The sequence below is a fragment of the Streptomyces longisporoflavus genome, from assembly GCF_014649775.1.
Classification (GTDB): Bacteria; Actinomycetota; Actinomycetes; order Streptomycetales; family Streptomycetaceae; genus Streptomyces; species Streptomyces longisporoflavus.
Genome location: NZ_BMTR01000001.1, coordinates 1 through 445,077, shown reverse-complemented (window position 1 = coordinate 445,077; position 445,077 = coordinate 1). Strand labels below are relative to the sequence as shown.

Sequence of the window (445,077 nt, the reverse complement as noted above, 5' to 3'; positions counted from 1 at the left end):
AGTTCATTATTGCCGCGGGCCGCAGGTCGCGGGCCGCTGGGAGGCTCGGCCCCGGCACACGGAGTCGGGCCGGGACGGCAGGTCCGCCCCGGCCCGCGAAACCCGGGTCAGCCGCCGGTGGGCGGCAGAAGGGAGACCATCTTGCTTCCCTTCAGGGCGACCAGCACATCCTTGTAGAGCAGGAGTTGGGGCGCCTCTGCCCGGCCGGGGCCTGGCCTACCGATGTCGACGCGCGTGTGCCAGACCTTCTCGCCCGTGCGCAGATCCAGACCCGACAGCTCTCCGGCCGGGTTGAGGAAGTACACGACCCCCTGCCTCTCCGACACCACGGGAGAGGCGATGCCCGTAAACGATTCCTCGCGGGGCATCTTGATGCCCACGGGGGCGGTCCACAGGGTCTTTCCCGTGGTCAGGGAGTGGGCCGAGGCCTTGCCCTGCCATGTCACGGAGATCAGACGGTCGCCGACGACAGCGTTTTTGGCCACCGTCCCCGGCTTGCCGGCCTCCTTCCCCGGCATCCGGTAGGTGTGCGAGGTCTGCGCTCCCGAGCCGTTGACGGTGGTCAGCCGCAGGTTCTTGTCCGATGGCTCCCTCTGCCCCGCCAGGACCAGCCGGTCCCCCGTGTTCCCGGTCAGCTGATGCCTGCCGGGCAGGGTGGTGACCTTCTCGGCGGCTCCGGTGGCGGGACTGAGCCGGAAGACGTCGGTGTCGTGCGGCTTCTCCGTGTCCCGCGTGCACACGAGATGGGGCACCCCGCTGAGCACCGCGCGTTCGCACACGATGCCCTTCTTCCAGGTGTAGTGCCACTTCTCTTCGCCGGTGAGCGGGTCGAGGGCCGACATCGTGCGCAGCGACGGGGTGTTCGCGAAGACCGCGCCGTTGATGGGCATGGCGGCCTGGTCGGTGCGGTCGTCCTGCGGCATCTTCTTCTTCCACAGCGCGTCACCGGTGCCGGCGTCCACCGCCATCAGGTCGGTACCGCCCATGTAGTCGCCGTTCGGCTGCTTCTTCGCGGTGTGGTTGCGGTAGGCATAGACAACTCCGTCCCGCACGGCGAAGGGGTGGTCGATCCCGTCGCCCTCGCCGTTGACCTTGACGGCCCACAGCCGTTCGCCGGTGTTGGCGTCGAACTTCGCCGCGTCGTACTTGGTCCCGGCGCAGTACAGCGCGGAGCCGTCCACCAGGCAGCCCCGCTCGCCGGCGCCCGGCGCGTCCTTCTGCCACGCCTTCCAGCCCTCGGGCGACGCCGCGGGACGCACGGGCCGCTCCTGCCCGGCCCCCTCACCGCCCCCGAATCCGAGGACCGCCCCCACCGTGATCGCCGCTACCGCCACGGCCGCCCCCGCGGCCTGCGAGAAACGGCGCCGGCCGCGCCGCCGCACCACCTGCTCGGCCAGATCTCCCGGCGCCCGCACCCGGTCAAGGGCGACCGCGTGCAGTGTCTCGCGGACCTTCTCCTCCACGTGCTCCGTCGTCATCCCTGCATCTCCTTCGGCGAGTAGCTGAGCGGCTGCGCCTGTCCCCGTGGCCTCTCGGGCCCGAGTTCGGGGACGAGGTCCCGGAGCTTGGCGAGCGAGCGGTGCGCGGTACTGCGCACCGTGCCGATCGGGCATCTCAGCAGCGCCGCGACCTCCGCCTCGGGCAGGTCCTCGAAATAACGCAGCACGACAACGGCCCGCTGCCGCTTCGTGAGACGACCGAGCGCCGCCCACAGCGCGATCCTCAGCTCGGAGTCCGAGTCGGCGCCCTCATGTGCGGACTCGGGCAGTACGGGCACCGTCGTCTCGGCGCGATGCCGGCGCAGCCGCCAGCGGTTGACCTGCTGGCGGTACATGATCTGGCGGACGTACGCCTCGGGCTGCTCGATGCGCGCCCAGCGTCCGTAGGCCTTCATCAGCGCGATCTGCAGCAGATCCTCCGCCGCATGCCGGTCCCCGCCGGTCAGCAGGACCGCGAGCCGCAGCAGCGCGGTGGAGCGCATGGCTACGAACTCGCGGAACTCGTCGTGATTTGAGGCCTCCATCGACCCTCCCCTTCTTGGCAACCATCACGACGCGATGGGCCGCCTCCTGCTATCCGCAGGCGGGCGAAATTGTGTGTTCACACCAAGAAGGGGCGCAGGGTGCGGAGTATCCGGGCTCAGCTCTGGCGGCGCGGCAGGCGTACCACCTGGACGAAGAAGTCGTCGATCTGGCGTACCGCCGCGATGAACTGGTCGAGGTCGACCGGCTTGGTGACGTACGCGTTCGCGTGCAGTTTGTAGCTGCGCAGGATGTCCTCCTCCGCCGCCGACGTGGTCAGCACGACCACCGGGATGTCCTGCAGGTCCGGGTCCGACTTGACCTTCTCCAGGACCTGGCGGCCGTCGTACTTGGGGAGGTTGAGGTCGAGCAGGATGAGGTCGGGGCGCGGCACCCCTTCGTACTCACCCCGCCGGTAGAGGAAGTCGAGGGCCTCCTCGCCGTCCCGGACGACGTGCAGATTGTTCCGGATCTTGTTGTCCTCGAACGCCTCGCGCGTCATCAGCTCGTCGCCCGGGTCGTCCTCGACCAGGAGTACGTCGACGGGCGCGGCAGAAGGGGTGGTCATGTCAGGGCCTCTTCCTCGGTACGGGATTCGGTGTCCTCCGCGGGGCCGGCGTCGGAGGGCAGGGTGAAGCAGATACGGGTGCCGCCGGTGTGGCGGCTGTCGATCCAGATGTGGCCGCCGTGGTGCTCGACGATCTTCTTGCACAGGGCGAGGCCGATGCCGGTGCCGCCGTAGACATCGCGGCCGTGCAGCCGCTGGAAGATGACGAAGACCTTCTCGGCGAACTCCTCGGGGATGCCGATGCCGTTGTCGGTGACGCTGAGGTTCCAGTTGCCCGAACTCTCGTCCTCCTCGCAGGTGATGCGGATCAGCGGGGGGCGTTCGGGGTGGTGGAACTTGACGGCGTTGCCGACGAGATTCTGCCAGAGCATCGTCAGGAGGGTCGGGTCGCCGACGATCTCGGGCAGGTGCCGGGGCCGTTCGACGATCGCGTCGGTGTCCCGGACGGATGTCTCCAGATTGGCCAGCGCCTTGGTGAGGGCCTGGTCGAGGTCGACGGGCACCTGTGCGTCGTTGAGCCGCCCGACACGGGAGAAGGTGAGCAGGTCGTTGATGAGGATCTGCATGCGCTTGGCGCCGTCGACCGCGAAGTCGATGTACTGCTTGCCGCGGTCGTCGAGGGTGTTCCCGTACCGCTTCTCGAGGAGCTGGCAGAAGGAGGCGACCTTGCGCAGGGGCTCCTGGAGGTCGTGGGAGGCGACGTAGGCGAACTGCTCGAGTTCGGCGTTGGAGCGCCGCAGTTCCACGGCCTGGGCGTCCAGCTCGTCCGCCTGCTGGGTCAGCTCGTCCCGCTGGCGGCGCGAGGCCTCCAGTTCCTCCACTATCTGCTGGCGCATGTCTTCCACGTCTCTGGCCACCGCTTGGAGGTCCGCGGGGCCGTCGACCGTGATGACGTGGTCGAAGTCGCCGCGCGCCACCTGCCGCGAGGAGACGCGCAGCGCGTCCAGGGGGCGGGCCACCAGCCTGCGCACCAGGAGCGCCAGGGCGACGCCGGTCACCAGGAAGACTCCCACCATGGACCCGAGGACCACCGTGCGTACCGTACGGGAGCTGTCCAGCTCTTCCTTGCCGTCCTCGACGGCGGTGGTCAGGTCGGCGTTCTGCGCGGCCCACACCGTGCGGATCTGGTCGAAGACCTCCTTGCCGCGCTCGGCGTCCGTCTCGGTGACGGCGCGCGGCTCACCGGGCGTGACCTCGGAGATGAGCGGTTCGGCGTACGCGCGCCGCCAGTCGGCCGCCTCCCGCTGGACCGCCTCCAGGTCGGCCAGCAGCTGGGGCCGGTCCCCGATGAGCTCGCGCAGCCGGGCGGCGGCCCGGGTCTCGTCCTTCTTGCCCTTGGTGTAGGGGTCCAGGAACTGGCGGTCGGCGGTGATGGCGTAGCCCCGGACGCCGGTCTCCTGATTCACCAGGGCGGCCTGGAGGCGGTATGTCTGTGTCTGGGCGGGCAGGAGGCGGTCGGTCAGCTCGTCGGTCACGTCCGCGGTCTGGCCGAGCAGGCGGGCGCCGACCACGGCGCCCGCCACCACCAGAAGCACCATCAGGGCAAGCACCAGCTGGATCCAGCCCTGCACCGTCAGCCGGCCGCCGACCCGTGCGCTGCTCGGCGTCTCAACCACGGCGCTGTTCTCCGATGCTGATCCGGCGGCCGTTGTCGACCGCGGTGCTCGCCTGTCCGCCCTGTGCCACTGCCTCGTCCTCGTTCCTGTGCGCGTCTCCGGGGTCTCCGGGGTCTCCGTGCCAGTGCAAGTGCACCACGGCCACGTCGTCGGCCAGACCGCCCTGCTCCTCGGCGAGGTTCTCCGCCCGCTGGATCAGCGTGTCGACGAATGCCGCCGGCCGCAGCGCGCCCAACTCGCGCGCCAGGTCCAGCAACCCCTGTTCGCCGAGACGCTCGCGGCCTTGGCCGACATGTCCTTCGAAGAGGCCGTCGGTGAAGAGCACCAGTGCCGAGCCCGCCGGCAGGGGCACCTCCTCGACCGGCCAGAGCCGCACGTCGGGCGCGACGCCCAGGGCAGGGCCGCCCGCGACCTCCACCCATTCGACTCCGCCGCCCGCGGTGCGCAGCAGGATTCCGGGGTGGCCTGCGCGCGTCAGCCGCGCGTGCCGGGCCCCCGCCGGGACGGAGAGACTCGTCAGAGTGGCGAAGACGTACGGCTTCACTCGCTCCGCGAGCATGATCTCTTCGAGCCTGCCCACCTGTTCGGAGCCGGTGACTCCGCTGAGCACCAGTGTGCGCCAGGCGATGCGCAGGGCCACGCCGAGGGCCGCCTCGTCGGGTCCGTGCCCGGAGACGTCTCCTATGAGCGCGTGCACGGTGCCGTCCCTGCTCTGGACGATGTCGTAGAAGTCGCCGCCCAGCAGGGCCTGGGCGCGGCCGGGCCGGTAGCGGGCCACGACATCCACGCCCGCGCTGTTCAGCAGCGGTACGGGCAGCAGTCCCCGCTCGAGGCGGGCGTTCTCCTGTGCCTGCATCTGGCTGGCCTGCAGGGCGACGGCAGCCTGTTCGGCCTGCTTGCGCTGGATCGCGTAGCGCACCGCGCGGCCGAAGAGCTCCGGTTCGACGCGGCCCTTGACGAGGTAGTCCTGGGCGCCGGCGGCCACGGCGGCGGAGCCGGTCTCCTCCTCGGCGAGGCCGGTGAGCACGACGACCGCGACCCGGTCGGCGAGGGAGCGGACCATGGACACGGCTTCCAGTCCGTGGGCGTCCGGCAGATGCAGGTCGAGGAGTACGCAGTCCGGCACCGCCAAGGTCAGTGCCTCACGCGCCTCGGCCATGGAACGCACCCACTGCAGACGCATGTCCAAGGCGCTGTCGGCGACGAGCTCCTCCACCAGGAGCGCGTCGCCGGGGTCGTCCTCGATCAGCAACACGGACGGCTGCACCAACTGCCGGGCGGCTGCGGTGTCGCCCTCGGCAACCGCACGCACGCCGGAAGTCCATGGCTGTGACGCCACCGCTCTGTTCCCGCCTTCCCCACCCGGTAAATCCGCCTGGCCGTTCGGTCCTTGCCGAAGGACGGCCCTCACGGCGAGTCTGCCCGCGGCAGCCGTACGACGGCCTCCGGATCTTCGCACAATGCGCACATAGCTGGTAGCGAACCTATCGCGGGGTGCGAGCCGGAACGGCGTTCACCGCAAGACTGCAATGGCTTTCAGCGGCGGAAGTGAGGTCTCTCACTTCCGTTTGTTACTGGCCCACTCTGCCGTCGATGCACTCGCGCAGCAGGTCGGCCTGTCCGCAGTGCCGGGCGTACTCCTCGATCCGGTGCACCAACAGCTCGCGTACGGCGAATCCGTCCTTCCCCAGCCGCTCCCCCGGGTCCTGGTGCCGGGCCAGTGCGGCGTCCGTCGCGGCCTGCTCACGGGCCAGATCGGCGTAGGCGGCGTCGACCACGGCCTGCTCGCCGACGGCTCCGTCGAAGTCGGCGTCGCGCTTGCCGTACAGCTTCGGCAGCGGCTCGCCGTCGCTGATCCAGTTGCGCCAGTCCCGCTCCACCTCGGCGAGGTGGCGGAGCAGGCCAAGGAGCGACATGGTCGACGGCGGGACCGAGCGGCGGGCCAGTTGTCCGGCGTCCAGGCCCTCGCACTTCATGCGCAGGGTGAGGCGGTAGTTGGTGAGGAAGTCCTGGAGCGTCGCCAGTTCTCCGTCCGGGCTGACCCCGTCGCTGTTGCGGGGGTCGTCGTCCGGGTCGGCCCACATGTCGGGGTAGGTGGTCGCCTGGCTCCATCGATCGGGTTGGTCACTCATGCGCGCCATGGTCGCCCCCGGGCTTCCGGGGCGCTACCGACTTTCCGCCGCCGCGCCGGGCACGCGCGGCTCGCGACCGATCAGCTCGTGTGCTCGCCCTGCTTCATGTGCTCGATCTGGATGAGGTTGCCGCAGGTGTCGTCAAGGACCGCGGTGGTGACCGGGCCCATCTCCAGGGGCTCCTGGGTGAAGAACACTCCGAGCCCGCGCAGCCGCTCGAACTCGGCCCGCACGTCGCTCACGGCGAAGGCGGTGGCCGGGATGCCGTCCTCGACCAGCGCCGTCTTGTACGGCTGGACCGCGGGGTGGCCGGAGGGTTCGAGAAGCAGTTCGGGGCCGTCGGGGTCTTCCGGGGAGACGACGGTCAGCCATCGGTCCCCGCCCTCGCCCATCGAGATGTCGTGCTTCTTCACGAAGCCGAGCACGTCCGTGTAGAACCGTGCGGCTTTCTCCTGGTCGTCGACGAAGACGCTGGTCAGGTGGATCCTCATGGGGTGCTCTCCGGTGCGTCGGGCCTGAGCCATCGGGTCGCGATGAGCTCAAGGGGTTCGGTGTCGAGGTCGTGGAACTTGCAGCGGCCCTCGCGCCGCGAATGGACCAGGCCGGCGGATTCCAGTACGGCCAGGTGCTGGCTGATCGCCTGGCGTGACAGCCCCAGGCCGTGCTTGTTCATCAGCCTCGCGCATATCTCGAACAGGGTCTGGCCGTCCCGTTCCACCAGCTCGTCAAGGATGTGCCGACGGGTGGGATCGGCCAGTGCCTTGAAAACATCTTCCGCCATGCCTCCCACCATAGGCAAGTCGCGACTTACCTATCAAGCGGGGATCCGCCGGAGCGGTCAGCGCCAGTCGGGAGCGCCCGAAACAGGCGACAGAAGTCTTTCGATCTTTGTCTGGATCTCTCGCATCACGGACACGACGCGGCTCTGGTGTGCGTCGGCGAGCCGGGCCACGGGCACCGAGCAGCTGATGGCGTCGACCGCCGGCTCGTCGTAGCGCAGGGCGAAGCCGAAGCCCGCGATGCCGGCCACCGTCTCCTCGCGGTCGATGGCGTAACCGCGCTCCCGCACCCTTTCGAGGTCGGCGAGCAGGGCGGTGCGGTCGGTGTGCGTGCTCTCCGTGAGCGCCGCCAACTGGCCTTCCGGGAGCGGGAGTTCAGCGTCCGGACGCTCGGCGAGCAGTGCCTTGCCGAGGGCTCCGGCGTGCGCGGGGACGCGGCGGCCGACCCGGCTGATGGTGCGCAGGTATTCGTGGGACTCGCGGGTCGCGAGGTACACGACGTGCGGGCCGTCGAGTCGCGCCAGGTGGATCGTCTCGCCCAGAGCGTCCGAGGCTTCGTCGAGGTAGGGACGGATGGCGCGCACCCGTTCATCGCTGTCGAGGTAGCTCGCGCCGGTGAGCAGGGTGCGGATCCCGATGCCGTAGAGGGAGCCGGTGGTGTCGGTGCGCACCCAGCCGCAGTCGACCAGCGTCTGCAGCAGTTGGTACATGCTGCTGCGCGGTACGCCCAGCTCCGTGGCGAGTTCGTCCAGGCGGGCAGGCCGGTCGGCGCGCTCGGCGAGCAGTTCGAGGAGCGCCACGGTGCGCAGCGCCGACTTCACCCCGCGGACGCCCGGGCCGGCCCCGCGGTCCGTTCTGCTCTCCGCCATGCGCCCATCGTAGATCGGCGGTGCCTGCCCATTGACCCCGATCGTTCATGACTCTAGCCTCCATTCTCATACGTGGACGCCATCTGCATATAGAGATGAGATTCGTGAACACGCACAGCCAGCACAAGCTCAGTACGAGTCCCGAGGACGTCGCCCGGCGGTTGCGGGAGGGCATGGCACGCGGCGTGCTGTCCTTCCCGCTGACGAGCATGTCCGCCGACGGCGGCCTGGATGTGGAGTCCTATCGCTCCTACCTGGCCGCCCAGTTGGACACCCGGCCCGGCGCGGTCTTCCCCGCATGCGGAACCGGCGAGTTCTTCTCGCTCGACGAGGAGGAGTACCGCGCGGTCATCAGGGCCACCGTCGAGGTCGCCGACGGCCGTCTGCCGGTGGTGGCAGGCACCGGATACGGCTGGGCCCAGTCCCTGCGATTCGCCCGGATCGCGGAGGAGGAGGGCGCCGACGCCCTCCTCGTGATGCCCCACTACCTGGTCGAGGCCTCACAGGACGGCCTGGTGGCGCAGCTGCGGCACATCTCCGAGGGGACCGGGCTACCCCTCATCGCCTACCAGCGCGGCCAGGTCACCTTCGACGCCGGGGCGCTGCGCAGGATCGCGGAGATACCCACCGTCATCGGCCTCAAGGACGGGCACAGCGACCTCGACCGGCTGCAGCGCCTCACCCTCGCCGCCCCCGACGGATTCCTCTTCTTCAACGGCGCCGCCACCGCGGAGATCCAGGCCCGCGCCTACGCCACGGTCGGCGTCCCGGCCTACTCCTCCGCCGTCCACGCCTTCGCCCCCGAGATCGCCGACGCCTTCTTCACCGCGCTCCGGGAGCAGGACGACACGGCGGTGGACCGGCTGCTGCGGGAGTTCTACGTCCCGCTGGTCGAGCTGCGCGACCGCGCTCCGGGATACGCCGTCTCGCTGGTCAAGGCCGCCGCCCGGCTGCGCGGCCTGCCGGTCGGCCCGGTGCGCGCGCCCCTCACCGATCCCGGTCCGGACGACCTCGCCGATCTGGAGGCGGTCCTGAACGCGGGTCTTGAGCTGGTCTCGGCCGCGCGGCACAGGGCGTGATCCGCCGCGTCTCCCGCCCCCACAGCACCTCCCCGCACCCCCTCCCCATAACCCCTCCCCACACCGCCGTCCGCACGCGACTTGATCCACAGTTCAAAGGGGAACTGAAATGCCGCTCGTCGTAGTCGGGGTCAGCGTCTTGATCCTGCTGTTCCTCATGACCCGGTTGAAACTGAACGGTTTCGCCGCCCTCCTGTTCGTCGCGGTCGGCGTCGCGCTGGTGCAGGGCATCCCGGTGGCCACGATCCCGGACGTCCTTTCCGAGGGCATCGGCGGCCAGATCGGCGACACGATGCTGGTCATCGGGCTCGGCGCCATGGTCGGCCGAGTCATGGGGGACTCCGGTGCCGCACAGCGCATCGCCAACAAGATGCTCGACGCGTTCGGGCCGCGATGGGTCCAAGTGGCCATGGTGGTCACGTCGATGCTCATCGGCGTCACCATGTTCTACGAGGTCGCCTTCATCATCATCGTGCCCATCGCGTTCACGCTGGTACGCGTCACCGGGGCGAAGCTGCTGTGGATCGGCCTGCCGATGTCCATCACGCTCTCCACGATGCACAGCTTCCTGCCGCCGCACCCCGGCCCCACCGCCGTGGCCGCGACGTTCGACGCCTCCGTCGGACTGACCCTGGTCTACGGCCTGTTCATCGCGATACCCGCCGGCGCGCTGATCGCCCTCGTGTGGCCGCGGCTGCCGTTCATCAGGGCGATGGACCCCTCCATCCCCAAGGGCCTGGTGAGCGAGCGCGAGTTCACCGACGAGGAGATGCCGGGCCTCGGCTGGGCGCTGACCGTGGCGCTCTTCCCCGTCGTACTGATCGCCGGTGCCTCGGTCACCGAGATGGCCGTCTCCGGCGAGAGCCCCTTCCTGCACTTCGTCACCTTCATCGGCTCGGCGCCCATCGCGCTGCTCCTGACCCTCCTCCTGTCCATCTGGGCGTTCGGCCCGCGCATCGGCCGCAGCCTGACCGAGGTCAGCGCTTCCTGTGCGTCGGCCGCCCAGGCCATGGCCATGATCCTGCTGGTGATCGGAGCGGGCGGCGCCTTCAAGAACGTCCTGGTCGAAGGGGGCATCTCCGACCACATCAAGGACACCACCCACGGCTGGGCCATCTCGCCGCTCATCCTCGCCTGGCTCATCGCGGTCATCCTGCGCATCGCCCTCGGCTCCGCGACCGTCGCCGTCGTCACCGCCTCCGGCGTGGTCCTGCCGCTCCTGGCGGGCAGCGGCGTGCACCCCGAGATGCTCGTGCTCGCCGTCTCCTGCGGATCGATCGCGTTCTCGCACGTCAACGACCCCGGATTCTGGCTGTTCAAGGAGTACTTCAACCTCTCCGTCATCGAGGCGATCAAGGTGCGTACCACCTATACGACGGTGCTCGCGATCCTGGGCCTCGGCGGCGTCCTCGCGGTGGAGTGGGCCCTGGACGTCCTCAGCCTCTGAAGCCCCTGAAGCCCCTGCCCCGCCCCGCCACCGTTTCCCCCGCATCTCCCTACCCCGAGGAATCTCTGATCATGAACAGGCAGCCGACCGTCACCGCCTTCAGCGTCTACCCGGTCGCCGGCCGGGACTGCATGGAGCTGAACCTCTCCGGCGCGCACGGCCCCTACTTCACCCGCAACATCGTGGTCCTTACGGACTCGGAGGGCCGTACGGGCCTGGGCGAGGTGCCGGGCGGCGAGAAGATCACCCAGACCCTGCGCGACGCCGAGCCGCTGGTCGTCGGCGCCCGCACCGGTGACTACAAGCGCGTGCTGCGCGAGATGGGCGACCGTTTCGCCGATCGTGACGCCGGCGGCCGGGGCGCCCAGACCTTCGACCTGCGCACCGCGGTGCACGCCGTCACCGCCGTCGAGTCCGCGCTGCTCGACCTCCTGGGCCAGCACCTGGAGGTGCCCGTCGCGGCGCTGCTCGGTGACGGGCAGCAGCGCGACTCCGTACGCGTCCTCGGCTACCTCTTCTACGTCGGCGACCCCGACCGCACCGATCTCGAGTACGTCCGCGAACCCGAGTCCCCCGTCGACTGGCACCGCATCCGGCACGAGCAGGCCCTGACCCCCGAGGCGATCGTCCGGCAGGCCGAAGCCGCTTTTGACCGCTACGGGTTCCGTGACTTCAAGCTCAAGGGCGGTGTCCTGGAGGGCGCGCAGGAGGTCGCGGCCGTACGAGCGCTGAAGGACCGCTTCCCGCAGGCCCGTATCACCCTCGACCCCAACGGCGCCTGGTCCCTGCGCGAGGCGATCGAGCTGTGCGCGCCGCTGACCGACACACTCGCCTACGCCGAGGACCCCTGCGGCGCCGAGAACGGCTACTCGGGCCGCGAGGTCCTCGCCGAATTCCGCCGGGCCACGGGCCTGCCCACCGCCACCAACATGGTCGCCACCGACTGGCGGCAGATGACCCACGCCCTGGCGCTGCAATCGGTCTCCATCCCCCTCGCCGACCCGCACTTCTGGACCATGCAGGGTTCCGTACGCGTGGCGCAGCTGTGCAACGCGATGGGTCTCACCTGGGGATGCCACTCCAACAATCACTTCGACGTCTCCCTGGCCATGGTCACCCACTGCGGAGCCGCGGCGCCGGGCGAGTACAACGCCCTGGACACGCACTGGATATGGCAGGAGGGCCTGGAGCGCCTCACCACCGCGCCGCCGCGCATCGTCGACGGCGAGATCGCCGTACCCGAGGCCCCCGGTCTGGGCATCGAGCTCGACATGGACCGCCTTCTTGCCGCGCACGAGCTCTACCGGCGCAAGGCACTGGGCGCACGCGACGACGCCACCGGCATGCGCTATCTCATCCCTGACTGGCAGTTCGACAACAAGCGTCCCTGCCTGGTCCGTTGACGGTACGTCACGCGCGTTTTTCGATGAGGGCCTCGACCCCGTCCAGGAACCGTTCGAGGCCGAACTCGAAGAGCGTGCCGAGCTCCAGGTCGAACTCCTCGTCGCCGAAGAGGGTGGAGAGGACCGGATAGGCCCCGGCGGTCTGGATGGCGTCCAGACGCGGCTCGTTGGACGCCATCCACTCCTCGGGCGTCATGCCGGTGTCCTGCCGCGCCCGGGACTCCAGCTCGATGGCCAGGGCGACGCCCTGGGCATACCCGAGAACCGCCAGATGGACATGGATCATCTGATACGGCGTGAGCCCCAGACCGTGCAGAGCCGAAAGGACCCGCTCCGTGTAGCGCATCGCGTGGGGCGAGGCCATCGGCCGGGTCAGTCCGGCCATGGCCCGCCCCAGCCAGGGGTGGCGCTCGTACAGGCACCACAACCACCGCGCCTCCCGCTCCAGTCGGCCTCGCCACCCGCGCGGCCGGCGCCCCGGCGGCTCCTCGCTGAAGACCGCCTCCGACATCAGCCGTACGAGTTCGCCCTTGCTCGGCACATGCCGGTACAGGGCCATGGTGGAAGTGCCGAATTCGGCCGCGAGGCGCCGCATGGACAGTGCCGCGAGACCCTCCTCGTCCGCGAACGCGATCGCGGTGCGGATGACGCGCTCACGGGTCAGGCCGCGGCCGGGGGCCACGCGCCGTTCCCGTGCCGGCTCGGCGACCACCGTGCCGACACCGGGCACGGCGCGCACCAGACCCTCCTGGTTCAGCGCGGCGAGCGCCTTCGTCGCGGTGGCCATCGCGACGCCCCACTCGCGGGTGATGCGCCGGGTGGAGGGCACCGGGTCGCCGGGCGCGAGATCGCCGGAGTCGATCCTGCGGCGGATGTCCCCGGCGATACGGAGATAGGGCGCCTCGTCAGTCATGACGACAGCGTACTAGTGCACTGATTTCCCAAAGCCGCAGTTCGAGTCGGCCGGTTGCCGAGGTGCACTAGGTCTCTGTTTGCGGCGTACGCGCCGCACCCATTTGTGTACCGGGCATGGACAACACACCCGGCCCCCGCGCGGGCCGCAAGGAATGGACCGCACTCTGCGTCCTGATGCTGCCGCTGATGCTGGTCTCGATGGACATCTCGGTCCTCTACTTCGCCATCCCCTACGTCAGCCAGGACCTCGGGCCGAGCGCCACGCAGCAGCTGTGGATCCTCGACATGTACGGCTTCGTCCTGGCCGGCCTGCTCATCACGATGGGCGCTCTAGGCGACCGCGTGGGCCGGCGCACGCTGCTGCTCGTGGGCGCCGCGGTCTTCGGTGCGGCCTCGATCGCCGCCGCGTACGCGCACTCGGCCGAACTGCTCATCGCCGTACGGGCGTTGCTGGGACTCGGCGGCGCGGCCCTGATGCCCTCGACACTCGCCCTGATCCGCAACCTCTTCCTCGACGAGAAGCAGCGCGGCAAGGCCGTGACCGTGTGGACGGCCGTCATGACCGCGGGCGTTTCCCTCGGCCCGGTGGTCAGCGGACTGCTCCTTGAACACTTCTGGTGGGGTTCGGTCTTCCTGATCAATCTGCCCGCGATGGCGCTGCTGCTCGTGCTGGTCCCTTTCCTGGTGCCGGACTTCAGGACTCCGCAGCAGGGCCGTTTCGACCTGCTGAGCGCGGCGCTCTCCCTCGCCGCCCTGCTCCCGGTCATCTACGGCATCAAGGAACTGGCCCAGCACGGCTACGAACCCCTGCCGGCGCTCGGCATCACCTCGGGACTGGTGCTCGGCTACGCCTTCGTGCGCCGTCAGAAGCGGTCGGCGCACCCGATGATCGACCTCGGACTGCTGGGCCGACGCGCCTTCGGCGGCCCTCTCTTCGCCAATCTGCTCGCCATGTTCGCCACCGTGGGCATGGCCGTCTTCCTCACGCAGTACCTGCAGTCCGTCCTCGGCAAGAGCCCCTTCGAGGCCGCCCTGTGGAGTCTGGTGCCGGGAGCGAGCCTGATCGTCATGGCGCCGACCGCGGGGATGCTCGCCCAGCGCGTGGACCGGGCGTATGTCATGGGCGGAGGATTCCTGCTCTCCGCCCTCGGCTTCCTCTGGCTGACCCGGGTGCACACCGACTCGGCCCTGTGGATCACGCTGACCGCCGGTGCGATCTACGCGGGGGGTCTGATCGCCGCCATGACACTCGCCAACGAACTCGCCATCGGAGCCGCGCCGCCCGAGCGCGCGGGCTCGGCCGCGGCCGTCCTGGAGTCGGGCCAGGAACTGGGCGGCGCCCTCGGCATGGCGATCCTCGGCTCCATCGGCGCGGCGGTCTACGGCCGCGACATGGCCGACGCCGTTCCGGCAGGTGTTCCGCACGCCGACGCGGTACGCGAGACCCTGGGCGGCGCGACGACGGTGGCCGCGCAGCTCCCCGCCGGTACGGCGGACACCGTGATGGTCGCCGCGCGGGAGGCCTTCACCCACGGGATGGGCTTCGCCGCGCTGGGCGCGGCGATCGTCATAGCCGCAGCGGGCCTCTTCTCCGTCGTCATGCTGCGAGGGGCCGGAAGGGCCGCGCCCCCGGCCGCGTCGCAGCCCGCTCCCGCTCCCGTCCCCGCGGAGGCGGAGGCGGCGTAGGCGGCGGTCAGGGGCCTCTAGGCCGGCCGTCGTTGCACGGCGTCGGCGATGACCGCCGCGACGAGTTTGTGGACGGCCGCCCTGGTCGGCGGGCCGGGGTCGCGGTCCGCGAACAGGAGGTGCCCGCCGCCGACCAGGGAGAGGGTGAGTGAGTCGATGTCGGCGTCGGCCGCGATGCGGCCCCGTGCACGCTCCCCGGCCAGATAAGCGGAGATCGCGGTCGTGGCCCGGGCGAGGATCTCGATGCCGCCTCCGGGCCTGGCCTGCCGCAGCCGTGCGCGCAGCTCGTCCCGGAAGGTTATGAGCGGGATGATCGCCACCGGGATCGGCCCGAACAGGGCGACAAGGCCGCCGGTGAGGTTGTCGGCCACGGTGCCGGTGCCCACCGACTCACGCAGCGCACTCGCCTGCGTCTCCATCTGCGCGGCCCGGTCGAGCACGAGGTCGGCCAGGAAGGCGTCGAAGTCGGGGAAGTGCCGGTGCAGGACGCCTTTCGCGCAGCCCGCCTCGTCGGTGACGGCCCGGCTGGTCAGGCCGTTCGGTCCGTCCCGCAGCAGCACGCGTTCGGCGGCGTCGAACAGTTGCTGCCGCGCGTCGCGAAGGTGCACCCCGGTCGGCATTGAAGTCGTCCTCTCGTGCGGCGGCCCGTCGGCACCCGTTGCCGAGTGGGCATGCGCCCATTTAAAGTGGGCGCATGCCCACATTACCGCGAGAGCAACCGGAACCGTCCCCCGCGCGATCGCATGAGGCCCGGCGTATGGCCGAGTCCTTCGGCGCGGACGCCCGCCTCTACGACCAGGCCCGTCCCGGCTATCCCGACGCGTTGGTGGCGCGGATCGTCGCCGGGAGCCCCGGACCCGACGTGCTCGACGTCGGCTGCGGCACCGGCATCGCGGCCCGCCGGTTCCGGGCAGCCGGCTGCACCGTGCTCGGCGTCGAACCCGACGCGCGGATGGCCGACTTCGCGCGGGCCGGCGGCCTGCGGGTCGAGGTGGCGACCTTCGAAGCCTGGCAGCCGGCGGGCCGGACCTTCGACACGGTCATCGCCGCCCAGTCGTGGCACTGGGTGGACCCGGCCGCCGGGGCCGCGAAGGCGGCACAGGTGCTGCGACCGGGAGGACGTCTCGCGATCTTCGGGCATGTGTACGAGCCGCCGCCCGAGGTCGCCGAACCGTTCGCCGCCGCCTTCCGCCGGGCGGCGCCCGACTCCCCGCTCAGCGGCCAGCCGGCCCGGCGTCCGCTCGCCCTGTACCAGGCGGCGTACGCGAAATTCGCCGACCAGATCCGGGAGACCGGGCGGTTCGACGCCCCCGAACAGTGGCGATTCGACTGGGAGCAGTCCTACACGCGCGACCAGTGGCTGGACCTGCTGCCCACCACCGGCGGCCTCACCCGGCTCCGTCCCGACCAGCTGGCCGAGGTCCTGGACGCCGTCGGGAGCGCCGTCGACGCGCTGGGGGGACGCTTCACGATGAACTACACCACCCTGGCCGCGACCGCCGTACGCACCGCCGCCTCCTGAGTTCAGGCCTCGCCCTCAAGCATGGCGGCGGTCAGGACATGACCGGCGACGCCCCAACCGCCGTCGGCCACCTCGTCGACGAGCACGACCGTGGTGGCGCGCGCCCGCTCGCCGTAGATCTCGGCGTACAGGTCGGTGGTGCGGTCGACGATCTTCTTCTTGTCCTCGGCGGTGACGGTGCCCGCGGGCACCTTGAAGTTGGCGAAAGGCATGACTGTCTCCTCAGGAATCGAATTCGTTACGGCAAAAGGCGCCGGTGTGCGGCACGGCGCTCGGCCCCGCCGTCACACCATGCCTCCGTTGGCCCGCAGGACTTGGCCGTTCACCCAGCGCCCCGCAGGGCCGGCGAGGAAGGCGACCACCCCGGCGATGTCTTCCGGGGTGCCGAGCCGCTCCAGGGGCGGGGTCTTGGCGAGCTGGTCGATCTGCTCGGGCGTCTTGCCCTCGAGGAACAGGTCCGTGGCCGTGGGCCCGGGGGCGACGGCGTTCACGGTGATGTCCCGTCCGCGCAGCTCGCGGGCGAGGATCAGCGTGAGGGATTCGACGGCGGCCTTGCTCGCCGCGTAGGCGCCGTAAGCGGGGAACCGGGTGCCGACCACGGAGGTCGAGAACCCGACGAAAGAGCCGCCCGCGCGCAGTCGCCGGGCGGCCTGCTGGGCGACGACGAAGGTGCCGCGGATGTTGGTGCGGTGCACGGCGTCGAGCACCGCCAGGTCGAGGTCGGCGATCGGGGACAGCGCGAGTCGGCCGGCGCAGTTCACCACGACGTCCACGCCGCCGAATTCCTGCTCCGCGCGGTCGAACAGCGCGGCGACCGCGTGCTCGTCGGCCACGTCCGCCTGTACGGAGATCGCCGACCCGCCGGTGGCGGCGATCTCCGCCACCGTCTTCTCGGCGGCGGCCGCGTCGCGGGCGTAGTTCACCACCACGGCGAAGCCGTCCCGGGCGAGCTGAAGGGAGACCGCCCGGCCGATGCCGCGTGATCCGCCGGTGACGACGGCGACGCGCACGGCGGAGGCAGGGGGTGTGGTCGGGGGTTGGTGCGTAGTCATGTCCTCCACGATGCGCGGCACCGGCCGGCGCAACCAGGGGATGTCATCCCCTGGGTCGGCGGCCCGGCCGGACGCAGAATGAACGGCATGGGTTCCGCGAAATACACCGAGCTGGGGGCTTTCCTGCGCTCGCGGCGTGCACGCATCCGCCCCTCCGACGTGGGTCTCCCCCACGGGCCTCGGCGCCGGGTGCCCGGGCTGCGCCGCGACGAGGTGGCCCAGCTCGCCGGCGCGTCGGTGGACTACTACAACGAACTCGAACGCGGCGCCGGCTCGCAGCCCTCCGAGCAGATGATCGCCGCGCTGGCCAGGGCCCTGCGCCTGACCGCCGACGAGCGTGACTACCTCTACCGCCTGGCCGACCGCCCGGTGCCCGCGCGCGGCGGGCCCGCCTCGCACGTCCATCCGGGGATGCTCGACCTGCTCGGCCGGCTGACGTCGACACCCGCGCAGGTCATCACGGACCTGCACGTCACCCTCGTACAGAACCCCCTGGCGGTGGCGCTGCTCGGGGACCAGTCGGGTTTCCGGGGCGCGCGGGCCAGCTTCGTCCACCGGTGGTTCACCGACCCCGAGGCCCGGCTGCTGTATCCCGAGGCCGACCACGAGGGCCAATCCCGCGCCTTCGTCGCCGACCTGCGCGCAGCCGCCGCCAGACGAGACGCCAAGGACACCGAGGCCGCCTCACTGATCGGCTCGCTGCTCGACGCCTCCGCCGAGTTCACCGCGCTGTGGGCCGACCACGACGTGGCCTTCCGGCGCGACGACCGCAAGCGCCTCAACCACCCCGCACTGGGCCTGGTCGAGGTCAACTGCCTCAACCTGTTCAGCGAGGACGGCCGGCAGCGGCTGCTCTGGTTCACTCCCGCAGTAGGCACCGACAGCGCGGGGCTTTTCGACCTGCTCGCCGTGCTCGGCACCCAGGAAGTGTGACCCGGACCGCACTTTCAACAAATTGTTTACTGTATCGCGCCTGGTCAGTACGGTGATCACCAGACCTGTCCGCGGTTCACCCGACCCGGCTCCGTAGAATCCCGGGGGAGTACGCGGACGCCCCGACCCAGGGCCGCCGATGCTGCCGCGCCCCCTGCCGACCGCAGGAGCGGCTCGCGGCGACTCCTGCCCTTTGCCATCCCGCCGTCCGGGTCTCCCGTCGGCTGAAGCCCGGAACGTCTTTCCTTTGAGCACCGACGAGATGGTCGAGGCGTCGCCCTCACCTGCCCACCCGCGTCCTGACGCGCCCGATACGCCCGCGCCCACACGTCCGCGCATCCTGCCCCGCCTCGCGGGCCGGGCCCCCGCCCCGCCGCCCGCGGGCACCGCCCTGCACAACGTCAGCGCCGTCACCGCCGTTCTGCTTGCCCTGGTCGCCGTCGGCTCCGTCGTGCACGAACCGGTCCTCATACCGCCGCTCGCGGCCTCCGCCGCGATCGTGCACAGCGCCCCGCGCCTGCCGCTGGCCCAGCCGCGCAGCGTGATCGCGGGCCATCTGCTCTGCGCCGGCGTCGGCTACGCCGTCCTCGCCGCCCTGGGCAGCGCCGCCTGGGCCGCGGCCCTCGCCGCGGGCATCGGGCTGGCCGTGATGACCGCGGCGCGCACCCCGCACTCCCCGGCCTGTGCCACCGCCGTGGTCATCGTCCTGAACCAGCCGCGCCCCGCCACCTTCGTGCCGCTGCTGGCCGGAGCCGTCCTCGTGGTCGTCCTTGCGGGATGGGCCGCCTCGTGCGCCCGGCCCAGCGCGCCGCGCTATCCCGCGTACTGGTGGTGATCAGTTGTGATGTTCTTGGCGTGACGGCCGGGCGCCGCCGGGCATGGAATCGGATCAACCCGGGCACCTGCGCTGTCGTGCGCGACACAGAGCGCGGAATCCGCGCCTGCGGAGATACGAGAAGGGATACGCGATGGCAGCGGCTCGGACAGTGACGTTCCCCTCCGGAGTGAGCGTGCCCGCCCTGGGGCAGGGCACCTGGCGCGTCGGCGACGATCCTTCGCGCCGCGCCGAGGAGATCGCCGCTCTGCGCAGGGGCGTCGAGCTGGGCATGACGCTGATCGATACGGCGGAGATGTACGGCAGCGGCGCCTCCGAGGAGCTGGTCGGCGAGGCCATTCGCGGGCACCGCGACGACGTGTTCCTGGTGAGCAAGGTGCTGCCGTCCAACGCCGACGCCCGCGGCACCGTCGAGGCCTGTCACGCCAGCCTGCGCCGCCTCGGCACCGACCACATCGACCTGTACCTGCTGCACTGGCGGGGCGGCGTGCCGCTCGCCGAGACCGTCGAGGCGCTCGAGGGGCTGGTGAACCGCGGCAGCATCGGCGCCTGGGGCGTGAGCAACCTCGACGTCGACGACCTGGCCGAACTCCCCGGGGGCGCCCTGCCGCAGACGGACCAGGTGCTCTACAACCTCACCCGCCGCGGCCCCGAGTACGACCTGTTCCCCCGGTGCCGCGAGCGCTCGGTGCCTTTGATGGCCTACTCCCCGCTGGAGCAGGGGCGGCTGCTCGGCCACCAGGCCCTGGAGGCGGTGGCGGACGCGCACGGGAGCAGCCCGCTCCAGGTGGCGCTCGCCTGGGTGCTGCGTCACGACGACGTCATCGCCATTCCCAAGGCATCCACCACGGCGCACGTGGAGGAGAACCACGCCGCCCTCGGCATCAGCCTCACCGACGAGGACCTCAAGACGCTGGACGCCGCGTTCCCCGCGCCGGTCCGCAAGGTGCCCCTGGAGATCCTCTGAGGGGCCCCGCCAGGGGGTTTTGACCGGCCGTGGAAGTGTGCGCTCCGCATGTCCGGGCACCCGTTACGTCCCTGCGCATGCCTCCCCCGGCATGTCGCTCTAGGGTGAATTCCGGTGCCCGCAATGCCCGGAGCCGCGGGCTTCGGGCGTTATGGAGGCACTCCGTCCAGACGTTCCGAGGAGGAGCGGCATGCCCATCGCCACGGTCGATCCCGCCACCGGTGAGACGCTCAAGACCTTCGAGCCGCTTGACGACGCCGGGGTCGAGCGCCGTCTCGCGGCCGCCCACGCCGCGTTCGGCCAGTACCGCACCAGCGCCTTCAGCGAGCGGGCCCGGCTCCTGAACCGGGCCGCCGACCTGCTGGAACAGGACAACGCGACCATCGCCAAGACGATGACCGCGGAGATGGGCAAGCCCATCAAGGCGGCCAGGGCCGAAGCGGCCAAGTGCGTCAAGGCCATGCGCTGGTACGCCGAGCGGGCCGAGGACCTGCTGGCGGACGAGCACCCCGCGCAGGCCGACGTAGAGGACTCCGGTGCGAGCCGGGCGATCGTCCGCTACCGCCCGCTCGGCGTAGTCCTCGCCGTGATGCCCTGGAACTTCCCGCTCTGGCAGGTCGTCAGGTTCGCGGCTCCCGCCCTCATGGCGGGCAACGTCGGTCTGCTCAAGCACGCGTCGAACGTGCCCCAGACCGCCCTGTATCTGGAGGATCTCTTCAAGCGCGCCGGGTTCCCCGAGGGCTGCTTCCAGACGCTGCTCATCGGCTCGGGCGCCGTCGAGAACATCCTGCGCGACGAGCGGGTGGCCGCGGCGACCCTCACCGGCAGCGAACCGGCAGGGCGCTCGGTGGCGTCCACCGCCGGCGACGAGATCAAGAAGACCGTCCTGGAATTGGGCGGCAGCGACCCCTATCTCGTGCTGCCCAGCGCCGACGTCGAGCGTGCCGCGGCGACGGCGGTGACCGCCCGGGTGCAGAACAACGGGCAGTCGTGCATCGCCGCCAAGCGCTTCATCGTGCACGCCGACGTCTATGACGCCTTCCGCGAGCGTTTCGTCGCGGGCATGCGGGAGTTGACCGTCGGTGATCCGGCGAGCGAGGAGACCGACGTCGGCCCGCTCTCCACCGAGCAGGGCCGCACCGATCTGGAGGAGCTCGTCGATGACGCGCTCGCCAAGGGTGCCACCGCGCTGTGCGGAGGCCAGCGCCCCAAGGAGCAGGAGCGGGGCTGGTACTACTCCCCCACCGTCCTGGCCGACGTCACCCCGCAGATGCGCATCCACAAGGAGGAGGCGTTCGGCCCGGTGGCCACGCTCTACCGCGTCGCGGACCTGGACGAGGCGCTGGCCCTGGCCAACGACACGCCGTTCGGGCTCAGCTCGAACGTGTGGACGCGCGATGACACGGACATCGAGCGCTGCGTACGGGACCTGCAGGCGGGCGGCGTCTTCTTCAACGGCATGACCGCGTCGCACCCCGGCCTGCCCTTCGGCGGCGTCAAGCGCTCGGGCTACGGACGTGAGCTCGCGGGGCACGGCATCCGCGAGTTCTGCAACGCCACGACGGTCTGGTACGGCCCCTCCGACCCCGGCTGACAGCCTGGTCCGGGGCGGCTGACAGCCTGCCCCGGGCCGGCTCGGCCCCGCCGCCGGGTCCGTGCGACGGACCGCGGGCGGCGGGGCGGGCGGCCGTTCAGTGGCCGGGGAGCGGCGGCTCCCCGTGCTCGGCGCCCGTCAGGCGCAGCTGCATCTGCACCTCCTGGTCGCCGGATTCGGTGCCGGTGGTCGAGACGACGAAGGCCGATTCGAGGGTCTCGCGCAACCGCTCCACGGCCACCGGACCGCCTTGCAGGTCGGCGGTGACCGAGCCCGCGAGGAGCACGCCCCGCACGGGTCCCGTGCTGGCCGAGGCGAGGAAACCGCCGGTCCAGACCGCGGGCTGGGCCTGCTCCGTCCGGTGCGGGGCCTCGTCGCCCCGGTCGGAGGGGAAGTGGGCGCGCAGCACGCCGAAGACGGCGTCCGCGTCGGCCGCCGAGCACTCGCCGAGTACCACTTGCACCAGGTCGGGGGAGTCGGTCTGCGCGATGGGGGCAGCGGGGTCGGGTGTGTCGTTCACGCTGTGCTCCAGAGGGTTGCGGGTACCTGATGTGTGATCACGGGTACCCGATGTGAGGGCAGGTATCGGATGTGGCGGCCGGCGCCCGCCGCGGGGTCCGGCCGCGGTGTGCGACGGGCTCAGAGCTCGCGCAGGGCGGGCAGCAGCTTCTTCTCGGCCCAGCCGATGAAGGGGCGCTGGTGCTCTCCGCCGACCTGGACGAGGGCGATTTCCGTGAAGCCCGCCTCGGCGTAGGGGCGTACGGCGTCGACGAAGGCGTCCACGTCGTCGCCGCACGGGATCGACTCGGCGACGTCCTGCTCCGTGACGAACTGCGTGGCGCCCGCGAAGCCGGAGGGCCCTGGCAACTCGGAGTTGACGGGCCAGCCGCCGGCGAACCAGCGGAACTGGTCGTGCGCGCGGGCGATGGCCGCGTTCTTGTCGGTGTCGTAGCAGACGGGCAGCTGGCCCACGCGCGGCTTGCCGTTCCCGCCGTGCCGGTCGAAGGACTCGATCAGTTTGGCCTTGGGCTCCGTCGCGATGACCAGGTCGGCGACACGCCCGGCGAGCGCGCAGGACCGGCCGCCGGACACCGCCACCCCAATGGGGGGCAGCTCGTCGGGCAGATCCCACAGACGGGCGTTGGCCACGTCGAAGTGGGTGCCCTGGTGATTGACGTTGTCGCCGGTGAACAGCGCGCGGATGATCTCCACCGCTTCCTCGAGCATCTCGAGGCGGACCTGCGGCGACGGCCAGCCCTCGCCGACCACGTGCTCGTTGAGGCTCTCGCCCGAGCCGAGCCCGAGCCTGAAGCGCCCCTCGGAGAGCAACTGCATCGTGGCGGCCTTCTGTGCCACCACGGCGGGGTGGTAGCGGACCGTCGGGCAGGTCACGTACGTCATGAGCGGAATGCGCGAGGTCGCCTGCGCCGCCGCGCCGAGGACGCTCCACGCGTAAGGGGCATGTCCCTGCGATTCGAGCCAGGGGAAGTAGTGGTCAGAGGTGACGGAGAAGTCGAACCCCGCCCGCTCCGCCGCGACCAGATCGTCGACGAGAGCACGGGGGCCCGCCTGCTCGGTCATCATCGTATAGCCGATTTGCACCATATTGGTACGGTTTGCCGAACTGCCCCCGCTGAAACATCACCCCCGACGGCCACAGGAGAGGTCCCCTGCCCCGGCGCCGCGCGGTACCCGGGTTCCCTCCGGCCCTACTTCCAGTCGTACGCGTACGCGGCGACCCAGGTGATCTCCAGCTGTGCGCTGCTGCCGGGCGCCGCTCCCGGCCCCTCCAGAGCGCTCTCGTTCTGCAGGACCCAGGACAGCGGCTGGTCGGGAACGCCGCGGGTGTCCTCTCCCGTCTCCTGACCGTCCACGAAGAACCGCACACGTCCGGGGGTCCATTCGGTCGACACCGTGTGCCATTCGGTCCACTCGTCGGCGCCCTCGAACGTGCCCTGTTCGCCACCGCCGCACGGATGGTGGAAGGCGGTGAGGGAACCGGCCCAGTTGCCCTCGGGATGGTCCATCTCGCAACCCCCGCCGTAGTGCAGCCAGGCCGACTTGTATCCGGGAGCCGGCTTGGTCACCTTGATGCGGGCGCTGTACTTGCCGTACTTCATCTGCATGACCGCGCGCGGTACGACCGCGGCGGCGTGGACCGGGCCTCCGTCGTCGGGCCGCCACATCCGGATACGCATCCGGCCGTCGCCGTTGTGCGCAGGGCCGACGCTCACGGTGTCCTCCGGGTGATAGACACCCACGACGTCGCGGCCCCGGTCGTTGGCCGTGTCGCGCCAACCGGTGGGGTAGGCCCACCAGTTGTCGCGGTAGTCGCCTTCGAGGCCGTCGCAGTACGCGGCGGACGTGTCGGCGTGATGGTCGCAGTCGCTGAACGCGCCGAGCGGCACCCGGTCGCCGTTGAAGTCCTCGGCGACGACCTGCCAGAACGGCCCGCAGTCGCCGCGCGGCAGCTCGGTGCCCGCCTCGCCGCAGGCGTCGGCCGACCGCGACGCTCCCCCGGCGCTGGGAACGGAAAGCAGCGCGGCGAGCAGTGTGGTGCCGAGCGCCGCGAGCACGACCGGCCTGCGCCGTGCCGCCGCCGCGTGTGTTCCCATCGCGATGCCCTCCCTGCCGACCGAACAGGCCCCGCGGAACCCGCCGGGCGCCGCGCGAAGAGGGGTCATCCTCGCGGAGCCCGCGAGGTCCCGCCATACCGCCGACGCGCCCTTCCGCCCGGCCCCCGGGCCCGCCGACCGTGTTCTCGGCGTTGTCAGCACCGGCGGAGCCGATAGTTCCGAGCCGGTTCAGGACCAGGGGCCCGCCACCGGCCCGGTCCGCGGAACTCGCCGAACACCTGAACTGGTGTACGCACCTGCACGGTTGGGGCCTAAGTTGTGCGTGAACCAATTCACGCCTCGGTGGAAAGACGGACGCTACCCATGACCGACCCCGCGACAACTCCCGGATCTGCGGCACAGCAGAACATCGACACATCGGTGCCGCACTCGGCCCGGATCTGGAACTACTGGCTGGGCGGGAAGGACAACTACCCCGTCGACGAGGGCGCGGGCGACGCCTACAGCGCCGCCTACCCCGGCATCGTCACCATCGCCCGCAGCAGCCGCGCCTTCCTGCGCCGCAACATCACCTATCTGGTCACCGAGGCGGGCATCGACCAGTTCCTGGACATCGGCACCGGCCTGCCGACCGTGGACAACACCCATGAGGTCGCCCAGCGACTCGACCCCCGCACCAGGATCGTGTACGTCGACCACGACCCGATGGTCCTCGCACACGCCCGTGCCCTGCTCACCTCCACCGCCGAGGGAGCGACCGCGTACGTCGACGCCGATCTGTCCGACCCCGACCGCATCCTGACGGCCGCGGCCGAGACACTCGACCTCACCCGGCCCACCGCCCTGATCCTCAGCAACATCCTGGGCCACATCGCCGACTACGAACAGGCGCGTGCCATCGTCACCCGCCTGATGGATGGCCTGCCCTCCGGCAGTTACCTCTCGATCAACGACGGCTCACGGGGCACCGACGCCGACTACGAACAGGCCCAGGACGCCTATAACGAAACCGGCGCCGTCCCGTACTTCCTGCGCCCCGTCGACCAGATCGCCGCATTCTTCGAGGGCCTGGAACTCCTGGAACCCGGCGTCGTCTCGGTCCCCTTCTGGCGCCCGGCCCCCGACTCCCCCGCCGCGGAACCCATCGGCGAACACGGCGGCCTCGCCCGCAAGCCGTGAGCAGGACGAGCCGGCGCGATGAGCAACCACGACGAGGCGGCGATGGTCCGACCGTTGACCCTGGCCTGGGTGCAGCGGCACCTGGAAGCCGGTGAACGGATCGTCGGGACCGGGGCGCTGCACGGCGGTATCACCGCCGAGATGCGCAGGCTGACCATCGCCACGCGGGACGGGGGCCGCCGCGATCTGGTGCTGCGGAGCTTCGTGGACCCGTACTACGCGCGGCGCGCCGAGGACTCGCTGAACCGGGAGGCCGGCGCCCTGGCCCTGCTGCCGGGGGCCGGCGTGGCGGCTCCCGGCCTTGTCGCGGTCGACGCGACCGCCGCGCACTGCGAGTATCCCTCGCTCCTGATGACCCATCTGGCGGGCCGGACGGTCCTCGATGACGCGGGACTGGAGGCGCGGATCCCGCTGCTTGCCCGGCAACTCGTGGCGATCCACGCGGTGCGTCCTGCCGAGCCGCCACCGGAGTACGAGGCGTTGACGACCCCGGACACCGTCGTCACTCCGCAGGGCGCCGACGCGGCGGCGTGGGCCGCGGCGATCGACGTGATCCGCAGGCCCGCGCCGCACCATGAAGGGCGCTTCCTGCACCGGGACTTCCAACCCGGCAACGTACTGTTCGACGGGCCGCACGCCTCCACGATCACCGGCGTCGTCGACTGGGCGGCGACCTCCCTGGGCCCCGCGGATCTCGACGTCGCGCACTGCTCCACCACCCTCGCCCTGCTGCACGGCCCGGCGTGGGGTCTGCGGTTCACCGAGGCGTACGAGGAGGCCGGCGGGGCGCTGGCAGCGGCAGCGAGCGAGCGGCTGTACTGGCAGGTGCGGGACGCGCTGGCGTCCTCCGAAGAAGTGCGGGTGGTCTCGCACGTATGGCGGGAGGCGGGCAGGCCCGAGCTGACGGCGCGCGCCGTGGAGCAGCGGCTGGACGCCTACGTCACCGCTCTGCTGGACACACTGGGCTGAGCCGGGGCTTCGCACTGTCCGGCGCGCCCGGCAGGACCCGCGGGACCGGCCACGCAGGTGAGCCGATGCGCCGCCTGCACGCGTCCGGCATGCCGGAATGTGTGTCCTGACTCAGGCTGGTTACGCGGTCACACCGCAGACCACGCCTTGACGAGGGAGCAGAGCGCCATGGGAACCGATGTGTTCCGCTCGGAAGTGCCCCTGACGGTGAACGGCAGTCCCTGCCGCCCCACCGTCGACCACCGTTCCACGCTGCTGGACGTGCTGCGCGAACAGATGGGCCTCACCGGCGCCAAGAAGGGCTGTGATCACGGCCAGTGCGGCGCCTGCACCGTCCTGGTCGACGGGCGCCGCGCGAACAGCTGTCTGCTCCTCGCCGTCGCCCACGAGGGATGCGACATCACCACCGTCGAAGGGCTGCACGCCGACGACGGAGTGGAGCTGCACCCCGTACAGCGGGCCTTCCTGGAGCGCGACGCCTTCCAGTGCGGCTACTGCACGCCGGGCCAGATCTGTTCGGCCGTCGGCGCCCTGGCCGAAGCCGCCGCGGGCAACGCCTCGCACGTCACGGACCCGGACGCCGACACCGGGGAGCCCGTGGAGCTGACCAGGGAAGAGATCCGCGAGCGGCTCAGCGGCAACCTGTGCCGCTGCGGCGCCTATCCGCACATCGTCGAAGCCGTCGAGGACGTGACTCCGTGAAGCCCTTCCGGTACGTACGCGCCTACAGCGTCGAAGAGGCGACCACGGCCCACGCCGGCCGCGCGAACTCCCGCTATCTGGGCGGCGGCACCAATCTGGTCGACCTGATGAAGCTGGGCGTGGAGCGCCCCGAACGGCTCATCGACGTCAGCAGGCTGCCGCTCGACGCGGTGGAGGAGCTGCCCGACGGGTCCGTGCGCGCAGGCGCGACCGTGCGCAACAGCGACCTGGCCGCCCACCCGCTGGTGCGCGAGCGCTACCCCGTCCTTTCCCGGGCCCTGCTCGCGGGAGCGTCTGGCCAGCTGCGCAACGTGGCCACGACCGGCGGCAACCTGCTCCAGCGCACCCGCTGCCCCTACTTCCAGGACCTCGGCAAACCGTGCAACAAGCGGGAGCCCGGCACCGGCTGCGGCGCCCGCGACGGCGTCCACCGCGACCACGCGGTCCTCGGACACTCGCGGCTGTGCATCGCCACGCACCCCTCCGACATGGCGGTCGCCCTCGCCGCGCTCGATGCCCGCGTGGAGCTGCAAGGCGTGCGCGGCCGGCGCACCCTGCCCGTCACCGAGTTCCACCGCCTGCCCGGCGACCGCCCCGACGTGGACACCGAGATCGAACCCGGCGAACTGATCACCGGGGTGCTGCTGCCGGCCGCGACCGCCGGGCTGCCCTCCGCCTACCGCAAGGCCCGCGACCGTGCCTCGTACGCCTTCGCGCTCGCCTCGGTGGCCGTGGTCCTGGACATCGAGGACTCCGTCGTACGCCAGGCGCGCATCGCGTTCGGCGGCCTGGCCCACCGTCCCTGGCGCGCCCGGCATGCCGAGCGGGCGCTGCAGGGCGGCGCGCCGAGCGACGAGGCGTTCCGCCAGGCCGTGGACGCGGAGCTGTCCGCGGCCGAACCCCTGCGGGACAACTCGTTCAAGGTGCGACTGGCCCGCAATCTCGCGTGCGACGTCCTGCGACGCCTCGCGGGACCCGCCTCCGCTTCCTGACACCCCACTCTGCCCCCTCTGCCCCGCCTGCCACCCGCTTCCAGGGAGAACCCATGCCGGACACCGCAAGCGCCGTCGGAGCGCCCGCCGGGCGCAGGGAAGGCCCCCAGAAGGTGGCGGGGGCCGCCCGCTACGCCGCCGAGCACACCCCCGAGGGGTGCGCCTACGCCTGGCCGGTGCCCGCCACCGTCGCGCGCGGCACGGTCGCCTCCGTCGACACCACGGCGGCCCTGGAAGTGTCCGGCGTCATCGAGGTCCTCACCCATCTGAACGCGCCACGCCTGGAAGAGCCGGACGACGCCACGCTCGCCGTGCTCCAGGACGCGCGCGTTCCGCACCGCGGCTGGTACGTGGCGCTGGTCGTCGCCGACACCCTGGAGGCGGCACGCGAAGGCGCCGCGGCCGTCCGGGTCACCTACGACAGCGAACCGCACGACGTCACCCTGAAGGCCGATCACCCCGATGCCCATGTGCCGGAGGACGAGGACGGCACTTCGGGCGAGCACACGCGCGGCGACGCGGAGGACGCCTTCGCCGCCGCGCCCGCCCGCGTCGACGTCTCCTACCGGGTGCCGCCGCTGCACAACCACCCCATGGAGCCGCACGCGGCCACCGCCCACTGGCAGGACGGCAGGCTGACCGCCCACGACAGCAGCCAGGGCGCCACCACCGTCCGCGACGTCCTGGCCGGCCTGTTCGCGCTGCCCGAGGAGCAGGTCACGGTCGTCTCCGAGCACGTCGGCGGCGGTTTCGGCTCCAAGGGCACGCCCCGGCCGCACGTGGTGCTCGCCGCCATGGCCGCCCGTATGACCGAGAGGCCCGTGAAGCTCGTCCTGCCCCGGCGCCACCTGCCGGCCGTGGTGGGCCACCGCTCGCCGACCCTGCACCGGGTGCGCCTCGGAGCCAAGGAGGACGGCACGCTGACCTCCGTGATCCACGAGGTGACGGCGCACACCTCGCGCGTCAAGGAGTTCGTCGAGACGGCCGCCGCCGCCACCCGCGTCATGTATCCCTCGCCGCACGCCCGCACCACCCACCGGGTGGTCCCGCTCGACGTGCCGAGCCCCTCCTGGATGCGGGCGCCCGGCGAGGCGCCCGGCATGTACGCCCTGGAGTCGGCGATGGACGAACTCGCCGTGAACCTGGGCATCGACCCCATCGAGCTGCGGCTGCGCAACGACACCCGCACGGAGCCCGACAGCTCCAAGCCCTTCAGCAGCCGCCACCTCGCCGAGTGCCTGCGCGAGGGCGCCCGCCTCTTCGGCTGGTCCGAGCGCGACCCGCGCCCCCGCTCGCGCTCCGAGGGACCTGTGCTGGTGGGCAGCGGGGTCGCGTCGGCGACGTACCCGGTGGTCGTCGCGCCGAGCCGGGCCAGCGCCCACGCCTACCCCGACGGCAGCTTCGTGGTCCGCGTCAACGCCACCGACATCGGCACCGGCGCCCGCACCGTGCTCGCCCAGGTCGCCGCCGACGCGCTCCGCGTCCCCCTGGAGTCCGTGCGCACCGACATCGGCAGCAGCGACCTGCCCGACGCGCCGCTGGCGGGCGGCTCCTCCGGTACGGCCTCCTGGGGCTGGGCCGTCCACGAGGCCTGTACGCGACTGGCCTCGCGCCTGGCCGGGCAGCAGGGCCAGCAGCTGCCCCCCGAGGGCGTCGGCGCCACGGCCGACACCGAGGGCACGGCAGACGCGGACAGCGACTACGCCCGCCATGCCTTCGGCGCCCACTTCGCCGAGGTCGGCGTCGACACCGTCTCCGGGGAGGTACGGGTGCGCCGGCTGCTCGGCGTCTACGCGGCCGGGCGCATCCTCAACTCCCGCACGGCACGCTCGCAGTTCATCGGCGCGATGACGATGGGCCTGGGCATGGCGCTGACCGAGGGCAGCACGATGGACGCGGCCTTCGGCGACTTCACCGAGGCCGACCTCGCGGCCTACCACGTACCGGCGCACGCGGACGTACCCGCGATCGAGGCGCACTGGATCGACGAGGACGACCCCCACCTCAACCCCATGGGCAGCAAGGGCATCGGCGAGATCGGCATCGTCGGAACAGCGGCGGCCATCGGCAACGCCCTGCACCACGCGACGGGCCGGCGCCTGCGGGAACTGCCCCTCACCCCGGACCGGGTCCTGACGGGCGGCCTCTGAGCCGTCCGGCCACGCCCCGAACGGCGCCCGGGGCGTCCCGGGCGCCTGAGGGCCCGTGTCACAGCGTCGCCGTGTCGCAGCGTCGCCGTGTCGCAGTGTCGCGGTCAGCCGGCCGCCCGGCTCTCCCGTGTCCAGGCCAGCAGCTTCTCCGCCGTCCACGTCGTCACCACGCGTTCGGCGGGCACCCCGCACTCCTCGGCCCGTGCGCAGCCGATCACCTGCCAGTCCAGTTGTCCCGGCGCGTGCGCGTCGGTGTCCACGGAGAACAGCACTCCGGCGTCCACGGCCTTGCGCAGCAGCCTGCGCGGCGGGTCGAGTCGCTCCGGGCGGCTGTTGATCTCCACCGCGGTGCCCGCGGCGGCGCACGCGGCGAACACCGCGTCCGCGTCGAACCGGGACTCGGGCCTGCCGCGCCCGGTGACGAGCCTCCCGGTGCAGTGACCGAGCACGTCGGCGCGTGGATTGCTGACGGCGGCGATCATGCGGCGCGTCATGGCGTCGGCGTCCATGCGCAGCTTGGAGTGCACGGAGACGACCACCACGTCGAGCCGGTCGAGAAGCTCGGGCTCCTGGTCGAGCGACCCGTCGTCGAGGATGTCGCACTCGATGCCCGTGAGCAGCCGGAAGGGCGCCCACCGCTCGTTGAGGCCGGCGACCACCGCGAGCTGCTCGCGCAGCCGCTCCGGCGACAGTCCGCGCGCGATGGTCAGCCGGGGCGAGTGGTCGGTGAGCACGGCCCACTCATGGCCGATGTCGCGGGCCGCGCGGCCCATCTCCTCGATCGGGCTGCCGCCGTCGGACCAGTCGGAGTGGAGGTGGCAGTCGCCTCGCAGCAGCGCCCGCAGCGTGGCACCGCCCTCGGCGAGCGGGGCATCCGCCTCGCCCTCCAGCCGCTCCAGGTATCCCGGAACCTCGCCGGCCAGCGCCTCGCGGATCACTCCGGCGGTCTTGGGACCGATGCCCTTGAGCGACTCCAGGGACCCGTCGGCGGCGCGCCGCGCGGCCTCACCGTCCGCCAGTTCGCCGACCACCGCGGCCGCGGTGCGAAAGGCCCGCACCCGGTAGGTCGGGGCGCGGCCGCGCTCCAGCAGGAAGGCGATGCGTTCCAGCGCCTCTACGGGGTCCATCGGCACCTCCGGCCGTCGGGGACTGCGACGGCATACGTGTGCTTCCAGCGTCGCCCATCAAGCGCCGCGGGGCACCCGAGGCGAGAGGGGCCCCTCGGGAGCGCTCAGGCGGACTCGGCGGCCGGGGCGTCGTCCGGAACGACCGTGATCGGCCCCCTGAAGTCCAGCACCGCCTCGGCTCTCTGCTGGGTCTCCTCGGCGGCTTTGCGCGCTGTCGCGAGGACGTCGCCGTGCTCCTGGACGAGGGTTTCGTAGATCGGCGCCTGAGCGGCCTCATTGGCTGGCATGACCAGCGACTCCTTGTTCGGCTGACTGTGTGGGTCGGTTCGGCCGCATGCGGCCGGTCCGCGACCTTACGCCGACCTCGCGACCCACCGCGGACCGGGGTCACCCCCCGGGACGGCCGACCGGGTGTACCGGGCAGGGCCCGCTCACGCCGGAATTGCGGCGGGTGTAGCCGAAATGCACCCCCCGCAGGCCCGAGGCCGGGCGGGATCCGGGCCCCGATGTGAGACTGCTGATGAGGCGGTGATCACAGAATGTCGAGCCAGTCCGGGGCGCCCGTCCCCGACAATTCCGACCCCGGCGGCCCCGGCGGGCCGGACCCCCGGCAGCCAGGCCCCGGCGAGCAGCTTTTCGAGCACTTGCTCGCCGGGGCGCACGCGGCGGCGGCGATGGAGCTTCCCGCCCTGGCTCAGCGGTTCGCCGACGCCGTCGGACTCGACCGGATCGACGTGTATCTCGTGGACATCCAGCAGCGGTGCCTGGTGTCGCTGGCCGACGGGCCGCCCACCCTCGACGTGGACACCACCGTCGCCGGTTCGGCCTACCGGGCGCACGCGCTGCGCGTCGAGGAGCCGGCCGACGGCAGGATCGTCGCCTGGCTGCCGCTGATCGACGGTGCCGAGCGCCTCGGCGTGATCGGTGCCACCGCCGCGGCCCTCGACGTCGCGCTGCTGCGGCGCTGTCGCATGCTGGCGTCCGTCCTGGCCATGACGATCACCTCGAAGCGGGCGTCGAGCGACAGCTTCGCGCGCCGGACACGCGCCGAGACGATGCAGCTGCCGGCCGAGATGCTGCGGGCGTTCCTGCCGCCCCGGACGATCGGCAACTCTCATGTGATCTCCACCGCCGTGCTCGAACCCGCGTACGAGATCGGCGGCGACGCCTTCGACCACTCCCTGACCCCCGCCACCCTGCACGTGGCGATCTTGGACGCCATGGGCCACAACCTCGCCTCGGGTCTGACGACCGCGGTGGCCATGGCCGGCTGCCGCAACGCCCGCCGGGCGGGAGCGCAGCTGCCCGATCTCGTCGAGACCATCCAGGATGCGCTGGCCGGGTGGCTGCCCGAACAGTTCTGCACGGGCATCCTCGCCCAGGTCGACCTGGCCGAAGGCGTACTGCGGTGGTGCAACTGCGGCCACCCGCCGCCCCTGCTCATCCGGGACCACCGCGTCCTCGACCGTGCGCTCGAACGTCCGGCCCAGCCGCCCTTGGGCACCCCCGCCTCACTGGCCGAAGTGACGTGGCAGGTCCACGAGCAGGCCCTCGAGCCGGGCGACCGGGTGCTGATGTACACCGACGGCGTCACCGAACTGCGGACCAGGGGCGGCGCCGAGTTCGGCCTCGAACGCTTCACGGACAGCATCATCCGCGCCACCGCTGCGGGCGAGCCGGCACCCGAGGCGTTGCGCCAGCTCATTCACTCCATCCTCGACCGGCAGGACAACCAACTGCGCGACGACGCGACGCTGTTGCTCCTCGAATGGCGCCCGCCGAGCGCACTGTGACCCGTGGACCCGCCGCCGCGCCCTCAGCCCCTGCGTGCCGGAACGTGTGTTCTGGATCAGTGTGGATACACGGCGGGAACCAGCATCGCTCGCGCATGAAGGAGGACGAGCACCGTGGGAAACGAAGAGGTCATGGGCGACGAGGTCTACCAGCCCGACACCGAGGACGTGCGCGAGGACGAGGGCATCCTCGACCCGGAGGACACGCTCAACGACCGCGGAGCGGACCCCTACGACGAGGGCTGGTCGCCTCCCGAACGCCCCCTCGGAGTGGCCCACACCGGCACCACCGCCCAGGAACAGCAGGAGGGCGAGAGCCTGTCGGAACGCCTGTCCGAGGAGCGGCCCGACCCCGCGCTCGAAGTTCCGGGAGCCGCTGACGACGAGGACGGCATCGGCGACACGATCGACACCGACGGCGAGCCGATCGACGAGGCACAGGTGGGAGACGCTCGCGCCGGGCGTTTGTTCGTACCGGACGAGGGGGCCGACGGGGACGCGGAGGAGGACGCCGAACAGGACATGATCGGCGAGGACATGGGCATCGACGGCGGCGCGGCCTCCGCCGAGGAGGCCGCGGTGCACCTCATCGACGAGGACTCCGACGACGCGCGCTGACACCCTGGCCGCGCCTGAGTCCGGCCGCCCCGCCCTGCCGTGCCATGTCAGGGCAAAAGGCAGGGCAGAGCAACCGCGTCATCGCAGGTCGAGTCGCATCAGGACGCGGGGATGGCCGGCGAGCACGGAGGTCGTGTCGGCGGTGTGGGTGAATCCGGCACGTTCGAAGTTCGTGCGGATGCCGGCATAAGCCATCGTCAGGTCGACCCTGGCGTCGCCGTTGTCGAGCGGGTACGCCTCGATCGCCGGTGCGCCGTGCGCCCGGGCGAACTCGACCGCCCCTGCGATCAGGGCGTGCGAGATGCCCTGCTTGCGGTGGCCCGGCCGTACGCGGACGCACCACAGGGACCAGACCGGCAGCTCGTCCACGTGCGGGATCTTCCGGTTGCGTGCGAAGGACGTCTCCGAGCGCGGCGCCACGGCCGCCCAGCCCACCGGCTCGTCACCGTCGTAGGCGAGCACTCCCGGCGGGGGTTTCGCACCGCACAACCCGGCGACGTACTCGCCGCGGGCCGGCCCGCGCAGTTCGTTGTTGAGCTTGGAAGGGATGCGATAGCTCAGGCACCAGCAGACGTTGGAGCCGGGCGACTTGGGGCCGAGCACAGCGCGGACATCCTCGAAGACCGAAGCCGGGCGCACGTCAATGGGCATGGTCGCGTACTCCTTCGGCCACCGATACGGCGACCCTGACCAGGGCCGCGGTGACCGTCGAACGATACTGCTGGGCATGGCACAGGTCATCTCCGAGGTGCTCGACCGTCCGGTGCGTGTGCGGCGGACCAGCCACGCGGACCACAAGGCGACGATGCGGCGCCACGGGGCGAGCGAGGCTCGGGCACAGGGGCTTGCCGACATGACGGCGGCCCTGGACACGCAGGGTTTCTACGGCGCCACCGCGCCAAGCGCTCCCGAGCACGCCCCCACCGGCTTCCGCCAGTGGTGCCAGGAGGTGCTCAGGCCCGCCGTCACGGGCTAGGCGTACGGCACCGAAAAGGTCATGCCGCCTGCCGAGGCGCGCCGATAGGTTTGCCCCCATGGCCGAACCCAGTGGTGGCACCGACTCCGACTCGACGTTCGTCCGGGGCATGGCGATCTTTTCCGCCGTCGTCACCGCCGCCCTTTACCTTCTCGGCCTCGTGGCCGTCGGGCTGGCCGTCAGCGAGAGCGGGGGTGCGGATTCCACGCCCATGGACCAGTGCCGCTATACGTCTCATCGGCCGGACGGTGCGCAGGTGCTGGACCATGAGGTGCGGTTGCTGCCGCTGCACGTGATGTGCCGTACCGCCGACGGGCAGGCCTTCACCGCCGCGGTCGTTCCGTCCTGGCTCAACCCCGCCCTCGCCGCGTCCTTCGCGAGCACCGTCGCGTTCACGGCCGGCGCTTGCGTCCAGGCGCATCGGCGGGCGGCGGCGCGGCATGGGCGCGGAGAGACGCCGCAGGCCCGCCCGACCACCGATCGGGTGCCCGACGCGTGATCGGGCCGGCGGGCGCGGCGCTGCCGCGAGGGCTCACCGGCGCGGGCGCGGAGCCCGACGCGCGCCCGCCCCGCGCCGCGTCCGCAGCCAGCTGCCGAGGGTCGCGTAGTCCTCGTCCGTGATGCCCCGCCGCGGATCGACGCGGCACAGCAGGGCCGGCCCTGAGTGGTGCGCCTCCACCCAGGCCTCGTCGGTGTCGGTGATTTCGTCGTCGACCCAGGCGAACGGGCGTCCGGCCGCCCAGCCGAGGAGCGGGCGGGTCTTCCAGTGCAGTCCGTACCTCGCGTCCTCGTCGGCCGATCCGGCCGATCCGGCCGATTCCGGCCAGCTCACCAGGGGCAGCTCCGGAAGGCCGAGCCAGGGCGCGATGCAGTCGTTCGCGTCGGACATCCAGGTCGTGGCCCACACAAGATCACAAGGGAGCGCCAGGAGGCGGGGACCGTGGGCCGGGTTGATCCGGGGGATCAGCGGATTGGCGTCGGGTTCCCGCGGGGTGTGGCCGGATTCATAGGTCGGGTAGCCGTCCGGGAGTTGTTCCCGGGTCGCTCCGAAGGGGATGAGGGGCCCGTCGACGTCGAGGAAGAGAAGAGGCTGCTCAGAACCGATCACGACGGCACGGTAGCGGCGTCCGGACGCACACGGCAGCTGTTTGCGGCGGGCAGCCCCTCCCGTCTCCTCCCCCTGCAATCGTTCGATGCGTCGCGACTGCAAGGTGGCGTAAACACAACGGCCTCCTGAGCTCCACATGATCTCCACAGGAACCCTTGCCCAATGGTTGAGGCCTGGATCAACTCCCTGCTCAGGGGCGTTTATTACTCAATCTTTGGCAAATTTTTGCCCTGTCATCCAAGGTTAATGCGATGGCAAAGTGAGAGTCACAGCCGCCATACAGGCTGTCTCCGGGGCGACACGGTGCCCGCTGCTCACTCAGCGGCCCACGCGCCCCACTCTCACCATCGACCCGACCACACCGCGTCCAGGCTCCGCCGCAGAGACGCAGGAGGCAGGCCAGCATGAAGCCCCTCATCGACAACGCCCGTTCCTTCGCCGCGACGCACGTCGCGGCCCCGGAAAACGCCGCGGCCTTCCAGGCCCTGGAGTCAGGGCAGGCGCCCCAGGCCCTGTTCATCACGTGCTCCGACTCACGCGTCGTACCGACCCTGATCACCGGAGCCCGCCCCGGCGAACTCTTCGAACTCCGTACGGCGGGCAACGTCGTACCGCCCTACCCCTCCCGCGCCGACGACGTCAGCCGGGACGGCAGCCCCGTGAGCGAGGCGGCCACCATCGAGTACGCGGTGTGCGTGCTCGGAGTCCGCGACATCGTCGTCTGCGGACACTCGCACTGCGGCGCCGTGGGCGCCCTGGTGCGCGGCGAAGACCTGTCGGCCGTCCCGGCCGTGCGCGACTGGCTCGACCACTCCGTCGCCCCGGACGCCGCCCTGCGCTCCCTCGTCCCGGCCTCCGCGGACGTCGCCGAAGCCGTACAGACACACGTGCTCGCACAGGTGGACCGGCTGCGCGCCTACCCCTGCGTCAGCGAGCGGATCGCCGACGGGTCGCTGACCCTGCACGCCTGGTACTACGAAGTGCACACCGGCAACATCACCGCCCAGCAACCGTCCTTCGACGACCGGCCGGCGTTCGGTCCGTTGTGAGAACCGCCGCGCCCCACCGACCGGCCCGCTCTCACGACAGGACCCCCCACCCTCATGTCCGACATCCTTACCTCACTCCGCTCCCCCTTCCGCCCGCTGCGTGAACCCGGCGTCAAGCGCAAGGACTTCCTCGCCTCACTCGTCGTCTTCCTGGTCGCCCTGCCGCTGTGCGTCGGCGTGGCGGTCGCCTCCGGCGTGCCCGCCGAACTTGGCCTGGTCACCGGCATCGTCGGCGGTCTGGTCGTCGGCATGCTGCCGGGCAGCGCCCTGCAGGTGAGCGGGCCCGCCGCCGGCCTCACCGTGCTCGTCTTCGAGGCCGTGCAGGAGTTCGGGCTCGGCATGCTCGGCGCCATCGTGCTGCTCACCGGCGCCCTGCAGATAGTCCTCGGCCTGCTGCGCTGCGGCCGCTGGTTCCGCGCCATCTCCGTGTCCGTCGTCCAGGGCATGCTGGCCGGCATCGGACTCGTACTGATCCTCGGCCAGCTGTACACCATGGCCGGGGCCGAGCAGCCACGCTCCGGGATCGACAAGATCACCGGCCTTCCCGGCCTCTTGGTCGACGTGCTCGGCGACACCACCGCCCTGACCGCCGCTGCCGTGGGTCTGGGCACCATCGCCGTGCTCCTGCTGTGGCCGAAGCTGCCCGCGGCCGTCCGCGTGGTGCCCGCCCCGCTGGCCGCCGTCGCGCTGGCCACCCTCGTCACCGCCGGGCTGCGCCTGGACGTGGCCAACGTGACGGTGCGCGGCCTCTTCGACGCCATCCAGCCGCCGGGATTCGGCGACCTGGCCAACCTGGGCAGCGTGGCCGTGCTCGGCACCGTCCTGGCGTTCACCCTGATCGCCTCCGCCGAATCACTGTTCAGCGCCGCGGCCGTGGACCGCATGCACGACGGACCGCGCACGCAGTACGACAAGGAACTCGTCGCCCAGGGCGTCGGCAACACGGTGTGCGGTGTGCTGGGCGCTCTGCCCATGACGGCCGTCATCGTGCGCAGTTCGGCCAACGTCGAGGCCGGCGCCCGCACCCCGCTCTCGCGCGTCCTGCACGGCGCGTGGCTGCTGCTCTTCGCCGTGCTGCTGCCGGCCGCCCTCGGCATCATCCCGCTGGCGGCGCTCGCCGGTGTCCTGGTCCACGCGGGCTTCAAGCTGATCCCCGTCAAGGCGATCGTCCCGCTGGCCCGCACCCACCGGGGCGAGGCCCTGGTCCTTGCCACCACCGCGATCGCCATCGTGGTGACCAACATGTTCGAGGGCGTGGTGCTCGGCCTGGTGCTCGCGGTGGTCAAGTCCGCCTGGGACACCTCCCACGTGAACCTGGACGTACGCGAACTGACGGGCGGCCGGATGGTGGTCACCCTCACCGGGAACGCCACGTTCCTGCGTCTGCCGCGCATCCTGGAGACCCTGGAGGCCCTGCCCAAGGACCGGCCCATCGAGCTGGACCTGACCGAGGTGCGCCACCTGGACCACGCGTGCCGTACGACGCTGGAGAACTGGGCGTTGCGCCACAACGACAGCGGCACGGAAGCGGTGCGGATGAAGACGTTCCCGGAGGACGGCGCCGACGCCGAGGAGCCCGCGGCGGCACCGCTGCGGCGCTGACCCCGCCCGCCCGGCCATGACCCGCCGTGCCGCCCGCCACCCGCCCCGGTGGCGGGCGGCACGGTGCTCGCGGTGTACGTGGTGTTCGCGGCGTCCGTTCGTTCGCGGCGTTCGCGGCGTTTTCTTAGGGCCGCCGAAACTATTCGGCGGCAACAGGCGTGAACCCCGGCTCGCCGGGCACTCGCTTAATTGGCCCCGCCGCGTCCCCCCGTCGCGGCGGGGCCGTCTTCGCTTCCCGGCACGCATCGGCCAACTGCCCGGACCCGCCGCGGAACTGGGCCCGCGAGGCGGCTGGTATTACTGGTGCATGCAGGAAGAGCAGGAAGACACCGCGCGGTCCGCGATCGACACGTTCATCTCCGCGTTCAACGCCTCGGACGACAGCTATGTGACTGCGCTGCTCTCCCAGGCCCTCACCTCGGACGTGGTCTTCTGGGGGCCGTTGGGCCGCAGTGAGGGAATCGAGGCGGTCGAGCGGTTCGTGCTGGACATCCGGCGCCACCCCGCGGGGACCGGCACGATGGTGCGCTGTTCGGCGGTGGACATGCCGGACGAGTGGGCCCGCTACCAATGGGTCTTCACGACGCCCGACGGAGGACCCCGCCTGGCGGGAACGGACGTCGTCCATCTGCGGCGGAGCCTCATCGACCAGGTCATCGTCTTCGCGGGGGAGATCGAGCCGTCCGCCTCCTGAGCCATTCCCCTCTGGCTCCTCTGGCACCGTCCTTCTCCTGAACCGGCCCCGTTCGGGGCTGGAGTGGGCCTGATCACGCCTCGCGCCCGATACGGATCACTCGGCCGTGGACTGTGCGCAGGCAGACGACGCGTTTGCGCAGCGACCAGCGAGTGAAAGGCCGGCCGAGCTTGGTGGGGCGGATGGTGGCCGTCTGGACGACGAAGCCCTCGTCGGCCGCCACCCGCCCGGCGAACCTACGCGGTCCCAGCACTACCGGCGGCTGCGCACCAGCAAGTACACGAAGTAAGGCGTTCCGACGACGGCCGTCATGAGGCCCGCCCCCATCTGGGCCGGGGCAATCACGGTGCGGCCCAGCAGGTCGGCGAGGCAGACCAGGGTCGCGCCGAGGAGGATCGCCACCGGGACGACCCGTACGTGCCGGCGCCCCACCAGGGCGCGCGCCGCGTGCGGCGCCACGAGCCCGACGAAGCCGATCGTGCCGGCCGCGGCCACCGCGGTGGCACTGAGCAGCACGCTCACGACGAGGAAGCCGAGGCGTCCGCGCGACAGGTTGAGGCCCAGGAGGCGGGGGGTGTCCTCGTCGAGCGAGACAAGGTCGAGTTCCTTGCGCCGGGCGAGGGCCACGACCGTACCGGCCACGAGCACGGCGGCGACCGGCAGGACGTCGGGGCCGCTCCGTCCGTAGGTGGAGCCCGAGAGCCAGATCAGCGCCTTGGTCGCGCTGAAGCGGTCGGTGAGCACGATGAGCAGGCTGATGAGCGCCATCGTTCCCGAGGACACACCGATGCCGACGAGGACGAGCCTGCTGTTCTGGAAGCCGCCCTTCGCCGCGAGCCCGAAGACGACCAGGGAGCTGACCGCGGCGCCGGCGAACGCCGCGGCCACGATGCTCCACGAGCCGGCGCCCGGCGCCGAGGTGACGAGGATGATGGCGCCCAGGGCCGCGCCGCCCGACACGCCGAGGACACCGGGTTCCGCGAGCGGGTTGCGGGTCACGGACTGTACGAGCGTGCCGGACAGGGCAAGGGCGCCGCCCGCCAGGAGGGCCGCGGCCACCCGGGGCACCCGGGTGTCCAGGACGAAGGTGATGGCCTGGCCCGACTGGCCCCGCACCCAGTTGACGACGTCGCCGAGCAGGAACGTGCTGTCGCCGACGAGCACCGCGGCGATCGTGACGCCCACCAGCACGCCCACGAGCAGCACCACCGTGATGAGGTAGACCGTCCGGCTGGGGATGCGCAGCCGGTCCGGCGCGGCGGCGTTGCCGCTGTCGCGGGTGCGCATCGCCATGACGACCAGGAACACGGCGCCGACGACGCTGGTGATGACGCCAGTGGGCACGGTGACCGCGGTCTGGGACGACGTCACCGCACGCAGCAGTACGTCGGAACCCAGCACGAGGATCGCGCCCACGAGACCCGAGACGGGGATGCGCGTGCGATGGCGTACCAGCGCGCGGAAGCGGCCGGCCAGCGGCCGCACCAGAGCCGGCGCGCACAGACCCACGAAGGCGATCGGCCCCGCGAGGGTCACCGTCGCGGCCGCGAGCAGCGAGGCGAGGACGACGGACGTGATGCGCGTGCCGCGGACCGGGATGCCGAGCCCGTGCGCGGCGTCATCGCCCAGGGCCAGCGCGTCGATACGGCGGGCGATCAGCAGCAGTCCGACGAGTGCGGCCACGATGACGGGCGCCATCTGGGAGACACCGTCGAATCCGTTCTGGCTGATGCTTCCCTGGCCCCACTGGTAGAGGCCTTCGGTCCGTTCGGGGAACAACAGGAGCAACGCGTCGGTGATGGCGTTGAGTCCGAGGGCGAGCGCGCTGCCCGCGAGGACGAGGCGCACCGTTCCGGCGCTGCGCCCCGCGAGGGCGAGGACGACGGCGGCCGCCGCGAGACCGCCGACGAAGGCCACTCCCGACGAGGCGAGCAGCGGAGCCGTGGCGCCGCTGGCGACCAGGGCGGTCAGGGCGAGATACGAACCGGCGTTGACGGCAAGGGTATCCGGGGAGGCGAGCACGTTGCGGCTGACCGCCTGCAGGGCGGCGCCGGCCGCGCCGAGCGCGACGCCGACGAGTATCCCCGCGACCATGCGCGGCATGCGCGAGGCGATGACGACGGAGGAGTCGCCCTGTTCGGCCTGGCCGGTCAGGGCTTTCCACACCTGGCCGGCGCCGACGGACGCGGTGCCCTGGGTGATGTCGACGACGGCGAGAACGGCGACCAGAAGAACAAGACCGGCCGTCACCGCGACCGCGCCCGTGGGGGATGCGACCGCGCGTTCGGGCGTGGTGGAGGGCGTTGCGGTGACGGCCACGGTCTCCTACTTCTTCAGGGTGTCGACGAGGGCGTCGATGTACGCCTCCATCGCCTCGGGGCCGCCGAACATCCAGATGCCGTCGGGCAGGCGGTGGACCTCGTCGTCCTTGACGAACGGCAGCGACTTCCAGACGGCGTTGTCGGCGAGCTCGTCGGTGAACACGTCGGAGCTGCCGTCGCCCTTGTTGCCGATGTAGACGAACTTCACGTCGTCGCCGAGCTTCGTGAGCCCCTCGACATCGGTGGTGGCGAGCCCGTAGTCCTTGTCGCCCTTGATCTTCCAGTCGTTCTTCAGGCCGAGGTCCTCGTTGACGGCGCCGAGCAGGGAGTTGCTCGTGTAGCCGCGCACGGAGACCTGGTTGGAGGCGGCGTAGCCGTCGGCGAAGGCGATCTTCGAGCCGTCGAGCTTGGCCTCCTTCAGCGCCTTCTTGCCCTCGGCGACCTTGGCCTCGTACGACTTCTTGGCCTTCGCGGCCTCGTCGGTGGTGCCGGTGGCCTTGGCGATGACGTCGAGCGTGTCCCACATCTGACCGACCTGGTCGGCGCCGTCGGCGGCCTTGACCTGGAGGACCGGGCCGACCTTCTTCATCTGCTTCACCGCGGAGGCCGACATGTCGGTCGTGGTGACGATGAGATCGGGGGTGAGGCCGGCCAGGGTGTCCATGCTCGGCTCACCACGGGTGCCGATGTCCTTGGGGTCGTTCCCCAGCGGAACGGCGGAGTCCCACGCCTTGTAGCCCTTGACGTCGGCGACACCGACGGGGTCCACACCGAGCGTGACCAGGGACTCGACGACGTTCCACTCGGTGCCGACGACCTTCTTGGCGGGGCCGTCGAGCTTCACCTGCGCGCCGTTGGCGTCGGTGAGGGTGATCGGTTCGGACTTCTTGTCCGAGCTGCTCTCGGCGGGCTCGGAGGTGCCGCAACCGGACAGAATGAGGGCTGCTGCCGCGGCGGCGGCCGCGGCGATGAGGGGGCTTCTCATGAGGAGGAGTGGAGCCTTTCGCTTCTGCTGTGGTGGCGGCCTATCGCGCGGGTGCGCAGCCGGCCGGTGAGGGGGTCTGTCTCGACCTCGATGCGGATGCCGTACGTCTGGGACAGCCGCTCGGGCCGCAGTACGTCTTCGGGGGCGCCGTCGGCGACGATGCGCCCGGAGTCCAGGAGGGCGATGCGGTCGGCGACGGCGGCCGCCTGGTCGAGGTCGTGCAGGACGACGCCGACGGCGATGCCGCCGTCGTCCGCGAGGTCACGCATCAAATCGAGGAGTTCGATCTGGTAGCGCAGGTCGAGGTAGGTGGTCGGCTCGTCGAGGAGGAGCACGCCGGTCTCCTGGGCCAGGCAGCTGGCGAGCCACACCCGCTGCAACTGCCCGCCGGAGAGCTGGTCGACGGCGCGGTCGGCGAAGCCGTCGACGCCCGTCATGACGAGCACGCGCTCCACCACGGCGGCGCCCCCGGCGTCGGCCTGCCCCCAGCGGCCGCGGTAGGGGTAGCGGCCGAACTCCACGACGTCACGGACGGTCAGGCCACCGGGCGTGGGGCGGCCCTGGGTCAGGAGCGCGACATGCCGGGCGAACTGGCGGGCGGTGAGGTCGAAGCCGTCGGCGGCATCGTCCGTACCGGAATCGAGGGTCAGGGTGCCGTGCCGGGCACCCTGGAGGCGGGCGACGGTGCGCAGCAGCGTCGACTTACCGCTCCCGTTCGGGCCGACGAGAGCGGTCACTTCGCCGGGCCTGAGCTGGAGGGCCGCGTCGTGCACGACGTCTACGCCGTCGTATGACACGGTCATGTGCTCGGCGGACAGTTCGTGACCGCGCGGACGTGTGGCGCTACCTGCGCGTTCACCTGATCTCACGGCGTGAAGGTTAGCCTAGCCTTAGTCTGGCTGGAAGTAGGGGGGCCGAATCCGGGCGAAGCGCGCGAGCTACGCCACGGAGCCCGCGACCGGAGGAGCCCCCTCCACACCCCCGCACGCCTGTGCCGCCCACCGGAAAAGGTCGATGGGCGGCACAGGTGAAATGCGGTGTGGATACGGCTTGTTGGGGTCAGTAGAGCTTGTTGACGGCCTTGACGGTAGTTGTCTTGAAGTCGGCCACCTGCGCGTCGGCGAAGGTGCCCATCTGTCCCCACTGGACGAGCGTCACCGTGGTGCCGTCCCGCCCGACCGAGAACATGTTGATGTCGGAGGCTCCCCACGTGGCCTCGGTGTGGACGCCGTAGACGTGCGCGCCCTCCTCGACATTCAGCTTCCCGTAGTACTTCTGCTGCGCGGTGATCTCGGGATCCTGCTCCATCAGCTTCTTCGCGCAGCCGTCCAGGTCCTTGCGCAGCAGGGCGGCGAAGTCCTTGGCGCGCTGCTCGCTGCGCTCGACGACCGTCACCTGGAGGGCGCCGGTGTCGAGATCCGTGCGGTAGGCGCGGTGCACGGAGATGGAGGGCAGTGCGTCGCCCACACACATCGGCAGCGGGTCGGGCTGGCCCGCGGTCACCGGTCCAGCGGTCCACTCCGAGGTGGCGTGCGGCGGCAGTTCGGACGGTGACAGGAACCGGGGCGAGCCGGCGGCGGCCGCCGGACCCGTACTCGCCACCACAGCCGCCATGGCCGCTCCGGCACCCACGACACACAGTCCCCGGCTGATACGCATACTCATGATCTTCAACTCCCCGTTTCGGAAGGGCCAGCTTGCCTGTTGCTGACTCCCACACCACGTACGACCCGCGACACCCCGTGCCCGTTGTCCCCGTCCGCGTCACAGCCCTGTCCGGGATGTCACGGAACGGCAACCTCCGCCAACGGCTGACGTGCGGGGACCCGCCGCGATCCACGGGCGGCGGGAAGGGGAAGATCGCTTTCCGCCCGCGTTCGCGTGACGGATGCGCGCGGCGCGTGTCCAAGGGGACGAACCGGGAAGACGGCGCAGTGCGCCGCCCGCGAAAAACAACGAGGAGTAGCCCCATGGACAGTTCCGCGACGCCTGCTGGTGCGGGGTCCGCCCATGTCCCGGACGCGACGGGCGCGTGGGCACAGCGGGGCGCCGCGGTGCGCCGTACCCCGGTGGCGATGTGGAACGACGACGTGTCGGACTGGGCCGCGGCCCTGACGTACTACGCGATTCTCGCCCTGCTGCCGGCCCTCCTCGTCACGGTCAGCCTGATCAGCCTGGTGAGCCCCGGCACGACCCAGAACCTCATAACCGAGGTCACCGACTGGGCGCCCGCGCAGTCGGGCAGCGCCTTGAACGAGGCGCTCACCGAGATGGCGGGCGCGCGTTCCGCCGCGGTGACGGTCGTGGTCGCCGGCGGTGTCAGCGCCCTGTGGTCCGCGTCCAGTTACGCGGCCGTCTTCCGGCGGGCGCTGCACGCGATGTACGGCGTGGCGGACACCCGGCCCGCGCTGCGCAAGGCGCACCGCGTCCTCATGACCGCCCTCTCCCTGCTTGCGCTGCTGGCCGCCAGCGCGCTCGTACTCGTCCTGAGCGGCTCGCTCGTGCAGACCGTGGGGCGGCGCGTCGGCGTCGGCGACGCGGGCCAGACGGTGTGGAACATCATGAGGTGGCCGGCCCTGGTCTGCCTGGTGGTCCTGCTCGTGCTCGTGCTCTTCCGCAACGCGCCGCCTTCGGAGCGCGGTTGGCGCCGCAGCCTGCCGGGCGGCTTGCTGGCGGCGGTGCTGTGGCTCCTGTCCTCGGGCCTGTTCACCTTGTACGCCACGGGCTTCGGCACCTACGGCAAGCTCTACGGCTCACTGGCGGGAGTGGTCGTCTTCCTGGTGTGGCTCTGGGTCTCCAACCTGGCGCTGCTGGCTGGGGCCCAGTTCACGGTGGAGATGGCGCGTTGCGACGGCCGGACATCGGTGGCACGTCGAGCCGCCTCGGCGGGAGGCGGTACGCCCGGGCCTGAGGAAGCCTGAGGAGGCCAGAGGGTCGCCTCGCGACCGTCACCCGAATGGCCTAAGCGAGATACAGCGGACCGAATCGGTTCAAAAGCCGTAAACAGCAGGTCACAGGGCTTTTGCCGTACTTTCCGCACACGCTCAGTGACTCTCCTGGTTGCGGCACGCACCGGTCGGGCGCGCGATGGAGGGGACGCGTGCGGCGTCCGTGGCGAGATCCGAGTCTGCCCGTCGCGCGCTGCGAGGGAGTGATCACCCATGACTCAGGGCGAGGCCTTCACCAGCGCCGACGGGCTCGCGGGCCTGACGGCCTACGACCGGACCGGCGAAAAGATCGGCAGCGTCGAGCAGGTGTATCTCGACGACCGAACTGGGCGTCCCGAGTGGGTGACCGTCAAGACCGGTCTCTTCGGCATGAAGCAGAGCTTCGTGCCGCTCGCCGGCGCCCGCCGCCAGCAGGACGAGCTGCACGTGGCGGCCACGAAGGAGGCCGTCAAGGAAGCCCCGCGCGTGGACGCCGACCAGCACCTCGACCAGAGCGAGGAGCAGGACCTCTACGCGCACTACGGCCTCACCCGGTCCAGTGGCCGCACCACCCCGGCGGCAGGCGGTCGCGCGGGCATGGCCGGAGCCGGCGCCGGAGCCGGCATGGGCATGGGAGCCGGTGAGCGCGAGATGGCGACCCGCTCCGGCGCACGCGACGACCACAAGGGCGACATGATCCGCTCGGAGGAGCAGCTGCATGTCGGCACCGAGGAGCAGGAGGTCGGGCGTGCCCGACTGCGCAAGGTGGTCGTCAACGAGGACGTCAAGACCTCGGTCCCCGTCTCGCACGAGGAGGTTCGCGTCGTACGCGAGCCCATCCGCGAGGGCGACCGTACGCGGGCGAACATCGGCGAGGAGCAGACCGAGGTGACCCTGCACGCCGAGCGGGCGGTGGTCAGCAAGGAGTCTGTGCCGGTCGAGCGTGTGCGCCTGGAGACCGAGAAGGTCACCGAGACCCAGGAGGTCTCCGACACGGTGCGCAAGGAGCAGATCGAGTTCGACGACGCCAAGGGCGAGCGCGGCATGAAGGGCGAGCGCGGCGCCAAGGGCGAGAACTGGCGTGACCGGAAGCAGGGCCCGAGCCACTGACGCGGCTGAGGGCGCCCTGGTGACGGGCAGCTGACGCCGGAGGGAGGGAGCACCTGGCAGGGGTGCTCCCTCCCTCCGGCGTTCGTCCGAGTGCTCCCTGCCTCCGCGTTCGTCCGCGGCCGGCGACCGCGACACACGCGAGCGTGACACAGGTCACCTCTCCCGCCCGTCACAGACGCAGGACCTGCCGCATCCCGTGTGCGAAACGACCGCACAACGGGAGGCACATATGAAGGTCGTGGTGGTGGGAGCCGGCTACGCGGGGACGATCGCGGCGAACCGGCTGGCCAAGAAGGTCAGGACCGCCGAGATCACGGTGGTCAACCCCCGTCCGGACTTCGTCGAACGGGTACGGCTGCACGAACAGATCGCCGGGACCGGTTCCGCGGCGACCCCGCTGACGTCGATGCTCGGCGAGGCGGTCACGACACGGACAGGCACGGTCGGCAAGATCGGCGACGGCCAGGTCGCTCTCGAGGACGGAGCCGACCTCGACTTCGACTTCCTCTTCCTCGCGGTGGGCAGCACGGTCGCCCCGCTGCCGGGCACCGTTCCGGTCGGGACCTGGGAAGGCGCGCAGGAGGCGCGGACCGCGCTGGCCGCGCTGCCCGGCGGCAGGACGGTCACCGTCATCGGCGGCGGCCTCACGGGCATCGAGACGGCGTCCGAGATCGCCGCGGCCCGGCCCGATCTCCGTGTGCGGATCGTGGGAGAGACGATCGGCGAGAGCCTGTCGGCAGGAGCACGGAAGCGGGTGCGCACGGCCCTGGCCCGCTTGCACGTGGAGGTCGTGGAAGACCTCGTGGCGGGGATCGAAGCAGGGGCCGGGGAGGCCGGCGGCGATGTGGTGCGTCCGCGGTCGCACCCGCGTTTCACCTCCGACCTCACGCTGTGGGCGATCATCGGAAGCGTGCCCGACCTGGCCGCCCGCAGCGGCCTTGAGGTGGATGCCGAGGGGCGGGCGGTGGTCGACGCGCATCTGCGCAGTGTGACCGACCCGCGGATCTTTGCCGTCGGTGACTGCGCGGCGGTCCCCGGCTCCCGTGCGGCCTGCGCGACGGCCATGCCGCAGGGCGCACACGCGGCGGATACGCTGGCGCGGATGATCCAGAACCGCGAGCCCAAGCCCTACTCCATGGGGTACATCGGACAGGCGGTGAGCCTGGGCCGGCGCGACGGACTGCTGCAGGCCGTCCGCACGGACGACACCGCGCGCCACATCTACTTCGCCGGACGCGCCTCGGCCGCCATCAAGGAACGCGTCTGCCGCTACGCGAAGTTCAGCACCCGCACCGCCGCCTACGCCTGGCTGCGGGGTCCGAAGTGACCGACCGGCCTGACCCCGCGGACGAGTTCACCGCGCACCGGGCCCTGCTGTTCTCGATCGCCTACGAGATCCTCGGTTCGGTCGCCGACGCCGAAGACGTCCTGCAGGACAGCTACTTGCGGTGGCGGTCGGTGGATCACGCCTCGGTGGAGAACGCCCGGGCCTATCTGGCGCGGATCGTCACCCGGCAGGCGCTCGGCGTGCTGCGTTCGGCGGTGCGCCGCAGGGAGCAGTACGTGGGGCCCTGGCTGCCGGAGCCGTTGCAGACCTCCGCTGCCGGGGACGCGTCCGACGGCATCGACCACGTACTCACCGGCGAGGCGGTGACCACCGCGATGCTGCTGGTCCTGGAGTCCCTGACCCCCACCCAGCGCGCGGTGTTCGTGTTGCGCGAGGTGTTCGGCTTCGACTACGCGGAGATCGCCGCGGCGGTGGACAAGTCCGAGGACGCCGTGCGTCAGTTGAACCGGCGCGCCCGCAACAGCGTGCGCGCGAGGCGGCAGACCGCGGTCGCCGGCCCGGCCGAGGCACAGCCGATCGCCGAACGGTTCATGACGGCGGCAACGACCGGCGACGTCCAGGGCCTCATGGACCTGCTCGCGCCCGATGTGGTGTTCCTGGCCGATGGCGGCGGGAACGTGACCGCGGTGCGGCAGCCCGTGGTCGGGCCCGACAAGGTGGCCCGACTGCTGCTGGGACTCCTGGACAAGGGCGCCCGCATGGGCGAACTCGACATCCGTGTCGGCACCTACAACGGGATGCACTCCGTCGTGGTGCTGATCGACGGCAGACTCGACCAGATGACCTCGGTCGAGATCCGCGGCGATGCCGTGACGGCCGTCTACTGCGTCCGCAACCCGGAGAAGCTCAACTCGATCAAGGTGTGAGAGCGCCGGGGGCATACGGACACGCACAAGGCTGTTCCACCGGCATCAGCCCAAGGTTCCACCGACAGCAGTCCAAGGAAGGACAGAAGACTTTGCCCAGCAAGACAGTGCAGATTCCCACCCCGGACGGTCAGGCCGACGCTTTCGCCGCCTTCCCCGACCACGGCGAGCGGCACCCCGGGGTGCTGCTGTACCCGGACGCCTTCGGTCCGCGGCCCGAGTTGGAGGCGAAAGCCCGCGAACTGGCCGAGCACGGGTACTACGTACTCGTCCCCAACCTCTACTACCGCACCGGCCCGGCCCCGGTGATCGAACTTCCCGAACACATCGGGGAAGAGGCCCGGCCCACTGTCTTCGGACAGCTGATGCCCCTGGTCGAGGCCCACACCACCGAACGCGTCCTGCGCGACGCCGACGCCTACCTCAGGTTCCTCACCGCTCAGCCCGAGGTCAGCCCCGGACCGGTCGCCACGATCGGCTACTGCCTGGGCGCGGCCCTGGCGATGCGTACCGCGACGGCCCATCCCGGCCAGGTGGCCGCCGTCGCCGGGTTCCACCCCGGCTTCCTGGTCACCGACGCACCCGACAGCCCGCACCGCCTCGTCGCCGAACTCAAGGCCGAAGTGCACCTCGGCCTCGCCGTGGGCGACCTCACGTCCGAGGCCATCGAGGAACTCGACCGGTCCCTGGACGCCGCAGGAGTCACCCACACCATCGAGACCTATCCCGACACCATCCACGGTTTCACCATGTCCGACACCGACGCCTACAACCCCGACGCGCTCCAGCACCACTGGGACCGCCTGCTCCCCCTCCTCGACCGCGCCCTGACCCGCGGTTGAGATCCGGGCGCTGAGACCGGCAGATGCCGGTCTCAGCGCCCGAACTTCTCGATGGCCCCCGGTGTGACGGGGGTGAAGAAGTTGACCAGGTTGCCGTCGGGGTCGCGGAACAGGAGGGAGCGGTTGCCCCAGGGCAGGGTGGTGGGCTCGTTCACGAAGTCCTCCACGAAGCCGGTCAGGTTCTTGTGCACGCTGTCCACGTCGTCGACGAGGAATTCGAGGATGACGCTGTGGTTGTCGGCCGGGCGGGCGGAGCCCGGCGAGAACAGCGGGACCGTACGGGTACTGCCGATCGCGAGGGTGGCCGAGGCGACCCTGAGCTCGGCGAAGTCCTCGGTGGACCAATCGGCGGACACTCCGGTGACGCGCTCGTAGAACTCGACGAGGCGGGCGACATCGCCGGTGATGATGCGGACAGAGACGAAGTTCATGAGTTTTCTCCTGGTCGTTCCGTGCTGCTGACCAGAGGCTATGACCAATACCGGGCGGAACCCGCCCGGTATATCGGGGAGACTTCTGCACATGCCTCGCCCCATCGCCCGCGTGCTGGCCCTCCTTGGGCTCCTTCAGTCCGGCGGCATCAGAACCGCGTCCGAACTCGCCGACCGGCTCGACGTCGACGAACGCACGGTGCGGCACTACGTCAGCCATCTCGTCGACCTCGATGTGCCCGTCGAAGCGGTGCGCGGCCGCTACGGCGGCTACCGGCTCTCCCCCGGCTTCCGCATGCCTCCGCTGATGCTCAGCGACGACGAGGCGCTCGCCGTGCTGCTCGGCCTGGTCGCCGGTCGGCGGGCCGGCCTGACGACCGCCGCGGGTGCCGCGAGCGAGACGGCCACGGCCAAGATCCGGCGGGTTCTGCCGGAGCGGCTGCGGCTCAGGCTTGACGCGGTGCTCCTTTCACTCGCCTTCACCGCTCCGTCCGGCGACACCGCCGCCCCCGAGTCGGGGGTCCTGCTGCCGGTCGCCGACGCGGTGAACCACCACCGGCCCCTCTCGATCCGGTACACCGACTCGACCGGCGCCCGCAGCGAACGCACACTGCACCCCCATGGGCTCGTCGCCCACTCGGGCAGGTGGTACGTGACGGGGGCGGACCTCTCGACCGGCCAGGACCGCACGTTCCGGCTCGACCGGATCACCGGCGTACGGACCCTGCCGGGCTCTTTCGAACCGCCGACTGGCCTCGACCCGGCCGAGCGCGTCCTGACAGGGCTCGCCACGGCTCCGTACCGGCATGACGTGACCCTGCGCGTCCAGGGCACGGCCGGGCACATCCACACCCGGCTTCCGCCGAGTGTCGCGATCGTGGCGGAGCTGCCGCACCCGGAGCCCCCGGACGGCGCGGAGCCGCGGACCGAGCCCTGGTCCCGCGTCGAGATGCGCGTGGAGCGGCTCGACTGGCTGCCTGCCGCACTGGCCTCGCTGGACCGGCCCTTCGTCATCGAGCGCCCGGCCGAACTCCGCGGCCTCGTCGAGGCCTTCGCCGCCCGGCTCGCGCACTCCGCGCGCGCCGAGCCCTCCTAGCGGCCCGGGGCACTGATGTGGCTCAGCGGAAAACGGCGATGTTGCGGGCGACCCAGTCCTTGAAGGGGCGCGGGGCGCGGCCGAGGACTTGCTCCACGTCCGGGCTGATCCGCAGTTCGGCCGGGATCGGGGCGGAGATGATGTCCAGGGTGTCGTCGGCGAGTTCGGCCGGCACGAAGCGGGTCATCGCGGCCTTGGCCTCGTCGCGGGTCAGTTCGTGGAAGCGCACGGGCGAGCCGAGCGCGGCGGCGATCGCCTCCGCCTGCTGACGCGGTGTGATCACCTCCGGCCCGGTCAGCTCGTACACCCCGCCGGTGTGCCGTTCGTCCAGCAGGCAGGCCGCCGCGACCTCGGCGATGTCGGCCGGGTCGACGACCGGCACCCCCACGTCGCCGAAGGGTGCGGCGACCGTCCCCCGGGCGCGGACGGACTCCGCCCAGGCCAGGGCGTTGGAGGCGAAGCCGCCGGGCCGCACGACGGCCCACTCCAGGCCTGACTCCCGCAACGCGTCCTCCAGCGCGCGCATCGCGACCCGCGTCGGGCCGAGCGGTCTGGTCGCCACACCCTGCGAAGACAGCAGGACGACCCGGCGCACTCCACTGGCCGCGGCCAGGTCGATGATGTCGCCCGGCCGCGCTTCGGGGCCGTGCAGGTCGCCCGACAGCAGGACGAACAGAGCCTTCGCTCCGTCCAGCGCGGGCAGAAGGCTCGCGGGCTCGGCCAGGTCGGCCGCCATATGCCGGACCCCCCGCGGCATCGCCGCCGCGCGCCGCGACACCGCCGTCACCTGCTCGCCCGCCTCGGCCAGGGCCTGCGTCAAAGGCCGGCCCACGTTCCCGGTAGCTCCGGTTACCACGATCATGTCCAACTCCAAGTCCGTTGTGCGCTACGGGGATTGACGCTAGGAGCCGGACTTACTTTCCGTAAGGACATACCCAGAGGTAAGCTCCCTACATGAATGAAGGTGCGCAGCTGGCACAGGCCGAGGCGGGCCCTCGGTATGAGGTGTTTCACACCGACTGCCCCGCGCGCGACATGGTCGACCACGTCACCAGCAGGTGGGGCATCTGGGTGCTGATCTCCTTGCGGAGCAACGACCTCCGGTTCTACGAACTGCGCGACAGCATCCAGGGCATCAGCGAGAAGATGCTCGCCCAGACCTTGCGCGCGCTGGTCAAGGACGGCTTGGTCTGGCGGGCGGTGGAGCCGACGACGCCGCCCCAAGTCACTTACGGACTGAGCGAGTTCGGGCGGGAGGTCAGCGAGCCACTGACGGACTTGTTCGACCGGATCACCCGGCGGCTGCCTCCGCGCAGCCCCGGACAGGGCGCTGATCCGTCACCGCCCGGTCCGTGACTCAGCTCATTAGCATGGGCCCGGTGATGACAGCCGATGACGTGGTGTTCGTGCTGGACGTACTGCGGCGGGCGAACGCGGATGTCTGGGTCGGCGGCGGATGGGGAATCGACGCCCTGGTCGGCGAGCGGACCCGGGACCACCGCGACCTGGATCTGATGCACCGCCAGGACCACGAAGCCGCCGTGCTGGCGGCCCTCCGCGCGGAAGGTTTCGTGGAGAGCCTGGACCGGCGGCCCGTCCGGTTCGTCGTGACGGCTCCGGACGGGCGGGAGATCGATCTGCATCCCCTGGTCTTCTCCGGCGACGGATCGGCGGTGCAGGCATCCCCCGACCCGCGGCGCCCCTTCGTCTATCCCGCCACGTGCTTCGTGACGGGCACCGTTGGGGGGACGCCTGTCCCGTGTCTGTCCGCCGAACAGCAGGTCTACTTCCACCAGGGTTACGAACCGTCAGAACGCGACCGGCACGACATGGCACAACTCCGCCGCGTCTTCGGGATCGCCACACACTTCTGACGGGCGGCGTCAGTGACCGCGACCGGCATCGGCGCATTCGCGGCAGACCGGCTGCCCGCCGATCGTCGCCCTGTCGTCGGATGCGGCTTCGCAGATGCCGGGCCGGGCGGGGTGGTTGGCCCGGCAGTGGCAGGTGCAGGTGGCGGTGACTGCTTCGGTCACCGCTTGCAGGTCGGAGTCGCGCTGGGGGGCAAGACCCATGCGGATGTCGTGGCAGTTGCGGCACAGCGGCACCTGCCGGGCGCCGGCGGCGGGCGCGTCGAAGGCGGCGGTGAGACCCGGTTCGGCGTGACCACGGCACGCTCCGGGGAATTCGGGGTGGGTGTCGCACGCACAGCGGCAGGAGCCGGCGCCAAAGTGCCGGGCGGTATGCGGAGCCTCGTCGCCGTCGCACTCACCCTCGCACTCCGCGTTCGGCGCGGGCGCGGGCGCGGATGCGGGCTTCGTCATACGCCCATTGTGTGGATCAGTCCGATGAGGCGCCAGTAGCCCCGGGCGCCGGACAGGTTCCGGCCGTGCTGGTCCGGATGCCGGCCCGGCACCCCACCGCCGCGGCGGTGATGACCTTCTCGTACTGGTCGTCGTCGAGGAGGACCGTGAGCCCGCAGGCGATCCCCCAGGCCACCTGAGCGGCGCCTTCGCCGAGCGCCAGTCCCTGCTGGTGGAGTTCGCGCCCGAGGTAGTGGCTGTGCAGCTCCCCCTGGCCCTGGCCGGCCTCGCGCCGCCGGACGGCTTCGAGGGCGCAGTCCGTGAACGTCTCGTAGTGGTCGTCGCCGATCAGTCTGCGCAGCTGTTCGAGCTGGGCGTGGGCGGCACGAAGATGCAGCGGCCACGCCCGCGAGGTGCCGAACTGGTCTTCCATGGCCTGCGTCAGGTCGATCCGCCGGAACATCACGTCGAGAGGGTCGTAGGTCATGGTCCCTCGGTAGCCCCTGCTGACGTCAGGTCAACGCAGGCTCGCTGCGGACTCCCCCGTGTAGCTGAGCACAGATCGCGGAACACCACCCGTTCGTGTTCCCGCTTGGGTTCGTGTCCGTGAATAAGGATCATGTACATGACTGTTGACGTGTCCACGGGGCGGCAATAGCTTCCAGGAAAGCGCTTTCCCGTCGCATGTGCAAGGCGGGATCCGGCAGTTCATTCATCCTGGCGAATCAGTCTGGAGACCCTCGATGCGAATAAGACCCGTCACCGCGTGCGTCGGCTTGCTGGCCGGCACGCTCGTCGCACTGACCGGCAACACCGCGCAGGCCGCGTCCACCCTCTACGAGGCCGAGAACTCCCCGGCGGTGTGCACCGGCACCATCGACTCCGACTGGTCCGGCTACTCCGGCAGCGGATTCTGCAACGCCACCAACGCGACGGGCGCCTACGCGCAGTTCACCGTGAACGCCGCCGCGGCCGGCACCGCGACGATCAAGGTCCGTTTCGCCAACGGCGCCGCCACCGCACGTCCCGCGAACATCACCGCGAACGGCTCGGCGGTCACGTCGGCGTCGTTCGACAGCACCGGCGCCTGGGGGACGTGGGCGACGACGACGCTCACCGTCCCGGTGAAGTCCGGCAGCAACACCATCCGGCTCAGCCCCACCACCTCGGCCGGCCTGCCCAACATCGACTACCTCGACGCCGAGGTGAGCGGCGACACCACGACGCCACCGGAGGCCTCCGCCCTGTACGTGGCGCCCAACGGCACCGACGGCGCGGCCGGGACCGAAACGGCTCCCACGACGCTCACCTCGGCGATCGCCCGCATCGCTCCCGGCGGCACGATCTACCTGCGCGGCGGGACCTACCGCTATGCGCAGACCGTCACCATCCCGCAGGGCAACAACGGCACCGCGAGCGATCGCACCCAGCTCGCCGCCTACCCGGGCGAGACCCCGGTCCTGAACTTCTCGGCGCAGAGCGAGGACCCGGCCAATCGCGGGCTCGCCGTGAACGGTTCGTACTGGCACGTCAAGGGCGTCGTCGTTGAGCGCGCCGGTGACAACGGCATCTTCGTCGGCGGCAGCAACAACGTCTTCGAGCGCACGGTGACGCGCTACAACCGCGACACCGGCCTGCAGCTCTCGCGCATGCTCTCCAGCACCCCCAGCAGCCAGTGGCCGTCCAACAACCTCGTCCTGAGCGCGGAGTCGCACGACAACGCAGACTCCGACGGCGAGGACGCCGACGGCTTCGCCGCGAAGCTCACCTCCGGGCCGGGCAACGTCTTCCGCTACGCCGTGGCGCACAACAACATCGACGACGGCTGGGACCTGTACACCAAGACGGACACCGGCCCCATCGGCGCGGTGACCATCGAGGACTCCCTCGCACTCGGCAACGGCACCCTCAGCGACGGCTCGCAGGCCGGCAACGGCGACCGCAACGGCTACAAGCTCGGCGGCGAGGACATCAAGGTCAACCACGTCATCCGGCGCAACATCGCCTACAACAACGGCAAGCACGGGTTCACGTACAACAGGAACCTCGGGACGATGACGGTGTCGGACAACGTCAGCATCGACAACAAGGAGCGCAACTACTCTTTCGACGGCGGCACGTCGGTCTTCCGTAACAACACCTCGTGCCGCAGCGGCAGCGGCACGAACGACAAGATCGTCGGCAGCTCCGACAGCTCGAACCAGTTCTGGACCGGTACGAACGGGTCGCGGTGCTCCTCGTACGCCGGGGCCTTGAAGTGGTCCTACGCGTCGGACGGGCGCCTCGTCGTCACCTACGGCGGCAACACGGTCAACCCGTAACGGCAGACCGGTGCCCCGCGTGTGCGATGAAGTCATCGCACACGCGGGGCACCGGTGCGCTCAGGCGGCGGGCACCGAACCGGTGGCGAAGTACGGCTTGCAGACCGAGCCGGACCAGTCCGTGGCTATTTCAAGGAGCCTGCTGCCGTCGGCCGACGGCAGCAGGGCCGAGCTGTAGTTGGGGCAGTAGTCGACGGTCGTCGACTCGACGGCGACCGGCGCGGGGATCTCCCGCCACTTGCCCGCACCGCCCGCGCTGTTGACCCAGACGGTGCGCCCGCTGCCTGCCGCCTTGCTGCCGTCGCGGTTGTACATGACCTGGCCGACGAGGAAGAGCCGGCCCTTCGGGTTGCCGGCCTCCGGCGCCCACGCCAGGTTCGGCGCGTGCTTGAAGTACTTGCCGTCGGCGGTCTCCGGGCGGATGCCCAGGGAGGTGACGGAGCCCCAGTTCCAGCCGTCGGACGAGGTGCGGTAGTGCACGACGCACTGGAACTGGCCCGCCGCCGAGCAGATCTCGAACGACATGAAGTAGGTTCCGTCACCCATCTTGCGCACCACCGCCATGCCGGGCCGGTCCGAGGCGAGCGTGCTGGCGACAGTGTCGTGGTGGCCGGTCCAGTTCACTCCGTTCGCGGTCCGCGCGGCCACCAGCTTCTGGCTGTGTACGCCGTCGGTCTCGTCGGAGTAGTGCGCGACGAGCTGCCCCGAGGCGTCGACGGAAAACTCCGGCTCCCACAGCCCCTTGTCGTTCGGCGCCGTGGCGATCGTGGACAGATAGCTCCAGCTGCGGCCCACGTCATTGCTCTTGAAGACCCGCAGGGCCATGCGCCGGTTCGGCTCGTCCTGCCCGATCGACGCGGCCCACAGCAGCGTGCCCGCGGGCAGTTTGCCGATGCGCCGCGGCAGTTCGTAGAGCGTGGAGCAGCACAGTCCCTGCCCGCCCGCCGCCTCGGGGTCGCGCACCGTGCCGACCTGGCGGAACGACGCGCCCCCGTTCGTGCTCTCGTGGATGGCGCCGAGTCCGTTGTTCCCGTCGAACGTGACCACCGAGGCAAGAATGCGGCCGTTGGCGTCGCCGCTGTGGGCGAGCCTGACGGCGCGCGGGTAGAGGCCGGTGCCGTCGCGCAGCAGGGTGCCGGTCGCGGCGTCGGCCGACGAACCCGCCTGCGAGACGAACAGTGCCGCCAGGAAGGCGAGCAGCACGGAGAACAGGACGGTGGGACGGAGGAGACGTGGTCGTGCGGGGTCGTGCGCTGACATGGGCCTCTCCTGGCTCTGCGGTGGATGGGGGCGTTGTGTTCCTAGGCGCCTTGGGGGGCAAGGCGGATGACGTTCCAGGAGACCGGCGGCAGCTCTGCCGCCAGGGCGCCCTCGGCGGTGATGTGCGTACCGGTCGCCTGGCGCGGCACGACACGGTCCGGCCGCGCCTCGGTGTTGACCGCGTCGTGGTCCTCGTCGGCGAGGACCAGATGTTCCACGAGGCGGTATCCGGCGACGTCTCCGCGCAGCGCGGCCTCGACGCGCAGCGGCTGCTCCTGGTCGCGGTTGACGGCGAGGACGGTGAGCCCACCGGTCTCCTCGTCGTGCGTGACCACGGTGTCGAGGGCGGACACGTCCCCGTACTGCGGCGTTTCGATGCGGGGTCCTGTGACGTCGGTACGCAGGACGCGGCCAGCGGCGAAGCGGGCCGCCTGGGCGAAGGGGTGGAAGATGGTCTGGCGCCAGCTGGCGCCGCCCGGCTCGGTGCGGATGGGCGCGATGACGTTGACCAGCTGGGCGAGGCAGGCGACGGCCACCCGGTCGGCGTTGCGCAGCAGCGTGATGAGCAGCGAGCCGACCACGGCCGCGTCGGTGACGCTGTAGGTGTCCTCGATGAGGCGGGGCGTCTCGGCGGTCTCCAAATTGCGCTCACCGACGAAGCGGGCGGCGTACCAGACGTTCCACTCGTCGAAGGAGAGCTTGATGTGCTTCTTGGCGCCGCGCACCGCACGGACGTGGTCGGCGGTCGAGACCACGTCGCGGATGTACTGGTCCATGTGCGCGCCCGAGGCGAGGAAGCTGGCGCGGTCGCCGTCGAACTCCTCGTAGTAGGCGTGCAGGGAGAGGTAGTCGACCTCGTCGTAGGTCTGCTCCAGGACCTCCCGCTCCCAGGTGCCGAACGTGGGCATCCGCGAGTTGGAACTGCCGCACGCGACGAGCTCGATGGTGGGGTCGACCTGGCGCATGGCCTTGCCGGCTTCGGCGGCGAGCCGTCCGTACTCGGTGGCCGACTTGTGGCCCGTCTGCCAGGGTCCGTCCATCTCGTTGCCCAGGCACCACAGCTTGACGTCGTGCGGCTCGTTCACGCCGTGCTTGATGCGCAGGTCCGACCAGGCGGTGCCGCCCGGGTGGTTGCAGTACTCGACCAGGGCGCGGGCGGCGTCGATGCCGCGCGTTCCCAGGTTCACGGCCATCATCGGGTCGAGGCCCAACTGCTTGGCCCAGCCGAGGAACTCATTGGTGCCGACGTGGTTGGTCTCGATGGAGCGCCAGGCCAGGTCGAGCCTGCGGGGGCGTTCGGAGACCGGGCCGACGCCGTCCTCCCAGTGGTAGCCGGAGACGAAGTTTCCGCCGGGGTAGCGCACGAGGCCGGTACCCAGTTCGCGTACGAGGTCGGCGACGTCGCCCCGGAACCCGGCGGCGTCGGCGGTGGGGTGCTCGGGGTCGTGGATGCCGGTGTAGACGCAGCGTCCCATGTGCTCGACGAAGGTTCCGTACAGGCGCGGGTCGACGTCGCCGACGCTGAACTCGGGGTCGATGACGAACCGTGCGGTGTGCGGCATGTTCTGGTGCCTCTCTCTGGTGCGGATTTCGGGTCGGGCGGTGAGGGCCGGGCGGTAAGGGGGTTACGAGGTCACCGGTTACTTCAGGCCGGTGCCTGCGATGCCCTCGACGATGCGGCGCTGGAACAGCGCGAAGACGGCGAGCAGCGGGATCGCGCCGAGCACGGCGGACGCCATGAGCTGGGCGTAGGGCACCCCGAACACGTCCTGGACGGAGGTGAGTCCGACGGGCAGCGTCATCATCTCGGGGTCGGTGACCACGAGCAGGGGCCACAGGAAGTTGTTCCAGACGCCGACGAACACGAAGATCGTGACGGCGGAGACGGCCGGGCGGGAGATCGGCATCACGATCTGCCAGTAGGTGCGCAGCCAGCCCGCGCCGTCCGCGCGCGCCGCGTCGATCAGCTCGCGCGGGATGCCGTCGAAGAACTGCTTGAAGACGAACACGGCGACGACATTGGGGACTTGGGGAAGCACCACACCCCAGTAGGTGTTCAGCAGACCCGCCGACTGGAGTGCGAGGAACTGCGGGATCATCAGGACCTGGCCGGGGATCATGATGCCGGCGAGCAGCATCACGAACGCGGCCCGGCGCAGCCGGAAGCGGGTCTGCGACAGGGCGAACGCGGCGAGCGAAGCCATGATCACCGTGAGGACCGTGGTGAGGATCGAGGTGATGAAGCTGTTGGCGTACCAGTAGGGCAGCTTCCCCGCGTCGAAGATCTCCCCGTACGCCTTCAGGGTCGGGTGCGCGGTGAACCATCCGGTCGGGTTGGTGACGACCTCCTGGGCGGGCCGCACCGAGGTGGCGAGCGCCCAGGCCAGCGGCACAAGCCACAGCACGGCCAGCGCGATGAGGGTGCCGAGCGCCACTCGATTGAAGAGGCGCTCGGAGTCGCGGCGGCGGGCCGGCGGGGCGGTGGTGCCGCGGTGTTCGGTCTCGGGGCGCGTGGCGATCGCGGTCATGGTCAGTTCTCCTTCTCGGCACGGCGTACGAGGGCGAACCAGACGAGGGAGACGAACAGGATCACCACGAACAGGAGCAGCGACACGGTCGAGGCGTAGCCCACGCGGCCCTCGACGAATCCGGTGTCGTAGATCAGCTGGAGCGAGGGGCGGGTGCTGCCGTCGGGGCCACCACTGGTCATCATGTAGATCTGGTCGAAGACCTTCAGCGAGGCGATGACCTGCAACACCGTCACGAGCGTCGTCGTACGTCCCAGCATCGGCACGACCACATGGCGGATGCGCTGCCAGGGCCCGGCCCCGTCGATGGCGGCCGCCTCGTGGACCTCGCGGGGCACGTCCTGCAGACCGGCCAGGTAGAGCACGAAGTTGAAGCCGACGGTCCACCACACCGTGGCCGCGGCGATGGAGAGCATCGCCCAGTCCGGGTCGCCGAGCCACGAGGGCGGGGTGTCGACGCCGAACCACTTCACCGCCTCCTGGGCCAGGCCCAGCTGATCGGCGTAGATGAACATGAAGAGCAGCGAGACGACCGCGGAGGGCAGCACGAACGGCGCGAAGAACGCGAAGCGGAAGAACCAGCGGCCGCGCACGAACCGGTCGGCGAGCAGCGCGAGGACCAGGCTGAGCACCACGAGCGGCACGGTCGTCAGGACCGTGAACCACAGCGTGTTGCCCAGGGTGCGCCAGAACTCCGCGTCGCCGAGCACCGCCTTGTAGTTCGACAGGCCCGCGAAGTCGCCGAGGCCGCTCCTGAGCAGGCTCGTGTCGAAGAACCCGGCGATCACGGTGTAGATCAGCGGCCCCACCAGGAACACCAGGTAGAAGAGGGCGAAGGGCAGCAGCATCCCCGGTCCTGCCCAGCGGTCGCCTCTGCTGGACGTCGGGGAGGGAGCGGTCGTCGTGGCCACGGTTCGGCCTTTCGGTCAAGGCGTACGGGATCCAGGGGCGGGTGGAGCGAGGGGGGTTGAGGCAGAGCGGGAGAGGTGGGCGGGAGTCGTCAGCGGGCCCCGCTCATACGGGTGCGGGTCATACGGGCGCGGGTCATACGGGCGCGGGACGTGAGGCCAGGGTCCGCAGCTCGCGGCGCAGCCGGGCGGCGCCGGCGGTGGGGCTCGCGTCGCCGGTGAACACGGTCGTCACCACGTCGCCCACCACGGTCTGCATGGTGCCGCCCGCGCCGCCGTACCAGGCGGCCGGGTCGTAGACCGCGCCGTCGGCGGCCGTCGCGTAGTGCGACTGCGGCTCAAGTTCCTCGTACGCGCGTGAGCGCTGGGTCGGCAGCCAGGCCGGCACATGGCCGCCCTCGGCCCACAACTTGCTGGAGTGCAGCATCGACGCGGCGAACCCCAGGGAGAGATCGAGACGTTGGGCTTTCGCGGAGGGCGCCTTCGGCAGCACGAGGGCGTGCGAGTCGGCGGCGCAGGCGTAGGGCGCGTCCTTGAAGATGCGCGGCAGGGGCCGCATGTCGAACTTGACCTTCGCGGACTGCACCGCGAGGGCCTGCCAGACGCCGTCCATCAGGAATCCGGCCTTGCCGGTGGTCAGCAGGGTGATGGCGCCCTTGCCGTCGGTGTTGGCGGGGATCACCTTCTCCTCGCTGAGGCGGCGGATGTAGGCGAGCGCCTCGGCCGCGGCGGCCGTGTCGATGACCACCCGCTTGCCCTGGTCGGCGACGAGATCCCCGCCGCCGATCTGCCGGTACAGCGACCAGAAGATGCGGAACTGCATCGAGGCGTCCTTGACCGAGGCGATCGAACCGCCCCAGGCGCCGGTGACCTCCTTGGCCGCACGCAGCACGTCGATGAACGCGTCGGGGCCGTCGACATCCGCCAACTGGCCCTTGTTGTCGAGCAGTCCGGCCTTCTCGGCGATGTCCGTGCGGAAGTAGAGCACGAAGGGGTGTGTGTCCAGCGGCACGGCGTGCGGCTTGCCGTTGAACTGGGACTTGCGCCAGGGCCGCGCGTCGAACTTGTCCTCGGTCAGGCCGTGCCGGGCCAGGTCCTCGGGGTGCAGCGCGGTGAGCAGACCGGCCTCGGCGAGCGTGGGCAGCTTCGACAGGTGGATCACCGCTGCCTGCGGCGGCCGGTCGCCGAGCGTGGCGAGGGTGAGCTTCGTGTAGTACGGGTTGCCCCACAGGAACGTCGCCGACTTCAGGTCCACCGAGCGGTGCGAGGCACGGTAGGCGTCCTGCATCGCCAGCATCCGCTCGCCGTCGCCGCCGGTGAACGGATTCCAGAAGTTCAGCCGCGACGGTGACGGCGCGCCGCCGGTGAAGCCCTGCGCCAGGGTGCTGCCGCAGCCCGTGGCTGTGAGGGCGGCGGCGCCGCTCGCACCGAGGGCGAGCCCGCCGCGCAGCACACGGCGGCGGGACGGGGCGGGCGGCGACGGGGTCGGTATGCGGTCCCGCATGGGCATGCGTCCTTCCACGGCGAACAAGGCGTACAGAAAAAACAGGGCGAACAAAGCACACAGAGCACCCGGAGAACACAGAGCACACAGGGCACACAGGGCTGCACGGAGTACAACGTTGGAATAGACAGCGGAGACAACCTCGGGTCGTGGCCGCCTGCTGTGTTTACAACGTTGTACTCAGCTGGCAATACGGCGTCAACACCTAGGCACGCATTACCTGTTCACGTACCTGCCGGATCCACCCCGGCCCCCACCGGTTACAACGTTGGACCATGACGTACGCTGCTGCTGTCTGGGGAGGGAGAAACACGTGGCAGGCACCCGCCTGAAGGACGTCGCGGAGCGCGCCGGGGTATCGATCAAAACGGTGTCGAACGTCGTCCGCGGCGAGGCCAGAGTCGCCGACCGGACACGCGAACGCGTCCTGCGCGCGATCGCGGACCTCGACTACCAGCCCAACGCCTCGGCCCGCCACCTGCGCACCGGACGCAGTGGCATCATCGCGCTCGCCGTACCCGAACTCGTCGCTCCGTACTTCGCCGAACTGGCCGCGCAAGTCATCGCCGCCGCCAAGAAGCGCGGCTGCACCGTACTCATCGAGGACACCGGGGGCAGCGCCGACGAAGAACTGCGCATCGCCTGCGGACTGAGCGACCCGCTCATCGACGGCGTCCTGCTCAGCCCGCTGCGACTCGACGAGCCGGCCCTCGCCGCCCGCGAGGGCCGCGTACCCCTCGTGCTTCTGGGAGAGCAGTCGTACGAGATCCCGGCCGACCACGTCCTGATCGACAACTCGGCGGCGGCCCGCGAGGCCACCGACCATCTGCTCTCGCTCGGCAGGCGGCGCGTCGCCGTCATCGGCCAGCCCTCGGGCCCCGCGCACGCCACCACCGTCCAGCGCATGCACGGCTATCTGACCGCCCTGCACGCGGCGGGCGTCCCGCACGACCCGCAACTGGCCCCGGCCACGCGGGCGTTCACCCGCGCCGAGGGGGCCGCCGCGATGCGCGCGCTCCTCACGCTCGACGACCCGCCGGACGCCGTGTTCTGCTTCAACGACCTGCTGGCCTCCGGTGCGCTGCGGGTGGCGCACGAACACGGCCTGCGGGTCCCGCGCGACCTGGCCGTGGTCGGCTTCGACGACGTGGAGGAGTCCCGCTTCAGCGTGCCGAGCCTGACCACGATCGCCCCCGACAAACGGGGCATCGCGGAACTGGCCGTGGACGCACTGCTGCGCAGGATCGACGCCGGCGCGATGGCACCGCACTCGCGACTGACCGCGGGGTACGAGCTGGTGGTCCGGGAGAGCACGCGCGTGACCGCCTGAAACCCACAACGGGACCACCCATCCCCGCGGTGGCCAGATCCTTGCACTCCATGACCATCTGGCCACTCGTCCGGCTCCCGGGCCGCGGCGCAAGATCGATCACATGAAGATTCTCTGGATATTCGCCCACCCCGAACCGCGGTCCCTCAACGGCTCCCTTCGTGACGAGGGGATACGGGAACTGCGCGGCCTCGGGCACGAGGTCCGCGAGTCCGATCTCCATGCCATGGACTGGAAGCCCGTGGTGGACTCCGGCGACTTCCGTCGCGAGAGCGCCGATCGGCTGCTGGTCGGCGCCGAGCAGGAACACGCTTACAGCGCGGGCAAGTTGACGGACGACATCGGCACCGAGCAGCAGAAGATCGCGTGGGCCGACACGCTGGTGTTCCAGTTCCCGCTGTGGTGGTTCGGTCCGCCCGCCATCCTCAAGGGGTGGTTCGACCGGGTGCTCGTGCAGGGCTTCGCCTTCGGGCTCCAGGACCCGTCAGGACGCACCCTGCGCTACGGCGACGGCGGCCTGGCCGGCAAGCGCGCCATGGTCATCACCACGGTCGGCGCACGGGAGTCGGGCTTCGGTCCGCGCGGGATCCACGGGCAGCTCGACGAGGTGCTGTTCCCGCTGCTGCACGGCACGTTCTGGTACACGGGGATGGACGCGCTCCCGCCCTACGTCGTCTACGGCGCCGACCGCCTCGACGCTGCCGGTTACCGTGCCCGCGCGGCCGAACTCCGCGAGCGGCTGCGCACACTGCCCAGCACCGAGCCGCTCCCCTACCGCCACGAGCACCGCGGCGACTACGACGACGCACTCGTCCTGCATCCGCAGATCGCGCCCGGCCTCACCGGCGTCGCAGCTCACAGGGCACGGTCAGCGGGCCGCTGACGCGGTCCCCCGGCCTTGCAGCCTTCGCAGCATCCGCCGCATGACACCGACGGGCAACGCCGGATGCCGGGCCGCGTCCCCGGCGGTCTCCCACTCCCCCAGCAGCCGGACCAGCACCCGGGCGGGCAGCGCCGGGTATCTGGCGGCAGCACCGCGTACGTACTCGTGCGGGTCGTCGAGCAGACGTATCGCCGACGCGACGGACAGCCGCGGGTCGGTGACGGCTCGGTAGCGCACCTCTTCGCTGGGGTCCCGGCTGAATCGCTCCACCAGGTCCGGCTTGGACTCCGGGTCGTCCAGCGCCAGCCGGCGCATACGGGGGTTCGCGTCGTCGGCGTAGCGCAGGAGATCGCTGCGGGGGAAGTTCGGGTGGCCGTGCGGGCGGTCGGGGACGGTCAGACTGCCGGTCCACCACTGCCACACCCGCAGGAGCATCTCGGCGGGCGCGTCGTCGCAGGATGCTGAGCCCGGTGAACTCCGCGACGACGGTGCTCTCGTCCCGCAGCATCTCAAGATCCACCCCGCCACCTTAGACCGAGAGGTCAGCGGCGCGGCTCCCAGCGGAAGAGGCGGGAGGCCAGCGCCGCGGAGACGATGACCCAGCTCAGCGTGGGCAGCAGCAGGAGCAGGGAATCGGCCACGGGAACGCCGCCGTTCCAGGCGTTGAGGACCAGTTCGGTGGCTGATCCGCCGGGGAGCAGGCGCTTGAGCAGGGTGAGTTCCCCGGTGCCGGTGATGGCCACCCAGTTGGTGACGGCGATGGCGCCGAGGCTGACGGGCAGCGTGGTCACCTGGGCGTGCTCGGGAGAGTTCGTCAGTCCCGCGGTGGCCAGGCCCAGGGCGAGCATCATGACCACCGTCGAGACGACCGCCGCGGCCAGGAGGAGGGCGTTGTCCGGCTTTCCGGCGACCGCCGCGAGCACGGCGAGGATCGCGCCCACCTGGACGAGACCGAGCACGGTGACCGGCAGCACCAGGCCGGAGAGGATGCTGACGTCGCTCGCCGGGGTGGAGCGCAGCCGCTTGAGGAAGAGGGTCTGGCGGCGAGAGGCCAGCGTGGTCACCGTGGTGGCGTAGAGCCCGAAAGCGGTGACGGTGAACATCACCACCGCCGCGATGTATCCGAGGCTGCGCAGGTCGGCGAAGGTTTCGTGTTTGAAGACGAAGAACGCGCAGACCGCCACGGGAATGATGAAGCTGTTCAGCAGAACCAGCCGGTTCCGGAAGATCTGGATGAGCTCGGTCAGAGCGATGGAGAGCATCGTGAGGGTCCTCTTCTTGGGACGGTCCGGTTCGGGAAGGTCCGGGGACCGTCCGGTTCGGGAAGGTCCGGCTTCCGGGACGGCCCCCGGCTTTCGGGGAGGTCCCGGCGGCGTGGTCTACGCGGTGCCGATGGCGCGGAAGACGTCGTCCAGGCGGGTCGGTCCGGCCTGGAGCTCCCCCAGCTCCACCGCGTTGGCATGCGCCCAGCCGAGCAGGATGTGGAGGTCCTTCTGCAGGCCGAAGGTCTTGATGAGGAACGCTCCGTCCGCCTCGCGCGTGGCCTGCAGCGGCAGCGCCGGAGCACCGGCCGGAAGGAAGAAGCGGACGGCGGCCGGGAGCGTCCGGGTCAGCTCGGCGACGGTGCCCTGCTGATGGAAGGCGCCCATGTGCATGAGCCCGATGCGATCGGCGCGCTGCTGTGCCTCTTCCAGGTAGTGCGTGGTGAGCACGATGGTGGATCCGTCCTCGCGCAGCTTGTCCACGGCGTCCCACAGAGCGTCGCGGGACTGGATGTCCAGGCCGGTGGTGGGCTCGTCCAGGAAGATCAGCTCCGGGTTGCCGTACACCGCGGTGGCGAAGTCCAGACGGCGCTTCTCGCCACCGGAGAGCTGGGAGACCCGGATGGCGGACTTGTGCGTGAGGTCGACGACGCCGAGCACGCGTTCGACCCTGTCCGTACGCCGCGAGAGCTTGCCGATCAGCTGGACCGATTCCCTGACCGTCAGATCCGGGGAGAAGCCGCTCTCCTGCAGCATGATGCCCATGCGGTGCCGCACGGCCTGCCGGTCGCGCGGGCTGCGCCCGAAGACCCGCACGGTGCCCGATGTGGCCGTACGGTGGCCTTCGATGATCTCCAGGGTCGAGGTCTTGCCGGCGCCGTTCGTGCCGAGCAGTGCGTAGAGCTCCCCCTTGTTCACCTGGAAGGTCAGGTCTTTCACGGCGTGAAAGTCGCCGTAGCTGATGCTCAGGCGGTCAACGTCGATGACTGGTGTCGAGGTCATACATCGATTCCAGCCGTCGGGGCGCCCGCCCGGCAGGGGCGTGGTGTCATCACCGCGCCGTGACATTCCTTAGGGTGCAGGCATGACGCGGTGTCACTGGTGTCACCCCCGGAGCCGGACGAGTATGGCGGGACGGACTCTGCTGTTCGTCCCCGAGACCGAGCCCGTTACCGATGCCGATCCTGCTCCTGGAAAGCCGCCACACGATGCCTGAGCACGCCCAGACGACGCAGGGACGGCTGCGCGGCGTCAACCTCGCCATGATCATCCCGCCGCTCGCCCTCGTGGGGGCGATCCTGGTGGGGGTCGACGCCAGGTCGTGGGGGGAGGGTGTCCTCCTGACCCTGGGGGTGGTCGCGGCTCTGTTCGTCATCGAGCGGTGGACAGCCGGCGACACCTCCCGCGTCGCGCTCCCTTGCCTGATCATCACCGCTGCCGTGTGGCTTCTCGGAGTGCTGGTGACCGACAGTCACACGGCCTTCTACGGCGTCACGATCGTGGGCCCCTACTTCATCTCCCAGCTGTCCCGCAGCCGCCGCCTGACCGCGACCGTGGTCCTGAGCGCGTTCGTCGCCGCGGTGGGCGCGGCGAAGCTGCTGGAATCACCGGACGACGTGTCCGGCGTCCTGCTCCTCTACGTCATCCTGCCCACGGGCATCATGGTGCTTGCGACCGGCCTGATGTTCGCCAACCAGCGCTTCTACGAGGTCATCGAGCGGTCACGGGAGCGCGAGGCGGAGCTGGCGGTCATCCGGGAACGCGTTCGTTTCGCCAGCGATCTGCACGACATCCAGGGCCACACGCTGCACGTCGTCAAGCTGAAGATCACGCTGGCCGAGAAGCTGCTGCGCAGCGACACCGAACGCGTGGAAGAGGAGCTGCGAGAAGTGCGTGCCCTGGTCAGCGACACCATCACCCAGACCAAGGAGCTCGCCTACGCGCAGCGGCGGCTCAACCTCTCCGCGGAGATCGAGAACGCCAAGAACCTCTTCGAAGCCGCGGGCATCCGGGTCCGCGTCAACCGCTCGGCCGACCCCGACGAAAGAGTGAACGGACTGCTCGGCCAGGTCCTGCGCGAGACGACGACCAACATCCTGCGCCATGCCCAGGCCACACAGGTGCGGATCACCCTCTCGGAGTCGGGCATCACCATCGTCAATGACGGCGCGCCGGCCGCTCCCCTTCCCGAGCTCAGCGGCCTTGCCACCCTCAAGGAACGCGTGAGCGACGACGGAGGCGAACTGACGGTGGAGCAGGAGGACGGACGCTTCGTCACGGCCGCGGAGTTTCCCGCCCCTCGCCCGGCGCAGCCGCTCCCCGGGGCCGAGGCACAGGAGGACGACCGATGACCAGCGTGGTACTCGCCGACGACGAGGCCCTGCTCCGCAAAGCGCTGGCGGCGCTGCTGCCGCTCGAAGGCGACATCACCGTGCTTGCCGAAGCGCACGACGGCGCGTCGGCCATCGAGGCCACCCTCCGGCACCGCCCGGACGTACTGGTCATCGACCTGGAGATGCCCGGCGTGGACGGCCTCGGCGCCGTCGCGGAGATCCGCCGTGCGCAGCCGGACCAGGTGATCCTCATGCTGACCCGCCACGCCCGGCCCGGAGTACTGCGCAAGGCCCTGAAACTCGGGGTCCAGGGCTTCGTGAGCAAGTCGGCTGAGCCCGCGCACATCACGTCGGTCATCACCACCCTGCACGCGGGCAAGCGCTGGATCGACCCGGACGTTTCCGCGCTCGCCGTCGTCGACGACTGCCCGCTCACGGACCGGGAGATCGATGTCCTGCGCGTGACCGGCGACGGCTACTCCGTCGCCGAGATCGCCACCCGCCTGAGCCTGGCGCAGGGCACCGTACGCAACTACCTCTCGAACGCCATGCAGAAGACCCAGACCCGCACCCGCCACGATGCGGCGCGCTATGCGCGCGAGCACGACTGGCTGTAGCCACGGACGGCGGGTCGACGCCGGTCAGGCGCAAGCCCGTCAGGCGCGAACCCGACAGGCGCGAACCCGTCAGCACGAGCCGGCCGGCCAGGCGCGAACCCGTCAAGCACGAGCCCGTCAAGCGCGAGCCCGTCAGGCGTGAGACGCCGGTGTGGGGTTGTGTTCGATCTTGGACCAGCCCTCCGGGGTCACGCGGTAGTGGTCCCCGTCGTCACCGTCCATCCGCGAGCGGCCGTTCACACGCAAAATGTCCTCGTCGAGCCAGTAGGTGAAGCCGCCCATCATCCCGACCACCCGGAAGTAGATCTCCATCCTCGGCCGCTCCGTCAGCGGGGACAGCGGCGGCAGCCGGTGCTCGATCTCCTCGAAGCAGCTGCCGGTCCTCTCCCGCAGCAGCGCGTGGAAGTGGCGCTCCAGCATGTCTGCCGGGGCAGGAAGCCGCACCTCGACCGGCTCCAGAAGCTGAAGAAGATGCGTCTGCCCCCGGTCGCGCGCGATGTCCACGGCGCGCCGCCCGTCACGGGCGCGCAGCGTGCGCCAGGCGCCGAACGCGATCAGCCGGGAGACGACGGCGAAGTCCGCGCCGTGCCAGGCCGCTTGATGCAGCGCGGCGAAGCCGCTGCGGTGCCCCGGTCGCGGGAAATTGACCCACCACGGCTCTTCCCCCAGCTTCTCGAACACGCCGTTCCAGTCGGCGTCCCTGGCCAGGTCCGAGAACCGGTCCCGCTGCTCCAGATACCAGTCGTTCAACCGCTCCCGGTCGGGGATGCCGTCCCACTCCACCCGCTCCACGCCGATCATCCGGACACGCTAACCGGCCCCCGCACGCTGCTCACCGGTGCCCCAGCCCCGCCAGGTAATCGTCGACCAGCGCGATCTGCCGCTCGGCAGGGAACTCCCGGGGCGCGAACAGCGCCTGGACGACCAGCCCCAGGACAAAGCTCTGGGCCGCCGCGGCGACGTCCTCGGTGCGTGTGCCGGGCGGCAGTTCGCCGAGGCGCACCGCCTCTTCGACGTGGCCGGCCATCCGCTCGCGTGCGCGGCGGTAACGCTCGGCGTGCTCCCGGGCGAGTTCCGGGTCGGCGAGGGCCACGTCCCAGGAGGCCACCCAGATCCGGTTGCTCGCCGCGCTCTCGGCGTCAAGCGGAAGGATGTCGAGCAGCGTCGCCCGCAGCATCACCAGGCCGGACGCCTCACCGGCACGCTCCGCCGCGGGGCGGGGACGGTCGGCCGAGCGCCGGTCGAGCACCTCCAGGGCGTGTCGCAGCAAGGCGCGCTTGCTGGGGAAGTAGTGCGTGAGCAAGCCGGTGGTGGCGCCCATCTCCGCGGCGACCGCGCGCAGGGTGAGGCCGCCGAAGCCATGGGCGGCAAGGACCCGCCACACGGCCTGCGAGACCTCGGTCCGGCGGGCGTCATGATCTGTCCGGGCTGGCGGCGTCATGGCCGCTAGAGTACATACCCAACGTTCGTTACGTACCTGAGTGCCGCCCGCCGGAGACCCGCCCGCCCCAAAGCCACCCGCCCCAAAGCCACGCACCCGGATGCGCCGGGCCCGAACCCGCCACGCGCCCAGCCGGACATCCGGCCACCCGTAACCGGACACCCGGACGACCGGGCACCCGGACAACCGCAAGAGGACGAGTCATGTACGCCATACCGCTGACCGAGAACGCCGAGCTCCGCACCCTCGAGCCCTGGCAGGACGCCGAGTTCCTGGCCCACATCGACCGGGCCCGCTCCCACACCGACCCCTGGATCCCCTGGGCGTCGCGCTCCACCGACCTGGAGTCCGCCCGCGCCACTCTCCAGAGCTACGCGGACAAGCAGGCCGCCGACGCCGGACGCATCTACGGGATCTGGCGGGAAGGCATCCTGATCGGCGGCGTGATGTTCGTGCACTTCGACGTCGGTACCGGCAACTGCGAGATCGGCGTCTGGGCCGAGCCCGCGGGTGAGGGCCACGGCCTGATCAGCGCCTCGGTCCGGCATCTGATCGCGTACGCCTTCGGTGAGCGCGGCATGCACCGCATCGAGTGGTGGAACAGCGCCGGCAACACCCGCAGCCGGGCCGTCGCCCAGCGGATGGGCATGCACCTGGACGCCACCCTGCGCGAGCAGTCCCTGTACAGGGGGGTCCGCCACGACATGGAGGTCTGGTCGCTGCTCACGCACGAGTGGCGGGGCGGGCCGGACACCGAGGACCCTGCGTGAAATATCCGCCTCAGGCCGCCAGGCGCTCGGCAAGCAGCAGCACGCCGAGCATGATCATTGCCCGGCACCCGGGGGACGGCGCGAGGCCGCGGGGCGTGCACGTCAGCAAGGCCTGCCCGATTTCCGGCGCCTCTGCGACGACAAGCCGGCCACACTGCCGGGCGTGCAGCGGCTGGGCTCCACGCTCGTCATGAAGCACGCGATGAACGAGCGTGCCCTGCCCCTGTGCACGCCCGCGGTACGCGGCTGCCCCCGCCGGGCGGCGTCGCCGGCCCCCCGCGGCCGGTCAGGCAAGGGCCAGCGTGCCCGGCGTGCAGCCGGCGAAGGCCATGACGTCGCGATGCAGGTGGGACTGGTCGGCGTAACCGCACACGGCGGCCACCTCTGCGGGGTCCCGGCCCGCCGACAGGCCTTTGACGGCGGGGTCGAAGCGTACGAGCATCGCGGCGCGCTTGGGCGTGAGGCCGACCTGGGCGGTGAACCGCGCCCACAGCCGCTTGCGGCTCCACCCGCATGACACCGCCAGGTCACCGACGCGTACCCGGCCCCGGCGCGAGACGATGCGCTCCCAGCTCGCGACGACCTCCGGATCCATCGACGGTGCCGAGGCACCACGGCGCACGAGGAACTGCTCCACCAGCGCGAAGCGGCCTTCCCACCCCGGAATGCCGGTCAACTGCTCCCGGAGCCGGGGCTCATGGCGCCCCCACAACTCCTCCAGGCCGAACACGCCGCCGTCCAGGTCACAGGGTGCGACACCGAGCAGCGAGTACGCGCTCACCGGCGACATCTGTACCTCGACGCACTCCACGCGCCGGGCGCGGACGCGGGCCTCCCCCGGCATGAGCCCGGCGGCGAGGCTTCGCAGCGCCCGGCTGCTGCCGTCATGCTCGACGGACAGGGCGTCGTCGCCGAGTTCGATGACGACCGTCACGACCGGCTGCGGGACGACCCGCATGTCCAGTCCGGCCGCCGACCGGTCACGGAATCCGGCCACCTCCACGCCGTCGAGGGGCCCTGGACGGCGCGGGCATGCGACTTCCCAGCCGCGCAGGCGGTCACCCTCGTGCAGAGCCGAGTCCACGCCTCCCAAGCTACCGGCTCGGTACGCCGCCCCGCCTGTGCCGACCACCGGCCCCTCACCACTCGGCGAACGAACCGTCCTCGTGCCGCCATATCGGGTTGTGCCAGTCGGCCTGGCTGTCGTCGACCGCACGTACCGCCTTCTCGTCGATGTCGATGCCGAGCCCGGGCCCGGTGGGGCGCAGCAGATGGCCTTCGTGGAAGCGGAACACCTCGGTGTCCGCGAGGTAGGAGAGCACGTCGGCGCCGGTGTTGTAGTGGATGCCGATCGACTGTTCCTGGATGAGGAAGTTGGGGACGCTGACGGCGATCTGCAGGCTGGCTGCCAGCGAGACGGGGCCCAGGGGGCAGTGCGGGGCGATGAGGGTGTCGAAGGTCTCGGCGAGCGAGGCGATGCGGCGGACCTCGGAGATGCCGCCCGCGTGGGACAGATCGGGCTGCAGGACCGCGATCCCGGCCTGGAGCGCGGGCAGTACGTCCTGCCGCGAGAAGAGGCGCTCGCCGGTGGCGACCGGCACGGGCGAGGAGGCGACCAGGCCGGGCAGCAGGTGTCCGTACTCCGGAAGGAGCGGTTCCTCGATGAACATGGGGGCGAGCGGGGCCAGGTGGGGCAGCAGTTGGCGGGCGTTCGCGGCGTGGAAACGGCCGTGGAAGTCCAGCGCGAAGTCCCGCCCCGCGCCCAGGACTTCGCGGGCCGCGGTCGCGCGGGAGACGATCTCGTCGATGTCGGCGACGGTGGCCAGGCGGTTCATGCGGCCGCTCGCGTTCATCTTGACCGCGGTGAAGCCCGCCTCGACCTGGGCGGTCACCTGCTCGGTGATGTGGGCGGGGCTGTCGCCGCCCACCCAGCTGTAGGCGCGTACCCGCTCGCGGACCGGGCCGCCCAGGAGCACGTGCACCGGCACGCCGAGGCGCTTGCCCGCGATGTCCCACAGCGCCTGGTCGAGCCCGGCCACCGCGCTGGAGAGCACCGGCCCGCCCCGGTAGAAGGACCCCTTGGTCATCACCTGCCAGTGGTCCTCGATGCCCGAGGGATCTTTGCCGACGAGGAGTTCGGCCAGCTCCGCGACGGCCGTACGGACCGTGGCCGCACGCCCCTCGACCACCGGCTCGCCCCAGCCGACCACTCCCTCGTCGGTCTCCACCCGGCACAGCAGCCAGCGGGGCGGTACGGAGAACGTCTCGACACGGGTGATCTTCATGGGGTGAACCTCCTTGACGGGCACGGCAGATGGGGCCGGCGCTTTAGGGGGGCGGGGGCGGCTCAGGCGGACGTCTTGTACACGCTCCATCCGCCGTCCACCACAAGGCTGGCCCCGGTGACGAAGGACGCGTCGTCGCTCAGCAGGAACGCCGCGCTCGCCGCGACCTCCTCCGGGCGGCCGAGCCGGCCCGCCGGGGTCTGTTCGATGCTGCGCGCCCGGTCGCCGGCGCCGACCGTGTCCCAGGCGCGGGTCAGGACGGGGCCGGGCAGGAGCGCGTTGACCCGTACGCCGGGCGCGTACTCCACCGCCAACTGGCGTGCCAGGCCCGTCAATCCCGCCTTCGCCGCCGCATAGGCGGGGCGTCCCGGCAGCCCTATGACGGCATGCACGGACGACACCAAAACCACCGCGCCGCGCGTGGCACGCAGATCGTCCAGGCAGGCCCGTACGCCGAGGAACGCACCGGTCAGCATGACCGACAGCTGCCGGTTCCAGTCCTCCGGCCGGATCGCGTCGGCCGCGCCGCCTCGCACCGTGTAGGCGTTGCTGAGCAGCCCGGATACCGGCCCGAAGCGGTCGCGGGCGGCCTCCACCGTCCGCGCCCAGTCTTCTTCTTCGGCCACATCACACACCGCGAACACCGCCTGCCCGCCGTCCTGGCGGATGGCCTCCGCGGTGCGCTCCCCCTCCTCGGCATCCACATCGGCGATCACCACCCCGGCTCCCTCGGACGCGAGTCGCCGGGCCGTCGCCGCGCCGATCCCGTGGGCTCCCCCGCTCACCACCACACAACGCCCGTCGAACCGCTGACCGGAACCGGAACCCGACGACTCAGTACTCACAGGAACTCCCGCCTTACCTACCGGCACGCACGGCAACAGACATCCCCCGCACGCCATTAACCAACACCCGGCACCCTGCCGCCAACACCCCACCACCCCGGACCGCGTGAAGGGCACCTGGCTAGGCTGCCCGCATGTGGAGAGAAGCTGCCGGGCGGGCTTACGAGGCGGTCGAGTTCGGTGGGCCGGCCGACGCGGCGGACGTGGCGGCCGCCGAGCAACGCCTGGGGTGTTCCCTGCCGGCCGCGCTCGTCAGCCTGTTGCGGGAGACCGACGGCATCGTGGGGCACTACGGCGTGGACACGGTCTGGCCCCTGGAGCGGATCGTCGAGGACAACCTCCGCTTCTGGTCGGACCGTTCCTTCGCCGACCTGTACATGCCTTTCGACGCCCTGCTCTTCTTCGGTGACAACGGGGGCGGCGATCAGTTCGCTTTCGTACGGAGGCCCGCGCGCGCCGATGTCTTCGTATGGGAGCACGAGAACGACAGCCGCCGCTGGGTCGCACGGGACCTGGAGGACTACCTCGGCCGGTCTCTCGCGGACGACTCGGACGACTGGTATCGGTGAGGGCGGCAACTCAGGAGGCGGCAAGCACCTCCCTGTCCCCCGTCCTCAGCTCGCGGCGAGGTCGATGGTGAAGGCCACGCGGTCGAGTCCGGGGCCGTCGTAGTCGGGCTTCACGGCCGATGACGTGAAGCCGAGCCGGGCGTGGAAGGACTGCGACGCGGTGTTCTGCGGGCTGGTGATGCAGTGCACGTACCGGCGGCCGTGCGACCGGGCGAGGGCGAAGAAGGCGCGGTAGAGGGAGCGTCCGACGCCCTGCCCGTGCAGCCCGGGGTCGACGCCGACGAAGTGCACGTAGGCGGCGTCGGGTTCGGTCTGCGACAGGAAGCCGACCAGAAAGGCCACGAGCTGCCCGTCGCCCTCTCCCCTGTCTTCCCCGTCTCCCCCGTCGCGTTCGACCACGAAACTGGTGGTGGTGAAGTGCTGGAAATACAGCCGGGGCAGGAGCAGCGCACGCTCCAACGCCCCTGCCTCCCCCTTGAGCCCGCCCCACCACGCGTCCACCACCGCGAGCACCCGCGAATGGTCGTCCTCAACGGGATGCCGAGCCGTCAGTCCACCAGAAAGGTCGTCGATCACCACCGCAGTCTGTCACCGACATCGAACACGCCGCCAGGCCAATTCCCGGTACCGGCTGTACCGGACATGCCTTCTGCGCGCGATCTGCCCGGCATGGCATGGGGAACGTGGACCTCTGACGGAGTCGCTTCACTGGACGCTCCAGCGGTGCGGGTGGCCCGGGTCGGCGGGGCAGGTGAAGACGTTGAGTTCGCCCGCGCGGCCCACGATGACCTTGGTGGGCAGGGCGGCCGGGTGTGGCGGCGAGTCTGCCTGTTCCAGCGGCTTCCAGCTGCCGCTGCCGCCGTCCCACTCCGAACTGTCGATGGTCAGAAGGAGTTCCATGGGGTGGCGCAGGTCAGGCAGTTCATGGGGGATGGGTCGGTCGTGTGCCAGGAAGCGAAGCCGCCGACGCGCCAGCCGGGCGGGATGGACAGGTCGTACTGGTAGCGGACCACCTCGTCCGCCCCATCGCCCGCCGATTCCCACTCCTTCTGCTCCCCGGACTCCAGCTCCCCGCGCTCCAGCTCCCCGCGCTCCAGCTCCTCGGTCTCCCGCCTCTCGGCCTCCTCGTCGAGCGCATCCTCCCTGGCGTAGATCCGCTCGCACAGGTCCTCGGGCAGCAGCCCCGCGAAGGGGTACGTGACCACCTGCTCCGGCTGCAGCACGCAGGGTTCGGGCACATAGCCCTCGTAGCCGACGACCTGCGGTTGCGGCGGCGACGCCAGCACCTCACCGACCTCCGCCGACTTGCGCCAGTGCAGGTGGACAAGGAGTTCGTACCCGCTCCGGCCGTGCGCGTCGAAAGGACAGCAGAACACCTGGAGCAGGTCCGCCCCGTCCGGGCCCGCCGGCAGATCGGGAATGTCCCGCCGGTACAGCTGCGCGAGACCGATCATCGGGAGCGGTTCGGTCTCCGGGACTCCGGGGATCCGATGCCTGCCGCGCAGTTCGCTCAGCAGTTGCCGCTCCTCCTCCGTGGGGCCCGAGGCCGGTGCCCTGTCCCACGCGTCGGCCAGAACCCGGCGCGCCCGGTGAATGTCCGCGGGACGCAGGCCCTTGCCGCGCTTGTGCGCCTCGACGCACACAGGCCACGGCTCGTCCGCCGGCCACAGCATCGGCCCGCCCACGGAACTGACCGTCGCGTCCGGGCTTCCCGGCTGCGGATGCAGCCGGGTGGTGGTGCCGCGGTACGCGGCGAGTTCCGGGAAGAGCGACTCGACGTCCAGCGGCCGCGGCGGTGTAGTCCTCGTCATGGGCTCGACCCTAGACGCCGGGTGCTCTCGCTCCGTCTGCGCACCTCGCACCCCCGGCGCCATCAGGTCGCCGGACGACGGCACTTGGCCCGCCCCGGCCCGCCTAGTCCGCCTGGTGCGCTTGATCCGCCTGGTCCGCCTGCTCCCCCTGGTCCTGGGCTCCGTCCCGTACGGCGGGGGAACGGAGTTGCTCACCGGGGCGGTTCGGCGGCATCGGCGGCGCCGGAGTCGGTCCGTCGCAGCAGTCGACCTCGGCGTACCGCTTTTTGACGTCGCCGTGCCGGGTCGAGTCCGGCGCGGGCTGCCGGCCTCGGTCCTTCTTGCCGTCTCCCTTCGGCCCCGGCCTTGGCCCCTTGGGCGAGTCGTGCTTGCAGGACGAGCCGCCCGTGCAGGCGTCGCCACTCGCGCGCGGAGAATCAGAACTGCCCTTGGCGGAGGGGCCGTCCTTCGGGGAGGGACCGTCCTTCGCGGAGGGGCCGCTCTTGCCGTCTATCGACCGGGTCTCGGGCCCCGCAGTCGAGGAGTCGAACGTCCATCGCTCTTCCGCGGCTCCGTCACGGACCTTGACCAGGACATCCGTGCCCTTGCGCAAAGAGGCGGGTACGACCGCGAGGCCTTCGTGCCAGCGCGGGAGCAACTCTCCGAGGACGGTCAGGTCGTAGCGCACTTCGTCGGCGCGCCGGGCCGAGGGTGCCACACAGGCACCGAGAGCAAGTACGCCGTCCTCCGCGCCGGAATCCAGGCAGAGGTCCGGGCGGATGACGCTGCTCAGCAGTCCGTTCTTCTCGTACGACCACTGCTGGCTCGCCTTGGCCGAGCACTTGGCCAGCTTCGTCCCGGCATCGGCTTTCACCCTGCCGTCCCGGACGTCGAGACACAGGTCCGCCGCCGTGTTGCGCAGCCTGCCTTGCTCGGCGTCACCGGGGTTTTCCGTGGATGTGGGAGCGGAAGAGCCCGCGGACGGCTCATCGGAATCCGCGCCCGGGCCGGCGTGATGACCACCGGCCATCCCGGTCGGGGGCACAGATCCGCCGTCGTCTCCGTCGCCGGGAGCGACGGTGATGACGAGCACGGTCGCGAGCAGAACGGCGGCCCCCAGGACTGCTCCGGTGCGCAATGTCTTCGGCTGCATGCGGGCGGCGGCGAGGCGGCCTCCGCCCGGCAGGGAGACGTGCGGCGCAGGACGGTGGCGTCCGCTGCCGCCCGCGTGTCTGCCGCCCTGCCCGGCGGCTGCTCCGCCCCGCTTCACGGCTCCGCCCCTCGCCACAGGGGTGCCGCCACGCTTTGCGGCGCCCCCGCGCCCCGGCCGCGACTCCAGGTAGCGGCGTACGCCCCAGCCGAGTACGGCTTCGGCGAGGAGGGTGCCCAGGCGGTTTTCGCAGTGGCTGAGTTGGTCGGCCACGTCACGACAGTGGCGGCATTCCGACAGATGCTGTTCGAGATCGCGCAGCAAGCCGCCCCCGCGGCGCATCGCGACATCGAGGAGCCGGTTGTAAAGAGAACATTCCTTGCTCGGCGCGAGTTCCCGATGAGCGCGCACGATACCTGTCCGGAATTGTTCTCGCGCCTGATCGAGGACGTCGGCCGCGACGTCGACGCTCAAGCCCGACAAACCGGCGGGTATGGATATGTGCTCTGCCTCGACCTCGGTGTGCCACAGCAGGCACTGGGCGACTGCGGGAAGCGCCCGGAAGGACCGCGCCGCGAGTTGCCGCTTTTCGGGCGTCATGGAAGTCGCCGCCCGCATACCGCGACCGCCGGTCGGTTTGCGGAGTTCCGGCATGAAGGCGGTTATGCGGTCGTCGACGGTCCATCCCCTGACCGTCTCCCGAACGGTCACCAGGAGGTAGGGGCGAAGGGCGCCGCCCGGCTCGCTGCGCACCATCTGCCCCAGCATCTGGTGGAACGATGCCGTGGCGACCATCGAGGCCGAACTCGTCCGCGAGGCCAGGCAGATGGCCGCGTAGTCGTACGCCGACTGCCAGTGCCGGGCGAGCAGAAGCGCGACGGACTGGCCCGACTCACCCTCCGGCACGCCCCTCAGCCGGGCGGCGAGACTCAGGTCGGATTCTCCGGGAGTAACACCGGAACGAGGAGGGTGGGTCGGGCGTGGGGGGTGCGGGGATTGCACGGAACCTTTTCCTTCCAAGCCGAAAGGCGGCACGGGAAAACGCAGCCACTGAAAAGTCAGCGACTGATTGGTGCATACCTGGGACGCACAGAGACAGAAAAATGGGTCAGCAAACAGCGGGGACTGTCCGAATGCGGCCGGGTGAAGACCTTTTGGGTCGCCCGGACGAGAGCTCGGACAGAAAGCGGACTTGCTCATGACCTCGGCGCGAGGAAGCTCACCCTGGCACAGCCGACTCACAGGAAACAAGAAGTTCGAGTGACTTCCATTCGACACCAGGGAGGAACACCGGCGTTACCGGCAGTACTCGCACCCGCTTTCGAAATCGGCGGTTCTGCAGAACCGAATCCGCGGGCAGCAGCCCCGCTCACGCCAGGGTGACCTGCATGCCGCCCCGGGCCAAGGCATCGAGCACCTCGGCGAACAGGTCGTAGGGATCACCCTGAGATGTCAGGGCCCGGGACAGGTGCTCGTGTGCGATCGCGGCGTCGCGCCAGAGCAGGGTCGCGGGGGCGGTGTAGCCGAAAGTACCGCGCAGGCAGTCGTCGAGGGCCACCAAACAGGCCCTGACCGCGGCCCAGAAGGTTCGGTCGGTGAGCAACTCGCCCTGGTCGTCGTGTATTTCGAGAGCCGTCTCCCCCGGGTCAAGTGCCCGCCGGGCGCCCTTGGCCAGAGCCGCCCGCAGCCGATCGCCCGGGAGGAGTCCGCGCAGGACAAGCGTGGGCGCCTGCTGTTCGGCGGGGAGGATCAGGGCGAATTCCCGGCAGGAGCCCAGCCATCGGCGCCCGTTGTGCACACGGACGGGGCCCCGGTATCCCTCGGGCGGGCCCATGTAGTCGTCCAGACCGGTGAGCACGAGACTGTCCGCCCCCGGGAGCGGCCCCGCGCTCTCCGCGTCCTCGATGAGCCAGGCGTCGAGCGGCTCCCCGTCCGGCACGAGCCAGACCCGACTGCCGAGCCAGCCGCACGCCTCTCCGCCCTCTCCACCCTCTCCGTCTTCTCCGTCTTCTCCGTCTTCCGGACCCAGCCGAAGAGTTCGTACGTCCCGCGCCGCGGCTCCGCGAACAGGCCGTCCGCCTCGGCGCACACGCCCAGGACCCGGCCATGCTCCGTTTCCGTCAGCGTGTACCGCCCGTACCCGCGAAGGCCGCCTTCCTCATGCACGGCTGAAATCATGCCCGGCCGGGGCTTTCGCCGCGAAGCCCTTTTTCAACGGCGTCCACCCGTCGAGCCGTTGGGCTCAGGCGTCGTCCGCGAGCTGATCGCGCTGGATCTCACGGGCGAGGGCGCGGCGCACGGAGGCCGAACCGGTGGCGGTGACCTGCGCCGGCAGGTCGAGGCGACGGCTGATCTCGTCGTAGGCCGCCCGGTGGCTGCGCGGCAGCCGGTCCTGGTGCTGTCGCAGGTCCTCTTCGAGCAAGCGCCGCAGTTCGTCGGTGTTCTGGGGAGTGAAGCGCTTCTTCCCCCGGCTGAGGGCGCCGACGCAACGGGTGCAGCGGGCGCTGTCGTCCAGGCTCTCGGAGACTTTCTCGGCCAGGCCCCACAGACGGCCTTCGAGCCATGGGATGTCCCGCTGGTCGAGGTGGAGCTCCATAGGCTGCGGTTGGTCGCCATCCTTGTACTTCGCCATCTGCTTGGACACGGCCGGCTGGCTCATCTCCGCGAGCTCGGCGATCTTGTCCTGCGTCCAGCCGAACCCGGCGAACAGTTTGATCATCTCGGCGCGCAGCTTCCGCATCTCCTCGCCCGCGCGGATGACCTCGTTCATCCCGGCGAGCATCCGCTCGGCCTGCCCCTCGGTCAGCGCCCCGGAGTTCTGCCTCGCATCCTCGGTACCTGCCATGACTCGGTTATACAGGTCGCCACCCTCATCGTCATAACCGGGTTGTATTACCGGGTTATGACTGCCAGGATCCACGCCATGCCCACTTACCGCGCATCCGACGGGACCCGTCTCGCCTACCGCCTGGACGGCGACGGCGCGCCGCTCGTCTGCATCCCCGGCGGCCCCGTCGGCTCCCGCTACCTCGGCGACCTCGGCGGACTCTCCGCGCACCGGCAGCTGATCCTCCTGGACACCCGCGGCACCGGAGAATCCGCGCTGCCCGAAGACCCCGCCACCTACCGCTGCGACCGCCTCGTCGAGGACGTCGAAACCCTGCGCCGACACCTCGGACTCCCCCGAATGGACCTGCTCGGCCACTCCGGCGGCGCGAACATCGCGGCGCAGTACGCGGCACGCCACCCGCACCGCCTCCGCAAGCTCGCCCTGATCAGCCCCGGAACCCGGGCCGTCGGCATCGATGTCACCGGGGAGATGCGGCGCGAGCTCGTACGGTCGCGCAAGGACGAGCCGTGGTTCCCGCCCGCCTTCGCCGCCCTGGAAGCGATAACCGAGGGCGCCGGCACGGACTGGGAGGCCGTCGACCCCTTCTTCTACGGCCGGTGGGACAGCGCCGCGCAACGCCACTGCGCGGCGAGCCGACCGAGCAACGAGCAAGCCGTCGCCGGCTTCGCCGCAGAGGGCGCCTTCGACCCCGCGGCCACGCGCGCGGGGCTCGCGGACTGCGCGTTTCCCGTACTGCTGCTCACCGGCGAGTTCGACGTGAACAGTCCCCCGCAGCCGGTGGCCGAGTTCGCCGCCCTCTTCTCCGACGCGACCCGCGTGGTGCAGAAGGCAGCAGGTCACTACCCCTGGCTAGACGACCCCGAGCGCTTCACGGCGAGCACGGCGGCGTTCTTGGAGTAGCCCGCCGAGGTCTCCCGAAGCCGGGGCCGCCCCTCCCGCCCCCGGCCATCCGTCGCACCCCCGGCCATCCCTCGCGCCCCCGGCCATCCGTCGCACGCCCGCGTGTGTGACCGGCTGATTTCGGGTCAGATGGTGATCATGACGCGTTTCGCAGCGGTCGGCCTGCTGATGGCCTGCGCGGCGGGCAGTGTGCTGCTTGCCCTTCTGGTGTCACCGTGGTGGTGGTTCGCCGGGGCTCCTCTCCTGGCCCTGGCGCTGACCGGCGGGTACGACCTCCTGCAGAGACGGCACACCGTGCTGCGGAACTACCCCGTCCTCGGCCACCTGCGGTTCTTCATGGAGACGCTGCGCCCGGAGCTGCAGCAGTACTTCGTGGAGCGCAACTACGACGGCAGGCCCTACGACCGCGACACCCGCAGCATCGTCTACGAACGGGCCAAGGGCGTCGCCGCCGAGGAGCCGTTCGGCAGCGAGCGTGACATGGACGAGCGCGGCTACGAATTCCTCGTCCCGTCCATGGCACCGGCCAAGGTGCCCGAGGAGCCGCCCCGCGTCCGCATCGGCGGCCCCGACTGCACCAAGCCGTACGACATGGCCCTGCTCAACGTCTCGGCGATGAGTTTCGGGGCGCTGTCCGCCAACGCCATCGTGGCGCTGAACACGGGCGCCGCTCGCGGCGGGTTCGCCCACGACACCGGCGAGGGCGGCCTGTCCGAATACCATCTGCGGCCCGGCGGCGACCTCATCTGGGAGATCGGCACCGGCTACTTCGGCTGCCGCACCCGTGACGGCGATTTCGACCCGCGGCAGTTCGCCGAGAAGGCCGCCCATCCCGCCGTGCGCTGCGTGACGCTCAAGCTGTCTCAGGGCGCGAAACCGGGCATCGGAGGTGTCCTGCCCGGCGGCAAGGTCAACGCGGAGATCGCCTCGGTGCGGGGCGTTCCGCAGGGCGAGACGGTGGTCTCACCGCCGTACCACCGTGTCTTCTCCACCCCACGCGAGCTCGTCCGCTTCCTGGCCCGGATGCGGGAACTGGCGGACGGCAAACCGGTGGGCTTCAAGTTGTGCCCCGGCTCCCGGACCCAGTTCCTCGCGGTGTGCAAGGCCATGGCGGCGGAAGGGATCACCCCTGACTTCATCGTGGTGGACGGCGCGGAGGGCGGGACGGGCGCGGCGCCCCTGGAGTTCGCCGACCATCTGGGCATGCCGCTCACCGAGGGCCTGATCATGGTGCACAGCGCCCTGACGGGGACGGGGCTGCGGGACCGTATCCGCCTGGGCGCGAGCGGCAAGGTGGCGACGGGCTCCGACATCGTCAAGCGCCTGGTCATGGGCGCCGACTACACCAACGCGGCTCGCGCGATGATGTTCGCCGTGGGCTGCATCCAGGCCCAGCGCTGCCACACCAACCACTGCCCCACCGGCGTCACCACCCAGGACCCGTACCGCGCCCGCGCCCTGAACGTCCCGGACAAGGCCGCCCGCGTCGAGCGCTTCCAGCGGAACACCGTCCAGAGCGCGCTGCAGATCCTGGCCGCGATGGGCGTCCGCAGCGCCGCGGACCTCAGCCCCCGTCTGCTGCGCCGCCGCGAGGACCACGGCCGGTTCCGGTCCTACGCCGAACTGTACGAATGGCTCTCCCCCGGCGAACTGCTCGCCGCGCCTCCCGGCAGCTGGGCCGCCGACTGGCACGCGGCCGATCCGGACACCTTCGCCACATGACGGGCCCTCGCCAAGACCCGCGGGGACCTCACACCCCCGGCGGCCACCGACACGCGTCGCGAAATCGAAGCGTTCACCACGTATCGGCTGCGCCAAGCCGGGCACTCGGAGTCTGCCGGTGAAAGATCCACCGGCGCGAACAAATGGCCACACCGGAAGAAAAGCCGCAAAATGGGCTCGACGCCAGTACGACGCCGAATCCGCCGCGCCAGAGACAGTTCCTCGACAGTCAGCCCTTCGCAGCTGCGGGCAAGGCCATTGCGGCGCAGAGAATTTCACCCACCGAAAGGCACTCGTACCTCATGAGCGACGCCACAGGTAAGGCGACCACCAACGACGCCGGCGCGCCGGTCGAAAGCGATGAACATTCGCTCACCGTCGGCGCCGGTGGGCCGATCCTCCTGCAGGACTCCTATCTGATCGAACAGATGGCGCAGTTCAACAGGGAGCGGATTCCTGAGCGGCAGCCGCACGCCAAAGGCAGCGGCGCCTTCGGCCACTTCGAAGTCACCCGGGACGTCAGCGCCTACACGAAAGCCGCCCTCTTCCAGCCGGGCACGCGGACCGACCTGGTGACCCGGTTCTCCACCGTCGCCGGCGAGCGCGGCAGCCCGGACACCTGGCGCGACCCGCGCGGATTCGCGGTGAAGTTCTACACCACCGAGGGCAACTACGACATGGTCGGGAACAACACCCCGGTCTTCTTCGTGAAGGATCCGATGAAGTTCCAGCACTTCATCCGGTCCCAGAAACGGCGGGCGGACAACAACCTCCGCGACCACGACATGCAGTGGGACTTCTGGACCCTCTCGCCCGAGTCCGCCCACCAGGTCACCTGGCTGATGGGCGACCGAGGCATCCCGCGCACCTGGCGCCACATGAACGGCTACACCTCGCACACGTACATGTGGATCAACGCCGAGGGCAAGCGGTCCTGGGTCAAGTACCACTTCAAGACCGACCAGGGCATCGAGAACTTCACCCAGCACGAGGCCGACCAGATGGCCGCGGCCGACACGGACTACCACACCCGTGACCTCTTCGAGCACATCCGCGACGGGGAGTACCCCAGCTGGACGCTCTACGTGCAGATCATGCCGTACGAGGACGCGGCCACCTACCGCTTCAACCCGTTCGACCTGACCAAGGTGTGGCCGCACGGCGACTACCCGCTGATCGAGGTCGGCAAGATGACCCTGGACCGCAACCCCACGGACAACCACGCCGAGATCGAGCAGGCGGCGTTCCAGCCGAACAACCTGGTCCCCGGCATCGGCCCGAGCCCCGACCGGATGCTGCTCGCGCGGCTGTTCTCGTACGCCGACTCCCACCGCTACCGGATCGGCGGCAACTACCAGCAGCTGCCGGTCAACGCTCCCATCGTGCCCGTCCACACGTACTCCAAGGACGGGGCCATGGCCATCCACAAGCGCCAGGACCCGGTGTACGCGCCGAACTCCAAGGGCGGCCCGGCAGCCGACACCAGCCGCTACGCCCCGCCCAGCTGGTACGCGGACGGTGACATCACCCGCGCCGCATACGTCGATCACGCCGAGGACGACGACTGGGGCCAGGCAGGCACCATGGTGCGCGAGGTGCTCGACGACGCCGCGCGCGACCGCCTCGTGGACAACGTCGTGGGACACCTGCTCAACGGCGTGACCGAGCCCGTGCTCGCCAGGGCCTTCGAGTACTGGTCCAACATCGACAAGTCCATCGGCGAGCGCATCGCACAGGGGGTGCGCGCCAAGGCGGACGAGAAGGACCCCAAGGCCGCCGAGCAGGCCAACCCGGCCCGCAGCAGCATGCAGCGCAAGGCCTGAGTCACCCGCACGTGTCGGCCGCCGCCCGCAAGGGCCGCGGCCGACAGGCATGCCGGGCCGCGACCGTGATGCGAGCGCTCACTCCTCCGGCACGGCGAACTCGCACCAGACCGCCTTGCCCTCGCCGCGCGGCTCGACACCCCAGCGCGTCGTGACCGCCTCCACCAGGAGGAGCCCGCGTCCGGAGGTAGCTGTCTCCACCGGGGATCCCCTACGGGGGCGGGTACTGGAGCGGTCCTTGACCCACAGGCGCACCCGGCGGGGCGGCCCGGTGAGCACCTCCAGCGTGAGGATCGCGCCCCCGTCGGTGTGCACCAGCGCGTTGACGAGGAGTTCACCCGCCGCCACCTCGACGTCGTCGGCGACCGCCCCGAGGCCCCACGACGCGAGGTGTTCCCGCAGCGCCGCCCGTGCGTCGGCGAGTCCTTCGGGGTCGGCCTGGTGGACGTAGCGATGGATGCGCGGCTCCTGGAGCGTGCCGGGGTCGGGAAGCCGGCGCAGGACCAAGAGCGCCACGTCGTCGCTGCTGCCCCAGCGCTCCCACAGCGCGCGCGAGAGGTGGTCCGCCAGGTCCTCGGCCCCCTCGGGACCGGCCGCAAGGACCTCGGCGAGATTCTGCATCCCGGTGTCGAGATCGAGACCGGCGTCCTCCACGAGGCCGTCCGTGCACAGCACCAGGGTCTCGCCCGGCACGAGGTCGAGCCGCACCTCGGGGTAGTCCTCCATGCCGAACTCGGTGGCGAGCCCGAGCGGCAGCCCGCCGCGCACCCGTGGCACGCCGACCCGGCCGTTCACGTGCCGCACGAGGGGCGGCAGATGTCCGGCCCGCACGGCGCGCACGATGCCGGTGGCGGGGTCGAACTGGGCGTAGGTGCAGGTGGCGAACCGCTCGGTGTCCAGCTCGGCCAGGAAGCGGGAGGTGCGCGAGAGCACGGTCGCGGGCGGGTGCCCCTCACCGGCGAAGGCGCGAAGGGCGATGCGCAGCTGACCCATGATGGCCGCGGCATGGGTGTCGTGGCCCTGCACGTCGCCCACGACCACACCGATGCGCCCGCGGGGCAGGGTGATGACGTCGTAGAAGTCCCCGCCGACCTCACGGCCGCCCCACGCGGCGTGATAGCGCACGGCGACCTCGGAGTCGGTGACGGCGGGGATGTCCCGCGGCAGCATCGTGGCCTGCAGACTCTTGGCGAGGTCACGTTCCTCGTCGAACAGCATGGCGCGCTGCAGCGACTGGGCGACGATGCCGGAGAGACCGATGCAGAGGTTGCGGTCCGCGTCGGTGAACTCCTTGCGGCCGCGGTAGAAGAGCGCGAGCCCGCCGATCGCGCGGTCCTGCGCGACCAGCGGCAGGAATGCCGCCGAGTCGAGTTCCATGTGCTCGATGTAGGGCCCGAGGCGGGTGAAGCGACTGCCGAGATCGGGCAGCGAGCCCACGAAGCGGGGCTGCCGGGTCAGGACGGCCTCGGCCAGCGGAAGCTTCTCGTCGACCTGGTGCAGCTTGAGTTCGTCGAGGGCCTGCATCGTCTGGCCCACCAGGGCGATCAGCTTCAGGTCCTCTCCGTCGACCAGGCCGAGGACGAGACCGTCGGCGGCGAACCGGTCGAGGCCGCTCGCGCCGGAAAGGACGGCCACCACGTCGTCGACGGTGACGGCACGGGAGAGGGCTTCCGTGGTGCCCTGCACCATCAGGGCGATGCCCTGCCTGCGTTCCTCGCGCGGATCGGTGGCCGCCAGCTCCGTCGCGTCGTTCGCAGCCGCCCGCACCACTCCCACCGCGCGCACGGCCCGGTTCTCCTCGTCGCGCAGGATGCGTCCGCGCGCGTGACAGAGGTGGGTCGAACCGTCGCGGTGGCGCACACGGAAGTAGAGACCATAGAGGTCGATGCCCGTGGTGACCGCTTCCGTGACGGCGTAACTGATGCGCACGGCCTCCTCGGGAGGCACACGTCCCTCCAGGTACCCCGCGACGCCGTCGAACTCGTCGGGAAGCAGGTCGAGCAGCACAAGGGCGCTGGAGTCGAGATCGAGCTCACCGCTGTCCAGGTCCCAGTCGAAGCTGCCCATACCGGTCAGGAGCAGGCGCTGTTCCAGGTCGATGTGTGACTTCTTGGCTGACGTCATGGCTGTCTCCGTATGCCGCTCCGTCACCATATGCGCCAGCCGCCCCCGGCGCGCGGCCTCGTACCCGCCCAAGAAGTGAGCATCGCCGTTCCGGTGATCTGTGTGAGCAAGGGGGTACGCGGGTGTCCCGCGGCCACGGAGGCCGGGGAACGAGCGGAGGGCGCGGACGCGCCCCCGGAAAGGAGCAGACGTGGCGAGGGGCAGCAAAACCATGGCGGCCGCGGTAGCCGGAATGGCGTTAGTGGCCCTGGCGGGGTGCGGCGGCGACGAGTCGGACGGCGAGAGCAAGCCGTTCGAGGGCAAGAGCGCCGATCAGATAGCGGCTGACGCGGTCGCGGCGACCAAGGCGGCCGACTCGATGCACATCAAGGGAACCACGCAGCAGTCGGGTTCCCCGATGACCGTCGACCTGTCGGTGGACAAGAGCAAGAACTGTGACGGCTCCATCGAGGCGGAGGGCGCGTCCGCCGATGTGCGGAACACGAAGGGGACGTTCTACCTGCGGGGCGACGAGAAGTACTGGACGACCGCGCTCAAGGGCCAGCCCGGCAGCGACAAGATCGTGCCGAAGGTGGCGGACAAGTGGGTGAAGGCCCCCGCTGACGACGCGACGACGAAGAACATGTGCGACAAGCAGACGCTCATGGCCGAACTGGACAAGGACAAGTCCGAGCGCAAGGGCATGAAGAAGGGCTCGACGACGAGCGTCGACGGCACCGAGGCGATCCAGCTGACGAAGAAGACATCAGGCGGCGAGACCGTCACGCTGTACGTCGCCACCGAGGGCAAGCCGTACATCCTGCGCGCCAAGTCGACCGGCGGCAAGGACCCCAACACCACCACCTTCAGCGACTACGGCAAGGCGGTGAGCCCGCAGGAGCCTGCGCCCGGCGAGACTGTCGACCTCAAGAAGATCGCCGCATCCGGCGCGAAGGCCTGACGCCCGCGCCGCGATGTGACGCCTGCGCGCCCGCGCGGCGATGTGGCGCCTTCGCATGGTCCGCCCCCGAGGGGGTACCGGAGCGGAGGGTTCCACCGGCTCGGAGATTCCGTGGCCACTCCCCCGTCCAGAAAGAGGTGCGTATGTCCGCGTCCCTGCTCGAGTCCGTCGACGTCAAGGCGCCGGTTTCCGTCGCCTGGGAGTTGTGGAGCGACGTGACACGGTGGCCCTCCTTCCTCAGCCACGTACGTCTGGTCGAGCCGATGGACGGTCGCCGCTTCGCCTGGCAGCTGGAACTGCCCGGCGCGGAGAAGAACTTCGTCGCCGAGCTCACCGAGGTCGTGCCCGAGAACCGGATCGCCTGGCACACCGTCGAGGGGGTGGACCACGCCGGCGTGGTCACTTTTCACCACCTCAGCGACACCACGAGCCGGGTGACGCTCCAGATCGAGTACGACCCCAAGGGCTTCGTGGAGCACCTCGGCGCCCTCACGAATCTCGACTCCACGCTGGCCAACTACGACCTGGGCGAGTTCCAGAAGCTCGCCGAGAAGACGGCACAGCAGCAGCCTCGCCTGTAGGCCCTTGGAGGCAGGCAGTTTCGGGAGAGTACTGACACGTCGGCGCCGCGCACGCTTCCCCGGAAGTGTGCGCGGCGCCGCTCTGTGGCGCGTCAGGCCGCCTCTTTGCGCCGCCCGGAGGCGGTCGCCCGATGTTGGCCCGTCCGCGCCCCGCCGTGGATCAGGCGGAGGTGATGTGCGTGCCGACCGGTTCTGCGCCGCGCTTCACCGTTCAGCAGGTCCTCGATGCGGTCCATGGCGATCATCAGGAACCCCATGGCCGGCAAGAGCAAAAGAGCGACAACTAGCATCGGCTGCGTCCTCCTCGCGGCTTCTCTTTTCGCCTGCCCCGCACTGCCGCGCCCACGGTCCCGATGACATGGAGAGCCTGCAACGCTCTCTTCACATTTACTGGCCTTCGCGGCCTTGGCAGCCCCGCGGCCGTCACCCGGTCGGCCGACAAAAGAACGACCCCCGCCCTGCGGCTGTTGACCTTGGTCCTGCATAAGACAGCCGATGGCGGACATATGTGCCAGTGTCGGACGCAAGACCCCGCGCCGACATGCGCACAAGGGAAAGGAACACACTCGTGGGCATCATCGCCTGGATCCTGATCGGTCTTATCGCGGGGGCCATCGCCAAGGCCCTCACCCCCGGCAAGGACCCGGGAGGCTGCCTGGTGACGATGCTGATCGGCATCGTGGGCGGGCTGCTCGGCGGCTGGCTGGGCAAGGTGATCTTCGGCGTCCACTCGATCAACGGGTTCTTCCACCTGTCGACGTGGATCGCAGCCATCATCGGCTCCGTGATCGTCCTGTTCATCTACCGCCTGCTCACCGGCAGCCGGTCACGCTGACCCACCGCGCCCCGGCCCGGCCCGGCGCACGTCGATTAGCTCACACGTTCGAATCATTCGATACACTGGCCGCATGGCAACGCACCAGCTCCAGGGATCACTCTTCGACCAGAGCGACGACGTGCGCCTGGGCCCCCTGGACGGCCTCAGCAGGACAGTCCTCGGCGACGGTGCGTGGATCGACCTCCTGCCGGGCTGGCTCAGCGGCGCCGACATCTTGTTCGAACGGCTGGCGCGGGACGTCCCGTGGAAGGCCGAGCGCCGACAGATGTACGAGCGGGTGGTGGACGTGCCGCGCCTGCTGGCCTTCTACCGCTCCGGAGAACCGCTCCCCCACGCCGTCCTCGACGAGGCCCGCCAGGCCCTCTCCGCGCACTATGCCGCCGAGCTCGGCGAGGCGTTCACGACGGCCGGCCTGTGCCATTACCGCGACGGGCGCGACAGCGTGGCCTGGCACGGCGACCGCATCGGCCGGGGCGCCCGCGAGGACACCATGGTCGCCATCCTCTCCGTAGGAGCACCCCGCGACCTGCTGCTGCGCCCCCGCCGCCACGGCGGCGAGACCATCCGCCGCCCGCTCGGCCACGGCGACCTGATCGTGATGGGCGGCTCCTGCCAACGCACCTGGGAACACGCCATCCCCAAGTCGACCCGCGCCTCCGGCGGCCGCATCAGCATCCAGTTCCGACCACACGGGGTGCAGTAACCGCCGCTCCGGCCTGCTTGACCACCCCCGGAGACCGGGGGCGAGGAGTCAGGCCCCGCCGTCCAGTACCGCAGGCGTCGGGCCGTCGGGGCGCACAGTGATGCTGTACGTGGTTTTCGTCGGGGTGGAGTGGAAGCTCGGGGTGTGGGCGGGCAGCAGGTGTTCCAGGAGGACCGTTGACTCGCGGAGGGCGAATTGCAGGCCCAGGCAGGCTCGGGGGCCGATGCCGAACGGGAAGTAGCTGCCGGGGTCGGTCGGGCGCCGGCCGGGGGTGGTGAAGCGCGTCGGGTCGAAGCGCTCCGGGGCTTCCCAGATGCCGGGGTCGCGGTGGGTGAGGTAGGGGCAGACCAGTACGTCGGTGCCCGCCTCGATCTCATACCCGGCGAGGATGTCGTCCTCCGCCGCGCTGCGCGGCAGGATCCAGGCCGAGGGATAGAAGCGCAGGGTTTCGTGGACCAGCGCTTGGACGGCCTGTCGCCGCTCGGGAGAGCCCTCGGCGCCGGCGGCCAGGGCCTGCTCCCGCGCCTCCGGGTGGCGGTCAAGAAGGAGGTAGAGCCAGGTCAGGGTGGTCGCGGTCGTCTCGTGTCCGGCGACGAGCAGGGTGACAAGCTCGTCGCGGATCAGCCGGTCGGTGTACTCGGGACGCTTCTGGGCCGCCTCGGTCAGAACATGCAGCAGACCCGGACCGTCGGGCCCGGGCTCGGCCTCCCGCGCGGCCGCGATGGCGCGGCGGGCGACCGTGTCGATTCGGGCCAGCTCCCCGGCGACGGCCTCGCGGGCGGCGCCCCCGTCGGCGGGGAGGCTGGGCAGCGCGGCCACCACGGCGGGCACAGCGGCCAGTTCGCGTTCGGTCTCGGGGTCGAGGGGATGCCCGGTCAGGGAGCGCCAGATGGTGTCCAGGGCGAAGCGGCGCATCTCCTCGCCGACGTCGAAGACCTCCCCGGTGCGGGCGTATCCGGCCCAGCGCGCCGCGGTGACACGGACGGCCCCCGTGATCCGCTGGTCGTAGCGCCGCATACCCCGGCCCGTGAACTGCCCCTGCAATAGCCGCCGTTGGCGCTGCCAAGCCTCGCCCGTCGCGGCCAGGACCCCGTCACCGATCAGCAGCCGGGCGCGGTGCGAGCGCTTGACGTACCGATCGGGATGGAGCGCGAGTACGTGCTGCACGGCCTCCGGAGAGGTGATCAGGACGGTCGGGCGCGGACCGAGCCGTAAGGCGGCGACACCGCCGAGCCGTTCGCGCGCCGTGGCGAAGAGGTCGACGAGTTCCCCTCCCCCGGCCTGCCATCGTTCGACGAGAGCGGGGTCGAGCTCGGGAACCCGGCACCCGGAGGGCGGCGGGAGAGAACCGGGACGAGCGTGGGTGGCCACGTGGCTGCTCCTCTTCGACGGTTCTGCGCTTCGACTACGTAGGTCGTCACGGACGTATCCGGGCGTCCCGCACTGTAGAGCAGCAAGAGCGCCCCGCGGCAGCCCGCGCCCCCGGACGACCGCACCGAAAGCGCCGGACCCCCGCATGACGGGCCCGGCGCTCGCGCTCAGAACATCGGTCAGACGCGGTCGGCCGCGATCAGGACGTACTGGAAGGAGCCGTCCTTGTACGACTCGATGAACGCCTCTTCGATGCCGGTGACCAGCGAAGACGTGGCCCGCAGCTCCCAGTAGGGCAGGGTCGCGGGCGTCAGGTCGACGACGGCCTGCGGCACGAGACGGTTGTCGGCCATGGCGCGCAGATACTCCCGGCGGGAGTGAATGTTGCACTCGAAGTGCGCGTTGATCTGCGAGACCCACTTCGAGGGCTGGCCGTAACGCGGGTTCCAGCAGCCGGTGATGGTCACATAGCGGCCGCCGATCTCGAGGATCCGGGAGTGCTCGGCGAAGAGGTCGTGCAGATCGACGTACATGCTCGACTCGTTGTTCCACGAGCCCGCGACCTGCCCGGTCTCGAAGGGCATGTCCAGCATGTTGCACACCCGGGCCCGCACACGGTCCTGGATGCGCAGTTCCTCGGCCCGCTGATTGGCGAAGTCGGCCTGCTTGGCCGAGAGCGTGACGCCCTCGACCCTGGAGCCGAATCGTTGGTGCGCCATGACCATCGAACCACCGCGGCCACAGCCGGCGTCCACGAGCATGTCGTCGTGTCCGCGCGGACCGAGGTGGTCCATGAGGACATCGGCCTGCGCCGATTCAAGCCGGTGCAGCTCGGTGATCAGCTTCTTCTCGTGCTCGCTGTCGTCGGGGTCGCCCAGGGCGGCGTGGTCGACCTCGCCGATGCCGTAGTGGTGGTGGTAGAGCCCGTCCACGTCGCCGAGGCGCAGGTTCACGGGCCGGGCCTCGTTGTTCCAGTAACGCGCGATGTCGCCCTGGTAGGGCGTCGCCGGGGCGGGAACGAACGCGGCGGCGCTGTTGGCGGTGGTGAACTCGGTGCTGGTCACAGTTGTTTCCGTCCTTACCAGAAATCGGGCAGGCTGTAGCGGTAGGTGTTGGTCTGGTGCCAGTAGTGGTTGCCGTCGACCCAGGCGGCCACGCCCTGCAGGAAGCGCAGCACGCTCGGGGCGGGGGCGGCCTCGGCCAGAGCGGCGGACGCGGCCTCGAAATCGCGCATGAGGTCGTTGTGGACCTCGACCGCCTTCAGATAGGCATCGCGTTCGGAGGCGTCCTCGCGCTCGGCGATCACCACGGGCAGGTTCAAGTGCCGTCCGGGGCTGGCAAGTTCCTTGGTGTACGAGTACAGGTCGTTGACGATGGTGCTGGCGTTCCCGGCGAGCGCCAGGACCCGCTGCATGGCCGGCTGGGCATGCAGGTCGGCGGGCAGTTCGTAGCCGCCGACGGTGTCGGTGATGGTGGGGCACGGGCGGAAGTTGTTGAACTGGCGCATCACCAGGTACTCCCACACCTCGGGCGTGTGGTCCGTCTGGGCCCAGGCGCCCTCCGCGAGATAGCCCAGGTGCAGCCGGGCCATGTCGTGCCGATAACGGTCCGCCTGGGAGGCGCTCGCCTGCTGGACGAAGTACTCCATCGCGGAGCGGTAGGCGCGCCGCGGGGCGTCCGCGTGCAGCGACTGGGCCCACTGGGGCTGGTATTCCTGCGTGGTGTGCAGGTGGTCGAGGGCGGTGTGCGCAAGGAGCAGACGTCCCCCGAGGCCGATGGGCGAACCCCCGTGGTCCTCGCAGTAGCAGTCGTCGACCGCGTTCTCGGCGACCATGAGCCGGGTGGCGATCATCAGGTGCTCGATGGACGGAGCGTCCGGATGACAGGCGACCATGTAACGCCCGACGGAGAAACCGTCGAACTGCCCCTCCCACTCCTCGGGAAACAGCTCGACCTCCTCCACCGCCCAGTCCTTGATCCTGCGACTGACCTCCTCCACCCGCACCGGGTCGGGCTCGGCCACCGGGTGGTAGTACAGGCCGGGAATGTGCAGGGCGTCCGCCGGCGCCTCGGGGGCCGCAGGGGCTTCAGGAGCCGAGGGCCCTTCGGGAGCCGCCGGCTCCGCACGCCGGGCCAGGCTCAGGCCCGCCGTACCAAGGCCGCTGGGGCCGCACAGGATCCGCTCCAGGACGGGGCTCGCCTGCCGGGGAGCCGGCGGCGGGTCGGCCGGAACGCCGTGGGTGAACGTGGGGACAGGGGCCCCGAAACGAGCCGCGGCTGCGGGCGGGCTCGGACGCAGAGGGGAAGACCCGGAGTCGGGCATCCGTGGCTCCTTGCTGGGATGGGCGGTCTTTCCCGGGCCCGGACATACGTGCCCGGGCCCGGGAAGGTCCGGGCTGTCGTGGCCGTGCGGCGGATCCTCGGATCCCCGGATCCGCTAGGCGGGCCTGCGGGCGATCTGCACGTTCTCCAGGACGCCGAGCGCGCTGGGCACCAGGATCGCGGCGGAGTAGTAGGTGCTGACCAGGTAGGAGATGATCGCCTGTTCGTTGATGCCCATGAAGCGCACGGACAGGCCCGGCTCGTACTCCTCCGGCAGGCCGGTCTGGTGCAGACCGATGACGCCCTGGTTGTCCTCGCCGATACGCATGGCGAGGATGGAGCTGGTCTGCTCCTTGCTGATGGGAATCTTGTTGCAGGGCAGGATCGGGACCCCGCGCCAGGCAGGCACCGACTGTCCGCCGAGGTCGACGTGGTCGGGGTAGAGCCCGCGGGCGTTGAACTCGCGCCCGATCGCCGCGATCGTCTTGGGATGGGCGAGCAGAAGCTTCGTGCCGCGGCGGCGGCAGAGCAGTTCGTCGAGGTCGTCCGGGGTCGGCGGGCCCGTGTGGGGCTGGATCCGCTGCTTGAAGTCGGCGTTGTGGAGCAGGCCGAACTCCCGGTTGTTGATCAGCTCGTCCTCCTGGCGCTCGCGCAGCGCCTCGATGGTGAGCCTGAGCTGCTCCTCGGTCTGGTTCATCGGCCCGTTGTAGAGGTCGGCGACCCTGGTGCGGACCCGCAGAACGGTCTGGGCGACGGAGAGTTCGTACTCACGCGGCTTGAGCTCGTAGTCGACGAAGGCGCCGGGCAGCGCGAATTCGCCGGTGTGCCCGGCCGACATCGCGATCTCGGCCTCGCCGTGCTTGTTCTGGCGTTGCTCGGGCAGTCGCCTGAACTCCGCGAGGTGGGTCTGCAGGCTCGGCGCCGAGGCCTGTACGGCGGCGAAGTCTTCGCGGGAGAGGGTGAGCAGGGTGCCGGCCGTCTCGGCGGTGGCGGTGGAGTCCCATCTGGCGTCGGTGTCCAGAAGGGCCTGCTCGCCGAACCGGTCGCCGTCGGCGAGGACACCTTGACCGACCTCGTCGCCGTACTTGCCGACGGATTTACGGTTGATCCGGCCGTGGGCGATCAGGTGGAGCTGCTCGGCGGGGGTGCCGCGCTCGACGAGGACCTCGCCGGCGCGGAAGTCACGCTGGACGCACCGGTCCGCGATCGCCTTGAGCACCTCCACGTCGTCGAAGCCGCGCAGCATGGCAAGTTCGCCGAGCTCCCGTGGGATCACCCGGACGTCGCCACCGTCCTGGATGAACTCGATACGTCCGTCTCCGACGGTGTAGCTCAGCCGGCGGTTGACCCGGTAGGCGCCGCCCTTGGTCTCCACCCAGGGGAGCATCCGCAGCAGCCAGCGGGAGGTGATCTCCTGCATCTGCGGGGCGGACTTGGTCGTGGTGGCGAGGTTTCGGGCAGCCGCAGTGCCCAGACTGGTCTGCCGGGGTGGCTCCAGCTGTGCTTCCGGGCTGGTCTCAACGGTCATCGGGCGAGCTCTCCTTCGCGAGACAGGTCAAGGGCATGGGTGCGCCAAACCGCGAAAATGGAAGTTGAGGGGCGATCTCAGGAAATGCGTGCGGATCCGGGGACCATTTAACGGCCGTTGTCCCTGCCTCGCCCGATACGACCGTTAGCGGCACTCGAAACAGTGATCTTGCTCTGCCCGGGGTTTATCCGGGCCGCCCATGGCGTTCCGGCCACCTGCTCAAGGGGGCCCGGCCATCGGGTGATCGCGGTCGAAAGAGAAGCGCAGGGCTATGGTCATCAACCGTGACCGAAGCGACCTATCTGCGCACCACGCGCACGGCTTACGACACCGTGGCCGAGAACTACGAGGCCCTGATCCGCACCGAGTTGGGAACCCAACCACTGGATCGCGCCATGCTCACGGCGTTCTCCGAACTCGTCCGGCCAGACACAGGCCCGGTCGCCGACCTCGGCTGCGGCCCGGGCCGCATCACGGCTTTTCTCCACGCATGGGGAGTTGACGCCCTCGGCATTGACCTCTCTCCCGAGATGATCACGGTCGCCCGCAGAACACATCCTGGCCTGCGGTTCACCGAGGGATCGATGACCGCCCTCGACGCCGCGGACAGCAGTCTCGGCGGCATCGTCGCCTGGTACTCGACCGTCCACACCCTGCCGGAACTGCTGCCGACCGTCTTCGCGGAGCGCCACCGCGCGCTGGCCGTCTGCACCGCCGGAATCCTGCACTCCCGGTCCACCGTCGGCAGCGCGGCGGCAGCCGAGACGTATGGCCGACGGCGTCAGACGCGCAGCCAGACCGCCGTGTCCCGCGGCAGCCTGCCTGCCTCGTCCAGGGGGCCGCTGGCCAGCAGCAGGCTTGTGTGGGCGGGGAGTTCGCAGGCTTCTTCGGTGAGATTGACGACGCAGGCCAGGCCCGGTTCGCGTACGAAGGCCAGGACGCCCTCGGCCGACGGCAGCCAGGTCAGCGGGCCGTCTCCCGGGCCCGGTTCGATGCGGCGCAGGCGCAGAGCGGTGCGGTAGAGGGCGAGCATCGAGCGGGGGTCCGCGGCTTGGAGGTCAGCGGCGTACGAGGGCCAGCTCCGCGGCTGCGGCAGCCAGGGGCCGGTCATCGATCCGAAGCCCGCGTGCGGTTCGGCGGCCGTCCAGGGCAGCGGCACCCGGCAGCCGTCACGGCCGGGGTCGCTCCCGCCGGAGCGGAAGTGCATGGGGTCCTGGATGCGGTCGAGGGGGATGTCGGCCTCGGGCAGGCCCAGTTCCTCGCCCTGGTAGATGTAGACCGCGCCGGGCAGCGCGAGGGCGAGCAGGGCCGCGGCGCGGGCGCGGCGGGTACCGAGGGACAGGTCGGTGGGGGTGCCGAAGGTTTTCGTGCTGAAGTCGAAGCCGGTGTCCCGGCGGCCGTAGCGGGTCACCGTGCGGGTCACGTCGTGGTTGCACAGCACCCAGGTGGCGGGGGCGCCGACCGGGGCGTGCTCGGCGAGGGTGGCCTCGATGGAGGCGCGCAACCGCCGCGGGTCCCAGGGGCAGGACAGGAAGGAGAAGTTGAAGGCGGTGTGCAACTCGTCCGGGCGCAGATAGCGGGCGAAGCGTTCCGCGTCGGGGAGCCAGACCTCACCGACGAAGACGGCCGCGTACTCGTCGGCGACGGCCCGCCAGGAGCGGTAGATGTCGTGCAGTTCGTCGCGGTCGACGAACGGGTGCGGGTCGACTCCCTCGGTGAAGTCGGGCAGGGCGGGGTCCTTGGCGAGCAGGGCCGCGGAGTCGATTCGTACGCCGGCCACGCCCCGCTCGAACCAGAACCGCAGGACATCCTCGTGCTCCCTGCGGACCACCGGGTGGGCCCAGTTGAGGTCGGGCTGCTCGGGGGCGAAGAGGTGGAGGTACCACTCGCCGTCCTGGACGCGGGTCCAGGTCGAGGCCGTGGCCGAGAACTGTGACGGCCAGTCGTTGGGCGGTAGTTCACCGTGTGCGCCCCGGCCGGGGCGGAAGTGGAAGAGATCACGCTCGGGGGCGCCGGGTCCCGCGGCCAGGGCCGCCTTGAACCAGGCGTGCTGGTCGGACACGTGGTTGGGGACGATGTCGACGATGGTACGGATGCCGAGAGCGCGGGCCTCCGCGATCAGTTTCTCCGCCTCGGCGACGGTGCCGAACGCGGGGTCGATCACGCGGTAGTCGGCGACGTCGTAGCCGCCGTCGACCATGGGCGAGAGGTACCACGGGCTGAACCACAGCGCGTCGACGCCGAGTTCGGCGAGGTAGGGAAGCTTGGCGCGGACGCCCGCGAGGTCGCCGGTGCCGTCGCCGTCACCGTCCGCGAAGCTGCGTACGTACACCTGATAGATGACGGCCGAGCGCCACCAGGAGGCGCCGGGCGGAGAGGTGTCTGCCACGTGAGGTTCCTTTCGGGCAGGTGGGGCCCGTCGCCGCGGCGCTTGGGCGGTGGCGGGGTGTGCCGGACGGGCCCGGGCTCAGCCCTTGAGGCTGCCGGCGCTCAGGCCGCTCATGATGTTGCGCTGGAAGATCAGGAAGATGATCAGCGTCGGCAGTGAGGCGATGGCGAGGGCGGCCAGGAGCCAGTTCTCGGAGACGCTGGCGGCCAGGGAGTAGATACCGACATTGACGGTCTGCTTGCCGGGATCGGGCAGGGTCAGCATCGGCCACAGGAAGTCCTTCCAGACCGCGACCACCGCGAAGATCGACACGACGCCGAGGATCGGCCGGGACAGCGGCAGTACCACGGAGCGCAGGGTGCGCATCGAGGAGGCGCCGTCGATGGCGGCGGCGTCCAGGAGCTCGCGCGGGATGGAGTCGAAGAACCGCTTGAGCAGGAAGATGTTGAAGGCGTTGGTCACCGAGGGAAGCCAGATCGCCCAGGGCGAGTTGATGAGGTTGCGCTCGACTACCGGCACGTCGAGGACGGTCAGATACTGCGGTACGACCAGGACCGTGGCCGGGATCATCAGGGTGAGCAGCATCATCCCGAGGATCGCCTTGCCGAACACGGGCCGCAGCTTGGAGAGCGAGTAGGCGGCGGCGACGTCGAAGACCAGCTGGAAGGCGAGCGCCCCGAACGCGTAGTACAGGGTATTGAACAGGAGCCGCGCCAGGTCCATCACGCCCCAGGCGTCCGCGTAGTTCTGCGGGTGGACGGCGTCGGGGATCAGGGTGGGCGGCGTCCGGGCGAATTCCTGCGGGGACTTCAGGCCGCTGATGACCATCCAGTACAACGGGCCGACGAACACCAGGGTGAAGACGATCGTCACCACGGCGAAGGCGATCCAGTACAGGACCTTGCCGCGGGGGCGGGCCAGCTGGGCCGGGGAGATCAGGGTGCGTGTGCTCATGTCCGTCGTCTCCCCCGGCTAGTCTTCGCTGCCCGCGCGGCTCAGTCGTACGTACGCGGCCGAGAACCCGGCCAGCAGCACGAGCAGGACCAGGCCGAGCGCCGCCGCGCTGCCGTAGTTGTTGAAGGTGAACGCGTACTGGTAGATGAGGTGGACGACGGTCAAAGTGGCGCCCTCGGGGCCCGCGCCGCCGGTGAGCAGGAACGGTTCCACAAATACCTGCATGGTGGCGATGATCTGCAGGAGCAGCATCAGCGAGAGGATGAGGCGGGTCTGCGGGATGGTGACGTGCCAGATCCTGCGCAGGATGCCCGCGCCGTCCAGCTCGGCCGCCTCGTACAGCTCTCCGGGTATCGACTGCAGCGCGGCCAGGTAGATCAGTGTCGCGCCGCCCATGTTCATCCAGGTGGCGGCGATGACCACGGAGATCATCGCGGTGTCGGTGTCCTGCAGCCAGGCCTGTCCTGGCAGGCCGACGGATTCCAGGATGCGGTTGAACAGACCGTATCCGGGGTCGTAGAAGTACTTGAAGAGCAGCACCGAGGCCACCGGCGGCAGCATCACCGGAAGATAGACGAGCAGCCTCAAGTAGCCCCGCCCGTGCCGGAATTCGTTGAGCACGAGAGCGACGGCGAAGGGCACGGCGAAACCGAGGAGCAGCGCGAGGCCGGTGAACAGCAGGGTGTTGCGCCAGGCCTGCCAGAAGGCCGGGTCGTTGAAGATATAGGTGAGGTTGGACCAGCCCGCCCACACCGTCTCGCCGTTCTCGGTCTTCTGGAAGGCCAGGATGAACTCCCTGACCATCGGATACCAGGAGAAGATCGAGAAGCACAGGAGCGCGCCGATCAGGAAGGCGTGGGCGGTGAGGTTGCGCTTGAACGCCGCCATGAACGCGTCGCGTTCGGGGCGCCGGACCCGGCTGTCCGTCCTGGGAGACGGCCGGGTCTTGTTCTCGGAGAGGGCGGGCGGGGACGTCACTGGTTGGCCAGGACCTGGTTGACCTGCTGCTCGGCGGTCTTCAGGAGCTTGTCCGCGTCGGCGTCCTTGTTGGTGAGAACAGCCGACATCAGGGTGTCGAGGACCTTGTAGACCTCCTGGGCCTTGGGCGGCTCGGCCTTGCCGGTGACGGGCTTCTCGGTGAACGCCTGGAAATTCTCGACGGGCATGGTCGAACTCGCCGCACGGGCCTTGTCGTCCTTGGCCTTGCTGTCACCGGTCCAGAAGTTCGGCTGCGGCAGCCCGACGGGCAGGCCGTCCGCCTTGGTGCGGGCCCAGTCGAACTGGCCCTTGCCCACGGTGAGGAACTTGAAGTTGATCCAGGCGATCGCGGCCTTGATCTGGTCGGGCGAACTACCCTTTTTGATCATGTAGTCGTTACCGCCGAAGAGCGTGGCCTGCTGGCCGGGTATCGGGCCCATCCCGAAGTCCTCGTACTTCGCGCCGAGGTTCTGCACCATGTAGGTGATGTCGTCGGGCGCGGCCAGGAACATGCCCAGCTTGTCGGCGGCCATCTGCTTCTGCAGATCGCCCCACTTCAGGAGCTGGGTCTTGCCCATGCTGTCGTCGTCCCAGCGCATGGCCTTGAGGTTGTCGACTATTTGCTTGCCGGTGTCGTTGTTGAAGGCGGCCTTGGTGCCGTCCTTGCTCACGATGTCACCGCCGAGACCGTAGGTGGTGGCGGTGAAGTGCCAGCCGCCGTTGTTGCCGGCGCTGTACTCCCCGAAGCCCGCCACTCCGTCGCCGAGCGCGGCGATCTTCTTGGCGGCGCTGCGGACCCCCTCCCAGGTGGTCGGTGGCGAGTTGGGGTCGAGACCGGCCTTCTCGAAGAGCTTGCGGTTGACGAGCAGGCCCATCGTGTAGTTGCTGAAGGGCAGGCCGTAGGTCTTGCCGTCCTTCTTCAGGACGTTCAGGACGTTCGGGTCCATGTCCTTGAGTGCCGGTACGGACTTGTCGTTGACGTACGCGCTGATGTCCTGGGCGCCGTCGTTGTCCAGGACCTGCTGCAGGTCGGTGAAGTAGGTGTAGAAGACGTCCGGTTGGGACTTCGCCTTCAGCATCGCCGTGAAGCGGGGAGGCTCCAGACAGGGGTCGGTCTGCTTCCCCTCGATCGTGACGTTCGGGTACTTCTTGTTGAACGCCGCGACGTCCTCTTTCCACTGCTTGAGCTCGGCCTTCTCGGCGGCCGGCGGCATGCAGTCGATGGTGAGCGTCACCTTGGTCCCGGGATCCAGCGGGGCGGCGGCGTCGGCGTTGCCGCCACTGTCGCCGTCTGAGTCACCGTCGTCGCTGCTGCTGGTTCCGCAGGCCGCGAGGGCTGTGAGGGCAAGGGCGGAGACGGCGGCGACCGCGGTCGTACGGCGGTGGGTGCGGCCGCGGCCCGGCTTGCTGCTTGACGTGCGGTGGCGGGTGCGTGGGAGGTGCGGCATTGCGGAGCTGCTCATCGGTGGACCCCTTTGGACAGCGCCGCCCGCGCGTGGGGACAGGGACGGCATGAAGGAGCGGGAAGCCCACAGCTGCGCGGACTGTGTGGCGGCGCTCACTTAAGCACCGCCAGCAGAAACGCGCCATATATCGCGCGATAATTGCAATAAATTGACAGTACGTGGGTAATGGTCGCCCGGCGGGGCGAGAGACGTTTCGGTGCCCGTAGGCCCGACTGGCGCCCCCGGCCCCTCCGGCCCGCCTGGTCCCTCCGGTGGCTCCGGGTCGATCGGCGCCGATCCGCATCCGCCCGCGCCGATCCGCGCCTACTCCTGCGGCGGCTGCCCCGTCGATCCGCGCACCACGAGCTCGGGCTCGAAGAGGAGCTCCTCCGTGGGCACCGCGCTCCCGCCGATCTTCAGGGTGAGAATCTCGACCGCGGCGCGGCCCATGGCCTCGATGGGCTGGCGCACCGTGGTCAACGGGGGCTCGGTGCAGGTCATGAACGCCGAGTCGTCGTAGCCGACCACCGAGACGTCGCGCGGGACGCCGAGACCCCGGCGGCGCGCGGCGCGCACCGCGCCCAGCGCGAGGGGGTCGCTCGCGCAGACGATGCCGGTGACCCCGGCGTCCAGGAGCCGTGCGGCGGCGGCCTGTCCGCCCTCGATCGAGAACATCCCCCGCGCCACATGCTCCTCGGGCAGGACACCGCCGACCTGCTCGACAAGGGCCCGGGCCGCGGCCAGCTTGCGCTGCGAGGGCATGTGATCGGCGGGCCCGAGCACCAGGCCGATGCGGCGGTGACCGAGCGAGGAGAGATGGCGCCACGCCTGTTCCACCGCGACCGCGTCGTCACAGGACACCGCGGGAAATCCGAGCCGCTCGATGGCCGCGTTGACCAGGACCACCGGGATCTTGCGCGCCGAGAGCCGCTTGTAGTGCTCGTGCGGGGCATCCGCCTGCGCGTAGAGACCGCCGGCGAACACGACGCCGGAGACCTGCTGTTGCAGCAGCAACTCGACGTAATCCTCCTCGGAGACGCCGCCCTTCGTCTGGGTGCACAGCACCGGGGTCAGCCCCTGCTGGGCGAGTGCACCGCCGATCACCTCCGCGAAGGCCGGGAAGATCGGGTTCTGCAGCTCGGGCAGCACAAGACCCACGAGCCGGGCCCGCTCGCCGCGCAGCTGTGTGGGCCGTTCGTACCCCAGCACGTCCAGGGCCGAGAGCACGGACTGCCGAGTCGCGTCGGAGACCCCGGGCTTGTTGTTGAGCACCCGGCTGACCGTGGCCTCGCTGACCCCGACCTTCCGCGCCACCTGAGCAAGTCGTCGCGTCATGCGCGCAAGAATAGCGCAACCTTTGCGTTTGTTTGCGTGCTTGCCAAATCGGCGCCATGGGACCGGCCGGGGCCCGGACATGGACCCTGCCGGGGCCCGAACGGGTGAGGGCGGATCGTTTCACCGGCGGATCCGGCGCACATCGGGTACCCCTGCTGATCAGGACGGGAGCGCGGGGTGCGCTCCTGTGCCGTTCCCAGCAGAGGAAAGCGATCCATGCGTCTTCGTCACACACTGGCTGCCGCGGCCGGCGCCGCCGTGCTGATCCTGACCGTCCCCGGCTCCGCGTACGCGGCCGAGGGCGACTTCGACTACACCTACATCGACCTCGGCTCGGGCGAGGAAGGGCAGGTCACGCTGCATGACCCGGCAGGCGGAGAGTGCATCACGCTCCCCGAGGCAGCCCGGGAGTACGACCAGCCGCCCGCCCACTCCCCCAGAAACCGCACCGGCTCCTTCGCGATCGCCTTCACGAACGCCGACTGCACCGGCGACCAGTTCACGATGCGTCCCCGGACGGGCGGCGCGGGCGAGCGGTTGAAGCTCAGGTCGGTCCTGTTCTCCTGATCCACGGCAGTACCGCCAGTCGCCCCCGACTGCCGCCCGCCAGGACCCTGTTCATGCCTTGCGGGCGAGCAGGTGGATCCCCTTGAACTGCCGCCGGTCGGTGGGCTGGGGCTCGCGGACCATCCGGGCCACCTCGGCCAAGCCGGCCTCGCGCAGCATCCCGGCGAGGCGATCGGGCCACCACCGGTAGGCCGGCGCTACCGCGTGATCGAAGACCTGCGTCGGGTTGGCAGCGTCCTCGCTCGCCCAGAAGCCGATCAGCAGGTGACCGCCGGGGGCCAGCACACGATGGAACTCCGCCAGGATCACGGGGAGTTCTTGCGGCGGAGTGTGGATGATGGACCAGCGGGAGAGTACGCCGCCGAGCGCATCGTCAGCGATATCCAGCGCGGCCATCGAGCCCACCTCGAACCGCAGGTCCGGACTGGCCTCCCGCGCCAACTCGATCATCGCGGGCGAGGCATCGACGCCGAACGCCGACAGCCCCAACCGGGCCAGATAAGCGGTGACATGGCCAGGCCCGCAGCCAAGGTCCGCGACCTGACCTCCCCCACCCGCACTGACGACCTCGGCGAAGGCACCCAAGAAGGCGCGGTCCAGAGGGGTGTCGCGCAGCGAGTCACGGAACAGCTGCTCATACGTGACGGCAGCGGCGTCGTAAGCCTCGCGGGTAGCAGTGAGGGCATCGTGTTCGACCATGGCCGCGAGAGTAGTACCCGCCCCCGAATCTTGCAGGTCAGGTTCGCGCAAGTATGCGCAGCTTCCCTGCCTGATAGCCTTCCCGGCATGTCTGCTGCTTCGTGCGCGGCCGCTTGCGCCGCGGTGACCAGGACGCCCCGCTAGCGGCGGGCGTCCCACTCACACCCTTTCCCGGACGTCCAGCCGCTTCGTGATCAGACCGGAGCGGCACGTTCGTGCTGCTCGGAGCTACTTCTGAGCAACGGAGCACCTGATGTTCCCCAACGTCCTCATCTCTCGCGGGCACAGCCCGTCTTCTGCTCGCGCATGGCTGGTTCTGTGCGCGATGTCCATGCTGCAGTTCTTCGTCGCGGTCGACGTGACCGTGGTCAACATCGCCCTGCCCTCGATCGGCGCCGACTTCGACGTCGACGGGCGCGCCCTGACCTGGGTCGTGGTCGGTTACACCGTCACCGGCGGCGGGATGCTGTTGCTCGGCGGCCGACTTGGCGACCTGTTGGGTCGGCGGCGCATGCTGCTGCTCGGCACGGGCCTGTTCGGCGCCGCGTCCCTACTGGCCGGCCTGGCCCCCAGTTTCGCCCTGCTGGTGGTCGCGCGCCTGCTGCAAGGCGCCGGTGAGGCCATCGCCCTGCCTGCCGCGATGGCGACCATCGTTCTGCTGTTCCCCGAAGGACCGCGCCGGTCGCGGGCTCTGGGCGTATGGGCAGCAGTGGCCAGTTGCGGTCTCGTGCTCGGATTCGTTCTGTCCGGGATCATCACCGCCCACTTGGGGTGGCGGTGGATCTTCCTGATCTCGGTGCCGTTCATCCTGGTCGTGCTGCTGGCAGCCGTCTTCCTCATCGATATCGACAGGGACCGGACCGTGGCCAAGCAGGCCCCGCCGTTGGACCTCCCCGGCGCGCTGCTGCTGACCGCCGGTCCGTTGCTGTTCGTCTTCGGCGTGGTGGAGGCCGGCGAACCCGGAATGCCCGTATGGGTGGCTCCTGCGGCGCTGGCGGGGGCGGTGGCGGCCGGGGCCTGGTTCGTGCGGGTCGAGGCACGCTCGCGCAATCCGTTGGTGCCGCCGCGCTTCTTCGCCAATCGCACGCGGGTGACGGCCAACCTGGTCACGGTGTTGCTGAGCGGGGCGTTGTCGACCTCGTTCCTGCTGTTCACCTTCTATCTGCAGGAGAGGTTGAACATGGGTCCGCTGGGTGCGGGCCTGACCATGCTGCCTCTGGCGGTCTCGCTGATCGTGTTCTCGGTGCTCGTGCCGCGTCTGCTGGAGCGCTGGGGAGCACGCGTGTGTGTGCTGGCCGGCATCGGGTTCACCGCGGCCGCGATGGCCGCGATCGCGCTCGCCTCGGCCCTGCGGGCGGGCGGCATGGTGATGATCCCGGCCATGCTCCTGATCGCGGCCGGGATGGCATTCGGCATCGTAGGACTGCAGTCCGTCGCCGTCAGCGGAGTCACCGCGGAGGACGCCGGTATCGCCTCGGGCGTCCAGCGCGCGGCCGACCAACTGGGCGGCGCGAGCGGGGTGGCGGTCTGCGTGGGGATCGGGTTCGCCCCGGCCCTGCACTCCTTCGACCCGTTCCTGGTCGCCGCCGTGCTGGCCGCCGTGGGGCTGGTGGCCGGTGCGGTCGTGGCCCGGGGCATGCCCGAGCCGGCTCCCGCAGCGGACGTGCCGGATCAGGCCGGGTGATCCTCGTCCCGCCGGGGTGTGCCGCCGCGTCTTGCGAGGTGGCGCACCCCGGCGGGGCCGCGCCCGGCTCAGGGTACGCGGGCGACCGCGACGTAGAAACCGCTCAACTCGGCCTTGGGCGCGGGCGTTTCCTTGTACCAGTGCGTGGCCGTCACCAGGCCGGGATCGACCATTTCCAGTCCCTCGAAGAAGCGCTCGACCTCGTCGCGGCGCCGCATCCGCAAGGGCACCTGGCCCTTCTTGTAGGTGTCGGTGACGGAGTCCGCGAGGTCGGGGTGCTCGTCGGTGGTGCCGTGGGAGAGCACCAGGTAACTGCCGGACGGCAGCGCGTCCACCAAGGTGCGCGTGAGGCCGTACGGGTCTTCGTCGTCGGTGATGAAGTGCATCAGGGCGATGAGGGAGAGCGCGATGGGTCGGTCGAAGTCCAGGAGTTCGCGGGCGTGATCGAGGATCGCCGCGGGCCTGCGCACATCGGCCTGCACATAGTCCGTTGCGCCTTCCGGACTGCTGACCAGCAGGGCCTCGGCGTGCCGCAGCACGATGGGGTCGTTGTCGGCGTACACGACCCGGCAGTCAGGGGCGATCGCCTGGACGATCTGGTGCAGGTTCGGTGCGGTGGGGATGCCGGTACCGATGTCGAGGAACTGCCTGACACCGTTGTCAGCCAGCCAGGCTGCGGCGCGATGCATGAACGCCCGGTTCCGCGCCGCGTTCGCGCGCGCCTCGGGCGGCAGCTTCTCGCCCATCTCCTGGTCGACGAGATAGTTGTCCTTGCCGCCCAGAAGCCAGTCGTAGACACGCGCCGGGTGCGGCTTGCTGGTGTCGATGAGGACGTCGGCGTCTTCTGCAGTCATCGGTGGCTCCACTATGTGTCTGACCGTCTTCAGTGCGTGGCGGGCGAGGTGCGCCGGCCCGCCCCCGGCCTGGAAGGATCTTCCGAGCCTACAGGGCGGCAGGTCAACTGTTATGCCTGGTGAGGGAGTTCGTCGCGGGCTCGGCTAGAGCTGGCGGAGGTGGTCGCGCAGGCTGCGAGCGGCCTGCGCCATCAGGGCGTCGGCACCGGGTTGCGCGCCGGCGGGCACGAGGGACTCGGTCAGGACGGCGATCGCGAAGGACTGGCCGTCGGAATGCTCGACGACGCCGATCTCGTGGCGGAGGTTGAGCAGGGTGCCGGTCTTGGACGACCAGGTGCTGGCGTCGGAGCTGAAGTCCGGGGTCAGCCGGTGGCGCAGCACATTGTGAGCCATGAGGTCGCGCAGCCGCGCGGCCACATCCGGGTGGACCTTCGACGGTGTCCACAGAGCCTGGAGCAGGTCGACCCAGGTACGTGCGCTGCCGGTATTGGCGCGGGTGGTGTCGAGCTGGGGCACCCGGTGTCCGCGCCCGCTGGTGCCTGCGTCAATGGCCAGGGCGTGGGCGAGATGTATTTGATCGGCGTCGAAGCGCTCCACGGGGGTGTCGGACAGCTCGTCCACGGTGTGCCGGACGGTGATGCCGCGGATGCCGAGCTCGTGGAGGATGGCGGAGACCTCGGCGGGCGGGGTGAGTTCGAACAGCGCGTCGGCGGCCATGCCGTCACTCAGGCAGACGCTCAGGTAGAGCAGGTCGTCGATCGCGATGCGGGCGGGGTGACGGAAGCGGCTCAGGCCGGTCGGCCCCGGCGTCGTGACCCGCCCGGGCTGCACCTCCAGCATCGTGGACCCGTCGAGCTCGCCCCGTCGGATGCGCTCCACCGTCGCGAGCGCGAGCGGGACCTTGACCAGGGAGGCGGAGGGCAGCTGGGTGTCCGCCTCGATCCCCAACTCGTCGCCCGTGTGCAGATCCCGCACGAGCAGACACCCGCGCAGGCCGCCGTCGCTCAACTGCTCCCGGATGTCGCGCAGCAGGGCTTCGGTGTTCGTGTTGCCGTAGGTGGTGGTGGGGGTGCTGGCGTACGTGGCGGTGGGTGTGCTGCCGCCGTATGTGGTGGCGGGTGTGCTGCCGTGCGTGGTGGCGGATGTGCTGCCGTGCGCGGCGGGCACGCCACCGGATGCCCCACCGTGCATCTCGGCGGGTGTCCCGCCGTACGTCCCGCCGTACGTCCCGGCGGGTGTCCCGCCGGGCGCCCCGGCCGGAGTACCGCCGTGCGTCCCGGCCGAAGTACCCCCATGCATGCTGCCGTTCACCCCGGCGGACGAGCCGCCGAATGTGCCTCCCTGCACGCCGCCGGACATGCCACCGTTCATACCGGCGGAACAACTGCCGCTTCCCCTGGCACCGTTCATGCTGCCGTGCCTCCCCTGATCCCGGCCCGGGCCTCCGCGCCCAGGCAGCGGGCGATGGCGTCGCCCAGGCGTGCTTCGATGGACTGCGGGTTGCCGTCCGCCGCCGCGGCCAGGGCGAACCCCCGGCCGAGAGCGATCTCGCCGATGGGCCGCCAGGCCAGGGCGAGTTCCTCGGCCTGCGCCGGAGAGCACAGCAGCAGGTCGCCCGAGCAGAGCACCTCGGCCGCGGCGCTCGTCAGATCGGCAGCGACGAGCTGCGCGGGGCGCAGCCCCACCGCGTCGCGCAGCCGCGTCAGCGGATCGCGGATGTGCGGCACGTCGTCCTCCGGCTGGATCCAGACGCGGCGCGCCGGGCCGGGCCAGGCGCGCCCCACCCGCAGCGTCTCGAGGTAGACCCGCTGCACCCCCGGATCCCCCGCGCTCGCGAGGCCGAGCGGCACGGACCACGCCGCCTCGTCCGCGGGCACCGCCAGCAGGGCGGCACGTACCTGCTGTGCGCGCAGAAGCTCCCTGCGCTGCGTAGGCGCCGCCACCCGCAGGTCGAGCGTGATGCCGTGACCGCGCGCCTCGGCGACGAGGCGGGCGAGCCCGGCCGTGGAGCAGACGCCGGGCACCGCGAGCCGCCACGGCTTGCGCTTGACGGCTTCCGCCTCGTCGAGGAGCACGTCGGCCGCCTGTACGAGCTGCCGGGCCGTCGGCAGCATGTCCCGCCCGAAGGGCGTGAGAACGGCACGCCTCGACGTGCGCTCGAACAGCGGCTCACCGAAGCGCTCTTCAAGGGCGGCAACCCGACGGCTCGCCACCGACTGGGACATCCGGGCCGCTGCCGCTCCGTCGGTGAAACTGCCGTACTGGCTGACGCTGACGAACGCGCGACACGCTCCCACCAGATCCACGCCCCGAAGCCTATGCCAGATCAGCATGGAATCGCGCAGGAGCGTATTGGACCGCATACGCAGCCGAGGGCGAGGGTGGCTGCGGCACTCACACCCACGTTCCGGGACGGAGCCGTGCCGCCCCGTCCCCCATGCGCCCTGCCGCCGGGGCGCCCTGGAGGTCTGGCCCATGAAGTACACCCGTGCCCGCCGTACTGCTGTCGGTGCGCTCGCCACGTTCTGCCTCGCCCCGCTCATGGCCTGCGCGGAGGGCGACGCCTCGGACTCGTCGTCCCCGTCCACGGCGACCACGAAGCCCGCAGGGACAGGGAAGCCCGCAGGGACGGCCAAGTCCGCGGATGCGGCGAAGTCGTACGCCCGTGGCTTCAAGAAACTGGAGCGCAAGTTCGACGCGCGCCTCGGCGTCTACGCCATCGACACCGGGACCGGCCGCGAAGTGGCCTACAACGCCGGTGAGCGCTTCGCCTACAACTCCACCTTCAAGGCCCTGGCCGCCGGAGCCGTGCTGGACAAGTACTCCCTCGACGGCCTCGGTCGCAAGGTCACGTACTCCAAGGACGATCTGGTCCCCAACTCCCCCGTGACCGAGAAGCACGTCAAGACCGGTATGACCCTGGGCGAACTGTGTGACGCCGCAGTCCGCTACAGCGACAACACCGCGGCCAACCTGCTCTTCGACAAGCTCGGCGGCCCCAAGGGCCTGGACGCCGTCCTCGAGGGCCTGGGCGACGACGTCACGCGGATGGACCGCCGCGAGCCCGACCTGAGCAGTTGGGTGCCGGGCGAGACCCGGGACACCAGTACGCCGCGGGCGCTGGCCAAGGATCTGCGTGCGTTCGTACTCGGGGACGTTCTGGGCAAGGGCGAGCGCGCGCAGCTGACCAAGTGGCTGCGGACCAACACCACCGGGGATCACACCATCAGGGCGGGTGTGCCCAAGAGTTGGGTGGTCGGCGACAAGACCGGGACCGGCACCTACTACGGCGCCCGCAACGACATCGCCGTGGCGTGGCCCTCCGACGGCGCCCCCATCGTCATGGCGATCTTGTCCAACCGTACGAAAAAGGACGCCGAGCCCGACGACAAGCTGATCGCCGACGCGGCCTCCGTGGCTGTCGACTCGCTGTCGTAGCGGAAGGTACGCCACCGGGCGAGCGCCCACAAGCGGCTCGGCGGCGGGTGGCCGCCCGCCGCCGAGCCAAGCACCCGCAGACGCCCCAGCGCATACGCCGCCTGCCGCCGGGCCAGGCACCCACAAGGACCCCAGCGGGCACGCCGCCAGCCGCCCAACCACCGGGCCAAGCACCCACGGCAGTCACGCCCCCAACGCGCGCCCCAGCGACCGGGCCCCCGGCGGCCAGGCGCGCCCTCCAAGCACCTACACCCCGTACAAGGAGCCCTCCATGACGGATGCCGCACCGCTGACCGAACCCGGCGGCCTCGGCCGTGGCCGCAGACCCGCCCGTACGGCCACCCGCGTGGTGATCGCGGCGGGTTCGGCGCTCGCGATCGCCGCAGGCGTCGGGTACGCCGCGGAGCTCGGCCCCTTCGACCCCGGGCCGCCGATACCCGCCCCGGAGGCGACGAAGCAGGCGCGCGCGTTCCTGGCCGACTGGGAGGCGGGCCGCATTGCGCGGGCGGCGGCGCTGACCTCGCGTCCCGAGGAGGCGGAGCGTGTCCTGAAGAGTTTCACCGCGGGTCTCGACATCAGCGAACCGACCCTGACCCCGGGGGCGGCCACGGCCGGTGAGGACGGCACCGTGACGATGGCCTTCTCCGCCAGGATGCCCGTCACCGACCTCGGCACCTGGACCTACGCCTCGTCCCTGCCGCTGCGCAAGCAGGACGACGGCACATGGAAGGTGGACTGGGCGCTGTCACTCGTACACCCGAAGCTGAGCGGTACGCACAAGTTCCGCCTGGAGCGGGAGGACTCCGCCCTGCCCCAAATCAACGACCGTGACGGGAACGCGCTGTCGGGCACGACACACCCCTCCCTCGGCCCTCTCATCCCCCGGATCGCCGGGGGCAGCGGTGCCGGACCGCGCGGCGCCGTCCGGCTCGTCGAACGGGCCACCGGTGAGGTGACGGGCACGGAAGTCTCGTTCGGCAAGAAGTCCGAGCGCCCCGCCGACAAGCCGGTGGCGACCACCCTCGACGCCACCTGGCAATCCGCCGCGGAGAAGGCCCTCGCCGCCGAGGCCGAGGGCAAGGACGCCGCGCTCGTCGCCCTGCGTGTCGACGACGGAGAGATCCTGGCCGTCGCCAACTCCCCCTCCGCCGGCTTCAACCGCGCCGTCTCGGGCACCTACGCGCCCGGCTCCACCTGGAAGATCGTCACCACCAGTGCGCTGCTGCTCAAGGACGCGGTCGCGCCCGGCGATGTCGTGGACTGCCCCAAGTACCTCACCGTCGGCAAACGGTTCCAGAACGTCGAGGCGTCCGAGCACCGCGACGCCACCTTCCGCAAGGACTTCAGCGCCTCGTGCAATACCGCGTTCATCGGCCTGCGCGACAAGGTGAGTGATCGGGAGCTGGGTGATGTCCCGGGCAAGTATTTCGGGGTCGGCCAGGAGTGGAACGTCGGCATTCCCTCGTACGACGGGTCGGTCCCGGTCCCCCGCGACCAGACCGAGAAGGCCGCGTCGATGATCGGGCAGGGCAGAGTGCAGGCCAACCCGCTGATCATGGCGTCCGTCACCGCGACGGCGGTGTCCGGCACCTTCCACCAGCCCACCCTCACCGGCGCGGCCGAAGACACGACCACGACCACCCCACTGCCGCGTGAAGTCGTGGCGCAGCTCCGTGAGTTGATGCGCGCCACGGTCACCGAAGGTACGGCGAGCGTCCTGGCCGACCTGCCCGGCAGCGTAGGGGCGAAGACCGGTACCGCCGAGGTCTCCGAGGACGCCCCCAACAACGGCTGGTTCGTCGCGCACCGCGGCAACGTCGCCGTGGCCTGCGTCGTCGAGAAGGGCGTCACCGGCGGCGCCTCCGCCGGCCCCGTCGTCCGCAGCCTCCTGGGCGCGGTGCCGGACGACCCCTCCTGACATGCCCTGCTGACATGCCCTGCTGACACGCCCTGCTGATATGCCCTGCTGACGTGCCCTGCTGACGTGCCCTGCTGATTCCAAGTTCAGTGGCGTTTCGTCATCACCCCCTCGTAGCAGCGGGCTGGCCGCCCTGCTGGCGGTCCGCGCGCGCGGCGCCTGAGCGTGCTGCCGGGGCTGCACCCAGCGCCCCCGCTTCACGCAGCGCCCCCAGCCCGCACATGCCTCAGGAGTCCCGGCACTCCACGTGTCCCCAGCCGTGCGGGTTCTTCGCGATCTTCTCTCCGGCCGCGTAGGGCTTCTGGCAGTGGCAGCGGCCGGGGAACTTTGCCTTGATCACCCCGCCCGAGCCCCCCTTGCCCGACCGGGCGCCGGAGCTCTTGCCCGCCCCCGATGCGGAGCTCTTGCGCGACCGGGCGGCGGGAGCGGCCGTCATGCGCTCGGGCCGCGGTTCCGGGATCGCGAGCGTTCCGTGGGCGGTCCCGGCGGGCTGCTGTGTCGTGGCGGCGTCGCTGGCGGCGACGTCGGCGATCGCGTTGAGGTGGTCACCGTCCACCTGGTGCGCCGCGACATGCCGGAAGGTCACCGCGCGGCCCTGCAGGAGTGCGTCGATACGGACCACGAGGTCCTTGTTTGCCACCGGCTTCTTCGCCGCGGTCTGCCAGCCGTTGCGCTTCCAGGACGCGATCCACTTGGTGACCGCGTTCATCGCGTACTGGCTGTCCATGCGGACCTCGAGCGGCAGGGCCGGGTCGGTGGACTCCAACAGCTCGGCCAGCGCGGTCAGTTCGGCCACGTTGTTGGTCGTGTTGCCGAGCGGACCGGCCTCCCAGCGCTGCGGGCGCTCGTCGGAATCGGCGACCACCCAGGCCCAGGCCGCCGGGCCGGGGTTCTTCTTCGCGGCTCCGTCACAGGCGGCGATGATCAAGTCAGACATCCCTCGATGATGCCAGCCCGGGAGAGGCTCGCGGGCCACCGCCCCTCCGCCGCCCGGGGACCGGAGCCCTGCGGCACCGGCGCACCCGGCCCTGCGATCCATCGCCGCCCTTCGCTCCGTCCCAGTCCTTCGCTCCGTCCCAGTCCTACGCTCCGTCGCCGTCAAGCGCCGGGGCGATGACGGCGAAGGCCCGGTCGGTCAGCTGCGCGGGATCCTCGGCGCCGTCGCTCTCGCTCCACCGCCGCAGCACGGCGTCGAAGGCGGACAGGGCCATCCCGGCAGCGAGCCGCGGATACATGTCGTCGCCCGCGTCGCGGCCTAGGCGCCGCGCCACCTCTCCGGTCAGATCGTCGCTCCACTGCGCCTGGCGCTCCAGGAAGCGTGCGCGCAGGGCGGGCGTACGCAGGATCAGCCGGACCACGGGCAGCACCCGCTCGCGGTGGTCACCGCAGGCGGCGACGGGGACCCAGACGGCGTGCCGCAACGCCACCGAGGGCCGTTCGTCGTCTGGACGAGCGGCCAGCTCCGCGCGGATGCCGTCGCCCATGTCGGCCAGGAACTGGACGACCACGTCTTCCTTGGACGCGAAGTATCGGAAGAACGTCCGCCGGGAGACCCCGGCGGTGGCCACGATCTCGTCGATGGTGACCGCGTCAAAGCCCTTACGGGCAAGAAGTTGCAGCGCCGCCTCGGTCAACTCGCTCGAGACGAGCTGCCGTTTGCGCTCGGCCATGGTCACTTCGGGGCGGGAACTCACCGCGCCATCGTACACGCTGAAGTACACGCCATGCCTTGTATGGCACTCCGGGCACCCCTTGACACTGAGTGCCACGAGCGACAACATGTGCCGCATGACGCAGCAGCAGAGCTGGACAGCCGAGCACATACCGGACCAGAGCGGGCGGGTCTTCGTGGTCACCGGAGCCAACAGCGGGCTCGGCCTGGCGACCACACGAGCGCTCGCCCGCCGGGGCGGGCACGTGATCCTGGCGGTACGGGACGAGGCGAAGGGCCGCCGAGCGGTCACCGAGATCGCCGCCGGACAACCGGAGGCGAGCCTGGAGGTGCGCCGCCTCGACCTGGCCGACCTCGACTCCGTCCGTGCCTTCGCCGGTCAGCTGCACGCCGACCACCCGCGCCTCGACGTGCTCATCAACAACGCGGGCGTGATGGCGCCGCCCCGCACCCTCAGCGCGCAGGGCCACGAGTTGCAGTTCGCCTGCAATCACCTCGGTCACTTCGCGCTCACCGGACTGCTGCTCGACCTGTTGGCCGCGGGGGACAAGCCGCGCGTGGTGACGGTCAGTTCGGTCAACCACCGGCAGGCGCACATCCGCTTCGACGACCTCTCCGGCGAGCGCCGCTACAAGCCCATGGGCTTCTACAACCAGTCGAAGCTCGCCAACGCCGTCTTCGGCCGTGAACTCCACCGCCGGCTCTCCCGATCCGGCAGCCCGGTGCGCAGCGTGCTCGCCCACCCCGGCTACACCGCCACCAACCTCCAGTACGGCACGCCGATCGGCCTGTGGCGGCTGGTGCTCGGCCGCATCGGCAATCCGCTGCTCGCCCAGCGCCCGGCCGACGGCGCACTGCCCCAGCTCTACGCGGCAACCGATCCGACGGTCGAGGGCGGACAGTTCATCGGCCCGGGCGGCATGGCCGAACTGCGCGGCGCACCCGCGCGCGTACAGCTCGCGCCCGTCGCGGCTGACCCCGACACGGGCCGCCGCCTGTGGGAGCTGTCGGAGCAGCTGACGGACGTACGGTTCGCGTTCCCGGCGACCGTCTGACGGCGGCGCGCGCCGCCGGGGTCACCGCGCGACGGGGCGGATCAGCTCCCAGGTCTGGACGGCGAAGTCGCGGCTCATGCCATGGCGTTCGTACAGGGCGAGTGCGCCGGTGCTGTTGTCGGTGTCCACACCGAGGCCGATCCGGTCACGGCCGAGAGCCGCGTAGTGGCCGAAGGCATGACGCAGGAGATAGCTGCCCAGGCCCCGGCCGCGGGCCTCGCGCAGCACGCCGATGCAGCCGATCCAGGCCATCGACGTGCGGTTGTTGCGGGTGCCGAGCACCGCGGCGTCGCCGACCCCGTCGACATGCGCGATCCACGTCAGGGACCAGTCGGCATGCTCCGCGTCGATGTCGTCCAGCCACTGCTCGTAGGTACGCGGGTGGAAGTCGAAGTGATCGGCGAAGGTGTCCTGGAGGAGTGCGTGGGCGCGCCGGCGGTCCGGCTCCTCCAGGCACGGGCGCAGCGTCACGCCGGGCGGCGGTGCCGGCAACCGGTCCGTGGTCGTGGACAGGGTGCGGACCATCGCGTGGTAGCGCCGGACCGGGGTCCAGCCCCGTCCGCGCATCACGCCCGGGTCCAGGGTCGAAGCGATGTTGAGCTCCAGGTGCACCACCGCCCGGCCGGCTCCGTTGGCGGCGGCCCGCTCGGCGGCGCGCGCCTCCATGACGTCGAGGAGGTGCCCGGAGGCCAGGGGCCGACCGGGCAGCGTGTAGTACTCCGCGTCGATCCGCTCGCCGCCGGACTCGTCCCACAGCAGGCCGTACGCCATCAGCCGCCCGTCGTCGGACAGCAGCCAGGAGTCGTGCTCCAGGTCCGCTTCGGGGTGCTTCAAGTCGGCCTGGACATCGCAGAGATCGGTGTCGGCACGGCCGATCTCCAAGGCGTCGATCTCGTTGAGCAGCGCGCACACCGCCGCCGCGTCGTCGACCGTCGCGGGCCGCAGGGTCAGGCCGGGGGGAAGGGCCGTGGGCGAGGTCATGGCCTCACTCTCCGGTGCCGGGAGTCGCGTCCGCAACGGACTTTTCCCGGACACCACCACCTCCCCGTCGGCTACCCGCTGGTCGTGGCCTGCGCGAGCAGCGACGCGAGGACCGGCTCGGCATGTGTCCACAGCAACGCGCCGCCGATCTCCGGTACGACACGACGTCGCGCTCCCGGCATACGGGCCGCGAGCAGCGCTCCGTTGTCGGGCGAGTGGCCGGTGTCGCGTTCGCCGTACCAGATGTCGACCGGGACGGTGATCGCGTCGAGGTCGAAGGGCCAACGCCCCATGGCCAGTACGGTGTCGCGCGCGTACCCGGCGCCACCTTGGCCAAAGCCCTCGCTCAAGGCCCTCAGATAGGCAGCCGCAAAACCGGGATCCTCATAGACCGCGAGATCGCACTCCGGGCTCCCGGACATGACCATGTCCCACATCGCGTCCGCGGTGAAGCCGGCGAACAACTCCTCGGCGCCTGCCGGGTCGCGCGCGGTCCGCTCGACCAGGCCGCGCAGATCTTCCGCCAGGACTGAGGCGAACTCCGGCGCGGCGACCTCATCCGCACCGGAGACCACAGCCAGTGCCGAGGCCACGCCCGCCTCGGCGCAGGCCAGCGCGAACGGCGCGCCCTGTGAGTTCCCCACCATGGCCGGGCGCCCCAGCCTCCGCAGGGCGCAGAGTTGCCGCATATCGTCGGCCACGGCCGCGAAAGTACGGCCGGGCGCAGGTGTCGAGACACCGAGCCCCGGCCGGTCCACGGAGACAAGACGCACGCCGAGCGCCTCGACGACACCTGCGCCGAAGCCGAGCCACCGGCTCGTCGCGGCACCCGGACACAACAGAACAGGCACCCCGTCCGACGGCCCCCACTCGGCCCAGCCGAGCAACCGTCCATCGGAGAGCCGGCTCTCACCCAGTCGGGCGGGAGGGTCGGCGTACACAGTCATGACGCACATCATGTCCATCGGCAGCCACCCTCGCATCAGACTTTCGCCGCGGCTCCGTACGGGACGCGCGACACATGATGCGGCGCTAGATACCGAACGGTGCCGCGTAACGCACCACGCCGCCGGGCAACGGGTGACCGCTGTCGAAAGCGAGGGCCATCATGGCCTCGTCCGGTACGTCGATGCTGATGCCGATGCCGTACGCCGAGGCACGGGAGAAGCCGAAGCGCGGGTAGTACGCGGGATGCCCGAGGACGGTGACGTAGTGCTCGCCCTTGTCCCTGGCCGCGTCGAGTGCGGCGCGGATGGCCGCGGAGCCGGCGCCGGTCTTCTGGTACTCGGGCAGTACGGCCACGGGCGCCAGGCACAGGGCCGGGGTGTCGCCGATGTGGCACCGGGTCAGCAGTGCGTGCCCGACGAGCTTGCCGTCCTGGTCGGTGGCGACGATCGAAAGGCCGTCGATCCACGCGGGATCGGCACGCAGCGCGTCGACGAGGTCGGCCTCGGACGGTGTGTCGAACGCGGCGACGACGATGGCGCGGACGGCGGGGCTGTCGGCGCCGGTCTCGGCGCGTGTGATCCAGGTGTTGGTCATGACGGTCATCCTTTTCGTGGCTCCAGCCCTCTCGGCTGACACAACGGCATCGCTCCGCACAAGGGTCACACCCCGGAGCGGCCTCCACCGCACCGCCGGCCGCGGAGAGGCGTAGGGAGGGACGGACGGGATACTCGGCAGCCAGGCACTTCGTGTCTCGACATCCGCACGGGCTTCCGTTCGACGACCACAAGGAGGCGCGATGTCGACGCAGACCCATCGCCTCATCATCCACGAGCTCGCGCGGTGCGACGAATGCGCCGTACTGCGTGTGAGCGGTGAACTCGACCGGACCGCCGAGAAGTACTTCCTTCGTACCCTCGGAGACTCCGTCATGGCAGGGCACCGACATCTCGTTCTCGATGTGACGGCGCTTGTGTTCTGCGATTCGCGTGGGCTCAACTGCCTGCTCGGGGTGCGGTGGTTACTGCGGCGTCGTGAGGGCCAGTTGCTCCTTGCCGGGGCCGGACGCCATCTCGTGTCGCTCCTGACACTGACGGGCAGCGCGGACATGTTCCCCCGCTACCTCACCGTGGGCCAGGCCCTGCATTCGCTGCCGCCGTCGCACCGCCCCGCGTGGCCGCCCTCGTCCTCCGCTCACCCGGACGAGGCTCCGAGCGAAGCCCCGCCGACCGGATCTTGACCCGGCATCCGGCCCCTGACCCGCCGACCGGCCCTGGACCCGGCGGAGCCCGGCTTCCCGGTTTCTCGGAGTGACGCGTGATACGGCAGGACCCTTGACGTACGCGCGGGGACGCCCGAAGAATGACCGCACTCTGACAACGTTGTCCAAGGAAGGTCGCGCCACGATGCCGCAGCAAGTCCGGGGACTCTCACGCCGCCAAGCCCTCAAGATCCTCGGGGGCACCGGTGCCGTGGCGGCCTTTCCGCTCTCCCTCGGCTCGGGGCAGGCCTCGGCCGCCGCCGCGGAACCGGACGCGATCGCGAGCACCTACTACCGTGTCCTGCTGGCCCACACCCGCTGGGCCGAGACCCAGTGGGATGCGGCCAAAGGCCACTACACGGCCAAGGACTTCGGCTTCGCCGTCGTGCTCGGCAACGCCGTCCTGCTGACCCGCGGTCCCTACGACGCCGAGCTCGCCGGAGTCGACAGGGACACGCTGCGCACCCGCACGCTCGCCACGCTGAAACACTTCGCCGCCTCCAACCGCCTGACCGGCGGCACCCAGTGGGGCAGGAAGCTGTTCTTCGACACCACCTTCCAGTCCTACTTCATCCTGGCGGCACGCCTGCTCTGGGACGATCTCGACGAGGCGACGCGGCGCGACGTGGACACCATCGTCCGCGGGCAGGCGCGGTACACCGCGGAGTTGGGGACGGACGATGATCCCGACTCCGGCGAGTGGACCCCTCATGGGCTCACCGGTGGCTTCGAGGGCGACACCAAGCTGGAGGAGATGGGCATCTACGCCCAGTCGCTCGCCCCCGCCCTGGCCTGGGCCAGCGACGACCAGCACCATGACACGTGGCGGGCGGCTTTCGGACGCTGGAGCCGCAACGAGGCGGGGCTGCCGCCCGCCGACCTCGCCAACCCGGCCCGGGTCGACGGCGTCCCCGTCAGTGCCAACACCGCGCAGAACCTGTACGACACCTTCATCGTCGAGAACCACGGATCGTTCGGCCCGCACTACCAGGAGGAGCTCTGGCGCACCTCGGGCCGCAACGCCGCCCACTTCCTCGCGGCGGGCAAGGCCCTGCCGGAGGTGCTCACCGCCCAGCCCAACGCCCTTCCGCTGTGGCGCACGCTGCTCGGTGTGATGAGCGATGCGGGCGAGCCCCTGATGCCGATGGTCGCCGACCGTGAGCACCTCTACGGCCGCGATGTCATCCCCCTCGCCTTCCTGGCGCAGGTCACGGGCGACCGTGCCGCGGCGGCCTGCGAGCGCGCCCTCGCCGAACGCCTGGAGGGATATCAGAAGTACCCGCCGGAGTACCGCATCGCGAAGTTCTCGGGTGAACCCAAGTACGAGCCGGAGGCGCGCGCCGAGGTGGCCATCAGCTACCTCCTGCACGAGTGGCGGGCCCGCTCCGGCGAACCGCCGGTGCGCCCTCTCTCCGCGGAGGAACTCTTCGAGCAGGCGAACGGCGTCAGGGACCACGGCACCGGGCCCGGCCTGGTGTCCCACCAGTCCCCCGGCGCCTGGGCGGGCACCGTCAGCAAGCCGGGCTTCGTGAAGTTCGCCTGGCAACCGGCGCACGACGACTGGCTGTTCGCGATCAGCGGCACCACTCCCGTGTTCCTGCCGAGCACCCGGGCCAAGGCCACCGGGCGGAACGTGGCCACGTACACGCGGCTTCGCGACGGCTTCGACGGGAGCGCGAGCGTGCTGACGCTAGAGCAGGGGCTTGCGGGGTTCACCACCCTGCCCTCGGGCGCCGTGGTCTACGCGACGTCCGGCACGGCGGCCGGGGAGGGACACCTGGAGGTGCGCAACCTGGCCATACCCGGTATCCCCGGCCTGGACGGCAGCCGCACCTATCGGGCCGCCGAAGGGAGCACCACCGTCGAGGCGGGGTCCGGGGGCCGGCCCTCCGCCGGGCCGCGCACCGACGAACTCACGTTTCCGGCCGGGCAGTTCCGCCATCTGCGGATGCTGGGCGTGCGGCCCGATCCGTCGTACGGCTATTCGCTGTACTCCTTCGAGATACGTGACGGCGCCTCGGGCGAGGACCTGGCACGCGCCGGCGGGGCGAAGGCGTCGGCCTCCTCCTTCGACCCGGGCAAGGAGCCCTCGCTCGTGATCGACGGCGTGGGCACCAGCCGCTGGGCGGTGTCGCGCGCAGACCGTACGCGGGCGGACAGCTGGATAGCCGTCGACCTGGGCTCCTCGCGGTCCGTGGACCGGGTGACGCTGCGCTGGGAGTCCGCCGCGGGCCGCGCCTACCGGCTCCAGGGGTCGGCCGACGGAGAGCGGTGGACGGATCTTGTCGCCTGGCCGCAGCCCGACCTCACCAGCCGCGGCGGGTGGCTGGACGTCGACGGCCGTGCCGGTCTCGTCGTGCGGGGCGGCGCCCATCCGATCTCGGTGTACGGCGACACAGTCGTGCTGTCCGACGGTCCGGCCGAGAGCGTACTGATCGAAGGACTGCCGGGTGCGACTCCGGAGGAGCTGCGCGCCGCGGCTGCCCGCAAGACGCCTTCCGCGGACTCCGCGAAGGTCAAGGCCGCACTCACCGGGGACTACCTGAGCCTCTTCAACCTCTCCCCGGACCCCGTGACCACGACGGTGACGATCCCCCGCTCACGCGCCGGAGAAGCGCGACTCTACGAGGGCGTCCAGACCCTCACCGAGTCCGCGACGACGTATCGGGTGCAACTGCCTTCCGCAGCGGCCCTGTTGGCGCCCCCGCGCATCACCCTGTCCGCGCACCGGCTGCCTGTCGGGCTGCGCGCCGAGGTCGTCGACGGCAGCACCGTACGACTGAGGGGGCCGTCGTGCCGCGTCACCGTCTCGGCGCAGGGCAGGAGCGTCGGTGCCACGGTCCGCGCGGGCCGTACGACCACCATCACCGTGCCCCGGGCCATGGCCTATCCCCTCGCGGACCTGGCGCTGGGCCGCGACACCTTCCCGACCGCCCCGCTGCCGCCCGGCATGACGGACCCGCGGGCGGCGGTGGACGGCGACGGGGCGACCGCGTGGCAGGCGGGACAGGACGGCCGCATGGTCGTCGACCTGGGGACCGAGCAGCACATCGGCGAGATCCGCACCCGTTGGCGTGGCGGACACGTGCCGACCTCGCGCGTGGAGTTCAGCCTCGACGGCCTTACGTACGAGGACTCGGCCCGTCTTTCGGCGCGCGGCAGCCTGCGCACCGACCGCTCGGCGCGCTATGTGGCGCTCCGCGTCACCGCCGCATCGGGAGGCGCCCTGACCGCGTTGACGGTCACCTCGTGACGGCGGCGCCCTGAAGCCGCTCCCCCGCCTCGCACATCCTGTAGGGCACGCCGTTCTCCGTGCCGAAGCCGGGTGACGCGCTGCGTCCGTTGTCCGGGGCGCCGTTCATCGAGTCGTGGAAGATCCCGAGGTGGTTGCGGGGGGAAGGGGCGACGCCCTTCCCCCCGCGACGTCAGACCTAACGCGCCCGCTGCTCGTACCCCACCAGCCGCACGCACACGGTGAGCCCCTGCATGGCCTGCTCCAGTTCCGCGAGGCTCGGGTAGCTGGGCGCGATGCGGATGGTGGCGTCGCGCGGGTCGTCGCCGTAGGGGTGGGTCGCGCCGGCCGGGGTCAGCACGATGCCCGCGTCGGCGGCACGGCGTACGACCTCCTTGGCGCAGCCGTCGGGCACTTCGAGCGTGACGAAGTAGCCGCCCTTGGGGTCGGTCCACCGGGCGAGGCCGGTGCCGCCGAGCTCCGATTCCAGGATCCGGGCCACTGCCTCGAACTTCGGCTGGAGCAGCGCGCGCTGGCGCTCCATGTGGGCCCGTACGCCGTCGGCGTCCCGCAGGAACATCACGTGCCGCAGCTGGTTGATCTTGTCGGGGCCGATCGACCGCTTGGCGTTGTTGGCGAGCAGCCACTTCAGGTTCGCGGGCGACGAGCCGAAGAAGGCGACACCCGCTCCCGCCGCGGTGATCTTCGAGGTGGAGCCGAAGACGAAGACACGGTCCGCGTTGCCCGCCTCCGCGCAGGCGGCGAGCAGATCGGCGATCTCGACGGGCTCGTCGGTGAGGTGGTGGGCGGCGTACGCATTGTCCCAGAAGATCCGGAAATCCGGCGCGGCGGCCTGCATCGAGGCAAGGCGGGCCACGGTCTCGTCGCTGTAGGAGACGCCGTCGGGGTTGCTGTACTTCGGCACGCACCAGATGCCCTTGACCGCCGGGTCCTCGGCCACGAGCCGCTCCACGGCGTCCATGTCCGGGCCCTCCGGCGTCATCGGCACCGGAATCATGTCGATCCCGAACCGCTGGCAGAGCGCGAAATGCCGGTCGTAACCCGGGGTGGGGCACAGGAAAGCGATCCGCTCCTGGTCCACCCAGCGTGACTCGGCACCCGGCACCACGCTCAGCAGCGCGTGCACCAGACAGTCGTGCATCAGCTCGAGGCTGGAGTTGCCGAGCGCGAGGAGCTGTTCGGCAGGCACCTGGAGTACGTCCGCGAAGATCTCCCGCAGCTCCACCAGACCCTGCAGCCCGCCGTAATTGCGTACGTCCGTGCCGTCGGCGGAGGTGTGCCGCCCGCCCGGCAGGCTCAGGAGCTCCTCGGAGAGGTCGAGCTGCTCCGGCGCCGGCTTGCCGCGCGTGAGGTCGAGCGAGAGCCCGCGTCCTGCGAGGTCCTGATAGTCCTGACGGGCGCGCTCAAGGAGCCCGGTCAGGGAGTCGGGGCTCAGCTCGGTGGTCATGATGTGTGTGTCCTTACGTTGTCGGCGCTGCCGGGGCCGGTGGGCTGCCTCGGCCGGCGCCGGGGGCATCGGCACTGCCTGCCGAGGATACAAAGCGATGACCTGCCCATGTCCTTGCAGGTGGCGCTCGTCACTCCGTGCCGTCGCGCTCCGAGGACCGCGGCCGCCCAGAGGATCAGGCCCGGCGGCACCAGGATGGCACCGCACCGAGCACGACCCCGGCCCGCGCCCGGCGTCGGTCGGCTGCCCCGTCGCCCACATTCCAAACAGGTGACTTACGCCGCAGACGATCGCGCGGATATCCAGGGGCACGATGGCCCGAGGAACGGGCCGCCCCCGACGGGATCCGCGTGGGGCGACCACGCATGTAGGGGTGAGCGGGCGGCGCACCCTTCCGGACGCCATTGCAGGCCGCGCCCGGCCACTGAGGGCGGGCGGGGCAGGCGGGGGCTACCCCCCGTATGCGCCGACCGGGTGCCCTGATGTTCTGCCGCCGCTCCTGCTTCTAGCGTCGACTTCGTTCATCTCCCCCGGCCGCGCGGCCGGTTGAGCCGTCGAGTCAGCCGATTCCAAGGAGCACGATGCGCGGCATCACCCCCTCACTCACCGTCGGACTGAGCCTGGGTCTGGCCGGGCTGTTTGCCGCGGCGGTGCCTTCGTCGGCCGCCGCTCCCTCCGGGGCTCCGCGAACGCCGTCGGTCTACGAGAATCAGCGGCTGACGTGGGGCCCGTGCTCGGAGGCCCAGACGGAGCTGAACGCGGCGGGGGCGCAGTGCGCGAAGGTGACCGTCCCTCTCGACTACTCCGCGCCAGGCGGCCGCACCCTGCGGATCGCGGTCTCGCGCATCAGGGCCAAGGCCACGTCTCACCGACGCGGCATCCTGCTGTCCAATCCGGGCGGCCCCGGAGGCACCGGCCTGGCCAACACCTTGGCACTGCGGCCCGCCTTGGAGCGGGTGGCGGACGGCTACGACCTGATCGGCTTCGACCCGCGTTTCCTCGGCGAGAGCTCACCGGTCGCCTGCGCACCTGCCGGGCCGCCGAGCGTGCCCCCGCCTTCGACCTCTCCTCGCGCGGACTTCGAGGCGTCGGTGCGGGACGCACGCCAGACGGCGCGCCGCTGCCAGGAGCACGGCGACAACGCCGAGCTCCTGCCGCACGCGTCCACCCGCAACGTCGCCAGGGACATGGACGTGATCCGGGCCGCGCTCGGCGAACGCAAGCTCTCCTACTACGGGATCTCGTACGGCGCCGACCTGGGCGCCGTCTACACCCAGATGTTCCCCCGGCGCACCGACCGCATGGTCATCGACTCCTCGACGGACCCCGCGGCCACCCAGTACGAACTGTTCCGGAGCTCCGGCGCACCGGCCGAGAAAGCGCTGGACGCATGGGCCGCCTGGACCGCCCGGCGTCATGACACCTACCGCCTCGGCCGGACGGCGTCTCAAGTCCGCGCACGCGTCGAGCGCTTGCTCGCCCGGGCCGAGCGCCGGCCGGTCGACGTCGGCGGACACCGCCTCAACGCCCCGGTCCTGCGGCTGCTGCTGAAGCAGCCCATCCAGCACGCCGAGAACAATCCGATGCTGGCCGCGATGGTGCGGGACCTGGTCGACGCCGCGGCAGGCAAGCCGGTCGAACCGAGCCCCGGGCTCGCCGCGATGCTGGAGCTTCTGGCATCGCCGGACCTGGCGGACAGCATGGTGGGCGGAGCGCTCTTCATGTGCGGCGACGGCGGCTGGCCCGCGGGCGGCTGGCCCGAGGACCCGGAGACGTACTGGGACAACAGTGTGCGCAGCCGCACCACGCAGCCCGTGTTCGGCCCGTACGTGAACGGCATGATCGCCCCGTGCGCGTTCTGGGCCACGGAGCCCCGCGAACCCGGCACGGCGATCGCCAACGACGTACCTGTCCTGATGCTCCAGGCCCGTCACGACAACAACGTCCCCTACGAGGGAGCCCTCGCCCTGCACCGCAAGCTGACCGGCTCACGCCTGGTCACCGCGGACATCCGCTCCCACGGCGTCTACGGCCGCGGCCTCGAAGGACACCGCCCCGTCCGCTGCGCCGACCGGACGGTCAACGACTATCTGCGCACCGGCGACCTGCCCTCCCACGACTTCACATGCGCTCCGTGACCTGACGGGCTGCCCTCAACTCGCCGCCCGGAAGCGCCCGAGCAGATCGAGAGCAGCGGGGCTCTCTGCGGCGAAGCCCTGGAGTCCCTCCTGCCCGGCGGGGACACTCGGGCTCGGTCTTCTCACAGGACGGCAGCAGCATGCGCCCAGCATCGCTCACGCCCGAGGTGCGTCACTCGCGCCCCTCCTGTGCTCACCGCCCGCTCTGGCCTACCATCGGTCGGAGATGGCCACACGGGAGATGCGACCCCAGGGCAGTGCGGTGCGCACGGCCCTGATCGCCATGGCCTTTCTCTTCCTCGTTCCCCTGCTCGGCATCGGCGGACCATCGGGCACCGCCGTAGCTTCGGTCGCCGAAGACCGCGGCGCGACCGCGGTCGTCTTCGGCCCGTACGCCGACAGCCAGGGCAGCGGCTCTGACGGTGGCCGTGGCTGTCACGAGGGCGAGAACGGGACTCCGCGCGAGGCATTGCCCGCTCCCGAGCGGATCAGCTCCCCCACCTTCGACGCCGCACCCGCGTCGTGCGAACCGCACGACGACACCCCCGTGCTGCCCGCGGCCCCTCCCCCGGACGCGACGTCCGTGGACCTCTACAGAACCAGGGTCATCAGAACGTAGACGGGATCTCTCCACCCGCACCCCGCCGGCCCGGACCGGTCGGCATCACCGCATCGCCGCCGGCGATGAAATCGACGATCAGACCAACAGGAGAGATCCGCATGCCCCTTTCCACCTCCCCCAGCAGGTACACCACCGCTTCGGGCGGCCCCGGCTCCCCGCTCGCCTCCGCGCAGTCCGGCATCGACATCGGGCTCCTGCTGCTGCGCTGCGCGGTCGGCCTGACCATGGCCGTGCACGGCAGCCAGAAGCTCTTCGGCTGGTTCAACGGCGCCGGCCTCGACGGCACCGCGGGGTTCTTCGCGAGCGACGGCTACTCGGCTCCGAAGACCATGGCCACGGTCGCTGGTCTGACCGAGACGCTCTGCGGTCTTGGCCTGGCCATCGGCCTGCTCACCCCGCTCGCCGGGGCGGGCATCCTCGGGATCATGCTCAATGCCATCGCCATGAAGTGGGGCAACGGCTTCTTCAACCCCTCGGGCATCGAGTACGACCTGATCCTGCTCACAGCCGCCGTGAGCCTGGCCCTGACCGGCCCCGGCAGGCTCGCCGTCGACCACCTGCTGCCCGTCCCGCGCACCCACCGGCCCTCGCACGGCATCGCTGCCCTGGCGCTCGGCGCCATCGCTGCGGCGGTCGTCCTGGTGGCTCTGCACGACTGAAAGCACTGAGCGGCACAGCACCACACCCCACCGGGCCGGGCCCGACCAACGGGCGATCATCGTAAGGAGATTGCCCTCGGGCCCGGCCCCGGTGGCCCCCGGTCAGTCGGACCGGACCGGGACAGTAGCGTGCAGCCCGGGGGTCGCAGTCGTCACCGGCCCGCAGTTCATCGGACAGTGCACGAGCAAGAAGGCCGGGAAGTAGCGCCGTGGTCAACCAGCAAGGCAGCCCCTCCCGCGATGTGTCCCCCGCGCAGGCGCGCAGGGTCACCGCGGCAGTCATCGACGCGTTCATCGCTCTCGCGTGCGGTCTCGCCGCCGGTGCCGCGGCCGGGGTGAAGGTGAGTGACGGAGTGGTCGAACTCCGGCCGCAGTCCCCCACGGTGTGGGGCCTCGCGCTCGGCGTGGCCGTCGGAGTCTCCTTCGCCAACCACGTCCTGCTCACCCTGGCCGCCAGGGCCAGCCTCGGAAAGCTGGTCACCGGTCTGCGCGTGGTCCGCGCCCCGGACGGCCGGCGCCCCGGTCTCCTGCGGCTCATCGGCCGCTGGCTGTTCGGCTTCTACTGGATGGTCCTCTTCGTCCCTCTCCATCTGGCAACGGACAGCGATGTGGAGCAACAGGACGCGGTGGGGCTGCGTATGGTGCGTCGTCGTCGGACGATCAGTTCCTGACGAACGACGAAGGGCGATATCTTGCGCGGCCCCGCGGCTCCATGTGCGGTTCCTTGCGCGGCTTCGGTACCCCGCACCACTCAGTCCGCCCCTGCCACTCAGTCCGCCTGCGGCGCCTGAAGCAGGTCGCGGACCTCTTCGGCGGTCGTCTCCCGGAGTTCCTCCCCGACGAGCACCCAGCGGGTGATGCCGATCGACTCCAGGAACGTCAGGTCATGACTGGCGATCAGGAGTGCGCCTTCGTACGACTCCAGCGCGCCGGTCAGTTGGCGCACGCTGGCCAGGTCGAGGTTGTTGGTCGGCTCGTCGAGGAGGAGGAGCTGAGGGGCGGGCGCGGCGAGCATCATCGCCGCGAGGGCGGCCCGGAAGCGCTCGCCGCCGGAGAGTGTGCCCGCCTGCTGTTCGGCGCGTGCCCCCTTGAACAGGAAGCGCGCGAGCTGGGAGCGGATGTGGTTGTCGGTGAGCCCGGGCGCCAGGCGCGAGACGTTTGCCGCGACGCTCAGCGTGTCGTCGAGGACGTCAAGGCGCTGCGGCAGGAACCGTAGCGGCACGGACGTCCTGACCTCCCCGGACAGCGGGGCCAGCTCACCGGTGACAGTGCGCAGCAGTGTCGTCTTGCCGGCGCCGTTGCGTCCGACGAGGGCGACTCGCTCGGGCCCCTGGATGTGCAGGCTGCCCTCCTTCAACTTGCCGTACTGGGGCCGCAGTTGGTCCAGGGTCAGGACGGTGCGGCCCGCCGGCACGGCGGTGTGCGGGAGGCTGACGCGGATCTCGGCGTCGTCGCGGATCGCGTTCGCGGCTTCCTCGCGCCGCTCGCGTGCCTCGTTGAGCCGTTCTTCGTGCAGTCCCCGGAGCTTGTCCCCCGACTCCTGCGCGGATCGCTTCTTCTCCCCCGCGACGATGCGCGGGGCGCGTCGCTGTGCGTCCATCTTCTTGCTGTGCCGCTGGCGGCGGGCCACCTTGATCTGGGTCTCCTCCAGTTCGCGCTTCTGGCGGCGTACGTCGGCTTCGGCGGCGCGCAGCATCCGACCGGCCGCCTCCTGCTCGGTGGCCAGGGCTTCCTCGTAGGCGGACCAGCCTCCGCCGTACCAGTTCACGGATCCGGCGCGCAGCTCGGCGATGCGGTCCACGCGTTCGAGCAGGTCGAGGTCGTGGCTGACGATCACCAGGACGCCGGAGCGCCAGGAGTCGACGGCCTCGTAGAGCCGGCGTCGCGCGAACAGGTCGAGGTTGTTGGTCGGCTCGTCGAGGAGCAGGACGTCGGGGCGCTCAAGGAGCAGCGCGGCAAGGCGCAGCAGCACGGTCTCGCCGCCCGACATCCGGCCCACGGTGCGGTCGAGTTCGACGCCGCCGAGTCCGAGCGAACCCAGCATGGCAAGGGCTCTTTCCTCGACGTCCCAGTCGTCGCCGATCGTCTCGAAGTGCTGTTCTCGTACGTCTCCGGATTCGATGGCGCGCAGTGCGTCGCGCCGCTCGGCGATTCCGAGGGCCTGGTCGACGCGCAGATTCGTGTCGAGGGTGATGTTCTGCGGCAGATAGGCGAGGCTGCCGCCGATGGTCACCGACCCCTTCGTCGGCCGCAGTTGACCGGCGAGGAGGCGCAGCAGGGTGGACTTGCCCGTGCCGTTGGTGCCGACGAGGCCGGTGCGGCCCCGGCCGATGCTGAGGGAAAGTCCGTCGAAGACGCTGGTGCCGTCCGGCCACTGGAACGTCAGGGCGGAGCAGGTGAGGGACGCGCTGGGGGCGGTGGGTACAGACATGTGGGTTCTCGCAGTCGCTGGCGCGGCGGGCAGGGGGCGTCGTATGCGAGCACCACGCGGCGACCGGCCGGGAAAGAGAGAGGTGCGGCGGTCCTGAGGATCTGGGGACGGCTCATGCACCGAGGTCGCATCCACGCGGGGTCACGGCGGCACGGCGGAGCCGGCGGCGGCGTGACGGGCGTACGGCGAGGGCCGTACGGCGCGATGATCGCGAACCTCAGATGCGCAACGTCCACCTCTATCGGAGACAACAGGACATCGGAAACGATAACCACCGGGAACGTGAAAGGCAAAGCTTTACGTCATTTCCGCAGGTCATCGCCTTGCTGGCGTCAGGTCGGCACCTGGTGATCACACCGACAACTGGATCAGGGCAAGGCTGCCGCTGGTGCGCCAGCCCCGGCCGCGCTCGGCGTCCAGCCTCGCCTCGGTCCGCGCGTCTAGACCGACGATCACGTCGGACTTCAGTGTCCGCAGGGAGGCCACCGGGCCGGGGAAGTACGCGGTGCGCTCCTCGTACGGCGTGGTGGCGGGCCACAGCCGGTCGCCGACCAGGCGCCGGTAGTTGAGGTCGCCCTTCATGACGGTCACATCGGCATCGGCGAACTCCCGGCGCAGATCGTCGGGCATGTCGGCGTACGGCAGCGGGGCGCAGGAGAAGGGGTGGTTGCGGACGGTGAGCCGGCCGGTCCCCATGGCCGACCACAGCCGCTCGCCCACCTCTGCCGCGCTGCCGCGCGCGCCGCGCAGATGGCGCAGGCAGTCGATGACGTCGGCGGTCATGGCGTCCGAGACGTAGTACGGGTAGGGCTTGACGTGCAGCACGACCCGCTCGGCGCGCTGATGGAGCAGCAGGTGGTCGATGAGGATGAGGTCGGGCAGGAGCTCTCGTCCGGCGTTGTCCGCGACCAGGCACAGCGTGGCCGCGCCGCCCTCGGGCAGCAGGGACCACAGCAGCGCTGAGTCGTCGGCGACGAGGCGCGAGTCGGCGGCCCCGGTCGCGCCGCCGCCCGCGGCGAACCCGAGGTCCGCGCGGTTGCCCCACAGTGAGCCCAGCAGGAGTGCCTGACGCTGCTCGTCGACGGGCCGCCGGGCAAGTCCGTCGAGTGCCGCCAGCTCCTCGGCGGCCTCCTCCGTGTGGAGTTCCGCCTGCTTGAACGGGCGGAACGGATCGATTCCCTGCCAGGGGCCGGGCTCGAAGTACCCGACGGCTGCGAGGAGTTGGCGGTAGAAGTAACTCTCGGCCCACAGGAAGGGCACGTCGTACCAGGACAGGCCGACGTATGCGCGGCTCCAGGCGTCCCACGAGTCGTGGTCGTGCGCGCCGGGATCCGGTGGTTCGATCACGCCGTCCGTGGCCTGCGCCAGCAGGGCGTCGAGGGCGCGGTGCCGGCGCGGGTCGTAGGGGAAGGCGTCCCGCACCTTCTTGATGAGCGCCGGATGCCGCTCGGCGAGCACGCTCCTGGAGAAGGAACCGGGTTCGTTGCTCAGGATGACGGGAGCGTCGACTTCTTCTGCCATGACTGAAGGGTCTCATCATTTGACGACTCAAGGGCGGTCCTGCCTAGGGTGACCGGCCCTCTATCCCCCACAGTTCAGAGGTACATCTACATGCCCGCATTCAACCGTCGGCGATTCCTCCAGGCGGCGGGCGGCTCCGTCGGCGTCGCGGCTCTGTCGGCCAGCATCATGCGCGCCCTCGACATTCCCGCCGCCACCCGGTCGGGTTCGATCGATGACGTCGAGCACATCGTGGTGCTCATGCAGGAGAACCGCTCCTTCGACCACTACTTCGGCACGCTCAACGGCGTCCGCGGATTCGGCGACCCTCGCCCTCTCATATTGGAGAGCGGTAAATCCGTATGGCATCAGTCGGGTGGCGGCGAGGAAGTGCTGCCCTACCACCCGGACGCCGACGATCTGGGAATGCAGTTCATCGCCGGTCTCAGCCATGACTGGGAGACGGGCCATCAGGCCTGGAACAAGGGCAAGTACGACGACTGGATAGCTGCCAAGACGTCCGGCACAATGGCCCATCTGACCAGGGACGACATACCGTTTCACTACGCCCTGGCCGACGCCTTCACGGTCTGCGACTCCTACCACTCGTCCTTCATCGGCGCGACCGACCCCAACCGCTACTACCTCTACACCGGGCATACCGGAAACGACGGCAAGGGCGGCGGACCGGTCCTCGGCAACGAAGAGACCGGTTACGACTGGACCACGTATCCCGAGCGCCTGGAGAAGGCCGGGGTGTCGTGGAAGATCTATCAGGACATCGGCGACGGACTCACCGAAGAGGGTTTGTGGGGCGTCCTGGAGGACGCCTACCGCGGGAATTACGGCGACAACTCACTGATGTTCTTCAACAAATACCGCGAATCGAAGCCCGGTGACCCCCTCTACGAGAAGGCGCGCAAGGGAACGCGGGTCAAGAAGGGCGACCGTCTTCTCGATGACCTGCGCGCGGACGTCAAGTCCGGGAACCTGCCGGAGATATCGTGGATCGCCGCCCCGGAAGCCTTCAGCGAACATCCCAACTGGCCCGCCAATTACGGCGCTTGGTACATCTCGCAGGTACTGGACGCCCTGACGTCCGACCCGGAGGTGTGGAGCAGGACCGCCCTGTTCATCACCTACGACGAGAACGACGGCTACTTCGACCACGTGCCGCCGCCCTATCCTCCGGCCGACTCCTCATGGGGCGCGTCGACCGTCGACACCGAGCTCGACGTCTTCCCCGGCGACAGCGAGTACAGCGCCGGCCCTTACGGCCTCGGCATGCGGGTCCCGACTCTTGTCGTCTCCCCGTGGTCCACCGGCGGCTACGTCTGCTCCGAAGTCTTCGACCACACCTCCGTCATCCAGTTCATGGAACGCCGCTTCGGCGTCCACGAACCACACATCTCCCCCTGGCGCCGCGCCATCTGCGGCGACCTCACGTCGGCCTTCGACTTCAGCCTCAAGCACACCAAGCACGCGGACCTGCCGAGCACCGACGCATACGAGCCGCCGGACAAGGAACGGCACGACAGCTACACCCCGTCGCCGCCGGCCGCCCCCGCCCTGCCCCGCCAGGAGAAGGGCGCCAGGCCCACCCGGCCGCTCCCCTACACGCCCCTGGTCACCGCGGCCGTCGAGCCCTCCGACGGCACCATCGAGCTCACCTTCGGCCCGGGCGACGAGACCGGCGCCTGTTTCCTCGTCACCTCCAAAAACCGCGACGACGGCCCCTGGACCTACACCGCCGCAGCCGGCAAGCAGCTCTCCGACACCTGGAGCACCGGCCCCTCCGGGGGAACGTACGAGCTGACCGTGCACGGCCCCAACGGCTATCTGCGCGCCTACGCGGGAACCGCCGCGACTCCCGGCCCGGAAGTCACCGGCCACCACGACCAGGAGTCCGGCCGCATCAGACTCACCTTCACCAACCCCGCCGAGACCGCCTGCCATCTCACCGTCACCAACGCCTACGGCGGCCGGAGCAGCAAGGTCAGCGTCGCGGCGGGCGGCCGGAAGACCCGCTGGGTCGACCTCGGCCACAGCAAGCGCTGGTACGACCTGCGGGTACGGTCCGACGGCGACAGCAGCTACCTGCGCAGGTTCGCCGGACACGTGGAGACGGGCGAGCCCGGTACCAGCGACCCCGCGCTGCGCACCGCCTGACCCCTGCTACGCGCCTTCGCCCGCTTCGTCACCGCCGGTCCTGACGCGGACGTGCATGCGCTCGCCCTGGGCCCCGAACAGGACGAGGAACTCCACGGGGATGTCACCGGCGTTGGCGAAGCCGTGCGGGGTGCGGGTGTCGAACTCGGCGGCTTCGCCCGCGGTGAGGACGAGGTCGTGGTCGCCCAGCGCAAGGAGCAGGCGGCCGGAGAGTACGTACAGCCACTCGTACCCCTCGTGCTTGCCCTGCTCGGGTCGCTCGGTCTGCCGGGCGCCGCTCTTGGCGACCGGCATGACCTGCTTGTAGGCGTGCATTCCGCCGAGGTAGCGGGTCAGCGGAACCCACGTGTTGCCGTGGCGCAGGAACGGGCGGGGGTGGATGCGCGGATCGCCCGTCTGGGGCGCGCCGACCAGTTCGTCGAGCGGTACGCCGTATGCCTTGGCCAGCGGCAGCAGGAGCTTCAGGGTCGGCTCGCGCTGTCCGGCCTCAAGGCGCGAGAGCGTACTCAGAGAGATCCCCGTCTCCTCGCTCAGCCGGGCCAGGGTGGCGCCTCGTGCCTTGCGCAGCACCCGCAGCCGGGGGCCGACGGCGGTCAGCACGTCCGTGAGGTCGGTGTCGTCGCTCATCCCTCCATTTGCCGATGCGGCAAATGTATTTGTCAAGCCGCGACGGCCGCGCGCAGGGTTGCCACTGAGCCACAGAACCGCGGAGCCGCAGCGTCGGCAGAACCGCCCGCAGAGCCCGCAGAGCAGAGGGAGCCCTCATGAGCGATCAGAAAACCGACACCCCGAACGCCGACGCCACCCCCGGCTCCTCCGCCGCCGGAGCGGCCGGAGCGGCCGGAGCGGCCGGAGCGGCCGGAGCGGCCGAAGCGTTCTGGGACGAGCGCTACGGCCAGAGCGACCGCCTGTGGAGCGGCGAACCCAATGCCGCGCTCGTCCGCGAGACCGAGGACCTGACGCCGGGCAGCGCCCTGGACCTGGGCTGCGGCGAGGGCGGCGATGCGATCTGGCTCGCGCGGCAGGGCTGGCGCGTCACCGCCACCGACATCTCCCGCGTCGCCCTCGGTCGCGCGGCCGGGCACGCCGACCGGGCGGGAGTCGCCGACCGCGTCGACTGGCAGCACCACGATCTCGGCGCGTCCTTCCCGGCAGGCAGCTACGACCTGGTCTCCGCCCAGTTCCTGCACTCCCTGCACGAGATGCCGCGCGAGGAGATCCTGCGGAACGCCGCCGCGGCCGTCACGGAGGGCGGCACGCTCTTGATCGTCGGCCACATGGGCTTCCCCCCGGAGACCGAACCGCACCCCGGCGTGGACTTCCCGAGCCCGCAGAAGGTGCTGGCTTCTCTCGACCTGCCGGCCGGGCAGTGGGACGTACTGGACTGCGACACCCACGAGCACCACCTGACGGCCCCCGACGGGAAGCCCTCCACGCGGACCAACTACACCGTCAAGCTGCGACGGCGCGCCCGGAGGGCCTGACCATCCGGCCGGGAGCCTCCGGTCGTCAGGGCAGTCGCACCGTCAAAGTCACCGTGGCTCCGCCGGGGCCCGCCGAGATGCGCAGTTCGTCGGTGAGCAGGTCGGCGAGCCACAGGCCCCGACCGCTCTGGTCGCAGCCGAGTTCAGGCGTACGTTCCGGAATGACGTCGGCGCTGAAACCGGGGCCCGAGTCATGGATGTGGCAGTTCAGATGGCCGTTGCTGCGTTGCAGGATCAGCTTGCCGCCACCGCCCGCGTGCTCGACCGCGTTGACCGCCACGGCGTCCAGGGCCACGATGAATTCGCTGCGCCGCGGCTCGGGCAGCCCGTGGTGGCCCGCGTACTGCTCGACGAGCATGCGAAGTCTCGGCAGGTCGTCCTGGTTGAAGCGGGATTCAAGGAGGGTGACGGGAGGGACCTCACGGGACCCGGACGGTGTCGACATCAGCTGGCCACCTCATTGATCACCAGGTGGGGCACTTGGTCCGCGCCTGCTCTGCGCAGTATGCGTGCCGGTGTCGGCGGACAGTCGACATGGACGGGCCCGTGCGGATGCTCCAGGATCAGCCGCAGCAGGTCCACCGCACAGGCCGCGCCGAGGAAGATGAGCCCGGACAGGTCCACGGTCAGCGTCCGGGAGTCCCCACAGCGCCTCAGCCCCTCGCGCACGGCGACGATGAAATCTTCGCGGGTGGCGATGTCCGCCTCGCCGACCAACTGCAGGACACCGTCCGCATGTTCCGCGTGCAGGACGCCCAGGCCGGGCAGCAGTCGGCAGGGATGCGCCTCGTGCATGGCCGCCAGGACGCCGGGGTCGAACCAGCGGCTGTCGTAGGAACAGATCTCGGTGTACGGGCGGCCTTCGAAGAGGTGCTGGGCGTGGGACTCGCGGTGCATCATCACCTCGACATCGGCGCCCAGGTCTCCCACCCAGTGCATGTCGATGTAGGTGCGCAGTCCGCTGTAGCCCTCGTCCAGGGCTTTGTCGGTCTCCTGGGTGATGCGCTCCCACTGCCGACGCGGGGTGAACGCCTCCTCCGGCCGGATCAGGGCGCGCATGCTGCTGAGCACCAACTGCCCGTTCTTGCGGGCGGCTCCCAGCAGGGCTCCCGGCGCGTCAAGGCGCGCCCAGACCTGTTCGTCCTGCATGTGCGGAGCGGCGAACACCATCACCTTCTCGCGCTTCACGAGCCCCGCCCACGCAAAGGCGGAAACTACGTCGCGGCCCGCATCGTCGTCCGCGTAACTGACGAAGGCGTGGTCGCCCGCCCGGAGGTGCTGAACCGGGATGGTACCGACCGACGCCGAGTCGGCAGCCGCCATTTCTCACCTCCGGGACCCCGGGGAGGGTCCGACGGGAACACGTGCGGGGCACACGTTAACGCTCCGTACCTCACGAGGGCCCATCCACACGGATCGCGACCGCTAACCGATCTCCTGGCCGCTCCCGACGATCGACTGTGCGCGAAAATGACGCGTTAGTTGCTGGATTTGTTTCAGGGTTTCGAAAGTGAGAGTGCGTGCTCCACAAGTGCGCGCGCGTAGGCGGCGTCCAGCTCGCCGGGGCGGAAGAGGATGCGGTACATCATCGGCGCCACGACCCGGTCGATGACCCGTTCCACGTCCGGGGCGCTCTCGCCCCGTTCCGCCGCACGGGCAAGGACGACGTCGATCTGGTCGGCGGCATAGGCGGAACACTGGCCGGCGTTGCTGCCGTCCGGGTCCCCGAGCAGGGCGTCCCTGATGTACGCGCGGCCCGGCGGGGATGCCATCTCGTCGAGGAACTGTTCCGCCCAGGCTTCGAGGTCCGCGCGCAGGCTGCCGAGATCGGCCGGCGGCTCTTCGGGGCGCAGGTGTTCGACGGCGACGTCGGACAACAGCTCCTGCAAGTCGCCCCACCGGCGATAGACGGTCGAGGGGGTCACCCCCGCGCGAGCCGCGACGAGAGGAACGGTCAGCGCCTCGCGTCCCAGCTCGGCCTGCAGCTCGCGGACCGCCGCGTGGACTGACTCCTGGACACGGGCGCTGCGCCCTCCGGGTCGAACCATGGGCTTGGGACTCATGGCTTCACCTTATCTCCTTAACGCAATTTCATTGCTTCTAGGCGCCTCGGGGGCGCGCCCTCACGCCGCGACCGGAGCAAGCTGTCCCGCCCCGGCATCGGAGCGGGCAGCGGCCACCTCATAGGCGCGTCCGGCCCGAAGGACGGTCGCTTCGTCCAGGGGCCGCCCCATCAGCTGCATGCCGATCGGCATACCCGCGTGATCCCGGCCGACGGGCAGCGTCAGCGCCGGCACACCCGTGATGTTGGCCGGTGCGGAGAGGCGGACGTAGCTGTCGGAGACGGCCTCCACCGTGCCGTCCGCCCACCGCACGCTGTCCTGACCGGACTCGACCGCCGTCATCGGCACCGACGGGGCGACGATCACGTCGACACGACCGAGCATCTGCGCCCAGGCGTCGCGCATCAGCGTCCTGGCGCGCTGGGCCCGGAGATAGTCACCGGCGGACACGAACTCGCCCGCCTCCAGCAGGATGCGTACGTCGGCCGCATACAGATCGGGCGTCGAGCGGAGCGTCCCCTCGTGGTACGAGGTCGCCTCGGGGACCATCAGTCCCCACTGGACGGCCTGGATGTAGCGCGTCATCGGGATCTCGACCTCGACGAGTTCGGCCCCCAGCTCCTGGAGCTGCCCGATGGCCCGGCGCACGCTCTCTTCGACCTCCGGGCTGACGCGCTCGAAGTAGTAGTTGCGCGGCACGCCCACCCGCAGCCCCGTCAGGTCACCGGACTCCGGGACGGCGGAGACACCGCCCGGCTCGCGCCTGTCACGCCCGTCGAGGGCGGCGAGGACGAGCTCGGCGTCCCGCACCGTGCGGGTGAGGGGGCCGACGTGGTCCAGGGACCAGGACAGCGAGGTCACGCCCTGCCGGGAGATCAGTCCGTACGTCGGCTTGAGGCCGACCACGCCGTTCAGCGCCGCGGGCACGCGGATCGAGCCGCCGGTGTCGGTCCCCAGCGCGAACGTGGCCTCTCCCGCCGCGACGGCGACGGCCGAACCGCCGCTCGACCCGCCGGCGACACGGCTGTGGTCGTGGGCGTTGCGCGTCTGCGGGGTGGTGAGGCCGTAGGCGAACTCGTGGGTGTGGGTCTTGCCGAGCAGCACCGCACCGGCCGCCGACAGGCGGGCGGCGACGGCACTGTCACCGTCGGCGACATGGTCCGCCCTGACGCGGGAGCTTGCCGTGGTGGGCAGGCCGGCGGCGTCGATCAGGTCTTTCAGGCCCATCGGGATGCCGTGCAACGGACCGCGCAGCCGGCCCCGGGCGATCTCTTGCTCGGCACGGGCCGCCGCCTTCCTGGCGGATTCTGCGGCGACGGTGACGTAGGCCTGGAGGCGCGCTTCCACCGATTCGATGCGCTCAAGGACCGAATCGGTCAACTCGACCGGCGACAGCTCGCCCGCGGCCACGGCCCGGGCGGCGTCGGCGAGTGACAGCTCATACGGCTGCATCGGTGTCCCCCTGTCCGGTCGTGACTGCCGTGACCGCCGTGACTGCCATGAAGGACGTCGCGGGGGGCGTGTCCCGGAAGTCCAGTTCCCGCAGTGTGGCGATGACGGAGTGGATGTGGTTGGCGGTCGCCGCCACAGCTTCGTGACGGTCGCTCTCCAGCGGCAGGCCCGCCCGGAGGGCCGTGCGGGCCGCCTCCTGCGGGGTGAGTCCGGCGGTGTCCATGGATGCCCTCTCGACTTCAAAAGCTAACGGTTTGCGTTAGTGCGACGATAGGCCCTACGTTGACTTAACGCAAACCCATTGCTTTTAGGTGCAGAGACCCGCCCCCGGAGGAGCCCCATATGCCCACCCCGCAGCGCCCCACCGTCCCGCAACACCCCGCCACCACTCCCGACGTACCGACCTGGACCGTGGGAGACATCGCCGTCCACCGCATCGACGAAGTACATCTGCCCCCGCAGACAGGCCCCTGGCTGCTGCCCGAAGCCACCCCGGAGGTCGTGGCCCGGTCCCCCTGGCTGCAGCCGGACTTCGCGGACGAGCAGCGCGTCCTGCGACTGGCGAGCCACAGCTTCGCGGTCGAGGTCGACGGACTGCGCGTGCTCGTCGACACCGGCATCGGCAACGGCAAGCAGCGGGCCAACCCCGCATGGGACAACCTGAACAGCGACTACCTGACGCGACTGACGGAAGCCGGGTTCGCACCCGAGACGGTGGATCTCGTCATCCTCACCCACCTGCACACCGACCACGTCGGCTGGAACACCCGGAACCTGAACGGCAGTTGGGAGGCCACCTTCCCCAACGCCCGCTACCTCACCTCCCGCACCGAATGGGACCACTGGGCCGGCTTCGACATGGACGAGGCCCGCCGGCAGATGTTCCGGGACTCCGTACATCCCATCAAGGACGCGGGGCTGCTCGACCTCGTCGACGTACCGGCAGAGGGCACCGAGATCGCCCCCGGTGTCCGCCTCCGCCCCACCCCGGGCCACACACCGGGGCAGGTGGCCGTGGAACTGAGCAGTCGGGGCGAGAGCGCGCTCATCACCGGCGACTGCATCCACCACCCCGTGCAACTGGTCCACCCTGATCTGGGCAGTTGCGTGGACATCGACCCCGCGGCCGCGGCCAGGACCCGCCATGAACTCCTCGGCTCGCTCTCCGGCACCCGGACCCTGCTGCTCGGCAGCCACTTCCCCCCGCCCACGGCAGGCCACGTGATCCCCGACGGCGACTCCTACCGTCTCGTCCCCGCCGCTCCGAGCGCGTCAGTCACCGAGCCCGTCCCGACCGCGACGCCGGGCATGCCCGTTTAACGAGTTGTCCCCGATCACCGACGAGGAGCTGACCGAGATGCACCTGCCTATCGAGATATGGCAGGGGCCCTGAAGGCATCGCCTCCAGGGCCCCCGGGGATCAGCCGGGATCAGCCGAGCGGGCGGTCAGGCCGCACGGTGGTGTACCTGGCCACGTCCCCGTCGGTGGACTGCCGGTGGAATCCTGCCTTCTCAAGGACTCGGACCGATGGCGGGTTGGACAGTTCCACGTCGGCGGACACCGTGTGGACGTCCGGCGCGGTGAGGGCGTACGCCACCAGGGCCCTGGTGGCCTCGGAGGCGTAGCCCCGGCCGCGGCGCGAGGCCACGATGCCGTAGCCGATTTCGATGACGCCCTCGCTGGGCGGCCAGAACAGGCCGATCGAGCCCACCACCAGGCCGCTCTCGCGCTCGATGACCAGACGGTGGCCGTAGGCACCGAGCCAGAGGGGGCACTGGTCGAAGAGGCCCGCGACCACACGGTCGCCTTCGGCGGGGAAGTCGTCCGCCCAGTTCGTGGACCTGTGGTCGCCGAGAACCGCGGTGGCCTCGCTCATGCTCCAGGACCGCAGGACGAGCCGCTCGGTGATCACGTCGGCGTGGGCAGGCGCGGGTGCAGATGTGGGCGCGGGTGTGGGTGAAGAAGGGGAAGACATGTGTCTCTCCTGGTCGTTCGTGGTGACGACCCGGTCCGCGCTCGGTTATCGCGCGGGCCGGACGAGGGCATGCTGACGAAGGCTTGCGGCAGCCATATTCATCAACCTCCCCGTCCGGTGACAGCGCGTCTCTCGCGCCTGCGGGACGCTAACAACCGCCCCCGGCGCGGGCAACACATTTACGCGGGGACTCCTTGCGGTACGGACCGTCCGCGCCGGTCCCGCAGCCCGGGTCTCAGCCCCGCTCGAAGACGGCGACGCTCCGTGCGGGCACGTTGAAGGTGCCTGAACCGCGCTCGTACGAGGACGACTTGACCACCGGATCGGCGCCCTTCGTCTGGACGGGGTGCAGCCTGTACGCGGTGTCCTTCAGGGCCTTGACGCGCTGCTGCTGCGTCTGAGGGGTCGCGTTGAACACGACCACCAGGTCGCCGACCTCCATGGTGATGACGCCGGGGGTCTCGGCCGGGGTGCCCGAGAGCGGGAAGGAGAGCCGGGACTGGACCCGGCCGGCCGTGGCCAGGGAGAACGCGGGCTCACTCGCACGCAGCTTCACCAGGTCCCGGTAGGCGGCCGACGTGCCGTTGATCGCCGCACAGCCAGGAGTCAGGGACGCGGACGTCAGCAGCGGCTTTCCGTAGGTCCACTTGTCCTTGTTGTCGGCGGCCGGCGGCAGGCCGCGCCCGAAGCCGTTGCCGTCCCGGCAGTCCCAGTGCAGGGCGTTGAACCAGTCGCCGCTGTCGTAGGAGTTGCGGTCAAGGGACTTGGAGCGCAGCAGGTCGCTGCCCGCCTGGGAGAGGGACGGGCCCTGGGCCAGGGTGGCGGTCGCCATCGCGAGCACCTGCATGCGGGAGCGCTCGGCGGCCGTGGTGTCCGCGGGCAGCTTGAAGGCGAGAGCGTCGTAGAGCGATTCGTTGTCGTGGGCGTCGGCGTAGGACAGGGCGTCGCCGGGGGTGGCCGCGTATCCGGCCGGGGCGCCGTTGTAGTCGACCTCGGAGCCCTTGACGCGCTTGCCGGCGGAGTCGGTGAACGTGTAGTCGGCGAGGTTGCCGGTCAGAGCCACCTTGATCAGGTCCTGGTAGTGCAGGAGCCGGGTTTTCTGCTCGGCGGGGGTGCCGTTGGCCTTCGAGGTGTTGGGGTCGGTGAACAGTCCGCTGGCGAAGCCCTGCACGCCGGGGTCCCCGTCGAAGGGGCCGCCGCCGCGCACCGCGTCGCGGCCCCGGTCGGAGAAGGTGGCGATGCCCGTGCCCGCCATGTTCTTCTGGGTGGCCTGGACGAAGCGGGCGTCGTCGGCGATCTCGCCGAAGTTCCAGCCCTCGCCGTACAGGACGATGTTCTTCCCGTCGACGCCGTCCTTCTTGGGGGTCAGCGCGTCCAGGGCCTTGCGGACGGCCAGGATGTTGGCCTTGGGGTGGTGTCCCATCAGGTCGAAGCGGAAACCGTCGACCTTGTACTCCCTCGCCCAGGTCACCAGGGAGTCGACCACGAGTTTGCCCATCATGGCGTTCTCGGGGGCGGTGTTGGCGCAGCAGGTGGAGGTGGCCACGGTGCCGTCGGCGAGGAGCCGCTGGTAGTAGCCGGGCACGATCTTGTCGAGGACCGACTTGTCGGCCTGGCCGCCTGCGACGGTGTGGTTGTAGACGACGTCCATCACGGTGCGAAGGCCGGAGCCGTTGAGGCCCTGGACCATCTCCCGGAACTCGACCGTACGGCGGGTCCCGGCGGGGTCGCTCGCGTAACTGCCCTCGGGCACGGTGTAGTGCAGGGGGTCGTAGCCCCAGTTGTAGGCGTCCTTGGCGGCGGATTTGGTGACGCAGGCCTGCTGCTCCTCGGAGTCCGGGGCGGGCGCCGTCAGATCGCAGTCGGGCTTTGCCTGATCGGCGGCGCGTTCCGGGATGGTGCCGATGTCGAAGGCGGGCAGCAGGTGCACGTAGGAGGTGCCGGCCTTGGCCAGCTTGCGCAGGTGCTTCATGCCGTCGGAGGCCGTGTCCGTGAAGGCGAGGTACTTGCCGGGGTGCTTGGCCGTGCGGTCCTCGACGGAGAAGTCGCGGATGTGTAGTTCCTGGATCTGCGCGTCACGCAACGGCGTCGCCTCGGGCTTCTTCAGCCGCGCCCAGCCCTTGGGGGCGAGCTTCGGATCCCCCAGGTCGACGGCGAGGCTGCGCTCCGAGTCGGCGGTCAGCGCGGTGGAGTACGGATCGGTGACCTTGTTGGTGACGACCTTCCGGACGCTGGGCGCCCACACCTTCACGACGTACCGGTACTGCTTGCCCGACCAGCTGCGGGCGCCGGTGACGGACCACACGCCGCTGGCGTCGTCGCGCCGCATCGCCACTCGCTTGCCGTCGAGTTCCAGGCCGACGGACTGGGCGGTGGGCGCCCACACGGCCAGGGTGGGGCGACCGTCCCGGAAGTGCGGGCCGAGGGTGGCCTTGGTGGCCCTGGCGCTGTAGAGGTCGTCGAGTACGCCCTGCGTCTGGACGCCGGTGGCGGCCAGCAGGGTGCCGTCCTCGCTGCTGCGGACGGCCACGAGCTGGCCGGTGAGGGCGGCGCGGATCTGGTCGCGGTCGCGCGGGTCGACGGTGAAGGCCGCGTACCCCTTCAGGTGCGGGTACTTCTCGCGCTGGGCGTCGGTGAGGCCGCCCGCGGCGGGGGTGAGGCGGATCCGCCGCCCCTCGCCGGCGAGTTCGCCGTCCTTGACGGTCAGGTGGCCGTCGCGGGCGTGGACCAGCTCCGTGGAGGCGGCGTCACCTCGGACGTCCCAGGCGAGGGTGTTCTCGTCGATCCACTGCGCCGCGGACTTGGACAGGTCGAGGTCGGCGGGCGCATCGGCCGCGGCCAGTGCCTGCGGTGCCGCGGTGGCCGAGGGCGTCAGGGGTGCGACCGCGGCCAGCAGGGCGAGGGCCGTGATCGCGGCGGTGCGACGCGGGGAGCCGGTCAAGGGTGGTTCTCCTTGCGGATGAATGACGGGGATGACGGGGATGGCGGGAATCGAGGGAATGGCGGGGTGAAAGCGTGGTGGGGGAGGTACGAGCAGGGCCGCCCGGCGGCGGGGAAGCGAGAGCCGGGCGGCCGGTCACGCGGGGCGCGCGCCCCTCAGCAGTTCCTGGCCCCCGTGTGCAGGGCGAGGGCGGTGTTCGGCGCCACGGCGGCCGTGAACTGGCCGGAGCCGTTGACGGTGACGCTCCTGCCGCTCTGGACGTCGCAGTAGCTGCCCGCGGCGAGGGACGTCTGGAAGGTCCGGTCGATCGTGGACCCCTCGTGGTTGATGACGGCGTAGGCCTTGTCGCCGCGGCCGAACGCGATGGCGTCGTTGCCGTTGTCCCACCAGTTGGTCATGGCCGTCCCGCGGGCGGTGTTGCGGAACTTGACCATGCTTTTGATCTCGGGCCAGGCGTGCTGGCACTTCCAGCCGTCGCTGTAGCAGGCGTTGACCTGGCCGCCGTTGGGCGGTCCGGCGTCGGCGTTGCTGAACTCGTAGCCGGAGTGCACGTCCGGGGCGCCGTAGGGCAGGGCCAGCATGAAGACGTGGGCGAGGGTGTAGTTCGCGCCGTCCTTGTAGCTGAGGGTCTGGCCGTGCCGTTCGGTGTCGTGGTTGGCGACGAAGACGGCGGCCGAGCCGCTGGGCAGGTAGCCCCAGCCCTCGCCGTAGTTCTTGAGGTAGGCGAGTTTCTCGTCGTTGAAGACGCGCTTCAGGTCCCAGCCGTAGCGGAACTCCTGGGGGTCGCCGGTGGCGGTGTACTCGCTCGGGGAGACCGCTTCACCCGAGCCGTAGATCGTCTCCTGCTTGAAGTAGGCGCCGGGTCTGGTCAGCCGGGACTTGATGTTCTTCATGTCGTCCACGGGAATGTGCTTGGCCGCGTCCACCCGGAACCCGTCGACACCGAGGGACAGCAGGTCGTTGAGGTAGGCGGCGATCCTGCCCCGCACGTACTCCTCGCCGGTGTCGAGGTCGGCGAGGCCGCCCAGCTCGCAGTTCTGGACGTTCCAGCGGTCCTGGTAGTTGCTGATGTGCGAGCGGCAGTTGTCCATGTCGGCGCCCGAGTAGGTGCCCGGGTAGTCGTACTTGGTGAACGCGGAGCCGGCCGAGCCGGTGCCGGAGGCGTTGGTCATGTGATTGATCACCGCGTCGGCGACGACCTTCACCCCGGCCTTGTGGCAGGTGTCGACCATGTTCTTGAACGCGCTCCGGTCGCCGAGCCGGCTGCCTATCTTGTAGCTGACGGGCTGGTAGGCGGTCCACCATGCCTCGCCCTGGATGCGTTCCTGGGGCGGAGAGACCTGGACGTAGCCGTAGCCGTCAGGGCCGAGCTGCTGTGTGCACGCCTTGGCCACCGAAGAGAACTTCCACTCGAAGAGCACGGCGGTGACGTCCTTGCTGCCGGGCGGGGCCGCCTGTGCCTGCGGGGCTCCGGCGACGATGCCGCCCGCGGCGCCCGCCACCAGGGCGAGGGCGGCGGCGAGCGGTCTGCGGACTCTGGACTTCCGGCCAGCCATGAAGGGCCTCCTGCATGAGTGAGGTGTGACCTTGTCCGGCAACGCGCCGTGCCCGTAAGGCCGTTGAAGGATGTTGCAGAAACATTTCAACGCCGATTTCGGTCGAGACCGTACGACCCCCGGGAACCCCGGTCAACCCTCCGCGCACACTCTCGTGTCAGATGCGGGATTCCGGGAGTTCATACGCCGCAAAACCTTTCGCAAGACATTGCGGCGGTGTTACGTTCAACCACGACTCCGGTCCGGACGGCCGGGGGACCCGGACAACGGGCCCCACGCGCCCGGCCGTTCGGACCGGGGCATGGGACGGGCAGGCCCCGGCGCCACCTCAAGACCCCGCTGCCCCGAACAGGGGCAGGCGCCGGGCGCCTCCCTCTCAGTGCGTTGCCGGCGCCTTGCCGACGTCTTCTCGGCGCGGCGGCTGCGCCGTGGAGCCGCGCACCACGAGCTCCGGCTGGAAGACGAACTCCGTGTGCTGTACGGGGTTTCCGTGCAGCTCCTCGAGCAGCGCGCCCACCGCGGCGCTCGCCATGGCCTGCACCGGCTGGCGCACCGTCGTCAGCGGCGGGTCCGTGAACGCGATCAGGGGCGAGTCGTCGAAGCCGACCACCGAGACGTCGCCGGGCACCGACAGGCCGCGCTCGCGCACCGCCCGTACGGCACCGAGGGCCATCATGTCGCTGCCGCACACCATCGCCGTACACCCCTGGTCGAGCAGGGCGCTGGCCGCCGCGTGCCCGCCTTCGACCGTGAACAGCGTGCGCTGCACCAGCTGTTCGGCCTCCGCCCGCTCCACGCCGAGCAGCTCGTGCAGCGCGGCCGTGAACCCCTCCGCCTTGCGCAGCGAGGGGACGTATCGGGTGGGCCCGATGGCCAGGCCGATCCGCCGGTGGCCCAGGTCGACGAGGTGGCGCACCGCCATCCGTGCCGCCGCGCGGTCGTCGGGCGAGACGAAGGACACCGGGATGTGCTCGTTGTAGCCGTTGATCAGCACGAACGGCACACCGCGGGCGTGCAGTTCGAGATACCGCGTGGGATCGGCCGTCGTGTCGGCGTGCAGCCCCGAGAGGAAGACGATGCCGCTGACCCGGCGCTCCTCCAGCTGCTCGACCAACTCGTCCTCGCTGGCCCCGTCCGGCATCTGGGTGCACAGCATCGGCGTGTAGCCGTGCCCGGACAGGACCTGCTCGACGACCTGTGCGAACGCGGGGAAGATCGGGTTGCTGAGCTCGGGGATGACCAGGCCGACCAGACCGGCGCTGTGCCGCTTGATCCGTACCGGCCGCTCGTAGCCGAGGACGTCCAGGGCGGCGAGCACCCGGCGCCGGGTGCCGGCGGCCACCCCCGGCTTGCCGTTCAGCACCCGGCTCGCGGTGGCTTCGCTGACGCCGGCCTGGGCCGCGATGTCCGCGAGCCGCGGGGCGCCCCGCTCCGACCGGTCTCCCCCGTCCGTCCGGTCGGCGGACCGCGGCACGGACAGGGTCACACCGCCCACCAGACGGTGGTGTCGGCCGGCAGCTCGACCTTGCCGTCCGCCGCCTCCACCCCGGCGCTTGCGAGCAGAACACGGCCGGGGGCCGGGATCGTCACCGCCGAGCCGGTGGTGTTGGCCGTGCACACGAAGCCCTCGCGGCGGAAGGCAAGCACCCCGTCGGGGGCCTCCAGCCACTCCAGCGAATCGCCCGCGCCGAGCCCGGGCTGCGTCCGCCGTACGGCGAGCGCGCTGCGGTAGAGCTCCAGGGTCGAGTCGGGGTCGCCGGTCTGCGCCTGGACACTGAGCTCGCCCCAGCCCGCGGGCTGCGGAAGCCAGCTGCCGCCCGCGCCGAATCCGTAACTGGAGCCGTCGGTGGTCCACGGGATGGGCACCCGGCAGCCGTCGCGGAAGCCGTCCTGGCCGCTCGCGCGGTGGAACGAGGGGTCCTGGCGCACCTCGTCGGGCAGGTCGGTGACGTCGGGCAGACCGAGCTCCTCGCCCTGGTAGACGTACGCGGAGCCGGGCAGCGCCAGCATCAGCAGGGTCGCGGCGCGGGCGCGGCGCAGGCCGAGCGCGCGGTCGCCGGCGGTGCGCAGCTGGGTGCCGAGCCCGGCCGGGTTGGCGAACCGCGTGGCGTGCCGTGTGACGTCGTGGTTGGAGAGCACCCAGGTGGCCGGGGCGCCGACGGGACGCATCGCGGCCAGCGACACATCGATGACCTCGCGCAGCTCGGCCGCGTCCCAGTGCGTGCCCAGGTACTGGAAGTTGAAGGCCTGGTGCATCTCGTCCGGGCGGACATAGGCGGCGGCGCGCTCGACGGTGGGGGTCCATGCCTCGGCGACGAGGATCTTCTCGCCCGCGTACTCGGTGAGGACCTTGCGCCAGCTGCGGTAGATCTCGTGCACACCGTCCTGGTCGAAGAACGGCATGACATCGTTGCCCAGGAGCTTGAGCTGGTCGTGCACGCCGATGTCGGGCAGCCCATCGGCCTTGACCAGGCCGTGGGCCACGTCGACGCGGAAGCCGTCCACGCCCATGTCGAGCCAGAAACGCAGGATCGAGCGGAACTCGTCGTGGACGGCGGGGTGGTCCCAGTTGAAGTCGGGCTGCTCGGGCGCGAAGAGGTGCAGGTACCACTCGCCGTCCTCGACCCGCGTCCAGGCCGGGCCGCCGAAGACGGACTCCCAGTCGTTGGGCGGCAGTTCGCCGTTCTCGCCCTTGCCGGCCCTGAAGTGGTAGCGCTCGCGCAGGGGTGAGCCGGGGCCCTCGCGCAGGGCGCGCCGGAACCAGTCGTGCCGGTCGGACGAGTGGTTGGGCACCAGGTCGACGATGATGCGCAGGCCCAGGTCGTGGGCATCCCGCAGCAGGGCGTCGGCGTCGAGGAGGCTGCCGAACATCGGGTCGATCGCGCGGTAGTCGGCGACGTCGTAGCCGGCGTCGGCCTGCGGCGAGGAGTAGAAGGGGCTGAGCCAGACGGCGTCGACGCCCAGGTCCCTGAGGTAGGGAAGGCGGGCTCGGATGCCGTCCAGGTCACCCATTCCGTCACCGTTGCCGTCGGCGAAGCTGCGCGGGTAGACCTGGTAGATCACCGCGCCACGCCACCAGTCCGTGTCGATGCCGGAGGCGGGGGCTGCAGGGGCAGCGAGATGCTGGGTCATGTCTTCCCTGAGATCGAGAGGGTCGAGTGCGAGGGGGGGGGTGTGCGTCGTGTGTGTCGTGTCAGGACTTCGTCGCGCCGGCCGTCAGGCCGGAGACGAGGTGGCGCTGCACGAAGCCGAAGATCACCGCGGCGGGCACCGCGACGATCACGGCCGACGCGGTCAGCGAGCCCCAGTCGCTGGTGTACTGGTTGACGAAGGTCTGCAGGCCGCCCGCCAGGGTGAGGTTCTCCTCGCCGGTCATGAAGGCGGATGCGTAGGCGACCTCGGCCCAGCCGGTGATGAAGCTGTAGAAGCCGGTGACGGCGAGCCCTGGCTTGGCCAGCGGCACGATGAGCCGCCAGAAGGTGCCGAACGGATTGAGCCCGTCCACGCGCCCCGCTTCGTCGATCTCCACCGGGATGGTGTCGAAGTACCCCTTCATCATCCAGGCGCAGAACGGCACGGCGATGGTCAGATAGGTGACGACCAGGCCGACGGGCTGGTTGAGCAGGCCCAGGCTCGCCAGGAGGTTGTACAGCGGCACGATGAGCACCGCGACGGGGAACATCTGGGTGATCAGCAGCAGCCACATCAGGGGCCGCATGCCGGGGAACTTGAAGCGGCTGACGGCATAACCGGTGGTCGCGGAGATGAAGACGCCGATGACCGTGGTCAGTCCCACGACGAGCAGGGAGTTGCCGAGCCAGTTCAGGAACTCGGTGTCGTTGACGACGTGGTCGTAGTTGCGAAACGTGAAGTCCTTGACCAGGTCGGTGGAGAACGCCTCGCTCGTCGGCTTGAACGAGGTGACGAGCAGCCACAGCGGCGGGAGCACCGCGGTGGCCGAGGCGATCAGCAGGGCCGCGTGCAGCGCGACGGATGCCAGCGGCCCGCGTTCGCCGCGCGCCCTGGTCTTCCGGGGACGGCTTGGGGGCGGGGTCTTCGCCGGGGTCGACGGGGTCGACGGGGTCGACGGGGTGTTCGTGTCGGTCATGGTGGTCACCACACTTCTCCCTGCTTGCGGAGCGCGCGGCGGTAGACGACCGCGAAGAGCGAAAGGAGGGCCAGGATGATGACGCCCCAGGCCGCGGATCCCGCGAAGTCGCGCGGGCTGACGACGAACGAGAGCCGGTAGGCGTACGTCACCAGGATCTCGGTGGCGTCTCCCGGACCGCCCCGGGTGAGCAGGAAGATCACCGGGAACATGTTGAAGGTCCAGATGCCGCTAATCAGGATCACGGTGCTGCTGACGGTGCGCAGGCCCGGCAGGGTGATGTGCCGGAAGCGCTGCCAGGCGTTCGCGCCGTCCATCTCCGCGGCTTCGTAGAGCTCGCCGGGGATGGACTGGAGTCCGCCGAGCATGGCGACCAGCATGAAGGGGACGCCGAGCCAGACGTTGACCGTGATCACCGAGAGCTTGGCCCAGGTGGGGTCGTTGAGCCACGGGATCGCGTCGATGCCGCCACCGGCGAGGATCTTGTTGAGGATGCCGTTCTTCTCGTTGAACAGCAGGCGCCAGGTGAACACGGAGACGAAGGCCGGCACCGCCCAGGGCAGGATCAGCGCCATCCGGTAGAGGGAGCGCCCCGCCAGCTTGCGGTTGAGCATGTTGGCCAGGACCAGGCCGAGTCCGAAGGAGATCGCGACGCAGGACACGGTCCAGACGATCGTCCAGGTGAGACGGTCCCAGAAGATGCCGTCGGAGAGGACGGCGGTGTAGTTGTCCAGGCCGACGGACTTGTAGGTCGCCGGTATGTGGTTCATGCCGATGGTGCGCTCGACGTTCGCCTCGTTGGCGTCGGTCGTCGACAGGTACAGGCCCCGCACCAGCGGATAGCCGATGATCACGCCGATGACGGCCACCACGGGGGCGACCATGGCCCAGGCGTACCAGTGGGTGGACAGCGACCTGCGCAGCCGTCCGGGGGTCTTGCCGGTGTCGCCGGTACGCCGGCCGCGGCCGCGGGCGCCGGGAGCGTCCGCGGCCTTGGCCAGAGACCGGCTGCTGTCAACAGCCATTTACTTGTAGTCCTTCAGCAGCTTGCGGTAGGCGTCGCCGACACCCTTCGCCCCGTTGTCGGGCGAGGTCTTGCCGCTGAGCACCTTCTCCATCTGCAGCCGGATCGGCTCGAACAGGGCGTTGGCCTGCGGGATCCACGGCCGCTCCACGGACTTGTCCACGGCCGGCTTGAAGAACTGCACCATCTGGTTGTCCTTGACGGACTTCACGTCGTAGACGGAGGTGCGGGTGGGCAGCAGGCTCAGCTTCTCGGTGGTCTCCTGCTGCACCTTGGCCGAGCTCATGTACTTGATGAACTCGTAGCTGGCGTCGAGGTTCTTGGAGCCCGCGTAGGCCGCGAGGTTCCAGCCGCCCTGCGGGGAGGCCTGGCGGTCGCTGCCGCCGGGGACCGGGGCGATGCCGAGGTTGTCCTTGTCGCCCTTGAACTCCTTGCCCTGCAGGGCGCCTTCGATGGACCAGGGTCCGTCGAGGGCCATCGCGACGTCGCCGTCCTTGAAGGCGTTGAGCTGGTTGTTGTAGCCGTCGCTGGCGTCGGTGGTGGCCGCCTTGGAGTCGACCAGGTCCTTCATGACCTTGAAGGCCGCCGCGCCCTCGGGGTCGTCGACGGTGACCTTCTTGTTCTTGGTGTCGAGGAGGTCGCCGCCCTCGCCGTACAGGTACGGCAGGTAGTAGTACGGGTCGTCGCCGCGCAGGTAGAGGCCGGTCTTGCCGGACTTCGACTTGATCTTCTTCGCGGCGCTCTTCACCTCGTCGAAGGTCTTGGGGGCCTCGACACCGGCTTCCTTGAGCATCTTCTTGTTGTAGAAGAGCGCCAGGGTGTCGATGGTCTGCGGGGCCGCGTAGGTCTTGCCCTTGAACTTGGTGCTGGCCGCGGCCTGCGGGAGGTAGTCGTCCGCCTTGTCGAGGGCGGGGGTGCCCTCCAGCGGGGCGAGGTAGCCCAGATTGGCGAAGTCCGCGACCCAGGCGACCTCGGTGCGCATCACGTCGGGGGCGCCGGAGTTGCCGCCCGCGGCGTTCTTGAACTTGGCGTTGGCCTCGCCGAACGCGACGCTCACGTAGTTGACCTTGACGTCGGGGTGGAGCTTCTCGAAGCCCTTGGCGAGCTTCTCGTAGGTCCCCTTCTCCGCGTCGTTCGAGGTGTCCCAGAACGTGACGGTGCCGGACAGCTTGCCCGAGCTGTTCTTGCCGCTGTCACCGTCGTCGCCACCGCACGCTGCCGCTGTCAAAACCAGGGCCCCGACCATTGCGGTGGCCGCTATGCCACGCCGCATGTGCACTCCTTCAACTGATCCCGGAACAGGGGGAGGCGAAGCCCCCGACAGAGCTGCCTCCTGCGAGCCGCACCGACGCGGCACCGGGTTGCCAGGGAACGTAACAGGATTGAAAAGCGCCCGAAAGACCTTGCGGGAAATTTCTGCAAGCTCTGCTGATCGTTACCGCTGTGTGTCCTTACGGTTGCGCTTGCTGCGCTTGACAGGCCCCTGAGGTGCGGGCATGCGTCCGCGCACCGGGCCTTTCCCCCGCAAGACGCTTGCAGATCCGGCGCTTTCTGCAAGCTTTCACAAGCGGTGTGCAATCCGGCAGATCACCGATACAGTCCCTGCATGACCGCACGGCTCGTCGACATCGCAGCGCAGGCGGGGGTGAGCGAAGCCACCGTCAGCCGTGTGCTCAACGGCAAGCCCGGCGTCGCAGCGGCCACCCGCGAATCCGTCCTCGCCGCCCTGGACATGCTCGGCTTCGAACGACCCACGCGGCTGCGGCAGCGCAGCAGCGCCGGCCTGATCGGCCTGATCACACCCGAGCTTGACAACCCGATCTTCCCCGCGCTCGCCCAGGTCATCGCCCAGGCCCTGACCCGCCAGGGCTACACACCGGTCCTGGCCACCCAGACACCCGGCGGCTCCACCGAGGACGAGCTCACCGAGATGCTGGTGGACCGCGGCGTCTCCGGGATCATCTTCGTCTCCGGCCTGCACGCCGACACCACCGCCGACATGGAGCGCTACGAGCTGCTGCGCGGCAAGGGTGTGCCCTTCGTCCTGGTCAACGGCTTCTCCCCCAAGGTGCAGGCCCCCTTCGTCTCCACCGACGACCGGGCGGCGGCCCGCCTCGCCGTCACGCACCTGGCCTCCCTCGGCCACACCCGCATCGGGCTCGCGGTCGGCCCCAAGCGTTTCGTGCCCGTGCTGCGCAAGATCGAGGGCTTCCAGATCGGCATGCGCGAACGCCTGGGCATGTCGCCCGCGGACTCCGAGCAGCTCATCGAGCACTCCCTCTACACCCTGGAGGGCGGCCAGGCCGCGGCCGGCACGCTGATCGGCCGGGGCTGCACCGCGATCGTGTGCGCCAGCGACATGATGGCGCTCGGCGCCGTCCGGGCCGCCCGTGAACGGAACTTGCACGTCCCGCGCGACATCTCGGTGGTGGGCTACGACGACTCCCCGCTCATCGCCTTCACCGATCCCCCGCTGACCACCATCCGCCAGCCGGTCCAGGCGATGGGCCAGGCCTCGGTCCGCACCCTCCTGGAGGAGATCGGCGGCACCCCCGCCCCGCACAGCGAGTTCCTCTTCATGCCGGAACTGGTGGTCCGCGACTCGACCGCCTCCGGCCGACCGGAGCAGCGCTCTGTCTAGCCCGCGGCAGTCGCCGCCCCCGGAGATCGACGTCCTGGTGCTCGGCGGCGCGGGCGTGGACTCGATCGTCTACGTTCCCGAGCTTCCGCTCCCCTACGCCGACAGCTACATGGTGCCCGCGATCGACATGCGCGCGGGGCAGACCGGCGACTTCGTGGCGATGGGGGTCCAGGCCCTGGGGCTGCGCACTCACCACATCGACCTGATCGGCGACGACCACGAGGGCGACCTGGTCCGCGCGCTCCACCGCGAGCGGGGCATCGCGTTCACCGAAGTGCCCCAGCGCGGCGGCACCAAGCGCGCGGTGAACCTCGTGGGGCCCGACGGACGACGCCTCTCGCTGTACGACAACAGCCGCTCCATGGAAGCCGACCGGCTGCCCCCGGAGGTGATCGAACCCCTCGCGGCCGTCAGCCGGCACGCCCATGTCTCCCTCACCTACCCCTGCGCCTTCGCCCTGCCCACGCTGCGCGCCAAGGGAGTGACCATCTCGACCGACCTGCACAACTGGGACGGCCACGAGACCTACCACGAGGCCTTCGCCCACGAGGCCGACCTCGTCTTCCTCTCGACCACAGCCCTGAAGGACCCGGAGAAGACCATGCGGCAGATCGCCGCGAAGGGCCGGGCCCGGGCAATCATCGCGACGGCGGGAGCCGAAGGGGCCCACCTGCTCGTCGACGGAGACCTGACCCACGTACCGACCGTCCCCCCGCCCGCGCCGGTGGTGGACTCCAACGGCGCCGGTGACGCCTTCGCCTCGGGCTATCTCTTCGGCTGGCTGGCCGGCGAAGCTCCGCGGACGTGCGCCCGCTACGGCGCGATCGCCGGTGCGTACGCCTGCACGGTCCCGTCCACCCGCGCCGATGTCATCAGCAAGGACCAACTCCTCGCCATGGCCGCCGGACCAGCACGCGCCTGAGCGAGGATGACCGGGTTCAGCAAGGCCTGACGCGGAGGAGACGACATGGCATCGCACACCGACGTACGCACCAGCCGGCTGGTGTACGGATGCATGGGGCTCGGCGGTGCCTGGGACACCACGCCCTACACCGCCGAGGACATCACCATCGCCGAGGCCGCCGTGGAGGCGGCCCTCGAAGCCGGCATCACGGTGTTCGACCACGCCGACATCTACCGGCACGGCAAGGCCGAGGCGGTCTTCGGCGAAGTCCTCGACCGAGCACCGGGGCTGCGCGAGCGCATCGTCCTGCAGACCAAGTGCGGCATCCGCCTCGCCGACGGCGACCGGCCCGGTCTGTACGACCTGCGGGGAGCGAGCATCGTCCGGCGCGTCGAGGAGAGCCTCACCCGGCTGCGCACCGACGTGATCGACGTACTGCTCCTGCACCGGCCCGACCCGCTGACCGCGCCGGAGGAGATCGCCGGGGCGCTGGCCTCTCTGCACGGACAGGGCCTCGTACGGCGCTTCGGCGTGTCGAACATGAGCGCCGCGCAGATCACGCGTCTCCAGGCACACCTCGACGTACCGCTGGTCGCCAACCAGCTGGAGATGAGCCTGGAGCGCCGCGACTGGGTCGAGTCCGGCGTGCTCGTGAACACCCCGGCGGCGGCGGACAACGGATTCCCGCACGGCACACTCGAGTACTGCACCGCCAACGGCATCCAGCTGCAGGCCTGGGGATCTCTCGCCAGGGGCCGCTTCACCTCCGGCGGCGACTCACCGACCGCCCGGCTCGTCACCGACCTCGCCGCCCGCAAGCACACGACCCCGGAGACGATCCTGCTGTGGTGGCTGCAACGGCACCCGGCAGGCATCGCCCCGGTCATCGGCACCAGCCGCCCCGAACGCATCCTCGCCTGCCGGGACGCGGCACGCCGCGAACCGGAACTGACCCACGAGGAGTGGTACGACCTGTGGATCACGGCTCGCGGCGGCCCGCTGCCCTGATGCCGCTCACAGCTGTGTACACGGCTGAACCGCGCACGGCTCAGCGCAGCTCCTTGACCTCTTCCGGCAACTTCGACCCGGAGTACACGGCGAAGAGCTTGGCCGTCTTGGCGTTGTCACCCACCGCGATGGCGACCCTCGGAGAGACGCCCGAGATCTTGTAGGCGGATTCCTTCTTGAGCTGCTCTCCGGAGTCGGGTTCCTCGCCCGTGTCGTTGCACGGTGACCGGGTGGCATCGCCCAACCTGGTGGTGGCGGTGAATCGCAGGTTGGCGACGTCCTTGTAGGTACGGCCTTCGTACGTGAACTGAAGCGCGCAGGAACCGGACCCCTTATTGCGCCCTCCCGCATCCGACTTGGGCCCTTCGCCGCTCTCCTCCCCACAGGCAGTCGTGGAAAGCAGCAGGCAAGCCATGGCGATTGTTACGGGCAGCTGCCTCGGGTGGTTCATCGGCGGGAGAACCTCGCTCTCAGTAGATCGCCTCAAGGGTTCGCATGTCTCCCTTGCCCAGTGTGCGCAGGCTCTTGTCGCAGGCCCCGATGCTGGGAGTCATGGTCAGATTGTCGTGCCCGGCGGGGGCATGGTCGAGGCCGAAGACGTGGCCGGCTTCGTGCGTGCCCACGGCGCGCAGGTCGTAGTGCGAGGTGCACGAACTGGTGGGGTTGTTGGTGAAATTGAAGTCGGTCGTGTTGTAGCGCACGTCCGCCTCGATCAGGTCGTCGCTGCCACCCCTGTTGGTCGTCCACCCGCAGGTGGCGGCGAGGGTCCCGGCCTCGAGGTTGCCGGCGTCCCAGGTGCTCTGCTTGTCGCGGGGTGTGCAGTAGCCGTCGCTGCCGATGTCCGCCTCGTAGGTCGTGGCGCCCTTGTACCGGTGTCCGGCGTCTATGGTGTCGGCTATGCCGCAGTCGTTGTAGCCGCCGGTGATGTTGTTGATGGCGTCTTTGAAGGCAGTGATGGCATTGGCCTTCGACAGCCCTCCCGGCATGCCGCCGTCGCCGATGTACCACTCGTAGTAGTCGAAGTCCTCCCAGTCCCACGGGAGCAACAGGTTGTCCGAGCAGGCCGCGGGGGCCGCTGCCCGAGCGTTGCCGTCAGCCTGCTTCTTCGTCCCGGCGGCTCCGCCGACGCCCTCCGGGCTGTCCAACTCGTAGAACACGGCGCCCTGTTCGGTGACGCCCAGCGAGAAGCCATGTGCGCCGGCGTCCCGCGCGCCCACCGCCTCGATCCGCACGGTCTCGCCACGGGCGGGGATCGCCACCCCCATCCCGTCGTGGACGACTGTGCGCCCGGTCAGGTCGCAGTCCCGCGTCAGCGTTCCTGTCGGCACCTGTGCGACGGTCAGCTCACCGGTGTCGGGAATCGCGCCGCAGGTTGCGGGGACGGACTCGGCCTGCGCGGGCGCGGCCGCTACCGACACTGCACAGGTCAGAGCGAAAGCGACGGCCGATCTGAACGCGACTCGGCGAACTCTGAACACTAGACCCCCCATTGATGGCATCAACTTGATCGGAAGTGATCAAATCTCGCTGATCGTAGAAGGGGCCGAGGATGGACGAAAGAGTTCCGCGCTCCGGGCAGGGCAGGTGAGGTTCGGCCCGGCTCCGTTACCGGCCTCATAATCAACGCCGTGACCAAGCCGACCGTCGAAGTGCAGCCTCTCGTACGCCAGAAGGCCCGGAGTCTGGGGATAGCCGGGGAGCAGTGGCTCGCAGGGCTGCCCGGCCTCATCGACGATCTGGAGCGGCGGTGGTCCATCGACGTCGGGCAGCCGTTGTCCGGCGGCAGTTCCTCTTATGTGGCGCGGGCGCGGACCGGTGACGGGCGGGACGCGGTACTCAAACTCTCGCTGCCCGCACCGGACTTCGCAGGCCAGGTGCAGACTCTGCGTCTGGCGGACGGCCGGGGATACGCGCGCCTGCTCGCGCACGACTCCGAGCGGCACGCCATGCTCCAGGAAGCCCTCGGGCCGTCGTTGGACCGGCTCGGGCTCGCACCGCGACAGCAGATCGAGACACTGTGCGCCATGCTGCGGAGTGCCTGGCAAGTACCCCGCGCTCCGGAGCTGACCGTCGATCCGGCGAAGGACAAGGCCCGCACCTTGGGCGAGATGGTCGGGCGGCTGTGGGAGAGTCTCGGCCGGCCCTGCCCGGAGCGGGTCGTGAGCCAGGCGCTGACGTTCGCCGAGCGTCGCGCCGCCGCCTTCGACCCCGGGCGCTGTGTCGTCGTGCACGGCGACCCTCACCCCGGAAACGCGCTGCGTGTCGCCGCACCGCGCACCGGGGCCGGAGCGGGGTTCGTCTTCGTGGACCCCGACGGGTTCCTCGCCGATCCCGCGTACGACCTCGGGGTCGTGCTCCGCGACTGGTGCGCGGAGTTGCGGGGCGAGGACAGAGCCACGGCCCGCGGGCTCGTCCACTCGTACTGCGCGCTGCTCGCGGACCGGACCGGGGTGGATCAGCGGGCGATCTGGGAGTGGGGCTTTCTCGAGCGGGTATCTACGGGACTCTATGTGCTCGGCTTCGGCGCGGAGGAGTTCGGTCGGCCCTTCCTGGACACCGCGGAGTTGCTGGTCCGAAGAGGCGGTGCCTCGGCCTAGTCGCAGTACGTGTCGCGCGCCGGGCGCTCACCCGTTGCCAGGTAGCGGGAGACGGTGCGGTCGCCGCACGCGTTGCCGTTGGCGAGGTAGGCGTCGTGGCCGGTCGAGTTCACCGTCACCATCGTGGCTCGTTTGCCCAGGGCCGCGCGGAGCTTGAGGGCTCCGGCGAGCGGGGTCGCCGGGTCGCGCTCGTTCTGGACGAGGAGGATGTTCGACGGGCCGCCGTCAGTGATGCGGACCGGCGCCTCCTTCGGCCGGAACGGCCAGGCGGCGCACAGCATCGCGTTCCTCGGCATGCCCGCGGTCAGGGGGTACTTGCTGCGGCTCTCGGCGACCGCCTTCTCGTACGCGGCCGTCGATTCGGGCCACTCGACGTCGTTGCAGAGGACCGCGGAGCCCACCGCGACGGCGTTCTGCAGCGCCGGCTCCGGCGGTGCCTGCGGGGCGGGCGGGACCGTGCCCCGCTGGGCGGCCAGGATCAGCTTCGCCAAGCCGGGGAATCCGTCGGGGTCGTGGAGCGTGTTCAGGAGGCTCTGGCGCAGGACGTTGCCGTTGAGCTCCTCCGGGTTGGCGCCGGGCCACGGGATCGGCGCACGGTCGAGCTCGGCGGCGAGCCGCAGGAACATCGGGCGCACCTCGGCCGCCGTCCCGGCCAGGCGGTCCGGATTGCCGGGCTCGGAGGCCCACTCGGCGAACTCGGGGAAGGTGTCCTCTACGCCCTGCTCGTGCCCGGCGATCCAGGCGCGCGAGACCCGGGTGGGGTCGGGGTCGTCATTGCTGTCAAGGACGATGCGGTCGGTGCGGTGCGGGAAGAGGCGGCTATAGACGGCTCCGACGTACGTTCCGTAGGAGACACCCCACGCGGAGACCTTCCGCTCGCCGAGCGCCGCCCGGATGCGGTCGAGGTCGCGGGCCTGGTTGGCGGTGTTGATGTGGCGGATGAGTTCACCGCCGTTGCGTGCGCAGGCGTCCGACGTCCGCCGCGCGACGGTCATGTTGCCGGTGATGGAGCCGTCGGCGGCGGGCCAGGGGCGCAGCGCCGAGGTGGCCAGGTCGGCGTGTTCGAAGTCGCAGCTGACCGGCGACGAGCGGCCGAGGCCGCGGGGGTCGAAGCCGATCAGGTCGTAGGCGTCGCGGACCGCCTGCGGCAGCTTCTGGCCCTTGCCCGAGGGGTTGTTGATGCCGGAGCCGCCGGGCCCGCCGGGGATCAGGAGCAGAACGCCGCGGCGCGCGTCGGGGTTCTCGCCGGGGATGCGGGAGACCGCGATGCCTATCTGCTCGCCCTCGGGGTGGGCGTAGTCCATCGGGACTTCGACGGTCGCGCACTCCTGGCGGGGGTCGAGGCCGCTGCCTTCGCACGGTTTCCAGTCGAGAGGGGCGGCGGCGGAGGCAGCGTCGGGGGCGGCGGGAGTCGAGGCCGTGGCGGCCACCGGTGCGGTGAGACCGAGGACGGCCGCGGAGGCGGCGAGCAGGGCTGCGTTTCGCTTGATCTTCGTCATGGGAAAGAGCTTCGCCGGTCTTCCCCGGCGGCCCCATCCGGCCAACTGGCTTTCCCGGGCGGGGGTTTGCCCCCGCCTTACCCCTAGGGGCCATAGAGTCAGGTGTGGCGGGCGCCACACAATTCGAGGTGTGAGACTTAGGTTAGGCTAAGCTAAGTTAGCGAGTGATCGCCTCTCCTGGAGGCGCCCCAGTCAAGGAGATTGACGCAGCATGACCTCACTCACCTGCCGCATCCGCCGTACCGCCGCAGTCGCCGTGGCCCTCGCCGCGGGCAGCGCGCTGGCCCTGACCGGTACCGCCTCCGCGCAGCCCGGCCAGAGCACCGGCAAAGGCTCCGGCTCGACCGTCGAGTCCGCGCCGCTCGTGAAGGGGCTCTACCAGTCCGCGTACTCCGAGCGGAACAACGTGCTGTGGGCCACCTCCGCGGTGGGCCGGCCCCCGGTCACCACCTCCAGCCTCCTGAAGGTCGACCCGCGCACGCTGAAGGTGAAGGACAGCTACACGCCGCCGGTGACCAACGCCGGGACCGGCGCCGTCGAGGCCGTCTACGGAATCGCTGTCGACGACGAGCACAACACCGTCTGGACGACGAACACCCGCGACAACTCCGTCGCCGTCTACGACCAGCGCACCGGCAAGCACCTCGTCTCACTGCCCGGCGTGAACCACGCCCGCGAGATCGTCGTGGACGCCAAGCACAACACGGCGTGGGCGAGCAGCTTCGGCGACGGCACCGTGGTCGCCTTCGACACCCGCACCTTCAAGGAGAAGAAGCGCGTCACGGTCGAGGGATCGGGCCCGGCCGGCCTCGCCGTGAACGCCCGGACCGGCACCGCCTACGCCGCCGACCTCAACGGCGACCGCATCATCGAGATCACCCGCAAAAGCGAGAGCCCCCGCCTGATCCCCACCGGTGACGGCCCGATCTCCATCGCGCTCTCCAAGGACGGCCGCACCGCCTACACCGCCGACCAGGCGGCCGGCGGCCTCTCGGTCGTCGACCTCAAAAAGGGTGCGGTCACGAAGTCCGTGCCGACCGGCGCGGGCGCCCTGTCCGTCGCCACCGACCGGCGTACGGGCAGTGTCCTGGTCGCCAACCGCACCCCCGGCACCGTGACGGTCGTCGACCCCGCCAAGGGCGCCGTCGTCGAGACCCTCGCCACCGGCGCCAACCCCAACCACGTCCAGGTGACGGGCGGCACGGCGTTCGTGGTCGACAAGTCCGGCACGGGCCCCGAGGGCCAGGACCAGGTCCACCGCATCCGCATCGGCCGCTGAGGCCGCGGGCTCTCAACGCCTCCCCGCGTACCGCCCGCCGCGCAACCGCGGCGGGCGGTACGCCGTCGCGGGCGTCAGCCGCTTGCGTACGAGACGGCTCTGCGCCGCGACCGTCGCGATCACACCCGCCCCGAGCAGCGGCCAGGCGAAGGCGCCCGCGGTGATCACGGCGGTGACCAGGAGCGGTCCCCCGCTGCGCTGGGCGGACGAGGAGAGGCCGTGCACGCCGAGGTAGGCGCCCTGTGCGTCGTCGGGGGCGAGCGCGATGGAGAGTTCCCAGGACGCGATGGCGTGCAGGATCTCCGCGAAGGTGAACCCGATCGCCGCGATCACGAGGGCGACGACGGCGAGCCAGGTGCCGCCCGCCGCCGAGACGGTCATGGCGGCGCAGCCGACGACGAAACAGGCCGCGAGGGGGACCAGGAGCCTGCGGGCTCCGTCCGGCGTGGCCCCGAAGCGGGACAGCGGGACCTGGCAGCAGACGACGAGGACGCAGTTGAGGACCATGAGCAGCGGCGCGAGGCCGTGCGGGGCGTCGGTGGCGTGGACGATCCACAGCGGCAGGCCGACCTGGAGCACCGCGTCGTCGAGGAAGAGCGCCGCCTCGGTGGCGGTGAACAGCAGATAGGGGCGGTCGCGCCACGGGTTGGAGGGCTGAGCGGGGCGTGCGGGGACCGTGGAGTCGGTCACCACCCGGGAGGGCGACGGCGGTTCCGCGCAGCGCATGGTGAGAACCGAGGCGACGAGGAAACTGAGCACGTTGCCGATGAGCAGGGCCTGGTAGGCGTAGGTGGTGCCGACGGCCAGCGCGAGCGCCCCGGCCAGGCCGCCGATGGCCCATCCCGCGTTGGAGACCGAGCGCTGCACGGCCTGGTACTTGGTGCGGTCCGGGCCCGCGATGCGGGCGGCGTACAGCTTGGTGAGGACGTTCGCGCCGCGGTCGGCGAGGCTGTTGACGGCCGAGTACAGCAGGAGTAGGGCGAAGTTGTCCGTCGTGAGCAGCGCCAACAGGGCGATGGCCTGCTGGAGTTGGGATCCGATCATGACGCGCGTGACGGGGAAGCGGTCGGCGAGGTGCCCCGCGAGCGGCGCGCCCGCGATGCCGACGGCGCCCGATACCCCCATGAGGATGCCGACCTCGGCGACGGAGAGCCCGGTGACCAGGGTGAAGTAGAGGGCGGCTGCTCCCATCCACAGTCCGGTGCCCGCCTTGTTGATCAGGGCGATCCAGAGCATGCGCCGGCCGTCGAGGCCCCCTGGTATCCGTGCGTACAGTGCGGCCCGCCTGCGACTGAGGCTCACCACTCCCCCTTGCTCTGCGATGCGATGCGATGCGATGTGACGTTCCGGCGTCCGCTTGACTCTTGCTTTTGTACTGATACATACTGCGTTACGTGGCAGCACAATATGCGATCAGTGGTACGACCGCCAAGGGCATTACCTCCTCGGTCGAACAAGGCGTGGCCGAGGGCGGCTTGGGGCCGGGCGACGCACTGCCTCCGGTACGACGTCTCGCCGAAGAACTCGGAGTCAGCGCGGGCACGGTCGCGACCGCATACAAAGAACTCCGGCAGCGCGGAATCGTCGTGACGCTCGGCCGGGGCGGGACGGTGGTGGCCAGCGCCCCCGCGGTCGGAGCGCGCCGTCCGGCGAAGGTGCCGCCGGGGGTCCGCGATCTGTCGGGCGGACATCCGGACCCGGCGCTCCTTCCCGTGCTGCTGCCGCCCGGCCGGGTGGACCCCGTCGGCGGCTCGCACCGTGGTTCTCCGCGCCGTCCGGCACTTGAGGAGCTGGCGCGGGAATGGTTCGCCCGGGACGGAGTACCGGACAGCCGCGTGACCTTCTCGCACGGCGCCCTGGACTGCATGGCGCGGCTGCTGTCCACGGAGCTGCGACCGGGCGACGCGGTGGCCGTCGAGGACCCCGGCTTCCACCATCTCCTCGACCTGGTACCGGCGTTGGGCCTGCGCATGGTGCCGGTGGCCGTGGACGAAGAGGGGATCAGGCCGGAGGCGCTGCGCGGCGCGCTCCAGGCCGGGGCCAGGGCCGTGGTGTGCAGTCCGCGGGCGCAGAATCCGGTGGGCGGCACCTTCTCCAAGGTGCGCCGCGATGCCCTGCTCGCAGTCCTCGGCGGCTTCCCGGAGGTGCTTGTCGTGGAGGACGACCACAACGCGGACATCGCGGGCGCGCCCGCGTACACGCTGGCGGCCGGCGGACTCGGACGCTGGGCCCAGGTGCGGACCGTGTCCAAGCACCTGGGCATCGACCTGCGTTGGGCGGCTCTGGCATGCGACGCCACCACGCTGGCCCGGCACGAGGGGCGGATGCTGATGACTTCGGGGTGGGTCAGTCACCTACTGCAGGAGACCCTTGAGCGCACGATGACCGATCCCGCGGCCCGAGCGCTTGTGGGGCAGGCCGAGCGGGTCTACACCGAGCGGCGCCGGGCGCTGACCGGAGAACTCACTCGGCTGGGCATCGCGGCCCACGGCGCGAGCGGGATGAACGTATGGGTGCCGGTGCGGGACGAGTCCGCGGTGGTCAACGGCCTGCGCTCGCGCGGGTGGTGGGTGGCCGCGGGCTCCCGGTTCCGTATCGCCACGCCTACGGCCGTACGGGTCACCACCGCCACACTGGAGGTGCCGGACGCGGCACGATTCGCGGCGGACTTCGCGGCGGTCCTTGGTGAGTCCGAGGCGACGTACGGAGGGTGAGTGCACACGATGATCAGCTGGCGGCGACTCGCGGAACCGGACTTCCCCCTGCTTCGGCAGTGGCTGGAGCAACCGCATGTCGCACGCTGGTGGAACCACGAGACCTCGCCCGAAGCGGTGGCACGCGACTTCGGCCCGGCGGCGCGCGGTGAGGAGCCCTCCGAGGACCTGCTCATGCTGCTCGACGGCGAACCGTTCGGCCTCGTCCAGCGCTCCCGCTTCGCCGACTACCCCGAATACGGCGACGAGTTGGCCGGCCAGGCGGAGATCCCCCGCGGCTCCGTGTCCATCGACTACCTCATCGGGGACCCCCTCCGGGTGGGCCAGGGGCTCGGCACACGCATGATCCGGGCGATCGTCCGGGCCACCTGGGCCGATGACCCCGAAGCCACCGCGATCCTGGTCCCCGTACACAGGGGCAACCAGGCTTCCTGGCGTGCGCTGGAGAAGGCGGGTCTGCGGCGGGTCGCCGAGGTGTCACTCGAACCCGACAACCCCGTCGACGACCGCGGCCACTACCTTCTCCGGATCGACCGCCCGCAGACGGGCTGAGGGTCAGATCTTCGCGATCCGGTCCAGACGCTCGCGCTGCTCGTCGCTCAACCGCAGGTTCGCCGCGGCTACGTTCTCCGCCAGGTGGTCGAGCGAGGCCGTGCCCGGGATCGGCAGCACGACCGGAGAGCGGTCGAGCAGCCAGGCGAGAGCGACCTGCGCCGCCGTGGCGTCCAGTTCCGCCGCCACGGCCGCGATCTCGGCGGTCGCCGTGGATGCCGCCGGGTGGACGGGACGCCAGGGCAGGAAGGCGATCTCCGCCGCGTCACAGGCGTCCAGCACGGCCTCGTGCTCGCGATCGAGCACGCTGTAGCGGTTCTGCACACTCGCCACGTCGACGATCCGCCGCGCCTCTTCGAGTTCGTCGACGGTGACCTCGGACAGGCCGATGTGGCCGATCCTCCCGTCGAGTTGGAGCTCCCGCAGCGTGCCGAGCTGGTCGGCGAGCGGCACCTCCGGGTCGAGGCGGTGCATCTGCAGCAGCCCGATCCGCTCGACGCGCAGCCGTCGGAGCGCCTGCTCGACCTGCTCACGCAGGAACTCCGGCCGCCCGTTGACTTGCGCTTCCGCACCGGGGGCCGACTGCTCGATGGCGACCTTGGTCGCGATGAGCAGGTCGTCCGGGTAGGGGTGCAGCGCTTCGACGAGGAGCTCCTCGTTGGCTCCCCAGCCATACATGTACGCCGTGTCGATCAGCGTGACGCCCAGCTCAACTGCCCGCCGTAGTAACGCGATCGAGGCCGTCCTCGGCGCTCCGGCCTCGGTCGGGAGGCGCATCGCCCCGAACCCCATGCGGCGCACCTCGATCTCACCGCCGATACGGAAGGTGCTCGACGTGCCCGATGTCATGTGTTGCGTCCACCCCTCAGTCGACGCGTCACGTTACCGGCGGCCGGAATCCGACACACATCGAATTGCGCACCTCCGTGCATTGACGACTCCGCGTGCCCGGTTCAGGGTGTTGACCCCGAAAAGGCACCGCACGGAAAACCTCGAGAAGGGACCCCTTCATGCGAAGACGCGCCTTCGTCCGTGGACTGGCCGTCACCGGGGCCGGGTTGGCCCTGCCCGTACCGTTGGCCAGTGCCGCCAGTGCCGCCAGTGCCGCCGGCGCCGTCACCGGCCGGCCCGTCTCGGCCGCCGCCGCGGCCTGGCAACAGGTCGCGGCCCCGGACGGGCAGCCGGCCGCCCACCTGGTAGCGGTCGCCGCCGCAGGTCCCGAACGGGCCTGGGCGGTGGGCGAGCAGGGACGCAGCGGAAGCACCATCGGCACTCCCCTCGCCGTCAGCTGGGACGGCTCCGCCTGGTCCAGGACCGACGTCTCCCACCTGTCGTACAGCGGCGGCCTGCGCGCGGTCGCCGCCGCTGAGGGCGGCGCTGCCTGGGCCATCGGCACGAACACCGCGGGACACGACCAACTCCTGCGCTGGGACGGCACGACCTGGCGCGAGGCCGCGTTCCCCGGCCGGGGCGAGGCGGGAACACGGCTGACCGGTATCGCGTCCGGTCCCGGCGGCCGGTTCTGGGTGTCGGGGCGGCACGGTGACCGCGCCGGGCTGATGTACGGCGACAGCAAGGCGTGGCGCTGGTGCCGGCCGCTGCCGGACGAGGCCGCGCCCACACCGTCCGGCGTCCGCGTGACCCCCGGCGGTGAGGTGTGGGTTTACGGCGACGTCATCGCCCGCTGGGACGGCGCCTGGACCGTGGTCCCCCGCACGCTCGGCATCCGCGCTTCGGTGACCGGCCTGCTCCCCGTCGCGCACGACGACATCTGGCTCACCGGATTCGCTTACGGGGTCGGCGGGCCGCCCGGCAAACCACCCGGCGTCACACTGCAGCACTGGGACGGCACCGCGTGGGCCAACGTCCAACCGCCCTTCACCGTCGGCCTGTTGAGCGGCATCACGGGCGACGCCGTGGGGCGGCCCGACCGGATCTCCGGCTGGGACTTCTGGGACCAGAAGCGCGCCCACTATCTGCGCTGGGACGGCACGGCCTGGGTCAGTGAGCGCGGTCCTGAGACACCGTCGGCCTATCTGCCCGAGGCCATCGCCCCCATCCCCGGCACGGACGGCGGCCTCTGGTCGGTGGGCACGACCTCCTTCTCGCCGTACCCACCCGCCCAGCTCCGCGTGGAACGCTTCGCCTGACCCGCCCGTCCGTCGCGACTCCTACGCGCGCGGTGCGATGCTGAAGTCGAACGCGGAGGTGCCGGGGTCCACCGCCGTCACCCCGCCGTCGACCGTCAGCGTCGCACCGTTGACGAAGGACGCGGCGGGCGAGAGCAGCCAGGTGATCGCCTCGGCGACCTCCTCCGGCTGCCCCGGCCGGCCCGTCGGGACGAGCCTGGTGGCTTCCTCGTACGCCGCGTCGGCGCCGCCGTCACCAAGCCCGGCCTCCTCGGCGAACCGGGTCATCCGCCGGTCGGCCATCTCGGTCCGCACCCAGCTGGGGCACACGGTGTTGGCGCGCAGCCCGGCCTTGCCGTAGTCGACGGCCAGGGAGCGGCACAGCTGGAGGAGCGCCGCCTTGGACGTGGCGTACGCCGCGTTCGCCACGCCGTTGCGCAGTGCGGCGACCGAGGCGACGGCGACCACCGAGCCGCGCGCCTCGAGGAGATGGGGAAGCGCGGCCCGCATCAGCAGGAAAGGGCCCGTGAGGTTGGTGCGCAGCACGGCGTCCCAGTCCTCGTCCGAGAGGTCACCGACCGCTCCGCCGCGCCCGATCCCCGCGTTGAGCACGAGCCCGTCGACGCGGCCGTACGCCTCCGTGGCCGCATCGACGAGGCCGGACACCTGGGCGGGGTCCCCCGCGTCCGCGGGGTGGGCCAGCGCCCCGGTCTCCTCGGCGATGCGGCGCAACGGCTCCGGGCGCCGGCCGGAGACGACGACGCGGTGCCCGGCCGCGCGCAGCTGCCGGGCCGTCGCGGCGCCGATGCCCGTGCCGCCGCCCGTGACGATGACAACTCGGCTCTCTGTCATGCCTGTTCAGCCTCCGAACGCAGTCGTGAGCACATGGCCGCGATCATACGTAGCCACGCAGAGGCGCCCGTGGGCACGTGAAGGCACACGCTGCCCGCTCACGACTGCCTCCGGAGTGACGCCCTACTCGTCGATCGCCGCGCCGAACGCCGCGCCCTTGCCCGGTGCGCCAAGGGACTCCGCGCCGTACGTCCAGGAGCCCGCCGCGGTGATGCCGCTCGCCCCCGCCGAGAGGACCCAGATCACTCCGTCACCGGCGTTCTCGCCGGGCGCGGCGGCCAGGAGACCGAAGCGGCCGTCGCTGTTCGGGTCGGTCAGGCGCACCTGGCCACCCCACTTGTCGCCCTTCTCGGGGACACCGGAGATGTCCGCGGAGTCCTGGTCCCAGGACTTGGCACCGACCCCCGTCAGACCGGCTTGCGAGCCGCGCAGCACCCAGACCGCCCCGGCGTCCGCGACCGTGCCGATGTCCTCGCCCGGCGCGCCGATCGCGACGTCCGCGTAACCGTCGCCGTTCGTGTCCGCCACGGACAGGTCGCCGCCCCAGCCGTCACCGCGCTCGGCGACGCCGGGCACGTCCACGCTGTCCTGCGTCCACCACTTGGCCTCATCCTTGAGACCGTCCGCGCCGCCGTAGCGGACGCCCACCAGGCCGCCGGTCAGCGTTTCGCCGCCGTCGTCCGGGGAGTTGGGCTCTCCGGTCACCAGGTCGTCGTAGCCGTCGTGGTCGATGTCGCCGGACGCGGTCACGGGCCCGCCGCGCAGATCGTGCTCGTACTTGAGTCCGTCGGCGTTGCCCGAGAAGTACGCGGACCAGCCGTGTCCCGGCTCTTCGCCCACTGTCAGGCCGGACACTACGAGGTCGGCGTAGCCGTTGTCGTCGTAGTCGCCGGTGGTGAGCGACTTCGGCACGATGTCGCGCTGCTCGGCCGCCGCGGCGAGTGGCTCGGTGGCCTGGCGCCGCAGCGGCGCCCGGCCGTCGGCCTGCGGCGCCGCCTCGTACGCGAAGAGCTCCAGGTCGTCCCGGTCCAGTACGGCGAGAATGTCGCCCGGTGTCTCGCCGGTGAGGTGCGCCGCGGCGAGGCTGGAACCGAACTGCTCGCCCTTGGTGGGCTCCTGGGTCTCCAGCCAGTCGCTGTTGTCGCCGCTGAGACCCTCCTTCGAGCCCCACAGGATCGCGACACCACCGGCGTCGGCCGTGTCGCCGATGTCCTCGCCGGGGATGCCGACGATCGCGTCGTCGTAGCCGTCGGCGTCCAGGTCACCGGTGGCGACGGCCTTCCCGAAGCCGTCACCCGCCTCGGCGGCGCCCGCGACGCCGGCCGTCGACTGGCTGAACCGGGCGACGGAGGTGGTGTTCATGCCTCTGGAAGAGCCGTACTGCGCCGTGACGAGACCGGCGCCCTGCTGGCCGCTGACCGTTGCCCCGGGGGCTCCGACCAGCACGTCTTCGTATCCGTCGCCGTTGAAGTCACTGTTGCGGTCATCGGCGTGCGTACCCCCGGGGGTGCCGGCGACAGCGGAGGGGGCGGCGGCGATGCCTGCCCCGGTCAGAAGGAGGAATGAGGCCGCGGCGAGGGCGGCCGAACGGTTCTTGCGCACGAGCGGCTCCTGTAAAGGAAAGTGGCCGGGCAAGCGCGAGGGTGTCCGGAAAGGGCCCGTTCCTTGTCCGGCGCCCTGTTCGACACCGGATGGGGCACAAGGGTTGTACGCGCCCTCGGTTTTCCGTGTTCGCACCGGTGCCCGCTCAGCGCCATCTGCCGTTGGCTCGCCGCCCGCGCACGGCCCGCGACCCCGCTCCCGTCAGGCGACACAGACGCCCACCGCGCTCACCGCACTCCCCCGCACGGCGGCGACCGGCGGCCGGTCAGCCCCTGTGGAACAGGTCCTGCGGATCGACCCGCTCCCATCGCGAGCGCGGGGCGGGCGCGCGCGGCACCTCCCGGCCCTGGTCGAGCCACTCGCGCACCAGCGCGTCGTAGAGGGGGGATTGCGAAGGGGCGCCTCCGCCACCGACTCTTGTCTCTGCACGCGGGGTCCGCGGCGAAGGGACCCCGCTCCCCGCATCACTCATGCCCAGTGCAACGATCCTCTCCGCTCCCGGCAACGCCGCCTTACGGCAGGAAGCCCGTGGCATGCCCATGCCACGGGCTTTATGGCCCAGCAAATGCAGGTTACTGACTCAGTGGATCGTCTGCGTGCAATCTGCGATTTCGTACCCAAACGAGAGGATCCGGGCAGCGGTCCTGGTGGCCGCCCGCTGCCCGGAGTGCCTCACTCAGGCGCCGACGTATGCCGCGAGATGCTCGCCGGTGAGGGTGGAGCGGTCCGCGACCAGGGCGGCGGGCGTGCCCTCGAAGACGATCTTTCCGCCGTCGTGCCCGGCGCCCGGACCGAGGTCGATGATCCAGTCCGCGTGCGCCATGACCGCCTGGTGGTGCTCGATGACGACGACGGACTTACCGGAGTCGACGATCCGGTCGAGCAGGGCGAGCAGTTGCTCGACATCGGCCAGATGCAGACCGGTGGTCGGTTCGTCCAGGACGTAGACGCCGCCCTTGTCTCCCATGTGGGTGGCCAGCTTGAGCCGCTGGCGCTCGCCGCCCGACAGCGTGGTGAGCGGCTGGCCGAGGCTGATGTAGCCGAGCCCGACGTCGGAGAGCCGTTCGAGGATCTTGTGTGCGGCCGACGTGTGCGCCTCGCCCTTGGCGAAGAACTCCTCGGCCTCGGTCACCGACATCGCGAGGACCTCGCTGATGTCGCGCCCGCCGAAGGTGTATTCGAGGACCGACGGCTGGAACCGCTTGCCCTCGCAGTCCTCGCAGGTGCTCTCGACCCCGGCCATCATCCCCAGGTCGCTGTAGATGACCCCGGCGCCGTTGCACTCGGGGCAGGCGCCCTCCGAGTTGGCGCTGAACAGCGCCGGCTTCACGCCGTTGGCCTTGGCGAATGCCTTGCGGATCGGGTCGAGCAGTCCGGTGTACGTCGCCGGGTTGCTGCGCCGCGAGCCCTTGATCGGCGCCTGGTCGACCGCGATGACGCCCTCGGACGCGGGGATGGAGCCGTGGATCAGTGAGCTCTTGCCGGAGCCCGCGACGCCGGTGACGACGCAGAGCACTCCCAGCGGGACGTCGACGTCGACGCCCCGCAGGTTGTGACGGGTGGCTCCGCGGATCTCCAGCGTGCCGGCGGGCTCCCGCACCTTCTCCTTGAGCGCGGCCCGGTCGTCGAGGTGGCGGCCCGTGACGGTGTCGCCGGCCCGCAGCCCGTCGACGGTGCCCTCGAAACAGACGGCGCCGCCCGCCGTACCGGCGCCGGGGCCCAGGTCGACGACGTGGTCGGCGATCGCGATGGTCTCGGGCTTGTGCTCGACGACGAGGACCGTGTTGCCCTTGTCGCGCAGCCGCAGCAGCAGCTTGTTCATCCGCTCGATGTCGTGCGGGTGCAGCCCGATGGTGGGCTCGTCGAAGACGTACGTGACATCGGTGAGCGAGGAGCCGAGGTGGCGGATCATCTTGACGCGCTGTGCCTCACCGCCCGACAGCGTGCCCGCGGGTCGGTCGAGCGAGAGATAGCCGAGGCCGATCTCCACGAACGAGTCGAGGGTCTGCTGCAACGCGGTGAGCAGCGGAGCCACCGAGGGCTCGTCGAGGCCGCGGACCCACTCGGCGAGGTCGCGGATCTCCATCATGCAGGCGTCGGCGATGCTGATCCGATTGATCTTCGAGGTGCGGGCCCCCTCGCTGAGCCGGGTGCCCTCGCACTCGGGACAGGTGGTGAAGGTGACCGCCCGCTCCACGAACGCCCGGATGTGCGGCTGCATCGCCTCCTTGTCCTTGGACAGGAACGACTTCTGGATCTTGGGGATCAGCCCCTCGTAGGTGAGGTTGACTCCGTTCACCTTGACCTTGACGGGCTCTCCGTAGAGGAAGCTCTGCAGCTCCTTCTTGGTGTACCTGCGGATCGGCTTGTCGGGGTCCACGAAGCCGGACTGGGCGTAGACCTGCACGGTCCACTGGCTGTCCGACTTCCAGCCGGGGATGGTGAACGCGCCCTCCGAGAGCGACTTGGAGTCGTCGTAGAGCTGGGTGAGGTCGATGTCGGAGACCGAGCCGCGGCCCTCGCAGCGGTTGCACATGCCGCCGGTGCGGTTGAAGGTCGCCTTCTGTGCCTTGGTCTTGTTGCCGCGCTCGACGGTGATCGCGCCGCTGGCCCGGACCGATGCGGTGTTGAAGGAGTACGCGCTGGGCGGGCCGATGTGCGGCTTGCCGAGGCGGCTGAAGAGGATGCGCAGCATCGCGTTGGCGTCGGTGGCGGTGCCGACCGTGGAGCGCGGGTCGGCGCCCATCCGCTGCTGGTCGACGATGATCGCGGTCGTGAGACCGTCGAGTACGTCGACTTCGGGCCGGGCCAGCGTCGGCATGAAGCCCTGCACGAAGGCGCTGTAGGTTTCGTTGATCATCCGCTGTGACTCCGCGGCGATCGTGCTGAACACCAGCGAGCTCTTGCCCGAACCGGAGACACCGGTGAACACCGTCAGCCGGCGCTTGGGGATCTCGATGCTGACGTCCTTGAGATTGTTCACGCGCGCGCCGTGCACCCGGATCAAGTCGTGGCTGTCGGCGGCATGGAGCGCAGGCGACTGCGTGCTCTTCCTCGGGGCGGGGCTCATGGTCTCTCCATCTGTCGGGCGGAGCCGCCTGCGCGGTCTCCGTCGTTATCGCCTGGCCCGATCTGAACGGCATCGAGCAGTACGTCAGGTTTTACTTCGTCCGGCGAGTTTGCGGCAACGCTTCGCCGATATCCGTGGCCGCGAGCCGCAGTGATCTTCGCGGCCGGCTCAGCGGAGTTCTTGGATGCGCAGCAGATTGCCCGCGGGATCGCGCACGGCGCAGTCGCGCACGCCGTACGGCTGCTCGGTCGGCTGCTGGACGATCTCGGCGTTCTTGATCTGTAGTCGCGCGTAGGTGCCGTCGAGGTCGGCGGTGGCGAGCAGGATGCCGGCGTAGGTGCCCTTGGCCATCATCTCGGTGATGGTGCGGCGCTCGGCGTCGGTGATTCCGGGGCCTACGGCAGGCGGCTGCAGGACGAGGGAGACGTCGGGCCGGCCGACGGGCCCGACGGTGATCCAGCGCATCCCGTCGTATCCGATGTCGGCGCGGACCTCGAAGCCGAGGGTGTCGCGGTAGAAGGCAAGGGAGGCGCCGGGGTCGCTGTGCGGCAGGAAGCTCGCGTGAAGGGTGACGTCCATGGCAAGCACGCTAGGACGCGCCGCGGGACCGGCGCTTCTCGATTCCTGACCGGTATCGGCCCGGCACCGGCGGCAGGACGATCCGGCGGTCGGCCTAGGCTCGGCGCATGACAGAGCCGCCTCTTTCCAGGGCCGAGATAGCCGAGGCCGAGCGGGAGCTCGGCGTGACCTTCCCCAGGGGATACCGGACCTATCTGCGCAAGGTGAGCGCGGGCGGGACGACGGCCCGGCTGCGGCGGACCGGGAACGGATGGTGGTGGGACGGGAACGACGAGGAGCGGCGCGCGCTGCTGACGGTGCCGTTTCCGCATCCCTCTTCGTATGTCGAGGCCGACGACGAGCTGATGGACCGCGAACCGCGGCGCGAGGCGTTCGACGACGAGGCCGCATACCGCGCCGCGTGGCAGGTCTGGGACGACGAGGTCGGCCGGTTCGAGGACTGGAAGACAGCCGGTGCCGTCGTCCTCCAGGACAAGGGCTGCGGTTTCTCCACCCTGCTGGTCCTGACCGGCCCGCTGGCGGACACGGTGTGGTGGGACGGGCGGGCGACCTGCGACTTGATCGTCCCGCTGTCCCTCGACCACAGGCGCGGCCGACCGATCCGGTTCAAGCAGTGGCTGCGCCATGACTCGTGGGACCTGCTGCCCCCTGGCTGGGGATGATCTGCTGGTCCCTGGCCGGGGCTGAAGTGAGCCTCCGCGGGTGATCAACGCGAACCCCGGGCCGCCCGGGGAACGCCCCCGGCCGCCCGGAGAACGCCTCGGGGGCGGCACCGCTTGGTGCCGCCCCCGAGTGCCACGCCCGTCCTCAGGACTGGGGGCGGCTGCCGTGGTTCGCGCCGTTCTTGCGGCGGGCCTTCTTCTTGCGACGTCGCTTCGAGGACATGGTTACCTCCGTTGTTCCGGTGTTGCTTCCCGGGCATCAGCCCAGGCGATCATGCCGCGCTTACCCAGAACAAAGCCCCGTAATGACGTGTCCTACGTCACCGAATTCGCCACCCGTGGCGTCCCGCGCCCCGGGACAGCGCTCAGGCGGGCAGCTCGTCGACGGTGGGGACGACGATGCCGAACAGGTCGATGATGCTGGTCAGAGCGGCGGACTGAAGCGCGGCGGCGGGCAGAACGGTGCCGTCCGGGGCGGTGAGGGAGCGGGTGGCGGTGGCTTCGGCGACGACTGTGGGGCGGTAACCCAAATTGAAGGCTCCCTGCGTCGTGTAGTTGACGCACATGTGTGTCATAAAGCCGGCGAGGACCAGATCCCGCCCGCTGCCCGCGGCGAAACCCAGGTCGGTCAGCGTCTTCTCCAGCTCCGTGGCGTGGAAGGAGTTGGGGAACTGCTTGACCACGACCGCCTCGCCGTCCATGGGGGCGACCTCGTCGCTGATGGCTCCGATGTGGGCGCGGATGTCGTAGGGGGTGTTCTCGCCGCCGTCGTTGAGGATGTGGACGACCGGGGTGCCTTCGGCGCGGGCGCGCCGCAGGAGGCGGGCGCCCGCCGCGAGTGCGGTCTCGGCGCCGTCCAGGGCCATGACGCCGCTGCGGTAGGTGTTCTGGAAGTCGATCATGATCAGGGCGGATTCGCCCAGCCGGGGCGGCCGGCTGTCCAGGCCGATCACGTCGCGCAGCGTCGTGGAGGGCGTGGACGGGGCGGAGGGCTGGTCCGTCTGCGTGTGCGTGTGCGTGCTGTGCGTGCTGTGCGTGCTCATGATTGGGGGCCTTTCGTGTTTCGCGGTGCGTCACGGCATGCGGCATGGCGAAGCCGCGGGGCTCGCCCGCATGCCCGGAGGGTGTTGGTGTTGGTGTCGGGTGAAGGGGGTCAGGCGGTCTGGACGCGGAAGCGGCGGCGGTAGGCCGCCGGGGTGGTGGCGAGCTGCCGGTTGAAGGCCCGGTGCAGCGTCTCGACCGAGCCGAGCCCGGCAGCGGCGGCGACCTGGTCGAGCGGGCCGTCGGTGGTCTCCAGCAGGCGGCGCGCCACCTCTACGCGGGCGGCTTCGACGTAGTCGGCCGGGCTCGTACCCGTCTCCTGTTTGAACACCCTGGCGAAGTGCCGCTCGCTCAGGCACATCCGTTCCGACAGTGCCGCCGCCGAGAGGTCGGCGTCCAGGTGCTCGGCGATCCAGAGGCGCAGTTCGTCGATGTCGCGGCGGGCCGAGGCGGGGCGGCTGAGCGGCACCGAGAACTGGCTCTGGCCGCCCTGGCGTTTGAGGTACATCACCAGCTGCCGGGCCACCGAAAGGGCCACGTCCTCGCCCTGGTCCTCGGCCACCAGGGCCAGAGCCAGATCCAGGCAGGCGCTGATCCCCGCCCCGGTCCACAGCCGGCCCCGGTCGGTGCGTACGAAGATGGGGTCGGGGTCGACCGTGACGGCCGGGTGCTCGGCGGCCAGTTGGGCGGCGGTCGACCAGTGCGTGGTCGCCGTCTTGCCGTCCAGGAGCCCCGCCGCGGCGAGCACGTGCGCGCCCACGCACACCGACGCCACTCGGCGGGCCTGCGGGGCGGTGGCCCGCACCCACTCCACGACATCGGGGTCGATACGGGCGCTGGGGCCCTCGTCGGTCATGTCGACCGCACCGGGCACCAGCAGGGTGTCCACCCGCCCCCGGACCTCGTCGAAGCCCAGGTCGGCCACGATCCGCACGCCCGCCGACGTACGGACCTCACCGGCGAGCGGCCCGGCGAGGCGGACCTCGTAACCGGCGCGGCCCGCGGTCTCCCGGTTGGCCAGCGCGAAGACCTCGGCCGGGCCGGTGACGTCGAGGAGGTCGACATCGGGGAAGACCGCGATGACGACTCGTTGCGGAGTGGGCATGCACCCATCCTCGGCGCCGCCGCCCATGGCCGCAATGACGATTCCCTGTCACATCCGGACATGCCCGGGTGGCGGGAACATTCGTCCAATACGGCCCCTGCCGACACCCGCATGGTGGAGACCACGAGCCGAGGCGGGAGCACAACGCCTGCCCGGCATACGGAAGGGGAGCAACGATGACGGACGACGACACCACGGCGAGCGGGGCCACTGCGAGCGGGGCCGCGCCGAAGGACACCGAAGGCGACCGTGAACTGGTGGCACGGCTCGTGTTCGGGAGTCTGGCCGCGCAGACCGTCCGCGCGGCGGTCCGGCTGAGGGTGATGGAACTGATCGGCGACAAGGAGCGGTCGGCAGCCGAAGTGGCCGCCGACGCCGGAGCGCGTACCCAGCCCATGACCAGGCTGCTGCGCGCCTTGGCGAGCCTGGGCCTGCTGCGCGAACACACCGCGGGCTCCTTCTCGGTGACCCCCGCGGGCGCGCCCCTGGACTCCCGCCGTCCGGACTCGCTCACATCACTGGTGCGCATGTTCACCGAGCCGACGATGCTGCGGGCCTGGGAACGCCTGGACGACAGTGTCCGGACCGGTGACGTCGCGTTCGACGCGATCTTCGGCAAGGACTTCTTCGGTCACCTCAAGGAGTTCCCGGAGTTGTCCGCGGAGTTCAACGCGGCCATGAGCCAGGCCGTCATGGCGACGGCCACCGTCCTGCCGCACGCCTTCGACTTCGGCCGCTTCGGCTCCGTGACCGACGTCGGGGGCGGTGACGGCACCTTGCTGAGCGCGGTGCTCAGGGAGCACCCGAAACTGACCGGCGTCATCTACGACACCGAGGAGGGCCTGTCCCGGGCGCCGGCGACGCTGGAGCGGCAGGGGCTCACGGCGCGATGCTCGCCGGTGGCCGGCGACTTCTTCCACTCGGTTCCCGCGGGCTCGGACGTCTATCTGATGAAGAGCATCGTGCACGACTGGTCGGACGAGCAGGCGGTCACGATCCTGGCCCACTGCCGCGAGGTGATGCCGCCCGCAGGACGCGTACTGATCGTGGAGCCGGTGCTGCCCGAGGTCGTCGACGCCGGTACGGCGGGGCTCACGTATCTGACCGACCTGAACATGATGGTGAACGTGGGCGGCAGGGAACGGACGCGGGCCGATTTCGAGGACCTGTGCCGCCGGGCGGGCCTCTCTCTGGCCTCGGTGACCCCGCTGCCGCGGGCGGACCCGTACTTCCTCATCGAGGCGACAGCGGCGTGAGGGTGAGATGCGGGGCGCCGAGGTCCGGGTCGGCGAGGTCCGGGTCTGCACGCTGGATGGATCACGACCTGATGACATTGTGCACACTTCAATCGCATGTGGCATAACGTGTTCCGCCGGGATCAACCATGGGGGGACATATGCGCGTTCGCGCTACTACGGCCGCGACCGCGGCTGCGACGGCCATGCTGCTCGCCGCTCTGACCGCGTGCGGCGGCAGTGACGGCGGCAACGGCGGCGACAAGGCCGACGCGAAGTCGTCCGGCGGCTCGAAGGGCTCCTCGGCGAAGGACGTCGATTGCGGCGACAGCGGCATCAGTCAGGCCGACTGGATGAAGCACTGCTCCGACGAGGGCGCCGACAGCGCAGCGGACGGAACCGAGAAGAAGGCGACGGGCCTGAAGTTCGGCGGGTCATACACCTGGCCGGACGGACTGAAGGTCTCCGTCACCGAGGCGAAGGTGTTCACGGACCACGACTCCGAGCTGATGGAGTCCGCGGAGCCGGGCAACACCGACTTCCGCGTGAAGCTGAAGCTGACGAACTCGGGCAAGTCCGCCGTCGCCCTCGACGACCTGTCTCTCATCGTCGAGGGCGCGACGAATGGCGGTGAGGCGGCGCAGACCGCGTTCGAGAAGGGGGGCGCACCGCTCGAAGGGCGGCTGGCTCCAGGGGTGAGCGCGACGAAGACCAACGACAACGTGCTCGAGACGAAGTACGGCAAGAAGGTCGTCGTCATCGTGCAGCGCAACAGCGACGACTACAACCTGGACTTCCCGGAGTTCACGGGTTCCATCACCGGGTGATCCACCACTGGTGACAGTGCGACGGCGTCCCGGCGGTCAGGCCGCCGGGACGCATACACGCCGTACGGCAGGGCACTCGGGAGGAACGCCTCGACACAACTCGGCACCACCCGGCACAGCTCGACACAGGGAGCCCTTCGTGATCATTGTCGGCATAGTCGCTGTCTGCATCGTCCTGGCGGTCCTCGCCTTCTTCGTGCCCCGTCTCTCGCGGCACCCCGAGCGCGGCACCCAGCGCACCCTGGGTGCCGGTTCGCGCGCCGGCAGCAAGGCTCCCGGCATCCTGGGCCGGATCTTCAGCAAGCCGTTCCGCAGCAGTTCCAAGGCCGTGAGCCGCAGCGGCTCGGCCGGTCGGCGCAGCCGGGGCCGTATGCCCTTCTGACCCGCTGCCGCGCGTACGCCCTTCGCGGCCAACTCACCTCACGAAGCTCGGCGTTCACCACGCGGCCACGGGCCGTCCGGTGCCAGGGCGCCGAGCACGGCAAGCAACTGCGGCGGCTCCACCGGGTCGGGCAGCGAGCCCAGCTCCGACCACGCGATCCATACGTGCGTGTCCAGGCTTTCCCGCTCCTCGGGGAGCAGGCCGGTACGCGCGAGCGGAGGCTGCTCCTCGGCGAACCGGGCGAGGAAGAAGCACTCGGTCCCGGTGTACTGCCGGCCGTTCCACCGCACATCACGAGCGACCGGCACGGACCGGCCGTCGACCACGGCGGCCGGGTCGAGGCCGGTTTCCTCGGCCAGTTCACGCCGCGCGGCCATCAGCGGCGTCTCCCCCGGCTCGATGCCGCCGCCGGGCGGCTCCCAGAGCCAGGCCCCGTCGAACGGGTCACGCCAGCGCATGAGAAGCAGGCGCTGGGCAGCGTCCAGGCAGATGACTCGGGCGGCGGTCCGTCGCGTGGGCTCCATCGACCTGACGGTACGCGGACCACAAACGGGGAGCTGCCCCCACTTCATGTTACGGTCACCCCTGACGCGTAAACGGGGAGCTGTCCCCATTTCTGTCCGGGAGCCGTCCATGCCCACGCAGCACCAGCACGCCACCGTCCGACTCACCGATTTCACCGACGACTTCACCGCCGACCCATACTCCGCCTTCGCCGCCCTGCGCTCCCGCGGAGCGGTCCACCACGCACGCTTCCCCACCGGGGACGAGTCGTGGCTCGTGATCGGGCACGAGGAAGTACGCGCCGCGTTCGCCGACCCCCGGCTGCGCAATGACGTGCGGCACTCGGCCGACTTCGAGGACGACGGGCTGTACGCCGTGGGCAGCAACATGCTCCAGGTCGACCCGCCCGACCACACCCGCCTGCGGACCCTGGTGGCCCGCGAGTTCACCGCACGCCGCGTCCAGGCACTGCGGCCCCGCATCCAGGAGGCGGCCGACGCGCTCCTGGACGCCGTGGCCGCCGACGGCCGCGCCGACCTCGTGGCCGCATACGCCTATCCCCTGCCGCTCACCATCATCTGCGAGCTGCTGGGCGTGCCGGAAGCGGACCGGACCGCCTTCCGGGAGTGGTCCACGAAGGTCGTCTCCCTCGACGACGCGGAGGAGTCCGCCCGCGCCTCACAGGAGATGGCCGTCTACCTCGCGGGCCTCGCGGAGAAGAAGCGGCAGCTGCCGGACGCGGCGGAGAGCGACCTGCTGCACGCCCTGGTCCGCGCCCACGACGGGGGCGACGGCGACCGGCTGGCACCCGGGGAACTCCTCGGCATGGCCTTCCTGTTGCTCGTCGCCGGGCACGAGACCACCGTCAACCTCATCGCCGGCGCCGTACACCTGCTGCTCGGCCATCCCGAGCAGCTCGCCGCCCTCCGTGCCGACCCCGGATTGCTGCAAGGCGCCGTGGAGGAGACGCTCCGCTACGAGTCGCCCGCGCCGGCGGGTACGTACCGCTACGCCGCCGAACCCATCGACCTCGGCGGCGTCCGGATACCGGCGGGCGCGCGCGTCGTGCTCTCCATCGCCGCCGCCAACCGCGATCCCGCGCGCTTCCCCGACCCCGAACGGTTCGACATCCGCCGGGACCCGGCCACGACCCGCGCCCATCTCGCCTTCGGGCACGGACTCCACCACTGCCTGGGCGCCCCACTGGCCCGCCTGGAGGCGACCTTGGCCCTGCGCGCCCTGCTTGACCGCTTCCCCCGCCTGGACTTCGACGGTGACGGCACCCCGCGGTGGCGCACCAGTCTCATGCGGAGCCTGCGTGAGGTGCCGGTGCGCTGGTAGACACCGGCCCGCATGCTCACCGCGGCAAGCGGCAAGCGGCAAGGAGCACACGGCTATCGAGGTTCGATGAACGGCAGGAGCTCCACCAGCCGGGTCAGACCGAGCGCCTCATGGACGCAGTCGCTCGCCGCGGTGAGCGAGAGGCTGCCGCTGGCGTGGCCGGCCGCGTGCCGCATGCCGAGGAGAGCGAAGAGACTGCCGCTGTCACACCAGGTCACCCCGGTGAGGTCTATCAGCAGATGCCGCTGGCCCGCCTCGAGTTCGTAGACGACGGTGTCGCTCAGCTTGCCCACGTTGACGACGTCCAGTTCACCGGACAGGACCAGCGTGAGGAACGGCGGGTTGTCGGACACGCTCTCCCGGATGGTCAATCGGTCCATAACCGTAGCTTGCGCTCAATCGGTTCCCCCCAAGCCCTAATCGGCAAACGTAGGCCCACTCGGTTACCCGGTCACGGACGAAGTTGACGAAGCCGGCGAAGGCACGGGACGACGGCCGGTCAGGTCCGCTCTCGCCGCGTCACCGGCTCGCCGCGACACAGCGTCGCCGCCTCACAGGCTAGCGAGGAGGCCGTCGAGCGGGGCCGGGGTACGGGACGGGTCGAGGGCCTCGACGAGGAGGCTGCCGTAGCGGATCTTGCGGCCCTTCTTCGTGCCGAGGAAGCGCCGCAACTGCTGCTGCCGGGAGCGGCCGTGCTGTGCGGGCTGGCGCACGAAGGTCTGCCAGGCCCGCAGGTCGCCCTCGGCCCGTACGGCCTCCTCGACCGCGGCGGTGCCCAGGGCTCGGATGAGTTCGTCCTCCAGGTCCGACACGCACACGAAGAAGTCCCGGTGCGGCGCCCCTGCCCGCTCCAGACCGCGGTCGTAGAACCGCTGCTCGTTCTCGTCGCACAGTCCCGCCAGGCGCAGGTCCAGGCCGGGCGGTCCGAGGAGTTCGGCGTAGCGGCCGATGCTCATCGCCCCGCCCATCGACACGACACACACACCTTCGGCGGCCAGGTCACGACCGCGCCGTGCGGCCAGCGCCTCAACGGCCGCGAGATCACTGGGGCCTTCGAGCAGCACCGCGGTGCGCACCCCCACCCGTTCGGCCAGATCGCCCGCCGGCCCGCCGGGGCCGCCCGCCGCCCAGTCGCTCACCGCGTCCCGGAACGCCCGCATGTCCGCCATGCAGCGAGTCTGCACTGTTCGGCGACGACGCGGCACGGAATTGGCCGACGGCCTCACTCGCCACGTCCGGCACCTCCGCCTGTCCCGTCACGGTAGGCGGCGATCGCGGTCTGTACGAACGAGCGGATCAGCGGATTCGGGTCGCCTTCCTTCCATGCCGCCACCACGCGGCTCGGCGGCATGTCGCGCAACGGCACCACCTGGAGCCCGTCCCCCGGTTCGTGGTCCAGGAGGGTCATGCCGACGGTGCCGTTCCAGAGAACCGCCTGCTTGCACTCCACGACGGCGCGCACCACCGGGCCCCGGCGAGGTTCTCCGCCGTTCCAGTACGCCTGCCAGAGCGGGTCGGTGCCTTCGGGGAAGACGAACCAGCGGCGGTCGGCCAGATCGGCCGGCCCGAGGCTGTCGCGGCGGGCCAGCGGATCGTCGGTGCGCAGCAGAGCGCCCACCGGATCGGCGCGCAGTTCGTGCACGGTCAGGCCCGTCTCGTCGAACGGCCCCCGGGTCAGGGCGACATCGACAAGGCCGGCGTGCAGTCCGCAGGTCGGGTCGGTCAGGTCGGTCTCGCGGACGCGGATCTCGACCCGCGGGTGCCTCCGGCGGTAGGCACCGGCAAGACGGGTCACGCCCGGGTCGGTGCTGTCCCCCAGGATGCCGACGGTGAGGGTCGCGGCGCCGGCCGCGGCGGCCACGCGCTCGCGCACCCGCTCCGCCTGTTCGAGCAGGGCCCGCGCCTCGTCGAGCAGTACCGCACCCACCGGGGTGAGCGTGACACCGGCGGGCGCCCGGTCGAACAGCGCGGCGCCGATCTCGGTCTCCAGCTGCTTGATCGCCCGGCTCAGCGGCGGCTGGCTCATGTGCAGGCGGACCGCGGCCCGGCCGAAGTGCAGTTCCTCGGCCACCGCCACGAAATAACGCAGCGCGCGTAGCTCCATGCTGCGACGATACCCGTTGGGTATCGGGATCACGGAACAGGTCTTGGACGCCGGCTGCGCCCCGGATGTGGGATCGGAGCATGAGTGACGAACCAATGACGAGTGACGCGTTGACCCCGGCGAACCACCCCGCCGTATCGGTGGTGGGGCCGGGCGACGGCGAGACGATAGTTTTGGGCACCACGCGGCTGCGCGTCCTCGAGGACGGCGGCAACACCAAGCACCGCCTCGGACTCGCCGAGTCGATCCTCGCGCCGCACACGCCCGGACCGGCGCAGCACCGGCACGCCCGGCACGACGAGGGTTTCTACGTCATCTCCGGCACCGTGCGGTTCACGGTCGGCGAGAAGGAGTACGACGCGACCGCCGGAACGCTCGTGATGGTTCCGCCCGGCGCACCGCACACCTTCGCCAACACGACCGACCAGCGGGCCGTGATGCTCAGCATCTTCACGCCGGATCTGTACGTGCAGTACTTCAGGGACCTGCAAGCGATGATCGCCGACGGGCAGGCGTTGACTCCCGAGGCGAACATCCGCGTGATGAGCCGTTACGCCACCGAGCCCGTCACCGAACCCGTCACCGACCTCGCCGCTGGCGGGAAGGCATGAACATCGCCTACTGGATCCTCGCGGGCCTGCTCTGCCTGTTCTACCTCTACGGAGGCGGGGTGAAGCTGGTGCGGAGCCGTGAGCAGCTGCGGCCGATGATGGCCTGGGTGGACAGCACGCCGATGCCCGCCGTCAGGGCCATCGGGGCGATCGAAGTGCTCGGGGCGATCGGGTTGATCCTGCCGCCGCTGACCGGCATCGCGCCCTGGCTGGCCCTGGTCGCGGCCGTCGGGTTCGTGGTCCTGCAGATCGGCGCGACCAGGGTCCACCTCCGCCTCGGCGACCGCCGGATCGCCCTCAACATCACGCTCCTTCTCGCCGCGTGCGTGACCGGCTGGCTGGCGACAACGTGGCTTTGAGCAGCGTGAGCGATCAGTCCTGATCAGTCCTGCCAGGACCAGTCCCGCACCTCCGGCAGGTCGACGCCGTGGGTGCGCACGTAGGCGCGGTGGCTCAGCCGCTTGTCCTCCATCTGCTGGCGCACCTCGACCGCCCGGACGCCCAGGCCAGGCACCCGGTCGATGACGTCCATGACAAGGCGGAAGCGGTCCAGGTCGTTGGCGACCACCATGTCGAAGGGCGTCGTGGTCGTACCGCGTTCCTTGTATCCGCGGACGTGGATGTGCGGGTGGACCGCGCGCCGGTAGGCAAGGCGGTGCACCAGCCACGGGTAGCCGTGGAAGCCGAAGATGACCGGCTTGTCACGGGTGAACAGCGCGTCGAACTCGGCGTCGGGCATGCCGTGCGGGTGCTCCCCCTCCGGCATCAGCCGCGCGACGTCCACCACGTTGACCACGCGCACCGAAAGCTCCGGCAGGTACGTGCGCAGCAGGAGCGCGGCCGCGAGGATCTCCAGGGTGGGCACATCCCCGGCACAGGCCAGTACGACGTCCGGCTCCCGGTCGCGCGTCTCGTTGCCGGCCCAGGTCCATACCCCGGCACCCCGCGCGCAGTGCTCCCGTGCTTCGTCCAGGCTCAGCCAGTCGAAGCCGGACTGTTTGCCGGCCACGATCACGTTGACGTAGTCGCGTGAGGCCAGGCAGTGCTCGGCGGTGGAGAGCAACGTGTTGGTGTCCGGCGGCAGGTAGACCCGTACCGCCTCGGGGCTCTTGTTCAGGACGTGTCCGATGAATCCGGGGTCCTGGTGCGAGAAACCGTTGTGGTCCTGCCGCCACACATGGGAGGTCAGCAGGTAGTTCAGCGAGGCGATCGGCGCCCGCCAGGGCAGCTCGCGGGTGGTGCGCAGCCACTTGATGTGCTGGTTGACCATCGAGTCGACGATGTGCACGAACGCCTCGTAGCAGGAGAAGAGCCCGTGGCGTCCCGTAAGGAGGTAGCCTTCCAGCCAGCCCTGGCAGGTGTGCTCGGAGAGGATCTCCATCGAGCGCCCGTGCCGGGAGAGATGCTCGTCGACGTCGTAGATCTCCTCCTGCCAGGCCTTTCCGGACGCGCCGTAGACCGCGTCGAGCCGGTTGGAGGCGGTCTCGTCCGGGCCGACGAGCCGGAAGTCGCGTCGTTCGGCGGTGTCGGCCATCACCTGCCGCAGGTAGCCGCCGAGTACCCGGGTCGGCTCGTTGATGCTGCCGCCGGGCTTGTCCACGGCGACCGCGAACTCTTCGAGCGGCCGCAGGGGCAGCGAGCGCAGGAGCAGCCCGCCGTTGGCGTGCGGGTTGGCGCCGAGGCGCAGGTTGCCCTGCGGGGCGATGTCGACGAGACCGGCAGCCGGGCGTCCCTCGTCGTCGAAGAGTTCCTCCGGCCGGTAGGAGCGCAGCCACTCCTCCAGCTGGCGGCGGTGCTCGGCGCTCTCCCTGACGTTGGACAGCGGCACCTGGTGGGACCGCCACGTGCCCTCCACCGGCTTGCCGTCCACCGTTTTGGGGCCGGTCCAGCCCTTCGGGGTGCGCAGCACGATCATGGGCCAGCGCGGTGCGGGGGCGTCCTTGCCACGCTCGGTTTCTCCGGCGGCCCCGGCGGTGCGCTGGATCTCGGCGATGCTGTCGAGGCAGCGGTCGAGGGCGAGGGCGAAATCGCGGTGGACCGTCATGGGGTCGTCGCCGGTGACGTGCACGGGCTCGTATCCGTAGCCGCGCATCAGCTCGTCGAGCTGACTCTCGGGAAGCCTGGCCGGGATCGTCGGGTTGGCGATCTTGTAGCCGTTCAGGTGCAGGATGGGGAGGACCGCGCCGTCGTGCACCGGGTCGAGGAAGGCGTTGGAGTGCCAGGAGGCGGCCAGCGGCCCGGTCTCGGACTCTCCGTCGCCGATGACGCACACGGACAGCAGGTCCGGGTTGTCGAACGCGGCGCCGTGGGCGTGCGAGAGGGAGTAGCCGAGCTCGCCGCCCTCGTGGATGGAGCCGGGTGTCTCGGGTGCGACATGGCTGGGCACTCCGCCGGGGAACGAGAACTGACGGAAGAGCCGGGCCATTCCCTCGCCGTCGCGGGTGACGTCGGGGTAGGTCTCGGTGTACGTGCCGTCCAGCCAGGAGTTGGCCAGTACCGCGGGCCCGCCGTGGCCGGGGCCCCAGATGCAGACGGTGTCCAGGTTGCGCGCCTTGATGACCCGGTTGAGGTGGGCGTGCACCAGGTTGAGGCCGGGCGAGGTGCCGAAGTGGCCGAGCAGCCGCGGCTTGATGTCCTCGACCTCCAGGGGCCGCCGCAGAAGGGCGTTGTCCATGAGGTAGATCTGGCCCACCGAGAGGTAGTTGGCCGCCCGCCAATACCGTTCGAGATCCTGGAGTTCGGCGTCGGAGGGGGGTTCGGCGGCTGCGGTCGGGGTCACCGCGGGGTCGCCCATGGCTGCTCCTTACGAGGGGGACGGCCGGCCCGGCGAAGGCGCGGGGCTTCAGCGGACGAGTGACGGGTCACGTTCAACGTAACGGCGCGCCGTACCACCCGCCTCCCGGGTCGACCGGACGCATGGTTCGCGTCATCGGGTGCCCGCCGGGCGGCCCGCCGAACCTGAAAAGCGACCGCGGGCCCTGAAGCCCGTCAGACCGAGGTCACCTCAGGTGTCCCGGCACCGTCCGGGCGGTGCCGCGGCGCGGGGGCGTTGACCAGCAGGAACGCGACCGCGGAGGCCGCGAGCATGATCAGGGCCGCCCACCCGATGGCCACGGTGAAACCGTGCACCACACCGGAGTCGACGATCTGGGCCTTGCGCTCGGGCGTCAGCTGCCCGGTCCGGGCGGGTCCTGCCAGATGCGACGTGAGATACGTGGCGGTGCTCGTCGTCGCGATGGTGTTGAGGAGTGCCGTACCGATGGAACCGCCCACCTGCTGGGCGGTGTTGACCGTCGCCGATGTGACGCCCGCGTCCTTGGGGGCCACCCCCGCGGTGGCCGTCGCCATCACCGGCATGAAGGTGAGACCCAGGCCGAGGCCCAGCATCAGCAGGCCGGGCAGGATGTGCCCGGCGTAGCTGGATTCGGTGCCGAGGAACGTCAGCGTGAACAGCCCCACCGCCCCGAGCAGCAGTCCCGGCCCCATAAGGAGCCGGGGCGGGACGTGGTGCAGCAGCCGGGCCGAGATCTGCGTCGAACCGACGATGATGGCCAGCGACATGGGGAAGAAGGCGAACCCGGTCTTCACCGGTGAGTAGCCGAGAATGCTCTGCAGGTAGTACGTCATGAAGAGGAACACACCGAACATGCCGATCGTGGCGAGTCCCATGGTCAGCATCGAGCCGCCGCGGTTGCGGTCCTTGACGATGTGCAGCGGCAGCAGGGGGCGCGTCGTGCGTGTCTGCCACCACGCGAACACGGCAAGGAGCACGACGCCGCCGATCAGCAGGCCGAGAACCATCGCCGATGTCCAGCCTCGCGATTCCGCCTCACTCAGCCCGTACACGACGGCGATGAGCCCTCCGCATCCCAGGAGCACGCCGGGGACGTCCAGGCGGGCCTCCTTGTGTCCCTCGCGGTCCTCAAGCAGGGAGATCGCGCCGAAGACGGCAAGCACGGCGATGGGCACGTTGACGTACAGGCACCAGCGCCAGTCCAGGTACTCCGTCAGGATGCCGCCGAGCAGCAGGCCGATCGCGCCGCCCGCGCCGGCGATGGCGCCGTAGATCCCGAACGCCTTGGCTCGCTCCCTGCCGTCGGTGAAGGTGGTGGTAAGCAGCGAGAGCGCGGACGGGGCGAGGACCGCGGCGAAGACGCCTTGCAGGGCGCGGGAGGCGAAGAGCATGGCGGGCCCGGTGGCGGCGCCGCCGAGGGCCGAGGCCGCGGCGAAGCCGACGAGCCCGATGATGAAGGTGCGCTTGCGGCCGACGAGGTCGGCGATGCGGCCGCCGAGCAGCAGCAGCCCGCCGAAGGCCAGCGTGTAGGCGGTGATGACCCACTGGCGGTTGCCGTTGGTCAGGCCCAGCTCGCGCTGCGCGGAGGGCAGCGCGATGTTCACGATGGTCGCGTCGAGGACCACCATGAGCTGGGCGAGCGCGATCACGGCCAGGGCCCACCAGCGTCGGCTGGAGGGGGGATCCGCCGCGGGCACGCCGCGGCTCGCCCCGCTCAGGTCCGTCTGCTCCTCGGGACGGTCCGTCTGCTCCTCGGGACGGTCCGTCTGCTCCTCGGGACTGCTCATAGGAACCAGAACACCACGCATCGCCTGCTCCCGCCGCCGGGAACGGCCGGGATGCGAGGGCTGGGGCGCCGGTGTCAGATGCGGGCGGTGTCACCGATTACCGAGGCCCGCTCCCGCGGCCGGCGAGAGGCCCGCGACGACCGGGTGGCCCGCTCCACCGACCGCGCCTTCCACCTCGCGCTCTACGCCTCGCTCGACAGCCACCTGCTCAGCGAGGTCCTCGACGCGTTCCGGGCCGCCATGGCCCGCGTACGCGAAGACCTCGACGACGGACATCAGCGGACCCGCATCGACGGCATCCACTCACGCCTGCAACCGGCTACGAAGTGATCGCCACCGTCGCGCTGCCCGAGGCCCGCTTGCCGCCGGTCTGGTACGTCGCGGTGAGCCTGACGCTGCCCGAGGCGTCCGGGGCCACGGTGACCGGGACCCCGACGGTGGCTCCTTCGCCCGGGTCGAGCGCGGGCACGGCGACCTGACGCGCCGTCCAACCATCGGGCACGGTGAGATCGAGGGTGCCCTGGGCGCGCCGCTCGTCCATCCGGTTGACCACCCGGACCTCGACTTCCGCCCTGGCTTTCGCCTTCAGGGCCGTGGGCGGAGCGATCGTGATGTCGGCGCAGGTGCCGCCCAGCCAGTCCAGATCGAAGGACGCGTACGTGATGTGCGCGTAGTCGCCGCGCTCGTAGAGCAGCCCGACGCGACCGCCCGGCAGCTTCGTCAGCGTCGAGTAGGCCGCGCGGCCGGGGACGACGACCTTTCTGATCGGCCAGGTCTCGCCGTTGTCGCAGGACATCTTCACGGTGAGGTTGCGCCGCGTCGTCGCGTCCTCGGTATTGCTGAAGAGGAGCCACGAGGACTGCGGGTGCGAGGCCGGTACCCCGGGGTTGTACCGCATGATCGAGGCGTTGTTCGCGGGGTCGGTGAGCTCGGTGTCCTGTCTGAACGGGGTGTAGTTGACCCCGCCGTCAGAGGAGTACGCGATCGTCCGGTAGGGCTTCGAACGGTTGTTGAGCATGATCGTGCCGTCCGACAGCTCGACGGTCTTGTTCTCGTCCCCGCCGGGACCGACCGGATGGCCCATTTTCCAGGTCGCTCCGTGGTCGTCGCTGTAGGCGCTGGCCGCGTAGTTGGCCCCGTCGATACGGATGGCGTACTGCTGGACCAGCCGGCCCGCGTGCGGACCGTGCCGCAGTTGGATGCCCTCGCCCGACGACGCGAACATGCCCGCCCAGGAAGAATCCTTGATCTGCTTGGTGATGCGGCGGTGGGTCCAGGTCACGCCGTCGTCGTCCGAGTAGCTGTAGTCGGCCTGGAGGATGTCCGGGTCGTTCTCGTCGTTGCCGGTGCCCGAGCCCGCGAAACCCCGGTTCACCGAGGAGGCGTAGAACACGAAGATCCGGCCGGTCGTACGGTCCACGAGCAGACTCGGGTCGCCGTGCCCCTTGGGCGCGGCGTCCTTGCGCACCACTTGCTGCGCCTTCCACGTCGCACCGCCGTCGGTGCTCCGGCGCAGCACGACGCCGAGGTTGCCCGGCAGGTCGCCCCGGCTGGGCCTGGCGTCGTAGGCCGCGAGCAGCGTGCCCTTGACCGAGGTGGTCAGCGCGGGGATCCGGTAGTAGGGCGAGCCCACTCCGTTGGTGGTCAGGTCACGGGAGGTCAGGGCGCCCGAGACGGCGGGGGCGCCGTGTGCGGTAACGGTGGCGGTGATGGCGAGGGCAGCGGCGGACAGCAGGGCGAAGGGGGCTCTTCGCTGCATGGGGGATCTCTCTTCTCGGAAGGCGTGGCGGGCGCGGCGGGCTTGGCGGTCTCGGCGGGAACCCGCGTGCCGCCGGTCTTACGCGGACGGCCTGCGAGTGCGGCGAGGACGGCAGGGCGACAGGACGGCAGAGCGACGAGGGCGGGCAGATCTCGTCCATCATCGCGATCGAGATCAGCGCGGAAGCGGTGGCGCGAGCGGCGAACAGGCGACATGGGAGCCGCGTGCTGAGCGTCGGCCCCTCAGACAGAAGATCTGACGTCTCATGTACGAGGGCATGCGGCGGCGCGTATCTGCGTTCCCGCCGACTGACCCTGATCGACGCCGAGTTGCCGCGGATCAGCCGTGATCGGCGCGCGGCCCCGGGTCGAGCGCCGCGTCGCGGGACGAGGTCCGGGCTGATCCGCCGGAGAACAGCCTGGCCAGCGGACGTACGAAGCAGCGCGTCACGCACCAGGCGAGCAAGAGGGAGGCAATGAGAAGAACAACATCCGCGGCCGCGTGCACCAGTCCGGCCGGGGCAGCGCGCCCGATCAGGATCGAGCCGCTCAGGCTGGTGATCCAGCCCACTGCCGTCAGCAGGGACGCCGCCACCGCCACCGGCACGCCGCCCAGGCCCACCGCGCCGGCGTCCAGATCCGAGTCGAAGCTGTCGGCATCGGCGCAGCCGAGGGCGACGAGCAGCCAGAAGCCCAGGACCACGGGGAGGGCGGCGCTGAAGAGGATGGCCGGGAATCCTGCCACGGAGTGCAGGAACTCCCCCATCCCCGGCCACCCCCTTCGCCCCCCGTTGCGGCTCGGGTTCCGGTGCCGGGCACGCTTTCGCGGCCGGCACCGGAACCTCGCCCCCCGTTCCTGCCAGGGCCATCCTGGTCCGCGGGCCGGCGTCGGCGCACTGCCGCATCCCGGCAGTCTTTACGCGTTCTTGATGCCGGACGCCGATACGTCGGCGAAGCAGGATCGCCAGGTGAGAAGGCAAACGGGGAGGTGTGGCACGCGCCCGCGGGCTCCCGGCTTCCTCGAATCTGCGACCGGTCGGCGAAGACCGGGGCGGTTTCCACTATGCTTCCTGGCACAACCGTCGGCGCCGAGACGCTCCGGTGTTGCGTGCACCATCAGCGCTCTCGTCGCACCGTGCCCCGTCAACGGAAAGAAGTCCGACGGGGTCGCCGCGCATTCTCGGGGCTGCCGCACGCCGCAAGCACGGTATTCGCTCTCCGCGACCCGCGTTTCCTCGTCAGCCGATTAGGTCTCGGTGTGTGGGCCGTGCCCCGGTGGCAAGATGTACGAGAGAGACGACGTCGATCGGAGTGTCATCGATATGGGTCTGAGTCCCGAACCCGATCGCAGGTCCCGGGATGCGGCTCATGCGGGTTCCGAGTTCGTCGAGCTGATCGAGGTCATGTGGGAGCAGGGACGTGAAGCCGTGCCGACCGGACCGGTGTCCCCGTCCCAGCTGCGCGTGCTGTACGCCCTGGACCGCGAGGACGGCATCAACCTGCGGATGCTGTCCGAGGCCCTGCAGTCGGCTCCGCCGTCGGTGAGCCGCCTGTGCGACCGGCTCCAGGCCACCGGCCTGATCGAGCGCACGCCGAGCCCGGTCAGCAGACGGGAGCTGGAGCTGCGGTTGACCAGCCTCGGCCGGGCTTACCTCACCGACCTGCGCAAGAGACGCGAAGGCATTCTGATGGCCACCATCGACGCCATGCCGCCCAAGGCGAGGCGGGCCCTGCTCGAAGGACTCCGAGCCTTTCGTGACGTCGCGGCCGCGCCCGGACAGGACAGCGACGGAGCCAGAACCTGGCGCTCGGCAGGCTGACCGCCGCCGAGCGCTCAGGCCGACCCTCGCCGGAGTATCACTGCCGTCCGAACCAGTCGAGGCAGACCACCAGGGCGTCATCGTCCAGGGGCAGCGACCCCCGGTACTCTCCGAGATCGCGCAGCACGGCCTGCGGCACCTGCGGGGCAGGCAACAGGCGATGCGCGGACATCGACCGGGCGAGGGCCCGCTCCCCGTACCGCTCTCCCGTTTTGGATACGCCGTCGAAGACCCCGTCGCTGCCCACCAGGACACGGTCGCCCGGTTCAAGCCGAAGGCGCTCCGCGACGTAGGCCGTCTCCTCGAACATTCCCAGCGGAAGCTGCGCGTCGAAGTCGACGGTCTCGACCGACCGCCCGCGAAGCCTCCACATGCGGGGGGACCCGGCATCGACGGCATCGATCTCGCCGGTGCCGAGATCGACCCGCAGCAGCAGGACGGAGGCGTGCAGCTCGCCGCGGTACTGCGCGTAGACGGCCTGGTCGGCCAGGCGCGCCTGGTCGGCGAGTTCCAGTCCCGCACGGCGGGCGTTGCGCAGCGCGTTCACCACGAGATTGGTGAGCAGCGCCGCCTCCATCCCCTGGCCCATGCCGTTGGTCACGGTGAGCGTGAGGTGGTGCGCCGAGACCGACCAGTCGAAGTTGTCGCCGTAGATCGCGTACGCGGGCTCCAGATGGGCGCCCAGCGAGAACTCGGGACGCGACACCGAACGCCCCGGCAGCAGATGCCACTGCATCTCGGCGGCGAGCGTCAGGCGGGTGGCCCGGCGCGCGAGGACGTACAGGTCGGTGTCGCGTTCGGCGACCATGATCTCGTGGCCCAGCGCCTCGCAGATGTGCTGCATCTCCGCCAGATGCGCCCGGGTGCAGTTCTCCTCGGGCAGCGTGACGGTGAGAACGCCCATCCGGTCCCCCCGGACGCTCACCGGCATGTGGACCGTGGCCATGCCCTGCACGGCCTTCGGCTCGACGTAGGGCTCCTGGGCGCCGAACGCCCTGCCCTGCGGACTGTCCCGGAGCGACACCGGCTCCGTGGTGAACGGCACGTCCTCCACCCTCTGAAGGGTGGTCAAGCCGTAGTCGGCGAGCCGCAGTTCCGCCCGCTCGACCCCGTACTGCTCCCGCAGCGCCCCCGTCACGACATCAAGCAGCAAATGGGGAGCTGCCTTGCGCAGCGCCCGCTCGACGGCAGCGAATCTGTCCACGTGATCCTGCTTCTCGTTAAGCCACACCGAAGTTGAAGCCCGGCCGACAGCACCCCCGGTCAGCCGGTCTTCGGCGCGGGGGCCTGCGCTCAGTCCACCACGGGGCGCCCGAGTAGTCACACCGGCGGCCGGAGCTGTCAGGCTCGGGCGAATGCCTGGCTGAAGCCGGGCAACCTCCCACATCGTACGATGCACAGAGACAACTATTTCCCAGCAGCAAGAAAAATTGGGTCAACGCACATGCCTCCTTTGTGCGGGGGCAGGGGCGGTACGAGGAAGCTTTGAATCACCAGGGGAGGTAGAGACATGTCACTGATCTCTGAACAGGCAGTCGGCGCCGTCGAGGCGGAGCTGCCCTGGATCGAGGACACGGACAAGGTGGCGCCCAAGGACGCCCGCGCCCTGTCGAAGATGTTCTTCGACAAGCTGCAGACCCTGGAAGAGGGCACGCACGAATATCAGTACGCGCGCAACACCCTTATCGAGATGAACCTGACCCTCGTGCAGTTCGCGGCACGCCGCTTCCGCAACCGGGGCAACGGCGACATGGAAGAGATCGTCCAGGTCGGCACGATCGGTCTGATCAAGGCCATCGACCGGTTCGACCTCAGCCGCGAGGTCGAGTTCGCCACCTTTGCCGTACCGTACATCGTCGGCGAGATCAAGCGGTTCTTCCGGGACACCACCTGGGCCGTGCATGTCCCGCGCAGGCTGCAGGAGTTGCGCGTGGAGCTCGCCAGGGCGAAGGAGGAGCTGGGCGGCCGCCTGGACCACGAGCCGACCGTCAAGGAGCTCGCCGAGTATCTGTGCATCACCGAGGACGAGGTCATAGACGGACTCGTCGCCTCGAACGGCTACACCGCCGGTTCCCTCGAGGCGCCCACCGACGGGGGCGAGGGCGCGGCCGCACCGACGCGCACTCTGGCCGACGTGATAGGAGGGCCGGACCCGGCGATGGAGACACTGGAGAACCTCCATTCGCTGGCACCTCTGCTCGATGAACTCGACGACCGGGAGCGCCGCATTTTGGAGCTGCGCTTCGGTCAGGAGATGACCCAGTCGCAGATCGGCGCCGAGCTCGGGGTCTCACAGATGCACGTCTCGCGTCTTCTCACCGGCACCCTCAAGAAGCTGCGCGCCGGCCTGCTGGCCTGACTCTTCCGGCTCGCCCGGCCGTCGCGCGAAGCGACCTCCCCGGCGCGGCGAGCGCGGGGCAACCACGCCCGCGCTCGCCGCGCCCACGCATGCCAGGGCCGCCCACTGCACGAGGCCCAGGTCCTCGCCGAGGACGAGTACGCCGGCCAGACCCGCGCTCGCGGGCTCCAGGCTGGTCAGCACGCTCACCGTCCGGACCGGCAGCCTGCGCAGGGCCGCCAGCTCCAGCGAGTAGGGAATGACCGCCGACAGCACGGCAAGGGCGGTCCCCAGCAGCAGAACCCGCGGAGTGAGGAGCCCGGCGCCCCGGTCCGCGAGGCCCAGCGGGAGCGTCAGTAAGGCCGCCCATGTCACCGCCAGTGCCAGCGGGCCGCCTCCCGCGCTCCTGGCCCCCGCCTTCTTGCTCAGCACCAGATAGCCGGCCATGGCCGCTCCTGCCGCCAGGGCCGCCAGCACTCCGGGGAGCGAGGAGCCGGCGCCGTGGGGCACGTGGAAGAGCCATACCCCGCACCCGGCCAGGACGGCACAGCCCACGTCACGCCACTGACGCGAGGTCAGCACGGCCAGCGTGATCGGGCCGAGGAGTTGCAGCGCGCTGGCCAGACCGAGGGGAAGCAGGAGCAGTGCGGGATAGATGAGGTTCATCCCGGCGATGGCCGTCCCGAAGGCCAGGACCAGCGCCGCGTCCTTGCGGGTGCGCGGCAGCGAGGGCCGGTACAGGAGCAGCAGGAGCACCGCGGCAAGCCCCAGGCGCAGGGCCACGGCGCCCGGCGCGCCGACCGCTCCGGCGAGCTGCTTGCCCAGGGCCTGCCCGAACTGCAGGCTCAGCACGCTGCCGAGCATCAGCGCGGGAGCCGGAATCGCGCGAGCGGGGATCGCGGCAGCGGCGGAGAGGCCGACGGCCAGGAGCTTCTTCATGTCTCCAGGCTCGGCAGCACGATCATGCACGTCCAGCAAAAGAAAACGGACACAACCTTTTAGGCTTGCCTTCATGATCGACCACCGGCTGCACGTCTTACGGGCACTCGCCGAGCACGGCACGGTCACCGCGACCGCCGGGGCCCTGCATCTGACTCCCTCGGCCGTCTCCCAGCAACTGCGGCTCCTCGCCCGTGACCTGGGAGTGGAGTTGCTGCGGCCCGAGGGGCGGCGTGTGCGTCTGACACCGGCCGCGCACGTCGTGCTCCGGCACGCCGACGCGCTGCGGGCGCAGTGGGAGGCGGCCCGGGCGGAACTGGCCATGCAGGGTTCGGGCATCCGGGGCACCCTGCGGCTGTGCGGGGTCTCCTCCGCCCTTGCCGCGCTGGGTGCTCCGGCAGCCGCCCGGCTGCGGGAGACAGACCCGCTGGTGGAGTCGTTGCTCGTCGAGGAGGAGAGCGCCGAGTGCTACCGGATGCTGCTCGCGGACGAGACGGACGTGGCCCTGGTGCTGCCCGGCCCCGACGCGCCGCCCGTCACGGACGCCCGCTTCGAGCAGACACCGCTCCTGACCGACCTCCAGGACCTGCTGGTGCCCGAGGGGCACCAGCTCGCCCGGCCGGGAGGAGTCGAACTCGCGGAGGCCGCCGGGCAGCCGTGGATCGTGAAGAAGGCGAACAACGACACCTATCCGCTGGTGATGGCCGCGTGTACGGCGGCCGGCTTCACGCCGCGCATAACCCACCAGGTCAAGGAGTGGTACGCGGTCTCCTCGCTCGTCTCCGAGGGCTTCGGCGTCTGTCTCGTGCCGAGGATCGTGCCGCTCCCCCGGCACCCGGTCGTCCGGGTCCCGCTGCGGGGCACGCCCGTTCCCGCGCGCCGGTTCCTGGCCGCGGTGCGGCGCGGCAGCGCCGAGCATCCGCTGGTGGCGGCCGGACTGCATGCGCTGCGCGAGGCGGCGACGGCCCACACCGCGGCGGCGGCAGCGTCCTGAACGGGTCTGCGCGAACGTCGCCCCGGGGCAGATTGATCTTCCGCGGCAGGGGCACACGGGCGTAGCGATGGTCGCACCGCAAGACCCGAAAGGATTCTCATGCTGCTGGCCCACCCCGTGGTCCTCGAAGACCTGCTGGAGCGCTACAAGGCCCTGGCCGTCCTGAGGGCCGACCAGGGAAGCCCTCAGAGCCGTCAGGAGTACGAGGACGTCGCCTACAGCCTGTGCCTGGCCACCGGCACCAGCGACATCGACGCCGCCGTGGTGGCCGCGAGCCACCAACTGCCCGGCGCCCGCCCCACCGATGACTCACTCCTTTCGGGCGACGCCCTGCGATGACTCGTCGGCGGCCCGGCACGGGCGGCGCCCTCGTGGCCGCCCGTTCCGGACGGCCGAGTCGCCCTGCGTAATCGCACGAGTGGCGGCCAACGGTGAGTCGGCGGAGTGTGAAATCGGGCGCACCCGGCCCTCGAAGGCCGCCCCTGGACAGAGAGGACCATGACCATGAATGACGCCCGAAGCTCCCAGGATCCGACCACCGCCCACCCCCGCCCGGACTTCCCCGACCAGAACCAGGAGCACCCGGGCTGGACCGGCCCGATGGACCCGCCGCCCGACCACGGCGAGGACTCCTACCGGGGCAGCGGCCTCCTGGAGGGCGCCAAGACGGTACTGACCGGCGGTGATTCCGGCATCGGCCGAGCGGTCGCTCTCGCCTTCGCCCGCGAGGGCGCCGACGTCCTCTTCACCCACCTGCCCGAAGAGGCGGACGAGGCCCGTGAGACGGTCCGCCTCGTCGAGGACGCGGGGCGCACCGCGATCGCCTTCCCCTGCGACATCCGCGAGGAGGAGCGGTGCCGCGAGGTGGTGGGACGGGCCGTGAACGAGTTCGGGCGCATCGACGTCCTCGTCAACAACGCCGCGTACCAGATGTCCCAGCCGGACGGGATCGGCTCCATCACCACCGAGCAGTTCGACCGCGTCGTACGCACGAACCTGTACGCCATGTTCTGGCTCTGCAAATTGGCTGCGCCGCACATTCCGTCGGGCGGTTCGATCATCAACACCACCTCGGTGCAGGCCTACAAGCCGAGCCCTCACCTGCTCGACTACGCCATGACCAAGGGCGCCATCGTCACCTTCACCCAGGGGCTCGCCCAGATGCTGGTGGAGAAGGGGATCCGGGTGAACGCCGTGGCACCGGGGCCCGTATGGACGCCCCTGATCCCGGCGACGCTGCCGGACACGGCCGAGTTCGGGAAGCAGGCACCGATGGGGCGCCCGGCCCAGCCCGCCGAAATGGCGCCCGCGTACGTGTTCCTGGCCTCACGTCACGCCAGTTTCATCACGGCCGAGGTCATGAACGCGACGGGCGGCACTCCGCTGCCGTAAGCCCTGCACGGGGTCCTTCACGGGATCCTGACGGAAAGCCCTGACGGAGAAGGCCGCCGGTCGGCCGCACCCCAATGCGGCCGACCGGCGACGAAGCCAAGCGTCCGAGGCCGTTCCGACGCTTCGCACCCCGCGTCTCGGGTGCCCCATCCGTTTCCCGGCATGCACGCCGCACCTGATGAATCACCCGATCAGCGGCACGCCGGCGCCACGTCAACGGCCCGGCAGCGGCCCCTCAGCGGCCGAGGGCCTTCTTGAGCTCCTGCTTGTTCATGGACGAACGGCCGTCGATGTTCTTCTTCTTGGCCTCCTCGTACAGCTGGTCCTTGGTCGGCCCCTGCGCACCGCTGTGCGAACGCTCCCCGCCGCGCTCGTACGCAGACTTCTTGTCCTGCGTGGAGGTCTTGCTGGCCGTCTTCGACTCGCCCGACCGGGCCCGCTCCTTGTTCACCGTCCGCGAGGCGATTTCCTTCGCGCGCTTGGTCGAGCCTCCTCGGTCCTCGACGCTGTCCTTGATGTGCTCGTACTGGCGTTCACGCTTCTTGTTCGATCCGGCAGGCATGTCGCGCCCCTTTCCTCTGTTTACAGATGATTCGTCCTCATGATTCTTCGTGGTCGTGCGGGCCGCACGTCGGCACCTCGGGCCGGGCATCGGACCGGGTATCGGACCGGGTATCGGACGGGGCGTCGGACCGCTGCGGGACCACCGTGTACTTGGGGTCCTCGGCCGAGGCAATGCCGGCGGCGAAGACGCCGAAGCGCGTACAGGCCGACCCGGCGAGCATCGCAAGGCCCCCTGCCACGGCCGCGGTCCTGCTGCGCCCGCCGAGAGCCGCGGCCCCGGCGGCACCGGCCGCGGTCAACCACCGGGCACAGCGCATCAGTTGCCCGGCACGGCCCTGCCGGTAGGTCTCGGCGACCATGCCGAGCCGTTTCTCGGCCGCCCGCACCGCGGCGGCCTCGGCCATCGCCGCCGCAACCGCGGCACAGCGCGCCGGAGCGGACTCCCGCACGGGCCCCGCGACCAGGGCCATGCCAGAGGCGGCGGCCGTGGCGGACGCGGTGAAGACGTAGGGCAACTCCCGGTGGGCCCCGTGCCAGGCGGGCACCGCGGTGTCGGCCGCGAGCACGGCGGTGTAGGACGCCACGGCCGGGCCGAACACGGCGGCCGCGCCGGTCGCCACGGCGCCGATGCGGGGCAGCCGGCCGGTGGTCGCGCAGACCGCCGCCACCCCTGCGGCGGGACCGTAGGCGGCAAGGAGCCAGGAACCCACGCTCATCGGTGACGTCGGCTTGAGGACCCGCAGCATGTTCGGGAAGCGGCTCGGCACGCCGAGATCGTGGATGAGCGCCGCCGCTGCCAGCGACACCGCCCCCAGCGATGACACCTTCATGGCGGTGGCCGTGCTCCCGCGCCCCGTCAGCTGGGCGCCGGCCGCGAGCACGGAGCCCGCGCCCGCCAGACCGCCCAGGAAGAAGTAGCCGGCGATGTCGGTGGCGGACCAGGACGGCGCCTTGATGATCGGCCGCCCATAGTACGAGGCGAACTCGGCTTCCGGCACCATGAGTTGTTCACCACGGCGTCCGCGGCGCCCTCGGCGACCCTGGCGTCCTCGGCGTTCCCGCCGTCCCTGGAGCTCGCTCATCGCGTCCCCCTCCTTCGTGCGAGAGCGGGCAGGGCGAAGGAGAGGGCGAATCCGCCGAGCAGGGACACGGCCGCCGCTCCCGCGTGCTTCCACATGGCGGGCAGGTCACGTGTGGTGACGACGGGGTCGGGCGGCAGCCCGTACACCTCGGGTTTGTCCAGGAGCAGGAAGAAGGCGCCGTCACCGCCGACTCCGCCGTCCGGATCGTCCCCGTAGAGACGCGCGCCGCTCACACCCGCCTCGTGCAGCTGGTCGACGCGCAGGGCGGCCCGTTCGCGCAGCTCGTCCAGGGGCCCGAACTGGATGGACTCGGTGGGGCAGGCCTTGGCGCAGGCGGGCTCCTGGCCGGCGCTGAGCCGGTCGTAACACATGGTGCACTTGAACGCCCGCCCGTCCGAGGGGCGCTGCTCGATGACGCCGTACGGGCAGGCGGGCACGCAGTAGCCGCAACCGTTGCAGATGTCCTCCTGCACGACGACCGTGCCGAACTCGGTGCGGAAGAGCGAGCCGGTCGGGCAGACGTCCAGGCATGCCGCGTGCGTGCAGTGTTTGCACACGTCGGACGACATCAGCCAGCGGGTGGTCTCGCCCGCTTCCTGCGGCGCGGCCGGGGCCGTGCCGTCCACGAGCGGGAGCTGGGTGCGCCCCTGCGGCTCGGGCACCGTTTCCTCGGACACCGTTTGCTCGATGAAGGCCACATGGCGCCAGGTGGACGCGCCGAGCCCTTGAGTGTTGTCGTAACTCATCCCGGTGAGGGAGAGCCCGTCCTCCGGGATCGCGTTCCACTCCTTGCACGCCACCTCGCAGGCCTTGCAGCCGATGCATACGGAGGTGTCGGTGAAGAAGCCGACCCGCGGGGGCGGCTCGGGGTGGCCCGCGTCGCGGGCGGGGTCGGGCTCGACCCCGCTCAGCAGATGGCGCTCCATCATGTCCCGGCCTCCGTACCCGTGGTCTCGGTGATGCCCGCGCGTCGGCGGTATGCGGCGACCAGCTCGGGCAGGTCCGGGCCGCGAGGGCGCCGACCGGGCCGGATGTCCGCGGTGAGGGCCTTGTCCTCCTGGATGTGGGCGTTCGGGTCAAGGGCGATGGCCACCAGTTCGTTGGCCGCGTCGCCGGTGGCCACGCCGTTGGGGCCCCAGTGGAAGGGCAGGCCGATCTGGTGCACCGTGCGCCCGTGCACGGTGAGGGGCTTGATCCGTGCGGTGACCATGACCCTGGCCTCCACGGCGTTGCGGGCCGTGATGATGGTGGCCCAGCCGGTGTGTTCAAGGCCGCACTCGGCGGCGAGCTGCGGCGAGACCTCGCAGAAGAACTCCGGCTGCAGTTCGGAGAGATAGGGCGACCAGCGGCTCATGCCGCCCGCCGTGAAGTGCTCCGTGAGGCGGTGGGTGGTGACGATGTACGGATAGACGTCGCTGCCGGGCTCGTCGCCGCTCGGGTGGTAGCGGTTGCCCTCCCGCGGCATCAGCTGCCGGACGGGAGAGCGCGGCCTGGACGGATACAGCGCGTTGGGGAAGGGCGAGTCCTGGGGTTCGTAGTGCGTGGGCAGCGGACCGTCCTCGAGGCCTGCGGGCGCGTACAGCCACCCCTTGCCGTCGGCCTGCATGATGAAGGCGTCGTCACCGCGCAGCGCGTCGGGACCGGTCGCGCCCTTCGGGGGCACGTAGTCCGGGGCACGGTCCGGCACGAAGTCCGGCACGTCGTGCCCGGTCCACTTGCCGTCGTTCTCGTCCCACCAGACGTAGGCCTTGCGTTCGCTCCACGGGGTGCCGTCGGGGGCGGCCGACGCCCGGTTGTAGAGGATGCGGCGGTTGGCGGGCCACGCCCAGGCCCACTCGGCGGCCACCCAGTCCTGCTCCTTGCCGGGTTTGCGGCGGGCGGCCTGGTTGACGCCGTCCGCGTACACACCGCAGTAGATCCAGCAGCCGCACCGCGTCGAACCGTCGTCCTTCAGCTCGGTGTACGCCGACAGCGGGCTCCCGTCGGCACCATGGCCGTTGATCTCGGCGAGCACCGAGTCCGCCACCGGCTCCTGCAGCGGCCCCTCCACCGGATAGTCCCAGGTCAGGTCGTGCACGGGCTGGTCCATCGGGTCGCTGGACGCGGCCAGCTTCTCCTTGATGCGCCGGCCGAGGTGGTAGGTGAACCACAGGTCGCTGCGCGCGTCTCCGCGGGGTTCGACGGCCGCGTGGTGCCACTGCACCCAGCGGTTGGTGTTGGTGAACGACCCGGACTTCTCCGTGTGCGCGGCGGCGGGGAAGAAGAACACCTCGGTGGCGATGTCCTCGGTGCTCATCTCGCCGGTCTCGATCTCGGGGCCGTCCTGCCACCAGGTGGCCGACTCGATCAGCGAGAAGTCCCGTACGACCAGCCATTCGAGGTTGGCCATGCCCAGGCGCTGCAACCGGGTGTTGGCGGAGCCCACGGCCGGGTTCTCCCCCATCAGGAAGTAGCCCTTGCACACGCCGTCGAGTTGCGCCACGACCGTCTCGTACGTCGAGTGCGAGCCCGTGAGCCGTGGCAGGTGATCGAAGCAGAAGTCGTTGTCGGCGGTGGCCGCGTCGCCGTAGTAGGCCTTGAGCAGGCTTACGAAGTAGGCGCGCATGTTGGCCCAGAAGCCCTTGTCCGTGCGGCTGGCCTCGATGAACACGTCCAGGGTCTCGTGCGCGTGGGCGCTGGGCATCGGCAGGTATCCCGGCAGCAGGTTGAACAGCGTGGGGATGTCGCTGGACCCCTGGATGGAGGCGTGCCCGCGCAGTGCCTGGATGCCGCCGCCGGGCCGGCCGATGTTGCCCAGGAGCAGCTGGAGGACGCTGGCGGCGCGGATGTACTGCGAGCCGACCGAGTGCTGGGTCCAGCCCACCGCGTAGGCGAAGGCGCTGGTCCGCTCGGGGCCGGAGTTCGCGGTCAGCGCCTCGCACACCCGCAGGAACGTCTCGCGCGGCACTCCGCAGCTCTCCTCGACCACTTCCGGGGTGTAGCGCGCGTAGTGCCGCTTGAGGATCTGGTAGACGCACCGCGGATGGGTGAGCGTCTCGTCCCGGGGCGGCGCGCCCTCCGTCGGTGCCCCTCCGGAGCCGTGCGTCTCCGGTTCGCCCATCTCGCGTACGCGCTGCTCGTACTGCTCGTCGACGTCGCCCGCGGGTGCCTGTACGTCGACGCCCTCGTACTGCCAGCTCTTCTGGTCGTAGTGGTGCCCTTGTTCGTCGAGGCCCGAGAAGACACCGTCGAGGTCCTCGGTGTCGCGGAAGTCCTCGCCGACGAGCATGGCTGCATTGGTGTAGGCGAGGACGTACTCCCTGAAGTCCTTCTCCTCGCTCAGGACATGGTTGATGATCCCGCCGAGGAAGGCGATGTCGCTGCCGGCCCGGATCGGTACGTGCAGGTCGGCGAGGGCGCTGGTGCGGGTGTAGCGCGGATCGACGTGGATGACGCGGGCGCCGCGCGCCTTGGCCTCCATCACCCACTGGAAGCCCACGGGATGGGCCTCGGCGAAGTTGGACCCCTGGATGACGATGCAGTCCGCGTGCTGGAGGTCCTGCATGAACGTGGTCGCGCCCCCGCGTCCGAAGGAGGTGCCGAGTCCTGCGACCGTGGAGCTGTGGCAGACACGGGCCTGGTTCTCCACCTGCACGACGCCGAGCCCCGTGAGGAGCTTCTTGATGAGGTAGTTCTCCTCGTTGTCCAGGGTCGCGCCGCCGAGGCTGGCGATGCCCAGGGTCCGCGCGGTGCGCAGCCCCTCCTCGTTCTGCCACTCCCAGGTGCTGCGCCGCGTCTCGATCACCCGCTCGGCGACCATGTCCATGGCCGTGTCGAGGTCCAGCGGCTCCCAGTCCCGCGCGTGGGGGCGCCGGTAGAGCACCTGGTGGCGCCGGGCGTCTCCGGTGGTGAGCTGCAACGTCGCCGAGCCCTTGGGGCACAACCGGCCGCGGCTGACCGGGGAGTTCGGGTCGCCCTCGATCTGGACCACCGACTCGTCCTTGACGTAGATCTCCTGTCCGCAGCCGACCGCGCAGTAGGGGCACACCGACGAGACGACCCGATCAGCCGAATCGGTACGCGGCCGAATGCGCGCCGTGTGCCCGGACATGGCGGCCCGGCCCCGGCCCAGCGGATCTCCCTCGGTGAACTGCCGGTATGCGGGCCACCGGCCGATCCGCCTGCGCATGCCCATGGCACGTCCTTCCTGCGTCCGCGGTGCCCGCGCTCGGCGGCGGGCACCTTCTCCAGGCTCGCCCGGGCCGGCTGCGGCAGCGAGCCGGGCGGCGTGACGGTGCGGCGGCCAGGTACCCGGGAAGCGCCTGCTGATACATCGTCGCGCCGGTGTTCGATCACCACGTCCTGATCTTCACGAACGGCGGTCCTGCGAATCCGTTGGGCCGATCGTTGTTTCCCCTCCGAGTCGAGGGGCAGGCGTACTTCGTGCTTCGGACCGGAGGCGCATCCGCGGGGAGTGGTATGTCTCCTCCCGCTGGATGTCCGGCTCCGGAGCATCCCGTTTCTCGCGGTCATTTGTCCGCCCGCCGTTGAGGAGCGATTTCTGATGCTTACCGATGCCACCGCCACCGCACCATCCGCCCGCCGTCGTACGGGACGCACCCACGACGACGCACCCGACACCAAGGAGGCCGCCGCCCATCTCGCCACGCTCGACGGCGGCCCCGAGTACGACCTGCTCTGCGAGGAGATCGTGACGGCATGGCTGCCCATGGCGAACCGCCTCGCCGGCCGGTTTCGCAACAAGGGCGAGAACCTGGAGGACCTGCGGCAGGTCGCCGCGATGGGCCTGATCAAGGCGGTCAACCGCTACGAGCCCGAACGCGGGGCCTTCGAAAGTTACGCCGTGCCCACCATCACCGGAGAACTGCGCCGGCACTTCCGGGACCGCATGTGGGACGTCCGGGTGCCCCGGCGCGTGCAGGACCTGCGCAACAAGGTGCGGGTCGCGCGCCGCGATCTCATGGATCAGCCGGGCCACGACGCCGAGCCCAGCGCCGCGGAGCTCGCCGAGCACACCGGTCTCACCGAGGCCGAGGTCCATGACGGACTCGAGGCCCTGACCAGTTACCGCGCCCTGTCGCTCGATGCCGAGATCACCGCCGACCCCGACGGATTCAGCCTGGCGGACACCCTCGGCACGTCCGACCCCGCCTATGACTTCATCACCGACCGGGAGGCCGCCAAGGACGGTCTGCGGCGGCTTCCCGAGCGTGAGCGCACCATCCTGTACCTGCGCTTCTTCGAGGACATGACGCAGAGCAAGATCGCTGAGGAGCTCGGCATCTCGCAGATGCATGTCTCCCGTCTGATCAGCAACAGCTGCGCCAGGGTGCGCGCGGAGGCCGTCCGCGGCGACGAGAGCACCGAACACGACACCGGGCACGCCCGCGCGGCGTGACGGCAGGTCTCGCGTGCGCCCCGTGCGCACGCGGCTGATCGGCCCCTGGGGCACCAGGGCGGCCCCAGGGGCTCCGGCGTGTACGGGTCGCGTACACGCCGGCCCGCGGCGAACCGGGCCGCGGACACCGCTCCTTACCGCGCTTACCGCCGAGTAGTATCGCGAGCCAGAGCCGGTGCCGGTCCTGGGCCGGCGCTTGTGCCTGTGGGCCTGTGCCCATGTGCCTGCGCCCGGCCCGGGCCTTGTGACGACGCGCCGTGAGGAGACCTCGTGCCTGTCCACCCCCCTCGCCCCCCTCTCGCTTCCGCTCCGCCCGTCCGTCTCCGCCCCGCCCGGGGAGTACGGCGATGACGCGGGTCCAAGTCGGCACCGTCGTGGAGGACTTCACGCTGCCCGACGAGACGGGCACGCCCACGGCCCTCTCGTCTCTCCTTGCCGAAGGCCCGGTGGTGGTGTTCTTCTACCCGGCAGCGATGACGCCCGGCTGCACGGCCGAGGCGTGCCACTTCCGGGACCTGGCGGCCGAGTTCGCGGCGGTGGGCGCCAGGCCGGTGGGGATCAGTTCGGACCCCGTCGAGCGCCAGCGCGAGTTCGCGGGCCGGCACACGCTCGGCTTCCCGCTTCTGTCCGACCCGGAAGGCGAGGTGCGCGGGCAGTTCGGCGTGGCACGCGGCTTCGGTCCCCTGCCGACCAAACGGGCCACCTTCGTCATCGGACCCGACCGCCGCGTCCTGGAGGTGGTGCGCAGCGAGTTCCGGATGAGCGCCCACGCGGACCGGGCCCTGGCGGCGCTGCGGTCAGAAGCTCTTTAGCATCGGGGCACGCTGACGGCCAGGACGGCGGTGTCGTCGTCGACGCCTGCGCCGAAGGTGTCCAGCAGATCGCGGATCGCGGCGACGGCGTCCGAGGCGGTGGTGGGCGCGAGGGCCCGGGCGAAGCCGAGGAAAGCCTCGTCGCCGTAGCGGTCGTCGTCGCTGCTCGAAGCCGTGTGGGCCTCGGTGAGGCCGTCGGTGTGCAACAACAGGGTGTCGCCCGCCGTGAGATGGACGGTGGTGGTGGCGATGTGGGCGTCGGGCAGGGCGCCGATGAGCTGCCCGCCGGGGGTGGGGAGCTGGTCGGCGCTGCCGTCCGAGCGCACGATCAGCGCCGGAGGGTGGCCGCCGCTGGCCAGCGTGATGCGGAAGCCGCCCTGGTCGGTGTCGGGGGTGAGCAGGCCGAAGATGACGGTGCAGAAGCGCGGGTCCTCGCCGGTGTACTCGTGGTTGAGGACCGTGTTGAGGTTGCTCAGGACAGCGGCCGGGTCAGGGTCGTAGACGGCCGCGGCACGCAGCGTGTAGCGGGCCAGGGAGGTGATGGCCGCGGCGGCGGCGCCCTTGCCGCACACGTCGCCCAGGAACAGCCCCCAGGTGCCCGCGCCCAGGGGGAAGAGATCGTAGAAGTCGCCGCCGACCATGTCGGTGGAGGCGATGTGGTAGTGCGCGTCCACTTCCAGGCCGGGCACGCTGACCAGCGCCGGGGGCAGCAGGGTCCGCTGGAGAACGGCGTTGAGCCGCTTGAGTTCCTCGCGCTCGTGCTCTGCTTCCTGCCGGGCGCGCAGCAGCTCGGTCTCGTAGGCGCGGCGGTCCCTGGCGTCGAAGACGGTGGTGCGGATCAGCAGCGGCTGCCCGTCGCCGCCGGTCTTGATCGTGGAGGTCACCAGAACGGGCAGCCGGCTGCCGTCGGCCGCCTTCAGTTCCAGGGCGATCCCGCTGACCTCGCCCTGCATGCGCAGCAGGGGCCCGAAGTGCGTCTCGTGGTAGAGGCGGCCGCCCACGGTCAGCAGGTCGGAGAACGTTTTGCGGCCCACCACGTCGTCGCGGGCGTAGCCGAGCCAGTCCAGGAGCGTCGCGTTGATCTTGGCGATGGTGCCGTCGAGGAGCGTGGAGAGGAAGCCGCACGGCGCGTGTTCGTACAGGTCCTCGGTGCTGTCCTCGAGGAGCGCGGAGAACGCCGCGGGGTCGTCGCCGGGCTGCTGGTCTCCGGGGTCCGGGCGCCCGCCTCCGCCGCCGGTCTTGGACATCATCGCGTGGCTTCGACGAACTCGGTGATCGCGGCGGCCGTCTCTTCCGGCGCCGCGAGCTGGGGGCAGTGCCCGGTCGCGTTCAGGGTGACGAGGCGGCTGCCGGGGATCCTGGCGTGCACGAAGGCTCCGACCTCCGGTGGCGCGATCGCGTCGCTGGAACACTGCGCGACCAGGGCGGGAACGGTGACGCCCGGGAGGTCCTCGCGATTGTCGGAGAGGAAGGTGACACGGGCGAAGACGCGCGCGATGTCCGGATCGGTGCGGCAGAAGCTGTTCGTCAGCTCCTCACCCAGTTCCGGCCGCTCGGGATTGCCCATGATCACCGGAGCCATGGCTCCCGACCAGCCCAGGTAGTTGGCGTCGAGCGATCCGAGCAGCTCATCGATGTCCTCGGCGCTGAACCCGCCGCGGTAGCCGGTGGCCGGGTCATCGATGAAACACGGCGAGGGGGCGAGCAGGACCAGGCCGGCGAAGGCCTGCGGCTCCCGGACCGCGGCGAGGACGCCCATCATCGCGCTCACCGAGTGCCCCACGAAGGTCACCGGGCCGAGCCCCAGCTCATGGCAGATCTCCAGCACGTCCTCGGCGTATCCGTCCAGGGAGGAATAGCGTTCCTCGCTCCACGCCGACAGGTCCGAGCGCCCGGCGCCCACATGGTCGAACAGCACCACGGTGAAGTGACTCTCCAGGAGCGGCACCACGAGACGCCACATGTTCTGGTCGCACCCGAACCCGTGCGCCAGCATCACCACCGGGCCGTCGGCGCGACCGGTCACGGTCACGTGGTTTCTGCTCAGCACTGCCATGCGCCACATTTTCGCAGAATCCTCGACGGACGCTTCTTCAGCGGTCGCAGACGGCCGCAGGTATGGTCGCGGCACCGATGACGCCTGTCATAGGGGCAGTCGCCGCGGGCCGTGGTCTGTCACCATGTCCTGGACTGCTCCTGTCGGCGCGGCTCAGCCGGGCGAACACCGCGAACCTGTCCGACGTATCGGACAGGATCGCTCGAACGGATTATCGATCCGGCCAGACCTGTATGTACCGCGTCCAGCAGGGTAGGGGTGCGCAGACAACGGGGATGAAGGTGGAGAAGAAATGGAGTCAGCCGGCATCGACGACGCGGGGCCGTCGCAAGCTCACACCATGAGTGTCGCCGTCCCATTGCACGGCGGGGACTCCTCCATCGCCGAGGCACGTCACCTCGCGGTCGACTTCCTCACGCGGGCCCGGACGGACGAGAACGTCGCCGTCTCCGACCGCGCGATGGACATCACCCAACTCGTGGTCAGCGAACTGGTCACCAACGCCTGCAAGTACGCGCCGGGTCCGATGCGGATGGAGTTGCGCATCGACGAGGACACGGTGGCGGTGACCGTACGCGACAGCGCCACCACCCGGCCCGTCGTCCGCTCCGAGGACCCGCTCAGGATCGGCGGGCACGGCCTGGAGATCGTCATGGCCGTCGCCCGGGCTTTCGCCGTCCACCCCGAACCGGCCGGCAAACGCGTCACCGCCCACATCGCTCTGAACGGCTGAGCACTGGCCGGTGAGCTTTGGCCGGATCGCGCTTCGGTGGGCCGTACGAGTGACACACGCGGCGGCCGGGTACACGGGGCACTCCGTGGGAGCAGTGCGCGCGCTACGTATCTGTACGGAGGCGCTCACCGCACCGCGCCCCTGCGTCCCCTGCCGAGAAGGAGCCCCGCATGCCGGAGAAAGCAGCGTCGACCGACGTCGTGGAGCTGATCCTCGACGATCACCGGCGGATGGAGGAACTGTTCCGCCAGATGCGCAGCGTGGAAGCCGAACGCGCCGAGGCCCTCAGGGCGTTCGCCGACCTGCTCATCGCGCACGCGCTCGCGGAGGAGTCCGACGTCTACCCCTCGCTCAAGCGCTACCGGGACATCGACAACGACGAGGTCGAACACGGCGTCGAGGAGCACGAGGAGGGCAACAAGGCGCTGCTCGATCTCCTGGAGGTCGAGGACGTCGGCTCCGACGACTGGGACGAGAAGCTGGAGAAGCTCGTCGAGGCGGTGACCCACCACACCGACGAGGAGGAGCGCACGATCCTCAACGGCGCACGCGAGAACGTGGCCATGGAACGCCGCGAGGAACTGGGCGCCGCGTTCACGAAGGAACGCGCCAAGCAGCTCAAGGCGGGCTGCGGAAACATCGACAACGTCCGCCGCATCGTGAAGGCCTGACACCCCGGGCGGGCACGTCTCGAAGGCGGGCACCGGGACCGTGCGGCAGAACCGGCGCGCCTCTTTCATTCGCGTGGCGGCCAAGCGCGGCGGCTCGAACGGATAAAGACATGCCATGGAAGATTCTGCGGCTGAACACTGCGTGCGTGTCCTGGGCGCCAACGAGCACAATCTGCGCAACGTGGACGTGGACATTCCGCGCAACGCGATGGTCGCCTTCACCGGCATCTCCGGTTCGGGCAAGTCATCGCTCGCCTTCGGCACGCTCTACGCCGAGGCCCAGCGCCGCTACTTCGAGTCCGTCGCGCCGTACGCCCGTCGGCTCCTGCAACAGGTCGGCGCCCCGCACGTACAGGAGATCACCGGACTGCCGCCCGCCGTCGCATTGCAGCAGCGCCGCGGGGCGCCCAGTTCACGGTCGACGGTCGGCACGCTCACGACACTGTCCAACCTGCTCCGCATCCTCTACTCACGCGCCGGGACCTACCCGCCGGACGCCGAACGCCTGGAGGCCGAGGCGTTCTCGCCCAACACGTCGGCCGGCGCCTGCCCGCAGTGCCACGGCCTGGGCGCCACGCTCGACGTCACCGAGCGGCTGCTCGTCCCTGACCCCTCGCTGAGCATCCGTGAGGGTGCGATCGCCGCCTGGCCGGGCGCCTGGCAGGGGGCGAACCTGCGCAGCATCGTCAGTGCTCTCGGCATCGACATCGACAGACCGTGGCGCAGGCTCAGGAAGAAGGACCGGGAGTGGCTGCTCTATACCGACGAGCAGCCCTCCGTGCTCATCGAGCCCGAGCCGGGCCGTATCGACTACGGCTACCACGGCACGTTCTGGAGCGCCCGCAAGCACGTCATGCACGTCCTCGCCGACTCCAAGAGCGAGCGCATGCGCGAGCGGGCGATGCGGTTCGTCCGGAGCGTCACCTGCCCCGCGTGCCAGGGCAGCGGCCTGCGGCCCGAAGCACTCGCGGTCACCTTTGCGGGCCACTCGATCGCCGAGGTCAACGCGATGCCGCTGACCAAGGTCGCGGCCCTGCTGCGGCCCGTCGCCGAACTCCCGGACGCCTCGGCGACCACGTCGAGCGCCCGGTCCGGGGAGTCCACCGAGGTGGCGGTACGGATCTGCGCCGATGTGGTCGCCCGCGTCGAGGTGCTCATCGGCCTCGGCCTCGGCTACCTCAGTCTCGGCCGCGGCTCCACGACGCTCTCGCCCGGCGAGGCGCAACGCCTGCGGATCGCCACCCAACTGCGCTCCGGTCTCTTCGGCGTGGTCTACGTGCTCGACGAGCCGTCCGCCGGCCTGCACCCCGCCGACGCCGAGCCCCTGTTCGATGTCCTCGACCGGCTGAAGGCGGCCGGCAACTCGCTGTTCGTCGTGGAGCACGACATGGACGTCGTACGCCGGGCGGACTGGGTCGTCGACATCGGCCCCGGCGCGGGTGAGGCGGGCGGGCGGGTGTTGTACAGCGGTCCGGTCGCCGGTCTCGAAGCAGTCGAGGAGTCGGCCACCGGCCGCCACCTGTTCGGACGCGCCCGGCCCGTCGCCCGTCGCCCCCGAAAGCCGCAGGGCTGGCTCCACTTGAGCGGCGTCTCCCGCCACAACCTGCGGGACGTCTCCGTCGACGTGCCGCTGCGCGTGCTGACGGCGGTCACCGGCGTATCCGGTTCCGGAAAGTCGACGCTGGTCACACAAGTGCTCGCCGAGGTCGTACGCGGCCACCTCGGCCTCGAACCCGAGGAGCCCTCCGAAGAGCCTTCCGGAGAGCCCTCCGAGGAGGACGAGGGCGCTGAGTTCACGATCGACGTACAGGACGCGGCCGGGGTGGAAGCCTTCGACCGGCTCGTGCGCGTCGACCAACGGCCCATCGGCCGCACACCCCGCTCCAATCTGGCCACGTACACGGGGATGTTCGACGCCGTACGCAAGCTGTACGCGGCCACGGACGAAGCGAAGGCGCGCGGCTACGCACCCGGCCGTTTCTCCTTCAACGTGCCCGACGGGCGGTGCGAGACGTGCCAGGGCGAGGGGTTCGTCGCGGTCGAATTGCTCTTCCTGCCCGGGACCTACGCCCCGTGCCCTGCGTGTCGCGGCGCGCGGTACAACGCCGAGACACTCGAAGTGACGTATCGCGGCAAGTCCATCGCGGAGGTTCTCGCGATGTCCGTCGACGAGGCCGCCGCGTTCCTCGCGGAGGTCCCCGCCGCTTCCCGGAGCCTGGAAACGCTGCGGGAGGTGGGCCTCGGCTACCTCCGTCTCGGCCAGCCGGCGACGGAACTCAGCGGCGGTGAGGCCCAGCGCATCAAGCTCGCCACCGAACTGCAGCGAGCCCGGCGCGGTCACGCGCTCTACCTGCTCGACGAGCCGACGGCGGGCCTGCACCCCGCGGACATCGCCCTGCTGCTGCGACAGCTGCACCAACTCGTCGACGCCGACAACACGGTCGTCCTCGTCGAGCACGACCTCGACACGATCGCCACCGCCGACTGGGTCATCGACCTCGGCCCCGGCGGCGGCGACGCGGGCGGCCGAGTGGTCGCCACCGGCACACCCGCAAAGGTAGCCCGCTCGAAACGCAGCGCCACGGCGCCGTATCTGGCGCCGCGCCTTGTGGGGGCCTGAGCAGTGCCGGGGGGTCGGTGGCGCGGTGGTCGCCTCAGCGGCACTGCGGGGGTCGGCGATGCGCTGACCGCCCCAGCGGCGTCGGGGGGGCCGGCGGTGCGGTGGCCCCCGAGCAGCGCCACGGGAGCGGCGATGCGCTGACCGCCCGAACGGCACCGCGGGATCGACGGTGCGGTGGCCGCCCCAGCAGCGCCGCGGGAGCGACGATGCGCTGACCGCCTCAGCGGCACCGCAAGATCGACGGTGCGCTGACCGCCCCAGCCACGCCACGGGGACCGGCGATGCGGTGGCCGCCCGAACGGCACCACGGGAGCGACGGTGCGCTGGCCGCCCCAGCGGCACCACGGGAGCGGCAGCGGTATTCGGCGGACAGCCGCGCGCATGTTCGGTGCGGCTGCCTTGCCGGGTCACGGGAGGACGCAGCGGCTCCCCCGGCGAGGGCGCGTCGGCGACGGCGTCAACCCTGGTCGACGGCGCGCGGCGCCTGTCCGTGGCGCGCGCCCGGGGCACGTAATCTGCGATCCGGTGGGGCACGTCCGACGGCCGGGCCGGCCGGGTTCGCCGGCATCGCGGCGTCCACGCGGGAAGCAGTTGATGCCGCCGGGCGAGACCCCACCGGCCGGACCCTCCGCCTCCCACCCGACCAGCAAGGCGCGCTCGTGACCGCATCTCCCGCCGGATCCGCCACACTTCCCGACCTGCCACGCCGCACGGCCCGTGCCGTCACCGAAGCCTTCGCCCCTAGCGTCCTGCTGATCCTCGTCCTGCTCGCCGTGGGCTGGCAGGCCACTCCCGACCGCGGTCACGGCCTCGGCTGGGCCGCGCTGACCGCCTTCCTGTGCGGTGTGCTGCCCTACGCCTTCGTGCACTGGGGCGTACGCAAGGAACGCTGGGCCGGTCGGCACATCCCCCGCCGCGACCAGCACCTGATCCCCTTCCTTTTCGCCCTGGCCTGCGCCGTCACGGCCATCGCGCTGCTGTCCTCCTCTCCCGGCGCGCCGCGCGACCTCCTCGCGCTGACCACCGCGATGGTCGTCGGCCTCTCCATGACCCTGCTCGTCACCCTGGGTTGGAAGATCTCCGTCCACACCGCCCTGGCCTCCGGCGTCACCGCCGTCCTCCTGGTCACCTACGGCCCGGTGCTGCTGTGGTTCGTGCCGGTACCCGTCCTGACCGCGTGGTCCCGGGTCACTCTCAAGGACCACACGCCCGTGCAGACAGTCGCCGGGGCCGTCGTGGGAGCCGCCGTCGCCACCGCGGTGTACCGCTTCGTGCGTTGAACCGCACCGGCCCGCGCCGCCACCAAGCCGAGAACACCCCACCCCCGCCCCGCCTCCGCGATGAGTTCCGCTCGGCCCGCGAGTCTGCCCTGGTGACTGCCGCGAGCGTCGTACGACGCTGCCCCGCACCGGACACCACGGAGGACGACCATGCAGACGATCCCGGATGACCCGGACCACCCGTACGACCCGACCACCGCACTACCCGGCCGCCCGCCCATCGTCGACCAGGCCACCTGGCAGGCCGCTCGCGACGAACTCCTGGTCCGCGAGAAGGCGCACACCCGCGAAGGCGACGCTCTCGCCGCGGCCCGCCGCAGGCTGCCGATGGTGGAGTTCGACGGGACGGTCGAGGTCGTCGGACCCGGCGGCCGAGTCCCGTTCCTCGACCTGTTCCAGGGCCGCGACGAGCTCGTGGTCTACCAGCACATGTGGTACGACGGCGCACCTCATCAGGGCCAGTGCGAGGGCTGCACCACCACGGCCTGGCACCTTCAGGACGCGGTCTACCTCAACGCCCGCGGCGTCTCCTTCGCCGTCCTGACCACGGGCCGGTGGGAGGAAGTGGCCGCCTACGCCGAGTTCATGGGCTACACCCAGCCCTGGTACTCGGTGCGCGACGTGCCCGCTCCGGTCGGCGGCGAGATGGGTTACCTCACCAGCTTCCTGCGCGACGGCGACCGCACCTTCCTCACCTACTCCACGACGGGCCGCGGCAACGAGCCGGTCAACGGATCCCTCGCCCTGCTCGACAGGACGCCCTACGGTCGCGGCGAGGCATGGGAGGACAACCCCGATGGCTGGCCCAAGGGGGAGAACGCGTGCTGGAGTTGGCGCACGGACGCCGACGGAAACGCCACCTGGGGCCCGACAAGCCGCCCCGTCCCCCAGTGGACGCGCCCCGGCGCAACCCCGGAGCAGACCCTCGGCCGATCGGGCCCTCACCACTGACTCGGCTGCTTCCTCGGATCACGCCACGTCGCGCTGCCGGAAACCCCGGCATCGCACCGTCAGGAACGCACCCGCGCCGCGACTCCCTCGACGAAGATGTCCAGGGAGAAGGCGAACAGCGTGTCCGGAGTGCCGGGCTCCAGGTCGCCGGCGCGGCTCAGGTGCGGAAGGTCTGCCTCCGTTGCCGACCGCAGCCAGGGCGGGGGCAGTTGGTCGAGGTCGGCGGGGTCCAGGTGGGCGGGCGGGCGATCGTACAGGGCGTCCTGGAACTCGACGAACCCCACGACGAGCCGGATCGCCTCCATGCAGGCCCGGTAGGCGTCCGCCAGGGGCAGCCCGATGCCCTCGAAGAAGCCGATCACCGTGTCCACGTTCCGCAGCATCGCCGGATGTCGCGCCATGGTGACGTTCTCGCTCATGGCCAGCGTGGTCATGCCGGGATGGCGCCGGTAGTGCGCGCGCAGATCGCCGCAGAAGCCCCGCAGGCTGTCCCGCCACCGGTCCGGCCCCGCGTCCAGCTCCGGCGGACGCCAGTCGGCCTCGAACAGCTCGGCGGCCAGGGCGATCAAGTCGCGCCGGTCCTCGACGTAGTTGTACAGCGCGCGGGGTGAGACGCCCAGGTCGAGGGCGAGTGAACGCATCGTCAGCTCGGCGGCGCCGCGACGCCCCAGGAAGTCGAGTGCCGCACGCCCGACCGACTCGCGGGTGAGCGTGGCGCGGCCCTTGCGGTGCGTCGGCCGCCGCCGGGCCGGAGTGTCGCTGCTCATCGCCTCGAAGGCTAGCAAGCACCGGGCACCCGCAGAGACGCTGGGACGCCTTGAACTTCACACATGTTGACTTTAAGCGATCCGGTCGACATGGTTGCCCAAGTAAGGCTCGCCTAACTCCCCCTGCCCGGCCCGCCCCTGGAGTCACCCGTGCGCCCGTCCCGTCTCGCCATGGACCTCACCCCGCTCCGCGACAGCCGCGACTTCCGCCTGCTGTACGCGGGGTTCCTCGCCGCGCTGTTCGGCACGCTCATGACCAGCGTGGCGGTGGCCGTGCAGATCTACGACCTCACCGGCTCCGCGACCCACATCGGCCTGGTCAGCCTTGCCCGAGCGTTACCGATGGTGGTCGGCGTACTGGTGGGCGGCGTACTGGCGGACCGCTACGACCGGCGGTTGCTGATGCTCGCCACCCGGCTCCCGCTCCCGCTCATCGCGGGCTCACTCGCCCTCAACGCGCTGCTGCCCCAGCCGCATCTGTGGCTCATCTACACCGCCACCGGCCTGACCGGTCTCCTGGCGGGGCTCGGCGGCCCGGCCCTGCTTGCCGCCATACCGGCTCTCGTGGGCACCGAACGCCTGGCCTCGGCGGGCGCGTTGACGTCCGCCGGCGCTCAACTGTCGGCCCTGCTCGGTCCGGCCGTCGGCGGCGTACTCGTCGCGGGCCCCGGGCTCGCCGCCTGCTACGCCGTCGACGCGGTCGGCCTGCTGGCGTTCTCCGTGGCTCTGGTGTTCGTACGGCCGCTGCCGCCCGCCGTCTCGCACAGCGCCAAGGGCGTCCGTCAGGCATTCACCGCGGTCACCGACGGCGTGCGCTACATCCGCGGCCACCGGCTCATCGTCGGCCTGCTGCTCATCGATGCCGCGGCCATGGTCTTCACCATGCCGCAGGCCCTCTACCCCGTCCTGGCGGACCAGCAGTTCGACGGCGGCCCCGGCGTGGTGGGGCTGCTCTACGCGGCCCCCGCGCTCGGCGCCCTCATCGGCGCGGCCACCAGCGGCTGGACGGGCCGCGCGGGCGGCCACGCCCTGATCGGCGCCGTCCTGCTGTGGGGCCTGTCGCTCACCGGCTTCGGCGCGACATCACTGCTGCCGGTCGCCCTGGTGCTGCTCGCCCTCGCGGGCCTGGGCGATCTGATCTCCGAGACCCTGCGCTCGGCCCTGCTCCAGCACGGCACGCCGGACGAACTGCGCGGCCGGGTCAGCGGCCTGTGGATGGTCCAGGCAACCGTCTCGCCCGCCCTGGGCAACGCCGCGGTCGGCTTCCTCGCCGAACTCACCAGCGCCCGTACGGCAGTGATCACCGGCGGCGTCTTCTGCGTGGCCGCCACCCTCACGGTCGCCGCCGCGTTCCCGGCCCTGCGCCGCGCCCGCCTGTCCGCACCGCCGAGTACGTCTCCTCCCTCGCGTTCTAGCGCACGCGTCCACGAGCGATGAGTCCGGGCGCGTCCGGCGGTCTGTATCCACGACAGCCGGCACGCCGGCAACCGGACTCAAGACGCACATAAGGGGAGCCGTACCATGACCGCCACCTACACGTTCGACGTCTTCTCCAGCCTCGACGGCTTCGGTGCCGCCGGCGGCCAGTGGACCGGCTACTGGGGCAAGCAGGGCCCCGAGCTCCTCGACCACCGCCTCTCCCTGTACGCCAAGGAGCAGCGGATGGTCTTCGGGGCCAACACGTACCGGGCGTTCGCGCAGATGCTGGCCTCCAGCACCGAGTCGTCGGAGGTGCGTGACCCGTGGGTCACGCGGATGAGGAACCTGCCGGCGACGGTGGTGTCGACCACGCTGGAGGGCCCCATCGACTGGCCGGACGGAGAGGTCATCAGCGGCGATGCCGTCGATGTCGTCGCGCAGCTCAAGAAGGAGTCGCAAGTGCCTTTGCGCTCGCACGGCAGCCTGTCGATGAACCGCGCGCTCATGGCCGCCGGCCTGGTCGACCGCGTTCAGGTGACGCTCTTTCCCGTCATCACCGGCGAGACCGGCCTTGACCCGGTCTTCAGGGGCGCGGCCGACTTCGACCTAGAACTGATCGAGCAGAGGACACTGGACGGCCACATCCAAGAACTCACCTACCGGCCCACCCTGCATGTTTGAGCCGGCCCTGCACGTCTGAGCCGGCTACTGAAGTGAGCCCGCTGCGACCTGATCAGGACAGAAGCTCGATGTATCCGTCGGTCCCCTGCACGCGGATCCGATGCCCGTCCCGGATCAGCCGGGTGGCCTGCGCCACGCCCACGACGGCAGGCAAGCCGTACTCCCGCGCGATCACCGCGCCGTGGGTCATCAGGCCGCCGACCTCCGTCACCAGGCCCGCGATGCCGACGAACAGGGGCGACCAGCTGGGGTCCGTGTAGGCCGTGACCAGGATGTCGCCCTCCTGGAGGTCGGCCTCCGCCATGTCGAGGATGACGCGGGCCCTGCCCTCGATGGTCCCGGCGGACACAGGGAGGCCGACAAGAGCGCCGGCCGGAACGTCCTCGCGCCGATACGACCCGGCGATGGCCTCACCGTCCGACGTGAGCACCCGCGGCACGGTGAGCGCCTGGTACGAGCGGAACGCCTCCTTGCGCTGCTGAATCAGCCGGCCGTCCGCCTGCTTCGAGCGCACGACATCGTGGAGCTCCTGGAACGTGAGGTAGAAGATGTCCTCCTTCTCGGGCAGCACACCGGCCCGCACAAGGCGCTCCGCCTCCCGCATCAAGGACTGCTTGTAGACGAAGGAACGGCTGACGATGCCGTACTTCGGGTACTCCCGGTACCCGATGAAGGTCCGCAGCCGGTCGATCATCCGCTTGGTCTCGTCGGCCTTCTGTTCCCCGTCCGGCAGGGCGCGCAGGCGGGTCAGCACGTCCTGCTCCTTCTTCTGCGCCTCCTGCCGCCCCTCCTCGAAGCGCCGCTCGGCGGCACCCGGCTCGAAGATCCTGACGTTGTCGAGGATCACGGGCAGGAGCGTGCCGGGGCGCTCGCTCCAACGTGGCCGCGTGATGTCGATCTCGCCGACGCAGCGCATGCCGTACCGGTCGAGGTAGGCCTCGATGGCGTCCCGCGCCTCCACCCCGCCGGGGAGCGAGGCCAGCTCATCCAGGAAATTCTCGTCCCCGACGCCCTGCAGGAACGCCACCACCTCCGGATACGGACGGATGACGTCGGCGACGTCGAGGAGAGCGAGGCCCATCTCCGAGGTGATGTTGTCCGGGGCGGACAGAGTCAGCGTGTCGGCCGCGTTCTTCTCGCCCAGCCACTCCAGCAGCTTGTCGTTGAGCCACCACGTGGCCTCCATCCCGGCCATGATCGCCTGCATGCTCAGCCGGTCGCCCAGGACCCGCTTGTGCTCCGCGAAGGCCTCGAGGAGGAAGTCGAACAGCTCCGGTCCGCTCTTCGTGCGGATGTCACGCTCCAGGGCGGCGATCGACTTCTGGCTGCGCTCGATCAGCTCGCGGACGATGGCCGGATCGTTCGCGATCGGGGCGGGTGCGCCGCCGGCAGCCGCCCCGCCTGCCGGCGCCCCGCCCGGCGCCGGGTCCGGGCGCGACGGGGCTGACGGGACCGACGGAACGAAATCGCCGCGGTCGAGGACCGTCTCCAGCGCGTCCCTGAACAGGGGATCGCCCTTCCCCACCATGTCCAGGAGCCCGGCGCGGCTCGCGGGTGAGGCGAGGCGCGGGGTCACGTCGACGAACAGCCGCCCGCCGGCCTCGTGCATCTCGACCATGGCCGTCAGCTGCCACACCGAGAGCCCCAGGGGTTTCATGGCGTCGGTCATCATCTGCTGATGACCGACGGAGAGATAGACGTGGTTCGCCTCGTCGTCGGCCACGGGAACGGGGAACAGCGTCGTGATCGGCCGGCTCTGCACGATCCGGAAATCGTCGTCGACCAGGCACCATTCGATGTCCTGCGGACTGCCGAAGTGCGCCTCGATCTGCCGCCCGAGCCGCACGAGCCGTACGACCTGCGCACGCGTCAGCGCCGGCTGCTCCTGCTGACCCGGGTCGACGGCCACTTCCCGCGTACCACCGGTCGGCAGGGCGTGAACGGCACGCTGCTTGGCGGCGAGCGTCTCGGCGATGACCTCGCCGTCGCGCACCTTGAAGACGTCCGGGTTCACCAGGCCCGAGACCAGAGCCTCGCCGAGGCCGAAACCGGCGTCCACGGTGGCCACCTTCCGGTCGCCCGTGACGGGGTCAGCCGTGAACAGGATGCCGGACGCGTACGGCAGGACCATCCGCTGCACCACCACGGCCATGTGGATCGCGCGGTGGTCGAAGCCGTTCCGCAGGCGGTAGGTCACGGCCCGTTCGGTGAACAGCGAGGCCCAGCACCTGCTGACATGCCTGAGTACCGCCGCAGGCCCCATGACGTTGAGGTAGGTGTCCTGCTGGCCGGCGAAGGACGCCGTCGGCAGATCCTCCGCCGTCGCGCTGGACCGGACGGCATAGGCGCCTTGCCCGCCCTCGTCGAACCGGGCGAGCGCCCGGGTGATTGCCGCCGCGAGATCGCCGGGCACGACGATCTCTTCGATGGTCCGGCGGATTTCCGCGCTGAGCGTGCGGATGCCCTCCCGGTCGTCCGGATTCAGACGCGACAGCTCGACGAGCCGTTCGTCGATGGAGGGCTCTTCCACCATGACCCGCCGGAACGCGTCCGTCGTCACGCAGAACCCGCCCGGCACGCGAACGCCTTCGATGCGCGACAGCTCCCCCAGGTGCGCACCCTTGCCGCCCACACTTGCGGCCATCGTTCCGTCGACCTCTTGGAGATCCAACACGTACTGCTCGATCACTGCGCTACCTCCGTGGCCTCCGGCCGGACGCGTCGTGCGCCCTGTTTCCGCAGGTTGTGGCCTCGGCGGATGATTGTGCGGCAAGACCCGGGCCTTGCCGCAAGGCCCCCAATGGGTTATACGTTAGGAGTGGCAGGAAGAGCGATCTTCCTGCCTTTTCCTTTTGGCCCCACCGGCGGGCGTCGGCAGAGCAACCTTCTTCCCACGACTGAGGGTCTTCTTGCGCGACACGTACGCGCAGCACCCTCGTTCGTCGTCGTCCGGGCCACCCCATCGACAACCGCGGAGCGGCCCCAGTGGCATGATCGACCTCGCGACGGGGCGCCCCACCACCTTCCTTCACCGGAAACCACGTCACGAGAAACGAAGGGGCATCTATTCGAATAGCAGCTACCAACTACCAAATCGGCTCGGGCAACTCATTGATATCTAAAGCTTCGCGGGTGTCTTCACGAATAGACCGCACGATCAAGTCCACCGCCTGGCGCCGACCGCGGGTGATCCTGTGGGCCGCGGCGTGCGTGGTGGCCCTCGGATTCCTCGTCGCGCTGGAAATAGCCGCGCGCCACTACGGCGGCGTGCCCGGCCCGATCACCAATCAAGCGCGGGAGGTGCTGTTCCCTCCCAAGCCGGGCCCGCTGTACGGCGGTCTGGCGCTGATGATGGTGGTGCTCACCTGGCGGCAACGGTTCATCGCGGCCGGTTCCGCGATAGCCATCGACGTCGTCTTCGTGCTGGTGCGGTTGGCGATCGACGCCGATGTGCCCGAGGGACAGTTCTTCGGCAACGGCGCTCTGTGGGTGATGCTGGGCTGCGCGGTCATCGCGCTCACGCGCCGCACCGGACAGGACCGTGTCCTGCTCCTGAAGGGCGTCGGCCTTGGCCTGCTCCTCGTCGCCGGGCGCAAGACCGGTGACACCTGGCTCCTCATCACGGCGAAAACCCGCCCGACCGTGCTCGACCCGTACGTGGCGATGGCCGATCACGCCCTGGGCAACCCGTCCTGGCTGGCAGGCCGGCTGCTCGAGGCCACCGGCCCGGTCACCACCCACGTCCTCGACCTGGTCTACGCCCAACTCGCGGTGGCCGCGATCGTCGTCGCCTTCTACCAACTGCGCAACGTGGCGGCCGAGGGCCGTTTTCCCCGCCACCACCTGGTGCGCACGTTCCTGGTGATCGGTCTCCTCGGGCCGGCCGTCTACATGATCTTCCCGGTGGTCGGGCCGATCTTCGCCTACGGCCCCGGCACCTCCGGCACCGGCGGCGTGGAGTGGTCGGTGGCCAACCTGTGGCCGCACACACCACTGCCGATCACCGCCCCGCACCCGGTGCCGTACGACGGACTCACCCCGCGCAACTGCATGCCCAGCCTGCACACGGCGTGGGCCACCGCGATCTTCATCCACTCCCGCAAGGGTCCGCGCCTGCTGCGGTACGCCGGTACGTTCTGGCTCGTCGCCACGCTCAGCGCGACGCTGGGCTTCGGCTACCACTACGGCGTGGATCTCCTCGCCGGCGTGGTGTTCACGCTCACCGTCGAGGCGGGCCTGCGCGCATTCGACCGCGGCTGGGATCGGCAGGGCGTCCAGCTGGTCGCCCACGGCACAACGGTCTTCGCCGCGCTTTTGGTGTCGTACCGCTTTCTCCCCATGGAAATGGCCAAGCACCCCGCGCTTTTCGGCCCCCTCCTGCTTCTGGCGACAGCCTCGGTGATCTACGGCTACGCACGAACCACGAAACAATGGGACCCGAAATCCGCGCCGTCGATACGCCCGGAGCCGCAACCCGAACTGGTTTGAGCCACGTCGCACCAGGCAGCCGCCGGGGCCGATTGCCGCCAGCCGTTACCGACAGCCGTTACAAAGCCGCCATGCACTTGTCATACATGAGCCGGAATGGCGGTCGCGCGACCGGCGGTTGCCGTGACTATGACCATCGGAGTAGCGCTTTCACTTCAGGACCGAGTCGACAGTACGGTGCAACTCGCGCGGGAGGCTCACGAGGCCGGCCTGCGCTCCGCGTGGTTCGGCCAGACCTTTTCGTACGACTCCCCCACGCTCGCCGCGATCGTCGGCCGGGAGGTACCGGGACTGCATGTCGGCACCTCGGCGATCCCGGTCTTCGGCCGGCACCCCCTTCTTGTCTCCAGCCAGGCCCAGACGGCTCAGGCCGCGACCGGCGGCCGCTACCATCTGGGCCTCGCCCTCGGCACGAAGAAGCTGACCGAAGCGGCCTTCGGCATCCCGCACGAGCGTCCCGTCGGACGGCTCCGCGAATTCCTCACCGCTCTGCGCCCCCTTCTCGAAACAGGCAGTTCCGACTTCCACGGCGAGCTGCTCACCGCCACCACACCCATGCCGGCGCGGGTGCCGGGCGCCGAGCCGCCGGTGCCGCTCCTGGTGGCGGCCATGGCCCCGCAGGCCCTGCGGGTTTCGGGTGAACTCGCCGACGGCATCCTGCCGTTGCTGGCCGGCCCCCGCGCGCTCGCCGAGCACATCGTCCCGGCCGTCTCCGCCGCGGCCGAAGCGGCGGGCCGCCCCGCGCCCCGGATCGTGGCCTTCGTGCCCGGCGTCGTCACCGCCGACGCCGAGAAGGTACGGGAGAGCGCGACAGAGGCTCTCGCGTTCTACGAGCAGTTCCCCTCCTATCAGCGCGTCATCGGCCTCTCCGGCGCCACCCGCGCCGCCGACCTGGCCGTGATCGGCGACGAGGAGACGGTCGCCGCCGAGGTCCACCGCTATCGAGAAGCCGGGGCGACCGAGGTGGTGTTCACGGCGACGGAACTCGGCGGCGAGGCGGACCGGCGCAGGACCTGGAAACTGCTCGGAGAGCTGGCCGCCGGGTGAGGCACGCCGGTGGCGTCCTGCGGAGGTGATCAGCCGGCGACGGTGGCGAGGTTGCCGGGCTCGTAGGCGCCGCCCCGGTTGCCGAGGATCACGCCGAGCCGGTTGGTCGCGTTGATCATGGCGATCAGGGAGACCAGAGCGATGACCTGGTCGTCGTCGTAGTGCTTGCGGACCCGGTCCCATGTCTCGTCGGAAACACCCTGATAGCCGTCGATGATGCGGGTGCCTTCCTCGGCAAGGGCCAGGGCGGCCCGCTCGGCCTCGGTGAACACGGTGGAGTGGCGCCAGGCGGCAACCAGGTTCAGGCGGGCCGCGGTCTCACCCGCGGCCGCGGCGTCCTTCCCGTGGATGTCGACGCAGAAGCCGCAGCCGTTGATCTGGCTCGCACGCAACTGCACCAGCTCCTGCGTGGGCTTGGGCAGCGGCGACTCCTGGATCACCTGGCTGACGGCGTAGATCCGCTTGCCGATCTTCGCGCCGGTCTCGTTCGCGAACAGGTTCATACGGGGTTCCATGACAACGTCCTCACTAATGGAATCGTGTGCCGCGCGGCTCGTCCGTGCAGCGTCTCGATGCCCATAAGTCGCCGGGCGCCGCGCCCCTGTGACAGCACGCCGATGTGACGCACGCCACCGGGCGCGGGTGTCACAAGAGGGCAGGGAGCGGCGACTTGTGCGTGATACGTAGATGAGGCGCGACGGACAGGAGCCGACGATGGACGAGCGCACCGAGCAACCGACCGATGGGGCCGCGCACAGCCCTCGCACCGCGGGCACGGACCCCGCCACCAGCACTTTCATCGCCCATCGCAACCTGCTTTTCACGGTCGCCTACGAGATGCTCGGCTCGGCGTCCGACGCGGAGGACGTGCTTCAGGAGACCTGGCTGCGCTGGGCGGACGTGGATCAGGACACGGTTCGGGACCCGCGCGCCTTCCTCGTGCGCATCACCACGCGCCAGGCGCTGACCCGGCTGCGTACGCTGCGCCGCCGCAAGGAGTCCTACGTCGGCCCCTGGCTCCCCGAACCCCTGCTCACCGCGCCCGATGTCGCCGAGGACATCGAACTGGCCGACAGCGTCTCCATGGCGATGCTGCTCGTCCTGGAAACGCTCGCACCGACCGAGCGGGCCGTGTTCGTGCTGCGCGAGGTCTTCGATCTCGGATACGACGAGATCGCGCAGGCCGTCGACAAGACGCCCGCCGCGGTCCGGCAGATCGCGCACCGCGCACGGGCCCACGTCGCGGCGCGGCGCCCGCGCGAGGTCGTCTCGCCGGATCAGTCCCGCAGCGCGCTCACGGCCTTCCAACAGGCAGTGCAGACTGGCGACTTGCAGAGCCTGCTCGACACGATCGCCCCGGACGTCGTCCTGCTGACGGACGGCGGCGGAATCGTACAGGCCGCGCTGGAGCCGATCGTGGGCGCCGAGAAGGTCGCCGACGTACTCGGCAGGCTCGCCTCCGCCACCATGCGACCGGCCCAGATCAACGGCTACCCGGCGCTGCTCCTGAGCACGGACGGCAAGGTCAACACGGTCCTGGCGGTCCGCCTGGAGTCCGGCCTCATCACGGGCCTCTACGCCGTGCGAAACCCCGAGAAGCTCTCCCGCATCGACCGGGAGGTGGCGGTGGGGCGCTGAGTCCGGGCAGTGGAGTTGGACGAGCAGTGCCCGACCCTGACCCCCGCGTCCTCAACTCCCGCACAAACACACGCCTGTTGACGCCGACCCCACGCGTCATTACTGTCCGCCTCGAATCCCCGACACGCCGACCACCGGTGTTCGGTATTTCGAGTGGGAGCGCTCCCACTCCCTCTGCCGACGACCACCGACACAGGAGCCGCTCATGCCCCCCACCCCTTCGTTACGCCGCCCCAGACGCCTCGCCGCCACCCTGCTGACGAGTTCGCTCCTCGTCGGCGGCCTCCTGGCCGCGCCCATCGCGACAGCCGTCCCCTCCCCGGCGGCGGCGACCTCGGCCGTACGAGTCAACCAGGCCGGGTACCTGCCGGACGGCCCCAAGCGCGCCACCGTGGTCACCACGGCGACGCAGTCGCTCACCTGGCAGTTGCGTGATGAGTCAGGGAAGGTGGTCGCCTCCGGTGCCACCGTCCCGCGCGGCGCGGACGCCCCCTCCGGGCAGTCCCTTCAGGTGGCCGATTTCTCCTCGTACCAGGGGACCGGATCGGATTACGTCCTGGCGGTGGACGGCAGCGGCAGCGTGCCTTTCGATATCCGAGCGACCCTGTACGACGATCTGCGCTCCGACGCGATGGCGTTCTTCTACCACCAGCGCAGCGGCACTCCCATCGACGCCTCGCTGGTGGGCTCCAACTACTCGCGCCCGGCCGGACACCTCGGAGTCGCGCCCAACAAGGGCGACACCTCCGTTCCGTGCCAGGCCACCGTGTGCGACTACACCCGGGACGTCAGGGGCGGCTGGTACGACGCGGGCGACCACGGCAAGTACGTGGTGAACGGCGGCATTTCCACCTGGCTGGTGGTCAACTCCTTCGAGCGGGCCAAGAGGGCGGGCAAGGACGCGCCTCTGGGCGACTCGACCCTGCGGATCCCCGAGCGCGACAACGGCGTACCCGACGTCCTGGACGAGGCGCGCTGGGAGCTCGATTTCCTGATGCGGATGCAGGTGCCCGAGACCAAGCCGTACGCGGGGATGGCGTTCCACAAGGTCCATGACGCGGAGTGGACCGGCATGCCGATGCGCCCCGAGCAGGACGCCCAGCCACGCGAACTGCACCGTCCGTCCACGGCGGCGACCCTCAACCTCGCGGCGTCCGCGGCGCAGTGCGCCCGCGTCTTCCGGCCCTATGACGCCGCGTTCGCCGATCGCTGCCTGTCGGCCGCCCGCCGGGCCTGGACGGCGGCCCGGGCCAACCCGGACGTGTACGCGCCGGATTCGGACAGCACGGGCGGCGGCGCCTACGGCGACACCAAGGTCACCGACGAGTTCTACTGGGCGGCGGCCGAGCTGTACGCCACGACCGGCGACGACGGCTACCGGGAAGCGGTCACCGACTCGTCCTTGCACACTTCCCCGACCGCCTTCTCCGACTACGGCTTCGGCTGGGCGGATACGGCCGCGCTCGGCCGGCTCACCCTCGCCACCGTCCCCAACGACCTTCCCGCCGCCGACCGGGACCGGGTCCGGGCCTCGGTTGCGACGGCCGCCGACGGCTACCTGTCCCGTGCGGCCGCCCAGGGCTACCCTGTGCCCGCCCCGGCGGACGGCTACTTCTGGGGCTCCAACGGTGCGGTCGCGGGCGACGCGATCGTCCTGGCCGTCGCCGGAGAGCTGACGGGCGACAAGCGCTACCGCACCGGCGCCCTGGAGACGATGGACTACCTGCTCGGCCGCAACGCCATCGCACAGTCCTACGTATCCGGCTACGGCACGACGTCCTCGCGCAATCAACACCACCGCTTCTGGGCACACCAGTTGGATGCCTCGCTGCCCAATCCTCCGGCGGGCTCCCTGGCGGGCGGCCCCAACAGCGGGCTCCAGGACCCGGTGGCGGAGGAGAAACTGGCGGGCTGCGCACCCGCCGCCTGCTACATCGACGACATCGGCTCCTACTCCACCAACGAGGTGGCCATCAACTGGAACGCCCCGCTGGCTTGGCTCGCCGCCTATGCCGCCGAGCGGACCGACGACACCGGCGAGCCGCCCACCGCTGCCTGCGCGGTGACGTACAAGGGCGACAGCGTCTGGAGCACGGGCTTCACCGCGACGGTCACCGTCAAGAACACTGGCCCGACATCCGTGGCCGGCTGGAAGCTGAACTGGACCTACCCGGCTGGTCAGCGCGTCACGAATGCCTGGAACGCGACCGTCACCCAGGAGGGCACCACCGTCGTCGCCCGCAACGCCGACTGGAATCGGACCATCGAACCCGGTGCGACGGCGAGCTTCGGAGTCCAGGGGACGTACAGCGGGACCAACCCCGCCCCCACGGCCTTCACGCTCAACGGGGCCGCCTGCACCTGATCCACGGTCGACCGGCTGCTGCCCGGGTTCCGGCCCGCCCGTCCGTCCGTCTGCCCATCGGGGGCAGGCTGGGCGGCTCGGCGTACACGACGAGTCACTAACCCAACTGGCCTGCATCCAGGTCTAGTTCGGCAGACCACGTCAAAGCAGCCGCTTCACATTGTCGCCGAACGTCCACCCCTTCGACCCATCCCAGTTGATGGACCAGGTCATCAGGCCTTTCAGCGCGCCGTTGTAGTGGTTCCATGCCTGGGTCACCAGGTTCGGGGACATGTAGCCGCCGCCCGCGCCCGGTTGTGCGGGGAGGCCCGGTACCTGTTTGTCGTAGGGGACCTTGATCGTGGTGCCCTGGATGACGAGACCCTTGTTGAGGCAGTCCGTCTGCGCGACGAAGCCCTGGACGGTGCCCGCGGAGTAGGAGTCGCCGGAACAGCCGTACATGGACCCGTTGTAGTACTGCATGTTCAGCCACCACAGGCGGCCGTTGTCCGCGTACTTCTTGACGATGGGGAGGTACGCGCCCCAGATCGAGCCGTAGGCCACGCTGCCTCCGGTGACGTACGCCGTCTCGGGTGCCATCGTCAGGCCGAAGTTGGCCGGCATCTGCGCGAGGACGCCGTCGATGATGCGTACGAGGTTTGCCTGCGAGGCGGAGATCTGGTTGATGTTGCCGCTGCCCACGAGGCCGGTCTCGATGTCGATGTCTATGCCGTCGAAGTTGTACTTCTTCAGGATCGGCACCACGGTCTCGACGAAGCGGTCGGCGACCTTGCTCGAGCTGAGGTCGATGCCGGCTGTGGCGCCGCCGATCGACATCAGGATCGTGGCGCCGTTCGCCTTCGCCTGACACATCTCGGCCGGTGTGGCGACCTTCACCGTCGAGTCCATTCCGTCCTCCCACAGGACGGTGCCGTCCGAGCGGATGACGGGGAACGCCGCGTTGATCACGTTGTAGCCGTGGTCCCGGATACGGGTGTCGGTGATCGGAGTCCAACCGAACGGCGGGTGGACGCCGTTGGCGGCTCCGTCCCAGTTCTCCCAGTAACCCTGGAGCACCTTCCCCGTGGGCTTGGACTTGACCGCGCACGTTTCGGCGGCCGGGGCAGTTGCCTGTGCGGCCCTGCCGACAGCCGGGCGGTCCTGCGACGAGGCCCGGCCCGGCGCGGCCCCGACGAGCAGCGGCACGGCGAAGGCCATCGCCAGACCGACCGTCAGAAGACGGGACGGGGTACGGCGCGGGGCGAGGGTGTGGGGGGAGATTCGGGGTGACACGCTTACCTCCTGGACTGTGGTGCCTGGAGACGTAAGTGGTGCGACGCGCCACACCGTAAAGTGGTCCAGACCTGCCGTCAATAGGTCTGGACCAGACCGATACAGCCGGAGGCCTCCCGCATGGAAATCCTCGACTCCCGTGATCCGCTGGCCATTTCGGTGACAGAGGCGATCCGGACGGGTGACCTCCGCGCTCTCCGTCAGCTCCTGGCAGACCATCCCGCTCTGGCCACCGCCAGTATCAGCCAGGACGGCCCCGCCGCGGGCCGGCGGAGTCTTCTGCACATCGCCACCGACTGGCCCGGCCACTACCCCCGTGCCGGGGAGATCATCGCCACCCTCGTCGCGGCAGGCGCCGACCCCGACGCCCGCTTCGTCGGCGCCCACACGGAGACGCCTCTGCACTGGGCGGCCAGCAATGACGACGTCACCGCCCTCGACGCCCTCATCGACGCGGGCGCCGACATCGAGGCTCCCGGAGCCGTCATCGGCGGCGGTACCCCGCTCGCCGACGCGCGCGGCTTCGGCCAGTGGCGGGCGGCCGCCAGGCTCCTTGAGCACGGGGCCCGCGCGGATCTGCAGGACGCGGCCACCCTGGGCCTGCTCGACCATGTCGAGGCCTTCCTCGCCGCCGCGCCGGGCTCCCCGGACTCCCCCACCGAGTCCGAGATCACCAGCGCCTTCTGGGGTGCCTGCCACGGAGGGCGACTGCGCACCGCTCAACTTCTGCTGCGGCACGGGGCGGACGTGAACTGGGTCGGCTACGACGACCTGACGCCTCTGGACGCCGCACGGGCACAGCACGCCGACGACGTGGTGGTGCGGTGGCTGCTTGACCAGGGCGCGAAGGGACGCGCGGATCTGGGGTGACGCCCGATTCAGGCGCCTTGGCCCCCGAAGGCGCCCTCTTCCGCGAAGGCCAGTTTCGCGAAGCGTTCGCCCATACGGCGGTGCGTGGCCGCGTCCGGATGGATCTGGTCGGGCAGCGGCAGCTCGGCGGAGTCGGCGTCCCCGTACAGTTCACGGCCGTCGAGGTAGAAGAGGTGCGGGTCCTCGGCCGCCCGCTGCTCCACGATCCCGGCCAGCTCCTCGCGGATGATGTTCAGCGTCAGCTTCCCGCTCGCTCGCTCCGCCGGATCACCCATGGCGATGAACTGCAGCCGTCCGGAGCCGAGATCGCCGAAGTCCGGAGCGGAAGGTCCGGGCGTGTCCTCGTGGATCGGGCACAGGATCGGCGAGACGACGAGGAGCGGCGTGGTGGGGTGGCCTTCGCGGATGGTGTCGAGGAAGCCGTGGACGGCGGGGCCGAAAGCGCGCAGGCGCATCAGGTCCGCGTTGACCACATTGATGCCGATCTTGATGCTGATCAGGTCGGCGGGGGTGTCCCGCATGGCGCGGGCGGTGAACGGGTCGAGCAGGGCGCTGCCGCCGAAGCCGAGGTTGATCAGCTCCACACCGCCGAGGGAAGCGGCGAGTGCGGGCCAGATGCGGGTGGGGCTCGCGGCGTCGGAGCCGTGGCTGATCGAACTGCCGTGGTGCAGCCACACTTTGCGGCCGGAGTCCGGCGCGGGCTCGATGGGCGCGTCGGTGCGCAGGGCGACAAGTTCGGTGGTCTCGTTGTGCGGCAGCCAGATCTCGATGTCCTTGGCGGCGTCGGGCAGTTCGGTGAAACGCAGGGTGCCGACCGGGCCGGATCGGCGCTCGAAGGTCCCGGCGGTCATGTCGATGGTCAGGGTGTTGCCGCCGCTCACGGCCGCCTGACCGGCCAAACGACCGTCGACAAGGAGGTCGTACAGGCCCTCCGGGCGGGGCGGGGCGCCGACATACTCCCGCTTGGTGGGCAGCGTGTCCAGCTCGATGGCGGTGGCCCGGGTACGGAAGACAAGGCGCACGCCGGAGGGCTGGGACTCCGCCATGGCCAGCTGACCGTCGGGCCATTGGGCGCGGGCCCACGCGGGCAGCCGGTGCGGCAGGACACCGTGCTCGGTCTGCTCCAGGTCGAGGGCTCCGCGCAGGATGTCCGCGGTGATGGGTGTGGTGATCCAGCCGTGCCCGGCGTCGGGGGTGGTGGCGTCTGTGTCGGTGTGCATGTCTCCGCCTGCTGATCAAAGAGGTCTGGTTGTCGGGAAGCCCGCTCGCGCAGGTACGCCGCGGCCCGGATCGGTACGCCGCCACTCGGGCGGACTCGGTACGCCGCTGCCCCGCTCCTCGGGAAACCGAGTCGCGTGCCCCGGTCAGGACGCGGGCCAGTTCCGGAGCAGCGCGTCGAGGGCGTCCAGAACGCGTGCCCACGTTTCCTGCGAGTCAGGCTCGCTATGGCTGAAGCCCCCCGCCATCTCCAGGCTGACGTAGCCGTGGAAGACGCTGCCCAGCATCCGGACCGCGTGGGTCTGGTCGGGCTCGGTCAGGTCGTAGCCGCGCAGGATCGCCCGCGTCATCTGGGCGTGCCGGACGCCTGCGCTGGCGGCGGCCGTCTCCGGGTCGAGCCGCAGCTGGGCCGCGGCGTAGCGCCCCGGGTGCTCCCTGGCGTAGTCGCGGTAGACGTCGGCGAACGCGGTCAGGGCGTCCTTTCCGGCCCGTCCCGCGAGAGCGGCGGCGCCGCGGTCGGCGAGCTCCTCCAGGGACAGAAGGGCGATTCGCGTCTTGAGGTCCTGCGAGTTCTTGAGGTGCGAGTACAAGCTCGCGACCTTGACGTCGAACCGCCGGGCGAGCGCCGAGACGGTCACCTGCTCGAAGCCGACCTCATCGGCCAGCTCCGCCCCGGCACGCGCCAGGCGCTCTGCGGTCAATCCTGCGCGAGCCATCGCCTTCCCTTCCTTTTTTGGCGTAACCGATTCTGCACTTACCTAAAGCCTATAGGCAAATTGACATGGCATGAAGGATGCAGATGCGACCCGGAGTTTTGGAACATTGAGTACAGAAACTGGATACACCGCAGCGCCGCACTTCGATCGATCACCCGAAAAAGTCACGGCCTGGCTGTCGGGGCGGCGTCATGCTCGCTCGGACAGACCAGGCCGTACCTGACCCTCAGACAGACGACTCAGGCCGCGCGACGCACCCGCGCCGCCTTCCGCGCCTCTGCCATCTCGCGGGATTCGGCCGTCCGGCGTGAGCCGCCGCCGGAGCGCCCGGGCCGGCCCGGGCGCGTGCCCATGCCCCGGAAGGGGGCGCCACCGCGCTTGGGGCGCTCCGTGCTGGGCGCGCTGCCCGCGATCGGCACCCCGGAGGGGGCCTTGGCGCCGGTGATACGGCTCAACGCGGCCTCGCCGGAGCGGACTTGGGTGATCGTGGGCCGGATCCCGGCGGCGGACATCAGGCGGTTCATGTCGCGCCGCTGGTTGGGCGTTACCAGGGTGACGACGCTGCCGGACTCACCCGCACGGGCCGTACGCCCGCCGCGGTGGAGGTAGTCCTTGTGGTCGATGGGCGGGTCTACGTTGACGACCAGGTCGAGGTTGTCGACGTGGATGCCGCGGGCCGCGACGTTCGTCGCCACCAGGACCGTCACCGCGCCGGACTTGAACTGGGCGAGGGTGCGCGTGCGCTGGGGCTGGGACTTGCCGCCGTGCAGCGCGGCGGCGCGGACGCCGCTGCCCATCAGGTGCTTGGTGAACTGGTCCACCGCGTGCTTGGTGTCCAGGAACATGATCACCCGGCCCTCGCGCGCCGCGATCTCGGTGGCGGTCGCCATCTTGTCGGCGCCGTGCACATGCAGTTCGTGGTGCTCCATCGTGGTGACAGCACCCTTGGAGGGGTCGACCGAGTGGACCACCGGGTCGTGGAGATAGGTGCGGACCAGGAGGTCGACGTTACGGTCGAGCGTGGCGGAGAACAGCATCCGCTGCCCGTCGGGGCGTACCTGGTCGAGCAGTTCGGTGACCTGCGGCATGAAGCCCATGTCGGCCATCTGGTCGGCCTCGTCGAGGACGGTGATGCTCACCCGGTCCAGGCGGCAGTCCTTGCGCTCTATGAGGTCCTTCAGGCGCCCGGGCGTCGCGACGAGCACCTCGGCGCCGGACCGCAGCGCACCGGCCTGTCGGCCGATGGACATGCCGCCGACCACCGTGGCCAGCTTCAGCTTCAGGGCGCGGGCGTACGGCGTGAGTGCCTCGGTCACCTGCTGGGCGAGCTCACGGGTGGGGACAAGGACCAGGGCGAGGGGCCGCTTCGACTCGGCGCGCTGACCGGCGGTGCGCACGAGGAGCGGGAGCCCGAAGGCGAGGGTCTTGCCGGAACCCGTGCGGCCACGGCCCAGTACGTCGCGGCCCGCGAGGGCGTTCGGCAGCGTGGCGGCCTGGATCGGGAACGGCTCCGTCACACCGAGACCGGTGAGGGTCTTCAGGAGCGTGGCGGGCATGTCGAGTTCGGCGAAGGTCTCCACGGCCGGGAGGCCCGGGGTGATGCTGACCGGCAGTGCGAACTCGCCCTGCGGTGCGGCGGGACGGCGTCCCTGACCGCCGGAGCGGTTGCCGGGACGGGGGCCGCCTCCCGTGCGAGCGGCGCCGCGGGGGCCACCGCTGTTGCGGGGGTTGGAATAGCGGTCATTCGTGCGAGCTGAACGGTTCAAGGAGAACCTTCCTCGATATGGCACGCATCGAGGAATTCTCGGTGAATTTCAACCGAACGAATCGCAAGCACGAGCCGAAAAAAAGACAATCTTCTGTAAACAGCAACGCGCTGGTGCCCGCACCGTGAGGTGCGGGCACCAGCGTCGTCTTACGCTTCAGCGTCAGGCAGGAACGATGTTCTCGGCCTGCGGGCCCTTCTGGCCCTGAGTGACATCGAAGTTCACCTTCTGGCCTTCCTGAAGCTCACGGAAGCCCTGGGTGGCGATGTTCGAGTAGTGGGCGAAGACGTCCGGGCCGCCACCCTCCTGCTCGATGAAGCCGAAGCCCTTTTCCGAGTTGAACCACTTCACGGTGCCAGTAGCCATACTAAATATCTCCTTCGGGGCAAGCCCGGGACCCGCACTGTGCGGACCCCGGCGTCGCCACGTTGATTGCCCCGTCCGGAAAACTTCTCCGGAAATACAAAAGTGCCCGGTGGAAATGCATCCACCAAAGGCACTTGAAGTCTTATGGGAACCACAACTGCAACTACGATCAACAGTAGCACGAGACGAGCTTCACGGCACGGCCAAGCTCCGAATATTTCGCCCGACCGGCGGCACGCTCGCCCCACATTGCGGAAATTTGCGGGCCTCTGGTCTCACCCCCGGTGAGAAATCGCCCGCTCCCGCAGCGCGAATCTCCTCGCCGTCCCGTCGTGGTCCGCACCTTCGGCGCCAGCGCGGCGAGCTGCGCCTTGCTCGTGCCGTGCGCCTCTGCCGACCAGATCGCCGAGCACCTGGTGTTCGGCCAGGTCCGCACGGAAGAGGGCCGCGCGGTGTGGCAGCCCGTCGACGCCCACAGCGGCTCCTGAGTCGACGGCCGCTCCTGAGTCGGCGGCGGCTTCTGATTCAGGGAGGTCACGCGCTCCGGAGCGGCCGGTCGGGCCTGTGTCGGCACATCACCGGGGCGGCCTCAGAGCCGGCGCTTGGCCGCCTCCACGCTGGTGCCGATGCCGGAGTTGAACGCGAGGGCGGCCCCGGGCGCGTGGCGGCGGACCAGGTCGACGGTCTGCTCGAAGAGAGGCAGCAGTTCGTCGGCCTTGCGGATCCCGCCGCCCACGACCACCACGTCCCACGCGCGTTCGGTCAGCGACGCGACGAGGGTGGACTCGGCCGACTCGTCGAACACGAGCAGCGCCGAGCCCGCGTCGAAGCCGTGTTCCGCGAACCGCGCCAGCTCGGCGTCGAGAGCGGCGTTGAGGGCAGCGGCGTCGACGCCGGGGATCGCCTGCGGGTCGTAACCGACAACAAGTACGGAAGGCATGCGCTCAAACTACAAGGCAGAGGTGAGGGCTCCGGAGGCCTTCGCCTCTGATGCGGAACGGCCCCGGTCCCTGCCGGGAAGCGGGCGACCGGACGTCGGTCGGCCTCCGAGCAGGCGGGGAGCCGTGGGGTGCCGCTCTGCGGCCGATCCGTGCGGAATCCGCACCCGTCCCGCCTTGCGGACACAGCCGCTGTCACGTGTAAATGCAGGACAGTTCAATACTGAAACGCACATTCCATTGCAATCTCGTTATGCATTGACTCCTTGACGCCGGGAACACTGCGGGGTTGGCTTTCAGCCATCTCGGACCACAACGCAGCGGTCCGATCGAGGAAGTGGGCGAATGAAAACCCGTACGCGAGAAGCCACCGTCGCCGTCTCCGTGAGTGCCCTGGCGCTCTCACTTGCCGCATGCGGCAGCCTCATGGGTTCCGAGGACGACGGGAAGTCGGCCGAAAAGAAGGGTGACGACGTCACCGTCGGCCTGCTCCTGCCCGAGGCGGAGACGGCTCGCTACGAGAAGTTCGACCACCCCATCATCGAGAAGCAGGTCAAGAAGCTCACGAACAACAAGGGCAAGGTCGTCTACGCCAACGCCGGCGAGGACGCCGCCAAGCAGAGCAGCCAGCTCGACCAGATGGTCGCCGACGAGGTCGACGTGATCCTGGTGAGCGCGGTGGACGCGAAGAAGATCGCGCCGTCGGTCAAGAAGGCGAAGGAAGCGGACATTCCCGTCATCGCCTACGACCGTCTCGCCGAAGGGCCCGTCTCCGGGTACGTGGCGTTCGACAACGAGCTGGTCGGCCAGGTCCAGGGCCAGGCGATCCTGAAGGCGCTCGGCAGCGCCCGCAGGAGCAGCAAGATCGTCATGATCAACGGTTCGCCCACCGACCCGAACGCCGCCGTCTTCAAGGAAGGCGCGCTCTCCCAGCTCCAGAACCAGGTGAAGATCGCCAAGTCGTACGACACCGTCGGCTGGAAGCCGAAGACGGCCGGCGCCCATATGACCGACGCGATCACCGCGATCGGCAAGGACGACATCGCCGCCGTCTACTCCGCCAACGACGGCATGGCCGGCGGCGTCATCAAGGCCCTCAAGGCCGCAGGCCTCACCGACCTGCCGCCGGTCACCGGCCAGGACGCGGAGCTGTCGGCCGTGCAGCGCGTCGTCACGGGCGAGCAGTACATGAGCGTCTACAAGCCCTACCCCGAAGAGGCCGTCGGCGCCGCACAGATGGCGGTCCGGATCGCCCAGGGCCGCATGGTCGAGTACGACGCGCTGGCCGGCGACAAGTCCGACAACGCCACCACGAAGAACATCCCCTCCCTGCTGGTCTCGGTGCGCCCCCTGACCCGGGACACCATCAAGTCCACGGTCATCGAGGACGGCATCTACAAGACCGACGAGATCTGCACCGCCGAGTACAAGGCGGCGTGCGCGACGATCGGCCTCAAGGGCTGAGGTCTCCGGGGACCACTGTCTCGGCGAAGGCCCTGGCCAGCGGAGACAGTGTGTCCCAGCGGCGCACCGCCCAGCCCGTCCACAGTGTGGGCAGGTCCGGGATGGGGATCAGGCGCAGGTCGGGGTGGCCGGGGCCGTGCCACCCCGGCAGGTCGGGGACGATCGCGTGGCCCAGGCCCAGTTCGGCGAGCAAGAGGGCGGTGTCCCAGTCGGCGACGCTGGTGTCGGAGGCCGGGCTTATGCCGCGCTCGGTGAACCACGCGTCCAGGCGCGCACGGGACGTGGTGCTCTCCGGGAGCCCGATGAGCTGGATGCCGGCCAGGTCGGCAGTGGTGATCAGCGGCTTCGCGGCGAGGGGATCGTCGCGGTGCACGGCAAGCACCCAGGGGAGTTCGATGACGGGCCACTGCTCGATGCCCTTCACCGGGGCGCCGAGGGTGATCCAGGCCAGGTCGAGGCCGCCCGCGATGAGGGCATCGAAGCAGCTGCGGCTGGAGTGCGCGGTCTGGAATTCGAGGCTCACCCGGGGATGGCGCCGGCGGAAGGCCACGATCGCGTCGGACAGGAAGTGCCGCACCGTGGTGGCGCCGGTGGTGATCCGCACCGATCCGGCCTCGCCGTGCGCCAGGTCGCTCAGCCTGCGCAGGGCGTGATCGATGTCGCCGAGGCCGCCGGCCGCCGCGTTCTGCAGGAGCTGTCCGGCCGGGGTGGGCACGACGCCGCGCGGGTGGCGTTCGAGGAGGCTGAGCCCCAACTCCCGCTCCAGGCGCCTGATGTGCTGGCTGACCGCGGGCTGCGTACAGGACAGTTCGCGGGCGACGGCGCTGAGACTGCCCGTGCGGCAGACGGCGACAAAGACACGCAGGTCGTCGAGAGTCATGGACGGTGAAGCTACAGCTTGGGGGTCTGCAAGGAAATCCGAGGATTGACTTGGATGTCGGGCCGGCGGGACGATCTTCTCGGGCCCAGGGCGGCAACCTGGCCGGGTTTCCCCGCCCTCCGGAGGGCGGGGAAACCCGGCCAGGTGCCGACCCGCCCCTTCGCAACTGGCTCCTCGGTCCCGGCCTGCCCGCACTCCGGTACGCCGACCGCCCCCGGAAAGGCGCTCCATGCAGGCTTTCGAGACAGTGGCCATAGCGGCCGCGGCCGTCGCGGCAGGCGGCATCAACGCGGTCGTCGGCTCCGGCACCCTGATCACCTTCCCGACGCTGCTCGCCTTCGGCTACCCGCCCGTCCTCGCCAACGTCTCCAACACCATCGGTCTCGTACCGGGCGTACTCAGTGCGGCGTACGGATATCGCGCCGAGCTCAAGGGCCAGCGGTCCCGTCTCCTCAAGCTCGGTCTCGCGTCGCTCCTGGGCGGTGTCGCGGGAGCGGTGCTGCTCCTGAAGCTGTCCGCCGACACCTTCAGCTCCGCGGTGCCGGTGCTGATCCTGATCGCCTGCGCCCTGGTGCTGTTGCAGCCCCGGCTGCAGAAGTGGCTCGCGCGGCGCGACTCCCGCGGCCGTGCGGACGGCGGCGTCCCCCTGTGGGCCGGCGTCCTGGGCACCGGCGTCTACGGCGGCTACTTCGGAGCTGCCCAAGGAGTGCTGCTCATGGGCCTGTTCGGGTCGTTCCTCCGCGATGACCTGCAGCGCCTGAACGCCGTCAAGAACGTCCTGGCGTCCATCGTGAACGGCGTCGCCGCGATCCTCTTCATCGCGGTGACGACCGTCGACTGGAGCGTGGCCGGCGTGATCGCCGTCGGCTCGACCCTGGGTGGCGTGCTCGGTGCGCGGGTGGGCCGCCGCCTTTCGCCCGCCGTGCTGCGCGGGCTCATTGTCGCCGTCGGGGTCACCGCGGCGGTCGCCGCCGCCGTGTGAGCCGACAGCCGAACAGCGGGTTACCGCGAGACCGTTCCAGCCTGCTCTAAGCCGCCCTGCTCTGGCGCCGGTAGCCGCCCGGCGCCAGGCCGTACTCCCGCTTGAAGGCCTTGGCGAAGGCGAACTCGGAGCCGTAGCCGGTGCGGGCGGCGACCGTCGTCAGCGGGGCGTCGGACTCGCGCAGCATGCGGGCGGCCGTGGTCATGCGCCAGCGGGTCAGATAGGCCATCGGCGGTTCGCCGACCAGCATGGCGAACCGCCGGGCGAAGGCCGCGCGGGACAGGCCGGCCCGCTCCGCGAGGGACTCGACCGTCCATGGGGCCGCGGGATCGTCGTGCATGGCCGACAGGGCGGGCGCCACCGCCGGGTCGCTCAGGGCGGCGGCCCAGCCCTGCGCGGCGGCCGGTGGCTGGTCGTCGAGCCAGGCCCGCAGGATGTAGAGCAGCAGCGAGTCGATCAGCGTGGGCACGATGCCGTCCGAGCCGATGCGCGGGTTCTCCAGCTCGGAGCCGAGAAGCTGTACGGCGGCACTCAGCTCCGGATGGCGTCCGTGCCTCGTCGGCAGGTGGATGACCTCGGGCAGCTGGCGCACCAGCGGGTGCGGTCGCCCCTGGTCCAGGTGGTAGCTGCCGCACAGCAGGCTGGTCTCGGCGCCCTCGCCGCCGAGCGTCAGCGAGCCGATCGGCGCACTGCGGTGGAACTGCTCGCTCTTGCACTCCTCGGCGGGGGTGGCGGGGTGATCGGCGAGGATGTGGCCCCGCCCGCCGCGCAGGAAGATCACATCGCCGGGGTTCAGCTGTATCGGCGCCTGGTGCGGCGGCGCGCCCGGCAGCGGGACCAGCCAGCAGGTGCCGTACAGGACCACGTGGAAGCCGGCGCCCGCGACGGGCGGCAGGCGCAGGCCCCAGGGGGCGCGGCCGTTGGTGCGTACGGACGCGGGGTGCCCGGTGCGCATCGAGGCCAGCGCCTCGGTGAGGATGTCCATCCGGCCTCGCCCTTCCTGGTGCCGCTTGTCGCTTGCCGCTTGCCGTGTGTCGCTTGTCGTGCCGCTTCACGTCCGTCCCGGTCGGTCTGTTCAGACCGTGAGGACAATCTTGCCTTGTACGTGCCCCTCGGCGATCAGCACGTGTGCCCTGCCCGCCTCTGCCAGCGGAAACGTCTCCTGTACGTGGGGACGGACGCGGCCCGCGTCGATCAGTTCGGCGAGTGCTTCGAGTCCGGCGGAGTCCGGTTCGACCATGACTCCGGCGAAGCGCCGTCCGGCGGCCTCGACGCGCGCGGCGAGCTCCCGGTCATGGTGCTCCAGGATGCTGATGAGCACGCCGCCGGGGCGCACCACACCGAGCGAGAGATCGCCCTGCCCCTTCGAGTCGAGGAGTACGTCCACGTCCTTGACGGCCTCGGTGAAGTCGGTGGTGCGGTAGTCGATGATCTCGTCGGCGCCGAGACCGCGCAGGAAGTCGCGCCGGCCCGCGCTCGCCACGGCGATCACATGGGCGCCGCGCGCCTTCGCGATCTGCACGGCGAAGTGGCCGACCCCGCCGGCCGCCCGCTGGATCAGCACCCGGTCGCCTTCCTTGATCTCCGCGTCACGCACCAGGCCCTGCCAGGCGGTGAGCGCTGCCAGGGGAACGGCGGCGGCGTGCACGTGGTCGAGGGAGGCGGGCTTGCGGGCGAAGTGGCCGGACGGCGCGGTGACGTACTCGGCGTATCCGGTGGCGGCGCGGGGGAAGAGCGGCATTCCGTACACCTCGTCGCCCACCGCGAGCACGGCCCCGGCGCCCGCCTCCTCGACCACCCCGGAGATGTCCCAGCCCACGCCGAACGGCGGCTCGCCGATCAGCGGGAAGGCGCCGGACCTGACGGCCACGTCGGCCGGGTTGACGGCGCTGGCGTGGACCTTGACGAGGACTTCGCCGGCCGACGGCGTCGGCCGTTCCATCTCCACGACCTCGAGCACCTCGGGCCCGCCGAAGGACTTCTGGATCACTGCGCGCACGGTGGATCTCCCCTGCGTTGTTCCGGTTGATGATCTCGACCCTAGGGAGATCGAACGAGCCGCAGAATGGCTCAATGACTTCGCCACATGTCCGATCGTCTCGCCCGGCGTCCCCCTCGGCCATGCGGCGGGGGTGCCGACCCCGGGTCCGGACGCATCGCCTCATCCACAACTTCCGCACCACGAGCACTACTTGAAGGGTTGACTGAGCCCCGACAATCAGTATGGTCTAGGCCAATGAGTCGACCGAGGCGCCCGGTTGTCTCTCGCCCCTCCTCCCCCCACTCAGAGGGAACAGAGATGAACAAGAAGCAGAAACTGGCAGCCGTTCTGGGCGCGGGATTCGCGCCCGTGCTCGTCCTGGCCTCCGTGACCCCGGCCAGTGCACACGGCTACGTCAACTCGCCCCCGAGCCGGCAGGCACAGTGCGCGGCCGGCACCGTCTCCTGCGGCGAGATCACCCACGAACCGCAGAGCGTCGAGGGCCCCAAGGGTCAGACGACGTGCAGCGGCGGCAACTCGCGGTTCGCCGAACTGGACGACGACAGCAAGGGCTGGAAGGCCACCGACGTCGGCTCCTCGCAGGAGTTCAGCTGGAAGCTGACGGCCCGTCACAGCACCAGCACCTGGCAGTACTTCGTCGGCGGCAACAAGATCGCCGAGGTCGACGACGGAGGCGCCAAGCCGGGCGAGACCGTCACGCACAAGGTCGACTTCGGCGGGCTCAGCGGCAAGCAGAAGGTGCTCGCGGTGTGGAACGTCGCCGACACCAGCAACGCCTTCTACGCCTGCATCGACGTGAACATCACGGGCTGAGCCCTCGTGCGGGGTGGTCCCCCCACACCACCCCGCACGGTCTGCCGGGCCGCGGCGCCATCGCGCCGACGGTTCGGCGGGCCAGGTCCCCGGCCCCCGGTGGCGGGGCGGCCGGCAAACGCGGCGGACCGCGCGAAATGACCTTCGGGCCGGGCACGGGCTGAGATGGTGGCTGTATGGCCGATCTGCGCAAGACTCTGGAGACGCACGTCAGCAACAGCTCCGTGGCGGGAGCGGTGGGCCTGGTGGCCCACGGCGACCGGGGCGAGGAGGTCGCCGCCGTCGGCTCCGTCGACGTCGAGGGCACCGCCCCGATGGCCAGGGATTCCATCTTCCGTATCGCGTCGCTGACCAAACCCGTCGTCGCCGCCGCCCTCATGATGCTGGTCGACGAGGGCCGGATCACGCTGGACGACCCGGTCGGGCGCTGGCTGCCGGAACTGGCGTCACCGAGCGTCGTCCGCACCCCGTCGTCACCGGTGGACGACGTGGTCCCGGCGGTCCGCCCGATCACCGTCTTCCATCTGCTCAACTCCCGTACGGGATACGGTTTTCCCTCCGACTTCTCGCTGCCGGCGCTCGCACCGCTGTTCAGCGAACTGAAGCAGGGCCCTCCCCAGCCGCAGGCCCCTCCCGCGCCCGACGCCTGGATGGCCGCGCTCTCCCGCATCCCGCTCCTTCACCAGCCCGGTGACGGCTGGCTGTACAACCTCAGCTCCGACCTCCAGGGCGTACTGATCGCCCGGGTCACCGGGGTGCCACTGCCCCAGTTCCTGGCCGAGCGGGTCTTCGAGCCGCTCGGGATGACCGACACCGCGTTCTCGGTGCCACCGGGCAAGCTCGACCGCTTCACCAGCTACTACGCGGCCGGGGCGGAGGCCGGGCCCGAACGCGATCCCCGCAGCGGGCTCGAACTGCTCGACACCCCCGACGGACAGTGGAGCACTCCCCCTCCGTTCCCGTCCGGCGCCGGCGGTCTCGTCTCGACGCTCGACGACTGGCTCGCCTTCGGACGCATGCTGCTCGCCGGCGGGACGACGGCCGACGGGCGCCGGCTGCTCAGCCCCGAAGCGGTGCGGCAGATGACGACCAATCACCTCACCACGCCCGAGCGTGAGTCCGCCGGCCTCTTCCTCGAAGGGATGGGATGGGGCTTCGGCGGTTCGGTGGACGTCGAGACCGTGGAGCCGTGGAACGTCCCGGGGCGCTACGGCTGGGTCGGCGGCACCGGCACGACCGCACACATCATCCCCTCCACCGGCACGGTCACCCTCATGTTCAGCCAGTTGCTGATGGGCGGGCCCAGCTACCCCGCACTGATGCGGGACTTCTGGCGGTACGCGGCCGGGGCCTGAGTCGCTTCGGACGTTCCCCGGCTCAGGTCTGGCGCTGCGGGTCGTAGGCATCCGGATGCAGTCCGAACGTCCACGCCACTCCTTCCTTGGCCGTCCGCGTGGCGGGCGGCACGCGCAACCAGTACGTGCGGCTCGTGCCGTCGGGCTCCGGGGTGGAGTTGACGACCTCGACCATCACCACGTCCTCGTCACCGACCAGTTGGATCCGCCAGAGCACACCGGTCTCGTCGCGGTGTACGGGAACCGCGCCCGACTCGTCCAGATAGCGCTCGTAGCCGTAGTGCTCCAGCATGACGCGGCGAAGTTCGGCGTTCTCCTCGGCGCGTATCCGCTCGGGGGTCAGCGCGGACAGTTCTTCCAGGAACTCTCCCGGCACCGGCATGCCGCGCCACGCGTACAGGGCGAACCCGTCGGGGAAGGCGAGTGCCGGGCCGTCGGCGCGGTCCAGGCGACCTGCCTCGTCGCGGTGCAGTTCCGTCGGGCGCTCGCAGACGATCGCCTCCCGTTCGTAGGGCCACCACCAGCCCGCCGCGCGGGCGACCGCCGCGAGGCCGTCCAGTGAACCGCCCTCGGACGTGTCGAAGGCGCACAGCCAGGGCGCCTCGTGCTGGCCGAGTACGGCGTCGAGGAGGGTGAGGCGAAGCCTCTGCCGTTCCTTGTGCCTGCCGTCCGCCAGTTCGTCCAGCACTCCGGTGCGGATGCGGGAAGCGAGGGCTTGGGTGGTGCCCCAGAGCCGGGCACCGGTGGCGTTCCAGTGTTCGGACCAGCCGCCTGGCCCCAACTTCGCGTGCACAGCCTCTCGTTCGGCAGCCCAGGGGCGGTTGCGAACCGTGTCACGCACACTGTGGCCCGGGGTGTCCTTCTCCGCCGCCACCAGTCGCACGGCCTCGCGCGGAGAAGCGGCCCAGCGGATGCGCTCGGGCTCGGGGAGCCCTGCCCTGCGGTAGGCGAGCCGCACACCTGCCTCGGCCGCCGCCCGGTCGGCGGGCCCTGTGGCCGCCGCCACCTGCCGCCAGCCCGTCACGTCACCCTCCACCGGCAGCACCTGCTCCACCGTCGTCATCTCATCCGCTCCCATGTCGTGCCCTCCCGCTTCCCGATTCCGGCTGCCGCGCGTCGTCTCGTCCACGCGGCATCAGTCGGCCACCAGACGCACGGAACCCGGCACGTACTCACGCTGGCGCACCACCCGATACCAGCCCTTCGGCAGCGGGATCGCCGCGTGTTCCTCGTGCACCACGCGTCCGCCGTCCGGCAGGTGGAGCAGCATCGGGCCGAACGGGCCCGATTCGCGGATCAGTTGACCGGGCCCCACCACGGCGTGGGCGTGACCCGTCACTTCGCCGAGGGCCAGCACGAGCCTGCCGCGGGCGTCACGCGGTTCCTGCGGACCGTCGGCGCTGTGCGGCGGCAGCGCCGACTCCGCGACGGGCACGATGAGTACATCTCCCTGCCGGTACATGGGTGTCCCCTCCCCGCGGCACGCTCTGCACCGCTCAATGCATCCGACGTTACGGCGAGGGTCTGACAACGGCCGGCGAGCGGCGACCGGTCCGGCTTCGGCGGCCCTGCGGCGGGCGTTGTCAGTGGCGCTTGGTAGAAATTCTGCACATCGGCCGATCGCCAGGGACACGGGATCGCCGCAGTTGAGCGCCGGTTCGGCGCCATGGCTATGGGGAGCGGGCGGACATGACCATCGGAGACGACCAGCAGCACTGGCACGGCCTGCCCATCCGGGAGTTCCCGCAGTTCGACGAGAAGATCGCGGATGAACTGCCGGCGGCCGATTCCGTGGCCTGGCGCATCGCCGTCAATGCGTACGACAGCGACGAGCAGTGGGAAGCCGCGTTCGCGCGGTTCACCAAGGCAGTCGACATCGCGCGGGTGCGGGCGATCATCGTGGGTGCGTGGAGTGATGTCTACGAGAACGGGCCGGAGGAGGTGATCGCCGCTCTGATCGGGGCGAAGGAGCGCATGCCCGCGCTGCGCGCCCTGTTCCTGGGCGACATCGACTCGGAGGAGTGCGAGATCTCCTGGATCAAACAGGGTTGTGTGACCCCGCTTCTCGACGCGTTCCCCGAGTTGGAGGAGTTCGCCGTGCGCGGCAGCGACGGCCTCACGTTTCCTGCCGTGCGGCACGGACGGTTGCGGTCGCTGACCTTCGAGTCGGGCGGTCTTCCGGTCGGGGTGGTGCGCGGGATCGCCGCGAGCGACCTGCCCGCCCTGGAGCACCTGGACCTGTGGCTCGGCACCTCCGAGTACGGCGGCGACGCGGCGGTCACGGATCTGGAGTCCTTCTTCGCCGGGACGCGACTCCCCCGGCTGCGGTACCTCGCGCTGCGCAACAGCGAGATCCAGGACGAGATCGCCGAGGCCATGGCATCCGCTCCGGTCGTGGCCCGCCTGGAAGTCCTCGACCTCTCCATGGGTGTCCTGACGGACGAGGGGGCCACGGCGCTGCTGGCCGGACAGCCGTTGACGCACCTCAAGAAGCTCGACCTCCATCACAACTTCCTCAGTGAGGCGCTGAGCGCACGCGTGCGCGAGGCCGTGGAACCGGCGGGCGTCGAGGTCTGCCTCGATCCGGAGGACGCGGACGATGACGAGGAGGAGGACGGCACGGTGTGGCGTTACGTGGCCGTGGGCGAGTAGCGGTCACCGGAATGGGGGGAAACTTCATGCGGCAGGCGACAACGACTCCCGGGCCGCGTCACGGACAACCGGGTCCGCGGTTCGCGGTGGTCGGCAACCCGGAGAACCGCCGGGTGGAACTGTTCGCCGCGGCCGTACGGGACGCCGGGCTGCCCGCGCCTCGTGTCGTGCCATGGCTGGACGTGCTGCGCGACGGCGGTGCGGCCTTCGGCGCGGACGAAGTGGTGCGGCTCGAATCACCCGGGGAGAACGCCGATGTCGACCTGAGTCTGCGCGGCATGGACGACCCCACGCGGGTGGAGGGCAGTGCGCGTTGGTACGGGCGGTTCACCGCCGCCGTACGGACGTTGAGCGGCGGACGGCGGCTCGACGACCCGGACGAACTCGGCGTGCTCTTCGACAAGCGGCTCTGCCACGACGTGCTGGCCCACGCGGGCGTGCCGGTCCCGCCCTCGCCCACATCCGGGGCGCAGGCAGCGGTGCGGGGCTGGGACGACGTGCGGACCCTGATGCGTGAGCACCGCATGCCGCGGCTCTTCGTCAAGCTCGCCCACGGCTCGTCCGCCTCCGGAGTGCTCGCCGTGGAGACGGCGGGCGCCGGGCGCATCCGGGCGACCACGTCGGTGGAGAGGTCGGGCGGGCGGCTGCACAACTCCCTTCGGCTGCGCCGCTATCGGGACGAGCGGGAGATCGCCGCGATCGTCGACCGGCTCGCGCCCGACGGCCTGCACATCGAGCGCTGGATGCCGAAAGCGTCGCTGCACGCGCGCGTGGCCGATCTGCGGATCGTCGTGATCGGCGGGCGTGCCACGCACGCCGTCGTACGGACCAGCAGGTCTCCCCTGACCAATCTCCACCTGGGCGGTGCGCGGGGCGAGTTGGCCGCAGCAATCGAGGCGGCGGGGGCCCGCTGGGGCGAGGCCCTGGACATCTGCGAGCGGGCCGCCGCCTGTTTTCCCGGCACGCTCTGCGTGGGTGTCGACCTTCTGCCCGCTCTCGGCTGGCAGCGGTTCACCGTCGGCGAGGTCAACGCCTTCGGGGATCTGCTGCCACGCCTTACGGGGCTGCCGGGCAGCGGGGCCGAGGGGCTCGATACATACGCGGCCCAGATCGCCGCCGTGCGGCACCGTCCGCCGGCCGCTGCCCCGCCTCTCCGGAACGCCTCCGATCCGCCCCGCTCACCGAACCACCTCGCAAGGAACCCACATGCGCACGCCTGACACCACCTGCGGTCCGCCGGAGGCCCGTCCCGCTCCCGACATGAACGAGGTCGTCGGACGCGACGACCTCCTCCTGGTCACCCTGGACACGCTGCGCTACGACGTCGCCGTCGAGCTCGCCGCCACCGGCCGCATCCCGCATCTCGCCCGCCATCTGCCGGGCGGCGTCTGGGAGAAGCGGCACGCGCCCGGCAGCTTCACCTACGCCTCGCACCAGGCGATGTTCGCCGGATTCCTGCCCACACCCGCCGCTCCCGGGCCGCATCCGCGGTTGTTCGCCGCCCGGTTCGCGGGCAGCGAGACCACGGCCGGGCGCACCTTCGTCTTCGACACTCCCGACCTGGTGTCCGGACTCGCGGACGCCGGGTATCGCACGGTGTGCATCGGCGGGGTGGGCTTCTTCAACAAGCGGGGCGCCCTGGGCGACGTACTGCCCGGGCTCTTCCAGGAGAGCCACTGGGAGCCGGAGTTCGGCGTTGCCTCACCCACGTCCTTCGAAGCCCAGGTGGAGCGGGCCGAGAAGGTGGTGGCCGAACTGCCGCACGAACAGCGGCTTTTCCTGTTCCTGAACGCCTCGGCCCTGCATCAGCCCAACTGGTTCCACACGCCCGGCGCCACCCGCGAGACAGGTGACAGCCGCGCGACACACGCGGCCGCCCTGGAGTACATCGACCGGCACATCGGGCGTCTGTTCGCCGTCCTGAGCTCGCGCCGACGCTGTTTCGCCATCGTCTGCTCCGACCACGGCACGGCCTACGGAGACGACGGCTATGTGGGCCATCGCCTCGGGCACGAAGCCGTATGGACGGTCCCCTACGCCCACTTCTTCCTGGAGCCGTCCGCATGAGCACACCGCAGCTTCTCGACCCCACCGCCACCCGCCCGTACCAGAGTTACGTCTACGCCTACCCCCACAAGACCACCTATCGCCCCTTGCCCGACCGCCCCGAGCTGCGCGACCTGTGGGCAGCGGAACCCAAGGACGCGCTCTCCCTCTATCTGCACATACCGTTCTGCGAGGTCCGCTGCGGCTTCTGCAATCTCTTCACCCGCATCGGCGCGCCCGGCGAGCTGACCACCCGCTATCTGGACGCCCTCGACCGGCAGGCCACAGCGGTGCGGGACGCGCTCGGAGCAGGCGGGGACGCGGGGCCGGTCCGGTTCGCCAACGCGGCGTTCGGCGGCGGTACCCCCACCTATCTGGAGGCCGCGGAGCTGGAGCGGCTCTGCGACATCGCCGAGCGGCGCATGGGGGCAGACCTGCGGGCGATCCCGCTCTCCGTCGAGGCGTCGCCCGCGACCGCCACCGCCGACCGGCTCGCGGTCCTGGCCGAGCGCGGAACGACCCGGCTCAGCCTGGGCGTGCAGAGTTTCGTCGACGCCGAGGCGCGGGCCGCGGTGCGGCCCCAGCGCCGGGCGGACGTCGAGGCGGCGCTTGGGCGGATACGCGACGCCCGTATCCCCGTACTCAACATCGACCTCATCTACGGGATCGGCGGCCAGACGGAGCACACCTGGCGCGCCTCCCTGGATGCCGCGCTTGCCTGGCGCCCCGAGGAGCTCTACCTCTATCCGCTGTACGTGCGGCCGTTGACCGGCCTGGGCAAGCACGGCACGGCGCTGACGGACGCCGGCTCCGACGCGGACTGGGACGCACAGCGACTGCGTCTCTACCGGCAGGGCCGCGATCACCTCCTCGCCGAGGGTTACGTCCAGGTGTCGATGCGGATGTTCCGCCGCGCTGACGCACCGCCGCAGGGCGCCGACGACTACGCCTGCCAGACCGACGGCATGATCGGCCTGGGCTGCGGCGCCCGTTCCTACACCTCCTCGCTGCACTACTCCTTCGACTACGCGGTCGACCCGCGCGAGATACGCACGATCATCGACGAGTACACGGCGACCGTGGACTTCGGCCGCGCCGTGCACGGCCGCCGGGTCGACGGGGCCGAGGCCCGCCGGCGTCACCTCCTCCAATCGCTGTTGCAGGCCGAGGGCATGCCGCCGGCCGACTACCGCAAACGGTTCGACGCGGACCCGTACGAGGACTTCCCCGCCGAACTCGAACGGTTCGCGGACCGTGGCTGGCTGGAGCGGGACCCTGCGGCGGGAGTCCTGCGCCTGACGGCCGAGGGCCTCGCGCACTCCGACGCGATAGGCCCCGAGTTGTTCTCCGCCGAGGTGCGGGCCGCCATGGCCGCGTACGAACTGAAGTGAGCCCGCCGACCGTGCCCCTGACCTCGCCGAGCCTGGACCTGACGATCCTCTACCGCGGCCCGCTGGCGTCGTGCGACTACGCCTGCCCGTACTGCCCCTTCGCCAAGCGCCGCGACACCCCCGAGCAACTGCGCGCGGACCGGGCGGCCCTCGAACGCTTCACGGAATGGGCCGGGCACCAGACCGGCGACCGGCTCTCCCTCCTCTTCACGCCCTGGGGAGAGGGCCTGGTCCGCTCCTGGTACCGGCGGGCGCTGGTCGAGCTCTCCCACGAGCCGCACATCGACCGCGTCGCGATCCAGACGAACCTCAGCTGCCGCACGGACTGGCTCGCGGCGGCCGACCTCGACACCGTCGCCCTGTGGTGCACGTACCACCCGGGCCAGACTCCGTACGACCGCTTCCTCGCCAAGACACGGCGGCTTGCCGAGCTCGGGGGGCGATTCAGCGTCGGCGTGGTGGGGCTGCCCGCCCACCTGGACGACGCCCGGCGACTGCGGGCCGCGCTACCGGCCGGGGTCTACCTGTGGGTGAACGCCGCGGAGGGCCACACGTACACCGACGACGAGGCCGCCCGGTGGACCGATCTCGACCCCCTGTTCCCCTACAGCCGCCACCCGCACCGCTCCGCAGGGCTGCCCTGCCGCACGGGTGAGTCCGTCGTCTCGGTCGACGGCGAGGGCACGGTCCGCCGCTGCCACTTCGTCCGTGGCGAACTGGGCAACCTGTACGACGGCTCGTACCGGAAGGCCCTGCAGCCCCGCCCCTGTCCCCTGGCCGTCTGCGACTGCCACATCGGCTACGTGCATCTGGAGACACTGCCGTTGTACGACGTGTTCGCGGGCGGCGTCCTGGAGCGTATCCCCGCGCACGTCACCGCATCTGCCGCCGCACCAACTCGTGCAACCGCCCGCTCGTGTCCGCCAGCAACTGCGCGGGCGGTCCCTGTTGCACCACCCGGCCCTCCGACATCACGATCACTCGGTCCGCGTCAAGGACCGTGGACAGGCGGTGGGCGATGACGATGCGGGTGGCGTTCAGGGCGCGGGTGCTGTCGATGACCGTGCGCTGGGTCTCGTTGTCCAGGGCACTGGTCGCCTCGTCGAAGAAGAGGACGCGGGGGCGGCGGATCAGTGCCTGGGCGATCATCAGGCGCTGGCGCTGGCCCCCGGAGACCGCTCCGCCACCGGAGATCATGGTGTGCAGGCCCATCGGCATGCGCTTGATGTCCTCGGCGAGGCCCGCCATCGCGGCGGCCTCCCAGGCCTCCTCCTGTGTGAACGTCTCGGCGCCGCAGATGCAGTCCAGGATCGAGCCGGTGAGCGGCTGCGCGTTCTGCAGGACCACGCCGCACTGCCGGCGCACGGCCGCCTGGTCCAGGGCCGACAGGTCCTGGCCGTCGTAGAGGACGTTGCCTGCGACCGGCTTGTCGAAGCCGATCAGGAGGCGAAGGAGTGTCGACTTGCCGCAGCCGCTGGGGCCGACGACGGCGACGAACTCACCGGGCCGGATGGAGAGGGACACGTCGTCCAGGACCAGGGGGCCGTCGTCCGCGTAGCGGAAGGAAAGGCCGCGGGCCTCGATCTCCCCCTGGAGTTCGCCCGGCTGTGTGCTCGCGCCCCGCACCTCCGGCTCCTCGTCGAGCACCGGCTTGATCTGCTCGAACATCGGCAGGACCGCCGCCGCCGAGATGAGTGCCCCGGTGAGCTGCGTGACGGACGTCAGGAGCATCGTCACCGCGGTGCTGAACGTGAGGAACTCCCCCGCCGTGAGGCTGCCCCGGGCCGGGCCCGCGAGGAGGATGAACATGACGAGCGTGCACAGCGGCAGGTAGACCGAGTTGAGGACCGTCGTGACGTTCTTGATGCGGCCCGCGCGCTGTTGCAGCTCCCTGCTGCGTGCGAACTCCCCCGCCCACGCCGCGTACGCGAAGCTCTCGGCCCCGGCGACGCGGAGTTTGGGCAGGCCTCGCAGGGTCTGGAACGCCTGGTTGTTGAGCTTGTTGCTCAGCTCGACCAGGCGGCGCTGCCAGCGCAGTTCCCACAGGCCGAGAGTGAGGAACACGGCCGCGATGACGACGAGCATCCCCAGTGCGGCCAGGGCAAGCGGCACGCTGTAGAGCAGAAGCAGGACCAGGTTCATCGCGCCGATGGTGCTCGACTGCAGCGCGACGGGGCCGATGCCCGAGAGGACGCGCCGGATCGCGCTGACGCCCATGGCCGCGCTGGCCAGTTCACCGGTGGAGCGGGAGGCGAAGAAGCGGGTGGGCAGGCGCAGCAGGCGGTCCCAGACCGCCGGTTGCAGTGTGCTCTCCATGCGGCCCTCCATCCTTAGGATGGTGAGGTTTTGGAGCAGCATGAACGCCGCGGAGACGATGCTCGTGATCATCACCGCGAGGGACACCTGGACGATGAGGCTTTTCTCGCCGTTCGGAACGAACACGCCGAGCACCTGACCCGTCGCGATCGGCACGAGCGCCCCGATCGCGACCGTCACCAGACCCGCGATCGCCAGATTGCGTACGTCGCCGCCGGTGCCTCGCAGGCTGAAGCGGAAGAGGCGCCACGGCGTCAGTGTCTTGTCGGGCAGCGGACGGTAGAACATGATCCCCTGCGGCTCGAACTCGTCCGCGTTGCTCTGGTCGACGCGCATGCGCCGCCCGGAGGTGGGGTGCACGGACTCGTAGCCGCCGCGCCGCCACAGCAGCGCGACCGGCTGTCCGCTGGCCGCCCGGTGCCCCACCAGGGGGCCGGTGTTCTCGCGCCACCAGCGCCCGTCGAGGCGGACGGCGCGGGTACGGATCCGCGAGGCCACCGCGACCTGCTCCACCGGGTCGATCCGGTCGCTGACCGCACCGCCCTCCGCGGCGCCGGACAGCGTGATCCCGGCCGCCTCGGCGACCAGGCGGCAGGCCGCGTACGTCGCGTCGTCGCCGCCCCGTGCTTCGCTGCGGCGTCCGCCGCCCCTGCCGGAGCGGCCGATGGAGGCGATCAGTGTGCGATCGGCCTGTTCGCGGACCGTCTCGCCCGCCTTGATGCCGGCCGCGGTGCGGTCCTCGTGGGCCCGCTCCAGGCGTTCGATCCAGCGGTCGAGCGTGGCGAGGAGGCGGTACTGCTGGTTGACCATGCGCTGCCACATGGCGGCGTCGACGAGCAGGTCGCCCGCGGCTTCGGCGCTGTAGGCGGAGCCGTACTGCACGCTGCCCGGCGCGACCGGCATCCAGAGGATGTCGTCGTCGGTCACCACGTCGTCGGCCATGGTGCGGCCGTCGAGCGGCGCCTCGAACAGGACCCGGTGGCTGCGTCCGATGCCGAGCGCGAAGGCGTGCTCCAGGAGGCTCAGGGCCTGGTCCCCGGTGTCGTACCGGCTGGGGTACTGCTGCTCGTACGCCCAGGTGTCGCCGTAGTCGGGGCGGTACAGCTCGCGCAGCGGGATGCGGCGCAGTTCGCAGCCCTGGAGCGGGCGTCCGACCAGGGTGTGCTGGGGTCCTTCGACGGGGCCGAGGAGCAGGGTGCCCGGTTCGAGGCGGCCCAGGAAGTGCCAGTGGCCCTGCTGCACGGCGTCGACCGCGAACAGGTCGAGCGCGCCGGCCACGACGAGCCAGAGCACCTGCGGCCCTTCGAGATGCACGCTGCGCAGCCCCGTGCAGTCGGCCGGGGTGCCGAGCGCGCCGAAGGCGGCGGCGACCGAGTCGTCGGTGTACGGGGTGTACTGCTCCGGTACCGAGGTCACCTCAGTGCTCCTTGACCAGGTCGGCGTAGGCTCCGCCGGCGGCGACGAGGTGTTCGTGGCGCCCGCGTTCCACGACCGAGCCGTGGTCCAGGACGACGATCTCGTCGCTGTCGCGCACGGTGCTCAGGCGGTGCGCGATGACGACGCAGGCGCAGCCGCGGCGGCGCAGGTTGTCGATGATGATCTGCTCGGTCTCGGCGTCCAGGGCGCTGGTCACTTCATCGAGGACGAGGATGCTGGGGCGCCGGACGAGGGCCCTTGCGATCTCCAGGCGCTGGCGCTGGCCGCCGGAGAAGTTGCGGCCGTCCTGCTCGACACGGCCGTGGATGCCGCCGGGCCTGCGGGCCACGACCTCGTAGAGGCAGGCGTCCTTGAGGGCGGCGATGACGGCGTCGTCCGGGATGGAGGGGTCCCACAGGGCGACGTTGTCGCGGATGGTGCCCTCGAAGAGGAAGACGTCCTGGTCGACGAAGGAGACGGAGGCGGCGAGCGCGCCCCGCGGGATGTCCTCCAGGCGCTGTCCGTCGATGCGGATCGTGCCTTCCCAGGGGCTGTAGAGCCCCGAGATCAGCCGGGAGACGGTCGACTTGCCGCTGCCGGAGCCGCCGACGAGTGCGACCTGCTGTCCCGGGCCCACGGACAGCGAGAAGCCGGTCAGGAGGGGTTTGTCGAGGGGGCTGTATCCGAAGGTGATGTCTTCCAGGGTGACGTGGCCCTTGAGACGGCGGGTGCTCGCCTCCGGTTCGGGGCGGGAGTAGAGGGTGTCGACGGGGAAGTTCTCGACGTCCTTGAGGCGTGCGACGTCGGCGCCGAAGTCCTGGATGCGGCCCGCGACACCGTTCAGGCGGGTGATCGGCGCGGTGAAGCGGGTGACCAGGGCCTGGAAGGCGACGAGCAGACCGATCGACAGATGGCCGTCCACCGCGCGCAGACCGCCGATCCACAGGATCGCCGCGCTGTTGAGCGTCGCGAGGGTGGGCGCGGCGACGCCGAGCCAGGCGCTCGGCACGCCCAGGCGCTGCTGCTGCTCCAGGGTGGTGGCGTGCTGTCCCGCCCACCGCCGGAAGTAGCCGTTCTCGCCGCCGGTGGCCTTCATGGTCTCGATCAACTGCAGGCCGGTGTAGGAGGTGTTGGTGAGCTTGGCGCTGTCGGCGCGCAGCTTCTGGGTGCCGGTGGCCCGAAGCCGGATGACGATGCGCATCGCGACGATGTTGAGGAGGGCGATGCCTACGCCGACCAGCGTGAGCTGCGGGTCGTACGTCCACAGGAGGGCCGCGTAGAGCAGTACGACGATGCCGTCGACGCCCGCCGCGGTGAGGTCGCGGGCCAGGGTCTCGGCGACCGTGTCGTTGGACGCGAGCCGCTGGACGAGGTCGGCGGGGCTGCGCTGGGCGTAGAACGTGACGGGCAGGCGCAGCAGATGCCGCAGGAAGCGTGCGCTGCTCAGCGTGGAGGAGATGATGCGCCCGCGCAGCAGGTTCGCCTGTTGCAGCCAGGTCAGGACCACGGTGAGCGCCACCATCGCGCCCATCGAGGCGAACAGCGCCCCAAGGAGCGAGGTCTGATCGCCGATCAGGAAGAGGTCGATGTACGTGCGGCTGAGCGCGGGCAGCGCGGCGCCGACCGCGACGAGCAGCAGGCTGGCGAAGAGCGCGGCGAGCATGGTGCCCGTGGTGCCGCGAAGGCGCGCGGGCATCGCCCGCATGATGCCGGGCCTGCGTCCCCCGCGGCGGAAGTTCTCGCCCGGTTCCAGGACCAGGACGACGCCGGTGAAGCTGGTGTCGAAGTCTTCGGAGGGGACGAAGCGGCGGCCCTTGTCCGGGTCGTTGATGTGCACGCCCCGGCGGCCGAGGCGGCGCCCCATGCCGTCGTAGACGACGTAGTGGTTGAACTCCCAGAAGAGGATCGCGGGCGCCTTCACCTCGGCGAGCGCGGCCGGTTCCATCTGCATGCCCTTGGCCGTGAGGCCGTAACTGCGGGCCGCTTTGAGGAGGTTGCTGGCCCGTGAGCCGTCGCGGGAGACGCCGCACGCGATGCGCAGCTCCTCCAGCGGGACATGCCGTCCGTAGTGGGCGAGGACCATGGCGAGGGCGGCGGCGCCGCACTCCACGGCTTCCATCTGAAGGACGGTGGGCGTGCGGACGGTCTTCTGCGGCTTGCCCTTCGACGCGGGGCGGGGCGCGGCGCGGCGGCGGCCTCGCTGGGGCTCGGGGCGGTGCCTGCGCCGGCCGCCGGGGGGCGGCAGCTGCTGCTGGTGTGCCGGGGAGGGGAGCGGTGCGGTCACGGAAGCAGCCAATCGATCGGGCGCTGCTCGGCGAGGTGGACGGCGCCGGTGGCCAGGGTCATGGAGTCGAGCGCGAAGGGCGGTCCGCCGGCGGTCGACCACTTGTAGCCGGACTTGGTGCCGGAGGATTTTTCCAGGCGTACCAGGACGGCGACGGGCGGCCCGTCCTTGGTGAACTGCGCGGCCAGTTCCTTGTCGCCGAGGAATCCGCTGATCTTCTGTTCGCTCTGGGCGGCGCGTCCGATCGCCTTCACGCGGCCGCGCAAGGTGCCGTACTCGTCCGTGGGCACGGACTGGACCGTGAGGTCCACCGAGGCGCCGACGGGGACGGTGGCCGCGCTGTCCGCGGGGACGTAGAGCATCGTGAGGAGCGGGTCGTCGCCGCCCGATACGCGCTCGACGGTCGCGACGTCGGCGCCGGTGGTGACGACGGTGCCGATCCTGGCGACCAGTGTGCTGACCCGTCCGGCGGCGATGGAGCGTACGACCTTGTCGCCCTGGCCCGTACGGACCTTGAGTACGGGAGCGCCGGCGGCGACGCGCTTTCCCTCTTCGGCCAGGACGCGGGTCACCTGTCCGGTGACGGGGCTCTGCAGGACGTAACTGCCCTGGCCGTGGGTGAGGATGCCGGGCGCCTTGAGCGTGGAGGAGATCGAGCCGGTCACGGCCCAGACGGTCGCGGCGGCCATGACGACGACGGTGACGGCGAGGACGAGCAGGCCCTGGGGCCGGGCGTAGCGCACCGGAAGGTCGAGTTCCTCGGGCGACTGCAGCTTGGACAGGGCCTGTTGGCGGAACTGCACGGAACGCTTCCCTTACTTTGCCTGTGGCGTCCGTGAGCCCCGGAACCAATGGTTCCGGGGCTCACGAATCATGGCGTCTCAGTGAGCTGGATGCTCAGAGACCGGCGGTCAGACCGCCGGCGAGGCCGGTGACAGCGCCGGTGTTGAGGCCGGTGACGCCCTCGACGGTGCCGACGAGGCCGCCGACGACGCCCGAGACCGGGGCGATGGAGTCAACGGTGTCCGTGACGTTGCCCGCGACACCGGCGACGAGGCCACCGGAGACGTTGTCGAGGTCGGCGTCGGAAATCTCGAGGGTCTCGACCTGGGGGGTGTAGTTCATGGTGTGAGCTGCCCTTCTCATGAATGTTGCAAAGGTGTTTCCAACACTGCGGAACCTGTTGTGCGAATTCCGCGGTGGCGAGGATCAAAGCACGTTCGCATGTCGCACATCCAATCGACGAGACGGCCTTTCACGGCGCGTGCGGCGACGAATCACCGCTGCGTGCAGGCATGTTCACCGCGCGGGAGCAGCTCCTTCACAAGATTCACAGACGGAAATCCCGTGAGCGGAAGGACTCCTTCCAACAAAGCGGACACTCAGGCACCAAAGCGCAAGTTCTGTGGTCAATACACAAGAGCTTCGGGAACGGCGGACGCCGAATGGCGTGACTGGGGTGCGCATTCGATGTGCAGGTTTATTGAAGGCGTGCCGAATCATCGCCGAAGGGGACACCGCGCCGTCCGTGGAAGCGCCGGAGGCGATCCCATGACGGGGCTCCGGCACCGACTCCGGAGCGAGCAGCACCGAGCGGCGGCCGTCGACGCCGACCGGAACGTCGCCGTCGATGGTGACGCGGCGCAGGGTGCGCTCGTGGTCGTCGGAGTCGTCGACTCCGTAGTGCTGCGTGGCGCGGTTGTCCCAGATGGCGACGTCACCCGCGCGCCACTGCCAGCGGACCGTGTTCTCCGGCCTCTCCACGTGGGACTGCAGTACGTCGATCAGGGCCCGCGAGTCGGCGGCGCGGAACCCGCTGAGCTTCTGCAGGAAGTTGCCCAGGATCAGGGTGCGTTCACCGGTCTCGGGGTGGACGCGGACCACGGGGTGCTCGGTCTGGAACTTGACCGCGGTGAAGACCTTGCGGTGCTGGTCGAGCGCCGCCGACGAGGCGCCGGGGCGGGAGGCGGCGTAGTCGTAGTCGTTGGTGTGCACGCCGCGCACGCTGTCGGCGAGTACGCGCAGCGGCTCGGGCAGGTCCTTGTACGCGGCGGCCGTGTTGGACCACAGGGTGTTGCCGCCGTACGGCGGGATGACCTCGGCGCGGAGGATGGAGAACGCCGGGTACGCGGGCACGAAGGTGACGTCGGTGTGCCACTGGTTGGCACGTCCGCCGCGTTCGTTGTCGATGCCGAGGGCGTAACGGCCGTCCACGGACGGCACGGTGGGGTGGGCGACCGGGGTGCCGAGCAGCCGGGCGAAGGCCTCGTGGCTCTCCGCGTCGAGGTGCTCCTGATCGCGGAAGAAGACGACCTTGTGCTCGAGGAGCGCGGCGCGCACGGCGGCCACGGTCGCCTCGTCCAGATCCCCGCCGAGGCGGACGCCGGACAGGACGGCGCCGATGCGGCCGCCTACCTTCCGGACGGTGAGGGCGGGGGCGGTCACTGCGGGGGCGTTCACTGTGGAAGCGGTCGCAGACGTCATGGGGTGAGGTCCCTTCGGTGGGGTGGGTGGACGTGCGGTGTTCCGGCATGGGAGGGGGCCGCGCGCCGCAGCGCGGACGGCGTCGCCGCCCGAGGGGGCGGGACGCGAGGGCGCGAGGAGCGCAGAGAAGAGGGGGAGATGTAAAAGGAAACGGAGGCGGCGGTCAGGCCACGCGCAGACGACACGCCGCGGAAGCGAGGCGGCCCGGGTCTACGTGGAGCCGCGGGACGAGAAAGGTCATCGCGGTCATGTCCAGGAGCATGGTCGCCCGCCGAAAGCGTGGCAAGCCCTTGCCCGCCCGCTTCACGACCCTGCAATGAGCCCGACGCCCGGCGGCGCTCCGCCCCGCGGGCAACTGTCTGGGACCGGCGGGGCCCGACCGGCCCTCCGCGGCTCGGCTTCCGCCGATAACACCCCATGACCAGGGGCGATACGTTCCGTTCCGGGCGGTGCAGCATAATGCGGCCATGCGGATCTCAGCCAGGGCGGACTACGCGGTACGGGCCGCGCTGCAACTCGCCGCGTGCCAGGACGACGGCCCGCTCAAAGCCGAGGCCATCGCCGACGCCCAGGAGATCCCGCACAAGTTCCTCGAGGGCATCCTCAACGACATGCGACGCGGCGGTCTCGTCCTCAGCCAGCGAGGCGGCAACGGCGGCTACCGCCTGGCCCGGCCCGCGGCCGGCATCAGCATCGCCGACGTCATCCGGGTCGTGGAGGGCCCCCTGGTGTCGGTACGCGGAGTGCGCCCGCCGGAGCTGGCCTACAGCGGGCCCGCGGAATCACTCCTGCCGCTGTGGATCGCGCTGCGGGCGAACGTCCGCCAGATCCTCGAGGGCGTGTCCCTCGCCGATGTCGCGCGCGCCGAACTGCCGGCCCCCGTCACGGAACTCGCCGCGGACCCCGCGGCATGGACGAACCCCTGACCCCTGGCACCTGCCCCCTCGGGCAGCCGCCGCCCATGACCGCACGATCCAACCGCGCGATCAACGCCGGTTACGCGGATGGTTGCGCGCAGTGCGCTCGTTGCCGTGCTTGTACGCACCGGTCCAGCGGGCCATGACCAGCTGGGCATCGCCCGACTCGGCCTCGGCGAGGAACTTCTCGGCCCGCGCGCCGCGCAGCGTTCCGGCCGCGCGACCGTGATGGGTGATCGTCACGCTGCCATCGGGATGCTGCTCGTAAATGAATCCAGAGGGTCTCGGCATGGTCGGATGCTAGGCATCCGGGCCGGGGTTCCGGTATCGAATTTCGGTGCGCCCCACGGGCGATCAGCAGAACGAACCCCCGGTGGACCGCACCTTCCGCATCCCGAACGGCGAGACGAGGCCGTCCGCCCCTTGAACACCCTCTTGTCGCACCAGGAGTTCGTGACGAGTATTCCTATCAATCAGGTAGGGAAACTAGGAAAATGTGAGGCGCCCCAGTGACAACGCTGACCCCCTCCGCCTCGCCGCGTGTCGTACGGGAGCTCGCCGACGATCTCGCCGTCGACGCGGACCTGCGCGACCGGGCGGGCAAGCCTCCGTTCGACGAGGTCGCGCGGCTGCGCGAGGCGGGGCTGCCCGCGCTCCTGACGCCGCCCGCCCCCGAGGACGGCGCGGACGGCCGGGGCAGCGACTGGCGCACGGCGTGTACGGCCGTCAGGGAAATCGCCGCGGCGGACAGCTCCATCGCCGAACTCCTCGCCCACCACCACGCCCTGTCGTGGAGCCCGCGCCTCTTCGCCGCGCCGGGGAACGCCGCCGCGCTCGAACGCCGCGCCGTGCACGAGCAGTGGCTCTGGGGCGGTGACATCGAGCTGCCGGACGCGCAGACGGGCACCGACCTGACCCTCGCTCCGACCGCGGACGGCCATGTCCTGCACGGTCGGCGGCCCCTGACCGCGGGTGTCGCCGTCGCGGACCGGCTCGTCCACACGGTGCGGCGCACGGACAGCGGCGAATGGGTGGTCGTCCATGTGAACCCGGCCCACCCCGGCGTCTCCACCGAACCCGCGCACGACCTGCTGGGCCAGCGCCTCAGCGGCGCGGGCGCCGTGAGCTACGACGACGTACCGGTGGCCGCACAGCAGGTGCTCGGCACGGTGCCCGTCGACGAGCACGAGATCTCGCCGTACACCGCGCTCGCCCCGCTGACCCGCCGCCTCCTGCTCGTCCAGGTGGGCCTGGGCAACGCGGAGGGCGCCCTGTCCGAGGCGCGCGACATCAGCCGCGCCCTGCCGCGCCCCGCCCTGACGGGGGCTCTCGACACCGGCGCGGACTGCGGGCCGCCGCCCACGGACCCCTATCTGCTGCTCGCCTACGGGGAGTTGGCGACGGCCGCACACACGGCAGCGGCGGTGGTCGAACTCGCGACGGAGGCCTTGGCCCGCGGTCTGGAGACGGGGCCCGCGCTCGGCGCCGACGAGCGGGCCGACATCACGTTCCTCGTGGGCGCGGCCGAAGCGGTCACCGCCGAGGCCGCCCTGCACATCACCACCCGCGTCCTGGAACTCACCGCCGGGACGCCCTCCCCTTCGGCCGACCCCGGCATCGACAGGTTCTGGCGCAACGCCCGGGCCCTGACCGCCCACAGCTCCGCCGCGCACCGCCTCCGCGACATCGGGGAGCACTACCTCAACGGACTGCACTGACGGCCCGCCCTGCTCTCCCCTCCACTCCCTCTCCTCCACCCCCCTCTCCTCCGGCGCCAGTACGATCTTCGGATACGGGACCCGGGGCCGCGCTCGGCATCCATCGGCGTCCCGTCCCGCACCCGCGAGGCCGAGAGGGATGCCCCGTTGAACACCGGCAGCTACTACGAGCCCATCGACGAGCGGCGCTACAAGCCCACGCTCCACGCCGGCGGCGCCTGGGACACCGACGAGATGCACTTCAGCCCGCTCGGCGGTCTCATCGTGCACGCCATCGACCGGTACCTGGCGGACCGGCCGGACAACGGTCTCGTCATGTCCCGGATCAGCTTCGACATCCTCGGGCGGCTGGCTCTCGACGAGTGCGAGATCCGGGTGGAGACCATCCGGCCCGGCCGCACCATCGAACTGGTCGAGGCCGTCGTGCTCATGGCCGACCGTCCGGTGGTACGGGCCAGGGCCTGGCTCCTCACCTCCGTCGACACCGGCCCCGTCGCGGGCGGAGGCGCGGACAGGCTCACCCCGCCCGACGCACTCGCGCCCTGGCACATGGCCTCCGTCTGGCCGGGCGGGTACATCGCCTCCGTGGACGTCCGCCCGCTCGCTCCCCCGCAGCCGGGTCGTACGACGGCCTGGGTCTCCACCTCACTCGACCTCGTCGCCGGACAGACCGCGAGCCCCCTCGCGTCCTTCGTCGCACTCGTCGACACCGCCAACGGCATCGCCGTACGCCAGTCCCCCACGGAGTGGATGTTCCCCAACGTCGACCTCACCGTGCATCTGCACCGCCAGCCCGTGGGCCGCTGGACCGGGCTCGACACCACGGTGACGTTCGGCCCCACGGGACAGGGCATCACCAGCACCGTCCTGCACGACGTCAACGGCCCGGTCGGCCACGCGCAGCAAATGCTCACCGTCCGGCCCCTGTAGACCATTCGGTGTAAACCACCTGGCCCCGGGTCACATGCGGCGGCGGATCGACCCATCGGCCCCACCTGTCGTGTCCACGACATCGTCACAGACTCGACGCACAACGTTCATACAGTGATGCGCCCGCCCGTGCCACTCTCCCGTTGACCCACTTGTCAACTCGCGTAGAACGCCGGGCCCGTCGGAGGCACCAGTGCTGCGCGAGCCTCCGGGAGAGGACACCCCCACATGCCCGTCCCTCACATACGCCGCTGGAAACCGCTGGCCATGACGGCCGCCGCACTGCTCGTCGGGATCACCGTCCCGGCCGCCGCCGACGCCGCGACCACGGACCCCACGCCGAGCGCGGCAGCCGTAGGCGCCTATGACGACACGTACTACAAGGACGCACTCGGCAAGACGGGACCGGAGCTGAAGAGCGCCCTGCACACGATCATCAGCGACCAGACGAAGCTGTCGTACTCACAGGTCTGGGACGCGCTCAAGGTCACCGACGAGGACCCGGCCAACAGCGGCAACGTGATCCTCCTCTACACCGGCCGCTCGCAGAGCAAGGACAGCAACGGCGGCGATCCGGACCAGTGGAACCGGGAGCACACCTGGGCCAAGTCCCACGGCGACTTCGGCACCGCGACCGGCCCGGGCACCGACATCCACCACCTGCGCCCGACGGATGTCTCGGTCAACAGCACCCGCGGCAACAAGGACTTCGACAACGGTGGCAGCGAGGTCGGCGAGGCGCCCGGCAACTACACCGACTCCGACTCCTTCGAACCCCGTGACGCCGTCAAGGGCGACGTGGCCCGCATGATCCTGTACATGGCCGTGCGCTACGACGGCGACGACGGCTTCGCCGACCTCGAACCCAACGACAAGGTCGACAACGGCAGCGCCCCCGCCATCGGCCGCCTCTCCGTCCTGAAGCAGTGGAGCGACGAGGACCCGCCGGACGCGTTCGAGAAGAACCGCAACGAGGTCATCTACGACCAGTTCCAGCACAACCGCAACCCGTTCGTCGACCACCCCGAGTGGGTCGGGGAGATCTGGTAGAGCACGGCCGGCGGTTGTGGCAGCGGCGTCCGGCGGACCGCTGCCACAACCCGCGGCTGCCGGGGCCGTCAGGACACCACGTCACCCAGCGGCTTGCCCTCCAAGTGGCCTGCGACGTTCTGGATCGCGGCCAGGGCGATGCGTACCAGCGTCTCGCGGGTGACGCCCGCGACATGCGGGGAAAGCACCACGTTCGGCGCCTTGAGCAGCCGCAGGGCGGCGGTGGGCGGTTCGGGGTCGAAGACGTCGATGCCAGCCCCGGCCAGCGTGCCGGCCGTCAGCGCGTCGGCGAGGGCGTCCTGGTCGATGAGAGCGCCCCGCGAGGTGTTGATGACGAAGGCCGTCGGCTTCAGGAGAGCGAGGCGTTCGGCGTCCAGCAGGTGGCGGGTCTCTTGTGTGAGCGGGGCGTGCAGGCTGACGTAGTCGGACGTGCGCAGCAGTTCGTCGAGTCCGACATGGCGCGCACCGCCGAGGCGGGCCTCCGTCTCCGCTGGTACCGGCCTCGGCCCTGCGTAGACGACGGTCATGTCGAACACGACCGCGCGCCGGGCGACTTCCTCGCCGATGTGACCGAGCCCGACGATGCCGAGCGTCTTGCCGGACAGCTCCGTGATGGACTGCTGGAGGCGGGGCAGCGCCCAGTCGGCCTCGGTGAGGGCGGTGTGCGCCGGGATCAGCTGCTTGGCGAGGGCCAGCATGAGGGCGAAGGTCTGCTCGGCGACGTTCTGCTTCTCGGCGCCGCTCGAACCGATCGAGCAGACGTGGATGCCGCGAGCGCGGGCGGCCTCCAGGTCGACGTAGTCGAAGCCATGGCTCGCGCACTGGACGACTTCCAGGTCCGGGGCGGCGGCGATGTGCTCGGCGGTGACGGGCGCGAGGCCGGTGACGATGACGTGTGCCGCGCGCAGGGCCGCGGGGTCCTCGTCGGCCGATTCGACGACGGAGACGTGCGCCGACGCGGGCAGCAGCCCGGCGAGGGCGCCTCCCGCCGCGCGGCCGCCCACGTGGGGCGAGACGATGGCGAGGACGTTCTTCACGACGGTCATGCGGACTCCTCGATCAGGTCGTCGGGGGTGAGGGTGGCGGGTCCGGCGTGGCCGGACAGGGCCAGGGTGAGGTCGAGTTCGGCGAGCAGACAGCGGATCACGTGGTCGACGCCCGCCTGGCCGTCCAGGCCGAGACCGTAGGCGTACGGCCGTCCCACGAGCACGGCCTCGGCGCCGAGCGCGAGCGCCTTGAAGACGTCGTCACCGGTGCGGACACCGCTGTCGAACAGGACGCTGATCCGGTCGCCGACGGCCTCCACCACGCGGGGCAGGGCGTCGGCCGCCGCGACGGAGCCCGCGACCTGGCGCCCGCCGTGGTTGGAGACCACCACGCCGTCCATGCCCGCGTCGGCGGCGCGGCGCGCGTCATCGGGGTGCAGGATGCCCTTGAGCACGATCGGACCGTCCCAGTTCTCGCGCAGGAAAGCCAGGTCCGGCCAGGTCTTCGCGGGGTCGGCGAACATGCCGACGAAGTGCATCACGGCCGCGTTCGGGTCCTCGTGCACCGGCTTGGCGAGACCGGCTTGGAACGCGGGGTCGCTGAAGTAGTTGGCGGTGCCCACGCCGTGCAGGAAGGGCAGATAGGCCTGGTCGAGGTCGCGCGGCCGCCAGGCGAGGAGCGGGGTGTCGAGCGTGACGACGAGGGCGGTGAAGCCCGAGGCCTTGGCGCGGTCCAGGAAGCTCTTGGTGACGTCGCGGTCCTTGGCCCAGTACAGCTGGAACCACCGCTGCCCGTCCCCCATCTCCTCGGCGACCTGCTCCATGGACGTGCTGGAGGCCGAGGAGAGGATGAACGGGACACCGCGGGCCGCGGCCGCGCGGGCGGCGGCGGACTCACCCTCCGGGTGCATGATCGACAGGACGCCGATGGGGGCGAGGGCGAGCGGCGCGGGCAGCCGGTGGCCGAGCACCTCCACCGACAGATCGCGTTCGTGTACGTCGCGCAGCATGCGCGGCACGATCCGGCGCCGCTCCAGTGCCCCGCGGTTGGCGCGGGCCGTGCTGCCGTTGCCCGCGCTTCCCGCGACATAGCCGACAGGGCCCGGGCCGAGCCGCTGCTCGGTCAGCTCCTCGAGCCGCGTCAGGTCGGTGGGCAGGCGGGGTACGGCGCCAGTCATGCCGTTGAGATAGATCTCGTACTGGAAGTCCGCCCAGTTCGGCGTCGTCGTCATGTGGTGGGTCCCGTCCGATGGCCTTGAGACTGCGTGACGAGAGCGCGTGGGACACACTCTCTACCCGACGATCCTTGCCACTGTGACAAGCCCCGTCCATGGTCGTACGCACCCTTTTCCGATGGGACTATCACCCTGTGACAAACAAGCGGGAACACGTCCGGCAGGAACTCCTGGCCGACCCCCGTCTCGTCGAGGCGATCGTCGACGCGGTGCACGAACAGGTTCCGACCTACACGGCGCTCGACGGCAGCAGGTTCCCCGAGGTGCGGGCGATCGCGGCCTGGGCCACCGACCGCCTCCTGGACCACTGGGCCGCGGACGGCGCGATCGGCCCGGCCGATCTGCGGCGCTTTCGCGGGATCGCGGCGGCGCGGGCTGCCGACGGCCGCCCCCTGCAGGCCGTCCTGCGCGCCTACCGGGTGGCCGCCGCGGTGCTCGCGGACGAGGTCGCGGCCCGCGCACCACAGCTGTCCGCGCAGGACGCCTTCGCCCTGGCCCAGCTTCTGCTCACCGCCATGGACACCATCTCCGAGGAGATGACGACGGCGTACGCGGCCACCAGCGAGCGCCTCTCGGGCGACCGCGACAGGTCGCTCCAACTGCTCCTTGACGACCTGATCGCGGGCCGGCACGCCTCCCCGGCCGCGCTCAGCGCGCGGGCCGCACGTCTGGGCGTGCAACTCCCCGAGCGCTACAGCCTGCTGGTGGCCGAACCGGCCGATGCCACAGCCCTGGACGGCGCCTCGTCCGACATCTCCCTGACCACGTCGACGGCGCTGCTCGCGGACCTTGACGGCGACGGCGCGCGCGGCACGGCCCTGGCGACGACGCACGGTTCGCGTGCCGTGCTGCTCGCTCCGGCCGTGGCCGCCGACTCCGTGCCGGAGATCCTGCGCCGGCACGCCTGGCGCGGCTGTGTGATCTCGGGCGAGAGCCTGGACCGCGTCGCGGTCGCCCACCGGCTCGCCGCGGGCGCCCTCGACACCGCTCCCCCGCACGCCCACCACCCCGAGCGGGTCCTCACCGACGCCGACGCGCACGTCCTCGCGCTGCTCGCGGGCCACCCCGTCGTAAGCCCCGACCAGATCGGCCGCATCGTCCTCGGCCCCCTCGTCGACGGAGCCCGGCGCCACCTTCTGGAAGCCCTCACCGCGTACATCGACACCGGTTCCGCCAATGCCGCGGCCCGCGCACTGCACCTCCACCCCCAGTCCGTGCGCTACCGCCTGCGCCGCGTCCGCGACATCACGTCCCGCGATCCCCGGGACCCGTGGCAGCGCCTCACCCTCGACATCGCCCGCACGATCGTGCTCGGGGGCCGGGCCGGGTAGCCGTACGCCGGGCGCGCAGGCACCCGGCGTACGGCCGTGTCACCTGCGCCGCCACTCCTCGGCGAGCAGCTCGTAGGAGCGCACCCGGTCGGCGTGGCCGTGGGTGATGGTGGTGATGAGCAACTCGTCGGCGCCGGTGGCTTCCTGGAGCTGTTCCAGGAGGTCCGCGACGTGTGCCGGGGAGCCGGTGAACTGGGTTTCGGTGCGGTCGTCCACCAGGGCGCGGTCCGCGTCGGTCCACACGTGCGCGCGTGCTTCGGCCGGGGTGGGGAACGGGATGGCGCCCTCGGCCGTGCGGATGCTGCGGACCCAGGGGCCGTAGCCCGCGGCGAGTTCGCGGGCACTCTTGTCGTCCTCGGCGACGACGACGTCCGCGGAGACACTGACGTAGGGCTCGTCGAGTACGTCGGATGGCTTGAACGCGGCGCGGTAGCCCTCCACGGCTTCGAGTACCGTGCCCGGGCTGACGTGGTAGTTCGCGGCGAAGGGCAGGCCGCCGCGGCCCGCGACGTCCGCGCTCTGGCCGCCGCTGCTGCCCAGGATCCACACCTGGATGTCGGCGCCCTCGCCGGGCACGACGTGCGCCTCGACGCCGTCCGCGGACCGGTACGTACCCGCCAGGAGTGCCAGGATGTCGTCGACCTGCTCCCCGTAGTCCTGGGACGTGGCGTTGGGCTGCTGGAGCAGTGTGCGCTGGAGGGCGACGCGGGGCGAGCCGAGCAGATGCTCGTAGGAGAACCTGGCGGGGATGCGAAGCCCGTTGGGGGCGCGGCCGTCGACGACCGGTGTCGCGGTGGGCGGCGCAGCGGCGGGCGTCCCCGGCGGCTTGCCGCCCGAGCGGCCGAGCCCGAGGTCCAGGCGGCCGGGATGCAGCGCGTCGATCAGGCCGAACTCCTCGACCGTGGCGAGAGCGGTGCGGTGTCCGAGCTGTACGGCACCTGCCCCGAGCCGGATCGTCGAGGTCGCGGCGGCGGTCAGGGCGAGGACAACCGCGGGCGAGGTGCCGGCGACGCCGGGGTTGAGGTGGTGTTCGGCGAACCAGTAGCGGCTGTAGCCGAATTGCTCGGTCCGCCGGGCCAGGTCGATGGAGTTGTGCAGCGCCTCGGTCGCGGTGGAGCCGGACGAGATCGGCACCAGGTCGAGGACGCCGAGAGGGATGGCAGGCATGTCGGGGGTCCTCCTCAGTGGTCGGCCGACGCGGGCACGGGCGTGGGTACGAACGTGGCGCCGGTCATCCCGGCGTCGGTCGTCCCGGCGTCGGGGTGGGCGAGGCCGAGGTGATCGCGCAGGGTGGTGCCCTCGTACTCCGTGCGGAACACGCCGCGTTCCTGGAGCAGCGGGACCACGGTGTCGGCGAAGGCGTCGAGACCGCCGGGGGTGATGTGCGGGACGAGGATGAAGCCGTCGGACGCGTCGGCCTGGACGAAGTGGTTGATCGTCTCGGCGACGGTGGCCGGGGAGCCGACGAAGGACTGGCGGTTTCCGGTCTCGATGACGAGGTCGCGGATGGACCATTTGTTGGCCTCCGCAAGATCGCGCCATTCGCGCGCGGTGGCCAGCGGGTCGCGGTACATCCTCACCTGGGCGCGCCCTCGGGCGACGGTGTGTTCGCCGAGGTCCGGGTCGATGTCGGGCAGCGGTCCTTCCGGGTCGTACGCGGACAGGTCGCGGTTCCAGACGAACTCCAGGTGCTTGATCGCCGTGGCACCGCTGACCTGCTTGCGCCGCACTTCACGGGAGAGCTCCTCCGCCTCGGCGTCGGTGTCCCCGAGGACGAAGGTCGCGGCCGGCAGGACGAGCAGCTGGTCGCGGGTGCGGCCGTGGCGGGCAAGCCGCCCCTTGACGTCCGCGTAGAACGCCTGCCCCTCCTTGAGCGTGCTGTACCGGCTGAAGATCGCGTCGGCGCCCGCGGCGGCGAACTCGCGCCCCTCCTCGGAGTCCCCGGCCTGGAAGACGACCGGCCGCCCCTGAGGGCTGCGCGGGACGTTGAACTGTCCCTGGATGTCGAAGTGCTGCCCTTGATGGACGAAGGCGCCCGCTTTGGCGTCGCGAAGGAAGGTACCGCTCTCCTGGTCGGCGGCGATCGCGTCCCCGCGCCAGGAGTCGAAGAGTTCGTTCGCCGTGCCGAGGAATTCCTTCGCCCTGGAGTACCGCTCCTCCTGCGGGAGGAATCCGCCGCGGCGGAAGTTCTCGCCGGTGAAGGCGTCCCAGGAGGTCACGACGTTCCACGCGGCGCGCCCGCCGGAGAGGTGGTCGAGGCTGGCGAACTGGCGGGCCACTTCGTAGGGCTCGTTGAAGGTGGAGTTGATGGTGCCGGTCAGGCCGAGGTGTTCGGTGACGGCGGCGAGCGCGCCGAGGACGGTGAAGGTGTCGGGCCGTCCGACCACGTCCAAGTCGTATATCTGCCCGCCCTGTTCGCGCAGGCGCAGGCCTTCGGCAAGGAACAGGAAATCGAATTTGGCGCGCTCGGCGGTACGTGCGAAGTGCGCGAAGGAGCTGAACTCGATGTGGCTTCCGGCTTCGGGGTCGCTCCATACGGTGGTGTTGTTGACGCCGGGGAAGTGCGCCGCGAGGTGGATCTGCTTGAGCGGCTTGTCCGGTGACTTGCTCATGTCGGGGTTCCTTCCGGCTCAGGCGGAGGCGGCGTAGCGGCTTGCGGGGCGGGCGAGGCCGAGCAGACCGCGCAGGGTGTCGGCCTCGTACGCACGGCGGAAGGCGCCGCGGCGCTGGAGTTCGGGCACCAGGCCCCGGGTGATCCCCGGGAGGTCATGACCGACGACGGCGGGACGCAGCCGGAAGCCGGTGAGCCCGGCCTGCTCCAACTCCTGGATAACGTCCGCCAGTTGCGCGGGCGTGCCGGTGAAGATGTGCGCGTCGCCGGTGTACGGCTGCCCGGCGACGGCGTCGAGGCGCTCCCGGCGGTCCCTGGCGGCGGCCGGGTCGTCGTCGAGGAACACCAGCAGGTCGCCGAAGAGGTGCAGGGGCTCGTCGGTGCGCCCGGCCGCGTCCTGTTCGGCGCGGACCGCCGTGACGATGGTGCGTGCGTGTCGGGCGTCGCGCGGGGTGACGTATCCGATGTCGGCAGAGCGGCCGAGAAGCCGGAACGGAGCCTCGGTCGGGCCTTCGTGGGCGAGCGCGCTGACGAGGGGGCGGCCCTGTGGCGGCCGGGGCGTGATCGAGGGCCCCTTGACGCTGAAGTGCTTGCCCTCGAAGTCGATGTAGTGCAGCTTGTCGCGGTCGATGAAGCGGCCCGTGGCGACGTCCCGGATCTCCGCGTCGTCCTCCCAGCTGTCCCAGAGACGGCGCACGACTTCGACGTAGTCGGCCGCCTCGTCGAAGAGGTCGAGGGTCAACTCCCGTACGTCGGCTCTGCCGAGGTCCTCGACGCCCTCGATGGCGGGAAGCGTGCGGCGCCCGAAGTGCGCGGCCTCGTTGCGGCGCGCGGACACCTGCACCCGTACCCCCGCGCGGCCTGTGCTCACGTAGTCGAGCGTGGCGATGGCCTTGGATATGTGGAACGGCTCCGTGTGGGTGGTCACCACCGTCGGCACGAGGCCGATGTGGCTGGTCAGCGGGGCGACCCGGGCGGCGATGAGTACCGCGTCGAGGCGTCCTCGCACCTGGTCCGTGCGTCCGTCGGGTTCGGTGAAGTGCGACGACTGCAGCCCGAGCGCGTCCTCGATCGTCACGAAGTCCAGCAGGCCGCGTTCGGCCTCGGCGACCAGGTCGGTCCAGTACCGGGCAGTGAGCAACTCCGCGGGCCGGGCGACCGGTTCACGCCAGGCGGCCGGGTGCCAGCCCACGCCGTCGAGTGCGACGGCGAGGTGCAGCGGCGCGGAGGAGGAAGCAGATGCGGATGCGGGTGCGGAGGAACCGGCATGGGGGGAGAAATGGGGCAACGCGGATGATGACGACACGAGAGGTGTGCCTTCCTGATCGACCGTACGAGATCACCGGCCCCTCGGCTCCGAGGGTGCGGCGGCGGGGTGACGGGTCAGGAACAACAGAGCGCGCCGGCGACGCGCTGCAGATCGATGTGCTGCCGGGAGTACAGATGCACCTGCGGGTTCGGGGCGATCACCTTGACGCGCGGGGCGGTCGACGCGGAGTCCACCGACGGCGCAGACGGCACAGACAGCGCAGACGGCACAGACAGCGCGGGAGGAGCCACTGGCACATCCCCCACCTCCGCTCTTCCGGCCGGCTCGGCGGGCCACAGGCCATGGGCCTCGCCGGTATCGCGCTCGCGCCAGGGCATGACGCCGACACTCACATACCCGCTCAGGACGTTACGTGCGGCCGGCGCGGTGCGCAATGCCCCCGAATCATGGGCGTGCTCACACCTCCGCACACACCCCGCCTCGCGTCCTGGCCGGGCAGAACGGGGGCCGGACCCGAAACCCCTTTCCCAAGCCGGGCGTCCCTGTGTCAGGGTCACCGCGGACTTCGCGGAGCGCGAGCCGGGCCCCGTTCCCGTGCCCACGATCGGCTGGCTCAGCTGGCACATCGGCTGGTGGTGGAGCGTGACGATCGACCACGCTCAGGGACGAGTGCCGCGGGAGCGGACCGAGATCACCTGGCCGGGCGGCGGCAGGGCGACCGTCGACTGGCTGCGTGATCTGCGCTCGGAGTGGCTGGCGGTGCTCGACCGGCTCGACGACGCCGAACTGGACGCCGTCGCCCCCTTCCCCTGGCAGAACGACCCCAGGTGCACACCGTCGCCGACATGCTCGCCCGGGTGAACTCCGAGCCGATGAAGAACGCCGTCGAGATCGGCCAGCTCCGCATGCTGCGCGCCGCACGGTAGCCGCGCCCGCTTCGGCGGCGCACCCCGCTCCCCTAGGACACGTACGTCGCCCTCTTCGCCGTACTCACCACCTTCGTGCCGTCCGCCGCGCTCAGCCGTCCCGCGGCGACCCAGTCGTCCACGACCGCCCGGGCCCGCGTGACCAGGGCGTTCTTGTCGGCGAAAGGGGCCGCCGACCAGATGTCGTCGAGGAGGGTCGTGCCGTCGGGGGCTTGCGGGTTGGTGACGCCGGAGTCGGTCGTACCGAAGACCACCTTGGGTTCGGACCGCTGGAAGTAGGCGTGCGTCGGGTCCTGCGTGCCTTCGAAGAAGGGGGCGAGGCGGACGCCGTCGAGCGTGTAGTGCAGGGGTGTGCCGGTGACCGGGGTGAGGGTGGGCAGCAGGTCGCCGGAGAGTGCGGCGTTGCGGAAGAGGCCGAACCGGAGGTAGGTCTTCGCGCTGTCGCGGGCCACGAGGTGGACCGGGCCGTAGAAGAGTGCCTGCACGTCCGGCTTGTCGGGGGTCTTCTCCACCCGCAGGCGGAAGGGGATGGAGACACGGACGGTGTCCCCGTCGCGCCATGTGCGGGATATGGAGAAGTAGCTGCCCGGCTTCGGATCGGCTTCGGTCTTCCTGCCGTTGACCGTCACGGAGAATCCGTTCCCCGCCCACGCCGGCACGCGCAGCCGCAGATCGAAGGTGGCACCGCGGCCCCGGACGGTGAGCGTCGTGCCCTGTTCCCTCGGATAGTCGGTGGTCTGCGTGACCGTGATGTTCCGCTGCTTCCAGGTCAGCGTGGAGGCGCTGTAGAGGTTGACGTAGAGGGCCGAGTCGTCGGCCGTGCGGAAGTAGACGGAGTCCTGGTATTTGGTGGCGCTCTCCATGCCCGTGCCCTCGCAGCAGGTCGTGCCCGCCTTGGGCGTGTAGTCGCGCACATGGCCCGGCAGCAGCCCGATGAAGTACGTGACGAGCGGCTTCTCCGCGTCGGCCTTGTCCTGCTTCGAGCCGAGGACCTGGTTGTAGAGGGCCCGTTCGTAGTAGTCCATGTACGCGGGGTCCTGCTCGTGGAAGAACAGGGCCCGGCTCAGTTTGAGCAGGTTGTAGGCGCAGCAGGTCTCGGCGGTGGTGTCGCTGAGGGTGCCCGCGATGACGCCGGGGGCTTTGAAGAACTCTCCGGTGCTGGTGCCGCCGATGCCGTACATCCGGGTCGGGACGACCATGCCCCAGAAGTTCTTCGCGGCGGTGAGGTAGCGGCGCTCGCCCGTCTCGTCGTACAGCCGCAGCAGTCCCGTGAAGACGGGGATGTGCTGGTTGGCGTGCAGCCCGTCGAGGATGTCGTCCTTGGCGGCGCACGCGTCGATGAGCTTGTCGAGGTCGAAGAGGCGGGCCAGGGCGAGGTGTTCGGCCTTGCCGGTGATGGCGTACAGATCGCAAAGCGCCTCGACGATGCCGCCGAACTCGCCGCTGGAGAAGATGCCCCACATGCGTTGCAGGGTGCTCTCGGGCAGCTGCGAGAGGCGGGCGTACATCCAGTCGCACATGCCCGAAGCGAGGTCGAGTGCGCGGGCATCGTCGGTGTGCAGATAGGCGTCGAGGACACCGCGCAGGATCTTGTGCGCGGTGTAGTAGGGCGCCCACACCACCGTGTAGTCGCCGCGGGTCATCGACTCCAGGGTGCTGAACTGCGTCTCGGGGTACGCCGCGAGGAACCCCGGATGGCTCGGTCTGCCCCAGGTGCGGCGCAAGGCGGCGTGCCGGGCGCGGCCCGAACTGTCGGCGATGGAGGAGCCGCCGGTCTCGGTGAAGGCGTATGAGGCCAGGTCACCCGCTCCGGCCGGCGAACCGGCGGCGGGCGCGTCCTGGAGTCCGGCGATCTCGGCGGCGGTCAGCGCCCGCGACCACAGGTTCACCTCGTCGAACGCGCCGGCGAAGACCGGGTCGGCCGCGAAGTGGGAGCGGCCGAGCCAGTGGTTGCGCAGGGTGCCGAGGGCTGCGGGGTCGAGGGTCATCGCGGTGTTCGCCGCGACGGCGGTGCCGTTGACGTAGAGCGTGCCGGTGGCGCCCTTGAGCGTCACCGCCACGTGGCTCCACTGGTCCAGAGGCAGCGGCGCGGTGCCGTTGATGCCCTGCTCGCCGCCGGGTCCGTCCGAGGTGATGGCGAAACGCGGGACTCCGTCGGCGTTGCGGGCGGCGAGATAGAGGTAGCGGCTCGTGTCGTTGCCGCAGTCGATGATCCGGGCCCAATCGGCGTCATGGGCGGGCTTCACCCAGGCCGAGAGGGTTACGTCCGTGGCGCCGTCGAGGACGCCGGAGGGGAGATCGACGTACTGATGGGAGCCGCGGACATTCTCCGCGGCCGTGCCGAACCTGCCGGGGACGCTGAGCACTTCGGGGTCGCGGCGCAGCGCCGCGCGGACTTCCGTCAGCGCCCCGACCATGGAGCTGATCTTGTCGGCGTACGCCTTCTCGCCCGTGCCGGCGTAGGCCTGGCAGAGCATGGTGAGGAAGTGGCCGGTGTAGTGGCCCCGGAGATTGCCGTTCGCCTCGCCGTCGAGCCCCTCCCAGCCGCCGGGGGCCACGGCGCCGCGCGTGGAGAGTCCCGCGTTGGCGCGGAACACCTGGAGGAGCCGGTCCACGTCATAGCCCCGGCCGTGGTCCAGCATCAGGGCGCGCTTCGCGGCGAAGACACCTTTGCGCAGCGCAACGTCCCGCAGCGCGAACGGCTGCGCCGTCCAGGCGGAGGGGGCGGCGACGGCTGCGCCCCGCGCACGCGCGACAGCCCCGGATCGCGGAGCCGCCACCGCCTTGCCTGCGGCGAAGGACGGGAGCACCGGTACCGCCGCCGCGAGGGCTGCGGCGCGGAGGACGGCTCGTCTGGCGGGTGCGGGGCCCATGTATGCCTCTTCCTGACCTGATGTTCGAAATATCGGACAAGGTTCGGGTTACCGACCAAGAAGGTAGGAGGGCGGCAAGAGCACGTCAATGCTTCCGGCAGGATCCGGCGATCAACGCACGAGTGCGGCCGGGGCACCAACGCCCCGGCCGCACCCGGCAGTTCACTCGTACGAGGTCACCAGATCCGCACGCGCTCCGCGGGATCCAGCCAGAGCCCGTCGCCCTCCGTCGTCTCGAACGCCTCGTGGAACTCCTCGAGGTTGCGCACGATGTTGGCCCGGAACTCGGGCGGCGAGTGCGGGTCGATCGTGAGGTACTGCTGCTCCTGCTCCTTGCGGCGCTTGGTGCGCCAGCAGTACGCCCAGTTCATGAACAGCCGCTGCGAGCCGGTCAGGCCGTCGCTCACCGGCATCGGAGCGCCGTCGAGCGCGATGCGGTACGCCGTGTGACCGATGGTCAGGCCGCCCAGGTCGCCGATGTTCTCGCCCACCGTCAGCGAGCCGTTGACGAACTCACCGGGCAGGTTGCGCGGCGAGAAGGCGTCGTACTGCTTGACCAGCGCCTTCGACTTCGCCTCGAACGCGCTCTTGTCGGCCGCGGTCCACCAGTCGTTGAGGTTGCCCGCACCGTCGTACTGCGCGCCCTGGTCGTCGAAGCCGTGCCCGATCTCGTGGCCGATGACCGAACCGATGCCGCCGTAGTTCTCGGCGGGGTCGGCGTCGGGCGAGAAGAACGGCTTCTGCAGGATGCCCGCGGGGAAGCAGATCTCGTTCGTGCCCGGGTTGTAGTAGGCGTTGACCGTCTGCGGCAGCATGAACCACTCGTCGCGGTCGACCGGCGCGCCGATCTTGGCGAGCTGCCGGTCGGACTCGAAGGCGTCCGCCGCGTGCGCGTTGCCGAGCAGGTCGTCGGCGGAGACTTCGAGCGCCGAGTAGTCGCGGAAGGTATCCGGGTAGCCGATCTTGGGGCGGAAGGTGGCGAGCTTCCCGTAGGCGCGCTCCTTCGTCTCGTCCGTCATCCAGTCCAGGCGGGCGATCGACTGGCGGTAGGCCTCCAGGAGGTTGGCGACGAGGTCGTCCATCATCGCCTTGGAGCTCGGCGGGAAGTGCCGCGCCACGTACTCCTTGCCCACGGCCTCGCCGATGGAGCCCTCGACGAACGCGACAGCCCGCTTCCACCGGGCGCGCAGCTCCGGGGTGCCGTTGAGGGTGCGGCCGTAGAACTCGAAGTTGTTCCGCACGAACTCGTCCGTGAGGTAGGGCGCGCACGAGCGGAGCACCCGCACCAGCGCCCAGTCGCGCCACTGATCGATCGGCACCTCGGCGAGGGCCGCGGACAGATGGGCGAGGTAGGAGGGCTGGCGTACGCACGTCTCGGCGATGGTGGCGTCCGAGCCGCCGAGCCCCTCGACGTAGCCGCGCCAGTCGAACTCCGGCGCCAGGGCGATCAGTTCGTCCAGGGTGGTGAGGTTGTAGGTCTTCTGCACGTCACGCGTCTCGGCCCGCTCCCAGTGGCCGGCCGCGAGGCGGGTCTCCAGGGCGAGAACCGTCTGCGCGGCCTCGGCGGGCGAGGCGTGCTTCCCGAGCGTGAGCAGCTCGGTGAGGTAGGCGACGTACTTCTCGCGGATCTCGGCGAACTTCTCTTCGCGGTAGTACGACTCGTCGGGCAGGCCGAGTCCGCCCTGGAGGACGTTGAAGAGGTAGCGGTCGGAGTCCCGGTCGTCCGAGTCGATGTACGAGCCGAAGAGACCGGACCCGCCGATCCGCTCGAAGCGGCCGAGGAACGCCGCGAGCTCCCGGGTGTCCCGCAGCCCCGCGACCGCGTCGATCAGGGGCTGCGCGGGGGCGAGCCCGCGGGCGGCGATCGTCTCCTCGTCCATGAAGGAGGCGTACAGCGTGGCGATCTTGCGCGCGTCATCCGAGCCGGCGCCGTCCGACGCCAGCTCCTGGATGATCACCTTTACTTGTTCCTCGGCCGTGTCGACCAACTGCACGAAGGGGCCCCAGCTGGAGCGATCCTCGGGGATCGCCTCGGTCTCCAGCCAGTGACCGTTGACGTGGCCGAAGAGGTCGTCCTGCGGTCGGATCTCGGGGTTCATGCCCGGGCGGGCGTCATCCAGCATGCTCATTCACGCACCCTACGCGGACAGCGTCCCCGAGCACGATCGGCTTGCGGCCCCGGCCGACCCGGGCCGGCGACGTACTCGGCCGGCACCGGACGGCAGGACGAGCGCACGCCGTGCCCAGTCGTGCGCGCACACCGCGTCCGGTGCCGGCCGAGCGGCAACTTTCCGACACCAATTGCCGCCCGATGGCGCTTAGTTGGTATGGACATGACTGCCAGGCCGCTCTTATGCTCCGCCTGAACTCATCGTGAGAGCGCTCTCATCACCCTGTTCATCCCCATTCATCCCCGTTCCACCCTTTTCCCTCCTTTCCCCCCTGTTCCCCCCCTGTTCCTCCCCACCCCGATGGAACGACAGAAAGGGCACCGCCATGAGACGCAGAACCGGAGTCCGCATCGCCTTCTCCTCGATGCTCCTGGTCGGCACCTGGGCAAGCGCCTCCCTCACCTCCACCGCCGGCGCCGCCCCCGCGCCCGCCGCCCCCGCACCCGCACCCGCCCCGGCCTCAGCGGGCATGCTCACCGCCATGCAGAACGACTTCGGCCTCACCGAGGGCCAAGCGCGCGAGCGCCTCGCCTCCGAGAAGAGCGCGATACGCGTCGACCGCGCGGCGCAGCGGACCGCCGGATCGACGTACGCCGGCTCCTGGTACGACGCGAAGAGCGGCAAACTCACCGTCGCCACCACCAGTGCGCACAAGACCGAGGCCCTGCGCGCGACCGGCGCCACCGTGCGCGTGGTCCGCCACAGCGAGAAGGAACTGAACGCCGCCAAGGCGCGCATCGACGACCTGTCCGCGCCCGAGGGCGTCAGCAGCTGGCACGTGGCGCCGCGCAGCAACAAGGTCGTGGTGAACGTCGTCGCCGCCCAGAAGAACGACAACGATGTCCGACGCTTCGTCGACCGAGCCCGGAAGGCGGGCCCCGTCCAGGTCGAGACGGTCGGCTCGGCACCGAGCACCTTCGCCGCCGGGACCGTGGGCGGCGACCCCTACTACACCGGCAACGTCCGCTGTTCCATCGGCTTCTCGGTGCACGGCGGATTCGTCACCGCGGGCCACTGCGGGCAGACGGGCGCCTCGGTGCGCGGTTGGGACAACTCGACCATCGGCAACTTCCGTGGCTCCTCGTTCCCCGACAACGACTACGCCTGGGTCAGCGTGGGCAACGGCTGGTGGACCGTCCCGGTGGTCCTCGGCTGGGGCACCGTCTCCGACCAGCTCGTCCGCGGCTCGAACGAGGCACCGATCGGCGCCTCGATCTGCCGCTCCGGCTCCACCACGCACTGGCACTGCGGCAACGTCCTCGCCAAGAACGAGACCGTGAACTACAGCCAGGGCGCCGTCCACCAGATGACCAAGACCAGCGTCTGCGCCGAAGGCGGCGACTCCGGCGGCTCGTTCATCAGCGGCGACCAGGCCCAGGGCGTCACCTCCGGCGGCTGGGGCAACTGCGGCAGCGGCGGCCAGACCTGGTACCAGCCGATCAACGAGATCCTCAACCGGTATGGCCTCACCCTGCACACCGCCTGACGACCACGGCGTGCGCGCCGGGCCCGCGGGAGGGTCCGGCGCGTACGCCGCCGTGGTGAGTCCTGGCGGCTGGATGGCCCTATGGCGGGTTCACGGCCGGCGCCCCGGAGGAAGGACTGCGGCTGCCACTGCCAGGAACGACCGGCCCCGGAACCGCATCTCCGGGGACGAACGGAGAAACCGCGATGACAGTTAGGGCCGCTCGTCTGGGTCCCGCCGGATCAGGGAGCGGATCCCGGCGCCGCACCCGCATCGGCACGACACTCCTTGCCACACTCGCCGTGGGCGCGCTCACCGTGGGCGCCACGCACGAGAAAGCACCGGCGGACATCACCGCCCCGCCCCGCGACCGGTCACCCTTCACCGGCCTCGCGGCACGCAAGGGGCCGGTGCTCGCGGTGAAGTTCGACAACGCGCCCAAGGCGCGTCCGCACCACGGCCTCGCACAGGCGGACATCGTCTACGTGGAGAAGGTCGAGGGCGGCATGAGCCGCCTGATGGGGGTGTACTCGGGCCGCCTCCCCGGGGCCGTCGGACCGGTGCGCAGCGCACGGGAGTCCGACATCGAGTTGCTGCGCCAGTTCGGACGCCCGGCCCTCGCCTACTCGGGGGTGCGCAGCTCGCTCAAGAAGGAGCTCAGGGAAGCGCCGCTCTACGCGCGCCCGTTCGGCAGCTTCCCCCGCGCCTACTTCCGCGGCGGCGGCCGACCCGCCCCGCACGATCTCTTCGTCCGCCCCAAGTCCGCGCTGCGCACGGCCCCCAAGGCCTCCCGCGCCGCCGACATCGGCTTCCGCTTCGGCCCGGCGCCGGCCGGCGGCACCAGCACCACGGCGCGGACCGTCCGCTACTCCTCGGCCAGCCACACCTTCCGCTGGTCGCCCGGTGAACGCCGCTGGCTCGCCTCCTTCGACGGGGCCCCGGCCCGCGGCGCCTCGGGGGCCCGGCTCGGGGCGCGGACCGTGGTGATCCAGCACGTGTCCATGCCCCCGTCGCGCTACAAGGACGTCAACGGCGCGGCGACCCCGTACATCAAGACGGTCGGCAGCGGCCGGGCGACCGTGCTGCGGGACGGCAAGGCGTACAAAACGCGCTGGAAGCGGTCGAGCGCCGAGGGCGGCACGACCTTCACGCTCGCCGACGGCCGGCCGATGCCGTTCGCGCCCGGCCAGGTCTGGATGGTCTTCGCGGACCGCTGAGCCACGCCGGTCAGCAGCCGGGACGTCGCCCCGGACAGGCGTCAGCCCGGTGACCGTGGTCGGTCACCGGGCTGATCGGTTCATGCCTTACGGAGCGTCAGGAGCTGAGCCGCGTACGGCCAGCCCCGTACGGTCAGCCCCGTACGGTCTCCAGCTCCCGGTCCTGGTCCTGGTCCGGGTCGTCCTGGCGTGCCGTCGGGAAGTCGCCGAGCTGCTTGTGCAGCTTCTCGCCCTCCACGTCGACGTTCGGCAGCGCACGGTCCAGCCACTTCGGCAGCCACCACGCCTTGTTGCCCAGCAGTGCGAGCACGGCAGGGACGATCGCCATGCGGACCACGAAGGCGTCGAAGAGGACGGCGACGGCCAGGCCGAAGCCCATCATCTTGATCATGTCGTCGTTCTCCATGATGAAGCCGGAGAAGACGCTGATCATGATGACCGCCGCGGCCGCGACGACCCGTCCGCCGTGCGTGAAGCCGGTGACGACGGCCTCCCCGGCGCGCGCCCCGTGGACGTACGCCTCACGCATGCGCGTCACGAGGAACACCTCGTAGTCCATGGCGAGACCGAAGACCACGCCGATCATGAAGATCGGCATCATGCTCATGATCGGGCCGGGCTGGTCCACGCCGACGATGTCCGCGAGCCAGCCCCACTGGAAGACCGCGACGACGGCGCCGAGTGCGGCGGCCACCGACAGGAGGAAGCCGAGCGCCGCCTTGAGCGGCACGAGGACCGAGCGGAAGACCAGCATCAGAAGCAGGAAGGCCAGGCCGACGACGAGGCCCAGGTAGGGCAGGAGCGCGTCGTCCAGGGTCTGCGAGAAGTCGATGGTCATGGCGGTCGCGCCGGTGACCAGGACCTCGGAGTTCGTGTTGTCCCCGAGCCCGTCGACGGTGGAGCGGATCTCCTTGACGACGCCCTCGGTCTTGTGGTCGCTGGGACCGGTCTCCGGTACGACGTTGAAGATCGCGGTGTCGTCGGACTTGTTGCCGTTCGCCGGAGTGACCGCGGCGACGCCGTCGATCTTGGCGATCTCCTTGCCGACGGTACCGGCCGCTGCGGCGGCGCCCTTGTCCTTGTCCGTGTCGACCGTGACCATCAGCGGGCCGTTGAAGCCGGCGCCGAAGGACTCGGACAGCATGTCGTACGCCTTGCGCTGCGTGGTGTCCGGCGCCGACGTGCCCTCGTCGGGCAGGCCGAGCTCCAGGCTGGTGGCCGGTACGGCGACCACGCCCAGGCCGACCACGGCGAGCAGCAGGACCGGGACCGGGCGGCGCAGCACGAAGCGTGCCCAGCGGGTGCCGAGCTTCGGCTTGGCGTTCGGGTCCCGCAGTTCGCTCGCGGGCTTCTTGCGGTCCTTGCGGCGCAGCACCTTCTTGCCCGCGAAGCCGAGCAGCGCGGGGATCATGGTGAGGGCGATGAGCACGGCTATCGCGACCGTGCCGGCCGCAGCCAGGCCCATCTTGGTGAGGATCGGGATGTTGACGATCGCGAGGCCGGAGAGCGCGACGATGACGGTGAGTCCTGCGAAGACCACGGCGGATCCCGCGGTGCCGGTGGCCCGGCCCGCGGCCTCCTCCGGCTCGCGGCCGTCGGCGATCTCCGCCCGGTAGCGGGAGACGATGAACAGCGCGTAGTCGATGCCGACGGCGAGGCCGATCATCATCGCGAGCGTCGAGGTCGTGGCGGACAGGTCGAGGAGACTGCCGAGCGCCGCGATGCCCGAGACGCCGATGCCCACGCCGATGATGGCGGTCAGGAGCGGCATGCCCGCGGCGACCATCGAGCCGAAGGTGATGATCAGGACGACTGCGGAGACCGCGATGCCGATGAGTTCGGCGGTGCCGCCCATCTCCTGCTCGGCCATGACGGCGTCGCCGCCGGTCTCGACGGTGTAACCCGTCTTGCGGGTGTCGTCGGTGGCCTTGGTCAGCGCGTCACGCGCCTTGTCGGTGAGCTCCTGGGCGTTGACCTTGTACGTGACGGACGCGTACGCGGTGGTGCCGTCCTTGCTGACGGCGTTGGCCTTGAAGGGGTCGGCGACCTCGCTGACCTGCGGGCCCGCGCCCAGGGTCTTGACCAGCTTCTCGACGTCGCCCTTGGGTCCTGACTCCGTCAGCTTCTCGCCCTCGGGGGCGCGGATGACGACGCGGGCGGTGGCGCCCTCGGCGCTGGCCGCCGGGAACTTCTCGTCGAGGAGGTCGAAGGCCTTCTGGGACTCCGTCCCCGGCATGGAGAAGGAGTCTTCGGGGGGTGCGGGGGCAGCCGACGCGGAGAAGCCGACGCCGGCCAGCAGCACCACCCACATCAGTGCCACATAGCGGCGTCGCCGGAAGGCGAGGCGGCCCAGTTTGTAGAGGAACGTAGCCACGGCGAAGGGGCTCCCGTCGGTTTCGGCAGGCAGGTTGACACCCCCCGCGGCACGATCAGCGCACGTCAGGGCGGTCAGCAGATTTCCTTTCAATAGTCCGGCGCCCGACCGTCCCGGGAGTCAGACTCAGAGCCGGACTCTCGGCCCACGGGCGCTGTACTGCCGCTCACGCGGTGTCATCCTCGGGGAGGAGATGTGGCCAGGATGTGTAGACCCCACATCAAGCCCTTGATCACCGGAGGCTTCACCTCCGCACCGCGGGGCACCTGTTCACCGCAGAACAACTCGCCCTCATATCGCCCTAATAGGAGAGATAAGGTGTCGAGTCAGCTCTCAGATACTTGTCATCACCATCCAGGAGAACCTTCGTGACTCTTGCCATCGCGCCGTCTGAAGCCGCCGACTCGTCCGACGGCACCACGCCGGACGCGCCCTCGGCGATCTCGTCGGACGCCGCTTCGGACGCCGCTTCGGACACCGCCGCGGAGACCACCTCGGACGCCGCCCCGGAGACCGTCCCCGGCACGCCTTCGCCGGTCACCTCGGACGGCGTGCCCGAGTCGGTGGCCCGCGACGCCCGCGACTTCGGCGCCTACGCCCGCACCGGCGGCTGGACCTTCGCCCTGATGGTCGCGCGCAGCGTGCGCCCCGGCGGGCAGGGGGCCGACGAGACGCCGAAGATCTCGGCGAAGGAGTTCAGCGAGCTGGCAGGCTGCTCGGCCGAGCGCGTCATGCGGTACTACAAGGCGTGGGACAAGGCCGCCGACGACGGTCTTGTGCCCCATTTCGAGGCACTGGCGCCCGGCGAGGACATCGAGCTGCCCGACTCCGACGTCTGGCTGACGTACTACGCCTCGCGCTCCAGCGCCCTCACCCCGCGCGGCACCGCGATCACGGAGGCCGCCGAGGCCGAGGGCATCCGTCCGACCAAGGCCCTGGAGGTAGCCGAGAACCCCACCGCGCTGCGGGCCGCGATCCTCGCCGACCCCGGCACCGCCGAGGCGGCGCGGCGCGCCCTGATGGACCGGCTCGACGAGGACCCAGCGCTGCGCACCGAGCTTGTCCGGGACATCGTCAGGACCGACGACCTCAAGAAGGCGGTCGCGGCCGAGGCCAAGGCGGGCGACCGCGTCGACTACGTACGCCAGATCGTCGACAAGGGGCAGGTCAAGACACCCGCGGGCCAACTCATCGAGGCGCCCGCGGAGCTGAAGGAGGAGGCCGAGCGGCATCTGTCCCTCATCGACGAGCTGGACGAGGGCGAGGACTCCGGCGAGTGGGCCCGCGAGGCGTACGACACCGTGAAGGACCTGGTCGCCCAGACCGTCCAGAGCGACCCGCAGCTGCGGGTGCAGGAGCGGCGCGCGAAGTTCTACAGCAGCCTGCAGAAAGCGACGAAGGTCTTCGAGGAACTGACCTTCGACGACGCCGACGACACCGACTTCTACGAGGACGACATGGTGCGGCGCCTGGAGGATCTGCAGCAGTCGATCGCCGCGTGCATCTCGGCGCTCCAGGCGGCGACCGCGGGCACCGCGCCTGTCGCAGCCCCCTCCCCCGAGGGCAGCTGACAGCCGCCGGGCGGCTCTCCCTCCCCGTACATCCCGATGATGACCATGGACTCGCCCGTAGCCCTTGAGTCGTACGGCATGACCCATACGCGGAGGGATTCGCCGCACCCCGCCCCGCTCGTAACTTCTTGATCAACGTACGGAGACCGGCGTACGGAGTTGATCGAGAGGTCATGGATCTATGCACGGCAAGGCATTCGCGCCCGAATACCAGGGCGCGTTGGGCTCGGCACTCGGGGTGAACTCCTCCTACGAGGAGGTGCGGACGGCGGCGGGCCGCGCCCTTGTCGAGGCGGACACCGCACTGGACAGGGCGCGGGCCGCGCTCGCCCTGGCCGAGGCCAACCGGCGGCTCGGCGAGGTGGACGACGCGGGCACCGCCTGGCGCCAGAGCTACCGCAACGCACGCCTCGCGGGGGAAGCGGGCGCCATGGCCTGGGCGCTGTGGAGCGGCGGTACCCTCGCCCGCCAGTGCGGACAGCTGCGGCTCGCCCGGCGACTCCTGTCATGGGGAGTGGAGATGGCCGCCGACAGCGGGGAACGGCTCGCGCACGGCTACGCACTCGCCGGGCTCGCCGAGACCGGGCGCATCCAGGGGGACTACGCGGCGGTGGCCGCACTCCACGAGCAGCTGCTCGAACAGGGCCGCGAGCACGGCGAGGCGCGGCACATGGTGTGGGCGATGTCCGGCATCGCCCAGATGCGACGCAACACCGGCGACTACACCGAGGCCCTTGAGCTGTTCGAGGAGTGCGTCCGGATCTCGACCGAAGCACAGGACGCGCGGGGGCGTGCCTGGTCGCTGCGCGGGGTCGCCGACGTGCTCTCGATGCGGGGCGAGACGGAGCGGGCACTGGCGCTGCTCTCGGAGGCGGAGGTCATCTGCCGGGCGATGGACCTGGCGAGCGCGCTCGCCTACAACCACAAGATGCGCGGCAACGTCCTGTACCGGGACGGGCGTTACGAGGCGGCACGCGAGATGTACGCGGTCGCCCTGGCGGAGTTCAACGATATGCGGGAGCCGCGAGGAGCGGCCCTGTCCCGGCTCGGCCTCGCCAAGTCGCGCGCCCGCCTGGGCCGCGACCGCGGCGAGACACTGGCCGAACTGGCCGACCTTGAGCGGGACTTCGCGCGCATCGGGTTGCGGGGCGCACGGGAAGGGGTCATCGCCTTCCGCAACGAGATGGCCGCGGAGCCGAGCAGGACGTGACGCGGGTCGTCACTCGGCCGCCGTGATGCGGATGCCCACCGTCCCGCTCGTGCCGCGCCGCAGCTTGCTGCCGAACAGGGTCAGACGCCCGACCAGGCCGTACTTGCGGGCGATGAGGGCGCGGTAGCGCGCCGTCGTCTCCGGATCGCAGATCTCGGCGGTGGCGGGAAGCTGCTCGCCGGTCGGGTTGCCGCGCACGTCGCAGGGGCCGATCAGGACGTCGGCGCGGTTGCGGATCCGCTTGACCTTCCAGGAGTCCGCGGCCGTCCAGACGCCGAGCCCCGCCCCGTCCTCGACGACCCAGACGGGGCTCGGCACCGGGGTGCCGCTCTTGCGGTAGCTGGTGACCAGCAGATACTTCCCCGCACCCAGCCGCACCCGCGTCGCCTCATCCATCCGACCGCTCCAGTCCTCGTGCTGCCTCGTGCCAGCCTTCGTGCCGACCCGGGTGCAAAGCCTAGGGGCGGATGTTACGCGCGGTGCGCGGCCCCGGCTGCGAAGGGAGCCCCACAAAAGCGCCGCCGGGCCCGGACGGATCCGGGCCCGGCGGCATCAGCGGCGCGGTGGCATCAGCGCGGCGGCATCAACGGCGCGAGGGTCAGGCGCCCCACGTGCCCTGGTTGACGGCGCAGTTCCAGCCGGTGCCGTGGACCTTGAACTTCACCTTGTAGGACCTGGTGTTCAGCAGGCGCGATTCGACCCTGACGCCGAGGCTGGCCTTGCCCTTCAGGCTCTTGTCGTAGACGGAGACGGTCTTCGAGGTCTTGTGCGTGACCTTGCCGCCCTTCGCCTTCGCCGTGCCGAAGCGGACGTTCTTGACGTTGCTGACGGTGAAGGTGACCTTCTTGAACGTCTTGGTGCTCTTGTTCTTGAGGCCGAAGTAGAGGCCGTCGCCCGTCACCCAGCCGCCCGAGCCGATGCGGAAGCGGGACGTGTAGACGATGTCGATCGGGCAGGCGGAGCTCTGTGCCGACGCGGCCGACGCCTTGGGCGCCTTCGGTGCGTCCGCAGCGGAAGCGGACCCGGCGAGGCCGAGCTGCGTGGCGGTGAGCGCCCCGGCCGTGGCCAGGATCGCGGTGGTCATACGTGTGCGGTTCATCAGACTGCTGCCTTTCCCCCTGCGGCCCACGCGGGGCCAACTTTCAACATGGTGCGTCGCGTTCGCACAAGGCGGTCCTCGTCCCTGTGCCGCCCGTATTTTTAGCAGCCGGAGGGACATGAGAGGACATCAGTTGTGTGGGCGTACGACACCGTGACAAAAGCCGGACAATCGGAGCAGCTTCACATCGGCGGGGGCACGGGCGCGGGGCCCAGCGTCGTCGCGCTAGGGGTGGCCTGGTGGGCGAGGCCCCTGCGGTAGGCGGGGATACTTCGGTCATGACCACGCATGCGAAGCAGTCGCGCAAGGCCCCGGCGCCCCTGACCGGATGGGCGCTGCGGGCCGCGGACGCCGCCGACCTGGAGACGATCGCAGAGTTGCGGGCGATCGTGATGCGTCCGGATCTGGAGCGGCTCGGCCGGTTCGACGAGCATCGGGTGCTCCAGAGATTGCGGGACGCGTACGCGCCGGGTCACACCAAGGTCATCGTCGCCGACGGTGCCTTCGCGGGCTGCGTCGCCCTGCGACCGGCCGAGGACGGGCAGTGGCTCGAGCACTTCTACCTCGACCCCGCTCTCCAGGGCAGGGGCCTCGGCTCGGCCGTACTGCGTGAACTCCTCGAGCGGACCGACGCCGAGGACGCCGTGGTCCGTCTGAACGTCCTGCGGGGCAGCCCGGCCCGACGCCTGTACGCGCGCCACGGTTTCACCGTCGAGAGCGAACACCCGGTCGACGTCTTCATGGTTCGGCGGCCGGGGAATTGGCCCACACTCACGAGCCGTCAATGGTCCACGGGCGGGACCGCCTAGCTCGTTAGCCTCCCCTCATCTGCGAAGGAGCGGCCCAACGGCCGCCCGATGAGGGAGCATTGTGCCGATCGACATACTGCCGCGGGCCGGTGCGCCGCGCGTGCTCGCCGTCGCCCAGCTGAGCAACTCACTGGGCGACGGCGCCTACTACGTCACCTCGGCCCTGTACTTCACCCGCGTCGTCGGCCTCTCCCCCACCCAGATCGGGCTCGCGCTCACGGTCGCCTGGGCCATCGGTTCCGTGGCGGGCGCACCACTGGGCGCGCTGGCGGACCGGAGGGGGCCGCGCGGCGCGGCGGTCCTGCTCGCCCTGGTCACCAGCGCTTCGGTCGCCTCCTTCCTCTTCATCCGCTCGTTCGTACCGTTCCTCCTCGCGGTCTGCCTGTACGCCGTCGCCCAGTGCGGCCTTGCCGCGGCCCGGCAGGCGCTGCTCGCGGGCCTCGTGGCGCCCGCGGCGCGTACCGGGGTCCTTGCCCACCTGCAATCCACGCTCAATGCCGGTCTTGCCGTCGGTGCCGCGCTCGGCGGTCTCGCCCTGCACCACGACACGCGCTGGGCCTACCTGTCGGTCTTCGCCCTGGACGCGGCCAGTTTCCTGCTCTGCGCCCTGGTGCTGCTGCGGCTGCCCGCCGTGGCACCGTTCGCGGCCCGCGGCAGGGGCGAGCCGCGTCTGGCCGTGCTCCGCGACCGGCCGTACGCCGTCGTCACCGCGCTCAACGCGGTCCTGCTGCTGCGGATGCCGCTGCTGAGCCTCGCCGTACCGCTGTGGGTGGTGGACCGGACGAACGCGCCGGGCTGGTCGGTCTCCGCGCTCTTCGTCCTCAACACGCTCGCGGTGATGGCCTTCCAGGTCCGCATGGCCCGTGGCGTCAGCGGATTGCCCACGGCCACGCGGGCGGTCCGGAACTCCGGCTTCGTCATGCTCGCCTCGTGCGCGGTCTTCGCCTTCTCGGCCGCGCGGCTCGGGGTGTGGGTGACGGTGCTGGTCCTGGTTGCGGGGGCGGTGCTCCAGGTCATCGCCGAGATGCAGCAGTCCGCGGGTTCCTGGCAGCTCAGCTTCGACCTGGCGCCCGACCGTCAAGTGGGCCAGTACCAGGGCTTTTTCGGCACCGGAGTCCCCGTCGCCCGCTCCTTCGGCCCGCTCCTGCTCACCTCGCTGCTCGTCACGTGGGGCGTTCCCGGCTGGCTGCTGCTCGGCGGGATCTTCCTCGGGGCGGCTCTCGCGATGGGCCCCGCGGTGCGCTGGGCCGAGGGCACGAAGCAGGCGGCGCAGGCCACCAGAGATCCGAGTGTCAACTCGGGGTTGACGCATCCTGAGTGTCAACCTACCGTTGACACATGACGCAACCCACACACCCCATCCGTCTTGACGACTTGATCCAGGCCATCAAGAAGGCCCACCCCGAAGAAGCACTCGACCAGCTCTCCGACGCCGTGATCGCCGCCGATCACCTCGGCGACGTCGCCGACCACCTGATCGGCCACTTCGTGGACCAGGCGCGCCGCTCGGGCGCCTCGTGGACGGAGATCGGCAAGAGCATGGGGGTCACTCGGCAGGCGGCTCAGAAGCGGTTCGTCCCCAAGGACCCCGGCGAGATGTCGGACCTCGACCCCCGGCAGGGCTTCAGCCGGTACACCGACCGGGCGAAGAACGTGGTCATGGCCTCGCAGGAAGAGGCCCGCGCGGCGGGCAACGACGAGATCGACCCCGGCCATCTGACGCTCGCCCTCCTGACCGAACCCGACGCACTCGCCGCGAAGGCCCTTGTCGCGCAGGGCATTTCACTCGAAGCGATCCGCGAGAGCGTCACCGAGGTGCTGCCGCCCGCGGTCGGCGAGGTACCCGACCTCATTCCGTACAACGCCGGCGGGAAGAAGGTCTTGGAGCTCACCTTCCGCGAGGCACTCCGGCTCGGTCACAACTACGTCGGTACCGAACACATCCTGCTCTCGCTCCTGGAGGCGGAGGGCGGCACGGGCACGCTCGCCGGGCTCGGAATCGACAAGGCGGCCGTCGAAGCGAACATCACCGCGGCCATCGAAGAGATCCGCGCCTCCCTCGCTCAGGAGTGACGCAGGCGGGACCCGCGGCCGGGCCGCCCTCCACGGCCCGGGCGTAATCGTCCATGCGCGGTACGTCGATGGAGTGATCGGCCAACGGCTCGAAGAAGCCGGACGGCTCACCCGGGGCGTCCGCGAAGATCCGGGCCGGGGTACGTGCGCCACCCGGCCCGCCCGCCGGAATCCCCGTCATGGAATTACTGCCCGGCCCCTGACGGCAGATCAGCCGGCGCCAGGTCCGCCTCCAGCCTGCGCAGCCGCTCGGCATCGCAGACGCGCGGGCAGGTGCCGCAGGCCTCGGCGGCCGGGATCGTGTAGTAGAGGCAGCAGCCGAGACGAGTACGGGTCGGGTGCCGCTCGCCGTCGCTGGTCGTCAGACGGCGGAAGGCGGCCCCGCCGGGGAAGGGCGCGACGGGGCCCGGAAGGAGGGCGTCCACCGCCCGCAGCGCCTCGTCCTCCTGGCCGAGCATGCGCCCCAGGTACCAGATGCCCGAGACGAGATCGTCCCCGGCCATGCCCCACAACACCCGTCGCCCGCGCCGCACTCGGGGCCCGATGGCGGTGAGCAGTGGCCGCATGTGCGCGACGACCGCCGCGCGCAGTTCGGCGCGCAGTGACTCCTCGTCGGGGAAGACCCGCGTGCCGGGGAGCCCGGCCGCGGGGTCGTCGGGGAAGCAGGCGAAGGAGCCGGGGACGATCTCGAAGGCGCCGGTCTCCAGGTGGACGCGTACGTCCTGCGGGCGGATGCGCGGCACGCGCCGCTCCAGGTACCAGGCGCCGCTCATCAGCAACGAGACCGACCAGAGGTAGCCGTGCAGGGCGCGCGACGCGGCGACGTCCGGGCGGGGAGTGTGGTCGTGACCGGCACGGATGCGGTCGGCCTCCGCCGCGACGAACGCTTCCAGGGCGGGTTGATGTGCCGTCAGTTCGGCGCCGGAGAGCCACCCTTGACCGGTACTCGAACCAGGACCGGCCACCGTGACGTCGAGCGACTCGCAGTGTGCGGTCAGACGCCGGTAGGTCGTGGCGAGCAGGGCGGCTGGGCTCAGGGCGGTGGCGGTCGGCGCCAGGTCCGGGGCCACGGTCAGCGGCACTCGTAACTCCTTGGAAGGCAGGGCCATAGATCGTTCACCGGCGGAACCGTCCACCGGGAACTAGGTAAGGCTTACCTTATTTCTCTTCAATGTGCCGCATCGGGAACGGCGCGTCGCGCGCCGAGTTGTCGCGGGTCACCCCGCCCTCACGGCGAGTTGACATCGTTAGGCATACCTAACCTAAACTCTCACCCCGTGTCCAAGATCGCTCGGGCCGTCCCGCCAGACAGCCTCTTCACGCGGCGGACCCCTCTCTGTGCCCTGCATCCGACGCGGCCGATCGAGCGCGTCCGACCCCGCCAGGACCCGGCAGAAGGACGCCCCGTCCAGCCGCGGAACACGTCCTCGCGGACGTGGTCATGGCGAGCTACGCCGAACCGCCGGCGAAGCGGGCGCTCCTCCGCGTGCCTGCTCCGGGCGAGTCCCTCCTGAGCCCCGCCCCCTCCCGCTCCCTCCTCCACACATCCACCTCCGCTCGCACCCGGAAGTGAACGCGCCATGCGGCTGTACGTCCTTGCCCGCAACCCCACCGATTCGGTCACCGAAGGTTTCCTGCCCGCCGCGGGCAGACTCGGCCTCGACGTCACCCTCCTCACCGACCAGCCCGAGGCCCACCGGCGCGCCACCGCCCCGGAGGATCTGGACAGCCCGGAGATCCTTGAGTGCGACGTGCGCGACTTCCGTGCCGTCATCAGCCGGATCTCCGCACACCACGCCCCCGACGCGGTCTTCACCAACAGCGACCATCTGCAGACCCAAGCCGCGCTGGCGGCCGAGTACTTCGGCCTGCCGGGCAAGGACTGGCGGGTGGCACTGCGCACCAAGGACAAAGCGCAGATGCGGCGCCATCTCGCGGCTTCCGGCGCGGACGCGGTCTGGTCGGCGGAACTCCCCGCGGGCCGGGACCCGTCCGCACTCAGCACCCTCGACGTGCCGTTCCCCTGCGTCGTCAAACCGCGCGAGGGCGTGGCGAGCGAGGACGTGGTCCTCGTCGAAAACCCCGGGGAGCTGGAGCGGCGGTGCGCGGAGATACAGGCACGGAGGCCGGGAGCGGCACTGCTCGTCGAGGAGTATCTCGCCGGGGAGTTGTGCACCCTGGAGACCATCGGCGACGGCCGCGTCCGACATGTCCTGGGCGGCTTCCGTACGCAGGTGTCACCGCCGCCGTACTTCATCGAGGAGCGGATGACGTTCGTCCCGGCACACCCGGAACCGGTGACGGCACAAGTCCTCGCGCAACTGAACGCGCTGGGCGTGGGGTTCGGCGCCTGTCACACGGAGTTCGTGGTGGCAGAGGGGCGAGCGCGGCTCATCGAGGTCAACTACCGGGCCATCGGTGACCAGTGCGACCTGCTCCTCGCCCAACTCCTGGACATACCGCTTTTCGAGCACATCCTGCGTACGCATCTGGGTCAGCCGCTCCCCGCGGATCTGGGGGCACGGACGGACGGCCGGGCACGGCTCGACTATCCGTGCGCTCAGAGCGCCGGAACGCTGACGGCCGCGCCGCCCGCGTCCGACGAGACGCTGGGCGGCGTGCGATTGACGTACCGTCCGCTGCGCGAGATCGGCGAGCGGCACGAAGTGCACGGGACCAACCGCGACTTCCTCGGCGTCGTGCGCGCCACCGGCACCGAGCAGGCGGCGGTGGACCGGGCCGTGTCCGACTTCATCGACGCGCACCACTGGGAGATCACACCGTGACAGCCCTCGCGGACCGGGCCACTCCCCCTGCGGCCGGCGTCGAGGGCGAGCTCCTGTTACGCGTGCTCAGTGCACTCCTGCGCGAGGACGTGGTGGGGTGGCGCACCCGGAGCAGTGTGCTGCGGCGGACGGACGGCCTGTGGCTGAGACTCCCGGTCACGAACGCTGGTCCGCTGCCCGTGACCGACGCCGACCCGCTGCCGGAATCCGCCGTGCCCCAGAGGGCGCCGCAGTCCGACGCCCTGCTCATGCCCGTCCGCGCGGACGGCTACCAGGGGACGTACGCCGCCAGGCTCCCCCTGCTGCGGAGGGAGTCGGACGGGATGGTGCTCGCCGACTCGGGGAGCATCCTTTCCGCCCTGCGTGACCTCGCCGACCCCGTGGACCGAGGCGGTTTCGACGCGTTCGCAGCCGAATGCGGAGAGGCGCTCGATGCCATGCGGCTGCACGCCCGGACGAGGAGCGAGACGGACTCGCTGCTCACCGAGCGGTTCGGCGGCGATCCCGCCGGCTGGGCCGGGCTCGCGGGCGGGCTCGCGCACGACACGCTCGCCGCGCGCACGGACCACCCCGTGTATCCGACCTCGCGCGGCCGATCCGGACTGTCCGCCGCCCAACTACACGCTTACGCCCCCGAGTTCCACCCCACCTTCGCGCTCCGGCAGCTCGCCCTCCCCCGCGACGCGGTGACCGTGGGCGGCGGCGAAAGCACCGGCAGCCGCGCCTGGCTGTCCCCCGGCGCGGCCGGCGTGCCCGAGCTCCAGGACAGCCATCTCCTGCTCCCCGTACACCCGTTGACCGCGGCCGGACCCCTCCGGGACGCGCTGCGGGAAGCGGGTCTCGACGGGCAGGCCCGGCTCATCGAGGGGCCCGGTCCCGCTGTCGTACCGACCTTGTCGATGCGTACCGTCGCCCTCTCCTCCCGCCCCGCGGACCACCTCAAGCTGCCCCTCGCCACCGCCACACTGGGGATGCGCAATCGCCGTACCATCAAGCCCGGCACCCTCGTCGACGGTGCCGCGGGCCAGCGTCTCGTCGAAGCCGTCATCGCCCGTGAGGCCCGCTTCGAAGGCGTCGTCCTGCACGCGGACGAGACCCGTTTCGCCCACGCCGGACATGAACTCCTCGCCGTGCTCCTGCGCCGCTACCCCACCGGCCTCGACAGCTGCGCGGTCGTACCGATGGCCGCCCTGCTGTGCCCGGCGCCCGGCAGCGACCGGCTGGTGATCGACCGCCTCGCAGAACGCTTCTACGGCGGCGACCCCCTCGCCCTCCTGGACGCCGTGCTCACCCTGCTCTTCGACTGGCAGACCACCCTCTTCGCCTACGGGATCGCCCTGGAGTCGCACCAGCAGAACATCTCGCTGGTCCTCGACACACCCGCGGGCGGGGATGCGGATGGCCGGACCCGGCTGCGGCTGCTGTTCAAGGACAACGACGGGCCGCGCATCCATCTCGCCCGACTGCGCGACGTCATGGGCCGGCAAGCACCGGACCGTGCAGAGTTCGACGATGCGAGGATCTTCGTCGACGGTGACCGGCCCGTGCTCGATCTCTTCACCACCATCACCCTCCACCTCTGCGCGGGCTCTTACGCCTTCGGGCTCGCCCGGTACGGCCGCGCCCCGCTCCCGCTGCTGCTCCGACTCGTGCGCGACCGGCTCTCCGAGGCCGTCGAACGGCTCGGCACGGGTCCCGGCGAGCCGGGCGCGCTCCTGCGGGCGCACGTCCTGGCCGCCCCGGAGCTGCCGGTCAAAGCGATGGTCACCGCGGGCACCCTGCTGTCCAAGGAGCGCTCCGGGGCCGCAGACATCAACAAGCACTACACCACGGGCCCCAACTACCTGCGGTGGGCGGGGGGTTCATGAGCAATCTCCTACCGAAGTCCACGATCTCCACCACTGCCGCCACCCCGTTCACCTGCCCGAGCGTGCTGGTCGCGGAACGAATACCCGGCGACTTGCCGGTCGTGGCGGACTCCCGCCCCGTGCGGGGGACCGCCGCCGGGTCCGGTCCGGTCACCGCCGCTCTTCCCGCCTTGTTCCGCCGCTCGCCCCGCATCCGCTGGAGCCGTTGATGTCCCTGCCGACCGGCACGTTCGCCGTCCCGTACGCCTTGCCCGCCCAGTCCGCTCCCCTCATCGCGGAAAACACCGACGCGGGCGCTCCCGTCGCCGGCGCCGCGCCCACCCGACTGCCGAGCGCCGACCATGCGGTGACACACACCCTCCTCAACTGCCTGCTGCGCGAGGTATCGGGACCCGAGCACCAGACCGCCGTCGTCGACGGCGATCTCCTGCTCCGCCTGCCGCGCCGCGGGGTTCTGCTGCGCGTCGCGCTGCGCCGTACGTCGCTCCTCGGCGCCCATCGCTTCACCGGCCCGGTGTCCGAGCAGCGGGACGGCCGCTGGGTCGAGGTGGACTGGCCGCGCCTGGCCGAGTACACACACGCCGAGCTCTCGCTGCGCACGGGCGTGAGCAACGAGGAGTTCCTGGAGCAGGTCGCCTCCAGCCATGAGGGCGTCAGCGCCGCGCTCGCCGCCGCCGATCGGGCGCCTTCGTCGGCGCCGGCCATGGGAGCGACCCCCGGTACTCGTTCGGCCCCTGCCGGGGAGGCTGCCCCGGTGTGGCTCGCGGACTACCTCGCGTCCGAGCAGTCCCTGCTCTTCGGCCACCGCTTCCACCCCACCCCCAAGGCCCGCGGCGGCGACCTCGCCGACTGGACCGCGTACGCCCCCGAGACGGCCGCCGCCTTCCCGCTGCGCCACCTCGCCGTACGGGACCACCTCGTCGCCGAGGAGACGGCGCGGCCGGGCGCCACGGCCCCGCTCGACCGCCTCGGGAGCGTGCCGCACGGCTACCGCCTCCTTCCCGTGCACCCCTGGCAGTACGACCTGCTGCGCAGGCATCCGGGGTTGTGTGCGGCCCTGGACCGCGCGGACGTCATCGATCTGGGGCCCGGCGGATCCCCCTTCGCGGCCACCGCCTCCGTGCGCACCCTCTACGACGGCGACACCTTCCTGAAGTTCAGCCTGAACGTCCGCATCACCAACTGCCTTCGCAAGAACGCCAGTTACGAGCTGTCGGGAGCCGTCGCGCTCACCCGCGTACTCGAAGGCGCCCTGGCCGACCTGGCCGCCCGCCACCCGGGCAGCGCCGTGCTCCGCGAGCCCGCCTACCGCAGCCTGGCCCTGCCGGGAGCCGACGGCCGACCCGACCTCGCCCTCCTGGAAGGCTTCGGCGTCATCGTCCGCGAGGGCCTGGCCGGACGGCTCCCGCCCGGCACGACACCGCTGCTCGCCGCGGCCGTCGCGGACGAGTACCCGACGGGCCCCGGACACATCTCACGCCTCCTCAAGGGCGCGGGTCCGCAGCGGGCCCTCCGGTGGTGGCGCACCTATCTGCGGCTCCTGCTGCCGCCGGTGCTCGCCGCGTACTTCGACCACGGCCTGGTGCTCGAACCGCATCTGCAGAACGTACTCATCTGCGTCGACGGCGACGGCATGCCGGCCCGGGTGCTCTTCCGTGACCTGGAGGGCACCAAGCTCGTCCCCGAACGCCACGCCAAGACCCTGGCCGCGCTCCCGCCCGAGGTCGCGGGGCCGCTGACGTACGACGCGCAGCGCGGCTGGGACCGCGTCGTGTACTGCCTCCTCGTCAATCACGTCGCCGAGCTGCTCGCCGCCCTCGCCGATCTCCACCCGCACAACGAGCACGCCCTGTGGTCCGAGGTCCGGGACACCGTACGGGAGTTCGCCGGCACGCACGGCAGCCCGCCACGTCTCAGCGCCCTGCTCGCGGGAGTGCCGCTGCCCGCGAAGGCCAACCTGCTCACCCGCTGGGAGCGCAAGGCCGACCGGGACGCGGGCTACGTCCGTATCACCTCGCCCTTTCCGCTCGCCGAGCACGTACGGGACCCGGGTCGCCGTACCGAAGCACCTTGGAGCGCCGCCGGATGACCGCCCCCACTGCCGCCGTACGTGACCGCGCCCTCGGTCTGGCCCCGCAGGAGCTGCCCGCCTACCTGTACGACCTCGCGGCGCTGGACGCGCATGCCACCGCCGTGCGGGCCGCGCTGCCCCCGCAGGTAGAGCTCTACTACGCCGCCAAGGCCAATCCGGAGCCCGAGATCCTTGCCGCGCTCGCTCCGCACGTGGAGGGCTACGAGGTCTCGTCGGGCGGCGAACTCGCCCATGTGGCCAAGGCGGTGCCCGAGCACCCGCTGGCCTTCGGCGGGCCCGGCAAGACGCCGGACGAGATCACGGCCGCCCTTGAGCTCGGCGTGGCACGCTTTCACGTCGAGAGCGCCTACGAGCTGCGGATGCTGGCCGCGATCGCCGCCCGCGTCGCGCCGCACACACACGTGGGCGTACTGCTCCGGTTCAATCTCGGCCTCGACGGCGCCTCCCTCGACGCCCTTGAGGGCAGTTCCCTCACGATGGGCGGGCGGCCCACGCCCTTCGGCCTCGATCCCGCCGAGGCCGACACCGTGGTCGCGGCGTTCTCGGACGGCAGCCTCCCGCAGCTCCGTCTGCTTGGCGTGCACGCCCATTTGGCCAGCGGCCTCGACGCGCCCCGGCAGCTCGCCGTGGCCGAGACCATCGTGACCTGGTCACAGGCGCTCGCACGGCGGCACGGCATCCGGCTCGCGGAGGTGAACGTCGGCGGCGGGATGAGCGCGGACTACACCGACCCCGGTGCGCTCTTCGACTGGGCCCGGTACGGCGAGGGCCTCGCCCGCCTCTGCGCGGCGCACCCCGGACTGACGCTCCGCGTCGAGCCGGGCCGGGCGCTGAGCGCGTACTGCGGCTGGTACGCCACCGAGGTTCTTGACGTGAAGCAGAGCCACGGCGAGGAGTTCGCCGTGGTGCGCGGCGGCACCCACCACCTGCGCACCCCCGCGGCCAAGGGCCATGACCAGCCCTGCACCGTGCTCCCGGCGCGCGACCCGTGGCCGCATCCCTGGCCGCGGTCCGAGGCCCGGCAGGACCGGGTGACGTTCGCGGGGCAGTTGTGCACCCCGAAGGACGTCCTGGCCCGGCGGGTGCCAGCGGCGGGGCTGCGGGCCGGGGACCGGGTGGTGTTCGCTATGGCGGGTGCGTACGCGTGGAACATCTCGCACCACGACTTCCTCATGCACCCGAGGCCGGGCTTCCACTTCCTCTGACCCTGACTCCCTCTGATCAAGCCCCGGTCGTGGAGCCGGGCCTGATGATCATGAGGACGGTGACGGTGACCCAGAGTAGGTTGAAGATGCCGGTGTACATGGCAAGTTGCGCACCGGTGTGTTCTCCCACGGCCACCGCGCCCGCCCCGCCACCCTGTTGACCGCCGGTGTCACCCGTGCCGCCCTCACCCTCCCCGGACACCGCTGCGAGCGCCGCCTCCTGGCGCGGCAGGACAAGGACGATGAGCACCACTGCCGCGGCCATCGTGATGATGATCGAGGCGATCAGCCAGGCGCTGCCGAGCACGCCCAGGCTGCCGGCGGTCACGAACCCGGTGACGGGGACGGCGACGCCGACGAACGCGTACACGGAGCAGATGCGCTGCAGCAGCCGCAGCGAGGCGACGGCCGCCCCGTCCCGCGGATCGGCCTGTGCCCGGCGCAGGGCCGGGGGGAACATGCTGGCGGCGACGGTGACCGGGCCGACGGCGAGAATGGCGGCCAGCACGTGGAGCGTCAGGAAGAACTTGGTCACGGCAGGGGTCCTCGGACATTCGGAGAACGGATTCTCGGAGGGAACGGTTTCCCGCAGGGACGGCGGAGATCCGGCGGCTCCCGGCAGGGACCCGACCGCCGACATTAGCCAGCGCCCACAGCCATCGACCAGTGGCAATAGTGACAGGCTTCGCACAAATACCGCCATCGCCCCGCTCCGCAGCTCACGGGCTCAGACGACGCCGTAATCACCGCTGGCTGCGCTTGGCGGGCGCTTGGCGGGAACGCGCCTCTGTCGTACGTTGCCGCCATGCATACTGTGGCCGTCCTGGCGCTGGACACCGTCATCCCCTTCGACCTGTCCACGCCCATCGAGGTCTTCGGCCGCACCCGGCTGCCCGGCGGACGGCCCGGCTACCGGGTGCGTGTCTGCGCCGCCGCGCCGCAGACGGACGCGGGTCCGTTCACGATCCAGGCACCGTGGGGCCTCGAAGGGCTCGCGGACGCGGACACGATCATCGTGCCCGGCATCTCCGACGTCACCAGGGCGGTCCCCGAGGCGGTGCTCGACGCGCTGCGGGAGGCGGCGGCAGACGGCACCCGGATCGCGTCCATCTGCGTGGGCACCTTCACGCTGGCGGCGGCCGGCCTCCTGTCCGGGCTGCGCGCCACCACGCACTGGCTGGCCGCGGACAGGCTCGCCGAGTGCTATCCCGACATCGACGTCGATCCGGACGTCCTCTACGTCGACAACGGGCAGATCCTGACGTCCGCCGGGGCCGCCGCCGGACTCGACCTGTGTCTGCATCTGATCCGCCGCGACTACGGCTCCGCCGTCGCCGCGGACGCCGCCCGTCTCTCGGTCATGCCCCTGGAACGCGAGGGCGGCCAGGCCCAGTTCATCGTCGCCGAGGCACCGCCCACGCCCCGGGGATCCGAACTCGAACCGCTGCTGCTCTGGCTGGAGGAGAACGCCAAGCGGGAGCTCACCCTGGAGGACATCGCCGGTCAGGCGGGCATGAGCACCCGCACCCTGCTGCGCCGCTTCCGGGAACAGACGGGCAGCACACCGCTGCAATGGCTGCACCGCACGCGGATCCGGCAAGCCCAGCATCTGCTCGAAACGACGGGGCACTCCGTCGAGCGCATCGCCGTCCAGGTCGGCTTCGGCTCACCCACCGCGTTCCGCGACCGCTTCAAGCGCGTCGCCGGCGTCAGCCCGCAGGCCTACCGCAAGGCGTTCCAGTGACTCGCGGGACGCCGAGAGGGATTGCGCCGGCCTGGACGCCGCCCGCCACGCCGCTCAGACCTTGCGCGCCTCGACCAGGCACCAGTTGGGGCTGCCGTCGGCCCTGCGACCGAACTCCTCCAGCGGGCGAAGCCGCGTAGTGAACCCGACCCGACGCAGGTCGCGCAGCACACCCCGCAGCGGGAAGGTCCGGTAGTACATGACGAACGAGGGGCGCCACAGCAGATTCCGCACGCGCATCACCCCGTCGAAGCCGAGCAGCGCCCAGTACAGCGGCGACGTCATGGGCTGCGGCGCCCCCACGGGGAAGGCGAAGACCCCGCCGGGCCGCAGCGCCCTGTGGACCTCCGCGAACAGCCGTGGCCGCTCGGCGGGCAGGAAATGCCCGAACGCACCGAAGCTCACCGCCAGGTCGAAGGAGTCCGCGAACGGCAGCGCGCGGGCGTCGGCCCGCACCCACTCCACCGCGGGCCCGCCCTCCCGCGGCCCGACGGAATCCCGCGCCCGCGCCAGCATCCCGGCGCTGAAGTCGACTCCGGTGACCCGCTGCCGGCACAGCGGCAGCAGCGTCTCGACGCCCGCGCCGGTGCCGCAGCAGACATCGAGACCCGCGTCGAAGGGCCCGAGGCCGCGCAGCCCGTCCGCGACGGCGTGCAGGATCCGGTCGGGCGTACGGAAGGGGGTGTGGTCGAACTTCGGGGCCAGCAGGTCATAGCCGTCCTCGACGGAGGAGAGAGCCTGCACGGCCAGCTCGCGGAGCGTGGGTCCCTGGGAGGTGAACACCGTGCCCACCCTAGTCAGCGGAGGGGACGGCAGAGACTCGACCGCGGGCAAACCAGGGCATACCTTGATATTGAGTGGCAACTCGGGAGAGCGGACCGGGCCCCGACCACGGCTGCGGCATGCGGCTGCCGACGCGGTATGGGCCTGATCCCAGCCGTTCGGGCCTGAACCAGCATCGGAGGTGACGTCGGCCGGCAGCGGATCACCGGGCTTCGACCAGCGCGCAAACGTAACGGGCCGGGGCGGTTTCACGGACCTCCGAGCGCCGCGGTGGCCGGTAACCGCCAGGAGGTCTACCGGGTTGAGCCAGGGGTCGGATAGACGTATCGCGGCCACAGACCCCACCACTCAGCACGAGGAGGCATGCCCATGAACGGTGCCCGCACCGCCACCGCGGCAGGCAAGACCCGGTTCGACGACATCTACGACAGGCCCGACCCCCGCGCCTACTTCCGCACGCTGGCCCCCCTGCAGTACGAGATACCGCAGCAGGCTCAGAACGTCTTCCGGCACACGCTCGCCCAGCGGTCCGAGGTGCGCGGTACCCGCCTCCCCGTCACGGTCCTCGACCTCTGCTGCTCCTACGGGATCAACGCGGCGCTGCTCAACCACGACCTCACGCTCGCGGACCTGTACGCGCACTACACCAGTGCCGAGACCGCCGCCCTCACCCGCGGTGAACTCATCGAGGCCGACAAGGAGTTCTACGCCTCGCGGCGGCGGACGGACGCGGTCCCGGTCATCGGTCTCGACACGGCCGGCAACGCCACCAGCTACGCCCTGGAGGTGGGGTTGCTCGACGAGGCCTATGCCGAGAACCTCGAGCGGCACCCGCCCAGCGACGAGCTGTGCCGTGCCGTGGGGCGCGTCGGCCTGATCACGGTCACCGGCGGCATCGGCTACATCACGCACCGCACCTTCGAGGCGCTCCTCGACGCGACGCGCGTCCCGGTGTGGGTGAGCGCGTTCGTCCTGCGCACGGTGCCCTTCCAGCAGATCCTCGCCGTCCTCGACGCCCACGGCCTCGCCACCGAGACCGATCCCGAACGGACCTACCCGCAGCGGCTGTTCACCGACCCCGTCGAACAGGCGGGCGCCGTGGCGCAAGTACTCAAAGCCGGTGAGGACCCCGCCGGCCTGGAGGCCGAGGGCCGCTATTACACCCGCCTCCACCTGTCACGGCCCCGCCCGGCGTAGCGTCCGGCACACGTGGTGCGGGGCGCGGTCGGACCGCGCCCCGCACAGCCGGCGAGGGAAGCGGCGCAGCTTGTGACGGAAGCGGCTCAGCCGGCGAGGCAAGCACCTCAGCTGGTGAAGAACGCGCTGACCTGCTCCGCGAACTGTTGCGGGCTTCCCTCGTGCACCGAGTGCCCGACCGGGATCGTGATCACCCTGGAGTCGGGGATCTCCGCGGCCATGTCCGGGATGCGCCCCTGCGGCATGCTGCTGTCCGGGCCGCCCGCCACGATCAGGGTGGGCGCGACGATTTCGCCGAGCCGCTCGGCCCACTCCGGGTCGGGCCCGAAGATCTGGGCGCGGATCGCCGGAGAGACGGGCCAGTCGAAGTCGATGGCCTCCTCGGGGCGCGGGGCCTCGACCCAGTCGCGCGGATAGGGCGGCGGCGTCTCCTCCAGGACGAGCCGCTCCACGCGGTCGGGGTGCTCCTGCGCGAGGAGGTACGCCACGACCCCGCCCATGGAGTGGCCGATGACGCCGACGCGGTCCAGGCCGAGCTCGTCGAGGAAGCCGAGCACGTCGTCCCGCATCAGTTCGACCGAGTACTCATCGGGCCAGTCGCTCTCCCCGTGCCCGCGCAGATCAAGCGCGTACACCCGCCACTCCTCGCCGAGCAGCCGCCCGACCTGCTCCCAGCTCTCCGAGGAACCGCCGAGCCCGTGCAGCAGCACGACAGGCGCTCCGTACGAGTCGCCCCAGGTCCGATAGGCCAGGCGTACGTCGCCCACATCCACCACTGCGTGATCGCTCATGCCCCTGACGCTACAGCGCGTCGTCCGAACCATTGAGCAGTGGCCCGGCCCCGTGCTAGAAAGCGCTTGCTCTCGCGCCCGCCCCCCTCCCCCTCCTCCCTCCTCCATCGGAGACCCCATGCACGCTCCTTGGTCCCGCCGTGCCTTCCTGCTGACCACCGGCGGCTCCGCGCTCGCCCTCTCCTCGTCAGGGCTGCTGCCCGCCGAGGAGGCGACAGCGGCGGCCGACGAGTACGCGGCGCTGCGTGCCAAGTGGCGCACCCTGATACTCGGCGAGGGCTTCTCCCCCACGGCCGAGCCGTTCAAGAGCCGCCTCGCCGAACTCGGCGCCACCGCACGGGAGTTGCTCGACACCATGGCTCCCGCCCCGGGTTCCCTGTGGCCGGACATCTCCTACGCCGACCCCGACCCGGACACCGACCAGGAGTCGTACGGCTACTCGGCGAACGTCGTGACCGGCTACAGCAGGCTCAGCACCATGGCCCGCGCCTACTGCCAGCAGGGCACCGGCCTGACCGGCGACGCGGACCTCACGTCCGGCATCCTCACCGGCCTCGACCACCTCTACACGCAGGTCTACAACGAGGACCAGGCACGTTTCGGCAACTGGTACAGCTGGCAGATAGGCGCCCCGCAGCAACTCCTCGACATCTGCGTGCTGATGTACGACCACCTGTCGTCGACCCGGGTGGCCGACTACTGCAGGGCCGTGGACCACTTCGTGCCGGACTCGGCGGTGGGCAGCTACACCGGTACGAGCACCGGCGCGAACCGAGTGGACCTGTGCCGCGTTCTCGCGCTGCGCGGGGTCGTCGGCGGTTCCGCCGCGAAGATCGCCCTCGCCTCGGGCGCCCTCTCCCCCGTCTTCCCGTACGTGACGTCCGGCGACGGCCTCTACACCGACGGCTCGTTCATCCAGCACACCACCGTGCCCTACACGGGCTCGTACGGGTCGGTGCTGCTCGGCGGGCTCGGCATGCTCTTCGCCCTTCTTCGCGACTCCGCCTGGGAGGTCACGGACGCCAAGAAGCAGATCGTCTTCGACGCCGTGGAGAAGGCGTGGGCGCCGTTCATCTACAACGGCCTGGTCATGGACGGCGTGGCGGGGCGGGCCATCAGCCGCGGCCTCCCCGCGTCGTCAGCGTCCGACGCTGCCAAGACCCGGGCCGACGACCACCGGCGCGGGCATCCCATCATGTCCGCCGTCGTACTGCTCGGCCAGGGTGCGAGCGCGGCCGAGAACGCGCGCTGGCGCGGCCTGGTCAAGGGCTGGATACGGCGCGACTACTACAGCCCGCCGCTCGGCGACTCCTCGCTCGACCTGACGGGCCTGGCCCGGCTGCAGGACGTGGCGGACGACGCCTCGGTGAGCGCGGTCGCCGAGCCCACCGGCCACCGCCTCTTTCCCGACATGGCCCGCGCCACGCACCGGCGCCCCGGCTGGGCCGCTTCGATCAGCATGGCCGATTCCCGCATCACGTACTACGAGACGGGCAACGGCGAGAATCTGCGCGGCTGGCAGACCGGCTCCGGAATGCTCTACTGGTGGGGAGACACCTACGCCAACGGGCAGTACAGCGACGCCTTCTGGCCCACCGTCGACCCGTACCGGCTGCCCGGCATCACGGCCTCGCGCAAGACGCTGGCGGACGCGGCGGGCGGCGACTGGGGCGCGTCGATGCCGGACGTGAAGTGGGTGGGCGGCGCGAGCGACGGCCAACGGGCCTCTGTCGGGCAGTACTTGAAGGGCTTGCAGAGCACCCTGCGGGCCAAGAAGTCCTGGTTCTGCCTGGACGACGCGATTGTCTGCCTGGGAGCGGGCATCGTCTGCACGGACGGCGCGGCGGTCGAGACGACCGTCGAGAACCGCAACCTCGGCCCCGCGGGCACCACCTCCTTCCAGGTGGACGGCGCCGCCAAGCCGACCACCACCCCCTGGACGGCGACCCTCGCCGGCGCCAAGTGGGCGCACATCGGGGGCCACGGCGGTTACGTCTTTCCCGGCGGCGCAACGGTGAAGGCGCTGCGCGAGGAGCGCACCGGCCGATGGAGCGACATCAACAAGGGCGGCGCCACGACCCCGATCGCCCGCAAGTACCTCACGATGTACGTCGATCACGGCACCGCCCCGACGAACGGGACGTACGCCTACGCCCTGATGCCGGGGGCGAGCGCGGCGCAGACGGCGGCACGCTCGGCGGACACCGGATGGCTCCAGGTCCTGGCCAACTCCGACGCTCAGCAGGGGATTTCCGTACCCTCGCTCGGCTTCACCGGCGTCAACTTCTGGTTCGGCGGCACGGTGGGCAAGGTCACCGCGAGCGCGCCCTGCTCGGCGCTGATCAGCGAGAAGGGCGACGGCACCGCGGTCATCTGCGTCAGCGATCCGATGCGCGCGCAGACCTCCCTGACTCTCACCTGGCAGCGCGCCGTGTCCGCGGTCACGGCCAGGCCGGCCACGCTCACGTCGGCGGTCACGGGCACGTCCCTGAAGCTGACCTTCGGGGATCTGAGCGGCACGAGGGGTGCCGGTCAGCGGATCATCGTCAAGCTGGGCAGCTCTTAGCACCGATGCTTTCCGGTCGACCCTGAATTCCGGTAGAAAACCAAAACAACTGTCTTCGCAGGTCAGCCGGTTGTTCTGGCTTGCACCACCGCCTCCGGTCCACATGCTGGACGTACGGACACCCCTGTCCACCCACCCTCTTCGCCCACTCTGAGCTGCCCGAACATCACATAAGTGACCGCTCAGCGGACACAAGCATCCGGAAATCGACCATGCATTTGGTGCTCACTCTCCGCACCGGCAAGACTCCCGTCCGCAACCAGCAAAACACCCGCATCAAAGGAGAGTTGACGTGCGTTTCTTCCTCAAGACGGTGGGCGCCACCGCTGTCGCGGCCGCCTGCGTGATGTCCGGAAGCGCCGGCACGGCGCAGGCCCAGCCGAAGGCCGCCGCGGCAAGCCTCTACGCGCCCTCGTCGCTGGTCCTCGCCGTCGGCCAGGGCGAAGAGGCGGACACCGCGATCATGGAGCGCGCCGTGACCCTGACCTGCGCCCCCAAGGCCGCCGGCACCCACCCCGCCGCGTCCGCGGCCTGCGCCGAACTCCGCGCCACCAACGGCGAGTTCGGCAATCTGGTCGGTGCGACGCCCGGCATGATCTGCACGAAGGAATGGAAGCCCGTCGTGGTCTCCGTCGACGGCGTCTGGCAGGGCAAGCGCGTCGCGTGGTCCACGACCTTCGCCAACAGCTGCGAGATGCGGGCGAGCCTGACCGGGGGCGCGGCCTTCGCGTTCTGATCCCGCCCGCCGCAGCGGCATCCGCGACCGCGCCCCGGACGACGCCCCGAGCGACGTCCGGGGCGCGGTCCGGCCGCTGACACCCGTCGCCGGAACGTGCCGGTCACCCGGCTACCCTGACGCATGCCCAAGGCCCACGCCCGCGAGATCAGCACCGCCCGCCTCGACCTCGTACCTCTTCAGGTCGAGCACGCCGACGAGATGGCCGATGTGCTCTCCGATCCCGCCCTGCATGCCTTTATCGGCGGATCGCCCGATGATCCGCAGGCTCTGCGCGCCCGTTATCGGCGGATGACCGCCGGAGCGCCCGATCCGGCGGTCTCCTGGTGCAACTGGGTGCTGCGGCTGCGTGACGAGGGGTGTCTGGCGGGGACAGTGCAGGCCACCGTCGGGCCCGGCAGGGACGGGGCGCTCGTCGCGGAGATCGCCTGGGTGGTGGGGACTCCCTGGCAGGGGCGGGGCATCGCGGTGGAGGCGGCACGTGGCCTTGTCGAGTGGCTGGCGCGGCAGCCTGACGTGCGCGGTGTCATCGCGCACGTCCACCCGGACCACCGGGCCTCGGCCGCCGTCGCCGCCGCCGCGGGGCTCGCCCCCACGGACGAGTGGCAGGACGGCGAGGTCAAGTGGCAGCGGAACTTCGCGAGTTGAGTTCGGCGCCTCAGCGTCGGCCGCGGAACGTGCGGCGCAGGTCGTCCACCCAGGCGTCGGGGATCTCCCACGGGATGAAGTGCCCGCCGTTCTCGTGCGCGGTGAGGTTGACGTGCCGGTACCACTCGGCACGGTCGCCGGCGAGCCAGCTCTGGACGCGCTGTTCGGTGGTGGTGACACCGGGCGGGTTCTCGTGGCCGACGAAGGTGATGCCGGTGGGGGCCTCGATGACCGGCAGGCGGTCGTGCGAGGGCGTCCAGGGGTAGCGGTTGTTGTTGGCGTAGTAGCGCACCGATGTCCCGATGGCGTTGTTCACCCAGAAGATCATGGCGTGGGTGAGGAGATCGTCCTTGGAGAAGACGCTCTCGATGTCGCCGCGGTTGTCGCTCCACTTGTCCCAGCGCTCCAGGATCCAGGCGAGCAGCCCGACCGGCGAGTCGCTGAGTCCGTAGGAGAGCGTGCTGGGGCCGAGTACGTGCACGGCCAGGTGGGCGGCGAACCGCCGTTCCAGGGACAGGAACTGGCGGTGCTCGGACTCGGAGAGGCCCTCGGGGATCGGCCGGCCGCCGCTGAGGTCCCACCCCCGGTCGCCGTTGAAGAGGGTGAGCTTGAGGCCGGAGCCGATGTGGATGCCGTGCAGTTCACCGGCGTACTTGTGGCCGAGCTGACCGGTGACCAAAGCTCCGACGTCACACCCGCCTGCGGCGTACTTCTCGTGGCCGAGAGTCTCGGTCATCAGGGTGTGCCAGAGGTCGGCGACCTTCCAGAAGTTCATGTCGGGGTGGTCGGGCAGCGGCGTGGAGAAGCCGAAGCCGGGGAGGGACGGCACGATGACGTCGAACGCGTCGGCCGGGTCGCCGCCGTACGCGGCGGGGTCGGCGAGCCGGTCGACGACCTTGGACCAGTGCCAGAAGGTCCAGGGCCAGCCGTGCGTGAGGATGAGCGGGGTGGGGGCGGGGCCGACGCCGGGCCTGCGCATGAAGTGCACGGGCACGCCGTCGACCGTCACCCTGTAGTGCTCATGAGCGTTGATCGCCGCTTCGGCTTTGCGCCAGTCGTAGTGGTGCAGCCAGTACTCGGCCAGCTCCTGGAGGTAGCCGCGGCGGACGCCGTAGTACCCGTCGTCGTTGCCCACGTCGTCGGGCCACCTCGTCAGCCGCAGCCGCGCCCTGAGGTCGTCGAGCACCGCGTCGGGGACGTGGATCGGCTCGGGAGTCAACGGGAAACGCGCTGCGGCTGACATGGGGTTCCTTCCGCGGAAAGGGTCAGTACGGGCGGTCGCCCGCGATCGCGACTCGTTCGGCCACGCGACGGTGCGGGGCGTAGTCGTCGACCGCGTAGTGCTGGGTGGAGCGGTTGTCCCAGAAGGCGACGTCACCCGCCTGCCAGTGGAACCGCACCTGGTACTCCGGGACCTGTGCCTGGCGCACCAGGTAGCTCAGCAGCCGGTCGCTCTCGGACCGTTCCATGCCCACGATGTGCGTGGTGAAGGAGGTGTTCACGAAGAGCATCTTGCGCCCGGTCTCGGGGTGCCTGCGCACGACGGGGTGGGTGACCGGCGGGAACTGCTCCTGGAGCGGGATCAGCTTCTCGGGGCCGTAGAAGCGCACGAAACCCGGGATGAAGTCGTGCACCGCTTCGGCCCCGTCGATGCGGGCCTTCACCTCGTCGGGGAGGTTGTCGTAGGCGGCCGCCATGTCCGCCCACATCGTGTCGCCGCCCACCGGCGGCACCTCGCGCAGTTGCAGGACGGCACCCAGCGCGGGGTTCTCGCGGAAGGTGACATCGGCGTGCCAGACGTTCTCGTACGTGGGGGTCGCGCTGCCGCCCTTGTCGAACCGCACGACGTCATCGGCCGAACCGCGCGCGAGAAGCGGATTGGTCTCCAGGTCGCCCCAGTTGAGGGCGAAGGCGCGCTGCTGCTCGGAGGTGATGTTCGCGCCCCGGAAGAAGAGCACCTTCCACTCCAGGAGGGCGCGGTTGAGCTCCTCGCGCAGCGCGGGGGTGAGCGGCTCGGCGAGGTCGACGCCGCGGATCTCGGCGCCGATGATGCGGCCCTGCGGGACGACGTCGATCAGTTCGTAGGGACGCTCTTCCCAGCCTTCGGGCACGCGGCGCAGGGTGCGGCGGCCCTCGTACATGCCGTCGGCGGGGACGCGGGCATCACGGAGCGCGGGAGCGGCCGCGGACGCGGGAGAGACGGCAGGGGTAATCACAGCCATGGTGATCCTTCGGTCATGAGTGAACGGGTGGCGTCACGGAGCGGGAACTCCGGACGGCTGCGGTCGGATTCCCGGGCAGCTAGCGACCCGATCGCTCGCACCCGCGGCGCCACGGGACCATGAAGGTCCTCACGACTGCGGTCAGGTGCTGGATCATGCACGCCATTGTGTATGGCTATGCCTTGCGGAGCAAACCCCCGTACTCGTAGATCCCCTTGTTCTGCTCGGTGGCTCCCAGATAGGGGGCCAGGTCCTCGTGGACGGGTGCGAGCGGCGGCTGGTCCGGGTCCGGCCGCCAGTCGACCAGATTCACCAGGCCGGGCTCGACGGGCTCCAGGCCGTCCAGGAGGGCGTCGAGCTCGGCCGGTATGCGTGTCTGCCAGGGCACTCCGCCGCCGGAGATGTGCGCGCTCATCGCTGCGCCGCGGGCCGGGTCGTCGGCGACGACCTGCGAAAGGCCGAGGTAGCTGCCGGGGGCCGCCCGGTCGATGATCGTGCGCAGTACGCGGCGGGGGTCGTCGGCGTCGGTCAGGTGGTGCACCACCGACAGGAAGAGCACCGCGACCGGCTCGTCGAAGTCGACGAGGCGGACCACCTCGGGGTGGCCGAGGATCGCGTCCTGTTCGCGCATGTCGCCGTGGATGACGGCGGTGGTGGAGTCGTCGGCGAGCAGCGCTTGGCCGTGTGCGAGGACGATCGGGTCGATGTCCACGTAGACGACACGGGTGTCCGGTGCGAAGCGCCGTGCGACCTGATGGACGTTCTCGTCGGTCGGCAGTCCGCAGCCCATGTCGATGAACTGGCGGATGCCCGCCTCGGTCAGATGGCGTACGACGCGGAACAGGAACTCGCGGTTCTGCCGGGCGATGTCGACGCACTCGGGGAAGTCGGGCAGCGTCCGCAGCAGGAACTCGCGGTCGACCTCGTAGTTGTCCTTGCCGCCGAGCATCCAGCCGTAGGCACGTGCCGACGTCGGCACGTCGAAGGGGATGGACGATCTCCCGGACACGTCTTCTGCGGCCACAGCGCGTTCTCCACCTCTCCCCCGGAGGGACACGGGTTCGTGCTCCGTCGTGCTCGTCACGGCGACACTATCCCGTGGCCCACGGCCGGGTGAACCCGGTATCGATCTCCAACGCCCGTGCCCACAGCGGCGGTTGGGCCCGGGGCCCGCAGCGGCCGGCATGACATCGGACACCCGCCCGCCCGCGAGGCGTCCGGATGGCGCATGATCGGACGTGCGCGAGTCACGTACCACCCGATACGTACCACCAGAGAGGACCTCCCCATGGAAGACCGCTTCGACGTCGTCGTGCTCGGAGCAGGACCCGGCGGCTATGTGGCCGCCATCCGTGCCGCCCAGCTGGGCAAGCGGGTAGCGGTCGTCGAGGAGAAGTACTGGGGAGGTGTCTGCCTCAACGTCGGCTGTATCCCGACCAAGGCGCTGCTGCGCAACGCCGAGCTGGCCCATCTGTTCACGCACGAGCAGAAGACGTACGGCATCAAGGTCGACGGCAATGTCTCCTTCGACTACGGCGAGGCGTTCAACCGCAGCCGCACGGTCGCGGACGGCCGCGTCAAGGGCGTCCACTTCCTGATGAAGAAGAACAAGATCACGGAGTTCGACGGCCGTGGCACGTTCCTCGACGCGAACACGCTCCAGGTCGCCAAGTCGGACGGCTCCACGGACACGATCACGTTCGAGAACTGCATCATCGCCACGGGCGCCACCCCGAAGCTTCTGCCCGGCACGCGGCGCTCCGAGCGCGTCGTGACGTACGAGGAGCAGATCCTCGCCGACTCCGTGCCGGAGTCGATCGTGATCGCGGGCGCGGGCGCCATCGGCATCGAGTTCGCCTACGTCCTGCACAACTACGGCGTGAAGGTCACGATCGTCGAGTTCCTGGACCGCGTCGCGCCCCTGGAGGACGCGGACGTCTCCACGGAGCTGGCCAAGCAGTACCGCAAGCTCGGCATCGACGTGAAGACCTCGACCCGCGTCGAGTCGATCGACGAGTCCGGCGCCAAGGTCAAGGTCACCGTGACGGGCAAGGACGGCAAGCAGGAGGTCCTGGAGGCGGACAAGGTCCTGCAGGCCATCGGCTTCGCGCCGAACGTCACCGGCTTCGGTCTGGAGGCGACGGGCGTGGCGCTGACCGAGCGCGGCGCCATCGACATCGACGGGCGCGGGCGGACGAGTGTGCCGCACATCTACGCCATCGGCGACGTCACCGCGAAGCTGATGCTCGCGCACACCGCCGAGTCCATGGGCATCGTCGCCGCCGAGACCCTCGCCGGCGCCGAGACGATGGAACTCGACTACCCGATGATCCCGCGCGCCACCTACTCCCAGCCGCAGATCGCCAGCTTCGGCTGGACCGAGGCGCAGGCCAAGGAGAAGGGCTTCGACGTCAAGGTCGCCAAGTTCCCGTTCATGGCCAACGGCAAGGCGCACGGCCTCGGCGACACCACCGGCTTCGTCAAGATCATCAGTGATGCGCGGTACGGCGAGATCATCGGCGCCCACCTGATCGGCCCGGACGTCACCGAGCTGCTTCCCGAGCTGACCCTGGCCCAGCAGTGGGACCTGACCGTGCACGAGGTCGCGCGCAACGTCCACGCGCACCCGACGCTCGGCGAGGCGGTCAAGGAAGCGGTGCACGGCCTGGCCGGGCACATGATCAACTTCTGACGGCCGCGAGCACCTCCCGCAGGTTCCCGGGGGCTCCTGGGGACTCCCGACGGGGCGGCCCCGCCCTTGCGCCGAACGGCTCAAGTGGCGGGGCCGCCCGGTCCGGAAGATCCTTGGTCGGAACGCGTCGTTACGCCTCGGGGGCGAGGGAGGCAGCAGCCGATGTTCTCTGGCCTGGGCCGATTCGTGGTCCGTCGCCCGTGGTGGATCATCCTGGCGTGGGTCGTGGCGGCCGGCGCGGTGATCTCCCTGGCGCCCAAACTCACCTCCAGCAGCGACGAAGCGAGCTTCCTGCCGGACCATTACGAGTCCATCCGCGCGGCTGACGTGCAGGAAAGGGAGTTTCCCGCGCAGCAGAACGTCGGCGCGATCATCGTCTTCCAGCGCTCCGACGGCGGGACGCTGACAGCGGCCGACTCCGCGGACGTCGCCCGGGTCTCCAAGGATCTGCAGGCCAGGAAGATCCCCGGGGTGCAGGCGGTGGTGCCCGGCGCGGTCTCGCCCAACAAGCTCGTACAGACCTCGGTCGTCGCGATGCCGAAGATCACCAACCCCGAGGACACCGCACCGCAGGACGCGGTCGAGGACCTGCGGTCCGATCTGAAGCCCGAGCTGAAGGGCACGGACTTGTCCGCCGGGATCACCGGCTCCGCCGCCCAGGCGCTCGACGAGAGCGACGCCTCGGAACGTGCCGGGCTGCTCGTCGGGGTCGGCACCATCGTGATCATCATCGTGCTGCTTCTGGTGATCTTCCGGAGCCCGATCATCGCGCTGCTCCCCGTGGTCCTGATCGGCCTCATCTCGCCGATGGCGACCGGCCTGATCGCCTCCGCCAACAAGGCCTTCGACATGAAGGCCGACTCCTCCATCCAGGAACTGCTCACCGTCGTCCTGTTCGGCGTCGGCACGGACTACATCCTCTTCCTGCTCTTCCGCTACCGGGAGGCCCTGCGGGCCGGCGAGGACCCCAAGGGCGGCATGGTGCACGCCGTCGAGCGGGTCGGCGAGGCGATCACCTCCGCGGCCGGCGCGGTCATCGTCGCGTTCGCGGCCCTGACGCTCTCCTCGCTCGGCATGCTGCGCTCGATGGGCCCCGCCCTGGCCATCGCGGTCTTCGTGACGCTCCTTGCCGGGCTCACCCTGGTCCCCGCCGTCGTCTCGCTGCTCGGCACGAAGGTGTTCTGGCCCTCGAAGTCGTGGCAGAGGGAACCGCAGGGCACCGGCTTCGCGCGGCTCGGGGCATCCATCGCCCGCAAGCCCGCCGTCTGGGCCCTGGTCTCCGCGGTGTTCATGGGCGCGCTCACCCTCGGCGCCCTCGGCTACCGGGCCAACTTCGACCTGGCGGGCTCCTCGCTGCCCAAGGACAAGGAGTCGATGGTCGCCCTGGACAACCTCCAGAAGGGCTTCCCCGCGGGCTCCACCGACCCGACCTCCGTCTACCTCACCTCGAAGGACGGCGGTCCGCTCCCCGCCGCGCGCAGGGCCGCCTTCCGGTCGCAGCTGGCAGATGTCGAGGGCGTGGGCAAGGTCTCCGCTCCCCAGCCCGGCAAGGATCGTACGACGGCGTCGTTCTCCGTGATCCTCGCGGACCCGCCCGCCTCCGACAGGGCCCTGGAGACCGTCAAGGACCGGCTGCGCCCGACCGCCCACCAGGACGCGCCGTCCGGCACCGAGGCACTCGTCGGCGGGACGACGGCGGTGTACGTCGACATCAACAAGGCCGTGGACCGCGACTACTCGGTGGTCTTCCCGGTGGCCGCGCTCGCCATCATGGTCATCCTCGGCCTGCTGCTGCGCAGCTTCGTGGCGCCCTGGTACCTGATGCTGTCCGTCGCCCTCGGCTTCGGCGCGACCCTGGGCGCGACCTCGCTGCTGTTCCAGCAGATCGGCAGCCAGCCCGGGCTGATGTTCATGCTGCCGGTGATCATGTATCTGTTCGTGGTCGCCCTCGGCACGGACTACAACATCCTGATGGTGTCGCGGCTGCGCGAGGAGGCCCGCGAGGGCCGCACCCCGCACGACGCCGCGGGCACGGCGGTGCGCCACTCGGGCCCGACGATCGGCTCGGCGGGCGTGATCCTGGCGGGCACCTTCGCCACCCTGATGCTCGCGGGCAACTCGACGCTCTCCCAGATGGGCTTCTCCCTGTCCTTCGGCATCCTCGTCGCCGCCTTCGTCATGGCGATGATCTTCACGCCCGCGCTGACGGCGCTGATCGGGCACGCGGCGTGGTGGCCGGGGCACGGGGACCAGCAGCGCCAGAGAGCGCGGGACGAGGAGGAGCAGGCGGGCCCGGGCAGTACCCGAGCTTGACGGCCGCCGCCCTACACCCCTTCGCCGTACGCCGCGGACAGTGCCAGGGCATCCGCGTACGAAGGCAGGTCGTCCGGCACATCCCCGCCCCGGCCGATCGAGTGCGCCGCCCCGACGGCGGCGTGCAGTGCGGCACGGAAGAGCAGCGAGCCGCTGCTCACCCGGCGCACGCCGAGCTCCGCGAGACGCCGGTAGCTCAAGGCGCCGGGCGCGTAGAGGATGTTGAGCGGGACGTCGATCACTCCCCCGACCAGTTCCGCGATGGCCTTGCCGTCCTGGAGGCCGGGGACGAACAGGCCGTCGGCGCCCGCCTGTTGGTAGGCGGCGGCCCGGCGCTCGGTCTCCTCCGCTCCCCCGGCGCGCAGCCAGTACGTGTCCGTGCGCGCGTTGACGAAGAGGTCGGGGCAGGTCTCCTTGACGGCCCGGATCAGCTCGCACTGCACGGCGGTGTCGGCCAGCGTCCCGTCCGGGCGCCCGTCCTCGATGTTCACGCCCACGACGCCCGCCCGGACCAGTTCCGCCGCGAGCGCCGCGACCTCGTCGGGCCGCTCGCTGAGGCCGCCCTCGATGTCCACGGTGATCAGCGCGGGCAGCCGGGCGAGGCCGCGGGCCAGGCGCAGGGTCTCCTGCCGGGTGCCGCCGGTGGCGTCCGCCTTGCCGGCGGCCGCGGCCACGCCGAGGCTGGTGGTGCCGATCGCCGGGAAGCCGCCTTCGGCGAGCGCGGCGGCGGAGGCGTGGTCCCACGCGTTGGGCAGCAGCAGGGGTTCGCCGGTGCGGTGCAGGGCGCGGAACTGGTGGGCTCGGTCTGCGTAGGTCATGCCCGGACCGTAGCCCCGCGTCGATGCGGCGACCACCGAAACGTCCTGGTGGGCGGGGGTCCGCGGCGCCCACGGAAAACTTTTCCGGCCGGATCCGAAAAATGTGCCGGACTGATGTCGAGAACGGGTGGCCGGCCCCGACGTCCCCTGTGAGAGTTGCCCGCAAGGGGTGACCACCGCACAAGTCGAGGAGAAACGTCATGAAGTACCTGGTGATGGTGCAGGGAACGCAGGCGGACTACGAGGCGCAGAGCGGCAAGGCCAATGCGACCAGTCCGGCGTGGGGGGAGAAGGACCTGCAGGAGATGTTCGCCTTCATGGGCGCCCTCAACAACGACCTGGCCGAGTCCGGGGAGCTGGTCGACGGGCAGGGTCTGGCCGAGCCCGCGCAGACCCGTCTTGTCGACGTGGACAAGGAGGGCCGCCCGGTCATCACGGACGGCCCCTACGGCGAGACGAAGGAAGTACTCGCCGGCTACTGGGTTCTGGAGTGCGAGAGCCTGGACCGCGTCACGGAGATCGCCAACCGCATCCAGCAGTGCCCCATCCCCGCCGGCGCGCCCAACTACCCCGTGGTGATCCGCCCCATCATGGGTGGCCCCGAAGTCGCGTCCTGAACGGCGCAACCGCGACCGAGGACCTGCTGCGCCTGCACGCGCCGCAGGTCCTCGGCGCGCTCGTACGCCGGTACGGCCACTTCGGCGAGGCCGAGGACGCCGTACAGGAGGCCCTGCTCGCGGCGGCGCGGCAGTGGCCCGAGCAGGGCGTGCCCGACAATCCGCGGGGCTGGCTGATCAGGGTGGCGTCGCGGCGGCTCATGGATCAGCTGCGCAGCGACGAGGCGCGGCGCCGGCGCGAGGAGGAGGCCGCGCAGCTCTCGCCCCGGGACGCGTTCACCGCGCCCCCGCCGGGCGAGAGCCGTGCGCCGTCGCAGGACGACACCCTGACCCTGCTCTTCCTGTGCTCCCACCCCGTGCTGAGCCCGGCCGCGCAGGTCGCGCTGACGCTGCGCGCGGTCGGCGGCCTGACCACCGCCGAGATCGCCCGCGCCCATATGGTGCCCGAGGCGACCATGGCGCAGCGGATCAGCCGGGCGAAGGCGAAGGTCAAGGGGGTGCCCTTCGAGCAGCCGCGCCGCAAGGACCGTGATCAGCGGCTCGCGGTGGTGCTCCAGGTGCTCTACCTCATCTTCAACGAGGGCTATACGGCGACCTCGGGCGACGCCCTGCACCGCGCGGATCTGGCGCGCGAGGCGATCCGGCTCACCCGGTCCGTGCGCACCCTGCTGCCCGAGGAGGGCGCGGTGACCGGGCTGCTCGCGCTCATGCTGCTCACCGAGGCCCGCAGCGAGGCACGCACCGGCCCGCACGGCGAGCTCATCCCGCTGGACGAGCAGGACCGCTCGCGCTGGGACCGGCGTGCGATCGAGGAGGGCTCCGCCCTGGTCGAACAGGCCCTGTCCCAAGGCCCGGCGGGCGCCTACCAGTTGCAGGCGGCGATCGCCGCACTGCACGACGAGGCGGCGCACGCCGACGACACCGACTGGCCGCAGATCCTGGCCCTCTACGACATCCTCGTACGCCGCACTCCCGACCCCATGGCCGAGCTCAGCCGGGCGGTGGCGTTCGCCATGGTGCACGGGCCGCGCGCCGGGCTCGCCGAAGTCGCCGCGCTGGAGGAGCGGTTGGCGGGGCATCACCGGCTCGACGCGGTGCGCGCCCATCTCCTGGAGCGGGCGGGCGAGACCGAAGCGGCGCGCGATGCCTACCAGTTGGCGGCCAAGCGTACGCTGAACATCCCCGAGACGCGTTACTTGCGGATGCGTGCGGCCCGCTTGTCCACATGAGTACGGAGAACGAGATGATCGGCGTCCCGGCGGGAAAGGTGACGCTGACGGACCGGCGTACGCGGCACAGCTGGGCGGTCGACGTCCCGGCCTACGAGCTGGCGCCCTTCCCCGTCACGCAGGAGCAGTACGCGCGCGTCACCGGTGAGCGGCCGAGCACCGCGGCCGGTGAGCGGCTGCCCGTGGAGGGCGTCTCCTGGCAGGACGCGATCCGGTTCTGCAACGCCCTGTCCGTGCGGGAGGGGCTGACACCCGCCTACCGGCTCGGCCCTGACGCCGAAGGCGCCGAGTGGGACGCGGCCGCGGACGGTTACCGGCTGCCCACCGAGGCCGAGTGGGAGCACGCCTGCCGGGCCGGCACGGCCGGTGCGCGCTACGGACCGCTCGACGAGATCGCCTGGTACGGCGCCAACGGCTCCGGACGGATCCACGAGGTGGGCGGCAAGCAGCCCAACGCGTGGGGCCTGCACGACATGCTGGGCAACGTGTGGGAGTGGTGCTGGGACCTCTACGACCCCGAGGTGTACGGCACCTACCGGGTGCTCCGGGGCGGCGGGTGGTTCGACGAGCACTGGAGTTGCCGGGCCTCGGTGCGGCGCCGCAGCCATCCGACATTCCGGATCGACGATGTCGGGTTCCGTGTCGCGCGCTCCCGGGTGCGGTGACCAGGCGCCCGTGCGGCCTCGGCGCACCGTCCGCACGTAACGTAGCTCACATCGGCAGGGCCCCGACCTGGGAACACCAGCGTATGGTTTACCGTTGAACAGTGCGTAGGTCCCGACCGCGATTCCCCCGTCCGGCCGGGGCCTACCTCTATTTCCGACCGTTCATGTCCATTCCGTTCCGTTTCACGCCTTCGAGCGCGAATATGCCAACCGCACCGCGCGGCGCACCTCCGGACGTGCATCATGCGGTCATGGACGGTGCCAAGCCTGTGCAGGTCTTGTTCACGCCCGACGAGTACGAAACGGTCCTGCGGCACGCGGACCAGCTCGGTCTCCCGGTCGATGAGTTCATACGCCGGGCCGTGATCGTCGACGCCACGCAGCCCCCCTGCCCCACCGCCGGGGCGCGGCGCGGCTCCGGCACACCGGCTCCCGTGCCGCCCGTCCGCCGGAGCCCCGGCCCTGGCGGCACTCCCGCGCTCCAGCGCTTCCTGGACACCCTCGCGGCCAAGGCGGAACCCGACGCCGAGGAGCAGGTTCCTCCGCAGCCCACGGTGCGCAGCTGCCCGGGGCAGTGAGGCGCGCGGCCGCGGCCCTCAGGCCAGCGCGATCTCCGGCTTGTAGAGGTCCAGCCAGAGCGCCAGGTCCAGGGTGCGTTCGAGTCCGCGCCGGGACGCCTGGGTGATCTGCGGTACGTCGCGCCCCGCCGCCCGCGCCACCCGGTCACGATCGACGAGATCGAAGACCGGATGGCCGGGCTCGCCGAGCAGATCCTTGACGTGCTCCTGGAGCGCGATGGCGTACTTGGGGTCCTGCGTGGAGGGATAGGGGCTCTTCACGCGGTCGTACACGGAGCGCGGCAGGACGTCCGCCGTCGCTTCCCGCAGGAGGGTCTTCTCCCTGCCGTCGAAGGACTTCAGGGACCACGGTGCGTTGTAGACGTACTCGACGAGGCGGTGGTCGCAGAACGGCACCCGCACCTCAAGCCCGACGGCCATGCTCGCGCGGTCCTTGCGGTCGAGCAGGACGCGCACGAACCGGGTCAGGTGCAGATGGCAGATCTTGCGCATCCGGAACTCGAAGTCGCTCTCCCCGTCCAGGCGCCGGACCCCGGCGACCGCCGTGTCGTAGCTCTTCTGGATGTACGCGGGCAGGTCGAGGGTGGCGGCGAGGTCCGGGCGCAGGACGTCCGCGTCGTCGCCGAAGTGTTCGGCGAACCGCACCAGCCAGGGGAAGGTGTCGGCGTTGCGGGCGTCTTCGTCGAAGAACTGCAGATAGCCGCCGAAGACCTCGTCCGCCGACTCTCCCGAGAGCGCGACCGTGGAGTGTTCGCGGATGGCCCGGAAGAGGAGGTAGAGGGAGGCGTCCATGTCGCCGAAGCCCATGGGCAGATCGCGGGCGCGGATCATCCTGGCCCGCACCTCGGGGTCGGCGAGGGCGTGTGAGTCCAGGACGATGTCACGGTGGTCCGTGCCGGCGGCCTTGGCCACGTCGTGCACGAAGGGCGTGTCCGGGGTGGAGCGCAGCTCGTCCGCGACGAAGTTCTCGCTCTGGCCCGCGAAGTCGACGGCGAAGCTGCGTACGGTCTCGCCCGCCTCGCCCAGTTGACGCGCGGCTATCGCGGTCATCGCCGAGGAGTCGAGGCCGCCGGAGAGCAGGGTGCAGCGCGGTACGTCCGAGACGAGCTGGCGGCGCACGATGTCGTCGAGGAGTTCGCGCACCCTGGCGACGGTCTCCTCGCGGCCGTCGGGGTGCGGGCGTGTCTCGAGCCGCCAGTAGGCGTGGCGGCGCAGGCCGCGGCGGTCGACGGTCACGACCGTGCCGGGTTCGACCTCGTTCATGCCGTCCCATACGGCGTGCCCCGGCGTCTTGACGAAGGTGAACAGCTCTCGCAGGCCGTCGGTCGTCACCCGGGCGCGGGCCAGCGGGTTGGCGAGGATCGCCTTGGGCTCGGAGCCGAACAGGACGCCGTCGGGGGTCTCGTAGTAGTAGAAGGGCTTGATGCCCATCCGGTCGCGGACCATGACGAGCTTGTCGTGCCGCCCGTCCCACACCGCGAACGCGTACATGCCGTTGAGGCGTTCGGCGACCGCCTCGCCCCACTCCAGATAGCCGCGCAGGACGACTTCGGTGTCGGATTCGGTGGTGAAGTCGTGGCCGCGCCCGGCGAGTTCGCGGCGCAGTTCGGTGAAGTTGTAGGTCTCCCCCGAGTAGACGAGGGCGACGGTGCCGCGCGGCGTGCGCGCGGTCATGGGCTGTCGCCCGCCGGGCAGGTCGATGATGGCGAGCCTGCGGTGCCCGAGTCCCGCGGGGCCTTCGATCCAGGTGCCGCGGTCGTCGGGGCCGCGGCAGGACATCGTCTCGGTCATCGCGTCCAGGGCGTCGGACGCGGACCGCAGATCACGGTCGAAGGAGACCCAGCCAGTAATGCCGCACATGCGCAAACCTCCTGCTTCACGCTGCCTGCGAACCTGCACCCGGAAATTTAGGTGTAGCTAGCAGCTATATGGCGAGCGTGCGCCTCCGGACTGCGTACGGTCAATGAGCCCGTAACACGGAACGAAACATTCCGGCCAACGGCAAAGGCTTTCCCAAAGAGGCTCTCACCTGCGCTTTTCTCCAGCGGTGGGAGCAGCCCGGGAGCCGTCGCGGAGCAGCGCCGCCGCGTCGTCGCGGGCCTGGTCGATCGCGTCCGGGAAGATGCCGACGCCGTGCGCGACCAGGGCCCCCTCGTGCAGCAGCATCAGCGTGCGGCCCAGCTTCGCCGCCCGGCGGGGCGCGATGTCGCGGGCGAGAGCCGTGAACAGGGCGAGCATCCAGGCCTTCTGGCCGGTGATGACCTGGTACGCGGGGTGCGCGGGGTCGCTGATCTCGGCGTGCGCGTTGACCATGCTGCAGCCCTTGGTGCTGTTCTCCCCGGCCCAGTCGCGCGAGGCGTCGAAGACGGCCAGGATCCGGCCCCGCGCGGTGGTGGCGGCCTCGACGTACGGCGCGAGGAATGCCTGCCAGCGCTCGTCGCGGGCCGCCAGATACTCGACGACGATCTGCTCCTTGGAGCCGAACCGGTCGTACAGCGTCTTCTTGGTGACCCCCGCCTCGGCGGCGATGAGGTCCACCCCGACGGCATGGATGCCGCGGTCGTAGAACAGCGTGCTCGCCGCGTCCAGAGCGCGCCGCGCCCCCGGCGTCATGGCGATCCTCCGCGGCGCGCTCCCGGCACCCGTGGCGGCCTTCACGATCTCGCTCACACTGTCACCCATGCCTCCATAGTAGACCGGTCTGTATACTCAAGGGCGAGTAGACAGATCGGTTTACTTTTGCCGTCCGCCATCGACGGCTCGGCCAGGACCGCAGCCGGCAACGGAGGAACGCCATGAACGTCCTGCTCTCGATCGCATTCGTACTGACCTGGAGCTCCGGTTTCATCGGGGCCAAGCTGGGCGCCGGGAGCGCGTCCGCGGTGACGGTCCTGATGTGGCGGTTTCTGCCGCTGGCCCTCGCACTCGCGGTCGTCGCCCTCACCGTGGCGCGATCGTCCTGGCGCGGTCTCGGCGCGCGCGACCTCCTGCGGCAGACGGTGGTCGGTGCGCTGTCGCAGAGCGGCTATCTGCTCACCGTGTACTACGCGATCCAACTCGGCGTCTCCAGCGGGACGACCGCCCTGATCGACGGCACCCAGCCGCTGGTGGCCGGCGCGCTCGCCGGGCCGCTGCTCGGGCAGTACGTCTCACGCACCCAGTGGGCCGGGCTCGGGCTCGGCGTCACCGGGGTCGTCATCGTGACCGCGGCGGACGCCGCAAGCGGCACCCACGCTCCCCCGTGGGCCTATGCCGTGCCCTTCCTCGGCATGTTCTCGCTGGTCGCGGCGACCTTCCTGGACCGCCGCTCCCCCGCCCCGGTACCCCCGGCGGTCTCGATGACGGTCCACTGCGCGACCAGCGCCGTCATCTTCACCGCGCTCGCGGTGGGCTCGGGCGCCGCGATCCCGCCGGCGGAGGCGTCGTTCTGGGTGGCGATCAGCTGGCTGGTGACGCTCTCCACCTTCGGCGGGTACGGGCTCTACTGGCTGATCCTGCGGCGCTCCGGAGTCACCCGGGTGAACACGCTCATGTTCCTGATGGCGCCGGTGACGGCCCTGTGGGGCGCCCTGATGTTCGGCGAGCCCTTCGGCGTACAGACGGCGTTGGGGCTCGCGGTCGGTATCTCGGCGGTCGCGGTCGTGCACCGGGGCGAGTCCTCGGCGCCGGCGGCGGTGTGCTCGCGGCGGGAGGACCCGCCGGCCACCCCGTCGGAGTATGTGCCCGCTCAGTCCGCCAGCCGGAAATCCGCGTAGTCGAAGCCGGGCGCGACGACGCAGCTCACCAGGACCGGCTCGTCGCCGATCGGGCGCGCCGCCTGCCACACGCCGCCGGGCACCAGGATCTGCGGGCGCTCGCCGTGCTCGACGCCGGGGCCCAGTCGCATGGGGGCCGCGCCCTCCTTCGGGAGAGCGCCGTCGCCTCCCAGGCGCAGGTCCAGGGGGCCGCCGCGGTGCCACAGCCAGATCTCGTCGGAGCGCACCACGTGCCAGCGCGACTCCTCGCCGGGGCAGAGCAGGAAGTAGATGGCGGTGGCCGCCCTGCGGGCACCGGGGTAGCCCGTGGGCGTGAAAGAGTGGTCCGAGGCCCAGCTCTCGACGAACCAGCCGCCTTCCGGGTGCGCCTCCATGCCCAGCTCGCGCGCCAGGGCCGGTCGTTCACTCGCTTCACTCATGCGTGCTCTCCGATCCAGAGGTGGAGGGGATGACGGAGTCCGCGGGGCTCCGGACACCGACGATACGCAGCCGGGACCGCACCGCCTGCCGGGCTCGCCGAGCGCGGGCCGCGGCGGACGGCACCCTCACGGAGGCGTGAGGAAGCCCTGCACCACCGGCGCGTACCGCTCGGTGATCTCGTCGATCGGCGTGTCCCGCACCCGCGGTCCGCGCGCTATTCCGTACATCACGCCGAGGCCCAGCAGCGTGCCCACCGCGAGTTCGGCGCGCACGCCCGCGTCCGGTCCCGTCAGGCGTTCGCAGAGGCGGTCGACCACCTGGGTACGGAAGTTGGCGCGCAGGGTGTCGCCCTGTTCGCGGTGGAGCGGGGCGAAGACGATCCGCAGGATGGGGTCGGCGCCGTGCTCGGCCTGGCCCGTGAGCAGATGACGGACCATGTGGTGGCCGAGGTCGGCCAGGGGCGCGTCGAGCAGGGCCTCGGCGTCGGCCTCGAAGGACATGACGCGGGCGAAGAGCGCGTCCTTGTTGCCGAAGTACTTGAGGACCAGCGGCGCGCTCACACCGGCCCGTTCGGCCACCGCCCTGAGCGTGATGTCGGCGTGCGCGTGCCGGGCCAGGAGATGGCGGGCGGCGCGGATGATGGCGGCCTTCGTCACTTCGGCGTCGCGGCGGGGGGCGGGTCCGGGGTGGCACGCCGGGGGGTACGGCGGAGGGTGCGGCGGCGCGCCGGAGGCCGGTGCGCTCGTGGCGGCGTCAGAGGCGTCCACGGCGTCCCGCCATGAGAATGCCGCCGAAGGCCAGGACCGGAACCGCCGGACGGGAGCGTATGCCCGCGCCGTCCGCGGCAGACATCGGGACGAGCTTCATGATCTCTCCAGCGCGGGCGCAAAGACCCAAGGGCCGAAATGCAGGCGAAGCGAGGTGAATATGAATTCACCATAGCGGGTGAACGGGCTTTCACTGCTGCCGCGTTCGGAATCGATATCCAGCCATCCGTGACTCGGACACCGCGGTGAAGTACAGCCAACTTCCTTGCGCGCACTGGGCATGGCCACCGCGGACGGTTTGGAGTCAGCCATAATGCCGTTCATGAAGAGACTGCGAATTGGGCTGGTCGGTACGGGCTCCTGGGCCTCGTCCACGCACGCTCCGGCGCTCGCCGCGCATCCGGACGTGGAGTTCAGCGGCGTATGGGGCAGGCGGTCCGACGCTGCGTCCGCCCTTGCGACGGCGCACACGACCCTTTCGTACGCGGACGTGGACGAGCTGTTCGCCGCGAGCGACGCCGTGGCGTTCGCCGTGCCGCCGGACGTGCAGGCACCGCTGGCCGCGCGGGCCGCGGCGGCGGGTTGCCATCTGCTCCTGGACAAGCCGGTGGCGACGACGGTGGCCGCGGCACGTGACCTCGCGACGGCGGCCGAAACGGCCCGGGTGGCGTCCGTCGTCTTCTTCACGCTGCGCTTCGCCCGACCGACGTCGGCCTGGGTCACGGAGCAGGCCGCGACGCCGGACTGGTTCGCGGGGCGCGCCGACTGGTACAGCTCGTTCTACGCGCCGGACGGAACCAGCCCGTTCTCCTCGCCGTGGCGGGCGCAGCGCGGCGGCCTGTGGGACGTCGGCCCGCACGCCCTGTCCGTCCTGATGCCGGTGCTCGGCGATGTCACCGCGGTGACGGCGGCGCCGGGGCGGGCGGACCTGGTGCATCTGATCCTGCGGCACAGCACGGGGGCTTCGAGCACGGCGACACTGAGCCTGACCACGCCGCCGAAGGCCTCGGGGGTGACGGTGGAGCTGCGCGGCGAGACGGGAACGGCCCTGATGCCGTCCGGGGGCGGGGCGCTCGACGCGTTCCGCTCGGCGATCGACGCGCTCCTCGTTTCGGCGCGATCCGGCCAACCGCACGCGTGTGACGTGCGGTTCGGTCTGCGCGTGACGGAGATCCTGGCCGAGGCGGAGAAACAGCTCCCGGCCACTTGAGCCGACCGGCTCCCTGCCGGAAATGCCCGGCAGGGTGCGCCGGGCCGGTCGACTTGCAAAACCGCCCGGGACAACTGTGGGCGGCCGGTACCGTGGCCGCTACGTGATGGCGAGTGACGGCACCGGCCGCAGCCAGTGGGCCAGGGAACCGATTCGGGAAGTCATACGTCGTACGTCCCGAGTGCGGCGATTCCGACCACACACATCGGAATACGAACAACCGATCCATACTCTTCCCGCAGCGGCCCCGTAGGCCTAGGGGGTATCCCGCGCCGGGGAATTTCAGCCAATTTCAAGCTCCCCGAACAAGATGCCCCACAGTTGTGTCCGCGTGCCCACCGACGATGGAACTCGCAGGTCGGCGGTCCCGCTTGGTCCATGATGCCGCATCGACTGATCGTTTTTCTTCGGGCAATCTTTACTACCAAAGCTGGTGAGAATATTTAGACTGCTGATGCTCAACTCGGCGTGCACCAAGAGGGATTACCCACCATGAACAAGACGGCGCTCCGCGCTCTGCTCCGCGAACGACGCGCCCTCATTGCCCCCGAATCACATGGCTTCAGCCGCCCCACGGGCCAGGGGAGACGCGCCCGCGGCCTCTCCCAGCATCAGGTGGACCAGCTGTTGCACCGCGCCATCGGCACGTATCACCGCCTGGAGTCGGGGAGCTATCCCAATCCGCCCACGACGCTGCTGAGGGATGTCGCGAGGCTATTCGGGCTCAATGAACAGGAATGGGTGTCGCTGAACCGCTTCGCGCTGCTTCAGGATCCGCCGGGGCCGCTGCATCAGTCGTCCGGTAAAGAAGTGCCGGGTGTGTGGCAGGAAGCGGTCGACGGCATCAGTCACATGGCGTACGTCACCGACGCGTCCTGGGACATGCTGGCCTACAACGAGCCCCTGGCTTCCATGTTCCCCGACGGGAACGTGCCCGCCAACACGATGCGCTGGATGGTTCTCGACGCCCACGGGCGCGAGGCCCTGATGGACTGGCATACGGCCTGGGCCCCCATGGTGCTCCCCCAACTGCGCGCCGCGCTCGCCTCCCGCCCCGATGACGAAGTCCTGCGGCAGATAGAGAAGGAGGTGCTCGCGGACCCCGAGACCGCCGACCTCTACAACGTCGGCGTCTCCTATCCCCACCCCGACGGCGACGAACGGCCGTTGCTGCACCCGCAACTGGGACCGGGCTGGGCGAGCATGTGTACGGCCCAGCCCCTGACCGCCCCCGGCGCACGCCTGATGATTCTCGTGTTCCGGCCCGGACAGCGGCGCTCCCACGCGCGCGCACCCATGCTGCGCGTGCGCTGACGCCCCGTCATGTCACATATGTGCCGGTACTGCCTCCTGATGCATACGGAGACGAGTGCAGTCGGGTGAAGTAGGTTGTGGCGACCCCCCTAGCCCACTTAACCCCGGGGAGTCACCTCGTGACCGCTCATGTCTCCAGACCGCAGACAATCGTCGGTGATCACAAGGTCACCACAGCCGAGATAGCCGACGACATACGCTCGCACCACCCCGAGCACCCCCGCCTCGGCGCCTTCCTTCGTGTCATCGGCAACTGCGGTGTGCACACCCGCTACTTCACACGGCCGCTCGATGCCCCCACCATCGTCGGCGACGCCGACATCGGTGACCGTGCCCGCGCGGCCTTCGGCGACGCGCTGACCATGGCCGAGCGTGCCGCACTCGCGGCTCTCGACACGGTCGGTCTCGCGGCGAAGGACATCGACGCGATCGTGACCACGCATACCACCGGCTGGGCCGTCCCCAACCTCGACATGCACCTCATCGCCCGGCTCGGGCTACGCCCCACCGTGCGTCGCATCGCGCTCACCACCCTGGCCTGCCCGGGCGGCACCCAGTCCCTCATACGGGCCGCCGATCTCGTCGCCGCACGGCCCGGCAGCAAGGTTCTCGTGGTGGCGGCCGAGGTCATCTCCAGCGTCTATCACCACAGCGACACCGGTATCGAAGCGATGATCTACAAGGCGCTGTTCGGTGACTCCGCCGCCGCGACCGTCGTCTCCGACGTACCGCTGGGCCCGGGAATCGCGATCGACGACTCCTTCGAGTACGTTCTGCCGGACAGTCTCGACCGGCAACGCGGCCGCATCTCTCCGTCCGGATTCCACTTCGACTCCACCAAGAAGGCGCTGACCGCGGCCGACGACGTGCTGCCCCAGCTCATGGAGTGGGTGGGTCCACAGAAAGTGGACTTCGCCGTCATCCACCCCGGCAGCCCCCGCATCATCTCCGACACCACCGCCGCCCTCGGCCTCACGCCCCACGATTCGCGCCACTCGACCGACACCCTCGCCGACGAGGGCAACCTCGGCGGCGTCAGCGTCCTGCGGGTCCTCGAACGCACCCACGCCGCCGCCCCCGCCGACGGCGCCCGCGGCGTCATGGTCGCCTTCGGGCCCGGCTTCGCCACCGCGGCGCTGCGCTGTCGCTGGCAGGGCTGACAGGCGGGCAGGACGGCCAGTCCGGGCGGCCCGGCACGGTAAATCGGTTGCCACACCCCCTCGGCGCTGTTGAAGTGCCCGCATGGATCACGAAGCGGTACTGGCGACCTACGACCGGCAGCTCCGACGCGATGCACGGACGGACAGCCCGGGCGCGCGCGTCGAGCGGGCCGGGGGCGTCGTCCGGCAGGTCGGCACCGAGCACGACTGGAACGGCGTCCACTGGGCGGACGTCGACGAGACCACGGCGGACGGCGTGATCGCCGAACAGGTGCGGTACTACACCGCCCTGGGCCGCGAGTTCGAGTGGAAGCTGCACTCCCACGACCGCCCCGCAGACCTGGCCGACCGGCTGCGGGCGGCCGGGTTCGTCCCGGAGCCGCCGGAGACCGTGCTGGTCGCCGAGGTCGCCGGCCTGCCCACGGAGACGGAACTGCCCGAGGGGATCACCCTGCTGCCGGTGACGGACGCGGCCGGCGCGCGGCTGATGGCCGAGGCCCACGACGCGGCGTTCGGCGACGACGGCTCGGGGCTCGGCGAGCGGCTCGCCAAGCGGGTCCTCGCCCAGCTGACCGAGACTCCGGACGCCGTCGTCGCGGTGGTCGCGATGGCGGGCGATACGCCGGTGAGCTCCGCGCGGATGGAGTTCTGCCCCGGCACCGACTTCGCCGGCCTCTGGGGCGGTGGCACCGCACCGCGGTGGCGGGGCAAGGGCATCTACCGCGCCCTGGTCGCCCACCGCACCCGCATCGCCGCCGAACGCGGCTACCGCTACCTCCAGGTGGACGCCACCGAGGACAGCCGCCCGATCCTGCAGCGCCTGGGCTTCGCGGCGCTGAGCGTGACGACGCCGTACGTCTACCGGCCCTGACGCCCCGGTAGACGTACGGCCCCTGGCGTCCTGTGATTGCGGCGCCGTACGAGCGGGTCCTGGGGCAACTCGGCTGCCGGGCCAGGGTCGTTGTCATGCCGCCGGTCCAGAAGCCCGGGCCGGACGGAGAACGGCGGAAGTGGTCGTCGGCCGCGGTCCGAGCGGCTAGAGCAGCTTCGCGATCGCCTCCGCGGTGTCCGCCTCGCCGAGCTTCGGGAAGATCTTCTCGATGCTGTTGCGGTGGGCGTCGGCGTCCATGTCGGTCACGGCGTCGACGGCGACCGTCACGTGGTAGCCGTGCTCGTGCGCCGAGCGGGCCGTCGACTCGACGCCGATGCTCGTCGCGATGCCGGTGACCACGATCTGGGTGACGCCGCGGCGGCGCAGCTGCAGGTCGAGGTCGGTGCCGTAGAAGGCTCCCCACTGCTGCTTGGTGACGACGATGTCGCTGTCCTGCCGGCCGAGTTCGGGGACAAGGTCCGCCCAGTCGGCGGGCACGTCGCCGCCCCGGGCAGGTCCTTCGGTGCGTCCGGGGGCGCCGCCGGTGACGCGGACCAGGACGACGGGCAGGCCGCGCTCGCGGAAGGCGTCGGCGAGGCGCGCCGACCTCTCGACGATCTCCGCGGCGGGGTGGGCCGTGGGCAGGGCGGTGATGCCCTTCTGGAGGTCGACGACGACGAGGGCCGTGGTGGGGTCGAGGGTGGTGGCAGTCATGGCTCGGTTCTCTCTTGTACGGGGGTGGGGCCGGGGAGTTGGTCAAGTGCGGGCGCGCAGGGCCCGGTCGGTGAGGGTCAGGACGACCAGGGCGAGTGCCAGGACGGCGCCGACCGCGCCCATCAGGTGCAGTCCGGCGTCGTCGGCGCGCTGCCCGTAGGCGAGGCCGATCAGTCCGGACGCGGCGATGGCGCCGATGTACTGGGCGGTGCGTTGCAGCCCCGCGGCGGAGCCGATCGCGTCGGCGGGGGCGAAGCTCTGCACGGCGGCCTGGTTGCCGGTGCCCATGAGGCCCTGCGGAATGCCGAAGCAGGCGCCGGCCAGGAGCAGGACGGCGAGCGGTGTGCCGCCGGAGGTGAAGAAGAGCAGCGCGCTGCCCACGACGAGCAGCACCGAGGCGGTGCTCAGCGGGGCGCGGATGCCCTTCGTGCGGGCGCCGATCAGCGAACAGGCCAGTGCCGCGAGGGACATGGGCAGCATGACGAGCCCGGTGTGCAGGGAGGAGAGGCCGCGGGCTTCTTCCAGCCACTGGGTGAAGCCGTACATGACGCAGTACACGACGAGGTAGCTCAGGCCGTGCCGCAGGTAGGTGCGGGCCAGGGCGTGGTTGCGGCCGAGCATGCGCAGGTCGATGAAGGGGTGCGGGTGGCGCAACTGCCACCAGGTCAGCGCGGCAGAGAGCGCCGCCACGGGGGCGAGCAGCCACCACTGGGGGTGCGCCAGATCGAGCAGGAAGACGACGAGGCAGGTCAGGGCGGTGCTGAAGAGCAGTATTCCGAGCGGGTCGAGTGTGCTCGTACCGCTGCCCTTCTCGCGCGCGGCCCGTGGTCCGTCCGCCGGTATCCAGCGAAGTGCGCAGCCGAGGGCGATGAGGGCGACGGGGACGTTGACCGCGAAGATGCCGCGCCATCCCGCGGTCGCGACGAGCAGCCCGCCCAGTGTGGGTCCGACGGCCGCGCTGCCGAGCGCGGCGAAGGAGAGCCGGCCGAGGACGGTGCGCGGCGTCGGGCTGCCGAGCCTGCGTGACTCGTCGCGCAGGACGGCCATGGCGGCGGGGTAGGCCGCCGACGTACCGATGCCGAGCAGCAGGCGCGAGACGAGCAGCCACGGGAATCCGGGGGCGAACGCGCCCACCAGGCCGGAGGCGACGACGACCACGAGTCCGCCGATGAAGACCCGGCGCGGCCCGATGCCGTCGGCGAGTTTGCCGAGCACCGGCTGGGAGACGGCGCTGGCGAGGTACAGGACGGAGACGAGCCAGGCGGTGTCGGCGGCGCCGACGCCGAACTCGTGCCCGATGGCCACCAGGGCGGTGGAGATCATCGTGGTGTTGAGCGGGTTGAGCAGCGAGCCCAGGAGGAGGGGCGCGGTGAGCCGTGCCCCGAAGGCGGGACGCCCGCCCGGCGCCGTGGGCCGGGCCGGGGCGTCCGGCTTCGTCCTCACTTCTGCGCCAGCCGCTCCAACAGCACGATGGCGTCGGCCAGTCGGCGGCGCTCCGCCGGGTCGAATCCGTCGGCGAGAGCCGTGGAGAGCCAGTCGTGCTTGGCGGCGCGCATCTCGGTGAGGGTGCGGTGTCCCTGGTCGGTCACGGAGACGACGGACTGCCGCCCGTCGTCGGGATCGGGTGCCTTCTCGACGAGACCCATCTCCTCGAGGGCGGCCACGGTCAGCCGCATGGACTGGGGCCGCACGAGCTCCTCGCGGGCCAGGCCCGCGGTGGTGGCGGGGCCCCCGCGATCGAGGCGGGCGAGCACGGAACGCTGCGTGGGGCTGAGTCCGGTCGCCGGTGTCACGCCGCGCAGGCGTCGCACGAGGCGCCGGACGACGTCCGACAGGTCGGCGGCGATCTGCTCGGGAGCCGAGTCGTCGGAGGGTGCGCTCATGTGCGCCACCGTACGAGTTCGACAGGCAGCCTTGCAAGTTTCCCTGTCGATCCTGGGCCCCCTTTCGCCCCCTCCATAGCCCCGGCACCGCGCCCGAGGGGCGGTCGCCGGAACCGGGGCGGGGTCACAGCACTCGGTCGACCAGCCCGTCGACGTAGTCCGGGGTGAGCCCCATGCCGAACAGGACGCGGATATACATCGGGGCCATGATGTGGTCCAGCACCTCGAATGCGTCGGGTGCGTCTTCGCCGCGTTCCCGTGCGCGATCGAGCATGGACTGCAGTTGCCGGGTGCGTTCGTCGCGGATGGTGTCACGCGCCTGCACGCCCTGTTCCCCGGTGCCGGACAGAGCGAAGGCCAGGCGCAGCAGCGCCAGACCGTCGGGCCCGGTGATCTCGCGGGCCACCTGGGCCGCGTAGGTGCGCAGGTCGCCGGCCAGGCTGCCGGTGTCGGGCATCGGCGACTGCGCGTTGAGGCGGGTGAGCGCCACATCGGTGAGCAGGGCCTCCAGGCTGCCCCACCGGCGGTAGATGCTGCTGTCCGCCACGCCCGCACGGGCCGCGACGTCGCCGACCGTGAAGTTGCCGTAGCCGCGCTCATTGATCAGGTCGGTGACGGCCTGGTGCACCTGCGCGCCGACGCGGGCGCTGCGCCCGCCGGGCCGTCGGGCCCGCTCTGGTTGATTCATGACCCCCACATTAACGCAGTCACCACTTGCGTTTGCGAGGCGGCCCTCCCTATAGTCTCCTAACGCAGTCGCCAACTGCATTAGAGCGCGCGAAGGCCGACCCCGTCGGCCGTAGCGGGGCGCGATCAACCATCGAGGGGAATCTGCATGGCCGCATCGCCAGCGACCGTAGGCAGCGGGCCGAACCGGAGCGTGCTGCTCGCGGTGACCTGCCTGGGCCAGTTCATGGTCCTGCTCGACAACACGATCGTCGGGGCCGCGCTGCCCGACATGCAGCACCGGCTGCACACTCAGCTGACCGGTCTGCAATGGATCGTCGACGCGTACGTACTGCTGGTCGCCATGCTGCTGCTGGCGGGCGGTGTCTTCGCCGACCGGTTCGGCCGCAAGCGGGTGTACCTGACCGGCGTCGCGGTGTTCACCGTCGCGTCGGTCGTGTGCAGTCTCGCGCCCTCGGTCGGCTGGCTGGTCGCCGGCCGGGTGCTGCAAGGCATCGGGGCCGCGGCGCTGAGCCCCGCCTCGCTCGCCCTGCTCGTCGCCGCCCATCCCGTGCCGCAGGAACGCGTCAAGGCGATCGGGCTGTGGGCCGGGTTCAGCGGAATCGGCCTGGCCGCAGGACCCGTGGCCGGCGGCGTGCTGACGGAAGCCTTCGGCTGGCCCGCCATCTTCCTGGTCAATCTGCCCATCGGCGTGATCCTGCTGCTGGTCGGTCTGCGCAGCCTCCAAGAGACCCGCAATCCCGGCGCCCCCGCGATCGATGTGCCGGGGACGGTGCTGTCCGTTCTGGGGGTCGGGGTGCTGACCTACGGGCTGATCGAGGGCGGCGCCCGCGGCTGGACGGCGCCGGTGATCCTGGGCAGCTTCGCCGCCGGGGCTCTCCTTCTCGGCGCCTTCGTCGCCGTCGAAGCGCGCCGGTCCGCTCCGATGCTGCCGCTGCGACTGTTCGGGCAGCGCCTGTTCACCGTGTCCAACACCGCCATGATCGTGGTGGGGTTCGCGCTCATGGGTTCGTCGTTCTTCTTCTCCCAGTTCTTCGTGTACGTCCAGGGCAGCTCGATCCTGGGCGCCGGCCTGCAGACCCTGCCGATGTCCCTCGCCATGGTCGTCGTCAGCCCGTACGCGGGCCGGCTCGCCGCCCGGTACGGCTTCCGTGTCGTGGTCACCGTCGGCCTGGCCCTGGCCGGCCCGGGACTGCTGTCGCTCGGCATGGTGCACGCCGACACCGGCTACGGGAACGTGTGGTGGCGCCTCGCGGTCATCGGCACCGGCTTCGCCCTGACCCTGTCCCCGCTGACGGGAGCCGCCATCCAGGCGGTCAGCCCGCAGGAAGGCGGCCTCGCGTCCGGCATCATCAGCACCACCCGGCAGCTCGGCGCGGTGCTCGGCGTGGCGGTACTCGGAGCCGTCGTCCGCACCCGGCAATCCGGCGGCGCCTCCTTCGAAGCCGGCCTCAACAGCGCCTTCCTGGCCGCCGGCGCCGTCACTTCTGTCACCGCCGTGTTCACCGGCCTGTGGCTGGCGAGGTCCAAGCCCGCGAAAGACGCCGCGGCGCCGCGGCGTGCCACCGGTCCCGGTGCGGTCACCACCCCGGACAAGGCGTCCGCGAACAGCCGCTGACGGCGACACCTGGCCCGGCCCGGAGACAAGCCGCCCCCGCCGCGGAAGCGGCGGGGGCGGCTATGTCACGTACATCTACATCGTGCGCGCTAGCGGATCGGCATCCCCGACAACGTGCGCGCGATCACCAGCCGCTGGATCTCGCTCGTGCCCTCGAAGATCGTGTAGATCGCGGCGTCACGGTGCATGCGCTCCACCGGGTACTCGCGGGTGAAGCCGTTGCCGCCCAGGATCTGCACCGCCTGAGCGGTGACCTTCTTGGCGACCTCGCTCGCGTAGAGCTTGGACATGGAGCCCTCGGCCGACTCGAACTTCTTGCCCGTGCTCGCCATCCACGAGGCACGCCATACGAGCAGACGCGCCGCGTCGATCTGCGTACGCATGTCGGCGAGCTGGAAGGCGACGCCCTGGTTGTCGATGATCGGGCGGCCGAACTGCGTACGCGTCTTGGCGTACTCCAGGGCCTCCTCGTACGCGGCACGGGCCGTGCCCACGGCCATGGCGCCGACCGCGGGACGGGACGCCTCGAAGGTGGCCATCGCCGCGTTCTTCACGCGCTCGCCGCCGGTCTTGGCGCGCTCGCGGGCGCGGGCGAGACGCTCGTCGAGCTTCTCCTTGCCGCCGAGCAGGCAGTGGCCGGGGACGCGGACGTCCTCCAGGACGACCTCGGCGGTGTGCGAGGCGCGGATGCCGTGCTTCTTGAACTTCTGGCCCTGGGAGAGGCCGGGGGTGTTCGGCGGGACGATGAAGGAGGCGTGCCCCTTGGAGCCGAGCTCCGGATCGACGACCGCGACGACGACGTGGACGTTGGCTATGCCGCCGTTGGTCGCCCATGTCTTGGTGCCGTTGAGCACCCACTCGTCCTTGGCCTCGTCGTAGACGGCGCGGGTGCGCATCGCCGCCACGTCGGAGCCCGCGTCGGGCTCGGAGGAGCAGAAGGCGGCGACCTTGACGTCGTTCACGTCGCCGTACATCTGCGGGATCCAGGTGCCGATCTGCTCCTCGGTGCCGTTGGCGAGGACGCCGACGGCGGCCAGGCCCGTGCCCATGATGGACAGGCCGATGCCCGCGTCACCCCAGAAGATCTCCTCGGTCGCCATCACGATGCCGAGGCCCGTGGGGTCGAAGAACTGCTGGGCGTAGAAGTCGAGGGAGTAGATCCCCAGCTTCGCCGCCTCCTGGATGATCGGCCAAGGGGTCTCTTCGCGCTCGTCCCATTCGGCGGCCGCGGGGCGGATCACGTCAGCGGCGAACCCGTGGAGCCAGTCCCGGACCTCCTTCTGTTCGTCGTTGAGCTCCATGGTGAACTCGGCCATGACCCCTCCAGGACCTGCGATGCAGACATACGTTACTTGCGGTAACTGGAGTCTGTTACTGGCGGGTAGCCGATGTCAACTCCCGGCCGCCCGTTCGATGGCCGCTTCGCGCGGGGTGTTACGTTGCGCGGTGCGGGGCGCAATCGCATGGGCGGGGAGAGAATCGCTATGGAGACCACCACACAGCAGACCGATCAGCAACGGTCTGCGCAGCAGCGGCGGCGCGAGTTGCTGGAGGCGGCCGACCGCGTGGTCCTGCGCGACGGCCCCGGCGCCTCGATGAACGCCATCGCCGCCGAGGCCGGCATCACCAAACCGATCCTCTACCGCCACTTCGGCGACAAGGGCGGCCTGTACGCCGCGCTGGCCAAGCGGCACACCGACGCGCTCCTCGACTCACTGCGCGCCGCCCTCGACGCCCCGGCCGACCGCAGGGAGCGGGTCGAGCAGACCCTGGACACCTACCTCGCGGCGATCGAGGCCCGCCCCCAGGTCTACCGCTTCCTCATGCACCCCTCGGACAGCGCGACGCCGGGCGAGCAGGGCTTCGACGTGGGCCTGCACTCCGCCCCCGTCCTGCGCCGCATGGGCGAGGAGCTCGCGCAGGTCATAGAGGAGCGCGTCGACCTCGGCCCCGGCAGCGCCCAGCTCGCGCGCGTCTGGGGACACGGCATCGTCGGCATGATGCACGCGGCCGGCGACTGGTGGCTCGGCGAACGGCCCTGCCCCCGCGCGGAGTTGGTCAGCAGCCTGGCCGACCTGCTGTGGGGACGACTCGCCGCGGCGGGCGACCGCGTCGGCGGCCCCGGCTTCTGACCACCGGCAATCCGTCCGGCAACCCCGGAGGTCAGCTGCTCCAGGACGCCCTGGCGGCGGCGCGCAGGACCCTGCGCCGCCGCCAGCCGGTGACGCGATCGGTGTAGACGCCGCCCTCCAGGTGGTCGCACTCGTGCTGCAGACAGCGCGCGAACCAGCCGGTGCCGTGCACCCGCACCGGCTCCCCCCGCATGTCCAGGCCCTCCACCACGGCGTGGTCGAAGCGCGGCGTGACGGCTTCGAGGCCCGGCAGCGAGAGGCAGCCCTCGGGCCCGCGCACACTGACCCCGTCCGTCTCCACGAGGCGCGGGTTCACCACGTACCCGAGATGACGCACCTCGTCGTCGTCCGGGCAGTCGTACACGAAGACCCGCCGGCTCACGCCGATCTGGTTGGCGGCGAGGCCCACGCCCTCGGCGGCGTACATCGTGGCGTACATGTCCTCGATGAGCCGCGCCAGTTCGGGGCCGAAGTCGGTGACCTCCTCACAGGGCTTGTGCAGCACGGGGTCACCGAGCAGTGTCAGAGGTCGTACGCGCCCCGAGGCGCCCGGGATCGAGCCGTGTCGCATGGCCGCAAGGGTACGGTCCTTGAAAAGCCCCGGGGTCGGGGAGGTGCCGCGGTTCGGGCTTGTGAGTGGATCTCGATAGGCTGAGGTTCATCGCGTTGCCGGGGGCAGGCGCGGCGCCGTAAGCAAGGAGGATCCAGAACTGATGGCAGGCAACACGGACCCGCTGTCGCCGCGGGCCAAGCTGGCCGTGACGGCGGGCAAGGCGGCCGCGGCGGTATCGCGCGCGGCGGGCCGCGGCAGCGGATCGGTGATCGGCGGCCGCGTTTCACTCAAGCTCGACCCCGACCTGCTCGGGCGTCTTGCCACGCACCTGGACGTGGTGCTCGTCTCCGCCACCAACGGCAAGACGACCACGACCCGGCTGCTCGCGGAGGCGCTGCGCGCAAGCGGGCCCGTGGTGTCGAACGCGCTGGGCGCGAACATGCCGGCCGGCATCACCTCGGCCCTCGCGGGCGGCTCGGACGCCCGGTTCGGCGTGATCGAGGTCGACGAGAAGTACCTCGCCGGTGTCGCGCGCGATGTCGAGCCGAAGGCGATCGCGCTGCTCAACCTCTCGCGCGACCAGCTGGACCGCGCCGCAGAGACCCGCATGATGGCGGAGAACTGGCGCGAGGGCCTGGCCGGTTCCAAGGCCGTCGTGGTCGCGAACGCCGACGACCCGCTGGTCGTCTGGGCGGCGTCCTCGTCGCCGAACGTGGTCTGGGTGGCCGCGGGCCAGGAGTGGAAGGACGACGCCTGGTCGTGCCCCTCCTGCGGCGGCGTCATGCAGCGCCCCGGCGACGACTGGTTCTGCGGCGAGTGCGGCTTCCGCCGCCCCGCGCCCAGCTGGGTGCTCTCCGGCGACCACGTCCTCGACCCGCACGGCTCGGCCTGGCCGATCCATCTGCAGCTGCCCGGCCGCGCGAACAAGGCCAACGCCACCACGTCGGCCGCCGTCGCCGCCGTCTTCGGCGTACCGCCGCAGGTCGCCCTGGAGCGGATGTACCAGGTGCAGGCCGTCGCCGGACGCTATGACGTCGTGCAGTTCCAGGGCCGTGACCTGCGCCTGCTGCTCGCGAAGAACCCGGCGGGCTGGCTCGAAACGTTTTCGCTGATCGACCCGCCGCCCACCCCGGTGGTCCTCTCCGTGAACGCCCGCGGCGCCGACGGCACCGACACCTCCTGGCTGTGGGACGTCGACTACACCCGCCTGGCCGGTCACCCGATCTTCGTGCTCGGCGACCGCAAGCTGGACCTCGCCGTGCGTCTTGAGGTCGCGGGCCTGGACTTCCGGGTCTGCGAGTCCCTCGACGAGGCCGTGCAGCTCGCGCCGCCCGGCCGGATCGAGACGATCGCGAACTACACCGCGTTCCAGGACCTGCGCCGCCGCGTCGGCAACTGACCCCACCGGACCCTCTAGACCCTCGTAGGGACGAATGAGCATGAGCGACAACAGCCTGCGGCTAGTGTGGGTCTACCCCGACCTGCTCAGCACGTACGGAGACCAGGGCAACGCCCTGGTCGTGGAGCGCCGCGCCCACCAGCGTGGCCTCCAGGTCGAGCGCTACGACGTGCGCAGCGACCAGCCGGTGCCCACCTCCGGCGACATCTACCTGATCGGCGGCGGCGAGGACCGCCCGCAGCGCCTGGCGGCCGAGCGGCTGCGCCGCGACGGCGGGCTCCAGCGGGCCGTGGGCAACGGCGCGATCGTCTTCTCGGTGTGCGCGGGCTACCAGATCCTGGGCCAGGAGTTCATCAACGACCTCGGCCAGCGCGAGCCGGGCCTCGGCCTGCTCGACGTGATCTCCACCCGCGGCGAGGGTGACCGCTGCGTCGGCGACGTCCTGGGCGACATCGACCCGCAGCTGGGCCTGCCCCCGCTGACCGGCTTCGAGAACCACCAGGGAATCACGCACCTCGGCCCCTCCGCACGGCCGCTCGCACGCGTCACGCTCGGCCGGGGCAACGGCACCGGCGACGGCACCGAGGGCGCGTACAACGGCACCGTCTTCGGCACCTACATGCACGGCCCCGTCCTGGCCCGCAACCCGCTGATCGCGGACCTGCTCCTGAAGCTGGCCCTCGACGTGAACGCGCTGCCGCCGACGGACGACCGCTGGTACGAGGCGCTGCGCGCCGAGCGCATGAACGCGGCGCAGCAGCCCGCCTGAAGCCCTTGCCGCACAGGTGAGCGGCGCAGTCCAGCAGTCGGACGCCCGGTACGGCCCCGCCCCCTGACGCCTATAGGGTGGCGGGGTTCAGCCGGACGACGTGGTCCGGACTTCGGCCCACGTTGCAAAGGTATTCCGGGCTATGCGCATTGGTGTCCTCACCTCCGGCGGCGACTGCCCCGGTCTGAACGCCGTCATCCGTTCGGTCGTGCACCGCGCCGTCGTCGACCACGGCGACGAGGTCATCGGCTTCCACGACGGCTGGCGCGGCCTCCTCGAATGCGACTACCGCAAGCTCGACCTGGACGCGGTGGGCGGCATCCTGGCCCGCGGCGGCACGATTCTCGGCTCCTCCCGTGTCCAGCCCGCGCACCTGCGCGACGGCGTCGAGCGGGCCAAGGGCCACCTCGCCGACCTGGGCCTGGACGCGGTCATCCCGATCGGCGGCGAAGGCACCCTGAAGGCCGCCCGCCTCCTCTCGGACGCCGGTCTGCCGATCGTCGGCGTACCCAAGACCATCGACAACGACATCGCGGTCACCGACGTGACGTTCGGCTTCGACACCGCGGTCGGCGTGGCCACCGAGGCCCTCGACCGCCTCAAGACGACCGCCGAGTCGCACCAGCGGGTCCTGATCGTCGAGGTCATGGGCCGGCACACCGGCTGGATCGCGCTGCACTCGGGCATGGCCGCGGGCGCGCACGCGATCGTCGTGCCGGAGCGCCCCTTCGACATCGAGGAACTGGCGCGGAAGGTCGGCGAACGCTTCTCCGCGGGCAAGAAGTTCGCCATCGTCGTGGCCGCCGAGGGCGCCAAGCCGCGCGAGGGCTCCATGAAGTTCGACGAGGGCATCAAGGACATGTACGGCCACGAGCGGTTCGCCGGCATCGCCCGCCAGCTCTCCATCGAACTGGAGCAGCGCCTGGGCAAGGAAGCGCGCCCGGTGATCCTCGGGCACGTCCAGCGCGGCGGCACCCCCACCGCGTACGACCGTGTGCTCGCCACCCGCTTCGGCTGGCACGCGGTGGAGGCCGTGCACCGCGGCGAGTTCGGCAAGATGACGGCGCTGCGCGGCACGGACATCACGATGGTCCCGCTCGCCGAGGCCGTCGAGACCCTCAAGACGGTGCCGGACGAGCGCTACGCCGAGGCGGAGTGCGTCCTCTAGACACAGGCCCTGTTTCACTGCTCAAGGAACGGCCCCCGGACGCGTCGGCGTCCGGGGGCCGTTCTAGTCTGGTGCGGACACACAGCGCACAACCGCACGAATCAGGAGCCAGTGGATGGATCACAGCGGGCACGGCATGAACATGGATCTGCCGCCGTTCACGCTGGGGCGCGGGCTCGAACTCTCGGCCGACCCCTTCTTCCTCATCGGCTCCCTGGCGGCCCTCGCCCTCTACGGCTGGGGCGTGGTCCGGCTCGTACGGCGCGGTGACAAGTGGCAGGTCGGCCGCACCATCTCGTTCGTGGCGGGCGTGCTGACCATCATGCTCGTGATGTGCACCAAGCTGAACGACTACGGCATGGTCATGTTCAGCGTGCACATGGTGCAGCACATGGTCATCAGCATGCTCTCGCCGATCCTGATCCTGATGGGCGCCCCCATCACCCTCGCCCTGCGCGCGCTGCCGGTCGCCGGCCGCGGCCGCAAGGGCCCGCGCGAGTGGCTGCTGTGGGTCCTGCAGAGCCGCTACATGCGGATCATCACGCACCCCGCGTTCACGATCCCGCTGTTCATCGCGAGCCTGTACGCGCTGTACTTCACCCCGCTCTTCGACACCCTGATGGGCTCCAAGGCGGGCCACATCGGGATGATGGTGCACTTCCTCGCTGTCGGCCTCGTCTTCTTCTGGCCGATCATGGGCGTCGACCCGGGGCCGCACCGGCCCGGCTACATCATGCGGATGCTGGAGCTGTTCGCGGGCATGCCCTTCCACGCGTTCTTCGGCATCGCGCTGATGATGGCGTCCGAGCCGATGGTCGGCACCTACAAGAACCCGCCCGCCTCGCTCGGCATCGACGCGCTCTCCGACCAGACCGCCGCCGGCGGCATCGCGTGGGCGTTCAGCGAGGTGCCCTCGGTGCTCGTGCTGCTCGCGCTGCTCTTCCAGTGGTACCGCTCCGAACAGCGCCAGGCACGGCGTACGGACCGGGCCGCCGACCGTGACGGCGACAAGGAGCTGGAGGCGTACAACGCCTATCTCGCCTCACTGGCCGCGCGCGGGCGCTAGCGGCAAAGGGTCATCACGGGCGAGGATGGTCTCAGGCCGCGGTCTTGGCGTCGAGGCGTCGGGGCTGCCGGGAGGAGGCAGGGCGATGCCTGATTCTACGAAGACGATGGGTGTATTCACCATCGGAGGCTTGGTCGCGGTGACCGCTTACACGGTCGCGCTGGGGAGCAACGGCTGGCTGTGGTTCGGCTGGGTCGTCATCGGGATGCTCACGCTGGCGATGGTGCTCTCGCGCAGCACCCCCTGAGGGGTGCCGCGCGGCAGCGAGGAAAGGCGCGGGACGGCACGGCGCGGCACGGAGCGGCGCCGCACGACGCCGCTCAGAAGCGGAAGACGGCGCCCGTCGCATATCCCATCTCACAGGCGTTGCCATAGGTCTTGTGCCAGCTCACCGGCTTGCCGCGGTGGGTGCCGGTGGCGCTCACGGTGACCGGCGCGTACTGCTTGGTGCAGATGCCCTTCTTCGCCGGCAGCGCGTCGAAGTCGCCCTTCGCCGCGTCGATGGCCGCGCAGGCCTCGGCCGCGTGCGGGTGGTGCCCGGGCCGCTCGGTCGCGCAGTCGATGAGCACGCCACGCACCCAGGCGTTGTTCTCGCCGGTGACGGTGAGGAAGATGCCGGTCGACCGCGCCGGGACCGCCCCGTCGGCCGCGTGGGCGGGTGCGGCCACGGCGAGGGAGATCAGCGCGGCGGCGGCGACCGCGAGGGGGCGCGGGCGGTGCGTGGGACGGGGACTCATGGGGACCTCCTGGAGCGGTGACAGAGCGGTGACGTGCTGCGTCACGGGAAGTCCAGGCCACCCCGCCCGTCCGCCGCCGACCCGGCCGACACGCCGGGCAGTCACCCGTACGAGTCCGGGCCGGAGCCCTGACGGGCCCGCCGCCGCCCGCAGGCTTCGCTCCCTTCTCCCGCGGGGGTCCCGCACCTAAAATGACCGCTGCGCGAGGACCCGTGACCTGCGACGACGCAGCACCCAGGCCGGTCCACCTACGTCAAGGAGCAACGGGTGTTCTACTACCTGCTCAAGTACGTCGTCCTGGGGCCGCTGCTGCGGCTCATGTTCCGGCCGCGCATCGAGGGGCTCGAGCACATACCGGAGACCGGCGCGGCGATCGTGGCGGGCAACCACCTCTCGTTCTCGGACCACTTCCTGATGCCCGCCATCATCAAGCGGCGGATCACCTTCCTGGCGAAGGCCGAGTACTTCACCGGCCCCGGGCTCAGAGGCCGCCTCACGGCCACCTTCTTCCGGAGCGCGGGACAGATCCCGGTGGACCGTTCCGGCAGGGAGGCGGGCCGGGCCGCGATCCGCGAGGGGCTCGGCGTACTCAGCAAGGGTGAGCTGCTCGGGATCTACCCGGAAGGCACCCGCTCCCACGACGGGCGCCTCTACAAGGGCAAGGTCGGCGTCGCCGCGATGGCTCTCAAGGCACAGGTACCGGTGATCCCGTGCGCGATGATCGGCACGTTCGAGGCGCAGCCGCCGGGCCAGAAGGTGCCGAACTTCCAGAAGGTCTCCATCCGCTTCGGCGCCCCGCTGGACTTCTCGCGCTACGCGGGCATGGAGAACGAGAAGGCGGTCCTGCGCGCGGTCACCGACGAGATCATGTACGCCATCCTCGGGCTCTCCGGACAGGAGTACGTCGACAAGTACGCCGCGGTCGTGAAGGAGGAGGAGGCGGAGCGGGCCGCCGCCGCGAGCAGGCGCAAATTCCCCCGCATGCCGCTCAGTTGATTTCCTGGCGTACGGTCTGACCAGGAGCGGCCGGCGCGGACCTGACGCCGGCCGGGCACCAGGGGAGACACGGATGAGCGAGCACGGCCTGTACACGAAGCTGATCGGGCTGCTCGAGGAGCGGGGCGCGGCGTTCCGCGTCATCGAGCACGAGCCCGAGGGCGCCACCGAGGCGGTCAGCGCGCTGCGGGGCAACACCCTCCAGCAGGCCGCCAAGTGCATCGTGGTGATGGTGAAGATCGGCAAGAAGACGAAGCGATACGTCCTCGCGGTGGTGCCCGGCGACCGGCGCGTCGATCTGAACGCGGTCAAGCAGCTGCTCGGCGGGACGTACGCCGGCTTCGCCACGCAGGAGGCGGCCGAGCGGCTCGCGGGCAGCGTGAGCGGCACGATCCTGCCGTTCTCCTTCGACCCGGATCTCGAACTGGTCGTGGATCCGGCGCTGCTCGTCCACGAGGAACTGTTCTTCAACGCGGCGCGCCTGGACCGTTCGCTGGCGCTGCGGACCGCGGACTTCGTGTCGATCGCGGAGCCGCGTACGGCCGTGATCGCACAGGAGGCGGCAGCGTTGTAGGACCGTCCCGCGGCAGCGTGAAGGGGGCGACCGGTGTAATCCGGCCGCCCCCTTCACGTCGCCTAGCGCACCGTCACCGTCATTACGGCTTGGGGGTGGCGTGCGGCGCGCACGTCACGTCCTTCTTGTCCACCTTGCCCGTGAGCAGGTAGGTGTCGACACGCTCGTTCAGGCACGGGTTGACCAGGTTCGTGATGCCGTGCGAGCCGGCGTCCTTCTCCGTGATCAGACGCGAGCCCTTGAAACGCTTGTGCAGCTCGACGGCGCCCTCGTACGGGGTGGCCGCGTCGCGGGTCGCCTGGGCGATCAGGACGGGCGGCAGGCCCTTGCCGGTCTTGACCTCGACCGGCTCGTGCTGCTTGCTCTTCCAGGTGGCGCAGGGCAGGTTCATCCAGGCGTTGGCCCACGTCATGAACGGGTTGTCGCGGTGGATGCGGGTGTTGTCGCGGTCCCACTTCTTCCAGCTGGTGGGCCACTTGGCGTCCGCGCACTCGACGGCCGTGTAGACCGCGTTGCCGTTCTCCGAGGCGATGTTGCCCGCGGTGTCCGACAGGTCGGGGCTGGCTGCCTCGATCAGCGGCTTGGCGTCACCGGCGACGTACTTGCTGAAGTTCGTCGCGATCCCGACCCACGCGGAGTCGTAGTACGGAGCGCTCTGGAAGTAGGAGACGAGCTCGGCGGGGCCGACGACTCCGCCCAGCGGCTCCTTCTTCGCGGCGGCACGCAGCTTGTCCCAGTTCTTGGCGACCTTGTCCGCGGTGTCCCCGAGGTGGAAGGTGGCGTCGTACTTGGCGACCCACGTCATCCAGTCCTTGAGGCGGACCTCGAAGGCGACGTCCTGGTCGAGGTTGGCCTCGTACCAGATCTTCTCCTTCGACGGGTTGACCACCGAGTCGACGACCATACGGCGCACGTGCGACGGGAACAGCGTCCCGTAGACCGCGCCGAGGTAGGTGCCGTAGGAGACGCCGAGGAAGTTCAGCTTCTTCTCGCCGAGCGCGGCCCGGATGACGTCCAGGTCACGTGCGGTGTTCGGCGTCGTCATGTGCGGCAGCATGTCGCCGCTGCGCTCGGCGCAGCCGTCCGCGTACTCGGCGGCCAGCTTGCGCTGGGCGCGCTTGTCGGCCTCGGAGTCCGGCACCGGGTCGAGCTTGGGTGCCTTGACGAACTCCTGCGGGTCCACGCAGGAGATGGGCGCCGAGCGGCCGACGCCGCGCGGGTCGAAGCCCACGAAGTCGTAGGCCTTGGCCGTCTTCTCCCAGAGCTTGGCCTTGGTGGCCACGCGGTTGGGGAAGCGGAGCCCGGAACCGCCGGGGCCGCCGGGGTTGTAGACGAGCGCGCCCTGGCGCTCCTTCTTCGTCCCGGTGTTGCCGATGTGGTCCACGGCGAGCTTGATCTTCTTGCCGTTGGGCTTGGCGTAATCGACCGGGACGGTCACCCAGCCGCACGTGACGGCCTTCTCCAGACCCCAGTCGGCGGGGCATGTCTTCCAGTCGATGCCGGCCTTGGCGGCACGCTGCGCGGCGAGCGCGACACCGCGCGCCTCGGAGCTGGTCCGCTGCCGGGCGTCAGCGCTGCCGCTGCCCTGCCGGGCATCGGCATTGGCGACCGGCGCCATGATCGCGCCCGCTATGAGCGAGCCCGTGATCAGCGTGCCGGCTGCGCCGAATGCTGTGGTGCGTCTCAACTGGTTCCTCCCCCTGTCGATTTACCTGTCGACTTTCGAACAGTAGGAGGATCCTGTCGGTCAACGGGTTCAGTGCGACAGACCGGGCAGGTATTTCTTTACCAATCCGATAACCGGGTCGGGGGAACCGGTGAGCGGTTTGTCCTGGTGAGGCGTGGCCGTCCCTCAGGCGGCCAGCCACGCGCGCCGGTGCCGTGCGACCGCGTACAACGCATCGATCTGCCCGGCATCGAGCACCCCGTGGAGCGGGCCGAGCGCGGACACCTCGCGCTCGCGGTACACGCGGACGGTGAACTGCGTGGCCGCTTTGGTCAGTTCCGTCACGCCGACGAGCACGATGACCGGCTGCACTTGAACCGGAATACCGGCGTACCGCTCCAGCACCGCCTGGACTCGACCAGCCTCCGCCTTGCTCTTGCGTGCGTACGGCTGCGGCCGACCGTGGCTGACCTTCGCCATCTCGTCGCCGATCCATACGGCCTTCCCGAAGTGGCGCTTGGTGTTGACGCTGAACACTCCGCCGGCACCGATCAGGAGATGGTCGATGTCCACGTCCCGAGGCAGCGGCACGGAATGCAGCACGCGCCAGCCGGACCGCGAGAGCCGCTGCAACTCACCACCGACCCGGCGCTCACCGGCGAGCCCCATACGCCATGAATCCCACTCGGACTCACGCCGCAACAACCATGACAACACCCGCCGAGCAGGACTGGGCCCCTCCTCGGCGAGCAGACGCCTGAGCCCCTCCCCCGGCCGGTTCAAGGCGAGATCGTCCGGTGGTGTCAGCGGGGGCAGCTCCGGAACGACTTCCCTCCCAGCCGCAGTACGCGGTGTGGGCTTCGCGGCGGCGCTCGATCCGGATGCGGGCGAAGGTCGTGTGAGGAGCGGACGCAGCAACCTGAGTGCCTCATGCCGGTACGGCTCCAGCAGGATCGTGACCTTGCCCGTCCGGCAGTCCGCCCATGCGGCGGCGGAGCCGTCGGGGAGGTTCACATAGAGCCGATCCTGCCCATGCCGCTTCCACCGAACGACCCTGAGATCACTCACACTTGCCCACCCCCACGCAAGTACGGGCCCGCAGACGCTGCCGCAGACGGAGACTCCGCCTCCGCCCTATGCGTCAGTTCTTCCGGCGACGCCGCTGCGCGTAGGGGCCGCTGCCATCATGTTCCCGATGCAACTCGTCGTCGGGGTCGCGCTCGTCGCCGCCCGCGTTGTCTCCAGGAGTCGCAATGCGTTCCCCCTTGTCGACCTTGGCCAGCATCGAGGCGAGGGGATCGGGAGGGCCGTCGCTGAAACGGCCTGAGCCGCGCCAGGGCGTCTGCTCCGGCTCTGTCCTGTCGTCACGCGACGGTGATGTACCACTCACGAGTAGCCCCCTCCGACTCTCCCCGAGATGCACGCGACATCTTTCCCCGGAAGGTCGACGGGTAACCCGACTAGAGCGGCTTGGCCAACCGGCCCGGCGCAGGGAACTCAGGTGAGTGTGCGCAGTGCCTCGTCCAGTGTGCGTCGTACCCGCAAGGCGTCGGGGGCGACGGCGGTGACGAGTACGGCGGGGCCGGCGAGTGGAGTGAGTGATGCCGTTTCGCCGAGCAGCGCGGGGCCGGGGCGGTGCTGGTCGAACTCCGGGCGGACGATGACGAGCTGGCCGATCGCGCGATGCCCCGCCAGGACGGCCGGGCCGTCCCAGCCGCCGGGTGCGCCGGGCCCGCAGGAGAGCTCCTGGTCCAGGAGGAGGCGGCCCGCCCGGCGCACAGTGAGGCGGCTGGTGAGGCGGCCCGCTTCTTCGCCGGTCCGGCCGAGCACCTGCTCCTCCCGCAGCACGAGGCTCGCGCTCGCGGCGAGGTCGGCCCGCGTGGTGACCCGCAGATCGCTGTCGCGTACGGAGATCAACTGCTCGGGCAGCCAGTGCAGTTCCGACGCGTCGCCGACCGTGAGGCGTACGTCGTAGCGCGCCGCCTCCTTCGACTGGCCGGGCAGCGCGAGCGTGGCGGCGGCCGAGCCGATCTGCAGCCGGGCCCCCTCACGGGAAGCGGCCTCGACGGTGAGGTGATCGCCCCCGAGAGGGCCACTCATCGCGCCGACGAGGGTGACGCGGGCGCCCGCTCCGGCCGACCGGGTGCGGCGCGGCACGATCGGTCCCTCGCCGTCGAGTACGGGCAGGACGGTGCCACCCCGCCCATCGCCTCGCGCGGTGATGCGGGCGGTGCCGCGCACCCCGGATGCCACGCCGGTCCTGACGGTCATGCGGACGCGGCCCAGGCGGCGTACTGGGCACGCGCCCAGGCGGCGACGGGTCCGACACCCACGTCCGACCGCAGCGACTGGAAGATCACGGGCAGCTCGGCGCGCTGCGCCTTGGCGTCCGCGGCCATGCCTTCGAGGTCGGAGCCGACGTACGGGGCGAGGTCGGTCTTGTTGACGACGAGCAGATCGGCCGTGGTGACGCCGGGGCCGCCCTTGCGGGGGATGTCGTCGCCGCCCGCGACGTCGATCACGAAGATCTGGGCGTCGACGAGGCCCTTGGAGAAGGTGGCGGTGAGGTTGTCGCCGCCGGACTCGACGAGGATCAGGTCGAGCGGCCCGATCTCGTCCTCCAGGTCCTCCACGGCCTCCAGGTTGGCGGAGATGTCGTCCCGGATCGCGGTGTGCGGGCAGGCACCGGTCTCCACGGCGGTGATCCGCTCGGGCGGCAGCACGGCCTCGCGCAGCAGGAACTCGGCGTCCTCGCGGGTGTAGATGTCGTTCGTGACGACGGCGAGGGAAAGCTCCTCGCGCAGCTCCTTGCAGAGCGCGGCGACGGTGGCGGTCTTGCCGGAGCCGACGGGCCCGCCGAGGCCGATCCGCAGCGCCCGGCGGTGTCCGTCGGGGCGGTGGGCGTCGGCGCTCACGGCGGTCGATTCGTCGTGGGAGTGATCGAGGTGCATGTACGGCTCCTATGGTTCAGTAGTTCGTTTCGCCCTGCACAGCGGGGCTTCAGTAGGTCGTTGTCGCCCTGTACAGGAGGGCTTCAGTAGGTCGTTGGCACCCTGTACGGCAGGGCTTCGGGAGTTCGTTTCGGCCTGTACGACAGGACTTCGGGGCGAGTGCCGCGCGGTTGAAGCCCAAGCCCGGCGAAACCCGGCGAAGCTCGGCTACGAAGCGAACAACCGGGCGGGCCAGCCCGCATGCGCTTCCGCCCCGACCTCCAGCAGCGGCGCGGACGCCGCGGGCAGTTCATCGACCCCGTCGGCCACCGCGCGCTGCGCCGCCTCCGCCGCCTCCCGGACGACGAGGTCGAGTTCGGGCGCGAGGCGTGCGAGGACGCCCGTCGCGTCGAACGGGTCGAGGCTCAGCAGCCGCACGGTCGCCGTCGCGGGTCCGCTGACGCACTCGTACGCGGAGCAGTACGCGGCGTCGCGGGCCCCGAGACCCGCTGCCCTGGCGGCGAGGCCGAGCACGACGGGCTGGTGCGCGCCCTTGGGCCGGGCGGCGGCCAGCTGGTCCAGGGACGGGTCGGGCCATGCGGACCGCGCGGCACGCATCATCTGGCGGCCGAGCCGCCGCCCGGCGACCCGCAGCGCGGCTGAGGGCGTCCTCGCGTCGGCGGCCTCGTCGAGCTCCAGCGGATCGAGCCCGAGCGCGGCCGCCGCCGCCAGTGCGGCCGACACGAGGCCCGTCGTGTGCAACCGCCCCCGGCAGAACTCCTCCAGGTCGGCGGCCCCGGTGACGCGCCCCGCCTTGACGGCTTCCTCGGCCCCGCCGGAGTGCGCATGCCCTCCGGCGGGAAACCGGCCGTCGGCCAGGACGAGTAGTGCGGCTTGGGACATGACAGCGCCCGTCAGAACAGGAAGTACCGCTGCGCGAGCGGCAGTTCGGCGGCGGGGGCCGGCTCGACGAGCTCACCGTCGATGGTGACGGCGAAGCTGTCGGGGGCGACCTCCACCCTCGGCAGGGCGTCGTTCTCACGCATGTCCGCCTTGGTGCGCCCGCGCGTCGAGCGGATCGCCGTGAACTCCTTTGCCAGGCCGAGCCGTTCGGGCAGCCCGTCGTCAAGGGCCGACTGAGTGACGAAGTTGAAGGAGTTGAGGCCGGGCGCGGTCCCGTGCGCGCCGAACATGGGGCGCGGCAGGACCGGCTGCGGGGTGGGGATGGAGGCGTTGGCGTCGCCCATCTGCGCGTACGCGATCTGGCCGCCCTTGATGACCAGCTGCGGCTTGACCCCGAAGAACACCGGGTCCCACAGCACCAGGTCGGCGAGTTTGCCGCTCTCGACCGAGCCGATCACGTGGTCGACACCCTGCGCGATCGCCGCGTTGATCGTGTACTTGGCGACATATCGACGCGCGCGCCGGTTGTCCGCGCGGGTGTCCCCCGGCAGGAAGCCGCGCCGCCGCTTCATCACGTGCGCGGTCTGCCAGGTCCGCATGACGACCTCGCCGATGCGCCCCATGGCCTGCGAGTCCGACGACATGATCGAGATGGCGCCGATGTCGTGCAGGATGTCCTCGGCCCCGATGGTGGTGGGGCGGATGCGCGACTCGGCGAAGGCGAGGTCCTCGGGGACCGCCGCGTTGAGGTGGTGGCAGACCATCAGCATGTCGAGGTGTTCCTCGATGGTGTTGACGGTGTGCGGCCGGGTCGGGTTGGTGGAGCTCGGCAGCATGTTCGGCAGGGATACCGCCGTGATCATGTCCGGGGCGTGCCCGCCGCCCGCGCCCTCGACGTGGAAGGCGTGCAGGGTGCGGCCCGCGACGGCGCCGAAGGTGTCGCCGACGAAACCCGCTTCGTTGAGCGTGTCGGTGTGGACGGCGAGCTGGGCTCCCGTGTCCTCGCAGACGTTCAGGCAGGCGTCGATGGTGGCGGGCGTCGCGCCCCAGTCCTCGTGAATCTTGAAGCTGACGGCGCCTGCCCGCAGTTGGGCGTGCATGGACTCGGCGGAGACCGTGTTGCCCTTGCCGAGGAAGCCGATGTTGACCGGGCTCGACTCCATCGCCGCGAACATCCGGGCCAGGTGCCACGCGCCGGGGGTGATGGTGGTCGCCTTGCTGCCCTCGGCCGGGCCGGTGCCGCCGCCGATGAGGGTGGTGACCCCGGAGGCGAGTGCCTCGTCGACGATGGTCGGCGAGATGAAATGGATGTGGGTGTCGATGCCGCCGGCGGTCAGGATCTTGCCGTTACCCGCGAGGACCTCGGTCTCCGGGCCGATGACGAGATCGGGGTGTACGCCGTCCATCGTGTCCGGGTTGCCGGACTTGCCGATGCCGGTGATACGGCCGTCGCGTATGCCGACGTCGGCCTTGACGATGCCCCAGTGGTCGATGATCACGGCGCCGGTGATGACGGCGTCGGGGGCGCCTTCGGCACGCGTCGTGCGCGACTGGCCCATCGACTCGCGGATGACCTTGCCGCCGCCGAACACCGACTCGTCGCCGGAGAGTCCGGGGCCGCCGGAGCGGTCCTCCTCGATCTCGACGAGGAGGTCGGTGTCGGCGAGCCGGATCCGGTCGCCCGTGGTGGGTCCGAACAGGTCGGCGTACGCGGCGCGGGACAGCTCAGGCATCGAGGGGACCTCCGGTCTCGCCGCGAAGTCCGGGCACGATGCGCAGACCGGCCAGGGGGACGAGTTCTACGTCGACGGGGATGCCGGGCTCGAAACGCACCGCGGTGCCGGCGGGGATGTTGAGCCGCTTGCCGTGCGCGGCGGCACGGTCGAAGTCGAGACCGGGGTTGGCCTCGGCGAAGTGGTAGTGGGAGCCGACCTGGACGGGGCGGTCGGCGGCGTTGAGGACGGTGAGGGGGGTGACCTCGCGGCCTGCGTTGTAGGCGACGGGTTCGTCGGCGAAGAGGATCTCGCCGGGGATGACGGGATGCGTGGGACTCTGCGCGGAACTCATGCGGCCGGCCCCCGTCAGACGATCGGATCGTGGACGGTGACGAGCTTGGTGCCGTCCGGGAAGGTGGCCTCGACCTGGACGTCGTGGATCATCTCGGGAATGCCGCTCATGACGTCGTCGCGGGTGAGCACCTTGCGCCCCGACGACATGAGTTCGGCGACGGTACGGCCGTCGCGGGCCCCTTCGAGAATGTGGGACGTGATCAGCGCGATCGCCTCGGGGTGATTGAGCCGCAGCCCCCGCGCCCTTCGCTTCTCGGCCACGTCCGCGGCCACATGGATGAGCAGTCTCTCCTGCTCGTGCGGGGTCAGTTGCACGCGTCCCACCTCACAGTCCTCGCTCCGGACCGTGCGGGGTCCGGCTGCCGCGGCCACCGCGACGGATATAGATGTAACACACAGGCAGTACGCTTGATCTTGCGCACCCCGGTTACGAAAACCCCTGGTGGCGTGGCATTGCAGGCTAGTTGGGAGGAGTTTCAACGAGGTTAACCAGCGCTTGACCGCTTCATGACCATCAGCAGGGCTCCCCCATACCCGACCGGCCGGGCCTGTCCACTCGCGCCGAAGTGAACACCCCGCCCGCTTCCTTCCGTCAGGCGGGCTTGCCCGTGCCCATACCCATGCTCATCAGGCCGCGCAGTCCGTCCTGCAGCGCGTCGACGGGAACCTCGTCGAACAAGGCCAGCTGGGCGACGAAGCCCTGGGCCGCGGCGACCATCACCCGCGCCACATGATCGGCCGGGATGTCGCCGCGCATCATGCCGGCCGCCTGATACCCCTCGACGATCTTCACCCAGGCCACCCGCACCTTGGCGTACCCCTGCCGCATCACGTCGGCGAGCTCTTCGTTGCGCAGCGTCTCCGCCCACACCTGGACGATCAGCCGCGGGAGGTACGAGGCTTCCCCCTCCCCGGCACCCGGCCGGCGACCGAGCACCTGGGTCAGCGCGCGGCCGATCAACTCGTCCGGCGGCGGTGGCGGGGTCTCCTCGGCAGCCGCTTCGAAGGTCGCCTGGATCCATTCGAGGACCTCGCCGACGATCGCCGCGATCAACTCCTCCTTGCCGCGGAAGTAGCGGTAGACCGCTCCGGCCGAGAGGCCGACTTCCTTGAGCACGTCCTGCATCGAGGTGGCGTGGAAGCCATTACGGGCGAAGCAGCGGGCGGCGCCGTCGATGATCTGGCGGCGGCGTGCGTCGAGGTGCTCCTGGGATACGCGGGCCATGCCCCCAAACGTAAAACGAACATTCATTCTTGACAAGCGGCCACGACGGGCGGACAGTGAGGGCATCCCGTAAAACGAACGATCCTTCTCTTTAAATCCGACCGTCAAGCCCGAGGAGCTCAGCTCATGTCCACCCCGGTCACCACCCCGCCTCCCCAGGGCCGCCGCATGGTGGCCGTGGCCGTCCTGGTCTCCGCGCTCGCGGCCCTCGCCCTGTGGGCCTTCGCCTGGCCCGCCGCCAGGACCGCCCCGCGCGACCTGCCGCTCGGCGTCGCGGGCCCCGCCGCGGCCACGGCTCCTCTGCAGGCTCAACTCAAGGAGAAAGACGGCGCGTTCGAGATCCATCGTTACGCCGACGAAGCCGAGGCCCGCGACGCCATTGAGGACCGGGCCGTATACGGGGCGATCGTCGCCACGCCGCAGGGCATGAAGCTGCTCACCGCGACGGCGGCGAGCCCCGTGGTCGCCCAGCTCCTGGAGCAGGCGGTGGCCGGTCAGGCTCCGGAAGGCAGCCGGGTGACCACCACCGACGTCGTCTCCGCACCGGCCGCCGACCCGCGGGGAGCCGCACTCGGCGCCGGCGTCCTGCCGCTCGCCATCGCGGGCGTCGCGGCCGGTGCGATCGTGACGGTGCTCGGCCTGCGCGGCATCCGCGCGGTGGCCTCCCTCGTCCTGGGCGCCGCACTGGTCGGTACGGTCGCCGCGGCCCTGACGCACAGCTGGCTCGGCGTCCTGACGGGCAACTGGTGGGCGGAGGCAGGGGTGCTGAGCCTCTCCACGCTGGCGGTCGGCGCGACCGTCGCCGGCTGCGCGGCACTTCTCGGCCCGGCGGGCATCGGGGTCGGCGCGCTGGTCATGGTCCTGATCGGCAACCCCTTCTCCGGCGTGACGTCAGCGCCGCAGCTGCTGCCCGAACCGGTCGGGTTCATCGGCCAGTTGCTGCCGCCAGGCGCCGGAGGCACCCTGTTGCGCTCGGTGTCCTTCTTCGACGGCGCCCGCGTCACGACTCCCCTGATCACCCTCACCGTATGGGGCCTGCTCGGGCTGACGGCCGTGCTGCTCGGCACACTCCGCCGCCGCCCCGCACCGGCGCGCGACGAGGCGCCTGCCACGAGGGAGACGGTGCCGGCCCCCTGACCGGGCGGCACACCCGGACAGCCGTACGCCTCCGCTGTAGCGGACGGAGGCGTACGGCCTTTTCGGCCTTTCCTGCGCTCAACTGGCTTACGGCTACGACGGATCGGAGCCCCGGTGCTCGGCGGCGATACCGAAGCTCTGCCGCTCACCCGCACCTGACGACGGCGACGGCGTGGCGCGCAACGACGAGACGGAGCTGACCACCTGCTCCTCGTCGGCCTCCGTCGACTCTTCGAGTCGTTCCAGGTCGGCGGCGGACACGAGGGCCACGAGCGGCTTGCCATGACGGGTGACGACCACCCGCTCACCGCCGTAGACGACGCGGTTGATCAGCTCGGCGAGCTCTGCACGGGCTTGCGTCACCGGAATCTCGTAGGCCATGCTCCCCAGCTTAACGGGCGCCCTGTACGGCCATCCGGCTCGCGAGGAGCGGGTACGCCGCAGGTCAGAGGTGAGGGGCCGGAATTACGGCCCTCGCTCCCCCTCATGTCACGCGTCGGCCTGTCGGTCGCTCGCGTTCGGCGCTTCCCGCAACCGGCCGGCAGCATCGCCGCGCCCTCCGTCGTGCTGCGCCAGCAGCGAGAGGAGTTCCGCCACCGCGAGCCCCGAGTCGGCGGGGTGGCGCAGGATGGTGCCCGATTCGATTCGGTAGGTGTTGGAACGGCCCCGGCGCGTGTGGGAGAGATATCCGCCGCTCTCCAGATCGGCGACGATCTTCTGTACGGCGCGCTCGGTGAGGCGGCAGCGCGCGGCGATGTCCCGGATCCGCGTTGCGGGGTTGTCGGCGATCGCGGCCAGCACGCGGGCGTGGTTGGTGAGGAACGTCCAGCCGGTGTGTGGTTCAGGTACTGCTCCCATCCCCCCACGATAGGGTGTTTGATTCACGCATTCAAAAGGGCGAACAACGTTTCCTGTATCTCTTGACGGGTGGCCCTCGTCGGTCCGACGCTGAGTGAGGAGATGACGCACGGATGCCGACGGAGTGGGCGCCATGACAGAACGTGCAGTTCCTGCGTACCTCGCGGAGGACGGGGAAGCCGCCCCCATCGCATCTCCCGGCCCGCCGGTCGAGGGTCGGCGACGCCTGCTTTCCGTCGAGCCGCCCCGCACCGACGACCCTGCGGCGACGCCGGATGGATCGGACGGACCGGATGGTCCGGACGGCCTGGATGGACCGGCTGGTCCGGCTGGTCCGGCGCAGGATGACGTCGAGCAGATCCCCCACGCCCGGGCCGAGCAGGGTTCGGACGACGAACTCGTTCAACTGCGGCGGGCCATGCGGACGCGGCCTGTCATCGACATGGCGCGCGGTGTCCTGATGGCCTCCTTCGGCCTGAGCGCCGAGGATGCGTGGCGCGTCCTTGTCGCCGTCTCCCAGAACACCAACACCAAGCTGCACACCGTGGCCGACGACCTGGTCACCGCCGTCACGGGAGAGAAGATCCCGAAGCCTCTCCGGCGGCAACTGGCCGCGGCGGTCGCCGGGCTCCAGGCACCGGCGGCGCCGCCCGACACCCACGAGGGATGAGCCGGCCGCCGAACGGGGCTGCCTGCGTTGCCCCGTGCTCCGGCTCTGCCCCGCCTGGGCGCTCGACAGCGGCCAGGCGTAAGGCGTACGGCGTACGGGGCGGGACCAGCGCGGAGGAGTGAGGAGCGCAGAGGAGCCCCCGGTGCTGCGGCGGAAGGCCGACGCGGCAGTTCTCCCGGCCCCGGCCCGCACCCGCACCCGCACCCGCACCCGCACCCGCACCCGCACCCGACCATCTCAGTCCCGCACGTCCCCCACGCTAGCCCCACAAAGCTGCGCCTCAGTTCCGCAAAGCCGCAGGTCATGTCGACCCCCTCAGCGCCCCCGCTCGCTCCCGCAGCGCCGCGCTCAGTTCTGCAACGCCGCGATCCGCAGCGCCATCGGCTCTACCGCGGGCTGAGTAGTAGTCAGCGTCTCCCGTCCGCTGACCTCCGCCCACCACGCGCCGCCGTCCTCCATGTGCCGCAACAGCACGCCTTCGCGGATGGCCCAGGGGCAGATGGTGACCGTCTTGACGCCGGTCAGCTTCATCGCCGTGTGCCCGACGATCGCTCCGGCCAGGCTCTGCACGGCCCGCGGCGCCGACACCCCCGGAAGCCGGGCGCGCTCCGACGCCGGAAGCGCGGCGAGCCGGTCGCGGCACTCGCGCAGTTCCGACCGGCTCAGCTGCCTGGTCGTGAAAGGCCCGTGGCGACCGGGCGCCGCGCCCCCGAGCCGCGCCAGCTGCTGGAACGTCCGCGACGTCGCCACCGCCGTGCGCGGCCCTTCCCAGCGGATCCGCGCGGCTACGTCCCGCAGCTGGTGACGCACCTTGCGCCGCAGCTCCTTGACGCTCTGCTCGCTCGGCGGATCCTCGCCGTCGAAGAACTCCCGGGTCAGCCGACGCGCCCCGAGCGGCAGCGAAGCCACGTAGTCCGGCAGGCGTCCGCGTCCGAAGGCCACTTCGAGGGAGCCGCCGCCGATGTCGAACAGTGCCAGAGGGCCGGCACGCCAGCCCATCCATCTGCGGGCCCCGAGGAACGTGAGTTCGGCCTCCACCTCGCCGGGCAGCGTGCACAGCCGCACCCCGGTCTCCTCGTCGATCGACCGCAGCACGTCGATGCGGTTGGGCGCGCTGCGTACGACCGTCGTCGCGAAGGCCAGCGGCTCGGCCGAACCCCACCGCCGGGCGGTCGCGGCGGCCGCGGAGACCGCCGACACGAGCTGCCCCACGGACTCTTCGGGGATCACCCCGCTCGGCCCGACCTGCTCGGAGAGCCGCACCTTCCATTTGGCGGTGTGGACCGGCAGGGGCACACCGTCCTCAGCGTCCACAACGACCAGCCTGACCGCATTCGCACCCACGTCCATCACACTCATTCGCATGTGACTCTGAGTACCCAACAGGTCATGGGACAGTCACTCTGATTGACCTTCGCGGGCTACGGGAACTCGTGATCCATGACCGTCGACCACACACGGGCCCCCGTACTCGAAGCTCTGGCCGAACACCGCAGAAAGGGCCGCATCGCCTTCACCCCGCCGGGCCACAAACAGGCAAGGGGCGCCGATCCCCTGGTGCGGCAGGTCCTCGGCGACGCCGTCTTCCACGGTGACCTCCTCGCCTCGGGCAGTCTCGACGACCGCCGCTCCCGCGGCCGGGTCCTCGAGCGGGCCGAGCGTTTGATGGCCGACGCCGTGCACGCGACGCACACCTTCTTCTCGACGTGCGGCAGCTCCCTTTCGGTCAAGGCGGCGATGCTGTCGGCGGCGGGGCCGCACGACGAACTGCTCATCGGGCGTGACGCGCACAAGTCGGTCGTATCGGCCCTGATCCTCTCCGGGATCCGCCCGGTCTGGGTCGACCCTTCCTGGGACCCCGACCGCCATCTGGCGCACCCACCCACGGCGGCGGACTTCGCAGCGGCCTTCGACGCCCATCCCGACGCGAAGGGCGCCCTGGTCACCAGCCCCACGCCGTACGGGAGCTGCGCCGACCTGCGGGGCATCGCGGAGGTCTGCCACCGCCGCTCCCTGCCGCTGATCGTGGACGAGGCCTGGGGCGCGCACCTGCCGTTCCATCCCGATCTGCCGTCCTGGGCGATGGACGCGGGCGCCGACATCTGTGTGACGAGCATCCACAAGATGGGCAGCGGCCTCGAGCAGGGCTCCGTCTTCCATCTCCAGGGCGATCTGATCGATTCGACGGTGCTGAAGTCCCGCGCGGATCTGTTCGGCACCACAAGCCCTTCCGTGCTCATCTACGCCGGTCTCGACGGCTGGCGCCGGCAGATGGCCCTGCGGGGCAAGGAGCTGATGGGGGGTGCCCTGAATCTGGCGGCCGACGTACGGGCGGCGATCGAGGAGATCGACGGACTGCACGTGAACGACCGCGCCGACTTCTGCGGGCCCGCCGCCGACTTCGATCCGCTGCCGGTCGTCATCGACGTGAGCGAGCTCGGCACCTCGGGCTACCGGGCGGCGGACTGGCTGCGCGAGCACCGCTCGATCGAGGCGCACCTGTCCGACCACCGCCGCATCAGTACCCAGCTCACCCACGCCGACGACCGGGAGACCACGGATCAACTCCTGGCCGCGCTGCGGGCCCTGTCCGATACCGCTCCCGCACTGCGCCCGGTGCCCGAGGTGGAGGTCCCCCCTCCCTCCGAGCTCCGTCTCGCCCAGGTCGAGCTGCCCCGCGACGCTTACTTCGGGACCACCGTCGACGTGCCGATCGCCGATGCGGCGGGACGCGTCGCGGCGGAGATGCTGACGCCGTATCCGCCGGGCATCCCCGCGGCGCTGCCCGGCGAACGACTCACCGAGCCGGTGCTGCGCTATCTGCGCACCGGCAAGGAGGCCGGCATGAACGTGCCGGACGCGGCGGACCCGGGCCTCGACACCGTACGCGTCGTCGAGGAACCGTCTCGCTAGAGGAACACCTGCTGGCGGAACAACTGAGCACGCACCCGTGAGCGAGCCCCGGACGTCGGTATCCGGGGCTCGCTCACGGGTGCGTGTAGCCGGCGGCTCCCCACGGGGGGCGCCGTTCGGGCTAGTCCCTCGGGAGCAGTGGCCCGAGGGGCCCGAGGTCCAGGTTCAGGTCCTCGGGTTTGAGGCCGTACCGATCGCGCAGTTCGGCCATACGGTCGTCGAGGAGCATCAGCGTCAGGCCGATGCGTTCCTCCTGGTCCTCGTCGAGTTCCCCGGTGTCGAACCGGCGCACGGCCTGTCGCTCCATGAGCTGACGCAGCAGCTCCACGACGGTGAGAACGAGTTTGATCAGGTCGCGTTCCACCGTGTCCGGTTCGAGTTCCAGCCGGTTCTTCCCCGGTGTCCTCTCGGTCCTCTCGGTCCTCTCGCTCACGGCAACTCCTCGCTCACAGCAAATCCTCGAAAGGTGACGGGACTTGCTCGTTCACCGAGCTGATCAGTGCGTTCAGGTCGATACGGACGAGATCGACGTCTGCGATGCGCAGGGTGAGGTCGCCGGTGATGACGACCCCGCCCGCGAGCAACCGGTCGAGCAGGTCGACCAGGGCGACCTCCCTGCGTTCGACGACTGTCACAGTCCCGCCTCTCCCACCGCACCGTCGGCGGCCTCGTCGTCGGCCTCCAGGCCGGCGAAGGAGTACGCGGCCCACGGCCCGGTCAGTTCCACGCGCAGGGCGGATTCGTCGCCCTTCACGCCTTCCACCAGTTCGGCGAAGGCTTCCGACTCGGAACGCGGCACCAGATAGGACGCGTTGAGTACGTTGCGGCCCGATTCGCGGGAGAGCGCGGAGTTCTGGGGCGCGTGCAGCCGCGCGTCCTCCGCGTTCTCGCAGAGCAGCCCGTGCAGCCGGTGCGCGAACTTCTCGGCGCTCTCCCACATCTCCTCGTGGGCCTTGTTGCGCTGGCGCCGCTGGCGCAGATAGTCCCTGCCGCTCGCGGCCTTCTGGGCCTCCTGCGCCGGGCGGGCAGCCTCCGCCTCGGCATGGATCTTGACGCCCCATTCCACCCGGCCGTCGAGCCGGTCGAGCGTCCGGTGGAAGGAGTTTTCCCGCTCCTCCATCATGGCGCGCACGCCCGCGTCGTCCCTGAAGACGGTGGCGAGCCGCAGCGGCAGCGGCGTGGTGACGGCGGTGAGCGCGTCGATCACGGCCTGGTGGGCGCGTGCGGTCGCGCTCAGCCAGTCCAGGTCCTCCAGATGGCGCCGGAGCGGCTCCTCCGCGAAGTCCTGTTCCGGCACCGTGCCGACCACGGCGATCAGGCCGTGGTGCGACAGCTGACCGGGGGGCGCGCCGTCCACCCCGGTCACCTGCGCCTGGAGCGCCGCGTCGAAGGGACGGCAGATGGCGTAGACGTACCGCAGTCCGCTCATGTGCTTTCCTCCGACTTGCTCCGCGCCGTCTTGCTCTGCTCTGTCTTACTATGCTCTGTCTTGCTCTGCTTGGCCTTGCTTGGCTCCGGACTGCTCTGCTCGGATTTGCCTCGCTCCACCGTGCGCCGCTCCGCCGTGCCTTGCTCCAGTTCGGCGACCTGGGCGCGCAACTCGGCGTTCTCGCGCGCCAGTTCCTTGCGGCGCGCGCCGGAGGACAGCGCGGGGTCGTCCTCCCACCAGTCGATTCCCATCTCCTTCGCCTTGTCGACGGAGGCCACGATGAGTCGCAGCTTGATGGTCAGCAGTTCGATGTCGAGCAGGTTGATCCGGATGTCCCCGGCGATCACGATGCCCTTGTCGAGTACGCGCTCCAGGATGTCGGCGAGGTTCGCGCCACCGCCCTGCCCGTACGGCTCGGGCATCCGGCTGGGCATGGTCATCGGCGACTCCCGCTCACCGCGGGCTCTTCGTCGTACTTGGCGTCCTCTTCGTCTTCTTCACCCTCGTCCTCGTCGTACTTGGCCTCTTCCTCGCCCTCGTCCTCTTCGTCCTCGTAGGACTCCTCGGGCTGCTGCTCCTCGTCCTCCTCGTCCTGGTTCTCGTCTTCGTAGGACGCTTCGGGCCGTTCCTCGTCCTCGCGGTCTTCTTCCTCTTCGTCCTCGTACGACTCCTCGGGCTGGTCCTGTTCCTGGTCCTCGCCCTCGTACTCGTCCTCGGCGTCGTCCCGCGATTCGCCCTCTTGCTCGTTCTGCTCCTCTTCGAGAGCGTCCTCGTGGCTGATGACGACCTCGCCGTCGCGGATCTCACCGCGCCAGCCGTCCTCCGCCTCGCCCTTGATGGTGATGAAGCGGGCGAAGTTCTTCAGGTCGAGCCGCGCCCGGCGGCCCTGGGCGCGCCAGATGTTGCCGGTCTTCTCGAAGAGGCCCTTCGGGTAGTACTCCAGGACCAGCAGGACACGCGTCAGGTTCTCCGCCAGCGAGTGGAAGCTGACGACGCCCTTCGTCGTGCCCTTCGCGCCCTCCGAGGTCCAGGCGATCCGGTCGTCCGCCACCTGCTCGGTGGTGTGGGCCTTCCAGCTCCGGCTGGACCAGAAGATCTTGGCCTGCCAGTCGGATGTGGTGTCGTCGGCACGGTTCGCGCTCTTGACGCCCTTGGCGAAAGTGCTGAACTCCTGGTACTGGGTCCACTGGTCGTACGCCGTGCGCAGCGGCACGCCGACATCGATGAACTCCATGATGACCGTGGGCTTCTGGCCGGCTCCGCCCTTTTTGCGGCCCTTGCCGCCGGTCATGTTCTTGAAGGCGCCGACCACGTTGTCCTTGGCCCGTCCCGCGCCGACCTCGATGGCGGAGCGCAGCGGTCCCTTGCCCTCGGCCATTTTGCGGCCGCCGTCGAGGGCCAGCTTGGCGAAGCCGGGGCTTTTGCCGTCGGCGATGTCATTGAGCTTGTTCGTCGTCTCGCCGAGCTTGTGGCCCACGCCGGTGAGCAGGCGCTGCGCCTGGGCCCCGAGGTAGTCCTGGACCTCTGCCTTGAGCCGGTCGGCGGCCTCGCTCTGGGCGATGCCGGCGAGCGGATTCTCCTTCGCCCCGTTCTTGCCGGACTTCAGGGTGTCACTCATCACGACCGCCCTCCTTCGGCAACCGGGCCCCGGTGGAGCGGCGCGCGGTGGACTTCGCCGCGGCCCTGGCGGGAGCCTTCTTCGCCGTCTTCTTCGCAGGGCTCTTCTGTGCCGTCTTCTGTGCCGCCGGCTTCTTGGCGGGGCTCTTCTTGGCGGCCGTCTTCTTGGCGGCGGGCTTCCGCTCGGGGGCCCTCTTGCGGGGCCGGGGCTTCTCCTCGGGCTCCGACTCCGCCTCGGCGGCCTCCTCGTCCTCGTCGTCCCGCTCGTCGCGGTCATCGCGGTCGTCCCGGTCGCGGTCCTCGTCGTACTCCGCGTACTCGTCGTCCGGGTCGTCTTCTTCGTTCTTGCCGCCGCGGCCCGGTATGTCCGGCTTCACGCCCGCGAGCTGGTCCCGCACGTCCGCCGTACGTCCGTGCAGCCGGTCGGCGAGACCCGAGATCTGCCGCTCGAGCAACGCGCCGGAGGCGGCCTTGCCGACTCCGCGCAGGTCCCCGCGCAACTGGTCGCCGATCTCCTTGAACTGCGGGTTGTTCTGCAGCTGTTGGGAGAGCAGGTCCCCGATGGCGCGCGGGCTCAGGTTCATCCGCTTGCCGGCCACCATGGTGCCGACCGCGAACGCGAGTTTCATCTTCTTCGTACGCCCTAGGACGTATCCGGCCCCTACGGCGAGGCCCATGCCGAGTCGATTCATCGTGTGGTCCCGTTGTCGGTTCCCGCACCGGAGTGCAGGCCTGTTTCCAGGCGGTCGAGCAACTCGTCCTCCTGGCGGTCGAATTCCTCCTCGCTGATCTCGCCCGACTCGAGCCGTTCCTCGAGCTGGGCGAGTTCGGCGCGGACGGTGGCCGGGTCGTAGTAGAGGCGCTCGGCCTCGGCGAGTACCTGGCTCACCGCCCAGAGGCCGCCGCGCACGGGTGCGAACGGCAGCATCAGCACTTCGCCGATCAGTCCCATGACCTACTCCTGGCCCATGTGCGACCCCATGGGCTCCGACGCGGCTCCCGCGGGCTCGGAGGGCCCGGGCTCGACGAAGCTGTAGGGCGGCAGCGGTCCGTTGACACGCAGTTCGATGTGCGGATAGGCCTTGCGGGCTTCCTCGACGGCTTCGAGGAACGCGCCGGGCGAATCACGCTCGACCAGGAGCGACAGGTTGGCCAGCCATCCCGTGGACTCGGGACCCACGCTGACCGCCTCCGCGGTCGGCTCCAGGAGGCGGTGCAGTTCCACCGCGTCCTCGGCCTCCCGCGCCTGGAGCGCGGCCACGACCGCCTCGCCGAGCTGCAGCTTCTGCTCGTAACTGCCGCCGCCGGCCTGCCGGTTGGCCTCGGCCAGGGACTGCACCTCGGGGTTGTCGGCCATCACGCGATGCAGGGCGGCCTGCTCGTCGTGGCTGGCCTTGACGTTGTACTCGACCTTGCCCTCCAGCGTGGCGAGCCGCTCGAGGTAGTGCTCGGCGCGCTCGGCGAGCACGCTGGTGACGGCCCCGTCGTCCGGGGCGACGTTGCCGAACCGCATGGGAAGGACCGGCCCCGCGGAACCCGCCTCGCTCAGCACGTTCTGGTGGGCGAGCAGGTCGTTGCGCTTGGGGCGCAGCCCCTCGGGCGCGTCACTGACGATGGCCGCCAGGCTGCCTTCCTTGAGGATGCGCACGGGGCGTGCCGGCTTCCCGACGCCTTCCATGCCCTCGGGGAGCGAGGGGTGGGAACTCGCGGTGATGCCATAGACGTACGTGCTCATTCCTGCTCCTCCTTCCTGCGCGCGGACGTCTTGCGTGCGCGCGGACGGGACTCGGTCTGGCCCTCTTCACGGGACTGCTTGAACGCGTCGGAGATGGTCTCGGCGGCACCGGACAGGGCGCCCTTCGACTTGCCGCGCGCACCGGATTCGGTCATCTCGCCCACGAGGTCGGGCAGACCGGGGTTCTTGTGCGGGCCCGCCTCCAGGTCGAGGCGGTTGCACGCCTCGGCGAAGCGCAGGTAGGTGTCGACGCTGGCGACGACCACACGCACATCGATCTTCAGAATCTCGATGCCGACGAGCGAGACACGCACGAAGGCGTCGATGACGAGGCCACGGTCAAGGACGAGCTCCAGGACGTCGTACAGGCCACTGGTGCCGCCCGAGCCGCCGGACTGTTGTGCAGGAACTACGGTCATGCCGACCGACCCTCCTTTTCTGGGAAGTCTGCGGAAAGAACTGCGGAATTCCCGTACAGGGATTCACGCAGCGAGGGATTTACCGCCCTCCGCCCTTCTGGGAATCGGCGCGGCCGCGTTCATAGCGGCGCACGCGCCGATAACCCAGGAGTTCGCCCTGCGGGTCGCACTCCACCTGGTAGCTCGCCAGGAGACTCATCGTGTCCGGCACTCGGGTGAGTTCCAGTACCTCGACCTCCAACATCCAGCCGTCTTCGGTCTGTTCGAAGGACGACACGGATTCGGCGACCATCCCGGTGAGTTCGGCGAGCTGGGTGCGCGCCGTGCGCAATACCTCCATCGGGCCGGGGCGACGCTTCGCCCCGCTGCTTTCCGCTTGTTCGGTTGAATTCTTCGCGTTCGAGCTGTCGGAGTTCGAGTTCGCGGAGTTCGAGGTCGACTTCGCATTTGCGCTCGAGGTCGACTGCCGTGAACTCGTCCTCTTCTTCGCTGGATCTGATGATGTGTTCAATATGGCCACCTCTTCTTCACGAGTGGCCCGTAATCCGTTGGCCAAACATCCACATTGGGGCGGGTCGGCTCACCGGCCGGGGCGGTGCGGCACATCAGGGTCCACACCGGCGGGACGCGTCGCGTCCACGGTCGGCGGCGTCACCGGCCGCTCCGGAGTCTGTGGCGGGGACACGGGCGCAGCGGGCACGGAGGGGGTGTCGGCGGAGGGGCGGGCGGCGGAGGGGCGGGCTGCGTCACGCAGGAGATGGGCGACAACGCCGAGTACCACCGCGGTGATCAGCGCGGCAGCCCAGTCGGGCAGGCCGAGCGCGACGGCGAGGCCGAAGGCGAGCGCGAGCGCGGCGCCCGCGTAGAGACCGGCGGCGCCCGCCCCCGCGTACAGTGCGGCCTTGCGCCGCTGTTTTCGTGTCTGCTCTCTCAGTTCGTCACGCAGTCCGTTGCGCAACTCGCCCCGCAGTTCTTCGCGTACGGCCTCGCGGGCGGCACGCGTCAGCTCATCGACGAGGTTCTTGTCCAGATGCTCCAAACGGTTCATGGCGCCCGAGTACCCGGCCGTCCGGGCGAGTAACGGGCCGCCCCGGCCTCCGCTCGCCGTGGCGGGTGGCTTGTTCGAAGGCGTGACCGATCTGCAGGACCCGTAGATCGCCGCGGTGCGGCCCGACGATCTGCAGGCCGACCGGCAGGCCTTCCGGGGTGAACCCCGCGGGCACCGCGAGGGCCGGACTGCCGGTCGCGGACACCAGATACGCCGAGCGCATCCACTCCAGATAGTCGGTCATCACCACCCCGCCGACCATGCCCGGATATTCCCGTTCGACCGGAAACGGTACGACTTGGCTCGTCGGCAGAATCAGGGCGTCGTACCGCTCGAAGAACTCCCGCACCCGGTGGAACAGCTCCCCGTGCAGCACGGTGGCGCGCTCCAGGTCGACGCCGGTGAGTGTGCTCCCCTGTTGTACGTTCCTTACGAGGCTGGGCTTGATCCGGTCGGCCGCGGTCCGGGTGAGCGCACCGAGCGCCAGATGGAACTGCCAGGCGCGCAAGGTCCGGAACACCTCGTCGGCGCCGGTGAGATCGGGGCACGCCTCCTCCACCGTGCAGCCCAGATCGGCGAAGACCGTGACGGCGGGCGCAAGCACGTCGGTGACCTCGCGGTCGACCGGCACCGCTCCTCCCAGATCCGGCGACCAGGCGATCCGCAGCCCGGTCAGATCCCGTTCGAGCGACCCGGAGAACGCACTCCCCGGTGTCTCCAGGGAGATCGGCGAGCGCGGGTCGGGGCCGGCGACGACGGACAGCAGCAGGGCCGCGTCTGCGACGGTTCGCGCCATCGGTCCCTGTACGGCCATCGTCGACCACGGGGTGGCGTCCGGCCAGGTCGGCACCCGGCCCGGCGAGGGGCGCAGCCCCACCACGTTGCAGAACGAGGCGGGGTTGCGCAGTGAACCGCCCATGTCGCTGCCGTCGGCCAGGGGATGCATGCCGCAGGCGAGCGCGGCCGCCGCTCCCCCGCTGCTGCCGCCCGCCGACCGCCGGAGGTCGTAGGGGTTGCGGGTAGGGCCGAAGACCGGGTTGACGGTGTGCGAACCGGCCGCGAACTCGGGCACGTTGGTCTTGCCGATGGTGATCGCCCCGGCGCCGCGGATCCGCTCGACGATCAACTCGTCGCGGTCCGGGACGTTGTCGGCGAGGAGCGGCGTGCCGTAGGTGGTGCGGATGCCGCGGGTGTCGTGCGTGTCCTTGTGCGCGACGGGCAGGCCGTGCAACGGGCCGAGCGGTGCGCCGCGCGCGGTCTGTTCGTCGGCGGTACGCGCCTCGTCGAGCGCGCGCTCGGCCGTGAGGGTCACCACGGCGTTCACGGCGCCGTTGACCTGCTCGATCCGGTCGAGGTGTGCCTGGACGACCTCACGCGCCGACAGCTCGCGGGCGCGGATCCCGGCGGCGAGTTCGCGGGCGGTGAGGTGGACGATCTCGGGGACTTCGGGGACTTCGGGGACTTCGGGGGCGTCGGGGACGCAAGGGCCCCCAGGGGCGTGGGCGGCGGCGGGGAGTTGGCGGTCTTCGGGCTGCATACGACGCTTTCGGCTCGGGGCGGCTGGCGGTCGACGGCTGACGGCTGACGGCTGACGGCTGACGACTTGTGACGGGCAACCGGCGGCGGACAACCGGCGCCCCGGCGAACGGGCCCGCCCCGCCACCGGACGGGTGACGAGCCGGAGCATGCCCACGCCGTCGCGCCCGCCACGCGGCCCCGCGCGCCCCCACCCCGGCTTTCAGCGAGCGGCTGAAACACGGCACATCTGTTGACTCCGGCGGATCACCCGAAGATGCTCTCCCCCACAACGATACGTACGTCCTGTACATTTTTTTACAGGAAGCCCAGAGGGCCGGCCGCCCCCGGCAGAGGAGAGACGTGCCATGAACCGACCGTTCGCCCGCCATGTCCTGCCCGAGTTCACCGAACGCACCAGCACGGGGCAGCGGACCCTCGATCCGTACTCGAAGCTGCTCGCGGAGCGCATCGTCTTCCTCGGGACACCGATCGACGAGACCTCCGCCAATGACGTGATGGCGCAGTTCATGCACCTCGAATACCTCGCGCCCGATCGGGACATCTCGCTCTACATCAACTCCCCCGGCGGCTCGTTCAGCGCGATGACGGCCATCTACGACACGATCCAGTTCGTCTCCTGCGACGTGGAGACGACCTGCCTGGGCCAGGCCGCGTCGGCGGCCGCCGTCCTGCTTGCCGCGGGCACCCCCGGCAAGCGGTCCGCGCTGCCCGGCGCCCGGGTCCTTGTCCATCAGCCGTCGATCGCCGAGCCGATCCACGGCCAGACGTCCGACCTGGCGATCCAGGCCGACGAACTCCTGCGTACCCGAGGCCAACTGGAGAAGCTGCTCGCCCGGCACACGGGCCAGAGCACGGAACGCGTCGCCGCCGACATCGAGCGCGACAAGATTTTCAGCGCCCCCGAGGCGGTCGAGTACGGCCTGGTGGACCGGATCATCGCGAACCGCAGGTCGTCCTCCGAGCCCCGGGACGCGAGGTGAACCGGCGGTGCTGCCACCCGAACTCCCTCCCCTGCCCGCACTCACCCGCGCCGAGGGCGAGTTGATTGACCGGTACCTCGAAGTGGTCGACCTGGTGGGCCGGATCAACCCGGCCCGCGCCTCGGACACCTACGGCGGTCTGCGCGCGGCCCAGGCCCTGGTCGGCAGCGCGACGGCCCTGCGGGACGCGCTGACGCTCATGCACCAGCGGGGCGAGAGCGCGGTGCACGCGCCGACGCTGGCCCGGGCCCTGCGCGTCCTCGACGGGGAGCGACGGGCCGGGCGGGTCACCGTGCCGCCACCAGGTGCATCCTGAGCCCCCGTCACCGCAGGCCTGAAGTCCGGGTCGTCCGGGGCCGGTTCCAAACGAACCAAATGGGCTACCTCGTTCGGCGTAGACGATCGTCGTCTTTCGAGCCGTCTTCGGTTGCGTCAGATGCGTACGCGGGGGCCGGAATTCCTCGTTCCGGTGCTGGTCGAACGGTCCTCAGACCCCCTGGGCCGCTCCCGAATCAACCCCTGTCCACCCGAACGGTTCAGTCGTGAGGAGGTTCACAAAACGCCGTTTCGGCTCGGAATTTGACCACTTCTCGGGTCAAGATCCCTTCCGACGACAAGCCCCCGCCACAGCGGCGGGGCGGTCCGGGCGGACGCCGAATCCTGCCGCCGCCCGGATGACCGGTCGACATCGGTGCATCGGCAGGAGTGGAGGACCCAGGCATGACGGGTCGGTCCGGAAGGTCCGGACGCCGACCCTTGGGGTGAAGCCGCACACCGCGGCCGGGCAACTTTGTCAGCCCGAATCCGACAGGTCATCCTTCACAGGCGGCTGACGAAGGGTTGCGCATGACCGCGCTGAATCATGTTCCGTCGCTGCTCACGAGGGTCGGATCGGTATCCGCTCTCACGCTCGCCGTCGTAGGCGGCACCCTCGCGGCCCCGGGGCTCACACCGGAAGCAGAGGCCGCCACGCATGCGAGCAAAGCGCTCAAGGTCGCTGCCTCCAAGAAGGGCTCTCCGTACCGCTACGGGGCGACGGGACCACACCGCTTCGACTGCTCGGGCCTGACCCAGTACTCGTTCAAGCGCGCGGGCAAGAAGCTGCCACGCACCGCCGCACAGCAGTACAACAAGACCCGCCACATCTCCGCGTCCAAGCGCGTCCGCGGGGACCTGGTCTTCTTCCACTCCGGCCGGAACGTCTACCACGTCGGCATCTACGCCGGTAAGGGCCGGATCTGGCACGCCCCGAAGTCGAACACCGTGGTGCGGCTGGAGAAGATCTGGACCAAGAGCGTCTCGTACGGCAGGGTGCGCTGATGACCCTTCACTGATCGTCGTCCGTCGGGCGGTGGCCGCGGCCCTTCCGCTGCCGCCACCGCCCGTCCGGGCCCCGCGAGCCCGATGACCGGCGCGCCCGCCGGGCGTGGACGGCGTCGGCACGGATACTCGTACGCCATGGCCGAAAACCACAGCTCCAGTGCCGAGGACGAGCCACCGCGCCACGAGACGCGCTTCGAGCGAGCCGATCGCAACTTCTCGGAGATCCTCCAGGAACTGCGTGTGACGCAGGCCGGGGTGCAGATCCTCTTCGCGTTCCTGCTGACCCTCGCGTTCACCGAGCGGTTTCCGTCGCTCGACACGACGCAGCGCGCCACGTACGTCAGCACGCTGCTGCTCGCCGTCCTCGCCGCGGCGTTGTTCACCGCGCCGGCCGCCGTGCACAGGTCGCTTTTCGGGCGGCGGGCCAAGCCGCTGATCGTGCGGGTGTCCTCCCGCCTCGCCGGCCTCGGTCTTGTGGTCCTGGTGTTCGCGGTCTCGGGTGCCGTGCTGCTTGTCGTCGACGTGGCGGTGGGCAGGACCGGCGGCATCATCGCGAGCGCGGGCACGCTGGTGGCGTGCGCTGGCCTGTGGGGCCTGCTCCCCCTTCTGGTGCGTCGCGCCGCGGACAAGGACAGGGAATCGGACACGCCGGACGACGGCAGGCGATCGCGGCTGCGGTGAGGTGCACCGGACCGAGCACGCGAGGTGCACCGGACCGAGCACGCTGAGCGCGGCCGTGGCGTCCCCCGCCGTTCTTCTGCCTTCAGCAGGTATGTCAAATACCCTGAGTGTGCCTCAAGCGGGCCTTCAGCCCCACGCCGACGGACGGCACCGCCCGGCACCACAGCCCGTCGGCTCCTGCAACGGGAGAGACCATGTACGACCCGACGCGGCTCGCCGCACTGGTGGCGGTCTCCGAGGCCGGGTCGATCACCCGCGCAGCCGAACGCCTCGGCTACACCGTGCCCGCACTCTCCCAGCAGCTGGCCAAGCTCGAACGCGAGGCGGGCGCCCCGCTCCTGGTCCGGCATCACCGCGGGGCACGGCTCACCGGCGCGGGCGAACTGCTGCTCGCCCGGGCCCGCCGGGTCCTCGACGAGATGGAGCAGGCCCGGCACGAACTGGCCCAGCTTGCGGACCTGTCCGGCGACAGACTGAGCGTGGGCACCTTCACCGATGCCGGGATCCAGCTGTTGCCGCCCGCGCTGACCGCGTTCCGCCGCGCCCACCCGGACATCGAACTGACGGTGCGGGGCTATGAACCGCCGCTGGGCGTGGCGGCCGTGGCGGCGGGCGAGGTCGACCTGGCGCTGACGCACACGTACGAGCCCACGGCCCCGGCGCCGCTGCCCGCGTCCCTGACCGCGGAGCCGGTCCTGGTCGAGGAGCTGGTCCTTGTCACCTCGCCCGGCCACGCTCTCGCGAGCGCCTCGGCGCGGCTGCCCCTCAGCGAGCTCGCCGGTCACCCGCTGATCAGCGTGGCGCCGGCGCATCCGCCCCGCCAGGGCGTGGAGTCCGCGCTCGCCGCGGCCGGGGCGACACCCTCGGTCCTGGTGGAGACACCGAACTACGCGCTGGTGTGCGCGCTGGTCAGCTCCGGGCTCGGGATCGCCGTCGTCCCGGAGATGGTGGCGCGGGCGCCGGCGGCGCCGGTAGGGGTGCGGCTCCTCGAGCCGGGGAACCTGCGCCGTACGATCTCGGTCGTCCACCGCACCGACGAACCGCATCCCGCGGCGGACACCTTCCGGGCGCTGCTCCGGGGCGCCTTCGGGCGCTCAGCGGGGTGAGGGCCAGGCCGACGGGGCCGCCGCGCCGCCGCTGACCGGCGCCGTCCAGGGCAGCTCGATCCAGACCGTCTTGCCGCCCTCGGGGGTGGGCGTGACCGAGAGACGGCCGCCGCACTCCATGGTGAGCCAGCGGATGATCACCAGGCCGCGGCCGTTGTCCTGCTGGACGGCCGCGGGCAGCCGCTTGGGGTAGCGGGGGTGGCTGTCGGTGACGCCGATGCGCAGCTGCTCCTCGCGGTCCAGCTCGATGCCGACCGTGAAGGTGGGCGATTCGCCGCGGGTGTGCTGGACGGCGTTCGTGGCGAGTTCGGAGACGATGAGCCGGATCGTGTCGCCCACGTCCGTGTCGGCCGCGAGGCCCCACTCCGCGAGGACGTTCGAGACGTACTTCCGGGCCGCGGAGACCGAGGCAGGATCGCTCGGCAGGGTGACGGATGCTTCCTGAAGGTCTGCCATGGCGACGTGTCCCTTTCCCACCGGGGCTCGGCTCCGACTCGTAGCGAAGAGCACGAGGACAGTCCCGGAATGGTGCCTTGCGCCAGCCTGCCACTTCGGACCCCTCGCAGGTGGTCATCCATCAAGATGTGCATATATCTGTCGCTCGAAGCGGTGAACTCTGCTACGGAAGACCGTATTTGGGCGCGAGGTCGACGCTTCCTCTACTGTCGCCGGTGAGAGGCCGGTGGAGGCCGGGACAGAGCCTCCGCCGGGAAGGAGAAGGACATGCGGTACGGTCCCGCGGTGCGCCGCCGCAAACTCGGAGCCGAGCTGCGGGCGCTGCGCACGCACGCCGGGCTCACCAGTGGCCAGGCGGCGGAGCGGGTCGGCTGGCATCAGTCGAAGGTCAGCCGGATCGAGACGGGGCGTAGCGGGGCCAAGGCCGCCGACGTACGCCTGCTGCTCGGGGCGTACGAGGTGAAGGACCCCCACCTGCGCCAGTTGCTGGTCGCGTTGGCGGGCTCGGAGGAGGACGGCGGGCGCGGTCACTGGTGGCACGCCTACCGCGACCTGCTGCCGCCCGCCTACCGCGACTTCATCAGCCTGGAGTCGCAGGCCTGCAGGGTCCGCACGCTTGAGACCACCGTCGTGCCCGGCCTGCTGCAGACCCCGGACTACGCGCGTGCGGTGACGCGCGCGGCGCTCGACGGGCTGCCGGACGATCAGGTAAACGCGCTGGTCGAGGTGCGTCTGGCCCGGCAGGACGTGCTGCGCGCGGCTCCGCCGCTGCGGCTGAGCGTGATCCTGGACGAGGCGGTGCTGCACCGGCCGGTGGGCGGGAGCGAGGTGCTCGACGGTCAGTTGAAACGGTTGCTGGAAGCCGCGCAGCTGCCCCACGTGCGGATCCAGGTCCTGCCGTTCGCCGCCGGCGAGCACGTGGGCCTCATCGGGCCTTTCGTTATTTTTTCATTTACGAACATTTCTGATCTGGATGTGGTTGTTCTCGACCACTTGACGAGTAGCCTCTACCTCGAACGGAGAGAGGACCTCCAGGCGTACACGGATGCCTTCAACTCCCTTCGGACAAAGGCACTTTCACCCGAGGAATCAACGGATCACATCGCCGGGATATGTGACGGCGCGTAAGGGGGCACCATGACTGCACTGCCTCGGTACGTACCTTCAAGCACCTCTCTGCACGGCGCACGGTGGCAGCGCAGCAGCCGCAGCAACGGCATGAACAACTGCGTGGAGACAGCCTCGCTCGCTTCAGGGCCGAAGCGGGGGCTGCTCGCCGTGCGCGATTCGAAGAACACGGCGGGGCCCGCCCTGCTCTTCTCGTCCGCGACCTGGGAGGCCTTCGTCCGCGGCCTCAGGTGACTACCGCGGCGCGGTGCGGCTGATCACCCCAACGGCATCGGCGATCTGTGCGTCGGTGAGATCCGCGCGGGCGGTCAGCCGCAGCCGCGAGATGCCGTCGGGCACCGACGGCGGGCGGAAGCAGCCGACGGCAAGCCCCGCGCCCCGGCAGTCGGCGGCCCACCGCACGGCCGCCTCCGGTGACGGCGCCCGCACCGAGACGACGGCGGCGTCGGGGCGTACCGCCGAAAGACCCTGCGCCGTCAGGCGTTCATGCAGCTCGGCCGCGACCGCGCGGGCCCGGGCGGCGCGCTCGGGCTCCCCGCGCAGCAGCCGCAGAGCCGCCAGTGCCGCACCCGCGGCGGCAGGGGCGAGCCCCGTGTCGAAGATGAAGGTGCGGGCCGCGTTGACCAGGTGATCGATGACCTTGGCGGGACCGAGGACCGCGCCGCCCTGGCTGCCGAAGGACTTCGAGAGGGTGACCGTGGCGACCGTGTGGGCGGTTCCCGCGAGCCCGGCCGCCTGCGGGGCGCCCCGCCCGCCGTCACCGAGCACCCCGAGCCCGTGGGCGTCGTCGACGATGAGTCCGGCATCGAAATCCGCGCAAGCGGAAGCGAGTTCGGTGAGTGAAGCCGCGTCACCGTCGACCGAGAAGACCGTGTCCGAGACGACGACCGCGGGGCCCGCGTGGCCGTCGAGGGTCTTGCGCACCGCTTCGGGGTCCGCGTGCGGCACCACCTGCGTCGTACCGCGCGCGAGGCGGCAGCCGTCGATCAGCGAGGCGTGGTTGCCCGCGTCCGAGACGATCAGCGAGCCGTGCGGGGCGAGCGCGGTGACGGCGGCGAGGTTCGCGGCATATCCGGAGGAAAGCACCAGAGCTGCCTCGAAGCCGCAGAACGCGGCGAGTTCGCCCTCGAGTTCCGCGTGCAGTTCGGTGGAGCCCGTCACGAGCCGCGAGCCGGTCGCTCCGCCGCCCCAGCGCCGCGCCGCCGCCGCCGCGCCCTCGATGACCTCAGGGTGCCTGGCCAGGCCCAGATAGTCGTTGCTCGCCAGGTCGAGGAGGCCGCCGGCGTCGGCGGGGCGGGGGCGCAGGGTGCGCACGAGACCGGCCTGTGCGCGCAGGCTCGCCTGCTCGTCGATCCAGTCGAACGGCGAGCTCGCCATGGGGGTTCCTCCGGGTCGTAAGGACTGGCCGATTTGTAGACAGTGCACAGACCCTAGCCGTCCGGCCACCGGGCCAGGATGTGGCAATACCCACACCTCTCAGCGTTTCTGTTGTGCGAAGTCTCCTTGGAAAGGGAGCCTCTCGTACGTAAGGATCGGCGCCATGGATCTGCTGAACACGCTGGTGGACAAGGGGCTTCGGCGCGAGCTGCCGACCCGCGAAGAGGCGCTGGCCGTACTGGCCACCTCTGACGACGAGCTGCTCGACGTGGTTGCCGCCGCCGGGAAGGTACGGCGGCAGTGGTTCGGGCGACGGGTGAAACTCAACTATCTGGTCAATCTCAAGTCGGGCCTCTGCCCGGAGGACTGTTCGTACTGTTCCCAGCGTCTGGGCTCGACGGCCGGCATCCTCAAGTACACCTGGCTGAAGCCCGACGAGGCCTCGCAGGCCGCGGCGGCCGGGGTGGCGGGCGGCGCCAAGCGGGTCTGCCTGGTCGCCAGCGGACGCGGTCCGACCGACCGTGACGTCGACCGGGTCTCGCGGACCATCGAGGCGATCAAGGAGCAGAACGAAGGCATCGAGGTGTGCGCGTGCCTCGGGCTGCTCTCCGCGGGCCAGGCGGACAAGCTGCGCACGGCGGGCGCGGACGCGTACAACCACAATCTCAATACGTCCGAGGCGACGTACGGCGAGATCACCACGACCCACACGTACGCCGATCGCGTGGACACCGTGCAGCAGGCGCAGGCCGCGGGCCTTTCCGCCTGTTCGGGTCTGATCGCGGGCATGGGCGAGACGGACGAGGACCTGGTGGACGTGGTCTACGCGCTGCGCGACCTCGACCCCGACTCGGTGCCGGTCAACTTTCTGATCCCCTTCGAGGGCACCCCGCTGGCCAAGGAGTGGAACCTCACCCCGCAGCGCTGCCTGCGCATCCTGGCGATGGTCCGCTTCGTCTGCCCCGACGTGGAGGTGCGCATCGCGGGCGGCCGCGAGGTGCACCTGCGCTCGATGCAGCCGCTCGCCCTGCACCTGGCCAACTCGATCTTCCTCGGCGACTACCTCACCAGCGAGGGCCAGGCCGGCAAGACCGACCTGGAGATGATCGCTGACGCCGGTTTCGAGGTCGAGGGCGCCGGCACGGTGACGCTGCCGGAGCACCGTGCGGACGCTATCGCGGCGGCCGGGTGCGGGTCGCACGCGGGCGGCGCAGACGGCGGGGGCGGCTGCGGCTCGCACGGCGATGCCGGGGGCGGCTGCGGGCCGTGCGGTTCCTCGGAGCCCGCGGGTTCCTCCGCGCCTTCGCAGGCCCCGAAGACCGATGCCGGCGGGGACGAGACGTCCGATGCGCGCACCGATCTGGTGGCGGTACGGCGTCGGGGCGCGGGCACGGATCTGGCGCCCAATGCCTGACCCCGCGGACCGCACCGGTCTCACCGGCCGCACCGGCCTCTCCGTGCCCGAACTCCTTGACCTGGACCGCCGTCACGTATGGCACCCCTACGGCCCGATGCCCGGCCGCCAGGACCCCCTGGTCGTCGAATCGGCGAGCGGCGTACGGCTGCGGCTTGCAGGCAGCGGCGGCGAGCTGGTCGACGGCATGTCGTCCTGGTGGTCGGCGATCCACGGCTACAACCACCCCGTGCTCAACGACGCGGTGCGCGGCCAGCTGGACCGGATGAGCCATGTCATGTTCGGTGGGCTCACCCACGAGCCCGCCGTCCGCCTCGCGAAGCGCCTTGTCGACATGTCACCACAAGGCCTTGAGCATGTCTTCCTCGCCGACTCCGGTTCGGTGTCGGTCGAGGTCGCGGTCAAGATGTGTCTGCAGTACTGGCGCTCGCTCGGCCGCCCGGCCAAGCGGCGCATGCTGACCTGGCGCGGCGGCTACCACGGGGACACCTGGCAGCCCATGTCGGTGTGCGACCCCGAGGGCGGCATGCACGAACTGTGGCAGGGAGTACTGCCGCAGCAGGTGTTCGCGGACGCGCCGCCCGCGGGATACGAGGCGTACGACGACGCGTACGCCGACCATCTGCGCGAGATGATCGGGCGCCACGCCGGCGAACTGGCCGGTGTGATCGTGGAGCCGGTGGTACAGGGCGCGGGCGGTATGCGGTTCCACTCCCCCGCGTATCTGCGGGTGTTGCGGGAGGCCTGCGACGAGCACGACGTGCTGCTCGTGTTCGACGAGATCGCCACGGGGTTCGGCCGTACGGGCGCGTTGTTCGGCGCGGACCACGCGGGCGTCACACCCGATGTGATGTGCCTGGGCAAGGCGCTGACCGGCGGTTATCTGACGCTGGCGGCCACGCTGTGCACCTCGCGGGTGGCGGACGGCATTTCGCGGGGCGAGGTGCCGGTCCTGGCCCACGGCCCGACGTTCATGGGCAATCCGCTCGCCGCCGCGGTGGCCTGTGCCTCGATCGAGCTGCTGCTCGGGCAGGACTGGCAGATCGAGGTCAAGCGCATCGAGGCGGGCCTGCGCGGCACGCTGGCCGAGGCGGCCGGGCTGCCGGGCGTCCGGGACGTACGTGTCCTCGGCGCGATCGGCGTCGTACAGCTCGACCACGACGTGGACATGGCGGCGGCCACGCGCGCCGCGACGCGCGAAGGGGTGTGGGTGCGGCCGTTCCGCGACCTCATCTACACGATGCCGCCCTTCATCACGAGCGACGACGACGTGGCACGGATCGGGCGCGCGGTGTGCGCGGCGGCGAAGGAGGGCTGAGCAGACATGACGGTCATCGTGGTGTCCGGAACCGGCACCGAGATCGGCAAGACGGTCACGACGGCCGCCGTCGCCGCCCTCGCGCTCGCCGCGGGACGCAGCGTCGCGGTGCTCAAGCCCGCACAGACGGGGGTGGCGCCCGGTGAGCCGGGCGACGCGCAAGAGGTGACGCGCCTCGCGGGCGACGGGATCACCACCCTCGAACTCGCCCGATTCCCCGAGCCGTTGGCGCCCGACACCGCCGCACGGCGGGCGGGCATGGCACCGGTCAGGCCGTACGAAGTGGCGGAGGCCGCGCAGAAGCTGGCGGCCGGGCACGACCTGGTCCTGGTCGAGGGCGCGGGCGGTCTGCTCGTGCACTACGACGACGAGGGCGCCACCCTCGCCGACGCGGCCCGCCTCCTCACGGCGCCGGTCCTGGTGGTCGCGCCTGCGGGTCTCGGCACCCTGAACACGACAGCACTCACCGCGGAGGCCCTGCGTGCCCGGGCCCTGACGCCCCTGGGCGTGACGGTGGGCAGCTGGCCCGCCGCCCCGGACCTGGCATCGCGCTGCAACCTCGCGGACCTGCCGAGGGCCGCGGGTGCGCCGCTGCTCGGCGCGATCCCCGAGGGCGCGGGCACGCTCACGCCGGCCGCCTTCCGCGCAGCGGCCGGGGGCTGGCTGGGGCCGGAGCTGGGGGGCGCCTGGGACAGCGAGGCGTTCAGGACGGCGCAGGCCCCGGATGCCCCGCAGGCCCCGGATGCCTCGCGCACACCGCAGGACTCACGGGCCTCGCACGCACCGCGGGCCCCGGAGACGCGGGAGAGCTGAGACGCGGGCCGGGGGGCGGCTGCGTTCCGCGCGGCCCCGCTGCCGCTCCCCCTCGTTCCCGTACGGCTCCGCTGCCGCTCCCCCCTCGTTGCCCCGCACCCTCGGGCGGATACGGCGTAACGTCCGGCCCGCCGCGTGGGGGAAACCGGTGCCGGCGGGGCAGCATTGCGGTAACCGCTCGCCCCGTCGAGGAGGGCCCATGTCACCTCGCTCCCCCAAGGCCGCGTCCCGTGACGCCGTGCACCACCCCGTTTTCGCCCGCTTCTACGCCCGCCAGAGCGTGGCCGCAGAGCGCATGATCGGCGCGTTCCGCAAGGAGCTGCTCGGCGGCCTGTCCGGCCGGGTGATCGAGGTCGGCGCGGGGAACGGCCTGAACTTCGCGCACTACCCGACGGCGGTCTCCGAGGTCGTGGCGATCGAACCGGAGCGCACCCTGCGGCAGTTGGCCGCGTCCGCCGCCGTGCGGGCCGACGTACCGGTCGACGTCGTGCCCGGCGCCGCGGAGGCGCTGCCCGTCAAGAGCGAGGCCTTCGACGGAGCCGTGGCCTCGCTTGTGCTGTGCAGCGTGCGCGACGTGCCCCGCGCCCTCGGCGAGTTGCGGCGTGTCCTGCGCCCCGGCGGCGAGCTGCGGTTCTTCGAGCACGGTGTGGCGCCGGGCGCGGCCATGGCGACCGCTCAGCGCGCCTTGGACCGCACGCTCTGGCCCCTGTTGTTCGGCGGCTGTCACGTCTCGCGCGACACGGTGGACGCGCTGCGCGCCGCGGGCTTCGAACTCGGCCCCTACAGGCGGTTCCTGGTGCCCCCGAAGGGCCCGCGGCTGCCCTCTTCGTACTGCGTGCTCGGCACGGCGCGCCGACCGGAGAGCGACTGACGCAGACGGCGGGACTCAGATCGTCTGCGTGAGGTTGACCGCGTTGCCGTCCGGGTCCTTGATGTGCGCGACGCGCTGTCCCCACGGCATGTCGTTGGCAGGACCGAGCACCTCGCCGCCGAGGGACTCCACCCGCTCGAGGAGGTCGTCGACCGTCTCCACCGCCATGCTCAGCAGGATGCGCTGCGGCGTGTCGAGCGGCACGCTCGTGTCCGACACGACACCCAGCTGGGAGTCGCCGACGCACAGGTCCACGAAGAACGCGGGCCCCTCCTGCGGAGTCCTCGACACTTCCTCGGCCCCGAGCAACTCGCGGTAGAACCGCAGCAGGCGTTCGAGGTCGGGGGTGATGATCATCGGCAGGATGTCGGCGGGCATGGGCGTCCTCCTGGAGTGCGGCTCTCTTGGCCCCGAACCTATCGTCGCCGCATGATCGATCGCGCGCTCCCCGTCGCCCCCGGCTGCCGCGGGCCATCCGGGTGCTAAAGGCTCCACTTCCGCAGTTCGTCCGCGATGTCGCGCACGCTCGCCCCGTCCTCCTTCACCAGGCGCGCCAGTTCGCGCACCTGCTCGGGCGAGGTGACGACCTTCATGCCGCTGGCGACCAGATAGGCGTACGCGACGGACGAGGCGAACAGGGCGTTGGAGCGTTCCAGGGCGGGGATGTGCAGGAGGACCTGGAGCAGGGCCGCCGCGCGGTCGTGCGGGCTTTCGTAGACGGGCACGCCGAAGATCTCCGCCTCGTGCCGGCTGACGGCGGCCACCAGGGCACCCCAGTCGGTGACCTGCGGGTCCCCGGGCGTCTTGTGTTCAGCGATCATCAAAAGCCAGGCAAGATCGATTCTGAGGTTCAAGGGCTAACGTCGACCCTCGCGCTCGGGACCGAACTCTTCGGCGAAGACGGATTCGTACTGCTTCATGAAGTCGGCGGCGGCCTCGACGAAGGTGTGCCCGACTTCGCCGGCGTCCTGTTTGACGAGTTCTTCGATGTAGCGGTTCACGCTCATCCCGCGGGCGAGCGCACGCTCGCGGGCGGCCCGGGCCGTGCCTTCGTCCACCCGTACGTTCAGCTGGGTCTTCGCCATTCCATCAAGCTAGCGCCGCGGTGCTAGCACCGGCAAGAGGGCGCGGGAGGGCGCAGAGGCGCACAGAGCCGCCGGGCGAGCACCGGTCCGGTGCCCCTTACATACGTATCCGGTCCACGACCTCGGAGGGATACCGGCACCAGCGCCGACCCTCTACTCTCGGCTGAATCAAGGGAGTTGGAACGGCCACGACCCGGGAGGCGGCCTTGTCCACACCTGTTTCTGCAGCGGCCACCGGCCTTGCGGAACCCGCAGGGGTCGCGGCGCGCGCCCGCGCCCTGACCAAGGCGTACGGTTCCGGGGAGACCACCGTGCTCGCCCTCGACTCGGTCGACGTGGACATCGCGCGCGGCCGTTTCACGGCGGTCATGGGCCCGTCCGGTTCGGGCAAGTCCACGCTCATGCATCTGCTCGCCGGGCTCGACACGGTCTCAGCCGGTCAGGTGTGGCTGGGCGACACCGAGATCACGGGGCTCAAGGAGAAGGAACTGACGCAGCTGCGGCGGGACCGCATCGGCTTCATGTTCCAGTCCTTCAACCTCATCCCCACCCTCAACGCCCTCGAGAACATCACGCTGCCGATGGACATCGCGGGCCAGCGCCCCGACCGCGAATGGCTGGACTACGTCATCGAGACGCTCGGCCTGCGCGACCGCCTGAAACACCGGCCCGCCCAGCTCTCCGGCGGCCAGCAGCAGCGCGTGGCCTGCGCCCGGGCCCTCGCCTCGCGCCCCGAGCTGATCTTCGCGGACGAGCCGACCGGCAACCTCGACTCGCGCGCCGGCCTCGAAGTGCTCGGCTTCCTGCGTGACGCCGTGGACAAGCTGGAGCAGACCGTCGTCATGGTGACCCACGACCCGGGCGCGGCCGCCCACGCCGACCTGGTGCTCTTTCTGGCCGACGGCCGGATCGTCGACGAGATGCCGCGCCCGACGGCCGAATCCGTCCTGGAACGCCTCAAGCGGTTCGACGTGATCCACGCCCAGCCTCCGCACGCCCAGCCTCCCCGGGGCCGCGCCGAGACCGACGGCGACCAGGGCGTCAGCGGGGCCGGCGGCGTCCAGGACGCCGGCATCGACAGCAAGCCGGACCGGGACTGAGACGGAGAGCGGCCATGCTGAAGGCGACGCTCCGGAGCTTCCTCGCGCACAAGGGCAGGCTGCTGCTCTCCGCCCTGGCCGTGATCCTCTCCGTGGCGTTCGTCGCGGGCAGTCTCATCTTCTCGGACACGGTGGCCCGCACCTTCGACCGGCTCTTCGCCTCGACGTCCGCCGATGTGACCGTCGAGCCCAAGGAGGACCTCGAAGAGGCGGTGCCCTCGGGACAGACGCCGACGCTCCCCGCCAGGCTCGCGGGCCGGGTCGCCACGATCGACGGGGTCGCCCGTTCGCGTGTCGACGCGGCCGTCGAGAACATCACGGTCGTCGACAGCGAGAACGAACCGGTGGGCTCCACCACCGGCGCCCCCACCGTCGCCACCAACTGGTACGCCAACGACCGCAGCCCCGTCGAGCTGACCTCGGGGCACGCCCCGCGCGGCGAGGACCAGGCGCTGCTCGACAAGGACACCGCCGACAAGAAGGACGTGGAGATCGGCGACACTCTCACCGTGCTCGCCGCGCCCGGCTCGTTCAAGGTCGAGGTCGTCGGCATCGTCACCTTCACCACCACCAACCCCGGCGCGGCCCTGGTCTACCTGGACACCCCGACCGCCCAGCGTGAGCTCCTGGGCAGCAGGAAGGTGGCGACGGGCATCTCGGTGGACGCCGACCCCGGCGTCAGCGACACCGAGCTGAAGCGCCGTCTCGCCGACGAGCTGGGCTCGGGCTACGACCTGAAGACCGCCGACGAACAGGCCGACTCGGCCGCCTCCGAACTCGGCGGATTCCTGGACGTCATCAAGTACGTGATGCTCGGCTTCGCCGGGATAGCCGTCCTCGTGGGCATCTTCCTGATCGTCAACACCTTCTCCATGCTCATCGCGCAGCGCACCCGCGAACTGGGCCTGCTGCGCGCCCTCGGCGCCGACCGCAGGCAGGTGCGCCGCTCCGTTCTCACCGAGGCCGTCCTGCTCGGCGTGGCCGGTTCGACGGTGGGCCTCGCGGCGGGCATCGGGCTCGCGGCCGGGCTCATCGAGCTGATGAGCCTCTTCGGAATGAACCTGAAGTCCACCGAGATGGTCATCGGGTGGGCCACTCCCGTCGTCTCGTACGTCGTCGGGGTCGGCGTCACGTTCGTCGCCGCGTATCTCCCGGCGCGGCGCGCCGCCCACGTCTCGCCGATGGCGGCGCTGGCGGACGCGGAAATCGCGGGCGTGGGGCGGCCGTTGAGGATCCGAGCGGCGTTCGGCGCGGTCGTCGGGGCGGCGGGCGCCGCCGCGCTCGTGGGCTGCGCCACCGCGGAGAAGACGTCATCGGCGGCGTCCCTGCTCGGGATCGGTCTTGTCCTGACCCTGATCGCGACCGTGATCGCGGGACCGCTCCTGGTCCGCCCGGTGATCCGGGTGCTCGGCGGCGCGTTCCCCGCCGTGTTCGGCTCGGTCGGCCGGATGAGCCAGCGCAACGCGCTGCGCAACCCGCGCCGCACGGGCGCCACGGCCGCCGCGCTGATGGTGGGCCTCGCCCTGGTGAGCGGCATGGCGGTGGCGAGCGCGTCGATGACCAAGTCGTTCGACGAGCAGATCGACAAGACGCTGGGCGCCGACTTCGTCGTACAGAACAGCAACTTCCTGCCGTTCGCCCGGGAGATCACCGAGAAGGTGCGGGACACCGACGGCGCCGGGCTCGTCGTGCGGCAGCGGTTCGCGCCCGTGAAGGTGTCCATGCCGGACGGCAAGAGCGTGGAGACGACCGCGGCGGGCTACGACCCGCGCCTCGACGACGTCGCCCGCGTCACGTACGTCACGGGCGGCACCTCCCGGGCTCTGGCGCCCGGCAGGATCGCCATGCAGCGGGACTTCGCGCAGGACCACGAGGTCCGGACCGGCTCGAAGCTGCCCGTGGAGTTCCCCGGCGGGCGCAAGACGGAACTGACCGTGGGCGCGCTCACCGACCAGCCCGGAGCCGAGGGGTTCGGCGTCGAGGGCGGACTCTTCCTCGGCATGGCCACGATCGAGGAGTTCGTGCCCGGCGGCCAGGACTCCGCGCTCTACGTGAACGCGGCCCCCGGCACGGACGCCGACACGCTGCGCGACCGGCTGGAGAAGACCCTCGACCCGTATCCGCAGGTGCAGGTGCGCGACCAGGCCGACTACAAGGAGCTGATCCGCGAGCAGATCGCCGTGATGCTCTACCTCGTCTACGCGCTGCTCGGCCTGGCGATCATCATCGCGGTGCTCGGCGTGGTCAACACCCTCGCCCTCTCCGTCGTCGAGCGCACCCGCGAGATCGGCTTGCTGCGCGCCATCGGCCTCGCCCGGCGGCAGCTGCGCCGGATGATCCGCCTGGAGTCGGTGGTGATCGCGGTGTTCGGCGCGCTGCTCGGGCTCGTGCTCGGTCTGGTGTGGGGCGTCGCCGCCCAGCAGGTCCTTGCCCTGCAGGGCATGACGGCCTTCGCGATCCCCTGGACGACGGTGATCGCGGTCCTGGTCGGCTCGGTGCTCGTGGGCCTCGCGGCGGCGCTGCTCCCCGCGCTGCGCGCGTCGCGCATGAACGTCCTGGCGGCCATCGCACATGAGTGACGGACGACGGCCGCGGATGCCCGCCAGTCCTGATGGACGACGGCCGCTGATGCCCGACTGTCCGCATGGATGAGGAGACTTCATGAACCGCCCGTTCCGTTTCGGCGTCAACATGGTCACTCCGTCCACCGGGAACGAATGGCGCAAGAAGTGCCGCCGCGCCGAGCAACTCGGCTACGACATCATCCTGGTGGCGGACCACATCGGCATGCCCGCGCCCTTCCCCGCGGTCGTCGCCGCGGCCGAGGCCACCCAGCGTCCCCGCGTCGGCACGTTCGTCCTGAACGCCGCGTTCTGGAACCCGACGCTGCTCGCCCGCGAGGTCGCGACCACGGACGCTCTCACGGACGGGCGCTTCGAACTCGGCCTCGGCACCGGGTACGTACGGGCGGAGCACGACATGGCGGGCCTGCCCTGGGGGACGCCGGGTGAACGCGTGTCCCATCTGCGGGGCACCATCGAGGAGCTGGACCGGCTCCTCGCCTCCCCCGAGTTCCAGCCGCGTCCCGCGCAGCAGCCCCGCCCGCCCCTGCTGGTCGGCGCGAACGGCGACCGCATGCTGCGGCTGGCCGCCGAGCACGCCGACATCGCCGCGTTCACCGGCGGACGTGCGGGCCCGGACGGCAGACCGACCGTCATCACGGCCGGGGACCTGGACGAACGAGTGGCCTTCTACCGGCGCCACGCCTCGGCCCGTACCGAACCGGCCGAACTGAACGTGCTGGTCCAGATGGTCGAGGTGAGCGCCGACCGGCGGGCCGCCATCCGGCCCTTCCTTTCCTTCATCCCGCACCTCACCGAGGACGAAGCCCTCGATCTGCCGATCCTGCTCCTCGGCACGGTCGAGCAGATGGCCGAGCAACTGCGCGTCCGGCGGGAGCGGTACGGCTTCTCGTACATCGTCGTCCTGGAACCCGGTATGGAGGCGTTCGGGCCGGTCATCGAGCAGTTGCACGGCGAATGAGAACCCTCCGCCGCGGCCTACTTGGCGGCGAAGCCGTACATCATGATCGTCTTCTTGCCCTTCGTCGCCGGCTTGGCGAGCAGATCGGAGCTGATGTAGAGCTTGTTGTGGCGGAAGAGCAGTTCGGCGCGCAGGGGCGACAGCGTGCTCGGCCGGGTCCGGGCGTCGAGCAGCACCCTCTCCTTCTTCAGCGTCCTGCCGTCGAGTGAGACCACCTGCGTGAACGGGGCGCTCTTGTAGACGAGTACGTTCCCGCCGTCCATGCGGATGGGGAAGATCGGCGAGTGGTCGCCCGCCTCCATCCTCTCCCCCGTGGTCTTCCCGGTGGCCAGGGAGAAGACCACGATGTCGTTCGTCGACGAGTACTCCTTCGCCCCGTCGCGCTGCTCGGTCGGGACGTAGAGCCTGCCGTTGCCGGCGACGATGCCCCGGCAGTCCTGGACGATGGACGCGGTGCCGCACTCGTGCAGGTACTTGTCGTCCGGCAGGGCGATCCTGGTGAGCCGCTCACCCTTGTCGTCGAGGGAGAAGACGTCCGTCGCGCCGGACCCGCTGATCTCGCCGGAGTCGAGGGCGAGGACCACCGGCTCGGTGGAGACGACGCTGGGCGCGTGGACACCCGCGGGCAGCTTGTGGCTCCACTTCGCCTTCCCGGTGGCCGGTTCGAGGAGCTGGACCCTGTACCGCTCCGATCCGTAGTCACCGCAGGAGCGCACCGCCACCAGTCGCGTGCCGCCTCCGTAGCCGACGTCGCGACATGTGTCCCCCTGCTGCGGCTCCCATTTGACGTCGCCGCTGCGCAGGTCGAAGGCCGCGCCGCCGTACAGGCCGCCGACGGCGACCGTGTCACCGCTGATGGTGACCTGGTTGAACGCCGTCTTCTCCTTCTGGGAGCCGACGGTGATGGACTTGGTCCAGAGCTTGCGGCCGTCGTCGACGTCGAACGCGGTGATCTCGGTGCAGGGGGCGCGGAAGCCGCGGTCGTCGTGCACGGTGGCCCCCGTGACCACCACGGCGATGCCGTCCTTGCCGGTGTCCGGGGAGCCCGCGCACGACATGCCGGGCTTGGGCAGGGTCCACAGCTTGTCCCCCGTGGTTGCGTCCAGGCCCACTATCTTGTCGACCGAGGCCTTGGCGAAGACCTTGTCGGTCAGCCAGGACCCCTTGACCTGCCAGGTGTTCTCGCCCTTGGGCAGCTTGGGCTGCACACCCGAAGTCCTGAAGTAGGCCTCGGGGATGGCCGGCGGTTCTTCCTCGGGCTTCGGATAGTCGGCCTTCGCGCGATCGCCGTCGCCGGGCTTGGCCGCGGTCTTGTCCCCGGGGCCGCCGTCGTACGAGACGGCGTACCAGAGTCCGCCGCCGACGATCAGGGCGAGGGCGGCGACCACGGAGACGAGGATCGCCGTGCGGCGCCGCCCCGGCCGACGCCCTCCTCCGCCGGGCGGCGGGGTCACGGGCGGGCCGAAGCCGGGAGGCTGGGCCTGCGGGGGCGGGCCGAAGAAGCCCTGCGGGGGCGGGCCGAAGGCACCCTGCGGGCCCTGCGGTGTCTGCCCGGAGGGCGGGAAGGGCTGGGTCATCGTGACTCCACTGGTGATGCGGGTACGGGTGTCTGCTGCGAGGCGGCCGGGGGCCGAGGGGCTCGGGAGGCCCGGGGTGCCGGGAGTCTCACCGGCCGAAGGCGAGCATGCGAGCGTCGGCCTGCTCGCCGGCGGACCCATGGCTCTTGCCGTCCAGGCGTGCGGGGGTCACGAAGAACCGGCCGTCGGCGTACAGGGTGTTGCCGGCGAACATGCCGCTTTCCATGTCCGCGGCCGAGGACGTGTGCCGCAGCAGTACCTCCGGCTTGCCGCCGCCGGGGCCGAAGCGCACGGTCTGGCCGCCCCTGCCGTCCTTCGGCCGTACGTAGGCGATCACCCCCGGCCGGTCGGCACCGCCCGCCGTCACCGGCGTGAGCTGCCGCCCGCCACCGACGGCGCCGGACCACTTGCGCTCCCCCGTACGGAGGTCGAAGGCAACGATTTTGTTGGGTCCGAGAAGGTCGTCCTCGGGCTCGCTCGCCAGATACAGGGTGTCCGCGTCGGCGGCGGCTCCCGGGCAGTTCTGCACGCCTTCGCCGGCGTCTCCCGCCCCGGCGCACATCTCGAAGGCGTGCGGGCCCTTGTCGAGGGGGATCCAGGAGCGCTGGCCCCCCTTGTCGTCGACGGCGACGACGGCCCACTTGTCCGTCTCCTCGCGGTTCCGGACGGCGACCACGACGGGGTCCGCGGAGTAGACCTTCTCGATGCTCCAGCCCTTCTTCGTCCGGTAGCGCCAGTCGGTGTCGCCGGTGCGGGGGTCGAGTTTCCTGAGCCGGCCGTGCGTCGCGGGGCTGCCCGGCGCGCAGGACTCCACTTGGAGCAGCGCCGGTCCGCCCGCGACGCCGGTGAGGGAGCAGCCGCCCTCGCGCTCCCGCTTCGTGACGTACAGCCGCTTGCCGTCGCTGATCCGGTAGGCGCGCATGGTGGCGCTCTGGTCGACCAGGACGGTGCTGCCGGAGACGGCGACATGTGTCGCGCTCGTGTCGTCCCAGAAGCCGCGGCTGACGAGCTCCTTGTGCCAGCCCTTCTCGCCGGTCTTGAGGTCGATCATCCGCAGCTGGTCGCAGCTGGTGTTCCGCTCGGACTTCTTCTTCGTGTACGCGACCACGACCTTGCCGTCCGGCGTGGGGTTCACCGGTGTGTCGCACACCGTGCCGGGCAGCGGCACCGTCCATGCCTTCGAGCCGTCCGAGGTGCGGTAGCCGGTGACCTCGTCGTACTCGGCCTGGGCCACGATCCCCGGCACGTGCCACAGGTCCAGGAGCTGAGCGCCCTTGCCCGGCAGTTCGATGTCGTTCACGGCGAGCCAGGCCCTGACCTCGCCGGGCTTTCGCCCCGCGTTGACGTCGATCACCGCGGCCGAACCGTCGTCACCGCCCGCTCCGGCGTCCCGGTCCGGACCGGACGGCTCCCGCTCGCTGTCCGACGGCTGCCGGCTCTGCCCCGCGACAGGCGCGCGAGAACCGCCGTCGTCGCCCTGAGCAAGGACGTAGAGGCCCGCCCCGGCCAGAACCAGCGCGACGGCCCCGGCGACAAGGGCCGCGCCGGGCCCGCGGGAGCGGCGCGCAGAGGGCGGCGGCTGGACGTAGGGGTTGCCCGGCACCGGCCGGTTCACCGGCTCGGACTCACGTTTGACCATGAACGAGAGTCTGGGCCAAGCGCCGCCGATCTAGAACCACTTTCTAGAAAAAGTTTTTAACGCAGGCTCCTGACCCGGGCGACTGAGCGGCGGGGGCCGGGGTACCTGTGGACAATCCGCAGGAGTGGCCTTTGCTGATCCTTTAAAATGGACGGACCACTCGAACATCAACGAAAGGTGTGAGCGTCCGCCGATGGGCGAGCCTCCCAGTACCCGACATCGCGCATTCCCCCGCTCCCTGCCCGATCATGGGACGGAGGTGACCCGATGACCGAAGTGCTCCTGCTCCTCGTGGCGGTGCTGCTCTCGCTGGCCTGCGGCGTCTTCGTCGCGGCCGAGTTCTCCCTCACGACGGTCGAGCGCAGCGAACTGGAGCGTGCCTCCGAACGCGGCGAGCGCGGCGCCGCGGGCGCCCTCAAAGCCGTCAAGAACCTCACCTTCCAGCTCTCCGGGGCCCAGTTGGGCATCACCGTGACCAACCTGGTCGTCGGCATGCTCTCCGAGGCCTCCATCGCCAAGCTCATCGCGGGCCCGCTGCGCGCCATGGGCATCCCCCCTTCGGCGTCCTCGTCGATCGCCCTGGTCATCGGCACGGCCCTGTCGACGGTCTTCCTGATGGTCGTCGGCGAGCTGGTCCCCAAGAACTGGGCGATCTCCTCACCACTGGCCGTCGCCAAACGGGTGGCGACCCCGCAGCGCCTGTTCAGCTCCGCGTTCCGCCCCTTCATCGCGCACCTGAACAACACCGCGAACCGCTCCGTACGCCGCTTCGGCATCCAGCCCACCGAAGAGCTGGCCTCCGCGCGCAGCCCCAAGGAGCTGGTGGCGCTCGCCCGGCACTCCGCCAGGGAGGGCTCCCTGGAGCCGGACACCGCCGAGCTGTTCGTGCGCACCCTGAACCTCGCCGACCTCACCGCGGAGAACGTGATGACGCCGCGCGTCCAGGTCATGGCCCTCGACGTCCTCGCCACCTGCGAGGACGTCGCGAACGCCACCCGCGCCACGGGCCTGTCGCGCTTCCCCGTCTACCGTGGCAGCCTCGACTCGGTCGTCGGCGTCGCACACATCAAGGACGTCCTGGCCATACCGGCCGAGCGCCGGGCCCGCTACCCCGTCGCCGAGGTCATCCGCGAGCCCCTCCTCGTACCGGACACGCTGACCGTCGACCAGCTGCTCGACCGGCTCTCCGGCAAGCGCACGATGGCCGTGGTCATCGACGAGTACGGCGGCACGGCGGGCGTCGCGACCCTGGAGGACATCGTCGAGGAGGTCGTCGGCGAGGTGCGGGACGAGCACGACCCGCACGAGACGCCCGACATCGCCGCCGAGGGCACGGACGACGACGGCCGCACGCGGTACTCCGCCGACGGCTCGGCCCGCACCGACCAGCTGGCCCGCGTCGGCCTGCGCACGCCGGAAGGGCCGTACGAGACGCTCGCCGGACTCGTCGCGACCGAGCTGGGCCGCATCCCCGCCGAGGGCGACAGCCTCGAGGTGGACGGCTGGCGGCTCGACGTCGTGGACGCCCGCGGCCGTCGCGCGGCCCGCGTCCTGCTGCACGCACCCCTGCACGTCGACCACCGGGAGGAGGAGCGATGATCGCCGTCCAGTTGCTGATCGGCCTTGCGACCCTCGTGGTCAACGGCTTCTTCGTGGGCGCCGAGTTCGCCCTCATCTCCGTACGCAGAAGCCAGATCGAGCCGTACGCCGAAGACGGCGACCGGCGCGCCAAGAGCGTGCTGTGGGGTCTGCAGCACGTCTCCGCGCTGCTCGCCGCCGCGCAGCTCGGCATCACGCTGTGCACCCTGGTGCTCGGCATCGTCGCCGAACCCGCGATAGCGCACCTCCTGGAGCCGCTGTTCGACGGAGTAGGGGTACCGCACGGTCTGGTCCACCCGATCTCGTTCGTCATCGCCCTGACGCTCGCGACGTATCTGCACATGCTGCTCGGCGAGATGGTCCCCAAGAACATCTCGCTGGCCGAGCCGGTGCGCACGGCGCTGCTGCTCGGCCCGCCGCTGGTCGCGATCGCCCGGGCGCTGCGCCCGGTCATCTTCGCGATCAACGCCTTCGCCAACGGCCTGCTCAAGCTGCTGAGGGTCGAGGCGAAGGACGAGGTCAGCGCGTCCTTCTCGGACGACGAGCTGGCCCGGATGGTCAAGGACTCCGGTGACGCGGGGCTGATCGACGACCGCGCCCAGGAGCGGCTGCACGACGCCCTGGAGCTGGGCCGCCGGCCCGTCAGGGATGTGGTGCTTCCGCTGGAGAGCGTGATCTACGCCCGGGTGGGCGTGACGCCGGAGGAGCTTGAGCGACTTTCGGCGGAGTCCGGATTCTCGCGCTTTCCCGTCGTGGACGACGGCCGTCGCATCGTCGGCTATCTGCACGTCAAGGACGCGCTCGACCGCATGCCGCGCGACCTGCCGTTCCGGGTGCCGGACATGCGCAAGATCGCACAGGTCCGCGAGACCACACCGCTCGACGACGTACTGACCGCGATGCGCCGCAGCCGCACGCACGTGGCGGCGGTGCTCGGCTCGGACGGCAGGCTGGCCGGCATGGTCACGATGGAGGACGTACTGCGGGAGCTGTTCGGCCAGCCCGTGTGACCCAGAAGCCGGCCAGGCCCGCACGACCGAGGGGGGATGCGCACCGTGAGTCAACTCGTCCTGCGCGACGTGTCGTACGGATATCCGCAGCGGCCCGTCCTCGAACAGGTCTCCCTGTCGGTGCGGCCCGGCGAGAAGGCGTGCGTCATCGGTGAGAACGGCTCGGGCAAGTCGACGCTCCTGCGCCTGATGGCGGGTGAGTTCGAGCCCGCCGACGGCGAGGTGGCCGTCGTCTCGGACGGCGGCACCGGCTATCTCGCGCAGACCCTGCGCCTTCCGCCGCACGCCACCGTGCGGGACGCGGTGGACGACGCGCTCGCCGAACTGCGGGATCTGGAGCGGCGCATCCGCGAGGCGGAGGAGTCGCTCGGCTCGGCCGGGGACGCCGGACTTGCCGCGTACGGAGACCTCGTCGCCGCGTTCGAGGCCCGTGACGGCTACCGCGCCGACGCGCGTTTCGACGCCGCCCTGCACGGTCTCGGCATACCGCACCTGGACCGTTCCCGGACCCTGGGATCGCTGTCCGGCGGCGAGGCCGCGCGGCTCGCGCTCGCCTGCGTCCTTGCCCCGCAGCCCGAGCTGCTCCTCCTGGACGAGCCGACGAACCACCTGGACGACCAGGCGCTCGGCTGGCTGGAGGAGCGGCTGCGCGCCCACCGGGGCACGGTCGTCGCCGTCACCCACGACCGGGTGTTCCTCGACCGGGTCGCCGAGGTGATCGTCGAGGTCGACGGCGACCGCAGGTCCGTGGCCCGCTTCGGCGGCGGCTGGCACGGCTATCTGGAGCAGCGCGCCACGGCCCGGCGGCGCTGGGAGGAGCGCTACCGGGAGTGGAGCGAGGAGGTCGAACGCCAGGAGCGGCTCGCCGAGGGCGGCAACAAGCGGCTCGCGGTCGGCTGGCGGATGAGCGAGAGCCCTCGCTTCGCGAGCCACAACCGGTCCGTGGAGGGCCAGCTCTCCGGCATCGTGCGCAACGCGCGCGAGCGGCTGCGCAGGCTGCGCGCGGAGCCGGTGCCGCGCCCGCCCGACCCGCTGCACTTCTCGCCGGGCGAAGGCATCGAGGGCGGCGACCACCCGTTCGTACGTCCGGCCGCGCTGACGGACGTCGCGGTGGGAGAGCGCCTCGCCATCGAGAGCCTCGTCCTCGAACCGGGGTCGCGCACGCTGGTGACCGGGGCGAACGGCGCGGGCAAGTCGACGCTGCTCGCCGTCCTGGCCGGGGTGCTCACCCCGGATCGCGGGGAGGTCCAACTCCCCTCCCGCGTCGGCTACTTGCCGCAGGAGATCGCGTACCTCACCTACGAGGACACGGCGGACCCTGCGGACACGGAGGAGGCTGCGGACCCGGCAAGGCCGCTGCTCGACGCGTTCGCCGCAGGCCTCGCGGGCCTTCCCGAGGACCACGCGGATGCGCTGCTCTCCCTCGGCCTCTTCCGCGAGGAGGACCTGGTGGTGCCGGTCAAGGGACTCTCCGTGGGGCAGCGCCGCCGCCTGGCCCTTGCCCGCCTGGTGACGCGCCCGGCCGACCTCCTCCTGCTCGACGAGCCGACGAACCACCTCTCCCCCGCCCTGGTCGAGGAGCTCGACGAGGCACTGGCCGCCTACCGGGGCACGCTGGTCGTGGTGTCGCACGACCGGAGGCTGCGGGAGCGGTTCCGGGGAGAGCGGCTCTCGGTGGAGGCCGGACGGCTGACCAGGGCCTGACCCCGGCCGTGGTCAAGCACTGGCTCCGGCCCTGGTCAGGCACTGACTCCGACCCTGGTCAGGCAGTCAGGCACTGACTCCGGTCAGGGCACGATCCGCCCCTTGCGGGCGGTGGGCGTCTCGGTGATGCCGGGCCCGCGGCCCCCTACGTTCGCGGCGCCGACCGCCGTGAGGACGGCGAGCAGCGTCGCCATCCCCGCGGTGGCGAGCGCCGCCTGCCAGTCGACGTCCAGGAGGGTCGTCGCCCCGGCGACCAGGACGGCGGCGAGCGACTGCGCGAAGGTACGGAGCGCGCGCTCCGTGGTGGCCTTCCAGAATCCAGCGGTGAACATGCTTGACCCCACCTCTCGTGGTCGACGGGTCCACACCTGGCATACCGCTGGTGCGCACCGGTGCCCAGAGGGATGACCAGGGCATTCTCAGAGGTTCAGGCTGTGGCCCGTCGTCTCGTCGACGTGCTCCGGTATCTCGTCGTGCCGGTCGCCGACCGTCGGAGTGCCCGTGGGCTCGAAGACGAGAATCCTGGCGCCGGACGGAGCCGACGGCTTGTGCTCCGTGCCGCGCGGGACCGTGAAGACGGCGTCCTTGGGCAGGGTGACCGTGCGTTCGCCGGCCGGCTCGCGCAGATGGATGCGCAGTTCGCCTTCCAGGACCAGGAAGAACTCGTCGGTGTCGTCATGCACGTGCCAGAGGTGGTCGCCTTCCACTTTGGCCACTCGTACGTCGTAGTCGTTGACGCGGGTGACGATGCGCGGGCTCCACAGGGCGTCGAAGGAGGCAAAGGCCTTGCTCAGGGCGATCGGTTCGCTGCTCATGCGCCAAGCCTCCGACGCCGGGCGCCGCCTCCGTGAGTGTTAGAAATAGCGTATGTCGCAAGAATCCTCTCAGCCTGCCGCGGCAAGGGGCCCACACCGCGTCGTCGTCATCGTCGACGCCAACTCCAACCCCTTCGAGCTCGGCTGCGCCACCGAGGTGTTCGGCCTTCGCAGGCCCGAACTCGGTCGCGATCTCTATGAGTTCGGCCTCTGTTCGCCCGAGCCGCACACCCTGATGCGGGACGGCTTCTTCACGCTCACGGGCGTGGCCGGGATCGACGCGGCCGACTCGGCGGACACGTTGATCGTGCCCAACCGGCCCGACGTCGAGGTCCCGCGCCGCCCGGCGGTGCTCGACGCCGTTCGCCGGGCGCATGCCCGCGGGGCCCGGCTCGTCGGGTTCTGCAGCGGTGCCTTCACGCTCGCCGAGGCCGGGGTACTGGAGGGACGCCGGGCGACCGCGCACTGGCAGTGGGCGGACGACTTCCGTGCACGCTTCCCCGGCGTACGGCTCGAACCCGACGTGCTCTTCGTCGACGACGGCGACATCCTCACGGCCGCGGGCAGCGCCGCCGCGCTCGACCTCGGGCTGTATCTGGTCCGCCGTGACCACGGCGCCGAGGTCGCCAACGCGGTGAGCCGGCGGCTGGTCTTCGCCGCCCACCGGGACGGCGGCCAGCGGCAGTTCGTGGAGCGTCCTGTGCCCGACGTACCGGACGAGTCCCTGGCCCCGGTCCTGGCCTGGGCCAGGGAACGACTCGACTCGCCCCTGACCGTGCCCGGCCTCGCGGCGCACGCCGCGCTCAGCCCCGCGACCCTGCACCGCCGCTTCCAGGCCCAGCTGGGCACCACTCCCCTGGCCTGGCTCACCGCCGAACGCCTCGCGCTGGCCTGCCGGTTGATCGAACGGGGAGTGGCGCCCTTCGAGACGGTCGCCCGGCGCAGCGGCCTCGGCACCACCGCCAATCTGCGCGCCCTGATGCGCCGCGACACGGGCCTGACCCCTTCGGCCTACCGGCGCCGGTTCGGGCCCGCGCCGGTCTGAGGCACTGTGGCCTCGGCTCTCCCGGACACGGGCCGGGCGGCACCATCGGCAGGACGCCGCCGCTACCCCCGGCGGTGCGCGCCCCGTCTGCGTGCGACCGTCTTCGCGTCCTTCTTGAACGCCCACTCCATCTCGGGTTCCATCGCGAACTTGAAGAGGCGCTGCACCGGTGGCGTGCACAGTGCGGTGATGAGGGCCGCCGCCGCGAGGGTGACCGTGATCTCGCCGAGCGGTGTGTGCAGCCAGTCCAGGTCGTACCAGTCCCAGAAGCGGGAGCCCTTGGCGACGAAGCCGTGCAGCAGGTAGCCGTAGAGCGTGCCCGCGCCCAGGGCGGTGAACCAGAGCCTGCGCCCCGGCACCCAGGCGAAGAAGCAGGCGACGAGGACGAACGAGCAGCCGAACATCGCCAGCGTCATCACGCCGCCGGCCCAGCCCGGCGCGGCCAGCTCCTGGGCGCTGTCCCTGCGGTAGAACCACGCGGCGTTCATGCGCGGCGCCGCCCAGTACGCGAACAGCAGGGCCGCGGCGAAGACGGGCAGCGCCAGGACCCGGGCCTCCCTGCGGCGCACGATCCGGAAGTGCTCGGGCTTCAGGCACAGGCCGAGGACGAAGAAGGGCAGGAACTGCAGCACCCGTTGCAGGTCCAGGTCGTCGCCGATGTCGGGCGAGACGGAGGCGAGCACCGCGATGGCGAGGGCGATGGGCAGGGGCCAACGCACCACCTTCCACAGCGGGGTGGTCAGGCGCCAGACGAAGAGGGCCACCAGGAACCAGGTGAGGTACCAGGGGTCGAGCAGGCTGATCGGGTACGTGGGGTCGTCGCCCGCCCGGCGTTTGAAGAAGGTGTACGCGACCTCGAAGACGACGTACGGCACGGCGATGCCCGTCACCAGGCGTTTGAGCCGGCCGGGACTCGCGTCGAAGCTGCGCGAGAAGTAGCCGGAGATGACGATGAACGCCGGCATGTGGAACGTATAGACGGTGATGTAGAGCGCTGCCGCCGCCCGGCTGTCACCGCGCAGCGGCTCCCACGCATGGCCCATCGCGACAAGGACGATCGCCAGGTACTTGGCGTTGTCGAAGAACGAGTCGCGTTGCTTGACCGGGGGTTTCGGCGCCACGGTGGGGACCGAGGGCGCCGCCGGAGGAGCCGCCGGAGGGGCACTGCGGGCGGCGGGCAGCGGCGCCCGCAGTGCCCCGGCTTGATTCATCGAGCGGACAGGCTCACTCACGGGACCTCCCGGGGGAACCCGGGCCCGCGGTCTCGCGTCTTACGTCAAATGCGGGTGCTACACCTGTGTAGAACATCACGGGCACCCTAGCCACCGGAGCCCCCGCACGTACAGTCGCACCACCTGTGAATCAGCCGTGCGATACCGGTGGATCAGCCGAGCGCCGCCGGGGAAGGGCCGACCAGCTCGGTCAGGACGTCCTCCATGGTGACGAACCCGAGCACCGTTCCGCTCGCGCCGGTGACCGCGGCGAGGTGGCTGCCCGCGGCCCGCAGCGCGGTGAGCGTGTCGTCGAGCGGGGTGTCGATGTGCACCCGCGTGACCGCGTGCAGGGCGGCGCGCGGGAAGGGCCGGTCCCGCTCGGTGATGCCGAGCGTGTCCTTGATGTGCAGGTAGCCGAGCAGGGTGCCGTCCGGTCCCGTCACCGGGAAACGGGAGAAGCCCGCCTGAGCGGCCACCCGTTCCAGGCGCGCCGGGGTCACGGAGTGCTCGACGGTGTGCATCTGGGCCACCGGCACGAGGATCTCGCCGACCGGCCGGGTGCCCAGTTCCAGGGCGTCGCGCAGCCGCTCGCCGTCGGCGGCCGACAGGAACCCGGCGGCGCTGGAGTCGACCACCATGCGGGCGAGCTGGTCGTCGGTGTAGACGGATTCGACTTCGTCCTTCGGTTCGACCTTCAGCAGCTTCAGGAGTGTGTTGGCGAAGGCGTTGATGCCGAAGACGACCGGCCGCAGAGCCCGGGTCAGGGCCACGAGGGGCGGGCCGAGCAGCAGGGCGGTCCTGGCGGGCGCGGCGAGCGCGATGTTCTTGGGGACCATCTCGCCGATCAGCATGTGCAGATACGTCGCCACGGTCAGGGCGATGACGAACGCGATCGGGTGCACGAGCGCGTGCGGGACGTGGATTGCTTCGAAGCCGGGCTCCAGGAGGTGCGCGATGGCGGGTTCGGCGACCGCGCCGAGCACCAGCGAGGAGACGGTGATGCCGAGTTGGGCGGTGGCCATCATCGCGGAGATGTGCTGCAAGCCCCACAGGGTGATGCGGGCGCGCTTGTCGCCTTCCTCGGCGCGGGGTTCGATCTGGCTGCGGCGTACGGAGATCAGGGCGAACTCGGCGCCGACGAAGAACGCGTTGGTGAGCAGCGTCAGGGCGCCGATCACGAGCTGGAGCGTGGTCATCGCGCCTCCTCCACGGCCTGGCGGGGCACCTGGAGTGCCGGTTCGGTGATGCTGATCCGGTCGGCGCGGTGGTGCTCGACGGTCAGGACGGCCAGTTGCCAGCCGTCGAGGTCCAGCAAGTCGCCCTTGGCCGGGATGCGGGACAGACGGGTGGCGATCAGGCCGGCCACCGTCTCGTACGGTCCTTCGGGCGCGGTGAGGCCTATCCCCGCGAGCTGGTCGATGCGGACGCCGCCGTCGGCCTCCCACACGGTGCGGCCGTCCGGGGCGGTCTGTGCGGGCAGCAGGTCGGGGACCTCGACGGGGTCGTGCTCGTCGCGGACCTCGCCGACGACCTCCTCGACGATGTCCTCCACCGTCGCCACGCCGGCCGTGCCGCCGTACTCGTCGATGACCACGGCCATGGTGCGGGTCTCGCGCAGCCGTTCCAGGAGCCGGTCGGCGGGCAGGCTGTCGGGCACGAGCAGCGGCTCGGTGGCCAGCTCGGTGACCGGGGTGAGCCGCCGCTCGCCCGGCGCGAGGGCGAGCACGTCGCGGATGTGCACGGTGCCGATGACCTCGTCCAGGCTGTCGCGGAAGACGGGGAAGCGGGACAGGCCCGTGGCGTGCGTCAGGTTCGCGGCGTCGGCGGCCGTGGCCTGCGCCTCCAGGGCGCGGACGTCCACGCGCGGGGTCATCACGTTCTCCGCGGTGAGCTCGCTCAGGTGCAGGGTGCGCACGAACAGTTCCGCGGAGTCCGCCTCCAGGGCGCCTTCGGCGGCCGAACGCCGGGCGAGGGCGACCAGCTCCTCGGGCGTGCGCGCGGAGGCGAGCTCCTCGGCGGGCTCAAGGCCGAAGCGGCGTACGACGCGGTTCGCGGTGCTGTTCAGATGCCGGATGAAGGGCCCGAAAGCGGCGGTGAAGCCGCGCTGCGGTGCGGCCACCACCTTGGCGACGGCCAGCGGCCGGGAGATCGCCCAGTTCTTCGGCACCAGCTCGCCGACGACCATCAGGATCACGGTCGAGAGGGCGACGCCCAGCAGGGTCGCCGTGGTCGGGGCGGCGCCGCCGAGACCGGCCGCTTCGAGAGGGCCGCGCAGGAGCGCCGCGAGGGACGGTTCGGCGAGCATGCCGATCACCAGCGAGGTGACGGTGATGCCCAGCTGCGCGCCGGACAGCTGGAAGGTCAGGCGCCGGACGGCCTTCAGGGCCCCATCGGCACCTCGCTCCCCCGCCCTGGCGGCGCGCTCCAGGTCACCGCGCTCGACGGTGGTCAGGGAGAACTCGGCCGCGACGAACAGCGCGCAGGCGAGCGTGAGGAGCAGGGCGAGCAGCAGAAGCAGGATCTCGGTCACCGTGCCACCCCCGTTCCCTCGCGCTCGGACAGCGGCCGGGAAATGGCACGGTTCGTACTGGGAGGCTCACCCATTGCGGGTCCGTGGCTCCTTCTCGTACTCGTACGGCATGGCGCACGAGGGCGGTGGCGGGGAAGCGGAGTTGCTTCTACAGCCACTGTAAAGGAACGGCAAACCGTACCGGCAGGGTCCTATGGCCTCAGAGCGGGGTGGCCGCGTGCAGGATGAGGACCATCGTCACCGCCGAGTTCGCCGAGGACATGGCGGAGATCGCCGCCCCCGCGGTCGCCGCCCAGGCCGCGAGCCCCACCGCGGTGAACAGCGAGGGCCAGCTGCGCGCCGCGGGCGCGGGGCCGAGCAGGGCCGCCACCCGGCGCGGTACGGGCCCCGGCGCGGCGAGTCCGGCCAGGGTGGGGGCCGGGGCGCCGCGGGAGTGCAGCGCCGCCTTGCCGATCGCGCGGGCAACGGTCCTGCGGTCGCCGACGGCGTGGGCGGCGTCCTCGTCCGCCCACCGCTCGGTGGTGTAGGACACCGCCGTGCGCAGCGGACGCAGGAAGGGATTGGCGCGCGCGGCCAGCTGCACCGCGAGGAGATAGCGGTGGTGCCGGGTCGCCAGGTGGGCGCGTTCGTGGGCGAACAGGGCGCGGCGCTCGGCGGGTCCGAGGCAGTCCAGCAGGGCGGTGGTCACGACGACCCGGTCGCGGGCGCCGCCGGGCAGCGCGTACGCATAGGGCTCCTCGTCGGGCAGGACCGCGACGGAGGTGCCGGGGAGCCCGGCGAGGGCGCGGTGGGCGCGGCGGCGTACCTGGCGGTGGCGCCACAGGGTCCGGCCGCAGGCCACGGCCACGGCGAGCAGACCGGGGATGGCCAGGCGTCCGGCGATCTCGTCGTACGGGACGGCGGCGCGCACCTCGGGGTCCGACCAGCCGTCCGGCAGGGGATTTCCGGGCAGCTGGGCCGTTCCGACGACCATGAGCAGGCCCAGGCACAGGGTGCTGGCGAGCGCCATGACGGCGGCGACCGTGGTGAGCAGCCGGGTGGCGGTGCGCGGGTGCAGGCGCTGCTCGGCGAGCCGGGCGACCGGCCAGGCCGTCAGCGGCAGCACGAGCGGCAGAAGGACGAACATCCCCATGACGGTTCAGGTGTCCCTCTCCGCCTCGGCCTGGCGCAGGAGCTCGCGCAGCAGCGCCTCGTCGCCGGGCGGCAGCGCGGTGAGGAAGCTGGCGAGGACCGCCTCCCGGTCGCTCTCGCCGTCGAGCACCTTGCGCATCTTGCGGGCCGCGAGGCCCGCCTCGTCGGACGACGGCGTCCAGGCGAAGGAGCGGCCGGCGCGCTCGCGGGTCACCGCGCCCTTGTCCAGGAGCCGGCTCAGGATCGTCACGACGGTCGTGTACGCCAGGTCGCCGTCGAGCCGCTCCTGCACCCAGCCCGCGGTCGCGGGGCCGTCCGCCTCGCGCAGGGCCGAGAGGACCTGCGCCTCGAGCTCACCCTGCCCCCGCCGCCGGGAACGCCGCTCCTGCTCCGCCACGCCCGTCTTCCTTCCGCCGCCTTGTCGTACCGGACGAGGCTAACGCGCGGCCCGTGGGGAGACTGTCTGCCCCTGACGCTTACATGCGGAACGGCACGCTCAGGAGCCTGCCCACGTATTCAGGACGCGATCGAGGCACCCGCGTCCCGCACGCTCCCACGGTGGCCGGGGCGCGGGTGCCGGCCGGGGCTGCTGGGACCGGACCGGGACCGTCCGCCGTGAGGCGGCGGGGCGAACTGGCGCCCTCAGCGCCGAATGGGGCCCGGGAGCCGTTCAGTTGACGTATCCGGCCTTCGCGGGGCACGACGCGCACCCGCGCGACGGTCGGCGCAAAAGGCTTATTGCGGCACTTGTCCGGCAGCAGTAGAAGGGGCATTGAGCCAAAACGTTGCGGCCGCGGCGTCCGGACAGGCATCACATCGCAGCTCTCAGAAAAGCCGGTGATCCAGAATGGCGCAAGATCCGCATACCTCAGTGACGAACGAGCCGGACGACGGAGCCCTGTCTCTGACCACCGAGCAGGGAGCGGTCCTGCAGCCGCCCTCCGAGGGGACACAGGGCCAGGCCCAGCACTCGATGGGCGAGGGCCTGGAGAACGTCGAGGGCTATCAGCGCCCGGACCACTTCGCGCCGGAGGCCTGGACGGCCCCGACCGCCTCGCTGCCCGACATCGGAGAGGCGTCCTTCGGCCCGCCCCCGCCCGGCCCGGAGACCGTGCACGGTCCCGACGACCGCATCCAGATCACCAACACCAGCGTGTATCCCTGGCGGGTGCACTGCTACCTGCTGATCACCGCCCGCGACAACGCCCTCTTCCAGGGCACCGGCTGGCTCCTGGGCCCGCACACCCTCGCCACGGCAGGGCACTGCGTCTACATCAAGGGCAGCGGCGTGGCGGGCCGGGACGGCTGGGTCAAGAGCATCCAGGTGATGCCGGGCCGCAACGGCGCCGCACTGCCCTACGGCAGCATCACCTGCACCAGCTTCCGTTCGGTGACCGGCTGGACGACCAACGGCGACGAGAACTTCGACTACGGCGCCATCATCACGCCCAACAACATCGGCTCCACCACCGGCTGGTTCGGCTTCGGCGTCTGGTCTGACTCGGACCTGCTCAAGACCACCGGTAACATTTCCGGCTATCCGGGCGACAAGCCGTCCGGGACGCAGTGGTACGCGGCACGCGGTATCGACTCGGTCGCCGCGCGCAAGGTGTACTACGACATCGACACCGCCGGTGGGCAGAGCGGCAGCTCCGTCTACCGCATCGACAGTACGGGCCGCTACGGCTTCGGCATACACGCCTACGGCGGATCACGGGTGAACTCGGGAACCCGGTTCACCACCCCGGTCTACAACAACTACGTGGCGTGGAAGGCGTGAGCGGACCCCGATGAGCGGCAGCAGCTCAGCAGTGGAGATCACCGGCGTCGTCCGCGACGCCTCGGGCACCCCGGTGACGGGCGCTCACGTCCTGTTCACGGACGGGCCCCAGCCCCTGCCGGACATCGCTGCCATGACGGACGCCGAGGGACGGTTCTCCCTCAGCGCTCCCACGGCGGGCGTGTACACGCTCACCTGCCGGGCGGACCCTCTCTCGGGCCCGCCCGGCACGGCCGAGGCCACCGTCCGCGTCGAACCGCGACCGGAAGACCTCCTGCGGGGGCGGATGCTGGTCGACCTGACGCTCGGCTAGAGCTGTTTCCGGCTCCGCTCGGCCCGGTGGACGTGCGTGGCGCGCCGGTCCTGTCTAGCGTCACGTGCATGAGCACTGTCGCGCAGCGTTTCGAGATCCTGCTGGTGCCCGAGTTCTCGGGCAACGGCGAAAGTACGACCGACGGCCGTGGCGCCCTGCGCTCGGCCGTCGTGGTCGCCACCGGAGAGACCGGAGCCTCCGGGTTCCCCCGGTACACGGGCGACGGGATGGAGGCCGACATCGACCCCGCTACCCGCACCGTCGAGGCGCTCCTGGTCGACGGGTCCGAACTCGACTACGGCCTCTCGGTGCGGGTCGCGGACCTCTAGCGGACCAGCGCCGCGGACGGCAGATCGAGCCGGGTGAGGTGGGCGGGCGTGAGCGCGCGCAGGAAGTCCGCCGCGTCGAACGCCTCCCCGGCCGCCAGCACGCCCGGCGCCGCCGTGCGTCCTAGGACGCGCTCCAGCGCCTCCACGACCAACGGCGCGGTCACGGCGTAGATGTCGCGCCCGCCCGCGACCGCGCGGCGGCTCTCCCTGCCGCGTCGGACGATCGCCTCGACGACGAAGGTCTGCGCGGAGCGCCCGCCCTCGTCTGCGGCGACGGGCTCCGGGGTGTCACCGGCGCGGATGTCCCGCAGCGGCGCGAGGTTCATCACCGCCCGCACCTCGGGGGTGCGCACATGGCGCGGCAGGGTGACCTGGTCGGCCGTCGCGAACTCGGAGGCGTCCCCGGTGCCGAACGGCTCGGGGAAGTCCCACGCGAAGACCTCCTGCGAGTAGCCGAAGGGACGCAGCCTGCCTCCCGAGTACACGAGATGCTGCCCGGCGTTGCTCTCTCCGGTGATCCGGGTGCCCCGGGTCGGGTGCCAGCTGTCCAGGGCGTACGCGAGGGTGATCTCGTCCGCGTCCGGCCAGTCCCCGAGCGCGGCGGTGGCCAGCAGGTCGCCCAGGCCGCCGTAGAACGCCAGGGACGGCGCGACGACGACGCCCGCTTCCCGCGCACGCTCGTCGTAGGAATCGAAGAGCGTTGCGCTGACGCCCTGTTCGGCGGCGACGTCCAGATACGGGATGCCCGCGCGCAGCGCGGCGTCGGCGACGGGGAGGGTGGTCGTGAGGAATGGTCCCGCGCAGTTGACCACCGCCACCGCACCGTCCAGGGCCCGGTCCAGGGACGCCGCGTCCTCGGTGGAGGCCACGCGCACCGACGCGTCAGGGGCCAGATCGCGCAGCGCGTCGAGCTTCCCCCGGTCGCGTCCCACGAGCAGCGGCGCGGCACCGCGGCGCAGCAGCTCCGCCACGACGAAACGGCCGGTGTGGCCGTAGGCGCCGACGACGGCGACGGCCGGCCCGCCGGACCAGACGCCGGTGCCCGAAAGGGCCGTCGCGGCACGGGCGTTGGGGGTGCTGCTCATGGTTGACTCCCGGTGTCCGAGAGGGCCGTGTGCCCTGCTCACACCATGGTCGGCGGTCCGCGGACACCTCACCAGTGGCCGGAATGACGAGGGGCGTACAGTTTCGGACATGCGGACCGTGGCGATGGCACTTCCTGAGGGCAGCATGCTTTTCGAGGCCGCGGCGGCCTTCGAGGTTTTCGGCTCGGACCACTCCGACCTGGCCGGGCCCTGGTACTCCTTCAGCGTGTGCGGGGCGAAGGGGACGCGGGTCGGGGACTGGCTGCGCGCCGATCCGGCCCTCGGTTTCGACGCCGTCGCCGCGGCGCGTACGGTGATCGTCCCGGCCTGGCGCGACATCGGCGGGAAACCGCAGGGCGAGTTGCTCGACGCTCTGCGCGCCGCCCACGCGGCAGGCGCCCGGATCGTCTCGCTGTGCACCGGCGCCTTCGTCCTGGCGGCGGCCGGGCTCCTCGACGGCCGCCGCGCCACGACGCACTGGGCGCACGCGGACAGACTCGCCGCGCTCCACCCCCGCGTCACGGTCGACGCCGGGGTGCTCTTCACCGACGAGGGCAGCGTGCTCACCTCGGCCGGGAAGGCCGCGGGCATGGACCTGTGCCTGCACATCGTCCGCGCCGATCACGGGGCGACGGTGGCCAACGCACTGGCCCGCCGGCTCGTGACGCCCCCTCACCGGGACGGCGGGCAGGCGCAGTTCATCCCGGCGCCGGTGGCGCATGGGCGCGACCATCCGCTGGCCGAGCTGCTGCCCTGGGTGCTCGCCCGCCTCGACCAGCCGCTCACGGTGGAGGACCTGGCCCGGCAAGCGGGCATGAGCAGCCGCAATCTGGCCCGGCACTTCCACGCCGTCACCGGCACGGCGCCGTTGCGGTGGCTGCTCAGCCAGCGCGTGCGGCAGGCGCAGGAGTTGCTGGAGTCGAGCGACGAGAGCATCGAGCGGATCGCGGCCAGGACGGGCATGGGCACGTCCGCCACGCTGCGGCGCCACTTCACCCGTGTCACGGGCCTGCCGCCCGAGGCCTACCGGCGCACCTTCGGCGCTTCCTGAGCCTTTCGTACGACCCATCCGAAGCCTCTCGTACGACCCATCCGACTGATCGCCGGGCATGGGGGTACTCGGTTGCCGTGCAGATACAGAATCAGCCGTTCAACCGCTGATCACAGACGCCCCGATCGGTACCCACGCGTGTGGGTGCCCATCGGCCGGCCACAGCGCCGAACGGACCACGAGACAAAGGGAGGCAGCCATGATCACCGCCGTCATCATCGCCGTGGTCGTCATCGCGGCAGCCGCCGTCCTCTTCGTCGGACTGCGGCGAGCCAGGGGCGGCGGACGCGGCCTGAAGTCCCGCTTCGGGCCCGAGTACGACTACACCGTCGCCCGGCACAACGGCGACGTACGGGCAGCCGAACAGGAACTCCGCGAACGCGTACGACTGCACGGCTCAGTCAAGGCCGAGCCCCTGCCGCCCGGCGCACGTGAGCGCTACGTGGCCCAATGGGCCGGTGTACAGGAGCAGTTCGTCGAATCACCGCAGCAGGCCGTCATCGAGGCCGACGCGCTCCTTGCCCGCCTGGCGAGGGACCGGGGCTTCCCCGACGGCGCGCGCTTCGAGGATCAGGTGGCCGCGCTCTCCGTCCACCACGCCCACTCCGTCCACGGCTACCGCGGCGTGCACACGGCCGCGCGCGGACAGGGCGGCACCGAGGAAATGCGGGCGGCCATGGTCGAGGCCCGGCGCCTCTTCGACGACCTCGTAGCCGAGCACGCGGCCGACTCCACTCGGCACACCGAGCCGGCCACCGCCGCCCGCGGCAACACGCCGTGGGCCCTGCCCCGACGTCACGCGAAGGGAAGTGGAACGTCATGACGGACGCCCGACGCCTCACACCGCACGAGACGCCGCACCAGTCACCGCACGAAGCGCCGTACGAGACAGCGCGCGAGCCGGGCCTCGGCAGCAACACACCGCGCGAGCCCGGCCTGGGGAGCGGCGCTCCGGTTCACGCCCCGACTCCTGCCCCGGCGCCCGCTCCCGGCCCCGCTCAGGGTTCCGGCGGCCCCGCTCACGGCTCCGGCCCCGTGCACGCCAACACCCCCGGGGCGCACGCCACCGGCGCCGAACTGCTCCCGCAGGACGAGCGCGACAAGCTGAGCCTGCGCCTGCAACAGGCCCTCAGCACGTTCGTCGAGAGCCCGCGTCAGGCGGTCGAGGAGGCCGACAGCCTCTACGACGACGCCGTCAGGCACCTGACCGAAACCCTGACGGAACGGCGGCGCTCCCTGCGCACCAGCTGGCAGGACATGGACACCGAAGCGCATACGGAGGAACTGCGCCTCGCGCTGCGGCAGTACCGCGAGTCCATGGAGCAACTGCTGCGCGTCTAGGCGCGGGCAACAGGCAACAGGCAACAGGCAACAGGCAACGGTGCACACCGGGCCGGATCAGCCGTTGGGCAGAATGACCGCCCGGCCGTTGATCCGGCCCTCGTGCAGGTTCTCGTACGCCTTGGGCGCGTCGTCCAGGGCGTACGTCTCCACGTGCACGTCGATCACGCCGGAGCGGGCCAGGTCGAGGACCTCGATCAGCTCGGACCGGCTGCCCCAGTACGGGGCGCGGACCGCCGCGTCGTAGGGCGTCACGCCGAAGCCGACGGACGCCACTCCCCCGCCGATGCCGACGATCGTGACGTCCGCCTCCACCGCGGCGCAGGCGGTGGCCGTGGCGATGGTGGGCGGCGCGCCGACGAAGTCGAACACCGCCTGGGCGCCGAGTCCGCCGGTCAGTTCGCGCACCTTCGGCGCCGCGTGCTCGTCCGACAGGACGGTTTCGTGGGCGCCGACCTCGCGAGCCAGGCGCAGCTTCTCGTCGGTGACGTCGAGGGCGATCACGCGTGCCGGGGTCAGCGCGCGCAGCAACTGGATGGCGACGTGTCCCAGGCCGCCGGTGCCGATGACCACGGCCGTGCTGCCGGGGGTCAGCTTGGGCAGCGAGGTCTTGATGGCATGGTACGGAGTCAGGCCCGCGTCGGTGAGCGGCACGGCGGTCACCGGGTCGAGACCGTCCAGCGGGACCAGGTGGCGCGGGTCGTCCACGATCATGTACTCGGCGATGGCGCCGGGCGCCCCGAGTCCCGGCGGGAGGATGCCGAGTTCGCCGGCGCGCGTGCAGTAGTTCTCCTTGCCCTGCGCGCACATCAGGCAGGCTCCGCAGCCCCAGGGTCCGTAGACCGCCACGGAGTCGCCGATCTCGAAGCCGGTGACGCCCTCGCCGAGCGCGGCGACGGTCCCCGCGCCCTCATGGCCGAGGGTGAGCGGCAGCGGGAAGGCGAGTGCTTCGGCGGGCCAGCTCATCACCGCGATGTCGGAGTGGCAGACGCCCGCGGCGGTGACCTTCAGGAGCACCTGGCCGGGGCCCGGCTCCGGGCGCGGGACGGTGACCACCTCGGGGGCGGCGCCGACGGTGCGGTACTGGACGGCCTTCATCTCGGCGGACGTGGCGGGGGTTTCGTGCGCTGACATCTGGGATGCCTCTTCTCGTTTTTCGTGCTGTGCGCTTCCTGGTCCCCCCGGCGCTCCTGCATCCGACTCTACTCCTCGAAATGTCCCAATGGGACATGTGACTCACTGGGACACGCACCCGGGACGGACGCGACAACGCGGCGGGCCCCGGCGGATCAGAATCCGCCGGGGGCCCGCCGTCAGTCGCGTACGACCGGTGTCCGGTGTCAGTCCGTGCCAAACTCCATCGCGGCGCGGTCCAGCATCGACTCCTCGTCGGCGGTCTCGCCGCGCGAGGCGATCGCCTCGGCGCCGCCGCCGTCCATGGCGCCGATCAGACCGGTAGACGCGGCCTGAGCGGCGCCGATCGGCGTCGGGTGGCCGGAGCCGACAAGACCCAGACCCGCGTACTGCTCGAGGCGCGCGCGGGAGTCGGCGATGTCGAGGTTCCGCATGGTGAGCTGGCCGATCCGGTCCACCGGGCCGAACGCCGAGTCCTCGGTGCGCTCCATGGAGAGCTTGTCCGGGTGGTAGCTGAACGCCGGGCCCGTGGTGTCGAGGATCGAGTAGTCCTCGCCGCGCCGCAGCCGCAGCGTCACCTCGCCGGTGATCGCCGTGCCGACCCAGCGCTGCAACGACTCGCGGATCATCAGCGCCTGCGGGTCCAGCCAGCGGCCCTCGTACATCAGGCGGCCCAGGCGCCGGCCCTCGTTGTGGTACGCGGCCAGCGTGTCCTCGTTGTGGATCGCGTTGACCAGGCGCTCGTAGGCGATGTGCAGGAGCGCCATGCCGGGGGCCTCGTAGATGCCGCGGCTCTTGGCCTCGATGATCCGGTTCTCGATCTGGTCGGACATGCCGAGGCCGTGCCGGCCGCCGATCGCGTTGGCCTCCATGACGAGGTCGACCGCGGAGGCGAATTCCTTGCCGTTGATCGTGACCGGGCGCCCCTGGTCGAAGCCGATCGTCACGTCCTCCGTGTCGATCTCCACCGAGGGGTCCCAGAACTTGACGCCCATGATCGGGTCGACCGTCTCAAGACCGGTGTCGAGGTGCTCCAGGGTCTTGGCTTCGTGCGTGGCGCCCCAGATGTTGGCGTCCGTGGAGTACGCCTTCTCGGTCGAGTCGCGGTAGGGCAGCTCATGCGCGAGCAGCCACTCCGACATCTCCTTGCGGCCGCCGAGCTCCGTGACGAAGTCCGCGTCCAGCCAGGGCTTGTAGATCCGCAGGTGCGGGTTGGCGAGCAGCCCGTACCGGTAGAACCGCTCGATGTCGTTGCCCTTGAACGTGGAGCCGTCGCCCCAGATCTGCACCCCGTCCTCCAGCATCGCCCGCACCAGGAGCGTGCCGGTCACGGCACGGCCGAGCGGCGTGGTGTTGAAGTAGGGACGGCCGCCCGAGCGGATGTGGAACGCGCCGCAGGCGAGCGCCGCAAGGCCTTCCTCGACCAGCGCTTCCCGGCAGTCGACGAGACGGGTGATCTCGGCGCCGTACGCGGAGGCGCGGCCGGGCACGGAGGCGATGTCGGGCTCGTCGTACTGGCCGATGTCGGCGGTGTACGTGCAGGGGACGGCGCCCTTGTCGCGCATCCAGGCGACGGCGACGGAGGTGTCGAGACCGCCGGAGAAGGCAATGCCGACGCGCTCGCCGGTGGGAAGAGAGGTGAGGACCTTGGACATAGGAAGAGTATGCATGACTTCGCATGGTCATGCAATGCCGCTCACCGGGCGGCGAGGCGTGACGGCTTAATGCATAGGATGTGCAAGTGCTTGATTACCGCATCCGGACGGCCACCGCCGACGACCTCGGCGCCGCGCGAGCCGTCATGCTCGACACCGTTTACCACGACTTCGGCACGGGTTACGTGCCGCACTGGCACGGCGACATCATCGACCTCGACGGCGCATATCTGAGGCCCGCCCGCCACACCCTGCTCGTCGCGGTGGACGAGCGGGACGGGTCGGTCGCCGCCACCGCCGCGCTCGACTCCCGCGGCCCCGCCCATCCGCCGAACCCGGCCTGGATCTCCGAACGCTTCCCCTCGGGCGAGACGGCACAGCTGCGGCGCGTCTACGTGCGCGCCGAGCACCGGCGCCGCGGACTCGCCCGGCGCCTGGTCGGCGAGCTGCTCGACTTCGCCGCCGCGGACGGCGGATACCGGTCCGTGTATCTGCACACCGATCCGGAGGTCACCGGCGCCGAAGGATTCTGGCGCTCCCAAGGGAAGGTGGTGCACGACGAACGCGAGGACTCCGGCGCGTCGCGAGTCGTGCATTTCGAAGTTCCCATGCGGCCGTAAATCTCGATCGCACCCTTTCCGGATTCGATCCCGGCGGACCCGACCACCGCGGACCCGCCCCCGCCCACCTAATGGAAATGGTTGTCATGTAATCTCCGTGGCTGCTGCTGCTTCACCTTCGGACACACCCCCACCGAGAACGAGGACCATGCGCTCCGTCCGCCCCCGCCCGCTCATAGCAGGACTGCTCGTCGCACCCCTGCTCACCGGCTGTTTCGCCGCGAAGAACGACTCCTCGGGCGGCACCGCGGGCGGCGCCCGGCTGAAGGTCGCGCTGGCCTTCCCGCCCTCCGAGAACTTCTCCCCGTACGGTGCGGACGCCACCCTCCTCAGCCGCCTCGGCGTCACCGAGGGCCTGACCAAGCTGGACGCGAACGGTACCGCCGCTCCCTCGCTCGCCGCGTCCTGGCAGCAGGAGAACGACCGCAGCTGGCTCTTCACCCTGCGCCAGGCCGACTTCCAGGACGGCAGCCGGGTCACGCCCGCCGCCGTCGCGTCGGCCCTCACCCACGCGGGCAAGGCCAAGCCCGTCACCGCCGCGCTCTCCGGGGCCTCCCTCACCGCCGAGCCCGTCGGCAAGGACCGGGTCCGGATCACCACCGCCGACCCGGACCCCGCGCTTCCGCTGCGCCTGTCCAGCCCCGGCCTCGCCGTGCTCTCCGCGAAGGCGTACGGGAAGGGCGACAAGGTCAGTCCGGTCGGCACCGCCACCGGCCCCTTCGAGCTCACCAAGTCCACCGGCGCCAGCGCGGCCACGCTCGACCGCTTCGACGACTATTGGGGCGGCCTCGCCCGGGCCTCCGGCGTCGACGCCCGGTTCATCGCCGACGGCACCGCGCGCACGAACGCCCTGCGCACGGGTGACGTGGACATCGCCGAGGCCGTCCCCGTCTCCCAGGCCGCATCCCTCGACAAGGGCCACGCCCGCGAGACCGCCACGGCACGCACCACCGCGCTCCAGCTCAACACCGAGAAGGGCGCCTTCAAGGACCCCGGCCTGCGCGCCGCCGCCCGCGCCGCGATCGACACCTCCGCACTCGCCAAGGACGTGTACGAGGGCCACGCCGACACCGGCAAGGGCATCTTCGGCCCCGCCCTCAACTGGGCCGACGGCAAGCGCACCGAGCCGAAGGGCCGGGCCAAGCCGAAAGCACCCGGCGGGCAGACCATCACCCTGGGCACCTACGACAACCGGCCCGAGCTGCCCGAGGTCGCCCAAGTGCTCAAGCAGCAGCTGCAGAAGGCCGGCTTCAAGGTGAAGCTGGAGGTCCGCGAGTCCTCCCGCATCGAGGGCGACGCCCTCGAGGGGAAGTTCGACGCGTTCGTCGGCGCCCGCAACACCATGCTCGACACCGGCGACCCCGTCTCGGTGCTCGCCAGCGACTACACCTGCGACGGCAGCTACAACCTCTCCCTCCTGTGCGACAGCTCGGTCGACAAGGCCGTAGAGAAGGCCGAGAACACGGCCGACACCGCGAAGCGGCAGGACGCGACCATGGCCGCCGAGGCCCGGATCCTCGGCACGGACGCCGTCGTCCCGCTGGTCCACCAGCGGATCATCACGGGCGTCGGCGGCTCGGTGCGGGGCGAAATCCTCGACCCGTACGAGCGAACACTGATCGGCACCGGCACCGGCGCTGGCACGAGGCGCTGAGGGCGGCGTGCGCAAAACCGAGGACGGCGGGCGCGACGCGGGGGGCGGCGGGCGCAGTACGGCAGGCGGCACACGCGACGCTGGCAGCGACGAGCGCAATACGGCAGGCGGCGCACGCGACGCCGGGAGCGGCTGGCGCAAAGCAGCAGGCGGCGCACGCGACGCTCGCAGCAGTCGGCGCAGAACGGCACGCGGCGTGCGCAGGCTCGGCCGTGCCGGTGGGCCTGCGTTGCTCTGGCGCGTCGTCCTCGCCACGGCGCTGCTGTGCCTGATCGGCCTGTTGCCGTGGCTTTCGCGTACCGACCCGGCGTTGACCGTGCTCAAGGCCAGGTCGGCGGAGCGCACGCCCGCCCCCGAGGCCCTGGCCGCCGTCCGTACCCAACTCGGCCTGGACCACGGCCCCTTGCACCTGCTCGGCCAGTGGACGGGCGGGCTCCTTCGCGGGGACGCCGGGCAGTCGTGGATCTCCGGCGAAGCCGTGCTGCCCTCCGTGGCGCAGTCCTTGGGCGTCTCGCTGCTCCTCATGTCCGGGGCGCTCGTGGTGGCCGTTCTCACGGCGGGCGCGGTGTGCGCCCGCACACTGTGGCTCGGCTCCCGCCGCCGACTCTCCGGACGCCGCCGCGCGCGCGGCGGCGCCGCGATCTTCGCCGCACTGCCCGAGTTCCTCACCGCCTCGGTCCTCGCCACCGTCATCGGCGTACATCTGGGCTGGCTGCCGGCGCTCGGCTGGTACGGGCCCCAGTGGATGGTCCTTCCCTCCGTCTCGCTCGGGCTGCCCGCGGGAGCGCTGCTCGGACGGCTCCTCGACGACCTGCTGCCCGGCGCCTACGCCGAACCGTGGGCGCGGGCCGCGGCGGCGCGCGGCATCCCGGGCGGCCGCGTCGCGCGCCAGGCGCTGCGCCGCTGCGTCCCCGCGCTCCTTCCGAACCTCGGCCTGTTCCTGGTGGGTCTGACCGGCGGCGCGGTCGCCGTGGAGCAGATCTTCGACATCCCCGGACTCGGCCGCACCACACTGCAGGCCGCGGTGGCACAGGATCTGCCCGTCCTCCAGGCGGGCACGCTCGCGCTCGTGCTGCTCGCCGCCGTGGCGGGCGGCCTGTTCCGCATCGCGGCCCGGCTCACGACCGGTCCTGCCCTGCGCGACGGCGCGCTGCCGACCCTGCACAGCCCGGTGCCGCCCGCGCCGAGCCGACTGCCGCTGCTCTACGGCGGACTGCTCCTCGGCGTCATCCTGCTCGGCCTGGCCCGCGATCCCCTCGCCCTGGACACCGCGGCCCGGCTCCAGGCGCCTTCGTCGGCGCACCTGTTCGGCACGGACGCCCTGGGGCGCGACGTGCTCGCCAGGGTGGGGCACGGCGCGCTCCACACCCTCGCCCTGGCCGTGGGGATCAGCGCCTTCGCCCTGGTGGCCGGCGTCCTGCTCGGTCTCGTGCCCCGGTTCTCGGGCCCGCTGCTCGACACGCTCAACGCCATTCCGCCGACGCTCGCGGGTCTCGTCGTCGCCGGCGTAGCGGGCAGCGGTGCCGCCACCCCCGCCATCGCGGTGGCCGCCGTCGCCTGGGTCCCGCTGGCCGCCCACACCGCCGCGCTGCTTCTCCAGGAGCGCGCCACCCTCCATCTGACGGCGACGCGCAGTCTGGGCGCGGGACGCTTTCACCAACTCCGGCGCCATCTGCTGCCCGCTGTCCTTGTGCCCGTCACCCGCCACGCCCTGCTGCGTCTGCCCTCCGTCGCGCTGGCCCTCGCCGCCCTCGGCTTCCTCGGCCTGGGGGCCCAGCCCCCGTCCCCCGAGTGGGGTCTGCTGCTCGCCGAGAACCAGCCCTACGCCGAGCGCGCCCCCTGGGCGCTGCTCGCCCCGGCAGCCGCCCTCGCCCTCCTGGGCGCCCTCGCGGTGACGGCGGCGGGCGGGGTGTGGACTCCCCGCAGTTCACGGCGCGGGCTCGGGCGCGGACGCGGGCTCGGGCCCGACGAACCGCCCCGGGCGGCCGAAGCGCGGCCCGCGGCGCGGGAATTGGTCACGGCAGGAACGACTGCCCGATGAGCGGGCGGCGTCAACTGCTCCGGACCCGGACCCGGCCCGCGCTGCTCTCGCGCCGCGAACGGACCTGGTCGAGCCTCTCCCCCTTGCTGCGCCTGCTGATCCTGACCCAGCTCGCCTTCAACATCGGCTTCTTCGCCGTACTGCCCTTCCTGGCCGAGCACCTGGGCGCGGCAATAGGCATGGCGGGCTGGCTGGTCGGCCTCGTGCTCGGCCTGCGGACCTTCAGCCAGCAGGGGCTCTTCGTGGTGGGCGGCGCCCTGACCGACCGGTACGGCGTACGGCCTGTCGTACTCACCGGCTGCGTACTGCGCATCGCCGGTTTCGGCTGGCTCGGTTACGCGCAGCAGACCTGGTCGGTCATCGGCGCGGTCCTCCTGATCGGATTCGCCGCGGCCCTGTTCTCGCCCGCCGTGGAATCAGAGGTGGCCCGGCAGGCGGTGCTCTGGGAGGAGGCGGGACGCGGCCCGCGCACCCGCGTCCTGGCCCTGCTCACCGTGGCGGGCCAGGCCGGCGCGTTCCTTGGCCCGCTCCTCGGCGCGCTGCTGCTCTCCGTCGACTTCCGCACCGTATGCCTGGCGGGTTCCGGGGTCTTCGTCCTCGTCCTTGCCGGGCACCTGTGGCTGCTGCCGCAGCACATCCCGGGGCGCGAGCGGGTCCGCGTACGAGGAGGCGTACGCGACATGCTGCGCAACCGCCGCTTCCTGGCGGTGTGCTGTGCGTACGGCGCCTATCTCCTGGCGTACAACCAGCTCTATCTGGCCCTCCCCGACGAGGTGGAGCGCGCGGCGGGGTCACAGGCGCCGCTTGCCTGGCTCTTCGCCCTCTCCTCGCTGCTTGTGGTGACCACACAGCTGCCGGTCACGCACTGGGCGGCGGGCCGGCTCGACCAGCGCCGCTCGATGGCCGCCGGGCTCGTGCTCATCTCCGCCGGGTTCGCCGTCGTGGCCCTCGCGCGCCCGGCGGCCTGGACGGGTGTCGCCGGGCTGCTGCCCGCCGCCGCCTTCGTCGTCCTGCTCACGCTCGGGCAGATGCTGGTGGCCCCGGCCGCCCGCGCCCGGGTCCCCGATCTCACGCCCGACGGCAGGCTCGGCCTCTACACCGGCGCCCTGTCCTCGGTCTCCGGCCTGATCGTCCTCGCGGGCAGCGCCGCGACCGGCTCGCTCCTGGACGCCGGTCTTCCGTCCTGGGCGCCGTGGCTCGCGCTCGCCGCGATCACCCTTCTGGCCACGGCGCTGCTGCCGGGCCGCGTCCGGGCTCCGGGCCCGTCAGCCGGCTGACGCACCGGGCATCGCCGAGGCCGTCAGGGCCGCCAACTCCTCCGGGGTGCGCGGCCCTTCGCCCTCCAGCAGGCCCTTGTCGCGCAGCAGTTCCCTGACGGCGATACCCCACGGCAGCGTGAGGCCCGCCTGCGCCAGGAGTTCGCGCCGGGCCAGCATCTCGGCGACCGGCCCGGTGCGCACTCCCGAGGGGGTGAGCAGCGCGGCGTCGTCGGCCCAGCGCAGGGCCAGGTCCACGTCGTGGGTGGCCATGACCACGGTCGTCCCCGCGTCCCGCAGGCCTTGCAGGGTGGTCAGGAGGCGTTCCTGTCCGTCGGGGTCGAGCCCGGCGGTCGGCTCGTCGAGGATCAGTACGCGGGGGCGCATCGCGACGGCGCCCGCGATGGCCGTCCGCTTGCGCTGGCCGTAGGAGAGCAGGTGCGTGGGGCGGTCCGCGAGGGCGCTGATGTCGAGCGCGGCGAGGGCCTCGGCGACCCGGGCCCTGACCTCGGCGTCGGACAGCCCCAGGTTCAGCGGACCGAAGGACACGTCCTGCTCGACGGAGGCGGCGAACAACTGGTCGTCCGGGTCCTGCACGACCAGCTGGACGGTGGTGCGCAGCCGCGTGAGGCCCTTGCGGTCGTACGTCACGGGGGCGGACCCGAGGATCAAGTCGCCCTGGTCCGGGCGGAGTCCGCCGCTCAGCAGCCGCATCAGGGTGGTCTTGCCGCTGCCGTTGCGCCCCAGGAGCGCGAGGGCGCGGCCCTCGGTGACGTCGAAGTCCAGGTCGCTGAGCACGGTGGGCCCGTCCTCGTACGCGTAGGACGCGGCGCGCAGAGCGACCAAGGACGCGCCAGGCTCCCGCTCTCGCTCGCGGTCGGGAGCGCTCGGCTCGCTCATCGAAGAAGCCTTTCCAGTACGAGGGTGAGGGCCGCGAGGCCCGTGAGGAGTGCCGCGCTCGCGGCCACGAAGCTCCGGGAGATCCGGGCCTCGGGCACGAGCACCCGCAGCGTGCCGTCGTAGCCGCGTCCGGCGAGCCCGGCCTGCAGCCGGGTCGCCCGGTCGAAGGCCCGCACGAACGCGGTGGCGCCGAGACCGCCCAGGGAGCGCCAGGTCGCGGCGCGTGTGGTGTGGCCGAGGCGTGCGGCCTGCGCCTGCCGGATACGGCTCATGGAGTCCAGGAGCAGGAAGCTCATCCGGTACATGACCAGGGCCACGTCCACGACGGGCGCCGGGACGCCCGCCTTGACCAGGCGGGGCAACAGGTCCGACATGGGTGTGGTGAAGGCGAAGAGCAGGACGCCGAGCGAGGCGGCCGATGTGCGCAGGAGCAGACCGCCCGCCCGTGCGGGGCCGCCGTCCGCCAAGGTGACGAACCCTTCGGGCCCGCCGAGTTGGACGATCAGGGTCAGGGCGCCGGTGACACAGAAGCCGAGCGGTACGCGGTAGGCGCGCCACAGCTTGCGCGGCGGCACCCCGGCGGGTCCGAGCAGCACGGTGAGCGCGGTGAGCAGTACCAGGGCGGCGCCCGGCCAGGGCGGCAGACAGACGGCGAGGACGGTGAGGCCGAGCCCGAGCACGGCTTTGTCCACGGGGTGGCGGCGGCGCCAGCGACTGCTGTGCGCCGCCGCGTCAATGGGCAGCACGCGGACTCAGACCTGCCCGGCCCCGGGCCGGCCGCCCTCCGCGTCCGCGGTCTGCTCCTCGGTGGCTTCCTCGGCCCGCGCCTGTTCGGCGCCCTGCCTGCGTCCCTTGCGCAGGCCGAAGTAGTACGCGAGGACGCCCGCGCCGAGGGCCGCTTGCAGGGCGAAGAGCGCCGACTCGACCTCCCCGGAGGGGGGTTCGTACAGCGGGGAGAACCAGGGCTCGTAGTCCGGCTTGATCTCGGTGATCGCGGTTTCGGCTTGGGCGTCGGCCCCGGTGAACGGCTCCTTCTCGTCGTCGCCGAGTCCGAGCGCCAGCGGCAGCACCGCGAGTGCGGCGACGACGAGAAGGAGCAGGGTGTTGATCTTCGCGTTCCGGCTCATCAGGCGCTGGCCCCCGTCTCCGACTTGGTGTCCGTGTCCTTCTCGGTGTCCGTGCACTTCTTGGCGTCCGTGTCCTTCTTGCCGCCCTCATCCGCCTTCTTGCCGCCTTGCAGCAGTACGCCGAGCCGCGTCAGCTCGCCCTTGCTGGACTGCACGAGCAGCCGCATCACCACGACGGTGAGCAGGCCCTCACTGACGGCCAGCGGGATCTGCGTGACGGCGAAGATGCCGCCGAACTTGCCGAGGGCGCCGACGAATCCGCTGCTCGGGTCGGGGAACGCCAGGGCCAGCTGGACGCTGGTGACGCAGTACGTGGACAGGTCGGCGACGAACGCGCCGAAGAACACGGCGACCATGAGCGGCACGTCGTAACGCTTCAGGAGGCGGTAGACGGCGTATCCGGCCCATGGACCGACGATGGCCATGGAGAAGACGTTGGCGCCGAGGGTGGTGAGCCCGCCGTGGGCGAGCAGCAGCGCCTGGAAGAGCAGCGTGATCGTGCCGAGCACCGCCATGATCGGCGGCCGGAACAGGATCGCGCCGAGCCCGGTTCCCGTGGGATGCGAGCAACTGCCCGTCACGGAGGGGATCTTCAGCGCGGAAAGGACAAAGGTGAAGGCACCGGAGGCGCCCAGGAGCAGGGTGCTCTCGGGGTGCTCCTTGACCTCACGGGTCAGGGAGCGGACTCCGTGGACGACGAACGGCGCGGACGCTACGCCCCAGGCGATCGCGTGCGCCGGTGGGAGGAAACCCTCGGCAATGTGCATGGCTAAGCAGACCCTCTCCAGCACCTCGTGGATGGACAACGCGCCTTGGCCGGTCTCCTGGCTGACGGGTCTTACCGACCGGACTCCGCCTTCCCGGGTGCGTACGCACCCAGTGGCTGCCGCAAGGGCTGGAGCCGGACTTCCCGATCACAGTGGCGAGGGCCGCACCGGCATCACACCGGATTTCCCGTTCACCAAGGCGTGGTGACCCTAGTGCTCGACGGAGTTTCCTGACAACTTGCGGGGGGCCCGCGCCTGTGGCACACGCGAGCGCACGCGGCCAGGGCGTACGCCCTGGTCGCGCCGGGGGCCGGGGCCCGGGGTCCGTGTCTCACCTCACGGTCCGGAATGCGATCAGAGCTGTTCGGCGGGTCGCGCGCCCTCTAGGGTGGCCCGTGCAGCTGGTTCGCCCTGCCCGCCAGGCAGACGCGTCGCAAGAGGGAACCCGGTGGGAATCCGGGACTGCCCCGCAGCGGTGAGTGGGAACGACCGCCGTCATACGCACTGGATCCAGGCGGATCCGGGAAGCGACGGCCAGTAGGGATCTGCCCCGGCAGATGTGCCCGCGAGTCCGAAGACCTGCCCGTTGCCCGTACGTGATCCCTCATGTGCGGACATCCCGGTGACCTCGTGGGCGGGTCGGCGTACAGATCAGGCGGAGTTCCGCGCCGACGGCGCGTGTCCGGTCCGCCGGGTCCGTCATCCCTTCGCGTCCGTGTCCCGTCACCGGGGTGCTCAGGAGTCATCTCGCGAAGGAGATTTCCGTGACATCGAAGTCCGCGGCCGCGGCAGCACGGTCCACCGTGTACGGCTACCCCCGCCAGGGCCCCCACCGGGAACTGAAGAAGGCCGTCGAGGGCTACTGGAAGGGCCGCGTCACCGCCGACGCCCTCCGGGACACCGCGGTCCGCCTGCGCAGGGCCACCTGGCAGCACCTGGCCGACGCCGGCATCCACGAGGTGCCGACGGGCGACTTCTCGTACTACGACCATGTCTTGGACACCAGCGTCATGGTCGGCGCGATCCCCCGGCGGCACCGCGAGGCCGTCGGCACGGACGCGCTCGACGGCTACTTCGCGATGGCCCGCGGCACGCAGGACGTGGCGCCGCTCGAGATGACCAAGTGGTTCGACACCAACTACCACTACCTCGTGCCGGAGCTCGGCCCGGACACCGTCTTCTCCGCCGACTCCGCCAAGCAGGTCGCCGAGCTGAAGGAAGCCCTCGCCCTCGGCCTCGCCGCCCGTCCTGTCCTGGTCGGCCCGGTCACCTATCTGCTGCTCGCCAAGCCCGCGCCCGGTGTGGCCGCCGACTTCGAGCCGCTCACGCTGCTCGACCGGCTGCTGCCCGTGTACGCCGAGGTCCTCGCCGACCTGCGTGCGGCCGGCGCCGAGTGGGTGCAGCTCGACGAACCCGCCCTGGTCCAGGACCGCACCCCGGCCGAACTCAACGCCGTCGCCCGCGCCTACCGCGATCTCGGCGCCCTCACCGACCGTCCGCAGCTCCTGATCGCCTCATATTTCGGCAGGCTCGGCGAGGCGTTGCCGGTCCTCGCCAAGGCTCCGGTCGAGGGGCTCGCCCTGGACTTCACCGAGTCCGCCGCGAGCCAGTTGGAGGACCTCGCGGCCGTCGGCGGCCTTCCCGGCAAGCGCCTTGTCGCGGGCGTCGTCAACGGCCGCAACATCTGGATCAACGACCTGTCGAAGTCCCTGTCCACCCTGGGCACTCTCCTGGGTCTCGCCGACCGCGTCGACGTCTCCGCGTCGTGCTCCCTCCTGCACGTGCCGCTTGACTCGACCGCCGAACGGGACATCGACCCGCAGATCGCCCGCTGGCTGGCCTTCGCCCACCAGAAGACCGCCGAGATCGCCACGCTGGCCCGCGGTCTGATCCAGGGGACGGGCGCCGTCACCGCCGAACTCGCCGCCAACCGGGCCGACCTGGCGTCCCGCTCAGGTTCGGCCCTGACCCACGACCCGGCCGTACGCTCCCGCGTCGCCGCCGTCACCGACGCCGATGCCCGCCGCGCGCACGCCTACCCGGAGCGTGCGGCGGCCCAGCGAACCCGCCTCGGCCTGCCGCTCCTTCCCACCACCACCATCGGTTCCTTCCCGCAGACCACCGAACTGCGCACGGCCCGCGCCGACCTGCGCGCGGGGCGCATCGACACGGCGGGCTACGAGGACCGCATCCGTGCCGAGATCCGCGAGGTCATCGCCTTCCAGGAGAAGGCGGGCATCGACGTCCTGGTGCACGGCGAGCCCGAGCGCAACGACATGGTGCAGTACTTCGCCGAACAACTCACCGGCTACCTCGCCACGCAGCACGGCTGGGTCCAGTCGTACGGCACCCGCTACGTCCGCCCGCCGATCCTGGCCGGCGACATCTCGCGTCCCGAGCCGATGACGGTGCGCTGGACCGCGTACGCCGACTCCCTCACCGACCGTCCGGTCAAGGGCATGCTCACCGGCCCCGTCACGATGCTCGCCTGGTCCTTCGTCCGTGACGACCAGCCGCTGGGCGACACGGCCCGCCAGGTCGCCCTGGCCCTGCGCGACGAAGTCAACGACCTTGAATCGGCGGGCACTTCCGTCATCCAGGTCGACGAGCCCGCGCTGCGCGAGACGCTCCCGCCGCGTGCCGCCGAACATGCCGCGTACCTGGACTGGGCCACGGCGTCCTTCCGCCTCACCACCAGCGGCGTACGCCCGGACACCCAGATCCACACCCACATGTGCTACGCCGAGTTCGGCGACATCGTCCGAGCCATCGACGACCTCGACGCCGACGTCATCAGCCTGGAGGCCGCCCGCTCGCACATGCAGGTGGCCCGCGAACTTGCCGAACACGGCTACCCGCGCGAGGCGGGCCCCGGCGTCTACGACATCCACTCCCCCCGCATCCCCAGCACCGAGGAAGCAGCGGCCCTGCTGCGCAAGGGCCTCGAGGCCATCCCCGCCGACCGCCTGTGGGTGAACCCCGACTGCGGCCTGAAGACCCGCGGCTGGCCCAAAACCAAGGCGTCCCTGGAGAACCTGGTCGCGGCGGCACGCGAGGTGAGGTCGGAACTCCCCGCGAACCCCTGACCCGAACGCGGTTGCCGGGGCGGCCATTCGCCGCCGCATCCATTCGCCGACAAATGGCCGCCCCGCGCCACCGTCGCCGTCGTGCCGGGCACGCCGGTTCTGCGCACACGCGCCGCTCGGGGTCATCCCCCATCCGTATGCGCCACCCGCGACAACAGCACATGCAACATCTCCCGCTCCCCCGCACCGAGCGGAGCCAGTAGTTCGTCGGTGACCCCCCGGGCCACCTCATCCGAGTCCCGCAAGAAGTCATGGCCCGCCGGGGCGAGGGCGACGATGCGGCGGCGGCGGTCGTCGGGGGCCGGGCGGCGTTCGACGAAGCCCAGGCGTTCCAGGTCGTCGACCAGGCCGACGATCGCGCTGGGGTCGTAGCCGAGCTCCTGGCTCAGTTCGCGCTGTGCCGCGCCCTCCACGGTGGCCAGATAGCGCAGCAGGGCGTAGTGACGCAGGCGGAGGCCGGATCTCTGGAGCGCCGCGTTGAAGAGCTGCCCCGAGCGCAGGCCCAGGCGGTAGAGGAGGTAGCCCGCGTCGGCGTGGAGGCCCTTCATCCAGGGCGCGCCCTCGTCGACGGACTCTTCCTTCACGGGCTCGGCGGTGGTTTTCCGGCTGGTCATGAAGGGCGCTCTCCCTGATCGGTGGTTCGCGGGCGTACGGCGGGCCGACGGGCGTCGTCGTCGGCCGTGTCAACAGTGTCCAGCATGCCGCATGATCGATGTCGGCAACAACCATTGACGTCAACAACGGTTTGTCTTAGCTTCCTTTCCGCGGGCCGCCACCGACCGGAGTCGCGTTCCCCGCCTCCGCCGACCCATCCGCATTCGCTGCCTGTCGAAGGGGTTTCTCAGTGCTGGACTCATACACCGTGGATCTGAGCGGCAAGGTCGCCGTCGTCACGGGTTCCGGGCGCGGCCTCGGTCTCGCCTACGCCTCCGCCCTCGCTCGCGCCGGGGCCGCCGTGGTCGTCAACGACGTCGACGAGGCGGCGGCCGAGCAGGCCGTCAAGACCATCACCGAGGCGGGCGGACGCGCCGTCGCCGAGGTGGCGGCGGTCGGTACCGGCGAAGCCGCAGAGCGGCTCGTCGCACGCGCCGTCGAGGAGTTCGGGCGGCTCGACGTGATGGTGACCAACGCCGGGATCCTGCGCGACCGCGTGCTGTGGAAGATGACCGACGAGGACTTCGACGCCGTCGTCACCACCCATCTGCGGGGCACCTTCACCTGCGCCCGCGCCGCCGCCGTACGCATGCGGGAGCAAGGCGAGGGCGGCAGCCTGATTCTGGTGGGCTCGCCCGCCGGGCAGCGCGGCAACTTCGGGCAGACCAACTACTCCGCCGCCAAGGCCGGTATCGCCGCCATGGTCCGTACGTGGTCGATGGAGCTCGCCAGGGCCGGCATCAACGTCAACGCGATCGTGCCGGTGGCCGCCACCGCGATGACCGAGACCATCCCCGCCTTCGCCCCGTACATCGAGGCCATGAAGGAGGGGCAGCCGCTGCCGGATTTCCTCCGCAAGACAGAGGGGTTCGGGACGGCCGACGACTGTGCCGCGCTCGTCCCCTTCCTGGCCTCCGGCCACGCCCGCGAGGTGACCGGGCAGTGCGTCGGCATCGGCGGCGACCGGCTCACCCTGTGGTCGCACCCCCGGGAAGCCTCCGTGGCCTACGCGGACGGCGGCTGGACCCCGGAGACCATCGCCGCGGCCTGGCCCACCTCGGTGGGCGCCGACCCGGAGTCGGTCGGCATTCCCGCCCCCAAGATCCCCGGAGCGTGAGGGAGATGGACCTCGCCGAGCTCACCGCCATCGACGTCCACACCCACGCCGAGGTCTCCTCGCAGGGGCACGCCTCGCTCGACGAGGACCTCGACGCCGCCTCCAGCGCGTACTTCAAGGTCGAGGGGCGCACGCGGAAGCCCACCCTGGAGGAGATGGCGGCCTACTACCGCGAACGCAGGATGGCCGCCGTCGTCTTCACCGTGGACGCAGAGTCCGCCACCGGCACCGTGCCCGTCCCGAACGAAGAAGTCGCCGAGGCCGCGGCCGCCCACCCCGACGTGCTGATTCCGTTCGCGTCCATCGATCCGTTCCGCGGAAAGGCGGGGGTGCGACAGGCCCGTCGGCTCGTGGAGGAGTACGGGGTGAAGGGATTCAAGTTCCATCCCAGCATCCAGGGCTTCTTCCCCAACGACCGTGCTCTGGCCTACGCCTTGTACGAGGTCATCGAGGAGACCGGCTGCGTCGCCCTCTTCCACACCGGACAGACCGGCATCGGCGCCGGTGTGCCCGGAGGCGGCGGGATCCGGCTGAAGTACTCGAACCCGATGCACGTCGACGACGTCGCCGCGGACTTCCCCCATCTGAAGATCATCCTCGCCCACCCGTCCTTCCCCTGGCAGGACGAGGCCCTCGCCGTCGCCACACACAAGCCGGGCGTGCACATCGACCTGTCCGGGTGGTCGCCGAAGTACTTCCCGCCCGGGCTCGTGCAATACGCCAACACCTTGCTCAAGGACAAGGTGCTCTTCGGTTCCGACTTCCCCGTCCTCACGCCCGACCGCTGGCTCGCCGACTTCGCGAAGCTGGAGATCAAGGACGAGGTCCGCCCCAAGATCCTCAAGGAGAACGCCGCCCGCCTGCTCGGGCTCAAGTAGAGGGGCGCGCCATGCGCAACGAAGGACTCGGCTCCTGGCCCGCGCGCCGGGCCCGCAAGACCCCGCACCGCACCGCCCTCACCCACGAGGGTCGCACCGTCAGCTACGCGGCCCTGCACTCCCGGGTCCTGCGGCTCGCGCACGCCCTGCGCGCCCGGGGCGTCCGGCGCGGGGACCGGGTCGCCTACCTCGGGGCCAACCACCCGGCCTTCCTGGAGACGTTCTTCGCCGCCGGCGCGCTCGGGGCGGTCTTCGTACCGCTCAACACCCGCCTGGCCGCGCCGGAGATCGCGTACCAACTGTCCGACGCCGGCGCCCGCACACTGATCCACTCCCCCGCGCACACCCCGGTCACGGCGGAGCTGCCGCGGGCGGCGCAGGTGGACCTCTTCCTCGAAGTGGGCCCGGAGTACGAGGAGTTGCTCGCGCACTCGGTCGATGAGCCGCTGGACGAGGCGGTCGGCGCGGACGACGTGTGCCTCCTGATGTACACCTCCGGCACCACCGGCCGCCCCAAGGGCGCCATGCTCTCCCACGCCAACCTCACCTGGAACGCCGTCAACGTCCTGGTCGACACCGACCTCACCGCCGACACCGTCGCCCTGGTCTCCGCCCCGCTCTTCCACGCCGCGGCCCTCGGCATGCTCGCCCTGCCCGTGCTCCTCAAGGGCGGCCACTGCGTGCTCGTCGAGTCCTTCGACCCGGCCGAGACCCTTGATCTCGTAGAAGAGAACCAGGTCAGCGCGGTGTTCGGGGTGCCCACGATGTACGAGCGCCTCACCCGCGAACCGCGCTGGCAGTCCGCCGACCTGTCCTCGCTGCGGATCCTGATGTGCGGCGGTGCGCCCGTACCCGTCCCGCTGATCGAGACGTACGCGAAGCGCGGACTCGCCTTCCAGCAGGGGTACGGGATGACGGAGGCCTCGCCCGGCGCGCTCTACCTCGACGCCGAGCACGCCGAGCGCAAGACGGGCACGGCAGGAGTGCCGCACTTCTTCACCGACATACGTGTCGTACGCCCCGACCTCAGCCCTGCGGACACCGGGGAGACCGGCGAGGTCCTGGTGCGCGGTCCTCATGTCATGGCCGGGTACTGGCAGTTGCCGGACGAGACCGCCGCCGCCTTCGCCGACGGCTGGTTCCGCACCGGGGACGCGGCCCGGGTGGACGCCGACGGCTTCGTCACCATCGCCGACCGCCTCAAGGACATGATCATCTCCGGCGGCGAGAACATCTACCCCGCCGAGGTCGAGAGCGCGCTCCTGGCCCACCCCGACGTGGCGGAGTGCGCCGTCATCGGCGTACCGGACGCGCGCTGGGGCGAGGTGCCGCGCGCCGTCGTCGTGCCCCGCGACGGCACGGACCCCGCCCCGGACGACGTACTCGGCTTCCTCGCGGGACGCCTCGCCACATACAAGATCCCCAAGTCGGTGGTGTGCGTGCCCGAACTGCCGCGCACCGCCTCCGGAAAGCTCCACAAGCCCAGCCTGCGCCGCGAGTACGGCAGCGCACGGACCACGAACCCCGAGGGAGAAGCACCCCGATGACCGTCACCGCCAACGGACTTGCCGAACTGCACGCACTCGCCGGCAGCGACCTCGGCGTCACCGACTGGCTGGAGGTCGGGCAGGACCGCATCGACACCTTCGCCGACGCGACCGACGACCACCAGTGGATCCACACCGACCCCGAGAAGGCCGCCCGGGGACCCTTCGGTGCGCCGATCGCCCACGGCTATCTCACCCTGTCCCTCTTCATCCCGCTCTTCACCGGCCTCCTCGACGTCCGGGGCGTCACCACGAAGGTCAACTACGGCCTGGACAAGGTGCGTTTCCCCTCCCCCGTCAAGGCGGGCTCCCGGATACGCCTGCGCGCCACGCTCGCCTCCGTCGACGACGTACGGGGCGGGGTGCAGATCGCCGTCGACGGCACGGTCGAGATCGAGGGCGGCGACAAGCCCGCCTGCGTTCTGCGGAGCCTTTCCCGCTTCTACTCCTGAGGAGCCCGGCACCATGACGCATCCGCCAGTCGGCGAGACGAGCGCCGAGGCCGGCACAGGGGAGAGAGACGGGCAACTGCGCCGCGTCGCCCTGTCCGGACTGCTCGGCACCGCGATCGAGTTCTACGACTTCCTCGTGTACGGCACCATCGCCGCGCTCGTCTTCGGCGACCTCTTCTTCCCCGAGGCCGATCCGGCGGTGGGCACCGTGGCCGCCTTCGGCACGTTCGCCGCGGGCTATCTCGCCCGGCCCATCGGCGGCATCGTCTTCGGCCACTTCGGCGACCGCCTCGGCCGCAAGTCCATGATGCTCCTGACCATGGTCCTGATGGGCACGGGCAGCTTCCTCATCGGCCTGCTCCCCACGTACGACGCGATCGGCGTCTGGGCACCCGTCCTGCTCGTCCTGCTCCGCGTCGTGCAGGGCATCGCGATCGGCGGCGAATGGGGCGGCGCCACGCTCATGGTCGCCGAACACGCGGGCGACCGGCCGCGCGGCCTGTGGACCAGCTTCACCCAACTCGGCGCCCCGCTGGGCATGGTGCTCTCCACCGGGGTCGTCACGCTGGTGAGCACGCTGCCCGACGACGACTTCCGCGCCTGGGGCTGGCGAGTGCCCTTCCTGCTGTCCTTCCTGCTGCTCGGCGCGGGCCTCTACATACGCCTCAAGGTCGCGGAGAGCCCGCTCTTCGCGTCGCTCTCACAGCGGCGCGAGCGGGCCCGGATGCCACTGGTCGAAGTCCTGCGCGCGCCACGCCCCGTGCTGCTCGCCTCGGCGGTCGGCATCGGCCCGTTCACCGCGCAGGCGCTGATGACGAGCTTCATGATCTCGTACGCCGTGGACGAGGGGTACACGCGCCCGCAGGTGCTCACCGGCGTCACCGTCGCCTCCTGCGTGGCCCTCGTGGTCCTGCCGTGCGCGAACCTCCTCTCCGACCGCTACGGACGCCGCCCCCTGGTCCTGGCAGGAGCCCTGCTTTCGGCGGCCACCGCCTTCCCGGTCTTCGCGCTCGTGGACAGCCACCGGCCCGGCCTGCTGATCCTCGCCTGCGTGATCGGGCACGGCATCGCCCAGTCGGTGATGTACGGGCCGCTCGGCGCCTTGTTCAGCGAGATGTTCTCGACGCGGGTGCGCTACACCGGTGCCTCGCTCGGCTACCAGACCGCGACGCTCCTCGGCGCCGGATTCTCGCCGCTGATCGCCAGCGGTCTGCTCACGGCCTACGACTCCAGCGACGCGGTGGCCCTGCTCCTGACGGCCGGGGGCGCGATCACGGCGCTGGCCGTCTGGCGGGTCAAGGAGACCAACGCTCGCGACCTCGCCGTACAACCCGATCCGCTCGCACCGGCCCCGCGACCCGTACGAGGAGACTCCACATGACACGCACCGCCAGATCACGCACCGCCGCGTCACACACTGCCCGGGCACGCACCGCCCAGACGCGCACAGCCCGGCAGCACGCGGTCGGTCTCGCCGCCCTGCTGCTCCTCGTGGCGGCGGCCCCCGCGTCCGCGTCCGCCACGCCGTCCCCGGCAGCGTCCCCGGCACGCCACCTGGAGGGCACCCTCCCCTCCGGCGCCGCGTACATGATCGACACCCCGGACCACTGGAACGGCACCGTCCTGCTCTTCAGCCATGGTTACCGCCCCGAGGGCTCCCCCAACCCGGCCGTGAACGCCCCCGACGAGCCCACCAAACAGCGGCTCCTCAAGGAGGGTTACGCCCTCGTCGGCTCCTCGTACGCCACGACCGGCTGGTCCGTCGAGCAGGCGGTGCCCGACCAGCTGGCCGCACTCGACGCCTTCACCGAGGAGGTCGGCGCGGCGCGGCGGACGCTCGCCTGGGGCCAGTCCCTCGGCGGTCTGATCACCACGACCATCGCCGAGCGCCATCCGGGGCGCGTCGACGGCTCCTTGTCCATGTGCGGCCTCGTGCACGGCGGGGTCGCCAACTGGAACTCCACGCTGGACGCCACCTTCGCCCTGCGCACCCTCCTCGCACCCGGCTCCGGTGACGCGGACGTGCGGCTGACGGGCTTCAAGGACGCCGCCGACGCCGCCACCTCCGCCAAGCGGCTCGGCGAGACCGTGGGCACGGCGCAGAACTCGGCGGACGGCCGCGCCCGCATCGCCCTCGCCGCCGCGCTGCACGCCATTCCGGGCTGGAACGACCCGCGCACGCCACGGCCCGCCCCGGACGACTACCCCGCCCAGCAGGCCAACCAGTACACGGCCGTACGCGGACTCGTGGCGCAGCCCGGATTCGCCTGGCGGGCGGAGGCCGAACGCCGCGCGGGCGGCAACATGTCCTGGAACACGGGCGTCGACTACTCGGCGATGCTCGCCCGCTCCTCCCAGTACAAGGAGGTCAAGGCGCTCTACAAGTCGGCGGGGCTGTCTCTCCGTAACGACCTCCGGGCCCTCGCCCGCGCCCCACGCGTCAGCGCGGAACCGCGTGCGGTGCGCTACATGGCCGGACATGCGGCGCCCTCCGGCCGCCTCGACAAGCCCCAGCTGACCATCCACACCACCGGTGACGCCCTCGTGCCCGTCCGGACGGAGAGCGCCTACCGGCAGGCGGTGGCCGAAGCGGGCCGCTCCCCGCTGCTGCGCCAGGCGTACACCGAGAACGCCGGGCACTGCACCTTCAGCCCCGGCGAACAACTCGCCGCCCTGCACACGATCGACCACCGGATCACGTCGGGCTCGTGGGGCGACACCTCACCGAGTGCCCTCAACTCCCGTGCCCAGCACGCCGATCCGACCACCGAGGCCCGCTACACGACGTTCCGGCCCGGCCCGTACCCGCGCCCTTTCCGGGGCCAGGGGGTGTTCGGATAGAGGCGCTGCACTCACTGCTCGCCTGCGCCCTGCAGGCACCCTTCGTCACAGGTGGCGCGGCGGACTGTTTCGGATCGCCGAGCGGCGGGCCCACAGCGCACAGGCGAGCAGCACAAGTCCGGCGAAGCAGTAGGCCCATGCGTTGGCGCTGCCCCTGGCCGCGCCGACTGCCCAGGCCACCGACCAGATGGAGAGCAGGACGCACAGGCCGGTCCAGGCAAGCGTCCACATCTGGTTGCGCGCCGCGAGTCGTTGCGGAGTACCTCGTTCCATCTCGCCCATGTCAGGCGAGTCACGATGCTCATCACGAATCGTCATAAGCTGCCGAATGCCCCGACCGGGACGGTCGAACCACCCCCACACCGCGTACGGCAGCGGCCGGAGGCCAAGCCGGGGGCCAAGCCGGGGTGGCGCGAAGCGGTCGTTCGTGACAGCACTTCCTCACCGGTAGTGGCGGCGTTTAGTCGCAATACGGCGGTCTTGCCCCGAAGTTGCCGCTGGCGATTCGGGTAACCCCACAGGTAACGTCGGCTCGTTCGAGACACCACTCGTCTCACCGGGAGTCGACCGTGAACCGCCGCACCACACCCATCGCCACCGTGATCGTCGCGGCCACGACGCAGCTCCCGACGACCTGTGGCGGCGGCCCGGACTCAGACTGAGCACGCCCAACTCCGGCTTACAGCCGGATACTTCGCGGGCCGGTCGACCACTCGGCGGTCACTTGGACCGGCTCCGCCGACCCGGACGGTCGGCGCATCGCAGCAGCAGCAGCCCCAACCGCGGTTCAGACACCAGCAGCTGAGCTGATGACGCGTCACGGGGCATGAACAGACGATTCAACGGGGGAATGTTTTCGGTGTCGAACCGACCAGCCGACTGGCACGTACTCGATCTGGACAAGGATCCGACTCCGGGCGATCCGCACCGGGTCAGAAGCCTCGCCAAGAACTTGCACGACTTCGCCGACGACGTATCCAAAATCCTGCGGGACATCAAGGGCATGGCGGGTGAGGACGCCATCCTCACCTGGGCCGGCAAGACGGCGGAGTCCTTCACGGCGGAGTTCGAGGACGCGCCGGGCAAGCTGAAGAAGCTCAAGAAGAGCTACGAGATGGCGGGCGACGCCCTCTCCGCCTACTGGCCCGACCTCGAACGCTCCCAGGCCCTTGCGGACAAGGCCCTCGCCCGGGGCCGCGAGGCCCAGAACAGCCTCAGCTCCGCCCAATCCCGCCTGGCGTCCGCCGACTCCTGGGTGGACCGCGCGGGCAAGGAAGCCGACAAGTACAAGGACGACAAGGGCAGCGGCAAAGACGTTCCCAAGCCCGACCCCGACAAGGTCAAGGCAGCCACCCGCAACGCGAATTCCGCCGAGAAGGCCCAGAGCGCCGCCAAGTCCGACGTCACCGCCGCGAAGAACAACCTTGATGCCGCCAAGAAGATGGCCGAGGACGCCCGCAAGATGCGCGAGAACGCGGCGGGCACGGCGAAGAAGAAGCTGGAAGAGGCCTCCGACGCCGGTATCCAGAACCGCAAGTGGTGGGAGGAGGTCGGGGACTGGGTCACCGACAACTGGGACACCATCGTCGCCGTCTGCAAGGTCGTCGTCGCGGTCCTCGGCGTCATCGCCCTGATCGTCGGCGGCCCGATCCTGGCCGCGATCGTCCTTGTCGCCGCGCTGGTCGTCCTCGCCGACACCCTCCATAAATACGCCAATGGAGAGGCCGGGCTCCTCGACGTCGCCTTCGCCGCCCTGGACTGCATCCCCGGCATGAAGGCCCTGACCTCCCTGCGCGGCCTCGCCAAGGGCATGAAGGGCCTCAAGGCCGCCGCCCGCGGACTGCGCTCCGGGGCCGGGGGACTCCGCAAGGCCCTCTCGGGCGGCATGAAGAAGCTGGCGGGCAAGGCCAAGCCGACCAAGGGCCGCTGCAAGAACGGCGACCCCATCGACATGATCTCCGGCGAAATGCTCATGGAACAGACCGACATCGACCTGCCGGGCCTGCTCCCCCTCGTCCTCCGGCGCACGCACCTTTCCACGTACCGCTGGGGCCACTGGTACGGCGACTCATGGGCCTCCACGCTGGACGAGCGAGTCGAGATCGACGAAGAAGGCCTGGTCTACGTCACCGAGGACGGCCAGCTGCTTTCCTACCCCCACCCCACACCGGGCGGTGACCCGGTGCTTCCCGCCCACGGCCCCCGCCGGCCGCTGGCCATCGACGCCGCAGGCACGGTCACCGCCACCGACCCGCACAGCGGTCACGTCCGCCACTTCGAAGAGTCCGCAGCCGGGGAACAGACCAGCCCTCCCGCCGGAGAACGACACGAAATCCTGCCCCTGCGAGCCATCACCGACCGCAACGGCAACCGCATCGACATCGACCGCGACCCCGCCGGCGCACCCACGGCGATACGCCACACCGGCGGCTACCACCTGAAGGTGGACACCGACGACGCCCGCGTCACCGCGCTCCGTCTGCTCGCTCCCACCCCCGCCCCCGCGTCCGCCCCCGGCAAGAACGGCACGCTGGTGGCCGCCTACGGCTACGACGAGGTCGGCAATCTGGCCGAGGTCCGCGACTCGGCCGGGCCGCGGCTGCGGCTGGACTACGACGACCGGGCCCGCATCACGTCGTGGACCGACAGCAACGACACCTGGTACCGCTTCACCTACGACGACGAAGACCGCTGCGTCCGCGGCGAGAGCACCGCCGGGCACCTGGCCTGCACCATCGAGTACCGCCCCGACGAGCAGGAGACCCGCTACACCGACGCCCTCGGCGGGACCACCGTCTACCGCTACAACGACCTCAGTCAGCTCCTCTCCGAGACGGACCCGCTGGGCGGCACCGTCCACACCGAGTGGGACAGCTGGAACAACCTGCTCACCCGCACCGACCCGCTGGGGCGCCGCACCGAGAACACCTGGGACGAGCGCGGCAATCTGACCGTGACCCGCGCTCCGGACGGCACGTTCGCCAGTGCGGTGTACAACGACCTCAACCTGCTTGTCGAGCTCGTCGGCCCGGACGGCGCCGTCCAGCGCCAGACATGGGACGAGCACGGCAACCGCACCGGCGTGACCGCTCCCGACGGCGCGACGCACCACTTCACCCACGACGCCACCGGAGCCGTGACCACCATCACGGACCCGCTCGGCCACACCACCGAGCTGCGCTGCAACGCGGCGGGCCTGCCGCTGGAGGTCATCGACCCGCTGGGCGCGGTGACCCGCTACGACCTCGACGCCTTCGGCCGCGCGGCCACGATCACGGACCCGACGGGCGCGATCACGCGCCTTGAGTGGACGGTGGAAGGCAGGCTGGCGCGGCGCACGGAGGCGGACGGTACGTCGGAGTCGTGGACGTACGACGGCGAGGGCAACTGCGTCTCGCACACGGACGCGATGGGCGCGACCACGACACACGAATACACGCACTTCGACCTGATAGCCGCCCGCACGGACCCCGACGGCGTCCGCTACGAGTTCGTCCACGACACCCAGCTCCAGCTCCGCAAGGTCACCAACCCCCAGGGTTTGAGCTGGAGTTACGAGTATGACCCGGCAGGCCGCCTGGTGGCGGAGACCGACTTCGACGACCGCGCGCTGACGTACGCCTACGACGCGGCGGGCCAGCTGGTGACCCGTACGACGGCCATGGGCGACGAGATCACCTTCGAACGTGACGCCCTTGGCCGGACGGTCACGCAGAGCGTGGCAGGCGCCGCGACCACGCGCTTCGCCTACGACGCGACAGGCAACCTCACCGCGGCGGTGAACCCGGACGTGACGCTGACCCTGGCGAGGGACGCGTCAGGGCGTCTGCTCTCGGAGACGGTCAACGGCCGCACCCTGACTCACACCTACGACGCACTGGGCCGCCGCACCGGCCGCACCACGCCGTCCGGCGCGACGAGCACCTGGACGTACGACGCGGCAGGCAGGATCACCGAACTGGTCTCGTCCGGCCGGAGGATGGCGTTCACGCACGACGGGACGGGCCGCGAGCTCACCCGCACGGTCGGCGAGGCCGTGACACTGACGAACGTGTACGACGTCGTGGGCCGCCTGGCGAAACAGGAACTGATGGGCCCGGCCCGCACCCGTATCCAGCAGCGTGAGTACACATACCGTGCGGACGACCATCTGACCGGCGTGGAAGACCAGCTCAACGGCGCGCGGCGCTTCCACCTGAACGCGACGGGCCGGGTCACGGCGGTCCACGCGGCGGGCTGGACGGAGAGCTACGCCTACGACGAGGCGGGCAATCAGACCGACGCCTCCTGGCCGGCCCGCATGCCGGGCCAGGAGGCGACCGGCCCCCGCACCTACACCGGCACCCGTATCACCGCGGCGGGCAACGTCCGCTACGCGTACGACGCGGCCGGCCGCACCACCCTGCGCCAGAAGACCCGCCTGTCCCGCAAGCCCGACACCTGGCACTACGCATGGGACGCGGAGGACCGCCTCACCTCCGTGGTGACCCCCGACGGCACGAGGTGGCGCTACCTCTACGACCCCCTGGGCCGCCGCGTGGCCAAACAACGCTTGACGGAGCAGGGGGTTGCGGAGCAGACCGACTTCACCTGGGACGACCTGACCCTGTGCGAACAGACGAGCCATACCCCGGGCGCACCGGAATCAGTGACCCTCACCTGGGATCATGAGGGGCTGTGTCCCCTGGCCCAGACGGAGCGCAAACACCTCACCGACGAAGAGGTGGACGCCCGCTTCTACGCCATCGTCACCGACCTCGTCGGCACCCCGACCGAACTCCTCGACGAACAGGGCGGCATCGCCTGGCGCACGAGGACCACCCTGTGGGGCACGACGGTCTGGAACCGAGGCGCCACCGCCTACACACCGCTGCGTTTCCCCGGCCAGTACTACGACCCGGAGACGGGGCTGCACTACAACTACTTCCGGCACTACGACCCCGAGACCGCCCGCTATCTCACCCCGGACCCGATCGGTCTGGCCGGCGGATTCGCGCCGCACGGTTATGTTCCCAACCCGTTCATGTGGATCGACCCGCTCGGCCTCTCCCTCCTCGACGTCAGCAAGAACGGCGTGAAGATCGTCGTGCACGAGTACGACGTCGACAAGCCGGCGCACGCCCATGTCACCGGTGGCGGGGGCCGCGAGGTGAGAATCGGGGCGAACGGCAAACCCCTCCACAACCAACCGGAGCTTTCGAGCAAGCAGCGACAAGCGGTGGAGCATTTCAAGCCGCAGATCAGGACCGCCGTCAGGAAGCTCGGCAGGCGGAGTCAGGCGGAGGAGCGGGCTGCGAAGGAGCAGCGCGAGGCCGCCGAGGCCGGCAAGAAACCCTGCAAGTAGGGATGAAGCAATGACATTGCATTCCGATGTGGCCGCGTTGCTGGCGGAGGCCGGCATCATCGACGTGGACGTCGACGAAGCCGTCGCGGACGACCATGCCCGGACGTCCGTGTACCTGCGCGTCGTCTCGGTGATCGCTTCCTCGCGGAGCCGCGAGCGGGACCGCGCGATCGTGGCCACGATCCTGCGCGACCCCGACGAGATGGGGGCCAAGACGGCGGTGGTCGCCCTCGTGGACGAGATCGCGGCGAAGGCGACCGGCCCTGCCGAGTTCCGGCAGTGGTCGGACGGGCTGCTGCCGGAGATCGACCGGCTCGAGGCGGAGGGGCACCGCGAGTTCATCCGCCGCCGCATCCACGACTGGCTGTTCTACCTGGCCGTCGAGGACGGTCATGTGCCGACACCGGCCGAGCTGGCGGAGGTCACGGACTGGATGCAGCGCTACCTCGCCGAGTGGTCGAGGTCGCCGGCGGTACTCGCCGTGGTCGCCGAGTCGGCCCGCACCAGGAAGACACGGAACATCGCGAAGAACCGGGCCGGAAGCCGCGAGCTGCGAACGGAATGAGCCGGTGGGGCAGTCGGCAGGCGCGCCGGCTGCCCCCGTCCGCGCGATGCGCCGCGCGCCCTTGGGGCCCTTGCTGGGACCGCGTAGGTCAGCGCACGCGTCCCCGGGGCTTCAGCGGCACGGGCGGCAGGTCCGGCGCCGGGATCCGGGGGCCGTCGTAGCCCTTCACCTCGCCGAAGCGCGTGCTCTCCATCCAGGCGGCGCGCGCCAGGCCGATCTCCTCGTTCGACCGCCCGATGAAGTTCCACCACATGACCAGCTCCTCCTCGAACGGCTCGCCGCCGAGAAGCATCAGGCTCGCGTCCGACTGGGCCCGCAGGGGCAGTTCGGTGCGTCCGCAGCCGAGGTAGAGCATCGAGCCGGGCACGACGGGGACGCCGTCCACGCGGGTTTCGCCGGACATGCACAGGACGGCGTACTCGAAGTCGGGGTCCAGGGGCAGGCGTACGTCAGCGTCGCGGGTCAGGGTGAGGTCCGCGCCGACGATCGGGGTGTACGTCGTGCCGGGCGACGTGGTGCCGTCGAGCGTGCCCAGGATGAGCGTCGCCGACAGGCCGGGGGCCGTGACCAGGGGCAGCTCCGCGTGGTGCTCGAAGTGCGGGTCGGTGTGGCGGTGGACGTCGGGCAGCGCCACCCACAGCTGCGCGCCGTGCAGGAGGCGGGCGTGCTTCTTCGGGCTCTCCTCGGAGTGCGAGATCGCCCGGCCCGACGTCATCAGGCCCAGCTCGCGGGGGCGGATCGTCTGGAGGCTGCCGGTGGAGTCGCGGTGCAGGACCTCGCCGTCGTGCAGCCAGCTCACCGTCTGCAGGCCCATGTGCGGGTGGGGGCCCACCTGCATGCCGGGCTCGTCGGCGATGTCGTCGGGGCCGTAGTGATCCACGAAGCACCAGGCGCCGACCATGCGGCGGCCCAGGTTGGGCAGCAGGCGGCGGACTTCCGTGGACTCGCCGAGCTTGACCTTGCGGGGGCTGAGGAGTTCCCGGACCGGTTCGGCGACGACGAATCCGCGCCCGCCGCAGAGGGACGGGACCGGCTCGCGATCAAGATTGCTCATGCCGCACAACCTAGTCCCGTGGGGCGCCCGACGTCAGGCGCGCACTCCGGTCATTCCGATGACGCCCGCGCCCCCGGACCGCTCGGGCCTCCCCCGGAGCCGCCCCGCGCCGGACCGGTCGCCGGAATTTTTGATCACACCCCGCCGTTGGACGGCTCGAAGGAGGCAACAGTGGACACGATGTACTACGACCACGGGACCGCGGCGGAGCGCTGGGAGCGCGCGCGGCAGTTCTTCGACGCCAAGGAGTACGCCACGGCGGCGCGCATCCTCGCCCCCCTGGCCGACGAGGTGCCCGAGCAGGTCGCCCCGCGTCTGCTGCTCGCCCGCGCCTACTACCACTCGGCTCAACTGCTGCGCGCCGAGGTCGAGTTGCGTACGGTCATCGAGCGCGACCCGGTCGAGCAGTACGCCCGGCTGCTCCTCGGCCGTACGCTCGAACGGCAGGGGCGGGACGCGGAAGCGGCCCCGCATCTGCGGATGGCCGCGGCGCTCTCGGGTGACTTCGCCGAGGCCTGATCCCCGCGCTCCGGCTCATCGCCACACCGCCTCCGCCACCGTCACTCCGACGAACACCGCACCGAGTGCCGCGACCACGCTGACCGCGGCATTCACCGCGGCGTAGAACCGGGTGCCGCTCTCCGCGAGCCGCAACGTGTCGTACGAGAAGGTGGAGTACGTCGTCAGGGCGCCGCACAGGCCGGTGCCGATGAACAGTTGGGTGTGGGAGCCGGCGGCGCCCGCGACGGTCGCGCCGGTGAGCACGCCGAGGATCAGGCTGCCCGCGACGTTGACCGCGAGCGTCCCCCACGGGAAGACCGTGTCGTGCCTGGCCTGCACGGCACGGTCGGTGAGGAACCGCAGCGGGGCGCCGATCATCGCCCCCGCCACCACACAGAGCCAGTTCACCGGGCCTCCCTACCGCGGCCGGCGGCCACGACGCGGCGCGTCGCCCACGTCGCGCTCCACACCGCCGCGAGGGCAGCGAGCAGCGTGAGGCCGAGATAGGCGAGCCCCGTCCCGGGGTGACCGCTCTCCGCCAGGCGCTCGATGTCCACCGCGTAGGTGGAGAAGGTGGTGAAGCCGCCGAGTACGCCGGTGCCGAAGAAGGGCCGCAGCAGGCGGTGCGGATTTCGCATCACCTCTGTGAGCAGCACCATGAAGGCCCCCATGACGGCGCAGCCGACGACGTTCACGAGCAGCGTCGTCGCGGGGAAGCTGCCTGCGCCGGTGGGCCAGATCAGGGACGCGCCGTAGCGGGCGGACGCGCCGATCGCGCCGCCGACGGCCACGACCGCCACCACGGGCCACACGCCGTTCTCCCTCACCCGCGCCTGGATCATCCGGAGCGATGATCACCCACAGGCTAGCCGCCCGCGGGGGCGTCCCGCAGACCGAGGCGCAGGTGCTCGACATGGAAGAGCGCCTGGTCGAGGAGTTCGGCGACGTGGTGGTCGTAGAGGGCGTAGATGACGGAGCGGCCGTGCCGTTCGCCGGTGATCAGGCCGAGGTTGCGCAGCAGGCGCAGCTGGTGGGAGCAGGCCGACTGCTCCATGCCGACCGCGTCGGCCAGATCGCCGGCCGCGCAGGGGCCCTCCTGGAGGCGCGCGAGGATCAACAGCCGTGACGGCGTGGCCAGGGCCTGGAGGGTGGCGGCGACGTCCGCGGCCCCCACGGCGTCCAGGCGTTCACGCGTGGTGGCGGTGCTTTTGTCGTCGACTCCGTGGCCCATGGCGTCATCCTATCGATGAGACATGAAAAGCTGTTCATTCGTTCCTGTACGGTGATGGAGTTGCCGCTTCCCCAGCCCGTGAAGGGTTACTTCGCCATGCCCACGGCCCTGTCCGATGCCCAGCTCCCCCGCTCCTCCGACCGGGGGTCCTCCCCCGGCCCCGCGGGAGTCCCGCGCCGCCGCACCCGCGTCCTCGCTCTCGCCGAGGCACGCTGGGCGGCGACGGCGACGGCCGCGTTCCTCGTCGCGCTGCCGCTCCAGCTGGCGGGCGCCGCCTCCTGGACGTGGGGTGCGCTGTACGCCGTCGCGTACGTCGCCGGGGGCTGGGAACCGGCGCTCGCGGGGCTGCGGGCGCTGCGCGAGAAGACCCTGGACGTGGATCTGCTGATGATCGTCGCCGCCCTCGGCGCGGCCTCGATCGGGCAGGTCATGGACGGGGCGCTGCTCATCGTCATCTTCGCGACGTCCGGCGCCCTCGAGGCCCTGGCCACCGCCCGTACGGCCGACTCGGTGCGCAGCCTGCTCGATCTCGCGCCCGCCACGGCCACCCGGCTGGCCGACGGGGGCGCCGAAGAGACGGTCGGCACGGCCGACTTGAGGATCGGCGACGTCATCCTCGTACGGCCCGGCGAGCGTGTCGGCGCCGACGGCGAGGTGCTGGAGGGTGCCAGTGACGTCGACCAGGCGACGATCACCGGGGAGCCGCTGCCGGTCGGCAAGGAGGCCGGGGACGAGGTGTTCGCGGGGACACTGAACGGGGCGGGCGCACTGCGGGTGCGGGTCGGGCGCGACGCGTCGGACTCGGTGATCGCGCGGATCGTGGCGATGGTCGAGGAGGCGTCGGAAACCAAGGCGCCGACGCAACTGTTCATCGAGAAGGTCGAGCAGCGCTACTCGCTCGGCATGGTCGTCGCGACGCTCGCCGTCTTCGCCGTGCCGCTGGCCTTCGGCGACGACCTGACCGGGGCCCTGCTGCGGGCGATGACGTTCATGATCGTGGCCTCGCCGTGTGCGGTGGTCCTCGCGACGATGCCGCCCCTGCTCTCGGCGATCGCCAACGCGGGCCGGCACGGCGTCCTGGTCAAGTCCGCCGTCGTGATGGAGCGGCTCGGCCAGGTCGACGCGGTCGCCCTCGACAAGACGGGCACCCTGACCGAGGGCACGCCCCGGGTGACCGCCGTCCACGCACTGCCCGGCAGCGGTCTGACCGACGAAGCCCTCCTCGCGCTCGCCGCGGCGGCCGAGCACCGCAGCGAACATCCCCTGGCCCGCGCCGTCGTGGGAGCCGCGCGCGCTCGCGGCCTGGACATCCCGTCCGTCACCGGCTTCGCATCGGCGCCGGGCGTCGGGGTGAGCGCCACGGTCGGGGGCGCGACCGTCGAGGTGGGCGCTCCGGCTCGGCTCCTCGACGCCGGGCCCGTGGATGCCGCGGACGTGAACGCCCTTGCCCACGCACGCCGGTTGGGCGAGGACGGCCAGACCGCCGTGCTCGTACGGCGTGACGGCACCCCCGTGGGCGTCCTCGGCATCGCCGACCGTCTCCGCCCCGACGCCGCCGCGACCGTCGGCGCCCTGCAGACCCTGACCGGCACCGCCCCGATGCTGCTCACCGGCGACAACGCGCAGGCCGCGGCCCGGCTCGCCAAGGAGGTCGGCATCGGTGACGTACGGGCGGGGCTGCTTCCGCAGGACAAGGTCGCGGCGGTGCGTGAGGCCGAGGACGCCGGACGCAGGGTCCTGGTCATCGGGGACGGCGTCAACGACGCGCCCGCCCTCGCCGCGGCCCACACCGGCATCGCGATGGGCCGGGCCGGTTCCGACCTGGCCCTGGAGACCGCCGACGCCGTCATCGTGCGGGACGAACTCGCCACCGTGCCCAAGGTGATCGCACTGTCCCGGCGCGCCCGCGGACTCGTGGTGCAGAACCTGGTGATCGCCGGGGCGTTCATCGCCGTCCTGGTCACCTGGGACCTCGTCGGCAGCCTGCCCCTCCCCCTCGGCGTGCTCGGCCACGAGGGCTCCACCGTGCTCGTGGGGCTCAACGGGCTGCGGTTGCTGCGGGACGCGGCGTGGCGGGACGCGGGCACCTGAGCACACGGCTCGCCCACGACGTGACCCACCCAGGCACCGGGGCCCGTCACCGCAACGGATGACGGGCCCCGGATCATCAGACAGAGCGCCGCCGAGCGCCGTGCCGGCTACGCCCCGCGATAGGTCTCCAGCAACCGCAGCCACACCTCGCTGATCGTCGGATAGGCCGGGACCGCGTGCCACAGCCGGTCGATCGGCACCTGACCGGCGATCGCCACCGTCGCCGAGTGGATCAGCTCGCCCACGGCGGGACCCACGAAGGTCACGCCGAGCAGCACCTCGCGGTCCAGGTCGACGATCATGCGGGCGCGGCCTTCGTAGCCGTCCGCGTAGAGGCCCGAACCCGCCACGTTCGCCATGTCGTAGTCCACGGCGCGCACGCGCTTGCCCGCGGATTCCGCCTCCGCGAGGGTGAGGCCCGCCGATGCCGCCTCCGGGTCGGTGAAGACCACCTGCGGTACGGCGTCGTGGTCGGCGGTCGCGGAGTGCGCGCCCCAGGGATCGGTCTCCAGGAGGGGGACGCCCTGGGCGCGGGCGGTGATCGCGGCTCCGGCGATGCGGGCCTGGTACTTGCCCTGGTGGGTGAGGAGCGCGCGGTGGTTGGCGTCGCCCACCGCGTAGAGCCAGCTGCTGCCCTCCACCCGCAGGCTGTCGTCGACCGAGAGCCAGGAGCCGGGTTCGAGGCCGATCGTCTCCAGGCCCAGGTCGTCGGTGCGCGGGGCGCGGCCGGTGGCGAAGAGGATCTCGTCGGCCTCGACGGTGCCGCCCTCGCTCAGGGTGGCCTTGACCGTGCCGTTCTCCCTGCGCACCTCCGTCACGGAGACGTTGGTACGGACGTCCGCGCCCGCCTCCGTCAGCGCCTTGGCGACCAGTTCCCCGGCGAAGGGCTCCATCCGCGGCAGCAAGCCGTCGCCGCGCACGAGCAGCGTGACCTGCGAGCCGAGTGCCTGCCAGGCCGTCGCCATCTCCACGGCGACGACACCGCCGCCGACCACCGCGAGCCTGGCGGGCACCCGGTCCGCGCTGGTGGCCTCGCGGCTCGTCCACGGCTTCACGTCGGCAAGGCCCGGCAGCTCGGGCAGGGCCGCGCGGGTGCCGGTGCACACCACCACGGCGTGGCGCGCGCCGAGAGTCTGCTCGGTGCCGTCCGAGCCGGTGACCGTCACCTGGCGCGTCCCGGCGATGCGGCCGTGGCCGCGGTAGAGGTCAACGCCGATGGACTCCAGCCAGCCGACCTGGCCGTCGTCCTTCCAGTGCGAGGTGTAGTCGTCCCGGTGCGCGAGGACCGCCGCCGCGTCAAGATCTCCCTGCACCGTCTGGCGCAGTCCGGGTACCTTTCGGGCGTCCGCGCGCGCGATGACCGGTCGCAGCAGCGCCTTGCTGGGCATGCATGCCCAGTACGAACATTCGCCCCCGACGAGTTCGCTCTCCACGATCGCCACGCTCAGACCGCCCGCACGGGCCCGGTCCGCGACGTTCTCCCCCACGGGACCCGCACCAAGGACCACTACGTCGTATGTTTTCGAATCCGTCATGAAAGCCAGTGTGGTCGCAGGTGTGCGCCGTGGCCACATGGGTACGCGCGCGGACGAGCACGGGTGAACGCGTGGAATACGTCTGCCGCCCGGGCCGTTGTGCACAAGCGGCTTCGACCGACAGCAGGAAGAGGGAAACACCATGAGCAGCGCGACTATGGAGCTCACGAAGGAAAACTTCGACCAGACGGTCACGGACAACGAATTCGTCCTGATCGACTTCTGGGCGGACTGGTGCGGCCCGTGCAAGTCGTTCGCGCCCGTCTACGACAAGGCCGCCGAGGCCAACCCGGACATGGTTTTCGGGAAGGTGGACACGGAGGCGCAGCCTGAGCTCGCCCAGGCCTTCGGCATCCAGTCGATCCCCACGCTGATGATCGTCCGCGACCAGGTGGCCGTGTTCGCACAGCCCGGCGCGCTGCCCGAGGCAGCCCTTGAGGACGTCATCGGGCAGGCCAGGCAGCTGGACATGGACGAGGTCCGCAAGTCCGTCGCCGAGGAGCAGGCCAAGGCGGAGGGGCAGCAGCAGGGGCAGTAAGGAAGCCACCGCACAGACTCCTGTACAGAACTCGGTACGGATCTCTGTACCGAGGACCGCTGTACAGCAGGGTCAGCTGGACTCGCGGTGCACGGCCGTCGCACCGAGCACGTCGTGCACCTCGGGCTCCATGCCCGGGTCGCGCACGACCCGGTCGACGAGCTCCGCGAGCTTCTGACCCGACGGCAGCTCGATGCGGACCGTGCTGAGGCGCGGCCGCAGGAGCCTGCCGAGCACCAAGTCGTCGGCGCCGATCATCGCCGTCTCCCCGGGGACGGCGATGCCTTCGTCCTGCAACGCCCGCATCAGGAGCATCGCGTACTCGTCGTTGTACGTGAACACCCCGTCGATGCCCAGCGTGCGCCAGCGTGCCGCGAGGCGGGCCGCCGACTCCTCGTCGTAGGCCAGGGGCAGCTCGGTCACCGTGGCGCCCTGTCCGTACCCGGCGACGGTCTGGCGCAGGCCCTCGGCGCGCGGGCGTGCGAAGGGCTTGAGGCCCTGTTCCCCGGGGATCACGACGCCGATGCGCCGGCTGCCGCGTTCCAGGAGATGCGCGGCGGCGCAGTTGCCGATCCGCCGCTGGTCCATGAGCAGGGCGTGCGCGCCCTCGGTCCGCTGCGGGCCCAGCGTGAAGACGGCCTTGGCGCCCGACCGCTTCAGGACGTCCACCGCTCGCGCGCCGAGCCCAGACGCGCCGGGAGCGAGGACTGCCACGGGGCGCAGCTCGGCCCAGGCACGAGCCGCTTCCTCGCCGGTCAGGCCCAGGCTGCCGTACTGCACGACGGTGTAGTCGAAGCGGCTGAGCGCCCACTGCAACTCGTTGAAGAACTCGCTGAAGAGCGGGCCCGCCGGGATCTGCGGCGTGGGCATCAGGACGACACGGGTGTGCCCGGCGCGCAGGCTGCGGGCCGCGGCGTGCGGGACGTACCCCAGTTCCTTGGCGGCCTCGTGGACACGGCGTCGCGTGGGCTCGCTGATGCGCACGGCACTGGTGTTGTTCAGTACGTACGAGACGGTCGCGCGCGAGACTCCCGCGAGGCGCGCCACGTCGGCGCTCGTCGGCACAGCGTACTGTGCGGTCTGCTGCGCGCTCTTGTTCGGTATCTGCGCCATAACGGGACTCATCCTTCCAGACGGCGCGGGGGCGCCCCCATGCGGGCCGCGGGGCCTTCCTGACCTGCGTGGGAGCGCTCCCGGCGAGCGTGTCCGGCGCGAACTGCCCCGCCCCCGTACCGCGTTCCCCCCGCGCCGGTTAACGTGCGTGCACTCGTCCGTCGATCAAAGGTGCCCCCACATGACTGCCGACCGTGCCGACGGCCTCGCGCGCACCGCCCGTGCGCTGGCCGACGGAGAAGTGTCCTCGCGTGCGCTCACGGAGCGGACACTGGCGCGGATCGACGCCTCGCAGCCCGTGCTCAACGCCTTCAAATTGGTGTGCGCCGACGCCGCGCTCGCCGAAGCGGACGCCGCCGACCGGGAGTTGGCCTCGTCCGGCGGGACGGGGCGGCCGCTGCTCGGGGTGCCGATCGCCGTGAAGGACGACACCGATGTGGCCGGCGAGCCGACGGCGTTCGGCTGCCGGGGCGACTTCCCGCCGAAGAAGGAGGACGCCGAGTCCGTACGCCGGCTGCGGGCGGCCGGAGCCGTGATCGTCGGCAAGACCAACACGTGCGAGCTGGGCCAGTGGCCCTTCACGGAGGGGCCCGGCTTCGGCGACACCCGCAACCCCTGGCACACCGGCCACACCCCCGGCGGCTCGTCCGGCGGCTCGGCGGCGGCGGTCGCCGCGGGGCTCGTGCCCGCGGCGCTCGGCTCGGACGGCGCGGGCTCGGTGCGCATCCCCGCCGCCTGGACCCATCTCGTGGGGATCAAGCCGCAGCGCGGCCGCATCTCGACGTGGCCCTGGCCCGAGTCCTTCAACGGCATCACCGTCAACGGCCCGCTCGCGAGGACCGTCGCCGACGCGGCCCTGCTCCTTGACGCGGCGAGCGGCAATCACGAGGGTGACCTGCACAAGCCGCCCGCCGTCCGCGCCTCTGAGGCGGCGACCCGCGATCCGGGGCGGCTGCGGATAGCCCTCTCCCTGCGCATGCCGTTCACCGCGACGCCCAAGCGCCTGCACCCCGTGGTGCGCCGCAAGGTCATCGTCCTCGCCGACCGGCTCGCCGCCCTGGGCCACGACGTCGAGGAAGCCGACCCGCGCTACGGCCAGATAGGTCTCGACTTCGTGCCGCGAGCCACGGCGGGCATCACCGAATGGGCCCGCGAGATCCCCGACCCGCGCCTGCTCGACCCGCGGACCAAGGAGGCGGCCCGCCTGGGACGCCTGCTCGGCGGCGCCCCGCTGCGTTTGGCCCGCCGCGCCGAAGCAGCCCTGCACCGCCGGATCGGCGCGACCTTCTCGACGTACGACGTGATCCTCACGCCCACCACCGCCACTCCCCCGCCCCGCGTCGGCACCATGGCCTCCCTCAGCGGCTGGCGCACCGACCAGGCGATGATCGCCGCCTGCCCCTACGCGTGGACGTGGAACGTGCTGGGCTGGCCCGGCGTCAACGTGCCCGCGGGCCGGGACGGCGACGGTCTTCCGGTCGGCGCCCAGTTGCTCGGCCCCGCGAACAGCGAGCCGCTCCTGGTCTCGCTCGCCGCGCAGTTGGAGGCGGACCAGCGCTGGTACGAGCAGTGGCCGGCGACGGCATAAAGACCATCGGGCTCCCCCGCCCCGCACATCGCGCGGGGCAGGTTCTACGGTGACCCGCGTGACAGCCAACACCGAAGACCCGCAGATGTCCGCGCACCCCGGACGCACGGGCCGCACCGCGACCACCGAGGCCGAACCGCGCGAGGTCGGCCCGGTCCAGACGACGTACGCACCCGCCCACGACGGCGATCCCGACCCCGGCGAGATCGTCTGGACGTGGGTTCCCTACGAGGAGAACGACGGGCGCGGCAAGGACCGCCCCGTCCTCGTCGTCGCCCGCGAGGCACGCGGCACGCTGCTTGCCGTGCAGCTCTCCAGCAAGCAGCACGCCGATGATCGTGAGTGGGTGCCGATCGGCAGCGGTCCCTGGGACCGTGAGGGCCGCGAATCGTGGGTCGGCATCGACCGGGTCCTGCGGGTGCACGACGCGGGAATGCGGCGGGAGGCGTGCGCCCTTGACCGGATGCGGTTCAACCTGGTCGTACGGCGGCTCCAGGAGCGCTACGGCTGGCGCTGACGGCCGGGGGCGGGGCTGAACCCCGCGCCGAACGCCTCCTCGAAGGCGGCCCGTGTCACCGCGCCGCGCGTGCGGTCGAGCACCCCGAAGACGACGTGCTCGAAGGACCCGCGGAACCGGCCGCCCTCGTCGAGCAGCGCCCGGAACGCGTCCGCCACCTGCGCGGGGTCGTTCCGGAAGACCCCGCAGCCCCACGCGCCGAGCACGAGCCGCCGGTAGCCGAGGGCGGCGGCGGTCTCCAAGACCCGTTCCGCGCGCCTGGCAAGGGCCGACGGCAGCTCCCCCGCGCGCTCCGGGGTCTGCCGCAGGACGACGCCCGCGTTCGGCGCCGCCGCCGTCAGGAAGCCGACCTCGTACGCCTCGTCGAGGAGGCGGCCCTTGTCGTCGCGGAAGACCGGCACGGCCGGGGAGTGGATCACCCGGTCGCTGTAGAACGGGTCGCGGTGCGCGCGGTGGTGGTCGTAGAACTCCCTGGCCGAGCGCACGCACGTGTACAGCGCCGAGGCGCGGCACAGCGCCTCCTCCTGCGCCTGCGCCCCGTTCAGATAGCCGCCGCCGGGATTGCGCGCCGACGAGAAATTCAGGACGGCCACCGGGCCCCCTTGCGCGGCCGTCAGCCGGTGGGCGGCTTCCAGGCTGCTCTCGGCGGTGACCTCGACTACCGTGGGGGTCAGCTCGGGCGGGGTCACCGGAGCCACGTTCAGGGCCGCAGGACCGAACATCCGCGTGCCGGAGCGCGCGGCGTCCACCGCATCCGCGATCACCACCTCGCGGCCACCCGGAGCGGCATACCGCCCTGCCGCCACGATCTCCTCGGTCTGCTGCGCGATGCCACGCAGTCGCGCACTCATACTCGCTCCCCCGTCCCGGACACCGCTCTGTCCCCCGTCTCGTACATGAACGCATCGTGAGCTGCGCGCGTCGTCCGCCGCAACACAATTCCCCGGCACTTGCCACCCCTGGGGGCACTCTTGTGCGAATGGGTCGCCAGGGTCTTGGGTAGGACGAGCGCTGCCAACTCGGTCCGACCCCATATCGAGTTGACCGGGTGGTCCACAACCGCTGGACCAGGCAGAACCTGAACAGGAGGATCCCTGCAATGCCCGAGGGCGACTGTACGACGTACCGCGCGAAGTACGGCACCGCGGTATCCGAGTCCGAGGCGGAGGCGCTGGTCACCGGCATCTGCTTCAAGACAGGACCACCACGCGTCACCGGTGTCGAACTGGAATGGCTGATCCACGAGCCGCACCGGCTCCACCTGCCCATAGCCCCCGCCCGCCTCGAAACGGCATATGCCGCACTGCGGGCCCTGCCCCTGCACTCCCTGATCACCGTCGAACCGGGCGGCCAGCTGGAGCTCAGCTCGCTCCCCGCCGCCTCGCTCATGGACTGCGTGTCCGACGTATCGGCCGATCTCGCTCTCGTACGCGATCGCCTCGCCACCCTGGATCTGACGCTCACCGGCCTCGGTGCCGATCCCTGGCGTCCGCCGTCCCGCATCCTGCGCCGGCCGCGCTACGACGCGATGGAGAGCTACCTCGACCGCGCGGGCCCCGCGGGCCGCCGGATGATGTGCTCCACGGCCTCCGTGCAGATCTGCCTGGACGCCGGGCACGAGGAGCCAGGTCCGCTCGGCTACGGCCGGCGCTGGCGACTGGCGCACCTCCTCGGTCCCGTCCTTGTCGCGGCGTTCGCGAACTCGCCGGTCCAGGACGGGCGCGCCACCGGCTGGCGCTCCACGCGCCAGGCCGTCTGGGCGTCGATCGATCCGGGCACGTCGGGCGCGCCCTCCCTCGACAGAGAGCCGCGGGCAGCCTGGACGCGGCGCGTGCTCGACGCTCCGGTGATGTTCATCAGATCCGGGCAGGACGGGGACGGCGAGGACACGGCGCCCTGGGCCGTTCCGGAGGGGCTGACCTTCCGCGGCTGGGCCCGCTCGGGCGCGCCGCGCCCGCCGACACGCGAGGATCTCGAACACCACCTGACCACCCTCTTCCCGCCCGTACGCCCGCGCGGCCATCTGGAGCTGCGGATGGTCGACGCGCAGCCGGGTGCGCACGGCTGGATCGTGCCGCTCGCCGTCACCAGCGCGCTCTTCGACGACCCGCAGGCGGCAGAGACCGCCTACCGCGCCCTGAAGCCGCTGGCCGAGCGCGCGTTCCCGCCCGGCGCACCCGCGGCGCCGCGCAGCCCGCTGTGGCTGGACGCGGCGCGGTGCGGGCTCGCCGATCCGGAGTTGCGCGAGGCCGCGGTCGCCTGTTTCGCCGCGGCGGCCGACGCGCTGCCCCGGGTGGGTGCGAGCGCCGAGGTGCGACAGGCCGTCGCCGCCTACACCGAGCGGTATGTCCTGCGGGGCCGCTGCCCGGCCGACGACCTGCTCGACGGGCACCGGGACGGCCACCACTACGACCACGAGCACGAGAAGGGCATCCTCCGATGACCGGAACAGTCAGCGACCCCGATGCGCTTCGGCAGCGCGCCCTGGCGGCCCTGCTGGCCGCCAGGGAACGCACCTCGCTCCTCACCACGTGCGTAGAGGAGCCCGAACTGACCGCGCAGCACTCGCCGTTGATGTCACCCCTGGTCTGGGACCTGGCGCACATCGGCAACCAGGAAGAACTGTGGCTGCTGCGGGCGGTCGCGGGACGCGACGCCATGCGGCCCGAGATCGACGGCCTGTACGACGCCTTCGAGCACCCGCGCTCCGAGCGGCCGAGCCTGCCGCTCCTCGCGCCCGCCGAGGCCCGCGGCTACGCGGCCGAGGTGCGCGGACGTGCCCTCGACGTCCTGCAGAGCACACCGTTCCGCGGTTCGCCGCTGGCCGACGCGGGCTTCGCCTTCGGCATGATCGCGCAGCACGAACAGCAGCACGACGAGACGATGCTGATCACACATCAGCTGCGCTCGGGTCCCACGGCGCTCACGGCGCCCGATCCGGAGCCGGGGCCGCGGTTCACCGGACCCTCCGAAGTCCTGGTGCCGGGCGGCCCGTTCACGATGGGCACGTCCACGGAGCCGTGGGCCCTGGACAACGAACGTCCGGCGCACCACCGCCTCGTCCCGCCGTTCTTCATCGACACGACGCCGGTGACCAACGCCGACTACCAGCGCTTCATCGCCGACGGCGGTTACACGGACCAGCGGTGGTGGGCCCCGGCGGGCTGGGACATGGTCCGCGGCAACGAACTCTCGGCGCCGCTCTTCTGGCGCCGCGAGGGCGGTCAGTGGCTGCGCCGCCACTTCGGGACCGTCGAGGCCGTCCCGCCGGACGAGCCGGTCCTGCACGTCAGCTGGTATGAGGCGGACGCGTACGCACGGTGGGCGGGCCGGCGCCTGCCCAGCGAGGAGGAGTGGGAGAAGGCCGCCCGGCACGACCCGGCGAGCGACCGCTCGATGCGCTACCCGTGGGGTGACACGGACCCAACGCCCGAGCGCGCGAACCTGGGCCAGCGCCATCTCCGCCCGGCTCCGGCCGGCAGCTATCCCGCCGGTGAATCCCCCCTCGGCGTACGCCAGTTGATCGGCGACGTATGGGAGTGGACGTCGAGCGACTTCCTGCCCTATCCGGGGTTCTCCGCCTTCCCCTACCGCGAGTACTCCGACGTCTTCTTCGGCGGCGACTACAAGGTGCTGCGGGGCGGGGCGTTCTCCGTGGACGAGGTGGCGTGCCGGGGCACGTTCCGCAACTGGGACCACCCGGTGCGCCGGCAGATCTTCTCCGGGTTCCGCACCGCGCGCGACGCCGGCCCCGCGGAAACCGCCTGATGTGCCGCCATCTGGCCTTCCTGGGACCCGAAGAGCCACTCGGGAAGCTTCTGACGGACCCCGCGCACAGCCTGTTCCGGCAGTCCTGGGCACCACGGAGGCAGCGTTACGGCACGGTCAACGCCGACGGGTTCGGCGTCGGCTGGTACGCGGAAGGAGATCCGGTGCCCGCGCGCTACCGCCGTGCCGGGCCGATCTGGGGCGATCAGTCCTTCGCGGACCTCTCCCGTGTCGTCCGGTCCTGCGCCCTGCTCGCGGCGGTGCGTGACGCGACCGAGGCGGGCGCGGACGGGGAAGCGGCGGCGGCGCCGTTCTCCGCCGGGACCTGGCTGTTCAGCCACAACGGCGCGATCACGGGCTGGCCCCGGACGCTCGCGCAGGTCGCCCGCGGCCTGCCGGCCGCCGAGTTGCTCTCCATGGAGGCGCGCTGCGACTCCGCGCTGGTGTGGGCGCTCGTCCTGCACCGGCTGCGCAGCGGCGACGACGAGGGCCAGGCCCTCGCGGACACCGTCGTCGAGGTCGCCGCGGCGGCCCCCGGATCGCGCCTCAACCTGCTGCTCACCAACGGCGAGACGATCACCGCGACCGCCTGGGGAGACACCCTCTGGTATCTCACCGAACCGGGCCGCCGCACCGTCGTGGCCTCCGAGCCCTACGACGACGATCCGCACTGGCGTGAGGTGCCCGACCGCACGCTGCTCGCCGCCAGCCGTACCGATGTTCTGCTGACCCCGCTCAAGGAGCCCACCGCGTGAGCCCGTTCCAGCTGACCCGCACCCTGCCCTTGGACGCCACCGGCGCCGCTCTGCGCGCCGATGTCCTCGCGGGCCTCCTTCACTCGCCCAAGACGCTGCCGCCCAAGTGGTTCTACGACGCGCGGGGCAGCGCGCTCTTCGACGAGATCACGACGCTTCCGGAGTACTACCCGACGCGCGCCGAGCGCGAGATCCTGCAGACCCGCGCCGCGGAGATCGCCGCGGCGACGGGGGCCCGCACGCTGATCGAGCTGGGCTCGGGCTCCTCGGAGAAGACCCGGCACTTGATCGACGCGCTCGCGGACCTGCACACCTATGTGCCCGTGGACGTCAGCGAGAGCGCGCTCACCGGCGCCGCGAACACCTTGATCGCCTCGCGCCCGTCCCTGAACGTGCATGCCCTGATCGCCGACTTCACCCGCGGCCTCGCCCTGCCCGGCACACCACGCCCGCGTCTGGTCGCCTTCCTGGGCGGCACGATCGGCAACCTGCTGCCCGCGGAGCGCTCGGCGTTCCTCGCCTCGGTACGCACCCTGCTCTCCCCCGGTGACGCGCTGCTGCTCGGCACGGATCTGGTGAAGGAGGAGTCGGTGCTCGTCTCGGCGTACGACGACGGGTCGGGCGTCACGGCCTCCTTCAACAAGAACGTCCTGCATGTGATCAACCGCGAGCTGGGCGCGGACTTCGACCCCGACGCGTTCTCGCACGTGGCCGTCTGGGACCGCGAGCACGAGTGGATCGAGATGCGGCTGCGCTCCCTGGTCGCCCAGACGGTCAAGATCCCGGCGCTGGAGCTGGCGGTCGACTTCGAGCGCCACGAGGAGATGCGCACCGAGATCTCGGCGAAGTTCCGCGAGGAGGGCGTGCGCTCCGAACTGGCCGCGGCAGGCCTGAAGCTGACGCACTGGTGGACGGACGAGAGGGCGCGCTTCGCGCTGTCGCTCAGCGTGGCACGCTAGGCGGGCCCGGTCTCCGGGTGGTCGGCCGACCACCCGGAGACCCTCCCTCGCGAGGTGTCCGGGCCCGCCGTGAACCGCTATGACCCGCTGACGTCCAGCTCCTTTGTGATCCGGCGCGAGGCGGCCTTCGCCTCCGTCGCCGGGTCGCCGCCGGCCAGGACCTTCGACATGTACGCCTTGATGGGGTTGTCCGCCTCCACCGCCGCCCACTGCGGCGAAGCGGGAGTGGCCCGGCCCTGCGCGGCGCCCGCCGCCATCGCGGCGATGCCTTCCTCGCCGGCGACCGCGGACGCCAGAGTCGTCTTGTTCGGCACGTAGTTCATGGTCCGCGCCAGGTCCTTCTGCCACTTCTCGCCCGCGAGTGCCTCGATCACGGCGACCGCGCTCCTGCGGTCCTCGGTCTTCCCGCGCACCACGAGGTCGGACCCGCCGGTGAAGACCGCGCCCGGCTTGGCGGCCGTCTTGCCCGGCACCGGGAAGTAGCCGAGTTTGCCCTTCAGTTCGGGGTTCTTCTCCTCGATGGCCCGCGCCGTCCCCGGCACGGCGACGATCTGCGCCACGTTCCCCTCCGCGAAGACCCCGGCCTGCGGCGGGTGCTCCTCGTCCGCGTCCTGCGGGCCATCGCCCAGTGCCTGCAACTGCCGGTAGAACTCCATGCCCCGCAGCGCCGCGGCCGAGTGCAGGCTGCCCTTCCACACCCCTCGCGACCCCTTGGCCTCCGTGGCCAGCTCGCCGCCCTCGTCCCAGATGAACCCGGCCAGGGTGTACCAGTCCTGGCCCGCGAGGTAGATCCCCTGATTGCCGCCGGAGTCGAGCCGCCGAGTGTCGGCGAGCCACTGCGCGCGTGTCTTCGGCGGCTCCTCGATCCCGGCCTGCGCGAAGAGGTCCTTGTTGTAGATGACGACGCGGTTGGCTGCGTACCAGGGAATGCCGTACTGGCTGCCGTTGTACCGGCCCGGTTCGGCCAGGCCCGGCAGCCAGTCCTTCATGCCGAGGTCGCGCGCGGATTCCAGGGTGAGGTCGTAGAGCCCGCCCTCGTCGACGTACTGGGCGACCTGGGTGTTGCCGACCTCGATGACGTCGGGGCCCTTCTCCGACTTGAGCGCGGCCTTGACCTTGTCCCCGATGCCGGTCCACTCCTGGAGGCGTATCTCCAGGTCGATGTCGCCGTGCCGCTTCTCGAAGTCCGTGGTGAAACGTTCGATGAACTCCGCCGATGTGCTGCCCCGCATGAGCCACACCGTGACGGTCCGCCTGTCCTCGTCCGTGCCCGGCAGGACGCCGCATCCGGGGAGCAGCGTGCCGGCGGCGAGGACGAGGGTCAGGGACATGGAGACGCGGCGGTGCGGTATCACGTGGGTCACTTTCTTCCTGCGGACAGGGAAGGTCGGCCCGACGTGGGGGTGAGCTCCGTTGGCTCGAACGGGTACGGCTGGATTTTGGTATGTACCAATGGGTCGGTCAAGGGGGATCGGCACCGGGATCGGAGATTCAGGTGCGGATCCCGGGACAAATCAGCCGATGGCGAGGAACGCCCGTCCATGCCTCGCGGCTCGAACTGGACGGTGCCGCCGAACCTGCCGTGCCCACCGCCTCGCGCCGCGTCGCATCGTGGGGCACGGTGGAGTGACGTCACCCCACAGCTGTGCGGTCACCACACGGCGGAGAGGACCACTCTGATGTCCGACCACACCTACCGGGTCACCGAGATCGTCGGCACCTCGCACGAGGGCGTCGATCAGGCCATCCGCAACGGCGTCGCCCGCGCCTCGCAGACGCTGCGCTCGCTGGACTGGTTCGAGGTCACCCAGGTGCGCGGCCACATCGAGAACGGCGAGATCGAGCACTACCAGGTCGGCCTGAAGGTCGGCTTCCGCCTGGAGGACGGCGACAGCGCCTGACCCCGCCGCCGGGCGGTCACGTCCGCCCCTCACGCTCCTGCGCGTCCTTCAGCGCGGGGGACGTGCTCGCCCAGCGCGCCCGTACGACCTTGAAGCCCGCCCGCTCCGCCTCGTCGCACACCAACTCGTCGTCGTCCACCAGCATCCGGACCTCGCGGGACCCGGCGATCCTCTTGAGGATCTCCAGCTTGGTGCGGCGGGCGGGCCGCCGGTCGTCGTTGCGGCGCATCCAGATCCGCCCTTCCGGAAGCCCCTGCGCCGCCAGCCACGCCACGGTGTCCTTGCGGCACCGCTCCGGCCTGCCCGTGAGGTAGACGACCTCGCACTCGCGCGAGCTCTCCAAGGCGAGAGCGATGCCCTGCTCCAGCGGCGGGTCGTCCGGCGCCGCGGCGAAGAAGGCGGCCCAGTCGCGCGGCTTCACCTCCAGGAAGCGCTGACGATGCGCGGTGTCCGCAAGCGTGTTGTCCAGGTCGAATACGGCCAGGGGCCTGCTGTCGTGCGTCACGCGCCCAGCGTAGGCCGCTGATCCAGAAGCCGCTGCCACTGCCCTGTGCCCGTTCGCCCACGGCTCCGAACCTTCCGGATGCGGCGAGCGCGCCGCCGGGGTGCCATGGGTGGAGACGGACACGGGCGGCGACGGAAAGAGGTGAACGCGGTCATGGCGCGTCCAGTGTGGAGCGGAACGGTGACCTTCGGTCTCGTGTCCCTGCCCGTGCAGATGTACACCGCGACGGACAGCCACACCGTGCGCTTCCACCAGCTCCAGCGCGGCACCTCCGACCGGGTCCGCAACAAGCGCGTGAATGAACGCACCGGCGAGGAAGTGCCCCTCGACGAGATCGTCAAGGCATACGACGCGGGCGACGAGTACGTGGTGGTCGAGCCGGACGAGTTGGAGGACATCGCTCCCGGCCGCTCGAAGGCGCTGGAGATCGAGGGATTCGTCGACCTGAAGGACGTCGAGCCGATCTTCTTCGACAAGACGTACTACCTCGGCCCGCGGAGCAAGGAGTACACCAAGGTCTACGCCCTGCTGGAGAAGGCCTTGTCCGAGTCGGACCGGGCGGGGATCGCCACCTTCGTGATGCGCAATCACCAGTATCTCGTCGCGGTGAAGGCCGAGGACGGTCTCCTGACGCTGCACACGCTCCACTGGTCCGACGAGATCCGCGATCCGCGACAGGAGATCGACAACCTGCCGGGGAAGACGAAGGTCACCGACCGCGAGCTGAAGATGGCACGCCAACTCGTGGACACGCTCCGCATCGACTGGAAGCCCGAAGACTTCCACGACACCTACCAGGAGCAGGTGACCGCTCTCATCGAGGCCAAGCGCACGGGAGAGTCCGTCGAGAAGGCCGAACCCCCGGCCGAGCCCACCAACGTCGTCGACCTCATGGACGCGCTGCGGGCGAGCGTCGACCGTACGAAGAAGCCCTCGCGGCGCACAAGCGAGGGCAAGGGCAAGGGCAAGAGCAGGAGCAGGAGCGGAAACAAGGGCGGAAGCAAGGGGAAGGCGGCGGAGCCCTCGCTCGACACCCTGACCAAGGCCGACCTCTACCGGCGCGCCACGGACGCCGGCATCCCCGGCCGCTCCTCCATGAACCGGACAGAGCTCCTCGACGCCCTGCGAGGGGGCAAGCAGCGCAAGGCCTCGTGACGGACGCCGTCAGGGGTGCGGCCGTCAGAAGCTCGGCTTCGCCTGCTCCGGCGGTATCAGCGCAGGTCACCCGATGGGTTCAAGGGGCGTGTGCCGCCGACGATCACGGGGTACACAGCGTGAGCGGACCAGCGGCCCCGACGGAAGAGAGCTGCCGTGAGCGAGAAGGACGGACTGCAGACCTATCGCAAGAAACGGCATTTCGAGAAGACGAGCGAGCCGAGCGGCGAGCACACCGGAGACAGAGGGGACAGAGCCGACGGGCCGGGTTCGGCCGATGAGCCCGCGTTCGTGGTGCAGATCCACGACGCGAGCACGATGCACTTCGACTTCCGCCTCGAGGTCGACGGCGTACTGAAGTCCTGGTCGATCCCGAAGGGTCCCTCCACCGACCCGCAGGACAAGCGCCTGGCGATCCCCACCGAGGACCACCCCTTGGATTACCAGGACTTCGAGGGAGTCATCCCCGAGGGCGAGTACGGCGGCGGGACCGTCATCGTCTGGGACCACGGCACGTACCGGCCGACGAGCCACGACAAGAAGAAGCGGCCGGTGCCCTTCGCGCAGGCCCTGGAGAACGGCCACGCCACGTTCGACCTGCACGGCGAGAAATTGCGCGGGCAGTACGCGCTCACCCGCTTCCACGGCCGCGAGGAGAAGAGCGGCGGGTCCGCCTCGAAACCGACGTGGCTGCTCGTACGGACCGGATCGGGGCACGGCTCGGGCGGCGGCACCCCCGATCCGCGGCGGGCCCGCTCGGCACGCAGCGGCCGTACGCTGCGCCAGGTCGCCGAGTCACCGGACGCACCGACCTGGAACTCCGACGACGGTGAGAGCGGATGACCGGCCTGCTCGACGCGCTGCCGCCCGGCCTGGCGGACCGCGTCCGCGAGGCGGCGCCGGGCGTCGAGATCGCGGCCTCCCCGATGCTGGCCACGCTCAGTGACCGGCGTGACTTTCCGCAGGGCTGGATCTTCGAGCGGAAGCTGGACGGCATCCGCGCGCTCGCGGTGTGCGAGAACGGCGAGGTGACGCTCCGCTCCCGGTCCGGGCGCCGCCTCGACGCCACGTACCCGGAGATCATCGACGCGCTCGCCGGGCAGAACCGCGCGGACTTCACGGTCGACGGCGAGATCGTCGCCTACTCCCGCGGCCGCACGGACTTCGCGCGATTGCAGCGACGCATGGGACTCACCCGGCCGGCCGACGTCGCGGCGAGCAAGGTCGCGGTGACCTACTACGTCTTCGATCTGCTGCGCCTGGACGGCATGGACGTACGCCGGCTGCCGCTGCGCACCCGCAAGTCGCTGCTCCGGCGTTCGATCGCGTTCACGGCCCCGCTGCGGTTCAGCACCCACCGCAACGCGGGCGGCCCCGAACTCCTCGCCGACGCCTGCCGGCGCGGCTGGGAAGGCCTCATCGCCAAGCGGGCCGAGAGCACCTACCAGGCGCGCCGCTCGGACGACTGGCTCAAGCTGAAGTGCGCACGGGGCCAGGAGTTCGTGGTGGGCGGGTTCACCGAACCCACGGGCAGCAGGGAAGGCATCGGCGCACTGCTCATCGGCTACTACGAGGACGGGCGGCTTCGCTACGCGGGCAAGGTCGGCACCGGCTTCGACCGGCGCACCCTGCTGGCCCTGCGCCGGAAACTCGACGAACTCGCGGTGACCGACTCGCCGTTCGACGACCCGATCCCCGGCCGCACCACCCACTGGGCGCAGCCTCGCCTCGTGGCGCAGATCGCCTTCACGGAGTGGACGCGCGACGGCATGCTGCGCCACCCCCGTTATCAGGGGCTGCGGGACGACAAGGCCGCGGCTGATGTCGTCAGGGAGCGCGAGGAGTCCTGAGGGAGCACGAGGGGCCGTGAGAGCCCGCGTACGACGGGGCCGCTGAGCCTGCCTGCGCCGCGACACCCCGACCAGCCCAACCGTAAGGGGCAAGCGGGGACGAAGGCAGCGATGATGGGACCGAAGGTTCGCAGACGCCCCATCGACCTCAGAACGGTACAGAGATGAACAGCCATAGGGCAGCGGGGAACGAGGTCGTGGCCAGCCGTACGGTGTTCGGCGCACCCTGCTGGGTCAGCCTGACCACCCATGATCTGGACGCCGCGGAGGCGTTCTACCACGCCGTACTGGGGTGGGACTGGCGGGTCGGCAAGCTGGGCGACCAGTACAGGTTCGCCAGAGTGGGCGGGGTACCGGTGGCGGGCGTGTCGGCCGTGGAGGCCATGGGTCACGCGGCCGTCGCGTGGACCCCCTTCTTCGCCGCGTCCGACGCGAACGAGACCGTGGCCCGCAGCCAGGAGCGTGGCGGGACGACCGCCGTGGGGCCTCTCTCGTTCCCGCCGGGGCGGGCCGCTCTGCTGGCCGATCGCGACGGGGCGGTCTTCGGTGTCTGGGAGGGCGAGCTGGTGGCGGACTGGGAGGACTGGCGCCGTGCGGCTCCGGTCTTCGTGGAGCTCCACACCCGCAACGCCTTCGACGCGGCCATTTTCTACGGCGAGGTCCTCGGCTGGGCGTCCGCGGCCGCGGGCTGCTGCGAAGTCGACTACGAGGACGAGCGGGTCGTGCTGCGCAACGAGGGCCATGTCGTGGCCCGCATCCATTCCGGCGCGGTGGAAGCGGCGCCGGACCCCGCGATCCGGCCGCGCTGGCAGATTCACTTCGCGGTCGCCGACGTGGACGCGTGCACCCGGGCCGCGCGGGAGAACGGTGGCAGGGTTCTGGAGGGCGGGCCGGGTGCGGCGGAGGCCGTCCTGGCCGACCCGGACGGGGCACGCTTCGTGGTGAACTCGCGCTCCGCGCAGTGAAGTCCCGCGACCGGTCACGTCCGGCGCGGTGAAGTCCCGCGACCGGTCACTTACTTCCGGCGGCCGGTCGTTCTGGCGGGCCGGGACAGCATGAGCAGACTGTGCGGCTGCACGCAGACCTCGCTGTCCGCCTTGTGTTCCACCTCGTCGGCGGCTCCGCGGGGGTCCGAGGTGTCGATGCGCGTGGTCCAGCGTTCGCCGTACGCGGCGTCCGGCAGGTCGAAGACGACCGGCTCCCGGTAGCTGTTCAGCAGGAGCAGAAAGGAGTCGTCCACCACGGGGCCTCCGTGGGCGTCGGGCTCCGCGATGGCGTCACCGTTGAGGAAGACACCGACGGCGTGTGCGTCGGGTCGCCGCCAGTCCTCGTCCGTCATCTCGCGTGCGTCGGGGCGCAGCCACACCAGGTCGGGCATCGGCTGGCTCTCATGTGTCGCGGTCTCGCCCCGGAAGAAGCGGCGTCTTCGCAACACCGGGTGTACCGCCCGGAGTTCGATGGCGCGGCGGGTGAACTCCACGAGGTCGCGCTGTTCCCCGGTGAGGTTCCAGTCGATCCAGGAGATCTCGTTGTCCTGGCAGTAGGCGTTGTTGTTTCCTTGCTGGGTGCGGCCGAGTTCGTCGCCGTGGGCGAGCATCGGTATCCCCTGCGAGAACATGAGCGTGGCCAGGAAGTTGCGCTGCTGGCGTGCGCGCAGCTCCAGAATGCCCTCGTCGGCCGTGGGTCCTTCGGCACCGCAGTTCCATGACCGGTTGGCGTTCTCGCCGTCCTGGTTGTTCTCGCCGTTGGCCTCGTTGTGCTTGTCGTTGTACGAGACCAGGTCGCGCAGGGTGAATCCGTCGTGCGCGGTGACGAAGTTGACGCTGGCGCGCGGGCGGCGGCGATCGTGCTGGTACAGGTCGGAGGAGCCGGTCAGCCGGGAGGCGAACTCGGCGAGCGAATGGTCGGCGCCGCGCCAGAAGTCCCGTACGGAATCGCGGTACTTGCCGTTCCACTCCGACCACAGCGGCGGGAAGTTGCCGACCTGGTATCCCCCGTCGCCGACGTCCCAGGGCTCGGCGATCAGTTTGACGCGGCTGACCACGGGGTCCTGCTGCACCAGGTCGAAGAACGCCGAGAGCCGGTCGACGTCGTGGAACTGCCGGGCGAGCGTGGCCGCCAGATCGAAGCGGAACCCGTCGACATGCATCTCGGTGACCCAGTACCGCAGCGAGTCCATGACCAGTTGCAGGACGTTGGGGTGACGCATCAGCAGGCTGTTGCCGGTGCCGGTGGTGTCGAAGTAGTGCGCGGGATCGTCCTCCGCCAGGCGGTAGTACGAAGCGTTGTCGATGCCTCGGAAGGCGAGCGTGGGGCCGTTCTCGTTGCCCTCCGCGGTGTGGTTGTAGACCACGTCGAGGATCACTTCGAGCCCGGCCTTGTGCAGCGCCTTGACCATGGCCTTGAACTCGGTGACCTGCTCGCCGCGCGAGCCGTGCGCCGCGTAGGCGTTGTGGGGCGCGAAGAAACCGATGGAGGTGTAGCCCCAGTAGTTGGACAGGCCGCGGTCGCGCAGGAACCCGTCCTGGACGTACTGGTGCACGGGCATCAGCTCGACCGCGGTGACGCCGAGCGACGTGAGGTGGTCGATGACCGGCTCGGTCGCGAGTCCCGCGTAGGTGCCCCGCAGTTCGGCGGGGACCCCGGGGTGTGTGCGGGTCAGGCCGCGCACATGTGTCTCGTACACCACGGTCTCGGCGTACGGGCGCCGGGGCGGCCTGTCGTCCTCCCAGGCGAAGAAGGGGTCGGTGACCACCGAGAGCGGGGCGTGCGAGGCGCTGTCGGCCGGTTCGGGGCCCTCGGCCGCGTGCTCGTACAGCGCGGGGTCGTTGTCCATCTGCCCCTCGATGGCCCTGGCATAGGGGTCGAGGAGCAGCTTGGCGGGGTTGCACCGGTGGCCCGCCGCGGGGTCCCAGGGGCCGTGCACCCGGTAGGCGTAACGCTGGCCGGGGCCGATGCCCGGCAGGTAGCAGTGCCAGACGAAGCCGTCGACTTCGGTGAGCGCCACACTGCGGTGCGTGACGTCTTCGTCGACGAGCACCAGCTCCACATGCTCGGCTATCTCGCTGAACAGCGCGAAGTTGGTTCCTTCACCGTCGGGTGTGGCGCCCAGTGGGAAAGGGGCGCCGGTCCAGGTGCGCACGCAACTGCCTCCTGCGGACGGGCGGGTTCGGGGTGGGGCGGCCCGGAACCGCGCCCGGGCATGGCCCGGCGTTCACACGGGCGGCGATGACGCCGCCGTGACGGGCTCCTTCATCATTACCCGAGCCCCGTCCGGCCGCAGGGTGTGAGCACTCGCGGCACTGTCGCCCGGGGCGGTCGCCGTCGCCGCGGCGGCCGCGGCGACCAGGGGTTCCGCTTCGGGCGGGCCCGCGAGGGCCGCGACCGGAACCTCCCGCGGTACTTCGAGGGCCTCGAGCAGGCTGGGCCCCGGCAGTGCGGGCGACAGCCGTGCGTGTTCGACCGAGCGCACACGGCGCGAGAACCAGATGATCTTGCCGTCCGTCGCCGGGCAGCTGCCCCAGCCGTCACTCAGTGCGGCGATCTGCGTCAGACATCCCTGCGGCCCGTAGTGCCGCTGCGGGAGTTCGGGGTTGCTGTCCCACACGGCGGTGATGAGGTGCTGGCCGTTCCACCACATCTCCACGACGGCCTTCTTGTCCGCTCCGTGCTCCTCGATCGCGCGCAGCAGCACTCCGGTGCAGTAGCCGACGGGTTCGACGTGGGCCGCCAGCCCCCAGTGCTTCAGATGCGCGACCAGAATGCGCCTGACCTGCTCAATCCTCTCCGGGCCAACCTCCACGTCGAGGTGGTAGTAGCAGGGGATAGCGGATTTCATCGCTCCTGACTCCTCTCGGCGAAGCTCCCGGTCCCTCTCGGTCTTGCGGCCGAGCCCCGAACACGGAACGTGAGCTCTGATCACTGCTGGGTAAGTCTCAGCGTGCGAGGGCTACTCCATTTGCGCAACACGAGCCCCTGCCGCTCACCCCGCAGAGCGCTCAACAGGACGCTGGGTGCTCATACGTGCACCATGAGTCATAGGTCGACCGGTGTGACACGCCGGTGCCCTTGCGCGGGACGGGTCCGCACCGATCGGGTGCACACCTTGCGCGCCATCAGCGAACGAGAAGGTGACCCAGCATGGTGCTGCTGCCTACAAAAGCCGAGGTCGCGCGGCAGTTGGGCGACTACCGGGAGTGGGAGCGGCTGTTGCTCGCCCATCCCGCGGACAGTGCTGTGCGGATGCGCTTCGAGGACACCGCGTACACCCTGTGCGTACTGATGGGCGAGTGCACGGCGCGGGTCGCCGCCGACGCGGCAGAGCTCTACCTGCGCCCGCGCACCACACGCCGGGCACGAGCACCCCGGGACCTTCAGGATCAGTGACGAAAAGCGGCTCCGGCGAGAGCCGATCCAGACGTGCAGAACGGGCGCGCATCGGGCGCGAACTCGGCGGAAGAGAGAGCGATGACGTCAGCCCGGGAGGCGACCTCCGTCCCCACCACCGTCGGCACGTCCGTCCTGGACGTCCAGCCGGTCGTCGACTGCGGCCGGCGCCCGGCGAAGGCGGTTCCCGGCGAGACCTTCCGGGTCACGGCCACCGTCTTCGGTGAGGGCCAGCTCGCGGTCGGGGCCAACGTCGTTCTGCGCGGTCCCGGTGACCCCGACGGCTCCGGCGAGGGCGGCGAGCCGTGGATTCCCATGCGCGAGATGTCCCCGGGCAGCGACCGCTGGGCGGCGGATGTCACCCCGGATGCCGAGGGGCACTGGACTTACGCCGTGGAGGCGTGGGCGGACCCCGTGCAGGGCTGGCGGCGCGCCGCCGAGATCAAGGTGCCCGCCGGCATCGACGCCGGGCTGATGCTCGAAGAGGGGGCGCTGCTGTACGAGCGTGCGGCCGTCGGCGCTCCCGAAGGAGCGGAACGGCACGTGCTTGTGGCCGCGGCGGACGCCCTCCTCGACGACTCCCTGCCCCCGGCCGAACGTCTGGCGGCCGCCCTGACTCCGCAGGTGGAGGCGGTACTTGCGCGCTACCCCCTGCGCGAGCGGATCTCCCGCTCCCCGGCCCTCCCCCTGCGCGTGGAGCGTCGGCGGGCGTTGTTCGGGTCCTGGTACGAGTTCTTTCCGCGCTCGGAGGGCGC

416 protein-coding genes, 7 pseudogenes and 3 riboswitches are annotated in these 445,077 nt (G+C 70.8%); of the genes and pseudogenes, 202 read left to right on the top strand and 221 right to left on the bottom strand.

Annotated elements, in window-relative coordinates; translation table 11 throughout:
* Positions 1-107: 107 nt before the first annotated feature.
* From IE226_RS02110 to IE226_RS02070, 9 genes are all read right to left on the bottom strand, one after another.
* Positions 108-1,478 carry an outer membrane protein assembly factor BamB family protein gene (locus IE226_RS02110; RefSeq protein ID WP_190079174.1) on the bottom strand — a complete coding sequence of 457 codons (1,371 nt, stop codon included), beginning with the start codon at positions 1,476-1,478 and terminating at the stop codon, positions 108-110.
* Positions 1,475-2,023 carry a SigE family RNA polymerase sigma factor gene (locus tag IE226_RS02105; protein ID WP_190079173.1) on the bottom strand — a complete coding sequence of 183 codons (549 nt, stop codon included), beginning with the start codon at positions 2,021-2,023 and terminating at the stop codon, positions 1,475-1,477. Before IE226_RS02105 ends, IE226_RS02110 begins: the two co-directional genes overlap by 4 nt.
* 116 nt (positions 2,024-2,139) lie before the next feature.
* On the bottom strand, positions 2,140-2,589 hold the full coding sequence (locus IE226_RS02100) for a response regulator (protein WP_190079172.1): 450 nt from the start codon (positions 2,587-2,589) through the stop codon (positions 2,140-2,142).
* Entirely contained in the window at positions 2,586-4,127 is a 1,542-nt protein-coding gene (locus tag IE226_RS02095; RefSeq protein ID WP_190079550.1) for a sensor histidine kinase, read from the bottom strand. Before IE226_RS02095 ends, IE226_RS02100 begins: the two co-directional genes overlap by 4 nt.
* Positions 4,128-4,197: 70 nt before the next feature.
* Positions 4,198-5,517, bottom strand: a complete 1,320-nt coding sequence (locus IE226_RS02090; RefSeq protein ID WP_229870336.1) for a PP2C family protein-serine/threonine phosphatase — start codon at positions 5,515-5,517, stop codon at positions 4,198-4,200.
* A 259-nt stretch (positions 5,518-5,776) separates the two neighbouring features.
* A complete protein-coding gene (locus tag IE226_RS02085) occupies positions 5,777-6,346 on the bottom strand; it encodes a DinB family protein (protein ID WP_190079170.1) in 570 nt (189 codons plus the stop codon).
* 71 nt (positions 6,347-6,417) lie between these two features.
* Complete coding sequence (locus IE226_RS02080) at positions 6,418-6,828, bottom strand: VOC family protein (protein ID WP_190079169.1); 411 nt, start codon at positions 6,826-6,828, stop codon at positions 6,418-6,420.
* A complete protein-coding gene (locus IE226_RS02075) occupies positions 6,825-7,118 on the bottom strand; it encodes an ArsR/SmtB family transcription factor (RefSeq protein WP_190079168.1) in 294 nt (97 codons plus the stop codon). Before IE226_RS02075 ends, IE226_RS02080 begins: the two co-directional genes overlap by 4 nt.
* A gap of 57 nt (positions 7,119-7,175) precedes the next feature.
* Positions 7,176-7,985: an IclR family transcriptional regulator gene (locus IE226_RS02070; protein WP_190079167.1), complete on the bottom strand. Its 810-nt coding sequence runs from the start codon at positions 7,983-7,985 to the stop codon at positions 7,176-7,178.
* Positions 7,986-8,089: 104 nt separating this feature from the next.
* Here IE226_RS02070 and IE226_RS02065 point away from each other — a divergent pair, with 104 nt between their 5' ends.
* The 3 genes from IE226_RS02065 to IE226_RS02055 all read left to right on the top strand — a co-directional run bounded on the left by IE226_RS02065 (position 8,090) and on the right by IE226_RS02055 (position 11,914).
* Positions 8,090-9,064 carry a 5-dehydro-4-deoxyglucarate dehydratase gene (locus IE226_RS02065; RefSeq protein WP_268251268.1) on the top strand — a complete coding sequence of 325 codons (975 nt, stop codon included), beginning with the start codon at positions 8,090-8,092 and terminating at the stop codon, positions 9,062-9,064.
* 109 nt (positions 9,065-9,173) lie between these two features.
* Positions 9,174-10,511, top strand: coding sequence for a gluconate:H+ symporter (locus tag IE226_RS02060; RefSeq protein WP_190079165.1), 1,338 nt, complete (start codon positions 9,174-9,176; stop codon positions 10,509-10,511).
* A 71-nt stretch (positions 10,512-10,582) separates the two neighbouring features.
* Positions 10,583-11,914, top strand: coding sequence for an enolase C-terminal domain-like protein (locus IE226_RS02055; RefSeq protein WP_190079164.1), 1,332 nt, complete (start codon positions 10,583-10,585; stop codon positions 11,912-11,914).
* A gap of 7 nt (positions 11,915-11,921) precedes the next feature.
* Here the strand turns inward: IE226_RS02055 and IE226_RS02050 are convergent, their stop codons facing one another.
* Positions 11,922-12,827: a TetR/AcrR family transcriptional regulator gene (locus IE226_RS02050; RefSeq protein WP_190079163.1), complete on the bottom strand. Its 906-nt coding sequence runs from the start codon at positions 12,825-12,827 to the stop codon at positions 11,922-11,924.
* 116 nt (positions 12,828-12,943) lie between these two features.
* Here IE226_RS02050 and IE226_RS02045 point away from each other — a divergent pair, with 116 nt between their 5' ends.
* Positions 12,944-14,515 carry an MFS transporter gene (locus IE226_RS02045; protein WP_190079162.1) on the top strand — a complete coding sequence of 524 codons (1,572 nt, stop codon included), beginning with the start codon at positions 12,944-12,946 and terminating at the stop codon, positions 14,513-14,515.
* A 17-nt stretch (positions 14,516-14,532) separates the two neighbouring features.
* Here IE226_RS02045 and IE226_RS02040 read toward each other — a convergent pair whose 3' ends face one another.
* Positions 14,533-15,135 (bottom strand): TetR/AcrR family transcriptional regulator, encoded by a 603-nt coding sequence (locus IE226_RS02040; RefSeq protein WP_190079161.1) that lies wholly within the window; start codon positions 15,133-15,135, stop codon positions 14,533-14,535.
* Between the two features lie 74 nt (positions 15,136-15,209).
* On the opposite strand from IE226_RS02040, the gene IE226_RS02035 reads away from it, so the two are divergent.
* On the top strand, positions 15,210-16,037 hold the full coding sequence (locus IE226_RS02035; RefSeq protein ID WP_190079160.1) for a class I SAM-dependent methyltransferase: 828 nt from the start codon (positions 15,210-15,212) through the stop codon (positions 16,035-16,037).
* 2 nt (positions 16,038-16,039) lie between these two features.
* On the opposite strand, the gene IE226_RS02030 is transcribed toward IE226_RS02035, so the two are convergent.
* Together IE226_RS02030 and IE226_RS02025 are read right to left on the bottom strand one after the other, a co-directional pair.
* Entirely contained in the window at positions 16,040-16,249 is a 210-nt protein-coding gene (locus IE226_RS02030) for a 4-oxalocrotonate tautomerase family protein (RefSeq protein ID WP_190079159.1), read from the bottom strand.
* Positions 16,250-16,321: 72 nt separating this feature from the next.
* The gene (locus IE226_RS02025; protein WP_190079158.1) at positions 16,322-17,089 is read right to left on the bottom strand and encodes an SDR family oxidoreductase; all 768 of its coding nucleotides are present in this window, start codon (positions 17,087-17,089) and stop codon (positions 16,322-16,324) included.
* Between the two features lie 78 nt (positions 17,090-17,167).
* Between IE226_RS02025 and IE226_RS02020 the strand changes: the two genes are divergently transcribed.
* From IE226_RS02020 to IE226_RS02005, 4 genes are all read left to right on the top strand, one after another.
* Positions 17,168-18,022: a helix-turn-helix transcriptional regulator gene (locus IE226_RS02020; protein WP_190079157.1), complete on the top strand. Its 855-nt coding sequence runs from the start codon at positions 17,168-17,170 to the stop codon at positions 18,020-18,022.
* 247 nt (positions 18,023-18,269) lie between these two features.
* Entirely contained in the window at positions 18,270-18,857 is a 588-nt protein-coding gene (locus IE226_RS02015) for an HPP family protein (protein WP_229870332.1), read from the top strand.
* 133 nt (positions 18,858-18,990) lie between these two features.
* Positions 18,991-19,824: an aldo/keto reductase gene (locus IE226_RS02010; protein WP_190079156.1), complete on the top strand. Its 834-nt coding sequence runs from the start codon at positions 18,991-18,993 to the stop codon at positions 19,822-19,824.
* Positions 19,825-20,014: 190 nt separating this feature from the next.
* Positions 20,015-21,418, top strand: coding sequence for an NADP-dependent succinic semialdehyde dehydrogenase (locus tag IE226_RS02005; RefSeq protein ID WP_190079155.1), 1,404 nt, complete (start codon positions 20,015-20,017; stop codon positions 21,416-21,418).
* 97 nt (positions 21,419-21,515) lie between these two features.
* On the opposite strand, the gene IE226_RS02000 is transcribed toward IE226_RS02005, so the two are convergent.
* The 3 genes from IE226_RS02000 to IE226_RS01990 form a co-directional block, all read right to left on the bottom strand.
* Positions 21,516-21,938, bottom strand: a complete 423-nt coding sequence (locus IE226_RS02000; RefSeq protein WP_229870330.1) for a hypothetical protein — start codon at positions 21,936-21,938, stop codon at positions 21,516-21,518.
* 119 nt (positions 21,939-22,057) lie between these two features.
* Positions 22,058-23,023 (bottom strand): LLM class F420-dependent oxidoreductase, encoded by a 966-nt coding sequence (locus IE226_RS01995; protein WP_190079154.1) that lies wholly within the window; start codon positions 23,021-23,023, stop codon positions 22,058-22,060.
* A gap of 104 nt (positions 23,024-23,127) precedes the next feature.
* Positions 23,128-24,033: a glycoside hydrolase family 16 protein gene (locus tag IE226_RS01990; RefSeq protein WP_190079153.1), complete on the bottom strand. Its 906-nt coding sequence runs from the start codon at positions 24,031-24,033 to the stop codon at positions 23,128-23,130.
* 324 nt (positions 24,034-24,357) lie between these two features.
* Between IE226_RS01990 and IE226_RS01985 the strand changes: the two genes are divergently transcribed.
* The 5 genes from IE226_RS01985 (at position 24,358) to IE226_RS01965 (ending at position 29,986) form a co-directional block, all read left to right on the top strand.
* A complete protein-coding gene (locus IE226_RS01985) occupies positions 24,358-25,173 on the top strand; it encodes an SAM-dependent methyltransferase (protein WP_190079152.1) in 816 nt (271 codons plus the stop codon).
* 18 nt (positions 25,174-25,191) lie between these two features.
* Positions 25,192-26,142, top strand: coding sequence for a phosphotransferase family protein (locus IE226_RS01980; protein WP_190079151.1), 951 nt, complete (start codon positions 25,192-25,194; stop codon positions 26,140-26,142).
* Between the two features lie 168 nt (positions 26,143-26,310).
* Positions 26,311-26,844: a 2Fe-2S iron-sulfur cluster-binding protein gene (locus IE226_RS01975; RefSeq protein ID WP_190079150.1), complete on the top strand. Its 534-nt coding sequence runs from the start codon at positions 26,311-26,313 to the stop codon at positions 26,842-26,844.
* Positions 26,841-27,836, top strand: coding sequence for an FAD binding domain-containing protein (locus IE226_RS01970; protein WP_190079149.1), 996 nt, complete (start codon positions 26,841-26,843; stop codon positions 27,834-27,836). Before IE226_RS01975 ends, IE226_RS01970 begins: the two co-directional genes overlap by 4 nt.
* Before the next feature lie 53 nt (positions 27,837-27,889).
* Entirely contained in the window at positions 27,890-29,986 is a 2,097-nt protein-coding gene (locus tag IE226_RS01965; RefSeq protein WP_190079148.1) for a xanthine dehydrogenase family protein molybdopterin-binding subunit, read from the top strand.
* Between the two features lie 104 nt (positions 29,987-30,090).
* Here the strand turns inward: IE226_RS01965 and IE226_RS01960 are convergent, their stop codons facing one another.
* Entirely contained in the window at positions 30,091-31,113 is a 1,023-nt protein-coding gene (locus IE226_RS01960) for a PHP domain-containing protein (RefSeq protein WP_190079147.1), read from the bottom strand.
* Positions 31,114-31,217: 104 nt separating this feature from the next.
* The gene (locus tag IE226_RS01955; protein ID WP_190079146.1) at positions 31,218-31,400 is read right to left on the bottom strand and encodes a hypothetical protein; all 183 of its coding nucleotides are present in this window, start codon (positions 31,398-31,400) and stop codon (positions 31,218-31,220) included.
* Between the two features lie 252 nt (positions 31,401-31,652).
* Between IE226_RS01955 and IE226_RS01950 the strand changes: the two genes are divergently transcribed.
* Positions 31,653-32,906 (top strand): PP2C family protein-serine/threonine phosphatase, encoded by a 1,254-nt coding sequence (locus IE226_RS01950; RefSeq protein WP_190079145.1) that lies wholly within the window; start codon positions 31,653-31,655, stop codon positions 32,904-32,906.
* A 132-nt stretch (positions 32,907-33,038) separates the two neighbouring features.
* A complete protein-coding gene (locus IE226_RS01945) occupies positions 33,039-33,524 on the top strand; it encodes a DUF5709 domain-containing protein (protein ID WP_190079547.1) in 486 nt (161 codons plus the stop codon).
* A gap of 78 nt (positions 33,525-33,602) precedes the next feature.
* On the opposite strand, the gene IE226_RS01940 is transcribed toward IE226_RS01945, so the two are convergent.
* Complete coding sequence (locus IE226_RS01940; RefSeq protein WP_190079144.1) at positions 33,603-34,175, bottom strand: GNAT family N-acetyltransferase; 573 nt, start codon at positions 34,173-34,175, stop codon at positions 33,603-33,605.
* 76 nt (positions 34,176-34,251) lie between these two features.
* On the opposite strand from IE226_RS01940, the gene IE226_RS01935 reads away from it, so the two are divergent.
* Both IE226_RS01935 and IE226_RS01930 read left to right on the top strand, forming a co-directional pair.
* Positions 34,252-34,500, top strand: a complete 249-nt coding sequence (locus tag IE226_RS01935; protein ID WP_190079143.1) for a hypothetical protein — start codon at positions 34,252-34,254, stop codon at positions 34,498-34,500.
* Positions 34,501-34,558: 58 nt separating this feature from the next.
* Complete coding sequence (locus IE226_RS01930) at positions 34,559-34,999, top strand: hypothetical protein (protein WP_190079142.1); 441 nt, start codon at positions 34,559-34,561, stop codon at positions 34,997-34,999.
* A 33-nt stretch (positions 35,000-35,032) separates the two neighbouring features.
* Here IE226_RS01930 and IE226_RS01925 read toward each other — a convergent pair whose 3' ends face one another.
* Complete coding sequence (locus IE226_RS01925; RefSeq protein WP_229870329.1) at positions 35,033-35,608, bottom strand: HAD domain-containing protein; 576 nt, start codon at positions 35,606-35,608, stop codon at positions 35,033-35,035.
* Positions 35,609-36,012: 404 nt separating this feature from the next.
* Between IE226_RS01925 and IE226_RS01920 the strand changes: the two genes are divergently transcribed.
* From IE226_RS01920 to IE226_RS01910, 3 genes are all read left to right on the top strand, one after another.
* Positions 36,013-36,657: a carbonic anhydrase gene (locus IE226_RS01920; RefSeq protein ID WP_190079140.1), complete on the top strand. Its 645-nt coding sequence runs from the start codon at positions 36,013-36,015 to the stop codon at positions 36,655-36,657.
* A 54-nt stretch (positions 36,658-36,711) separates the two neighbouring features.
* On the top strand, positions 36,712-38,259 hold the full coding sequence (locus IE226_RS01915; RefSeq protein WP_190079139.1) for a SulP family inorganic anion transporter: 1,548 nt from the start codon (positions 36,712-36,714) through the stop codon (positions 38,257-38,259).
* A 307-nt stretch (positions 38,260-38,566) separates the two neighbouring features.
* Entirely contained in the window at positions 38,567-38,953 is a 387-nt protein-coding gene (locus tag IE226_RS01910; protein WP_190079138.1) for a nuclear transport factor 2 family protein, read from the top strand.
* A gap of 73 nt (positions 38,954-39,026) precedes the next feature.
* Here the strand turns inward: IE226_RS01910 and IE226_RS01905 are convergent, their stop codons facing one another.
* From IE226_RS01905 to IE226_RS01885, 5 genes are all read right to left on the bottom strand, one after another.
* Entirely contained in the window at positions 39,027-39,206 is a 180-nt protein-coding gene (locus IE226_RS01905; RefSeq protein WP_444546068.1) for a hypothetical protein, read from the bottom strand.
* Positions 39,206-41,272: an iron ABC transporter permease gene (locus IE226_RS01900; protein ID WP_190079137.1), complete on the bottom strand. Its 2,067-nt coding sequence runs from the start codon at positions 41,270-41,272 to the stop codon at positions 39,206-39,208. The genes IE226_RS01905 and IE226_RS01900 overlap by 1 nt, the downstream gene beginning before the upstream one ends.
* A gap of 6 nt (positions 41,273-41,278) precedes the next feature.
* Complete coding sequence (locus tag IE226_RS01895) at positions 41,279-42,259, bottom strand: ABC transporter substrate-binding protein (RefSeq protein ID WP_190079136.1); 981 nt, start codon at positions 42,257-42,259, stop codon at positions 41,279-41,281.
* Positions 42,256-43,062, bottom strand: a complete 807-nt coding sequence (locus IE226_RS01890) for an ABC transporter ATP-binding protein (protein ID WP_373306844.1) — start codon at positions 43,060-43,062, stop codon at positions 42,256-42,258. Before IE226_RS01890 ends, IE226_RS01895 begins: the two co-directional genes overlap by 4 nt.
* A 256-nt stretch (positions 43,063-43,318) precedes the next feature.
* On the bottom strand, positions 43,319-43,924 hold the full coding sequence (locus tag IE226_RS01885) for a hypothetical protein (protein ID WP_190079134.1): 606 nt from the start codon (positions 43,922-43,924) through the stop codon (positions 43,319-43,321).
* A gap of 305 nt (positions 43,925-44,229) precedes the next feature.
* Here IE226_RS01885 and IE226_RS01880 point away from each other — a divergent pair, with 305 nt between their 5' ends.
* The 5 genes from IE226_RS01880 (at position 44,230) to IE226_RS01860 (ending at position 49,352) form a co-directional block, all read left to right on the top strand.
* Positions 44,230-45,180 carry a YihY/virulence factor BrkB family protein gene (locus IE226_RS01880; protein ID WP_190079133.1) on the top strand — a complete coding sequence of 317 codons (951 nt, stop codon included), beginning with the start codon at positions 44,230-44,232 and terminating at the stop codon, positions 45,178-45,180.
* A gap of 240 nt (positions 45,181-45,420) precedes the next feature.
* Entirely contained in the window at positions 45,421-46,296 is an 876-nt protein-coding gene (locus tag IE226_RS01875) for a DUF2382 domain-containing protein (RefSeq protein ID WP_190079132.1), read from the top strand.
* A gap of 229 nt (positions 46,297-46,525) precedes the next feature.
* On the top strand, positions 46,526-47,623 hold the full coding sequence (locus IE226_RS01870; protein ID WP_190079131.1) for an NAD(P)/FAD-dependent oxidoreductase: 1,098 nt from the start codon (positions 46,526-46,528) through the stop codon (positions 47,621-47,623).
* Positions 47,620-48,510, top strand: a complete 891-nt coding sequence (locus tag IE226_RS01865; protein WP_190079130.1) for an RNA polymerase sigma-70 factor — start codon at positions 47,620-47,622, stop codon at positions 48,508-48,510. Before IE226_RS01870 ends, IE226_RS01865 begins: the two co-directional genes overlap by 4 nt.
* A 92-nt stretch (positions 48,511-48,602) precedes the next feature.
* Positions 48,603-49,352, top strand: a complete 750-nt coding sequence (locus IE226_RS01860) for a dienelactone hydrolase family protein (RefSeq protein ID WP_190079129.1) — start codon at positions 48,603-48,605, stop codon at positions 49,350-49,352.
* A 32-nt stretch (positions 49,353-49,384) separates the two neighbouring features.
* Here IE226_RS01860 and IE226_RS01855 read toward each other — a convergent pair whose 3' ends face one another.
* Entirely contained in the window at positions 49,385-49,783 is a 399-nt protein-coding gene (locus IE226_RS01855; protein ID WP_190079128.1) for a VOC family protein, read from the bottom strand.
* 91 nt (positions 49,784-49,874) lie between these two features.
* On the opposite strand from IE226_RS01855, the gene IE226_RS01850 reads away from it, so the two are divergent.
* Positions 49,875-50,879, top strand: a complete 1,005-nt coding sequence (locus IE226_RS01850) for a helix-turn-helix transcriptional regulator (protein WP_190079127.1) — start codon at positions 49,875-49,877, stop codon at positions 50,877-50,879.
* Between the two features lie 22 nt (positions 50,880-50,901).
* Here the strand turns inward: IE226_RS01850 and IE226_RS01845 are convergent, their stop codons facing one another.
* Positions 50,902-51,741, bottom strand: coding sequence for an SDR family oxidoreductase (locus IE226_RS01845; RefSeq protein WP_190079126.1), 840 nt, complete (start codon positions 51,739-51,741; stop codon positions 50,902-50,904).
* A 92-nt stretch (positions 51,742-51,833) separates the two neighbouring features.
* Between IE226_RS01845 and IE226_RS01840 the strand changes: the two genes are divergently transcribed.
* Both IE226_RS01840 and IE226_RS01835 read left to right on the top strand, forming a co-directional pair.
* Positions 51,834-52,235: a winged helix-turn-helix transcriptional regulator gene (locus IE226_RS01840; RefSeq protein WP_190079125.1), complete on the top strand. Its 402-nt coding sequence runs from the start codon at positions 51,834-51,836 to the stop codon at positions 52,233-52,235.
* A gap of 26 nt (positions 52,236-52,261) precedes the next feature.
* Complete coding sequence (locus tag IE226_RS01835) at positions 52,262-52,753, top strand: nucleotidyltransferase domain-containing protein (protein ID WP_190079546.1); 492 nt, start codon at positions 52,262-52,264, stop codon at positions 52,751-52,753.
* Between the two features lie 9 nt (positions 52,754-52,762).
* On the opposite strand, the gene IE226_RS01830 is transcribed toward IE226_RS01835, so the two are convergent.
* Both IE226_RS01830 and IE226_RS01825 read right to left on the bottom strand, forming a co-directional pair.
* On the bottom strand, positions 52,763-53,203 hold the full coding sequence (locus tag IE226_RS01830) for a hypothetical protein (RefSeq protein ID WP_190079124.1): 441 nt from the start codon (positions 53,201-53,203) through the stop codon (positions 52,763-52,765).
* Positions 53,204-53,219: 16 nt separating this feature from the next.
* On the bottom strand, positions 53,220-53,669 hold the full coding sequence (locus IE226_RS01825) for a hypothetical protein (protein ID WP_190079123.1): 450 nt from the start codon (positions 53,667-53,669) through the stop codon (positions 53,220-53,222).
* A gap of 256 nt (positions 53,670-53,925) precedes the next feature.
* Here IE226_RS01825 and IE226_RS01820 point away from each other — a divergent pair, with 256 nt between their 5' ends.
* Positions 53,926-55,503: a right-handed parallel beta-helix repeat-containing protein gene (locus IE226_RS01820; protein ID WP_190079122.1), complete on the top strand. Its 1,578-nt coding sequence runs from the start codon at positions 53,926-53,928 to the stop codon at positions 55,501-55,503.
* A gap of 60 nt (positions 55,504-55,563) precedes the next feature.
* Here IE226_RS01820 and IE226_RS01815 read toward each other — a convergent pair whose 3' ends face one another.
* The 5 genes from IE226_RS01815 to IE226_RS01795 all read right to left on the bottom strand — a co-directional run bounded on the left by IE226_RS01815 (position 55,564) and on the right by IE226_RS01795 (position 61,703).
* Positions 55,564-56,763, bottom strand: a complete 1,200-nt coding sequence (locus tag IE226_RS01815) for an exo-alpha-sialidase (protein ID WP_190079121.1) — start codon at positions 56,761-56,763, stop codon at positions 55,564-55,566.
* A 41-nt stretch (positions 56,764-56,804) separates the two neighbouring features.
* On the bottom strand, positions 56,805-58,325 hold the full coding sequence (gene arfA / locus IE226_RS01810; protein ID WP_190079120.1) for an arabinosylfuranosidase ArfA: 1,521 nt from the start codon (positions 58,323-58,325) through the stop codon (positions 56,805-56,807).
* 78 nt (positions 58,326-58,403) lie between these two features.
* Positions 58,404-59,291: a carbohydrate ABC transporter permease gene (locus IE226_RS01805; protein ID WP_190079119.1), complete on the bottom strand. Its 888-nt coding sequence runs from the start codon at positions 59,289-59,291 to the stop codon at positions 58,404-58,406.
* Positions 59,292-59,293: 2 nt separating this feature from the next.
* Positions 59,294-60,202: a carbohydrate ABC transporter permease gene (locus IE226_RS01800; protein ID WP_229870328.1), complete on the bottom strand. Its 909-nt coding sequence runs from the start codon at positions 60,200-60,202 to the stop codon at positions 59,294-59,296.
* A gap of 133 nt (positions 60,203-60,335) precedes the next feature.
* On the bottom strand, positions 60,336-61,703 hold the full coding sequence (locus tag IE226_RS01795; RefSeq protein ID WP_229870326.1) for an extracellular solute-binding protein: 1,368 nt from the start codon (positions 61,701-61,703) through the stop codon (positions 60,336-60,338).
* 313 nt (positions 61,704-62,016) lie between these two features.
* Here IE226_RS01795 and IE226_RS01790 point away from each other — a divergent pair, with 313 nt between their 5' ends.
* Positions 62,017-63,033 carry a LacI family DNA-binding transcriptional regulator gene (locus IE226_RS01790; RefSeq protein ID WP_190079117.1) on the top strand — a complete coding sequence of 339 codons (1,017 nt, stop codon included), beginning with the start codon at positions 62,017-62,019 and terminating at the stop codon, positions 63,031-63,033.
* Positions 63,034-63,136: 103 nt separating this feature from the next.
* Positions 63,137-63,916: an NAD(P)H-dependent oxidoreductase gene (locus IE226_RS01785; protein WP_190079116.1), complete on the top strand. Its 780-nt coding sequence runs from the start codon at positions 63,137-63,139 to the stop codon at positions 63,914-63,916.
* Here IE226_RS01785 and IE226_RS01780 read toward each other — a convergent pair.
* From IE226_RS01780 to IE226_RS01770, 3 genes are all read right to left on the bottom strand, one after another.
* On the bottom strand, positions 63,902-64,339 hold the full coding sequence (locus IE226_RS01780) for a HEAT repeat domain-containing protein (protein ID WP_308429384.1): 438 nt from the start codon (positions 64,337-64,339) through the stop codon (positions 63,902-63,904). The genes IE226_RS01785 and IE226_RS01780 overlap by 15 nt on opposite strands.
* A 119-nt stretch (positions 64,340-64,458) precedes the next feature.
* Complete coding sequence (locus tag IE226_RS01775; RefSeq protein ID WP_190079115.1) at positions 64,459-65,178, bottom strand: ABC transporter permease; 720 nt, start codon at positions 65,176-65,178, stop codon at positions 64,459-64,461.
* Positions 65,179-65,295: 117 nt separating this feature from the next.
* Positions 65,296-66,180, bottom strand: a complete 885-nt coding sequence (locus tag IE226_RS01770) for an ABC transporter ATP-binding protein (RefSeq protein WP_190079114.1) — start codon at positions 66,178-66,180, stop codon at positions 65,296-65,298.
* Positions 66,181-66,353: 173 nt separating this feature from the next.
* Here IE226_RS01770 and IE226_RS01765 point away from each other — a divergent pair, with 173 nt between their 5' ends.
* Both IE226_RS01765 and IE226_RS01760 read left to right on the top strand, forming a co-directional pair.
* Positions 66,354-67,529, top strand: coding sequence for a sensor histidine kinase (locus IE226_RS01765; protein ID WP_229870325.1), 1,176 nt, complete (start codon positions 66,354-66,356; stop codon positions 67,527-67,529).
* The gene (locus IE226_RS01760; protein ID WP_190079113.1) at positions 67,526-68,128 is read left to right on the top strand and encodes a response regulator transcription factor; all 603 of its coding nucleotides are present in this window, start codon (positions 67,526-67,528) and stop codon (positions 68,126-68,128) included. The genes IE226_RS01765 and IE226_RS01760 overlap by 4 nt, the downstream gene beginning before the upstream one ends.
* A 132-nt stretch (positions 68,129-68,260) precedes the next feature.
* Here IE226_RS01760 and IE226_RS01755 read toward each other — a convergent pair whose 3' ends face one another.
* Entirely contained in the window at positions 68,261-68,929 is a 669-nt protein-coding gene (locus tag IE226_RS01755; RefSeq protein WP_229870323.1) for an ankyrin repeat domain-containing protein, read from the bottom strand.
* A gap of 31 nt (positions 68,930-68,960) precedes the next feature.
* Positions 68,961-69,512 carry a TetR/AcrR family transcriptional regulator gene (locus IE226_RS01750; protein WP_190079542.1) on the bottom strand — a complete coding sequence of 184 codons (552 nt, stop codon included), beginning with the start codon at positions 69,510-69,512 and terminating at the stop codon, positions 68,961-68,963.
* Between the two features lie 260 nt (positions 69,513-69,772).
* Between IE226_RS01750 and IE226_RS01745 the strand changes: the two genes are divergently transcribed.
* Positions 69,773-70,339 (top strand): GNAT family N-acetyltransferase, encoded by a 567-nt coding sequence (locus tag IE226_RS01745; RefSeq protein ID WP_190079112.1) that lies wholly within the window; start codon positions 69,773-69,775, stop codon positions 70,337-70,339.
* Between the two features lie 286 nt (positions 70,340-70,625).
* Here the strand turns inward: IE226_RS01745 and IE226_RS01740 are convergent, their stop codons facing one another.
* The 3 genes from IE226_RS01740 to IE226_RS01730 form a co-directional block, all read right to left on the bottom strand.
* Positions 70,626-71,423, bottom strand: a complete 798-nt coding sequence (locus IE226_RS01740; protein WP_229870319.1) for a helix-turn-helix domain-containing protein — start codon at positions 71,421-71,423, stop codon at positions 70,626-70,628.
* A gap of 55 nt (positions 71,424-71,478) precedes the next feature.
* Positions 71,479-72,624 (bottom strand): galactonate dehydratase, encoded by a 1,146-nt coding sequence (gene dgoD, locus IE226_RS01735; RefSeq protein ID WP_190079111.1) that lies wholly within the window; start codon positions 72,622-72,624, stop codon positions 71,479-71,481.
* Between the two features lie 62 nt (positions 72,625-72,686).
* Complete coding sequence (locus IE226_RS01730; RefSeq protein ID WP_373306865.1) at positions 72,687-73,415, bottom strand: SDR family NAD(P)-dependent oxidoreductase; 729 nt, start codon at positions 73,413-73,415, stop codon at positions 72,687-72,689.
* A gap of 188 nt (positions 73,416-73,603) precedes the next feature.
* Between IE226_RS01730 and IE226_RS01725 the strand changes: the two genes are divergently transcribed.
* The gene (locus IE226_RS01725) at positions 73,604-74,038 is read left to right on the top strand and encodes an SMI1/KNR4 family protein (protein ID WP_190079109.1); all 435 of its coding nucleotides are present in this window, start codon (positions 73,604-73,606) and stop codon (positions 74,036-74,038) included.
* 45 nt (positions 74,039-74,083) lie between these two features.
* Here the strand turns inward: IE226_RS01725 and IE226_RS01720 are convergent, their stop codons facing one another.
* The 5 genes and pseudogenes from IE226_RS01720 to IE226_RS01700 form a co-directional block, all read right to left on the bottom strand.
* Complete coding sequence (locus IE226_RS01720) at positions 74,084-74,614, bottom strand: GNAT family N-acetyltransferase (RefSeq protein ID WP_190079108.1); 531 nt, start codon at positions 74,612-74,614, stop codon at positions 74,084-74,086.
* Between the two features lie 129 nt (positions 74,615-74,743).
* Positions 74,744-75,849: pseudogene (locus tag IE226_RS01715) on the bottom strand (hypothetical protein).
* Between the two features lie 103 nt (positions 75,850-75,952).
* Positions 75,953-77,884 carry an RICIN domain-containing protein gene (locus IE226_RS01710; protein WP_229870315.1) on the bottom strand — a complete coding sequence of 644 codons (1,932 nt, stop codon included), beginning with the start codon at positions 77,882-77,884 and terminating at the stop codon, positions 75,953-75,955.
* A gap of 463 nt (positions 77,885-78,347) precedes the next feature.
* A complete protein-coding gene (locus IE226_RS01705; RefSeq protein WP_373306842.1) occupies positions 78,348-78,917 on the bottom strand; it encodes a barstar family protein in 570 nt (189 codons plus the stop codon).
* 303 nt (positions 78,918-79,220) lie between these two features.
* Positions 79,221-79,823, bottom strand: a complete 603-nt coding sequence (locus tag IE226_RS01700) for a sigma-70 family RNA polymerase sigma factor (protein WP_190079107.1) — start codon at positions 79,821-79,823, stop codon at positions 79,221-79,223.
* A gap of 78 nt (positions 79,824-79,901) precedes the next feature.
* Between IE226_RS01700 and IE226_RS01695 the strand changes: the two genes are divergently transcribed.
* The 3 genes from IE226_RS01695 (at position 79,902) to IE226_RS01685 (ending at position 84,274) form a co-directional block, all read left to right on the top strand.
* Positions 79,902-80,729, top strand: a complete 828-nt coding sequence (locus tag IE226_RS01695) for an alpha/beta fold hydrolase (RefSeq protein ID WP_190079106.1) — start codon at positions 79,902-79,904, stop codon at positions 80,727-80,729.
* Between the two features lie 138 nt (positions 80,730-80,867).
* A complete protein-coding gene (locus IE226_RS01690) occupies positions 80,868-82,451 on the top strand; it encodes an FMN-binding glutamate synthase family protein (RefSeq protein WP_190079105.1) in 1,584 nt (527 codons plus the stop codon).
* 302 nt (positions 82,452-82,753) lie between these two features.
* The gene (locus IE226_RS01685; RefSeq protein WP_190079104.1) at positions 82,754-84,274 is read left to right on the top strand and encodes a catalase; all 1,521 of its coding nucleotides are present in this window, start codon (positions 82,754-82,756) and stop codon (positions 84,272-84,274) included.
* Positions 84,275-84,352: 78 nt separating this feature from the next.
* On the opposite strand, the gene IE226_RS01680 is transcribed toward IE226_RS01685, so the two are convergent.
* Positions 84,353-86,398, bottom strand: a complete 2,046-nt coding sequence (locus IE226_RS01680; RefSeq protein ID WP_190079103.1) for a SpoIIE family protein phosphatase — start codon at positions 86,396-86,398, stop codon at positions 84,353-84,355.
* A gap of 190 nt (positions 86,399-86,588) precedes the next feature.
* On the opposite strand from IE226_RS01680, the gene IE226_RS01675 reads away from it, so the two are divergent.
* Both IE226_RS01675 and IE226_RS01670 read left to right on the top strand, forming a co-directional pair.
* On the top strand, positions 86,589-87,338 hold the full coding sequence (locus IE226_RS01675; protein ID WP_229870312.1) for a hypothetical protein: 750 nt from the start codon (positions 86,589-86,591) through the stop codon (positions 87,336-87,338).
* Positions 87,339-87,481: 143 nt separating this feature from the next.
* Positions 87,482-87,919, top strand: coding sequence for an SRPBCC family protein (locus tag IE226_RS01670; protein ID WP_190079102.1), 438 nt, complete (start codon positions 87,482-87,484; stop codon positions 87,917-87,919).
* Between the two features lie 92 nt (positions 87,920-88,011).
* Here the strand turns inward: IE226_RS01670 and IE226_RS01665 are convergent, their stop codons facing one another.
* Entirely contained in the window at positions 88,012-88,164 is a 153-nt protein-coding gene (locus IE226_RS01665; protein ID WP_190079101.1) for a hypothetical protein, read from the bottom strand.
* Positions 88,165-88,487: 323 nt separating this feature from the next.
* Here IE226_RS01665 and IE226_RS01660 point away from each other — a divergent pair, with 323 nt between their 5' ends.
* Both IE226_RS01660 and IE226_RS01655 read left to right on the top strand, forming a co-directional pair.
* The gene (locus IE226_RS01660; RefSeq protein ID WP_190079100.1) at positions 88,488-88,754 is read left to right on the top strand and encodes a GlsB/YeaQ/YmgE family stress response membrane protein; all 267 of its coding nucleotides are present in this window, start codon (positions 88,488-88,490) and stop codon (positions 88,752-88,754) included.
* A gap of 73 nt (positions 88,755-88,827) precedes the next feature.
* On the top strand, positions 88,828-89,460 hold the full coding sequence (locus tag IE226_RS01655) for an alpha-ketoglutarate-dependent dioxygenase AlkB (RefSeq protein ID WP_190079099.1): 633 nt from the start codon (positions 88,828-88,830) through the stop codon (positions 89,458-89,460).
* A gap of 48 nt (positions 89,461-89,508) precedes the next feature.
* Here the strand turns inward: IE226_RS01655 and IE226_RS01650 are convergent, their stop codons facing one another.
* The 4 genes from IE226_RS01650 to IE226_RS01635 all read right to left on the bottom strand — a co-directional run bounded on the left by IE226_RS01650 (position 89,509) and on the right by IE226_RS01635 (position 94,681).
* Complete coding sequence (locus tag IE226_RS01650; RefSeq protein ID WP_229870306.1) at positions 89,509-90,831, bottom strand: cytochrome P450; 1,323 nt, start codon at positions 90,829-90,831, stop codon at positions 89,509-89,511.
* A gap of 179 nt (positions 90,832-91,010) precedes the next feature.
* Positions 91,011-91,895: a geranyl diphosphate 2-C-methyltransferase gene (locus IE226_RS01645; protein WP_190079097.1), complete on the bottom strand. Its 885-nt coding sequence runs from the start codon at positions 91,893-91,895 to the stop codon at positions 91,011-91,013.
* A 14-nt stretch (positions 91,896-91,909) separates the two neighbouring features.
* Positions 91,910-93,154, bottom strand: a complete 1,245-nt coding sequence (locus IE226_RS01640; protein WP_190079096.1) for a family 2 encapsulin nanocompartment cargo protein terpene cyclase — start codon at positions 93,152-93,154, stop codon at positions 91,910-91,912.
* A 114-nt stretch (positions 93,155-93,268) separates the two neighbouring features.
* Positions 93,269-94,681: a family 2B encapsulin nanocompartment shell protein gene (locus tag IE226_RS01635; protein ID WP_190079095.1), complete on the bottom strand. Its 1,413-nt coding sequence runs from the start codon at positions 94,679-94,681 to the stop codon at positions 93,269-93,271.
* A gap of 395 nt (positions 94,682-95,076) precedes the next feature.
* Between IE226_RS01635 and IE226_RS01630 the strand changes: the two are divergent.
* Positions 95,077-95,370: pseudogene (locus IE226_RS01630) on the top strand (class I SAM-dependent methyltransferase); the annotation flags it as partial.
* Positions 95,371-95,462: 92 nt separating this feature from the next.
* On the opposite strand, the gene IE226_RS01625 reads toward IE226_RS01630, so the two are convergent.
* The 5 genes from IE226_RS01625 to IE226_RS01605 form a co-directional block, all read right to left on the bottom strand.
* On the bottom strand, positions 95,463-97,070 hold the full coding sequence (locus IE226_RS01625) for a glycoside hydrolase family 13 protein (RefSeq protein ID WP_190079094.1): 1,608 nt from the start codon (positions 97,068-97,070) through the stop codon (positions 95,463-95,465).
* A 78-nt stretch (positions 97,071-97,148) separates the two neighbouring features.
* Complete coding sequence (locus IE226_RS01620) at positions 97,149-98,024, bottom strand: carbohydrate ABC transporter permease (RefSeq protein WP_190079093.1); 876 nt, start codon at positions 98,022-98,024, stop codon at positions 97,149-97,151.
* 18 nt (positions 98,025-98,042) lie between these two features.
* Positions 98,043-98,912 carry a carbohydrate ABC transporter permease gene (locus IE226_RS01615; RefSeq protein WP_229870430.1) on the bottom strand — a complete coding sequence of 290 codons (870 nt, stop codon included), beginning with the start codon at positions 98,910-98,912 and terminating at the stop codon, positions 98,043-98,045.
* 86 nt (positions 98,913-98,998) lie between these two features.
* Positions 98,999-100,450: an extracellular solute-binding protein gene (locus IE226_RS01610; protein WP_190079539.1), complete on the bottom strand. Its 1,452-nt coding sequence runs from the start codon at positions 100,448-100,450 to the stop codon at positions 98,999-99,001.
* A gap of 321 nt (positions 100,451-100,771) precedes the next feature.
* A complete protein-coding gene (locus tag IE226_RS01605; RefSeq protein ID WP_190079091.1) occupies positions 100,772-101,782 on the bottom strand; it encodes a LacI family DNA-binding transcriptional regulator in 1,011 nt (336 codons plus the stop codon).
* Positions 101,783-101,998: 216 nt separating this feature from the next.
* Between IE226_RS01605 and IE226_RS01600 the strand changes: the two genes are divergently transcribed.
* A complete protein-coding gene (locus IE226_RS01600) occupies positions 101,999-102,349 on the top strand; it encodes a hypothetical protein (RefSeq protein WP_190079090.1) in 351 nt (116 codons plus the stop codon).
* 51 nt (positions 102,350-102,400) lie between these two features.
* Here the strand turns inward: IE226_RS01600 and IE226_RS01595 are convergent, their stop codons facing one another.
* Positions 102,401-103,048 (bottom strand): class I SAM-dependent methyltransferase, encoded by a 648-nt coding sequence (locus tag IE226_RS01595; protein ID WP_190079089.1) that lies wholly within the window; start codon positions 103,046-103,048, stop codon positions 102,401-102,403.
* A gap of 325 nt (positions 103,049-103,373) precedes the next feature.
* Here IE226_RS01595 and IE226_RS01590 point away from each other — a divergent pair, with 325 nt between their 5' ends.
* Positions 103,374-104,732, top strand: coding sequence for an MFS transporter (locus IE226_RS01590; protein ID WP_190079088.1), 1,359 nt, complete (start codon positions 103,374-103,376; stop codon positions 104,730-104,732).
* A gap of 68 nt (positions 104,733-104,800) precedes the next feature.
* Here the strand turns inward: IE226_RS01590 and IE226_RS01585 are convergent, their stop codons facing one another.
* From IE226_RS01585 to IE226_RS01575, 3 genes are all read right to left on the bottom strand, one after another.
* Complete coding sequence (locus IE226_RS01585) at positions 104,801-105,586, bottom strand: SAM-dependent methyltransferase (RefSeq protein ID WP_190079087.1); 786 nt, start codon at positions 105,584-105,586, stop codon at positions 104,801-104,803.
* 144 nt (positions 105,587-105,730) lie between these two features.
* Complete coding sequence (locus IE226_RS01580; RefSeq protein ID WP_229870428.1) at positions 105,731-106,618, bottom strand: serine hydrolase; 888 nt, start codon at positions 106,616-106,618, stop codon at positions 105,731-105,733.
* A 374-nt stretch (positions 106,619-106,992) separates the two neighbouring features.
* Positions 106,993-107,892 (bottom strand): LysR family transcriptional regulator, encoded by a 900-nt coding sequence (locus IE226_RS01575; RefSeq protein ID WP_229870305.1) that lies wholly within the window; start codon positions 107,890-107,892, stop codon positions 106,993-106,995.
* A gap of 169 nt (positions 107,893-108,061) precedes the next feature.
* On the opposite strand from IE226_RS01575, the gene bla reads away from it, so the two are divergent.
* Both bla and IE226_RS01565 read left to right on the top strand, forming a co-directional pair.
* On the top strand, positions 108,062-109,024 hold the full coding sequence (gene bla / locus IE226_RS01570) for a class A beta-lactamase (protein ID WP_190079085.1): 963 nt from the start codon (positions 108,062-108,064) through the stop codon (positions 109,022-109,024).
* Between the two features lie 271 nt (positions 109,025-109,295).
* Positions 109,296-110,942, top strand: a complete 1,647-nt coding sequence (locus tag IE226_RS01565) for a penicillin-binding transpeptidase domain-containing protein (protein WP_190079084.1) — start codon at positions 109,296-109,298, stop codon at positions 110,940-110,942.
* A 226-nt stretch (positions 110,943-111,168) separates the two neighbouring features.
* Here IE226_RS01565 and IE226_RS01560 read toward each other — a convergent pair whose 3' ends face one another.
* Positions 111,169-111,879: a ribonuclease H family protein gene (locus tag IE226_RS01560; RefSeq protein WP_190079083.1), complete on the bottom strand. Its 711-nt coding sequence runs from the start codon at positions 111,877-111,879 to the stop codon at positions 111,169-111,171.
* A gap of 145 nt (positions 111,880-112,024) precedes the next feature.
* Positions 112,025-112,612, bottom strand: coding sequence for an acyl-CoA-like ligand-binding transcription factor (locus tag IE226_RS01555; protein WP_229870426.1), 588 nt, complete (start codon positions 112,610-112,612; stop codon positions 112,025-112,027).
* Positions 112,613-112,730: 118 nt separating this feature from the next.
* On the opposite strand from IE226_RS01555, the gene IE226_RS01550 reads away from it, so the two are divergent.
* Positions 112,731-113,669, top strand: a complete 939-nt coding sequence (locus IE226_RS01550; RefSeq protein WP_190079081.1) for an oxidoreductase — start codon at positions 112,731-112,733, stop codon at positions 113,667-113,669.
* Positions 113,670-113,690: 21 nt separating this feature from the next.
* Here IE226_RS01550 and IE226_RS01545 read toward each other — a convergent pair whose 3' ends face one another.
* From IE226_RS01545 to IE226_RS01535, 3 genes are all read right to left on the bottom strand, one after another.
* The gene (locus IE226_RS01545; protein WP_190079080.1) at positions 113,691-114,650 is read right to left on the bottom strand and encodes a GNAT family N-acetyltransferase; all 960 of its coding nucleotides are present in this window, start codon (positions 114,648-114,650) and stop codon (positions 113,691-113,693) included.
* A gap of 71 nt (positions 114,651-114,721) precedes the next feature.
* Positions 114,722-115,597 carry an alpha/beta fold hydrolase gene (locus tag IE226_RS01540; RefSeq protein WP_229870303.1) on the bottom strand — a complete coding sequence of 292 codons (876 nt, stop codon included), beginning with the start codon at positions 115,595-115,597 and terminating at the stop codon, positions 114,722-114,724.
* A gap of 85 nt (positions 115,598-115,682) precedes the next feature.
* On the bottom strand, positions 115,683-116,192 hold the full coding sequence (locus tag IE226_RS01535; protein WP_190079079.1) for a GNAT family N-acetyltransferase: 510 nt from the start codon (positions 116,190-116,192) through the stop codon (positions 115,683-115,685).
* 202 nt (positions 116,193-116,394) lie between these two features.
* Here IE226_RS01535 and IE226_RS01530 point away from each other — a divergent pair, with 202 nt between their 5' ends.
* Together IE226_RS01530 and IE226_RS01525 are read left to right on the top strand one after the other, a co-directional pair.
* Positions 116,395-116,835: an STAS domain-containing protein gene (locus IE226_RS01530; protein WP_190079078.1), complete on the top strand. Its 441-nt coding sequence runs from the start codon at positions 116,395-116,397 to the stop codon at positions 116,833-116,835.
* Between the two features lie 166 nt (positions 116,836-117,001).
* Positions 117,002-120,109, top strand: coding sequence for a discoidin domain-containing protein (locus IE226_RS01525; protein ID WP_190079077.1), 3,108 nt, complete (start codon positions 117,002-117,004; stop codon positions 120,107-120,109).
* 178 nt (positions 120,110-120,287) lie between these two features.
* Here the strand turns inward: IE226_RS01525 and IE226_RS01520 are convergent, their stop codons facing one another.
* A complete protein-coding gene (locus tag IE226_RS01520) occupies positions 120,288-121,556 on the bottom strand; it encodes an aspartate aminotransferase type Ic (protein ID WP_190079076.1) in 1,269 nt (422 codons plus the stop codon).
* A 581-nt stretch (positions 121,557-122,137) separates the two neighbouring features.
* Here IE226_RS01520 and IE226_RS01515 point away from each other — a divergent pair.
* The 4 genes from IE226_RS01515 (at position 122,138) to IE226_RS01500 (ending at position 125,646) form a co-directional block, all read left to right on the top strand.
* A complete protein-coding gene (locus tag IE226_RS01515) occupies positions 122,138-123,694 on the top strand; it encodes an alpha/beta hydrolase (protein WP_190079075.1) in 1,557 nt (518 codons plus the stop codon).
* Positions 123,695-123,920: 226 nt separating this feature from the next.
* Entirely contained in the window at positions 123,921-124,313 is a 393-nt protein-coding gene (locus IE226_RS01510; RefSeq protein WP_190079074.1) for a hypothetical protein, read from the top strand.
* Positions 124,314-124,414: 101 nt separating this feature from the next.
* The gene (locus IE226_RS01505; protein WP_190079073.1) at positions 124,415-124,975 is read left to right on the top strand and encodes a DoxX family protein; all 561 of its coding nucleotides are present in this window, start codon (positions 124,415-124,417) and stop codon (positions 124,973-124,975) included.
* Between the two features lie 209 nt (positions 124,976-125,184).
* Positions 125,185-125,646: an RDD family protein gene (locus tag IE226_RS01500; RefSeq protein ID WP_190079072.1), complete on the top strand. Its 462-nt coding sequence runs from the start codon at positions 125,185-125,187 to the stop codon at positions 125,644-125,646.
* 98 nt (positions 125,647-125,744) lie between these two features.
* Here the strand turns inward: IE226_RS01500 and IE226_RS01495 are convergent, their stop codons facing one another.
* Both IE226_RS01495 and IE226_RS01490 read right to left on the bottom strand, forming a co-directional pair.
* Positions 125,745-127,406: an ABC-F family ATP-binding cassette domain-containing protein gene (locus tag IE226_RS01495; RefSeq protein WP_190079071.1), complete on the bottom strand. Its 1,662-nt coding sequence runs from the start codon at positions 127,404-127,406 to the stop codon at positions 125,745-125,747.
* A gap of 351 nt (positions 127,407-127,757) precedes the next feature.
* Positions 127,758-128,927, bottom strand: coding sequence for a damage-control phosphatase ARMT1 family protein (locus IE226_RS01490; RefSeq protein WP_190079070.1), 1,170 nt, complete (start codon positions 128,925-128,927; stop codon positions 127,758-127,760).
* Between the two features lie 90 nt (positions 128,928-129,017).
* Between IE226_RS01490 and IE226_RS01485 the strand changes: the two genes are divergently transcribed.
* A complete protein-coding gene (locus IE226_RS01485; RefSeq protein ID WP_190079069.1) occupies positions 129,018-131,075 on the top strand; it encodes a phosphocholine-specific phospholipase C in 2,058 nt (685 codons plus the stop codon).
* A 6-nt stretch (positions 131,076-131,081) separates the two neighbouring features.
* Here IE226_RS01485 and IE226_RS01480 read toward each other — a convergent pair whose 3' ends face one another.
* A complete protein-coding gene (locus IE226_RS01480; protein ID WP_190079068.1) occupies positions 131,082-131,702 on the bottom strand; it encodes a cupin domain-containing protein in 621 nt (206 codons plus the stop codon).
* Positions 131,703-131,839: 137 nt separating this feature from the next.
* On the opposite strand from IE226_RS01480, the gene IE226_RS01475 reads away from it, so the two are divergent.
* Positions 131,840-132,559, top strand: coding sequence for a class I SAM-dependent methyltransferase (locus IE226_RS01475; RefSeq protein WP_190079067.1), 720 nt, complete (start codon positions 131,840-131,842; stop codon positions 132,557-132,559).
* Between the two features lie 25 nt (positions 132,560-132,584).
* On the opposite strand, the gene IE226_RS01470 is transcribed toward IE226_RS01475, so the two are convergent.
* The 5 genes from IE226_RS01470 to IE226_RS01450 all read right to left on the bottom strand — a co-directional run bounded on the left by IE226_RS01470 (position 132,585) and on the right by IE226_RS01450 (position 136,297).
* A complete protein-coding gene (locus IE226_RS01470; protein ID WP_190079066.1) occupies positions 132,585-133,004 on the bottom strand; it encodes an ATP-binding protein in 420 nt (139 codons plus the stop codon).
* Complete coding sequence (locus tag IE226_RS01465; protein WP_190079065.1) at positions 133,004-133,882, bottom strand: MEDS and STAS domain-containing protein; 879 nt, start codon at positions 133,880-133,882, stop codon at positions 133,004-133,006. The genes IE226_RS01470 and IE226_RS01465 overlap by 1 nt, the downstream gene beginning before the upstream one ends.
* 173 nt (positions 133,883-134,055) lie before the next feature.
* Entirely contained in the window at positions 134,056-134,607 is a 552-nt protein-coding gene (locus IE226_RS01460; RefSeq protein ID WP_373306863.1) for a TetR/AcrR family transcriptional regulator, read from the bottom strand.
* A gap of 75 nt (positions 134,608-134,682) precedes the next feature.
* Complete coding sequence (locus tag IE226_RS01455) at positions 134,683-136,074, bottom strand: amidase (protein WP_190079063.1); 1,392 nt, start codon at positions 136,072-136,074, stop codon at positions 134,683-134,685.
* Positions 136,061-136,297 carry a hypothetical protein gene (locus IE226_RS01450; RefSeq protein ID WP_190079062.1) on the bottom strand — a complete coding sequence of 79 codons (237 nt, stop codon included), beginning with the start codon at positions 136,295-136,297 and terminating at the stop codon, positions 136,061-136,063. The genes IE226_RS01455 and IE226_RS01450 overlap by 14 nt, the downstream gene beginning before the upstream one ends.
* 119 nt (positions 136,298-136,416) lie before the next feature.
* Here IE226_RS01450 and IE226_RS01445 point away from each other — a divergent pair, with 119 nt between their 5' ends.
* Positions 136,417-137,394 carry an MBL fold metallo-hydrolase gene (locus IE226_RS01445; protein ID WP_190079061.1) on the top strand — a complete coding sequence of 326 codons (978 nt, stop codon included), beginning with the start codon at positions 136,417-136,419 and terminating at the stop codon, positions 137,392-137,394.
* A gap of 110 nt (positions 137,395-137,504) precedes the next feature.
* Here IE226_RS01445 and IE226_RS01440 read toward each other — a convergent pair whose 3' ends face one another.
* From IE226_RS01440 to IE226_RS01405, 8 genes and pseudogenes are all read right to left on the bottom strand, one after another.
* The gene (locus IE226_RS01440; RefSeq protein WP_190079060.1) at positions 137,505-138,050 is read right to left on the bottom strand and encodes a GNAT family N-acetyltransferase; all 546 of its coding nucleotides are present in this window, start codon (positions 138,048-138,050) and stop codon (positions 137,505-137,507) included.
* A 235-nt stretch (positions 138,051-138,285) separates the two neighbouring features.
* Entirely contained in the window at positions 138,286-140,991 is a 2,706-nt protein-coding gene (gene pulA, locus IE226_RS01435; RefSeq protein ID WP_308429381.1) for a pullulanase-type alpha-1,6-glucosidase, read from the bottom strand.
* A gap of 158 nt (positions 140,992-141,149) precedes the next feature.
* Positions 141,150-142,547, bottom strand: a pseudogene (locus IE226_RS01430) (alpha-amylase); the annotation flags it as partial.
* A gap of 376 nt (positions 142,548-142,923) precedes the next feature.
* Positions 142,924-144,042 carry a LacI family DNA-binding transcriptional regulator gene (locus IE226_RS01425; RefSeq protein ID WP_190079058.1) on the bottom strand — a complete coding sequence of 373 codons (1,119 nt, stop codon included), beginning with the start codon at positions 144,040-144,042 and terminating at the stop codon, positions 142,924-142,926.
* Positions 144,030-145,679 (bottom strand): glycoside hydrolase family 13 protein, encoded by a 1,650-nt coding sequence (locus IE226_RS01420; RefSeq protein ID WP_190079057.1) that lies wholly within the window; start codon positions 145,677-145,679, stop codon positions 144,030-144,032. Before IE226_RS01420 ends, IE226_RS01425 begins: the two co-directional genes overlap by 13 nt.
* A 61-nt stretch (positions 145,680-145,740) precedes the next feature.
* A complete protein-coding gene (locus tag IE226_RS01415) occupies positions 145,741-146,655 on the bottom strand; it encodes a sugar ABC transporter permease (RefSeq protein WP_229870417.1) in 915 nt (304 codons plus the stop codon).
* A 5-nt stretch (positions 146,656-146,660) separates the two neighbouring features.
* The gene (locus tag IE226_RS01410; protein ID WP_190079056.1) at positions 146,661-147,680 is read right to left on the bottom strand and encodes a carbohydrate ABC transporter permease; all 1,020 of its coding nucleotides are present in this window, start codon (positions 147,678-147,680) and stop codon (positions 146,661-146,663) included.
* Entirely contained in the window at positions 147,681-148,952 is a 1,272-nt protein-coding gene (locus IE226_RS01405) for an extracellular solute-binding protein (protein ID WP_190079055.1), read from the bottom strand.
* Positions 148,953-149,285: 333 nt separating this feature from the next.
* Between IE226_RS01405 and IE226_RS01400 the strand changes: the two genes are divergently transcribed.
* Genes IE226_RS01400 through IE226_RS01390 form a run of 3 tightly spaced genes read left to right on the top strand, consistent with a single transcriptional unit; the run spans position 149,286 to position 152,232 of the window.
* Positions 149,286-150,320 (top strand): LacI family DNA-binding transcriptional regulator, encoded by a 1,035-nt coding sequence (locus IE226_RS01400; RefSeq protein WP_190079054.1) that lies wholly within the window; start codon positions 149,286-149,288, stop codon positions 150,318-150,320.
* A 55-nt stretch (positions 150,321-150,375) separates the two neighbouring features.
* Positions 150,376-151,242 carry an adenosine kinase gene (locus IE226_RS01395; RefSeq protein ID WP_373306840.1) on the top strand — a complete coding sequence of 289 codons (867 nt, stop codon included), beginning with the start codon at positions 150,376-150,378 and terminating at the stop codon, positions 151,240-151,242.
* Positions 151,243-151,287: 45 nt separating this feature from the next.
* Positions 151,288-152,232 (top strand): aldo/keto reductase, encoded by a 945-nt coding sequence (locus IE226_RS01390; RefSeq protein WP_229870301.1) that lies wholly within the window; start codon positions 151,288-151,290, stop codon positions 152,230-152,232.
* Between the two features lie 40 nt (positions 152,233-152,272).
* On the opposite strand, the gene IE226_RS01385 is transcribed toward IE226_RS01390, so the two are convergent.
* Both IE226_RS01385 and IE226_RS43900 read right to left on the bottom strand, forming a co-directional pair.
* Positions 152,273-152,647 (bottom strand): DUF6281 family protein, encoded by a 375-nt coding sequence (locus tag IE226_RS01385; RefSeq protein WP_190079053.1) that lies wholly within the window; start codon positions 152,645-152,647, stop codon positions 152,273-152,275.
* Between the two features lie 55 nt (positions 152,648-152,702).
* The gene (locus tag IE226_RS43900; RefSeq protein WP_229870299.1) at positions 152,703-153,650 is read right to left on the bottom strand and encodes a matrixin family metalloprotease; all 948 of its coding nucleotides are present in this window, start codon (positions 153,648-153,650) and stop codon (positions 152,703-152,705) included.
* A 210-nt stretch (positions 153,651-153,860) separates the two neighbouring features.
* Between IE226_RS43900 and IE226_RS01375 the strand changes: the two genes are divergently transcribed.
* Positions 153,861-154,829: an aminoglycoside phosphotransferase family protein gene (locus tag IE226_RS01375; RefSeq protein WP_190079052.1), complete on the top strand. Its 969-nt coding sequence runs from the start codon at positions 153,861-153,863 to the stop codon at positions 154,827-154,829.
* On the opposite strand, the gene IE226_RS01370 is transcribed toward IE226_RS01375, so the two are convergent.
* A complete protein-coding gene (locus tag IE226_RS01370) occupies positions 154,826-156,328 on the bottom strand; it encodes an alpha/beta hydrolase (RefSeq protein ID WP_190079051.1) in 1,503 nt (500 codons plus the stop codon). The two genes, IE226_RS01375 and IE226_RS01370, sit on opposite strands and share 4 nt — an antisense overlap.
* A 211-nt stretch (positions 156,329-156,539) precedes the next feature.
* Here IE226_RS01370 and IE226_RS01365 point away from each other — a divergent pair, with 211 nt between their 5' ends.
* On the top strand, positions 156,540-157,607 hold the full coding sequence (locus tag IE226_RS01365; protein WP_190079050.1) for a YncE family protein: 1,068 nt from the start codon (positions 156,540-156,542) through the stop codon (positions 157,605-157,607).
* 12 nt (positions 157,608-157,619) lie between these two features.
* Here the strand turns inward: IE226_RS01365 and IE226_RS01360 are convergent, their stop codons facing one another.
* Positions 157,620-158,843, bottom strand: coding sequence for an MFS transporter (locus IE226_RS01360; RefSeq protein WP_190079049.1), 1,224 nt, complete (start codon positions 158,841-158,843; stop codon positions 157,620-157,622).
* Between the two features lie 158 nt (positions 158,844-159,001).
* Between IE226_RS01360 and IE226_RS01355 the strand changes: the two genes are divergently transcribed.
* On the top strand, positions 159,002-160,321 hold the full coding sequence (locus tag IE226_RS01355; RefSeq protein WP_190079048.1) for an aminotransferase class I/II-fold pyridoxal phosphate-dependent enzyme: 1,320 nt from the start codon (positions 159,002-159,004) through the stop codon (positions 160,319-160,321).
* A 9-nt stretch (positions 160,322-160,330) separates the two neighbouring features.
* Positions 160,331-160,873, top strand: a complete 543-nt coding sequence (locus IE226_RS01350; protein WP_190079531.1) for a GNAT family N-acetyltransferase — start codon at positions 160,331-160,333, stop codon at positions 160,871-160,873.
* Positions 160,874-160,876: 3 nt separating this feature from the next.
* Here the strand turns inward: IE226_RS01350 and IE226_RS01345 are convergent, their stop codons facing one another.
* On the bottom strand, positions 160,877-161,722 hold the full coding sequence (locus IE226_RS01345) for an aldo/keto reductase (protein WP_190079047.1): 846 nt from the start codon (positions 161,720-161,722) through the stop codon (positions 160,877-160,879).
* Between the two features lie 161 nt (positions 161,723-161,883).
* On the opposite strand from IE226_RS01345, the gene IE226_RS01340 reads away from it, so the two are divergent.
* The gene (locus tag IE226_RS01340; RefSeq protein WP_190079046.1) at positions 161,884-163,023 is read left to right on the top strand and encodes a hypothetical protein; all 1,140 of its coding nucleotides are present in this window, start codon (positions 161,884-161,886) and stop codon (positions 163,021-163,023) included.
* A 21-nt stretch (positions 163,024-163,044) separates the two neighbouring features.
* Here IE226_RS01340 and IE226_RS01335 read toward each other — a convergent pair whose 3' ends face one another.
* From IE226_RS01335 to IE226_RS01320, 4 genes are all read right to left on the bottom strand, one after another.
* A complete protein-coding gene (locus tag IE226_RS01335) occupies positions 163,045-163,854 on the bottom strand; it encodes an SDR family NAD(P)-dependent oxidoreductase (RefSeq protein WP_190079045.1) in 810 nt (269 codons plus the stop codon).
* A 123-nt stretch (positions 163,855-163,977) separates the two neighbouring features.
* Positions 163,978-165,456 carry an integrin alpha gene (locus tag IE226_RS01330; RefSeq protein ID WP_190079044.1) on the bottom strand — a complete coding sequence of 493 codons (1,479 nt, stop codon included), beginning with the start codon at positions 165,454-165,456 and terminating at the stop codon, positions 163,978-163,980.
* Positions 165,457-166,132: 676 nt separating this feature from the next.
* The gene (locus tag IE226_RS01325) at positions 166,133-168,526 is read right to left on the bottom strand and encodes an ATP-binding cassette domain-containing protein (RefSeq protein WP_190079043.1); all 2,394 of its coding nucleotides are present in this window, start codon (positions 168,524-168,526) and stop codon (positions 166,133-166,135) included.
* A 168-nt stretch (positions 168,527-168,694) separates the two neighbouring features.
* Positions 168,695-169,105: a VOC family protein gene (locus IE226_RS01320; RefSeq protein ID WP_190079042.1), complete on the bottom strand. Its 411-nt coding sequence runs from the start codon at positions 169,103-169,105 to the stop codon at positions 168,695-168,697.
* 107 nt (positions 169,106-169,212) lie between these two features.
* Between IE226_RS01320 and IE226_RS01315 the strand changes: the two genes are divergently transcribed.
* Positions 169,213-169,767, top strand: coding sequence for an SMI1/KNR4 family protein (locus IE226_RS01315; RefSeq protein WP_229870297.1), 555 nt, complete (start codon positions 169,213-169,215; stop codon positions 169,765-169,767).
* A gap of 145 nt (positions 169,768-169,912) precedes the next feature.
* Here the strand turns inward: IE226_RS01315 and IE226_RS45185 are convergent, their stop codons facing one another.
* The 3 genes from IE226_RS45185 to IE226_RS01305 form a co-directional block, all read right to left on the bottom strand.
* Positions 169,913-169,990, bottom strand: coding sequence for a 50S ribosomal protein bL37 (locus IE226_RS45185; RefSeq protein ID WP_370443954.1), 78 nt, complete (start codon positions 169,988-169,990; stop codon positions 169,913-169,915).
* 142 nt (positions 169,991-170,132) lie between these two features.
* Entirely contained in the window at positions 170,133-170,810 is a 678-nt protein-coding gene (locus IE226_RS01310) for a cysteine hydrolase family protein (RefSeq protein WP_190079041.1), read from the bottom strand.
* Between the two features lie 110 nt (positions 170,811-170,920).
* Positions 170,921-171,913: a GlxA family transcriptional regulator gene (locus tag IE226_RS01305; protein WP_190079040.1), complete on the bottom strand. Its 993-nt coding sequence runs from the start codon at positions 171,911-171,913 to the stop codon at positions 170,921-170,923.
* Between the two features lie 176 nt (positions 171,914-172,089).
* Between IE226_RS01305 and IE226_RS01300 the strand changes: the two genes are divergently transcribed.
* The 3 genes from IE226_RS01300 (at position 172,090) to IE226_RS01290 (ending at position 174,357) form a co-directional block, all read left to right on the top strand.
* On the top strand, positions 172,090-173,169 hold the full coding sequence (locus IE226_RS01300; RefSeq protein WP_190079039.1) for a methyltransferase: 1,080 nt from the start codon (positions 172,090-172,092) through the stop codon (positions 173,167-173,169).
* Between the two features lie 140 nt (positions 173,170-173,309).
* Positions 173,310-173,975 (top strand): hypothetical protein, encoded by a 666-nt coding sequence (locus IE226_RS01295; RefSeq protein WP_190079038.1) that lies wholly within the window; start codon positions 173,310-173,312, stop codon positions 173,973-173,975.
* Between the two features lie 139 nt (positions 173,976-174,114).
* Positions 174,115-174,357: a DUF6411 family protein gene (locus IE226_RS01290; RefSeq protein ID WP_190079037.1), complete on the top strand. Its 243-nt coding sequence runs from the start codon at positions 174,115-174,117 to the stop codon at positions 174,355-174,357.
* A 38-nt stretch (positions 174,358-174,395) separates the two neighbouring features.
* Here IE226_RS01290 and IE226_RS01285 read toward each other — a convergent pair whose 3' ends face one another.
* The gene (locus IE226_RS01285; protein WP_190079036.1) at positions 174,396-174,881 is read right to left on the bottom strand and encodes an NUDIX hydrolase; all 486 of its coding nucleotides are present in this window, start codon (positions 174,879-174,881) and stop codon (positions 174,396-174,398) included.
* A 109-nt stretch (positions 174,882-174,990) separates the two neighbouring features.
* Between IE226_RS01285 and IE226_RS01280 the strand changes: the two genes are divergently transcribed.
* Complete coding sequence (locus IE226_RS01280) at positions 174,991-176,202, top strand: cytochrome P450 family protein (protein ID WP_190079035.1); 1,212 nt, start codon at positions 174,991-174,993, stop codon at positions 176,200-176,202.
* Between the two features lie 53 nt (positions 176,203-176,255).
* Here the strand turns inward: IE226_RS01280 and IE226_RS01275 are convergent, their stop codons facing one another.
* From IE226_RS01275 to IE226_RS01265, 3 genes are all read right to left on the bottom strand, one after another.
* Positions 176,256-176,582: an STAS domain-containing protein gene (locus IE226_RS01275; protein ID WP_190079034.1), complete on the bottom strand. Its 327-nt coding sequence runs from the start codon at positions 176,580-176,582 to the stop codon at positions 176,256-176,258.
* A gap of 171 nt (positions 176,583-176,753) precedes the next feature.
* Positions 176,754-177,371 (bottom strand): TOPRIM nucleotidyl transferase/hydrolase domain-containing protein, encoded by a 618-nt coding sequence (locus IE226_RS01270; protein WP_190079033.1) that lies wholly within the window; start codon positions 177,369-177,371, stop codon positions 176,754-176,756.
* A 53-nt stretch (positions 177,372-177,424) separates the two neighbouring features.
* Complete coding sequence (locus IE226_RS01265; RefSeq protein WP_190079032.1) at positions 177,425-178,306, bottom strand: LysR family transcriptional regulator; 882 nt, start codon at positions 178,304-178,306, stop codon at positions 177,425-177,427.
* Positions 178,307-178,386: 80 nt separating this feature from the next.
* Between IE226_RS01265 and IE226_RS01260 the strand changes: the two genes are divergently transcribed.
* Both IE226_RS01260 and IE226_RS01255 read left to right on the top strand, forming a co-directional pair.
* Positions 178,387-178,917, top strand: coding sequence for a cupin domain-containing protein (locus IE226_RS01260; RefSeq protein ID WP_190079031.1), 531 nt, complete (start codon positions 178,387-178,389; stop codon positions 178,915-178,917).
* The gene (locus tag IE226_RS01255; protein WP_190079030.1) at positions 178,914-179,276 is read left to right on the top strand and encodes a DoxX family protein; all 363 of its coding nucleotides are present in this window, start codon (positions 178,914-178,916) and stop codon (positions 179,274-179,276) included. The genes IE226_RS01260 and IE226_RS01255 overlap by 4 nt, the downstream gene beginning before the upstream one ends.
* A gap of 23 nt (positions 179,277-179,299) precedes the next feature.
* On the opposite strand, the gene IE226_RS01250 is transcribed toward IE226_RS01255, so the two are convergent.
* Both IE226_RS01250 and IE226_RS01245 read right to left on the bottom strand, forming a co-directional pair.
* On the bottom strand, positions 179,300-181,711 hold the full coding sequence (locus IE226_RS01250; RefSeq protein WP_190079029.1) for a phosphoketolase family protein: 2,412 nt from the start codon (positions 181,709-181,711) through the stop codon (positions 179,300-179,302).
* A gap of 194 nt (positions 181,712-181,905) precedes the next feature.
* Positions 181,906-183,498 (bottom strand): MFS transporter, encoded by a 1,593-nt coding sequence (locus IE226_RS01245; RefSeq protein ID WP_190079028.1) that lies wholly within the window; start codon positions 183,496-183,498, stop codon positions 181,906-181,908.
* Between the two features lie 126 nt (positions 183,499-183,624).
* Here IE226_RS01245 and IE226_RS01240 point away from each other — a divergent pair.
* Positions 183,625-183,828: pseudogene (locus tag IE226_RS01240) on the top strand (GntR family transcriptional regulator); the annotation flags it as partial.
* Here the strand turns inward: IE226_RS01240 and IE226_RS01235 are convergent.
* Positions 183,818-185,257, bottom strand: coding sequence for an exo-alpha-sialidase (locus IE226_RS01235; RefSeq protein WP_190079027.1), 1,440 nt, complete (start codon positions 185,255-185,257; stop codon positions 183,818-183,820). The pseudogene IE226_RS01240 and the gene IE226_RS01235 overlap by 11 nt on opposite strands.
* Positions 185,258-185,596: 339 nt before the next feature.
* The gene (locus IE226_RS01230; RefSeq protein ID WP_190079026.1) at positions 185,597-186,022 is read right to left on the bottom strand and encodes a hypothetical protein; all 426 of its coding nucleotides are present in this window, start codon (positions 186,020-186,022) and stop codon (positions 185,597-185,599) included.
* Positions 186,023-186,578: 556 nt separating this feature from the next.
* Between IE226_RS01230 and IE226_RS01225 the strand changes: the two genes are divergently transcribed.
* Positions 186,579-187,076, top strand: a complete 498-nt coding sequence (locus IE226_RS01225) for a MarR family winged helix-turn-helix transcriptional regulator (protein WP_190079025.1) — start codon at positions 186,579-186,581, stop codon at positions 187,074-187,076.
* 37 nt (positions 187,077-187,113) lie between these two features.
* Here IE226_RS01225 and IE226_RS01220 read toward each other — a convergent pair whose 3' ends face one another.
* The gene (locus tag IE226_RS01220) at positions 187,114-188,280 is read right to left on the bottom strand and encodes a PP2C family protein-serine/threonine phosphatase (protein ID WP_190079024.1); all 1,167 of its coding nucleotides are present in this window, start codon (positions 188,278-188,280) and stop codon (positions 187,114-187,116) included.
* A 306-nt stretch (positions 188,281-188,586) separates the two neighbouring features.
* Here IE226_RS01220 and IE226_RS01215 point away from each other — a divergent pair, with 306 nt between their 5' ends.
* On the top strand, positions 188,587-189,435 hold the full coding sequence (locus IE226_RS01215) for an RNA polymerase sigma factor SigF (RefSeq protein WP_190079023.1): 849 nt from the start codon (positions 188,587-188,589) through the stop codon (positions 189,433-189,435).
* Here IE226_RS01215 and IE226_RS01210 read toward each other — a convergent pair.
* Complete coding sequence (locus IE226_RS01210) at positions 189,367-190,353, bottom strand: EamA family transporter (RefSeq protein ID WP_229870294.1); 987 nt, start codon at positions 190,351-190,353, stop codon at positions 189,367-189,369. The two genes, IE226_RS01215 and IE226_RS01210, sit on opposite strands and share 69 nt — an antisense overlap.
* A gap of 73 nt (positions 190,354-190,426) precedes the next feature.
* Between IE226_RS01210 and IE226_RS01205 the strand changes: the two genes are divergently transcribed.
* From IE226_RS01205 to IE226_RS01195, 3 genes are all read left to right on the top strand, one after another.
* Positions 190,427-191,347 carry a LysR family transcriptional regulator gene (locus IE226_RS01205; RefSeq protein WP_190079022.1) on the top strand — a complete coding sequence of 307 codons (921 nt, stop codon included), beginning with the start codon at positions 190,427-190,429 and terminating at the stop codon, positions 191,345-191,347.
* Between the two features lie 99 nt (positions 191,348-191,446).
* Complete coding sequence (locus tag IE226_RS01200) at positions 191,447-191,686, top strand: DUF5133 domain-containing protein (protein WP_190079021.1); 240 nt, start codon at positions 191,447-191,449, stop codon at positions 191,684-191,686.
* Between the two features lie 159 nt (positions 191,687-191,845).
* Complete coding sequence (locus IE226_RS01195) at positions 191,846-192,739, top strand: SDR family oxidoreductase (protein WP_373306837.1); 894 nt, start codon at positions 191,846-191,848, stop codon at positions 192,737-192,739.
* Between the two features lie 235 nt (positions 192,740-192,974).
* Here IE226_RS01195 and IE226_RS01190 read toward each other — a convergent pair whose 3' ends face one another.
* The 4 genes from IE226_RS01190 to fdh all read right to left on the bottom strand — a co-directional run bounded on the left by IE226_RS01190 (position 192,975) and on the right by fdh (position 198,559).
* Entirely contained in the window at positions 192,975-193,301 is a 327-nt protein-coding gene (locus tag IE226_RS01190) for a plasmid stabilization protein (protein ID WP_190079019.1), read from the bottom strand.
* Between the two features lie 37 nt (positions 193,302-193,338).
* On the bottom strand, positions 193,339-194,304 hold the full coding sequence (gene nrfD / locus IE226_RS01185) for an NrfD/PsrC family molybdoenzyme membrane anchor subunit (protein ID WP_229870293.1): 966 nt from the start codon (positions 194,302-194,304) through the stop codon (positions 193,339-193,341).
* A 77-nt stretch (positions 194,305-194,381) separates the two neighbouring features.
* Complete coding sequence (locus IE226_RS01180) at positions 194,382-195,311, bottom strand: 4Fe-4S dicluster domain-containing protein (protein ID WP_373306862.1); 930 nt, start codon at positions 195,309-195,311, stop codon at positions 194,382-194,384.
* Entirely contained in the window at positions 195,311-198,559 is a 3,249-nt protein-coding gene (gene fdh, locus IE226_RS01175; protein ID WP_190079016.1) for a formate dehydrogenase, read from the bottom strand. The genes IE226_RS01180 and fdh overlap by 1 nt, the downstream gene beginning before the upstream one ends.
* A gap of 369 nt (positions 198,560-198,928) precedes the next feature.
* Between fdh and IE226_RS01170 the strand changes: the two genes are divergently transcribed.
* Positions 198,929-199,783 (top strand): SigB/SigF/SigG family RNA polymerase sigma factor, encoded by an 855-nt coding sequence (locus IE226_RS01170; protein ID WP_190079015.1) that lies wholly within the window; start codon positions 198,929-198,931, stop codon positions 199,781-199,783.
* A gap of 347 nt (positions 199,784-200,130) precedes the next feature.
* Positions 200,131-200,595, top strand: coding sequence for a peroxiredoxin (locus IE226_RS01165; RefSeq protein WP_190079014.1), 465 nt, complete (start codon positions 200,131-200,133; stop codon positions 200,593-200,595).
* On the opposite strand, the gene IE226_RS01160 is transcribed toward IE226_RS01165, so the two are convergent.
* Positions 200,592-201,845 (bottom strand): PP2C family protein-serine/threonine phosphatase, encoded by a 1,254-nt coding sequence (locus IE226_RS01160; RefSeq protein WP_190079013.1) that lies wholly within the window; start codon positions 201,843-201,845, stop codon positions 200,592-200,594. The genes IE226_RS01165 and IE226_RS01160 overlap by 4 nt on opposite strands.
* Positions 201,842-202,651 (bottom strand): alpha/beta fold hydrolase, encoded by an 810-nt coding sequence (locus IE226_RS01155; RefSeq protein WP_190079012.1) that lies wholly within the window; start codon positions 202,649-202,651, stop codon positions 201,842-201,844. Before IE226_RS01155 ends, IE226_RS01160 begins: the two co-directional genes overlap by 4 nt.
* 340 nt (positions 202,652-202,991) lie before the next feature.
* Between IE226_RS01155 and IE226_RS01150 the strand changes: the two genes are divergently transcribed.
* The 5 genes from IE226_RS01150 (at position 202,992) to IE226_RS01130 (ending at position 208,906) form a co-directional block, all read left to right on the top strand.
* On the top strand, positions 202,992-203,384 hold the full coding sequence (locus IE226_RS01150; RefSeq protein ID WP_229870292.1) for an ATP-binding protein: 393 nt from the start codon (positions 202,992-202,994) through the stop codon (positions 203,382-203,384).
* Positions 203,385-203,554: 170 nt separating this feature from the next.
* Positions 203,555-204,055, top strand: coding sequence for a hemerythrin domain-containing protein (locus tag IE226_RS01145; protein ID WP_190079010.1), 501 nt, complete (start codon positions 203,555-203,557; stop codon positions 204,053-204,055).
* A gap of 115 nt (positions 204,056-204,170) precedes the next feature.
* Positions 204,171-206,675 carry an excinuclease ABC subunit UvrA gene (uvrA, locus tag IE226_RS01140; protein WP_190079009.1) on the top strand — a complete coding sequence of 835 codons (2,505 nt, stop codon included), beginning with the start codon at positions 204,171-204,173 and terminating at the stop codon, positions 206,673-206,675.
* Between the two features lie 659 nt (positions 206,676-207,334).
* Positions 207,335-207,955 carry a phosphatase PAP2 family protein gene (locus tag IE226_RS01135; RefSeq protein WP_190079008.1) on the top strand — a complete coding sequence of 207 codons (621 nt, stop codon included), beginning with the start codon at positions 207,335-207,337 and terminating at the stop codon, positions 207,953-207,955.
* A 150-nt stretch (positions 207,956-208,105) separates the two neighbouring features.
* Positions 208,106-208,906 (top strand): DUF899 domain-containing protein, encoded by an 801-nt coding sequence (locus IE226_RS01130; RefSeq protein ID WP_190079007.1) that lies wholly within the window; start codon positions 208,106-208,108, stop codon positions 208,904-208,906.
* 59 nt (positions 208,907-208,965) lie between these two features.
* On the opposite strand, the gene IE226_RS01125 is transcribed toward IE226_RS01130, so the two are convergent.
* Entirely contained in the window at positions 208,966-209,673 is a 708-nt protein-coding gene (locus IE226_RS01125; RefSeq protein ID WP_190079006.1) for a TetR/AcrR family transcriptional regulator, read from the bottom strand.
* A 150-nt stretch (positions 209,674-209,823) separates the two neighbouring features.
* On the opposite strand from IE226_RS01125, the gene IE226_RS01120 reads away from it, so the two are divergent.
* Together IE226_RS01120 and IE226_RS01115 are read left to right on the top strand one after the other, a co-directional pair.
* Complete coding sequence (locus tag IE226_RS01120; RefSeq protein ID WP_229870291.1) at positions 209,824-211,110, top strand: MFS transporter; 1,287 nt, start codon at positions 209,824-209,826, stop codon at positions 211,108-211,110.
* A gap of 84 nt (positions 211,111-211,194) precedes the next feature.
* Positions 211,195-211,773: a dihydrofolate reductase family protein gene (locus IE226_RS01115; RefSeq protein ID WP_190079005.1), complete on the top strand. Its 579-nt coding sequence runs from the start codon at positions 211,195-211,197 to the stop codon at positions 211,771-211,773.
* A gap of 52 nt (positions 211,774-211,825) precedes the next feature.
* Here IE226_RS01115 and rph read toward each other — a convergent pair whose 3' ends face one another.
* Positions 211,826-214,462 (bottom strand): rifamycin-inactivating phosphotransferase, encoded by a 2,637-nt coding sequence (gene rph / locus IE226_RS01110; RefSeq protein WP_190079004.1) that lies wholly within the window; start codon positions 214,460-214,462, stop codon positions 211,826-211,828.
* Positions 214,463-214,929: 467 nt separating this feature from the next.
* On the opposite strand from rph, the gene IE226_RS01105 reads away from it, so the two are divergent.
* Positions 214,930-216,261 carry a phosphatase PAP2 family protein gene (locus tag IE226_RS01105; RefSeq protein WP_373306861.1) on the top strand — a complete coding sequence of 444 codons (1,332 nt, stop codon included), beginning with the start codon at positions 214,930-214,932 and terminating at the stop codon, positions 216,259-216,261.
* Between the two features lie 129 nt (positions 216,262-216,390).
* A complete protein-coding gene (locus tag IE226_RS01100; protein WP_190079002.1) occupies positions 216,391-217,308 on the top strand; it encodes an LLM class F420-dependent oxidoreductase in 918 nt (305 codons plus the stop codon).
* Between the two features lie 29 nt (positions 217,309-217,337).
* Here IE226_RS01100 and IE226_RS01095 read toward each other — a convergent pair whose 3' ends face one another.
* Complete coding sequence (locus tag IE226_RS01095) at positions 217,338-217,823, bottom strand: carboxymuconolactone decarboxylase family protein (RefSeq protein ID WP_190079001.1); 486 nt, start codon at positions 217,821-217,823, stop codon at positions 217,338-217,340.
* A 199-nt stretch (positions 217,824-218,022) separates the two neighbouring features.
* On the opposite strand from IE226_RS01095, the gene IE226_RS01090 reads away from it, so the two are divergent.
* Together IE226_RS01090 and IE226_RS01085 are read left to right on the top strand one after the other, a co-directional pair.
* Positions 218,023-218,946: an RNA polymerase sigma-70 factor gene (locus IE226_RS01090; protein WP_190079000.1), complete on the top strand. Its 924-nt coding sequence runs from the start codon at positions 218,023-218,025 to the stop codon at positions 218,944-218,946.
* A 205-nt stretch (positions 218,947-219,151) separates the two neighbouring features.
* The gene (locus tag IE226_RS01085; RefSeq protein WP_190078999.1) at positions 219,152-221,311 is read left to right on the top strand and encodes a glycoside hydrolase family 9 protein; all 2,160 of its coding nucleotides are present in this window, start codon (positions 219,152-219,154) and stop codon (positions 221,309-221,311) included.
* 141 nt (positions 221,312-221,452) lie between these two features.
* Here IE226_RS01085 and IE226_RS01080 read toward each other — a convergent pair whose 3' ends face one another.
* Positions 221,453-222,508, bottom strand: coding sequence for a chitinase (locus IE226_RS01080; protein WP_190079527.1), 1,056 nt, complete (start codon positions 222,506-222,508; stop codon positions 221,453-221,455).
* 195 nt (positions 222,509-222,703) lie between these two features.
* On the opposite strand from IE226_RS01080, the gene IE226_RS01075 reads away from it, so the two are divergent.
* On the top strand, positions 222,704-223,453 hold the full coding sequence (locus IE226_RS01075; RefSeq protein WP_190078998.1) for an ankyrin repeat domain-containing protein: 750 nt from the start codon (positions 222,704-222,706) through the stop codon (positions 223,451-223,453).
* Between the two features lie 8 nt (positions 223,454-223,461).
* Here the strand turns inward: IE226_RS01075 and IE226_RS01070 are convergent, their stop codons facing one another.
* The 4 genes from IE226_RS01070 to IE226_RS01055 form a co-directional block, all read right to left on the bottom strand.
* A complete protein-coding gene (locus IE226_RS01070) occupies positions 223,462-224,673 on the bottom strand; it encodes a GDSL-type esterase/lipase family protein (RefSeq protein WP_190078997.1) in 1,212 nt (403 codons plus the stop codon).
* Positions 224,674-224,817: 144 nt separating this feature from the next.
* Positions 224,818-225,387: a TetR/AcrR family transcriptional regulator gene (locus tag IE226_RS01065; protein WP_190078996.1), complete on the bottom strand. Its 570-nt coding sequence runs from the start codon at positions 225,385-225,387 to the stop codon at positions 224,818-224,820.
* A gap of 239 nt (positions 225,388-225,626) precedes the next feature.
* Complete coding sequence (locus IE226_RS01060; protein WP_190078995.1) at positions 225,627-227,153, bottom strand: DEAD/DEAH box helicase; 1,527 nt, start codon at positions 227,151-227,153, stop codon at positions 225,627-225,629.
* A 162-nt stretch (positions 227,154-227,315) separates the two neighbouring features.
* Positions 227,316-227,519: a cold-shock protein gene (locus IE226_RS01055; protein WP_100598391.1), complete on the bottom strand. Its 204-nt coding sequence runs from the start codon at positions 227,517-227,519 to the stop codon at positions 227,316-227,318.
* 332 nt (positions 227,520-227,851) lie between these two features.
* On the opposite strand from IE226_RS01055, the gene IE226_RS01050 reads away from it, so the two are divergent.
* On the top strand, positions 227,852-228,007 hold the full coding sequence (locus tag IE226_RS01050; protein WP_190078994.1) for a hypothetical protein: 156 nt from the start codon (positions 227,852-227,854) through the stop codon (positions 228,005-228,007).
* Positions 228,008-228,108: 101 nt separating this feature from the next.
* Here the strand turns inward: IE226_RS01050 and IE226_RS01045 are convergent, their stop codons facing one another.
* Positions 228,109-228,459, bottom strand: a complete 351-nt coding sequence (locus IE226_RS01045) for a hypothetical protein (protein ID WP_190078993.1) — start codon at positions 228,457-228,459, stop codon at positions 228,109-228,111.
* 343 nt (positions 228,460-228,802) lie between these two features.
* Here IE226_RS01045 and IE226_RS01040 point away from each other — a divergent pair, with 343 nt between their 5' ends.
* Positions 228,803-229,921 (top strand): sugar ABC transporter substrate-binding protein, encoded by a 1,119-nt coding sequence (locus tag IE226_RS01040; RefSeq protein WP_190078992.1) that lies wholly within the window; start codon positions 228,803-228,805, stop codon positions 229,919-229,921.
* Here the strand turns inward: IE226_RS01040 and IE226_RS01035 are convergent.
* The gene (locus tag IE226_RS01035) at positions 229,911-230,801 is read right to left on the bottom strand and encodes a LysR family transcriptional regulator (protein ID WP_190078991.1); all 891 of its coding nucleotides are present in this window, start codon (positions 230,799-230,801) and stop codon (positions 229,911-229,913) included. The genes IE226_RS01040 and IE226_RS01035 overlap by 11 nt on opposite strands.
* A 229-nt stretch (positions 230,802-231,030) precedes the next feature.
* Between IE226_RS01035 and IE226_RS01030 the strand changes: the two genes are divergently transcribed.
* Positions 231,031-231,783 carry a sulfite exporter TauE/SafE family protein gene (locus IE226_RS01030; protein ID WP_190078990.1) on the top strand — a complete coding sequence of 251 codons (753 nt, stop codon included), beginning with the start codon at positions 231,031-231,033 and terminating at the stop codon, positions 231,781-231,783.
* 46 nt (positions 231,784-231,829) lie between these two features.
* Here IE226_RS01030 and IE226_RS01025 read toward each other — a convergent pair whose 3' ends face one another.
* Both IE226_RS01025 and IE226_RS01020 read right to left on the bottom strand, forming a co-directional pair.
* The gene (locus IE226_RS01025) at positions 231,830-232,768 is read right to left on the bottom strand and encodes an AraC family transcriptional regulator (RefSeq protein WP_190078989.1); all 939 of its coding nucleotides are present in this window, start codon (positions 232,766-232,768) and stop codon (positions 231,830-231,832) included.
* A 90-nt stretch (positions 232,769-232,858) separates the two neighbouring features.
* Positions 232,859-233,782, bottom strand: coding sequence for an NADP-dependent oxidoreductase (locus IE226_RS01020; RefSeq protein WP_190078988.1), 924 nt, complete (start codon positions 233,780-233,782; stop codon positions 232,859-232,861).
* Between the two features lie 300 nt (positions 233,783-234,082).
* On the opposite strand from IE226_RS01020, the gene IE226_RS01015 reads away from it, so the two are divergent.
* Positions 234,083-234,598 carry a lytic polysaccharide monooxygenase auxiliary activity family 9 protein gene (locus IE226_RS01015; RefSeq protein WP_190078987.1) on the top strand — a complete coding sequence of 172 codons (516 nt, stop codon included), beginning with the start codon at positions 234,083-234,085 and terminating at the stop codon, positions 234,596-234,598.
* Between the two features lie 176 nt (positions 234,599-234,774).
* Positions 234,775-235,953: a serine hydrolase domain-containing protein gene (locus tag IE226_RS01010; RefSeq protein WP_190078986.1), complete on the top strand. Its 1,179-nt coding sequence runs from the start codon at positions 234,775-234,777 to the stop codon at positions 235,951-235,953.
* 22 nt (positions 235,954-235,975) lie between these two features.
* Here IE226_RS01010 and IE226_RS01005 read toward each other — a convergent pair whose 3' ends face one another.
* Together IE226_RS01005 and IE226_RS01000 are read right to left on the bottom strand one after the other, a co-directional pair.
* Positions 235,976-237,031 carry a DUF6745 domain-containing protein gene (locus tag IE226_RS01005; protein ID WP_373306835.1) on the bottom strand — a complete coding sequence of 352 codons (1,056 nt, stop codon included), beginning with the start codon at positions 237,029-237,031 and terminating at the stop codon, positions 235,976-235,978.
* 57 nt (positions 237,032-237,088) lie between these two features.
* Positions 237,089-237,415, bottom strand: coding sequence for a DUF8820 family protein (locus IE226_RS01000; RefSeq protein ID WP_190078985.1), 327 nt, complete (start codon positions 237,413-237,415; stop codon positions 237,089-237,091).
* Positions 237,416-237,642: 227 nt separating this feature from the next.
* Here IE226_RS01000 and IE226_RS00995 point away from each other — a divergent pair, with 227 nt between their 5' ends.
* Genes IE226_RS00995 through IE226_RS00975 form a run of 5 tightly spaced genes read left to right on the top strand, consistent with a single transcriptional unit; the run spans position 237,643 to position 243,064 of the window.
* Positions 237,643-238,605, top strand: coding sequence for an STM4015 family protein (locus IE226_RS00995; RefSeq protein ID WP_190078984.1), 963 nt, complete (start codon positions 237,643-237,645; stop codon positions 238,603-238,605).
* Between the two features lie 26 nt (positions 238,606-238,631).
* Positions 238,632-239,825 (top strand): STM4014 family protein, encoded by a 1,194-nt coding sequence (locus IE226_RS00990; RefSeq protein WP_190078983.1) that lies wholly within the window; start codon positions 238,632-238,634, stop codon positions 239,823-239,825.
* 40 nt (positions 239,826-239,865) lie between these two features.
* Positions 239,866-240,672 (top strand): STM4013/SEN3800 family hydrolase, encoded by an 807-nt coding sequence (locus IE226_RS00985; RefSeq protein WP_190079525.1) that lies wholly within the window; start codon positions 239,866-239,868, stop codon positions 240,670-240,672.
* Entirely contained in the window at positions 240,669-242,042 is a 1,374-nt protein-coding gene (locus tag IE226_RS00980; protein WP_190078982.1) for an STM4012 family radical SAM protein, read from the top strand. Before IE226_RS00985 ends, IE226_RS00980 begins: the two co-directional genes overlap by 4 nt.
* A gap of 32 nt (positions 242,043-242,074) precedes the next feature.
* On the top strand, positions 242,075-243,064 hold the full coding sequence (locus tag IE226_RS00975; RefSeq protein ID WP_229870413.1) for an STM4011 family radical SAM protein: 990 nt from the start codon (positions 242,075-242,077) through the stop codon (positions 243,062-243,064).
* On the opposite strand, the pseudogene IE226_RS00970 reads toward IE226_RS00975, so the two are convergent.
* From IE226_RS00970 to IE226_RS00950, 5 genes and pseudogenes are all read right to left on the bottom strand, one after another.
* Positions 242,982-245,168: pseudogene (locus IE226_RS00970) on the bottom strand (NHLP bacteriocin export ABC transporter permease/ATPase subunit); the annotation flags it as partial. The gene IE226_RS00975 and the pseudogene IE226_RS00970 sit on opposite strands and share 83 nt — an antisense overlap.
* Before the next feature lie 607 nt (positions 245,169-245,775).
* Positions 245,776-248,058 (bottom strand): NHLP family bacteriocin export ABC transporter peptidase/permease/ATPase subunit, encoded by a 2,283-nt coding sequence (locus tag IE226_RS00965; protein ID WP_190078980.1) that lies wholly within the window; start codon positions 248,056-248,058, stop codon positions 245,776-245,778.
* On the bottom strand, positions 248,055-248,861 hold the full coding sequence (locus IE226_RS00960; RefSeq protein WP_190078979.1) for an HlyD family efflux transporter periplasmic adaptor subunit: 807 nt from the start codon (positions 248,859-248,861) through the stop codon (positions 248,055-248,057). The genes IE226_RS00965 and IE226_RS00960 overlap by 4 nt, the downstream gene beginning before the upstream one ends.
* Positions 248,862-248,955: 94 nt before the next feature.
* Positions 248,956-249,183, bottom strand: coding sequence for a type A2 lantipeptide (locus tag IE226_RS00955; RefSeq protein ID WP_190078978.1), 228 nt, complete (start codon positions 249,181-249,183; stop codon positions 248,956-248,958).
* A gap of 396 nt (positions 249,184-249,579) precedes the next feature.
* Positions 249,580-250,542, bottom strand: a pseudogene (locus IE226_RS00950) (TauD/TfdA dioxygenase family protein); the annotation flags it as partial.
* A 467-nt stretch (positions 250,543-251,009) separates the two neighbouring features.
* Here IE226_RS00950 and IE226_RS00945 point away from each other — a divergent pair.
* Positions 251,010-251,468, top strand: coding sequence for an RrF2 family transcriptional regulator (locus tag IE226_RS00945; protein ID WP_190078977.1), 459 nt, complete (start codon positions 251,010-251,012; stop codon positions 251,466-251,468).
* 60 nt (positions 251,469-251,528) lie between these two features.
* Here IE226_RS00945 and IE226_RS00940 read toward each other — a convergent pair whose 3' ends face one another.
* Positions 251,529-251,750 (bottom strand): hypothetical protein, encoded by a 222-nt coding sequence (locus IE226_RS00940; protein WP_190078976.1) that lies wholly within the window; start codon positions 251,748-251,750, stop codon positions 251,529-251,531.
* Positions 251,751-251,968: 218 nt separating this feature from the next.
* Here IE226_RS00940 and IE226_RS00935 point away from each other — a divergent pair, with 218 nt between their 5' ends.
* The 3 genes from IE226_RS00935 (at position 251,969) to IE226_RS00925 (ending at position 255,157) form a co-directional block, all read left to right on the top strand.
* Positions 251,969-253,177, top strand: a complete 1,209-nt coding sequence (locus IE226_RS00935; RefSeq protein WP_190078975.1) for an acyl-CoA dehydrogenase family protein — start codon at positions 251,969-251,971, stop codon at positions 253,175-253,177.
* A 147-nt stretch (positions 253,178-253,324) separates the two neighbouring features.
* Positions 253,325-254,107, top strand: coding sequence for a thioesterase family protein (locus tag IE226_RS00930; protein WP_190078974.1), 783 nt, complete (start codon positions 253,325-253,327; stop codon positions 254,105-254,107).
* Between the two features lie 228 nt (positions 254,108-254,335).
* A complete protein-coding gene (locus IE226_RS00925; RefSeq protein ID WP_190078973.1) occupies positions 254,336-255,157 on the top strand; it encodes an endonuclease I family protein in 822 nt (273 codons plus the stop codon).
* Between the two features lie 68 nt (positions 255,158-255,225).
* Here IE226_RS00925 and IE226_RS00920 read toward each other — a convergent pair whose 3' ends face one another.
* Together IE226_RS00920 and IE226_RS00915 are read right to left on the bottom strand one after the other, a co-directional pair.
* Positions 255,226-256,203: a 2-hydroxyacid dehydrogenase gene (locus IE226_RS00920; RefSeq protein ID WP_190078972.1), complete on the bottom strand. Its 978-nt coding sequence runs from the start codon at positions 256,201-256,203 to the stop codon at positions 255,226-255,228.
* Entirely contained in the window at positions 256,200-257,375 is a 1,176-nt protein-coding gene (locus IE226_RS00915; RefSeq protein WP_190078971.1) for a lactate 2-monooxygenase, read from the bottom strand. Before IE226_RS00915 ends, IE226_RS00920 begins: the two co-directional genes overlap by 4 nt.
* 137 nt (positions 257,376-257,512) lie before the next feature.
* Here IE226_RS00915 and IE226_RS00910 point away from each other — a divergent pair, with 137 nt between their 5' ends.
* Positions 257,513-258,709 (top strand): PucR family transcriptional regulator, encoded by a 1,197-nt coding sequence (locus tag IE226_RS00910; RefSeq protein WP_190078970.1) that lies wholly within the window; start codon positions 257,513-257,515, stop codon positions 258,707-258,709.
* Between the two features lie 39 nt (positions 258,710-258,748).
* Here the strand turns inward: IE226_RS00910 and IE226_RS00905 are convergent, their stop codons facing one another.
* The 4 genes from IE226_RS00905 to IE226_RS00890 form a co-directional block, all read right to left on the bottom strand.
* The gene (locus IE226_RS00905) at positions 258,749-259,876 is read right to left on the bottom strand and encodes an LLM class flavin-dependent oxidoreductase (RefSeq protein WP_190078969.1); all 1,128 of its coding nucleotides are present in this window, start codon (positions 259,874-259,876) and stop codon (positions 258,749-258,751) included.
* Positions 259,877-259,890: 14 nt separating this feature from the next.
* Positions 259,891-261,321 (bottom strand): NtaA/DmoA family FMN-dependent monooxygenase, encoded by a 1,431-nt coding sequence (locus IE226_RS00900; protein ID WP_190078968.1) that lies wholly within the window; start codon positions 261,319-261,321, stop codon positions 259,891-259,893.
* Positions 261,322-261,339: 18 nt separating this feature from the next.
* The gene (locus tag IE226_RS00895; RefSeq protein ID WP_190078967.1) at positions 261,340-262,608 is read right to left on the bottom strand and encodes an LLM class flavin-dependent oxidoreductase; all 1,269 of its coding nucleotides are present in this window, start codon (positions 262,606-262,608) and stop codon (positions 261,340-261,342) included.
* 95 nt (positions 262,609-262,703) lie between these two features.
* Positions 262,704-262,967: a putative leader peptide gene (locus IE226_RS00890; protein WP_190078966.1), complete on the bottom strand. Its 264-nt coding sequence runs from the start codon at positions 262,965-262,967 to the stop codon at positions 262,704-262,706.
* Positions 262,968-263,151: 184 nt separating this feature from the next.
* On the opposite strand from IE226_RS00890, the pseudogene IE226_RS00885 reads away from it, so the two are divergent.
* A pseudogene (locus IE226_RS00885) lies at positions 263,152-263,516 on the top strand (DinB family protein); the annotation flags it as partial.
* A 32-nt stretch (positions 263,517-263,548) separates the two neighbouring features.
* Here IE226_RS00885 and IE226_RS00880 read toward each other — a convergent pair.
* Entirely contained in the window at positions 263,549-266,389 is a 2,841-nt protein-coding gene (locus IE226_RS00880; RefSeq protein WP_190078965.1) for a beta-L-arabinofuranosidase domain-containing protein, read from the bottom strand.
* Positions 266,390-266,565: 176 nt separating this feature from the next.
* Positions 266,566-268,518, bottom strand: a complete 1,953-nt coding sequence (locus IE226_RS00875) for a M13 family metallopeptidase (RefSeq protein WP_190078964.1) — start codon at positions 268,516-268,518, stop codon at positions 266,566-266,568.
* A 367-nt stretch (positions 268,519-268,885) separates the two neighbouring features.
* Between IE226_RS00875 and IE226_RS00870 the strand changes: the two genes are divergently transcribed.
* Positions 268,886-270,046, top strand: a complete 1,161-nt coding sequence (locus IE226_RS00870; protein ID WP_190078963.1) for a S1 family peptidase — start codon at positions 268,886-268,888, stop codon at positions 270,044-270,046.
* A gap of 185 nt (positions 270,047-270,231) precedes the next feature.
* Positions 270,232-271,242 (top strand): DUF3048 domain-containing protein, encoded by a 1,011-nt coding sequence (locus IE226_RS00865; protein ID WP_190078962.1) that lies wholly within the window; start codon positions 270,232-270,234, stop codon positions 271,240-271,242.
* 133 nt (positions 271,243-271,375) lie between these two features.
* On the opposite strand, the gene IE226_RS00860 is transcribed toward IE226_RS00865, so the two are convergent.
* Positions 271,376-273,616 carry an MMPL family transporter gene (locus IE226_RS00860; RefSeq protein WP_190078961.1) on the bottom strand — a complete coding sequence of 747 codons (2,241 nt, stop codon included), beginning with the start codon at positions 273,614-273,616 and terminating at the stop codon, positions 271,376-271,378.
* A 368-nt stretch (positions 273,617-273,984) separates the two neighbouring features.
* Here IE226_RS00860 and IE226_RS00855 point away from each other — a divergent pair, with 368 nt between their 5' ends.
* Both IE226_RS00855 and IE226_RS00850 read left to right on the top strand, forming a co-directional pair.
* On the top strand, positions 273,985-275,187 hold the full coding sequence (locus tag IE226_RS00855; protein WP_190078960.1) for a hypothetical protein: 1,203 nt from the start codon (positions 273,985-273,987) through the stop codon (positions 275,185-275,187).
* Between the two features lie 181 nt (positions 275,188-275,368).
* Complete coding sequence (locus IE226_RS00850) at positions 275,369-276,397, top strand: tetratricopeptide repeat protein (RefSeq protein WP_190078959.1); 1,029 nt, start codon at positions 275,369-275,371, stop codon at positions 276,395-276,397.
* Positions 276,398-276,406: 9 nt separating this feature from the next.
* On the opposite strand, the gene IE226_RS00845 is transcribed toward IE226_RS00850, so the two are convergent.
* Both IE226_RS00845 and IE226_RS00840 read right to left on the bottom strand, forming a co-directional pair.
* Positions 276,407-276,793 carry a PPOX class F420-dependent oxidoreductase gene (locus IE226_RS00845; protein ID WP_190078958.1) on the bottom strand — a complete coding sequence of 129 codons (387 nt, stop codon included), beginning with the start codon at positions 276,791-276,793 and terminating at the stop codon, positions 276,407-276,409.
* Between the two features lie 202 nt (positions 276,794-276,995).
* Complete coding sequence (locus IE226_RS00840; protein WP_190078957.1) at positions 276,996-277,496, bottom strand: hypothetical protein; 501 nt, start codon at positions 277,494-277,496, stop codon at positions 276,996-276,998.
* A 278-nt stretch (positions 277,497-277,774) separates the two neighbouring features.
* Here IE226_RS00840 and IE226_RS00835 point away from each other — a divergent pair, with 278 nt between their 5' ends.
* From IE226_RS00835 to IE226_RS00825, 3 genes are all read left to right on the top strand, one after another.
* Positions 277,775-278,305: a GNAT family N-acetyltransferase gene (locus tag IE226_RS00835; protein WP_190078956.1), complete on the top strand. Its 531-nt coding sequence runs from the start codon at positions 277,775-277,777 to the stop codon at positions 278,303-278,305.
* A 61-nt stretch (positions 278,306-278,366) separates the two neighbouring features.
* The gene (locus IE226_RS00830; RefSeq protein ID WP_190078955.1) at positions 278,367-279,647 is read left to right on the top strand and encodes an MFS transporter; all 1,281 of its coding nucleotides are present in this window, start codon (positions 278,367-278,369) and stop codon (positions 279,645-279,647) included.
* Entirely contained in the window at positions 279,644-280,378 is a 735-nt protein-coding gene (locus tag IE226_RS00825; RefSeq protein WP_190078954.1) for a Clp protease N-terminal domain-containing protein, read from the top strand. Before IE226_RS00830 ends, IE226_RS00825 begins: the two co-directional genes overlap by 4 nt.
* Before the next feature lie 185 nt (positions 280,379-280,563).
* On the opposite strand, the gene IE226_RS00820 is transcribed toward IE226_RS00825, so the two are convergent.
* The gene (locus tag IE226_RS00820; protein WP_229870407.1) at positions 280,564-281,454 is read right to left on the bottom strand and encodes a (2Fe-2S)-binding protein; all 891 of its coding nucleotides are present in this window, start codon (positions 281,452-281,454) and stop codon (positions 280,564-280,566) included.
* A gap of 504 nt (positions 281,455-281,958) precedes the next feature.
* Between IE226_RS00820 and IE226_RS00815 the strand changes: the two genes are divergently transcribed.
* Genes IE226_RS00815 through IE226_RS00795 form a run of 5 tightly spaced genes read left to right on the top strand, consistent with a single transcriptional unit; the run spans position 281,959 to position 288,329 of the window.
* Entirely contained in the window at positions 281,959-283,164 is a 1,206-nt protein-coding gene (locus tag IE226_RS00815) for an ATP-grasp domain-containing protein (RefSeq protein WP_190078952.1), read from the top strand.
* Positions 283,161-285,032 (top strand): IucA/IucC family protein, encoded by a 1,872-nt coding sequence (locus tag IE226_RS00810; RefSeq protein WP_190078951.1) that lies wholly within the window; start codon positions 283,161-283,163, stop codon positions 285,030-285,032. The genes IE226_RS00815 and IE226_RS00810 overlap by 4 nt, the downstream gene beginning before the upstream one ends.
* On the top strand, positions 285,029-285,241 hold the full coding sequence (locus IE226_RS00805) for a hypothetical protein (RefSeq protein WP_190078950.1): 213 nt from the start codon (positions 285,029-285,031) through the stop codon (positions 285,239-285,241). The genes IE226_RS00810 and IE226_RS00805 overlap by 4 nt, the downstream gene beginning before the upstream one ends.
* The gene (locus IE226_RS00800; RefSeq protein ID WP_190078949.1) at positions 285,241-287,121 is read left to right on the top strand and encodes an IucA/IucC family protein; all 1,881 of its coding nucleotides are present in this window, start codon (positions 285,241-285,243) and stop codon (positions 287,119-287,121) included. Before IE226_RS00805 ends, IE226_RS00800 begins: the two co-directional genes overlap by 1 nt.
* On the top strand, positions 287,118-288,329 hold the full coding sequence (locus IE226_RS00795) for a type III PLP-dependent enzyme (RefSeq protein ID WP_190078948.1): 1,212 nt from the start codon (positions 287,118-287,120) through the stop codon (positions 288,327-288,329). The genes IE226_RS00800 and IE226_RS00795 overlap by 4 nt, the downstream gene beginning before the upstream one ends.
* Positions 288,330-288,345: 16 nt before the next feature.
* On the opposite strand, the gene IE226_RS00790 is transcribed toward IE226_RS00795, so the two are convergent.
* On the bottom strand, positions 288,346-288,864 hold the full coding sequence (locus IE226_RS00790) for a DUF2269 family protein (RefSeq protein ID WP_190078947.1): 519 nt from the start codon (positions 288,862-288,864) through the stop codon (positions 288,346-288,348).
* Between the two features lie 270 nt (positions 288,865-289,134).
* On the opposite strand from IE226_RS00790, the gene IE226_RS00785 reads away from it, so the two are divergent.
* Positions 289,135-290,073: a GlxA family transcriptional regulator gene (locus IE226_RS00785; protein WP_190078946.1), complete on the top strand. Its 939-nt coding sequence runs from the start codon at positions 289,135-289,137 to the stop codon at positions 290,071-290,073.
* Positions 290,074-290,127: 54 nt separating this feature from the next.
* Here the strand turns inward: IE226_RS00785 and IE226_RS00780 are convergent, their stop codons facing one another.
* The gene (locus tag IE226_RS00780) at positions 290,128-290,856 is read right to left on the bottom strand and encodes a class I SAM-dependent methyltransferase (RefSeq protein WP_190078945.1); all 729 of its coding nucleotides are present in this window, start codon (positions 290,854-290,856) and stop codon (positions 290,128-290,130) included.
* A gap of 369 nt (positions 290,857-291,225) precedes the next feature.
* Between IE226_RS00780 and IE226_RS00775 the strand changes: the two genes are divergently transcribed.
* Positions 291,226-292,053, top strand: a complete 828-nt coding sequence (locus tag IE226_RS00775; RefSeq protein ID WP_190078944.1) for a hypothetical protein — start codon at positions 291,226-291,228, stop codon at positions 292,051-292,053.
* A 107-nt stretch (positions 292,054-292,160) separates the two neighbouring features.
* Here IE226_RS00775 and IE226_RS00770 read toward each other — a convergent pair whose 3' ends face one another.
* Positions 292,161-292,844, bottom strand: a complete 684-nt coding sequence (locus IE226_RS00770; protein WP_190078943.1) for an alpha/beta fold hydrolase — start codon at positions 292,842-292,844, stop codon at positions 292,161-292,163.
* A gap of 118 nt (positions 292,845-292,962) precedes the next feature.
* Between IE226_RS00770 and IE226_RS00765 the strand changes: the two genes are divergently transcribed.
* The 3 genes from IE226_RS00765 to IE226_RS00755 all read left to right on the top strand — a co-directional run bounded on the left by IE226_RS00765 (position 292,963) and on the right by IE226_RS00755 (position 296,794).
* Positions 292,963-295,410 (top strand): polysaccharide lyase 8 family protein, encoded by a 2,448-nt coding sequence (locus tag IE226_RS00765; protein WP_190078942.1) that lies wholly within the window; start codon positions 292,963-292,965, stop codon positions 295,408-295,410.
* A 346-nt stretch (positions 295,411-295,756) separates the two neighbouring features.
* On the top strand, positions 295,757-296,146 hold the full coding sequence (locus IE226_RS00760) for a subtilase-type protease inhibitor (protein WP_190079524.1): 390 nt from the start codon (positions 295,757-295,759) through the stop codon (positions 296,144-296,146).
* A 123-nt stretch (positions 296,147-296,269) separates the two neighbouring features.
* Entirely contained in the window at positions 296,270-296,794 is a 525-nt protein-coding gene (locus tag IE226_RS00755; protein WP_190078941.1) for a GNAT family N-acetyltransferase, read from the top strand.
* A 10-nt stretch (positions 296,795-296,804) separates the two neighbouring features.
* Here IE226_RS00755 and IE226_RS00750 read toward each other — a convergent pair whose 3' ends face one another.
* The 3 genes from IE226_RS00750 to IE226_RS00740 form a co-directional block, all read right to left on the bottom strand.
* The gene (locus tag IE226_RS00750; protein WP_190078940.1) at positions 296,805-298,037 is read right to left on the bottom strand and encodes an epoxide hydrolase family protein; all 1,233 of its coding nucleotides are present in this window, start codon (positions 298,035-298,037) and stop codon (positions 296,805-296,807) included.
* A gap of 22 nt (positions 298,038-298,059) precedes the next feature.
* On the bottom strand, positions 298,060-298,935 hold the full coding sequence (locus IE226_RS00745; RefSeq protein WP_373306860.1) for a TauD/TfdA dioxygenase family protein: 876 nt from the start codon (positions 298,933-298,935) through the stop codon (positions 298,060-298,062).
* 256 nt (positions 298,936-299,191) lie between these two features.
* On the bottom strand, positions 299,192-300,040 hold the full coding sequence (locus tag IE226_RS00740) for an SAM-dependent methyltransferase (RefSeq protein ID WP_229870290.1): 849 nt from the start codon (positions 300,038-300,040) through the stop codon (positions 299,192-299,194).
* Positions 300,041-300,304: 264 nt separating this feature from the next.
* Here IE226_RS00740 and lpdA point away from each other — a divergent pair, with 264 nt between their 5' ends.
* The gene (lpdA, locus tag IE226_RS00735; protein WP_190078937.1) at positions 300,305-301,708 is read left to right on the top strand and encodes a dihydrolipoyl dehydrogenase; all 1,404 of its coding nucleotides are present in this window, start codon (positions 300,305-300,307) and stop codon (positions 301,706-301,708) included.
* 162 nt (positions 301,709-301,870) lie between these two features.
* Positions 301,871-304,021, top strand: coding sequence for an MMPL family transporter (locus IE226_RS00730; protein ID WP_190078936.1), 2,151 nt, complete (start codon positions 301,871-301,873; stop codon positions 304,019-304,021).
* Between the two features lie 11 nt (positions 304,022-304,032).
* Here the strand turns inward: IE226_RS00730 and IE226_RS00725 are convergent, their stop codons facing one another.
* Positions 304,033-304,839: an isocitrate lyase/PEP mutase family protein gene (locus tag IE226_RS00725; protein ID WP_190078935.1), complete on the bottom strand. Its 807-nt coding sequence runs from the start codon at positions 304,837-304,839 to the stop codon at positions 304,033-304,035.
* 200 nt (positions 304,840-305,039) lie between these two features.
* Here IE226_RS00725 and IE226_RS00720 point away from each other — a divergent pair, with 200 nt between their 5' ends.
* From IE226_RS00720 to IE226_RS00705, 4 genes are all read left to right on the top strand, one after another.
* A complete protein-coding gene (locus tag IE226_RS00720) occupies positions 305,040-305,456 on the top strand; it encodes a YciI family protein (RefSeq protein ID WP_190078934.1) in 417 nt (138 codons plus the stop codon).
* Positions 305,453-306,685 carry an RNA polymerase sigma factor gene (locus IE226_RS00715; protein WP_190079522.1) on the top strand — a complete coding sequence of 411 codons (1,233 nt, stop codon included), beginning with the start codon at positions 305,453-305,455 and terminating at the stop codon, positions 306,683-306,685. Before IE226_RS00720 ends, IE226_RS00715 begins: the two co-directional genes overlap by 4 nt.
* The gene (locus tag IE226_RS00710; protein ID WP_229870287.1) at positions 306,682-307,350 is read left to right on the top strand and encodes a formylglycine-generating enzyme family protein; all 669 of its coding nucleotides are present in this window, start codon (positions 306,682-306,684) and stop codon (positions 307,348-307,350) included. Before IE226_RS00715 ends, IE226_RS00710 begins: the two co-directional genes overlap by 4 nt.
* A 251-nt stretch (positions 307,351-307,601) precedes the next feature.
* Positions 307,602-307,928: a hypothetical protein gene (locus IE226_RS00705; RefSeq protein WP_190078933.1), complete on the top strand. Its 327-nt coding sequence runs from the start codon at positions 307,602-307,604 to the stop codon at positions 307,926-307,928.
* An 18-nt stretch (positions 307,929-307,946) separates the two neighbouring features.
* Here IE226_RS00705 and asnB read toward each other — a convergent pair whose 3' ends face one another.
* Together asnB and IE226_RS00695 are read right to left on the bottom strand one after the other, a co-directional pair.
* Positions 307,947-309,788, bottom strand: coding sequence for an asparagine synthase (glutamine-hydrolyzing) (gene asnB, locus IE226_RS00700; protein ID WP_190078932.1), 1,842 nt, complete (start codon positions 309,786-309,788; stop codon positions 307,947-307,949).
* Positions 309,789-309,953: 165 nt separating this feature from the next.
* Complete coding sequence (locus IE226_RS00695) at positions 309,954-310,541, bottom strand: TetR/AcrR family transcriptional regulator (RefSeq protein WP_190079521.1); 588 nt, start codon at positions 310,539-310,541, stop codon at positions 309,954-309,956.
* 182 nt (positions 310,542-310,723) lie between these two features.
* On the opposite strand from IE226_RS00695, the gene IE226_RS00690 reads away from it, so the two are divergent.
* Entirely contained in the window at positions 310,724-311,683 is a 960-nt protein-coding gene (locus IE226_RS00690) for a DMT family transporter (RefSeq protein ID WP_190078931.1), read from the top strand.
* Here IE226_RS00690 and IE226_RS00685 read toward each other — a convergent pair.
* Both IE226_RS00685 and IE226_RS00680 read right to left on the bottom strand, forming a co-directional pair.
* Positions 311,656-312,102, bottom strand: a complete 447-nt coding sequence (locus IE226_RS00685) for a cupin domain-containing protein (RefSeq protein WP_190078930.1) — start codon at positions 312,100-312,102, stop codon at positions 311,656-311,658. The genes IE226_RS00690 and IE226_RS00685 overlap by 28 nt on opposite strands.
* 126 nt (positions 312,103-312,228) lie before the next feature.
* Positions 312,229-312,759 carry a TetR/AcrR family transcriptional regulator gene (locus IE226_RS00680; protein WP_229870286.1) on the bottom strand — a complete coding sequence of 177 codons (531 nt, stop codon included), beginning with the start codon at positions 312,757-312,759 and terminating at the stop codon, positions 312,229-312,231.
* Positions 312,760-313,192: 433 nt separating this feature from the next.
* Here IE226_RS00680 and IE226_RS00675 point away from each other — a divergent pair, with 433 nt between their 5' ends.
* The 4 genes from IE226_RS00675 to IE226_RS00660 all read left to right on the top strand — a co-directional run bounded on the left by IE226_RS00675 (position 313,193) and on the right by IE226_RS00660 (position 317,425).
* On the top strand, positions 313,193-314,080 hold the full coding sequence (locus IE226_RS00675) for a Gfo/Idh/MocA family protein (protein ID WP_190078928.1): 888 nt from the start codon (positions 313,193-313,195) through the stop codon (positions 314,078-314,080).
* Positions 314,081-314,572: 492 nt separating this feature from the next.
* Positions 314,573-315,394: an MmyB family transcriptional regulator gene (locus tag IE226_RS00670; protein WP_190078927.1), complete on the top strand. Its 822-nt coding sequence runs from the start codon at positions 314,573-314,575 to the stop codon at positions 315,392-315,394.
* A 119-nt stretch (positions 315,395-315,513) separates the two neighbouring features.
* Entirely contained in the window at positions 315,514-316,554 is a 1,041-nt protein-coding gene (locus IE226_RS00665; RefSeq protein WP_190078926.1) for a 3-oxoacyl-[acyl-carrier-protein] synthase III C-terminal domain-containing protein, read from the top strand.
* 82 nt (positions 316,555-316,636) lie between these two features.
* The gene (locus IE226_RS00660; RefSeq protein WP_190078925.1) at positions 316,637-317,425 is read left to right on the top strand and encodes a GNAT family N-acetyltransferase; all 789 of its coding nucleotides are present in this window, start codon (positions 316,637-316,639) and stop codon (positions 317,423-317,425) included.
* A gap of 165 nt (positions 317,426-317,590) precedes the next feature.
* Here IE226_RS00660 and IE226_RS00655 read toward each other — a convergent pair whose 3' ends face one another.
* The 4 genes from IE226_RS00655 to IE226_RS00640 form a co-directional block, all read right to left on the bottom strand.
* On the bottom strand, positions 317,591-318,139 hold the full coding sequence (locus IE226_RS00655) for an isochorismatase family protein (RefSeq protein ID WP_190078924.1): 549 nt from the start codon (positions 318,137-318,139) through the stop codon (positions 317,591-317,593).
* Between the two features lie 42 nt (positions 318,140-318,181).
* Positions 318,182-319,582: an MFS transporter gene (locus tag IE226_RS00650; RefSeq protein WP_229870285.1), complete on the bottom strand. Its 1,401-nt coding sequence runs from the start codon at positions 319,580-319,582 to the stop codon at positions 318,182-318,184.
* Positions 319,579-320,022, bottom strand: a complete 444-nt coding sequence (locus IE226_RS00645; protein WP_190078923.1) for a MarR family winged helix-turn-helix transcriptional regulator — start codon at positions 320,020-320,022, stop codon at positions 319,579-319,581. Before IE226_RS00645 ends, IE226_RS00650 begins: the two co-directional genes overlap by 4 nt.
* Before the next feature lie 124 nt (positions 320,023-320,146).
* Complete coding sequence (locus tag IE226_RS00640; RefSeq protein ID WP_190078922.1) at positions 320,147-320,710, bottom strand: TetR/AcrR family transcriptional regulator; 564 nt, start codon at positions 320,708-320,710, stop codon at positions 320,147-320,149.
* Between the two features lie 147 nt (positions 320,711-320,857).
* On the opposite strand from IE226_RS00640, the gene IE226_RS00635 reads away from it, so the two are divergent.
* A complete protein-coding gene (locus IE226_RS00635; RefSeq protein ID WP_190078921.1) occupies positions 320,858-322,327 on the top strand; it encodes an MFS transporter in 1,470 nt (489 codons plus the stop codon).
* Between the two features lie 89 nt (positions 322,328-322,416).
* On the opposite strand, the gene IE226_RS00630 is transcribed toward IE226_RS00635, so the two are convergent.
* A complete protein-coding gene (locus IE226_RS00630) occupies positions 322,417-323,643 on the bottom strand; it encodes an acyl-CoA dehydrogenase family protein (RefSeq protein ID WP_190078920.1) in 1,227 nt (408 codons plus the stop codon).
* Positions 323,644-323,811: 168 nt separating this feature from the next.
* Here IE226_RS00630 and IE226_RS00625 point away from each other — a divergent pair, with 168 nt between their 5' ends.
* Entirely contained in the window at positions 323,812-324,459 is a 648-nt protein-coding gene (locus IE226_RS00625; protein WP_190078919.1) for a TetR/AcrR family transcriptional regulator, read from the top strand.
* 31 nt (positions 324,460-324,490) lie between these two features.
* Here the strand turns inward: IE226_RS00625 and def are convergent, their stop codons facing one another.
* On the bottom strand, positions 324,491-325,030 hold the full coding sequence (gene def / locus IE226_RS00620) for a peptide deformylase (protein ID WP_190078918.1): 540 nt from the start codon (positions 325,028-325,030) through the stop codon (positions 324,491-324,493).
* A gap of 142 nt (positions 325,031-325,172) precedes the next feature.
* Between def and IE226_RS00615 the strand changes: the two genes are divergently transcribed.
* From IE226_RS00615 to IE226_RS00595, 5 genes are all read left to right on the top strand, one after another.
* A complete protein-coding gene (locus IE226_RS00615) occupies positions 325,173-326,411 on the top strand; it encodes a MurT ligase domain-containing protein (RefSeq protein WP_190078917.1) in 1,239 nt (412 codons plus the stop codon).
* 40 nt (positions 326,412-326,451) lie between these two features.
* Complete coding sequence (locus IE226_RS00610) at positions 326,452-327,180, top strand: type 1 glutamine amidotransferase (RefSeq protein WP_190078916.1); 729 nt, start codon at positions 326,452-326,454, stop codon at positions 327,178-327,180.
* Between the two features lie 142 nt (positions 327,181-327,322).
* Positions 327,323-328,348 (top strand): 6-phosphofructokinase, encoded by a 1,026-nt coding sequence (locus tag IE226_RS00605; RefSeq protein ID WP_190078915.1) that lies wholly within the window; start codon positions 327,323-327,325, stop codon positions 328,346-328,348.
* A 115-nt stretch (positions 328,349-328,463) separates the two neighbouring features.
* Positions 328,464-329,414, top strand: a complete 951-nt coding sequence (locus IE226_RS00600) for a cytochrome c oxidase assembly protein (protein ID WP_190078914.1) — start codon at positions 328,464-328,466, stop codon at positions 329,412-329,414.
* Positions 329,415-329,499: 85 nt separating this feature from the next.
* On the top strand, positions 329,500-329,661 hold the full coding sequence (locus tag IE226_RS00595) for a hypothetical protein (RefSeq protein ID WP_190078913.1): 162 nt from the start codon (positions 329,500-329,502) through the stop codon (positions 329,659-329,661).
* Between the two features lie 73 nt (positions 329,662-329,734).
* Here IE226_RS00595 and IE226_RS00590 read toward each other — a convergent pair whose 3' ends face one another.
* Complete coding sequence (locus IE226_RS00590; RefSeq protein ID WP_190078912.1) at positions 329,735-330,151, bottom strand: SSI family serine proteinase inhibitor; 417 nt, start codon at positions 330,149-330,151, stop codon at positions 329,735-329,737.
* 267 nt (positions 330,152-330,418) lie between these two features.
* Between IE226_RS00590 and IE226_RS00585 the strand changes: the two genes are divergently transcribed.
* Together IE226_RS00585 and IE226_RS00580 are read left to right on the top strand one after the other, a co-directional pair.
* Entirely contained in the window at positions 330,419-331,147 is a 729-nt protein-coding gene (locus IE226_RS00585) for a lysophospholipid acyltransferase family protein (protein ID WP_190078911.1), read from the top strand.
* A 73-nt stretch (positions 331,148-331,220) separates the two neighbouring features.
* Entirely contained in the window at positions 331,221-331,721 is a 501-nt protein-coding gene (locus tag IE226_RS00580; RefSeq protein WP_190078910.1) for a YbaK/EbsC family protein, read from the top strand.
* An 82-nt stretch (positions 331,722-331,803) separates the two neighbouring features.
* On the opposite strand, the gene IE226_RS00575 is transcribed toward IE226_RS00580, so the two are convergent.
* The 10 genes from IE226_RS00575 to IE226_RS00530 form a co-directional block, all read right to left on the bottom strand.
* Positions 331,804-333,408 carry an alpha/beta hydrolase gene (locus IE226_RS00575; protein WP_190078909.1) on the bottom strand — a complete coding sequence of 535 codons (1,605 nt, stop codon included), beginning with the start codon at positions 333,406-333,408 and terminating at the stop codon, positions 331,804-331,806.
* 165 nt (positions 333,409-333,573) lie between these two features.
* Complete coding sequence (locus IE226_RS45010; protein ID WP_308429376.1) at positions 333,574-334,056, bottom strand: nuclease-related domain-containing protein; 483 nt, start codon at positions 334,054-334,056, stop codon at positions 333,574-333,576.
* Positions 334,057-334,528: 472 nt separating this feature from the next.
* Positions 334,529-334,672: a hypothetical protein gene (locus tag IE226_RS00565; RefSeq protein WP_190078907.1), complete on the bottom strand. Its 144-nt coding sequence runs from the start codon at positions 334,670-334,672 to the stop codon at positions 334,529-334,531.
* A 212-nt stretch (positions 334,673-334,884) separates the two neighbouring features.
* Positions 334,885-335,658 (bottom strand): urease accessory protein UreD, encoded by a 774-nt coding sequence (locus tag IE226_RS00560; protein WP_190078906.1) that lies wholly within the window; start codon positions 335,656-335,658, stop codon positions 334,885-334,887.
* Positions 335,655-336,338, bottom strand: a complete 684-nt coding sequence (gene ureG, locus IE226_RS00555) for an urease accessory protein UreG (protein WP_190078905.1) — start codon at positions 336,336-336,338, stop codon at positions 335,655-335,657. The genes IE226_RS00560 and ureG overlap by 4 nt, the downstream gene beginning before the upstream one ends.
* A gap of 207 nt (positions 336,339-336,545) precedes the next feature.
* Complete coding sequence (locus IE226_RS00550) at positions 336,546-337,220, bottom strand: urease accessory protein UreF (protein ID WP_190078904.1); 675 nt, start codon at positions 337,218-337,220, stop codon at positions 336,546-336,548.
* Between the two features lie 11 nt (positions 337,221-337,231).
* Positions 337,232-338,953, bottom strand: a complete 1,722-nt coding sequence (locus tag IE226_RS00545) for an urease subunit alpha (RefSeq protein ID WP_190078903.1) — start codon at positions 338,951-338,953, stop codon at positions 337,232-337,234.
* A complete protein-coding gene (locus tag IE226_RS00540) occupies positions 338,946-339,287 on the bottom strand; it encodes an urease subunit beta (RefSeq protein WP_190078902.1) in 342 nt (113 codons plus the stop codon). The genes IE226_RS00545 and IE226_RS00540 overlap by 8 nt, the downstream gene beginning before the upstream one ends.
* A gap of 14 nt (positions 339,288-339,301) precedes the next feature.
* Positions 339,302-339,604 carry an urease subunit gamma gene (locus IE226_RS00535; RefSeq protein ID WP_190078901.1) on the bottom strand — a complete coding sequence of 101 codons (303 nt, stop codon included), beginning with the start codon at positions 339,602-339,604 and terminating at the stop codon, positions 339,302-339,304.
* Positions 339,605-339,881: 277 nt separating this feature from the next.
* Positions 339,882-340,514, bottom strand: a complete 633-nt coding sequence (locus IE226_RS00530; RefSeq protein ID WP_190078900.1) for a TetR/AcrR family transcriptional regulator — start codon at positions 340,512-340,514, stop codon at positions 339,882-339,884.
* 126 nt (positions 340,515-340,640) lie between these two features.
* Between IE226_RS00530 and IE226_RS00525 the strand changes: the two genes are divergently transcribed.
* Positions 340,641-341,651, top strand: a complete 1,011-nt coding sequence (locus IE226_RS00525) for an ABC transporter permease (RefSeq protein WP_190078899.1) — start codon at positions 340,641-340,643, stop codon at positions 341,649-341,651.
* 93 nt (positions 341,652-341,744) lie between these two features.
* On the opposite strand, the gene IE226_RS00520 is transcribed toward IE226_RS00525, so the two are convergent.
* Positions 341,745-342,032 (bottom strand): type II toxin-antitoxin system Phd/YefM family antitoxin, encoded by a 288-nt coding sequence (locus IE226_RS00520; RefSeq protein ID WP_190078898.1) that lies wholly within the window; start codon positions 342,030-342,032, stop codon positions 341,745-341,747.
* Positions 342,033-342,140: 108 nt separating this feature from the next.
* Complete coding sequence (locus IE226_RS00515) at positions 342,141-342,509, bottom strand: helix-turn-helix transcriptional regulator (RefSeq protein ID WP_190078897.1); 369 nt, start codon at positions 342,507-342,509, stop codon at positions 342,141-342,143.
* Positions 342,510-342,642: 133 nt separating this feature from the next.
* Between IE226_RS00515 and IE226_RS45005 the strand changes: the two genes are divergently transcribed.
* Positions 342,643-343,179: an ANTAR domain-containing protein gene (locus IE226_RS45005; protein ID WP_190078896.1), complete on the top strand. Its 537-nt coding sequence runs from the start codon at positions 342,643-342,645 to the stop codon at positions 343,177-343,179.
* A 348-nt stretch (positions 343,180-343,527) separates the two neighbouring features.
* On the opposite strand, the gene IE226_RS00505 is transcribed toward IE226_RS45005, so the two are convergent.
* Positions 343,528-344,544, bottom strand: a complete 1,017-nt coding sequence (locus tag IE226_RS00505) for a Ppx/GppA family phosphatase (RefSeq protein WP_190078895.1) — start codon at positions 344,542-344,544, stop codon at positions 343,528-343,530.
* Between the two features lie 75 nt (positions 344,545-344,619).
* Here IE226_RS00505 and IE226_RS00500 point away from each other — a divergent pair, with 75 nt between their 5' ends.
* The gene (locus IE226_RS00500; RefSeq protein WP_190078894.1) at positions 344,620-346,092 is read left to right on the top strand and encodes an aminotransferase class I/II-fold pyridoxal phosphate-dependent enzyme; all 1,473 of its coding nucleotides are present in this window, start codon (positions 344,620-344,622) and stop codon (positions 346,090-346,092) included.
* Between the two features lie 121 nt (positions 346,093-346,213).
* Here the strand turns inward: IE226_RS00500 and IE226_RS00495 are convergent, their stop codons facing one another.
* The 12 genes from IE226_RS00495 to IE226_RS00440 form a co-directional block, all read right to left on the bottom strand.
* On the bottom strand, positions 346,214-346,525 hold the full coding sequence (locus IE226_RS00495; RefSeq protein WP_190078893.1) for a gas vesicle protein K: 312 nt from the start codon (positions 346,523-346,525) through the stop codon (positions 346,214-346,216).
* A gap of 13 nt (positions 346,526-346,538) precedes the next feature.
* The gene (locus IE226_RS00490) at positions 346,539-346,727 is read right to left on the bottom strand and encodes a gas vesicle protein (protein ID WP_190078892.1); all 189 of its coding nucleotides are present in this window, start codon (positions 346,725-346,727) and stop codon (positions 346,539-346,541) included.
* Positions 346,724-347,521, bottom strand: coding sequence for a GvpL/GvpF family gas vesicle protein (locus IE226_RS00485; RefSeq protein ID WP_190078891.1), 798 nt, complete (start codon positions 347,519-347,521; stop codon positions 346,724-346,726). The genes IE226_RS00490 and IE226_RS00485 overlap by 4 nt, the downstream gene beginning before the upstream one ends.
* Positions 347,518-347,961: a gas vesicle protein gene (locus IE226_RS00480; protein ID WP_190078890.1), complete on the bottom strand. Its 444-nt coding sequence runs from the start codon at positions 347,959-347,961 to the stop codon at positions 347,518-347,520. Before IE226_RS00480 ends, IE226_RS00485 begins: the two co-directional genes overlap by 4 nt.
* Positions 347,958-349,139 carry an SRPBCC family protein gene (locus IE226_RS00475; protein ID WP_190078889.1) on the bottom strand — a complete coding sequence of 394 codons (1,182 nt, stop codon included), beginning with the start codon at positions 349,137-349,139 and terminating at the stop codon, positions 347,958-347,960. The genes IE226_RS00480 and IE226_RS00475 overlap by 4 nt, the downstream gene beginning before the upstream one ends.
* Positions 349,132-349,830: a DNA primase gene (locus IE226_RS00470; protein ID WP_190078888.1), complete on the bottom strand. Its 699-nt coding sequence runs from the start codon at positions 349,828-349,830 to the stop codon at positions 349,132-349,134. The genes IE226_RS00475 and IE226_RS00470 overlap by 8 nt, the downstream gene beginning before the upstream one ends.
* Positions 349,827-350,090, bottom strand: a complete 264-nt coding sequence (locus tag IE226_RS00465) for a gas vesicle protein GvpG (protein WP_190078887.1) — start codon at positions 350,088-350,090, stop codon at positions 349,827-349,829. The genes IE226_RS00470 and IE226_RS00465 overlap by 4 nt, the downstream gene beginning before the upstream one ends.
* A 3-nt stretch (positions 350,091-350,093) precedes the next feature.
* A complete protein-coding gene (locus IE226_RS00460; protein WP_190078886.1) occupies positions 350,094-350,873 on the bottom strand; it encodes a GvpL/GvpF family gas vesicle protein in 780 nt (259 codons plus the stop codon).
* Entirely contained in the window at positions 350,870-351,292 is a 423-nt protein-coding gene (locus tag IE226_RS00455; protein WP_190078885.1) for a gas vesicle structural protein GvpA, read from the bottom strand. Before IE226_RS00455 ends, IE226_RS00460 begins: the two co-directional genes overlap by 4 nt.
* A gap of 79 nt (positions 351,293-351,371) precedes the next feature.
* The gene (locus IE226_RS00450; RefSeq protein WP_190079519.1) at positions 351,372-351,803 is read right to left on the bottom strand and encodes a gas vesicle protein GvpO; all 432 of its coding nucleotides are present in this window, start codon (positions 351,801-351,803) and stop codon (positions 351,372-351,374) included.
* A 69-nt stretch (positions 351,804-351,872) separates the two neighbouring features.
* On the bottom strand, positions 351,873-352,340 hold the full coding sequence (locus IE226_RS00445) for a phage holin family protein (RefSeq protein WP_190078884.1): 468 nt from the start codon (positions 352,338-352,340) through the stop codon (positions 351,873-351,875).
* A complete protein-coding gene (locus tag IE226_RS00440; RefSeq protein WP_190078883.1) occupies positions 352,300-353,877 on the bottom strand; it encodes an amidase in 1,578 nt (525 codons plus the stop codon). Before IE226_RS00440 ends, IE226_RS00445 begins: the two co-directional genes overlap by 41 nt.
* Before the next feature lie 346 nt (positions 353,878-354,223).
* Between IE226_RS00440 and IE226_RS00435 the strand changes: the two genes are divergently transcribed.
* The 5 genes from IE226_RS00435 (at position 354,224) to IE226_RS00415 (ending at position 357,969) form a co-directional block, all read left to right on the top strand.
* The gene (locus tag IE226_RS00435; protein ID WP_190078882.1) at positions 354,224-354,859 is read left to right on the top strand and encodes an ATP-dependent Clp protease proteolytic subunit; all 636 of its coding nucleotides are present in this window, start codon (positions 354,224-354,226) and stop codon (positions 354,857-354,859) included.
* Positions 354,860-354,866: 7 nt separating this feature from the next.
* Positions 354,867-355,175: a hypothetical protein gene (locus tag IE226_RS00430; protein WP_190078881.1), complete on the top strand. Its 309-nt coding sequence runs from the start codon at positions 354,867-354,869 to the stop codon at positions 355,173-355,175.
* Positions 355,176-355,509: 334 nt separating this feature from the next.
* A riboswitch (cyclic di-AMP (ydaO/yuaA leader) is annotated at positions 355,510-355,702 on the top strand.
* 3 nt (positions 355,703-355,705) lie between these two features.
* Positions 355,706-356,179: a C40 family peptidase gene (locus tag IE226_RS00425; protein ID WP_190078880.1), complete on the top strand. Its 474-nt coding sequence runs from the start codon at positions 355,706-355,708 to the stop codon at positions 356,177-356,179.
* 138 nt (positions 356,180-356,317) lie between these two features.
* Complete coding sequence (locus IE226_RS00420; protein WP_190078879.1) at positions 356,318-356,863, top strand: DUF6328 family protein; 546 nt, start codon at positions 356,318-356,320, stop codon at positions 356,861-356,863.
* A 194-nt stretch (positions 356,864-357,057) separates the two neighbouring features.
* Positions 357,058-357,969: a LysR family transcriptional regulator gene (locus IE226_RS00415; RefSeq protein ID WP_190078878.1), complete on the top strand. Its 912-nt coding sequence runs from the start codon at positions 357,058-357,060 to the stop codon at positions 357,967-357,969.
* On the opposite strand, the gene IE226_RS00410 is transcribed toward IE226_RS00415, so the two are convergent.
* Positions 357,958-358,425 carry an ATP-binding protein gene (locus tag IE226_RS00410; RefSeq protein ID WP_190078877.1) on the bottom strand — a complete coding sequence of 156 codons (468 nt, stop codon included), beginning with the start codon at positions 358,423-358,425 and terminating at the stop codon, positions 357,958-357,960. The two genes, IE226_RS00415 and IE226_RS00410, sit on opposite strands and share 12 nt — an antisense overlap.
* 267 nt (positions 358,426-358,692) lie before the next feature.
* Between IE226_RS00410 and IE226_RS00405 the strand changes: the two genes are divergently transcribed.
* Together IE226_RS00405 and IE226_RS00400 are read left to right on the top strand one after the other, a co-directional pair.
* Positions 358,693-359,553, top strand: a complete 861-nt coding sequence (locus tag IE226_RS00405) for a helix-turn-helix domain-containing protein (protein ID WP_190078876.1) — start codon at positions 358,693-358,695, stop codon at positions 359,551-359,553.
* Positions 359,554-359,562: 9 nt separating this feature from the next.
* Positions 359,563-359,787 (top strand): DUF397 domain-containing protein, encoded by a 225-nt coding sequence (locus tag IE226_RS00400; protein WP_190078875.1) that lies wholly within the window; start codon positions 359,563-359,565, stop codon positions 359,785-359,787.
* Here the strand turns inward: IE226_RS00400 and IE226_RS00395 are convergent, their stop codons facing one another.
* The gene (locus tag IE226_RS00395; protein ID WP_190078874.1) at positions 359,788-360,930 is read right to left on the bottom strand and encodes an 8-amino-7-oxononanoate synthase; all 1,143 of its coding nucleotides are present in this window, start codon (positions 360,928-360,930) and stop codon (positions 359,788-359,790) included. It lies immediately after the preceding gene.
* 163 nt (positions 360,931-361,093) lie between these two features.
* Between IE226_RS00395 and bioB the strand changes: the two genes are divergently transcribed.
* From bioB to IE226_RS00375, 4 genes are all read left to right on the top strand, one after another.
* Complete coding sequence (bioB, locus tag IE226_RS00390) at positions 361,094-362,344, top strand: biotin synthase BioB (protein WP_190078873.1); 1,251 nt, start codon at positions 361,094-361,096, stop codon at positions 362,342-362,344.
* Positions 362,337-363,662, top strand: a complete 1,326-nt coding sequence (locus IE226_RS00385; protein ID WP_190078872.1) for an adenosylmethionine--8-amino-7-oxononanoate transaminase — start codon at positions 362,337-362,339, stop codon at positions 363,660-363,662. Before bioB ends, IE226_RS00385 begins: the two co-directional genes overlap by 8 nt.
* Positions 363,663-363,668: 6 nt before the next feature.
* Positions 363,669-364,475: a dethiobiotin synthase gene (gene bioD, locus IE226_RS00380; protein WP_190078871.1), complete on the top strand. Its 807-nt coding sequence runs from the start codon at positions 363,669-363,671 to the stop codon at positions 364,473-364,475.
* A 199-nt stretch (positions 364,476-364,674) separates the two neighbouring features.
* Positions 364,675-365,346 carry a class I SAM-dependent methyltransferase gene (locus tag IE226_RS00375; RefSeq protein WP_190078870.1) on the top strand — a complete coding sequence of 224 codons (672 nt, stop codon included), beginning with the start codon at positions 364,675-364,677 and terminating at the stop codon, positions 365,344-365,346.
* A 15-nt stretch (positions 365,347-365,361) separates the two neighbouring features.
* Here the strand turns inward: IE226_RS00375 and IE226_RS00370 are convergent, their stop codons facing one another.
* From IE226_RS00370 to IE226_RS00360, 3 genes are all read right to left on the bottom strand, one after another.
* Positions 365,362-365,724, bottom strand: a complete 363-nt coding sequence (locus IE226_RS00370; RefSeq protein ID WP_229870284.1) for a VOC family protein — start codon at positions 365,722-365,724, stop codon at positions 365,362-365,364.
* A gap of 104 nt (positions 365,725-365,828) precedes the next feature.
* Positions 365,829-366,167: a fic family toxin-antitoxin system, toxin component gene (locus tag IE226_RS00365; protein ID WP_229870283.1), complete on the bottom strand. Its 339-nt coding sequence runs from the start codon at positions 366,165-366,167 to the stop codon at positions 365,829-365,831.
* A 36-nt stretch (positions 366,168-366,203) separates the two neighbouring features.
* Positions 366,204-366,431 (bottom strand): antitoxin, encoded by a 228-nt coding sequence (locus IE226_RS00360; RefSeq protein WP_190078868.1) that lies wholly within the window; start codon positions 366,429-366,431, stop codon positions 366,204-366,206.
* Between the two features lie 206 nt (positions 366,432-366,637).
* Between IE226_RS00360 and IE226_RS00355 the strand changes: the two genes are divergently transcribed.
* The 3 genes from IE226_RS00355 (at position 366,638) to IE226_RS00345 (ending at position 371,074) form a co-directional block, all read left to right on the top strand.
* A complete protein-coding gene (locus IE226_RS00355; protein ID WP_229870281.1) occupies positions 366,638-367,531 on the top strand; it encodes an ABC transporter ATP-binding protein in 894 nt (297 codons plus the stop codon).
* 14 nt (positions 367,532-367,545) lie between these two features.
* Positions 367,546-370,110 (top strand): ABC transporter permease, encoded by a 2,565-nt coding sequence (locus IE226_RS00350; protein WP_190078867.1) that lies wholly within the window; start codon positions 367,546-367,548, stop codon positions 370,108-370,110.
* Positions 370,111-370,192: 82 nt separating this feature from the next.
* A complete protein-coding gene (locus tag IE226_RS00345; RefSeq protein WP_190078866.1) occupies positions 370,193-371,074 on the top strand; it encodes a TIGR03621 family F420-dependent LLM class oxidoreductase in 882 nt (293 codons plus the stop codon).
* A gap of 17 nt (positions 371,075-371,091) precedes the next feature.
* On the opposite strand, the gene IE226_RS00340 is transcribed toward IE226_RS00345, so the two are convergent.
* Positions 371,092-372,651, bottom strand: a complete 1,560-nt coding sequence (locus IE226_RS00340; protein ID WP_190078865.1) for an outer membrane protein assembly factor BamB family protein — start codon at positions 372,649-372,651, stop codon at positions 371,092-371,094.
* Between the two features lie 88 nt (positions 372,652-372,739).
* Positions 372,740-374,290, bottom strand: a complete 1,551-nt coding sequence (locus IE226_RS00335) for an outer membrane protein assembly factor BamB family protein (protein WP_190078864.1) — start codon at positions 374,288-374,290, stop codon at positions 372,740-372,742.
* 267 nt (positions 374,291-374,557) lie between these two features.
* On the opposite strand from IE226_RS00335, the gene IE226_RS00330 reads away from it, so the two are divergent.
* From IE226_RS00330 to IE226_RS00320, 3 genes are read left to right on the top strand one after another with little or no spacing between them, the layout of a single operon-like run.
* Complete coding sequence (locus tag IE226_RS00330; protein WP_190078863.1) at positions 374,558-375,889, top strand: hemolysin family protein; 1,332 nt, start codon at positions 374,558-374,560, stop codon at positions 375,887-375,889.
* Positions 375,886-376,899, top strand: coding sequence for a hemolysin family protein (locus IE226_RS00325; RefSeq protein WP_190078862.1), 1,014 nt, complete (start codon positions 375,886-375,888; stop codon positions 376,897-376,899). Before IE226_RS00330 ends, IE226_RS00325 begins: the two co-directional genes overlap by 4 nt.
* A gap of 36 nt (positions 376,900-376,935) precedes the next feature.
* Positions 376,936-378,603 (top strand): ABC-F family ATP-binding cassette domain-containing protein, encoded by a 1,668-nt coding sequence (locus IE226_RS00320; protein ID WP_190078861.1) that lies wholly within the window; start codon positions 376,936-376,938, stop codon positions 378,601-378,603.
* Between the two features lie 83 nt (positions 378,604-378,686).
* Here IE226_RS00320 and IE226_RS00315 read toward each other — a convergent pair whose 3' ends face one another.
* Together IE226_RS00315 and IE226_RS00310 are read right to left on the bottom strand one after the other, a co-directional pair.
* Complete coding sequence (locus IE226_RS00315) at positions 378,687-378,935, bottom strand: holin (protein WP_190078860.1); 249 nt, start codon at positions 378,933-378,935, stop codon at positions 378,687-378,689.
* An 87-nt stretch (positions 378,936-379,022) separates the two neighbouring features.
* Positions 379,023-379,418, bottom strand: coding sequence for a cupin domain-containing protein (locus tag IE226_RS00310; protein ID WP_190078859.1), 396 nt, complete (start codon positions 379,416-379,418; stop codon positions 379,023-379,025).
* 52 nt (positions 379,419-379,470) lie between these two features.
* Between IE226_RS00310 and IE226_RS00305 the strand changes: the two genes are divergently transcribed.
* On the top strand, positions 379,471-380,463 hold the full coding sequence (locus IE226_RS00305) for a GlxA family transcriptional regulator (RefSeq protein ID WP_190078858.1): 993 nt from the start codon (positions 379,471-379,473) through the stop codon (positions 380,461-380,463).
* A gap of 62 nt (positions 380,464-380,525) precedes the next feature.
* On the opposite strand, the gene IE226_RS00300 is transcribed toward IE226_RS00305, so the two are convergent.
* The 5 genes from IE226_RS00300 to IE226_RS00280 all read right to left on the bottom strand — a co-directional run bounded on the left by IE226_RS00300 (position 380,526) and on the right by IE226_RS00280 (position 385,735).
* On the bottom strand, positions 380,526-381,674 hold the full coding sequence (locus IE226_RS00300) for an acyltransferase family protein (RefSeq protein ID WP_190079517.1): 1,149 nt from the start codon (positions 381,672-381,674) through the stop codon (positions 380,526-380,528).
* Positions 381,675-381,847: 173 nt separating this feature from the next.
* Entirely contained in the window at positions 381,848-382,873 is a 1,026-nt protein-coding gene (locus tag IE226_RS00295) for a hemolysin family protein (RefSeq protein ID WP_190078857.1), read from the bottom strand.
* Entirely contained in the window at positions 382,870-384,207 is a 1,338-nt protein-coding gene (locus tag IE226_RS00290) for a hemolysin family protein (protein ID WP_190078856.1), read from the bottom strand. Before IE226_RS00290 ends, IE226_RS00295 begins: the two co-directional genes overlap by 4 nt.
* 199 nt (positions 384,208-384,406) lie before the next feature.
* The gene (locus tag IE226_RS00285) at positions 384,407-385,339 is read right to left on the bottom strand and encodes a M56 family metallopeptidase (RefSeq protein WP_190078855.1); all 933 of its coding nucleotides are present in this window, start codon (positions 385,337-385,339) and stop codon (positions 384,407-384,409) included.
* Positions 385,340-385,345: 6 nt separating this feature from the next.
* The gene (locus IE226_RS00280; RefSeq protein WP_190078854.1) at positions 385,346-385,735 is read right to left on the bottom strand and encodes a BlaI/MecI/CopY family transcriptional regulator; all 390 of its coding nucleotides are present in this window, start codon (positions 385,733-385,735) and stop codon (positions 385,346-385,348) included.
* Positions 385,736-386,209: 474 nt separating this feature from the next.
* Here IE226_RS00280 and IE226_RS00275 point away from each other — a divergent pair, with 474 nt between their 5' ends.
* From IE226_RS00275 to IE226_RS00265, 3 genes are all read left to right on the top strand, one after another.
* Positions 386,210-387,118, top strand: coding sequence for a trypsin-like serine peptidase (locus IE226_RS00275; RefSeq protein ID WP_229870278.1), 909 nt, complete (start codon positions 386,210-386,212; stop codon positions 387,116-387,118).
* 10 nt (positions 387,119-387,128) lie between these two features.
* On the top strand, positions 387,129-387,431 hold the full coding sequence (locus tag IE226_RS00270; protein WP_190078852.1) for a carboxypeptidase-like regulatory domain-containing protein: 303 nt from the start codon (positions 387,129-387,131) through the stop codon (positions 387,429-387,431).
* Positions 387,432-387,499: 68 nt separating this feature from the next.
* Positions 387,500-387,760, top strand: a complete 261-nt coding sequence (locus tag IE226_RS00265; RefSeq protein WP_190078851.1) for a hypothetical protein — start codon at positions 387,500-387,502, stop codon at positions 387,758-387,760.
* On the opposite strand, the gene IE226_RS00260 is transcribed toward IE226_RS00265, so the two are convergent.
* The gene (locus IE226_RS00260) at positions 387,757-388,845 is read right to left on the bottom strand and encodes a saccharopine dehydrogenase family protein (RefSeq protein WP_190078850.1); all 1,089 of its coding nucleotides are present in this window, start codon (positions 388,843-388,845) and stop codon (positions 387,757-387,759) included. The genes IE226_RS00265 and IE226_RS00260 overlap by 4 nt on opposite strands.
* Before the next feature lie 109 nt (positions 388,846-388,954).
* Here IE226_RS00260 and IE226_RS00255 point away from each other — a divergent pair, with 109 nt between their 5' ends.
* From IE226_RS00255 to IE226_RS00245, 3 genes are all read left to right on the top strand, one after another.
* On the top strand, positions 388,955-389,896 hold the full coding sequence (locus tag IE226_RS00255; RefSeq protein ID WP_190078849.1) for a helix-turn-helix domain-containing protein: 942 nt from the start codon (positions 388,955-388,957) through the stop codon (positions 389,894-389,896).
* A 199-nt stretch (positions 389,897-390,095) separates the two neighbouring features.
* The gene (locus IE226_RS00250; protein ID WP_190078848.1) at positions 390,096-390,719 is read left to right on the top strand and encodes a hypothetical protein; all 624 of its coding nucleotides are present in this window, start codon (positions 390,096-390,098) and stop codon (positions 390,717-390,719) included.
* Entirely contained in the window at positions 390,716-391,237 is a 522-nt protein-coding gene (locus tag IE226_RS00245; RefSeq protein ID WP_190078847.1) for a hypothetical protein, read from the top strand. The genes IE226_RS00250 and IE226_RS00245 overlap by 4 nt, the downstream gene beginning before the upstream one ends.
* Before the next feature lie 57 nt (positions 391,238-391,294).
* On the opposite strand, the gene IE226_RS00240 is transcribed toward IE226_RS00245, so the two are convergent.
* The gene (locus tag IE226_RS00240) at positions 391,295-392,335 is read right to left on the bottom strand and encodes an NAD(P)-dependent alcohol dehydrogenase (protein ID WP_190079516.1); all 1,041 of its coding nucleotides are present in this window, start codon (positions 392,333-392,335) and stop codon (positions 391,295-391,297) included.
* Between the two features lie 242 nt (positions 392,336-392,577).
* Entirely contained in the window at positions 392,578-394,026 is a 1,449-nt protein-coding gene (gene argG / locus IE226_RS00235; protein ID WP_190079515.1) for an argininosuccinate synthase, read from the bottom strand.
* An 86-nt stretch (positions 394,027-394,112) separates the two neighbouring features.
* Between argG and IE226_RS00230 the strand changes: the two genes are divergently transcribed.
* The 4 genes from IE226_RS00230 to IE226_RS00215 all read left to right on the top strand — a co-directional run bounded on the left by IE226_RS00230 (position 394,113) and on the right by IE226_RS00215 (position 399,618).
* Positions 394,113-394,646 (top strand): GNAT family N-acetyltransferase, encoded by a 534-nt coding sequence (locus IE226_RS00230; protein ID WP_190078846.1) that lies wholly within the window; start codon positions 394,113-394,115, stop codon positions 394,644-394,646.
* Between the two features lie 148 nt (positions 394,647-394,794).
* Positions 394,795-396,300, top strand: a complete 1,506-nt coding sequence (locus IE226_RS00225; protein WP_190078845.1) for an ABC transporter substrate-binding protein — start codon at positions 394,795-394,797, stop codon at positions 396,298-396,300.
* Positions 396,301-396,496: 196 nt separating this feature from the next.
* Complete coding sequence (locus tag IE226_RS00220) at positions 396,497-398,341, top strand: ABC transporter permease subunit (protein WP_229870405.1); 1,845 nt, start codon at positions 396,497-396,499, stop codon at positions 398,339-398,341.
* Positions 398,338-399,618, top strand: coding sequence for an MDR family MFS transporter (locus IE226_RS00215; RefSeq protein WP_190078844.1), 1,281 nt, complete (start codon positions 398,338-398,340; stop codon positions 399,616-399,618). The genes IE226_RS00220 and IE226_RS00215 overlap by 4 nt, the downstream gene beginning before the upstream one ends.
* Here IE226_RS00215 and IE226_RS00210 read toward each other — a convergent pair.
* The 4 genes from IE226_RS00210 to IE226_RS00195 are packed head-to-tail and all read right to left on the bottom strand — an operon-like array spanning position 399,607 to position 402,391.
* Complete coding sequence (locus IE226_RS00210; protein WP_190078843.1) at positions 399,607-400,497, bottom strand: energy-coupling factor ABC transporter ATP-binding protein; 891 nt, start codon at positions 400,495-400,497, stop codon at positions 399,607-399,609. The genes IE226_RS00215 and IE226_RS00210 overlap by 12 nt on opposite strands.
* A complete protein-coding gene (gene cbiQ / locus IE226_RS00205; protein WP_190078842.1) occupies positions 400,494-401,243 on the bottom strand; it encodes a cobalt ECF transporter T component CbiQ in 750 nt (249 codons plus the stop codon). The genes IE226_RS00210 and cbiQ overlap by 4 nt, the downstream gene beginning before the upstream one ends.
* A gap of 6 nt (positions 401,244-401,249) precedes the next feature.
* The gene (locus IE226_RS00200; RefSeq protein ID WP_190078841.1) at positions 401,250-401,624 is read right to left on the bottom strand and encodes an energy-coupling factor ABC transporter substrate-binding protein; all 375 of its coding nucleotides are present in this window, start codon (positions 401,622-401,624) and stop codon (positions 401,250-401,252) included.
* A complete protein-coding gene (locus IE226_RS00195; RefSeq protein WP_229870276.1) occupies positions 401,624-402,391 on the bottom strand; it encodes an energy-coupling factor ABC transporter permease in 768 nt (255 codons plus the stop codon). Before IE226_RS00195 ends, IE226_RS00200 begins: the two co-directional genes overlap by 1 nt.
* 30 nt (positions 402,392-402,421) lie before the next feature.
* Positions 402,422-402,605: riboswitch (cobalamin riboswitch) on the bottom strand.
* A gap of 171 nt (positions 402,606-402,776) precedes the next feature.
* Positions 402,777-402,992: riboswitch (cobalamin riboswitch) on the top strand.
* 163 nt (positions 402,993-403,155) lie between these two features.
* On the opposite strand from IE226_RS00195, the gene metE reads away from it, so the two are divergent.
* Positions 403,156-405,477, top strand: coding sequence for a 5-methyltetrahydropteroyltriglutamate--homocysteine S-methyltransferase (gene metE / locus IE226_RS00190; protein WP_190078840.1), 2,322 nt, complete (start codon positions 403,156-403,158; stop codon positions 405,475-405,477).
* Positions 405,478-405,599: 122 nt separating this feature from the next.
* Here metE and IE226_RS00185 read toward each other — a convergent pair whose 3' ends face one another.
* Positions 405,600-406,091 carry a MarR family winged helix-turn-helix transcriptional regulator gene (locus IE226_RS00185; RefSeq protein WP_229870273.1) on the bottom strand — a complete coding sequence of 164 codons (492 nt, stop codon included), beginning with the start codon at positions 406,089-406,091 and terminating at the stop codon, positions 405,600-405,602.
* Positions 406,092-406,324: 233 nt separating this feature from the next.
* Here IE226_RS00185 and IE226_RS00180 point away from each other — a divergent pair, with 233 nt between their 5' ends.
* The 6 genes from IE226_RS00180 to IE226_RS00155 are packed head-to-tail and all read left to right on the top strand — an operon-like array spanning position 406,325 to position 412,966.
* Positions 406,325-407,248, top strand: a complete 924-nt coding sequence (locus IE226_RS00180) for an SDR family NAD(P)-dependent oxidoreductase (protein WP_308429399.1) — start codon at positions 406,325-406,327, stop codon at positions 407,246-407,248.
* A 5-nt stretch (positions 407,249-407,253) separates the two neighbouring features.
* Positions 407,254-408,126: an amidohydrolase family protein gene (locus tag IE226_RS00175; protein WP_190079511.1), complete on the top strand. Its 873-nt coding sequence runs from the start codon at positions 407,254-407,256 to the stop codon at positions 408,124-408,126.
* Positions 408,127-408,137: 11 nt separating this feature from the next.
* Positions 408,138-409,673, top strand: coding sequence for an acyl-CoA synthetase (locus IE226_RS00170; protein WP_190078839.1), 1,536 nt, complete (start codon positions 408,138-408,140; stop codon positions 409,671-409,673).
* Positions 409,670-410,125: a MaoC family dehydratase gene (locus IE226_RS00165; protein ID WP_190078838.1), complete on the top strand. Its 456-nt coding sequence runs from the start codon at positions 409,670-409,672 to the stop codon at positions 410,123-410,125. The genes IE226_RS00170 and IE226_RS00165 overlap by 4 nt, the downstream gene beginning before the upstream one ends.
* Positions 410,126-410,138: 13 nt before the next feature.
* On the top strand, positions 410,139-411,506 hold the full coding sequence (locus tag IE226_RS00160) for an MFS transporter (RefSeq protein ID WP_190078837.1): 1,368 nt from the start codon (positions 410,139-410,141) through the stop codon (positions 411,504-411,506).
* Complete coding sequence (locus IE226_RS00155) at positions 411,503-412,966, top strand: alpha/beta hydrolase family protein (protein ID WP_229870272.1); 1,464 nt, start codon at positions 411,503-411,505, stop codon at positions 412,964-412,966. Before IE226_RS00160 ends, IE226_RS00155 begins: the two co-directional genes overlap by 4 nt.
* A 45-nt stretch (positions 412,967-413,011) precedes the next feature.
* On the opposite strand, the gene IE226_RS00150 is transcribed toward IE226_RS00155, so the two are convergent.
* Positions 413,012-413,239, bottom strand: coding sequence for a hypothetical protein (locus tag IE226_RS00150; protein WP_229870271.1), 228 nt, complete (start codon positions 413,237-413,239; stop codon positions 413,012-413,014).
* Positions 413,240-413,825: 586 nt separating this feature from the next.
* Between IE226_RS00150 and IE226_RS00145 the strand changes: the two genes are divergently transcribed.
* The gene (locus IE226_RS00145) at positions 413,826-418,310 is read left to right on the top strand and encodes an RHS repeat-associated core domain-containing protein (RefSeq protein WP_229870270.1); all 4,485 of its coding nucleotides are present in this window, start codon (positions 413,826-413,828) and stop codon (positions 418,308-418,310) included.
* A gap of 10 nt (positions 418,311-418,320) precedes the next feature.
* A complete protein-coding gene (locus IE226_RS00140) occupies positions 418,321-418,875 on the top strand; it encodes a hypothetical protein (RefSeq protein WP_190078834.1) in 555 nt (184 codons plus the stop codon).
* 88 nt (positions 418,876-418,963) lie between these two features.
* Here IE226_RS00140 and IE226_RS00135 read toward each other — a convergent pair whose 3' ends face one another.
* A complete protein-coding gene (locus IE226_RS00135) occupies positions 418,964-419,929 on the bottom strand; it encodes a pirin family protein (RefSeq protein ID WP_190078833.1) in 966 nt (321 codons plus the stop codon).
* Positions 419,930-420,100: 171 nt separating this feature from the next.
* On the opposite strand from IE226_RS00135, the gene IE226_RS00130 reads away from it, so the two are divergent.
* Positions 420,101-420,448, top strand: coding sequence for a tetratricopeptide repeat protein (locus IE226_RS00130; protein WP_190078832.1), 348 nt, complete (start codon positions 420,101-420,103; stop codon positions 420,446-420,448).
* A 15-nt stretch (positions 420,449-420,463) separates the two neighbouring features.
* Here IE226_RS00130 and crcB (IE226_RS00125) read toward each other — a convergent pair whose 3' ends face one another.
* From crcB (IE226_RS00125) to IE226_RS00115, 3 genes are read right to left on the bottom strand one after another with little or no spacing between them, the layout of a single operon-like run.
* Entirely contained in the window at positions 420,464-420,838 is a 375-nt protein-coding gene (crcB, locus tag IE226_RS00125) for a fluoride efflux transporter CrcB (RefSeq protein ID WP_190078831.1), read from the bottom strand.
* Positions 420,835-421,272 carry a fluoride efflux transporter CrcB gene (gene crcB, locus IE226_RS00120; protein WP_190078830.1) on the bottom strand — a complete coding sequence of 146 codons (438 nt, stop codon included), beginning with the start codon at positions 421,270-421,272 and terminating at the stop codon, positions 420,835-420,837. Before crcB (IE226_RS00120) ends, crcB (IE226_RS00125) begins: the two co-directional genes overlap by 4 nt.
* A gap of 23 nt (positions 421,273-421,295) precedes the next feature.
* Positions 421,296-421,661 carry an ArsR/SmtB family transcription factor gene (locus IE226_RS00115; RefSeq protein WP_190078829.1) on the bottom strand — a complete coding sequence of 122 codons (366 nt, stop codon included), beginning with the start codon at positions 421,659-421,661 and terminating at the stop codon, positions 421,296-421,298.
* 96 nt (positions 421,662-421,757) lie between these two features.
* On the opposite strand from IE226_RS00115, the gene IE226_RS00110 reads away from it, so the two are divergent.
* Positions 421,758-423,752 carry a heavy metal translocating P-type ATPase gene (locus IE226_RS00110; protein WP_190079509.1) on the top strand — a complete coding sequence of 665 codons (1,995 nt, stop codon included), beginning with the start codon at positions 421,758-421,760 and terminating at the stop codon, positions 423,750-423,752.
* Between the two features lie 107 nt (positions 423,753-423,859).
* Here the strand turns inward: IE226_RS00110 and IE226_RS00105 are convergent, their stop codons facing one another.
* Positions 423,860-425,287, bottom strand: coding sequence for a dihydrolipoyl dehydrogenase family protein (locus IE226_RS00105; RefSeq protein WP_190078828.1), 1,428 nt, complete (start codon positions 425,285-425,287; stop codon positions 423,860-423,862).
* 142 nt (positions 425,288-425,429) lie between these two features.
* Between IE226_RS00105 and trxA the strand changes: the two genes are divergently transcribed.
* Positions 425,430-425,825 (top strand): thioredoxin, encoded by a 396-nt coding sequence (gene trxA, locus IE226_RS00100; protein WP_190078827.1) that lies wholly within the window; start codon positions 425,430-425,432, stop codon positions 425,823-425,825.
* 72 nt (positions 425,826-425,897) lie between these two features.
* Here the strand turns inward: trxA and IE226_RS00095 are convergent, their stop codons facing one another.
* Positions 425,898-426,938, bottom strand: a complete 1,041-nt coding sequence (locus IE226_RS00095) for a LacI family DNA-binding transcriptional regulator (RefSeq protein WP_229870269.1) — start codon at positions 426,936-426,938, stop codon at positions 425,898-425,900.
* A 181-nt stretch (positions 426,939-427,119) separates the two neighbouring features.
* Here IE226_RS00095 and IE226_RS00090 point away from each other — a divergent pair, with 181 nt between their 5' ends.
* Together IE226_RS00090 and IE226_RS00085 are read left to right on the top strand one after the other, a co-directional pair.
* Positions 427,120-428,526, top strand: coding sequence for an amidase (locus tag IE226_RS00090; RefSeq protein WP_190078825.1), 1,407 nt, complete (start codon positions 427,120-427,122; stop codon positions 428,524-428,526).
* Positions 428,527-428,611: 85 nt separating this feature from the next.
* Entirely contained in the window at positions 428,612-429,043 is a 432-nt protein-coding gene (locus IE226_RS00085; RefSeq protein ID WP_190079508.1) for a type II toxin-antitoxin system PemK/MazF family toxin, read from the top strand.
* Here the strand turns inward: IE226_RS00085 and IE226_RS00080 are convergent.
* Positions 429,028-429,894, bottom strand: coding sequence for a TIGR02452 family protein (locus IE226_RS00080; protein ID WP_190078824.1), 867 nt, complete (start codon positions 429,892-429,894; stop codon positions 429,028-429,030). The two genes, IE226_RS00085 and IE226_RS00080, sit on opposite strands and share 16 nt — an antisense overlap.
* Before the next feature lie 248 nt (positions 429,895-430,142).
* Here IE226_RS00080 and egtA point away from each other — a divergent pair, with 248 nt between their 5' ends.
* From egtA to egtD, 4 genes are read left to right on the top strand one after another with little or no spacing between them, the layout of a single operon-like run.
* A complete protein-coding gene (egtA, locus tag IE226_RS00075) occupies positions 430,143-431,486 on the top strand; it encodes an ergothioneine biosynthesis glutamate--cysteine ligase EgtA (protein ID WP_190078823.1) in 1,344 nt (447 codons plus the stop codon).
* On the top strand, positions 431,483-432,811 hold the full coding sequence (egtB, locus tag IE226_RS00070) for an ergothioneine biosynthesis protein EgtB (RefSeq protein ID WP_190078822.1): 1,329 nt from the start codon (positions 431,483-431,485) through the stop codon (positions 432,809-432,811). Before egtA ends, egtB begins: the two co-directional genes overlap by 4 nt.
* A complete protein-coding gene (gene egtC / locus IE226_RS00065; RefSeq protein WP_190078821.1) occupies positions 432,811-433,566 on the top strand; it encodes an ergothioneine biosynthesis protein EgtC in 756 nt (251 codons plus the stop codon). Before egtB ends, egtC begins: the two co-directional genes overlap by 1 nt.
* Complete coding sequence (gene egtD, locus IE226_RS00060) at positions 433,563-434,525, top strand: L-histidine N(alpha)-methyltransferase (RefSeq protein WP_190078820.1); 963 nt, start codon at positions 433,563-433,565, stop codon at positions 434,523-434,525. The genes egtC and egtD overlap by 4 nt, the downstream gene beginning before the upstream one ends.
* Before the next feature lie 77 nt (positions 434,526-434,602).
* On the opposite strand, the gene IE226_RS00055 is transcribed toward egtD, so the two are convergent.
* A complete protein-coding gene (locus IE226_RS00055) occupies positions 434,603-435,856 on the bottom strand; it encodes an extracellular solute-binding protein (protein ID WP_190079507.1) in 1,254 nt (417 codons plus the stop codon).
* A 348-nt stretch (positions 435,857-436,204) separates the two neighbouring features.
* Here IE226_RS00055 and IE226_RS00050 point away from each other — a divergent pair, with 348 nt between their 5' ends.
* On the top strand, positions 436,205-436,426 hold the full coding sequence (locus IE226_RS00050) for a dodecin (protein ID WP_190078819.1): 222 nt from the start codon (positions 436,205-436,207) through the stop codon (positions 436,424-436,426).
* Between the two features lie 16 nt (positions 436,427-436,442).
* Here IE226_RS00050 and IE226_RS00045 read toward each other — a convergent pair whose 3' ends face one another.
* Complete coding sequence (locus IE226_RS00045; RefSeq protein ID WP_190078818.1) at positions 436,443-436,931, bottom strand: phosphatase domain-containing protein; 489 nt, start codon at positions 436,929-436,931, stop codon at positions 436,443-436,445.
* Positions 436,932-437,084: 153 nt separating this feature from the next.
* On the opposite strand from IE226_RS00045, the gene ku reads away from it, so the two are divergent.
* From ku to IE226_RS00025, 4 genes are all read left to right on the top strand, one after another.
* Positions 437,085-438,086 (top strand): non-homologous end joining protein Ku, encoded by a 1,002-nt coding sequence (gene ku / locus IE226_RS00040; protein ID WP_190078817.1) that lies wholly within the window; start codon positions 437,085-437,087, stop codon positions 438,084-438,086.
* A gap of 156 nt (positions 438,087-438,242) precedes the next feature.
* Complete coding sequence (locus tag IE226_RS00035; protein WP_190078816.1) at positions 438,243-438,929, top strand: DNA polymerase ligase N-terminal domain-containing protein; 687 nt, start codon at positions 438,243-438,245, stop codon at positions 438,927-438,929.
* Positions 438,926-439,936 (top strand): non-homologous end-joining DNA ligase, encoded by a 1,011-nt coding sequence (gene ligD / locus IE226_RS00030; protein ID WP_190078815.1) that lies wholly within the window; start codon positions 438,926-438,928, stop codon positions 439,934-439,936. The genes IE226_RS00035 and ligD overlap by 4 nt, the downstream gene beginning before the upstream one ends.
* Before the next feature lie 164 nt (positions 439,937-440,100).
* A complete protein-coding gene (locus IE226_RS00025; RefSeq protein ID WP_190078814.1) occupies positions 440,101-440,901 on the top strand; it encodes a VOC family protein in 801 nt (266 codons plus the stop codon).
* A 50-nt stretch (positions 440,902-440,951) separates the two neighbouring features.
* Here IE226_RS00025 and glgX read toward each other — a convergent pair whose 3' ends face one another.
* Together glgX and IE226_RS00015 are read right to left on the bottom strand one after the other, a co-directional pair.
* Positions 440,952-443,078 (bottom strand): glycogen debranching protein GlgX, encoded by a 2,127-nt coding sequence (gene glgX / locus IE226_RS00020; RefSeq protein ID WP_190078813.1) that lies wholly within the window; start codon positions 443,076-443,078, stop codon positions 440,952-440,954.
* Positions 443,079-443,150: 72 nt separating this feature from the next.
* Complete coding sequence (locus IE226_RS00015; protein WP_308429371.1) at positions 443,151-443,774, bottom strand: pep a2; 624 nt, start codon at positions 443,772-443,774, stop codon at positions 443,151-443,153.
* A 302-nt stretch (positions 443,775-444,076) separates the two neighbouring features.
* On the opposite strand from IE226_RS00015, the gene IE226_RS00010 reads away from it, so the two are divergent.
* Entirely contained in the window at positions 444,077-444,322 is a 246-nt protein-coding gene (locus tag IE226_RS00010) for a DUF5133 domain-containing protein (protein ID WP_373306830.1), read from the top strand.
* An 81-nt stretch (positions 444,323-444,403) separates the two neighbouring features.
* Positions 444,404-445,077: maltotransferase domain-containing protein (locus IE226_RS00005; protein WP_190078812.1), on the top strand; the 674-nt coding region annotated here is incomplete at its 3' end.

What these genes read in the sequence shown, in the direction of transcription:
- IE226_RS01260 (WP_190079031.1), top strand. Translation starts at nt 178,387, where the DNA reads ATGAGTGACGAACCAATGACGAGTGACGCGTTGACCCCGGCGAACCAC.
- IE226_RS00435 (WP_190078882.1), top strand. Translation starts at nt 354,224, where the DNA reads ATGAACCGACCGTTCGCCCGCCATGTCCTGCCCGAGTTCACCGAACGC.
- IE226_RS00505 (WP_190078895.1), bottom strand. Translation starts at nt 344,544, where the DNA reads ATGCGAATGAGTGTGATGGACGTGGGTGCGAATGCGGTCAGGCTGGTC.
- IE226_RS00210 (WP_190078843.1), bottom strand. Translation starts at nt 400,497, where the DNA reads ATGAGCGAGCCGAGCGCTCCCGACCGCGAGCGAGAGCGGGAGCCTGGC.
- IE226_RS01615 (WP_229870430.1), bottom strand. Translation starts at nt 98,912, where the DNA reads ATGGCGGCGTTCAAGCGCAACCTCACCGCCCACGCCTTCCTGATCGGC.
- IE226_RS01520 (WP_190079076.1), bottom strand. Translation starts at nt 121,556, where the DNA reads ATGACCACCGAGCTGAGCCCCGACTCCCTGACCGGGCTCCTTGAGCGC.
- IE226_RS00925 (WP_190078973.1), top strand. Translation starts at nt 254,336, where the DNA reads ATGCCCGTCCCTCACATACGCCGCTGGAAACCGCTGGCCATGACGGCC.
- uvrA (WP_190079009.1), top strand. Translation starts at nt 204,171, where the DNA reads ATGGAAGATTCTGCGGCTGAACACTGCGTGCGTGTCCTGGGCGCCAAC.
- IE226_RS01005 (WP_373306835.1), bottom strand. Translation starts at nt 237,031, where the DNA reads ATGGGAGCGGATGAGATGACGACGGTGGAGCAGGTGCTGCCGGTGGAG.
- IE226_RS00460 (WP_190078886.1), bottom strand. Translation starts at nt 350,873, where the DNA reads ATGAGCACGTACGTCTATGGCATCACCGCGAGTTCCCACCCCTCGCTC.
- IE226_RS01825 (WP_190079123.1), bottom strand. Translation starts at nt 53,669, where the DNA reads ATGACCTACGACCCTCTCGACGTGATGTTCCGGCGGATCGACCTGACG.
- IE226_RS00365 (WP_229870283.1), bottom strand. Translation starts at nt 366,167, where the DNA reads ATGATCGCTGAACACAAGACGCCCGGGGACCCGCAGGTCACCGACTGG.
- IE226_RS01450 (WP_190079062.1), bottom strand. Translation starts at nt 136,297, where the DNA reads ATGGACACCGCCGGACTCACCCCGCAGGAGGCGGCCCGCACGGCCCTC.
- IE226_RS00255 (WP_190078849.1), top strand. Translation starts at nt 388,955, where the DNA reads ATGCGGACCGTGGCGATGGCACTTCCTGAGGGCAGCATGCTTTTCGAG.
- IE226_RS00085 (WP_190079508.1), top strand. Translation starts at nt 428,612, where the DNA reads ATGTCCGCGCACCCCGGACGCACGGGCCGCACCGCGACCACCGAGGCC.
- IE226_RS00165 (WP_190078838.1), top strand. Translation starts at nt 409,670, where the DNA reads ATGACCGTCACCGCCAACGGACTTGCCGAACTGCACGCACTCGCCGGC.
- IE226_RS00225 (WP_190078845.1), top strand. Translation starts at nt 394,795, where the DNA reads ATGCGCTCCGTCCGCCCCCGCCCGCTCATAGCAGGACTGCTCGTCGCA.
- IE226_RS01280 (WP_190079035.1), top strand. Translation starts at nt 174,991, where the DNA reads ATGCCCACGCAGCACCAGCACGCCACCGTCCGACTCACCGATTTCACC.
- IE226_RS01085 (WP_190078999.1), top strand. Translation starts at nt 219,152, where the DNA reads ATGCCCCCCACCCCTTCGTTACGCCGCCCCAGACGCCTCGCCGCCACC.
- IE226_RS01345 (WP_190079047.1), bottom strand. Translation starts at nt 161,722, where the DNA reads ATGACATCGGGCACGTCGAGCACCTTCCGTATCGGCGGTGAGATCGAG.
- IE226_RS00875 (WP_190078964.1), bottom strand. Translation starts at nt 268,518, where the DNA reads ATGAGCATGCTGGATGACGCCCGCCCGGGCATGAACCCCGAGATCCGA.
- IE226_RS01655 (WP_190079099.1), top strand. Translation starts at nt 88,828, where the DNA reads ATGGCAACGCACCAGCTCCAGGGATCACTCTTCGACCAGAGCGACGAC.
- IE226_RS01300 (WP_190079039.1), top strand. Translation starts at nt 172,090, where the DNA reads ATGACGGACGACGACACCACGGCGAGCGGGGCCACTGCGAGCGGGGCC.
- IE226_RS01595 (WP_190079089.1), bottom strand. Translation starts at nt 103,048, where the DNA reads ATGGTCGAACACGATGCCCTCACTGCTACCCGCGAGGCTTACGACGCC.
- IE226_RS01670 (WP_190079102.1), top strand. Translation starts at nt 87,482, where the DNA reads ATGTCCGCGTCCCTGCTCGAGTCCGTCGACGTCAAGGCGCCGGTTTCC.
- IE226_RS01265 (WP_190079032.1), bottom strand. Translation starts at nt 178,306, where the DNA reads ATGGAGCTACGCGCGCTGCGTTATTTCGTGGCGGTGGCCGAGGAACTG.
- IE226_RS00840 (WP_190078957.1), bottom strand. Translation starts at nt 277,496, where the DNA reads ATGAACCGCACACGTATGACCACCGCGATCCTGGCCACGGCCGGGGCG.
- nrfD (WP_229870293.1), bottom strand. Translation starts at nt 194,304, where the DNA reads ATGGTGCCGGAAGCCGAGTTCGCCTCGTACTATGGGCGGCCGATCATC.
- IE226_RS01370 (WP_190079051.1), bottom strand. Translation starts at nt 156,328, where the DNA reads ATGACGAAGATCAAGCGAAACGCAGCCCTGCTCGCCGCCTCCGCGGCC.
- IE226_RS01325 (WP_190079043.1), bottom strand. Translation starts at nt 168,526, where the DNA reads ATGAGCCCCGCCCCGAGGAAGAGCACGCAGTCGCCTGCGCTCCATGCC.
- IE226_RS00580 (WP_190078910.1), top strand. Translation starts at nt 331,221, where the DNA reads ATGAGCGAGCACGGCCTGTACACGAAGCTGATCGGGCTGCTCGAGGAG.
- IE226_RS01515 (WP_190079075.1), top strand. Translation starts at nt 122,138, where the DNA reads ATGCGCGGCATCACCCCCTCACTCACCGTCGGACTGAGCCTGGGTCTG.
- IE226_RS00745 (WP_373306860.1), bottom strand. Translation starts at nt 298,935, where the DNA reads ATGTACGAGGGCCGCCGCACCCTGCGCCGCGTGCCCGAAGGCTGGGAA.
- IE226_RS00690 (WP_190078931.1), top strand. Translation starts at nt 310,724, where the DNA reads ATGAACGTCCTGCTCTCGATCGCATTCGTACTGACCTGGAGCTCCGGT.
- IE226_RS01560 (WP_190079083.1), bottom strand. Translation starts at nt 111,879, where the DNA reads ATGTCTGACTTGATCATCGCCGCCTGTGACGGAGCCGCGAAGAAGAAC.
- IE226_RS01835 (WP_190079546.1), top strand. Translation starts at nt 52,262, where the DNA reads ATGACAGCCGATGACGTGGTGTTCGTGCTGGACGTACTGCGGCGGGCG.
- IE226_RS00425 (WP_190078880.1), top strand. Translation starts at nt 355,706, where the DNA reads ATGACCGCGCTGAATCATGTTCCGTCGCTGCTCACGAGGGTCGGATCG.
- IE226_RS02025 (WP_190079158.1), bottom strand. Translation starts at nt 17,089, where the DNA reads ATGACTACGCACCAACCCCCGACCACACCCCCTGCCTCCGCCGTGCGC.
- IE226_RS00500 (WP_190078894.1), top strand. Translation starts at nt 344,620, where the DNA reads ATGACCGTCGACCACACACGGGCCCCCGTACTCGAAGCTCTGGCCGAA.
- IE226_RS00475 (WP_190078889.1), bottom strand. Translation starts at nt 349,139, where the DNA reads ATGAGTGACACCCTGAAGTCCGGCAAGAACGGGGCGAAGGAGAATCCG.
- ligD (WP_190078815.1), top strand. Translation starts at nt 438,926, where the DNA reads ATGACCGGCCTGCTCGACGCGCTGCCGCCCGGCCTGGCGGACCGCGTC.
- IE226_RS01210 (WP_229870294.1), bottom strand. Translation starts at nt 190,353, where the DNA reads ATGAAGAAGCTCCTGGCCGTCGGCCTCTCCGCCGCTGCCGCGATCCCC.
- IE226_RS02030 (WP_190079159.1), bottom strand. Translation starts at nt 16,249, where the DNA reads ATGCCTTTCGCCAACTTCAAGGTGCCCGCGGGCACCGTCACCGCCGAG.
- IE226_RS01610 (WP_190079539.1), bottom strand. Translation starts at nt 100,450, where the DNA reads ATGCCGCACCTCCCACGCACCCGCCACCGCACGTCAAGCAGCAAGCCG.
- IE226_RS01765 (WP_229870325.1), top strand. Translation starts at nt 66,354, where the DNA reads ATGCCGATCCTGCTCCTGGAAAGCCGCCACACGATGCCTGAGCACGCC.
- IE226_RS01685 (WP_190079104.1), top strand. Translation starts at nt 82,754, where the DNA reads ATGAGCGACGCCACAGGTAAGGCGACCACCAACGACGCCGGCGCGCCG.
- IE226_RS01065 (WP_190078996.1), bottom strand. Translation starts at nt 225,387, where the DNA reads ATGGCTCGCGCAGGATTGACCGCAGAGCGCCTGGCGCGTGCCGGGGCG.
- IE226_RS01640 (WP_190079096.1), bottom strand. Translation starts at nt 93,154, where the DNA reads ATGCCCGACTCCGGGTCTTCCCCTCTGCGTCCGAGCCCGCCCGCAGCC.
- IE226_RS00600 (WP_190078914.1), top strand. Translation starts at nt 328,464, where the DNA reads ATGGATCACAGCGGGCACGGCATGAACATGGATCTGCCGCCGTTCACG.
- IE226_RS00765 (WP_190078942.1), top strand. Translation starts at nt 292,963, where the DNA reads ATGCACGCTCCTTGGTCCCGCCGTGCCTTCCTGCTGACCACCGGCGGC.
- IE226_RS01420 (WP_190079057.1), bottom strand. Translation starts at nt 145,679, where the DNA reads ATGACCCAGCATCTCGCTGCCCCTGCAGCCCCCGCCTCCGGCATCGAC.
- IE226_RS00660 (WP_190078925.1), top strand. Translation starts at nt 316,637, where the DNA reads ATGGATCACGAAGCGGTACTGGCGACCTACGACCGGCAGCTCCGACGC.
- IE226_RS01010 (WP_190078986.1), top strand. Translation starts at nt 234,775, where the DNA reads ATGGCCGATCTGCGCAAGACTCTGGAGACGCACGTCAGCAACAGCTCC.
- IE226_RS01725 (WP_190079109.1), top strand. Translation starts at nt 73,604, where the DNA reads ATGTGGAGAGAAGCTGCCGGGCGGGCTTACGAGGCGGTCGAGTTCGGT.
- IE226_RS01895 (WP_190079136.1), bottom strand. Translation starts at nt 42,259, where the DNA reads ATGAGAAGCCCCCTCATCGCCGCGGCCGCCGCCGCGGCAGCAGCCCTC.
- IE226_RS01245 (WP_190079028.1), bottom strand. Translation starts at nt 183,498, where the DNA reads ATGAGCAGTCCCGAGGAGCAGACGGACCGTCCCGAGGAGCAGACGGAC.
- IE226_RS00320 (WP_190078861.1), top strand. Translation starts at nt 376,936, where the DNA reads ATGCGCACCGTGAGTCAACTCGTCCTGCGCGACGTGTCGTACGGATAT.
- IE226_RS00455 (WP_190078885.1), bottom strand. Translation starts at nt 351,292, where the DNA reads ATGACCGTAGTTCCTGCACAACAGTCCGGCGGCTCGGGCGGCACCAGT.
- IE226_RS00945 (WP_190078977.1), top strand. Translation starts at nt 251,010, where the DNA reads ATGCGGATCTCAGCCAGGGCGGACTACGCGGTACGGGCCGCGCTGCAA.
- IE226_RS01480 (WP_190079068.1), bottom strand. Translation starts at nt 131,702, where the DNA reads ATGAGCGACGACACCGACCTCACGGACGTGCTGACCGCCGTCGGCCCC.
- IE226_RS00795 (WP_190078948.1), top strand. Translation starts at nt 287,118, where the DNA reads ATGACCGCCCCCACTGCCGCCGTACGTGACCGCGCCCTCGGTCTGGCC.
- IE226_RS00530 (WP_190078900.1), bottom strand. Translation starts at nt 340,514, where the DNA reads ATGGCCCGCGTATCCCAGGAGCACCTCGACGCACGCCGCCGCCAGATC.
- IE226_RS00880 (WP_190078965.1), bottom strand. Translation starts at nt 266,389, where the DNA reads ATGGGCCCCGCACCCGCCAGACGAGCCGTCCTCCGCGCCGCAGCCCTC.
- IE226_RS00315 (WP_190078860.1), bottom strand. Translation starts at nt 378,935, where the DNA reads ATGTTCACCGCTGGATTCTGGAAGGCCACCACGGAGCGCGCGCTCCGT.
- IE226_RS01845 (WP_190079126.1), bottom strand. Translation starts at nt 51,741, where the DNA reads ATGATCGTGGTAACCGGAGCTACCGGGAACGTGGGCCGGCCTTTGACG.
- IE226_RS01090 (WP_190079000.1), top strand. Translation starts at nt 218,023, where the DNA reads ATGGACGAGCGCACCGAGCAACCGACCGATGGGGCCGCGCACAGCCCT.
- IE226_RS01165 (WP_190079014.1), top strand. Translation starts at nt 200,131, where the DNA reads ATGACGCGGGTCCAAGTCGGCACCGTCGTGGAGGACTTCACGCTGCCC.
- IE226_RS01785 (WP_190079116.1), top strand. Translation starts at nt 63,137, where the DNA reads ATGAAGATTCTCTGGATATTCGCCCACCCCGAACCGCGGTCCCTCAAC.
- IE226_RS01200 (WP_190079021.1), top strand. Translation starts at nt 191,447, where the DNA reads ATGCTGCTGGCCCACCCCGTGGTCCTCGAAGACCTGCTGGAGCGCTAC.
- IE226_RS00595 (WP_190078913.1), top strand. Translation starts at nt 329,500, where the DNA reads ATGCCTGATTCTACGAAGACGATGGGTGTATTCACCATCGGAGGCTTG.
- IE226_RS00305 (WP_190078858.1), top strand. Translation starts at nt 379,471, where the DNA reads ATGTCGCAAGAATCCTCTCAGCCTGCCGCGGCAAGGGGCCCACACCGC.
- IE226_RS00245 (WP_190078847.1), top strand. Translation starts at nt 390,716, where the DNA reads ATGACGGACGCCCGACGCCTCACACCGCACGAGACGCCGCACCAGTCA.
- IE226_RS00300 (WP_190079517.1), bottom strand. Translation starts at nt 381,674, where the DNA reads ATGAATCAAGCCGGGGCACTGCGGGCGCCGCTGCCCGCCGCCCGCAGT.
- IE226_RS00135 (WP_190078833.1), bottom strand. Translation starts at nt 419,929, where the DNA reads ATGAGCAATCTTGATCGCGAGCCGGTCCCGTCCCTCTGCGGCGGGCGC.
- argG (WP_190079515.1), bottom strand. Translation starts at nt 394,026, where the DNA reads ATGTCCAAGGTCCTCACCTCTCTTCCCACCGGCGAGCGCGTCGGCATT.
- IE226_RS01360 (WP_190079049.1), bottom strand. Translation starts at nt 158,843, where the DNA reads ATGCTCTGGATCGCCCTGATCAACAAGGCGGGCACCGGACTGTGGATG.
- IE226_RS01855 (WP_190079128.1), bottom strand. Translation starts at nt 49,783, where the DNA reads ATGAACTTCGTCTCTGTCCGCATCATCACCGGCGATGTCGCCCGCCTC.
- IE226_RS01115 (WP_190079005.1), top strand. Translation starts at nt 211,195, where the DNA reads ATGACCGCCACCTACACGTTCGACGTCTTCTCCAGCCTCGACGGCTTC.
- IE226_RS00705 (WP_190078933.1), top strand. Translation starts at nt 307,602, where the DNA reads ATGGACGGTGCCAAGCCTGTGCAGGTCTTGTTCACGCCCGACGAGTAC.
- IE226_RS01950 (WP_190079145.1), top strand. Translation starts at nt 31,653, where the DNA reads ATGTCGAGCCAGTCCGGGGCGCCCGTCCCCGACAATTCCGACCCCGGC.
- IE226_RS01235 (WP_190079027.1), bottom strand. Translation starts at nt 185,257, where the DNA reads ATGCAGCGAAGAGCCCCCTTCGCCCTGCTGTCCGCCGCTGCCCTCGCC.
- IE226_RS00025 (WP_190078814.1), top strand. Translation starts at nt 440,101, where the DNA reads ATGAACAGCCATAGGGCAGCGGGGAACGAGGTCGTGGCCAGCCGTACG.
- IE226_RS00870 (WP_190078963.1), top strand. Translation starts at nt 268,886, where the DNA reads ATGAGACGCAGAACCGGAGTCCGCATCGCCTTCTCCTCGATGCTCCTG.
- IE226_RS00340 (WP_190078865.1), bottom strand. Translation starts at nt 372,651, where the DNA reads ATGACCCAGCCCTTCCCGCCCTCCGGGCAGACACCGCAGGGCCCGCAG.
- bioD (WP_190078871.1), top strand. Translation starts at nt 363,669, where the DNA reads ATGACGGTCATCGTGGTGTCCGGAACCGGCACCGAGATCGGCAAGACG.
- IE226_RS00560 (WP_190078906.1), bottom strand. Translation starts at nt 335,658, where the DNA reads ATGACCGTCAGGACCGGCGTGGCATCCGGGGTGCGCGGCACCGCCCGC.
- IE226_RS02045 (WP_190079162.1), top strand. Translation starts at nt 12,944, where the DNA reads ATGGACAACACACCCGGCCCCCGCGCGGGCCGCAAGGAATGGACCGCA.
- IE226_RS00400 (WP_190078875.1), top strand. Translation starts at nt 359,563, where the DNA reads ATGACTGCACTGCCTCGGTACGTACCTTCAAGCACCTCTCTGCACGGC.
- IE226_RS00655 (WP_190078924.1), bottom strand. Translation starts at nt 318,139, where the DNA reads ATGACTGCCACCACCCTCGACCCCACCACGGCCCTCGTCGTCGTCGAC.
- IE226_RS00115 (WP_190078829.1), bottom strand. Translation starts at nt 421,661, where the DNA reads ATGGGCCACGGAGTCGACGACAAAAGCACCGCCACCACGCGTGAACGC.
- IE226_RS01130 (WP_190079007.1), top strand. Translation starts at nt 208,106, where the DNA reads ATGCAGACGATCCCGGATGACCCGGACCACCCGTACGACCCGACCACC.
- IE226_RS01040 (WP_190078992.1), top strand. Translation starts at nt 228,803, where the DNA reads ATGAAAACCCGTACGCGAGAAGCCACCGTCGCCGTCTCCGTGAGTGCC.
- IE226_RS00385 (WP_190078872.1), top strand. Translation starts at nt 362,337, where the DNA reads ATGCCTGACCCCGCGGACCGCACCGGTCTCACCGGCCGCACCGGCCTC.
- IE226_RS00850 (WP_190078959.1), top strand. Translation starts at nt 275,369, where the DNA reads ATGCACGGCAAGGCATTCGCGCCCGAATACCAGGGCGCGTTGGGCTCG.
- IE226_RS01565 (WP_190079084.1), top strand. Translation starts at nt 109,296, where the DNA reads ATGACGGATGCCGCACCGCTGACCGAACCCGGCGGCCTCGGCCGTGGC.
- IE226_RS00470 (WP_190078888.1), bottom strand. Translation starts at nt 349,830, where the DNA reads ATGAATCGACTCGGCATGGGCCTCGCCGTAGGGGCCGGATACGTCCTA.
- IE226_RS02040 (WP_190079161.1), bottom strand. Translation starts at nt 15,135, where the DNA reads ATGCCGACCGGGGTGCACCTTCGCGACGCGCGGCAGCAACTGTTCGAC.
- IE226_RS01340 (WP_190079046.1), top strand. Translation starts at nt 161,884, where the DNA reads ATGCGAAGACGCGCCTTCGTCCGTGGACTGGCCGTCACCGGGGCCGGG.
- IE226_RS00160 (WP_190078837.1), top strand. Translation starts at nt 410,139, where the DNA reads ATGACGCATCCGCCAGTCGGCGAGACGAGCGCCGAGGCCGGCACAGGG.
- IE226_RS01605 (WP_190079091.1), bottom strand. Translation starts at nt 101,782, where the DNA reads ATGACGCGACGACTTGCTCAGGTGGCGCGGAAGGTCGGGGTCAGCGAG.
- IE226_RS00395 (WP_190078874.1), bottom strand. Translation starts at nt 360,930, where the DNA reads ATGGCGAGCTCGCCGTTCGACTGGATCGACGAGCAGGCGAGCCTGCGC.
- IE226_RS01445 (WP_190079061.1), top strand. Translation starts at nt 136,417, where the DNA reads ATGCCCACCCCGCAGCGCCCCACCGTCCCGCAACACCCCGCCACCACT.
- IE226_RS01830 (WP_190079124.1), bottom strand. Translation starts at nt 53,203, where the DNA reads ATGACGAAGCCCGCATCCGCGCCCGCGCCCGCGCCGAACGCGGAGTGC.
- IE226_RS01485 (WP_190079069.1), top strand. Translation starts at nt 129,018, where the DNA reads ATGCCCGCATTCAACCGTCGGCGATTCCTCCAGGCGGCGGGCGGCTCC.
- IE226_RS00150 (WP_229870271.1), bottom strand. Translation starts at nt 413,239, where the DNA reads ATGGAACGAGGTACTCCGCAACGACTCGCGGCGCGCAACCAGATGTGG.
- IE226_RS45005 (WP_190078896.1), top strand. Translation starts at nt 342,643, where the DNA reads ATGACAGAACGTGCAGTTCCTGCGTACCTCGCGGAGGACGGGGAAGCC.
- IE226_RS00890 (WP_190078966.1), bottom strand. Translation starts at nt 262,967, where the DNA reads ATGCCCTGGCGCGAGCGCGATACCGGCGAGGCCCATGGCCTGTGGCCC.
- IE226_RS01160 (WP_190079013.1), bottom strand. Translation starts at nt 201,845, where the DNA reads ATGATGTCCAAGACCGGCGGCGGAGGCGGGCGCCCGGACCCCGGAGAC.
- IE226_RS00725 (WP_190078935.1), bottom strand. Translation starts at nt 304,839, where the DNA reads ATGACCTACGCAGACCGAGCCCACCAGTTCCGCGCCCTGCACCGCACC.
- IE226_RS01820 (WP_190079122.1), top strand. Translation starts at nt 53,926, where the DNA reads ATGCGAATAAGACCCGTCACCGCGTGCGTCGGCTTGCTGGCCGGCACG.
- IE226_RS01535 (WP_190079079.1), bottom strand. Translation starts at nt 116,192, where the DNA reads ATGACCAACACCTGGATCACACGCGCCGAGACCGGCGCCGACAGCCCC.
- egtB (WP_190078822.1), top strand. Translation starts at nt 431,483, where the DNA reads ATGACCGGAACAGTCAGCGACCCCGATGCGCTTCGGCAGCGCGCCCTG.
- IE226_RS01700 (WP_190079107.1), bottom strand. Translation starts at nt 79,823, where the DNA reads ATGGCAGGTACCGAGGATGCGAGGCAGAACTCCGGGGCGCTGACCGAG.
- IE226_RS01045 (WP_190078993.1), bottom strand. Translation starts at nt 228,459, where the DNA reads ATGCCTTCCGTACTTGTTGTCGGTTACGACCCGCAGGCGATCCCCGGC.
- def (WP_190078918.1), bottom strand. Translation starts at nt 325,030, where the DNA reads ATGCGACACGGCTCGATCCCGGGCGCCTCGGGGCGCGTACGACCTCTG.
- IE226_RS01385 (WP_190079053.1), bottom strand. Translation starts at nt 152,647, where the DNA reads ATGGCTTGCCTGCTGCTTTCCACGACTGCCTGTGGGGAGGAGAGCGGC.
- IE226_RS01975 (WP_190079150.1), top strand. Translation starts at nt 26,311, where the DNA reads ATGGGAACCGATGTGTTCCGCTCGGAAGTGCCCCTGACGGTGAACGGC.
- IE226_RS02080 (WP_190079169.1), bottom strand. Translation starts at nt 6,828, where the DNA reads ATGAGGATCCACCTGACCAGCGTCTTCGTCGACGACCAGGAGAAAGCC.
- IE226_RS00285 (WP_190078855.1), bottom strand. Translation starts at nt 385,339, where the DNA reads ATGGGGATGTTCGTCCTTCTGCCGCTCGTGCTGCCGCTGACGGCCTGG.
- IE226_RS00635 (WP_190078921.1), top strand. Translation starts at nt 320,858, where the DNA reads ATGGCCGCATCGCCAGCGACCGTAGGCAGCGGGCCGAACCGGAGCGTG.
- IE226_RS01170 (WP_190079015.1), top strand. Translation starts at nt 198,929, where the DNA reads ATGCTTACCGATGCCACCGCCACCGCACCATCCGCCCGCCGTCGTACG.
- IE226_RS00815 (WP_190078952.1), top strand. Translation starts at nt 281,959, where the DNA reads ATGCGGCTGTACGTCCTTGCCCGCAACCCCACCGATTCGGTCACCGAA.
- IE226_RS00265 (WP_190078851.1), top strand. Translation starts at nt 387,500, where the DNA reads ATGAGCACTGTCGCGCAGCGTTTCGAGATCCTGCTGGTGCCCGAGTTC.
- IE226_RS01405 (WP_190079055.1), bottom strand. Translation starts at nt 148,952, where the DNA reads ATGCGGCGTGGCATAGCGGCCACCGCAATGGTCGGGGCCCTGGTTTTG.
- IE226_RS01275 (WP_190079034.1), bottom strand. Translation starts at nt 176,582, where the DNA reads ATGGACCGATTGACCATCCGGGAGAGCGTGTCCGACAACCCGCCGTTC.
- IE226_RS01755 (WP_229870323.1), bottom strand. Translation starts at nt 68,929, where the DNA reads ATGATCGGCGTGGAGCGGGTGGAGTGGGACGGCATCCCCGACCGGGAG.
- IE226_RS00055 (WP_190079507.1), bottom strand. Translation starts at nt 435,856, where the DNA reads ATGTCCCTGACCCTCGTCCTCGCCGCCGGCACGCTGCTCCCCGGATGC.
- IE226_RS00545 (WP_190078903.1), bottom strand. Translation starts at nt 338,953, where the DNA reads ATGCCTGAGCTGTCCCGCGCCGCGTACGCCGACCTGTTCGGACCCACC.
- IE226_RS00375 (WP_190078870.1), top strand. Translation starts at nt 364,675, where the DNA reads ATGTCACCTCGCTCCCCCAAGGCCGCGTCCCGTGACGCCGTGCACCAC.
- arfA (WP_190079120.1), bottom strand. Translation starts at nt 58,325, where the DNA reads ATGCCGCACACCGCACGGTTCGTCATCGACCCCGAGTTCAGCGTCGGC.
- IE226_RS01985 (WP_190079152.1), top strand. Translation starts at nt 24,358, where the DNA reads ATGACCGACCCCGCGACAACTCCCGGATCTGCGGCACAGCAGAACATC.
- IE226_RS01000 (WP_190078985.1), bottom strand. Translation starts at nt 237,415, where the DNA reads ATGTACCGGCAGGGAGATGTACTCATCGTGCCCGTCGCGGAGTCGGCG.
- IE226_RS01055 (WP_100598391.1), bottom strand. Translation starts at nt 227,519, where the DNA reads ATGGCTACTGGCACCGTGAAGTGGTTCAACTCGGAAAAGGGCTTCGGC.
- IE226_RS01885 (WP_190079134.1), bottom strand. Translation starts at nt 43,924, where the DNA reads ATGAGTATGCGTATCAGCCGGGGACTGTGTGTCGTGGGTGCCGGAGCG.
- IE226_RS01195 (WP_373306837.1), top strand. Translation starts at nt 191,846, where the DNA reads ATGACCATGAATGACGCCCGAAGCTCCCAGGATCCGACCACCGCCCAC.
- IE226_RS00155 (WP_229870272.1), top strand. Translation starts at nt 411,503, where the DNA reads ATGACACGCACCGCCAGATCACGCACCGCCGCGTCACACACTGCCCGG.
- IE226_RS00985 (WP_190079525.1), top strand. Translation starts at nt 239,866, where the DNA reads ATGAACGAGGTCGTCGGACGCGACGACCTCCTCCTGGTCACCCTGGAC.
- IE226_RS01225 (WP_190079025.1), top strand. Translation starts at nt 186,579, where the DNA reads ATGGGTCTGAGTCCCGAACCCGATCGCAGGTCCCGGGATGCGGCTCAT.
- IE226_RS00980 (WP_190078982.1), top strand. Translation starts at nt 240,669, where the DNA reads ATGAGCACACCGCAGCTTCTCGACCCCACCGCCACCCGCCCGTACCAG.
- IE226_RS00800 (WP_190078949.1), top strand. Translation starts at nt 285,241, where the DNA reads ATGTCCCTGCCGACCGGCACGTTCGCCGTCCCGTACGCCTTGCCCGCC.
- trxA (WP_190078827.1), top strand. Translation starts at nt 425,430, where the DNA reads ATGAGCAGCGCGACTATGGAGCTCACGAAGGAAAACTTCGACCAGACG.
- IE226_RS00750 (WP_190078940.1), bottom strand. Translation starts at nt 298,037, where the DNA reads ATGTCAGCCGCAGCGCGTTTCCCGTTGACTCCCGAGCCGATCCACGTC.
- IE226_RS01745 (WP_190079112.1), top strand. Translation starts at nt 69,773, where the DNA reads ATGTACGCCATACCGCTGACCGAGAACGCCGAGCTCCGCACCCTCGAG.
- IE226_RS01955 (WP_190079146.1), bottom strand. Translation starts at nt 31,400, where the DNA reads ATGCCAGCCAATGAGGCCGCTCAGGCGCCGATCTACGAAACCCTCGTC.
- IE226_RS00845 (WP_190078958.1), bottom strand. Translation starts at nt 276,793, where the DNA reads ATGGATGAGGCGACGCGGGTGCGGCTGGGTGCGGGGAAGTATCTGCTG.
- IE226_RS01320 (WP_190079042.1), bottom strand. Translation starts at nt 169,105, where the DNA reads ATGGACGTCACCCTTCACGCGAGCTTCCTGCCGCACAGCGACCCCGGC.
- IE226_RS00520 (WP_190078898.1), bottom strand. Translation starts at nt 342,032, where the DNA reads ATGGCCTACGAGATTCCGGTGACGCAAGCCCGTGCAGAGCTCGCCGAG.
- IE226_RS00415 (WP_190078878.1), top strand. Translation starts at nt 357,058, where the DNA reads ATGTACGACCCGACGCGGCTCGCCGCACTGGTGGCGGTCTCCGAGGCC.
- IE226_RS00565 (WP_190078907.1), bottom strand. Translation starts at nt 334,672, where the DNA reads ATGCTGGCCAAGGTCGACAAGGGGGAACGCATTGCGACTCCTGGAGAC.
- IE226_RS01590 (WP_190079088.1), top strand. Translation starts at nt 103,374, where the DNA reads ATGTCCATGCTGCAGTTCTTCGTCGCGGTCGACGTGACCGTGGTCAAC.
- IE226_RS01620 (WP_190079093.1), bottom strand. Translation starts at nt 98,024, where the DNA reads ATGAGCACACGCACCCTGATCTCCCCGGCCCAGCTGGCCCGCCCCCGC.
- IE226_RS00995 (WP_190078984.1), top strand. Translation starts at nt 237,643, where the DNA reads ATGACCATCGGAGACGACCAGCAGCACTGGCACGGCCTGCCCATCCGG.
- IE226_RS00760 (WP_190079524.1), top strand. Translation starts at nt 295,757, where the DNA reads ATGTCCGGAAGCGCCGGCACGGCGCAGGCCCAGCCGAAGGCCGCCGCG.
- IE226_RS00175 (WP_190079511.1), top strand. Translation starts at nt 407,254, where the DNA reads ATGGACCTCGCCGAGCTCACCGCCATCGACGTCCACACCCACGCCGAG.
- IE226_RS00835 (WP_190078956.1), top strand. Translation starts at nt 277,775, where the DNA reads ATGACCACGCATGCGAAGCAGTCGCGCAAGGCCCCGGCGCCCCTGACC.
- IE226_RS01335 (WP_190079045.1), bottom strand. Translation starts at nt 163,854, where the DNA reads ATGACAGAGAGCCGAGTTGTCATCGTCACGGGCGGCGGCACGGGCATC.
- IE226_RS01250 (WP_190079029.1), bottom strand. Translation starts at nt 181,711, where the DNA reads ATGGGCGACCCCGCGGTGACCCCGACCGCAGCCGCCGAACCCCCCTCC.
- IE226_RS02110 (WP_190079174.1), bottom strand. Translation starts at nt 1,478, where the DNA reads ATGACGACGGAGCACGTGGAGGAGAAGGTCCGCGAGACACTGCACGCG.
- IE226_RS01555 (WP_229870426.1), bottom strand. Translation starts at nt 112,612, where the DNA reads ATGGCCGAGCGCAAACGGCAGCTCGTCTCGAGCGAGTTGACCGAGGCG.
- IE226_RS00720 (WP_190078934.1), top strand. Translation starts at nt 305,040, where the DNA reads ATGAAGTACCTGGTGATGGTGCAGGGAACGCAGGCGGACTACGAGGCG.
- IE226_RS00270 (WP_190078852.1), top strand. Translation starts at nt 387,129, where the DNA reads ATGAGCGGCAGCAGCTCAGCAGTGGAGATCACCGGCGTCGTCCGCGAC.
- IE226_RS00670 (WP_190078927.1), top strand. Translation starts at nt 314,573, where the DNA reads ATGAACAAGACGGCGCTCCGCGCTCTGCTCCGCGAACGACGCGCCCTC.
- IE226_RS01795 (WP_229870326.1), bottom strand. Translation starts at nt 61,703, where the DNA reads ATGCGGGACCGCATACCGACCCCGTCGCCGCCCGCCCCGTCCCGCCGC.
- IE226_RS01695 (WP_190079106.1), top strand. Translation starts at nt 79,902, where the DNA reads ATGCCCACTTACCGCGCATCCGACGGGACCCGTCTCGCCTACCGCCTG.
- IE226_RS01295 (WP_190079038.1), top strand. Translation starts at nt 173,310, where the DNA reads ATGCGCGTTCGCGCTACTACGGCCGCGACCGCGGCTGCGACGGCCATG.
- IE226_RS00640 (WP_190078922.1), bottom strand. Translation starts at nt 320,710, where the DNA reads ATGAATCAACCAGAGCGGGCCCGACGGCCCGGCGGGCGCAGCGCCCGC.
- IE226_RS01850 (WP_190079127.1), top strand. Translation starts at nt 49,875, where the DNA reads ATGCCTCGCCCCATCGCCCGCGTGCTGGCCCTCCTTGGGCTCCTTCAG.
- IE226_RS00080 (WP_190078824.1), bottom strand. Translation starts at nt 429,894, where the DNA reads ATGAGTGCGCGACTGCGTGGCATCGCGCAGCAGACCGAGGAGATCGTG.
- IE226_RS00325 (WP_190078862.1), top strand. Translation starts at nt 375,886, where the DNA reads ATGATCGCCGTCCAGTTGCTGATCGGCCTTGCGACCCTCGTGGTCAAC.
- IE226_RS00730 (WP_190078936.1), top strand. Translation starts at nt 301,871, where the DNA reads ATGTTCTCTGGCCTGGGCCGATTCGTGGTCCGTCGCCCGTGGTGGATC.
- IE226_RS00515 (WP_190078897.1), bottom strand. Translation starts at nt 342,509, where the DNA reads ATGGGAGCAGTACCTGAACCACACACCGGCTGGACGTTCCTCACCAAC.
- IE226_RS01890 (WP_373306844.1), bottom strand. Translation starts at nt 43,062, where the DNA reads ATGACCGTGTCATACGACGGCGTAGACGTCGTGCACGACGCGGCCCTC.
- IE226_RS00645 (WP_190078923.1), bottom strand. Translation starts at nt 320,022, where the DNA reads ATGAGCGCACCCTCCGACGACTCGGCTCCCGAGCAGATCGCCGCCGAC.
- IE226_RS00195 (WP_229870276.1), bottom strand. Translation starts at nt 402,391, where the DNA reads ATGCACATTGCCGAGGGTTTCCTCCCACCGGCGCACGCGATCGCCTGG.
- IE226_RS00900 (WP_190078968.1), bottom strand. Translation starts at nt 261,321, where the DNA reads ATGAGCAAGTCACCGGACAAGCCGCTCAAGCAGATCCACCTCGCGGCG.
- IE226_RS01075 (WP_190078998.1), top strand. Translation starts at nt 222,704, where the DNA reads ATGGAAATCCTCGACTCCCGTGATCCGCTGGCCATTTCGGTGACAGAG.
- IE226_RS01350 (WP_190079531.1), top strand. Translation starts at nt 160,331, where the DNA reads ATGATCAGCTGGCGGCGACTCGCGGAACCGGACTTCCCCCTGCTTCGG.
- IE226_RS01680 (WP_190079103.1), bottom strand. Translation starts at nt 86,398, where the DNA reads ATGACGTCAGCCAAGAAGTCACACATCGACCTGGAACAGCGCCTGCTC.
- IE226_RS00485 (WP_190078891.1), bottom strand. Translation starts at nt 347,521, where the DNA reads ATGAGCGGACTGCGGTACGTCTACGCCATCTGCCGTCCCTTCGACGCG.
- IE226_RS00420 (WP_190078879.1), top strand. Translation starts at nt 356,318, where the DNA reads ATGGCCGAAAACCACAGCTCCAGTGCCGAGGACGAGCCACCGCGCCAC.
- IE226_RS45010 (WP_308429376.1), bottom strand. Translation starts at nt 334,056, where the DNA reads ATGGGGCTCGCCGGTGAGCGCCGGGTCGGTGGTGAGTTGCAGCGGCTC.
- IE226_RS01100 (WP_190079002.1), top strand. Translation starts at nt 216,391, where the DNA reads ATGACCATCGGAGTAGCGCTTTCACTTCAGGACCGAGTCGACAGTACG.
- IE226_RS01530 (WP_190079078.1), top strand. Translation starts at nt 116,395, where the DNA reads ATGTCGACGCAGACCCATCGCCTCATCATCCACGAGCTCGCGCGGTGC.
- IE226_RS01920 (WP_190079140.1), top strand. Translation starts at nt 36,013, where the DNA reads ATGAAGCCCCTCATCGACAACGCCCGTTCCTTCGCCGCGACGCACGTC.
- IE226_RS45185 (WP_370443954.1), bottom strand. Translation starts at nt 169,990, where the DNA reads ATGTCCTCGAAGCGACGTCGCAAGAAGAAGGCCCGCCGCAAGAACGGC.
- IE226_RS00710 (WP_229870287.1), top strand. Translation starts at nt 306,682, where the DNA reads ATGAGTACGGAGAACGAGATGATCGGCGTCCCGGCGGGAAAGGTGACG.
- IE226_RS00170 (WP_190078839.1), top strand. Translation starts at nt 408,138, where the DNA reads ATGCGCAACGAAGGACTCGGCTCCTGGCCCGCGCGCCGGGCCCGCAAG.
- IE226_RS01980 (WP_190079151.1), top strand. Translation starts at nt 25,192, where the DNA reads ATGAGCAACCACGACGAGGCGGCGATGGTCCGACCGTTGACCCTGGCC.
- IE226_RS01960 (WP_190079147.1), bottom strand. Translation starts at nt 31,113, where the DNA reads ATGGACCCCGTAGAGGCGCTGGAACGCATCGCCTTCCTGCTGGAGCGC.
- IE226_RS01870 (WP_190079131.1), top strand. Translation starts at nt 46,526, where the DNA reads ATGAAGGTCGTGGTGGTGGGAGCCGGCTACGCGGGGACGATCGCGGCG.
- IE226_RS00095 (WP_229870269.1), bottom strand. Translation starts at nt 426,938, where the DNA reads ATGGCGCAGATACCGAACAAGAGCGCGCAGCAGACCGCACAGTACGCT.
- IE226_RS01125 (WP_190079006.1), bottom strand. Translation starts at nt 209,673, where the DNA reads ATGAGCAGCGACACTCCGGCCCGGCGGCGGCCGACGCACCGCAAGGGC.
- IE226_RS00605 (WP_190078915.1), top strand. Translation starts at nt 327,323, where the DNA reads ATGCGCATTGGTGTCCTCACCTCCGGCGGCGACTGCCCCGGTCTGAAC.
- IE226_RS01035 (WP_190078991.1), bottom strand. Translation starts at nt 230,801, where the DNA reads ATGACTCTCGACGACCTGCGTGTCTTTGTCGCCGTCTGCCGCACGGGC.
- IE226_RS02105 (WP_190079173.1), bottom strand. Translation starts at nt 2,023, where the DNA reads ATGGAGGCCTCAAATCACGACGAGTTCCGCGAGTTCGTAGCCATGCGC.
- IE226_RS01550 (WP_190079081.1), top strand. Translation starts at nt 112,731, where the DNA reads ATGACGCAGCAGCAGAGCTGGACAGCCGAGCACATACCGGACCAGAGC.
- IE226_RS01880 (WP_190079133.1), top strand. Translation starts at nt 44,230, where the DNA reads ATGGACAGTTCCGCGACGCCTGCTGGTGCGGGGTCCGCCCATGTCCCG.
- IE226_RS00540 (WP_190078902.1), bottom strand. Translation starts at nt 339,287, where the DNA reads ATGAGTTCCGCGCAGAGTCCCACGCATCCCGTCATCCCCGGCGAGATC.
- IE226_RS01230 (WP_190079026.1), bottom strand. Translation starts at nt 186,022, where the DNA reads ATGGGGGAGTTCCTGCACTCCGTGGCAGGATTCCCGGCCATCCTCTTC.
- IE226_RS01080 (WP_190079527.1), bottom strand. Translation starts at nt 222,508, where the DNA reads ATGGCCTTCGCCGTGCCGCTGCTCGTCGGGGCCGCGCCGGGCCGGGCC.
- IE226_RS01510 (WP_190079074.1), top strand. Translation starts at nt 123,921, where the DNA reads ATGGCCACACGGGAGATGCGACCCCAGGGCAGTGCGGTGCGCACGGCC.
- IE226_RS00590 (WP_190078912.1), bottom strand. Translation starts at nt 330,151, where the DNA reads ATGAGTCCCCGTCCCACGCACCGCCCGCGCCCCCTCGCGGTCGCCGCC.
- crcB (WP_190078830.1), bottom strand. Translation starts at nt 421,272, where the DNA reads ATGATCCAGGCGCGGGTGAGGGAGAACGGCGTGTGGCCCGTGGTGGCG.
- IE226_RS01585 (WP_190079087.1), bottom strand. Translation starts at nt 105,586, where the DNA reads ATGACTGCAGAAGACGCCGACGTCCTCATCGACACCAGCAAGCCGCAC.
- IE226_RS02055 (WP_190079164.1), top strand. Translation starts at nt 10,583, where the DNA reads ATGAACAGGCAGCCGACCGTCACCGCCTTCAGCGTCTACCCGGTCGCC.
- IE226_RS01305 (WP_190079040.1), bottom strand. Translation starts at nt 171,913, where the DNA reads ATGCCCACTCCGCAACGAGTCGTCATCGCGGTCTTCCCCGATGTCGAC.
- IE226_RS00675 (WP_190078928.1), top strand. Translation starts at nt 313,193, where the DNA reads ATGAAGAGACTGCGAATTGGGCTGGTCGGTACGGGCTCCTGGGCCTCG.
- IE226_RS00370 (WP_229870284.1), bottom strand. Translation starts at nt 365,724, where the DNA reads ATGCCCGCCGACATCCTGCCGATGATCATCACCCCCGACCTCGAACGC.
- fdh (WP_190079016.1), bottom strand. Translation starts at nt 198,559, where the DNA reads ATGGGCATGCGCAGGCGGATCGGCCGGTGGCCCGCATACCGGCAGTTC.
- IE226_RS00090 (WP_190078825.1), top strand. Translation starts at nt 427,120, where the DNA reads ATGACTGCCGACCGTGCCGACGGCCTCGCGCGCACCGCCCGTGCGCTG.
- IE226_RS01965 (WP_190079148.1), top strand. Translation starts at nt 27,890, where the DNA reads ATGCCGGACACCGCAAGCGCCGTCGGAGCGCCCGCCGGGCGCAGGGAA.
- IE226_RS01470 (WP_190079066.1), bottom strand. Translation starts at nt 133,004, where the DNA reads ATGTCGACACCGTCCGGGTCCCGTGAGGTCCCTCCCGTCACCCTCCTT.
- IE226_RS00685 (WP_190078930.1), bottom strand. Translation starts at nt 312,102, where the DNA reads ATGAGTGAAGCGAGTGAACGACCGGCCCTGGCGCGCGAGCTGGGCATG.
- IE226_RS00825 (WP_190078954.1), top strand. Translation starts at nt 279,644, where the DNA reads ATGACGCAACCCACACACCCCATCCGTCTTGACGACTTGATCCAGGCC.
- IE226_RS01540 (WP_229870303.1), bottom strand. Translation starts at nt 115,597, where the DNA reads ATGACTGTGTACGCCGACCCTCCCGCCCGACTGGGTGAGAGCCGGCTC.
- IE226_RS01310 (WP_190079041.1), bottom strand. Translation starts at nt 170,810, where the DNA reads ATGAGCACGCACAGCACGCACAGCACGCACACGCACACGCAGACGGAC.
- IE226_RS01935 (WP_190079143.1), top strand. Translation starts at nt 34,252, where the DNA reads ATGGCACAGGTCATCTCCGAGGTGCTCGACCGTCCGGTGCGTGTGCGG.
- bioB (WP_190078873.1), top strand. Translation starts at nt 361,094, where the DNA reads ATGGATCTGCTGAACACGCTGGTGGACAAGGGGCTTCGGCGCGAGCTG.
- IE226_RS00295 (WP_190078857.1), bottom strand. Translation starts at nt 382,873, where the DNA reads ATGACCACGCTCCAGCTCGTGATCGGCGCCCTGACGCTGCTCACCAAC.
- IE226_RS01390 (WP_229870301.1), top strand. Translation starts at nt 151,288, where the DNA reads ATGGCATCGCACACCGACGTACGCACCAGCCGGCTGGTGTACGGATGC.
- IE226_RS01775 (WP_190079115.1), bottom strand. Translation starts at nt 65,178, where the DNA reads ATGCTCTCCATCGCTCTGACCGAGCTCATCCAGATCTTCCGGAACCGG.
- IE226_RS01475 (WP_190079067.1), top strand. Translation starts at nt 131,840, where the DNA reads ATGAGCGATCAGAAAACCGACACCCCGAACGCCGACGCCACCCCCGGC.
- IE226_RS02100 (WP_190079172.1), bottom strand. Translation starts at nt 2,589, where the DNA reads ATGACCACCCCTTCTGCCGCGCCCGTCGACGTACTCCTGGTCGAGGAC.
- IE226_RS02095 (WP_190079550.1), bottom strand. Translation starts at nt 4,127, where the DNA reads ATGGTGCTTCTGGTGGTGGCGGGCGCCGTGGTCGGCGCCCGCCTGCTC.
- IE226_RS00250 (WP_190078848.1), top strand. Translation starts at nt 390,096, where the DNA reads ATGATCACCGCCGTCATCATCGCCGTGGTCGTCATCGCGGCAGCCGCC.
- IE226_RS00010 (WP_373306830.1), top strand. Translation starts at nt 444,077, where the DNA reads ATGGTGCTGCTGCCTACAAAAGCCGAGGTCGCGCGGCAGTTGGGCGAC.
- IE226_RS00990 (WP_190078983.1), top strand. Translation starts at nt 238,632, where the DNA reads ATGCGGCAGGCGACAACGACTCCCGGGCCGCGTCACGGACAACCGGGT.
- IE226_RS00525 (WP_190078899.1), top strand. Translation starts at nt 340,641, where the DNA reads ATGTCCACCCCGGTCACCACCCCGCCTCCCCAGGGCCGCCGCATGGTG.
- IE226_RS02020 (WP_190079157.1), top strand. Translation starts at nt 17,168, where the DNA reads ATGAACGGCATGGGTTCCGCGAAATACACCGAGCTGGGGGCTTTCCTG.
- IE226_RS00770 (WP_190078943.1), bottom strand. Translation starts at nt 292,844, where the DNA reads ATGAGCGATCACGCAGTGGTGGATGTGGGCGACGTACGCCTGGCCTAT.
- IE226_RS00615 (WP_190078917.1), top strand. Translation starts at nt 325,173, where the DNA reads ATGGCAGGCAACACGGACCCGCTGTCGCCGCGGGCCAAGCTGGCCGTG.
- IE226_RS00695 (WP_190079521.1), bottom strand. Translation starts at nt 310,541, where the DNA reads ATGACGCCGGGGGCGCGGCGCGCTCTGGACGCGGCGAGCACGCTGTTC.
- IE226_RS01665 (WP_190079101.1), bottom strand. Translation starts at nt 88,164, where the DNA reads ATGATCGCCATGGACCGCATCGAGGACCTGCTGAACGGTGAAGCGCGG.
- dgoD (WP_190079111.1), bottom strand. Translation starts at nt 72,624, where the DNA reads ATGAAGATCACCCGTGTCGAGACGTTCTCCGTACCGCCCCGCTGGCTG.
- IE226_RS01690 (WP_190079105.1), top strand. Translation starts at nt 80,868, where the DNA reads ATGACGCGTTTCGCAGCGGTCGGCCTGCTGATGGCCTGCGCGGCGGGC.
- IE226_RS00140 (WP_190078834.1), top strand. Translation starts at nt 418,321, where the DNA reads ATGACATTGCATTCCGATGTGGCCGCGTTGCTGGCGGAGGCCGGCATC.
- IE226_RS00330 (WP_190078863.1), top strand. Translation starts at nt 374,558, where the DNA reads ATGACCGAAGTGCTCCTGCTCCTCGTGGCGGTGCTGCTCTCGCTGGCC.
- ureG (WP_190078905.1), bottom strand. Translation starts at nt 336,338, where the DNA reads ATGCACCTCGATCACTCCCACGACGAATCGACCGCCGTGAGCGCCGAC.
- IE226_RS00805 (WP_190078950.1), top strand. Translation starts at nt 285,029, where the DNA reads ATGAGCAATCTCCTACCGAAGTCCACGATCTCCACCACTGCCGCCACC.
- IE226_RS01400 (WP_190079054.1), top strand. Translation starts at nt 149,286, where the DNA reads ATGACCGCACGGCTCGTCGACATCGCAGCGCAGGCGGGGGTGAGCGAA.
- IE226_RS00310 (WP_190078859.1), bottom strand. Translation starts at nt 379,418, where the DNA reads ATGAGCAGCGAACCGATCGCCCTGAGCAAGGCCTTTGCCTCCTTCGAC.
- IE226_RS00865 (WP_190078962.1), top strand. Translation starts at nt 270,232, where the DNA reads ATGACAGTTAGGGCCGCTCGTCTGGGTCCCGCCGGATCAGGGAGCGGA.
- IE226_RS01030 (WP_190078990.1), top strand. Translation starts at nt 231,031, where the DNA reads ATGCAGGCTTTCGAGACAGTGGCCATAGCGGCCGCGGCCGTCGCGGCA.
- IE226_RS00785 (WP_190078946.1), top strand. Translation starts at nt 289,135, where the DNA reads ATGCATACTGTGGCCGTCCTGGCGCTGGACACCGTCATCCCCTTCGAC.
- IE226_RS00335 (WP_190078864.1), bottom strand. Translation starts at nt 374,290, where the DNA reads ATGGTCAAACGTGAGTCCGAGCCGGTGAACCGGCCGGTGCCGGGCAAC.
- IE226_RS01815 (WP_190079121.1), bottom strand. Translation starts at nt 56,763, where the DNA reads ATGTCAGCGCACGACCCCGCACGACCACGTCTCCTCCGTCCCACCGTC.
- IE226_RS01365 (WP_190079050.1), top strand. Translation starts at nt 156,540, where the DNA reads ATGACCTCACTCACCTGCCGCATCCGCCGTACCGCCGCAGTCGCCGTG.
- IE226_RS01460 (WP_373306863.1), bottom strand. Translation starts at nt 134,607, where the DNA reads ATGGTTCGACCCGGAGGGCGCAGCGCCCGTGTCCAGGAGTCAGTCCAC.
- IE226_RS02050 (WP_190079163.1), bottom strand. Translation starts at nt 12,827, where the DNA reads ATGACTGACGAGGCGCCCTATCTCCGTATCGCCGGGGACATCCGCCGC.
- IE226_RS00940 (WP_190078976.1), bottom strand. Translation starts at nt 251,750, where the DNA reads ATGCCGAGACCCTCTGGATTCATTTACGAGCAGCATCCCGATGGCAGC.
- IE226_RS01070 (WP_190078997.1), bottom strand. Translation starts at nt 224,673, where the DNA reads ATGCACACCGACACAGACGCCACCACCCCCGACGCCGGGCACGGCTGG.
- IE226_RS01455 (WP_190079063.1), bottom strand. Translation starts at nt 136,074, where the DNA reads ATGCAGCCGTATGAGCTGTCACTCGCCGACGCCGCCCGGGCCGTGGCC.
- IE226_RS01490 (WP_190079070.1), bottom strand. Translation starts at nt 128,927, where the DNA reads ATGGCAGAAGAAGTCGACGCTCCCGTCATCCTGAGCAACGAACCCGGT.
- IE226_RS00110 (WP_190079509.1), top strand. Translation starts at nt 421,758, where the DNA reads ATGCCCACGGCCCTGTCCGATGCCCAGCTCCCCCGCTCCTCCGACCGG.
- IE226_RS01410 (WP_190079056.1), bottom strand. Translation starts at nt 147,680, where the DNA reads ATGGCTGTTGACAGCAGCCGGTCTCTGGCCAAGGCCGCGGACGCTCCC.
- IE226_RS01095 (WP_190079001.1), bottom strand. Translation starts at nt 217,823, where the DNA reads ATGGAACCCCGTATGAACCTGTTCGCGAACGAGACCGGCGCGAAGATC.
- IE226_RS00550 (WP_190078904.1), bottom strand. Translation starts at nt 337,220, where the DNA reads ATGTCCCAAGCCGCACTACTCGTCCTGGCCGACGGCCGGTTTCCCGCC.
- IE226_RS01215 (WP_190079023.1), top strand. Translation starts at nt 188,587, where the DNA reads ATGTCACTGATCTCTGAACAGGCAGTCGGCGCCGTCGAGGCGGAGCTG.
- IE226_RS00405 (WP_190078876.1), top strand. Translation starts at nt 358,693, where the DNA reads ATGCGGTACGGTCCCGCGGTGCGCCGCCGCAAACTCGGAGCCGAGCTG.
- IE226_RS01545 (WP_190079080.1), bottom strand. Translation starts at nt 114,650, where the DNA reads ATGACCTCGCCCACGGCCCTTCCCCCCGGCCTGACCCTGCGGCCCGCG.
- IE226_RS01990 (WP_190079153.1), bottom strand. Translation starts at nt 24,033, where the DNA reads ATGGGAACACACGCGGCGGCGGCACGGCGCAGGCCGGTCGTGCTCGCG.
- IE226_RS01910 (WP_190079138.1), top strand. Translation starts at nt 38,567, where the DNA reads ATGCAGGAAGAGCAGGAAGACACCGCGCGGTCCGCGATCGACACGTTC.
- IE226_RS00755 (WP_190078941.1), top strand. Translation starts at nt 296,270, where the DNA reads ATGCCCAAGGCCCACGCCCGCGAGATCAGCACCGCCCGCCTCGACCTC.
- IE226_RS02060 (WP_190079165.1), top strand. Translation starts at nt 9,174, where the DNA reads ATGCCGCTCGTCGTAGTCGGGGTCAGCGTCTTGATCCTGCTGTTCCTC.
- IE226_RS00215 (WP_190078844.1), top strand. Translation starts at nt 398,338, where the DNA reads ATGAGCGGGCGGCGTCAACTGCTCCGGACCCGGACCCGGCCCGCGCTG.
- IE226_RS01840 (WP_190079125.1), top strand. Translation starts at nt 51,834, where the DNA reads ATGAATGAAGGTGCGCAGCTGGCACAGGCCGAGGCGGGCCCTCGGTAT.
- IE226_RS01415 (WP_229870417.1), bottom strand. Translation starts at nt 146,655, where the DNA reads ATGACCGACACGAACACCCCGTCGACCCCGTCGACCCCGTCGACCCCG.
- IE226_RS01190 (WP_190079019.1), bottom strand. Translation starts at nt 193,301, where the DNA reads ATGCCTGCCGGATCGAACAAGAAGCGTGAACGCCAGTACGAGCACATC.
- IE226_RS00610 (WP_190078916.1), top strand. Translation starts at nt 326,452, where the DNA reads ATGAGCGACAACAGCCTGCGGCTAGTGTGGGTCTACCCCGACCTGCTC.
- IE226_RS00445 (WP_190078884.1), bottom strand. Translation starts at nt 352,340, where the DNA reads ATGAACCGTTTGGAGCATCTGGACAAGAACCTCGTCGATGAGCTGACG.
- egtA (WP_190078823.1), top strand. Translation starts at nt 430,143, where the DNA reads ATGCCCGAGGGCGACTGTACGACGTACCGCGCGAAGTACGGCACCGCG.
- IE226_RS00350 (WP_190078867.1), top strand. Translation starts at nt 367,546, where the DNA reads ATGCTGAAGGCGACGCTCCGGAGCTTCCTCGCGCACAAGGGCAGGCTG.
- IE226_RS00955 (WP_190078978.1), bottom strand. Translation starts at nt 249,183, where the DNA reads ATGAACTACACCCCCCAGGTCGAGACCCTCGAGATTTCCGACGCCGAC.
- IE226_RS01440 (WP_190079060.1), bottom strand. Translation starts at nt 138,050, where the DNA reads ATGTCTTCCCCTTCTTCACCCACACCCGCGCCCACATCTGCACCCGCG.
- IE226_RS00240 (WP_190079516.1), bottom strand. Translation starts at nt 392,335, where the DNA reads ATGAAGGCCGTCCAGTACCGCACCGTCGGCGCCGCCCCCGAGGTGGTC.
- IE226_RS00345 (WP_190078866.1), top strand. Translation starts at nt 370,193, where the DNA reads ATGAACCGCCCGTTCCGTTTCGGCGTCAACATGGTCACTCCGTCCACC.
- IE226_RS01315 (WP_229870297.1), top strand. Translation starts at nt 169,213, where the DNA reads ATGACAGAGCCGCCTCTTTCCAGGGCCGAGATAGCCGAGGCCGAGCGG.
- IE226_RS01525 (WP_190079077.1), top strand. Translation starts at nt 117,002, where the DNA reads ATGCCGCAGCAAGTCCGGGGACTCTCACGCCGCCAAGCCCTCAAGATC.
- IE226_RS00410 (WP_190078877.1), bottom strand. Translation starts at nt 358,425, where the DNA reads ATGGCAGACCTTCAGGAAGCATCCGTCACCCTGCCGAGCGATCCTGCC.
- IE226_RS01995 (WP_190079154.1), bottom strand. Translation starts at nt 23,023, where the DNA reads ATGGTGCAAATCGGCTATACGATGATGACCGAGCAGGCGGGCCCCCGT.
- IE226_RS00480 (WP_190078890.1), bottom strand. Translation starts at nt 347,961, where the DNA reads ATGACCATGCCCAGCCGGATGCCCGAGCCGTACGGGCAGGGCGGTGGC.
- IE226_RS00630 (WP_190078920.1), bottom strand. Translation starts at nt 323,643, where the DNA reads ATGGCCGAGTTCACCATGGAGCTCAACGACGAACAGAAGGAGGTCCGG.
- IE226_RS00465 (WP_190078887.1), bottom strand. Translation starts at nt 350,090, where the DNA reads ATGGGACTGATCGGCGAAGTGCTGATGCTGCCGTTCGCACCCGTGCGC.
- egtC (WP_190078821.1), top strand. Translation starts at nt 432,811, where the DNA reads ATGTGCCGCCATCTGGCCTTCCTGGGACCCGAAGAGCCACTCGGGAAG.
- IE226_RS00260 (WP_190078850.1), bottom strand. Translation starts at nt 388,845, where the DNA reads ATGAGCAGCACCCCCAACGCCCGTGCCGCGACGGCCCTTTCGGGCACC.
- IE226_RS00440 (WP_190078883.1), bottom strand. Translation starts at nt 353,877, where the DNA reads ATGCAGCCCGAAGACCGCCAACTCCCCGCCGCCGCCCACGCCCCTGGG.
- ku (WP_190078817.1), top strand. Translation starts at nt 437,085, where the DNA reads ATGGCGCGTCCAGTGTGGAGCGGAACGGTGACCTTCGGTCTCGTGTCC.
- IE226_RS01760 (WP_190079113.1), top strand. Translation starts at nt 67,526, where the DNA reads ATGACCAGCGTGGTACTCGCCGACGACGAGGCCCTGCTCCGCAAAGCG.
- IE226_RS01505 (WP_190079073.1), top strand. Translation starts at nt 124,415, where the DNA reads ATGCCCCTTTCCACCTCCCCCAGCAGGTACACCACCGCTTCGGGCGGC.
- IE226_RS02010 (WP_190079156.1), top strand. Translation starts at nt 18,991, where the DNA reads ATGGCAGCGGCTCGGACAGTGACGTTCCCCTCCGGAGTGAGCGTGCCC.
- IE226_RS01015 (WP_190078987.1), top strand. Translation starts at nt 234,083, where the DNA reads ATGAACAAGAAGCAGAAACTGGCAGCCGTTCTGGGCGCGGGATTCGCG.
- IE226_RS00920 (WP_190078972.1), bottom strand. Translation starts at nt 256,203, where the DNA reads ATGACCGTCGTGAAGAACGTCCTCGCCATCGTCTCGCCCCACGTGGGC.
- IE226_RS00015 (WP_308429371.1), bottom strand. Translation starts at nt 443,774, where the DNA reads ATGAAATCCGCTATCCCCTGCTACTACCACCTCGACGTGGAGGTTGGC.
- IE226_RS01285 (WP_190079036.1), bottom strand. Translation starts at nt 174,881, where the DNA reads ATGGAGCCCACGCGACGGACCGCCGCCCGAGTCATCTGCCTGGACGCT.
- IE226_RS01945 (WP_190079547.1), top strand. Translation starts at nt 33,039, where the DNA reads ATGGGCGACGAGGTCTACCAGCCCGACACCGAGGACGTGCGCGAGGAC.
- IE226_RS00775 (WP_190078944.1), top strand. Translation starts at nt 291,226, where the DNA reads ATGAACGGTGCCCGCACCGCCACCGCGGCAGGCAAGACCCGGTTCGAC.
- IE226_RS01255 (WP_190079030.1), top strand. Translation starts at nt 178,914, where the DNA reads ATGAACATCGCCTACTGGATCCTCGCGGGCCTGCTCTGCCTGTTCTAC.
- IE226_RS00625 (WP_190078919.1), top strand. Translation starts at nt 323,812, where the DNA reads ATGGAGACCACCACACAGCAGACCGATCAGCAACGGTCTGCGCAGCAG.
- IE226_RS00915 (WP_190078971.1), bottom strand. Translation starts at nt 257,375, where the DNA reads ATGACGACGACGCCGAACTGGGCGGACTTCCAGTACGAGATCTATCTC.
- IE226_RS01180 (WP_373306862.1), bottom strand. Translation starts at nt 195,311, where the DNA reads ATGGAGCGCCATCTGCTGAGCGGGGTCGAGCCCGACCCCGCCCGCGAC.
- IE226_RS01495 (WP_190079071.1), bottom strand. Translation starts at nt 127,406, where the DNA reads ATGTCTGTACCCACCGCCCCCAGCGCGTCCCTCACCTGCTCCGCCCTG.
- IE226_RS02085 (WP_190079170.1), bottom strand. Translation starts at nt 6,346, where the DNA reads ATGGCGCGCATGAGTGACCAACCCGATCGATGGAGCCAGGCGACCACC.
- IE226_RS01155 (WP_190079012.1), bottom strand. Translation starts at nt 202,651, where the DNA reads ATGGCAGTGCTGAGCAGAAACCACGTGACCGTGACCGGTCGCGCCGAC.
- IE226_RS00050 (WP_190078819.1), top strand. Translation starts at nt 436,205, where the DNA reads ATGTCCGACCACACCTACCGGGTCACCGAGATCGTCGGCACCTCGCAC.
- IE226_RS00360 (WP_190078868.1), bottom strand. Translation starts at nt 366,431, where the DNA reads ATGGCGAAGACCCAGCTGAACGTACGGGTGGACGAAGGCACGGCCCGG.
- bla (WP_190079085.1), top strand. Translation starts at nt 108,062, where the DNA reads ATGAAGTACACCCGTGCCCGCCGTACTGCTGTCGGTGCGCTCGCCACG.
- IE226_RS01025 (WP_190078989.1), bottom strand. Translation starts at nt 232,768, where the DNA reads ATGGACATCCTCACCGAGGCGCTGGCCTCGATGCGCACCGGGCACCCC.
- IE226_RS01270 (WP_190079033.1), bottom strand. Translation starts at nt 177,371, where the DNA reads ATGGCGGACATGCGGGCGTTCCGGGACGCGGTGAGCGACTGGGCGGCG.
- IE226_RS00185 (WP_229870273.1), bottom strand. Translation starts at nt 406,091, where the DNA reads ATGACCAGCCGGAAAACCACCGCCGAGCCCGTGAAGGAAGAGTCCGTC.
- IE226_RS01915 (WP_190079139.1), top strand. Translation starts at nt 36,712, where the DNA reads ATGTCCGACATCCTTACCTCACTCCGCTCCCCCTTCCGCCCGCTGCGT.
- IE226_RS00905 (WP_190078969.1), bottom strand. Translation starts at nt 259,876, where the DNA reads ATGCCTGCCATCCCTCTCGGCGTCCTCGACCTGGTGCCGATCTCGTCC.
- lpdA (WP_190078937.1), top strand. Translation starts at nt 300,305, where the DNA reads ATGGAAGACCGCTTCGACGTCGTCGTGCTCGGAGCAGGACCCGGCGGC.
- IE226_RS01600 (WP_190079090.1), top strand. Translation starts at nt 101,999, where the DNA reads ATGCGTCTTCGTCACACACTGGCTGCCGCGGCCGGCGCCGCCGTGCTG.
- IE226_RS01930 (WP_190079142.1), top strand. Translation starts at nt 34,559, where the DNA reads ATGGCCGAACCCAGTGGTGGCACCGACTCCGACTCGACGTTCGTCCGG.
- asnB (WP_190078932.1), bottom strand. Translation starts at nt 309,788, where the DNA reads ATGTGCGGCATTACTGGCTGGGTCTCCTTCGACCGTGATCTGCGGTCC.
- IE226_RS01805 (WP_190079119.1), bottom strand. Translation starts at nt 59,291, where the DNA reads ATGACCGCGATCGCCACGCGCCCCGAGACCGAACACCGCGGCACCACC.
- IE226_RS02035 (WP_190079160.1), top strand. Translation starts at nt 15,210, where the DNA reads ATGCCCACATTACCGCGAGAGCAACCGGAACCGTCCCCCGCGCGATCG.
- IE226_RS02005 (WP_190079155.1), top strand. Translation starts at nt 20,015, where the DNA reads ATGCCCATCGCCACGGTCGATCCCGCCACCGGTGAGACGCTCAAGACC.
- IE226_RS00105 (WP_190078828.1), bottom strand. Translation starts at nt 425,287, where the DNA reads ATGACGGATTCGAAAACATACGACGTAGTGGTCCTTGGTGCGGGTCCC.
- IE226_RS01145 (WP_190079010.1), top strand. Translation starts at nt 203,555, where the DNA reads ATGCCGGAGAAAGCAGCGTCGACCGACGTCGTGGAGCTGATCCTCGAC.
- IE226_RS01465 (WP_190079065.1), bottom strand. Translation starts at nt 133,882, where the DNA reads ATGGCGGCTGCCGACTCGGCGTCGGTCGGTACCATCCCGGTTCAGCAC.
- IE226_RS01150 (WP_229870292.1), top strand. Translation starts at nt 202,992, where the DNA reads ATGAGTGTCGCCGTCCCATTGCACGGCGGGGACTCCTCCATCGCCGAG.
- IE226_RS01635 (WP_190079095.1), bottom strand. Translation starts at nt 94,681, where the DNA reads ATGACCGTTGAGACCAGCCCGGAAGCACAGCTGGAGCCACCCCGGCAG.
- IE226_RS02075 (WP_190079168.1), bottom strand. Translation starts at nt 7,118, where the DNA reads ATGGCGGAAGATGTTTTCAAGGCACTGGCCGATCCCACCCGTCGGCAC.
- IE226_RS01940 (WP_190079144.1), bottom strand. Translation starts at nt 34,175, where the DNA reads ATGCCCATTGACGTGCGCCCGGCTTCGGTCTTCGAGGATGTCCGCGCT.
- IE226_RS01770 (WP_190079114.1), bottom strand. Translation starts at nt 66,180, where the DNA reads ATGACCTCGACACCAGTCATCGACGTTGACCGCCTGAGCATCAGCTAC.
- IE226_RS00200 (WP_190078841.1), bottom strand. Translation starts at nt 401,624, where the DNA reads ATGAGCCGGAACGCGAAGATCAACACCCTGCTCCTTCTCGTCGTCGCC.
- IE226_RS02070 (WP_190079167.1), bottom strand. Translation starts at nt 7,985, where the DNA reads ATGGCGGAGAGCAGAACGGACCGCGGGGCCGGCCCGGGCGTCCGCGGG.
- IE226_RS01205 (WP_190079022.1), top strand. Translation starts at nt 190,427, where the DNA reads ATGATCGACCACCGGCTGCACGTCTTACGGGCACTCGCCGAGCACGGC.
- IE226_RS01875 (WP_190079132.1), top strand. Translation starts at nt 45,421, where the DNA reads ATGACTCAGGGCGAGGCCTTCACCAGCGCCGACGGGCTCGCGGGCCTG.